At 61.0% G+C, this 461,373-nt stretch carries 355 protein-coding genes, 1 tRNA gene and 3 pseudogenes (1 of these 359 only partly in view); 197 read left to right on the forward strand and 162 right to left on the reverse strand.

Annotated elements, in window-relative coordinates; all coding sequences use genetic code 11:
- On the forward strand, window positions 1-7 hold the final stretch of the coding sequence (locus PLANPX_RS12045) for a hypothetical protein (RefSeq protein WP_152098974.1). Its footprint begins 203 nt before the window's first position; 7 of the gene's 210 nt are visible here — the last part of the coding sequence; the start codon falls outside the window, past its left edge; it ends in the stop codon at window positions 5-7.
- Window positions 8-129: 122 nt separating this feature from the next.
- On the opposite strand, the gene PLANPX_RS12050 is transcribed toward PLANPX_RS12045, so the two are convergent.
- Together PLANPX_RS12050 and PLANPX_RS12055 are read right to left on the reverse strand one after the other, a co-directional pair.
- Window positions 130-1,164 (reverse strand): hypothetical protein, encoded by a 1,035-nt coding sequence (locus PLANPX_RS12050; RefSeq protein ID WP_152098975.1) that lies wholly within the window; start codon window positions 1,162-1,164, stop codon window positions 130-132.
- A 254-nt stretch (window positions 1,165-1,418) separates the two neighbouring features.
- Entirely contained in the window at window positions 1,419-1,835 is a 417-nt protein-coding gene (locus PLANPX_RS12055; RefSeq protein ID WP_152098976.1) for a CbiX/SirB N-terminal domain-containing protein, read from the reverse strand.
- 397 nt (window positions 1,836-2,232) lie between these two features.
- Between PLANPX_RS12055 and PLANPX_RS12060 the strand changes: the two genes are divergently transcribed.
- From PLANPX_RS12060 to PLANPX_RS12075, 4 genes are all read left to right on the forward strand, one after another.
- Complete coding sequence (locus PLANPX_RS12060; protein WP_152098977.1) at window positions 2,233-2,823, forward strand: GNAT family N-acetyltransferase; 591 nt, start codon at window positions 2,233-2,235, stop codon at window positions 2,821-2,823.
- Between the two features lie 127 nt (window positions 2,824-2,950).
- Entirely contained in the window at window positions 2,951-4,207 is a 1,257-nt protein-coding gene (locus PLANPX_RS12065) for a M16 family metallopeptidase (protein ID WP_232536380.1), read from the forward strand.
- Between the two features lie 182 nt (window positions 4,208-4,389).
- Entirely contained in the window at window positions 4,390-5,628 is a 1,239-nt protein-coding gene (locus PLANPX_RS12070; RefSeq protein WP_152098978.1) for a M16 family metallopeptidase, read from the forward strand.
- Between the two features lie 499 nt (window positions 5,629-6,127).
- On the forward strand, window positions 6,128-7,345 hold the full coding sequence (locus PLANPX_RS12075) for an HDOD domain-containing protein (protein WP_172992012.1): 1,218 nt from the start codon (window positions 6,128-6,130) through the stop codon (window positions 7,343-7,345).
- Window positions 7,346-7,472: 127 nt separating this feature from the next.
- On the opposite strand, the gene PLANPX_RS12080 is transcribed toward PLANPX_RS12075, so the two are convergent.
- Window positions 7,473-7,886 (reverse strand): gamma-glutamylcyclotransferase family protein, encoded by a 414-nt coding sequence (locus tag PLANPX_RS12080; protein WP_152098980.1) that lies wholly within the window; start codon window positions 7,884-7,886, stop codon window positions 7,473-7,475.
- A 255-nt stretch (window positions 7,887-8,141) separates the two neighbouring features.
- Window positions 8,142-8,864 carry a hypothetical protein gene (locus PLANPX_RS12085; RefSeq protein WP_152098981.1) on the reverse strand — a complete coding sequence of 241 codons (723 nt, stop codon included), beginning with the start codon at window positions 8,862-8,864 and terminating at the stop codon, window positions 8,142-8,144.
- A gap of 575 nt (window positions 8,865-9,439) precedes the next feature.
- On the opposite strand from PLANPX_RS12085, the gene PLANPX_RS12090 reads away from it, so the two are divergent.
- A complete protein-coding gene (locus tag PLANPX_RS12090) occupies window positions 9,440-12,397 on the forward strand; it encodes a redoxin domain-containing protein (RefSeq protein ID WP_152098982.1) in 2,958 nt (985 codons plus the stop codon).
- Window positions 12,398-12,432: 35 nt separating this feature from the next.
- Window positions 12,433-16,242 carry a HEAT repeat domain-containing protein gene (locus PLANPX_RS12095; protein ID WP_152098983.1) on the forward strand — a complete coding sequence of 1,270 codons (3,810 nt, stop codon included), beginning with the start codon at window positions 12,433-12,435 and terminating at the stop codon, window positions 16,240-16,242.
- Between the two features lie 93 nt (window positions 16,243-16,335).
- Here the strand turns inward: PLANPX_RS12095 and PLANPX_RS12100 are convergent, their stop codons facing one another.
- Entirely contained in the window at window positions 16,336-19,848 is a 3,513-nt protein-coding gene (locus PLANPX_RS12100; RefSeq protein ID WP_152098984.1) for a beta strand repeat-containing protein, read from the reverse strand.
- A gap of 260 nt (window positions 19,849-20,108) precedes the next feature.
- Between PLANPX_RS12100 and PLANPX_RS12105 the strand changes: the two genes are divergently transcribed.
- Window positions 20,109-20,903, forward strand: coding sequence for a helix-turn-helix transcriptional regulator (locus PLANPX_RS12105; RefSeq protein ID WP_152098985.1), 795 nt, complete (start codon window positions 20,109-20,111; stop codon window positions 20,901-20,903).
- A gap of 224 nt (window positions 20,904-21,127) precedes the next feature.
- Here PLANPX_RS12105 and PLANPX_RS12110 read toward each other — a convergent pair whose 3' ends face one another.
- Both PLANPX_RS12110 and PLANPX_RS12115 read right to left on the reverse strand, forming a co-directional pair.
- Window positions 21,128-24,052 (reverse strand): carboxypeptidase regulatory-like domain-containing protein, encoded by a 2,925-nt coding sequence (locus PLANPX_RS12110; protein ID WP_152098986.1) that lies wholly within the window; start codon window positions 24,050-24,052, stop codon window positions 21,128-21,130.
- A 15-nt stretch (window positions 24,053-24,067) separates the two neighbouring features.
- The gene (locus PLANPX_RS12115; protein ID WP_152098987.1) at window positions 24,068-24,436 is read right to left on the reverse strand and encodes a BlaI/MecI/CopY family transcriptional regulator; all 369 of its coding nucleotides are present in this window, start codon (window positions 24,434-24,436) and stop codon (window positions 24,068-24,070) included.
- A 361-nt stretch (window positions 24,437-24,797) separates the two neighbouring features.
- Between PLANPX_RS12115 and PLANPX_RS12120 the strand changes: the two genes are divergently transcribed.
- The 5 genes from PLANPX_RS12120 to PLANPX_RS12140 all read left to right on the forward strand — a co-directional run bounded on the left by PLANPX_RS12120 (window position 24,798) and on the right by PLANPX_RS12140 (window position 28,977).
- Window positions 24,798-25,829, forward strand: a complete 1,032-nt coding sequence (locus PLANPX_RS12120) for a DUF1559 domain-containing protein (protein ID WP_152101860.1) — start codon at window positions 24,798-24,800, stop codon at window positions 25,827-25,829.
- A gap of 241 nt (window positions 25,830-26,070) precedes the next feature.
- A complete protein-coding gene (locus tag PLANPX_RS12125) occupies window positions 26,071-26,526 on the forward strand; it encodes a hypothetical protein (protein ID WP_152098988.1) in 456 nt (151 codons plus the stop codon).
- A gap of 320 nt (window positions 26,527-26,846) precedes the next feature.
- Complete coding sequence (locus tag PLANPX_RS12130; protein WP_152098989.1) at window positions 26,847-27,902, forward strand: NAD(P)-dependent alcohol dehydrogenase; 1,056 nt, start codon at window positions 26,847-26,849, stop codon at window positions 27,900-27,902.
- A 64-nt stretch (window positions 27,903-27,966) separates the two neighbouring features.
- Window positions 27,967-28,257, forward strand: coding sequence for a putative quinol monooxygenase (locus PLANPX_RS12135; protein WP_152098990.1), 291 nt, complete (start codon window positions 27,967-27,969; stop codon window positions 28,255-28,257).
- A 48-nt stretch (window positions 28,258-28,305) separates the two neighbouring features.
- Window positions 28,306-28,977, forward strand: coding sequence for a type 1 glutamine amidotransferase domain-containing protein (locus PLANPX_RS12140; RefSeq protein WP_152098991.1), 672 nt, complete (start codon window positions 28,306-28,308; stop codon window positions 28,975-28,977).
- A gap of 52 nt (window positions 28,978-29,029) precedes the next feature.
- Here the strand turns inward: PLANPX_RS12140 and PLANPX_RS12145 are convergent, their stop codons facing one another.
- The 5 genes from PLANPX_RS12145 to PLANPX_RS12165 all read right to left on the reverse strand — a co-directional run bounded on the left by PLANPX_RS12145 (window position 29,030) and on the right by PLANPX_RS12165 (window position 32,957).
- On the reverse strand, window positions 29,030-29,515 hold the full coding sequence (locus tag PLANPX_RS12145) for a VOC family protein (protein WP_152098992.1): 486 nt from the start codon (window positions 29,513-29,515) through the stop codon (window positions 29,030-29,032).
- 3 nt (window positions 29,516-29,518) lie between these two features.
- Window positions 29,519-30,514, reverse strand: coding sequence for a glycoside hydrolase family 43 protein (locus tag PLANPX_RS12150; protein ID WP_152098993.1), 996 nt, complete (start codon window positions 30,512-30,514; stop codon window positions 29,519-29,521).
- A gap of 282 nt (window positions 30,515-30,796) precedes the next feature.
- On the reverse strand, window positions 30,797-31,144 hold the full coding sequence (locus tag PLANPX_RS12155; protein ID WP_152098994.1) for a hypothetical protein: 348 nt from the start codon (window positions 31,142-31,144) through the stop codon (window positions 30,797-30,799).
- A 46-nt stretch (window positions 31,145-31,190) separates the two neighbouring features.
- Window positions 31,191-31,442, reverse strand: coding sequence for a hypothetical protein (locus tag PLANPX_RS12160; RefSeq protein ID WP_152098995.1), 252 nt, complete (start codon window positions 31,440-31,442; stop codon window positions 31,191-31,193).
- Between the two features lie 606 nt (window positions 31,443-32,048).
- The gene (locus PLANPX_RS12165; protein ID WP_152098996.1) at window positions 32,049-32,957 is read right to left on the reverse strand and encodes a hypothetical protein; all 909 of its coding nucleotides are present in this window, start codon (window positions 32,955-32,957) and stop codon (window positions 32,049-32,051) included.
- A 115-nt stretch (window positions 32,958-33,072) separates the two neighbouring features.
- On the opposite strand from PLANPX_RS12165, the gene PLANPX_RS12170 reads away from it, so the two are divergent.
- Window positions 33,073-34,293, forward strand: a complete 1,221-nt coding sequence (locus PLANPX_RS12170; RefSeq protein ID WP_152098997.1) for an aspartyl protease family protein — start codon at window positions 33,073-33,075, stop codon at window positions 34,291-34,293.
- An 83-nt stretch (window positions 34,294-34,376) separates the two neighbouring features.
- Here the strand turns inward: PLANPX_RS12170 and sthA are convergent, their stop codons facing one another.
- Window positions 34,377-35,792 carry a Si-specific NAD(P)(+) transhydrogenase gene (gene sthA, locus PLANPX_RS12175; RefSeq protein WP_152098998.1) on the reverse strand — a complete coding sequence of 472 codons (1,416 nt, stop codon included), beginning with the start codon at window positions 35,790-35,792 and terminating at the stop codon, window positions 34,377-34,379.
- A gap of 455 nt (window positions 35,793-36,247) precedes the next feature.
- Between sthA and PLANPX_RS12180 the strand changes: the two genes are divergently transcribed.
- The 3 genes from PLANPX_RS12180 to PLANPX_RS27680 all read left to right on the forward strand — a co-directional run bounded on the left by PLANPX_RS12180 (window position 36,248) and on the right by PLANPX_RS27680 (window position 41,102).
- Window positions 36,248-37,567 (forward strand): replication-associated recombination protein A, encoded by a 1,320-nt coding sequence (locus tag PLANPX_RS12180; protein ID WP_152098999.1) that lies wholly within the window; start codon window positions 36,248-36,250, stop codon window positions 37,565-37,567.
- A 368-nt stretch (window positions 37,568-37,935) separates the two neighbouring features.
- On the forward strand, window positions 37,936-39,015 hold the full coding sequence (locus PLANPX_RS12185) for a YybH family protein (RefSeq protein WP_152099000.1): 1,080 nt from the start codon (window positions 37,936-37,938) through the stop codon (window positions 39,013-39,015).
- A complete protein-coding gene (locus PLANPX_RS27680; RefSeq protein WP_194175124.1) occupies window positions 39,012-41,102 on the forward strand; it encodes a mu-protocadherin- cell-suface protein in 2,091 nt (696 codons plus the stop codon). Before PLANPX_RS12185 ends, PLANPX_RS27680 begins: the two co-directional genes overlap by 4 nt.
- Before the next feature lie 286 nt (window positions 41,103-41,388).
- On the opposite strand, the gene mntR is transcribed toward PLANPX_RS27680, so the two are convergent.
- On the reverse strand, window positions 41,389-41,811 hold the full coding sequence (gene mntR / locus PLANPX_RS12200) for a manganese-binding transcriptional regulator MntR (protein ID WP_152099002.1): 423 nt from the start codon (window positions 41,809-41,811) through the stop codon (window positions 41,389-41,391).
- Between the two features lie 220 nt (window positions 41,812-42,031).
- Here mntR and PLANPX_RS12205 point away from each other — a divergent pair, with 220 nt between their 5' ends.
- The 7 genes from PLANPX_RS12205 (at window position 42,032) to PLANPX_RS12235 (ending at window position 49,498) form a co-directional block, all read left to right on the forward strand.
- Window positions 42,032-42,946 (forward strand): transporter, encoded by a 915-nt coding sequence (locus PLANPX_RS12205; protein ID WP_152099003.1) that lies wholly within the window; start codon window positions 42,032-42,034, stop codon window positions 42,944-42,946.
- 339 nt (window positions 42,947-43,285) lie between these two features.
- The gene (locus PLANPX_RS12210) at window positions 43,286-44,296 is read left to right on the forward strand and encodes a DUF1559 domain-containing protein (protein ID WP_152099004.1); all 1,011 of its coding nucleotides are present in this window, start codon (window positions 43,286-43,288) and stop codon (window positions 44,294-44,296) included.
- The gene (locus tag PLANPX_RS12215; protein ID WP_152099005.1) at window positions 44,283-44,591 is read left to right on the forward strand and encodes a hypothetical protein; all 309 of its coding nucleotides are present in this window, start codon (window positions 44,283-44,285) and stop codon (window positions 44,589-44,591) included. The genes PLANPX_RS12210 and PLANPX_RS12215 overlap by 14 nt, the downstream gene beginning before the upstream one ends.
- Window positions 44,592-44,727: 136 nt before the next feature.
- Window positions 44,728-45,729, forward strand: coding sequence for a metal ABC transporter solute-binding protein, Zn/Mn family (locus PLANPX_RS12220; protein ID WP_152099006.1), 1,002 nt, complete (start codon window positions 44,728-44,730; stop codon window positions 45,727-45,729).
- Between the two features lie 132 nt (window positions 45,730-45,861).
- Window positions 45,862-46,629, forward strand: a complete 768-nt coding sequence (locus PLANPX_RS12225) for a metal ABC transporter ATP-binding protein (protein ID WP_152099007.1) — start codon at window positions 45,862-45,864, stop codon at window positions 46,627-46,629.
- Entirely contained in the window at window positions 46,626-47,921 is a 1,296-nt protein-coding gene (locus PLANPX_RS12230) for an iron chelate uptake ABC transporter family permease subunit (protein WP_152099008.1), read from the forward strand. The genes PLANPX_RS12225 and PLANPX_RS12230 overlap by 4 nt, the downstream gene beginning before the upstream one ends.
- 263 nt (window positions 47,922-48,184) lie before the next feature.
- Window positions 48,185-49,498 carry a metal ABC transporter permease gene (locus tag PLANPX_RS12235; RefSeq protein WP_172992013.1) on the forward strand — a complete coding sequence of 438 codons (1,314 nt, stop codon included), beginning with the start codon at window positions 48,185-48,187 and terminating at the stop codon, window positions 49,496-49,498.
- A 156-nt stretch (window positions 49,499-49,654) separates the two neighbouring features.
- Here PLANPX_RS12235 and PLANPX_RS12240 read toward each other — a convergent pair whose 3' ends face one another.
- Entirely contained in the window at window positions 49,655-50,512 is an 858-nt protein-coding gene (locus PLANPX_RS12240; RefSeq protein ID WP_261344421.1) for a deoxyribonuclease IV, read from the reverse strand.
- Window positions 50,513-50,559: 47 nt separating this feature from the next.
- On the opposite strand from PLANPX_RS12240, the gene PLANPX_RS12245 reads away from it, so the two are divergent.
- Complete coding sequence (locus PLANPX_RS12245; RefSeq protein WP_152099010.1) at window positions 50,560-50,931, forward strand: hypothetical protein; 372 nt, start codon at window positions 50,560-50,562, stop codon at window positions 50,929-50,931.
- On the opposite strand, the gene PLANPX_RS12250 is transcribed toward PLANPX_RS12245, so the two are convergent.
- On the reverse strand, window positions 50,906-51,307 hold the full coding sequence (locus PLANPX_RS12250) for a PEP-CTERM sorting domain-containing protein (RefSeq protein ID WP_172992014.1): 402 nt from the start codon (window positions 51,305-51,307) through the stop codon (window positions 50,906-50,908). The two genes, PLANPX_RS12245 and PLANPX_RS12250, sit on opposite strands and share 26 nt — an antisense overlap.
- Before the next feature lie 582 nt (window positions 51,308-51,889).
- On the opposite strand from PLANPX_RS12250, the gene PLANPX_RS12255 reads away from it, so the two are divergent.
- On the forward strand, window positions 51,890-52,372 hold the full coding sequence (locus PLANPX_RS12255) for a hypothetical protein (protein ID WP_152099012.1): 483 nt from the start codon (window positions 51,890-51,892) through the stop codon (window positions 52,370-52,372).
- Between the two features lie 221 nt (window positions 52,373-52,593).
- Here PLANPX_RS12255 and mauJ read toward each other — a convergent pair whose 3' ends face one another.
- The 4 genes from mauJ to PLANPX_RS12275 form a co-directional block, all read right to left on the reverse strand.
- The gene (mauJ, locus tag PLANPX_RS12260; protein WP_152099013.1) at window positions 52,594-53,316 is read right to left on the reverse strand and encodes a methylamine utilization protein MauJ; all 723 of its coding nucleotides are present in this window, start codon (window positions 53,314-53,316) and stop codon (window positions 52,594-52,596) included.
- On the reverse strand, window positions 53,313-54,680 hold the full coding sequence (locus tag PLANPX_RS12265; protein ID WP_152099014.1) for a HEPN domain-containing protein: 1,368 nt from the start codon (window positions 54,678-54,680) through the stop codon (window positions 53,313-53,315). The genes mauJ and PLANPX_RS12265 overlap by 4 nt, the downstream gene beginning before the upstream one ends.
- Window positions 54,681-56,101: 1,421 nt before the next feature.
- A complete protein-coding gene (locus PLANPX_RS12270; RefSeq protein WP_152099015.1) occupies window positions 56,102-56,503 on the reverse strand; it encodes a hypothetical protein in 402 nt (133 codons plus the stop codon).
- 288 nt (window positions 56,504-56,791) lie between these two features.
- The gene (locus tag PLANPX_RS12275) at window positions 56,792-58,828 is read right to left on the reverse strand and encodes an N-6 DNA methylase (protein WP_152099016.1); all 2,037 of its coding nucleotides are present in this window, start codon (window positions 58,826-58,828) and stop codon (window positions 56,792-56,794) included.
- Between the two features lie 726 nt (window positions 58,829-59,554).
- Here PLANPX_RS12275 and PLANPX_RS12280 point away from each other — a divergent pair.
- The 3 genes from PLANPX_RS12280 (at window position 59,555) to PLANPX_RS12290 (ending at window position 61,105) form a co-directional block, all read left to right on the forward strand.
- Entirely contained in the window at window positions 59,555-59,968 is a 414-nt protein-coding gene (locus PLANPX_RS12280) for a DUF6157 family protein (protein WP_152099017.1), read from the forward strand.
- A gap of 97 nt (window positions 59,969-60,065) precedes the next feature.
- The gene (locus PLANPX_RS12285) at window positions 60,066-60,479 is read left to right on the forward strand and encodes a hypothetical protein (RefSeq protein WP_152099018.1); all 414 of its coding nucleotides are present in this window, start codon (window positions 60,066-60,068) and stop codon (window positions 60,477-60,479) included.
- A gap of 23 nt (window positions 60,480-60,502) precedes the next feature.
- Window positions 60,503-61,105: a DUF1643 domain-containing protein gene (locus PLANPX_RS12290; RefSeq protein ID WP_152099019.1), complete on the forward strand. Its 603-nt coding sequence runs from the start codon at window positions 60,503-60,505 to the stop codon at window positions 61,103-61,105.
- 158 nt (window positions 61,106-61,263) lie between these two features.
- Here PLANPX_RS12290 and PLANPX_RS27685 read toward each other — a convergent pair whose 3' ends face one another.
- Window positions 61,264-62,076 carry a hypothetical protein gene (locus PLANPX_RS27685; RefSeq protein WP_152099020.1) on the reverse strand — a complete coding sequence of 271 codons (813 nt, stop codon included), beginning with the start codon at window positions 62,074-62,076 and terminating at the stop codon, window positions 61,264-61,266.
- A 1-nt stretch (window position 62,077) separates the two neighbouring features.
- On the reverse strand, window positions 62,078-63,970 hold the full coding sequence (locus PLANPX_RS12300) for a hypothetical protein (RefSeq protein WP_152099021.1): 1,893 nt from the start codon (window positions 63,968-63,970) through the stop codon (window positions 62,078-62,080).
- Window positions 63,971-64,652: 682 nt separating this feature from the next.
- On the opposite strand from PLANPX_RS12300, the gene PLANPX_RS12305 reads away from it, so the two are divergent.
- Window positions 64,653-65,609 carry a hypothetical protein gene (locus PLANPX_RS12305; protein ID WP_152099022.1) on the forward strand — a complete coding sequence of 319 codons (957 nt, stop codon included), beginning with the start codon at window positions 64,653-64,655 and terminating at the stop codon, window positions 65,607-65,609.
- A gap of 35 nt (window positions 65,610-65,644) precedes the next feature.
- Here PLANPX_RS12305 and PLANPX_RS12310 read toward each other — a convergent pair whose 3' ends face one another.
- Complete coding sequence (locus PLANPX_RS12310; RefSeq protein WP_172992015.1) at window positions 65,645-66,247, reverse strand: PEP-CTERM sorting domain-containing protein; 603 nt, start codon at window positions 66,245-66,247, stop codon at window positions 65,645-65,647.
- A gap of 238 nt (window positions 66,248-66,485) precedes the next feature.
- Between PLANPX_RS12310 and PLANPX_RS12315 the strand changes: the two genes are divergently transcribed.
- Together PLANPX_RS12315 and ndk are read left to right on the forward strand one after the other, a co-directional pair.
- Window positions 66,486-66,878 carry a hypothetical protein gene (locus PLANPX_RS12315; RefSeq protein WP_152099024.1) on the forward strand — a complete coding sequence of 131 codons (393 nt, stop codon included), beginning with the start codon at window positions 66,486-66,488 and terminating at the stop codon, window positions 66,876-66,878.
- Window positions 66,879-67,017: 139 nt separating this feature from the next.
- Window positions 67,018-67,476, forward strand: a complete 459-nt coding sequence (ndk, locus tag PLANPX_RS12320; RefSeq protein WP_152099025.1) for a nucleoside-diphosphate kinase — start codon at window positions 67,018-67,020, stop codon at window positions 67,474-67,476.
- Window positions 67,477-67,621: 145 nt separating this feature from the next.
- Here the strand turns inward: ndk and PLANPX_RS12325 are convergent, their stop codons facing one another.
- Window positions 67,622-68,431, reverse strand: coding sequence for a ThuA domain-containing protein (locus tag PLANPX_RS12325; protein ID WP_172992016.1), 810 nt, complete (start codon window positions 68,429-68,431; stop codon window positions 67,622-67,624).
- A 148-nt stretch (window positions 68,432-68,579) separates the two neighbouring features.
- A complete protein-coding gene (locus tag PLANPX_RS12330) occupies window positions 68,580-70,619 on the reverse strand; it encodes a sigma 54-interacting transcriptional regulator (RefSeq protein WP_152099027.1) in 2,040 nt (679 codons plus the stop codon).
- 406 nt (window positions 70,620-71,025) lie between these two features.
- On the opposite strand from PLANPX_RS12330, the gene PLANPX_RS12335 reads away from it, so the two are divergent.
- Window positions 71,026-72,372, forward strand: coding sequence for a DUF1598 domain-containing protein (locus PLANPX_RS12335; RefSeq protein WP_152099028.1), 1,347 nt, complete (start codon window positions 71,026-71,028; stop codon window positions 72,370-72,372).
- 158 nt (window positions 72,373-72,530) lie between these two features.
- On the opposite strand, the gene PLANPX_RS12340 is transcribed toward PLANPX_RS12335, so the two are convergent.
- From PLANPX_RS12340 to PLANPX_RS12400, 13 genes are all read right to left on the reverse strand, one after another.
- Window positions 72,531-73,259 (reverse strand): hypothetical protein, encoded by a 729-nt coding sequence (locus PLANPX_RS12340; RefSeq protein WP_152099029.1) that lies wholly within the window; start codon window positions 73,257-73,259, stop codon window positions 72,531-72,533.
- A gap of 482 nt (window positions 73,260-73,741) precedes the next feature.
- Window positions 73,742-74,749 carry an acyl-CoA desaturase gene (locus PLANPX_RS12345; RefSeq protein WP_152099030.1) on the reverse strand — a complete coding sequence of 336 codons (1,008 nt, stop codon included), beginning with the start codon at window positions 74,747-74,749 and terminating at the stop codon, window positions 73,742-73,744.
- Between the two features lie 241 nt (window positions 74,750-74,990).
- Window positions 74,991-75,614, reverse strand: coding sequence for a protein kinase (locus PLANPX_RS12350; RefSeq protein WP_152099031.1), 624 nt, complete (start codon window positions 75,612-75,614; stop codon window positions 74,991-74,993).
- Window positions 75,611-76,636, reverse strand: coding sequence for a hydantoinase/oxoprolinase family protein (locus PLANPX_RS12355; protein WP_152099032.1), 1,026 nt, complete (start codon window positions 76,634-76,636; stop codon window positions 75,611-75,613). Before PLANPX_RS12355 ends, PLANPX_RS12350 begins: the two co-directional genes overlap by 4 nt.
- 23 nt (window positions 76,637-76,659) lie before the next feature.
- Entirely contained in the window at window positions 76,660-77,682 is a 1,023-nt protein-coding gene (locus tag PLANPX_RS12360) for an ATP-grasp domain-containing protein (RefSeq protein ID WP_172992017.1), read from the reverse strand.
- A 114-nt stretch (window positions 77,683-77,796) separates the two neighbouring features.
- Entirely contained in the window at window positions 77,797-78,114 is a 318-nt protein-coding gene (locus PLANPX_RS12365) for a metal-sulfur cluster assembly factor (protein ID WP_152099034.1), read from the reverse strand.
- Between the two features lie 14 nt (window positions 78,115-78,128).
- Complete coding sequence (locus tag PLANPX_RS12370; protein WP_232536381.1) at window positions 78,129-78,464, reverse strand: Rieske (2Fe-2S) protein; 336 nt, start codon at window positions 78,462-78,464, stop codon at window positions 78,129-78,131.
- Between the two features lie 133 nt (window positions 78,465-78,597).
- Window positions 78,598-79,920, reverse strand: coding sequence for a Fe-S cluster assembly protein SufD (sufD, locus tag PLANPX_RS12375; protein WP_152099035.1), 1,323 nt, complete (start codon window positions 79,918-79,920; stop codon window positions 78,598-78,600).
- Window positions 79,921-79,948: 28 nt separating this feature from the next.
- Complete coding sequence (locus PLANPX_RS12380; protein WP_152099036.1) at window positions 79,949-80,503, reverse strand: Uma2 family endonuclease; 555 nt, start codon at window positions 80,501-80,503, stop codon at window positions 79,949-79,951.
- Between the two features lie 27 nt (window positions 80,504-80,530).
- Entirely contained in the window at window positions 80,531-81,937 is a 1,407-nt protein-coding gene (sufB, locus tag PLANPX_RS12385) for a Fe-S cluster assembly protein SufB (RefSeq protein WP_152099037.1), read from the reverse strand.
- Window positions 81,938-82,073: 136 nt separating this feature from the next.
- On the reverse strand, window positions 82,074-82,892 hold the full coding sequence (gene sufC, locus PLANPX_RS12390; protein ID WP_152099038.1) for a Fe-S cluster assembly ATPase SufC: 819 nt from the start codon (window positions 82,890-82,892) through the stop codon (window positions 82,074-82,076).
- Window positions 82,893-82,985: 93 nt separating this feature from the next.
- A complete protein-coding gene (locus tag PLANPX_RS12395) occupies window positions 82,986-83,594 on the reverse strand; it encodes an NADH-quinone oxidoreductase subunit B (RefSeq protein ID WP_152099039.1) in 609 nt (202 codons plus the stop codon).
- Window positions 83,595-83,742: 148 nt separating this feature from the next.
- Entirely contained in the window at window positions 83,743-84,372 is a 630-nt protein-coding gene (locus tag PLANPX_RS12400; protein ID WP_152099040.1) for a helix-turn-helix transcriptional regulator, read from the reverse strand.
- Window positions 84,373-84,580: 208 nt separating this feature from the next.
- On the opposite strand from PLANPX_RS12400, the gene PLANPX_RS12405 reads away from it, so the two are divergent.
- The 3 genes from PLANPX_RS12405 to PLANPX_RS12410 are packed head-to-tail and all read left to right on the forward strand — an operon-like array spanning window position 84,581 to window position 86,912.
- Window positions 84,581-86,269, forward strand: a complete 1,689-nt coding sequence (locus PLANPX_RS12405) for a sodium-dependent transporter (RefSeq protein ID WP_152099041.1) — start codon at window positions 84,581-84,583, stop codon at window positions 86,267-86,269.
- Complete coding sequence (locus tag PLANPX_RS27290; RefSeq protein ID WP_172992018.1) at window positions 86,266-86,430, forward strand: hypothetical protein; 165 nt, start codon at window positions 86,266-86,268, stop codon at window positions 86,428-86,430. The genes PLANPX_RS12405 and PLANPX_RS27290 overlap by 4 nt, the downstream gene beginning before the upstream one ends.
- A gap of 47 nt (window positions 86,431-86,477) precedes the next feature.
- Entirely contained in the window at window positions 86,478-86,912 is a 435-nt protein-coding gene (locus tag PLANPX_RS12410) for a DUF2721 domain-containing protein (protein ID WP_172992019.1), read from the forward strand.
- Window positions 86,913-87,020: 108 nt separating this feature from the next.
- Here the strand turns inward: PLANPX_RS12410 and dusB are convergent, their stop codons facing one another.
- Entirely contained in the window at window positions 87,021-88,073 is a 1,053-nt protein-coding gene (gene dusB, locus PLANPX_RS12415) for a tRNA dihydrouridine synthase DusB (RefSeq protein WP_152099043.1), read from the reverse strand.
- A 76-nt stretch (window positions 88,074-88,149) separates the two neighbouring features.
- Entirely contained in the window at window positions 88,150-89,505 is a 1,356-nt protein-coding gene (locus PLANPX_RS12420) for a hypothetical protein (protein ID WP_152099044.1), read from the reverse strand.
- Window positions 89,506-90,196: 691 nt separating this feature from the next.
- Between PLANPX_RS12420 and PLANPX_RS12425 the strand changes: the two genes are divergently transcribed.
- From PLANPX_RS12425 to PLANPX_RS12435, 3 genes are all read left to right on the forward strand, one after another.
- Window positions 90,197-90,454: a hypothetical protein gene (locus PLANPX_RS12425; protein WP_198421882.1), complete on the forward strand. Its 258-nt coding sequence runs from the start codon at window positions 90,197-90,199 to the stop codon at window positions 90,452-90,454.
- A gap of 319 nt (window positions 90,455-90,773) precedes the next feature.
- Window positions 90,774-91,946: an FG-GAP repeat protein gene (locus tag PLANPX_RS12430; protein WP_172992020.1), complete on the forward strand. Its 1,173-nt coding sequence runs from the start codon at window positions 90,774-90,776 to the stop codon at window positions 91,944-91,946.
- 281 nt (window positions 91,947-92,227) lie between these two features.
- Window positions 92,228-93,601: an SBBP repeat-containing protein gene (locus PLANPX_RS12435; RefSeq protein ID WP_152099046.1), complete on the forward strand. Its 1,374-nt coding sequence runs from the start codon at window positions 92,228-92,230 to the stop codon at window positions 93,599-93,601.
- Between the two features lie 308 nt (window positions 93,602-93,909).
- Here PLANPX_RS12435 and PLANPX_RS12440 read toward each other — a convergent pair whose 3' ends face one another.
- Complete coding sequence (locus PLANPX_RS12440) at window positions 93,910-94,791, reverse strand: PEP-CTERM sorting domain-containing protein (RefSeq protein ID WP_152099047.1); 882 nt, start codon at window positions 94,789-94,791, stop codon at window positions 93,910-93,912.
- Window positions 94,792-95,452: 661 nt separating this feature from the next.
- Between PLANPX_RS12440 and PLANPX_RS12445 the strand changes: the two genes are divergently transcribed.
- Together PLANPX_RS12445 and PLANPX_RS12450 are read left to right on the forward strand one after the other, a co-directional pair.
- Window positions 95,453-97,675 carry a carboxypeptidase-like regulatory domain-containing protein gene (locus PLANPX_RS12445; RefSeq protein ID WP_152099048.1) on the forward strand — a complete coding sequence of 741 codons (2,223 nt, stop codon included), beginning with the start codon at window positions 95,453-95,455 and terminating at the stop codon, window positions 97,673-97,675.
- A 107-nt stretch (window positions 97,676-97,782) separates the two neighbouring features.
- Window positions 97,783-98,868 (forward strand): alkene reductase, encoded by a 1,086-nt coding sequence (locus PLANPX_RS12450; protein WP_152099049.1) that lies wholly within the window; start codon window positions 97,783-97,785, stop codon window positions 98,866-98,868.
- A gap of 60 nt (window positions 98,869-98,928) precedes the next feature.
- Here the strand turns inward: PLANPX_RS12450 and PLANPX_RS27295 are convergent, their stop codons facing one another.
- Both PLANPX_RS27295 and PLANPX_RS27300 read right to left on the reverse strand, forming a co-directional pair.
- On the reverse strand, window positions 98,929-99,093 hold the full coding sequence (locus PLANPX_RS27295; RefSeq protein ID WP_172992021.1) for a hypothetical protein: 165 nt from the start codon (window positions 99,091-99,093) through the stop codon (window positions 98,929-98,931).
- A 51-nt stretch (window positions 99,094-99,144) separates the two neighbouring features.
- On the reverse strand, window positions 99,145-99,303 hold the full coding sequence (locus PLANPX_RS27300; protein WP_172992022.1) for a hypothetical protein: 159 nt from the start codon (window positions 99,301-99,303) through the stop codon (window positions 99,145-99,147).
- Between the two features lie 117 nt (window positions 99,304-99,420).
- On the opposite strand from PLANPX_RS27300, the gene PLANPX_RS12455 reads away from it, so the two are divergent.
- Entirely contained in the window at window positions 99,421-99,693 is a 273-nt protein-coding gene (locus PLANPX_RS12455; protein WP_152099050.1) for a hypothetical protein, read from the forward strand.
- A 129-nt stretch (window positions 99,694-99,822) separates the two neighbouring features.
- On the opposite strand, the gene PLANPX_RS27305 is transcribed toward PLANPX_RS12455, so the two are convergent.
- Window positions 99,823-99,984 (reverse strand): hypothetical protein, encoded by a 162-nt coding sequence (locus PLANPX_RS27305; protein ID WP_172992023.1) that lies wholly within the window; start codon window positions 99,982-99,984, stop codon window positions 99,823-99,825.
- 425 nt (window positions 99,985-100,409) lie between these two features.
- Here PLANPX_RS27305 and PLANPX_RS12460 point away from each other — a divergent pair, with 425 nt between their 5' ends.
- The 4 genes from PLANPX_RS12460 to PLANPX_RS12475 all read left to right on the forward strand — a co-directional run bounded on the left by PLANPX_RS12460 (window position 100,410) and on the right by PLANPX_RS12475 (window position 106,072).
- The gene (locus tag PLANPX_RS12460; RefSeq protein WP_152099051.1) at window positions 100,410-103,232 is read left to right on the forward strand and encodes a hypothetical protein; all 2,823 of its coding nucleotides are present in this window, start codon (window positions 100,410-100,412) and stop codon (window positions 103,230-103,232) included.
- A gap of 1,583 nt (window positions 103,233-104,815) precedes the next feature.
- Window positions 104,816-105,265, forward strand: coding sequence for a hypothetical protein (locus PLANPX_RS12465; protein ID WP_152099052.1), 450 nt, complete (start codon window positions 104,816-104,818; stop codon window positions 105,263-105,265).
- A gap of 18 nt (window positions 105,266-105,283) precedes the next feature.
- On the forward strand, window positions 105,284-105,538 hold the full coding sequence (locus PLANPX_RS12470) for a hypothetical protein (RefSeq protein WP_152099053.1): 255 nt from the start codon (window positions 105,284-105,286) through the stop codon (window positions 105,536-105,538).
- A gap of 51 nt (window positions 105,539-105,589) precedes the next feature.
- Window positions 105,590-106,072, forward strand: a complete 483-nt coding sequence (locus PLANPX_RS12475; RefSeq protein WP_152099054.1) for a hypothetical protein — start codon at window positions 105,590-105,592, stop codon at window positions 106,070-106,072.
- On the opposite strand, the gene PLANPX_RS12480 is transcribed toward PLANPX_RS12475, so the two are convergent.
- Together PLANPX_RS12480 and PLANPX_RS12485 are read right to left on the reverse strand one after the other, a co-directional pair.
- On the reverse strand, window positions 106,069-106,713 hold the full coding sequence (locus PLANPX_RS12480; protein WP_152099055.1) for a PEP-CTERM sorting domain-containing protein: 645 nt from the start codon (window positions 106,711-106,713) through the stop codon (window positions 106,069-106,071). The genes PLANPX_RS12475 and PLANPX_RS12480 overlap by 4 nt on opposite strands.
- 942 nt (window positions 106,714-107,655) lie before the next feature.
- Window positions 107,656-108,747, reverse strand: a complete 1,092-nt coding sequence (locus PLANPX_RS12485; RefSeq protein WP_152099056.1) for a BRCT domain-containing protein — start codon at window positions 108,745-108,747, stop codon at window positions 107,656-107,658.
- Window positions 108,748-108,870: 123 nt separating this feature from the next.
- On the opposite strand from PLANPX_RS12485, the gene PLANPX_RS12490 reads away from it, so the two are divergent.
- Window positions 108,871-109,056 (forward strand): hypothetical protein, encoded by a 186-nt coding sequence (locus PLANPX_RS12490; RefSeq protein WP_152099057.1) that lies wholly within the window; start codon window positions 108,871-108,873, stop codon window positions 109,054-109,056.
- 262 nt (window positions 109,057-109,318) lie between these two features.
- Here the strand turns inward: PLANPX_RS12490 and PLANPX_RS12495 are convergent, their stop codons facing one another.
- From PLANPX_RS12495 to PLANPX_RS12505, 3 genes are all read right to left on the reverse strand, one after another.
- Window positions 109,319-110,047: a PEP-CTERM sorting domain-containing protein gene (locus PLANPX_RS12495; RefSeq protein ID WP_152099058.1), complete on the reverse strand. Its 729-nt coding sequence runs from the start codon at window positions 110,045-110,047 to the stop codon at window positions 109,319-109,321.
- A gap of 893 nt (window positions 110,048-110,940) precedes the next feature.
- Window positions 110,941-111,321, reverse strand: coding sequence for a hypothetical protein (locus tag PLANPX_RS12500; protein WP_152099059.1), 381 nt, complete (start codon window positions 111,319-111,321; stop codon window positions 110,941-110,943).
- A 121-nt stretch (window positions 111,322-111,442) separates the two neighbouring features.
- A complete protein-coding gene (locus tag PLANPX_RS12505) occupies window positions 111,443-112,369 on the reverse strand; it encodes a hypothetical protein (protein WP_152099060.1) in 927 nt (308 codons plus the stop codon).
- A 276-nt stretch (window positions 112,370-112,645) separates the two neighbouring features.
- Here PLANPX_RS12505 and PLANPX_RS12510 point away from each other — a divergent pair, with 276 nt between their 5' ends.
- Window positions 112,646-112,831, forward strand: coding sequence for a hypothetical protein (locus tag PLANPX_RS12510; RefSeq protein ID WP_152099061.1), 186 nt, complete (start codon window positions 112,646-112,648; stop codon window positions 112,829-112,831).
- A 54-nt stretch (window positions 112,832-112,885) separates the two neighbouring features.
- Here the strand turns inward: PLANPX_RS12510 and PLANPX_RS12515 are convergent, their stop codons facing one another.
- On the reverse strand, window positions 112,886-113,629 hold the full coding sequence (locus PLANPX_RS12515) for a hypothetical protein (protein WP_152099062.1): 744 nt from the start codon (window positions 113,627-113,629) through the stop codon (window positions 112,886-112,888).
- Window positions 113,630-113,983: 354 nt separating this feature from the next.
- Here PLANPX_RS12515 and PLANPX_RS12520 point away from each other — a divergent pair, with 354 nt between their 5' ends.
- Entirely contained in the window at window positions 113,984-114,310 is a 327-nt protein-coding gene (locus tag PLANPX_RS12520) for a hypothetical protein (protein WP_152099063.1), read from the forward strand.
- A 311-nt stretch (window positions 114,311-114,621) separates the two neighbouring features.
- The gene (locus PLANPX_RS27310) at window positions 114,622-114,795 is read left to right on the forward strand and encodes a hypothetical protein (protein WP_172992024.1); all 174 of its coding nucleotides are present in this window, start codon (window positions 114,622-114,624) and stop codon (window positions 114,793-114,795) included.
- A 12-nt stretch (window positions 114,796-114,807) separates the two neighbouring features.
- Here the strand turns inward: PLANPX_RS27310 and PLANPX_RS12525 are convergent, their stop codons facing one another.
- Window positions 114,808-115,296, reverse strand: a complete 489-nt coding sequence (locus PLANPX_RS12525; RefSeq protein ID WP_152099064.1) for a PEP-CTERM sorting domain-containing protein — start codon at window positions 115,294-115,296, stop codon at window positions 114,808-114,810.
- A gap of 124 nt (window positions 115,297-115,420) precedes the next feature.
- On the reverse strand, window positions 115,421-116,209 hold the full coding sequence (locus PLANPX_RS12530) for a DUF1559 domain-containing protein (protein ID WP_152099065.1): 789 nt from the start codon (window positions 116,207-116,209) through the stop codon (window positions 115,421-115,423).
- Window positions 116,210-116,431: 222 nt separating this feature from the next.
- Between PLANPX_RS12530 and PLANPX_RS27315 the strand changes: the two genes are divergently transcribed.
- Both PLANPX_RS27315 and PLANPX_RS12540 read left to right on the forward strand, forming a co-directional pair.
- Entirely contained in the window at window positions 116,432-116,965 is a 534-nt protein-coding gene (locus PLANPX_RS27315) for a hypothetical protein (protein WP_172992025.1), read from the forward strand.
- Between the two features lie 196 nt (window positions 116,966-117,161).
- A complete protein-coding gene (locus PLANPX_RS12540) occupies window positions 117,162-117,935 on the forward strand; it encodes a DUF3050 domain-containing protein (RefSeq protein ID WP_152099067.1) in 774 nt (257 codons plus the stop codon).
- 120 nt (window positions 117,936-118,055) lie between these two features.
- Here PLANPX_RS12540 and PLANPX_RS27980 read toward each other — a convergent pair whose 3' ends face one another.
- On the reverse strand, window positions 118,056-118,463 hold the full coding sequence (locus PLANPX_RS27980; protein WP_232536382.1) for a winged helix-turn-helix domain-containing protein: 408 nt from the start codon (window positions 118,461-118,463) through the stop codon (window positions 118,056-118,058).
- Window positions 118,464-118,695: 232 nt separating this feature from the next.
- Here PLANPX_RS27980 and PLANPX_RS12555 point away from each other — a divergent pair, with 232 nt between their 5' ends.
- Entirely contained in the window at window positions 118,696-119,229 is a 534-nt protein-coding gene (locus PLANPX_RS12555) for an MgtC/SapB family protein (RefSeq protein WP_152099068.1), read from the forward strand.
- Between the two features lie 162 nt (window positions 119,230-119,391).
- On the opposite strand, the gene PLANPX_RS12560 is transcribed toward PLANPX_RS12555, so the two are convergent.
- Window positions 119,392-119,718: an HU family DNA-binding protein gene (locus PLANPX_RS12560; protein WP_152099069.1), complete on the reverse strand. Its 327-nt coding sequence runs from the start codon at window positions 119,716-119,718 to the stop codon at window positions 119,392-119,394.
- A 621-nt stretch (window positions 119,719-120,339) separates the two neighbouring features.
- On the opposite strand from PLANPX_RS12560, the gene PLANPX_RS12565 reads away from it, so the two are divergent.
- The 13 genes from PLANPX_RS12565 (at window position 120,340) to PLANPX_RS12625 (ending at window position 144,699) form a co-directional block, all read left to right on the forward strand.
- Complete coding sequence (locus PLANPX_RS12565; RefSeq protein WP_152099070.1) at window positions 120,340-124,818, forward strand: PQQ-binding-like beta-propeller repeat protein; 4,479 nt, start codon at window positions 120,340-120,342, stop codon at window positions 124,816-124,818.
- Window positions 124,819-124,851: 33 nt separating this feature from the next.
- On the forward strand, window positions 124,852-125,892 hold the full coding sequence (locus PLANPX_RS12570) for a prenyltransferase/squalene oxidase repeat-containing protein (RefSeq protein ID WP_152099071.1): 1,041 nt from the start codon (window positions 124,852-124,854) through the stop codon (window positions 125,890-125,892).
- A 130-nt stretch (window positions 125,893-126,022) separates the two neighbouring features.
- Window positions 126,023-127,078 (forward strand): AAA family ATPase, encoded by a 1,056-nt coding sequence (locus PLANPX_RS12575; RefSeq protein WP_152099072.1) that lies wholly within the window; start codon window positions 126,023-126,025, stop codon window positions 127,076-127,078.
- Window positions 127,044-127,943: a DUF58 domain-containing protein gene (locus PLANPX_RS12580; protein WP_152099073.1), complete on the forward strand. Its 900-nt coding sequence runs from the start codon at window positions 127,044-127,046 to the stop codon at window positions 127,941-127,943. Before PLANPX_RS12575 ends, PLANPX_RS12580 begins: the two co-directional genes overlap by 35 nt.
- Window positions 127,944-128,073: 130 nt before the next feature.
- A complete protein-coding gene (locus tag PLANPX_RS12585) occupies window positions 128,074-130,299 on the forward strand; it encodes a BatA domain-containing protein (protein ID WP_152099074.1) in 2,226 nt (741 codons plus the stop codon).
- Window positions 130,296-132,863 (forward strand): hypothetical protein, encoded by a 2,568-nt coding sequence (locus tag PLANPX_RS12590; RefSeq protein ID WP_152099075.1) that lies wholly within the window; start codon window positions 130,296-130,298, stop codon window positions 132,861-132,863. Before PLANPX_RS12585 ends, PLANPX_RS12590 begins: the two co-directional genes overlap by 4 nt.
- Before the next feature lie 31 nt (window positions 132,864-132,894).
- The gene (locus PLANPX_RS12595) at window positions 132,895-135,258 is read left to right on the forward strand and encodes a hypothetical protein (protein WP_152099076.1); all 2,364 of its coding nucleotides are present in this window, start codon (window positions 132,895-132,897) and stop codon (window positions 135,256-135,258) included.
- A 3-nt stretch (window positions 135,259-135,261) separates the two neighbouring features.
- Window positions 135,262-137,181 (forward strand): hypothetical protein, encoded by a 1,920-nt coding sequence (locus tag PLANPX_RS12600; protein ID WP_152099077.1) that lies wholly within the window; start codon window positions 135,262-135,264, stop codon window positions 137,179-137,181.
- A complete protein-coding gene (locus PLANPX_RS12605) occupies window positions 137,181-138,254 on the forward strand; it encodes a hypothetical protein (RefSeq protein ID WP_152099078.1) in 1,074 nt (357 codons plus the stop codon). Before PLANPX_RS12600 ends, PLANPX_RS12605 begins: the two co-directional genes overlap by 1 nt.
- A 48-nt stretch (window positions 138,255-138,302) precedes the next feature.
- Window positions 138,303-139,529 carry an NPCBM/NEW2 domain-containing protein gene (locus tag PLANPX_RS12610; RefSeq protein ID WP_152099079.1) on the forward strand — a complete coding sequence of 409 codons (1,227 nt, stop codon included), beginning with the start codon at window positions 138,303-138,305 and terminating at the stop codon, window positions 139,527-139,529.
- A complete protein-coding gene (locus PLANPX_RS12615) occupies window positions 139,526-141,304 on the forward strand; it encodes a S1C family serine protease (protein WP_152099080.1) in 1,779 nt (592 codons plus the stop codon). The genes PLANPX_RS12610 and PLANPX_RS12615 overlap by 4 nt, the downstream gene beginning before the upstream one ends.
- 1 nt (window position 141,305) lies before the next feature.
- Entirely contained in the window at window positions 141,306-142,610 is a 1,305-nt protein-coding gene (locus PLANPX_RS12620; protein ID WP_232536384.1) for a S1C family serine protease, read from the forward strand.
- Entirely contained in the window at window positions 142,516-144,699 is a 2,184-nt protein-coding gene (locus tag PLANPX_RS12625) for a PDZ domain-containing protein (RefSeq protein WP_172992026.1), read from the forward strand. Before PLANPX_RS12620 ends, PLANPX_RS12625 begins: the two co-directional genes overlap by 95 nt.
- Window positions 144,700-144,709: 10 nt before the next feature.
- On the opposite strand, the gene PLANPX_RS12630 is transcribed toward PLANPX_RS12625, so the two are convergent.
- From PLANPX_RS12630 to PLANPX_RS12645, 4 genes are all read right to left on the reverse strand, one after another.
- Complete coding sequence (locus PLANPX_RS12630) at window positions 144,710-145,819, reverse strand: hypothetical protein (protein ID WP_152099083.1); 1,110 nt, start codon at window positions 145,817-145,819, stop codon at window positions 144,710-144,712.
- A 53-nt stretch (window positions 145,820-145,872) separates the two neighbouring features.
- A complete protein-coding gene (locus tag PLANPX_RS12635; protein ID WP_152099084.1) occupies window positions 145,873-146,952 on the reverse strand; it encodes a hypothetical protein in 1,080 nt (359 codons plus the stop codon).
- 93 nt (window positions 146,953-147,045) lie between these two features.
- Entirely contained in the window at window positions 147,046-148,863 is a 1,818-nt protein-coding gene (locus PLANPX_RS12640) for a Gfo/Idh/MocA family protein (protein ID WP_152099085.1), read from the reverse strand.
- Between the two features lie 2 nt (window positions 148,864-148,865).
- The gene (locus PLANPX_RS12645; protein WP_152099086.1) at window positions 148,866-149,999 is read right to left on the reverse strand and encodes a DoxX family protein; all 1,134 of its coding nucleotides are present in this window, start codon (window positions 149,997-149,999) and stop codon (window positions 148,866-148,868) included.
- Between the two features lie 286 nt (window positions 150,000-150,285).
- On the opposite strand from PLANPX_RS12645, the gene PLANPX_RS12650 reads away from it, so the two are divergent.
- Window positions 150,286-151,263 carry a D-2-hydroxyacid dehydrogenase gene (locus PLANPX_RS12650; protein ID WP_152099087.1) on the forward strand — a complete coding sequence of 326 codons (978 nt, stop codon included), beginning with the start codon at window positions 150,286-150,288 and terminating at the stop codon, window positions 151,261-151,263.
- Between the two features lie 368 nt (window positions 151,264-151,631).
- Complete coding sequence (locus tag PLANPX_RS12655; protein WP_152099088.1) at window positions 151,632-152,738, forward strand: serine/threonine-protein kinase; 1,107 nt, start codon at window positions 151,632-151,634, stop codon at window positions 152,736-152,738.
- A gap of 117 nt (window positions 152,739-152,855) precedes the next feature.
- Here the strand turns inward: PLANPX_RS12655 and PLANPX_RS12660 are convergent, their stop codons facing one another.
- Window positions 152,856-153,353 carry a transposase gene (locus PLANPX_RS12660; RefSeq protein WP_152099089.1) on the reverse strand — a complete coding sequence of 166 codons (498 nt, stop codon included), beginning with the start codon at window positions 153,351-153,353 and terminating at the stop codon, window positions 152,856-152,858.
- A 223-nt stretch (window positions 153,354-153,576) separates the two neighbouring features.
- Here PLANPX_RS12660 and PLANPX_RS12665 point away from each other — a divergent pair, with 223 nt between their 5' ends.
- Together PLANPX_RS12665 and PLANPX_RS12670 are read left to right on the forward strand one after the other, a co-directional pair.
- Window positions 153,577-154,767 (forward strand): FAD-dependent oxidoreductase, encoded by a 1,191-nt coding sequence (locus PLANPX_RS12665; protein WP_172992027.1) that lies wholly within the window; start codon window positions 153,577-153,579, stop codon window positions 154,765-154,767.
- Window positions 154,768-154,815: 48 nt separating this feature from the next.
- Entirely contained in the window at window positions 154,816-155,229 is a 414-nt protein-coding gene (locus PLANPX_RS12670; RefSeq protein WP_152099091.1) for a GNAT family N-acetyltransferase, read from the forward strand.
- A gap of 18 nt (window positions 155,230-155,247) precedes the next feature.
- Here PLANPX_RS12670 and PLANPX_RS12675 read toward each other — a convergent pair whose 3' ends face one another.
- A complete protein-coding gene (locus PLANPX_RS12675; protein ID WP_152099092.1) occupies window positions 155,248-155,751 on the reverse strand; it encodes a class I SAM-dependent methyltransferase in 504 nt (167 codons plus the stop codon).
- Between the two features lie 438 nt (window positions 155,752-156,189).
- Here PLANPX_RS12675 and PLANPX_RS12680 point away from each other — a divergent pair, with 438 nt between their 5' ends.
- The 7 genes from PLANPX_RS12680 to PLANPX_RS12710 all read left to right on the forward strand — a co-directional run bounded on the left by PLANPX_RS12680 (window position 156,190) and on the right by PLANPX_RS12710 (window position 164,144).
- Entirely contained in the window at window positions 156,190-157,176 is a 987-nt protein-coding gene (locus tag PLANPX_RS12680; RefSeq protein ID WP_152099093.1) for a glycosyltransferase family 2 protein, read from the forward strand.
- Window positions 157,176-158,255: a lysylphosphatidylglycerol synthase transmembrane domain-containing protein gene (locus tag PLANPX_RS12685; protein WP_152099094.1), complete on the forward strand. Its 1,080-nt coding sequence runs from the start codon at window positions 157,176-157,178 to the stop codon at window positions 158,253-158,255. The genes PLANPX_RS12680 and PLANPX_RS12685 overlap by 1 nt, the downstream gene beginning before the upstream one ends.
- Window positions 158,248-159,588 carry an NAD(P)/FAD-dependent oxidoreductase gene (locus tag PLANPX_RS12690; RefSeq protein ID WP_152099095.1) on the forward strand — a complete coding sequence of 447 codons (1,341 nt, stop codon included), beginning with the start codon at window positions 158,248-158,250 and terminating at the stop codon, window positions 159,586-159,588. Before PLANPX_RS12685 ends, PLANPX_RS12690 begins: the two co-directional genes overlap by 8 nt.
- Before the next feature lie 48 nt (window positions 159,589-159,636).
- A complete protein-coding gene (locus PLANPX_RS12695; RefSeq protein WP_152099096.1) occupies window positions 159,637-161,517 on the forward strand; it encodes a hypothetical protein in 1,881 nt (626 codons plus the stop codon).
- Between the two features lie 61 nt (window positions 161,518-161,578).
- Complete coding sequence (locus PLANPX_RS12700; RefSeq protein ID WP_152099097.1) at window positions 161,579-161,917, forward strand: transporter; 339 nt, start codon at window positions 161,579-161,581, stop codon at window positions 161,915-161,917.
- 84 nt (window positions 161,918-162,001) lie between these two features.
- Window positions 162,002-162,328 (forward strand): YbjQ family protein, encoded by a 327-nt coding sequence (locus PLANPX_RS12705; RefSeq protein WP_232536385.1) that lies wholly within the window; start codon window positions 162,002-162,004, stop codon window positions 162,326-162,328.
- Window positions 162,329-162,590: 262 nt separating this feature from the next.
- The gene (locus PLANPX_RS12710; RefSeq protein WP_152099098.1) at window positions 162,591-164,144 is read left to right on the forward strand and encodes a serine hydrolase; all 1,554 of its coding nucleotides are present in this window, start codon (window positions 162,591-162,593) and stop codon (window positions 164,142-164,144) included.
- Between the two features lie 123 nt (window positions 164,145-164,267).
- Here the strand turns inward: PLANPX_RS12710 and PLANPX_RS12715 are convergent, their stop codons facing one another.
- The 3 genes from PLANPX_RS12715 to PLANPX_RS12725 all read right to left on the reverse strand — a co-directional run bounded on the left by PLANPX_RS12715 (window position 164,268) and on the right by PLANPX_RS12725 (window position 167,000).
- Window positions 164,268-164,639, reverse strand: coding sequence for a hypothetical protein (locus PLANPX_RS12715; RefSeq protein ID WP_152099099.1), 372 nt, complete (start codon window positions 164,637-164,639; stop codon window positions 164,268-164,270).
- Window positions 164,640-164,712: 73 nt separating this feature from the next.
- Window positions 164,713-165,195 (reverse strand): DinB family protein, encoded by a 483-nt coding sequence (locus PLANPX_RS12720; protein ID WP_152099100.1) that lies wholly within the window; start codon window positions 165,193-165,195, stop codon window positions 164,713-164,715.
- 230 nt (window positions 165,196-165,425) lie between these two features.
- Window positions 165,426-167,000: a sulfatase gene (locus PLANPX_RS12725; RefSeq protein ID WP_232536386.1), complete on the reverse strand. Its 1,575-nt coding sequence runs from the start codon at window positions 166,998-167,000 to the stop codon at window positions 165,426-165,428.
- A 140-nt stretch (window positions 167,001-167,140) separates the two neighbouring features.
- Here PLANPX_RS12725 and PLANPX_RS12730 point away from each other — a divergent pair, with 140 nt between their 5' ends.
- Entirely contained in the window at window positions 167,141-168,496 is a 1,356-nt protein-coding gene (locus tag PLANPX_RS12730) for a sulfatase-like hydrolase/transferase (RefSeq protein ID WP_152099101.1), read from the forward strand.
- Window positions 168,497-168,680: 184 nt separating this feature from the next.
- Here PLANPX_RS12730 and PLANPX_RS12735 read toward each other — a convergent pair whose 3' ends face one another.
- A complete protein-coding gene (locus PLANPX_RS12735; protein WP_152099102.1) occupies window positions 168,681-169,109 on the reverse strand; it encodes an OsmC family protein in 429 nt (142 codons plus the stop codon).
- A gap of 402 nt (window positions 169,110-169,511) precedes the next feature.
- On the opposite strand from PLANPX_RS12735, the gene PLANPX_RS12740 reads away from it, so the two are divergent.
- Together PLANPX_RS12740 and PLANPX_RS12745 are read left to right on the forward strand one after the other, a co-directional pair.
- Window positions 169,512-169,715, forward strand: a complete 204-nt coding sequence (locus PLANPX_RS12740) for a hypothetical protein (protein WP_152099103.1) — start codon at window positions 169,512-169,514, stop codon at window positions 169,713-169,715.
- 81 nt (window positions 169,716-169,796) lie between these two features.
- Window positions 169,797-170,189 (forward strand): HPF/RaiA family ribosome-associated protein, encoded by a 393-nt coding sequence (locus PLANPX_RS12745; RefSeq protein ID WP_152099104.1) that lies wholly within the window; start codon window positions 169,797-169,799, stop codon window positions 170,187-170,189.
- Window positions 170,190-170,346: 157 nt separating this feature from the next.
- Here PLANPX_RS12745 and PLANPX_RS12750 read toward each other — a convergent pair whose 3' ends face one another.
- Both PLANPX_RS12750 and PLANPX_RS12755 read right to left on the reverse strand, forming a co-directional pair.
- A complete protein-coding gene (locus PLANPX_RS12750; protein WP_152099105.1) occupies window positions 170,347-171,414 on the reverse strand; it encodes a cobalamin-independent methionine synthase II family protein in 1,068 nt (355 codons plus the stop codon).
- A gap of 17 nt (window positions 171,415-171,431) precedes the next feature.
- Window positions 171,432-172,193 (reverse strand): NTP transferase domain-containing protein, encoded by a 762-nt coding sequence (locus PLANPX_RS12755; protein ID WP_172992029.1) that lies wholly within the window; start codon window positions 172,191-172,193, stop codon window positions 171,432-171,434.
- Between the two features lie 530 nt (window positions 172,194-172,723).
- Here PLANPX_RS12755 and PLANPX_RS12760 point away from each other — a divergent pair.
- Entirely contained in the window at window positions 172,724-175,471 is a 2,748-nt protein-coding gene (locus PLANPX_RS12760) for a hypothetical protein (RefSeq protein ID WP_152099107.1), read from the forward strand.
- 105 nt (window positions 175,472-175,576) lie between these two features.
- Here PLANPX_RS12760 and PLANPX_RS12765 read toward each other — a convergent pair whose 3' ends face one another.
- A complete protein-coding gene (locus tag PLANPX_RS12765) occupies window positions 175,577-176,197 on the reverse strand; it encodes a TetR/AcrR family transcriptional regulator (protein WP_152099108.1) in 621 nt (206 codons plus the stop codon).
- 416 nt (window positions 176,198-176,613) lie between these two features.
- On the opposite strand from PLANPX_RS12765, the gene PLANPX_RS12770 reads away from it, so the two are divergent.
- The 3 genes from PLANPX_RS12770 to PLANPX_RS12780 all read left to right on the forward strand — a co-directional run bounded on the left by PLANPX_RS12770 (window position 176,614) and on the right by PLANPX_RS12780 (window position 182,702).
- Window positions 176,614-177,846, forward strand: a complete 1,233-nt coding sequence (locus PLANPX_RS12770; RefSeq protein WP_172992030.1) for an efflux RND transporter periplasmic adaptor subunit — start codon at window positions 176,614-176,616, stop codon at window positions 177,844-177,846.
- 6 nt (window positions 177,847-177,852) lie between these two features.
- Window positions 177,853-181,077, forward strand: coding sequence for an efflux RND transporter permease subunit (locus PLANPX_RS12775; protein WP_152099110.1), 3,225 nt, complete (start codon window positions 177,853-177,855; stop codon window positions 181,075-181,077).
- A 260-nt stretch (window positions 181,078-181,337) separates the two neighbouring features.
- Window positions 181,338-182,702 carry a Gfo/Idh/MocA family protein gene (locus PLANPX_RS12780; protein ID WP_152099111.1) on the forward strand — a complete coding sequence of 455 codons (1,365 nt, stop codon included), beginning with the start codon at window positions 181,338-181,340 and terminating at the stop codon, window positions 182,700-182,702.
- Between the two features lie 78 nt (window positions 182,703-182,780).
- On the opposite strand, the gene PLANPX_RS12785 is transcribed toward PLANPX_RS12780, so the two are convergent.
- The 17 genes from PLANPX_RS12785 to PLANPX_RS12860 form a co-directional block, all read right to left on the reverse strand.
- Complete coding sequence (locus PLANPX_RS12785) at window positions 182,781-184,193, reverse strand: aspartate aminotransferase family protein (protein WP_198421883.1); 1,413 nt, start codon at window positions 184,191-184,193, stop codon at window positions 182,781-182,783.
- Between the two features lie 45 nt (window positions 184,194-184,238).
- Window positions 184,239-185,528, reverse strand: coding sequence for a Gfo/Idh/MocA family protein (locus PLANPX_RS12790; RefSeq protein WP_198421884.1), 1,290 nt, complete (start codon window positions 185,526-185,528; stop codon window positions 184,239-184,241).
- Window positions 185,529-185,608: 80 nt separating this feature from the next.
- Window positions 185,609-186,298, reverse strand: a complete 690-nt coding sequence (locus PLANPX_RS12795) for a GntR family transcriptional regulator (protein WP_172992031.1) — start codon at window positions 186,296-186,298, stop codon at window positions 185,609-185,611.
- A gap of 170 nt (window positions 186,299-186,468) precedes the next feature.
- The gene (locus PLANPX_RS12800; protein ID WP_152099113.1) at window positions 186,469-187,734 is read right to left on the reverse strand and encodes a Gfo/Idh/MocA family protein; all 1,266 of its coding nucleotides are present in this window, start codon (window positions 187,732-187,734) and stop codon (window positions 186,469-186,471) included.
- 61 nt (window positions 187,735-187,795) lie between these two features.
- Window positions 187,796-188,794, reverse strand: a complete 999-nt coding sequence (locus PLANPX_RS12805) for a gfo/Idh/MocA family oxidoreductase (RefSeq protein ID WP_194175125.1) — start codon at window positions 188,792-188,794, stop codon at window positions 187,796-187,798.
- Between the two features lie 149 nt (window positions 188,795-188,943).
- Window positions 188,944-189,195, reverse strand: coding sequence for a DUF5985 family protein (locus PLANPX_RS12810; protein ID WP_152099114.1), 252 nt, complete (start codon window positions 189,193-189,195; stop codon window positions 188,944-188,946).
- Window positions 189,196-189,201: 6 nt separating this feature from the next.
- Window positions 189,202-189,462, reverse strand: coding sequence for a DUF5985 family protein (locus tag PLANPX_RS27985; RefSeq protein ID WP_338034245.1), 261 nt, complete (start codon window positions 189,460-189,462; stop codon window positions 189,202-189,204).
- Window positions 189,459-189,848, reverse strand: coding sequence for a hypothetical protein (locus tag PLANPX_RS12815; protein WP_152099115.1), 390 nt, complete (start codon window positions 189,846-189,848; stop codon window positions 189,459-189,461). Before PLANPX_RS12815 ends, PLANPX_RS27985 begins: the two co-directional genes overlap by 4 nt.
- A 90-nt stretch (window positions 189,849-189,938) precedes the next feature.
- Window positions 189,939-191,591, reverse strand: coding sequence for a hybrid sensor histidine kinase/response regulator (locus PLANPX_RS12820; RefSeq protein WP_152099116.1), 1,653 nt, complete (start codon window positions 191,589-191,591; stop codon window positions 189,939-189,941).
- On the reverse strand, window positions 191,588-197,881 hold the full coding sequence (locus tag PLANPX_RS12825; protein ID WP_152099117.1) for a HAMP domain-containing protein: 6,294 nt from the start codon (window positions 197,879-197,881) through the stop codon (window positions 191,588-191,590). Before PLANPX_RS12825 ends, PLANPX_RS12820 begins: the two co-directional genes overlap by 4 nt.
- A 314-nt stretch (window positions 197,882-198,195) precedes the next feature.
- Window positions 198,196-199,524: a PQQ-binding-like beta-propeller repeat protein gene (locus tag PLANPX_RS12830; RefSeq protein WP_152099118.1), complete on the reverse strand. Its 1,329-nt coding sequence runs from the start codon at window positions 199,522-199,524 to the stop codon at window positions 198,196-198,198.
- A gap of 62 nt (window positions 199,525-199,586) precedes the next feature.
- Window positions 199,587-203,120, reverse strand: coding sequence for a DUF7133 domain-containing protein (locus tag PLANPX_RS12835; RefSeq protein WP_152099119.1), 3,534 nt, complete (start codon window positions 203,118-203,120; stop codon window positions 199,587-199,589).
- A 66-nt stretch (window positions 203,121-203,186) separates the two neighbouring features.
- On the reverse strand, window positions 203,187-205,007 hold the full coding sequence (locus tag PLANPX_RS12840; protein ID WP_152099120.1) for a hypothetical protein: 1,821 nt from the start codon (window positions 205,005-205,007) through the stop codon (window positions 203,187-203,189).
- Between the two features lie 111 nt (window positions 205,008-205,118).
- The gene (gene rbsK / locus PLANPX_RS12845; RefSeq protein ID WP_198421885.1) at window positions 205,119-206,126 is read right to left on the reverse strand and encodes a ribokinase; all 1,008 of its coding nucleotides are present in this window, start codon (window positions 206,124-206,126) and stop codon (window positions 205,119-205,121) included.
- A 78-nt stretch (window positions 206,127-206,204) separates the two neighbouring features.
- A complete protein-coding gene (locus PLANPX_RS12850; protein WP_152099121.1) occupies window positions 206,205-207,218 on the reverse strand; it encodes a GRP family sugar transporter in 1,014 nt (337 codons plus the stop codon).
- Window positions 207,219-207,257: 39 nt separating this feature from the next.
- Window positions 207,258-208,829 carry an ADP-ribosylglycohydrolase family protein gene (locus PLANPX_RS12855; RefSeq protein ID WP_152099122.1) on the reverse strand — a complete coding sequence of 524 codons (1,572 nt, stop codon included), beginning with the start codon at window positions 208,827-208,829 and terminating at the stop codon, window positions 207,258-207,260.
- 125 nt (window positions 208,830-208,954) lie between these two features.
- Window positions 208,955-209,986: a LacI family DNA-binding transcriptional regulator gene (locus PLANPX_RS12860; protein WP_152099123.1), complete on the reverse strand. Its 1,032-nt coding sequence runs from the start codon at window positions 209,984-209,986 to the stop codon at window positions 208,955-208,957.
- 411 nt (window positions 209,987-210,397) lie between these two features.
- Here PLANPX_RS12860 and PLANPX_RS12865 point away from each other — a divergent pair, with 411 nt between their 5' ends.
- The 6 genes from PLANPX_RS12865 (at window position 210,398) to PLANPX_RS12890 (ending at window position 221,032) form a co-directional block, all read left to right on the forward strand.
- The gene (locus PLANPX_RS12865; RefSeq protein ID WP_172992032.1) at window positions 210,398-212,242 is read left to right on the forward strand and encodes an autotransporter-associated beta strand repeat-containing protein; all 1,845 of its coding nucleotides are present in this window, start codon (window positions 210,398-210,400) and stop codon (window positions 212,240-212,242) included.
- 202 nt (window positions 212,243-212,444) lie between these two features.
- Window positions 212,445-213,461, forward strand: a complete 1,017-nt coding sequence (locus PLANPX_RS12870) for a DUF1559 domain-containing protein (RefSeq protein ID WP_420844081.1) — start codon at window positions 212,445-212,447, stop codon at window positions 213,459-213,461.
- A 44-nt stretch (window positions 213,462-213,505) separates the two neighbouring features.
- Entirely contained in the window at window positions 213,506-214,978 is a 1,473-nt protein-coding gene (locus PLANPX_RS12875) for an arylsulfatase (protein WP_152099126.1), read from the forward strand.
- Window positions 214,979-214,988: 10 nt separating this feature from the next.
- The gene (locus tag PLANPX_RS12880; protein ID WP_152099127.1) at window positions 214,989-216,440 is read left to right on the forward strand and encodes a sulfatase; all 1,452 of its coding nucleotides are present in this window, start codon (window positions 214,989-214,991) and stop codon (window positions 216,438-216,440) included.
- 118 nt (window positions 216,441-216,558) lie between these two features.
- Entirely contained in the window at window positions 216,559-217,410 is an 852-nt protein-coding gene (locus PLANPX_RS12885) for a hypothetical protein (protein WP_152099128.1), read from the forward strand.
- Window positions 217,411-217,423: 13 nt separating this feature from the next.
- Window positions 217,424-221,032, forward strand: coding sequence for a sulfatase-like hydrolase/transferase (locus PLANPX_RS12890; RefSeq protein ID WP_152099129.1), 3,609 nt, complete (start codon window positions 217,424-217,426; stop codon window positions 221,030-221,032).
- Window positions 221,033-221,067: 35 nt separating this feature from the next.
- Here the strand turns inward: PLANPX_RS12890 and PLANPX_RS12895 are convergent, their stop codons facing one another.
- Genes PLANPX_RS12895 through PLANPX_RS12900 form a run of 3 tightly spaced genes read right to left on the reverse strand, consistent with a single transcriptional unit; the run spans window position 221,068 to window position 225,861 of the window.
- On the reverse strand, window positions 221,068-222,462 hold the full coding sequence (locus PLANPX_RS12895) for a sugar porter family MFS transporter (RefSeq protein ID WP_152099130.1): 1,395 nt from the start codon (window positions 222,460-222,462) through the stop codon (window positions 221,068-221,070).
- Between the two features lie 55 nt (window positions 222,463-222,517).
- Window positions 222,518-223,378, reverse strand: coding sequence for a hypothetical protein (locus PLANPX_RS27990; protein WP_232536388.1), 861 nt, complete (start codon window positions 223,376-223,378; stop codon window positions 222,518-222,520).
- A complete protein-coding gene (locus PLANPX_RS12900; protein ID WP_232536389.1) occupies window positions 223,375-225,861 on the reverse strand; it encodes a DUF5107 domain-containing protein in 2,487 nt (828 codons plus the stop codon). The genes PLANPX_RS27990 and PLANPX_RS12900 overlap by 4 nt, the downstream gene beginning before the upstream one ends.
- Window positions 225,862-226,210: 349 nt before the next feature.
- On the opposite strand from PLANPX_RS12900, the gene PLANPX_RS12905 reads away from it, so the two are divergent.
- The 7 genes from PLANPX_RS12905 to PLANPX_RS12935 all read left to right on the forward strand — a co-directional run bounded on the left by PLANPX_RS12905 (window position 226,211) and on the right by PLANPX_RS12935 (window position 234,039).
- Window positions 226,211-227,392 carry a DNA-binding transcriptional regulator gene (locus PLANPX_RS12905; protein ID WP_152099131.1) on the forward strand — a complete coding sequence of 394 codons (1,182 nt, stop codon included), beginning with the start codon at window positions 226,211-226,213 and terminating at the stop codon, window positions 227,390-227,392.
- A 389-nt stretch (window positions 227,393-227,781) separates the two neighbouring features.
- Window positions 227,782-229,080, forward strand: a complete 1,299-nt coding sequence (locus PLANPX_RS12910; protein WP_152099132.1) for a discoidin domain-containing protein — start codon at window positions 227,782-227,784, stop codon at window positions 229,078-229,080.
- Window positions 229,081-229,139: 59 nt separating this feature from the next.
- Entirely contained in the window at window positions 229,140-230,210 is a 1,071-nt protein-coding gene (locus PLANPX_RS12915; protein ID WP_152099133.1) for a DUF1559 domain-containing protein, read from the forward strand.
- A 47-nt stretch (window positions 230,211-230,257) separates the two neighbouring features.
- Complete coding sequence (locus tag PLANPX_RS12920; protein WP_152099134.1) at window positions 230,258-230,656, forward strand: hypothetical protein; 399 nt, start codon at window positions 230,258-230,260, stop codon at window positions 230,654-230,656.
- A 145-nt stretch (window positions 230,657-230,801) separates the two neighbouring features.
- A complete protein-coding gene (locus PLANPX_RS27325) occupies window positions 230,802-231,644 on the forward strand; it encodes a discoidin domain-containing protein (RefSeq protein WP_172992034.1) in 843 nt (280 codons plus the stop codon).
- Window positions 231,562-231,864, forward strand: coding sequence for a PEP-CTERM sorting domain-containing protein (locus PLANPX_RS28425; RefSeq protein ID WP_420844082.1), 303 nt, complete (start codon window positions 231,562-231,564; stop codon window positions 231,862-231,864). The genes PLANPX_RS27325 and PLANPX_RS28425 overlap by 83 nt, the downstream gene beginning before the upstream one ends.
- A gap of 207 nt (window positions 231,865-232,071) precedes the next feature.
- Entirely contained in the window at window positions 232,072-234,039 is a 1,968-nt protein-coding gene (locus PLANPX_RS12935; protein ID WP_172992036.1) for a glycoside hydrolase family 97 protein, read from the forward strand.
- A 117-nt stretch (window positions 234,040-234,156) separates the two neighbouring features.
- Here PLANPX_RS12935 and PLANPX_RS12940 read toward each other — a convergent pair whose 3' ends face one another.
- From PLANPX_RS12940 to PLANPX_RS12975, 8 genes are all read right to left on the reverse strand, one after another.
- Window positions 234,157-234,609, reverse strand: coding sequence for a carboxypeptidase-like regulatory domain-containing protein (locus PLANPX_RS12940; protein WP_152099138.1), 453 nt, complete (start codon window positions 234,607-234,609; stop codon window positions 234,157-234,159).
- Between the two features lie 81 nt (window positions 234,610-234,690).
- The gene (locus PLANPX_RS12945) at window positions 234,691-235,704 is read right to left on the reverse strand and encodes a DUF1559 domain-containing protein (RefSeq protein ID WP_172992037.1); all 1,014 of its coding nucleotides are present in this window, start codon (window positions 235,702-235,704) and stop codon (window positions 234,691-234,693) included.
- Window positions 235,705-235,814: 110 nt separating this feature from the next.
- Window positions 235,815-236,765 (reverse strand): PEP-CTERM sorting domain-containing protein, encoded by a 951-nt coding sequence (locus PLANPX_RS12950; protein ID WP_152099140.1) that lies wholly within the window; start codon window positions 236,763-236,765, stop codon window positions 235,815-235,817.
- A gap of 27 nt (window positions 236,766-236,792) precedes the next feature.
- On the reverse strand, window positions 236,793-238,250 hold the full coding sequence (locus PLANPX_RS12955) for a GDSL-type esterase/lipase family protein (protein WP_172992038.1): 1,458 nt from the start codon (window positions 238,248-238,250) through the stop codon (window positions 236,793-236,795).
- 310 nt (window positions 238,251-238,560) lie between these two features.
- Window positions 238,561-239,367 carry a PEP-CTERM sorting domain-containing protein gene (locus PLANPX_RS12960; protein WP_152099142.1) on the reverse strand — a complete coding sequence of 269 codons (807 nt, stop codon included), beginning with the start codon at window positions 239,365-239,367 and terminating at the stop codon, window positions 238,561-238,563.
- Between the two features lie 273 nt (window positions 239,368-239,640).
- Complete coding sequence (locus PLANPX_RS12965) at window positions 239,641-240,756, reverse strand: substrate-binding domain-containing protein (RefSeq protein WP_172992039.1); 1,116 nt, start codon at window positions 240,754-240,756, stop codon at window positions 239,641-239,643.
- A gap of 202 nt (window positions 240,757-240,958) precedes the next feature.
- A complete protein-coding gene (locus PLANPX_RS12970; protein WP_152099144.1) occupies window positions 240,959-242,770 on the reverse strand; it encodes an alpha-L-fucosidase in 1,812 nt (603 codons plus the stop codon).
- Entirely contained in the window at window positions 242,767-243,612 is an 846-nt protein-coding gene (locus PLANPX_RS12975) for a FadR/GntR family transcriptional regulator (RefSeq protein ID WP_152099145.1), read from the reverse strand. The genes PLANPX_RS12970 and PLANPX_RS12975 overlap by 4 nt, the downstream gene beginning before the upstream one ends.
- A 156-nt stretch (window positions 243,613-243,768) precedes the next feature.
- Here PLANPX_RS12975 and PLANPX_RS12980 point away from each other — a divergent pair, with 156 nt between their 5' ends.
- The 8 genes from PLANPX_RS12980 (at window position 243,769) to PLANPX_RS28430 (ending at window position 251,013) form a co-directional block, all read left to right on the forward strand.
- On the forward strand, window positions 243,769-244,530 hold the full coding sequence (locus tag PLANPX_RS12980; RefSeq protein ID WP_152099146.1) for an SDR family NAD(P)-dependent oxidoreductase: 762 nt from the start codon (window positions 243,769-243,771) through the stop codon (window positions 244,528-244,530).
- Entirely contained in the window at window positions 244,527-245,756 is a 1,230-nt protein-coding gene (locus PLANPX_RS12985; protein WP_172991744.1) for an enolase C-terminal domain-like protein, read from the forward strand. Before PLANPX_RS12980 ends, PLANPX_RS12985 begins: the two co-directional genes overlap by 4 nt.
- Before the next feature lie 9 nt (window positions 245,757-245,765).
- Window positions 245,766-247,391 carry a sodium:solute symporter family transporter gene (locus PLANPX_RS12990; protein ID WP_152099148.1) on the forward strand — a complete coding sequence of 542 codons (1,626 nt, stop codon included), beginning with the start codon at window positions 245,766-245,768 and terminating at the stop codon, window positions 247,389-247,391.
- A gap of 25 nt (window positions 247,392-247,416) precedes the next feature.
- Window positions 247,417-248,382 (forward strand): substrate-binding domain-containing protein, encoded by a 966-nt coding sequence (locus PLANPX_RS12995; RefSeq protein ID WP_172992040.1) that lies wholly within the window; start codon window positions 247,417-247,419, stop codon window positions 248,380-248,382.
- A 1-nt stretch (window position 248,383) separates the two neighbouring features.
- Window positions 248,384-249,133 carry an SDR family NAD(P)-dependent oxidoreductase gene (locus PLANPX_RS13000; protein ID WP_152099150.1) on the forward strand — a complete coding sequence of 250 codons (750 nt, stop codon included), beginning with the start codon at window positions 248,384-248,386 and terminating at the stop codon, window positions 249,131-249,133.
- Between the two features lie 89 nt (window positions 249,134-249,222).
- Window positions 249,223-250,056: an amidohydrolase family protein gene (locus PLANPX_RS13005; RefSeq protein ID WP_152099151.1), complete on the forward strand. Its 834-nt coding sequence runs from the start codon at window positions 249,223-249,225 to the stop codon at window positions 250,054-250,056.
- Between the two features lie 204 nt (window positions 250,057-250,260).
- Window positions 250,261-250,476 carry a hypothetical protein gene (locus tag PLANPX_RS13010; RefSeq protein ID WP_152099152.1) on the forward strand — a complete coding sequence of 72 codons (216 nt, stop codon included), beginning with the start codon at window positions 250,261-250,263 and terminating at the stop codon, window positions 250,474-250,476.
- A 330-nt stretch (window positions 250,477-250,806) separates the two neighbouring features.
- Window positions 250,807-251,013 carry a DUF6368 family protein gene (locus PLANPX_RS28430; protein ID WP_420844076.1) on the forward strand — a complete coding sequence of 69 codons (207 nt, stop codon included), beginning with the start codon at window positions 250,807-250,809 and terminating at the stop codon, window positions 251,011-251,013.
- A gap of 50 nt (window positions 251,014-251,063) precedes the next feature.
- Here PLANPX_RS28430 and PLANPX_RS27335 read toward each other — a convergent pair whose 3' ends face one another.
- Entirely contained in the window at window positions 251,064-251,237 is a 174-nt protein-coding gene (locus tag PLANPX_RS27335; protein WP_172992041.1) for a hypothetical protein, read from the reverse strand.
- Window positions 251,238-252,509: 1,272 nt separating this feature from the next.
- Here PLANPX_RS27335 and PLANPX_RS13015 point away from each other — a divergent pair.
- From PLANPX_RS13015 to PLANPX_RS13080, 13 genes are all read left to right on the forward strand, one after another.
- On the forward strand, window positions 252,510-253,547 hold the full coding sequence (locus PLANPX_RS13015; protein ID WP_152099153.1) for a hypothetical protein: 1,038 nt from the start codon (window positions 252,510-252,512) through the stop codon (window positions 253,545-253,547).
- Window positions 253,548-253,645: 98 nt separating this feature from the next.
- A complete protein-coding gene (locus tag PLANPX_RS13020) occupies window positions 253,646-254,299 on the forward strand; it encodes a response regulator transcription factor (RefSeq protein WP_152099154.1) in 654 nt (217 codons plus the stop codon).
- Window positions 254,300-254,408: 109 nt separating this feature from the next.
- Window positions 254,409-255,719, forward strand: a complete 1,311-nt coding sequence (locus PLANPX_RS13025) for a sensor histidine kinase (RefSeq protein ID WP_232536390.1) — start codon at window positions 254,409-254,411, stop codon at window positions 255,717-255,719.
- Window positions 255,720-255,771: 52 nt separating this feature from the next.
- Window positions 255,772-256,113 (forward strand): DMT family protein, encoded by a 342-nt coding sequence (locus PLANPX_RS13030; RefSeq protein ID WP_152099156.1) that lies wholly within the window; start codon window positions 255,772-255,774, stop codon window positions 256,111-256,113.
- 15 nt (window positions 256,114-256,128) lie between these two features.
- Window positions 256,129-257,415 (forward strand): MFS transporter, encoded by a 1,287-nt coding sequence (locus tag PLANPX_RS13035; protein ID WP_152099157.1) that lies wholly within the window; start codon window positions 256,129-256,131, stop codon window positions 257,413-257,415.
- Between the two features lie 209 nt (window positions 257,416-257,624).
- Window positions 257,625-258,275 carry a cysteine hydrolase gene (locus tag PLANPX_RS13045; RefSeq protein ID WP_152099158.1) on the forward strand — a complete coding sequence of 217 codons (651 nt, stop codon included), beginning with the start codon at window positions 257,625-257,627 and terminating at the stop codon, window positions 258,273-258,275.
- Window positions 258,276-258,605: 330 nt separating this feature from the next.
- On the forward strand, window positions 258,606-259,493 hold the full coding sequence (locus tag PLANPX_RS13050) for a sensor histidine kinase (RefSeq protein ID WP_152099159.1): 888 nt from the start codon (window positions 258,606-258,608) through the stop codon (window positions 259,491-259,493).
- Window positions 259,494-260,313: 820 nt separating this feature from the next.
- The gene (locus PLANPX_RS13055; RefSeq protein ID WP_152099160.1) at window positions 260,314-260,508 is read left to right on the forward strand and encodes a cold-shock protein; all 195 of its coding nucleotides are present in this window, start codon (window positions 260,314-260,316) and stop codon (window positions 260,506-260,508) included.
- Between the two features lie 564 nt (window positions 260,509-261,072).
- Window positions 261,073-261,282 (forward strand): hypothetical protein, encoded by a 210-nt coding sequence (locus tag PLANPX_RS13060; protein WP_152099161.1) that lies wholly within the window; start codon window positions 261,073-261,075, stop codon window positions 261,280-261,282.
- A gap of 194 nt (window positions 261,283-261,476) precedes the next feature.
- On the forward strand, window positions 261,477-262,370 hold the full coding sequence (locus PLANPX_RS13065) for a heme-binding protein (protein ID WP_152099162.1): 894 nt from the start codon (window positions 261,477-261,479) through the stop codon (window positions 262,368-262,370).
- A 678-nt stretch (window positions 262,371-263,048) separates the two neighbouring features.
- Complete coding sequence (locus PLANPX_RS27340; protein WP_172992043.1) at window positions 263,049-263,468, forward strand: Hsp20/alpha crystallin family protein; 420 nt, start codon at window positions 263,049-263,051, stop codon at window positions 263,466-263,468.
- A 112-nt stretch (window positions 263,469-263,580) separates the two neighbouring features.
- Window positions 263,581-263,994 carry a hypothetical protein gene (locus tag PLANPX_RS13075; RefSeq protein WP_152099164.1) on the forward strand — a complete coding sequence of 138 codons (414 nt, stop codon included), beginning with the start codon at window positions 263,581-263,583 and terminating at the stop codon, window positions 263,992-263,994.
- Window positions 263,995-264,046: 52 nt separating this feature from the next.
- Window positions 264,047-264,436: a hypothetical protein gene (locus PLANPX_RS13080; RefSeq protein WP_152099165.1), complete on the forward strand. Its 390-nt coding sequence runs from the start codon at window positions 264,047-264,049 to the stop codon at window positions 264,434-264,436.
- Between the two features lie 1,276 nt (window positions 264,437-265,712).
- On the opposite strand, the gene PLANPX_RS13085 is transcribed toward PLANPX_RS13080, so the two are convergent.
- Window positions 265,713-266,024 carry a hypothetical protein gene (locus PLANPX_RS13085; protein ID WP_152099166.1) on the reverse strand — a complete coding sequence of 104 codons (312 nt, stop codon included), beginning with the start codon at window positions 266,022-266,024 and terminating at the stop codon, window positions 265,713-265,715.
- A 506-nt stretch (window positions 266,025-266,530) separates the two neighbouring features.
- Between PLANPX_RS13085 and PLANPX_RS13090 the strand changes: the two genes are divergently transcribed.
- From PLANPX_RS13090 to PLANPX_RS13100, 3 genes are all read left to right on the forward strand, one after another.
- Window positions 266,531-266,725 carry a cold-shock protein gene (locus tag PLANPX_RS13090; protein WP_152099167.1) on the forward strand — a complete coding sequence of 65 codons (195 nt, stop codon included), beginning with the start codon at window positions 266,531-266,533 and terminating at the stop codon, window positions 266,723-266,725.
- A 622-nt stretch (window positions 266,726-267,347) separates the two neighbouring features.
- Window positions 267,348-268,163, forward strand: a complete 816-nt coding sequence (gene lpxA, locus PLANPX_RS13095) for an acyl-ACP--UDP-N-acetylglucosamine O-acyltransferase (protein WP_152099168.1) — start codon at window positions 267,348-267,350, stop codon at window positions 268,161-268,163.
- A gap of 133 nt (window positions 268,164-268,296) precedes the next feature.
- Entirely contained in the window at window positions 268,297-268,569 is a 273-nt protein-coding gene (locus PLANPX_RS13100) for a hypothetical protein (RefSeq protein ID WP_152099169.1), read from the forward strand.
- A gap of 902 nt (window positions 268,570-269,471) precedes the next feature.
- Here PLANPX_RS13100 and PLANPX_RS13105 read toward each other — a convergent pair.
- The gene (locus tag PLANPX_RS13105) at window positions 269,472-269,750 is read right to left on the reverse strand and encodes a hypothetical protein (protein ID WP_152099170.1); all 279 of its coding nucleotides are present in this window, start codon (window positions 269,748-269,750) and stop codon (window positions 269,472-269,474) included.
- A gap of 52 nt (window positions 269,751-269,802) precedes the next feature.
- Window positions 269,803-269,964: a hypothetical protein gene (locus tag PLANPX_RS27345; RefSeq protein WP_172992044.1), complete on the reverse strand. Its 162-nt coding sequence runs from the start codon at window positions 269,962-269,964 to the stop codon at window positions 269,803-269,805.
- A 244-nt stretch (window positions 269,965-270,208) separates the two neighbouring features.
- Between PLANPX_RS27345 and PLANPX_RS13110 the strand changes: the two genes are divergently transcribed.
- A complete protein-coding gene (locus tag PLANPX_RS13110) occupies window positions 270,209-270,475 on the forward strand; it encodes a hypothetical protein (protein WP_232536392.1) in 267 nt (88 codons plus the stop codon).
- Window positions 270,476-270,787: 312 nt separating this feature from the next.
- Here the strand turns inward: PLANPX_RS13110 and PLANPX_RS13115 are convergent, their stop codons facing one another.
- Window positions 270,788-272,299, reverse strand: coding sequence for an ATP-binding protein (locus PLANPX_RS13115; RefSeq protein WP_152099172.1), 1,512 nt, complete (start codon window positions 272,297-272,299; stop codon window positions 270,788-270,790).
- 368 nt (window positions 272,300-272,667) lie between these two features.
- Here PLANPX_RS13115 and PLANPX_RS13120 point away from each other — a divergent pair, with 368 nt between their 5' ends.
- Window positions 272,668-273,852: a sensor histidine kinase gene (locus PLANPX_RS13120; RefSeq protein WP_152099173.1), complete on the forward strand. Its 1,185-nt coding sequence runs from the start codon at window positions 272,668-272,670 to the stop codon at window positions 273,850-273,852.
- 630 nt (window positions 273,853-274,482) lie between these two features.
- Window positions 274,483-277,128, forward strand: a complete 2,646-nt coding sequence (locus PLANPX_RS13125) for a PAS domain S-box protein (protein ID WP_152099174.1) — start codon at window positions 274,483-274,485, stop codon at window positions 277,126-277,128.
- Window positions 277,129-277,158: 30 nt separating this feature from the next.
- Here PLANPX_RS13125 and PLANPX_RS13130 read toward each other — a convergent pair whose 3' ends face one another.
- From PLANPX_RS13130 to PLANPX_RS13145, 4 genes are all read right to left on the reverse strand, one after another.
- Entirely contained in the window at window positions 277,159-277,686 is a 528-nt protein-coding gene (locus PLANPX_RS13130) for a BLUF domain-containing protein (RefSeq protein WP_152099175.1), read from the reverse strand.
- A 211-nt stretch (window positions 277,687-277,897) separates the two neighbouring features.
- A complete protein-coding gene (locus tag PLANPX_RS13135; RefSeq protein ID WP_172992045.1) occupies window positions 277,898-278,521 on the reverse strand; it encodes a response regulator in 624 nt (207 codons plus the stop codon).
- A gap of 333 nt (window positions 278,522-278,854) precedes the next feature.
- The gene (locus PLANPX_RS13140) at window positions 278,855-280,240 is read right to left on the reverse strand and encodes a sigma-54-dependent transcriptional regulator (RefSeq protein WP_172992046.1); all 1,386 of its coding nucleotides are present in this window, start codon (window positions 280,238-280,240) and stop codon (window positions 278,855-278,857) included.
- Window positions 280,241-280,569: 329 nt separating this feature from the next.
- Window positions 280,570-280,869 (reverse strand): hypothetical protein, encoded by a 300-nt coding sequence (locus PLANPX_RS13145; RefSeq protein ID WP_152099178.1) that lies wholly within the window; start codon window positions 280,867-280,869, stop codon window positions 280,570-280,572.
- A 389-nt stretch (window positions 280,870-281,258) separates the two neighbouring features.
- Between PLANPX_RS13145 and PLANPX_RS13150 the strand changes: the two genes are divergently transcribed.
- The 6 genes from PLANPX_RS13150 to PLANPX_RS13175 all read left to right on the forward strand — a co-directional run bounded on the left by PLANPX_RS13150 (window position 281,259) and on the right by PLANPX_RS13175 (window position 287,261).
- Entirely contained in the window at window positions 281,259-282,359 is a 1,101-nt protein-coding gene (locus PLANPX_RS13150) for an HD domain-containing phosphohydrolase (protein WP_152099179.1), read from the forward strand.
- 936 nt (window positions 282,360-283,295) lie between these two features.
- Window positions 283,296-283,826: a fasciclin domain-containing protein gene (locus PLANPX_RS13155; RefSeq protein ID WP_420844083.1), complete on the forward strand. Its 531-nt coding sequence runs from the start codon at window positions 283,296-283,298 to the stop codon at window positions 283,824-283,826.
- A 79-nt stretch (window positions 283,827-283,905) separates the two neighbouring features.
- Complete coding sequence (locus tag PLANPX_RS13160; protein WP_198421886.1) at window positions 283,906-284,481, forward strand: RNA polymerase sigma factor; 576 nt, start codon at window positions 283,906-283,908, stop codon at window positions 284,479-284,481.
- Window positions 284,478-285,311, forward strand: coding sequence for an anti-sigma factor (locus tag PLANPX_RS13165; RefSeq protein ID WP_152099181.1), 834 nt, complete (start codon window positions 284,478-284,480; stop codon window positions 285,309-285,311). Before PLANPX_RS13160 ends, PLANPX_RS13165 begins: the two co-directional genes overlap by 4 nt.
- Before the next feature lie 905 nt (window positions 285,312-286,216).
- Window positions 286,217-286,912 (forward strand): VIT1/CCC1 transporter family protein, encoded by a 696-nt coding sequence (locus PLANPX_RS13170; protein WP_152099182.1) that lies wholly within the window; start codon window positions 286,217-286,219, stop codon window positions 286,910-286,912.
- Between the two features lie 124 nt (window positions 286,913-287,036).
- The gene (locus PLANPX_RS13175; protein ID WP_152099183.1) at window positions 287,037-287,261 is read left to right on the forward strand and encodes a hypothetical protein; all 225 of its coding nucleotides are present in this window, start codon (window positions 287,037-287,039) and stop codon (window positions 287,259-287,261) included.
- A gap of 713 nt (window positions 287,262-287,974) precedes the next feature.
- Here the strand turns inward: PLANPX_RS13175 and PLANPX_RS28435 are convergent.
- From PLANPX_RS28435 to PLANPX_RS13205, 5 genes and pseudogenes are all read right to left on the reverse strand, one after another.
- Window positions 287,975-289,391: pseudogene (locus tag PLANPX_RS28435) on the reverse strand (integrase core domain-containing protein).
- Window positions 289,392-289,545: 154 nt separating this feature from the next.
- Window positions 289,546-290,220: a hypothetical protein gene (locus tag PLANPX_RS13190; protein ID WP_152099184.1), complete on the reverse strand. Its 675-nt coding sequence runs from the start codon at window positions 290,218-290,220 to the stop codon at window positions 289,546-289,548.
- A 474-nt stretch (window positions 290,221-290,694) separates the two neighbouring features.
- A pseudogene (locus PLANPX_RS13195) lies at window positions 290,695-291,508 on the reverse strand (IS3 family transposase); the annotation flags it as partial.
- A gap of 1,103 nt (window positions 291,509-292,611) precedes the next feature.
- On the reverse strand, window positions 292,612-292,992 hold the full coding sequence (locus PLANPX_RS13200; RefSeq protein ID WP_172992048.1) for a hypothetical protein: 381 nt from the start codon (window positions 292,990-292,992) through the stop codon (window positions 292,612-292,614).
- A 22-nt stretch (window positions 292,993-293,014) separates the two neighbouring features.
- Window positions 293,015-293,689: a ParA family protein gene (locus PLANPX_RS13205; protein ID WP_152099186.1), complete on the reverse strand. Its 675-nt coding sequence runs from the start codon at window positions 293,687-293,689 to the stop codon at window positions 293,015-293,017.
- A 367-nt stretch (window positions 293,690-294,056) separates the two neighbouring features.
- Between PLANPX_RS13205 and PLANPX_RS13210 the strand changes: the two genes are divergently transcribed.
- The 5 genes from PLANPX_RS13210 to PLANPX_RS13230 all read left to right on the forward strand — a co-directional run bounded on the left by PLANPX_RS13210 (window position 294,057) and on the right by PLANPX_RS13230 (window position 301,489).
- Window positions 294,057-294,488 carry a hypothetical protein gene (locus tag PLANPX_RS13210; protein WP_152099187.1) on the forward strand — a complete coding sequence of 144 codons (432 nt, stop codon included), beginning with the start codon at window positions 294,057-294,059 and terminating at the stop codon, window positions 294,486-294,488.
- 560 nt (window positions 294,489-295,048) lie between these two features.
- Window positions 295,049-297,844 (forward strand): cation-translocating P-type ATPase, encoded by a 2,796-nt coding sequence (locus tag PLANPX_RS13215; RefSeq protein WP_152099188.1) that lies wholly within the window; start codon window positions 295,049-295,051, stop codon window positions 297,842-297,844.
- The gene (locus PLANPX_RS13220; protein ID WP_152099189.1) at window positions 297,837-298,127 is read left to right on the forward strand and encodes a hypothetical protein; all 291 of its coding nucleotides are present in this window, start codon (window positions 297,837-297,839) and stop codon (window positions 298,125-298,127) included. The genes PLANPX_RS13215 and PLANPX_RS13220 overlap by 8 nt, the downstream gene beginning before the upstream one ends.
- A 12-nt stretch (window positions 298,128-298,139) precedes the next feature.
- On the forward strand, window positions 298,140-300,056 hold the full coding sequence (locus PLANPX_RS13225) for a heavy metal translocating P-type ATPase (protein WP_152099190.1): 1,917 nt from the start codon (window positions 298,140-298,142) through the stop codon (window positions 300,054-300,056).
- Between the two features lie 467 nt (window positions 300,057-300,523).
- On the forward strand, window positions 300,524-301,489 hold the full coding sequence (locus tag PLANPX_RS13230) for a PEP-CTERM sorting domain-containing protein (RefSeq protein ID WP_152099191.1): 966 nt from the start codon (window positions 300,524-300,526) through the stop codon (window positions 301,487-301,489).
- Between the two features lie 390 nt (window positions 301,490-301,879).
- Here the strand turns inward: PLANPX_RS13230 and PLANPX_RS13240 are convergent, their stop codons facing one another.
- Entirely contained in the window at window positions 301,880-302,995 is a 1,116-nt protein-coding gene (locus PLANPX_RS13240; protein ID WP_152099192.1) for a glycosidase, read from the reverse strand.
- 337 nt (window positions 302,996-303,332) lie between these two features.
- Window positions 303,333-303,602: an IS200/IS605 family transposase gene (tnpA, locus tag PLANPX_RS13245; protein ID WP_232536417.1), complete on the reverse strand. Its 270-nt coding sequence runs from the start codon at window positions 303,600-303,602 to the stop codon at window positions 303,333-303,335.
- A 1,088-nt stretch (window positions 303,603-304,690) separates the two neighbouring features.
- Between tnpA and PLANPX_RS13250 the strand changes: the two genes are divergently transcribed.
- From PLANPX_RS13250 to PLANPX_RS13260, 3 genes are all read left to right on the forward strand, one after another.
- Window positions 304,691-306,148: an efflux RND transporter periplasmic adaptor subunit gene (locus PLANPX_RS13250; RefSeq protein ID WP_152099193.1), complete on the forward strand. Its 1,458-nt coding sequence runs from the start codon at window positions 304,691-304,693 to the stop codon at window positions 306,146-306,148.
- 48 nt (window positions 306,149-306,196) lie between these two features.
- Window positions 306,197-309,295 carry an efflux RND transporter permease subunit gene (locus tag PLANPX_RS13255; protein WP_152099194.1) on the forward strand — a complete coding sequence of 1,033 codons (3,099 nt, stop codon included), beginning with the start codon at window positions 306,197-306,199 and terminating at the stop codon, window positions 309,293-309,295.
- Window positions 309,296-309,432: 137 nt separating this feature from the next.
- Complete coding sequence (locus tag PLANPX_RS13260; RefSeq protein WP_152099195.1) at window positions 309,433-310,128, forward strand: VIT1/CCC1 transporter family protein; 696 nt, start codon at window positions 309,433-309,435, stop codon at window positions 310,126-310,128.
- 194 nt (window positions 310,129-310,322) lie between these two features.
- Here PLANPX_RS13260 and PLANPX_RS13265 read toward each other — a convergent pair whose 3' ends face one another.
- Together PLANPX_RS13265 and PLANPX_RS13270 are read right to left on the reverse strand one after the other, a co-directional pair.
- Window positions 310,323-311,114 carry a methyltransferase family protein gene (locus PLANPX_RS13265; protein ID WP_172992049.1) on the reverse strand — a complete coding sequence of 264 codons (792 nt, stop codon included), beginning with the start codon at window positions 311,112-311,114 and terminating at the stop codon, window positions 310,323-310,325.
- 79 nt (window positions 311,115-311,193) lie between these two features.
- Window positions 311,194-311,829: a YceI family protein gene (locus tag PLANPX_RS13270; RefSeq protein WP_172992050.1), complete on the reverse strand. Its 636-nt coding sequence runs from the start codon at window positions 311,827-311,829 to the stop codon at window positions 311,194-311,196.
- Between the two features lie 354 nt (window positions 311,830-312,183).
- Here PLANPX_RS13270 and PLANPX_RS13275 point away from each other — a divergent pair, with 354 nt between their 5' ends.
- Genes PLANPX_RS13275 through PLANPX_RS13285 form a run of 3 tightly spaced genes read left to right on the forward strand, consistent with a single transcriptional unit; the run spans window position 312,184 to window position 315,319 of the window.
- Complete coding sequence (locus tag PLANPX_RS13275; protein ID WP_152099198.1) at window positions 312,184-312,951, forward strand: methyltransferase domain-containing protein; 768 nt, start codon at window positions 312,184-312,186, stop codon at window positions 312,949-312,951.
- Window positions 312,948-314,123: an NAD(P)/FAD-dependent oxidoreductase gene (locus PLANPX_RS13280; RefSeq protein ID WP_152099199.1), complete on the forward strand. Its 1,176-nt coding sequence runs from the start codon at window positions 312,948-312,950 to the stop codon at window positions 314,121-314,123. The genes PLANPX_RS13275 and PLANPX_RS13280 overlap by 4 nt, the downstream gene beginning before the upstream one ends.
- Window positions 314,124-314,152: 29 nt before the next feature.
- A complete protein-coding gene (locus tag PLANPX_RS13285; RefSeq protein ID WP_152099200.1) occupies window positions 314,153-315,319 on the forward strand; it encodes a type III polyketide synthase in 1,167 nt (388 codons plus the stop codon).
- 131 nt (window positions 315,320-315,450) lie between these two features.
- Here the strand turns inward: PLANPX_RS13285 and PLANPX_RS13290 are convergent, their stop codons facing one another.
- On the reverse strand, window positions 315,451-317,157 hold the full coding sequence (locus PLANPX_RS13290) for an FAD-dependent oxidoreductase (protein ID WP_152099201.1): 1,707 nt from the start codon (window positions 317,155-317,157) through the stop codon (window positions 315,451-315,453).
- A gap of 442 nt (window positions 317,158-317,599) precedes the next feature.
- Between PLANPX_RS13290 and PLANPX_RS13295 the strand changes: the two are divergent.
- Both PLANPX_RS13295 and PLANPX_RS13300 read left to right on the forward strand, forming a co-directional pair.
- Window positions 317,600-317,912: pseudogene (locus tag PLANPX_RS13295) on the forward strand (DUF2294 domain-containing protein).
- A 284-nt stretch (window positions 317,913-318,196) separates the two neighbouring features.
- Window positions 318,197-318,835 carry a DUF4142 domain-containing protein gene (locus PLANPX_RS13300; protein ID WP_152099202.1) on the forward strand — a complete coding sequence of 213 codons (639 nt, stop codon included), beginning with the start codon at window positions 318,197-318,199 and terminating at the stop codon, window positions 318,833-318,835.
- 63 nt (window positions 318,836-318,898) lie between these two features.
- Here the strand turns inward: PLANPX_RS13300 and PLANPX_RS13305 are convergent, their stop codons facing one another.
- On the reverse strand, window positions 318,899-319,603 hold the full coding sequence (locus tag PLANPX_RS13305; protein WP_152099203.1) for a DUF1003 domain-containing protein: 705 nt from the start codon (window positions 319,601-319,603) through the stop codon (window positions 318,899-318,901).
- Window positions 319,604-320,595: 992 nt separating this feature from the next.
- On the opposite strand from PLANPX_RS13305, the gene PLANPX_RS13310 reads away from it, so the two are divergent.
- The 3 genes from PLANPX_RS13310 (at window position 320,596) to PLANPX_RS13320 (ending at window position 325,969) form a co-directional block, all read left to right on the forward strand.
- A complete protein-coding gene (locus PLANPX_RS13310; protein WP_152099204.1) occupies window positions 320,596-322,962 on the forward strand; it encodes a phosphoketolase in 2,367 nt (788 codons plus the stop codon).
- 34 nt (window positions 322,963-322,996) lie between these two features.
- Window positions 322,997-324,205 (forward strand): acetate/propionate family kinase, encoded by a 1,209-nt coding sequence (locus PLANPX_RS13315; RefSeq protein WP_232536394.1) that lies wholly within the window; start codon window positions 322,997-322,999, stop codon window positions 324,203-324,205.
- An 885-nt stretch (window positions 324,206-325,090) separates the two neighbouring features.
- Entirely contained in the window at window positions 325,091-325,969 is an 879-nt protein-coding gene (locus tag PLANPX_RS13320) for a sensor histidine kinase (protein WP_172992051.1), read from the forward strand.
- Between the two features lie 627 nt (window positions 325,970-326,596).
- Here PLANPX_RS13320 and PLANPX_RS13325 read toward each other — a convergent pair.
- The 6 genes from PLANPX_RS13325 to PLANPX_RS13350 all read right to left on the reverse strand — a co-directional run bounded on the left by PLANPX_RS13325 (window position 326,597) and on the right by PLANPX_RS13350 (window position 333,823).
- Window positions 326,597-328,759, reverse strand: a complete 2,163-nt coding sequence (locus PLANPX_RS13325) for a CotH kinase family protein (RefSeq protein ID WP_232536395.1) — start codon at window positions 328,757-328,759, stop codon at window positions 326,597-326,599.
- Between the two features lie 29 nt (window positions 328,760-328,788).
- Window positions 328,789-329,463, reverse strand: a complete 675-nt coding sequence (locus PLANPX_RS13330; protein ID WP_232536419.1) for a DUF4956 domain-containing protein — start codon at window positions 329,461-329,463, stop codon at window positions 328,789-328,791.
- A complete protein-coding gene (locus tag PLANPX_RS13335; RefSeq protein ID WP_152099207.1) occupies window positions 329,456-330,292 on the reverse strand; it encodes a polyphosphate polymerase domain-containing protein in 837 nt (278 codons plus the stop codon). Before PLANPX_RS13335 ends, PLANPX_RS13330 begins: the two co-directional genes overlap by 8 nt.
- Window positions 330,293-330,328: 36 nt before the next feature.
- Window positions 330,329-332,608: a serine/threonine protein kinase gene (locus tag PLANPX_RS13340; protein ID WP_152099208.1), complete on the reverse strand. Its 2,280-nt coding sequence runs from the start codon at window positions 332,606-332,608 to the stop codon at window positions 330,329-330,331.
- On the reverse strand, window positions 332,605-333,219 hold the full coding sequence (locus PLANPX_RS13345) for a sigma-70 family RNA polymerase sigma factor (protein ID WP_198421887.1): 615 nt from the start codon (window positions 333,217-333,219) through the stop codon (window positions 332,605-332,607). The genes PLANPX_RS13340 and PLANPX_RS13345 overlap by 4 nt, the downstream gene beginning before the upstream one ends.
- An 88-nt stretch (window positions 333,220-333,307) precedes the next feature.
- Window positions 333,308-333,823, reverse strand: coding sequence for a hypothetical protein (locus PLANPX_RS13350; protein ID WP_152099209.1), 516 nt, complete (start codon window positions 333,821-333,823; stop codon window positions 333,308-333,310).
- Between the two features lie 416 nt (window positions 333,824-334,239).
- Here PLANPX_RS13350 and PLANPX_RS13355 point away from each other — a divergent pair, with 416 nt between their 5' ends.
- From PLANPX_RS13355 to PLANPX_RS13370, 4 genes are all read left to right on the forward strand, one after another.
- On the forward strand, window positions 334,240-334,464 hold the full coding sequence (locus PLANPX_RS13355; RefSeq protein WP_152099210.1) for a hypothetical protein: 225 nt from the start codon (window positions 334,240-334,242) through the stop codon (window positions 334,462-334,464).
- A gap of 36 nt (window positions 334,465-334,500) precedes the next feature.
- Window positions 334,501-334,770 carry a hypothetical protein gene (locus PLANPX_RS13360; protein WP_152099211.1) on the forward strand — a complete coding sequence of 90 codons (270 nt, stop codon included), beginning with the start codon at window positions 334,501-334,503 and terminating at the stop codon, window positions 334,768-334,770.
- Window positions 334,771-335,614: 844 nt separating this feature from the next.
- Window positions 335,615-336,148 (forward strand): hypothetical protein, encoded by a 534-nt coding sequence (locus tag PLANPX_RS13365; RefSeq protein WP_152099212.1) that lies wholly within the window; start codon window positions 335,615-335,617, stop codon window positions 336,146-336,148.
- A gap of 373 nt (window positions 336,149-336,521) precedes the next feature.
- Entirely contained in the window at window positions 336,522-336,779 is a 258-nt protein-coding gene (locus tag PLANPX_RS13370; RefSeq protein ID WP_152099213.1) for a hypothetical protein, read from the forward strand.
- A gap of 49 nt (window positions 336,780-336,828) precedes the next feature.
- On the opposite strand, the gene PLANPX_RS13375 is transcribed toward PLANPX_RS13370, so the two are convergent.
- Window positions 336,829-337,137: a hypothetical protein gene (locus tag PLANPX_RS13375; RefSeq protein WP_152099214.1), complete on the reverse strand. Its 309-nt coding sequence runs from the start codon at window positions 337,135-337,137 to the stop codon at window positions 336,829-336,831.
- A gap of 90 nt (window positions 337,138-337,227) precedes the next feature.
- Window positions 337,228-338,304 (reverse strand): DUF5685 family protein, encoded by a 1,077-nt coding sequence (locus PLANPX_RS28440; RefSeq protein ID WP_420844077.1) that lies wholly within the window; start codon window positions 338,302-338,304, stop codon window positions 337,228-337,230.
- Window positions 338,305-338,317: 13 nt separating this feature from the next.
- Between PLANPX_RS28440 and PLANPX_RS13380 the strand changes: the two genes are divergently transcribed.
- The 3 genes from PLANPX_RS13380 (at window position 338,318) to PLANPX_RS13390 (ending at window position 342,056) form a co-directional block, all read left to right on the forward strand.
- A complete protein-coding gene (locus tag PLANPX_RS13380) occupies window positions 338,318-338,566 on the forward strand; it encodes a helix-turn-helix domain-containing protein (RefSeq protein ID WP_152099215.1) in 249 nt (82 codons plus the stop codon).
- 507 nt (window positions 338,567-339,073) lie between these two features.
- Window positions 339,074-340,423 (forward strand): hypothetical protein, encoded by a 1,350-nt coding sequence (locus PLANPX_RS13385; protein ID WP_152099216.1) that lies wholly within the window; start codon window positions 339,074-339,076, stop codon window positions 340,421-340,423.
- A gap of 451 nt (window positions 340,424-340,874) precedes the next feature.
- Window positions 340,875-342,056: a tyrosine-type recombinase/integrase gene (locus tag PLANPX_RS13390; protein ID WP_152099217.1), complete on the forward strand. Its 1,182-nt coding sequence runs from the start codon at window positions 340,875-340,877 to the stop codon at window positions 342,054-342,056.
- Between the two features lie 27 nt (window positions 342,057-342,083).
- Here the strand turns inward: PLANPX_RS13390 and PLANPX_RS13395 are convergent.
- A tRNA-Phe gene (locus PLANPX_RS13395) sits at window positions 342,084-342,156 on the reverse strand.
- Window positions 342,157-342,630: 474 nt separating this feature from the next.
- Between PLANPX_RS13395 and PLANPX_RS13400 the strand changes: the two genes are divergently transcribed.
- The 8 genes from PLANPX_RS13400 to PLANPX_RS13435 all read left to right on the forward strand — a co-directional run bounded on the left by PLANPX_RS13400 (window position 342,631) and on the right by PLANPX_RS13435 (window position 354,674).
- The gene (locus tag PLANPX_RS13400) at window positions 342,631-344,217 is read left to right on the forward strand and encodes a hypothetical protein (RefSeq protein WP_172992052.1); all 1,587 of its coding nucleotides are present in this window, start codon (window positions 342,631-342,633) and stop codon (window positions 344,215-344,217) included.
- A 95-nt stretch (window positions 344,218-344,312) separates the two neighbouring features.
- The gene (locus PLANPX_RS13405; RefSeq protein ID WP_152099219.1) at window positions 344,313-344,945 is read left to right on the forward strand and encodes a MotA/TolQ/ExbB proton channel family protein; all 633 of its coding nucleotides are present in this window, start codon (window positions 344,313-344,315) and stop codon (window positions 344,943-344,945) included.
- Between the two features lie 15 nt (window positions 344,946-344,960).
- On the forward strand, window positions 344,961-345,452 hold the full coding sequence (locus PLANPX_RS13410; RefSeq protein WP_152099220.1) for an ExbD/TolR family protein: 492 nt from the start codon (window positions 344,961-344,963) through the stop codon (window positions 345,450-345,452).
- Window positions 345,449-346,063, forward strand: a complete 615-nt coding sequence (locus PLANPX_RS13415) for an ExbD/TolR family protein (RefSeq protein ID WP_152099221.1) — start codon at window positions 345,449-345,451, stop codon at window positions 346,061-346,063. Before PLANPX_RS13410 ends, PLANPX_RS13415 begins: the two co-directional genes overlap by 4 nt.
- A 100-nt stretch (window positions 346,064-346,163) precedes the next feature.
- Window positions 346,164-347,099, forward strand: a complete 936-nt coding sequence (locus tag PLANPX_RS13420) for a hypothetical protein (RefSeq protein ID WP_152099222.1) — start codon at window positions 346,164-346,166, stop codon at window positions 347,097-347,099.
- A gap of 50 nt (window positions 347,100-347,149) precedes the next feature.
- A complete protein-coding gene (locus PLANPX_RS13425) occupies window positions 347,150-350,623 on the forward strand; it encodes a PQQ-binding-like beta-propeller repeat protein (protein WP_152099223.1) in 3,474 nt (1,157 codons plus the stop codon).
- 41 nt (window positions 350,624-350,664) lie between these two features.
- On the forward strand, window positions 350,665-353,169 hold the full coding sequence (locus PLANPX_RS13430; protein WP_152099224.1) for an ABC transporter substrate-binding protein: 2,505 nt from the start codon (window positions 350,665-350,667) through the stop codon (window positions 353,167-353,169).
- Window positions 353,170-353,177: 8 nt separating this feature from the next.
- Window positions 353,178-354,674 (forward strand): hypothetical protein, encoded by a 1,497-nt coding sequence (locus PLANPX_RS13435; RefSeq protein ID WP_152099225.1) that lies wholly within the window; start codon window positions 353,178-353,180, stop codon window positions 354,672-354,674.
- 292 nt (window positions 354,675-354,966) lie between these two features.
- Here PLANPX_RS13435 and PLANPX_RS13440 read toward each other — a convergent pair whose 3' ends face one another.
- Window positions 354,967-356,337 carry a serine/threonine-protein kinase gene (locus PLANPX_RS13440; protein ID WP_152099226.1) on the reverse strand — a complete coding sequence of 457 codons (1,371 nt, stop codon included), beginning with the start codon at window positions 356,335-356,337 and terminating at the stop codon, window positions 354,967-354,969.
- Between the two features lie 141 nt (window positions 356,338-356,478).
- Window positions 356,479-357,522 carry a substrate-binding domain-containing protein gene (locus PLANPX_RS13445; RefSeq protein WP_152099227.1) on the reverse strand — a complete coding sequence of 348 codons (1,044 nt, stop codon included), beginning with the start codon at window positions 357,520-357,522 and terminating at the stop codon, window positions 356,479-356,481.
- Between the two features lie 100 nt (window positions 357,523-357,622).
- Between PLANPX_RS13445 and PLANPX_RS13450 the strand changes: the two genes are divergently transcribed.
- The 4 genes from PLANPX_RS13450 to PLANPX_RS13465 are packed head-to-tail and all read left to right on the forward strand — an operon-like array spanning window position 357,623 to window position 360,834.
- A complete protein-coding gene (locus PLANPX_RS13450) occupies window positions 357,623-358,456 on the forward strand; it encodes a PEP-CTERM sorting domain-containing protein (RefSeq protein ID WP_152099228.1) in 834 nt (277 codons plus the stop codon).
- Window positions 358,456-359,484: a DUF1559 domain-containing protein gene (locus tag PLANPX_RS13455; protein ID WP_152099229.1), complete on the forward strand. Its 1,029-nt coding sequence runs from the start codon at window positions 358,456-358,458 to the stop codon at window positions 359,482-359,484. The genes PLANPX_RS13450 and PLANPX_RS13455 overlap by 1 nt, the downstream gene beginning before the upstream one ends.
- Window positions 359,485-359,515: 31 nt before the next feature.
- A complete protein-coding gene (locus PLANPX_RS13460; protein ID WP_152099230.1) occupies window positions 359,516-360,130 on the forward strand; it encodes a hypothetical protein in 615 nt (204 codons plus the stop codon).
- Window positions 360,127-360,834, forward strand: a complete 708-nt coding sequence (locus PLANPX_RS13465) for a hypothetical protein (protein ID WP_152099231.1) — start codon at window positions 360,127-360,129, stop codon at window positions 360,832-360,834. Before PLANPX_RS13460 ends, PLANPX_RS13465 begins: the two co-directional genes overlap by 4 nt.
- A 258-nt stretch (window positions 360,835-361,092) precedes the next feature.
- Here the strand turns inward: PLANPX_RS13465 and PLANPX_RS13470 are convergent, their stop codons facing one another.
- Window positions 361,093-361,797 carry an RluA family pseudouridine synthase gene (locus PLANPX_RS13470; protein ID WP_152099232.1) on the reverse strand — a complete coding sequence of 235 codons (705 nt, stop codon included), beginning with the start codon at window positions 361,795-361,797 and terminating at the stop codon, window positions 361,093-361,095.
- 240 nt (window positions 361,798-362,037) lie between these two features.
- Here PLANPX_RS13470 and PLANPX_RS13475 point away from each other — a divergent pair, with 240 nt between their 5' ends.
- The 5 genes from PLANPX_RS13475 (at window position 362,038) to PLANPX_RS13495 (ending at window position 369,540) form a co-directional block, all read left to right on the forward strand.
- A complete protein-coding gene (locus PLANPX_RS13475) occupies window positions 362,038-362,649 on the forward strand; it encodes a Maf family protein (protein ID WP_152099233.1) in 612 nt (203 codons plus the stop codon).
- A gap of 313 nt (window positions 362,650-362,962) precedes the next feature.
- Entirely contained in the window at window positions 362,963-363,952 is a 990-nt protein-coding gene (locus PLANPX_RS13480; protein WP_152099234.1) for a Gfo/Idh/MocA family protein, read from the forward strand.
- Window positions 363,953-364,792: 840 nt separating this feature from the next.
- On the forward strand, window positions 364,793-366,853 hold the full coding sequence (gene tkt, locus PLANPX_RS13485) for a transketolase (RefSeq protein WP_152099235.1): 2,061 nt from the start codon (window positions 364,793-364,795) through the stop codon (window positions 366,851-366,853).
- Between the two features lie 77 nt (window positions 366,854-366,930).
- Window positions 366,931-367,614, forward strand: a complete 684-nt coding sequence (gene trhA, locus PLANPX_RS13490; RefSeq protein ID WP_152099236.1) for a PAQR family membrane homeostasis protein TrhA — start codon at window positions 366,931-366,933, stop codon at window positions 367,612-367,614.
- 159 nt (window positions 367,615-367,773) lie between these two features.
- A complete protein-coding gene (locus PLANPX_RS13495; protein ID WP_152099237.1) occupies window positions 367,774-369,540 on the forward strand; it encodes a hypothetical protein in 1,767 nt (588 codons plus the stop codon).
- 92 nt (window positions 369,541-369,632) lie between these two features.
- Here the strand turns inward: PLANPX_RS13495 and PLANPX_RS13500 are convergent, their stop codons facing one another.
- From PLANPX_RS13500 to PLANPX_RS13545, 10 genes are all read right to left on the reverse strand, one after another.
- On the reverse strand, window positions 369,633-370,811 hold the full coding sequence (locus PLANPX_RS13500; protein WP_152099238.1) for an amidohydrolase family protein: 1,179 nt from the start codon (window positions 370,809-370,811) through the stop codon (window positions 369,633-369,635).
- A gap of 60 nt (window positions 370,812-370,871) precedes the next feature.
- A complete protein-coding gene (locus PLANPX_RS13505) occupies window positions 370,872-373,205 on the reverse strand; it encodes an ABC transporter permease subunit/CPBP intramembrane protease (protein WP_152099239.1) in 2,334 nt (777 codons plus the stop codon).
- A 15-nt stretch (window positions 373,206-373,220) separates the two neighbouring features.
- Window positions 373,221-373,988, reverse strand: a complete 768-nt coding sequence (locus PLANPX_RS13510) for an ABC transporter ATP-binding protein (protein ID WP_152099240.1) — start codon at window positions 373,986-373,988, stop codon at window positions 373,221-373,223.
- 173 nt (window positions 373,989-374,161) lie between these two features.
- Window positions 374,162-375,307, reverse strand: coding sequence for a cyclic dehypoxanthinyl futalosine synthase (gene mqnC, locus PLANPX_RS13515; protein ID WP_152099241.1), 1,146 nt, complete (start codon window positions 375,305-375,307; stop codon window positions 374,162-374,164).
- Window positions 375,285-376,118, reverse strand: a complete 834-nt coding sequence (locus PLANPX_RS13520; RefSeq protein ID WP_152099242.1) for a menaquinone biosynthetic enzyme MqnA/MqnD family protein — start codon at window positions 376,116-376,118, stop codon at window positions 375,285-375,287. Before PLANPX_RS13520 ends, mqnC begins: the two co-directional genes overlap by 23 nt.
- A gap of 254 nt (window positions 376,119-376,372) precedes the next feature.
- Entirely contained in the window at window positions 376,373-378,187 is a 1,815-nt protein-coding gene (locus tag PLANPX_RS13525; protein ID WP_152099243.1) for a putative ABC transporter permease subunit, read from the reverse strand.
- A gap of 18 nt (window positions 378,188-378,205) precedes the next feature.
- On the reverse strand, window positions 378,206-378,928 hold the full coding sequence (locus PLANPX_RS13530; protein ID WP_152099244.1) for an ABC transporter ATP-binding protein: 723 nt from the start codon (window positions 378,926-378,928) through the stop codon (window positions 378,206-378,208).
- A gap of 92 nt (window positions 378,929-379,020) precedes the next feature.
- On the reverse strand, window positions 379,021-380,043 hold the full coding sequence (locus tag PLANPX_RS13535) for a hypothetical protein (protein WP_232536396.1): 1,023 nt from the start codon (window positions 380,041-380,043) through the stop codon (window positions 379,021-379,023).
- A 1,090-nt stretch (window positions 380,044-381,133) separates the two neighbouring features.
- A complete protein-coding gene (gene aroA, locus PLANPX_RS13540) occupies window positions 381,134-382,429 on the reverse strand; it encodes a 3-phosphoshikimate 1-carboxyvinyltransferase (RefSeq protein ID WP_152099246.1) in 1,296 nt (431 codons plus the stop codon).
- The gene (locus tag PLANPX_RS13545; RefSeq protein WP_152099247.1) at window positions 382,426-383,742 is read right to left on the reverse strand and encodes a PQQ-binding-like beta-propeller repeat protein; all 1,317 of its coding nucleotides are present in this window, start codon (window positions 383,740-383,742) and stop codon (window positions 382,426-382,428) included. Before PLANPX_RS13545 ends, aroA begins: the two co-directional genes overlap by 4 nt.
- A gap of 204 nt (window positions 383,743-383,946) precedes the next feature.
- On the opposite strand from PLANPX_RS13545, the gene PLANPX_RS13550 reads away from it, so the two are divergent.
- Entirely contained in the window at window positions 383,947-386,238 is a 2,292-nt protein-coding gene (locus tag PLANPX_RS13550; RefSeq protein WP_152101874.1) for a molybdopterin-dependent oxidoreductase, read from the forward strand.
- A gap of 103 nt (window positions 386,239-386,341) precedes the next feature.
- Here PLANPX_RS13550 and PLANPX_RS13555 read toward each other — a convergent pair whose 3' ends face one another.
- The gene (locus PLANPX_RS13555) at window positions 386,342-387,223 is read right to left on the reverse strand and encodes a hypothetical protein (protein ID WP_152099248.1); all 882 of its coding nucleotides are present in this window, start codon (window positions 387,221-387,223) and stop codon (window positions 386,342-386,344) included.
- Window positions 387,224-387,623: 400 nt separating this feature from the next.
- Here PLANPX_RS13555 and PLANPX_RS13560 point away from each other — a divergent pair, with 400 nt between their 5' ends.
- A complete protein-coding gene (locus PLANPX_RS13560; protein WP_152099249.1) occupies window positions 387,624-388,748 on the forward strand; it encodes an Lpg1974 family pore-forming outer membrane protein in 1,125 nt (374 codons plus the stop codon).
- Between the two features lie 141 nt (window positions 388,749-388,889).
- On the opposite strand, the gene PLANPX_RS13565 is transcribed toward PLANPX_RS13560, so the two are convergent.
- The 4 genes from PLANPX_RS13565 to PLANPX_RS13580 all read right to left on the reverse strand — a co-directional run bounded on the left by PLANPX_RS13565 (window position 388,890) and on the right by PLANPX_RS13580 (window position 395,109).
- Entirely contained in the window at window positions 388,890-390,854 is a 1,965-nt protein-coding gene (locus tag PLANPX_RS13565; RefSeq protein WP_152099250.1) for a preprotein translocase subunit SecA, read from the reverse strand.
- Window positions 390,855-391,137: 283 nt separating this feature from the next.
- The gene (locus tag PLANPX_RS13570) at window positions 391,138-392,247 is read right to left on the reverse strand and encodes a hypothetical protein (RefSeq protein WP_152099251.1); all 1,110 of its coding nucleotides are present in this window, start codon (window positions 392,245-392,247) and stop codon (window positions 391,138-391,140) included.
- 469 nt (window positions 392,248-392,716) lie between these two features.
- On the reverse strand, window positions 392,717-393,205 hold the full coding sequence (locus PLANPX_RS13575; RefSeq protein ID WP_152099252.1) for a hypothetical protein: 489 nt from the start codon (window positions 393,203-393,205) through the stop codon (window positions 392,717-392,719).
- Between the two features lie 404 nt (window positions 393,206-393,609).
- Window positions 393,610-395,109 carry an FAD-binding oxidoreductase gene (locus PLANPX_RS13580; RefSeq protein WP_172992053.1) on the reverse strand — a complete coding sequence of 500 codons (1,500 nt, stop codon included), beginning with the start codon at window positions 395,107-395,109 and terminating at the stop codon, window positions 393,610-393,612.
- Window positions 395,110-395,333: 224 nt separating this feature from the next.
- On the opposite strand from PLANPX_RS13580, the gene queG reads away from it, so the two are divergent.
- The 3 genes from queG to PLANPX_RS13595 all read left to right on the forward strand — a co-directional run bounded on the left by queG (window position 395,334) and on the right by PLANPX_RS13595 (window position 399,747).
- Entirely contained in the window at window positions 395,334-396,464 is a 1,131-nt protein-coding gene (gene queG / locus PLANPX_RS13585; RefSeq protein ID WP_152099254.1) for a tRNA epoxyqueuosine(34) reductase QueG, read from the forward strand.
- Window positions 396,465-396,896: 432 nt separating this feature from the next.
- On the forward strand, window positions 396,897-397,973 hold the full coding sequence (locus PLANPX_RS13590; RefSeq protein ID WP_152099255.1) for a tRNA dihydrouridine synthase: 1,077 nt from the start codon (window positions 396,897-396,899) through the stop codon (window positions 397,971-397,973).
- Between the two features lie 295 nt (window positions 397,974-398,268).
- Entirely contained in the window at window positions 398,269-399,747 is a 1,479-nt protein-coding gene (locus PLANPX_RS13595; protein ID WP_152099256.1) for an MATE family efflux transporter, read from the forward strand.
- Window positions 399,748-399,903: 156 nt separating this feature from the next.
- Here PLANPX_RS13595 and PLANPX_RS13600 read toward each other — a convergent pair whose 3' ends face one another.
- The 5 genes from PLANPX_RS13600 to PLANPX_RS13620 all read right to left on the reverse strand — a co-directional run bounded on the left by PLANPX_RS13600 (window position 399,904) and on the right by PLANPX_RS13620 (window position 409,416).
- Window positions 399,904-403,800, reverse strand: a complete 3,897-nt coding sequence (locus tag PLANPX_RS13600) for a hypothetical protein (protein WP_152099257.1) — start codon at window positions 403,798-403,800, stop codon at window positions 399,904-399,906.
- A 199-nt stretch (window positions 403,801-403,999) separates the two neighbouring features.
- Window positions 404,000-405,217, reverse strand: coding sequence for a sulfatase-like hydrolase/transferase (locus tag PLANPX_RS13605; RefSeq protein ID WP_152099258.1), 1,218 nt, complete (start codon window positions 405,215-405,217; stop codon window positions 404,000-404,002).
- A gap of 24 nt (window positions 405,218-405,241) precedes the next feature.
- Entirely contained in the window at window positions 405,242-406,036 is a 795-nt protein-coding gene (locus PLANPX_RS13610; protein WP_152099259.1) for a WecB/TagA/CpsF family glycosyltransferase, read from the reverse strand.
- 32 nt (window positions 406,037-406,068) lie between these two features.
- Window positions 406,069-407,466: an O-antigen ligase family protein gene (locus PLANPX_RS13615; RefSeq protein WP_152099260.1), complete on the reverse strand. Its 1,398-nt coding sequence runs from the start codon at window positions 407,464-407,466 to the stop codon at window positions 406,069-406,071.
- A 150-nt stretch (window positions 407,467-407,616) separates the two neighbouring features.
- Entirely contained in the window at window positions 407,617-409,416 is a 1,800-nt protein-coding gene (locus tag PLANPX_RS13620) for a GumC family protein (protein ID WP_172992054.1), read from the reverse strand.
- Between the two features lie 444 nt (window positions 409,417-409,860).
- Here PLANPX_RS13620 and PLANPX_RS13625 point away from each other — a divergent pair, with 444 nt between their 5' ends.
- The 6 genes from PLANPX_RS13625 to PLANPX_RS13650 all read left to right on the forward strand — a co-directional run bounded on the left by PLANPX_RS13625 (window position 409,861) and on the right by PLANPX_RS13650 (window position 416,603).
- Window positions 409,861-410,976: a GNAT family N-acetyltransferase gene (locus PLANPX_RS13625; protein WP_172992055.1), complete on the forward strand. Its 1,116-nt coding sequence runs from the start codon at window positions 409,861-409,863 to the stop codon at window positions 410,974-410,976.
- 52 nt (window positions 410,977-411,028) lie between these two features.
- Complete coding sequence (locus PLANPX_RS13630; protein WP_172992056.1) at window positions 411,029-411,916, forward strand: polysaccharide deacetylase family protein; 888 nt, start codon at window positions 411,029-411,031, stop codon at window positions 411,914-411,916.
- A gap of 62 nt (window positions 411,917-411,978) precedes the next feature.
- Window positions 411,979-413,538 (forward strand): lipopolysaccharide biosynthesis protein, encoded by a 1,560-nt coding sequence (locus PLANPX_RS13635; RefSeq protein ID WP_152099264.1) that lies wholly within the window; start codon window positions 411,979-411,981, stop codon window positions 413,536-413,538.
- A 24-nt stretch (window positions 413,539-413,562) separates the two neighbouring features.
- Window positions 413,563-414,795, forward strand: a complete 1,233-nt coding sequence (locus tag PLANPX_RS13640; protein ID WP_152099265.1) for a glycosyltransferase — start codon at window positions 413,563-413,565, stop codon at window positions 414,793-414,795.
- Between the two features lie 258 nt (window positions 414,796-415,053).
- On the forward strand, window positions 415,054-415,656 hold the full coding sequence (locus PLANPX_RS13645) for a lysophospholipid acyltransferase family protein (RefSeq protein WP_152099266.1): 603 nt from the start codon (window positions 415,054-415,056) through the stop codon (window positions 415,654-415,656).
- A 2-nt stretch (window positions 415,657-415,658) separates the two neighbouring features.
- Window positions 415,659-416,603 (forward strand): phosphatidate cytidylyltransferase, encoded by a 945-nt coding sequence (locus tag PLANPX_RS13650; protein WP_152099267.1) that lies wholly within the window; start codon window positions 415,659-415,661, stop codon window positions 416,601-416,603.
- Window positions 416,604-416,743: 140 nt separating this feature from the next.
- Here PLANPX_RS13650 and PLANPX_RS13655 read toward each other — a convergent pair whose 3' ends face one another.
- Window positions 416,744-417,739 carry a hypothetical protein gene (locus PLANPX_RS13655; protein WP_152099268.1) on the reverse strand — a complete coding sequence of 332 codons (996 nt, stop codon included), beginning with the start codon at window positions 417,737-417,739 and terminating at the stop codon, window positions 416,744-416,746.
- Window positions 417,740-418,217: 478 nt separating this feature from the next.
- Entirely contained in the window at window positions 418,218-419,048 is an 831-nt protein-coding gene (locus tag PLANPX_RS13660) for an enoyl-ACP reductase FabI (protein WP_152099269.1), read from the reverse strand.
- Window positions 419,049-419,349: 301 nt separating this feature from the next.
- On the opposite strand from PLANPX_RS13660, the gene PLANPX_RS13665 reads away from it, so the two are divergent.
- On the forward strand, window positions 419,350-421,245 hold the full coding sequence (locus PLANPX_RS13665) for a sigma-54-dependent Fis family transcriptional regulator (protein WP_152099270.1): 1,896 nt from the start codon (window positions 419,350-419,352) through the stop codon (window positions 421,243-421,245).
- A gap of 68 nt (window positions 421,246-421,313) precedes the next feature.
- On the opposite strand, the gene dnaA is transcribed toward PLANPX_RS13665, so the two are convergent.
- From dnaA to PLANPX_RS27360, 3 genes are all read right to left on the reverse strand, one after another.
- On the reverse strand, window positions 421,314-422,780 hold the full coding sequence (gene dnaA / locus PLANPX_RS13670) for a chromosomal replication initiator protein DnaA (RefSeq protein WP_152099271.1): 1,467 nt from the start codon (window positions 422,778-422,780) through the stop codon (window positions 421,314-421,316).
- A 573-nt stretch (window positions 422,781-423,353) separates the two neighbouring features.
- Complete coding sequence (locus PLANPX_RS13675) at window positions 423,354-424,322, reverse strand: GNAT family N-acetyltransferase (protein ID WP_152099272.1); 969 nt, start codon at window positions 424,320-424,322, stop codon at window positions 423,354-423,356.
- Window positions 424,323-424,399: 77 nt separating this feature from the next.
- A complete protein-coding gene (locus PLANPX_RS27360; RefSeq protein ID WP_338034230.1) occupies window positions 424,400-425,359 on the reverse strand; it encodes a DUF6690 family protein in 960 nt (319 codons plus the stop codon).
- 340 nt (window positions 425,360-425,699) lie between these two features.
- Here PLANPX_RS27360 and PLANPX_RS13685 point away from each other — a divergent pair, with 340 nt between their 5' ends.
- The 5 genes from PLANPX_RS13685 (at window position 425,700) to PLANPX_RS13705 (ending at window position 431,300) form a co-directional block, all read left to right on the forward strand.
- Entirely contained in the window at window positions 425,700-426,911 is a 1,212-nt protein-coding gene (locus tag PLANPX_RS13685) for a THUMP-like domain-containing protein (protein ID WP_152099273.1), read from the forward strand.
- A 220-nt stretch (window positions 426,912-427,131) separates the two neighbouring features.
- Window positions 427,132-428,001, forward strand: a complete 870-nt coding sequence (locus PLANPX_RS13690) for a sugar phosphate isomerase/epimerase family protein (protein WP_152099274.1) — start codon at window positions 427,132-427,134, stop codon at window positions 427,999-428,001.
- A complete protein-coding gene (locus tag PLANPX_RS13695) occupies window positions 427,998-428,750 on the forward strand; it encodes a UbiA family prenyltransferase (RefSeq protein WP_152099275.1) in 753 nt (250 codons plus the stop codon). Before PLANPX_RS13690 ends, PLANPX_RS13695 begins: the two co-directional genes overlap by 4 nt.
- A 252-nt stretch (window positions 428,751-429,002) precedes the next feature.
- Window positions 429,003-429,833, forward strand: a complete 831-nt coding sequence (locus PLANPX_RS13700) for a sugar phosphate isomerase/epimerase family protein (RefSeq protein ID WP_152099276.1) — start codon at window positions 429,003-429,005, stop codon at window positions 429,831-429,833.
- A 141-nt stretch (window positions 429,834-429,974) separates the two neighbouring features.
- Window positions 429,975-431,300, forward strand: a complete 1,326-nt coding sequence (locus tag PLANPX_RS13705) for an alkaline phosphatase family protein (RefSeq protein ID WP_152099277.1) — start codon at window positions 429,975-429,977, stop codon at window positions 431,298-431,300.
- A gap of 187 nt (window positions 431,301-431,487) precedes the next feature.
- On the opposite strand, the gene PLANPX_RS13710 is transcribed toward PLANPX_RS13705, so the two are convergent.
- Together PLANPX_RS13710 and PLANPX_RS13715 are read right to left on the reverse strand one after the other, a co-directional pair.
- Window positions 431,488-432,306, reverse strand: a complete 819-nt coding sequence (locus PLANPX_RS13710) for a TatD family hydrolase (RefSeq protein WP_152099278.1) — start codon at window positions 432,304-432,306, stop codon at window positions 431,488-431,490.
- 113 nt (window positions 432,307-432,419) lie between these two features.
- Window positions 432,420-432,674 carry a hypothetical protein gene (locus tag PLANPX_RS13715; RefSeq protein WP_172992057.1) on the reverse strand — a complete coding sequence of 85 codons (255 nt, stop codon included), beginning with the start codon at window positions 432,672-432,674 and terminating at the stop codon, window positions 432,420-432,422.
- A gap of 369 nt (window positions 432,675-433,043) precedes the next feature.
- Between PLANPX_RS13715 and PLANPX_RS13720 the strand changes: the two genes are divergently transcribed.
- Window positions 433,044-434,657, forward strand: coding sequence for a HEAT repeat domain-containing protein (locus PLANPX_RS13720; RefSeq protein ID WP_152099280.1), 1,614 nt, complete (start codon window positions 433,044-433,046; stop codon window positions 434,655-434,657).
- The gene (locus tag PLANPX_RS13725) at window positions 434,654-435,064 is read left to right on the forward strand and encodes a hypothetical protein (protein ID WP_152099281.1); all 411 of its coding nucleotides are present in this window, start codon (window positions 434,654-434,656) and stop codon (window positions 435,062-435,064) included. The genes PLANPX_RS13720 and PLANPX_RS13725 overlap by 4 nt, the downstream gene beginning before the upstream one ends.
- Window positions 435,065-435,259: 195 nt before the next feature.
- On the opposite strand, the gene ccsA is transcribed toward PLANPX_RS13725, so the two are convergent.
- The 4 genes from ccsA to PLANPX_RS13745 form a co-directional block, all read right to left on the reverse strand.
- Window positions 435,260-438,994 (reverse strand): cytochrome c biogenesis protein, encoded by a 3,735-nt coding sequence (gene ccsA / locus PLANPX_RS28005; RefSeq protein WP_232536113.1) that lies wholly within the window; start codon window positions 438,992-438,994, stop codon window positions 435,260-435,262.
- A gap of 15 nt (window positions 438,995-439,009) precedes the next feature.
- A complete protein-coding gene (locus PLANPX_RS13735; protein ID WP_152099282.1) occupies window positions 439,010-440,269 on the reverse strand; it encodes a hypothetical protein in 1,260 nt (419 codons plus the stop codon).
- A 240-nt stretch (window positions 440,270-440,509) separates the two neighbouring features.
- Window positions 440,510-442,060: a helix-turn-helix domain-containing protein gene (locus PLANPX_RS13740; RefSeq protein WP_152099283.1), complete on the reverse strand. Its 1,551-nt coding sequence runs from the start codon at window positions 442,058-442,060 to the stop codon at window positions 440,510-440,512.
- A 117-nt stretch (window positions 442,061-442,177) separates the two neighbouring features.
- Window positions 442,178-442,516, reverse strand: a complete 339-nt coding sequence (locus tag PLANPX_RS13745) for a hypothetical protein (protein ID WP_152099284.1) — start codon at window positions 442,514-442,516, stop codon at window positions 442,178-442,180.
- 519 nt (window positions 442,517-443,035) lie between these two features.
- Here PLANPX_RS13745 and hisN point away from each other — a divergent pair.
- The 6 genes from hisN to PLANPX_RS13775 all read left to right on the forward strand — a co-directional run bounded on the left by hisN (window position 443,036) and on the right by PLANPX_RS13775 (window position 451,663).
- Window positions 443,036-443,854, forward strand: coding sequence for a histidinol-phosphatase (gene hisN / locus PLANPX_RS13750; protein ID WP_152099285.1), 819 nt, complete (start codon window positions 443,036-443,038; stop codon window positions 443,852-443,854).
- Between the two features lie 53 nt (window positions 443,855-443,907).
- Complete coding sequence (locus PLANPX_RS13755; protein ID WP_172992058.1) at window positions 443,908-445,095, forward strand: SGNH/GDSL hydrolase family protein; 1,188 nt, start codon at window positions 443,908-443,910, stop codon at window positions 445,093-445,095.
- Between the two features lie 84 nt (window positions 445,096-445,179).
- A complete protein-coding gene (locus tag PLANPX_RS13760) occupies window positions 445,180-448,242 on the forward strand; it encodes a hypothetical protein (protein ID WP_152099287.1) in 3,063 nt (1,020 codons plus the stop codon).
- Window positions 448,243-448,296: 54 nt separating this feature from the next.
- Complete coding sequence (locus PLANPX_RS13765) at window positions 448,297-448,848, forward strand: DUF1697 domain-containing protein (RefSeq protein ID WP_152099288.1); 552 nt, start codon at window positions 448,297-448,299, stop codon at window positions 448,846-448,848.
- A gap of 187 nt (window positions 448,849-449,035) precedes the next feature.
- A complete protein-coding gene (locus PLANPX_RS13770; RefSeq protein WP_152099289.1) occupies window positions 449,036-450,442 on the forward strand; it encodes a dockerin type I domain-containing protein in 1,407 nt (468 codons plus the stop codon).
- A gap of 123 nt (window positions 450,443-450,565) precedes the next feature.
- Window positions 450,566-451,663, forward strand: a complete 1,098-nt coding sequence (locus tag PLANPX_RS13775) for an NADH:flavin oxidoreductase/NADH oxidase (protein WP_152099290.1) — start codon at window positions 450,566-450,568, stop codon at window positions 451,661-451,663.
- Between the two features lie 81 nt (window positions 451,664-451,744).
- Here PLANPX_RS13775 and PLANPX_RS13780 read toward each other — a convergent pair whose 3' ends face one another.
- From PLANPX_RS13780 to PLANPX_RS13790, 3 genes are all read right to left on the reverse strand, one after another.
- A complete protein-coding gene (locus tag PLANPX_RS13780) occupies window positions 451,745-453,082 on the reverse strand; it encodes a DUF1254 domain-containing protein (RefSeq protein ID WP_198421729.1) in 1,338 nt (445 codons plus the stop codon).
- Window positions 453,083-453,310: 228 nt separating this feature from the next.
- Window positions 453,311-455,674: an arylsulfatase gene (locus PLANPX_RS13785; protein ID WP_152099292.1), complete on the reverse strand. Its 2,364-nt coding sequence runs from the start codon at window positions 455,672-455,674 to the stop codon at window positions 453,311-453,313.
- A gap of 389 nt (window positions 455,675-456,063) precedes the next feature.
- Window positions 456,064-457,734, reverse strand: coding sequence for an arylsulfatase (locus PLANPX_RS13790; RefSeq protein WP_152099293.1), 1,671 nt, complete (start codon window positions 457,732-457,734; stop codon window positions 456,064-456,066).
- A 286-nt stretch (window positions 457,735-458,020) separates the two neighbouring features.
- Here PLANPX_RS13790 and PLANPX_RS13795 point away from each other — a divergent pair, with 286 nt between their 5' ends.
- Together PLANPX_RS13795 and PLANPX_RS13800 are read left to right on the forward strand one after the other, a co-directional pair.
- Window positions 458,021-459,106, forward strand: coding sequence for a linear amide C-N hydrolase (locus PLANPX_RS13795; RefSeq protein ID WP_152099294.1), 1,086 nt, complete (start codon window positions 458,021-458,023; stop codon window positions 459,104-459,106).
- 153 nt (window positions 459,107-459,259) lie between these two features.
- On the forward strand, window positions 459,260-459,976 hold the full coding sequence (locus PLANPX_RS13800) for a YMGG-like glycine zipper-containing protein (RefSeq protein ID WP_152099295.1): 717 nt from the start codon (window positions 459,260-459,262) through the stop codon (window positions 459,974-459,976).
- A 25-nt stretch (window positions 459,977-460,001) separates the two neighbouring features.
- On the opposite strand, the gene PLANPX_RS13805 is transcribed toward PLANPX_RS13800, so the two are convergent.
- Window positions 460,002-460,790 carry a hypothetical protein gene (locus tag PLANPX_RS13805; protein WP_152099296.1) on the reverse strand — a complete coding sequence of 263 codons (789 nt, stop codon included), beginning with the start codon at window positions 460,788-460,790 and terminating at the stop codon, window positions 460,002-460,004.
- Window positions 460,791-461,373: the final 583 nt, after the last annotated feature.

Raw genomic sequence — 461,373 nt, forward strand, 5'->3', positions numbered from 1 at the left:
CGAGTAGCGGATTTGTGGGAGGGGTCTCCGACCCCGATGCCGCGCAGGCTGCCGCTTCAAATTGTGGTGGTAAGCGAAATCGGCGTCGGAGACGCCTCCCACATGTTAATTTCCTCAGTCGCTCGCGGCTTAGCGGAACATCTCGTTGAATTTTCCAAACGCCGTGCGCGATTGGCTGTTCCGGTTCCGTCCGGCAACGCCCTCGTTGCCACGGCGGGTAAGATTCTGAATCGTCTGCCCGCGCGGCGGAATGACGTACAGCTCGGGATCGTCGACCACCCACGGCGTCGACCACGTCTTCCCGTCGTCCATGTTGGCGACGTTGAAGAAGAAGTTGTTGAACTCCAGGCATTTGTTGCCGTACGGGAAGCTCGAGTAGAGGTGATCTTCTTCGGTGAGGTTGCCCACGCCCGGCCGCGCGTACTGGTGAACTTGCCCGTCGGGCGTAAACGCGAGGCCGAAGGTCCACCAGCCTGGTTCGTCGATCACGGGACCAGGAACATCCTGCCCGTTGGGACGAGCGCGAACGGTCAGCTGAGCGAAGTCCCGCTCATACTTCGCCGTCGTTTCGCTGCGGAACATGATGAACATGCCTGGCCAGTAGGGTTCGGTCTTGCCGTCAGGCGTTCTACCGCTGACGTCGGCGCGAACGCCAAACGACGCCCCGCTGCGATTCTCCCAACGCTTGAAGTCGGGCAAGTAAACGCGGACGACGCAACTCGGACTCCAACTCACCGGAATCGGCCGGCCGAGCCGCGACTCGACGCTCATCAGCAGGTCGTCCTGCATCTGCTCGCCGCTATAGCTGCGCGGGACGCCGGAGTTCTTCGTCGCCAGGAACAGCGAGCCTTTGCTGCCGGGCAGCCCGCCTGGCGGCGTTGCGATGCGGCGGATCACGTCTGGCTGTCCACGCTTGGCGCCCTCGTACCAGCGGCCATTCACCGAGCGGCCGCCCGGCGGCCGTTGCTCGCCATCTTGCTCGTGGCTCGCCTTGGCGCCATTCATGACGTACCGCCAATCGGACGCTTCGAAGTTGTCGCCGCACTGGACGACCTTCACGCCCGTGCCAGGAACAAACGGCTGATCCGCAGCTCGTAAGGAACTGCCAGCCAGCAGCGAGAGCGTCAGGGCGAACGTCGTGAAACAGAGCGGAGCAATGCGCATAGGACATCCTTGTCGCGTCAGCACGAGGCGCGAGTCTGACGGCGCAGCGGTGCGCCATCCCTTCCGTTATCGGCAGATCTTCCGCGAGAGTTAAAACCTACCCAGCCGGAAGAGTCGCCAGCAGCGGTGCTAGCTGCGTGTCGGTGGGTTTTCTGTGGGAGGCGTCTCCGACGCCGAGACAGCGCCCCACGCCAAGCTGCCTCGGCCCACAATCCGGCTTCGGGATCAGAGATCCCTCCCACATCCCGAGGTCGTCACCGGTCGCCGGCGCCCAATCCCTCGCGAATCCGATCATCAATCACCCGCAGCATCAGCGGATGGAGCCCCAGCGGCGGCGTCACCACATGCGTCACGCCTGCGCCGACAAACGGCTCAGCCGCCTCGGCCGCCAACTGCGGAATGTCCTGATGCCAGTGGCGGCCCGGCGCCAGAAAGTAGGGAAAGATGACGACATGCTTGGCCCCTTGCTCAACGCACCGGGCAAACGCCATGGCAATCGACGGCTCCGCCAACTCCATGTGAGCCGGCTCAACAATCGCCCACCCTGAGTGCTGCCGGTAAGCCTCTGCCACTTCCAGCAGCAACTCATTGCTCTCCGCACGCCGCGACCCGTGATCGACAATGATCAACCCAGTCGCCGCAGGGCAGGGGAGTGGATGCGACTCAGGCATGGGGCGATATTTTCCCTCTCCCTTGGAGGGAGAGGTTAGGTGAGGGATTCAAAAGTGTTGCTTAACAAACAGACGAGCCCAATTCTAACCGCCAAGGACGCCCAGAGCGCCCAGGGGAACCAAGAGCCAATACCGAAACCGCCGATGAACGCCAGTAGGCACCATCGGCGGTTCCAAAATTCCTTCCCCGCATTTCCTTGGCGCACTTGGCGCACTTGGCGTCCTTGGGGGTTAAGTCTTAAAAACTCCCCAGTTTCCCGCCCAGACTGCAAAAAGCTGGCCCGCGCCAAAGCCTGTGGTATCCTTGGGGAACCGGGAGGGCTGTTCTATCCAAGCACCCGCCCGATATCGGCCCCACCAGATTCCTGGCGCCACCCGCACAGCCCGCTGGCCAGGTATGCGACTGCTAACCACCCGCTACCACAAACGCTTCCAGATGGAAGTCGATCTGCGCCGCTCCCGGCGCACGCCGGTCGCGGTCTACCCCGACTATCGGATGGTTTCGTGGTCGCCGGCGTTGCTGCACGATCACGCGGAAGTGAAGTATCTCAGCTTCCGCGATGAACTCGACGCCACCGTGTTTCCCTGCCTGGGCGAATTGCAAAGCTGCGTCCGTCTCATGGAGGAAATCTCCGACCGCGACGGGTTCGTCCCCGAAGCGACCTGGCTAGCCCAGTACATCGGCGCCGGGGACCACCGCATGGAATGCTGCGGTACGATCCAAGCCATCCGCACGACGCGGCAGCGGGCAAACATCCAGAACATCGGCGTCACGCCCCATCACCGCGGCCGCGGTGTCGGCGCCGCCCTCATCATTGCCGCGCTCGAAGGCCTCCAGCAGGTGGGAGTCTCGCGCGTCGGCCTGGAAGTCACCGCCGAGAACGACGCCGCGGTGCGACTCTACCAACGCCTTGGCTTCCGCTCGGTGAAAACCGTCTACAAAGCGATCGAAGAGCTCCCGCCAGCCTTCCGAGCTGCGGTCCGGTAGGGTATTTCTGCCTGCATTAGCAGTTGCCGCGTGCCGGGGACCCCGGTAGGCTTCCTGCGAGGCCGATAGGCGGCCCGATCCTCGGAACACCATCGTCCCCGCCCGCTCTAGGGCCGGGAAAGCCTGCATGACCTCATCGAGCCAAGTCCAGCGACGCACGGTCGAGACCCATCAACTGGCCAACGGCCTCATGCTGCTGGCCGAGCCGGTGGCGACCGCCGAGTCGGCGGCCTTCACGCTCATGGTCCCCAGCGGTTGCAGCACCGATCCCGCCGATCGCCTCGGACTGTCCAGCTTGCTCTGCGACATGGTGATCCGCGGCGCCGGCGAACGCGATAGCCGCGCTCTGATCAACGACCTCGAAATCCTCGGCGTCGAGCGCGGCGAATCGGTCGGCATCTCGCAAACTAGTTTTAGCGGCGCCACGCTCGCCGATAACTTGCTCGACGCCCTGGCGATTTACGGCGACATCGTCCAGCGTCCGCAATTACCGGAAGATCAACTCGATGCCGCGCGAATGGTTTGCTATCAAGAAATTCGCGGCGTCGAGGATGAGCCATCGCAGAAGCTGATGGACGACCTCCGCCGCCGCACCTACCCCGATCCGTGGGGCCGCGCAAGCCATGGCACGGAAGCGGGCGTCGAAGCCTCCACCGCTGCCGAAGTGAAACGCCACTGGCAAACGAACTACCGCCCGAACGGCGCCATCCTTGGCGTCGCCGGGAAGATCGATTGGGACCAACTCGTCGAGTTGGTCGAATCGCAGTTCGGCGCCTGGAAACGCGTCGAACCGGTCGCGCCGAAAGAAACGCCGCCGGCCGAATCGTCGCCGCATATCGACTTCGACGGCAACCAATGCCACATCGGCATCGCGTTCCCGAGCGTGCCCTACAGCGATCCCCTCTACCTGCAGGCCTGGGCCGCCGTCGGCGTGCTGTCGGGCGGCATGAGCTCGCGGCTCTTCACCGAAGTTCGCGAAAAGCGCGGCCTCTGCTACAGCGTCAGTGCCTCGCTCCAAACGCAACTCACGCGCGCCCGCGTGATGTGCTACGCCGGCACCACGTCGGAGCGGGCTCAAGAAACGCTCGACGTCACCTACGCCGAGCTGATCCGACTCCGCGAGGGCGTGTTGCAATCGGAACTGCAGCGGCTCAAGGCCCGCATTAAGAGTGGCCTCATCATGCAGCAAGAGTCGACCTCCGCCCGCAGCGGCTCGATCGCCCGCGATTGGTACCACCTCAACCGCGTCCGCTCGCTCGAAGAACTCGGCGCCCAGGTCGACGCCCTCTCGGCCCACAGCATCAACGAATATCTCGACGAACACCCGCCGAGCGATTTTACGTTCGCCACGCTCGGCCCGCAGCCTTTGAAGATTCCGGTTTAATGAATTGAACGCACGGAATTGAACCACGACGGCACAACGAACACGACGTAAATACAAAGTCGTAAATGCGTGCTCAAGTGATTAGGAATTCAGCAAAATCCAGACTCTTCTTCGTCGTGTCCGTTGTGCCGTCGTGGTTAGTCCTTAAGTCGCTCAGTAAGTCGTAAAGATTGGAACCCGCCGTGAAGTTTCGCAGTGCCACGCTCGACAACGGACTGGAGATTGTCGCCGAGTGCAACGACCTTGCCCATTCGCTGGGCGTCGGTTTTTTCGTGCGCACCGGGGCCCGCGACGAAACCGATGAAGTCGCCGGCGTGAGCCACTTCCTTGAGCACATGATCTTCAAGGGGACGCCCCGCCGCACGGCCGAAGACGTCAACCGCGACTTCGACGAAATCGGCGCCCACTACAACGCCTTCACCAGCGAAGAGAACACGGTTTACTACGCCTCGGTGCTGCCCGAGTACCAGGCCGCGAGCATCGACCTCCTTGCCGACATCATGCGCCCCAGCCTCCGCGGCGATGACTTCGACATGGAGAAGAAGGTCATCCTCGAAGAGATCCAGATGTACGCCGACCAGCCGCCCTTCGGCATGGACGACCACATCAAGGTCCTTCACTTCGGCGGTCATCCGATGGCCCGCAGCGTGCTCGGCACGTGCGATACCGTCGGCGCCCTCTCGGCCGACCAAATGCGGGCCTACTTCGAAGCCCGCTACTGCCCTAGCAACATCTTCGTTGCCGCCGCGGGGAAGGTTGATTTCGACCAACTCGTGAAGCAAGTTGAAGCCGGTTGCGGCAAGTGGGAACCACGCACTGCAAACCGCGATCTCCCCAAGCCAGCGTCGAAGCCACGCACCGAATGCGTTACCCGCGAATCGTCGACGCAGCAGTATATCCTGCAACTTGCCGACGGCCCCGCGAGCGAAGACGCTGATCGCTACGCCGCGAAATTGCTGGCAACGATCCTCGGCGACGACTCCGGCAGCCGCCTTTACTGGGAACTCGTCGATCCCGGCATCGCTGAGACCGCCAGCCTCGGCCACTACGAGTACCAGGGCCTCGGCATGCTCTACACGTGGCTGAGCTGCGCCCCCGAAGACGCCGCGGAGAACTTCGCCAAACTCCGCGAGGTCTATGCGACTGCTGAGAAGCAGGGCATCACCGAAGAAGAACTCCGCCAAGCCCGCAGTAAGGTGAAGGCTCGCGTCGTCCTCGGCAGCGAACGCCCCCGCAGCCGTCTGTTCAACGTCGGCGGCAACTGGATGCAACGCCGCGAGTATCGTTCCGTGACGAACGATCTCGTGACGCTCGACGACGTGACGCTCGACGACATCCACGCCGAACTCGCGAAATACCCGCTCACACGCGCGTCGACCGTGAGCATCGGTCCGCTCAAAGAACTCGCCGGCCTGGGTTAGTCCGGTCGCGATGGTGGTGCGGCACGTTTGGTTTTTAGTTGTGTGGCTCCCTCCCCCTGGAGGGGAGGGCTGGGGAGGGGGGAAGAACCCTGGTACCCGCATCAGTCACCCCTCCCTAACCCTCCCCTTCAAGGGGAGGGGACCAGAGGGTTTAATAGGGTACGTGTTCTCGTTGCGGGGTAGCTCTAAAAACACCCTCTCGCTCCCATTCATAAACTCCATCGCGTTTGCCTCTACCCGCGACCCGCCGCCGCTCGCCCGCCCGATTTACCCGCACAGCCCCTACCAACCGCTCGATTTCGGGCCCCGCCGCAAGGAAATGCGTCGTTTCGTGCGCCGCGCCGTCACAATCGCTCCCCCGCGTTCGGGCGGCGCCATCGACGCGCCGCTTCAGGAGCTATGCTTCCAGTGAACATTCGCCGCCGGCGGAATTTCCGCCCATGCCGCGCGTGTTCGCCAGTCATGGTTCCCCATCGAATGCAAGCTTGAGATGACGACGATGCTGCGGGTTCTCATCGTAGACGACGACGCAGAGGCGCTGTATCGCACCCAGCGGCTGCTGCGCGGATACCGTAGCGACTGGCAGATGAAGTTCTGCTTCGGCCCCGAACCGGCGCTCGATGCGCTCGCCATGGAGCCGTACGACGTCGTCGTCGCCGATCTGAAAATGCCAGGCGCCGACGGCGGCGAATTGCTCGCCTGCGTTCGCGACCTCTATCCCGATGCGATCCGTCTGCTCGTTTGCAACCAAGCCGAACACAACGAGCTCCTTCGCTCGATGGGCCCGGCTCACCAATATTTAGCGAAGCCGGTTGACCCGGTCCTGTTCCGCGATTCGATCGCCCGCGCCGGCATCATCGGCAAGCGGCTCTCGAAGCCCGGCCTCAAGGCGCTGGTCTCGCAGATCAGCACGCTGCCGTCGCTGCCGTCGGTCTTCATGGAACTGATGCGCGAGCTCCGCGATCCGAACGCCTCGGTCGTTCGCGTCGCTCAGCTTATCGGGTCCGACGTCGCGATGACCGCCAAAGTGCTGCAGCTGGTCAACAGCTCATTCTTCGGCCTCACCGTCCACGTGAAAGACGTCCACCACGCCGCCGCGCTGCTCGGGCTCAACGCCCTGAAGCCGCTGGTGCTGTCGGCCGGCGTCTTCCGCCAACTCGAAGAGTCGCGCGTTCCTGCCGCGCTTGCCGAGCAAGTCCTCGAACACAGTCTCGCCGTCGGTTGCTTGGCGAAACGCCTGGCCGAAGCCGAAGGCCTCGACCGCGATCAAGCCGACAACGCGATGCTGGCCGGCATCTTGCACGACATCGGCAAGCTGGTGCTCGCCGATTACTTCGGCCTTGAGTATGCCCAGGTCTGTCTCGCCGCCGAAAGCGCCGACCTGCCGCTGCTAAATGCCGAGCTCGACCAATTCTCCGCGTCGCATGCCGACATCGGCGGCTACTTGCTCGGCCTGTGGGGCCTGCCGCAAGAGTTGATCGAAGCGGTGGCGCTTCATCACGACCCAAGCGCCCACGAAGGTACGGCCTTCTCGCCGCTCACCGCGGTCCACGTCGCCAACGCGCTGGTGCACGCGACGCTGGAAGGGGACGCCGATCCTGAATCGCTGCGGATGTCGGCCAAGTACGATCGCCGCTACCTGTCGCGCCTCCGCTGCGAGCGCCGCCTCTCGGATTGGGAAGAAATCGCCACGTCGATGGCAGCGTGCTCGCCGTAGATTCTGCCGCGACTTCGTCTTCCCTAGCCCCGGGCTCCGCCCGGGGATCGGCCGCGATTTCGTTTTGCGTCGCGTTATGTAACGCCACGCGACCCCCGGGCGGAGCCTGGGACTAGGATCGCATTGCTCAGCGCTCCCACCCCAGATAGCGAAAGTAGTCGCCCATCGAGTCGCGCTGAAACGCTTCGGCATCCCACGCTTCAGCGCTCGCCAATTGCCGATGGTTCTGCGGTAACAGATAAGTCTGAGCACCCACCGCACCGCTGCCGTCATCAAGGATCGCGGCCACTTCCACGCGGTCGTAAAACGACGCCTCGTACCGATCGAGCGCCGCGAGCGCTTCGGCCGAGAGATTGTAAATAACGATCCCCCGCGCCACGTCCTTCGCCGCGCCGGCCATCATCACGGGATACAGCTTTCCTGCCGCTCGAACGACTTGCATGCCGCGCACTGTTGCCGGCGCTTGCCGATACCGCCCGTCGACCACGCGCTCCCACACCTCGGGAAACATCAGCGTGCCGTAAGCGAACAAGTTCGTCATGCAAATTCAGGCTCAGTGACGCTCGCAACTCGATTGCAAGCCACTGATGCGGGGGGGGCAGGGGAGCGAGACAGAATGCTCACCATCCTAATCCGCCTCGACAGCTAGCGGCAGATTCCGCTTCACGTTTCAGCCGGGCAAGACCACGTTCGCCGCAAACGCCCGCGGCCTGTCCATCAGTTTTGATGAACAGGCCGCAGGCCGAACGTTCAATATCCAAACGGTGACGACGCACCATCCACGATCTAGCGCCGCTTAGCGGCCGCGTCGACGAGCCACAGCAAACGTCGCCGCCGCGCCACAAATCGCCAGCGCCATGCAACCCGGTTCCGGCACCGCCAGCGGGGCCCCCAGTATGAACGCGGTCGTCGTCGCCGAACGCATCACTTCCAGCCCGGTGATCGCCACGTTGTTCTTCAAGAAGACGCTAATCGCCGGGTTGCCGGGCACCGCGCTGCCGTCGAACCGGTAAACGCCAGCGATGAATGTGTAGCTCGGCATGTCCGCAGCAACCGCCGTCGCCGTCGACGCGAACGGCACGTCGAGCCACGGCGTCGTCACCAAGCTCGTCCCGCTAAACGCCCGCAACTGAAAGTTTTCCGGCGATGCCGAGCCATTGTCGAGATCGCCAAACTGAAAGTAAGTTCCCACCGGCAGCGCCCCAGGGGCGTAGCCGCCGCCGATCGAGAAGTCGTACATAGCCGTTCCGGTGACGGGCGGCCCGGACGGCGGCGTGTGCGGCATCTGCCCCGTCGCCGGAAACGTTCCGATCCACGCCGGATTCGCCGGAACGCTCCACGTTCCTGTGAACGGTCCCCCCGCCAACCCAGCCGCGACGTAGTTCTGCCGCGCCGGGTCGCCTGTGGCGCCAGGGAAGGGCAGGACGCCGCTGCCAGTAAGCGGTACGGCAACCGCAGGAACGATCGAAACGAGAGCGAAGAACGAAACCAGCGCAACGCTGAAGAGAGAGCGGCTCATGAGCTGAAACCTTTGCAGTGTGAGATAGAAACGATGAGCAATTGCCAAAGGCGGCATTCGCTAGGGAAAAATTCCGACCGTTTCTATTTCATTCGCTGCAACTCGCTCAGAACCAAGTTCGAGAGGGGGCCCATTCACTGAAGGAACGCGACCAACTTCACGCAGCCTAACGTCTCGTACGAAGAATGAAAGCCTTTTTTCAAAAATCTTTCGCACATTTCAGCCATGCATGCGTCAAACCCACGATAGCGCGAGCGGATAGCCCGGGTCTACCCGGGCGACGCAGCCGCACGAGGCAGAACCTCGTGCGGCCGATATCGAGCGAGCTATCACTCGACGCGACCCCTCGTCCCTAGGGTGGCCGAAACTGCCAGCTACGAATCAGCCGAGCACTTCACTACGGTAGAGCCTCTGCCTGCTAACTGCGCCAACGGAACCTGCGTAAGCCAAAAAACGATTTGCTGAGCAAATTTTTGATAGACATTGGGTTTTTGCGTTGAGGCTGTATTGTTAGGTCAGTAGCCTCGCAGCAGAGGCGTCCGATTTCGCCGCCAGTCTAAATCCGGAACGAAGTGATGGCCGCGCGATACTCGCTCAAATGGTTCTGCTGGACGTTCGCATTGAGCGTCGCCTGCATGCTGGCGTCTCGCAGTACCGTTGGCGCAGCCGAGGCGTCGACGGACCCGCACACGATTCGCCTCAAAGTCGTCGACGCCGCCGGCAAGCCGATCGAGGGCGCCGCCGTCTCCTGCGGCATCTTGACGGAGCAAAAGGGTTTCAACCCCAACCAAGACTACGTGACTTCGGCCGACGGCATCGCCGATTTAGCCGTGCCGCAAACGATGCGCTACGTCCGGCTCACGATTCATAGGGATGGTTACGCTGGACTGCTTGGGGAGTGGTGGGCGCCCGCCACGGAGCACATCCCCCAAGAGCTCCGCGTCAACATGACGTCGGGAACGACCGTCAGCGGCGCCATCGTCGGGCCGGACGGCGAACCGATCGCCGGCGCGAGCATCGACGCCAGCTTGGATGGGGGAATCCAGCAGCTTAATCCCGAGACTCCATTCCGGTACCTCGACAAGTTAGGCCAGTATGCCAAGGCCGTCCGTTCCGATAAGGAGGGAAAGTGGACCCTCGCGAACGTGCCGCCGGGCGACGATTTCAACTTGCTCGTCCGCATGAGTCACCCCGACTACATCGGGGATGAGCACGACGGCCAACTAGCCGCCGCCAGCGGCGTGACGCTGCAGCAACTTCGCGACGGGACGGCCCGCATTGTGATGCCGCGCGGGGAGATTGTGCGCGGGCAAATCGAAGACTCGCACGGCGCCCCAATTCGCGAGGCCCGGGTCGCATGGTCGAGAACCATGAGGTCAATGGATGGCAACTTCGTCACCGCCGATGAGCAAGGCGAGTTCCAACTGCCGCCGATGAAAGCCGGCAAGCTGTTCCTGGCCGTTGCCGCCCAGGGGAAGCAACCTCAGTTCAAGGAAGTCGCCGTGGTTGAGGGCATGTCGCCTGTGCAAATCATCCTCGACTCGGGGCGGGAGTTACTCCTGAAAATCGTCGACGCCCGAGGGCAACCTGTCCCAGACGTCAACGTGCGCGTCGAGGCGTGGGGCAAGCTCCGCTCTGGCGTAATTGGCAGAGAGTTGCACTTGCTGAAGGGCCTCTATCCGCAGCAAGCAAACGCGCAAGGGAGCTATGCGTGGCCAGCCGCGCCGCAGGAACCGCTCAAGCTCCGGATCGGCAAGGCGGGCTGGAATGACTACGCAGGCGAAGTCGCGGCCGACGACGCCCTCCACGAGATCGTGCTTCACGATTCGGTCGTTATCTCTGGCGAGATTCTCGACGCCAAAACCGGCGCCCCGATCAAGTCAGCCCGCATCACCGAGGTCGCTCATTACCCGGTTAGCCCCGCCAATCCGATCGTGCAGGCGTCGCAGTTCCGTGTGGTTGACGAGGGGCGCTTCTCGTATGCCGCTAGTCAATGGCGAGCTAGCGAGGAACTCGTGCTGCAGATCGAAGCCGCCGGCTATCGGCCCAAGTGGATCGGACCTTTCGATGAGACCGCCGGCGAGGTGGAGGCCGACGTCCGGCTCGAGTGCGCCGCTCCGCTCCGCGGGCGCGTGCTCGGCACTGACGGTCAGCCGTTAGCAGGCGCCGTGGTCTCATTCACGACGAAAGACACGGATCTGCTCGCTCGCGATGCAACGTACGACACCCCTGGCCTCAGTACGCGGACCAACGACGCGGGCCAATTTGAATTCAACGCGACGATGACGCGCCCGATCATCGTCGCAGCTCACGATTCAGGCTACGCCGAAGTCGATCTTGAGCTCGACCAACAGCCAGGCGACCTGCAGCTCCGCCCTTGGGCCCGCGTCGAAGGCCGCGTCACGCAAGCCGGCAAACCGGTCGTCGACCAAGTGATTTACTTCAACCCGATTCGCCTCCTCGGCGGCGAGAATCCCCATCTGCAAGACGACTTCAGCGCGACGACCGACGGCGAAGGCCGGTTCGTGTTTGAAAAGGTTCCGCCGGTCCCTTCGCATGTCTACCCGGACGTGTCAGTGTGGGACCAAACGAAGCTGATGTCGGGCGAGAGCATCCCCGTCGATTTGCAACCAGGGGAAACGCGCGTGGTCGCCATCGGCGAACAAGGGGCGACGGTGCGCGGACGACTTCGCCCCAACGGCGAGATCGCCCCCAAGCTCGATATGAACTACTGCATGAACTACCTGCTCCAGCGCGGGCCAGGCATCACGCCGCCGCCCCCAGTCCAGCGCGCCGGCTTCGACTGGCGAACCGGCTGGTCGTTCGATTGGAAAGATTCCGAGGAGGGCCGCGGCTTCTTGAACACGCTGCCGCACCACTTCGTGAAGTTTCAACCGGACGGATCGTTCGTCGTTCATGGCGTGCCGGCCGGCGAATACCAGCTTGCCACCTCTGTGTATGAACCGCCGGAAGGTTGTCTCGTCGATCCCGTCGGACGTCGCGTGATTGACTTCTCCGTGGCGGACGCCGACGTCCAGCGCGGAGAGCTTGATCTCGGCGTCATCGACGTCGACGTGAAGCTTGGCCCGCAAGTCGGCGATCCCTTCCCGGCGTTCGGCTACGAAGGGCTCGCCGAAGACGAAATGGGTTCCATTGCCGATTGGCAGGGACGCTACGTCCTGGTCGCCTTCTGGGCAACTTGGTGCGGCCCCTGCATCTCCCATTTGCCCGAGTTGCAGGCAATTGCCAAGGAACTCGACCCCGAGCGAGCGACGCTGCTCAGCATTTCGCTCGACGAAGATCCGGCGAAGGCGCGGGCCTTCATCGCCGCGCGTCAGATGGATTGGCCGCAAGGGTTGCTAGGGCAACGCGACAACCCGCTCGTGCGGCAGCAACTCGGCGTGAGCTCCGTGCCTGCGTACTTTGTATTGGATCCCTCAGGAAAATTGGTCAACCGCTCTTCCCAACTGCACGAGGCAGTGTCGGCGCTCGAGCAGGCGCTTGCCGAAAGTGGTGAAAAGGTATCGCAGTAGCTGGATGAGCTGGATTGTCACGGGAGGTCGGTGCGATGTCTCGCCTGTTGGTCCGCATATTGCTGCTCACGTCCCTCGGCACCGTCTTCTCGATGGCGCAGCGCTCGCACGCCGAAGCTAACGAGTCGACGCCCTCGCTCGACGCCGACGCGCTGGTCTCCCAAGTGATCGCGCGCTGCCGCCCCTGGCTCCGCCAGCCAGGTCCGGAACTCAAGTCGCTCAAATACACATACCACTTGAACGGCGACAAACGCGTCGTCGAAATCGCCGCGGCCGCCGACCCGGTCCGCCGCGCTTTTTGGCAAGGCGCCACCCTCTCGCTCGGCCTTCACGCGCTCGCCAAATCGCCGGAGAAGTTCACGGCGGCGGCCGAACGCATCGCCGGCGACGCAGATGATCCGCAGCCCTTCATCCGCCTCACGCTCCGGCCGAAGGCGCAGGCAGACCCGTTCCGCATCGAAGTCGGCAACGGCATCGAGGGCTCTTGGTACGGCTACTACATCCACGCATTCGACGAGTTCCAGATCGATCTCGATCCCGAAACGCTTCTCCCGCGGCGAGAGACACACGCCTTCTCGCACTACGCATTCAGCGATTGGCAAGAAGTGCAGCCCGGCGCCTGGATTCCTCAGAAGGTGGTCGCCAGTCGCAACGGTTACGAGTATCGCATGAACTTCGCGTGGCAAGGCGACGCCGCCTGGTTGCTCACTCACGCCGAGACCCTGCACGACGGTCGCCTCCGCCCTGTGGCGCGCGTCAGCGACGTTCAGGTCAACGACTCAGCCGTCACCGTTGCCCTGAGCGCCGAACAGCAGCGGCTCGACGCCGCCCGCCGCGTCGTTCGCGATATGCTCGACCGTAACGCGGCGTGGCTCGCGCCGAAACCTGCGTTCGATTCGCTGCAGTACTCCTTTCACATCGAGCCGCAAGAGGTGACGGAGACGTGCGTCGTCCGCCGCGACGGTTTTACGTTGGTCGAAGTCACTGGCGACGGACAAGGAAAGATGGAAGGGCAACTCGGCGATCGCAAGATCGTCACCGCGGCCGACGAATTTGCCAATGCCCGCCGCGACGACCTCCGCGCCAATGTTCGTGATCGGTCGCCCGACGCGCCGGAGCCGAACGACGCCCTGCAGTTGCGTCGCTATGCCCTCATCGGCTGCCAATTTGATTTGCCGCTCTTCGAACTTGGCCGCACGCTCGACAATGCGATGGTCGAGGTCAAGGAAGGTGAATGGCAAGGCGTTCCCTGCTTTGTCGCGACGATCACCCCGCCCGGTCGCAGCCACCCCCTCGGTTGCGGCGTCATGCTCGGCTTCACCTCATGGTCCTACATCCACCACCTCTACGCCGAGTCCGAGACGATCTTCATCGATAAGGAGCGGCTCGTCCCGCTGCACGAAACGTTCATCGAGAGCCGCGACGGACGGCGATTCGAGATCGATTTCAAAAACTATCAACCGTTGGCGGAGGAGGGCGATCGGCTCGCACCGCTGCAGATCGACATTTCATCCAAAGACTACTTCACCTGCCAGTACGAGTTCCAACTCATCGGGGGCAAGCAGTGGCTAATCCGCTCCGCCGAGTCGTGGTTCAAGGCAGATGAAAAGAGCCGCGGCGTCGTGAGCGACGTGCGCATCGACGAGCCTTCGCCGGCAGCCGACGCGGCCCTACGCCAAGTGGCGGCCTTTCAGGAAGTCTTTGCTGTCGATTCCGCGGCTTCCGCTGCGGAACCGCACGCAACGCAGACTGTCGACACGCTCCCCTTTAAGCTCGGCCAACCGCGAACGATCGGCGCGGCCGAGGTTCTCTTCACCCTCAATGGCAAACAGCAGCTGGTGCTCCGCGCGACGAGGCGCGCCGACGCCGAGTCGCCTGGGGATCGCGTCACCGTGCTGCTGCTCGACAAGCAAGATCGATTGCTGCAAGCCGGTTCCGTAGAGTTCACCGGCACGGAAGCAGAGCAAACGGCGGAAATCAGTTTTGGCGGTTCCTACGCGCTGCGAAATGTGGCGCGCTACGCGATCGCCGGCCTCGGCAACGTCGCCACGCTGCCCGACGCAGAGCCTCGCTCGCTTCACACGTTCGCCCTCGTCGCAGACAAGCCGACGCCGATCCGCGGCGTCGCCGACCCTTCAGGCAAGACGCGAGTCGTCGACGCCATGCTGCAGCGGGACGCCGATGGCGACCTCGTCGCGACGCTCGGCGTCGTCTCACGCGATGGCATGCAGCAGTTTGAAGTCGACGCCTCGCTGGCGATGTTCGATCAAGCAGGCAAGCTGCTCGCCGCCGCATCGAAGTCTGATTCAATCACCGTGAAGAGCGATCTCTACGCAGGCGAGTGGACGCTGGCTTTTCCCGCGTCGGTCAACCGCGCCGACGTCGCCGCCATGGCCGTCGGCGTCTCACGCGGGCAGACCACCAGCATGCCGATGGGCTCCATGTGGGCCGCGCTGATGGACTTCGATGGCCCCTTCGGCGTTGACGAGTTACTGGGCGCTGCGGACGAGGGCTGCTGGCCGGCGGGCCTCGAAGCGCTTCAGCGAGAACTGAGTGAAAGCCTTTCGCACGGCCTCTTTGGCCGGGACCACGACTGGCGCGAGAAAGACTCTCGCCATGAGCCCCCTGTGAAGCTGCTCGCCCCGCACGTCGCCAATCTGCTGCGAATTGTCGCCGCCTCTCGCGAACCGAAAACGCTTGCCGCGGCGATTCGTTTTCTTGGCTATGCGGACGATCCCCGCGCGGTCGAGGCGATCCGGCCTCTTCGGCAGCATGACAATGAAGCCGTGCGGGACGCGGCCGCCGTCGCACTGCTCATGTTGCGAGACGACGCGCAGCTGCCAGCCGTCGAAGCGATTCTCTCGCGCGAGCCGGCGAAAGATCCCGATGAATCGTACCGTGCGAATTACGAGCTGCGCCGCGACGCGCTGCTCGCCCTCGCCTCCTGCCGCAGTGCGCAGTCGATCCCGCTCGCGGGTAAACGATTGCTCGCACTCGTGGACGGCAGCGAAAAGATCCGTAACGAAGGAGGCGGCAGTCATCTCAATCGCGCGGGCTACGAAGCGGAACAGCTTGCCCAGCTGCTCGGCAGAGTGCAAGACGAACGGTATCTGCCGATTCTCGAGGCCGCCTTGCAACGGGCCGAACAACACGATGGCGACAATCCGCCGGCCGAAGCGGAGTTACTCACGGCGATCTTGAACTACGGCCCTGCCGCGCGACACTGTCTCGAATCGCTCGTGCGTGCAGGAAATTCCTCGGCCGTGAATGCCGTGGCCGACTCGAAGGACGATTTTTACGTCGCCGCCGTCGGCAGCTTGCTGCAGACGAGCGACGATCTCAACGCGTGGGATCCGGCGATCGGGTACCTGTGGAATCAGCAGTCGCCCGCATCGCTCGCCGCACTGCAGCAGGCATTCGACCGCGGCGTCCCGGCCGGCGAGCGGCAAGCAAGCATCCAATTGGAACTGGCAACCGCCCTCGCGGCGCTAGGCGACGCCCGCGGCCTGCCGCTCGCGTTCGACCTGCTAGTTAAGTTGGCTGAGCCGGGCGTCGCTCCCGACGATGCGAAGGCCAAACGCCAGTGGGAGAAGTCACGCGACGATCGACGACGTGACGTGCTTCGCGTGTTCAGCCGGGCAGCCACCGACGACGTCGCGGCGCTGCTCGCCGAGCGGGCGTCAAACGCCGACGCGCCCGCGCGGCTCGCGATCATGCAATTGCTCGGACAGTCGCACTCAATACCCGCCGCGCTGCGCCCCGCTCTCGAGGAATGGGCGGCGGACAAAATCTCAACGGAAGTTTCACAGCAAGCGGAACGACTTCTACTGAGGTTGAGAGAATAATTTGAAACGGGTAGCCCAGGTTGGCGTACTCGCCTACCTGGGCGGCGCAGCCGCAAGAGGCTTCCCTCAAGATTCACCACCCCGCACGAACTATCACCACGCGCCAACCATCGCCCCAGCGAACTCATCGACCGTTGCACCCGCCGCTTCCTCTTCGTCGAGCGCCGCGAAGCAACTCTCCAATTCGGCGGGCGAGTCGCTCGCGCCCCGTTCTTCGTAACGCAGCCGCCGATTCACAAAGCCGGCGCTTGCCTCAATCGCATCGGCCTGCTTCGTGAGCGCGGCAAAAGCCGCATCGCGTCTAGTCACGCCGCTGCTTGTCGCCAACCCAGCGAGCGGCGCGAACACGGCCGCTGCTGGCTGCTCCTCAGCGAGGCCGTCCTCGAACTGGTCACGCTCGTCGCCGCTGATCGCGGCTGGCGCAGGCGCAGCAACGGTCACTTGCATCACGCTGGCCGGCGTCGCAGCAACAACCGCGCTCCCGCCGCTCGGCTGTCCAAACTGCCCGCGCCACACATTCAAATCAGCGCCATCAACGCTCCCGCTCCCATTCCCGTCGGCTCCGCTGCCGCTCGGCGCCGCGGCGGAACCGAACTGCCGCTGCCAAGCGAGGAAGTCGGCCCCATCGACGCGACCGTCGTAATTAAAATCGCCCGACGCGACTTCGACGGCGCCCAGATCAATGCGGCTCCCCAGCAGTCGTGCGTAGCCCGCCCCGCGTTGATCCACCAGCGGCAAGCCAGCAGCGCCAGGAATGCTCGCTGGATTTCCCCCGTTGATGGCCGCGCTGCCGGCGAGCGGCGCTCTTGTCCGCGTGAGGCCGCCGTTGTTTTTCAGCGGGCCGAGCAGCGCATCGCCCGTGATCGTGTTCGCCAATCCGCCGGCGCCATCGCTGATGAGGTTGTAACTGCCGGCGAAGGCGCCGATAAAATCGGCGCCTATCGCGACATCGGCGCCAGCGGCGCTGTCGATGATGCTGTTATTGAGGGTGACCGTGCCCCGGCCGTTGGTTCCACCAGTGTTGAACGGGGTGCCGTTGTCGATGCCGCCGGCGCCGGCGTCGGCCGAGTTTCCGAACAGGGTGCTGCTGGTAATGGTCAGGTCGCCCGCATTGTAGATCGCGCCGCCTCGCACCGCCGCCAGGTTTCCGTCGACCGTGCTGTTAACGACCGTCGCCGTGCTGTACACGCCCCAGCCTGCCTGGAATTCGCTGGCTAGCGCGCCGCCGTAGCTCGCTGAGTTTCCTGACAACGTGCTGTTAATAATCAACGCCACTCCCCACCCGGGTTTGTTCTCAAGGCCGTATTTGTAGTTGTAAATCGCTCCGCCGCCGAAGGCTGAATTGCCTGTGAAGCTGCTGTCCGTGATGGTTGCAGTCCCTAGACTGCGGATGGCTCCCCCGTAGGCGCCCGTCGTGTTCCCGGAGAAGGTGCTATGGGTGACGTTCAACACGCCGCCATACTCGATGGCGCCGCCCCCCTCGACATAGCTGGTACCGGTACGCGTCGAATTGCCCAGGAATAGGCAATCGACCAACGTCATGATTCCGATCCCCCCGACAATGGCGCCACCCCGATACCCGGCGCTGTTGCCGACGAAGTTACAACTGGTGAGCGTGAGCTTGCGGCTCCCGGCTATCGCGCCGCCACTTTCGGCAGCGAAGCCGTTGCGGAAAGTCAGGCCGGAAATAGCAACGCCGCTGTAATCGCCGTCGGCCATCTCCGAATAGATCGAAACGATGCCGCCGTAGCCGTTCGGCGTCGGCCCCACGTTGTGCCCGTCGATTGCTAGTGCGTTGGCCCCTGGGCCAACGATGATGAGGTTGCCCGTGATATCAGGCAGTTGCTTAACGCCAAGTTCGATGGCGCCGACCACGTTGGCCGCGAAGGTGATCGTCGCGCCGTCGATGGGCAGGTAACCGCTCGCGTAGCCGATGGCTTCGCGCAGCGACGTCCCCGTGCCTTGCGCGGCACTGATCGTGCCGTTATCCTCATCGATGACAGTCGTGACTTCAATTGTCTCTGCTCCGACCTCGACGGCGCCGATATCCACCGTGCCGTTCTTAATTCGCTTCGCCCCGCGCTGATCGGTCGTGACGCCGCCGGGAACCAGGCTATTGTTGCCGACGTTGAGCAACGGGCTGCCAACGAGCGGCCGCATCGTGGCCGTCGCCCCGCCGTTGGCGATCGTCAACGGTCCCAACATCGCATCCCCGGTGAGCGTGCCCGTGAGGCCCGCGCCGCTGCCGTCGCTGACAAAGTTGTTGCTGCCGCTGAGCCCGCCGCCGCCGACAATGTTGCCCGAACTGTTGCTAGCCAGTACAGAATTGTTTAGTGCTAGCGTTCCGCCGTTGTTGATGCCGATGCCGTTGCCGGCAATGGTGCTGCTTGTGATCGTGGCCGTGCCGCCGTTGGAAATGGCTTGGCCGCTGTTCGCAGAGAACGTGCTGTTGACGACCGACAGCACGTTGTAGTTCACAATGCTGTCAGGCGTGCTGCCAGTCACCGTGCAGTCGATCAGCGTGAGACTGCCCGCGTTCGTGACGCCGCCGCCGACGCCAGGCGGCAGGCTGCTGTTGTTCTTGATGCTGCAGCCGATCATCGTGAGCGTGCCGGTGTTGTAGGCGCCGGCGCCCTCCATGGCGTTGTTGTAGGCTAGCACGTCGAACGCGAACTTCTGAGGAAAGTTGTAACCAGGCGCCACCGGCAGTTCTGTGGGGCCGACGATGCCGTTCACCGTCATCACGCCTTCATTGAAGATGCCGCCGCCGTTGGCTGAGGCCGAGTTGAACAACATCGACACGTCAGTGAAGGTGGCGTTGCCGCTGCCGGCGTTAAAAATCGCGCCGCCGTAGCCTTCACTGACATTCGCGATGAAGCCGTTGGCAGTCGGTCCCGTTGAGTAGAGGAACGTCGGATCGTAGCCGCGATGGCTGCTGCTGACATTGAGCGTGCCGGCGTTGAAGATGCCGGCGCCAAACATGCCGGCGAAATTGTCTTGAGCCGTCAGGAAGGTCGCGGTGAGCGTGGCGCCGGCGGCGTTATAAATCGCGCCTCCCGAGTCGCCCGCATTGTTCGCCCGGAACGTGCAACTCGTGAGCGTCAGATTGCCGGCGTTGTAGACGCCGCCGCCGTTGACGTTCGCGTAGCAGCTTCGCATCGTGAAGCCGGTGATGCTCACATTGGCGCCGGCATCGATTGCCAGGCCTCGGGTAAACAGGTTGCCTTCGAGGGTGATCGGCCCCTGCAGCGCGAGGTTGCCGGTAAGCGTGGGCAACCCGCCGGCGATGCTGATCGTGGTGCCAGCAACGCCGGGGGCGAAACTAATCGAGTTGGCGCCCGAGGTGGCGTTCGCGGCGAGGATCGCCTCATGCAGCGAAATGCCGTCCGCGCCGGGGCTGGCGATCAGCGCGGCAATCGACGAAGTATCGCCGTTGACGACGTTGTTCCCCACGCCGACGACGACCGCCGCCAGCACTCGCCGGTCTTCGAGCGTTTCCATTCGCAACGGCCGCGTCTCCGGCCGCACCGTGCGATTCCGCTTTGTGTTGCCTTGCCCCAGAAAAGAAACCGCCGAAAACCACTGGCCGCGGGAGCGACGACTCATTGATGCATTCCTTTGGGCTATTTCTCGATGGCCGATTGAGGCGAGAACAACTCGGCGGCCGCGATGAGCGGAGCACGGAACCTTGGATGGTAGTTCGAGGCTTCCGCAGACGGTATCGCCTGTTTAGGGTAGGATTCAGCGACCGCAAACAACTGATAGCGAAGGGTTTGCGGAAATAATCGTTTGTACGATGAAGCATCCGTGCAAGGCGTTTTTGCAGCAGACGTTGCTTCCAACTAGCTCCGCCGAGATTGAACGCCTTGCCGCAGCACGAACTCACCGCCGCCGACCACGACCGCGTCTACAAACTCTGGGATGAACTCGCTGCGTTTCCTTCCGCGGAGATCGATCGCGCTTGGCGTCACCTCGCCGAAACGATCGCCGGCTGGATCGGCGCCAACACCGGCTTCTGGGTCGGCACGGTCCGCTTGCTCGACGGCGCCGCTGCCGAGGAGGACCTACTCCACGGCTGGCGTGTGAAAGTCGTCACGTTCCTCCACCCGCCCAGCGAGGAAGAAGTGCAGGCCGCCCAGCGGGCCGTCGCCACGCGGCCGCCTGATCTAGGCATGGCCACCGTCGCCGCCGTCCGCGGCAGCGGCCGCTTTCGCGTCCACCGCTTGCACGACGGCTTCGTCGATTTAGAGGCGTTCCGCGAGACCGACTACTTCAAGTCCCACTTCGTGGCCTTTGGCGTCGACGACCAACTGTGGGTCGCCGCGCCAATCAGTCCGCAGACTGAAGCCTACTTCGTCTTCAATCGCTCCGGCCCGAGTCGCTTCACGGAAGCCGATGCAGCACTAGCCGGCTTTGCACTCCGCGGCCTCAACTGGTTTCAGCGTCAACTCTTCTACAGCCACGGCCTGCTCGTCGCGCAAGATCCGCTCACCCCGACGCAGCGCGACGTGCTGCAACTGCTCCTCTCCGACAAAACGGAAAAAGAAATCGCCGCGGAAATGGGCCAGAGCTTCCACACGACGCACACCCACGTGAAAGACATCTTCCGCAAGTACAACGTGAAGAGCCGCGCCGGCCTGATGGCCGTGTGGTTGACGTAGCGTTGTCGCATTGGGCGCCATGCCGTCGCGCAGCATCGGCATGCTTACAGGTGGTGCACAAGAGGGTAGCCCCGGTAGCCGCTGAGGACGCTAACCCGGGCGACCCGATCAGCGCTCTAGTCCCGGGCTTCGCCCGGGGGCCGGCGACCATTCCAGTAGGCGCCCCGTATGATCCTACCTCCGGCTAGAGTCCGGGCGAATAAATCGCGATGGAGCTTCCACGGCTACGGCTTGGGAAAGTTCACGTGCTGCCCTGGCGACGGCCGCCGGATGATTTGCAACTGTTCGTTGTCGGCCGTCCACGGCTCCAATCGCAACTCGGTCGACTCGGCGAACTCCTTTTCCGTCACCATCGCAATGCCGTCTGGGTGGATCGCCACCAAGCAGAACGGCTCGACTTCTGGAGGTAGTGAAAATCGTCCTGATGTATCTGTTTTCGTGACGCGATTCCCTTCGTGATACACCGCCTTACGGCCGTCAAGGTTCGTTCTTGTCGTGGAAAGATAGACGTCTGCCGCCGCGAGCGGCTCGCCCTTCAAGCCGAGCACCGTGCCGGAAAACGGTTCAGCTTTGTGAAGTTCAACGCCCCAAGCGATTTCGCCCTGATCGGGTTTGTACGGCCGGAAAGCTCGCGATTCCGCTGGCATGTATCCCTCGGCTTCGACGCGCAGCTGCCACGAGAATTCCTCTTGGTCGATGCTGGTTTCGAACCGCCCGCCCGCCATTTGCGTCGTCATGAAATTCGGCCACTCAGGCGCTCTGCCGTCGCCGTAGTCGATCCCTTTGAGCAATGTGAATTGACCGATCGGCTCTCTCGTCTCCGCATCGATCACGGCGCCCTTGATCTTCAGCGGCGCTTTGAGCGTGACGATGGTCTCTTCGCTACCTGGTTTGAGAGCGAGGTTTTCGACGCTCATGTACCCTTCTTTGGAAAAGTCGTATTGAATATCGTCAGCTGGCGCATCTGTGATCTCGAAACGGCCGTCAGCATTCGACTTCATGCCCAACCCGAGTCGGTTTCGCTGCCCGCGCCACTGCCGCTCGATGACGCCCACCCCTTCCACCGGCTGACCCTGCGTGTCGACAATACGTCCGCGCAGCGTCTGCCCGCGCCGCAACGTAACGGGAGGAATGACGCCCCCTTTGTCGACGCCGATTAACTCGGGGGCGTACCCCGCGGCTTGCACGGCGACGTAAAGCGGGCTTTGGCCATGCAGCGCCAGTCGTTCGTTCGGCTTGAACTCAATTCCGACGATGCGGAACTCGCCGTTCTCGTCGGTGGTCGCACGCGGCGGCTCGTCGCTCCACCAGTAGTAACGCTCATCCACGTTAATGGACGCCCCGGCGATTGGCTTTCCAGTCTCATCAACCACTTGACCGCGTACGTCGTCCCCTCGCCGCATGGCGGTGACGGCCTTCTGGTCGAACAGCTTTTGAAACGAAGACGACGGATAGAGCGGGGTCGGAATGTAGCCGCGCCTCACATGGTCGCTCACGTAGTCGGGGTGGGTGAACCAGATTCGAACTTCATCCTGTTCGACCTCCGCCGGCATCTTGTCGATCTGCCAGCGTCCCTGCTCGTCGGTCGTCGTCTTCGCGTTGATGTTCGCGCGGATATGCGGCGCCTTGCCCTCGCCAGTCGCCCAGTAGTGAATTTCGACTGCCACGCCCGAGATCGGTTCGCCCGCTTCATTCTTCACAACTCCGCCGATGGGCGTGGCGCGCGTCAGCGGAACCGTGATCGCGGCGGGCAGCTTCGCCCAGGGCGCACCTTCCCAATAAACTCGCAGCGGGACGTAACTCTCCTTCGTCGGATAAACGCGAACTGCTGTGGGCGGTAGATCGCTCAACTGCAGAACGGCTCTCCCGTTGGCGTCTGTCGCAAACTCCCTCACGTCTTGGAAGTCGATCCCTTCTCCCTGATTCTGCAATTCAAGGGTCACTCCCGGCAGCGGCTGCTGCGTTTCGGCGTCGACGATCCGCACTTCTAGCTCTTGCCCTTTCTTCCAGCTGCCCTCGCCGGCTGCGACTGCCGCGGTCGCATCTGCCGCTGCTTCCGTCGGGCTTTCGGCGCGACTTGTGACCACGAGCGCCGTCGGCAAGACAACGCACGCCGCCGCCAGCACTGCCCAGCGCGCCGCCCAGGACGCGCGGCGAGCGAAGCGCCGGTGCGGAGTCATCATCGCCGCGATCCGCTCCTCCACGGCCTCGACCTCTCCTGCCACGGCAAGCGCCGGCGCAGCCTGCCGGCCGTGCACCGCGTGGGCCATCATTTCGACGATCGCCTCGCAGTATTGCCGCGGACTGGCCAGCGAACTGCTCAGCACGATTTCGTCGCAGCACTTTTCGCGCTCCTTGCGGATCTCGCGATTCGCCCGCCACACGAGCGGATGAAAAAAGAAGATCGCCTGCACGAACAGTTGAGCGTGATTCATCGCCGCATCCCAACGGGCGACATGCGCCAACTCATGCATCAGCACCGTCCGGCGTTGCGGCGCATCGCCCAACTGCTGGAAGTCCGTCGGCAAGTAGATGCTGCCAGTCAGCCAACCCCACACAAATGGCTGCCCTGCGGCGGCGGACGTGAAGACTTCCGGCGGTGTTCGCATGCCGAGTGTTCGCGAGAGCTCCGCTACCAACTCCAGAGTCGCACCATCCGCCGCCGAGCGCGAGCATTTAAGTTCCTGGTGCGTCCGCCAGATGCGAGCGGCGACCAGCATGCCGAACGCTGCGCATCCCAGTAACCACGCTGCTGCCAGCACAGCGCGAATTGGCAGGCCTCGCGTTGCATCGTGAGCCGGCCGCGCCTTGATTGCCACGCGCGTCATCGCATCGTCTTGAATTTCCGTCGCCGCAGCCGCCGACTCGTCGGCTACACCTTGGGCTTGAGAGACGACCGTCGGCTCGATAGGAACATCAGCGAGCGGCGCCTCAGTGAGCGGCGTGCTCGGCAACAAAACGGGTAGCGACAAATTCACCATCGGCGGCGTGAGGCATTTCGCAAGCACCAGCAACCACAACAAATACCGCCAATGAGCGCTGGCGGAGCGGAGTATCCAGCTTGTGCCGGCCGCTAGCAGAAAAACGACGCACACCAGCAGGCTTTGCTGCACAATTGCATCAGCAAGCCGATTGAGAATGGCTACCATCGCGTCTCCGTGCCGCTATTCGGCTTTGTCTTGAATGGATTTCTTTAGTCGTTTGACGTCTTCCGGATTTAGGTCGCTACTGTCGGCCAAGTGCAGCAACAACGGAACAGGGTCGCCGCCGAACAATCGCTCGACGAACTCAAGCACCGTCTGCTTAATCACCTTTTCGCGCTTCACCGCCGCGGTGAACACGTGCGCCTTCCCGCTCGCTTTGTGGCGCACATATCCCTTTCTCTCCAGCCGCCGCAGCAGCGTTTGCACGGTGGCGTAGGCGATGTCGCGGTCCTTTGGCAGCGCGTCGCAAATCTCTTGAACCGTCGCCGATTCAAGCTGCCAGACAAGTCGGACGATTTCCGTTTCCGCTGGACTGAGAGCCGGTAGCATAAGAGTCGCCTCGCAAGATGTTGTACAAACGTAAAAGAAGAATATCGTACAAGTGTACGAGGTGTCAACCTGAAGTTGGGAAATCCGGCCTGTTGCGGCCACTGCCGCGCCGATCGCGAACGTCAGGCGGCCGGCTCGCGAAGGCCTGCGCCTTGCCTGCACACCCTCGCATGTGAAAAATGCAGATGTGACCAACGCAATAACACATTCCTCGATTTGTCACAGTCATCTACGATAAAGCTTGGGATTACGACTTTTCTTCTTCTCTAGCGACATCGCTCCACGCCGCGTTTCATTCTTGTTCGGTTCGATTCGCTCACACGAAACGGCGTGGTCTGCTAGCTAAGGGCGTGAGGTTGATATGTCATTGCGACAGCCGTTTCGCCGTACTCACGGCGGATTTACGTTGGTCGAATTGCTGGTAGTGATCGCCATCATCGGCGTCCTGGTGGCGCTATTGCTCCCGGCGGTGCAGGCCGCTCGGGAAGCGGCGCGTCGCAGTCAGTGCGCGAACAACCTGCGGCAGTTTTCGCTGGGATGCCTCACGCACGAAGGCGCCATGAAGCGGCTGCCGGCCGGGTTCACGACGACGCCTAACGCCGATGTGCACCACACCTGGGCCGCCTATGTTTTGCCTTACCTTGAACAAGGGGCGCTGTTCAGCAACATCGATTTCAAAATCGCGTCGTGGGAGGCTTGGGCGAAGGTCGGCTACGGAGACACCCAATCGCCCGCCGTTCCCTGGCTGTGGACTCAACTCGATCTGCACCTCTGCCCGTCGGATCAGCAACGAAACATCCACACTGGCACTCCGCGGGCCTTCGCTCACGGCAGCTATTTGGCCAATGTCGGTTGGGGCTCGCCTTGGAAGCAGGTCGATACGCAAGCGGAGTACGAGAAACGCCAAGCGCAGCTCGTCATCGACAACGCCGCCGACGCAGCCCAGAGCGGCGATCTCCGCGGACCCTTCGAGAAAGTTTTCACGACCGAGAACAAAGGCTTGCCGTTGAAGGCGATCACCGACGGCACGAGCAACACCGTGATGCTTGGCGAGGTTCGGCAGTACCCCGGCAACGACGGCCGCGGACTCATGTACCTCGGCAGCGGCCTCTACGATCATCGCTACCCGCCTAACACGGCGTCGCAAGATGAGATGGAATTCTGCAGCGAAAACGACAAGGCCGGAGCCGTCAATCCAAGCGCTCCCTGCAACAACGAGCGGGGAATTGTCTTTCCGCGTTACACGTCTCAAACCTCGCGCAGCCAGCACGCTGGCGGCGTGAATGTTTCGTTCTGCGACGGCCGCACGGTCTTCGTCAGCGACGCCGTCGATCTCGCCGTCTGGAAGCGCATCTCGACTCGCGCCGGCGGCGAAGTCGCGAGCGAACTCTAACCCCAGTTCACGCATCGCACGCCGCTCCTAGTCCCGGGCGAAGTAGATGAAACCATGAGGTCCCCTCCCCTTGAGGGGGAGGGTTAGGGAGGGGTGAAAGCATCGTGTACCAGCGGTCCACCCCCTCCCCAGCCCTCCCCTCAAGGGGGAGGGGGCCAGAGCTTTCAGATCGGCCAAGTCTGCAATTGAACAAGCTGCACAGCACTGGCTGAAAACGCGAAAACCACTAGGCATCATTCGCATGATTCGCAACGCGCACAATCTCGCTCTTAACCTGTGCCTTGCGTCGACGCTCTGCACGCTACTCGCGCTGGCGGCAAGCACCGGCTGCAACTCCGCCAACTCCGGCCGCGCGTCGATTTCCGGCAAGGTCACCTTCGACGGCCAACCGCTCAAATCGGGCGAAATTGTCTTCGAACCGCAGGGAACCGGCCGCCTCGGCATCGCCCAAATCGTCGACGGGGCCTACCAAATGCCCGCCCAGCAAGGCCCCACGCCCGGCAAGTACCTCGTCCGCATCACCGCGAATCGCCCAACTGGCAAGGCGGTGCAACCCGCGGCCGACACCTCCGGCCGCTCCTCGGGCGTCTCGTACGAGCAATTCATCCCGGCGAAGTACAACGAGAAATCGACGACGACCATCGAGATCGGCGTCGAGCCCGCTGCCGTTCACGACTTTGCCCTCACCGCCAGTTAGCGCGGAACTCGCTCAAGCTCAACGCGCGTCGAGCGACGTCGCTTCAAGCACTCCCTGGCGGCCGCTGCGCCAAATCATTTATTTGCTTTTCGAGTGCGACTCGGTTCTAATCCGCAACGAGTTCTGAGTCGGCCGCTTCGGGCGCGACTCAGTTGCGTTCGCTGTTTCTTGCACGTGACGCAACGCCCGCGCTAACCCTGCCGACTCTCCCGCCTTACGCAAGTAGGTCGCCTGTTTGCTGCGGCCTGCGCAACACGCCGCCCCGCAGAACGTGCTGACGAACGCCACTTCCTGCTGTCGAGTCATCGAAGGAGATAACGATGAAAGCGGCGCGAATCCTCGAATACAGCAAACCTCTCGTCTTGGACGACGTTCCCGTTCCTGAAGTCCAGCCCGACGAGGTGATGGTTCAAGTCCGGGCCTGCGGTATGTGCCGCTCCGACGTGCAACTCGTCGACGGGTACTTCCGAAGTTACGGCGATATTCCGATGCCGATTACTCCAGGCCACGAGATCACCGGCGTCGTGCGCCAACTCGGCGAGCTCGTTTCTAAGTCGTCGACGATTCAGGAGGGCGATCACGTCGTCGTGGCGCCGGGCTGGGGCGACGGCACCTGTCGCCATTGCCTGGTCGGGAACACGCACATTTGTCCGAACGTCCGCTGGCCGGGGTTTGGCTTGTATGGCGGTTTCGCCGAATTCATTCCCGTTCCCGCTCGTTACGTCATCAAAGTCGATCAGCGGCTGAAGTTCGAAGAGCTCGCTCCGCTCACCGACGCCGGCGTCACTCCCTATCGCGGGCTGAAGAAGCTCCGCGACGCCGGCGCTCTCGCTGCGGACCGCGTCCTCGGAATCTTCGGCATCGGCGGACTCGGCGGATATGCCGTGCAGTATGCAAAACTTCTTGGCGGAGGCGCCACCGTCGTCGCCTTCGCGCGCAATGCCGAGAAGCTAGCCGTCGCGACCGAATATGGCGCGGACCACGTCATCAACGTCATGGACAAGTCGCAGGCCGATGTGGTGCGCGAGCTCAAGCAGGCGACAGGGCAGGGTGAGCTCGACGCAATCATCGACTGCGCCGGCGCGCCGCAAATGATGCAGCTGGCGTTCAGCCTCCTATCAATTAGCGGCCACTACGTCGACGTTGGCCTCGTCGGCGACCGCATCGACATTCCGCTGTTTCCGCGCGTCTCGCGCGAGCAAACGTTCCACGGCTCGTTCTGGGGCAACAACCTCGATCTCAGCGAGATCATGGCGTTGGCCGCGCAAGGCAAGATCCGCCACACGATCCAGACGATCGAGTTCGATCAAATCAACGAGCACATCGACCGGCTGCGACAGGGCGAGATCGTCGGGCGCGCTGTGATCAAGTTCTGAGCACCCTCGGGACCAGCACGATAGGAGGCGGAGCGAAACTACTCTCACCGGCGTCGGTTGGGCTATGGAAAAGATCGTCATCGTAAAGTGGAGAATCAAGCAGTCAGAGGCCCCGCGCCTCTTGAAGCTGCTGCCCGAGCTGGCGGAGCGAACCAGAGCCGAGGCAGGCAACGTTTCTTACGCTGTCTACCAATCAGAGCAAGACCCTTGCGAACTCCTGCTGCATGAGCACTACGTCGACGCCGCTGCCGCCGAAGCGCACAAGCAATCAGAGCATTACCAGAGAATCGTCGTTAATGAAATCATCCCCCATCTCGAGCTTCGCGAGGTCGCCTTAGTGACGCGATTCGCGTAGTCTGATGGGACAACAAACCCGCCAACGCATCCTGCCAGAAGTCATTCGATGTCCAAGAAAATCCTCATCATCGCGTCGAACACCTCTTCGATCGGGCCGCACAAACGCCGCACCGGAATTTTCCTGCCGGAAGTCGCCCACCCGTACGCCGAGTTCGACCGCGCGAAATACCATGTCGACTTCGTCAGCCTCACGGGCGAGCCGCCTTTTCTCGACGCGCTGAACCTGGCCGCCGATCCCGACAACCTCGCTTTTTTAGTCGGCAAAGGCTGGAGCGACATGCTCAAAGCGAAGAAACTGGCCGACGTGGACGTACGTGCCTACGACGCCATCTTCGTGCCGGGCGGTTTGGCGCCGATGGCCGACATGTCGGAGCACCCGCTCCTAAAGCAGGTTATTCAAGAAACGTACGAGCGCGGCGCCGTCGTCGGGGCCGTCTGCCACGGGCCCGTTTCGCTGCTCAACGTGAAGCTCAGCAACGGCGAATACCTAATCGCCGGCAAGAACATCACGTCCTTCACCAACGACGAAGAAGAAAACTACGCGAAGGCCGACGTTCCCTTCGAGCTGGAAACAGCCCTCGTGAACCAAGGAGCGATTTTCCACAAGGTCGACCCGTGGCAGCCGAACAGCCTCGCCGACGGCAAGCTCGTCACCGGGCAGAATCCCGCCTCCGCGAAAGGCGTTGCCGAGAAAATGATCGCGCTCTTGAGCGCTTAGGAAGCGGCGTCGCAATGACTCCAACCGCGTTCATGCTGGCGCTTTAAAGACTTCAACCTCGATACGCCTTCTCAATCGCTGTGACGTCGATTTTCGTCATCTGCATCATCGCCTCAAACGCCCGCTTCGCGGCGGCTTGGTCGGGATCGGTGATCGCTTGCGAGAGGATGGTCGGCGTGATCTGCCACGAGACGCCCCACTTGTCCCGGCACCAACCGCAAGCATTCGCCGCGCCGCCGTTGCCGATGATCGCATCCCAGTAGCGATCAGTTTCCGCCTGATCGACGGTCGCGACCTGGAATGAAAACGCGTGCCCATGCTCGCAACCAGGACCGCCATTGAGGCCGAGGCAGGGGATCCCCATCACCGTGAACTCGACGGTTAGCACGTCGCCTGCTTTCCCCGCCGGATAGTCGCCGGGGACGCGGTGAATCGCGTCGACCGACGAATCGGGAAAAGTCGCCGCGTAGAACCGCGCCGCCTCTTCGGCTCCGCCGTCGTACCAGAGGCAGATCGTGTTCTTGGCCGGCGGTTGCAGCTCCTACTCAGCAGTCAGCGGCTGCGCAGCCACCCCTTCATTCGTGATCCGAATCGGTTTAATAAAACCCTTCTCATCGAACTTCATCCGATCGATGCAAGTCGCCCGCGCATTGCCGTCGGTTTGGTCCAGCGGCCGGCGATGGTACACGGCGTAGTAGTCGTCCGTCCCCGGCGGCTGGATCACCGAATGGTGCCCGGCCCCCGTGGCAATCTTCGGATCCTGCTTTAGCACCGTATCAATCCGCTTGAACGGCCCGAACGGCGAGTCGCCGATCGCGTACGCGACGCAGTAGTCGGGCCCGGTCCAGCCCCCCTCCGACCACATGAAGTAGTACTTGCCGTCGCGAATGAACATGAACGGCCCCTCGACGTACCCCTCCGGCGTAATCTCCTTAAACGTGGTACCGTCCTCGAAGGGAACGAATCCTGTGAAGTCATCGTTCAGCCGCGCGATATTGCAGTGCCGCCAACCGCCGTAGATGAGGTAGTAGGTTCCGTCGGCGTCCTTGAACACAAACTGATCGATCGGCTGAGCGCCGTTGTGAAACTGATCAACGAGCGGTTTTCCTAAGTGATCCTTAAACGGCCCTGCCGGCCCGTCGGCCACCGCGACGCCGATGCCGCCGTGAGCGTCGTTGTTCTGAATGTCGTTGGCGCCGAAAAAGAAATAGTACTTCCCATCCTTCTCAATCACCGCCGGCGCCCACATCGCCCGCTTGGCCCACTTGATGGCGTCGTTGTCGAGAACCCGCGGATGTTTTTCCCAGTTCACGAGGTCCTTCGACGAAAAAGCATCAAAGAACACCTGCTCGTCGTAAGGCGCCGAGTACGTCGGATAGATCCAGTACGTGTCGCCGAAGATGATCGCCTCGGGATCGGCGTACCAGCCGTCGAAGAGCGGGTTGCCCGACATTTTTACTTCTAGTTCCTCGGCCGCGAGCGGCGACGCGACAAGGAGTAGCGCCACGGCAATCATCAAACAAATGCTTCGGTTCATCGCGAGGCCTTGAGCTGAATGCTTAAGAAAAGGGGCGCCAACCGCTGCGGCCAGCAACGGCGGATTGTAGCACACGTAGGTCAGGCTTTCAGCCTGACGGCAGTACGTCACGGTCCCCAATCCCAAGCGGCATACGTGTCAGACTGAAAGCCTGATCTAAGTGGGGTGCCACTGGCGTGTCGCCAGTGCAGAAGCACCACAACGGCGCGCCGCACGCCCGACTCGTAAGCAGCCTGAAGCACAAGGCCTCCGCTTCCCACATGGTTAAGAGGAACTCCATCTCTACTCAGCGTCAGAATTCACCCATCGTCGTCGGGTGAAGACGTAGCAGATGGGACCCAGCACGGCCCCGAAGAGAGCGCCCCATCCGCATACGAGTGCGTACATAAATAGAATCCCGCCGATGAGTTCCCACGGTACGCCATTCTCTCCCAGCCGTGATAACGAACCCCGGTAGGCGGTCATCGCGAGGCAGAACGCTAGGACGCCGCTCGGAATCACGCCGCAGGCGAGCACGCCAATCAAGTGCGCCCATTGCAATCCGATCCACGCTCCACGCTTCACAGACTCCAACGTCGTTGCGACGCCGTCAAAATTGGAGATCTGAATGAGGCGGCGAATGGTCTTCATGCGAAACGGCGGACCATGGGGAGAGTGAAGCGGCAGGCCTGCGGCGTTAAGCCTCGACCGCCCGAAGCGACTTCTCGTAAGCCGCGTGGAGCTCGCTAGCGTTGTCGACGTACAACTCCGCATAACCGCAGTCGCCGCAGATTTTCGCCTTCAAGTAGCCGCTCTTCGTCTCTTTGAAGATCATCGCGCTAGGGTTCGCACTGACGCAGGCGACGAGTGCTCCGCCGCCAGCAGTTTCATAGGTGTGTGCATCTGGAATGATCTTGGTCGAACCGCACTTACTACATGAAGTTGCCATTTTCCGGTCTCTCTGGTTGAGATCAGGATACTGTCTCTAGGATCGCGATTGTATGCGAAGGAGACTTCCGGCTCAAAATCCTTCGCGCAGATTGAGCCATGGTGCGTCTGCGACGGTTGGCGAAGCGGATCAGGCCTGTGGGCGGCGGAGCGCGCAAAATGCCGAATACAACGCCGACGCTCTAGCGGCTAAAGAAACCAAAAGCGGCAGCCGATCCAGCGAGTAAGCCCCATCATGGCAGCGGGCGGCAACCTGTGAGCGGAGAAACCACATGCGTGGTCACATCATCATCGCGCTGCTTATCTGGAGCGTCTTCGAGTTCGCGTACTACCGCTACCTCGATCGCCACGCATGATGACGCTTGCGTGCGCCCTCAGTTAGTCTTCACGTATCCGGTAGCACTGGGCGCCGGGTAGCACTGGATCTCGATCCAGTGTCGCGCAACTGCTAGCCCAGGTTGGCGTACTCGCCTACCTGGGCGGCGTAGCCGCAAGAGGCAGGCGTCAGGCGCCATGCTTTCGCCCCTCAGGCGTGAGCATGCTCAACTCTCAATCGACTTCACGACATGTCGACGCCACTGCGACGCCATGCCACTCGCCGCATCTTCTAACGGGCGTTGGCCGTTTCATACATGCATTTCGGCGCACCTTCTTCGAATGCATGAAACTCACGCATCGATTCGATCGCCGTAGATGCAACGTCGGCTAACTGCTTTTTCTGCTCCGCGTTAAGGAGAGAAATAATCTCAAGGTCGAGCGACGCCGACATACGGCGAAGATTTGCAGTGATCGCCGGCAGGCTTTGCATTTCATCGTTCCGCAGCGCGAAGACGGCGGCATGAAGTTGATGCGACCCGGCATGCCCGTCGTTCGCATTGTGCGTCAGAATGTACTTGTCTTGAGCTAAAGAAACGATTCGTTGCTGCAACTCTCGCGGAACGTATCCTGCCTCGGCAAACCATCGCCGGCGCAGTGCAAGTAGCCCTTCCAGGTTCAGATACACGCTTGCCAGTCGTTCGTGCTGTTGCTTCGTGAGATAACGTTGCAAAACAATTCGCGTAGCTAGCCGTTCCTTAGAGTCGAATTGTTCGCAGCACTCGCCCAATTCATCGCGAGCGACGGCCGGCTCGCGCTCGGGGGCGGCGTCGTGAGAGGCCTGGGCGGAAACTTTGCTCTGGAGCGCAGCGAGCAACTCATCGCCGATTCCCAGCTCTTCGCGAAACTTTGGCGAAGTGAGGATGCGATTCAACACATATTGGTCGGCGGTCGGAGCGAAGTATGTGACGGCCACGCCTCGGTCCATGAGCAACGCTGAGGTTGCGAAGTAAGTTAAGCAGTTGTCGGGGTTCGAAAACTTGTAACGCTCCTCCGCCGTTGCGACTGCGCCGTACGATGCTAGTGCCACGGCCGACAAGCTCAGAAGCACGCGAGCCGTCCGCATAAGATTATTCGCGAGCCGCTTGTTCGAACGGATTTCGTAGCTCGCAAGTGGTTCTTGCCAACGTGCAGGCTTCATGGCGGCAAAGCTTTCTCGACCAACAGGTTTCTTGTTGTGTTAGAGATGTCCCGAAAGGGCAAAGGGGGTAAACTCCAGCGACGATAACAAAGCATCAACCAAAAAAGATCGCCAAATGGCCTCGCAGTTCATGCTGAATCGACGCGTATGCTACGCCCTGCTGGCAATCACGGTGTTTCCTCTACTGGACTCGGATCCCGCTTCGTCAGCGTGCGCGGCAGACGACGCAGCGGTGTTCCCCATCTCCTCCTTCGAAGGAGATCCGCTGATATTGCCGGTAACCATCGCCGAAACCGAACATCTTTTCGTCGTCGACTCAGGAGCAACCTGCCACCTCTTCGACGCTGCACTCAAATCGTCGCTTGGCCCTTCCAGGGACTTTCAACTGGCGTCTCAGGCGGACGGAAGCGAGGTGCGCGTGGAGATATTCGATGCGCCCGATGCCAAAATTGGCCGTCTTTCGTTGGGCGTTGAGGCGCCCGTCGCCTGCGCCGACTTGTCCGCCATGAGAGAACGCTTCGGCCGCAACGTCCAAGGCATCTTAGGGCTGCCGTTCTTCGCGGCTTACGTTATCCAGCTCGATTTCGAAAAACGCGAGATGCGAATCCTGCCGGGCGATGCCGAGCCACAAGAAGAGTGGGGGCAACTGATCATGGTAGCCAAAGAAAAACACTCGAACCTCGTCGGCATCCGGGCAAAGGTGGCCGGCTTGGATTTTGACGAGGTGGTGGTGCTTGATAGCGGCTTCAACGGCGAACTCAGTTTGCGCTCCGACGTATACGGCTATCTCGCGCAGGAGGGGCAGATTAGTTCGGGCTGGATGACGGAGATTACTCTCGTGAACAAGGCGGTCCCAGGACGGCAGGGGCGTCTTGAGTGCCTAGGCGTAGGCGGATTCACGCACAACCAAATCGTGGTCTCGGAAGGCGACAAGAAGGGTTGCATCGGGCTGCTCTACCTGCAGAGATATCGCGTTACCCTCGACTTGGGACGCGGCAGGATTTTCCTGGAACCGAATTCCAGGTTTCACGAGCCAAGTGCAGAGCCGAGCCTCTCAGGTCTCACCGGAGTGGTGATGCTGCGGAAGGCCGGCAAGACGATCATTACCAACGTCTTTGCAGGAAAGCCGGCAGCGGAGGCAGGGGTGCAGGTCGAGGATGAGTTGCTTTCCGTCGGCAGCGTCCCCATAACGACGCAACCGGTTGCGGAGATTGCATCATTAGTTCGCACGGAGGTGGACGACAGCGGCAACTTAGCGCTACTCGTCGATCGCGAGGGCAAGACTAAGTCATTCGTGCTTAAGAGCGTCAGACCGCGGACGCCTGCCGGCAAGTAGGCCAGGCTTTCAGCCTAACAGCAGCACGCAACGGTCCCCATCATCGCCCGGCACGTCCGTGAGGCTAGAAAGCCTAACCTAAGCTACCGCACGTGATTCAACTTATTCAGCCCGTTATACGCCGCCACCTTGTAGCACTCGGCCAGCGTGGGGAAGTTGAACACATTGTTAATAAAGAACTCGGCGTCGCCGTTGAGGGCCATCACCGCCTGGCCGATGTGAATCAGCTCGGTGGCGCCGGTGCCGATTGCGTGGACGCCCAAAATCTTGTGCGTCTCTTGGTGAATGAGCAGCTTGAGCATGCCCGAGTCGTCGCCCAGCAGCTTGCCGCGGGCGATTTCGCGGTAGTGAGCGACGCCTGATTCGTATGGAATTCCCTCGGCCGTGAGCTGCTCTTCAGTCTTGCCGACCATCGAGATCTCCGGCACGGCGTAAATGCCGTACGGGAACAACTGCGTGTTGTAGTTGCCGACGTCGCACACGCCGAACGCATGGCAAACCGCGCGGCGGCCTTGCTCCATCGCGGTCGACGCCAGCGACGGGAAGCCGATAACGTCGCCCGCCGCGTAGATGTAGTCGACGTTGGTTTGATACTGCTCGTTGACCATCAACCGTTCGCGGTCGTCGAACTCGATGCCGACCTTGTCGAGGCCGAGTGCCTTGCACACGCCCTGACGGCCGACGGCGTATAGCAGCGTCTCGGCGCGCAGCGTCTTGCCCGATTCGAGCTGCGCCTGGACGAGGTGATGGAACTTGCCGTTCTGGATTTCGATTTCTTCGATCTTGCTGACCTTCTCGCCCAGCCGCAGCGTGATGCCTTTCTGCCGCATGTGGTACTGGAAGGCGTCGCTGATTTCGCGATCGAGGAACCCGAGCAGCCGGTTGCTTCCTTCAACGAGCGTCACGCGCACGCCGAGCGTCGCCATGATGCAGGCATATTCGACGCCGATGACGCCGCCGCCGACGACGATCATCGTTTTCGGCAGGCGGTCGAGGCAAATGATTTCGTCGCTGGTGAAAATCGTCTGTTCGTTGAACGGCACCGAGCTCGGCCGGGCCGGCTTCGTGCCGACGGTGATCAGAAACTTGTCGGCTTCGAGGACTTCCGTCGAGTCGGCGTTTTGGACCCGCAGCAGATGCGGACCTTCAAATTCCGCGCGGCCCCACAGGAGCTCGACGCCGTTCCGCTCGAACTGCCGGCGAATGACTTCCCACTCGTGGCGGATGACCTGTTGCGAAATCGCCGTCAGGTCGGCGATCGTAATGTGCTTCTTCACCTGCTGCGTGGCGCCGAACAGCCCGCGCTGGTTGGCCCCCGTGAGGTAGAGCGCCGCTTCGCGCAGCGCCTTCGACGGGATCGTCCCGGTGTTGATCTGGGCGCCGCCGAGGACCGGGTTCTTCTCGATAATGGCGACGCGCTTGCCGAGCTTGGCCGCCTGGATGGCGCCCTTTTGGCCTGCGGGACCGGTGCCAATGATGATGCAATCGTAGTGCTTCATAAAACGCGCAATCGTCCCCCTCCCTTGAGGGGAGGGGCTAGGGGAGGGATTCGCATCCTTGAGCAGAGCCTTCTCAGCCCAAGACTGCAATTTACGCCGACGAAGCAAGCCTTCGTCGCCGCATCGAAAGAATCGGTCCTTCCTTTAACCAAGTTCAATCAGGAAAACTTTGCCGTTACTACCGGAAGCGTAAGGGGCGGGAGGGGCGCCGGCGGTAACGGTTATGCGGAGTCTGCCGCAAGGAGGGAATCAAAGTATACAATGGTTTACCTGTCTCGAACATCGCGCGCATGAAAGCCACCGGCTCCGCCGGTGGACGAGCAACCGCAAAACTCCGCCACTAGCACTAGCGCCCACCACCACTTCGTCCATCGGCAGAGCCGGCGGCTAAGAACGACAGTCGTCGCTCGCCCAAGAATTCCTGAACCCCGAACCCTGAACCCTAACTCCCCCTCATGTCCCTCTTCGAAGCCGCCGAAGCCGAAAACCGCCGTTCCGCCCAACCGCTCGCCGCGCGGATGCGTCCCCGCACGCTCACCGAGTTTGCTGGACAGCAACACTTTCTCGGCGAGGGAAAGTTGCTCCGCCGGCTGATCAAGGCCGATCGCCTCACCGCGCTCCTCTTCTACGGCCCGCCCGGCACCGGCAAGACGACGCTCGCTCATTTGCTGGCCCGCGAGACACGCGCGCGGTTCCGCCAACTAAACGCCGTCACCAGCGGCGTGAAGGAACTTCGCGCGATCCTCGACGAAGCCCGAGACGCCCTCTCCGCCGAGGCGACTCGCACGCTGCTGTTCATCGACGAGATCCACCGCTTCAACAAAGCACAGCAAGACGCGCTCCTGCCCGACGTCGAAGAGGGGGGCGTCATCCTCGTCGGCGCGACGACTTCAAACCCCTTCTTCGCGGTGAACGACGCGCTCGTAAGCCGTTCGCGAGTCTTCGAGTTCCAGCCGCTGAGCGAAGACGACGTCAAGCAAGTTCTCCGCCGCGCGATTGCCGACAAGGACCGCGGCCTTGGCCGGTTGCCGATCGAAGCCGACGAAGAAGCCCTCGATTTCTTGGCGAAAGTGAGCGACGGCGATGCCCGGCAGGCCCTTTCCGCCCTGGAAATCGGCGTCCTATCATCCGACGAACGGCCGATCCGCATCACCCGCGAGCTCGCCGCCGAAAGCGTCCAGCGGAAAGCGATCCAGTACGACGCCGACGGCGACTCGCACTACGACTCGATCAGCGCGCTCATCAAATCGATCCGCGGCAGCGACCCCGACGCCGGCATCTATTGGCTGGCGCGAATGCTCGAAGGCGGCGAGGATGTGCGGTTCCTCTGCCGCCGACTGGTGATCCTCGCCAGCGAAGACGTCGGCAACGCCGATCCGCAGGCGCTGCCGATGGCGGTGGCAACGATGCAAGCGTGCGAGTTCGTCGGCCTGCCCGAGTGCCAGCTCGCTCTGTCACAATGCGTGGCGTACCTCGCCTGCGCGCCGAAGTCGAACGCCGCCACCGTTGCGATCGGCGAAGCCCGCGGCGACGTCCGCGAAGGCCGACTCGTGCCGGTGCCGACGCATCTCAAGGATGGCCACTACGCCGGCGCCAAACGCCTCGGCCACGGCGAAGGCTATGAGTACGCCCACGATGCCGAGGGAGGCGTCGCCGCGCAAGACTACCTCGGCATCGAGCGAGAATACTACCGCCCCGTCGACCGCGGCTTTGAAGCGGAACTCGGAAAGCGACTGGAAGCGATCCGCATGAAGCTTCGGCAAGCCCGCGAGTAAACCGGCGCTTCAGAAGACTAACCGCCAAGGACGCCAAGAGCGCCAAGGAACAGCGGTTACAAATTCGTACTCTCTTACGTCGTGTTCGTTGTGCCGCCGTGGTTCAACGCCTCTGTATTTTCTTGGCGCACCTTGGCGTCCTTGGCGGTTAAATCCCCGGCAGTGCCAAACGGCGCTGGTAGTCCGGCAAGCCCGCGCAACCCGCCGGACTCAAATGTTAAAATCCGCAGATTGCATCACTTTTCCTTGACCAACCCCGCCATTGGGTGGCAAGCTTACTTGGGTCCGCGGCGGCCCCATTCCCCAGGCAACTTCTCCAGTTTTCCAAGTTCACACGCGCTCGGCCCTTAGCCGACGGGAGCTTTCCAATGTTACGATTCGCGGTCGCAGTTCTATGCGCAGCGTTTGTCGCCGAAGTGGCGCAGGCTCAACAACCGGCGACTCCTCCGCCAGTCACCCCGACAGCGACGCCGCCGACCGCTGCCGGCACGCCTCCCGCTGCAGCGCCCGCGGTCGCCGACGACACGACCGCCGTCCAGCAAGCAATGGCCGCCTACATCGAGGCCTTCAACCGCCACGACGCCGAGGCGCTTCTCGACCTTTGGACGCCCAACGGCACGTATGTGAATAAGGAAACCGGCGAACGCTCGAGCGGCCGCGAGGCCCTCGCAACAGATTTCGCCAAGGTCTTCGACGCCACGCCCGAGATCTTCCTCTCCGGCGGCGCCGACGAGATTCGCGTCATCGGCGGCGACACCGCGATCGTCGACGGCGTCACCAACGTCGTCACCCCCGGCGCCGAACCTTCGCTCTCCGCTTACACCGCCATCCTGGTCAAGCAAGATGGCAAGTGGCTCGTCGACACCGTTCACGAATCCGATCTGCCAGTGCCGGAATCGCCCCGCCAAGCGCTAAAGCCGCTCGAATGGATGGTCGGCGCCTGGCAAGACGAATCTGACTCGGCCACGGTGTCGTCGATCATGCGCTGGTCGCCGAGCGAGGCGTTCCTCATTCGTTCGTACGATGTCGTCCGCGAAGGCGAAGAGCCGTTCCAAGGAACTCAAATTATCGGTTGGGATCCGATTGCGAAGCAAATCCGCTCGTGGACGTTCAACTCCGACGGTTCGTTCGGCGAAGGGAGCTGGTCGCAAAACGGCGCCGAGTGGATCGTTCGCAAAACCGAAACGCAAGCCGACGGCCGCTTGGCCTCTGGCACGCAAGTGATCACGCAGATCGACCCCGTGACCGTCACCGTGCAAACGATCGCCAAAGAGATTGATGGCGCTCCAGAGCCGGCGAGCGAACCGGTCACGATGAAACGTATCGGCGACGTCCCCGCTGCGGCCGCGCTGCCGACGACTCCTCCCAAGCCGGAAGTGGTTCCGGCGACTCCCCCGGCAGTTCCCGGTGCTGCCCCGCGCGCCCCAGGCGCAGGAGCGACGCGATGAGGAAACACCTACACAAAACATCCGCCGTCGCCTGCGTCATCGCGATGCTGCTGGCGTCGGCAGTTGAAGCGCGCCCCGGCGGCGGATTTGGCGGCGGTGGCGGCCATGGCGGCGGCGGGGGAGCGATGCGCGCCGGTGGCGGCGGAGGAGGCTTCCACGGCGGCATGTCGGGCGGCATGGGCGGCGGTGCGCGCCCGACCAGCGTTCCGCACATGTCGAGCTCGCGCCCATCCGTGAATCGACCGATGCCGAGCCGGCCTTCAATGGGCGGCGGCTCTGGCGGAATGAATAGTCGGCCCTCGATGCCGACGCGCCCCACGATGCCGAACATGGATCGTCCCAGCGGCGGCATGCGACCGAGCATGCCCGGCTACGGCGGCGGTGGCAGCGGCAGTCGACCAGGTTTCAACCCTGGCGGCAGCGGGCAGCGCCCCGGCGGCGGTTCCGCCTCGCGCCCCGGCAACAGCTTGCCGAGTTTCGGCGGCGGCCAGTCCGGCGGGCGTCCCGGCGGCAGCGGTCGACCCAATTTTGAATTCCCCACCACGCGCCCTGGCGGCGGTGGAAGCGGTGGTAATCGTCCTGAATTCGGTACGCGACCCGGCGGCGGTGAACGCCCCGGCGCCGGTACGCGCCCCAACCCTGGCGGTGGCGGCGCGACGCGTCCGAACCCCGGCACACGTCCTGAATTCCCCGGCACCGGTGGCAGCAATCGACCCGGCACGGGTAACCGCCCCGAGTTCGGCGGAAGACCCGGCGGCGGCACATTCCCCGGCACGGGCGGTCGTCCCGGTGGCGGCGGCGCAGGCACGCGTCCCGGCGGCCCATCCGCTGGCGATCTCGGCGACTTCCTCGGCATCGGCCGGCCCGTTCGTCCCGATCCTGGCTTCAATCGCCCAGGCAGCGGCGGTACGCGCCCCGGTGAAGGCGGCGCGGGAACTCGTCCCGGCGGCGGCAATCGGCCTGGCGATGGTAACTTCCCCGGACGCCCCGGCGACGGAAATCGCCCCGGTGACGGCGATCGTCCTGGCGCCGGCGGTGGCGGACGTCCCGGCGACGGGAACCGGCCCGGCCGCCCTGGCGATGACAATCGTCCCGGCCGACCCGGCGACCGTCCCGGCAACGGCACGCGTCCCGGCAGCGATTGGTGGTCGCAAAACCACAACCGTCCCGGTTGGAATCACACGATCAACCATCGGCCCGGTTGGTCCAACAACATCAACAACGGCACGATCAACAACATCAACAACAATTGGAATACGATCATCAATCGCCCCGGCAGCGATTGGCGCCCGCGGCCCGATTGGATCAACGATCGCAACAACTGGGGCAACAGCGTTCGCAACAATTGGAACCACCAACACTGGCACAACAACTGGTTCCACGACGATTGGTGGAACGGCCGTTGGAACAACTGGAACTGTTGGCACTACGGCTACGGCGGCTGGGGCAGCCGCGGTTGGCAGTACTGGTGGACCATCCCCACCTGGGGAGCGCTCAACAATTGGTTCGTCTGGGGCACGCCCGGCACGTCCTACTGGCAGCAACCGGTCTACTACGACTACGGTCCTGGCGGCAATGTGACGTTCCAGGACAACTCGGTCTACATTGGCGGCCAGCAAGTCGCTTCCACCGATGAGTTTGCCCAAAGCGCCGCCGTCCTCGCGACGGTCGCGCCGCCGGCAACCGAAGCCGACGCCGAAGCGGCCGAGTGGATGCCCCTCGGCACGTTCGCCGTCTCAACGAACGAAAAGGAAACCGACCCGACCCGTATCATGCAACTGGCGGTCGACCGGCAGGGGGTCGTGAGCGGCACCTATCACAACACGGTGACCGATCAAACCCAAGCGGTGCAGGGCCAAGTCGACAAGCAAACGCAACGCGTCGCATTCCGCATCGGCGATAACGAAAACGTCGTCGCCGAAACGGGGCTCTACAACCTCACGCAACCCGAGGCGCAACTGCTCGTCCACTACGGAACCGAACGAACCGAAACGTTCCTGCTCGTGCGTCTCGACGCCCCGAAGGACGACGGCTCCGGCAGCTCCGGCAACTCCGGCAGTACACAACCAGCGGCAACGTTTCCGTAACCAGAACGCCGCAAATTTAAACCTCAAGCAGCGATCGGCCACGCGGTCCGGCTATTGGCTTGCGCCCATTGCTACGCTGATAGCGAGGTGTTTCTCGCAAAGCCGCGAAGGCGCAAAGGAAACGCAAAGAAGAAACTCACTCAGCCACGAAACATATGACGGGAACGAGTGACGAATTCACGAGAGTCGGCAGTCGAGCGACTCCCCGTATTCCTTTGCGACGCCTTTGCGTCTTAGCGCCTTTGCGTGAGACATAAACCGCACCGCAAGAACGGAGCAAGTAGCGCTACTTCCCCTGCAACTGCTCCGTCAGCCGCTTGAAGCAATCGAGCGTCTGCTTGCTCACGTGGTGCTCGATCCCTTCGGTGTCGATCGCCGCGACCTTCTCGCTCACGCCGATTGCTAGCAGAAACTGATAAACCACTTCATGCTGGCGCCGCGACTTGGCTGCTAGCTGCCGCCCCGCCTCAGTCAGTTCCAGCGGCCCGTACGGCTCGCTCGTCACGAGCCCCTCGCGCTTCAGGCGGGCGACTACCTTCGTCACCGTCACGTGGCTAACGTCGAATTGCCGGGCTAAATCAACCACGCGGCACTTGCCAGACGCCCCGTTCACCTCGTCGATCGCTTCAACGTAATCCTCTGCAGTCTCCTGCGCATGGTCGTTGCGCGTCCGGCGGTGGCGATCGGAAATAGCGGGCGGCTTGCTCATTGATAGCAGCGATGCGTCGTCGTCAGGGAGCTGGGTGTAGCCTTTGCTACAAATTTGCCAAGGTCGAGTGACGGCGCCCCCGGTCGGACGCCGATAATTACCATGCTAGCCGCTACGCGTTCGTCGCGGCCTGCCGTTCCAGCGTAACACAAACGCCTGAAACGTTGCAGTTGCTGCGGACGCCAACTCGAAGAAAAACCCCTTCCGTCGCGAAGCTCCTATGAAATCGTGTCGCCGGCAATGTGGGCAGTGTGCCGTCCGACGATTCGGCCAAAGCCTGGCCGTCGTCGCCGCGCTCAGCGGCCTTGATCTCGCCTGCCCCAACGCGGCGTTCGGCCAAGCGAACACAGTCTTCCGCTGGAGCAGGGGCGACGGCGGCGAAACGAAGAACGCCGCGGAAAAACTCGCCGAGCCGCTCGTCACCGACCGCCCCGACTTTACCGAAGCCTCGTCGACGGTCGGCCTCGGCGTCTTCCAAATCGAAGGAGGTTATACCTATTCGTACGACGCCAACGCGACGTCGAGCACGACGGGCCATTCGTATCCGGAGACGCTGTTCCGTTACGGCGTCTTCGCCGAGTGGCTCGAAGCCCGCGTCGCATGGAACTACGCCTCCGTCGGCGAAACTGAGTTCGGCGGCAATCGCACGTCGGATGCCGGCGCCGAGCCGCTCTACCTCGGCCTCAAAATCGCGCTCACAGGACAAGAAGGTTTTCTTCCTGAGATGGCGCTCATGCCGCAGATGACCGTCCCCACCGGTCCGAAGCAATTCGGCGGCGACGAAACGCTCCCCGGCCTCGGCTGGCTCTATGGTTGGGACCTCAACGATTGGCTATCGTTCGGCGGCGAGACCCAAGCGAACCGCGCTCTCGATGAAACGACCGCGAACCCTTATCTCGAATTCGCCCAATCGCTGACTGTCGGCTACCAGCTTCACGATCGCATCGGCGCCTACACCGAGTGGTTCGTCATCGCCCCCGACGGCGCTGACGTCGATCACACGCAAAACTACTTCAACACTGGCCTCACATTCCTATTGAACGACAACCTGCAGTTCGATATTCGCTACGGCGTCGGCCTGAACGAAGCCGCCGACGACTACTTCACCGGCAGCGGTTTGGCCTGGCGACTCTAGCCCCGGGCGCAGAGCCTCATTCAATTGCCGACTCCGTCTCTATGAATGCTCTGGCTCCCTCCCCCTTGAGGGGAGGGCTGGGGAGGGGGTGGAACGCTGGTACACGCTTCAAGCACCCCTCCCTAACCCTCCCCCTCAAGGGGAGGGGACCTCACGGTTTCATCTCCTCCGCGCTTCCGGCGGCGACCTGTTGAATAAGCTCGAGAGCCCGGGGCTAGAACTTCGCTCCTTCAATCGACCTGCTTGACGCCAAATGTAGCCCAGGCTAAACTTCCTGCACGAGTGTAGCCAGGGCTACAAAATCAAGCGGGCGGCCAGTCGAGCCAAGGAGCGAATTGCATGGCGTTCAAACGAAAACGGGCCTTCACGCTGGTCGAACTATTGGTCGTTATCGCCATCATCGGCGTGCTGATCGCGTTGCTGCTGCCGGCGGTGCAAGCCGCCCGCGAGGCCGCCCGCCGCACCGAATGCGTCAATCACCTCAAGCAACTCGGCCTCTCGCTCCTCAACTTTGAAGCCGCCCAGCAAACGTTCCCCGCCGGCTACCTCTCCGATCGCGCCGCCGATCCGAACCCCGATCCCTCGACCTGGGACGCCGCCCCCGGTTGGGGTTGGGGCGCGTTGTTGCTCCCGTACCTAGAACAAGCCTCGTTGCGCTCGCAGGCCCCGCTCGATCAGCCGCTCTGGCGACCCGAGTACCGCGACCTCGTCACGACAAAACTCCCCGGGTTCCTCTGTCCTTCGGCCACCGGCGGCAGCGATGCGTTCGTCGTCGTCGACGAATCGGGCAGCCCGCTCGTCAAGGATGGCCGCGAACTCGAACTCGCCCGCTCGCACTACGTCGCCAGCCACGGCCAAGAATCGTGTTGGGGCGGCATGTCGGGCCCCAGCGGCGGCTTCGACGGTGACACGTCGCGCATCGCCGACGGTCCCTTCTATCGTAACTCGAAGGTGCGGATCAAAGACGTCAGCGACGGGCTCACGAACACCGTCTTCCTCGGCGAGCATACGTCGCTGCTCAGCGATAAGACCTGGGTCGGCGCCGTGCCCGGGGCGTTCGTTCATCCAAAGCTCGACTCGCCCGACAACGCCCCCGAATCGGCCGCGACGCTCGTCTTCGCCCACAGCGGCCCCGCCGCCGGCGAACGCGACGCCCTCGGCAACCCGATTATCCACCCGCCGAATTTTCCCACGCTCCATGTCTGCCAAATGCAGTCGGAACACCCCGGCGGCGCCAACCTGATGATGGGCGACGCCTCAGTGCAGTTCATCGCCGACGGCGTCCACCTGGAAACCTACGCCGCGATGACCAGCATCGCCGAAGAGGAGGTCGTCGATGCACCGTTCTAGAATATGTCGTCTGTTCGTGCTTGGGTTGGCACTGCTTGCCGCCGGCTGCGGCAGCCACCCGCCGCTCGAACGTCCGAGCTATGATTTGGCGAAGGCGCTTTACGCTGTTTGCAATCGCCAATCGACCGATGGCCTACAGAAGTTCGAAACCGTCCTCACCGAATCAATCGCCGCCGGCAACGTCGGCCCCCACGAAGAATCAGCCCTCCGCGAAATCGCCGAAGTCGCCGCTGCCGGCGACTGGCAAGCCGCCCAAGAACAGGCCCGCGAGTTGATCGCCAGCCAAAACCCGTAAAAATCAACCAAACCAATTCCCCGCATTCTTCCTTTGCGCCTTCGCGCCTTTGCGTGAGATCTCTCTTCAGCAAGAAATTGTCTCACGCAAAGGCGCGAAGGCGCAAAGGAGAGAGAAGAGATCGCGACGGTATCGCATGACAATTAACTGTAGATGGTTCACTTGGTGCGCGCTCATTCTGGTCAGCGCGACTGGCTGTAGCGAGTCGTCCTCAACCCACGAGGGCGACGCGCATGACGCGCCTGCCGCCAAGGCTCACAAGTTTTCCGGCGAGCACCCGCTAAAAATTGTCGCCACCACCGGCCCCGTCACCGAAATGGTCCGCCGCGTCGGCGGCGATCACGTCACGGTCGAAGGCCTCATGGGCCCCGGCGTCGATCCTCATCTCTACAGCCCCGTCGCCGCCGACGTGCGCAAGCTCTCCGACGCCGACGCGATCGTCTACAACGGCCTCCATCTCGAAGGCCGCATGGCCGACCTGTTCCAGAAGATGTCGCGCAACAAGGCGACCTTCGCGGTGACCGCCGGCCTCGAAGCTCGCCACGACACTCGCCTGCGCGCGACCCCCGCGTTCGACGGCCTCTACGATCCCCATATCTGGCACGACCCCACGATCTGGGCCGACTGCGCCGCAGACGTCGCCCACGAACTCGGCGAGTTCGACCCCGCCCACGCCGCCGACTATCAAAAGAACGCCGCCGCCTACGCTGAAGAACTCAAAGCGGTTGACCAATTCTGCCGCGAGCAGATCGCCCGCATCCCCGCCGACCGCCGCGTGCTCGTCACCGCACACGACGCCTTTAGCTACTTCGGCAAGCGCTACGGCGTCGAAGTCTTCGGCCTCAAAGGGATCAGCACCGAAGAAGAGAAGGACCTCAAGCACCAGGAAGAGGTCCAGCGGATGCTCCTCGAGCGAAAGATCCCCGCGGTCTTCGTCGAGTCGGCCGTCGCTCCGCGGATGGTCGCCTCGCTCGTTGAACCATGCCGCGCCCAGGGCCTCGACCTACAAATCGGCGGCGAACTCTACGCCGACGCCCTCGGCGCCCCCGATAGCGACGCCGCCGACTATGGTGGTATGATTCGGCATAACGCCAAAACGATTGCCGACGCCCTCAGTCGCGAGAAGGCAGGTGAGTAGGTGGTTGGGTATTCAGGTGAGTAGGTGTTTAAGTGAGTAGGTGGAGAATGGATGCCAGACTTTGCCTACACACTTAAACACTCACTCATCCGCTCACTTACTCACCTAAACACCTACTCACTCCCCCCCGCCATGCCGCAAGTCGCCCTCGAAATTCACGACATGACCGTCGCCTACCACCGTCGACCGGTGCTGTGGGACGTCGACCTTCAAGTCCCCGAGGGCAAACTGGTCGGCGTCATCGGCCCCAACGGCGCCGGCAAGACGACGCTCATCAAAGCGGTGCTCGGCCTCGTCCCCCTCGCCAGCGGCAAGGTCGAAATCTACGGCCAGCCCTACGAAGACCAACGCAAGCTCGTCGGCTACGTGCCGCAGCGCGAATCGGTCGATTGGGATTTCCCCGTCACCGTCCGCGACGTCGTGCTGATGGGCACCTACGGCCGGCTTGGTTGGTTCCGTCGCCCGCGTCGCCCGGAACGCGAACTCGCGGAGCATTGCCTCGAACAAGTCGGCATGGCCTCGTTCGCCCGCCGGCAGATTCGCCAACTCTCCGGCGGGCAACAGCAGCGGGTCTTCCTCGCCCGCGCGCTTGCCGAGCAAGCCCAAGTCTATTTCCTCGACGAACCCTTCGCCGGCGTCGACGCCGCCACCGAGTCGGCGATCGTCGACTTGCTGCAGTCGATGCGCTCCGCCGGCAAAACGGTCTTCGTCGTCCATCACGATTTGCAAACCGTCCGCGAATACTTCGATTGGGTGATCTTGCTCAACATGCGGCTCGTCGCGTGCGGCGCCGTGAGCGACACGTTCACCCCCGAGAACATGCAAAAGACCTACGGCGGCCGACTGACGATCCTCGAGGAGGCGGCCGAAGCGATGCGCAACCGCGAGCCCGTGCGATGACCGGCCTATCGCTCAGCGACAAAGTGACGATCGGCTCCGCACTGCTCGGCGGCGCCGCGGGCGTGGCGGGCAGCTTTGCCGTCCTCCGCCGCCGCTCGCTCGTCGGCGACATGCTTGCTCACGCCTCGCTTCCCGGCGTTTGCATCGCCTACGCGATCACAGGCTCGCGCGAACTACTCGGCCTCTCGATCGGGGCGCTCGTCAGCGGCCTCATCGCGATCGGCCTGATGACGCTCGTCGTCCGGTGGACTCGCACGAAGGAAGACGCCGCCATCGGCATCATGCTCAGTGGCTTCTTCGGCCTCGGCATCGTGCTACTGTCGGTGATCACTCGCTCCGCTGCCGCCGGCGGTAGCGCGGGGCTCAGCTCCTACATCTTCGGCGAGCCGGGCAACATGCTCGACAGCGATCTGCTCACCCTCGCCGCGGTCGGCGCCGGCGTGCTGTTGCTGGTCGTCTGCTTCTACAAAGAATTCAAGCTCGTCTCGTTCGACCACGAGTTCGCCAAATCGCAAGGCTGGCCCACGCTCTGGCTCGATCTCGGCATGATGGCCGCCGTCGCGCTGGTGACGATCATCGGGCTGCCGATCGTCGGCGTCATTCTCATGGCGGCGATGATCATCCTCCCAGGCGCCACGGCCCGCATGTGGACCAACCGCTTCAACGTCCTGCTGATCCTCGCCGGCATCATCGGCGCCACGACCGGCGCCGTCGGCGTGCGACTCAGCTCGAGCCTTCCCACCGGCCCGACGGTCGTCCTCACCGGCGCCACGATTTTCGTCGCCTCCATCCTGTTCGCACCCGAACGTGGCGTCATCGCCCGCGTTTGGAGCGAAACCCGCCTCCGCATTCGCGTCGCCCGCGAGCACTTGCTCCGCTCGTTGTACGAACTCAACGAACCGACGCTCCCGCGACTAACGCCGACTTCGTTCCAAACGCTGCTCTCGCACCGCTACGCCACGCCCTGGATGCTCCGCTGGCTCGTCGACCGCAGCGAACACCGCGGCTTGGTCACCCTACGCGGCGATCAAATCACCCTCACGCCGCTCGGCTTCCGTCGCGCCGCCGAGGCGACCCGCACCCACCGCATGTGGGAAATTTACATGATGGAGTTCGCCGGCTCGGCCCCCGACCACGTCGACCGCTCCGCCGACGCCGTCGAGCATTTACTGCCTGAGTCGCTGCTCGTAGAACTCGAAGACCGCCTCGCCCGCGAAGGCCGCCTCCCGGCGATCGCCACCGAAGTCCCAGCGTCGCCGCACGAAGTCAACACGGAAGGGAACACTTCGTAATGCTTGAAGAATTGAACCACAACGACACGACGAGCACGACGGAAAGAGAGAATAAACAAAGCTGGGAACCGCCGGTGGACGCAGATGAACGCAGATAATTCTTCATTGGCGTTCATCTGCGTTTATCAGCGGTTCCACATTCTTCCTTTCCCGATATTTCGTCGTGTCCGTTGTGCCGTCGTGGTTAAATTCCCTCGTATTCCCTTGGCGCTCTTGGCGTCCTTGGCGGTTAATCTTCGAAACTAAGCAAGCGTTTCAACGCCATGGCCCACGCACTCATCATCGCGAGCACGTTCAGCGACCTCTGGAACCCCAACGGGCTCTGGATCGTCGCCACCGCCGCCGCCACCAACTGCGCCTGCGCGCTCGTCGGCTGCTACCTAGTCCTCCGCCGCATGAGCCTGATGGGCGACGCCCTCTCGCACGCCGTCCTCCCCGGCCTCGCGGTCGCCTTCATCCTCTCCGGCGCCTACGACATCGGCCCGCTGATGATCGGCGCCGTCGCCGCCGGCCTCCTCTCAACGTTCCTGATCCAAACGCTCCACCAGTACGCCCGCGTCCCCAGCGACGCGAGCATGGGCGTCGTCTTCACCGGCCTCTTCGCCCTCGGCGTCGTCCTCATCAAAAAGGGGATCCCGCCCGGCGTCCATTTTGACATCGCCTGCGTGTACCAAGGGACGCTCGAACTCACCCCCTTCGACACGGTGAGTCTCCTCGGCCACGAAGTACCGCGGGCCTTCGCCGTCACCGCCGGCGTCTTCCTGCTCAACGCCGCAATCATTGGCGCGCTCTGGAAAGAATTTAAATTGAGCGCGTTCGACCCCGCTCTTGCCACGACGATGGGCTTCTCGGCGTCGCTACTTCACTACCTGCTGATGGCGCTCGTCGCGATCACCGCCGTCGCGTCGTTCGAAGCGGTCGGCTCGATCCTCGTCGTTGCGATGCTCATCATCCCGCCGGCGACCGCCCACCTCCTCAGCGATCGCCTGGCGCCGATGGTGCTCATCTCGCTCCTTGTCGCGATCGCTGCCGCGATCCTGGGCTACATCCTCGGCACGCTCCTCAACACGAACCTCGCCGGCATGATCACCGTCGCCGCCGCCGGCCTGTTCGGCCTCGCCGTCCTCTTCGCACCGCAGCACGGCGTCGTCAGCGCGCTCGCCCGCAACCTCAGCGTGTCGCTCCGCGTGGTCCGCGAAGACTTGCTCGCGATGCTTTACCGCATCGAAGAACTCGGCAGCCCCCGCCGCCTCGCCGCCGCTGAAGCAAGCGCTGCCGTCGGCGGCGGTTGGCTCGCCCGCCTCGGCCTCGGCGGACTCGTTCGCGAAGGCAGCGTCACCCGCACCGGCAACCGCCTCGACCTCACCCCTGCCGGCAGAGAAGCCGCCCGCCAACTCGTCCGCTCCCACCGCCTGTGGGAAACCTACCTAGTGAAGCATTTGGGCCTACCGCTCGACCACGTCCACGAACCCGCCCACCGCGTCGAACACTTCATCGGCGACCAAATGCGCGAGCAACTCCAACAAGAACTCGACGCCGCCAACAAAGACCCCCACGGCCGCGAAATCCCCGAATGATCTCAATGTATTTTCTTTGCGCCTTCGCGCCTTTGCGTGAGACAATTTCTTATCGAAGAAGGAGCTCACGCAAAGGCGCGAAGGCGCAAAGAAATTGCTGGTATCAGTGAACTTTTCGCGTTTCTTGCGCCTCTTCGCGGCCAAAAAACCCCCGCACTACTCAACCAGCCCTCTAAGCGTCGCCAGATTAATTTCATCCAAATCCCGCCCCTTCTCCTCCCCCTTCGGCGTCTCAAGATACATCGGCATCTTCTTAAACCGCCGGTCGTTCATCAGATGCCGGAACGGCGCCAGCCCCATCTCGCCGCGGCCGATCGCCGCATGCCGATCGACGCCCGACCCAAACTTCGCCTTGCTGTCGTTCACATGAAACGCCCGCACCAGTTTGAGCCCCACCGTCTTGTCGAGGGAGCGCATCGTCGCCTTCCACTCGGCCTCCGTCTCCATCGCGTACCCGGCCGAGAAGATGTGGCACGTATCGACGCACACTCCCAGTCGATCAGGATCGGCAACGCCGTCGAGAATCGCGGAGAGATGCTCGAACTTGCACCCCAAGCACGACCCTTGCCCCGAAGTCGTCTCGAGCAGAATTTGCGCACTCGCCCCCGCCGTCTGCCCATGCACCTCGTCGAGCCCTGCCGCAATCCGCACGAGCCCCAATTCCTCGCTGCTCGTCGTATAAGCCCCCGGATGGGCGACGATGTAAGGAATGCCAAGCAGCTCGGCCCGCTCCACCTCGACGACCATCGCATCAATCGACTTCTTCCAGAGCGCGTCGTCGGGACTTGCGAGATTGATCAAATAAGAATTATGAGCAATCGGCGCCCCAATCCCCAAATTCGCGAGCGCCTCTCGAAACCGCCGCACATCGTCCGCAGTAATCGGCTTCCCCGCCCACTGGTTGTTGTTCTTGGTGAAGACCTGAACGCAGTCGCAACCGACTTCTTTTGCTCGCTCGATCGCCTTATAGGCGCCGCCCGCGGCAGACATGTGAGCACCGAGAATCGCCATCATTAACCCATGAGGTTTGGAAGTTATTTTGCAGCAAGAATCCAAAGGTGGTGGGAGCCACTCCGGCCGATTGGGTGCCGGCTAACGAAGAGGCGGCGGAACTAAACGCCACCGTGACGGCCGCGCAGGGCGGCGACGTCGGGCCCGCGACGTTAAGTGCGCCCAAACCCCAAAGGGTAAACGCCAGGGCGACGACGCGTGCCCTGGCGGCCGGACACACATTGGGACGACATGGCCATGCCGCAGGCGTTACCGACGCAATGATTGCCGAGGTAGACGCGGAGTTTGGGAAGGCTAACCCGGTGGAATCAGAGATTCATTTGCGCAACGCCTATCACGTGATCCGCGGCTACTTCGAGGCCCTCGGCATGCCTATCCCGGCTGCATCGGCGAATGTTAACGCCAGCGACGCCGCGAGCTAGCCAAGTAGGCAAGTGCGACGCCAGTGAGCACGATTGCGGATGGCTCCGGAACAGTGGCGCTGGCGGGCACCACGGGTTTGCTCGCATTCCTTTGCCAAATTAGGAAATCAGCTCCATCCACCACCAAATCATTGTTGGCGTCACCGTTGGTGCCCCACGAGCGACTGAACCCCTCTTTGCCAAAGTTCGTCTTCCAGGTTGATAGGTCGGTTCCGTCCGTTGACAGGCTGACATCAAAATCGCCCATCGAGAAACTGCTGTACGGAATAGGCTCGTAGTAGGGAGGAAGGTTGATCGTAATGGTGACGCTGGCCGCACCTACGCTGCAGAACGTCGTCATCGCCGCTACAGCTAGTAGTGAAGCCAGAAGTCGCATTTCAATCTCTCCAGTGACAGGCATCTAAAACAAGCAGGATCAGTGTATCTAATGCCCGCTCTGAACACAAGAAAACGCAGTTCCGAGCTAGCGCATGCAGCGAATTGACGTAGTACTTGCTCTCGTACCCCAACTCACGTCCGCCGACCGAGCCAAGGTCGCCGCCCTACTCGGCGTTTCCACCACTCCCGCCGCCCCGCAATCCTACTGCCAGCGGAACGGGCATCGTTACAAGCCAATGGGTAGAACCCGAGGGAACTGGTTCAAGCCTTCCGCGCTAATCCTAATCTGTGAGCGCTGCGGTCGTGAGAGGAACATAACCTAGACAACATCACACCATGATGCTCGTGAAGGATGTCACGAAGAGGATCTTTTGGTTGTTTGTGGGTTTTCTTGCGATCATCTCGTGAATCGGCGTCGGGCGGTTACTGGATTCGCATTGTCATCACGACTGAGGGCCTGTGCATCGCAAAAACTTGATACCTTCCCTTTCTAGCCAAGCGAAACCGAGAGGGGGCGAAGGCCATGTCATCCTTGGAGTACAACGCGTCCCTCACGCCGTTGGAGCGTGTTAGCCTCCAAATGCAGTATCGCCCGGTATCGGAGGGGGCCCCAACTGGTAGCGCGCTACCACTTCGGGACGAGGTCATCGAAGGGATTCAGCAGAAGAAGCGGTTCACCGGCCAAGCCCGCGAGTACCGCCTCGCAGTTCTTGCCTCTCTTGTAAACGACCATCACAATCTGGCCCACGAAGCACTGCAGAATTATCTGGACAACGTGTACTTCGCGGGTGAGGCGCTGGAGGAAGCGAAGCGGTTGCTTAGTGGCCGGAGAAAATGGGGTCGGTGGTTAGAGGCGAATTTTCCCAAGAGTGGGGAAACCTCGCGGGTCTACCGGCGCGTGTACCGCGAGTGGAACGATCCGCGGTTCGTCGAAGCGCGTGCGTCGGATGCTCCGCCGCGAACCCTGAACGCGGTGTTGCGGGTCCTTCGAGGCCAGCCTATTGAACGTCACTTTGAGCAAGACGAACTGGATGCGGATCAGATAAACCGGAAGCAGGTGTGACGGTGGTTTGCAGATTTCGTCGATGGGTTGAACAAGGAAGAAGCAGAGACCCTGTTCTCACGGTTCTGCGGGAAGCTTCTGCCACGGTGGTACGAAGAATTTCGCCACTAAATGTGTGTAGTAACGGAGAGCGACTACTACGACGACCAAGGGGATATTAAGAGCGAAGCGCGGGCCCGTGTAACGGTCGTGTTGAACCCAGTTTCCTAGCGGGGAAGCGATTATTTGGATCGTTCGTGCTTAATACCGAGTTCTTGCTCGATTGTGTATTCAGCTAGTGCTTGAACCACCGGCAAGTCCAATTGCAACCGTATCAGGTCACCGCAGCGGTCGGGATTGGCTATTGGTGATTTGTTCGCATGAGCAACCGCACATCGGCCCGAGCCATAGAGATAAACTCCGATATCCGGTTCGGTCGCGAGCAAATCAGCAATTCGGGGAAGTGCTTTACGGCAAGTAAGCTTTGGGACCGTCGCCGTTATCCAGGTTTTCTGCTGTTGATCCGTGTTATTGATATTGAGGATTTTGAAGTAGCCGAGGAACTCGTACGGCAGTGAGTTGACGCTCCGTGCTTCACGGTACAGCGCTAATGCGAGGCAAGTTTTTTCGTCAGATATCGTCGTGGTTAGGGAGTCAACTTGGTGCCGTCGATCGCTCAAGCTGAAATGCCCGCCGTCACCGAGCCTCGTCGGAGCACTGCAAAACATATGGATGCTCGATTGCGCCGGGCAGCGATACCACCATGACCATCTGCTTAGGAAACGTTGAATGCGTTCAAGTGCATTTAGGCGGTCGCCGGGATGTTCGTACTGTATGCGCACATCCGGGAGCGCAGTTTTGGTCGGCGGGCGGAGGTGTAGGATTTCTCCTTCGAACTCCTGTGTAGCATCGACATCGGGCCAAAGTTCTACCCGTGTAACGCCGACGATGCACCACATCTTCATTTTGCGGCCTCCGTCGATTGAAGTTGGCTCTTCGGCCAGAGCATCAACTCCCAACCGTCTTTCAAGCGGTATGGCCTCTGTTTTTCGTCCATGGCAGCTAGATGGTAGAAGATCTTTGCAAGCCACTCCTCAATGATTTTGCACGCGGTGTTCAGTAGAACTAAACCGTTCGACGGGTCGTCAATAGCGCCCCCTAGTGACTTGATGAACTCCCTCGCTACTTTCAACACCGCGCCGCTGTTGCCGTGCACAACCTTGGACCTCAACGAGTAGAGATGGTTTAGTGCGTGAAAAACTGTTAGACGATCGATTTCTGTCGCGGCGTGTAACAGCGACGCACCGTTGACGCGAAACCGGTAGGTCGATTCCTGCATGACCGAACTCTCGTTGGCGGTGAGGAACAGGCTCTCCATCGCGATGACGTAATCAACAACCTTATCCCAGTGCGGTGAGTTCATTCGGTTGGGATGATGCTCCCACGTCTTCCTTCCAATGAAGTACCTGTCAACTGCGGCTTGCAATATTGTGTCGCTCTCCGCATCGCCGAGGAACTCATACGCCCTCACCACCAACGCCAAAGATTCAGGGGTGATATGTTCCGGCTGTTGGGCCGTAAGCCCCATTCCTTGCCAATAGCTACTGCGATCCAACTCACTATTCCAACGGACGTGCGTTACTAGGGGAGCATTTTTCACGACGCCACTTAGCATGAATGCGTGCTTGATCTTGTTGATCAATGCCTCGGTCTCATCGACGCCCTTCAGCTTACCAGTGGCTGAATATGAGCCGACCTTCTGGATAACCACCTCAACGCGGTGAAGGGAGGCCGTTTGCGGCGTAGGTGGCACGGGGAACTGCGGCAGCACGTACCCGGGACCACCAGAATAGCGGAGGTGTGCTTCCCGTTCAGTGATCCGCCGCAACTTGACGCCATCGGCTAGTTCATAGTCATTGTCGATGTCTATCCCCGAAAGTCGCAGGATGATCTCCATGTTCACGGTTTTGGAAGCAACGCAATCCGCGAAAGCCTTCAGGTATTCGAGGCATGTCTTCACATCGAGCGTGAAGGATTGACCAGCCTGAGTACAGGCGCACGGGATGGTATTTACCAAAACCATGATGGTTCGAAGTTCAGCCGGTGGACCGGCCGGTGACTCTTTTCCATAGAATTCGTCGACATTCTTTTCACCTAATACCTTCCGTGGCTCGGTGTTTAGATCAGTCAGCGGCAATGCTTGGCATATCACGTGAGTTGGGTCCGTGAACGTGGCATCGCCGTACTTCCAATCCTTTGGCCCAATCTTCGCGACCATTGCCGCGATGCGACCAACGTAGGCTTCAAGTTGCGATGCAACATCTTCCATGCCACCGACTCCAGCGAAACAAAACAGGCGAAAAATCCACACCAACAGCACAGCTACCCCATTGGACGCTAGGGCCATGCGTATGGTTCACACGGTTGGATGAGCGGCTATGCGGGGCAAGGGTGTGCAGGGGCTACCCTAGCGGGTGACAGGGGGACGGCAGGGTGGCGAGAAAAGCTATCCCACGCACGCACCCGCTCAAGCCCTCTACTTATCGAAGTTTTGCAACGTCACCACCGAACTTCCCCGACCACCGCATAACCGCATCAATAGTGTAGCAATCTGCCACTCCTCCGCGTAGCGCCCGCCCGGTGGGTATGTGGAGTGTGCAGTTTGAACCTCCAAAAATACGCCCATGTCCGCGTAGTGTTTCCTGCAGCAGTTCCGCACCCTCTACCCCCACCGTGTGTGTAGGGCATGGCCAATAATTGATCTCTTGCCAAGCTCCCGGAGCAGCGGCTAGCCCTAAAGAAGTTACACGGATCACCTTTAAGCCGGCAGCCAGGAGCAGCAATGGCACGCAAGAGCTCCTTTGGCAGTCGACCCGGCAGCCAGCCCGCAGCAATCGACCTAGCGCTTAGTGACCAACCTCAGGCAGTGAAGCAGATTGCCCCCCTGGCGGGAGCGGCCTCCCGCAGGGTTAGCAATCGCCTGCCAGGGCTGCTCTAAAAAGAGGCTGATCGAGGCTGTAGACGGCAAGCACCGGACAAAAGAATCATCTGCCGCCCAAGGCCCCAGGCGCCCTCGAAGCGTCCTCAGCCCAATCCCGCCCCAGCGGCCACGAACGGGCCCAAAACAGGGGCAACGGCTGCAAGTGGCCGGCAACCGGCCAAACCAGCCGCCTCTCATGCCATATCAAACCGAGTGCCGCCCTGCCGAATCTAGTACGACGGCCGCTTCGGATTCAGGAAGAGCAAGCACTTCGCCAGTGCAGTCGAGGCGAGGTGGTTTTATGGGGTGAAGCTCCTTGCTGGTAAAAACCCCTCGGTGAAGAAAGCCGGCGTAACACTCAGGGCCAATACCAACGCCCTCGCATGATGGCGCACGCAAGGGCAACGAAGACGAAGCCCAAGAAAAACGCCAAGAGCGCCCCTCTCTTACTCGCAGCGATTGCAGCCACTGCCACGAATGGCATCACCGCGAACAGCACGACGCGCAAGTTGAATCGCATGGCACTCGACAACTAGGGCAGTGACCGCTCGTTGTTGCTTTCATCCCTTTCCGCGTCGCTTTGGGTTGATAGCGAAAGCAGGCGGCAAACTCCCCACCATACGACGCAGCACGCAAGGACAGGTAAGACCAAGCGGACGCTGACTGCCAATGCTATCTCGTCTCTGCCGAGCCACGACGCCAGTAACGCCACAACTGGCATGACCACGAACAGCACGAGCTTCAAGTTGAATCGCATAGCACCCGCTGCGTCAGATCCGCAATGCCAGGAAGAGACCGCCAACCAACGCACCCCCGCCGAGCGCAAGGAAGAGGATTTCCAAGCTATCGCTCGTTTCCAAACCAAGATCTGCACTGCTTAGCAACCAAGTGACGAGTGCGATTAGCGGCACGGCAATCAGCATCAAATTCCGCAAGCTAAATCGCAGAGCCGCTGGCGGAGCCAACGTCCGCACGACATCGATCGCGAGCAGTACGAAAAACCAGACGATCGTAGCAATCAAGCAACTAAATGCTCGGTCAACTAGCGTCGCCGACTGAGGGGGCGGCCCGTGGTTGGAAGCGGCCGCCCAGTGCCACGCCAACGCCATCGAAATGACGTACGGCGTCAGCAGCAGAAGCACGAATCGCAGGCTAAACCGAGGTGGTTTCATCACACCAACATATCAGGAATCGTTGCATGCCCAAGCACCTCGCGATCTACTGTCGAGCTTCTTCAAAGGCGCAAAAGCTCGACAGCCAACTTCCAGACCTCAAGAGCAGCGGATCGAAGTTAAAAAGCAGGGATGCAATTTCTGCAACTCGGCCGGTTCATCCGACGCGCTTTTTCAGTGCTAGGCAGAGTGCGCACTCGAGCAATATGCGCAGAGCCAGTCCGGAAAATCCGGTGGCTTGAATAAGCGCGAACCAACGCGCCGCCCGTCAAGCTGCGGCTTTCGCAACTACCACGCCTCAGCTGCCAATGGCAGCTCGTTGAGTTCCACCCGCGCCTCCCGCCAAGTCGCGAAGTGCTCGTCCAGGATGGCGGCAAAACGCTCGCTGTGCGTTGGCTCCAGCAGATGGGCCAACTCATGCACGATGACGTACTCAAGAAGATCTTTGGGCTTTTTTACCAGCTCAGTGTTCAGGCGAATATTACCCGCAATGTGATTACAGCTCCCCCACTTCGTCTTCATGCGCTGCAAGAAATAACCGGTAGGATTGACGTTCAGCCGATGCTGCCACTTCTGCATCAACGGAGGTACAGCTTCATGCAAAAGCTTCTTGTGCCATTCGTGCACGATTCGTTTGCGCTTATCCTCGTCGCTGCCAGGACGCACGGTCAGAGTAATTCGCTTGTGATCGATCGAGACGCCAGGTTTAACCTCCTTCTCTACGATGGTCATCAGGTACCGTCGTCCCCAGAGGTAGTGGCTCTCTCGTTCGATAAAATTGCGAGGCGACTCCCTGGCTTGCCTTTCTAACTTCCGTTGCTGCTCACGAATCCAGCCGAGCTTCGAAATCGCATAGGCTCTGGCAACCTCCAGGCGAGTTGCTTTCGGCGCCGTCAAGGTGACGCGGCCATCCGGTGGATAGACCGACAGATGGACGTTTTTGATTTTCTTCCGCGTGACTTCGATATCCTCGGCCTCCGCGCCGTCGACGTAGCGCGGCAAGTTGAGATTGAACTCGTGCCGCTTGATTTCATCGAGATCGACGAGGCGGGAGTAGCCACGGATCTCGATCTGGTTGTGGAACGCGTCGACAATCTTGTGGATATCCTGCTCACGGAGGCGATTCTTGTTGCCGTCCTTGATGAACCCCTTCGAGGCGTCGATCAGGAACACGCCCTTGCGGGCGGCGGCGTTTTCCTTGTCGATCACCAAAATGCACGCCGGAATGCCGGTGCCGTAGAAGAGATTCGCGGGCAGGCCGATGATTCCCTTGAGGTAGCCGGAGCGGACGAGCTGCTCGCGAATGACCGCCTCGGCGTTGCCGCGGAACAACACGCCGTGCGGAAGAATGCAGGCGCCTTTGCCCTTGGCCTTCAGCGAGCGAACGATGTGCAGCAGGTAGGCGTAATCGCCTTGCTTGGCGGGCGGGACGCCCCAACCGAAGCGGCTGTACTTGTCACTGGCCCCGTTCTCACCGAGGACGAGGCCGGTGGACCACGTTTTGTCCGAGAACGGCGGATTGGCGACGACGTAGTCGTAGGTGCGAAGTTGCTCGCCCTCTTTAAACTTCGGTTCGACCAGCGTGTTGCCGGAGATGATGTTCGCACCGGGGAAGTCATGCAGGATCATATTCATGCGGGCGAGACCGGCGGTGGTCACGTCCCGTTCCTGCCCTTCGAGCGTGATCTGCTTGCCCGACTGGGCCGCGACCTTCAGCAGCAGCGAACCCGACCCGCACGTCGGATCGTAGGCGGTGGTAGCGGCCTTCGTGTTCTGCGGCGTGATGCCGATCACCTGGGCAATGACGCGGCTGACCTCGGATGGGGTGTAGAACTGTCCCTTGCTCTTGCCGCTCTCCGTGGCGAAGTGCCGCATGAGATATTCGTAGGCGTCGCCGAGGATGTCGTCGTGCTCGGCGCGATTGCGCGAGAAGTCGAGCGCGGGGTTCTGGAAGATGCCGATGAGGTTGTCGAGGCGCTTGACCATCGCGTCTCCCTCGCCGAGCTTGTTCGGGTCGTTGAAGTCGGGGAAGTCGCTGCGGGCAAGACGTGCATTCGCGGCGACCAGCGGGGCGATCACACGCTTGTTGATGCGATCGCCAATGTCGCTCTTGCCCTTGAGAGCGACCATGTCCTTGAAGCTTGCGCCCTTGGGGATGTTGACCGACGGGGCGAAATCATCCGACTCGGCGTACTTGTCGGACACGTACTTGATGAACAGCATGAACAGGACGTAGTCCTTGTACTGGCTAGCGTCCATGCCGCCGCGCAATTCATCGCAAGAGGCCCATAGAGAGGAGTACAGGTCTGACTTCTTTATCGCCATGCGCGCAACATCCTTTGCGTTCTAACACGTTCGTCCGCTGGCCGTCCTAGCCGCAATCTGCTCGGCGATCTGCACGGTTCACTAGACTGGGAGGCACGCTGCCATTACCACGCATTGGTAAGCGGACAAGCGCCAGCACAGCTTCGCCCGCACATGTGCGAAGAAAGTGTGCTTGTTCGTCGAACGAGTGTAACAAACCGCTTGGCGTTCTGTCAGCAGAAGGAAACCTCTCCGTTGGGCCGCCAAGTGCCCAGCGGAAGGGGCCAGATCGGGGGTGATATGGCCAGTGGGGGATGCGACTACACCGCCTGCAAGGAAGCGTCGAAACGACTAAGCGGTGAGTTGCGCAACAGCTCCGGCTCGGAGCGAGCAGCCTTCCTTGGCGATGAGACGCACCCGCAGCCTCCCGGTAGCTCTTTAGCGACAAGAAGGAAATAGACGTCGACTTCAAACCAAGAGTGAGCGGTACGGCTCTCCAATTGGCCAGTAACCAATCGGCCAACCTTGGCGCAGCGCTTATCGAAGTGAAAGAAAAGGCAATCGACCTCATGCTCGAAGGCGTTGAGGCATTCGTGGGGTATTTGGGCGACAACGGAGTGAGTAAGTCGAAGATCGATCGCCTAAAGAAAATGGCGAGGGCGTTCTACAGCGAAGCGGCTATGATGACGAATATCACTAAGCCGCGCGACTCCTGTAAGAAACTCGCTCCTCGCCTTCGCAACTCTCGTGAACTACTACAACGCGTTCATCCGACTAGCATCCGACAGCGCCGCGACGCACAGCGCCGTTCCGCCGGCTCGCGGCGAGAAGCGGACGATCCCCGTGATCGAATACGAATTGCTGGCTGCGAAGCCCTACTTCTACACGCAAGAGGAACTCCAGTTTGCCGTCCATGTCGAGCGCGAGGGGATCGCGCCGGCACAACTCAAAGCGAAACGCCGGGAGCTCTGGGCGGAGTTTTTCAACAAGCCCCGCGCCTGCCTGCGCTGCTCGTCGCTCCCGAAGAAATATGGCTGGGGCCTGCACTTCGACGAGCAGGGCCGCATCGGGCTCGTCCCCGTGGAAAGCGCAGCCTACAAGAAGTTCAGCGGTTCAAAAACGCTCAAGGTCGTGCCGGCGATGAGCAGCAAGCGCGCTTGATTCAACCGAGCGGGAATCGCAGCCGCTTCGTCCCGGAGTCAATCCATAAGATATGCTGCAACGCTCAGTTGTCTTCGCGCTATTAGCCAAGAACAAGATGTCTGCATTTTCTTTTTTCCGACCTCGCTTCTCCATCCGAGCCCTGCTCGCGCTGATGACGCTACTCGCACTGTTCCTCGCCTATCACCTCAACTGGATCCGTCAGCGACGTGCGGCGATCGATTCCGGCGTCGTGACCGTCCGTGCCCACGTCGCTCAGCCTTGGATGCAACTTCCTCGCGCTCCGCGGCCCTCGCGCATACTCCGCCTGTTCGGCGAAGAAACCTACGCCGCGCTCTGGGTGAACGAGAAAGCAGGCGACGACCTTGCCGCGATGGCTGCGCTGTTTCCAGAAGCCAATCTTCGCAAGCGGTATCGTCGAAACTCGCCTTCGCTCAGCTACCGCAGGCCTGAAATTAAAGCGGTAAAAATGGCGAATCCTCAGCGATCGCCATCAAGGTACGGCAACTAACGTCAGGCTCGCCTGAGCCACCCATGACGCCAAAGCCTTGCGTCGGTAAAATGTCGGCGTCGATCACTCCCGAGCGCGCCAATCGCATGAAACCAGCCCCTCCCGCCCACGATCCCGGCGGCAAAGTCCGCCCCGCCTGGCCGGCGGATTCCACCGTCACCGCCCGCTTCTCCGATTGCCAGCGCTATCGCTACCAACTCCGCGAAATTTGGAACCCCGCGCAACCGCTCGTCCTTTGGCTGCTGATGAACCCGAGCGTCGCCTGCATCGACTACGCCGACCCCACGCTCCGCAAGACAGGCAAGTTCGCCCGCGCCTGGGGCTTCGGCGGCCAACTCGTCGGCAACGTCCACGCCTACCGCGCGACCGACAAGAACCGCTTGCTCGAAGTCGACGACCCCGTCGGACCCGACAACGACCGCCTCATCCTTGCGATGGCCGCTGAGGCGAAAACCGTCGTCCTCGCCTACGGCCAACCGCCCAAAGCCCTCCGCCAGCGCGGGCAAGACTTGGCGGCGTTGCTGCGGCATCATCCCGGACTGAGCTACCTGCGGCTCGCGAAAGACGGCACGCCGGTCCACCCGCTGTATTTGCCTGAGACTCTCGTGCCGACTTCGGCTCATTGAGCCAGAGCAACCCGCGCGCATGCTGCAGCGTGAGCCGATCGCCGAGCGAGCGGCAGCCGTGCGCCGCGTGAAGCTTGCATCTAGCTCGACGCGTCGCCGCAGACGGCAAAGCCTTGATCCAGGCTGAGCGGCGCGGTTGGGTTGAAGCGCTGCCAATGCTAAGCAGCTGGATCTGCAACTGGCGCTGGTGGAATCGGGACGAACGCTGCCGGCGCCTCCGGCGCCGCGGGAGCGGCAGGCGCCGCTTCAGGCGCTGTCTCCTCAGGCGCTGTCTCCTCAGGCGGTGCTTCAGGCGCTCGAAAAGGCTCCGGTAGAGGCGCTTTAGGGTAAAGATTCGATCGGGCCGACTTTCCCAGCGAAGTATGTTGCAGGATCAAACGATGGGCCTGCGTCACTTCTCGACCATCCGCAACTGCGAGGAAGGCCTCATAAATGTAATCTGGCAACTCAACTTCAGGGATAATCTCCAGCGTCTCTCCATACTCGCCCTCAACGATGCGGCTGCGCCGATCATGGGCGAGCGCTCGATAGATCTTCAGCCGGTCCTCGTCGGTAACTTTGTATTTTGGATCAAGAACTACTTTCGCCAACGTGGCGTTGGGCGATTCGACGCAAACGTCGACGAGCGATCGCTCAAGCTTTCGATTCCGCCCGCGCGACGCTGCATTCAGCCAATCGTTCAGTTCAGTCGCCGGCTCGTCATGCAGGACGCCAGACTCAATCGCTTCGTCGAGCAGTCGTGCAATCTGCTCTGGAATGTAGGGCCGACCGTCGCCTTCGCGAATAATCCTCAAGACATGGTCGGCCGATACGGCGAACGCCGCGACGCTGACCGCCAGGCCGATGCCAAGCCATGCCGCTCGCCGCTCAGTAGGATCATGCGGCGCGCCGATGCTCCTCAGTCGCCGCCATACCCATGCCGCGGCCGCAGCGCTCAGCAGAACGGCAAGGGCCCAGATGCAGAGTGCCATGCTATTCTTTCCAGTTCTCTTGGAGTCGATTGACCTGATCTAGATCGTTCTCGTGGAAGGTCAGTTCTTCGGGAGCCAACGTGTCCACGTAGTACCGGTCTTCCAGCTGGCCGTTGACGAGAACCTTCACCTCGTACCTGCCCGTCCCGGGGCGGAGCACGTCCGCGTCGACCAGGAGCCGGCCGCGCGGCTTGAGAAACATGCCGACGTCGGCGACGGAACGGAGCCGTTCGACCTTCGCCAGACGCAGGCTATCGAAGGCGAACTCTAGCCGGATGACGTTTTCGCCGACAGGTTCGACGTGCGGCGGCTTGATGACTAGCGTTTCAGGGACACCAGCTTCCTCCTGGTACTGCATTGGCATCTGCGGCGGCCCGACGCGCGGGTCATACCAAAGCAACGCCGGCGAAGGACGGTAGTAAGCCAGCGAAGCGGGGAGATCGAAGAAAATCTTCGTACTGCGAAGTTGGCCTGCAAGGCTCTTGTACTCAATCAAAAACAAAGCCCCTTCGTTCCAGGCAGTCGGCGTCAGCTCCTTGAGTCGGTTGAGCGTCCGGACGATCTCGTACTGCACGCCGTTGTGCTCAAAGATATCCGCGCTCGGCTCGACCTTGACGCCCTCGCGCCGGTAGAAAATCGGTTGCAGCAGTTGGGCGGAACCGTCGATGATCGAAGGTCGAAAATGCTCCGAGGGGTCCGACCTCTTGGCAACCTTGCCCGGTTCATCGACTTCGTCGTAGATCGGCGTAAAGGTTTGCTTTTCCAACGCGAGTCTCACGGTGGCGACTTCGTGCGATCCGCCGATGTAGCAACCAGCGAAGTCAACGTCGCGTTGCACTTCGTGAATCACCTGGGCTTCCCGCGTTAGTAGCCACATGCCCCCTTCGGTCGATAGCGTGCATTGGACGTCGACCGCCGGGCCCAGCCCATGGTTCTCTAGCTTGAGAACTTGCTGCTCGTCGTACTCAGGCAGCTTGCCGTCCGCGATGACTTGCGCCCATTCCGGGATGCTGGCCTCAACATATTCAAGCGAATGGACGAGGCGCGGCCGCACTCGGAGTTCATTCCAAGGAAACTCGCCTGGTTCGGCCTTACGAACTTCCACCGCAACTTCAGACAGAAAAAACGAGTTTAGGTAAGAGCAGTTGAGTAACTCGCCGCGCCAGCGTTGGACGCACTCCTCGCTGCTCACGCCTCTTCCCGCCCGCTTGGTCTTCTCCGTGATGACTCGCGGAGGCGCGAATTCTGCAGCGGTTTCCCAGTAGCGGAAATAGTCTTTGCGAAAGCTAGGATCTCGTCGGAAGAAATGCTCCGAGAACGACTTCAGGTAGTTTTCCCGCTCTCGCGGAATGGCGGAGACAACGCCAGGTTCCGTGGCTTCCTCGAACGGCCCGAGGGGGAACATCACGCTGCGATTGGAGGTCGTCAGCCCGCTCTGCCAATAGAGGATGGTAAGGACGATTGCAGCAATGCCGCCGACTACCCACTTCAACGTTTTCAGCGATTTTCCCCAGTGCGTCGCTGAATAATGACGCGCGTTGCGAACCCACGATGCGGCCGCCGGAGTGAAACCGTCGACGGCTTCTGTCAGTTCGGAGGCGCCGGCTTGCCCTGCTCGCACGAATTGGACCGTGGTGCGGACATTCCTTAAACGCTCAACGACGCGTTGACGCTCCTCGTTGAGCGTGCTCGAAAATATGCCAAGGCTCGGAAAAGCTCCATAGCCCGTGAGGGCGTCTTCGAGCGTCAGCGCATCGGTCTCAATGGAGTCTAGGCAAGTTCCACTGCCGGCGGCTTGATACAGCGCAGAGGACTTTCGAATTGACAGCGCGAGGTCCGCGATTTTGTCGAGCGAATGCGGTGCGGGAGAGGGGCTTTCTCGGCTATCGCTCATATCATCGTCCGCTCAACTCGGTTCCATCGCGGTTCGCCCATCCATTCAATGACGGGCCGGTGAGTGCGGCAATGTGCGTAAGCTACCAGCAAATTATCCAATTGCAATACTTTTTGTAGTTCTTGCGCGCGATTGGCGCTATTCGGATAGTTTCGATTGCTGCGGACGATTAGCGACTAGAAGAATTAGAACACGACGAAAATGGCTAGTTGGAGAAACACCTGCCAGCCGAGCGCGAACTGAATGCCCGTCGCGAGCAGTGCGCCGGCGAGAGGTCCATTCAGCGGGCGACTGAAATCCATACGCGAGCGCGGCCGAAACGGCCGCACCGCCTAAAAAAGTGCGCAAAAAATCAAAAATAAATTCCACCAATTTTATAGTCGAAACTAGGCCACGAGTTTTGCTAACGTGAACGCCGGTTCACATCGCAACATGCAGCGCCGCGCACACTCCAAGCGAGCCCCCTGGTTTATCCAGGGGGTCGTCCGCAGTGCCCTCCGCATTGCCAATCGCAACGTAGCGCACGCCGAATTCCCCCCCGGACAAGCCGGGGGGCTCGCCATCACTCGATCACGCCGCGCCAAGCGCGCTTCTTCACTTACTCACCTAAACACCTACTCACCAACCAAACCAAACGATTCAACAACTTCAGTCACACGTTCACACAGAGGAGAACCTTCCCATGCAACGTCAATACATCCGCCAACGCGAGCGGGTCTTCACCGAAGAAATGAAGGTAAAATTCTGCCGACTGGTGCGAGAGAGCTACTCGCTCGCCGAGGCCGCTCAAGGAGTCGGCGTGACGCTCCGCACGGTGCAGCGCTACCGCCGTGAGGAAGAAGATTTTGACCAAGAAGTTCGCATGGCCAAGCTCGCCAAGCCCGACCCATTAAAACTGATGGAATCAGCCGCGAGAACGCACTGGCGCGCCGCGGCGTGGCTGCTCGAGCGGACCAAACCCGAAACCTACGCCCGCAAGCGCGGCGACCTCGCCTCGGGCCTCAAAGTCACAAAGGCCTTACGGCTGATGATGGAAACCGCGCTCGCGAACACGCCGGAGGAAGCGCGTAGCGAGCTCTTCAAGCATCTCGACAAAACCTACGAACACGCGCTCGACTGCTGCTTCCCCAGCCTCGGCCCCTGGAACCGCCCGCGCGAGCCAAAGATGGCCGACACGCCGCTAGTCTTCCGCGAGCGCGCCAAGTCCGCGCCCGTGATCCACAACTACGGCATCGGCACCCCCGACGAATGGTCCTTCGCCGCGAAGCCTGAGCCCCCTCGTTCCCACGCTCCGCGTCAAGCACCCAACGCCGAGGTCACCCCGCCCCCGGAGCCAACCTTAGCCCCCGGTTCTTCAAACCGGGGGCACAACGCGCCGCCCGCGCTCACCGAAGCAGAGCGCGCCCAACGCCACCAAGACCTCCTCGACTGGGGCCGGTTCTTCAAACCGGCGGCTCGATCGACATGGCCCGAGCGCACCGCTGGGCGCTACGCTCTCGCCCCTCAAGGCGTGAGCATGCCGAACCTGCGCAGAGGCTCCAGCGTGCTTCAGCATGTCGACGCTCCGCGACGACATGCCGTCCGACGCTGGAGCGGCGAAGAAGGTACGTCCCACGCAGAGCGTGGAAAGAGACCGTGAGGGCGAACGTGGCGGGAAAGCGCAGCCGTTCGCGCTCACGCGCGCCGGCGCCGCGCAGAAGCCACGGCAACGCCAACCGCCGCGCCAACCATCAGCAGGCTCGATGGTTCAGGCACGGGCAAGACGTTCAGCGAGATCTGATTGCCGAACTTGAACCCAAACACGAACTCCAACGCATCCGCGCCGTTGAGCGATACGGTGCTCGGCGACGTGAGCCACGTCGAATGGCTCGCCAGGGCGAAGTTCCCCGCCGCGTCAGCGTTGACGTTGTCGAACGCAAAGATCCATAACTTCGTACCGGCGCTTAGCGCCGTCACTCCCGAACCCGAGAACGAGCCGTCAGCAGCAACGTTGGCTCCACTTCCAATCGGAATAAAGTTGCCGTCCGCAATCGCCTGGGTCAGGCGGGGAGAGTCCATGTTGCCAGCACTGTCGATGCCGTAGACGTATTTGTAGCTGTAAGGATTGAACGTCGGCTTGAACGTGCCGGCAATCACGTAACCCGTAGTCACCGGCGCGCCGTAATTCGTCAGCTGGCCCTGATAGTTGACAGTGGCAGCGTTGGCCAGTTGAGTTGCGCCCCATAACAGCGGAGCCGTGAAAGCGAGCGAGCGAAAAGTCAATGCGAGGCGGTTCATGAGCATTCCTACTAGCAGCGTCGAAGAAGGGATAACGTCCGATGGATAAGCTGTCGCTCAGCATATCGTTTCGCGGATCCGATGTCCAATTATCTTAAAAAACCTAGATCGCAACGGCCAGAAACGCTCGGAGGCCAGCCGGACGTGCTCAGCAGGCCCCCGGTCGTCCCAGATTCGTCTTCCCATCCATGTCGGCCAAGATTTAAGATGCTCTTGCCGCCGTCCCTGGCGAGTTCATATGCCGCTCTCCTTCATCCGCCGGCCCCGCTTCACGCTGCGAGCGCTTCTCGTCGCGATGGCGGCGCTGTGCGTGGCAATGTGGCTTCATCTCGATTGGATCGCCCGCCGCCGCGCGGCGCTCCACGACGAACGAGTGACGGCGACGCCGATCCTCGACGCCTCTGGCATCGAACCGCGGCCTCCTTGGCTGCTGGGGTGGTTCGGCGAAACGGGCCAATCGCTGCTGATCGTTCACGGTTACGACGCCGACGCCGACTGGCTGCGCGAGCAATCGCGGCTGGCCCGCTTGTTTCCCGAAGCAGAGATCCGTCGCGCCGTCGCCGAATCAATTTTCAACGATCCGCAGAGTCACGACGCGGAGCCCCTCCGGAATGTAACGCCGCACCGGTAGGCCCGCGGGCAAGGGGCGCGCCAGCGGTTGAGCGACGCCCGCTATTCCCCTACAATCCGGGGTTTCCCGGCGGCCGCGGGCCAGGTTCTGGTTCACTGCCTTTCCCCGATCACCAGTCACCGATACCCGATCACGAAACATGGAACGCACTTTCATTCTGCTCAAGCCCGATTGTGTCCAGCGCCGCCTCATGGGCCGCATCATTACGCGGTTCGAAGAGAAGGGGCTCAACGTGATCGCCGCGAAGATGCTCGTGATCACTCCCGAACTCTCGAAGCAGCACTACGCCGAACACGTCGCCAAGGGTTGGTACCCGACGCTCGAGGCGTTCATCACCGGTGGTCCGGTGCTCGCCGCGGTCCTTGAAGGACTCGAAGCCGTGAAGGTCGTCCGCGACATGCTCGGCGCCACCAACGGCCTGAACGCCGCCCCCGGCACGATCCGCGGCGACTTCAGCTCGAGCCGCCAGATGAACCTCGTCCACGGCTCCGACGGCGCCGAAGCGGCCGCCCGCGAGATCGCGCTCTACTTTAAGAAGGAAGAGCTCTGTGCGTACGAGCCGACGATCACCAAGTGGATGCGCGCCGGCGACGAGTAAGAGTTTTCAACCTTCTGGTTCCCTCCCCTTGAGGGGGAGGGTTAGGGAGGGGTGATAGAAGCGTGTACCCGCGTCGTCCCCCCGCCCCAGCCCTCCCCTCCAGGGGGAGGGAGCAGGAGGAGAGTTATTGGTGGCGTTCGAGTTTCTAGTGCGGATCGGGCGGCACATACTCGCCCACGATCTCCACGTTCGCCCCCTCCGCGGGAATCGAAGCCTCTCGCCCGAGGCCCCACAGAATCGCATTCACCAGCAGCCGCCGCGGACCTTCCTTCAGAAAGTCCCGCGGATGGCCCAAGCTCGTGTAAAAGACCCGCTGCACGCCGCCATCTTTGAGCGGCAGCTCGCGCGTCCAAGCCATCGGCTCGCGGTTCCCGAACTTTTCCCCGCCCGGCTCCGTCCCCTTGGTAGCATCGCCGACCATCAAGACCGTGCAGTCTTCCGGTAGCTTCACGTCCCCGTCGTTCACCACGTAGAGCCACGAGTTCAACCACTCGGGCGACGAGACGCCTCGAAGGATGGGATTGTCCGCTTTTGCCTCGCTGTCAACGACGTGCGCTTCGGTCGAGTTGCCGTGGCCGTAGTGCGAGATCCACTTGTGGCCAAAGTAAGTTAGCGGAAACTCGGCGTTCCACCGGTCGCGAGGCGCCTCTGCGTAGTTGAAGGCATGGCTGCTCGTGCGAAGGCCGATCAGCGGCTTGCCGGATTCGGCAAACTTCACGATCTCGTCGAGCTGCTCTTGCGGCAGCTGGCGAAACCGCATGTAGAACACGGCGAGGTCGGCGTCGCGGAGCGCTTCGAGCCCCGGAATGCTGTTGCCATGGCGATCGCGTTCGCCTTTGTCGTTCACCGCATAGAGGACGGTCGTCCGGATCCCATAGTGCTTCTCGAGGATCTCGGCGATCATCGGCATCGAGAGCTCGGACGAATACTCGTCATCGCCCGTGACGAATACCACATGCGGCGAGGCGTCTGCGGCTTCAGCAGCGCCCCCAGCATGCGCAAAAACGGTCCCAACAACAACCGTAGCAATAACAAGAAACCAACGGCGCAAAAGCATGAGTAAACCCGCCGGGATGAACAGGACCGTCAGTCGACGCCGCCCATCATACGCCGCGGCGGTCCGCTTCCAAACCATACCGGCGAATTTTTCGGTCGAGCGTCGAACGCTCGATCCCCAGAATCGTGGCCGTCTTGCTCTTGTTCCACGCCGTCGCAGCGAGCGTTCGCAAGATGTGAGCCCGTTCGACGTCGGCCAGCGAAACGGGCTGGTAGCTCGCCTGCGGTTCGCTCCGCTCCATCCCCATCTCGGTATCGCCGGCGGTGTTCAGCCGCGAGAGGACCAGATCGTCATGGTCGATGAAGTCGGCCCGTGCGAGCACGACCGCCCGCTCGATGACGTTCTTCATCTCGCGGACGTTGCCCGGCCAGCGGTAACGCAGCAGCTCTTCCATCGCTCGCGGCGTGTAGCCGCGCAGCTTGCGGCCCGTCTCTTCGTTGAACTTGCGAAGGAAGTGGGCCGCCAGCTCCGGAATATCCTCCGGCCGTTTCCGCAGTCCGGGAACGATGATCTCAAGCACATGCAGCCGGAAGTACAGGTCGCGACGGAACTTCCCCTCGGCGACGTCCTTTTCCAGGTCGCGATTGGTGGCCGCGATCGAACGGACGTCGACCTTGATCGCCTCCGTGCCGCCGACCCGCTCGAACGGATGGCCTTCGAGCACGCGGAGGAACTTCGCTTGAATCGACGGGCTCATCTCGCCGATTTCGTCGAGCATGAGCGTCCCTTTGTGGGCCTGCTCGAACTTGCCGATCTTCCGCTCGGTGGCGCCGGTGAACGCGCCCTTCTCGTGGCCGAACAGTTCGCTTTCGAGCAGCGTCTCGGAGAGGGCTGCGGCGTTCAAGCAAACAAACGGCCCCTTCTTGCGCGGGCTGGAGAAATGGACGGCGCGGGCGACCAGTTCCTTGCCGACGCCGCTCTCACCGCGAATGAGAACCGTCGCACGGCTTGGCGCCGCGCGGGCGATCTGCTGCGTGACCCGCATCATCACTTCGCTCGAGCCGACGATCTCGCTTTGCACGCCCAGCTGCTCGCGCAGTTGAACGCACTCGGTTTGCATCTGGTTGAGATCTTCCGCCAATTCTTGCCGGCGGTTGAGGTTCTCGAGCGCGACGCCGAGCGTATCCGCCACCGCGAGGGTGAACTCCAGGTCTTCTGGATCGGTCGATTTATCGGGATCGGTCGAGTAGAGGTGCACCAGGCCGAGCAACTCGCCGCCCAGGCGGACTGGGGCGCAAATGACGCTGGTCGCCAAAATCTCGCCGCGGCTATCGCGGTTGCCGAGCTGGCTGTCATCCATCACGTTGCGCGCCATTACCGCCTGGCCATCCCGCATCACAGTCGCGGCCAGGAACGACGAAACGCGGTGGTAGGCGTGCACTCCGTCGCTACGAGAGGCGACGATCTCAAGTTCTTCGCTGTTGCGGACGCCCCGTTCGTCGCGGCTGCGGAGCAGAATGGCGCCGGCGTCGACCTGCGTCCCTTCGAACAGCCCGGCCAGGGCGTCGTTAGCCAGCGAGAAGACGTCAGTGCTTTTGGCCAGTTCGAACGCCAGCCGGCAGAGCTGCGCAGTGGCGCGGTTAACCTTCGGGCTCGATGCGCTTGGATCTTCACCGCCGCTCCCTTCGAGGAAGCGGCTTTGGCCTTTGCGATGAGTGATCATCGTCGGCTCGAACGCGTCGAAGACGCTTTCGTCGTCGCCGTTCACCGCGACGCCGATGCCCGTTTCCCCCTCGACTGCCTTCGAGGTCTTCAGCAGCGTGCTGGTATCGGGAAACGCCTGGGCCAGATCGTGCACAAACGCCAAATGCGAGTTACCAATCTGAATAATATCGCCCGGCTGCAGTTCGTAGTCGCCGCTGATTCGCTGGCCCGAAACGACCGTGCCGTTGCGGCTATCGAGGTCACGGAGCTTCCACGCCCCGCTGGCTTGGAAGACCTCGGCGTGGTTTCGGCTGCAGCGTTCGTCCTTCACGACGACCGCGTTCGTAGGGCCGCGGCCAATAGTGACCGACTCGCCCGGCACGAGCCGGAAGACATCGGCCCATTTGGACCCTTCACGAATGATGAGGTAAGCGTTGGACATGTAGCGTTTTAATACAACGGCCTCGTCGCCTGCCGGTCCCTGACGGCGGGCGCGGAGCGCGTTTCCTACCTTACACCTTATTCGCAACGGCCCCCCCGTTTCAAGCTGATCGGGAAACCGAAAGCTCCGGCAGGGCAGGGGGTTAGGACGATTGAACCGCCTGAGGACCGTTCGGCGGGTGCTCGGCCGTGCAGCCGAATTCCGGTCGATTCCCGCTCCCTGGCCGCCCAGACGAAAACTGTTGAACTACAACACCTTAGCAACTACGCTAAAGACTTGCGGAGGCCTCGGGGGCGGCGTTTCGGGCCGGCCAGCGGCTTCGCACACTTCTAGAGCACATTCCGCGCTTCGGGCCTGCGTTCTGCTTGCCGAAGGGGCGGTCGTTACGGATCAGGAGAAGCTTTCGATGACGCGGTCGACATTCGGCTTGTTAATTCTTGCATGCGGGCTCGTCGCGGCGAGTCTGCGCGACTGTCCGGTCGGCGTAGCGGGCGGTTTTTTTAACAATCGCTCCGTCGGCGGCGTCGCCGTCGATGCCAACGGCGTCCTCGAAGCGCCGACTGTCCAGGACGATCAGGAACTCGCTCAGCTCCGTGAGCAGACCAAGCTGCAAGTTCCAGCCGGACTGCAAGAGTACACCGACCTGCGGGCCGTCTCGCTGAAGCAGCTTGAGGCGACCCTCAAGCAGTGCCACGATGAAATGAAGCCGATCCCGGACGAGGTGAAGTACCTCGCCGGCCTGCAACGCGTGCAATACGTCTTCGTCTACCCCGATCGCAACGATATCGTCATCGCCGGCCCGGCCGAGGGATGGCAGTTCGACGCCCTCGGCAACGTCGTCGGCGCCACGACCAATCGCCCGGTGATCCTGCTGGACGACCTGATGGTCGCCCTCCGCAGCGGGTCGACCTCGCGTACCGAACCGATCACTTGCTCGATCGATCCGACGGAAGAAGGGCTTGCCCGCTTGCAAGCCGCGGTAAGTCGGATGCGGACGATTGGCGACTCGGAGCAGACGCTCAACCGCATCGAAGAGGCCCTCGGCCCGCAAACGATTTCGGTCACGGGCGTCGCCGACACGAGCCACTTCGCTCGCACGATGGTGGCGGCCGACTTCAGGATGAAGCGGATTGCGATGGACTTCGAACCGGCCCCGGTGAAGGGACTGGAGAGCTTCCTGTCGATGGTCGGCACCGGCGGCAAAGGCATGAACAACATGCTCCCGCGCTGGTGGCTCGCCCCGAACTACGAACCGCTGGCCCGCACCTCCGACGGCCTCGGCTGGGAACTCCGCGGCCAAGGCGTGAAGTGCATGAGCAACGAAGATTACGTCGATTCGACCGGCGAGCGGACCGTTGGCGTCTCGAAAAACCCCGTCGCTGAGAAGTGGGCCAACACGATGACCCAGAAGTACTCGGAACTAGCCGGGAAGGATTCGTCCTTCGGTGAACTGCGGAACATCATGGATCTTGCCGTGATCGGCGCCCTGATCGAGAAGGAGCAACTGCTCAACACCGCCAGCCTCAAGCTGCCGCGGCTGATGGGCGAGCAATCGCTCGAGCGTTACCCGGCTCCGAAGCATACCGCCAGCAAGGCGAGTGCGATCAAGAAGCGCGGCCAGTGGGTGATCAGCGCCTCGGGCGGCGTCGAAATGCTGCCGTGGCACATCGCCAACGAGACCGAGACCGTCGAAAGCGTCGGCGACGTGCGGAACGACCTCTCGGCCGACGTGAAGGAGTTCTGGTGGGAGTAACTCGCCGCGGCGAGTTGGCTGCTTGCTGGGGCTAATCAAACGATTAACGATAAGAGGCCTGGAACCTGACGTGGGTTCCAGGCCTCTTTTTTTGTTGGTTCTATTTCCAGTGGCAGCGGGGAGCGGGAGCGGCACGGATTGGTGATCGCAAGCCGCCGCTACAGCGCGGTGGTGGTTGCGCTGGGCGGTTCTTCGCTCGCGTCGTCAGCGACGGATTTCTCCGTGCTCGCTGGCTCATGCGTAGCGGCCGCCTCGACCTCTGGCTCCTTCGTCGATTTGCCTTCCCGATACCGGACGGCGGAGACGATGCCTTGTTCGAATTCCACCGTCAGCCATTTCAGCCGGTACTTACTGCCGAGGCTAAATTCGTCGACATAGTGGACGTAGAGGTATTCCAGGCCGGTGGGGGCGTAGACAACGTCTTTTGGGCAATGCCGCGTGCCGTTGGGCGGACCGAGAATGCTTAGCGCCTCGTCGCGGGTGGTCTTTCCGACCACGAGTTTTTCGCGTTTGTCGGCGTCGAAGTCGGTATGGTTCGACTCGTACGACGAGTAACGCGCCTGAGCGATTACCAGCTTGTCCTTGATGACGAACAGCTGATTCTCCAACGGCATATCGTCGCCGTCGCGGCAGCCTTTGACCTGCGGATCGTACTTCAGACTGTAGAGAGCGTATTGAGTTTCGGGATCGTCGTTGTTGAACACCGCGCTCGGCAGCGGATCGCCAAACTGTCTCTCGAGTTCCGCCAACGTGGTTTTGCCCAGCCTGACGGAGGTCGTCGCCGTGCGTTCCAGCGGCCAGGAAATGATCGCCGTCGGGTAACGAAGGAGTTTGTTTTGCTTCGTGGGCCGGCTCAAGCCTATGCCCATCGCGCAGCCAGAAGTCATCGTCAGCAGGAGTAGGAGCGCAACAACGCTTGCCTGTCGAGGGAGAGAAATGTCCCCGCGAGCGTCCTGCTCAATCGTTGATCTTGGAGTTACCATTCCCTGGTAAGCGACGCCTTCGCTAGCGACGGAGTAGCAGATAGCACGCGGACTGTAGTGCTTCTGCCTGCCGGCGGCAACACCGACATTCCGGCGGTTGAGCGAGAGGAATGGCGGATCTGGCTCGCCAGTGCGCGGTGCTAGCCCACGTCTGGGTTCGTGGGTGGCCCCGACACTCGGCCGAGGTAGCTGATCAATTTTTTAGCGACCGACCGGCCGCGTGTCGGGGGTCGCGCAGCGACAAGAGGTAAGCGACGTCGCGGGTAGGCGCACCGCCTCTGGTTGCCGTTGGCAACAACGAACCCCCGGCGTCTCAGCGGAGTGGAACGGCGGATCAATCTCGCCGGGGTGTCGGTGCCACCCGATCCCTGCGGCGAACGCTTGGGTCAGCCGGCTTGCTGCTTCGTCCACACCCGCGGCAGGACGACGTTTTTCACCAGGCCCACCTTTTGCAGCGCGCGAATCGTGATCCAAGTCACGTCGAATTCCCACCACTTGTGGCCATGGGCAGCGGCCCGTTGGTCGGCGTGGTGGTTGTTGTGCCAGCCTTCGCCGTTGCTCCACAGGCCGACGAGCAGGTTGTTGCGGCTGTTGTCGTTCGTGTCGTAGTTGCGGTAGCCCCAGACGTGGGTCACCGAGTTGATCGACCAGGTGATGTGCCACGTGAGCACCGTACGGACGAAGACGCCCCACACGACAAGACTCAGGCCGAACTGCACGCCGGCGTCGAGCGAGCCGGTCATCGGCCAACCGACGGCCAAGCCCCCCAGAAAGAAGACGGCCATGCTGCCGAGGTAGATGTAGAGCCAGTTCTGGCCGCGCTCGAGCTTCATGTAGAAGGGATCGCGAAGCAGGTCGCGCGTGAACCGTTGGTAGTAGTTCACGTTGAGGAAGTCGCGGTTCTTGAAGATCAACCAACCGCAGTGGCCCCAGAAGAAGGTCACCAGCGGGCTGTGGGGATCGGGCTGCTCGTCGGAGTGCTTATGGTGAATGCGGTGCATCGCCACCCAGCAGGCGGGGGTGTCTTGCAGCGTGCAGACGCCGAGGACGGCGAGGCTGTGCTCAAGCCACTTCGGCGCGACGAACCCTTGGTGGGTCAGCAGCCGGTGGTAGCAGAGGTTGATCCCCAGCGTGCCGAAGACGTAGAGCCCCAGGATCGCAAAGACGACGCCAGTCCAGCTGAAGAAGTAGGGGACGAACGCGAGGCACGCCAGCACGTGGACCATCGGGATACCGATCGCATACCGCCAACGGACTTGGCTCGGCTTCACCGTCGTTTCGGGGCGCGGCAAGACGCGACCCGCAGCAGAGCACTCGCCCGATTGATCGGAGAGGGGCGCGACGGCCTCAAGATCGGCGTCGACTGCACTTTCGGGCAGGAGGTCGGTGGACATGAAAACTCGCGAGGGGAGGGCGTCAGGTTCTGCAGGCTCTGACTGGAGTTTGACGATCGCAACGATCGGGCAAGAGGCCCATTATACAGGCGACTGCCAGCGGGCCAATCTGAATGCGCTCGGCTTTCGCCGCGGCCCCGCTGCGCTCAGCGAGTTATCGGCGGCCTGCAATCGGTTCCCCCAGCAACGCCCAGGCAATCGGCAAACTCGCCGCCATCGAACGGGCCGCTGATAGCTGTTTTCAGCCCGGCCCCTCGCCGGGGCGGGGGACTCTCGCCTCAATGGGAGGCTCGGCTCGCAGATTGACCAGCCGCGTAGGGGGAAGCTCCGGCGCCATCAGGGCCAGGATCGAGTCGATGTACCCGACCGCGGCCAAGGCGCTGAGCTCGCGGCTCGTTTTGCGGCGGGGCAATGCCGACTTCAGGAGGACGAACTCGTCCGCCAGCAGGGCGGCGGCGAGGCGGCCGGCGATCGAGTCGCTCGTCGTGTCCCAATTGCTGGGAAGCCAAGTGCCCGGCAGGCCTGGTTCCGACCGGCGCATCCAGGGGGCAGGACCGAAGATCGTCGCCCCTTCCTCGCCGACTCGCTGGCAGAGCAGTCGGTCGTCCTCGACCAGCGGCACTTCCGGCAGCCAGGAGTGGAGCAGGTGGGCCGTGACGGTGAGCAGGTCGACGCACATCCAATGGGCGGCGGCCTCTTCGATCGGCTCGGCTTTGTCCCACGCGCGGATTTGCTCGACGAGCGGCCCGCCGCCGGCGATGAGCACGTTGTGCGCGGGCGGCTGTTGCGCAAGCCAGCCCCGCAACCTTTCGGGCAGGTCGGGGAGATCGAACAGGCTTCCGCCAACTTTTACGACGCGAATCATCTGCAGGTGGGGTGAGTCTCTAACTCTCGCGCCAGCACGGCCAGCGCGTGGGCTGGGGCACAGCGGCTGACCGCGGGCCCCAACTCTTCGGTCAAGGATAACACGTCGCAGCGCCAGTGGAGGCGATCCAGCAAATGTCGCAGCAGAAACTCGCCGTGCCCGCTGAGGATCACCCGCTGCGCAGGCCCGCCGAGGCGGGCGGCCACCTTTTCGACAGCGTGCTGCAACTGGTTGAGCTGGGCCTCGCGGACGGTCGCCGCCGCTAGGCGGGCGTCTTCCGCGGTGAATGAATCGGCGTCGGCGCACACCATGCGGGCGAGCCGGCTGAGCGCGTGAGGCCACGTGAGCGGGCGGCCATCGGCGGTCGAGAGCTCGTGGGGATCTTCGGCGAGTTCGCCCAACATCAGGTAGGCGTCGGCGGTGGTGGCGAATACCTCCGCGGCGACGGGGCAGTCGTGCCCCTGCCAGGGGAGCTCGCGGACGAGTGCACAGAGCGGCGTTCGCTCGACGCCAGTGTAGATCAACTCGCCGGCGAGGAGCCGTTCGCCGTCAGACATGCCGAGGGCGCGAGGGCCGTTCGGCGTGAGCGGAATGACGTCGGCGGTCGTTGAGCCGAGGTCGAGGAGTAGCGCGGGCTCGGCGTCGATGTAGCGGCAGGCGAAGGCGGCGAGGGCGTGCCAGTTGCTCGCCGCAGCGAGGGCAGGCATTCGCTGCACCGCATCGATTGGCAGCAGTCGACCGTCGACTTGATAGACGAAGGCGGGAAGGTCGCCCGCGGTGGCTTGCACGGCCGCGAGGATTTGCCGCACGCCTTCCGATTTGGTTTCGAAGCAGTCGGCAAGCTCGGCCGTCATTGTGATCGCGAGCGCGTCGGCAGCAGGGGCTGCGGCGAGGAGTTCCCGCAACTCCAGGGCGAGGCGTTCAGGCTGACGCCAGATGGCGAATGGTCGCGAGTCGGCGTAGCCGCGACCGTCCGCCGCTTTCAGATTGGCGCCGCCGATGTCGATTGCCAGCCAGCTCATGGGGACATTCTTTCGGCGATTTGCTAACTGCGGGTGAGCCAAACGTTGCCGTCGGCTGCGAATTCGATTGCGCGGCTGCGAACACTGAGCTCGACCGGCTTGCCCTCGATCGAGTCGAGCAGCGCGCCGGCGAGGTTCTGGTGGATCGCCTGCCGCAAGCCGACATAGGAGGTGGTCGCTCGCGGGTTCACCTCGATGACGGCGTCCTCGTCGCCGAAGACGTTCGGGCCGAGGATGAGGTCGATGCCGACGAAGCCGCGGGCAGCGGGGAGGGCGGCGAGCGTGCGTTGGGCGAGTTCGACGGCGCGATCTGCCAATCCAGCTTCGCCGATGAGCCCGCCGCCGAGGTAGGTCATGCGGCCGTCGTCGCTGAGGCGTTGCCACGTCGGCGGCAGGAATGTCGCGCCGGCTGGGCCGCAAATGGCGGTGACGCTCGCCGGGCGGCCCGCGTGGAACTGCTCGAGCCGCCGCGTCCACGCGTAGGCCGGCGGTTCGTCGTGGTGGCTCGTCACGAGGTAAGTATCTTGCGAGCCGGCGCCGTCGACTGGCTTGAGGACGGCGGGATAGCGGAAGTCGGCAGGCAGTTTGGGTTCGCCTTCGTCGAACAACCGGCCGGCTGGCGCAGGGACGCCGGCCTGACGGAGCGCCTCGGCGGTGCGATGCTTGTCGGCGGTGAGTGCGATGAACTCTGCGGAAGCGTTGAGCGTGCGGCCGCCGCCGTCGGCCACGCGATCGGTCAGCTTGGCGAGGATGTGATCGAATTCCGGCGCGACGACGAGCGTGCGATCCGCCGCGGCGGCGAGGCGGGCGAACTCTTCCCGCCACTCAGCGCCGGATTGAATGTCGAGCACCTCGCAGCCGGGAAACTGCAGCGACTCGAGTCGCATGTCGCGCAGCAGCGTGACGCGGCAATCAGGCAGCTTCGCGAAGTCGGCAGCGAGTGCCGCCGCCATGGCCGAGCCTTCGCGGAGCAGCGTCGGCGGCAGCGAGCCCGACTCTCTGATCAAACCACCGCCGGTGATCCACTCGTACAGAAAAACGTGCATGGGGCGGGGAACTCGGGCTGGCGCCGCAAGCGTCATTCTGAGCGGAGTGAAGAATCTAGACGTTCGCTGGAGGCGAGATCCTTCGCTTTGCTCAGGATGACAGGTTCTGGGCCTTTAGAAGATGCCCAACTGATCGCGGGCGTCTTCGGTCATGCGGTCGGGCGTCCACGGCGGGTCGAGCACCATGCGAACGTCGACGGCGGCGACCCCTTCGATGTTGCCGACGGCCGCCTTCGATTGGCCGAGCAGTTGCGGGCCAGCGGGACACGCGGGGCTCGTCATCGTCATTTCGACGTCGACGTTGCACTTTCCCTCTTCAGCGTCGGTGATCTTCACCTCGTAGATCAAGCCGAGGTCGACGATGTTGACGAACAACTCGGGGTCGATCACGGTCTTGAGCGCTTCGCGCACGGTATCTTCGGCGATGGCCATGGGATGTTCCTCGTTTAAGCGTGGTCGTGGAGTCGCACGAGCACTTGATCGCCTTCGATCTTCACTTCGTGGGCGACGGTCGGCTTCGTGGCGGGCATTGTCACCGCGGCGCCGGTCGCGAGGTCGAACTTCGCCCCATGCCGCGGGCAAGCAATCGTCTTGTCGGCGGAGTCGACGGGCCCGTCGCTCAGCGGGCCGCCATCGTGCGTGCAAACGTCGTCGAGCGCGTACCAATGACCGGCGGCGTGGATCAATACGATCAGGCGATCATCGACTTCGACCAGCATCGAACCTGGATCAACAACTTCGCGAATTCCTGCTACGGGGATAAACGCTTTCTGCTTGCTCACTGTTGCTCTTTTCGAAATAGTCGCTGACTGAAGATTGATATCAAAGCGCCGGCGATTGCAAACAAGAACGCGTACCCAGGCACTATCATCGCGCCGATGATGAAGCAGATGGCAGATGCAACCAATAGCTCGCTCATGCTTCGGAGCCGATATCGCGAACCCGCTGCCCAATCGCTTCGCCGAGGGCTTCGCTGACGCTCTCGATCGGGATGCGGTCGAAGACTTGCTGGAAGAAGCCTTCCACAATCATGCGGACCGCTTCTTGGCGGGTGTAGCCGCGGGTCATCGCGTAGAAGACTTGCTGCTCGTCGACGCGGCCGCTGGTGCTGCCATGCGTGCAGCGGACGTCGTCGGCTTCGATCTCCAGCCCAGGAATCGAATCGGCGCGGGCCGTGCGCGACAGCATGAGATTGTCGTTGCGCTGATAGGCGTCGGTTCGCTGGGCCGGCTTGTCGACCTTGATCATGCCGCGCCACACGGTGCGCGAATCGTCCTGCAGCGCCGCCTTGTAGAGCAGGTCGCTGCGGCAGTGGGCCGCCATGTGGTGCTGGTGCGTGTTGTACGAAAGGTGCTGCCGACCTTGCGTGAACATGACGCCGTTCACTTGGGCCTCGGCGTCTTCGCCGGTGAGGGCGACGTGCTGGTTCACCTTCGCCAGGCGGCTGCCGAGGGCGCCGATCGTCCACTGCAGGCGGGCGCGGGACGCGATGTGGGCCTTTTGGTGGGCGAAGTGCCAGACCTGGTTACCCCAGTTCTGCAGGTTAACGTAGCGAAGCTTCGCGCTCGGTTCGACGATCAGCTCGATCGAACCGCAGTGGAAGCCACTGCCGTTCTCGGAGATGCTGGCCGTTTCCGACAGCAGGGTCGCCTCAGCGCCTTCTTCGAGGATGACGAGCGTTTTGTTCAGGTCCACGCCGCCGTCGGAGAGCGCCGACAGGGCGTGGAGCGGTTCGTCGATCGTCACGCGACGCGGCACATAAAGCAGCGCCCCGCCAGCCCAAGCGGCGGCGTTGAGCGCCGAGAACTTGTCGTGATTTGGATTGACTACGTTACGTTCGAAGAACGGACGCAGCACGTCGCCATGCTCTGCGACCAGCGTGGCAATATCGCCGAACAGCACGCCCTTGGCGGCCCACTTCTCGGCGAGTTGGGAGCCGACGACGTGGCTGTCGCTCGTGACGGCGCTGCCGCCGAGTTCGACGCCTTCAGCGAGCAATGCCCGCGGCATGTCGCTGCCAATCGGCGGGACGGCAGGGAAGCCGAAGCGATCGAGCTTGAACAGCCGAATGTCGGTGCGGACCCACTCTTCGTCGTTGCGAGCGGGCATGCCGAGCTCGCAGAAGCGAGCCCAGGCGGCGCGACGCAGATCGAGGAGCCAACCAGGCTCGTTGCGCGACGCGAGGAACGAATCAAATGCCTCCTGAGCGAACCCAGCGGCCAGTAACGTGTTTGACATCAATCTCTACTTGTTCAACGACTTTGTCTTACTCAAATAATTCGTCGACCGGCATCTGCCAGCCAGGGACGGCGGGCTCGGCTTCGGCCAACTCGCCGCGGCGGTAGGCGGTCGGAACTTCCGGCGCCGCTGCGCGGTAAACCTTTACCACTTCTTCGCTGTCTAAATCGACGTCCCAGACGACTTTCGTGCCAGCTGCGAAATAATCGGCTCGCTTCTTGGCCATCGCTCGCTCGGCGCCGGGACCGTAGTCGCCTTCGCTGCGGACTTCGACGGCCAAGTCGGGCGGTATCGGGAGGAACTTCATCCCTGCCCGTGGCCCCGTGTAGTACGCGGCGTCAGGGCAGAACGATTTGCGACTGGGCAGGTCGGCGAGAAACGCGGCGTTGTCGCTGTAGGCTTTACCGCCGTGCCGTTTCGCATAAGCGTGCAGGCTAATGAAAATTTCGCCAGCTGCTACGTTTGGCCGATCACCAGTCGGGCTCATGAGTACAATCCTCCCGTCGACGATCTCCGCCTTGCCTTCCGTTCGGTACAAGTCAGCGATCAGTTTTTCCGTCAACGGATCGGAAATGGTGCTCATTTTCGAGTCCTCCCGAGTCTTGCGCGCCTAGCCCACGCTCCCTTCCATCTGCAGTTCAATCAACCGGTTCATCTCGACGGCGTACTCCATCGGCAGCTCCTTGATCAGCGGTTCGATGAACCCGCTCACGATCATCGAGCTCGACTCGGCTTCGCTCAGGCCGCGGCTCATCAGGTAGAAGAGCTGTTCCTCGCCGATGCGCGAGACGCTCGCCTCGTGCTCGATCTGGACGTCCGACTCTTCCACTTCGATGTAGGGGTACGTATCGCTGCGGCTCTGCGGGTCGAGAATCAGCGCGTCGCACACGACGTTGCTCTTACAGCCGGTGGCGCCGTCTTCGACCTTGCACAGGCCGCGGTAGCTGGCGCGACCGCCGTTCTTGCTGATGCTCTTCGAGATGATGCGGCTCTTGGTGTTCGGAGCACAATGCACCACCTTGGCGCCGGCGTCTTGATGCTGGCCCTTCGACGCGAACGCGATCGAGAGAATCTCGCCGCGAGCGCCTGGTTCCATCATGTAGACGGCTGGGTACTTCATCGTGAGGCGGCTACCGAGGTTGCCGTCGATCCATTCCATGAGGGCGCCTTCGTAGGCCATCGCCCGCTTGGTCACGAGGTTGTAAATGTTGTTCGCCCAGTTTTGGATCGTCGTGTAACGGCAACGGCCATGCTTCTTGACGACGATTTCCACGACCGCCGAGTGCAGGCTCTCCGACGAGTACATCGGCGCCGTGCAACCTTCGACGTAGTGCACCTCGGCGCCTTCGTCGACGATAATCAGCGTCCGCTCGAACTGACCCATCCGCTCAGCATTGATGCGGAAGTAAGCCTGCAGCGGGAACTCGATCTTCACCCCCTTGGGGACGTAGATGAACGAACCGCCCGACCAGACGGCCGAGTTGAGCGCGGCGAACTTGTTGTCTTCCGGCGGGATGATCTTGCCGAAGTATTCCCGCAGCAGATCGGGATGTTCGCGAATCGCGGTGTCGGTGTCGGTGAAGATGACCCCCTTCTTGCCGAGGTCTTCCTGCAGAGAACCGTAGACGACTTCGCTCTCGAACTGGGCCTTCACGCCGGCGAGGAACTTCTTCTCCGCTTCGGGAATGCCGAGCTTATCGAAGGTTTCCTTAATCTCCTGCGGCACGTCGTCCCAGGTCTTGCCCTGTTCGTTCGTCGGCTTCAGGTAGTAGTAGATGTCCTGGAAGTCGATGCCGATATTGCCGCCCCAATTGGGCATCGGCTTCGATTCGAAGATCTTCAGCGAGCGGAGGCGGAAGTCGCGCATCCACGCCGGCTCTTTCTTCATCTCGGAGATTTGCTCGACGATCGTGCGGTTCAGCCCCTTCGCGGCGCGGAACACGTCGTGCGACGGCGTGATGAAGTCGTACTTGTTGATATCGCCTAAGGCGTCTTGTTCGAGCACGTCGGAGGACATGGCTATGCCTGTTGCTTACCTGACCGGACCAGAGGAATCGAGAGTCGACGGAGTTGAGAAGCCACTGCTTCAATCATCCTGTCGATACGCGAAATCCTGCGATCCTGTCAAAAAATGATTCTCTTCTGTTTCCAAATTAAACGGCGGCAGCGGTCGATTGCTGCATCTCGGCGTCGACCGCCGCGGCTTCCGGATACGCGGCGCGGATGCGGTCGTAGCCTTCGGTGTACAGTTCACGGGCGAGTTCAACGCCGCCCGTTTCGACAATGCGGCCGCCGAGCATGACGTGCGTGTAGTCAGGCGTGTTGTAGTCGAGCAGCTTGTCGTGGTGGGTGATGATCAGGATGCCCATTTCCGAGCCGCCGATCTCCGCGATGCTTTGGCTGGCGAGCTTGACCGCGTCGACGTCGAGACCGCTGTCGGTTTCGTCGAGGATCGCGAACTTTGGCCGCAGCATGGCGAGCTGCAGAATCTCGGCCCGCTTCATCTCGCCGCCGGAGAAGCCGTCGTTGACGTACCGGCGAGCGAACTCGACGTCCATCTTCAACTGATCCATCTTCTCGGTCAGTTCCTTGCGGAACTGCCGCATCGGGATCAGCTCCTCGCCTTCCTTGCGGCGCGGGTTGCGAACGTTGGTGGTCGCGTGGCGGAGGAAGTCGGCCATCTTGACGCCGGGGACCGACATCGGCCGCTGGAACGCCATGAAGATGCCGGCGCGAGCCCGCTCCGACGCGTCCATCGCCAGGACGTCTTCGCCGTTGAGTTCGATCGAGCCTTCGGTCACCTCGTAGTTCGGGTGCCCCATGATCGCGTTGCCGAGCGTGCTCTTGCCTGAGCCGTTCGGTCCCATCAGGGCGTGGATTTCGCCACGATTGATGGTGAGGTTCACGCCCCGGAGGATTGGCTTGCCTTCGACGGAGACATGGAGGTTCGTAATCTTCAGCGTTTCAGCCATCGCAACAATAATTTCACTTTCGAGACTGGTTGTGAACTAAGCAGCGAGCCGGGGCGTCTCGCCCCCGGCGCACTCAAGCTTTAGCGTTGCCAATTACCCAGTAATCTTTTGGTGATCAAACACCGGCGTCACGTCGATTTGCGGCGCGACGTAACCGCTGTGATGCGGCACCGGCAGTTCATCTTCGACCTTTTTGCCGATCGCCTGGCCGGCGACGCGAGCAATGCGGTGTCCTTTGATCTTGTCTTGAATTCTCATCAACCCTTCGAGCAGCGCCTCGGGCCGCGGCGGGCAACCGGGAACGTACACGTCCACCGGCACCACCAAGTCGACCCCCTTCACCACGTGGTAGCCATACTTGAAGTACGGTCCGCCGCCGACGGTGCAGGCGCCCATCGCGATCACGAATTTCGGATCGGGCATCATGTTGTAAAGTCGCCGCACGCGGCTGGCCATTTTGTAAGTGACCGTGCCCGCGACGATCATCAAATCGGCCTGACGCGGCGTGGCGCGAAACGCCCCGGCGCCAAACCGATCCATGTCGTACCGACTCGCTCCCGCCGCCATCATCTCGATCGCACAGCAAGCCAACCCGAACGTCAGCGGCCAAATGCTCGCCTGCCGCGCCCAGTTGATCGCCTGCTCGACGGTCGTCGTGATGACGTTCTCCTCAAATCTTCCTTCAATCCAAGGTTGCGACATGGCGGTTCAATCGTCCTGTGAGTTGTTACCACGAGTTCGACAGCCACTAGCCAGGCTTCCGCTGCGACTCCGCGCCAGCGGCTAAGCCCTTACGGCGAAAGGCTTAGCGTATCACGCTAGCTTTCGGCCGCCTAGGAGCCGAACCACGCTACCCGGCCGCTCCGCTCGCCTCGAAGGTGCAACAGTTTGCACCATCGAGACGGCACGAACTCAGCCGCACCGACTCTCCCAACACGCTCGACAGCAACATCTTCTCCATCGCACAAATCCCCCGATCTTGTTCCGCGAGATCGGGGTAGGGGCAGGCCAGCGCGGTGAGCACCGGCAACTGCTCCGACTCTTGTAGTTCAAACGGCATGTCTTGGCTCGCCATCAGGCGGGCCAAGTCGGCCATGCGTTCTTGCAATGTTTCGCCATGCACCTCGTTGCGGTAGTGGTCTGCGAGACGCTCCGAGATCCGCTTCAACAGCCCACGACGCACCTCGATGTCGCGGATCTCGCGGATTTCGTTCCACAAGACCTGCACGAGCTGGTCGTAGTTGTTGGCGCCCGAGCGTACGCCGGCGGGCGTCAGCGAATACCGATGCGTCGGCCGACCACGGCCGACGACTTCCGATTCACGGGCGAGCAGGCCTTGCTCCATCAGCCGAACGAGCCGCTGACGAACAGCGGTGGCCGTCACTCCAGTGAACTCGACCATATCGCCCACCGTCGCCGCCGGGTGGCGGCGGAGGTAGTCGACAATCGTGCGGTCGGAGAGGTCGGTGATCGCGCTCATGATCCATCGCAGGTTAGGCGTCCCACCAACGGCAGGCCGTCCGGTGGATACTCAATCCTACAGGTGATCTGATTTATGACAACCGGCTGTTTGAAAAATGCCTGGTTGCGTCAAACCGAATGGGCGTAAGTGATTGACCTGCCGAGGCTTATCGTATAAAAGCGGGCCTACCAGCTGCCTATTTTAAAGCCCTCGACGAGCGACGCCCATGTCTGAGAAGCCAGGCGGTGAACAGTGGACCTCCCGGATGGGGGTGATCATGGCCGTGGCAGGGTCGGCCGTCGGAATCGGCAACTACCTGCGATTCCCGGGACTGGCGGTGGAGCATGGGGGCGGGGCGTTTATGCTCCCCTATTTCGTCGCCTTGCTCGTGCTTGGCATCCCCCTCTCCTGGGCGGAGTGGACAATGGGCCGCTACGGCGGCATCCGCGGGTTCAACTCGGCGCCGGGCATCTACAGCGTCATTTGGCGGCACCCAGCGGCCAAGTACTTTGGCGCCCTGGCGTTGATGATCCCGCTGATCGTCTACATGTATTACGTCCTCATCGAGGCGTGGTGCCTCAGTTATGCGATCGACTATCTCACCGGCGACCTGATGACCGGACACGGCGGGCGGATTGATCAAGTCATCGCCGGGATGGACGTCGCGGACGACGGGGCTGAGCTGAGTTCCGCCACGAAGGTCGCCGCGTTCAGCAAGTACTTCGACGAGTTTATTGGTGCCGGCCAGGATGGTTCGGCCATCTTCGGCGGGCGGGGCGTGTGGCTCGTCATTCTCACGTCGGTCTTTCTGCTGAACTTCGCCTGCATTTACCGCGGGCTGAGCCATGGGATCGAGAAGCTCTGCAACATCGCCATTCCGGTGCTGTTTGTCCTCTCGTTCGCGGTGCTGTTCCGCGTGCTGACGCTCGGCACGCCCGACCCCTCGAAGCCCGATCAGAACTTGATGGCCGGCCTGGCGTTCATGTGGGAGCCAAACGAAGAGGCAATTGCGGAACTCAAGAATCCAAAAACCTGGCTTGACGCGGCCGGGCAGATCTTTTTCACGCTGGGCGTCGGGTTCGGGATCATCATCAACTACTCGAGCTACCTCCGCCGGAAGGATGACATCGCGCTGAGCAGCCTCACCGCGACCTCGATCAACGAATTCTCCGAGGTCTGCCACGGCGGCCTCATTACCATCCCGGCCGCATTCGTGTTCCTCGGCATCGGCGGTTTGGCGGCGACGAATCTTGATTCGACGTTTGCGGTGGGCTTCGTCGCCCTGCCGAACGTCTTCGACGCGATGTGGGGTGGGCGGCTCTTCGGCTTCATGTGGTACTTCATGCTCTTCACGGCGGCGATTGCGGCGTCGGTGTCGATGCTGCAGCCGTGCATCGCGTTTCTAGAAGAAGGTTTTGGGTTGAAACGCCGCGCATCGGCCGCGATCCTTGGCGGCGTCTCGGCGTTTGGCTGCGTGTTCGTCCTTTATTTTTCGAAGGGAAGCGTGGCGCTCGATACGTTTGACTTCTGGGTCGGCACCTTCCTCATGTTCATGCTCGCCTTGGTGCAAACCATCCTTTACGGTTGGGTGCTCGGCATCGAACGCGGGCACCAAGAACTCCATCAGGGCGCCAACTTGAATGTCCCCTACTTCGTCCAGTACGTGCTGAAGTACGTGACGCCGACGTATCTGATCACTGTCTTGATCGCCTTCATTTGGCTGAAGCTAGGATCGCAGCTGGAGACGGTCGGCAAGAGCGTCGTCGCACAGTTGTCGCTGGCGATCATCGCGATCTTGCTCGGCGGCCTGATGGTGATGACGTGGAGCGCTGGGCGGCGGTGGAGCCGCGAAGGGCGATTCAAAGGGCTCGATGCGATCGGCGAGCAAAGACTCGAACCGGGAGAGACGCGATGAATCTGGCTGGCTGGGCGATCATGATCGTGTCGATTGGTTCGGTGTGCGCGCTCTCGGCGTTCTGCTTTTACCGGCTGTTGATGCTGCCGCCGCGGGAACTGCTAGAGCATGAAAAGGCGCCGCTCGACATTGATACGCGCGATACGGATGAATCGCGGTAGTTGCCGCTCATGCGTGCGATCGACCCCTGCATGGATGTAACACGACTGTGCCGCTCAACGAACTGATTCCTGTTCTGCAGACCGCCATCGGCCCGGTGATTCTTATCTCCGGCATTGGGGCGCTGCTGCTCTCAATGAACCATCGGCTGGGGCGGATCATCGATCGGTCGCGGAATCTCGTCGACCTGCGGCGGACGGCGAGCGAGAAGCGGCTGCTGCGGATTGAGCTGCAGCTCGGCATCTTGTGGCGGCGAGCGCGGATCTTGCAGAAGGCGATAACCTTGGCGGTGACGACGGCGCTGCTGGCCGTGACAATCGTGATCGTGCTGTTTATCGGCACGCTATTGGTGCTGCCGATTTCGGTGGTGATTGTGATCTTGTTTAGCGCGTGTCTGGCGTGTTTGGCGGCTTCGCTGGGGTTCTACCTGAAAGATATCAACCTCTCGCTGCGAGCGCTGGCGCACGAGCTTGATCAGGAGTAGGCGACGCCTGATGCTCGTTCTAGCCCCGGGCTCCGCCCAGGGGTGGGCATCTATTTCGATTGGCATCGTCGCGCGTGGCGTTACGACACCCCCGGGCGGAGCCCGGGGCTAGAGGGGGAAGTAGCGTTCGACGACGTCGAAGAATTCCTGCGGCGTCGAGATCGTCGCGACATACTTGCGGAACTCGCGGGCGCCGGGGCGGCCTTGGGCGTAGCAGCAGGCGTACTTCCGCATCAGCACGCTCGCCTTCTCCTCGCCGAAGCGCTCGCAGACGAGCTGATAATGATGGAGCATCAGCTCCTTTTGTTCGGGGAGCGTCGGATCTGGCGGGATCGGCTCGCCGCGCACCGCGGCGGCGGCTTGGGCGTAGAGCCAGGGTTTGTTGAGCGCCGCGCGGGCGATCATCACGCCGTCGACGTCATAGCGCTTGAACGCATTAACGACCTTTTCGGCCGAATCGAGGTCGCCGTTGCCGATGAGCGGGATCCGCTTGAGATGCGGCTTGATCGAGCTGATGCGATCCCAATCGGCTTCGCCGGTGAACATGTCGGCGGCTGTGCGGCCATGCACGGTGAGCGCCGAGGCGCCGGCGCCTTCGACAACCTGCGCGACGTCGATCGCATTGATCTGATCGCGCGTGCAGCCGAGGCGGATCTTCGCGGTGACTGGCGTCGGCGCGCAGGCGGCGACGACGCGCTCGATGATTTGTCCCATCAGCTCGGGGAACCGCAGCAGGTAGGAACCGCTGTGGGCCCGCTGCGTTACCTGCCGCACGGGGCAGCCGAAATTGATGTCGACGACGCTCACCTGGTATTCGGTGGCGAGGCGGTGGCCGACCTTGGCGAGCGTTTCGGGCTCGTTGTCCCAAATTTGCACGGCGAGCGGACGGGCCTCGGCGGCGACGCCCCACAGGCGGTCGGGGTGTTCGGCCTCGTGCTCGTCCATCCAGACGAAGCCGCGGGCGTTCACCATCTCGGTGGCGAGGAGTCCGGCGCCGCCGAACTCGCGGACGATCTGGCGGAAGGCGTAGTTGGTGAACCCCGCCATTGGGGCCTGCAGGATCGGCGGGTCGACCAGCTGCGTGCCGATGTAGAACGGCTTCGCCAGCGGACGCGGGAGGTCGGCGAAGTCGATCGAAGTTTCGGTCGTGGCGGCTGGCATGATGTGCGAAGAGCCCCCGGGATGAACCCGGGGGCTCGCTAGTTGCTGTGTAAAGGTTGCTAATTCACTCGAACGCTTAGTCGCGGTCGAGGACTTCGCGGAGGCGGCGGACGACGATCGAGCGCTCGCGTTCGCGGCCGAGGAGCCGTTGCAGCGGGCGGCGGACTTCCTGGTGACGTTCGGCGAACGTCGACGGGGTTTCGTCGTTCTTCTTTGTCGCTTCAGCGCCTTCGGTCGGCGTCACCGGTTCGGTCGCGGCGACCGGTTCGATGCCGCCTTGGCCAAAGTTCAATTGATCGGTCGTCGTTGAGACGCGGATCATCATCGCGACCAAGCGATCGGCCGGCACTTCCGCCGGGGCGGCGAGTTCCGTGTAGGCAGCGATCTCTTGGTTGTACTCGCGAGCGCGAGCGACGAACGCGCGACGTTGCAGCGAGAGCAACTGTTGCGCGGCGAGCAGGTCGCTGCCGTCGCCTGACGGGTTGCGGTTGGCGCTGACCAACGCGCGGAAGGCTTCGGCGTCCTCAATCGCTTGGGTCATGTCGCGCAGCTCGGCGTGACGGAGCGAGAGGACTTCAGCGAGTTTCTTCGCCGTGAGGTCTTGGCGTTGGGCGAAGATCTCTTCGTACTCAGCGTTGTAGCGACCGCAGTGGGGAACGTCGGCCGGGAGGGGGAGCGAGCTTGCCCCGCCGCCGAGGAGAGTGTGGAGTTGCAACTGAGCGGATTGAGCGGCCTTCTTCGCCAGTTCCACGCGGTTGGCCAGTTCCGTGCCGCGGGCGTCCCACTGTTGGCCCGGAATGCTGACGCCGGCGCGCAACGTGGCGAGTTCTTGCGTTTCGAGCAGGGCCAGATAGTAGTCAGCCGTGGCGGCGGCGAGGTCCCAATAGGCTTTGGCCCGTTGGGTCTGGTCTTGGCGGGTGCGGGAATCGCGGACTGCTTCGCCGAGCGTGACCGGCGTGCCGGTGAGCGTCGCGGCGGCAGGAGCCTTCATCAGGTCCTGCATCATCTTCGAGGGTTTGGGACCCTTGGTGAGAAGCGACCGTTGATCGGTGGCGGCAGGTTCCAGGGCTGCGGCAGCAGCTGGGGGCGTGTGAGCTGCGGCACTGGCGGCGGGACCGGCAGCAGGGCCGAGCTCAGCGGCTGCGGAGGCGGCGGGAGCGGGCGCCCCAAATGGGTTGCCGGCAGGCGTCGGCTCCGAGGCGCCGGCGGGCGGGGCCGCCATCGTCGGGGCGGGCGACCCATCGAACATGTTCTTCAGATCGGCGTGCGCGTCGGCGGCTTCGGCGGGAGCAGCGGCGGGTTGGCCTGCCTCGGCCACGGGGGCCGATTCGGGGGCTGCGGCCGCGGCGTCGGACTCGGAGTAGCGGCCAGTTTGAGCGTGGGCGACATGCCCGAGACAAGCCAGGGTCATCCCGGCGAGAAGCAGCCTCATCGTGTAAATCCTCCGTCGGTGGTCGGCGCCGGCGTGGCGGGCGAGGTTCGTAGGCAGGCGGGCGAAGTAGGCGGGCGGGCGAAGTAGGCGGGGGGTGTCCGAATCCCCGGAAAGCAGAAGGTATTAGGGTCGCACGGGGTGGGCCGGGAGTCAATCGTTTGGCGGGCTTCCGCGGGGAGAGATTGGGGCTGCGGTAGGCGTTTTGTCGGACTCTGGGTGGGGTAGGTGGTTCGGGCTAAGTTCTGGCGCTGGCTTGACCGGCGGAGATGTCGTGTCGCGTGGCTCGAATCGGTGAATGCGATTTTAGGCGACACTAAGAAATCGTTGTTAAGTTGTTTCTTTGCATGAGGTTGCGATGCTCTGTGTCGCCTTTGATGTCGCATTCGAGGCGACATCAGGGACGACGCGACAGGTCGACGGCTGCGGCATTGGTGAACCCGTTTCAGGGAGCTTCCCATCGGTGCGGTAGTGTGTACGGGTGTTCATTTTCTGAAGTGGCGCGGCCAAATGCAAGTCGCAAAATGCTATATTTGCTCGGCCCAGGCCTCCTCCCGGAGAGGAGCGCGTTTTCGGAACGCGGATACAATGTCTGCCGCGGTGGGGGCGGAACCCGGCGACTGCAAACGAAACCTGTGACGCGAAGCCGATGAAGAGCAATCCTCCACCCGCCGCCACTCCAGAGGAGCCCGCCGTGCTGGCGGCCTCAGGGTCCAAGTCGTGCGTGCAGAAGCATGGGGCCGTGGCCGTGGGGGCGCAGGCCTCGGGGGCGATGGCGATTGCCGCGTTCACCGTCGGCGCGCTGGCCGTGGGGGCGGTGGCGATCGGGGCGCTCGCGATTGGCCGCTTGGCGGTGAAGCGGCTGACGGTGCGGCAAGCTCGGTTCAATCGGTTGGAGATTGACGAGTTGTCGGTGGGGAAACTGCGGGTGCGCGAGATCATTACCGACTGATGGTAGTTGATAACGCTGCTTCGCTAGCGCCGTTAGGCTGACGCCTCTTGCGGCTGCGCCGCCCCGGTAGGCGGGTACGCCAAGCGGGGCTACCCGCTACGCGACGACCTGCCACCCACCCGCCAGTATCTTAAGTAGACAAGTTGGGCGAATAGACTGGAAACTCTCCAGTAAATCATCTCAATCAGCGTCGCTTGTTTCGCATCTCCTCGCAATGCGCCTCGGCAGCGTTTCCGAGAAAAAGTTGCATACGATAAGGTCCATCGGTAGACTGGCCGCATCGTGTGCCCGGAACACCCACGAGAAGAGGATTCTGCTAATGCGCTCAAGTTATCTTTCTTATGCCGTATTCTCGGCATTCATTAGTTTTTCTTTCGCAGTTGGGGCGTTCGCAGCGCCCCCCAGTCCGACGCCCCTGGCCACGTTTCACGTGCCGGGACTGGCGACGAACGATTATCTGGGGTGGAGTCTTGCCACCGACGGGCAGCGGGTGTTGGTTGGGACTGGCTTAGGGTCTGCCTACTTATACGATCCATTCACCCAGCAGCAGTTGGCGAAAGTGACGCTCCCGAGTGCAGATGTCGGCACTTCCGTGGCATTGCAGGGGGATAGCGCCGTTATTGCCGGGACTTTCGATACGTATGTCTACAACTTCGCAGATCTCACAAATATTTCGAAAATCAAGCTCACCCCGAGCGACTATCCCGGGACGCGAGTTGGGTTTTCCGTCGACATGAGCGGCGACGTCGTGATCGCAGCTGCTGCCAAAGACCCGAACAATGCGGCGATCGGCGGTGCAGCGTATTTGTTCGACCGCGTTACGGGCAATCAAATTGCGAGATTGGTCGCGAACGATGGCCAGGAGAACGACGGCTTCGGCGTTGCCGTCGCGATCGACGAAGGTCGCGCTGCGGTGGCTGCTCTGCAACCCTTATCTTCCAGCGGGGGCGCAGTCTACCTGTTCGATGCGGAACCAAGCACTGTCGGTAATCGACAGCTCGCGAAGTACGCTCCTGCTCCCGGCCTGCAAAGCCCTGGCCAGTTCGGATACAACGTGGACCTGAACGATGAGACGCTCGTCGCCACGCAGCCGTTCGGGCAATCATTCATTTGGCCGACTGCCGGAACGCCGGCGCCGTTGGCGTCCTCCTCTGGGAATATTCGTGCGGCTGCCGATGGAGTGAGCGTAAGTAGCGACTACGTCGCTCTGGGCATCGAGATCCAAGGATTGGTTCGGATCTACGACAAGACTGGAAAAACCGTAGGCATTCTCGCTCCGCCTCCAGGCAGTCCGATTGGTTTCGGATTGGCGGTTGCCATCGAAGGCGACTTGCTGGCTGTTAGCGCTGGTGGAGGCTCTCCCGCGGCGAGCACCGTGTACGTCTATCGCGTGCAGGACGTCCTTGTGGTGCCCGAACCTAGTAGCGTGGCGATGACGTTGCTGGGCGTTTGCGGGGTCGCCGCTTCAAGCCGACGCCGCCCCAGACGGTAGTTGGTAACGCTGCTTCGCTGGCGCCGTTGGGGGGATGCTTCTTGCGGCTGCGCAGCCCCGGCAGGCGAGCACGCCAACTCCTGCTCTAGCATGTCGACACTTCGCGGCGGCACGCCATCCAGCTCCGCTAAAATCGTTCGCATATTGCGGTCACAGGCATTAGATTACCGCTCCACCGCATGTTTCTATATCAGGCTCAAAATATGACAGTCGCGCCCACGGGCCGGCCGTCAGCACGGCGGCGGGATTTGAGTTGCGCAGGCTAACTAGGGAAATTGCTAATGTCTAACTTCTGGCGCAAAGCAGCGATTGTAGCAGTACTAATCCGTTTTCTTGCCGCAACGCCCGTCTCCGCATCGCCCGTGCTGGAGTGGTCTCGACAATTCGGCACTGCCGGTGAAGACCGTGCTTATGCCATCGCCACTGACCTGCTGGGAAATGCGTACATAACCGGGGACACGCGAGGATCGCTCGCCGCGCCCCTCTCCGGCATTAGCGACGCCTTTTTGAGTAAGTTCGATGCGAGCGGCAACCGAGTTTGGACGGCGCAACTCGGCTCCACAGGCGGCGAGCGAAGTTACGGCGTCGCGACTGACGGCGTCGGAAGCGTATACATCTCAGGCGCGACCGGCGGGTCGCTTAATGGTCCCCAGGCTGGTTTCGGCGACGCCATTCTCAGTCGATACACGACGGACGGAGTGCTGCTGTGGTCCAGGCAGCTTGGCACAGCCTCTGCCGACGTTAGCAACGCCGTGGCTGTCGACGGCATTGGCAACGTTTTCATTTCAGGATACACGGAGGATACATTCAACGGTCCTCACGTCGGGCTCCAGGACGCATTTCTCGCCAAGTACGACGTTGCCGGCAACAGAATTTGGACCAGGCAGCTCGGTACGAAGCAGCTCGATTCCAGTCTTGGCCTCGCCGTGGACGGCCTTGGAAACGTCTATACCACCGGCTTCACGGGAGGCGATTTAGTCAACGGCACGAATCACGTCGAACTCGATGCGTTCCTTGCCAAGTACGACGCTGACGGCAATCGACTTTGGATCAAACAGCTTGGGCAGCTTGTAGATACGACTACTGCCATTCGTAGCAATGGAGTGACGTATGACAATTTAGGAAACGTTTATCTGACAGGCTTCGTCGGAGGCGAGTTCGCCGGACCAAGCGCTGGAGTCGACAGCGCCTTTCTTTGTAAGTTCGACGCTAACGGCAATCTCCTTTGGAAGGCTCAACTCGCCGCCGGCGAGGGCGCTCAAGGCCAGGGCGTCGCCACGGACGGCCAAGGGAATGTGTACATCTCCGGGGCAGCTTCGGGCGACCTACAGGGACCTAGCGCCGGCTTGAGCGATATGTTTCTCAGCAAGTTCGACCAAGCTGGAAATCGCCTCTGGACGATGCAACTTGGCTCCGCGGAGACTGATTTTGCCAGCGGCGTGTCAGCTGATTTTCAAGGTAACGTTTACATCACCGGCTTCACGAGCGGAAGCCTCGGCGGCGCCAACGCGGGCGACGACGACATCGTCATCGCCAAGATTCGCGACACCGTCCCTGAGCCCAGCGCCTGTTCCCTGAGCGTTGCCGCGATCGTCGCTTTGATCAGTCGGAGTCGGCGAAGTTCCGTTAGAAAACGCGACGATGTTTTGCGTTAACGCAACCGGATCGTGCTGCGGAACATGTGGTTGCAGTCAATGCGGGAACATGATTGGCATATCGCTCGACAGCGCGATTGGCGAGCAATGACGAATCGGGCGAGTCGCGGACCGTGCTGATCTGGCAGGCGAGTTTGATGCCTCTCGCGGCTGTGCCGCCCCGGTAGGCGGGTACGCCAACCGGGGCTATCCACTCCCCCAATCATGTTGGCGATTGGCGGCGACGTGGGGCCACCGCGACCGACGGTCGCGGCTTTTTGCGGAGGCTGGGGGGGCGCTTGACGGTTCGCTCGTCGGCTAGTGCCGATTCAATTCGTACGGCGTCGCGACTGGAGGACGATGCTCAGTAGCGCCAGTCCCACCATACCGACGCTCGTTGGTTCTGGTACGAGCGACCAGCGAATCGCGAAGCTATATCCATCTGTGGTGAATCCCCAGCCAGCGATGTTGCCCAACTCATCGACGTCTGTCGCCAGCGAAAACAAGAAGTTCGGTCGCGTCTGTTGCTCGAGGATACTATGCAAGTCAACGACGCTGTCCGCGCTTCCTCTCCAAGCTAGAGCTCGCGCGTGGAGGCCATTGCCGACCCCCCCGCTACCAACCTGCCACTCTCCTGCAGTCGCTTCAGCCTGCGTGTAGGCAAATCCAGGCGGATGAAGGTTGACAACGCTGTTCGCACTGCCATGCCATAGCAGCGCGTTGCTTTGGGGCGGATCGCTCGATGTAGATCCGTACCCAACCTGAGACGTCGCTCCGCCTCCGTTGGCCCTTGTGCGCGCGAAACCATCGGGATGGAGATCGACGACGCTATCGGCAGTTCCCTTCCACAGCAATGCGTGCTCCACGAACTGCGACTCGCTTGGTCGGACGATGCCCCAACCTGTCTGGCCGCCGCCTTCGCCATCGCAGGCGTATGTCTCCGAATAAACCGGTACGTGCAAGTCAACGACGCTCTCCGCAGTTCCTCGCCATAGTAAGGCGTGATACGGTGCGCTCCCGTCAGTCGGCACGCCTGCTCCTACTTGAGAGGATTCGTCGACGCCGTTGGCGTCCGAGTAGCTATAACCGAGGGGGTGGAGGTCAACGGCGCTTTGAGCCGTCCCATGCCACAGGAAAGCATGGCGTTCCCCCCCAGCGAGTTGCCCGTAGCCAACTTGCGAATTGCCGTGAATGTCGCTTGCAAACGACAAAGCAAACCCGGCTGGATGGAGGCTTATCGGGGACGCCGCCGGGCTGGGCCAGATTGTGGCCTCATTGTACGAGCTGTAGAGGGAGCCAATCGTCGCATTGCCATACACTCCCCAGCCAGCTCCGAGTTGCGAAGTTTGGTTTAAGAGATGCACTCGGTAGGTCGCTGCGCTTAGCTGGCTACACAATGCCGCTGCGAGCAGGAGGGGCACTCCCGCGAACGTGTATTTCATTAGTCTGCATCACTTCTGTTCAGTCGATTGCCTGGCGGTTTTGAATGTAATAGACGTGGATGTCCTCGTGAAGTGTTCTGCGCCGAGCAGACGACTGCCGACTCGCTTCATTGCTCTCGTGATTCCGTGACGTCTTGGCGGCGATCCGCTGTTCGCCGAGCATGGGGTGGTTGGGGCGGGGATTATGGGGTGAACGACGCGGTTCCGCCACCCCGGTAGGCGAGTGCGCTAACCGGGGCTACCTGGTTTTCGATGTCGGGTGGATCGACGCCGATTTTTGACGTCGCTTGGTGGGGCTTGGCGGCTACGTGGCGGCCACTGCGACCGGCGGTCGCGGCTTTTTGCGGGGAATGGGGTGAACGGTTGACGGTTTGCGCGGTTGTCGGCGAGATTGAGGAGTGGCTTGTCTTTCCTGGCGAGGAGTTTCGCGATGCTTGCTCGGTGGTTGTGCGGCGCTGGCGTGCTGGTGATGCTTTTGTGCGGCGTTGCCATCAGCGCTGAGTCGCCATCGAAGGCGGGCGGCGCGACTGTCGACGAACGCGATCCGGACGATCCTCGCTTTGCCGGGAATTTTCGCGGGGTCGTCAACGGGCCGGATGGCCAGCCGTTTGCCGGGGCGCGAGTGTATCTCATGCCGTATGACGAGGCGTTGGCGCCGTACGACCAGACGCTGAAGCCGGAGGTGGCAGGGCTCGGGCCGGTGCGGGCGGTGACGGACGAGGCGGGCCGATTTGAGTTCGAGGCGCCCGACGCGACGTTCGTCGATCTTGACTCACTGCCGTCGCGGCGGAATGGCCTCCTCATCGTGACGGCCGATGGCTACGGGGCTGACTTTCGCAACTATCGCGGGCGGATCGACTCGGCCCTGCCGACGGCTGCGGAACGGATCGAGCGGAACTATTTTGCCTTTCAGTTGGCGGCGGACGACGTGCCGATTCGCGGGCGACTATTGGGAACCCATGGACAGCCGCTCGTTGGAGCGCGCGTCCGGTTGGGGAGCGTCACGATTCCGCCGGAGCGCGACCTCGACGCCAAAATCGCTCAGATGAGGAAAGCGAGCGTATTTCATTCGCCGCCGTTTCCGGGACAGGTCATGTACCGTCCCGACTTGCTGCCGGGCGTGACTGCGGAGGCGCGCACGGATAACGACGGCGAGTTTGAACTCAGCGGGATTGGCGCCGACCGTCTGGTGCGACTGGAAATCACAGGGGCTGGCGTCGTCACCACGCAGATGGCCGTGATGACCCGTGAAGGCGACGACGTAGGAACGATGCTCGATCCGGATAGCAGGCCGACGCAACTTGTCTCTGCCGCCCGCTTCACACGGATTTGTGAGCCGGGACGAACGATTACGGGACGAGTGATCGACCGCGAAACGAGGCAGCCGATCGCGGGAATGCGGGTGGGGAAGTCGCTCGGGAGGCCTCGTGACGGCGTTGGCTACGGCGTCGTCCTTACCGACGCAGATGGCAAGTTTCAGTTGGCTGGATTGACGCCTTCGAGCGACGAGGTGTGTATCACTGCTGCGTCGTCGCCGGGGATGGCGTACGAATCGGGCGAGGCGACTGCGAAAGATGACGGGCCAGTGGAGATTGAGTGCCGGCGCGGGATTCCGTTTCGATTGAAGCTTGTGGATGAACTGGGAAAGCCGGTCGAGGCGCGAGTCACGTACGCCGACGTCGGCCGCAATCCTCTGGCGCAGAGCCCCTCATGCAATCCCTGCCGGCAGCCCTATAGCGTCGCGATCCGCGACGCGACGGGAAGCTATCGCGGCTTCGTTGAGGCGGGCCCTGGCGCCATTTTGGTGGAGGCGACGGATGGCGTCGCGTACCATGCGACGGACGTGAAGCCCAGCGAGTTCTTTGCGGCGGAACTCGCGAAGCTCTCGCCGAAGTGGCAAATCGAGGCTTTCGGGACGAGCCGAGTTCTCTACAGTTCCATTGGCGGATTGGATCTCGATTCCTATCCGGCGATGGTGCTCGTGAATCCTGAAGTGGATTCGCCGCCGTTAGAACTAACGGCGACGGTTGTGTGCGACGTTCCGCAGCGGGTTGAGCTGGTCGATGGCGACGGGCGGCTTGTCGAGGGCTGCAGGACGCAAGGGATGACGCAGCACTTGTACGATGCGGAGACGCGACCGCGGGGCGGAGCCTTCGGCATTCGCGGCTTGCATGCGGAGCGCGCGAGGCGGATTACGTTCTTTCACGAAGATCGCAAGTTGATCGGGTTCGTGCTCGCCCGCGCCGGCGTCAAGGAGGTGATTCGCCTACGGATGGAGCCGTGGGGGACGATCACTGGACGCCTGCTGGACGAAGCGGGCAAGCCGCTAGCTCGGCAAGGCATTCTGGCGGGCAGTGCGCTCGGCGAGTTGAATCTGGATCCCAAGATCGGCGAGCGCGGGTACGTGCACACCGATGACGCGGGGCGATTTCAGATCGACGAACTCGTACCGGGGCAACGCTACGACGGCCGCTTCTATCGCGAGCCAGGGAAGCCTGAGCAGACGGTGTTCGAGGGGGTGACGCTCAAGCCGGGCGAGACGATTGACTTGGGCGACGTGCAACTGAGACCGATCGGTGTGGCGCGGGTGCGCACGCATGGTGCTCAAGCTCCCGCGGTGCTGTTGGCCGCGCGAGCGCATCGCAGTGAGTGACGTGCGCGTCGCGGTGCATGCGAGCATCTCGCCCTACTAGGTTCAGCTTCAATTCACTAAACTAGGAGAAAGGCAGGCGGCGGCACCTTCGAGAACGAGCATTTACGATGAGCGATAACGACGCGTTGTTTCAGCCGCTGCAGGTCGGGGCGATCGAGTTTCCGCATCGGATTGTGATGGCGCCGTTGACGCGGGCGCGGTCGACCGACCGCGTGCCGAACGAGATGATGGCCGAGTACTACCGGCAGCGGGCCGGGGCGGCGCTCATCGTGACCGAGGCGACCGCGATCAGCGCCGAGGGGTATGGCTGGCACGGGGCGCCGGCAATGTACACCGACGAGCAGGCGGCCGGCTGGGCGCGCGTCGTCGCCGGCGTGCACGAGGCGGGCGGCCGGATTGTGCTGCAGTTGTGGCACATGGGGCGGGTGTCGCATCCCGACTACCAGGCGGGCGGGGCGGCGGCGGTGGGGCCGAGCGCGATCGCGGCCACGGGCGAAGCGCACACGCCGACGGGAAAGAAGCCGTACGTCGTGCCGCGGCAGTTGACGATCGGCGACGTCAAGCGAATCGTCGGCGACTATGCAACGGCGACGCGGCGGGCTCGCGAGGCGGGGTTCGACGGCGTCGAGATTCACGGCGCCAATGGTTACCTTATCGACCAATTCTTGCGCGACGGTTCGAACCAGCGCCGCGACGAGTATGGCGGTTCGGTTGAGAATCGGAGTCGGTTTCTACGCGAGGTAATCGAAGCGGTGACGGCGGCGTGGTCGGCCGATCGAACTGGCTTGCGGGTAAGCCCGACGATGAACGGGCAGGGGATGTCGGACAGCGATCCGATCGGACTCTATTCGTACGTCGGCGAGATGCTGAATCAGTACGGGCTCGCTTACTTGCACGTGGCGGAGTCGATTCGGCCGGGGCGGTTGTTCAACGCGGACGCGCCGCGGGTGACGCCGTCGATTCGCGCGGCGTATCGCGGCGTGCTGATTGCCAACGGCGGCTACGACAAGCAAACCGCGGCCGCGGCGATTCGCGACGGCGCGGCCGATGCGATTGCATTCGGGCAGCCATTTATCGCGAACCCCGATTTGCCGACGCGGCTGCGAAGCGATGCGCCGCTGAATGAGCCGAACGTGGCGACGTACTACTCAGAGGGTGCGGCGGGGTACACGGACTATCCTCTAATGCCCTAGTCAATATGCGACACCGTTAGACAATTAGCGTCAACGCGGCGTTTTCTGAGTTACCGCACTTTAAGTTGACGCACGCTGGCAAGCCGTGGCGGCCACTGTCTGCAATGGATTATGCAATGGGTCGGTCGCCGCTTCAAAGTGCACGTCGAGAGTACGATTGTAGTGCTTATCGCCGATCGTTGGCGAGTTGCCCATCCACGCCGCGGTGACGTGCGATGGGAACACTTCGTTCCAATCCGTCTGCCGGCTCGCGCGCAGCGTGTGCAGCACTCTCGGCTATTGGTCGAGACCGAGTTTTTTGACGACTCGCTTCAGTCGCTTGCCGTAAACGCCGTCGCCTTCGCCCAACATGCCCGGCAGGACCAATTCTTCGCCTTCAGCGGCTCGGTCAAACTGCTGCTCGAGCAACGGTATCACCTCCGGGGCGATCGGCACGACGCGCAGATCGATCGTCCTGAAAATTCTTGCCGAGTACGAAGCACGCCTCGACGCCGAAGAGGCTGAGCGTGCAGGCCGTCGCTCCATCTCCAGCTGCAACCGTCGGAGGGGAGCATGAGCATCGTCAGCGAAGTCATCGAGCGACAACAGCACAACTGCAACGTCGCACGTGCCAAACGATCGGTCTGGCGTCAGCTGGAGTGGGACAATTTGTCGCATCTGTACGTTGAACCGCCGCGGCGAACAGCACGCCCGCGAGATCGCCCGAAAGGAAAACGCCCAATGACCGACTCCCTCCCCGACCCGATTCGCCGACGGCTCCGCGGCGACGAAATCGATCCTCAAGAGTTCGTCAACATCGCCCAGCAGTCTGGCAAAGGCGTCTAGTGGCTGCAGGATTTCGCCGAGACGGTCGCGAAGGGTAAGCAGCTGTTCGACTAGCGCCACAGCCGCGACTAGGACGGCGAGATTCAGAAGTCGATCGATGACTACCGCGAAGCCGTCAAAGTCGTCGACTTAGCCGCTGCCGCTATCCGCTTTGGCGTAGATCTTCTTGAGAAGTTCCTGCGACTCCTGCTGCATCGCCACCAGCTTGAGCACTTCGAGCTCGTAGGCCTCTTTGGCGCTGGGGCCACAACCCGCAAGCAACAACAAGCAGGCAGCTAAGGCAGGACGCATCGTCACCCTCTCACAACCCGCGGCCAGCGGTCCCGGCCTGACGCTCTCAATTTAGTCGCCGCTGTCGGAAAATCGAGCCAAGACGCTAGATACCGGGTTGAGTTGGAAAACGAAAACGCCCGCATTCCCGGCCGGTGGCTGAGAACGCGGGCGGAATTGGTGAGAGGGCTAACTGGTGACCTTGGCCGGAGGGTGGCAGGTAATCAATCACCGGGCTGCGTTGCATTCATCGCTGCGATTGCAACTGCTCGCGTTCATATTCTGATATTTCCGTTGAATCTCCTGATGTGTTATACCCACAAATTCGTATGTCGTTATCAAACTTTAGCTAGCTTTTGACGGAGATTGTAATGGTTGCATCGGCACGGAGGACGGTTGTTTGTGCAGCGATATTCTCAGTTTCAGCTGTCTTGATGAGTTCCGTAATGGCCGTTGAGTTCGTTGAGAAGGCGCACTACTGGGACCCAGTTGCGATGCAGTATAACCCACTTTACATCCCGCCGACGCTGCCTCGCCCATCTGACAGCATCATGGCAAAAGTGCAAAGCTCGTCTGGGGTAGTGATTGCACCCAATTGGATTCTAACGGCCTGGCATATCACTAATGGTGAGTCATTTAAGCCGGTGGGTATATCGGTTAACGGCGTGCCGTACTCGGTGGTGGACGAAATACTAGACGCTCCTGGTGATATGGCACTCCTGCGGATTGGCCTGCCTGACGGCGACGATGACCCTTGGAACAATTCGCCCACGCATAATTTACCTGCGAACTTCACAGATTATGCAGGCATTGACCCCGATCTCGAAGTGCCGGCTGGCTCAACGATTACACAGGGTGGATTTGGCGACGCATTCCTCAGAGATCCAGGCACAGGCTTTGTAATTAGCGGGCAAGGCCCCCAAGGCCATTTGCGTTGGGGTAAGAACGTTGTCACCAACGCCTTCGGTGGACCATCTATCAATTACAATTTCTCGTCTGTTGAGGAGATTGAGTTCGAAGGCCACGGATTGGGTAATGATTCTGGGGGCGGCTATTTCGTTAAGGATGGGTGGGATTGGAGGTTAGCGGGTATCACTCGCGACGTTGATTTTGCAGCGTCCGCAATGTACGCACCAAACTACAGTTGGATCGCCACTGCGCTTGGCGGAGACCTACCGTCGCTCACCTACGCATCCAAGCCGTCCAGCAACGTTGCGTGGATCGGGGCGGCGAATGGTGCGTGGATCACGCTGGCGAACTGGGAAGACTTAGACACGCCAGGCTCGAACAACAAGCTACCGACTGCGACGGATGTCGTTGAAATAACGACGATTTCCGGCCCTCAGATCGGTTCAGGCGTTAATGCTGTAGCGCGAAGCCTGCTTGTCGGCCGATCCACAGTGAATCCAGCCGATGCTGCTAAGATGACAATCGCCACGGGCGGGCAAATCAAGGCCGACCAAATTTTTGTGGGCGAGGGTGCCAGTGATATAGGCAAGGTCGATATCACGGGCGGGGCAGTGGCCGTCGACACAGAGTATGTAGGTTTCCGCGGTCAGGGCAGCGTCGCCCACACGGGCGGAACAAATACGGCGGCCAAAATCATTATCGGCAAAGACAATAACGGCCTCGGAGGCACTTACACACTGACTGGGGCCGCATCGGCAGGAAGCACGCCAGTTGTCAACGTCGGCGCCATTGAAATTGGCGATGAAGACTCAAGCTCGGGCGAATTCATTATCTCCGGAGGAAGCTTCGCAACGGTCAATTCCGAAACCGTCATCGCGGGAAAGAACGGCGAGGGCGTGTTTACTCAGCAGAAAGGCCAGCACTCCGTCTCAGGGTCTCTGGTTATCGGAAAAAACAGCGGTAGCGACGGACTATACGAACTGTCTTCACCAGGGATTCTTACATCGAAGCGCACTGTGGTCAGCGAGAATGGGATAGGAGCTTTCTTCCACTCAGGCGGGAAACTTACAACTGAGGAACTGAAGATTGGCGCTAACGGTCACTATCTGAAGACGCTAGGCACAACTCAAGCTGAAATTGTGGAGGTCACGGGCGAGTTCGCCCACATGGGCGGAACACTTGAGACGCGAAAAATTGTCGGCGAGATCGACTTCGTCAATGGCAGCAGCTTAGTCAAAGCGAACGGCCTCGCGGACTATTCTGCAGCCAACTTCACCAACGCCCTTAACACTGAGCTTCTGATTGGGGAGGAATCTCTTGTCCTCTTAGGTAGCGCAGGACAGTTCGGCGCCGTTACACCACTCGGCGATTTGGCGCCGCACATTGTTGGGAGCACGCTTGAAGTCAGTGACGGCGGATTTCGTGGCATCGGAGCAATATCGGACCCGGTCGAGTTTTACGACGGGGCCTACGCGATCGCTTCTGACAGCGGCGAGAAATTCTTGAGTTTTGAAGGCGGCTTCACGGCTGTCTCTGGCAGCAGCACGTTGGACACGGACGGCTCAGATGGATTTCTATTCGGAAACAGCGGCCTACAAATCGACTCTGGCGCGGTCCTCGCACTGGGTGGAGGTGCGACACTAGAGTCAAGCGCGGCGTCAATCTCCGTAGAAGGCGCTCTAGCGTTACCCCCTAGATCGGCGACTAGCCAAGGATTGCTATCCATCGACAGCAACTCTACTTCACCGCACGTAGCGATTGAATTCGATTCCGGCGCTCAGCTGCAGATTGTGGCCAAAGGCGCTGCCTCAAGCTCTCAGTATGACAGGATACTAATTGAGAGCAGTAACGCCATCGAACTTACGGCTAGTCTAGATGGTGAGTTGTCCCTGGAACTTGCCAGCTACTCGCCAAGTCCGCGCGATGTAATGAAAATCATAAGCGTCTCGGATGCGTGCACGATTAGTGGAAACTTTGCGACAGTGAGTGTAGACGGTGGCGACGTGATTATAGACAGTTTGGATATCGCCATGGCGGTTTTGTACGACTGGCCCGGGGTGTTTGGAGGAGGAGTTGCTGTGCGCGCTACGCTCCCTGGCGATTTTAATCTCGATGACGAAGTGGACTCCGAAGATGTTGGGGTCTGGTTAGACAATTTTGGTCTGACCGGCGCGACATGGAAGGATGGCGACATCAACGGCGATGGCGCAGTCGACGGCTATGATTGGATTCCATTGCAATCGCACATTGGAGATTCTTGGCCGTCACTAGTCTCAGTTCCGGAACCGGCTTCAGCGGCGATGCTGCTAATGTGCGGCGTAGCGCTCGGGGCACGCCGGATCGCTCGCAAGCGTACCTGAATCGCGCTGATTGCCGCCAACTCTGGAAAAGGCCCCTCGCATCGTGAAAGCGGGGGGCCTTTTCGTGCGCGCATCACTTGCGCACGACTCAAACCTGTAAATACTGCCTTGGCCGAGGAGCAGATGAGAGCGATTACGGGGCTGTGGCCTGCGAACCCGCTGCGATTCTCGGCGCTGGCTAACTTGCGCCCTCAGCCTGGTTGAGGCTCGTGCCGCACGCGACCTGACTTGGGGACGTCCGTGCTATGGGTGGCGCTCGAAGTTGAACTCGACGAGTAGCCGAGTTGTTCCTCAACAATTCACTCGCCCCGCGAACCTAGCGAATCTGGCGGGGCGCTCTTTTTGCTCAAGGAGTACGTATCCACTCGCTCGGCGTTGCGTTAGTGCATAAGCGATTAACAAGCCGAGCGTGGCTATTACGAAGCTGGTGGGTTCCGGCACGAGCGACCAACGAATCGCGAAGCGGCCTTGCCCTCTAACTTCTCCTATACCGACAACGTTCCCACACTCATCGACATCAGTCGATACAGACGAATAGAACGTTAGCCCCGTTTGCTGCTCGAGGATGCTGTGTAAGTCAATGACGCTGTCTGCACTCCCTTTCCAGGCGAGAGCCCGTGTGACGTTGCTGTTAGCGAGTGCGCCGTTGCCAACTTGCCACTCGCCAGCTGCGGCCTGGGCACTTGTGTAAGTGAATCCAGGCGGGTGGAGGTTTACAACGCTGCTCGCGCTACCATGCCACAGCAGTGCGTGGGCCTGAACCGGTTCGCTTTTGGTCATTCCGTAGCCGACCTGTGACGTCCCTCCGCCTCCGTACGCAGTCGTCAGTCGATAACTATCTGGATGCAAGTCGACGACGCTTTCGGCAGTCCCATGCCACACTAACGCATGGTAGGTCGAGGGCGAACCGACTAATCCCCAACCTGTTTGGCCAGTTTCGTCAGCGGCCCATGCATACGTTTGGGAGTAAGACGGGGCATGTAAGTCGACAACACTCGCCGAAGTCCCACTCCACAGCAGGGCGTGATACGCACTGCCACCTGTCGCGATACCCGCACCGACTTGAGTAGATTCGCTCACGTCGGTGGCAGTAGATTGCCTATAACCTTCAGGATGAAGGTCAATGACGCTCTCAGGCGTGCTATGCCAAAGTAGAGCGTGGGTCTCTCCTCCGGCGATCGTTCCCTGGCCAACTTGTGAATTGCCGTGAATTTTGCTAGCTGACGACGCAGCAAACCCAGCTGGATGGAGGCTTACAGGCGGTGAGGACGGGGTTGGCCACAATGCAGCTGCATTGCCTGGATTGCCGAGCCCTCCGACAGTTGCATCGCCATACAATCCACCGGCTGCCGCTTGTTGGGGAGATTGGTTTAGGAGCGATACTTGATACGTTGCCGCATTGAGTCGGCCGCATGCTGAAATTAGCAATACGAGTAGTGCTTCCACTAGAGTGGATTTCATCAGTGTGTCTCTGCTCTTCCCCTGACTGGCCGCTTGCAACTGTAATTGATGTGGACAGGGTTGGCAATTATTCTGCGTTAGTTAAGCGGCCCGAAGAATATCAGTCCGCTATACTGCCCCGAATGCTCACCTACTTCCGCTACGCCCTGGCGACGATTTGCTTCATGCTGAGCATGGCGTGCTTGGGGCTGTGGGGAGCAAGCTACGCGACGAAACCAGCGTTGGATGTAGTGATGCCATCGTGGGATCGCTCTCTAAGTCTCACTGCGATCAAGGGCATGTGCTACCTAGAGAGAGTCCGAATCGGGGGTAAGAGCGCTATAGCAGCCGATCTCAACTTGAGCATCTCAAGAGAGCGTCTTGGGTTTGTTGACGCCTTCGTTCGAAATGGAGATCTGAGCAGCATCGGAGGCGACGTCGACCAAATCCGTTTCCCGACCTGGTATCCCGCCCTCGTCTTCGCCCTAGCCGGCGTCGGCGCCCTCCGCCTCGGCCGCCGCTTCACGCTTCGCTCGGCGATCATCGCCACGACGGTTGTGGCGGGGCTGTTGGGGATGGTGGTGGCCCTTTAATCGCTCGTCGAGATGTATATGCCTCGATTCAATCTTCGCAATCTAATGATCGCCATGACGCTGGCCGCGATCTGGGGAGCGACGCTCGTTAACTATCGTCGTTTGATCGATCATCCGAGCGGATGGGCTTTAGCGATTTGCCTGCCGCTGTGGGTGTATTTGGTTGCCGGACCGTTCGTTGTCGCCGGGGCTGCTTTTGGGAACGTCGTGACCGGGATAAAGTTCGGCTTGACGTGTGCGGTGCTTCTGTTTGCGTTCATCTTAATGCTTTGACGAGAGGCCCTTCCTCTCCCACCCGCTTCGGCGGCGGTTAGAATGGGCGGCATGACGCTCGATGAGGCTAAACACGCTGCAAAGATCATGGCTGGCGAGAAAGGCGTTGTCTTGGGCGAGTTGCTCTGGAGTCAGGCCGCGATTGAAGAAGGCGCATGGGCTTTAGGATACGCGGTGACAGACGAGCCGCTGTGTTTTTCCTGGAACTTTCTGCTCCGCCCGTCACGCCAGAATGAAATTATGGTCTGCGCTCCGAACGTCCCGAAAAACTGGCGTCCCGACACGGGTGGAATGCTAAGCATGAAATGGAAGAACGTTTTAGGTGCTCTACTTGTGCTCTTCGCCGCCCTGGCGTTTCTGTACGCCACGGGACTTGCCATCGTGCTGATTCAGGCGTCCAAGTTTAAGGATGCTTCGATCGTCTGGACTCTTGGAGGATTTATCGCGATAGTCCTGCTCATCGCGAGCGGAATGGCGTGGGCTGGTGTCCGCCTTCTCCGTTCGCCTAACCCCGCCCCGGAAGCCGGCGGCTAGGTCTGCTTTCGCTGGGAAGTGGCGGGGGGCTGCGGTCTTCTTCGCCGAATCAACGCCACGGCACTCAAAGCTAGCAGGTGGGGCGTTGACGGCTCGGGAATATAAACTGCTCGAAAGCGCGCTGTCACGTCACTTTGGCCGACGAACTTCAAGTCACCGCCCGTAGTCGTCACTGGTTGATCTTCGGGGTAGTTGTACAAAACACCAATCCCGACTGTTTCCTCAAGCTCGGACCCTATTCTCCAGCCACTAAAAACAGGATCGTGTGGGCCATTGAATATGTCAGCAAGAGAGGCTGAACGACTCCATCCAATCACGCTAAGTTCGTTATTACAGAAGGTCCGAGTTCCTGACGTTATTCGAAATTGTCCCACGTCCTGAATATCTATAGTAGTAACTAAGTGATTGAGGGAGAAAAGTCCTATCCCAGGAGGTTGCGCAGGGTCGGACATTCCGGTGAATGTGACGTTCTGTGTGTCGGCAATCCCTGTGACCTTGAACGCCTTGTTGTTGAAGATCGTGTCTCCGATCTGTCCAGAACCCTCCCCGAAATGTTCAAGGCGAATCGGGTAAGCTGAAGCTACGGTTGAGGCAATGGCGAGACTTATCAAACTGAGAAAAATGCATATGCGGGCGTTCATTTGCGACTCCTAAGAAACGGCGTGTTGGGAAAAAGCATATGCGGAGAGATTAGCTTACCGCAACATCACACCGCCTTATCCGCCCGCAAAGATGAGGGATGAAGTAAGTCGCTATGCTCGCACTTCCTGCCACAGTTTGATTATCTCTCGCATCCTTGCTTTCTCCGTCGGGGCCTCAATCCCTCGTTGGTCGAGGCGATCGTTCACGACTGACAGGAATGTGGCTTCACCGAATCCCTTAGTCTCCCAGGCTCTATTGAAGCCGTGCAAACTGTTAGTGGCGCTATTGGCTTGGCAAAAACGTAGCACCGTGTCCATTCCCATAAGTAACCCAACGAGCCCCTCCGCTGTCCCTGAGAATAGGTGCGGCGCACTCTCAGCTAGTTCAAGAATTTCTTCAATGAACTTGGCGACATCAGCGGCACTTCTTTCCATAACTATCGCCGTGAGCTATTCGGAGGGTGAAGCTGGGGCGGGGCATTGGGGGCGTATTACGACTTACCTCGTATGACGCGGTTTCCTCCGTAGATCAATGCTCCCGCGAGAGAAAGGATTGCTAGTCGTCCATACCAACTGAAGGTGATTGGCATGTCTTTTGGATGAGCGAACCAGTCGAGCAGCATTGCCGCGAGAAGAATGGCGGCAATTGTGTAAGCCACTAGCCCCTCCCACCGCGGCGGCGGAACGCTGTACAGCCGCAAGCACTCCAGGCACTGACGGCGGGGTGACACGACGATTTCATTCTCTTGCCCAGTCGCGATTCTGAATCGCAGCGACCCACAATCTGGGCAGCCCTGACCTGGAGCTGCTCGACGCTCGCACCGTTCCCTGTAACGGAACCAGGCGAACGAGATCAGTGCGAGCAGGCTGACCGCTGCGACCGCTGCGAGACCAAGGAGGTTGTTATCCATCGGCGACACTGCTGCATGATGGTGGCGTCGGTCACATTGCCGACGACGCCAATCTCTCTCCGCAACGTTTGTTTTGCAAGCGTTGGCGGAAATCGGTCGCACAGATTGAGCGGTGGTGCGTCTGCGGCGGTCCGCCCGACCATCGAGCCGCGCAACGCGGGAGCGTAAGAGGCGGGCTGCTAGCGGCTGTGGCCCAATTCACAGATTCCAGCGTATCGCCACCGTGGTCGGCAACTGCATCCCAGAAATCGAGCTCGTGAACGATCAGCACCCGCTGTCCATTCCGCCTACGATGAACCGCATCCTCGACTTTGCGCCCGTAGCATGAGTACGCCCAGCAAGGGTTGCCGTTAGCGCCGACGATCAGGAAATGCGTATCGTTGCGAAGGCTTTTATGAAATTCGCCGCCGAGTTTCTGGATCACTTCGACCAGTCCCGACCGTGTAGATCGCTTTGACGCGCCGGTAAAGCAAAAGAATCGATTCTCGAAAGCGATTTCTGGCGCAAACGCGCAAACTCCACTCACGGTAGAGGACCGATCAAGGGCTCCGACTGCCTTCCTTCCGGGCGTAATGGTGAACTCGCCGAAGAACTGCAGAAGCGCTTCGTGCTCCTGGTCGTCGATCTTCCCGTCTTTCAGTACATGCGCAATCACGGTCTCAAGCTCATCGTATGGCCAGCAAGCTCGCAGATGCGCGTGGTCGTCCACCCAAGCGGAAAGCTCGTCTAGTTCCTGCTTGTTGATTCGACCGTCGGCGACGATGCCTCCGAGGAACCCGTGGAGCTGTTGTATGTCGGCAGTCACGTCATCGTAATAGTTACCGGCGCCGCTGAATCGCTCGCAGAGCCAGAGTAAGTCGGATCGCTCTTCCTCATCGATGACGCCATCGGCGACGACGGCGTGAATGTGAGGAATGAGCTCGTTGAACGGATGCCGGTCTAGGAACTCATGATAGTTGCCTAACCATTTTGTCAGCGCAGCAAGCTCTGTGGTGTTGACGCGGCGGTCAGCAACTAAACCTCCAATGATTCCGTAGAGGCTATTGGTCGCGGTCTCAAGCCGCTGCTTGCCGGTGTATTGCATGTACCCCTGGTGGTCGACGTGACGGTCGTCTTCGTACATAGAGCACCTGTGGAGAAGAGAAATCGCACCGACTCATATGCTAATACGCGGCATGGATGATAGCAAAGCTTCTGGTTGACTTTTGCGGCGGACTTCCCGCAATAGGCCCCATCGTGACGCACTTTGCGGAGCGAAGTCGGTCGCAAGACTGAACCGCCGTCGACGTGGACGGTTGAGGAATCGTTCGGCGATCGCACCGCACGCAACCGCCCGACCAACTGGGGCTTTAAGTTGGCCAACCAGCTGATGCAAGAGATCGAAGAGGGCGAGCCGATCGACCTCGACGACTGTTGCCCGGCGGCGGTGTAGCGTGTGGCTGCCGATGCTCGCCGCGTTCGCGTGAAGCGATTCCATTCCGGTCGAAGCGACGCTAGCTGGCTTGCGAAGTGACGCCGTACCGAGGGGCAGGTCGGTACGGTCGTCAGCTTCACAACGTCCATTCGCCGCGGGAGCGTGATACGCGGCGACAGCGACATTTATACCGCCAATCGGACGACAAATGCATCTGATAAATAGTAGTTTTGAGATTCCCTCGCGGGAATGCGAGATTGTTGTCGGGCAGGCGGCGGGGTTATTTGCGACGACGGAGGGCGGCGAGGGCGATTGCACCAACTCCGGCGAGTGCGATGGCTGAAGGCTCAGGAATCACATCTCCATAGATGGTCATCGCAAGCCCCGCTTGATTCCTTCCGTATGCGAACCAAGTTCCGTAAAGATTCGTTTTCGCAGCAAGTCGCCTCCACGGTTCCGTCAGCGCGCTGTAATTCCACGAGAATCCGTAATCAGTTTCCGGGTCATTCTCGACAACCGAAATAACGTGGACTGCGGTAGGGTCATAACGGATTAGAAGAGGCGTTTTAAAAATGGATTCAAAGCGATAGCTGGTCAAACTGTATTCGGGCAGCAATTCGTAAGTGGCTTCGACGTTCAAGAGGTCCAGCGGGGTTTGCTCGATTGGAATCCGTGGATCGGTCGTGTGGTGCCGAATGCTAATTTCGAAATCAATTGTACCCCCGTTATTCGGCGCGGCTTTGTCGATCGGCTGCCAATCCGGCCCGCGATTGTCTAGGTAATGGCCGATCCAGGTGATGCGCGTCACCCGAACGTCGCGGGTTCCGAAATTGATAATTTGGCCGCTTTCTCGTCGATCCGGCCAATCCGGAGTTCCGCGATTAGAACGTTCGCCTAGCGTTAACGCCGCCGGCTCATTCTGAAGAAGGATCGCGGCCAATGTGTAGTTCGGCCGCAATGTGCAGCACAGGCAGAGAGCAACTGCTGCAAAGGCTTTCGATAAGTGCATCGACTGATGTCCGTGTTTGCCCCACGGCTCGCGGGAGCGAGTTTATGACGGCCGAGTCTGTTTGTCAATTTTGTTTCCCCCTAACCCTTTGGAGACCCGCCAATGGCAAGTTTAAGTACCGGAGCCGATGGGCTCAGCAAAATCTATTTCAAGGGCGCCGGCGGCAAACGCCAGTGCCTCTACCTATAGGCCGCACGACGAAGAAGAAGGCGGAGGCGATCGAGCGCGCCGTTTCCGATCTGGAACGTTGCCGCGTTGATGCGAACGTTCCCCACGCCTCGACGACGATGTGGCTGGCTGACGTCTCGGGCGAGCTCCACGTCAGCGAATCGCGAATTACCCAGTGCATATTCCAGCGCACAAGCCCCTCTGGAACCACTCCAAGGCGGGAGTGCGTAGACGAGGCCCGCGGGGCTCGTCCGAATGACCTTTGCAACGAGCGGCGCCGAGGCAAACTCGGTTTCGTTCGCATCGGCTCGCGAATTCTCTCTGAGCCGTCAGAGTTGCGGCGGTGGATTACCGTCAACCGCGTTCCAGTTTCGAAGTCGGGGGCGAGCATGAAAGCGATAGCCAATGGAATTCGACTCACCCCCAGCCTACCGGCCGAGGTCAGCAGCCGAATCGCCAAGCAAAAACGAAGAGTGCTGCCAGCGCAGCCAAGACGAGAATCGCGGTTGCAGGAGCCTGCCCCGCCGCCGCGAGACATGCCCCGATCGCCGCAGCTAAGACGGCGGCTCCGCAAATCGCTTGGAACGTCCTCTTCAGAAAAGGGTCAAAGTCTGGCATGCCCCGCATTCTAACCGCCGGCGGATGCGGATAGCTAACCTGCCGCCGGCTGCCGGTCCTACAACCACTTTGCTCGCGCCGCGTCTCGGCATTGGCGTCGGTGAGAGCTATGGTCGCTGAGGTTCGTCGCGGGCTTCCATGAAGCCTTCCGTTACAGCCTTCGCCATCGCCTTCATGCCGCGTTGGGTATTTTCACCTATGTAGTTCACCACGTCCTTTGCCACCGGCGCCGTTTCGCCAGCCAAATAGCGCTGGACGACGCCAACGTACCCAAGCATGGACATGACGCCTCCGACGAACATCATTGGCATTCCCAGAAAGGCACACCAAAATAATCGGGGTGCGCCGCCTCCGCTCATTGCAAAAAAGAAGATCCCGATCGCGATGCCCGTAAAAAGAAGTCCGGAAGCCAGCAGCACCGGCCCGTCTACCTGCATTGCAAGTCGAAAACTGGAATGGCTGGGAGGCCGCAATCGACTCTCATGCATGCCGAAAACTCCGAAGGGCGAATTAGGTCGGGAGTCAAATTCAGTTTGATTGGTTTTCGCCGCTAGTCGACAGATCTTGGCGTCGCTTTCGGGTTTTCAAGCGAATTCGAGCCGCCTTCGCCTACTTCCGCTGTTCCCGACCAGCAGGCTTCGGCGGTTCGCTGTTCAGAAACTTGAAGATAGCAACACTGCCAAGGATGAATATAAGCGTTCCAAATATTGCCTTCCAAAAATCTTGAACGTGAGCCAGCAACTGATAGAACACCACAACGAAGATGATCAACCAGCAGAATGCGATCGGGGCAGCTAGAAGTTTTGTACTAAGTACAGAGAAGATGCGAGTCTGAAATCTTCCATTAATAGGCGGCTCGTCGTTAATTGAAGGCTCACGCCTGAATCGCGTGGCTGGATCGTCTGCGTCATTCTCTGAGTGGTGGTCATCCCACCAATCTTCGAGGACCTTTATCTGGCGATGTGCTGCGTTCACTGAGACGCTAATGAATATGCACATCGCAAGCCCCACAATAGATATCCCAGCCAAAATACACTTAACTTTAAAGCTGTGCCTTCTGAGTCTTTTGAGCTTGCGCTGCTCGACTTCGGCCTCAACTCTCGCCTTTGCCTCGGCCTCAGCAGTGGCTTTGGTCTTCGCAATCACGATATCGTCGGCTTCAGCCTGCACCGATTCAGATGTAGTCGTAGTGCGGCGGCATGGCGGTTTGCTACCCATCGAGGGAGCAGCGACAAGAATGTCTTGCTCAGGCGAAGGCGCGTCGCCATCGAGAAAGTCATTGACGACTGCCGCTTGAAAAATCAATGCGAATGCGGCGAACAGAAAAGCTTGGGAGGCAATCAGCCAAGTTATTCGGTGATTTACGAGTAAGTTTTCATGTTCGATAGACGTCCGAATTCTCTTCCAGTTGACAATCGCAATGTCATGGAACTCATCCCAGCCTGCCTCTCCTCGCTGGGGCAGTGAACCGCTTGACTGGGTGGAAACAGCTGCTGGAGGGGGATCTAGCTGAGGCGACGGATCACTCGACGACATTAGTTTACCCCGGCACACGATGAGGAGATTAGCGACTCAAGTCGACGCGGCTACCAGAGCACATAATCTGCCGTCTCGACATGGATTTTGCAATAGATGTGGAAAAATCGATGGTCTTATCGATTCTTTTCTCGCTTTTTATTGCTTCGCCCAGCTGCCGCGGCGCTAGAGCGTGATTAGCTGGCCGGCCGTGCGCCTGCAATGGCAGGCGCACGCTGAGGTTTTCGTCAACCAGCCGGCAAATCTCATGGTCGGACATTGGTAGAAGGAGGCAGCATGAGCATTTCGCTACCCCTCGACGTTCGCAGTCGCAGTTTGGAACTGCATTGGATGAGCCCGGCGCAAATCAGCGAGGCCGTTGGCGTCGCGCTGGAGCAAGTCGAAGCGGTTGTCTCGGAGCCCATCGCTGAGAGTCGCCGAGGTTGCGGGCGGCACGAGCGGACCGTCCGAGATTCACGTTAGCGACGAGGCCGCTTAGTTGCCGATCGACCCGTCGCTGACAGGCGGCGGGGTTACTCAGCCGCTTGTTCGTGAGGAACTGTGCCCCCCCGCCTCCGGCTGCGGGGCGGGCGCACATTGAGTATTCGCGGCCTCAGCTTTCGGTTTGGCATGGCGTAGACGACTTAGCAGAGCGGCGACGGCGTTCTCTTCCGCCGCCTGCAGAATGTGTGGAAGGAAAGCGCGAGTAGTCACATATCCGATTAGAAAACCGCCTGCGCTAAAAAGAACGATAACTGCTGTCGCGACGCTTAGCGATGCGGGCGCATCGCCAAAACCAATAGACATCAGAGCCGCAAGTCGATTGACCAAAGTCGGGATCTCGTTCAGTTCAATCAATCCGACGCCAACAATGATCTTAGTTAGCCAGTCGGACACTTGCTCTAAATTGGTATTCGCTGCGAGTCGATGTCTTTTCACTTCATCAATTAACGTCAGCTCAAGCGGCGAGTTAACCTCGGGCTGCGTCGTCCGCGCCGGCGGTGGAATTGAATCTGACACGACGCGCGGAATCGCAAAAAGAAAACCGATGATAGCGCCGACCGCGCAAATACCGAACGACCAAATGAGCATCGTCGCCGACTGTGGCCAATCGGATGAATAGAGTACGCAAAGCGCGAACAGAGCAACCGCTAGGAAACCCGACATCCACAGCAGGAGAATTCGCAGTCCAAAAAAATTAGGACCATGAGATGACGGTTTAGCGTCGCCGTTTTGGGGGTGAGGGTCTTGGCCAAGACAAATCTGGAAGGTTTTAAACACTTCTTTTCTCCTGGATCTTATATGCGGCGACATGAATCTATGCAGTCACTATCAAACATGCAATCGCTGGCAATTTTGTCTTCGCAGAAAAGAACCCGACAACGCTGAACACAGTTTCCAAACACCGGGGACGCGGTCGCAAATATCGACAGCACGTCTTCGCTGCGAACCCTTTCGAAGGGGTGAAGCGAGGCTCCTACGTCTCGCCCCGCGAGGCTTACGCGACGCCGCGAAGAGGCGTGAATTTCTGAACCTGAAGCGGATCTTATCTTCACCTCACCGGGGTCTCAGCCGGCTGGGCGATGATTCATGCAGAGTTGATTGGCAACTCTCTGTGAGTCTAAGGAGCCAGCCATGCGTCACACGTCGCCCCAGCAAATTTCGTCGCCCGTCCAACAATCGCCCGAACGTAGCCTCGCCATCGCGACGGCGATCGCCTGCCTGATCGCGGTAGTATGCCGGCTGCTTGCCCGGCTGATTTCCGACCACCACGCGGAGCTCGACGGATTTATTTTCTTGGCCGCGATCTTTTGGGGGTATTCGGCGGTTGGGTACTTTGCCGCAGTTGCGAAGCAGCGGCGTCAGCGGACGGCGAACCGTCGTTGGGGATTGGCGCCGATTCGCTCCGCGATCATTGCGACGCTGGGAGCGGGACTGCTGGGAGCGGTAGTGGCGCTGTAGGGAGATTTACGGCGGCGCTCCTAGCCCCGGGCTTCGCCCGGGGGTTGCGCTATGTGGGGCGATGCGTCACGGAATGGTTAGCGACCCCCGGGCGGAGCCCGGGGCTAGGTTGTTTGCTTCGAGCCCTTGCTGATGCGCGTTTAGAGCATCGCTTTCGCAATGCTGAGAACGAGCAGCACACCGGCGGAGATGAGTAACGCGGCGCCAGTGCGACCGAACAATGCGCCTAAAGCGAGAATGGGCCAGCAGGTAACGGAAAGCACCTGGAGGCAGTGCAATAAAAGGACTCCGTCGAACAAATTCGGAGCCCAATGGGAGTCTCGAACATCTCCCACGACGAACTGAGCGAGGCCTGCGGCGACCCAGAACATGGCGAAGAGTGCGTTTCGCAGTTTGAATCGAAAGCGACTGCTCAACTGCGAGACGATGCTAACGCCCATCCGAACCTCGAGGTTCCATTCCGCGCTCCGCTATTGCCGGAGTGAGTATCGTGCGTCTTAGGCAACTTGTCGAGGGCGATGCCGGAGCGAAGCGAGCGCGGTCAACCCGCAGAGCAAGAGACCAAGCGTCGCGGGTTCGGGGACTTGAATGATCGTCCCCTTGCGCAATGCCGCCGCGTTGTACGGATCGTAGTAGCTCAACTCTTCGATCGGCGTTCCTGGAGGAACGAGTTTGCGAAGCAACACCGAGTCCAAGTTTAACTCTCGCGGCCAGAGAACGAAGGTTTCGCGGGGGGACATGCGGAGGTACTGTGGAATCAGCGGCTGCGATGGGAATAAGTCGATCGAAGCAATTGAGTAGTTGACGTCAAAGAGGCTAGAAGCTGAGAAGATGTGGAAACTAGTCAGGCGAGGTTCGCTCATTCCTTTGACGCGCAGATCGCCCGTCGCGGGATTATATTCTGCGTAGGCGGGCGCCTGCGCTGACGCCGTCGGCAGGTAGAGGAGCGCGAAGAGAATGAAGAGAACGAGAGAAGAGGGCCGCATCGCTTGGACTCCGGCTTGGATCGGCTGCTGCGAATCGGAATTATAATACAATTTATTTGCGGAGATGCAACGAGTATTAGCGCGTGCGGCCAGCCGGCTCGTCGCAATGCCGTTCCGCAGGTGATCAGCGCTCGGGAATCGCGCCGTCGTCTTCGGCGGAAATGGTAGTCATGGCCCGGAGCGAATTCGGATCGGTCTGCTTTGAGAGCAGTTGGGTATGACCATCAGCGAATAGGGCGAGAAAAGAATCGATCGGGTGCTGTGATTTAGGCTCATCACCCGCGAACATTCCAAACAACGCTGTTTCGTCGACGTCTTCCGGCGACATCCAATGGACCGCATTTTCTTTGGGGGCGTCGATGACGAGTAGGGCGTTGGCGGCGACCTTTTCGAGCTCATCGGGCGTCCGGGAATTGGCGGCGCGGATCGCGCTCTCCGGCGTGACGACGGCGAGGTAGGTTGTCAGCGGCGACTTGGGGTCGTCGAACGCAACGGACGGGCATTGGTAGCATTCCATGACGGCATTCGCAGCTTTCGCGTTTGCAGGATCGTTCCAAGGTTTCGTGAAATCAATCGATCGGTAGCCTTCCCAGTCTTCCATGTACGGCACAATAAGCGTCCGCCAACTGTGGAGACGATTGCCTTCGGCGTCGGTTGTGTAAGCGGGCGGGTAGTGGCCGTGGACGTTGGCGTACATCTGAAGACCAAGACCGATTTGCTTGAGGTTGTTGCGGCAACTATTGCGACGGGCGGCTTCGCGGGCGTCTCCCATCGAAAGCAGCAACATCGCGATGACGAGGCCGACGATGGCGAACAGAGCAAGGAACTTAAGCACCGGCGTCAACCAATTGCGGGTAGGCTGCAACTCGCCGCGGAGGATTCGTAGTTGACTGACTGGCTGGTCGGCGTTCATGAGTATGATGAGATCGAGAAGCAGGCCGGAGCCGCGTGCGTTGCGGCGAGCGCACCTTGCCGCTCGGCTCCATCATATCGCTGCCTGCGTGAAAATCGATCGGTTCGTCGTGGTTCGCCGAAAACCGACGGCGGAGTATAGTTCCTCAGGGTGGCGAGCGTCGGCACTGGGGGCTGAAGCGCTCGTGTGTTTGGGTGTGATTTTCTAACCAAGGGTTCAGTCATGCGAAGAATTTTGATTGCGGCGGGCGTCATGGCGATTGGTTTCCTGGCGGGCGGAATGCTTGGAGTTGCCGAAGAGAGCAAGCCGGTTGATTTAACGAGTGCGCCAGCGGGGGATGGGACAAGCTTGATGGGGATGCTCAGCCCGTGGGCCTATCCCGACGCGACGTGGATCGAGGGAGCCTCGATGTCGGACGGAGGCAATCCGAAACTGCCGTCGGTGAACTGCAAGACCGTGCTCGTGACGCCTGACTCGTTCGAGGACGTCACGAAGTACTACGGCGAGAAGCTGAACATTGATGAGAAGGGGAACGACGCCGTGAAGAAGCCTCAGTTGGGTGGCGATGGCGGCCGGTCGGTGACGGTCGTTAACGACAGCGTTTTTGATGAGGGTGATGAGCGGCCGGTGAAGTTGCAGGTTATCACGGTGAACAAGCCTGAGTCGTCGACGACGCTGGTGATCAGTCGGGCGGCCGAGGAGCGGGAGACGCATATTGCGTGGTCGCACTTTCAGCGGGCGCCGGGCGAGAAGTGAATTGGGGGACGAGTCCGGGGGGAGCGGGCGTTTGGGCGAGGAGCGCGGTTAGTGGCTGAGCGGGTTGCCCCCGGTTTGAAGAACCGGGGGCTAAACAGCGTGGGGTGGCGTGGTATCTTTAGCGGTTCGGTGCGGCGGCTTGGCCGCGCACTGGGCCGTTTTCCGTTTGTACATCCGCTGAACCCTTGGCCGTTCCATGCCTGCCGTTGATTCGCTGCAAGAACTTCAGTTGCGGCTGCTGCCGCTGCGCACCACGCTGCTCGAACATCCCCTCTACCGCCGGATCAACGGCGCCGCGGCGCTGCGGACGTTTATGGAGCACCATGTGTACGCGGTGTGGGATTTCATGTCGCTGCTCAAGGCGCTGCAGCGGCAACTCACTTGCGTCGAGATTCCGTGGCGGCCGACGGCCGATCCGGCGGCGGCGCGATTGGTGAACGAGATCGTGCTCGGCGAAGAGACCGACGCGGATGGCGAAGGGGGCTATGCCAGCCACTTCGAACTGTACTTGCGGGCAATGCGCGATGCAGGAGCGAACACTGCGTCGATCGAGAAGTTTGTGAAGCACATCGACGAGGGGGCGGGGCTGGAGACGGCTCTGCAAGTCGCGAAGGTTCCGGCGGCGGCCGCGGAGTTCGTCGAGGCGACGTTCCACACGATCGAGCAGGGGAGCTTAAGCGGACTGGCGGCGGCGTTCACGTTCGGGCGCGAGGATTTATTGCCAAGCGTGTTTCAGAAGATCGTGGCGGAAGCCAATTCGACGGCGGGCGGATTTGGGCGGTTCGAGTTTTACCTCAAGCGCCACATCGAACTCGACGGCGACGAGCATGGACCGATGGCGGCGCGGTTGGTGCGATCGCTGTGCGGAAGCGACGCGGAGCATTGGCGGCAGGCGGAGGCGGGGGCGCTGGCCGCGCTGCGAGCACGGGTGAAGTTGTGGGACGGCGTGTTGCAGGCCGTAGGACCATAAAGCCGCGGCCGTTGGCCGCGGGTCTTTTGCAGCGCGATGATGGCGCGGATCACACGCGGCGGGAAGTAGCGCGGGGCGACGGTTGTTTTTGAGTCGCTCCGGCGGGTCGTTAACCCGCGGCTACTTGAGGGTGACCGTGGGGGTCTTCTTGCTCGCGTCGAGTTCGACTTTGTCCTCGCGGGCGAGCCAGCCGAGGGCGAGCAGCACATGATCGGCGGGAGCAGCGACCGCCTTTTTGAGGGCGGCGAGGGTGACGCCGCCGTTTTCGTTCGCCGAGAGGGCGCCCCAGACTTCGCCGGCGACGTGGCCAATCTCTTCAACGGTCAACGGGCGGGCCGACGCGGCTGGCGCCGCGGAAGTAGGGGCCTTCTTCTTCGGAGCAGCAGGCTTGGCGGCTTTGGCGGGCTTCGCTTCGGCCGGTTCGTTGAACAATGTCTTCGGAGCGGCAGCCGGCTTGGCAGCGCTCTTCGCGGGCTTCGCGGCGGCGGGCTTTTCTTTCTTCTCGTTCGATGCTTGTTTCTTGGCCACGGCAGTTTCTCCCCTCAATGCGCCGGCAAACCCACCCCAAGCTGCCTGGCATGGCTAAATGTCTCACTCCAACAGATCAGGAGTATACGGGGGACGGCTGGTTCGGCTCAAGCATGTTCATCGGCGAGATCTCCCGGCACGCGATTCGCTTTTCCCGTAAGCTGAACGCGGATACGACAGGTGTTTAATTGCGGCGGGGCATTCGCCGGCGCTTAAGGAGATTAACGGGCTGATGGTGCAAGAAATCATCGATGCAATTGCGGGGGAGTTCGACGACCTAGCCGATGCCGGGCAGGCGGCGGTGGTGGTCTTTCGGCTGTTTCTCGCCGCCATGCTGGGCGGGGCGCTCGGCTACGAGCGCGAGAGCGCCGGGAAAGCGGCGGGCGTGAGGACGCACATGTTGGTCGCAATCGGTGCGGCGATGTTTCTGATGGCGAACACGCTTGCCGGCGGGGGCGGGCCGGAGAACTCGCGGATTATCCAAGGGCTCGTCGCCGGCATCGGATTTCTGGGCGCCGGGGCGATCGTCAAAGGCAAGACGAACGAAGAAATTCACGGCCTGACGACGGCCGCGAGCATCTGGACGACGGCTGCGATCGGCATGACGGCCGGGTTGGGACACGCCTCAACGGCGATTCTGAGCACATTCTTCGCGCTGGTGATTCTGGCGGTCATGCAGCGGTGGTGCGGCGGGTTGCATCCGAACGGGCAGGGGCATCGCCATGGCGGGGCGCGGCATGAAGCGGACGCGCGGGAGAGAGAGTAGGGGAGCGGTTGGGGCGACGTTGTTTTTGGGTCGCTCCGGCGGGTCGTTGACCCGCGGCTACTTTGGAGTGTGATATACGCGCATAAAAAAACCGCCGAGCGGGCCTGGGGCGCGCTCGGCGGTTAATTTTTGCTCAGGCCTGGGCCAGCATCGCGGGTGCGATTAGGCCATGTCCTTCAGCTTCTTCAAGGCGCGAACCTTGACGATGTTCTTGGCGGGCTTGGCAGCCACGTCCATCATCTCGCCTGGCTTGAAGGGGTTCGGGACGTTCTTCTTGGCCGGTTGGGCCGGCTTGTGCTGGACCACGATCTTGCACAGACCGGGGATCGTGAAGGCTTGCGCGCCCTTCTTGCTGAGGGCCTTCGCGATTTCGTCCGACAGGGTGTCGAACACAGCCGAGACGTCCTTCTTGGCCACGCCGGTGGCTTCCGAGATGCTCGCGAAGATTTCAGTCTTGGTGGGCGGCTTCTTGGCAGGGGCTTTCGCCATGATCGGAACCTTCCTTAGTCAGTTTGAAAATTGGGTGGGGATGACACTTGTTTCGGGTGTGGCCCGGGGCCCCGGGCCTCGACGTACTAGCAATCTAGCACGCAACGTGCTGATTTAAGGGCGATAGCGGCTAAATTACAAGCCGAAAGTCGGCAAAAACCCTAGAAAAGCCGTGGTTTCCCCAACTTTCCTCCCAAAAGGCCCTAGAAAACTGGGGCTAAAGTTATGGGTGCCCCCGTTTTGGGCCGGAAAATAGGGGATTTGGCGGTGCGGACAGGCGCGGGCCCCCCAGGGCGGGGCTAACGGGCCGGCGGCGGTACGGATCGCTCAATTGCCATAATCGTTACCCGGTGTAAACTTAGATTGGGCAAGACGTTACGGGTGACGCCGGCGCCACGCGGCGAGGAATGCCGCCCGGCTGAGGTCACTCGGCCCAGAGGGCTCGCCCGAGCCTGCCACTGAGGGAATAGGGAGAAGGCGATGTCGAGCTGGAGGATCGGACGGACCGCTGGACGCATTCTAGCGGCGGGATGCACTCTCCAGCTGGCATGCGGGCTATTCAGTGGATTTGGCGACTCGGCCTTCGCTCAAGCGCCCGTCCCGCGAGTTCGCCGGACCGCCGTGATTCAACGGCCGTCTGAGGAGCCGATGGCGGGCGTGCAGCCGCCGACCGATCGGACGCTCAGCCGTGGCATGCAGCGCGCCGAGGAAAGCATTGCCGGCGGCGAATACTCGCAAGCGATTCGCTTTCTCGACGAGATTTTGGGACGCGACGAAGACTTTTTCGTCGAAACAGGCGACGCTGGCGAATATTCCGGAATGAAGCAGGCCGCACGGCGGCTCTTGCGAGATCTCCCGCCCGAAGGGCGGCAATCGTACGAGGAGTCGTACGGAGCGGAGGCGCAGCGGCAGCTCGAGGGGGCCATCGCGAGCGGCGATGCGACGGCGCTCGCCAAAGTTTCGCAGCGGTACCTGTTCACGCCCGCCGGCTACGAGGCCGCGCTGCTGCTGGCGATGGACGAGGCCGACGCTGGCCGGCATTTCTCGGCGGCTCTCGCCTATGAGCAACTGCTCGATGCGCCGGAAGCGGCGCGTCGCTTCGAGCCATCGCTCTCGATTCGCGCCGCTTCCAGTTGGTTGGCGGCGGGGGAAGAAGAAAAGGCGCGGGAGATTCTCGATCAGCTGATCGCCCGCGGCGAGCAGTCGATTGAGATTGCCGGGCGGACGCGGAAGCTCGATTCTCAGGCGGCCGCGATCGAGTGGTTGCGGAGCGTCGTGGGCGAGCCGACCGGAGCGATCGCGCAGCAAGAACGCCAATGGCTCACGTACCGCGGCAACGCGGCTCGCAATGGCTCAGTAAACGGCGGGCTTCCTCATTTGCGCGTGCGGTGGGAAGTGCGGCTGCTGGGGCCGCCGCGGTTGGAGACGATCTTCGAGAACCTCGTCGCTGAATTCATCCGCTCAGAGCAGCCTGCGCCCGTCGCGAGCAACGTCGTCGCCGCGGGCGACTACATCGTCACCCGCACGCCGCAGGGGGTGCTGGCGGTTGATTTCCGGACGGGAAAGCTCGTCTGGCGCAGCCAGCCACAGCGCGAGCAGACGCTCGACAACCTGATGCAATCGTCGCTGAGCGGCGACGAGCAAGCGGGCAATCCGGAACCATTACGCGCGTTCGCGCGTCGCGTTTGGGAAGACTACCTGTACGGCGTTGTGAGCAGCGATGGCGAGCGCATCTACGTCGTCAACAACCTCAACATGCCGGCGAATCAGCAATATGAGGTTTCGCCGATGTTGGGAGGCGATGCGTCGGCCGATCGCACGGCGACGAACCGCCTCACAGCGTACGATCTTGCGACGCAGGGCAAATTGTTGTGGGAGATCGACGGGCAGCGCACGGACGGGGAACTGCCAGGGACGTTCTTCCTGGGGGCGCCGTTGGCGGTTGGGCAATCGCTGTACGTGCTGGGAGAAGCGAGGAGCGCGGTGTATCTGATCGCGCTCGATCGCGAAACGGGCGTTGTCGAATGGCAGCAGCAGTTGGCAAGCCTGGAAGCGAGCGTCCAACTCGATCTACGGCGGCGGCTGCAATCGCTGTCACCCTCGTATGAGGGCGGGATTCTCGTTTGTCCGACGGGCGCCGGCGTGGTGATGGGCGTCGATCTGGCGAAACGCTCGTTTGCTTGGGCGTACCGCTTCGATTCGCAGTCGTCACTACCGAACTTTTATCCCGGTCGCGACGCCGGGAATCCCTTCAACCCCGCGAACAACTGGACCGACAATGCCGTGGCGATCGCTGACGGCAAAGTGTTGCTGACGCCGCCTGAATCGACGTCGCTCCACTGCCTGGAACTGGACAGCGGCAAGCTCCTGTGGAAGACCAAGCGGGACGAGATGAAGCGGCTTGCCTGCGTCGAAGGGGGCCGCGTATTGCTCGTCGGCAATCGAAAGGCCAAGGCGCTGCTGCTCGAGAACGGCAAGCCGGCTTGGAAGAAGGAGACGCTCGGGTTCGCCAACGGGGCGTTTCCGGCGGGCACCGGCTTCGTGAGCAACGGCAAGTATTTCCTGCCGCTGACTTCGGCCGAGGTGATCGCGATTGATCTGGCCGATGGTCGCGTGGCGGCGCGAACGGCGCCTGCGGACGGGGCTCCGCTGGGGAATCTCATTTGCCACCGCGGTTCGGTGATCTCGCAAAATGGCGAGTACCTCGACTGCTACGACCAGATCGACGTACTGCGCAAACGCTCGGAGCGAACGCTCAAGGAGAATCCCGACGACGTCGCCGCGCTGCGGACGTTGGGCGAGGTCGCGTTCAACGAAGGACGGCTCAGCGATGCGATCACGCTGCTTGAGCACGCTTATCGTGCAGCGCCGGATGAGTTGGAAACACGCGAGGTGTTGGCGGAGAGTTTGTCGGAAGCGCTCGACGTCGACTTCGCCGGCAATCGCGACAGGCTAACGCTCCTGCAGGAATTGACCGACGGCGGCGTCGCTCGGCGGGTGGCGACGTTGCGCATCGAAGCGAAAGGCCTGTTCGAGGTTGGCGAGTTGCTCGCCTCGGCGGACGCCTGCTTGAAGCTATACAAACTGCCGGAACCGGCGGACGAGTTGATGCCCATCAGCCGCGGCCACCAGACGACGGCCGCACGTTGGGTGCAGGCGCAATTGGCCGCGATTTGGGAGGCGGCGAACGACGAGCAGCGGGGCGAACTTAAAAGTCGCATCGATAACGAACTCGCTGGGCTCGGCGCCGAGCCGCGCGGCGAGGCCTTGGACCGATCGCTGGCGTTCTTCGGCAACCTGCCGATGACGGAATCGCTACGGCTGCTGAAAGCACGCGAGCTGGCGCTGGCGGGCCAATCGCTCAGCGCTCAGCAGATTTTTCTCGATCTCGCCGATTCTGCCGAGCCGCGCGTCCATCGCGAAGCGGTAGGCAGAATCGCCTGGCAACTGCATGAAGCAGGGCTGCACACGCTGGCGACGGCGTACGACGCGGAGTTGGCGGGACCGCTTGCCGACGAGGTGTGCTTCGATGAGTTTACCGGCCGGGCGCTCGTCGCGCGGTGGAAAGAAGCAACGCCGACCGATCCGAACGACTGGCCGCAGGGTCGCGTGATCGTGGCGGAGGCGCAAACCGCGCCGTCGATGGGCGCGCGGATGCGCTCGCCGACGTTTGGGATTCGGATGGAGCGGACGGATTCAATCCTCGGCTATTCGTCGCCGCAGTTCGCGCAACGCGGCAGCGAAGTGCTGGTGACCGACAACTACGGCCAGGAGTTCTTTCGCAGCAATCTCGAAGGCGAGAACCAAAGCATCTACCGGAGTTTCCCCGGCAACTTCTACAGCGTCTCGCGCGGCAATTTGTTGGTCGTCTCGCTGGGGACGCAATTGGCGGCGTTCAACACGCTGTCGGCGACGGATGCGTTGGCGCCGAGTTTGATGTGGCGCGCGAACATCGTGACGAACCTGAACTACGACCAGCCGATCGCGCAGGGCAACGCCGGCGGCAATGCGGCGCGGCCGGGTTCGTATCGAGCCGCGCGTGCGGCGGATGCGGAAGGCAAGCCAGTGGGCGTGATCGGCCCTGTCACCAGCCGCGGGGTGATTTTTCAAGACCAGCGACGGCTCGTCTGCTTGGACCCGACCACCGGCGAAGTTCGTTGGTCGCGAACCGACGTGCCGCGCGGCTGCGAACTGTTCGGCGACGACGACTATCTATTCGCCATTCCGCCCGACAAGATCGAAGCGCGCGTCTACAGTACGGTCGACGGCCGCTTCCTTGGCAAGCGCGTGACGAAGCCGTTCCGGGAGCAAGTTGTCTCGATCGGCCGGAATCTGCTTTGTTGGAAGACCTCAGGCAGTAAGGCGACGCTTACCTCGCTCGACATTTGGACGGGCGAGGTCGAGTGGTCGCAGGAATTTGCTTCCGGCGCGGCGATCGACGTCGACATGGGACGCTACGTCGCCGTCGCCGACGGCAAGGGACGCGTGGTGATCGTCGATGGAACCAACGGCGAAACGCTCGTCGACTATCAGGCGCCGGAGTCGCTGCGGGCGGATGAGCTCCACCTGCGCGTGGGGCAAGACGATTTTCTGCTGCTGGTGCGGGGGCCTTCCTCCATGAATCGCGGGCCCGAGATGCAAGGGTTCACGATGATGGAATCCCCGGTGATCAACGGCAACGCGCTGTTGTTTGACCGCCGCAGCGGCGAGATGCGGTGGAATCGGCCTGCGGAGATCGAGCAACAGGCTTACCCGCTGAATCAGCCGGTCGACTTGCCGTTCATCCTGTTCGCCGGCCACCTGCAGCGTGAAGGGAACGCCGGGCCGCGCACGGCGCTCTTGGCGCTCGATAAGGCGACGGGGCGGGCGATCATGCGGCGCGACGATTTGCCGATGAACAACGGCGGCACGATTGTCGCGCGGATTTCTGATGCGGCGCAACATCAGGCCGTCGTCGAAACAGCGGGGCGGACGTTTTTGTTGCAGTACACCGATCAGCACCGACCGCCGGAACCTCCCTCGCTTGCCGAGGTTGAATCTGAGCGAAAGGCGAGCGGCGGCGGCTTGATGGGCATCTTGTTCAAATTTGGTCGCGAGTAAACGGCCGTCGCAATTTCGGAAATTGACGCTCTGATGTTGAAACGGACCTTCACATGCTTGGCGGCGATGGCGTTGCTCGCGGGGATGCTCCGCGCGGCCGCGGCGCGCGTTCCCGACCCCGACGTGCAGGTCCACGTCGACGGCGGGTTGGCGTGGCTTGCCTCGCAACAGCGCCAACCCGGCCATTGGACCGCCCAGGAACGGTATCCGACCGCGATGACGGCTCTCGCCGGCATGGCGATGTTGTGCGAAGGGTCGACGACGACGCAGGGCAAGTACGCAGAGAATATTCGCCGGGCCGTCGGCTACCTCACCAATCGCAGCCGTCCGAACGGGTTGATTGGCGACGCTGACGACGATCACTACACCTATGGCCATGGCTTTGCCATGCTCTTCCTGTCGGAAGTGCTGGGCGAAGAAGAGGATGTGGAGCGGCGCGAGGAACTGATCCACGTGCTCACGAAGGCGGTGGAATTCACTGGCTACGCCCAGACGCCGGCCGGCGGTTGGGGGTACGTGAGCGCGAAGGACGGCGGAGGTTTCGACGAAGGCTCGACGACGATCACGCAAGTGCAGGGCCTCCGCGGCGCCCGCAACGCGGGGATTCCCGTGCCGAACGAGGTGATCGAAAAAGCCGTCAAGTACATCCATAATTGCACGTTGCCGGATGGGGCCGTGCAATACAGCTCGAAGGGCGGGGGAGGGCGGCCGGCGATTACGGCCGCGGCCGTCGCCTGCCTGTACAACGCCGGAGAATATGACGATGATTACGTGCCGCGAATGATGGAGTACTGCCGGAAGCACCTCGATCCCGCGGCGCAGGATAGTTTCGGTCATTGGCACTACGCTCACTTCTACTACTCGCAGGTGCAGTACCGCGAAGGAGGCGAAGCGTGGAATGACTATCGTGCGGCGGTGGAGAAGCGGATTCTCGCCGAGGCGACCGCCGTAAAGATTGGCGACGGCACGGCGTACACTTGGAACCAAGGGTACGTCGGGCCCGTCTATACGACGGCGCTGAACTTGATCATTTTGCAGTTGGACAACGCGTACTTACCGATTTACCAAAGGTGAGGGTTCAGGTGTCGGGGTTCAGGGTTCAGGAAATGCGGGAGCGAATTTCGCACTGAACCCTGAACCCTAACAACTGAACCCTTCCCGAACCCTGAATCCCGACACCTGAACCCTCCTAGAGATTTCCTGCATGAACGATTCCGCGGATGCCGTCGCCGACGGTCAGGTGATTGAAAAGCTCGGTTCGGCGGTCGAACGGATTCGGGGCCAGTTGGCTCAGGTGATCGTTGGGCAGAACGACGTCGTCGATCAACTCCTGATCAGCCTGTTCAGTCGCGGGCACTGTTTGCTCGAAGGCGTACCGGGGTTGGCGAAGACGTTGCTCATCAGCACGCTCGCGCGGACGATGAATCTGTCGTTCAGCCGCATTCAGTTCACTCCCGACCTGATGCCCGCCGATATCACCGGCACCGACATCATCGAGGAGAACCGCTCGACCGGTCAGCGCGAGATGCGGTTTCTTGAGGGTCCGCTGTTTTCGAACGTCATTCTGGCGGACGAAATCAACCGGACGCCGCCGAAGACGCAGGCCGCGCTGCTCGAAGCGATGCAAGAGCGGCAAGTGACGGTCGGCCGCGTGCGGCACCAGTTGAGCGATCCGTTCTTCGTGCTGGCGACGCAAAACCCGATCGAGCAGGAAGGAACCTATCCGCTGCCGGAAGCGCAGCAAGATCGTTTCATGTTCAAAGTGCTGGTGACGTACCCCAGCTTTGCGGAAGAATTTGAAGTCGCCCGGCGGACAACGTCAGCGATCACCGATACCGTCTCGTCGGTGATCTCGCCGGAAGAGATTCTCACGCTGCAGCGATTGGTGCGCGAAGTGCCGGTGAGCGATCACGTGATTCGCTACTCGTTGTCGCTGGTGCGGCAGACACGGGTCGGGGAGTCAGGGATTCCCGACTTTGTCGCCGATCAACTGGCATGGGGCGCCGGTCCGCGGGCCGTGCAGTTCCTCATCATCGGCGCCAAGGCCCGCGCGCTAATGGAGCGGCGGACGCACGTGACCGTCGACGACATTCAGGCGCTCGCCAAGCCGGTGCTGCGGCACCGCATCGTCGTCAACTTCGCCGCCGAGAGTGACGGCGTTACGTCAGACGACGTGATCGATCGGCTCATTCAGTCCACCCCAGCCCGCGAGGATGAATTGGCCAATGACGCCCGATTCAAAGCGATTTTTGCATCCTGAGGCGATTCGGCGGATCGGGCGCCTGGAGATTCGTGCACGGCACGTCGTCGAAGGGTTCATGAGCGGGATGCATCGCAGCCCGTACTTCGGCCGATCAATCGAATTCCTGCAGCACCGGCAATACGCCCCGGGGGACGATCTGCGCCACGTCGACTGGAAAGTCTGGGCGAAGGCCGATCGTCTGTATGTGAAGCAATTCGAAGAAGACGCCAGCATGCGCTGCACGCTGCTCGTCGACGTCTCGAAAAGCATGGAGTATGGCAGCGGGCCGCTGAACAAGTACGAGTACGCGGCGACGGCGGCGGTGAGCATCGCCTACCTGCTGCTGCGGCAGCACGACGCGGTGGCGTGCTTGGCGTTCGATGAGAAGATTCGCGCTCGCACGCCGATGCGGAGCACGCAGGTGCACTTGGCGTCGATCGTCCAGGCGCTCGATGCGAATCGGCCGCAGGCGAAGACCGATCCGGGCAACGTACTTCGGTTGATTGCGGAGGAGAACTATCGCCGCGGGCTGATCGTCGTCGTGTCGGACTTGCTCGGCGATCCGGCATCGACGCTGCGGGGGCTGCGGCTGCTGCGGCAGCGCGGGCACGACGTGCTCGTGTTGCATGTGATGGATGACGACGAGCTTGATTTTCCGTTTGATGGGCCAACGCGGTTCGAAGGTTTGGAGTTGCCGGCGCATCTCAACTGCAACCCGCGAGCGCTGCGTGAGGGGTACCTCGAAGCGGTGGAGAAGTTTGTCTCGACGTTACGGCATGGATGTGCTCGCGACGCGGTTGATTACGAGTTGATTCGAACGAGCCAACCGATGGACGCGGCGCTGGCGGCGTTTTTTAGCCGGCGGTTGGCGGCGCGGAAGTAATAAGGAGGTGATCGGTTACTGGTGATCAGTGATCGGTTAATCTCGGCAAGCATGGATCTCAGTAAATCGAAGGCCCTCGGGCACTATCAATTCCCGATCACCAATCAGCAGTAACTGATCACCCCACGACGTGTCGTTCCTACTCCCCACATTGCTGGCGTTCGGATTGCCGCTCATCGCGGCGCCGCTGGTGATCCATTTGATCAACCTGCGGCGGCATCGGCGGATCGAGTGGGCGGCGATGGACTTTCTGCTGGAGAGCCAGAAGCGGAACAAGAAGTGGATCGTCCTCAAGCAACTACTGCTGCTATTGCTGCGAACGGCGGCGATCGCAGCGGTGGTGTTCATGCTGGCTGGCCCAGTAATTAAATCGACCTGGGCCGGGCTCTTCGGCCGCGGGGTGACGCACCATTTGCTGTTGATCGACGACAGCTATTCGATGACCGATCATTGGGACGAGACCTCGGCGTTTGAGCAGGCGAAGCGCGTCGTCGCCGCCGTGTTGGAGCAAGCTCAGGGGCGGTCGGAGAATCAACTCGTCACACTGCTGCGGTTTTCGGAAGCACGTCGGCTCGCGGCCGGGGCTGGACCAGAGATTGATCGCCGTCCGCTCGACGCCGCGCTGCTCGCGGAACTGGAACGGACGCTGGGCGAGATGAAGGCGTCAGAAACGAACGCCGGGCCGATCGACGGGCTGCAAGCGGCGACGCGGTTGCCCGAGGCGGTCGAAGGCGAGACGCGGATCGCGTACCTCGTCACCGACTTCCGCCGGCCGCAGTGGGAAGAGCAAGCGCAGCTGCAGCAACTGATGACGGAGCTGCGCGAACGTGTCGGCGACTTACAACTCGTGCAGACCGTGTACGACGAGCGGCCGAACCTGGCGATCACGCGACTTGAGCCGGAGTCGGGCATTCGCGCGGCGGGCGTCGAGACGTGGATGGAACTGACCGTAGCGAATTACGGCAAGACGCCGGTCGCCGCCGTGACCGTAGCAGTCGAACAAGATGGCAATCGCTTGCCGGCGGTGGAGTTCGACGAGATTCCCGCGGGCGAGAAGGCGACGCGGCGGTTCCGCGTGACCTTCCCGACCGCCGGCCCGCACGAACTGACGGCGGGGCTCGAAAGCGATGCGGTGCTCACCGACAACAAGCGTTACTTCGCCGCCGAGATTCCGCCGGTGTTTCCGGTGCTGGTGATCGACGGTTCGGCGAACGGCGACGACGGCTACTACCTGCGGACAGCGCTCAGCCCTGGCGGAAAGAACGTCGGCGGCTGGAATCCGCAGGTCGAGCCGCCGAGCTATCTGCGGAACCACGAAGCGCTCGCCAACTACGCGGTGATCGTGCTGCTCGATGTGCCGCGGCTCGACGACGCCGAAGTCGAAGTGCTGGAGTCGTACGTGCGCAGCGGCGGCGGACTGGCAATTTTTGTTGGGCCGCAATCGCAACAGCCGTTTTATAACGATCAACTCTTCGCCGATGGCGCGGGACTGCTGCCGGCGCCGCTGAATGTTCCATCGCAGCTGTTACGCGATCCATCGGAAGCGGGCGCCGACGTTCGCGTTGCCGAGCATCCGATCTTCCGCGTCTTCGCCGGGCAGCGCAACAGTTTTCTGTCGGTGGCGAACGTTGATTTCTATTACGCACTCGATCCGAACTGGAAGATTCCGGAGTCGGGTGACGTGAGCGCAATCGCAACGCTGCGCAATGGCGCTCCGCTAGCCCTGGAGAAGAAGTTCGGCGAAGGACGCGTGCTGCTTCACTTAGCGAAGCTGGCCCCGACGCCGACCGATCAAGGGATTTGGACGAACTGGAGTCTTAATCCCGTGTTCCCGATCTACGCAAACGAACTCGTCGGTTACCTGTCGGCGACGCGGCGGCGATTCGATGTGCGGGGCGTCGACGAACCGATCAAACTAGCGTTGCCTGAGGCGGCGTATTTGCCTGAAGTAAAAGTTCGCGCGCCGGGCGTTGGCGAAAGCAACGCAACGCCGATCGTGGCTGCGGCGAAGGAAGGTGTTTACGAGATCACGGCGCCGGGGCAACCGCGGAGCGGCGTGTGGCGGTTTGAGCTGACGACGCGCGAAGGAAAGCCGCAGGTCCGTTACGTCGCGGTGAACGTGCCGACCGGCGAAGGGGAACTCGCGATTTTGCCGCAGAGCGAACTGGCCGAGCGGCTGCCGGGCGTGGAGTATCGCTACGCTCTCGCGTCGGAGTTCACGAAGGCTGACGACGAGTTGGAAGGGTACCAGCTGGGCGATGCGTTTCTTTACGCATTGGCGGCGATTCTCATCTTCGAGCAGTTGCTGGCTGTCTCAGCGAGTTACCATCCGGCCGCGGCCAGGAGCGCCGCATGATCGCCTGGAACCGCTTGTTGCTGCTCGCGCTGGAGACCGCGAAGTCGCCTGGAGCGGCCACCGATCCGCCAATGCCGACGCCGACGGCTGCACCCACGACTGGCGAGGGGCTGACGAGCTACCGGTTCGGCCGGCTGGAGCAGTTCGACGATCCGCGGTGGCTATGGCTCGGTGTCGCGGTGGCGGCCGTGCTGCTTGTGTTGTTCGTCGTATGGCAGTATCGCCGCGAGCGTTCGGCGCTGCCGACTTGGGCGACGTTCGCGCTGGGGGCGTTGCGATTGGCGGCATTCGCGGGGGCGATCTTGTTTTTTCTCGATCCGCTCAAGCGGACCGATCAGGAGATTGTCACCGAATCGCGCGTGACGGTGCTCGTCGACGCCAGCCAGAGTATGGCGGTGGAAGATGAGAAGAGCGGCGATGACGGCGTGAGCCGCAGCGGGGCGGTGCTGCAGGTGCTGGCCGACTCGCCGTTAATCAAAGAATTGCGCAGCCAGCACGACGTGACGGTAAAGGTATTCGACGCCGAAGTCCGCCGCATCCAACAATGGAAGCGCGACAAAGCCGCGACCGGCGGTCGCGGGCATTCGCCGGACGGGGCCGCCACTGAATCGAGTGATGACGGCGACGGCGCGCGTGATGCCGGCCGTGATGAAGACCGCGACCAACGGTCGCGGCTTTTTGAAGCAGGGAAACCCATTGGCGCCGAAACGCGGCTCGGCGATGCGTTGGCGGCGACGCTCGCAGAACCGGCGGCGGGGAAGCTTGCGGGAGTGTTTACGTTCTCCGATGGCGGGCAAAACCTCGGCGTCGATCCGCTCGCCGTTGCCGATGCCGCGGCTGTTGCCAAAACGCCAATCATCACGGTTGGCGTCGGTTCAACGGCGCCGCGGCGCAACTTGCGGCTGCAAGAATTGATCGCGCCGTCGCGGGCTTACCCTGAAGACAAGGTAGCCGTGCGAGCGCTCGTCCAAGGCGAAGGGTACGCGGGGCGTTCGTTCGACGTGGAACTCTACGCCCGCGAGGGCGAAGGGAGTGCCGAGGTTCGCATCGGCCAGGAGTCGGTAACGCTCAACGCCGACGGCGAGACCGTGCCGGTGGAGTTCGACATCGAACCGTCGGCAATCGGGCGTTTGGAATTGGAGGCCCGCCTCGTTGCGCCGCCTGACGACCAGTACAGCGACGACAATCGCCGTACGGCGGAAATCGACGTCGTCGAGACGAGCACGAAGGTGCTGCTCATCGCGAGCGGAGCGACCCGCGACTATCGCTTCCTGCGGAACCAACTGAAGCGCGACCGGCATGCCAACGTCGACGTCTGGCTGCAGATGTCGCCCCCCGGGATCTCGCAAGACGCCGATAAGGTGCTGCAAGAGTTCCCGAAGACGAAGGACGAACTGTTCGACTACGACGTCATCGTCGCGTTCGACCCCGACTGGACGCAACTCGACGCACAGCAGGTCGATTTGCTCGAGCAGTGGGTCGCCGAGGAAGCGGGCGGCATGATCGTCGTCGCGGGGCCGGTCCACACGGCGACATGGGCTCAGAGCCCCGAGCATGGCAAGATTCGCGCGCTCTACCCCGTCGAGTTCCAACGACGGATGGGGTTGCTCGACGACGGACTATACGGCTCGCCGACGCCTTGGCAGATTGATTTCACGCGCGAAGGGATGGAGGCCGACTTCCTGTGGCTCGGCGATACGCCGGAAGAGAATCGCGCGCGGTGGGGACGCTTCCCGGGCGTCTTCGGTTGCTATGCGGTGAAGGGGCCGAAGCCTGGCGCGCAGGTCTACGGGCGGTACAGCGACCCCGAAGCGGGGATCTCGACCGAACGGCCGGTTTACTTTGCGGATCAGTTCTATGGCGCCGGCCGCGTCTTCTACATGGGGAGCGGCGAGCTGTGGCGGTTGCGGACGCTCGATCCTGGCTACTACGAACGACTCTACACGCAACTCGTGCGGCACGTGAGCCAAGGGCGATTGCTGCGCGGCTCGTCGACCGGCCGGTTACTGGTCGAGCGCGATCGGTACTTCGTCGGCGATACGGTGGTGGTGCGGGCGCAGCTGAGCACGCCCGATCGCGAACCGTTGGTGGCGCCGCGCGTTTCGGCGAGAGTCACGGGGCCGAACAACGCCGGGCTGAACGTCGAACTGATTGCCGACGAAAGCCGGCCGGGGAACTTCGTGGGGCAGTTCACCGTCTCAAACGAAGGTTCGTATCGTATTGAACTGTCACCGCCCGGCGATCCGGGCGAGTCGCTGGTGAAGCGGATTACCGCGGCGGTGCCGGACTTGGAGTTTGCCGAGACGCGGCGGAATGAAGCACTGCTCACGGCGATCGCGGCCCGGTCGGGTGGCAAGTATTACGCGAGCCCCACGCTCGCGGCGACTGGCGACAGTGGTCTGCCGGCGGCGGGAACGCTCATTGAAAGTCAGGCGAAGACCGAGATTGTGCGCGGCCAACCAGATAAGGCGTTTGCGGAGTCGCTCCATCGCTGGTTGCTGGCGGGCATTTGCGGGGCACTCTGCTTGGAATGGTTGCTCAGACGGTTATTGAAATTGGCGTAAGCGTTTAACGTGAGAGAGATTGACTGACGAAATGGCTACGGCGTCGTTACCCTTCGAAATTCCGCGTCCGGTCGCGCAGAAAGTGTCGCGACTGCGGATGCTGGTGCGGCTGTACAGCCTCGCCGAAGGGTTCGCAGCGGTGGCAATTGTCGCGGCGCTGGCGTTCTGGCTGGGGCTGGCGATCGATTGGATGTTCGAGCCGTCGGCCGGCATGCGGATTCTCATGTGGCTGGCGGCAATCTTCTCGGTGCTGGTGACCGGCTGGCGGTACATCGGGCGGCGGCTGTTCGCGCCGCTGCCGGATGATAGCCTTGCGCTGCTGGTTGAACGGCAGTACCCGCAGTTGCGCGAGGGAATGATCACCACCGTTCAAGCGGCGGGCGTTCGCGCGGGGATCGCGCGGGATGCGGAAGCGGTTGATGCGACCGACCTCGAGCATTCGCATGGCCATGGCGAGCAGTCGGCCCTGGCCGGCGCCAATCGCGAGTTGATCGACGCCGCGGGGCGCAATGCTGCGGCGGCGATGCAACAAGTTTCGCTGCGGCGGGTGTTCGACATGCGGCCGCTCGCACGCAAAGGTGCGACTGCCATCGGTTTGTGCGCGGCGATGGCGATCTTCGCGCTGACGCAGCGCGGGGCGTTTGATTTCTATCTCGATCGGCTCGCCCTCAGCAAGCAGCTCTGGCCGCGCCGCGTGCAGCTTACCGTCGTTGGGTTCGAAGATCGCGAGAATGCCGACGTGGTGAACGTCGCCCGCGATGATGATTTTGAGTTGACGGTGCTGGCGTCGATCGTCGGCAAGCATACAGCGCCAGACGAAGTCGAGATCCGCTGGCGGCGTCCGAGCGACGGCGGCCGCGGCAACGGCCCGATGCTGAAGATCGGCCAGGCCGAGCCGGGCCGCGACGAAGCGCAGGAATACAACTACACCTTCAAGGTGAGCAGCGATATCGAGTTCGACGTCATCGGCGGCGACGATCGGATTCGCAACCTACGGCTGCGGGCGGTCGAGCGGCCGGCGATCACGCGGGTTTGGCTCGAGGTAGATTACCCGAAGTATATGGAGCGCGAGCCGCGGTCGGTACCGGTGAGCGGCAGGGCCGAGTTGCCGGAGGGCGCCAAGGCGGTCTGCCGGATTCAGGCAAACAAACCGCTCGTCGCGGCGACGGTGCGCGACTCGACGGCGCAAACGAATTTGGCGACGACGATCGACGACAAGAACGCCAAAGAGTTCAGCTTCGAGATTCCCGCTGCGTCGAGCGATCAGGTCTTTAGCATTTCGCTACGCGACGCCGATGGCGTCGAGAATCGCGATCCGTTCCGGTTGCCGGTCTTGGTGCTGCCCGACCAATTGCCCGAAGCGTCGGTGGCGTTGCGCGGGATTGGTTCGGCGATCACTCCGCAGGCGCGGATCATGCTAGCGGGGAACGTGTCGGACGACTACGGCCTCGAAGAGGCGTGGTTCGAATATATGGTGAACGAAGGCGCCGCGAGTCGCCGACCGTTGCGGACGCAACCGGATGGCCTCACCAACCTCGCGCTGACGGAATCATTCGACTTAGCCGATGCCGATCCGCAGACGAAGCAGCCGCTCGTGGCGGTGGCGCCGGGGCAAAAACTGTCGCTCGCGGTGAAGGTTCGCGACGCTTACGACTTGGGGGCGGAACCCCATATCGGGGGGAGCCAGCGGTTTGTGCTCGACGTCGTCACGCCGTCGGAATTGCGGGCGATTTTGGAACGCCGCGAGCTCGGGCTGCGGCAGCGGTTCGAAGCGATCCACGAGAAAATGGTGGCCGTCCGCGAGCTGCTCGACCGCATTGATCTTGCCGCGGCGACGCCACAGGCGGACGATACTGCGAACGCTGCGGGCGAGACCGATGCCGCCCCGGCGAACGATGAGAGCAACGCCTCGGCAACAGAACACGAACGAATCCGACAGCGCGACTTGTCGCGCATCGGCGGCGCGCGGCAGAGCTCGACGCAGATAGCGTTCGAAACAGGCGGCGTGGCGACCGGGTTCGACGACATCGTCGCCGAGTTGATCAACAACCGCGTCGATACGGAGGAGTTGAAGGAACGGCTCGAAGGGGGCATTTCCGAACCGCTGAAGGAGATCAGCGGCGAGTTGTTGCCGGCGTTTGAAAAGGAGCTCGAAACACTGGAAACGGCCTACGAAGCGGGGCCAGCCGAGGCGGCGGAGCCGCTGGCGGCGGCGAAAGCGGCGGCTCAAACGGCCGAAGAAGCAATGAAAGCCGTGTTAGATCGTATGCTGGAGCTGGAAGACTACAATGAATTGGTCGAGTTGCTGCGGGGCATCGTGAAGGATCAAGAGCAGCTCAAAGAGCGGACGCAGCAAGAGCAACGCGACAAACTAAAGGGCCTGCTGGAAGATTAGGCGATGAGGACGACGCTCCAATCCTGGCGCTGGTGGACGATGGCAATGTTGTTTGCCATCTGCGGCGCCGGTGTTGGCGGAGTTCGCTTCGCGGCGGCCCAAGAGGCGCCGCCGGCCGTCGATGGCGCGCCCGCGACTGATCCTGCTGCGGCGACCGGCAGCGACGAAAGCCTCGCGCAGATTGAGGCCCGGTTGGCCGAGCGCTTCGCCCGTTTGGAAACGCTCGTCGAACGGCAGGCCGAACTTTCGCGCGGCACGCAGCCGCGGCGGGCGACCCTGTTGCGGCAGCTGATCACGCAGAGCCGCTCGCGAGACGTCAACGGGCAATTCAACAAGGTAATCGCGGCGCTCGAGCAAGAGAGCTTCTCGTCGGCGATCGACGGGCAGGCCTCGCTCGAGACCGAACTGAACAAGTTGCTCGAACTGCTCCTGCAAGAAGATCGCGACCGGCAGATCGACTCCGAACGGAAGCGGGTGAGCCGTTACCTGCAAGACGTCAACCGCCTCATCCGGCTGCAGCGCGGCGTGAAGGCTCGCACCGATGGCGGCGACGACGACGAGGAACTCTCGAAGGATCAGCAAGCGGTCGGCGACAAGACCGACAAGCTGGGCGACGAAATTGAAGACTCGGAGAAGACGGCTGCTCAAAAGGCGGCCGAGTCGCGAGAGTCGGGTGAGAAGGACAGCGAGTCGCCGCCGAGCGAATCTGGCGAATCGGAATCGCAAGCTGAGTCTGAGTCGAAGGGCGAAGAGGGCAAGCAGAGCAAATCGAGCGAGGGGAAGGAATCGTCCAAGTCGGACGAAGCGGAGAAGTCTGAGGAGTCGAGCGAAGAAGAATCGAACGAAGGCAAGCCGTCCGACGACGATTCGAAGGAAGAGAGCAAGCCGAGCGATTCTAAGCAGAGCGAAAGCAAGCCAAGCGACGGGGAATCGAAGCCGAGCGAGTCGGGTGAATCGGAATCGAGCGAGAGCCAACCGAGCGAAAGTCAGCCCAGCGAGGGACAGCCGAGTCAAAGCAAGCCGAGCCAAGGTTCGCCGTCGGAACAACAGCCGGGGCAGTCGGGAGAGCAATCGCCTCAGAATGGCGAGCAGCCGCCGGACAACCCGATGCAGCGGGCCGCGCAAAAGCTCCGGCATGCGCAGCAGCGGATGGCTGAGGCCCAGAAAAAGCTCGAAGAATCGCAGCGTGACGGCGCCGTCGAAGAGCAATCGAAGGCGGTCGAGGAACTCGAACAAGCGAAGGCCGAGCTCGAGCGGATTCTGCGGCAGCTGCGCGAGGAAGAGCTTGAGCGGATGCTTGTGCTGCTCGAAGCCCGGTTCCGCAAAATGCTCGACGAGCAGATCGAGGTTTACGACGAGACGAAGAAGCTCGACGCCGCGTCGCAAAAGGCGCCCTCGCACGAGCTGGAAATCGCCAGCGGCCGGCTCGCGCGTAAGGAGACCTTGATCGTCCGCGAGGCTGATCGGGCGCTCGTGCTGCTGCGCGAAGATGGGACTTCAACGGCGTTCCCCGAAGCGATCGAGCAGGCTCGTGACGATATGGAGTCGATTGCCGAGCGATTGCGCGAGACGCGCGTCGACCTCATTACGCAAGGTCTGGAAGAGGACGTCATTGCGGCGCTCGAGGAAACGCTCGCCGCGTTGCAGCAGGCCCTCAAAGATTTGCGCGAGCAGAAGCAGCAGGGCCAACCGCAGCAAGGCGGGGGCGAGCCGGGCGAGAAGCCGCTGGTCGACCAGTTGGCGGAACTGCGGATGATTCGCTCGCTGCAGGTGCGCGTCAACAAGCGGACCCAGCAGTATGGCGCGATGATCGAAGGGGAGCAGGCCGAGGATACGGACCTGATCGAGGCGATTGAAGGCTTGGCGGTGCGGCAGCAGAAAATCTTCCAAGCCACGCGCGAACTGAACACAAAGGAAGACTGATGGACGCGCTGCGCGACATTCGCCGGTTCGTACTGGCCGCCTGCTGCGGGATCGCCGCGCTGGCGCCGACGATGGCGTTTGCGCAAGTCGATTTTGAAGCGAGCTGGGACGCCCCCACTTATCCGGTGGTGCGCGAGGAGGTGCTTGCGTGGCTTGAGCAGAGCGATCTGAACCGCGTTGAGGCGGCGAGCGTTCGCAAACTGTGGCCCGCGAAGCCGCCCGAAGAGCTTGACTCCAGCCAGATGCTCGATTTGGCGGCGGCTTCGTTCGCGGCTTCGTCCGAAGATGCGGCGAAGCTCGTCGCGACGTGCAACGCGGCCTATAAGGGGCCGGCGGTTGCCGAACCGGAGTGGCTGGCCGACGCCGAGGTGCCGCTGCTCGTGCGTCACAACTTGCGGCTTTATTACGCGCGGTGGCTCGCGCAGTACGGGCTTTACGACGAGGTGCTCCACCAGATCGGCGATTTGCGGCCCGACGAAGTGATCGACCCCGCGTCGCTCTTGTTCTATCAAATGGTCGCGTACCACCAGTTGGTGCAGCCCGACGAAGCGCGGTCGGCGATGGTGCAGTTGATGGAGCACGACGATTCGCTGCCGCGGCGATTCTTGCAAGTGGCGCAATTGGTGGAACGCGATTTGGCGGGGCTCGAGGACGAATCGCTCGACCACATCGCGCGTCGGATGCACGACATTCGCCGCCGACTGGCCTACGGCCGGGCGGGCGATCAGGTGCAGAAGATCGAGCAGGGCGTGCTCGATTCGCTCGACAAGATGATCAAGGATCTCGAAGACCAACAACAGCAGCAACAGCAATCGTCTTCGTCGTCGAGCGGCGGCCAACCGCAACAGGGCTCCCAGCCGATGCAAGACAGCGGCCTCGCCGAGGCGAAGCCGGGGATGCAAGCGGAACGCCGCGACATCGGCGACAAGTCGGGCTGGGGCGATCTGCCGCCGAAAGAGCGCGAGCAGGCGCTGCAGCAAATTGGCCGCGAGTTTCCGGCCCACTACCGCGAGTTGGTTGAGCAATATTTCCGTGAGCTCGCCAACGAGCAGGCCATGCCCGCCGACAAATAATCGAAGACTCGCGTTTTCCGTTCCGACACTCCGACGAACAACTACCGCATGACGCCTTGGTTCGCATTACTCGCCGCACTGCTCGCCGTCTCGGGGGATGAGGCGTCGTTGACGACGCTCGATGGGCAGACGATCAGCGGCGTCGTTTCGGCGTGGGATGGGACGGAGCTGACGATCGACGCTGCTGACGGCGACCAAAAATTAGCGACCGATGCGATCATGGACGTCGCGTGGAAGCGGGAACCGAGCGCTGGCCCAACGCTGCGCGTGGCGGAACTCGTCGATGGCTCGCGGCTGGCGTTCGAAGAGTTCACGATTGCCAAACGGACAGCGACGTTCCAGTTGCCGGGACAGCAAGCGAAGGTGGAAGTCCCCACGGCGCGGATCAAACGCATTGAGCTCGTCGCGGCGAGCGAACCGCTCGCGAAGATGCTCGCGGAGATCGAACAGAAGCAACCTGCCGGCGACTCGCTGGTGATCGTCAAAGGCGAGGCGATGGACTACCTGTCGGGCGTCGTTGAAGACGTCACCGCGCAGCAGGCTGACTTTCGCTGGGATGGCGAGAAGGTGCCGGTGAAGCTGTCGAAGATCGCCGCCATCGTCTTTTATCATGCGAAGGAAGCGGCGCTGCCCGAGGCGCTCTGTCGAGTGTCATTCACCAATGGCAGCGTTGTCGTTGCGCGGCAAGCGCAACTCGAAAAGCAGCAGCTGCAACTGAAGTCACTCGGCGGCGTCGATGTTGAATTCCCGTTCGACCAAGTGGCCCGCATCGATTTCTCATCCGGGAAGATCGCCTACCTCAGCGACCTTAAGCCGGCGACGAGCCGTTGGACTCCGCGGGTGGCGCTGCCGGCAGACGCGAAGCTGATCGCCAGTTTTGGTGCGCCGCGGCAGAACGTGGCGTTCGACGGTTCGCAGCTGTCGCTGTTGTGGGACGACGACCCCGTGCCGGCTCGCCGCGACGTGCGGACCTACTCGCGCGGGCTGGCAGTGCGGAGCCGGACGGAACAGACGTATCTCGTTCCCGAGGGGATGACGCGGTTTGCCGTGACGGCGGGGATCGACCCGGCCACGGCGGGGCAGGGGAACGTCGCCCTTGAGATCCGCGGGGATGACCGGATTCTATGGGAAGGGACGATTGACGGGGGGGGACCTCCGGTCGAGATCGACGTAGAATTGCAGGCGGCGCGCCGGTTGCAGTTGGTCGTCGACTATGGCGATAACCTCGATTACGGCGATCGCCTTCACCTGATCGAGGCTCGCTTCATCAAATGAATTGCTATCACCCGATCTTGATCGCCGCCTCGCTGTTGTGCAGCGCTGCCGCGGTGCGCGGCGCCGTGACGCCCGATCCGGCCGTCCTTAAGGCGGAGGATGAGCGGGCGGAGGCGATCGCCAAGGCCTCGGCCGCGACGGTGGCGGTGTTCGACGGTTCGGGCGGCGGGGGCGGTTCGGGGGTGTTGATTTCCCCTGACGGCTTCGCGGTGACGAACTTCCACGTGACCGCTCCCTGCGGCGCCGCGATGAAGTGCGGGCTCAACGACGGTAAGCTCTACGACGCCGTTATCGTCGGCATCGATCCGGTGGGCGACGTGGCCCTCATTCAGCTCTTAGGCCGCGATGACTTCCCGGTCGCCGAGATCGGCGACAGCGATCAGGTGCGTGTCGGCGACTGGTGCTTTGCTGCCGGCAATCCGTTTTTGCTGGCGGACGATTTTACGCCCTCGATTAGCTACGGGCTGGTGTCGGGAACGCACCGTTACCAGTACCCGGCCGGCACGCTGCTCGAGTACACCGACTGTATTCAAACCGACGCGGCGATCAATCCGGGAAATTCGGGCGGGCCGCTGTTTGACGCCAAGGGACGGCTCATCGGCATCAACGGTCGCGGCTCGTTCGAGAAGCGCGGCCGCGTGAACGTCGGCGTCGGTTACGCGATCTCAGTCAATCAGGTGATGCGGTTCGTGCCGATGCTGAAGAGCGGCCGGATCGTCGACCATGCGACGCTCGGCGCGACAGTGTCGACTGACAAGGGATCGGTCGTCGTCGACGACATTCTGGAAACGAGCGACGCCTTCCGCCGCGGCTTGCAATATGGCGACAGCATCGTTCGCTTCGCCGATCGCGAGATCTCGACGGCGAACGCACTTAAAAATGTGCTCGGCGTCTACCCCAGCGGGTGGCGGGCGCCGCTGACGTATCGCCGCAACGGTCAAGCGTTCAGCACTCAGGTGCGGCTGATGGGCGTGCACGACGAAGCGGAGCTGATCGAGCTCGTGCAGAGCGAGGAAGAGCAACCGAGCGGCCATCCGGGCGATCCGCAGGAGAAGCCGAAGGATGAAGGCCCCAAGCTGCCAATTCCGCAGCTGGAAGGGTTGCTCAAGAAGAAAAAGATGCCGCCAGCGGTGGTGCAGCGCTACGAAGCTCGCCGCGGGTACGCGAATTATTGGTACAACGAGCAGGCGCAAGAGCGGCTCTGGACGAATTACGTCGATCGGAGCGCCATTGCCGATCTTGGCTACGACTGGCGCGTTGGCGGCAAGGTTGAAACTGGCGGCGTGTTCCAATTGGTCACCTCGGCGAACCGTTCGGAATTAACGCTGCCGTCAGGCCACTCGGGCGCGATCTTCAACGGCGACGTTGCGGCGCAACTTAGCCCGCCGCGATCAGGCGGCTTGCTGCTAGCGATCAACGCCTGGCAGCGGTTCATTGACAAAGGCCTGCACCGCTTCGGCGAGATCTACTACCTCGGCAAACTGCCGCACGGGCCCGACGGGACGCCGGAAGACTGTCTCGTCGGTTACTTCGAAGGAATGGAGACGCGGTTCTTCTTCGCAGAAGATTCGGGCGATCTAACTGGCATCGAGCTCTTCTCGGCGGACGACGCCGATCCGTGCGAATTGAGCTTTAGCGATTTCAAGGATATCCAAGGACGGCGATTGCCGACGCGTTGGCTCGTGCAGCACGGCGACGGCGTCTTTGCCGAATTGGCGATTGAGCAGTGGGACGTCGGCCAGGCCCCGAGCGGTCCGCAGGATGGAGCCAACTAGCGTGACGGAAGTTCGCCATCAATTCTCGCGGCTGCTGTTGGCTGCGCTCGTCGCGACGAGCGCGCCGCTGGCGACGTTGGTTACTCATGCGAACGCCCACGCCGCTTCGTTTCAAGAAACGATCCGCGATGTGCAGCGGAAGGTCGTAAAGATCTACGGCGCCGGCGGGATGAAGGAGTTGGAGGCTTATCAAACGGGCATCCTCATCTCCGGCGATGGGCATGTCCTCACGGTGCAGAGCTACGTGCTCGACACCGACGACCTGGCGGTGGTGCTCGACGACGGCCGGAAGTTCAAGGCCGAGGTTTTGGGCGTCGACCCGGTCCGCGAACTGGCCGTGCTGAAGCTGCCGATCGAGGCCGATGCGCTGCCGCATTTTGATTTGAACGCGGCGCCGCTCGCGAAGGTAGGCGAGCGGGTGCTGGCGGCGAGCAATTTGTTCAATATCGCCGGCGGCGACGAGCCGGTGAGCGTGCTGCAAGGCGTCGTGAGCGGCATCGCGCCGCTCGACGCCCGTCGCGGCGCGCATCAGGCGAGTTTCCACGGCAACGTTTACATCGTCGATGCGGCCGCAAATAACCCCGGCGCGGCCGGCGGCGCCCTGGTGAATTGGCGGGGGCAACTTGTCGGGCTGCTCGGTAAAGAGCTGCGGAGTCGTTCGACTGGCGCGTGGCTGCACTATGCGATCCCGGTCGATCAGTTCGTCGCTTCCGTGGAAACAATGGAAGCGGGGCGGACGATCGACGCCGACGATGAAGCGGCGCCGAAGGCGAGCGATCCGCTGACGCTAGCGGCGGTGGGGATCGTGCTGGTTCCCGATATTTTGCCGCGGACGCCGCCGTATATTGATTCGGTCGTCGCTGGTTCGGCGGCGGAGCGGGCCGGCTTGCGGCCTGACGATTTGCTGGTGTTCGTCGAAGGCGAGCCGACTTCTTCGTGCTCGGTGGTTGCCGAGCAGTTTGGCCGTCGTGAGAGTTTTGACGATGTTCGGATTTCCGTGCTGCGCGACGGCAAGCTCGTCGAAGCGACGCTAAACGCTGAGGAAGCTGTAGAAGAGCCTGCGGACGAGGCATCGCTCGATGATTCCGACGAGGCGATGGCGGAAGAGGAGCCAACGGCCTCCGATGACGCCGACGCTGGCTCGCCTGACGAGAGTGATGGTGAGACCGACGCTGAAGCGACTGTCGACGGTGAAAAGCCTGCCGCGGACGATGATGATACGTCGCCAAGCGAAGATGCAAGCGAAAGCGGCGCCAGCGACGCTGAGGATGCCGACTCTGACCAACTTGATGTTCCTACTGAGTGAGCCACGGCAGGTGACGCGATTCTTCTTGCGATTGGCGATTTGCTTCGCGCTTGGTTTGGCGGCAACTCTGCCCGTGCGCGGGTTCGCTGCGGACGATCTTGATCAACTTGAACAGCAAGCAATCTCCGCCGCGGTGAAGGCGGCCGAGAAGTCGGTCGTCCAGATTCGCACGATCGGCGGCGTCGATCAGATTGACGGAAAAACGCTCGCCCAAGGGCCGACGACCGGGGTGATCATCAGCGATGACGGGCTGATCGTGTCGAGCGCGTTTAATTTTGCTCAACAGCCAACGTCGATTCTCGTCCGGCTCCCCAGCGGAGAACAAAAGGCTGCGCGGATTATCGGCCGCGATGAGAATCGCATGCTCGTGCTACTCAGGGTCGCTACAGACGAACCGCTCACGGCGGCCGAACCGGCGCTGCTCGGCGAGGTGCGACCTGGCGATTCTGCGATCGCGTTGGGGCGGCCGTTCAATCCTGAGGATGTGAGCGTTTCGGTCGGCGTGGTGAGCGCGCTCAATCGGATGTTTGGTCGGGCGATTCAAACCGATGCGAACGTTTCGGCTGCGAACTATGGTGGGCCGCTGATTGATCTCGAAGGCCGCGTGCTCGGCATCTTGGCGCCGATGGCGCCGCCGTCGCCTGGAGCGAGCGAGGCCGACGTCACCGCCGGGGCAGAGTTTTACGATTCGGGGATCGGGTTTGCCGTACCGCTCGTCGACGTGCTGGCGATCGTCGACCGCTGGATCGAGGAAAAAGATTTGCATCGCGGACTGCTGGGGATTGGGCTCAAGGCGGGCAATCCGCACTCGACGGCGCCGATCGTCACCAACGTCTGGCCCCGTTCGCCGACGGCGATTGCCGGTTGGAAGGCGGACGATCGCATCGTTTCGGTCGACGGCGTGAAGGTCGACACGCAGACGGCGCTCCGCTTCCAGACGATGCCGCGTTATGCGGGCGACACGTTGGCGGTGACGTTGCGCCGCGGTTCGGGCGACAAGGCGAAGGAAATTGAAACCAAGGTTCGGCTTGCTGCGAAGCTGCCGCCGTATGCGCATCCGTTTCTGGGCGTGCTGCCCGAGCGATCGACCGCTACGGGCGATGATGAAGCGAAGGCTGAAGAGGAAGCCGACGAAAAGAAGCCGGCCGACGCAAAACCCAAGAAGGAGGACGCGGCGGGTTTCGTGATTCGCAACGTCTGGCCTGATAGCCCTGCCGACGACTCGGGGCTGCGTGCGGGCGATCGCATCGTGAAGGTTGGGGAGAAAAAGGTCGCCAGCGCCGCCGAAGCTCGCGCTGAGCTGAACGCAAAGAGTCTCGGCGACGCCGTCGAACTCCTTGCGAAACGCGGCGACGAGGAACTTGAGTTCGAAGTGGAACTGGGCGAACTACCGACCGGCGTGCTGGAAGCTTCAGACCTGCGGGCGACTGGCGCGGCGTCTGAGGAGTCGAGCAGCCTCGGCGATCCGAAGCTGCAGACGCTCAAGCTCCCCGAGATGTCGCAAACGGCCCGTTACTTCCAACCGCCGAGCGGCGGCGCGACTCCTGGGCTGTTGATTTGGCTCGGCGACGGCAAACGCGAGACCGCCGAAGCGATGGCCGCCGACTGGCAGCGCACCTGCGTCCGCGACCGACTCACGCTGCTGATGCCCGAACCGGCCGACGCCGGCGGTTGGACGAACGACGATCTGGAATACCTGGCCCGGCTGCTGCAAACGGCGGGCAGCCGCTGGCGGATCGACCCAAGTCGCGTCGTGATCGCCGGCGAAGGGAAGGGGGGCCAGCTGGCCTACGCCCTTGGCCTGCGGGGCCGCAAGATGATCCGCGGGGTGGCGGTCGTCGATAGCCCGTTGCCGCGAACGCTCGAAGTTCCTGAGAACAATCCGAACGAACGGCTGGCGATTCTTTCCGTCGAAACGCAAAACACGCCGCTGTCGCTGCTCATTCGGCAGGATCTCAAGAAGCTCGAAGACGTCGGCTATCCGGTGACGCAACTTGTGCGTCGCGGCGAAGAGAGCCGCTCGACGACGCTCGACGCGGCGACGCGGGCTAAGATTGGGCGTTGGATCGACGGGCTCGATAGGTTGTAAGACAGCGCGCTTACGGCGTTTCGGCCGGCGCCGCTTGGGCAGCGCCTGTTGCGGGCTGAGCGGCTCTCGCCTTCCTGCGTTCGGCTTGGCGCGCCTTATCCTTTCGTCGATGTTCGCGCAGGCCGCGGTAAGCTTCCGCGGCCATTACGTCTTTAACCGGAAACTCGCCGAGGTCGCCGACAGGCACTCGCCGTTCGGGCGTGAGCAACAGCATCTGCCAAGCGCGCGTCTGATCGACATGCCCCTTTGCATCGCGTAGTTCCTTAAGACTGCTGAGTTGAGTGATCTCTTCCCAAGATTGGCCTGAACTCTCTAAGAATTCAGTGAGGGACAGCAGACGAGCAGGTGGGTCGATGTTGCCATTGCTCCAAGAACCATGGACCGGGACCGTGATTTCCGTCTCGCGCGGTCGAACCACGGCGCCGCCGAAGCCCATCAAGTTGTCATAGCAAAAGACGCCGATGTACAGCTCGCGATCGTTTGGTAGACCGACGAAGGTCGACCGCGGCTGGGAGTAGTGAGTCGCCGCAATGATATGGCGATTGAATTCATCGCCCCAGCCGTAGTAGCCAAGGACCGGATCGAGCCGCATCGGCGCCGTGCTCACGAAGATGAACATTGGTTCGTCGTTGGGATCGAGACTCACGGTGAGTTGCCGCGTGCCCAGCTCTTTGATGAGGGCATCGGTCGTTTCTCCGGGACGCACGACAACGTTTTCCGCCGTCCCGTGAGCCAGGGTCACGGCGCTGGGGAACTTGGCGCACTGCTTCATGCTCTGCATGCCGTTCACGCCCGCCCATGACTGCACAAGCAGTCGATACTCGCCGGCCGGCATGTCAGGGATCTCGAAAGTGGAGCCCTCGCTCGTGACGCAGTGCCAGAGGCTTTCAGGGCCTTGGAAGTCGCCGGCACGCAGAGGTTGACGAGTCTCAGCCGCCAACGGCAGCCCCGACTTCGGATCGCAAACAATCACGACTGCGGATCCAACCTGCCGCTGCTGGTGGTCCGCGGTGAGCAGCATTCCGCGAATCGCGCCGGGCTTGGCCTCTTCCGCTGAGGCGTTTGCGGCGATTACGAGGAACGATGCCGAGATAAACAAAACGCCGAATTGATTCCGCATCGCTAACTCCCGCACGATGTACAGACTCAATGAATTCCGGCGGGCGGCGCCGCTTACTTGTCAGTCTCAGCCGCTCGCTCTGCCTCCAGCTTTTTCTTTTGCTCCGCCCATCGCTTCTCCATCTCCGCGAATTCCTCGGCGGTGGTGAACTTCAGCGTCAGTCGCGTGAAGTCGTCGACGGGGCGGAAGTTGATCTCGAGCATTTCGCCCGCTTTGTTGCGGTAGATAACGAACGACTCGAAGTCTTGCTCCGTGGGGTGGTCGAGCGTCGGCTCCCAGCCGAGTTTGCCGAGGCTTTCGCGGTACCACTTGTCGGCCGCGGCGAGGTCGCCGGGGTATTCGACGTACAACTGCACCGGCGGCTCGGAGTATTGCACGGCCTTCGCATCGGCGGGAGCGGGGAGTTCGGCGGAGAGAAGCTCCGTGAAGTAGGTGACGACCGTCTTCCCCTCTTGTGCAGGCGCCGTGGCGGTGGTGGCGAGCAGGCGGACGGCGTTCTTGCGGTAGAACCGCGTGTCGCCGGCCGTGCCGTACGTTTCCCAGCCGGCGGCTTGCAGGTCTTTGTCGATCGCCATCGAGACCGCTGCGACGCCGTCGGGCGTGACGTACGCGAGGCTCGCCGGCATGTCGTAGAGAACCTCCGCATTCGGGGGCTTCGGCAGCGTGCTGAGCGTGAGGTTGCCGAGGTTCGACGCGAAGACCATCGTCGCGGGCTTGTCGCCGCCGGCAACTTGCGACGCCTGCAGCGTGACGGTAAAGCCGTCGCGCGTGAACGAGCCGCTGCCCGATTCTTCGGTGATCGACTCGTGAGGCGAGATCTCCCAACCGGCGTCGACGAGTTGCTTCTGGTGGAACTCGTAAGCCGCCTTCGGTGAACAAGGCGCTTGGTAGGCGAGTCGCGCGACCGAGCGGCCGCCCGGATTCTCGCTGCCGGCGACAAGCGGCAACGTCCGCAGGTCGATCACCTTCACGGCTTCGGCGACGGTGGGCGGCGTAGCGTTCGGCGTGCTCGCCGAGGCCGTTTGGGAAGCCTGTGCGTCGCCGTTTGGAGCAGCCCGACCGCAGCCAGCGCATTCCAGTAACAGCGCAAGGCCCAGACCAGACGCGACGAGTCCGAATCGTTCGGAGAACATGATTCCAACGAGGCGTTTCGGCCCCGATCCTTGGTGCTTACGCCTCAATCCGTCTAACTGCCTAATCGCCGCGAGCCGACTCGCAACATGCGGCTACACTAACGTCTCAGTCTTTCGCGGGTCAGCCGCGCCGTCGACGCCGAGATCGACTTCCGGCGACGCATCGTTGTGGATGTCGAACCATTCCTTCTTGAACTCGATCCGCTTCCCTTGCTTCATCGCGATGTTCGACGTGAGGGCGATGATCGCGTCGGCCATGGCGACCTTGGCGCCGCACTTTGGTTGGTTCTGCGGCGAAGGATTGCGGATGCACCAGGCCCAGTGCTCCATTTCTTCCTTGTAACCGCGGCTGACGTTCTTCGTCGCCGCTGCAGCCGCCGCGACCGGCGGACCGCCGCCGGTTTCGTAGGTGCTCATGGCCGCTTTCTTGCCGCCTTCATTCACCTGGATCTTGGTGTTCGCGTCGCCGCTCTTGTAGAGCATTACTTCGGATTCGCGATCGAGGACCAGCGTGCCGCCGGTGCCGAGGACGACTTCGCCGTAGCCGCCGAAACCGTTGCCGTTGATCGACGAGTAAGTGACGACGATCTTACTGTTCGGATCCTTGACGTCTTTCTGCTTTTGAATGTCCTCGTAGTAGTTCTTACCGGGGAATTCGAAGTTGCAGTGGACGTGATCGTCGACGTCGCGGTCAGCGGGGAACAACGAACGGAAGCCGATGCCTTGGACGGCGATCGGGTAGACCTTCACGCCGTCATTCGCCTGCGAGCTGACGAAGATGCTTGAGGCGTCGAGTTGGTGGCTGCCGAGCTCAGCCATTAGGCCGGCGCCGGTGCGGTCCCACAACCGCCAACGAATCAGCTCTTCGAGGGCCGAGCGCTTGTTGCCGTTGGCGAGCGTTTTCGACTCGTAGCCGTAGGTTTTGCCGGCGTCGAGCTCGATCGAAATGTCGGCGAGTTGCTTCTCGATTTGCGCGAGCTTCGCCTTCTGCAGGTCGATGTCGCTGCCCTTGGCGTTTTTCAGGGCGCCCTTGGCGGCGCGGAGCTTCGTGTAAAGCGGGTGAGCCGCGACGAGGGCCGCCTTCGCCTTATTGTCGCCTGCTCTCTCTGCATCGACGATCGCAGCGTCGAAGACGTCGTATTTGTAGTCGGCCGCTTCGGGAAGTGGCGGGCACCAGCTATCGTTGCCGGGCAAGTTGCCTCGGTGCCACTGGGCGCGAATGTGGTGGAGCTCGCCGAGCAGGCCGCGGCGGATTTGATCGACCGCGTTCGCATAGAGGACGCTGTAGTGGCGTTGATGACCGACAGCGAAGACGATCGGGTCGCCGTTCGCGGCCTTCGACTGTTCGGCGAGGCGGCCCATCTCCTTACATCGGGAGACGGTTTGCCCCATCAGCTTTTCGGTGAGGACGTGCTTGCCGGCCCGCATCGCCTTAAACGCGGCGACGTCGTGAAGCCACAAGGGGAGAGCGATGATCACTGCTTCGACGTTTGGATCGTCGATCAGCTCTTGGTAGTCGCCCGCGTAGACCGTAATGTGCTTCTTCGCATCAGCTTCGTCGGCGTAGCCGTATTGCTTGATGAGGCCTGGCCGAGCGCCGATGTTGTCCTGGTCGCCATGGAAGGCGCGATGTTGGTTGTAGGGACGAATGTCGGCGATGGCGACGACGTCGAGGTACTCAGGATTGAGCGCGCCGATCAGGACGCTGCCCTCGTCGCCGGTGCCGATGATGCCGATGCGGAGCGGCTCTTCGACCTTGGCGCCGTAGCCGAAGTACATGGCGCCGAGGCTGCCTGCGGCAATCGTGCCGGCGGCGAGGCCCATCATCATCTCGCGACGATTGAGGTCGGAGCCGACGGCCTCGTTGAAGTTCTGCTTGCCGATGTCGCGTTGTTCAGGCGTAAGATTCATGACTAAACAGACTCCTTGCGGCTGCAGCACTTACCGGTGATGCGGCTGATGAAATAATCGAGACCCGCGTAGCGTCCTGCCGAGGAGGCGAAGATGACGGCGAACGCGGCGATCTCGACGAGCTGGAAATAAAACACGGGGTTGTTACTTCCGGCGACCCACGGCGGTTGCGTGGCGATAACCGAAAGCAAGAAGGCGATGCCCGCCACCGCTGCGACTCGCGTGAAGAGTCCCAGAAGGAGGCAGACGCCCGTGCCGATGATCAGTGCGGTGACCGCGACATTGAGCTGGTGAAGTTTACGCGCGTCCTCGTCGACGAGGGCTTCGTCGACAAGTTTCGAAGTGGCGGGATCTTCCGCTTGTTCGACGGTGATGATTTGGCGAAGGTCGCCCTTGTAGCCGTCTTCGATCGAACGAACCTCGGCAATCCAAGCGCCGCTGGCGGCTTTCGTCTCGGCCGATTTCTCGCTGATGCGAGTTCCCAGGAACGGCAGGCTCACCGAGCCGGCTTCGTTTTTCATTTGCTCGAGCCGGTAGAGCTCGTGCTCCCACTCCGCGATCGCGTCGGTTTGCGATTCAAGGTAATCAGCCAACTGCTGATGACGGTAGTCGAGGGCAGCGGCCGCGGCGGCCCGCTGATCGTCTGAGAGGCCGGGGATGATTACGAACTGGTCGTGCGCGCTGCGCCAACCATCCTCAATCCGATCGGCCCAGTCATAGTAGGGCGAGTGGGGGGGAAACTCGATCGGCGCCGGTTGCTTCTTGGCGAGGGCGGCTTTGCGGCGAGAGGCATAGTCAGCCTCCCATTTCGCGCGGGCGGTCAGTTCGTCCTCGGTCGAGGGACGGGCCTGCCGCGGAACAGCGAGGTGCTTTTCCCAGTCGTAGACGTTGGGGAGCGTTTCCTTGATCATCTTCGCCGCGGGGCCGACGGCCATCCGCAACATTGGCTCGGATGAGAAGACGAGCGTCGTCTGCCCGGTTTCCGGGTTGTAGGCGAGTTTCTTCGTCCCTTCGCGGTAGAAGTGCCAGCCGGTGGCCAAGCGAAGGACGATCAGGGCGATGACGAGGCCGGTTGGCAAGTACACCGCGGGGCGTACTGGGGCCGGCTTCGGTTCATCATGATGGGGATGGGCCATGGCGCTTGTGGGTTGAGCGGAGCCGCGTCTGGATTAGGCGACGAACGTCGCAGTCGGTTGTCGCACAGACGCGAGGGAGATGCAGTAAAAGGGCACGTTGGCTGGACGCTTAGCCCTGCAGGGGAAGTCGCCTTCACCCACCTGCCCACGCCGCCCCGGTAACGATATTCTACGAAACAGGTTGCCTACGCTCTAGGGTATGGCGCCCCGCCAGCCCGATCCAGCAAAATCAGTCACTCACGAACCTATAGCGGTCGTTTCTCCGAACGCCGTGAAAGTGTTTCTCATGCGAATTGTTCTCTGCTACCCGGTTGAATCGCAACACATCGCCCGCATCCAGAGCGTTTGGCCGGAGGCCGAACTGGTCGACGCCGGGCAGGAGCGGATCGCCGCACAACTGCCGACCGCCGACATCTACTGTGGGCACGCGAAGGTGCCGGTGCCATGGGACGAGGTGGTGGCCGGCGGCCGATTGCAGTGGATCCAATCGTCGGCCGCGGGCCTCGACCACTGCCTCGTACCGAGCGTGGTCGATAGCACCATTACGGTCACAAGTGCCTCGGGGGTTCTGGCGAAACAGGTCGCGGACCAAACTTTTGCGTTGTTGCTCGGGGTTTTGCGGAATTTGCCGACGTATTTCCGGGCCAAAGAGGCGCGGGAGTTCATCCGCCGCCCGACCCGCGACTTGTACGGGGCCCGCGTCGGCATCGTCGGCTTGGGGGGGAACGGCCGGCTGTTGGCGAGATTGCTCAAGGCGTTCGATTGCTCAGTGATCGCCACCGATTGGTTTCCGGAGCAAAAGTCGCCGTTCGTTGACGAGATTTTGCCGGCCGACCGCGTGGACGATTTGTTGCCACGCGTTGATGTGTTGATCCTGGCGGCGCCGCTGACCGACCACACCCGCGGGCTGATCGACGCCCGTCGGTTGCGGATGTTGCCGGCCGGGGCCGTAGTGATCAACGTCGCCCGCGGGCCGATCATCGTCGAAAGCGATTTGGTGGAGGTATTGAACTCGGGCCACCTGTGGGGCGCGGGCGTCGACGTTACCCAGGTGGAGCCGTTGCCGAACGACAGTCAGTTGTGGGCGGTTCCAAATGTGATCATCACGCCTCACGTCGGCGGGCAGCGAGCGAGCCGCATCGACGACATGACGGATCTGTTCTGCGAAAACCTGCGGCGCTACCGCGCCGGCAAACCCTTGGCGAACCTCGTCGACAAGCGGTTGGGATTCCCCGAGCCGAGCCAAATCTACGGCGCGGTGTGAGTGCCCCCACAAAGCCGCGACCGGTGGTCGCGGTCCGGTAACTTCACCATTACCATCCCACATCCGTGGCAGCGCGCATCGCCCCCCGCGTCGAAGCCTCTCAGCGCCACGAAGTCAATTGCGAATTCCCGCACCAAGATTGCGTGTTTTGTTGCGAAAGTGTCTACAGAATAGGCAGTTTGCGTAGACTTCCGATCTGGACCGCGGCATCACCCGCTGCGTAATATAGAGGTGTTAGCAGGCGGCCCGCGCAGTCGGATCGCCAAGCGCCGCGTGATGAGCCGCACCAAATTCGACCAGGAGGGATTCTGGCGCCAAGGTGCGAACCTCGAGCTCGTCCGCCGCGACTTATCTTTCGAAGGACAACTATGAACCCCTCGACGACCATTCTTCAAGGCACTCGGACGATTACGTTCGATGGGCAGGAGGCCAACCGCTGCCCGACCGATCTTTACGATCGGTACGAGCAACTGCTGGAAGGTCAACATCTTGGTTGGACCGAACACCTCCGCTTCCGTCGCCTGTTGGGGACGGGCGGGCAGGGGGTCGTCTACCTCAGCGACCGTCGCGGCTGCGACGGCTTCACGCTGCCGGTCGCCGTAAAGGTTTTCTCGCCAGAGCGGTTTTCCAGCCAACAAAGCTACGACATGGCGATGGCCCGCATCGCCCAAGTGTCTTGCAGCGTCGCGAAGATTCAGCACGACTCGCTGCTCGACGTGCAGAACTTCATCGAGCGCAATCGCATCCGCATCATGGAGATGGAGTGGGTCGACGGCTATGACCTCGATCGGCTTCTGACTCCCGCGATGCTCGCCCGCGTTCAACAACGCGTGAGCCATCGCCGTTGGGAATACATCAACAACGTCATCGTCACCGCGGGCCCCGTGCGGCCGCGGCTCAAGCCGGGCATTGCTGCGTCGATCATTCGGCAATGTTTGTCGGCCTTGGCGGCGCTCCACCGCGAAGACATCGTTCACGGCGACCTCAAGCCGGCGAACATCATGGTGAAGCGGACCGGTAACGCTAAGATCGTCGACATCGGTTCGGCGCTCCACCTGAACAACATGCCCGACCAGCGGACTTGCACGCCGCAGTACGCCGCGCCGGAGATGTTGGAGCGGAACGAGTTCACGCCGCGGAGCGACTTGGCAAGCCTCGGTTACGTGCTGATCGAAATTCTCGCCGGGCGACCGCTGTTCGCTGGGCTGAACAGCTTGGGCGAATTGCTCGAAGCGAAGTGGACGCTGCCGCAGCGGCTGGAGCGAATCCTGCCGGACGAAGTCGCCGACAGCGAACTGCTGATGTCGGTTTGCCGCCGGTTGACCGCCCCCGATCCGCTGCTGCGATTCGCTTCGGCGGAGGATGCGAACACCGGCCCCGACGGATTGGCCGAGTTCCAACGGACCCTGGTCATCGGCGACCTGGCGAGCGAATATGACAACGAACTGCGGGTCTGGCTCGAAGAACTCGACTGATCCGTTCAACAAATCGCTCGATAAAAAGCCGCGACCGGCGGTCGTGGGCATTTCGCATTTCTTGCATTTCGCGGTTGTCGTCATGCCGCAATGGGACCGCGACCACCGGTCGCGGCTTTATGCTATCCGGCGTTCGTTGTGGCGGTCGATGTACCGTTTGGTGTTCCACCAAATGTGCTCGTCGAAAATGAACGAGCGCCAGCGGCCCTTGCACCAGACTGGGCGTTCGTGTGACGTGTGGCGATGAATCGCCTTCGTGGTTTGATCCTTCAGCCACTTTACGACGTTATCGATGTCGCGATTCGTGCGCGTCATCAGCAGATGGGCGTGCGTTACCTCGATCGTAATCGCAGCGAACGACCAGTCTGACTCGCCCTCGCAACGCTCCAGCGTTGCGGCGATCACAGCTTGCATGGGTGGTGTGAACTTCGTCGGCGGATGCTTTTGTCGCTCCTGGGCCATTCTTCGTCGCACGGCATCGCCGGCGTTTAGCTTATGCGGCTCGACGAACCCAAGCTCCACATCCCACGCCTCCGACCAGTGGCCGCGCTCATCGCCAGGGAGCCACAGGCCGTAACCCGAGATCACGATGTGGTAGCCGATGGTTTGTGCCATGCCGGCGATGGTATTTTCGGCGTACAGTAAATGCCACTTAATTTATTGCCGTTTTATGCAAAAAGCCGCGACCGGTGGTCGCGGTCCCCGCATTTCCCCGCATTCCATCGAATGGCGACGCACAAAACCCCGCGGAAAATGCCCGCGACCGCCGGTCGCGGCTTTTTGGCCTACAATTGTCGTCGCTGGATTTCCATCCGCTGGGTCGTTGGGATTGTTTGCCATGTCGTCCGCCGAACGTCCGCTAATTGTTGGAGCTGGTCCCGTCGGGCTTGCCGCCGCGTTGTTTTTGCAGCGCGAAGGATTTAAGCCGCGCATCGTCGAGACGAAAACAGAAGCGGCGTCGCAGTCGAAGGCGCTCGCCGTCAATCCGCGGACGCTCGACTTGCTCGAATCCACCGGCGTCACGGCGCGGATGCTGGAACTCGGCAGCCCCGTGCGGGGGATGCAGTTCCACCGCAACGGCAAGGTTGTTATTGGGCTGAAGCTCGACGGCATCCATCCGAAGTATCCGTTCATGCTCGGCTTGTCTCAAGCGACGACTGAGCGGCTCCTCGCCCAAGCGTTCCTCGCGGCGGGCGGCGAGATCGAACGCGGCATCGAGATGACCTCGTGCAGCAACGTCGACGGCGGCGCGAACGTCGAACTGCGCCACATTGCCGACAATGCGGCCGAAACCGTCGCCACGCCGCAGTTGCTTGCCGCCGACGGCGCTCGCAGCTTGGCGCGTCACCAATTAAACGTCGACTTCGTCGGCTCGACATTTCCCGGCGAGTGGTACCTCGCCGACGTCACGCTCAAGACGTCGCTCGCACCGGAGTTCGCTCACATTATCTACTGCCGCAACGGCGGGTTTTTATTCGTCATGCCGGTTTACGGCGACGAGCAAGCCCACACGAACGGCCAACTGCTGTGGCGGGTGCTCGGCAATCGTCCGAACCCGCTTGCGATGCTCGAAGAGGCCGAGCCAACCGCGGCGCCGGTGTGGGAGTCGAGCTTCCGTGTTTCGCATCGCGTCAACGCGAAGCTGTCGGTCGGCAACGTCTACTTCGCCGGCGACGCCGCTCACATTCACTCGCCGATGGGCGCCCGCGGAATGAATCTGGGCGTCGAAGACGCGTGGGTTTTCGCGAACTTGCTCCGCATCGGCCAACTGGGCCGTTACCATGACCTGCGCCACCCGGTCGACGTGAAGGTGGTGAAGGAAGTCGAGTTCTTCTCGAAGCTGGTCGCTTCGGACGCATTGCCGTTCCGCTTTGCCCGCCGCTATGTGATGCCGATCGTCGCGCGGACGCCGTTACAATCGCGGATTAAGCAGACTGTGACGGGGCTCGACCACTCGCTACCGGCCGACTTGGACCCGCCGGAACACGAGCCGTCGCGCGAACCTGGCGTAAAGCAGCTGGCTCTCTGAGCTAGCTCGGAATCACCGCCGCTACCCTCCCGCGAGAGACGCATCGCCATGGACGAAATCGCGTACCAACTCGAGCCGCAACTCGCCGCTGAGGAGTTCGTTGATGTGCTGCGGCGTTCGACGCTAGCCGAGCGTCGGCCTGTGGAGCATCCCGAACTGATCGCGCGGATGCTAGAGCATGCCGACTTAATCGTCACGGCGCGCAATGCTGCCGGCAAATTGGTGGGCGTGTCTCGCGCGCTGACCGACTACAGCTACGCGACTTACCTCTCCGATCTCGCCGTCGACGAAGCCTACCAGCGGCAAGGAATCGGCCGCGAACTCATCCGTCGCACTCACGAGGCGGCCGGGCTCGAAACGGCGCTCATCCTGCTCGCCGCGCCCAAGGCCCGCGACTACTACCCTCACATCGGAATGGATCGCCACGATTCGTGTTGGATCGTTCCGCGGCGGTCGCCCTAAACCGCCGGCGGTAGATTACTACTTCGCGACTTTCGTGAATTTCCCCCACTGCCCAATCAACTTCACGACGCGCGTGTCGACTGGCGTGAACAGCGGGATGTCCTTGAAGTAAATAAGGTGGCTGTGCGGACTGGTCCGCTTCTGGTTAAGGCCGATGCGCTCCAGCGTCTTGCAGGCCCAGTCCATGTGCGGAACTGGCGTCGTCACGAGCAGGCGGCCGCCCGGCTTTAGCAAGTCAAACATCTCTTGATAGAGGTCGACGTGTTCGATCACCTCGAACGCGATGATCACGTCGAACGAACTTTCCTTAAGTCCCAGATTGCGCCAATCGCGCAGGTCGCCCACGATGTCGGCCGGCGGGACGATGTCGACGCTGACGTAGTTCGTCCAACCTTGCTCTTTGAGGTAACGGCCAACCCAACCGTCGCCGGCGCCGACTTCGAGAATCGAAGCGTCCTTAGGAATGTCGCCGAAGAAATACTCGATCTTCTTGCGGCGGGCGTAATCGGAAAGCATCGGCATGTTCGGGCTTCCAGCGGCGGTGAGTTGCTAAGAGGCGATGAAGAAACTGCGGAGGCGGCTTGCAAGCAGCGTCAAATTGACCAATTCCAAGCTTCCAATATAATCCCTCGCCCGACTGGCGGAGATAGTGGCGATCGCACGGGAGGCCGATTATCGCCCATTTTGGGCGTTCGTTGCGGCTGATGCGGTTACGACCGTCGCATTCGGAACATTCACCATTCTCGTCGTGGATCTTGGTAAAACGGCTGGTTCCGCCCGGCCCGGCGCCGTGACATAAACTTTAGCCGAGCTTACCATACTGGCATATTGTGACGTTGCGCAAACCGCGCGACGGACTGTCCGTTTCGCCCCCGCGGCGCCCCGTGTTCGCCTGGTTCAGTAGGTTTCCGCTCGCCCTTTTCTCGCTCCAGCAACTTACGAGTTCTCGTCGCCATTGCTATGCAAGACTCCTTCGATCAAGCTCCCACGCGAAATCTGCTTTCGGTCATCGTGCCGTGTTACAACGAGCAGGAAGTTATTGAGACGACGCACGCGCGGTTGATGGAACTGTTCGCGACGCTCGATCTCGATTGCGAGGTTATTTACATCAACGACGGCAGTCGCGACCGCACGTTGGAGATTCTGAAGCGCCTCCAGCAGTCGGATGATCGCGTGCGGGTGCTGTCGTTCTCGCGGAACTTCGGCCACCAGCTTGCCGTGAGCGCCGGCATCGACGCCGCGGCCGGCGACGCGGTGGTGTTGATCGACTCCGACCTGCAAGATCCGCCAGAGCTGATTCCCGAGATGGTCGCCAAGTGGCGCGAAGGCTACCACGTCGTGTACGGCGTACGAGCGCAACGCGCGGGCGAGTCGGCCTTCAAACTGCTGACCGCCAAAGCCTTCTACCGGATGATCAACGTCATCTCCGACGTGGCGATTCCGCTCGATACGGGGGACTTCCGGCTGATGGACCGCCGCGTGGTCGCTGTGTTGCAGAACATGCCGGAGCGTGATCGCTTTGTGCGCGGGATGGTGAGCTGGGTCGGCTTCAAGCAATTCGCATTGCCGTACGCTCGCGCGGAGCGCGCCGCCGGCGAGAGCAAGTACCCGTTGCGGAAGATGCTGTTGTTCGCGCTCGACGGCGTCATTTCGTTTTCGCTCGTGCCGCTGCGGATCGCGACGGCATGCGGTTTCCTCGCAGCGGCGATGGCGGTACTCGGCATTCTCTACGCATTGTTCTTGCGGTTGTTTACCGGCAACTGGGCGCCTGGCTTCACGCTGCTGTTTATCAGCATCTTCTTCCTTGGCGCCGCCACGCTGATGAGCTTGGGGATCGTCGGGGAGTACGTCGGTCGCATTTACCGAGAATTGAAACGTCGCCCGCTCTACATCATCGACGAGCGGCTGGGATTTCGGAACCGCACCCTGGCGACGCAGGTTGATTGATGAAGCATTGGACGCCGGCCCGGGCGCTGCAGCTGACGATCGCGATTGGCATCACGATAGCTTTCCTCTATCTGGCCTTCCGCCGCGTCGATCCACGTGAATTCTGGAGCGCTGTGCTGCAGGCGAGCCCCGTGCTAGTCGCCGCGGCATGTGCGTCGTGCGGCGCTGGCTTGGTCGTTCGCGTCACCCGTTGGTGGTGGATGTTGCGGCAAACGCAACCTGCCGTTGCTTGGCGAAATTGCTTCACGCCGTTCATGGGCTGCTTGGCGCTGAACAACTTGCTGCCATTTCGCGCTGGCGACGTGGTGCGAGTGGTGGCGTTTCGCGAACGGTTGGGAGTCACCTCGAGCACGCTGCTGGCGACGTTGGCCGTGGAGCGCGTGCTCGATGCGTTCTGCCTGCTGGCGTTATTCGCCTCGTTCTTGCCGTACCTCAGCCGGAGCATTTTGCCGCCGGCCGGCCAAACGGCTTTGGTCGTGTTGGCAGCGGCGACGATCACATGCGGCTTGCTAGCGCTTTTCGCGCTTCGCCCGTTGCGGAAACTGTTGGGCTGGATTGCCACGCTCGGCATCGTGGAGCGGCGGCCATTCGCTGGGAAGACGCTCCATTACATCGACGGCGTCTTCGCCTCGATGCAAGACGTCGTCGGCCCGCGATCGCTGGTGGCGCTCTTATTCCTCTCCGCTGCCGTCTGGCTGTTCGAAGGGGGGATCTTTTTCTTCGTGGCTTGGTCGCTCGGCATCACGGCGCCGCCTGTCGCGGCTTGGATTGCGATGACGCTCGCGTCGTTGTCGACGCTGATTCCGAGCAGCCCCGGCTACGTGGGGCCCTACCACTACTTTGCGATTCTCGGCATCTCGACGTTCGGCGTGGCCGACCATCACGCGGCCGCGTTCGCGGTCGTGTCGCACGCGATTTTGTATTTGATGATCACCCTGTGGGGGGGCGGACTGCTCATCGCCGCGGGCGGGTCGTCACGGCTTCGCAAAGCGAGCGAACTTTCCGCTGGCGGCGATTCGCCGGCGGACGAACCTATAGGCGATACCACCACTCAACGTTCGATCACGGTTAATGGATAAGACTTGCATCATCATTGGCGGCGGGTACACCGGCCTCTCGGCGGCGTTTGAGCTCGTTCGCGCCGGCATCAAGCCGATTGTCTTTGAGGCAGACTCGCAGCTCGGCGGCCTCGCCGGTAGCTTCGACGTTGGGGGCGTGGAACTCGAGAAGTTCTACCACCACTGGTTCACCAGCGACACGCACATCAGCGACCTGGTGGCCGACCTCGGCGAGACCGATCGCATCGTCTACCGGCCGACCAACACGGGAATGTATTTCGCGAACCGCGTGTTCCGCTTGAGCACGCCGCTCGATTTGCTGAAGTTCTCGCCGCTGAGTTTCTTCGATCGCATTCGCATGGGCAAAGTAGCGCTCGTCGCGCGGCGGATCAAAGACTGGAAGCCGCTGGAAGACATCACCGCGGAGGCGTGGCTACGCAAGGTTTGCGGCAATCGCGTCTACGACGCAGTGTGGGGCCCGATGCTGGCCGGCAAGTTTGGCCCGTTCGCCGACAAGATCTCCGCCGTGTGGATGTGGAACAAGTTCAAGCTGCGCGGCGGCAGCCGTGGCAAGGGGGGAGCCGAGAACCTGGCCTACTACCGCGGCGGTTTTGCGGCGCTCTCGCAAAAATTGGCAGAGCGCGTGGTGGAACTTGGCGGCGAAGTTCACACCTCGACGCCGGTCCAGGAAATCGTCGTGCGCGACAAGCGCGTCGTCGGCGTTCGTACCGCCGATGGCGTAGTGGAGGCCGACGCCGTCATCGCAACGCCGGCGCTGCCGCTGATCGATCGGTTGGTTGGCTCCGAGCTGACGGAGGCCGAACAGAAGAAGATTCGCTCGATCGAGTATCTGGCGAACGTCTGCTTAGTGCTGCGGTTGAACCGCAGCCTCTCCGGCACCTATTGGCTGAACGTCGCCGATCCCGAGTTTCCCTACGTCGGCGTCATCGAGCACACTAACTTTGAACCAGTCGAAGCTTACAACGGCCAGCACATCGTTTATTTGTCGAAGTATCTGCCGGAGTCGTCGGAACTGTTCCGGATGACCGACGACGAGGCGCTCGACTTTAGCATTCCGCACTTGCAGCGGATGTTCCCGGAGTTCTCGCGCGACTGGATTGTGGCGCACAACGTTTGGAAAGCCCGTTACTCGCAGCCGATCGTGACGCTCCGATATTCCGAAGCGATTCCGGCGAGCGAGACGTCGGTGGACGGTCTCTACATCGAGACGATGGCCCAGGTTTACCCGGAAGATCGCGGTACGAACTATGCCGTTCGCAACGGTCGCCGCATCGGCCGGGAAGTCGCCGCGAAGCTGAAGCAGGGCAGCGGCGTCGCCGCATCGCGCGCGTAGCGGCGGCCGTCGGTCACGTTCGCTAATCCGATTTACGCAGGGAATACGATGAGCAAAAGCGTCGTTGCGTCGGACTCGTCTCCTCAGGCCGGAGCGCTGGCTAGCGAGCAATCGCTCGACTGGCGCTGGTTGGCAGTGAGCGGCATCGCGCTGCTCGCATTGCTGAGCTTGGCGGCCAACCCCTCAATGCCTTGGGAGTCGGATCACGCGACGAAGGCCGCGCAGATCATGGAAATCGCCAATCGGCGTGATTTCCTCCTGAGCGACGACCTACCCGACTACTACCGGCTGCGGCTCTTCCCGCTCTACTACTCCGTCTCCGGGCTGATGGAATACGCCACGGGGGCGGAGATCTTCAGCCTAATGAACTACACGAGCGCCGTGTGGGGAGCGATCGCCGGCGTCGCCCTGGCTGCGGCGCTCCGCCGCACGTTCGGCGTTCATCCGCTGTGGACGACGTTCGTGCTGCTGGCGATGCCGCTGTTCGTCATTACGTTTTCGTACGGTAACGAAATCTCTTGGGCGCTGGGATTGTTCTGCTGCTCACTGGCGCTGGCGGCGCGTCCTGGCGTGGCGTCTCAAACGGCGGCTGGCGCGGCGGTGGCGGCGGCGGTGATGTGCCGGCTCGACGTGGTGTTGCTAGCGCCATTCTGGCTCGGGTGGACGCTGCTATTCGGGCAGGGCGAAACGCCGCAGGCGTGGTGGCGGCGGTTGATTGCTCCCACGATTGGCTTTCTGGTGGTGTTTGCTGTCGTGTGGATGCTGCTGGTGCGGCGCCCGCCGGTTGACGACGCTTCGGCGACCTTCGGCTTCAATTTCAATCCGCTGTTGGCGGTTGCGTACTTCACCTATCCATTCAACCCGTCGATTGTTCTCGTCGGCGGCATCGGTTGGCTATTCCTCTGGAAGCTCCGCCGGCCCTACGCACTCGTTCACTTGTTGCTGCTCATTCCCGCCGCATACTACTTCCGTCACTTGTCGACGCCGAAGTACATCATTTGGATGTTAATCTTCTACGGCCTGCCGACGGCTGTGCTGTTGCAACATGTGCGGCGGTCGTTCCAGGCGGCCATCGTGGCCTTCATCGCGATTTGGGCTGTGTTCGGAATTTCAAACTACGGCGTTTTCGGACCGGCGCAAGCAAGCCTGTGGTATGTGCCGACTGCCGATGGACCTTGCCCAATCGGCGGCTACGTCGACTTCTACCGTCGCGAACACCGCGGCGACTACCAGAGCAAGCAGCAAGCATATCTCGACCAGATGCGCGAGCTGGTCAAGCGCGGCCATCAACCCGATGACAAGTTCCGCGTCGTGGGGCATTGGTCGCACGTGGCGCTGCCGTTCTTGGGGGCGAGCGGCGAACTTGGCGATGACGAGAAACGCCGGCAATGGGAAGAGTTTGCCGCAAGCTCGCTGAAACTCGGTGGCGACCTGAACGACAACGGCCAACGGTTGCTCATGTCGCAAACCGGCTACTCCGATCTTTCGCACACTACCGAAGAGTTCGCGACGCAAATCCGCGATTGGTTGGGCAAAGGCCAAGTGCGGGCGCATCTGCTGCGCGAGGGCGAACTCATTCCGCTTTGGATCGAGATCGGGACGAGTGTGCCGGAGAACGAGAATCCGGACCTGGGCAAGCGGCTGCTCCGCTTCCTGGAACTCTACCAAAACCAGATGGTCTTCCCACAGCAGCAGTTCGTCGGGGCGTACAAATCGAGCGCCTGGGTTCCTGCGAGTCGCGTGAGCGAACTGCAGGCCACTGGCGAACCCCTGTACCAAGACGCCGAGGCGGCCGCGTTCGACCGGGCCGTCGAGGGCGCCGAGTTGTACGGTTTCCCCTGGCCGGAGCGGTATTACCGAATGAAGTCGCCGAAAGTTCAGCACAACCTGAAGAAGTCGGGCGACGCGGCCAATCCGCAAGCCAAGTAACCGCCTGGCAGGCCATCGCCTGGCGTTGGCGAGAGCGATCTATGAGCTACCTTTGCCAGCCATGGACAAGCAAACTCTTGCCATTCTCGTGACGATCGGCTTCAGCCTCGTCGGCGTGATCGGCGACTACTTTCTGAAGCGGGCTAGCCTCGCGGAGCATTCGCTTCGTTCGGGGTGGTTCTACGTCGGCTTTATCGTCTACGCCTCGACGGCGTTCGGCTGGGTCTTCGTGATGAAGCACCTCAAGCTGGCGACGGTTGGCGTTGTGTATTCGGTGTCGATGATCCTGCTCCTCTCCGCCGTTGGAGCTATCGTTTATCGGGAAACGCTCAACGCGACCGAACTCGTAGGAATCGGCCTCGCCATCGGGTCGCTCGTGCTACTGATGCGTTTTGCCTGACGCCGAACTTTGCCGATGGCGAATCGTGCCGTCGATCGAACTAATAACCGATTCCAAGCGAATCAACTTTCTAGGAACCAAGAGATGATGATCGTCACCACCGGCAACCAAATCAGCGGCTACGAAATCACCGATTACCTCGGCGTCATCCGCGGGGTCGTCGTTCGCTCGCCGAGCATCACGCAGGGGATCATGGGCGGCTTGAAGCAGATCGTCGGCGGCAACATCGAGTCGTATGCGCAGATCTGCGAGGCGGGCCGTGAGGAAGCCTATGTGCGGATGGAACAGCACGCAGCCAGCGTTGGCGCCGACGGCGTCATCGGCATGCGGTACGACGCCTCCGGCTTCGCGGAAGGCGTGACGGAAGTTCTCGCCTACGGCACGGCGGTGAAGTTGCAGAAGGTGCAGTAAGCGGTTTGCTGTCGCGTCGAACAACCGCGCCTGCGAACGGCGCCGCTGCCGACAGTTAGATGTTCACGACGGTCTGTTCGAGAGAATCCTCGAGCAGGCCGTTTTTTCTTGCGCCGGATGCGCTGCTCGTCGCTCGGCTTGCTTGCATCGTCGAGAAGTTGAGCCTTGCCGCTAACCGCAGCCGTGCAAAGTCGGCCACGTTGCCGTAGGATATCCGCAGTCTGTGGTCGGATTCCAACAACTCTCTCAGCAGAGGGCGACGATGCCGCGATTTGCTTGCTTCACATGGACGATGGCGTTGGTTCTCGGGTGGTGCACGCAGAATGCTGCTGCGGCCGACGGCGCGGGCGACAGAGTTTCGCGAGAACGCGTGCAAGCAGCGATCGCGAAAATCGAAAAGCTCGCTGAGCAAACGATCAAGTCGAACGGCGCGCCCGGCATCGCGATTACGGTCGTCCACCAGGATGAAGTGATCTACTCGAAAGGTTTCGGCGTCCGTGAAGCGGGCAAGCCGGAACTGGTCGACGCCGATACCGTCTTTCAGATTGCCTCGATGTCCAAGCCGCTCACCTCGACGGTGCTGGCCCGAATGGTCGGCGACGGCGAAGTCGGCTGGGACGATCGCATCGCCGATCATGACCCCGGCTTCGTCATGTACGAGCCGTACGTTACGCACGAAGTGCGGCTTCGCGATATGCTCTGCCATCGCAGCGGGTTGCCAGATCACGCGGGCGATCTGCTCGAAGATATGGGCTACACGAAGGATGAGATTCTCCATCGGTTGCGTTATCAGCCGCCGAGCAGCAGCTTCCGCGCGGGGTATGCTTACACGAATTTTGGCTTCAGCGAGGCTGGCTACGCCGCCGCGAAAGCGGTCGACGCGGATTGGAACGCCGTCGCGGCCGATCGCTTGTTCAAGCCGCTTGGCATGAACTCGACCAGTTACCAGTTCGCCGACTACGATAAGGCGAAGAACCGCGCGAAGATCCATGTGCTCGTCGACGGCAAGTGGACGCCCAAATACACGCGGCAGCCCGACGCCCAGGCGCCCGCGGGCGGTGCGAGCTCGACCATCAAGGATCTCGCCCAGTGGATGCGACTGCACCTCGCTGAGGGGAAGTTCAACGGCAAGGAAGTGATCAAGGCCGACGCCCTCGCCGAAACGCACACCCCGCAGTTCGTCACCGGTTTTACGCCGGCGGAAGGGCGGATTGGCGGCTACGGCCTCGGTTGGAACGTCAACGACGAACGGGACGGGCGAATCACGCTGAACCACTCCGGCGAGTTCTCGCTGGGCGTTCGCTCGCAGGTGGCGCTGATCCCGATCGAAGAGTTGGGGATTACCGTGCTATCGAACGGCGCCCCGACTGGCGTGCCGGAGGGGATCTCGCAGAGCTTCTTCGACTATGTGCTCGACGGCGAGTTGCAGCGCGATTGGATGACGCTGGCCAATCAGAAGTTCGAGCAAATGACGCAGGATGATCAGGATCAGCTGGCTGATTACAGCCATCCTCCCTCCGACCGCGCGGCGCCCCTCAATCTGAAATCCTACGCGGGGAACTATCAGAACGACCTATACGGCGTTATCGAGATTGCCGAGAAGCAGGGAGGCCTCGTGTTGCGATCAGGCCCACAGCTGAATGAATTCAAGCTGCGGCACTGGGATCGCGACCTCTTTACCTATGAGCCAACCGGCGAGTCGGCTGCAGGGACGGCGGGCGTGATGTTCACGATTGGTCCGGAAGGAACGGCGGAGCGCGTGTCGGTGGAGAATCTCAATCTCAACGGCCAGGGCGTCTTTGAAAAAGCCGACTGATTGCCGCGTCCCCTAGCCTCGGACTCTTCCCAGGGGTCGGTATGCAGTTCGTGAGGCATCGCCGTACGTGACGCGACCCCCTGGCGGAGCCAGGGGCTAGAAATACGGACAACGGCTGCGGGGCTACAGCACGATCATCACTAAAAACCCGCAAGCAATCGCGGTGAGGACCAGCCCGAGGCAGAACAACACGTCGACGAGCAGCGTCATGCCAATCGCCCGCCTCCGTAGCGGCGTCCGTAGGGCGATAAATGAGATGATCGCGGAGCCAAGGTAGACGAACGACGTGACGGCGAGAACCTCGTCGCACAGCGTTTCGATCTCCGCCGTCGCTTTGATGACGCCGATCAGCCCGATGGCCGTGAGGCAAACGCCCAGCATGCCCGCCGAGACCGAGATGATGTTGAGTAAGTGATCATGCAGCTTGTCGTCGCTGTTGTGATCTTGCATCGGGATGTGCGTTGGCTCGTGGTGGTCGTGTGGCTCGTGAAGCATGGGGCTCGTTCAGTGAGTGAAAGCGGATGCCAATCCTGTGTGCAAACTCCGACCTTAGGCTCTCGTCTTGCCGCTAGAACAATGGCGGCCGACCGAGTTGACGCCGCACAATCACCCACTGCCCCGAGTGCATCAGCCAGTGGCTACCGGCCATCGAAAAGAGAGCCGCGACGGTCGGCGCCCAAAATATGCCTGTCTCGCGGCCCAAATCGGCGTCGCTTTGCTGGTAGAGGGCTTCGATCGTGGCCTGTTGCTGCACTTCGCGGGCGGCGAGTAGCTCAGCCTTCGTGAGCAGCTTCGCGGGATCGTCGACGCTCGCCGTCTCGGCGTTGTAGATCGACGTGAACCCCTCGGGCAGCGGCTTGAGGAATTTCGGCGCGCCCATCTCCAGATGATGATGGTCGGACCAGATGAGATGCCCGACTTGCCAGTTGATATGATTGGCGCCCGGGGCAGGGCGGTGGAGCATCTCAGCGTCGGTAAGATCTTCGAGGTAGGAGAGGGCGACCAGGGCGCCGCAATCGATCGAGATCTTGATGGCGTCGCGAGCGTTCATGGGGAGCGGCTCCGGGATCAGAAGACAAAGCGAAATCGAGGCGGCGCTGTCGAGCAGCGCCGCCCCGATAAGCTAGTTTGATCTGACGCGGAGGCCAAGAGGGGAATGGGGATTCGAATGCTGGAGTCGCAGGTTGCGTTGCGGTCAGGCAACACCATTGCACGACAGAAACATTCCGCGGAATCCCTCCCCTGGCCCCACCCTTCTAGGGAGGGGAGATCACGCGCTCGTCATTGAGCGGCGGCGGGGCGATTGTTCTTCTTCTTGCCTTTCCCCTTCGCCTGCCCTTTGCCTTGGCCCTTCTTTGCAACGACTTGCGGCTTCGCTTCGGGTTGCTTCGCTAAAATCTCGCGAAGCTGGGCGACGACTTCCGGCTGCTCAGCCGCGAGGTTTTTCGATTCCTCCGGATCGGCTTGGAAGTCGTATAGCTCGAGGATCGCCTCTTCGGCCGGCGCGCCCGGTGTCTTCCACTCGACGAGCCGATAGCGATCGGTCCGCACGGCGCGGCCGAGTAGTTTACCGCGCGGGAAGACGTGGAACGCAACGCCATCGGTGTGAGCTGATGCGTCGTTGAGGACTGGCGCTAGGCTGGCGCCGTCGAGTTCGTAGGGCAAGTCAATGCCGGCCAACTCGCAGAGCGTTGGGTAAATGTCGACCGTCTCGACGAGTTCCTTCGAAACTTCGCCCGCTCGAACGCCGCTCGGCAGATCGATGATGTACGGAATGCGGGCCGCTTGCTGGTAGTTGGTGTGCTTGCACCACATGCCGTGGTCGCCCAAGTGCCAGCCGTGGTCGCCCCACAGGACGATGATCGTATTCTTGTCGAGGCCGTTGGCTTTGAGCGCGTCGAGCACCTTGCCGATCTGGGCGTCGGTGAAGCTTGTGGCAGCGTAGTAACCGTGGATGAGTTTGCGTTGCAATTCGTCATCGACGGGGCCGCTCTCGGGAGCGTACTTGTACTGGCGGAGCTCTTGCCAATTCGTTGGCGCAAATTCAGGCGCGCCTTCCGGCGGCTTCCGCAGTTTCGCGAGTTCGAACTTCGCCGGATCGTATAGGTCCCAATACTTCGTCGGCGCACAGAAGGGAAGGTGCGGCTTCACGAAGCCGACCGCGAGGAAGAACGGCTCGTCCGGCTTTTCGGCGGCTGCAGCGAGGCGCTTCACTGCCTCCGCAGCGACCTGACCGTCGGCGTAGACTTCATCTTCAACGTCGGCCGATTCGTAAGCGGCGCCGCGCGGCAGACGTCCCGCTTTCTGCTCGGGCACGTTGGTGAAGCGAGCCTCTTCGCGCGTCCCCTCAGGAATCCGATTCTCTTCGAGCGCGTAGTCGCCTTGCCCGCGGAAGTGAGGAACGCTCCACGACGCTTTGTCGTCGAAGTTGCCGTGGCCGACGTGAAAAATCTTGCCGAGGTTTTCGGTGCGGTAACCGGCGTTTTTAAAGGCCTGCGGCAACGTTACTGCGTCGGGCTTTCCTTGGCGGAAGTTTGTCTGGAGATCGTAGATGCCAAGCGTCTGTGGGCAGAGGCCGGTGAGCAGCGAATTGCGCGACGGGGCGCAGACCGCCTGATTGCAGTACGCCGCGTCGAAACGGATTCCTTGTGCGGCGAGCCGATCCATATTCGGCGTTACGGCATGCGGATCGCCGTAGCAGCCGAGGTATGGTTTCAGATCGTCGATGCAAATTAGCAGCACATTGGGGCGATTGGCGTCGGCGGCCTGCAAATCTGCGGAGTTGCAAGCATATGTCATTGCCAGCGCGGCGATGATGACGGCCAAGCGGCGAGAAGTCGCGACGAGTTGTTTCATGGCAATTTCGAATCAGCCGCGACTGGCGGCGATGACTCCCAATCAAGACTGGTTGTGAGTAGGATCAAGTCGCTGGAGCAGCGCGAAATGACGGCAACGCTCCGTTCACTTTAACAGATTTGAGCGAGGCAAGTTTCGCGATGCATCGATATTCCGCATTTGTCACGGCGTTGGCCTTGCTGCTCGTGCTCCCATCGGTGGTGCAAAGCGCGGACCGCCCGCCGAATATTATTCTCATCATGGCCGACGATCTGGGCTACGAGACGATCGCGGCCAACGGCGGCGATTCTTACAAGACCCCGAATATCGATCGACTCGCTGCGGAAGGGGTGAGGTTCGACGATTGTTACGTCCAGCCCGTTTGCACGCCGACGCGCGTCGAGCTGATGACGGGGCTCTCGAATGTTCGCAACTACATCGAATTCGGCGTGCTCGATCCTGAAGCGAAGACGTTTTCGCAGTTGTTTAAACAAGCGGGCTACGCCACCGCGATCGCCGGCAAGTGGCAGCTGGGGCGGAAGCCTGGTTTGCCGCAACATTTTGGCTTTGACGAATCGTGCCTCTGGCAGCAAACGCGCCGGCCGCTGCGGTACGCGAATCCTGGGCTTGAGTACAACAACGAGGAACGCGATTTCACCAACGGCGAGTACGGACCTGATCTCATTAACGAGTTCGCGCGCGACTTCATCACGCAGCATAAGGACCAGCCGTTTCTACTCTATTACCCGATGTTGCTGACGCACGACCCGTACGTGCCGACGCCCGATAGCCCCGACTACAACCCGCACGCCAAGGCCGAACGCGAAGATCAAGCTCCGCGGCATTTCGCCGAGATGGTGGCGTACATGGACAAGGAAGTCGGCAAGATCGTCGCCCACGTCGACGAACTCGGCATTCGCGACGAGACGATCATCATCTTCCTCGGCGACAACGGTACCGGCCCGTGGATGACTTCGCAGTTCAAAGGGAAGCCGTACAAGGGCGGAAAAGGAACCAGCACCGCGCGCGGCATGCATGTGCCGCTCATCGTGAACTGGCCAGGCCACGTGCCGGCGGACAAGGTAAACGACGACATGATTTCAGCGGTCGACTTCTTTCCGACGCTGTGCGCGGCCGCGGGAATTTCCATTCCTGCATCACTGAAACTCGACGGCCAAAGCTTCTGGTCGCAGGCATTGGGCGAAGCGGGGACGCCGCGCGAGTGGCGGTACTCGTGGTTCTCCTCCGACGGCGGCGAGAACAACAAGCGGGAGTTTGCGATGACGAAAGAGTACAAGCTTTACCGCGACGGGCGTCTGTTCGATCTGGGGGCCGATCCCTACGAGGAGAATAAGCCGCTCAAGCAGTCGGCGCTGAACGACCAGCAGCAGGGAGTCGTCAAGCAGCTGCAAGACGTGCTGGCGTCGTACAAGGACGCACGCCCCGCGAAGTTATTGAAGCCGGGGCAGCCGCTGAAGAAGCGCAATGCGCCTCAGAATCCTAAAGCGAGCGAGTAACGTAGCACAGCTAATCCTAGCCCCGGGCTCCGCCCGGGGGTTGCGTCACGCACGACAACGCCTGCTCGAATGGCGGCCGACCCCCGGGCGGAGCCCGGGGCTATAAATGCATTAGCTGAAAAAGGAGAGGGCGAAGCTATCCGCTCCGCCCTCGCGCTCATCGATCTCTTTCAACCGCTGACGGCTAGTTCACCAACTTCGCGTCGAGCGTAATCTCCGCCGCAGCGAGCACCTTCGAAACGGGGCAGTTTTCCTTCGCTGCCTTGGCGATCGCCTGGAACTGTGCCTCATCAAGCCCCGCCACCTTCACGGCGGTCTTAAGCTTGATGCTCGGAATCTTGAACCCTTCGCCATCCTTCACGAGGACGACGTCGGCGGACGTTTCGATCTTCTCCGGCGGGTGGCCTGCCTTCGTGAGGGCCCCGCTAAGGGCCATCGAAAAGCAGCCGGCGTGAGCGGCGGCGATCAACTCTTCGGGATTCGTGCCCTTTCCATCCTCAAAGCGAGACTTGAACGAGTAGGGGCCTTCCCAGGCCCCGGTCCCGAGCTTCATGGTCCCATTGCCGGACATAATATCGCCGTTCCAAACGGCGGTGGCGGAGCGTGCGGGCATGGTATTTGTCCTTTTCCTGTTGAGGAGTGGGTTTGATTAATCGTGCGGGAGGCAAGTTCGTTTTGGCTCGCGCCGCGCGACTGCGATTTTAGCTGAAGGAAGCGACCGTGGCAGCCGGCCGCACGCTCGCAACGTCTGACTCGGCCATCGCGCCAGCTGTCCACAATGCTCCGCTGCCCATTGTGGCGCCTCTTGCCGAAATATTTGCAGCGGCCGCCATGGGTCCAGAAGAGGCCAAATCTTGGTCAGTGGTTGCCCAGAGACCAAGCCCGCGGGCGGAGCAAGGTCGCCTGGCCTGGTTCCTCGATTCTCTATCTAGAACCGCCCCCCGCCGGCCTTTCTGCGGCGTTCCACGTCGCCGGCCGGGAGTCCAGGGTTTTCCCGGCCGGCACGCCCACAACTTTGTGGAAAAGCGAAACCGCCCAGGCATGGGATTTGCTCGCCGATGAGCCGCTTGTCGCCGGTGCGTACGGCCCGGGCGGCGTCTGTTTCTCGCTACGGCCGGAAAAGTCGTCGCCCTTTGACGGCGAGGAGATCGACTGGCGTTTGGAACAACTGTTTCAAACGGAACGACTCGTCGGGACCGATAGCCGCGACGAGCTATAATTACTTGGTGAGTTCTCGGCCGCCTTGTCAGGCTTTTCCGACGGCCGAGCTCCCGGTGGTCCTGGTAGAGGAGAACGCAACGTGCAAGTTCAAGTTCACACCGACAACCACGTCAATGGCAGCGCTGGATTGACCAGCCATGTAGAGGACGTCGTGTCGGCTGCGTTGAGTCGATTTGGGAACCGCGTCACTCGCGTCGAAGTGCACATTGGCGACGAGAATGGTCACAAGGGAGGCAATCACGACAAGCGTTGTGCGATGGAAGCTCGTCTCTCTCATTTGCAGCCAATCGCCGTGACAGCCACGGCGCCGAGCGTCGACGCCGCAATTCACGCGGCCGCTGAAAAGCTACTGCGGACGCTTAGCAAATCGCTAAATAAGAAGTACGACGCGAAGGGCCGTACATCGACGGCCGAGTTTGCCGCCGTGCAGCAGGTTGAAGAAGATGTTGAGGAGTTTGCCCTCGAAGATTAAATGTGGGCTCGTTCGTTGCGAGTCTTCACTTAACCAAGTTCAAGACCAGGCCGCGGGAGGCAACTTCCGCGGCCTGTTTTTTTGTGAGCGGGTTGTGCGTGCTATCCGCGGGCGCCGCCCGCGGCTTTATGGCGAGGGGCACGCTTTGTACAGCGCTCTACGCGTATTTCTCGCGGAGCCGCCGGGCGGCGGCGACTTGGTTCTTCAGCTTCGTATAAACCTCGTCGATGCTGACCACCGCCGCCGAACCCGGCGCAAAGCCGCAGTCGGGATTGAGCGTGATCCGCTCGGGCGCCAAATGCTTGAGCGCCAACTCGACGCGATCAAAAATCGCATCGGCCGAGTCGATGCAACCTGGTTGGCAACTCACGCATCCCAGGCCGATCTCGAAATCTTCTCGCAGTTTCCCAAACACGGCCATGTCTCCTGCGCCGGGAGCGGTAAACTCCATCGTGAGATGTTGCACTTGCAGCCGATTGAGCTGCGGGATGATCGCATCGTAACCGCCGCTGTGCTGCAACTCGCCGCGACCGCGAGCACCCGCGCGGCGGCATAGGTGCACCGCGAGATGAACGTCTTTTACGCCTGAAACCACCTGGTTTGTCATCTCGACGGCGAAGTCGGCCGCGCGGTCTGGATTCTCGTACTGCCGCCGTACCTCGGGATCGACGAACAGACACAAATGGGGATCGTCGATTTGCACTACCGACGCCCCTTGCTTCTGCAATAGTTCGAGCTCGCGCTGCAAGATCGGTACGCACGCTTCGACGAACGACTCGCGCGTCGGGTACGCCTTTGCGGAGAGCTTGGCGTCCCACATCCGTTCGCCGAGCAGGGCGGGCGCGGGAAGCGTCGCCTTAATTTGTCGTTTGGTGATCGAACTGAGGAACTCCGCTTCGCGGGCGATGAAGCCTGGATTCTTCGGCGACAGTTTGTCGACCACGATCGTCCATGGCCGGCCGTCGGCCGGATTGCGGCTCAGCTCGAAGCCGTGGGCCAGTTCCGCAATGACGCCGATGTAAGACTTCCGCCACCATTCGCCGTCAGTCACCACGTCGAGGCCCGCGCACTCTTGCAGCGCGACGACCGATCGCACGGCCCCTTCCATCCAACGGTGGTAGTCGCCCGGCGAGCCGGTGAAACCGTCCGAGATGAGATCCTTCACGTATTCGGGCCGCGGCATCGAACCGACGACCGACGTGGGGAACAATACTGACCCGCCCATGGCTCGCTCCAAAAATGCTAGACCCCGCCGCTAGCCCAGTTGCGGCGGGCGAAATCAAAGTCTTGTTGCGTGTCGATCTCGATATATCCGCCGGGCGTATCGGTGTGGCCAAACTGCTCGCCCGCTTCGATCATCGACTGGAACAGCTGAATGAGGTACGCCTTCTCGAATGTGCGGCCGTCGCGGAATTCGCCCACGGCGAATTGTTCGCGCGCTGCGTGGTAATGCTGCTTCAATCGCTGAGCGCCTGCAGCAGTGAACTTCGCCACGCCGGTGAACTCGCCGTAGGCTTCGCCTTCGGGGATCTTGCGATCAACTCGCGTGACCAACCCGCCGGCGACCGTTGCCTTTTCGGCATCGTCCGACGGGTGCTCGGTCCGTTCGCCGTAGCGGTTCAGCCACTTAGTATCGATCGACAGCGTCATGTCATCGCGACTAGCGAGCAGGCCCTCGATCACCGAGGGGCGATACAAAATATCGGAGTAGCTGCAGATGAACGGCTCGTCCATGAGGTCTTCGGCGAAGAAGAGCGAGGCGAGAATGTTGTTCTGCTCCCAGGCGTGGTTGTGACGAAAGTCGAACTCGGGATACGCGGCGCGGAGTTTCTCGATTTGGTAGCCGCCAATGTACGCGACGTCGGTGACGCCGTTCTGTCGAAAAGCTTCGACTGCCCAGTCGATAATGCGCATGCCGCCGACTTCGGCAAAGCACTTGGGAGCGTCGGCAGTGGTCGGCATCAACCGGCTGCCCCGGCCGGCGCCGATGATAATGGCACGCATGGCGATCAAGTTCCGAACGAAAGGTGATGAGAAGCGGCCGGTATCGTAACGGAGTCGCGGGCGAGTCGCAAACCGCTTGGGGTTGTGCTCACGCGAGTTGTGCAATTCAAAAAGATTAACCGCCAAGGACGCCAAGAGCGCCAAGGGAATACAGAAGAATCTAGGAACCGCAGATGGACGCAGATCAACGCACGTATGTTTAACTGCGTCCATTGGCGGGTTCAACCTCCCCGCATTCCTTGGCGGTTCAAAAATTTGCAGTACTTCCAAGGCATCGGCAATAAACCGGCGGCTACAGCGAATCGCCTACAACCACCCCACACTTTGGTCGCCGCATCCCAGCCACTCCACACCGGCCGATACGGCGAAAAACCGTCCCAATCGGCGTCTCCACAACGCCCAGCACCCCGAGAAAACCTTTAACTGATATCCCCCACGTCCCATCTCTAAAGTAGACTTTCGCACACGCGCATTTAGAGCAACCTGCGCCGTCGGTCTGTTGAACAATCCGTCTCGCTGGAGCTCTCGAAATGTCGATTCCGATTCGCTGCGTTTGCGGCCGTCATCTTCTTGCGCGCGACGACTTCGCCGGCGCGCGGGCTGAATGCCCCACCTGCGGGCGTACCCTGCAGATCCCTGCCGACCCGAGTGCGCGACGCCCGACCGCCGCTCCGGCCACGCCGCCGCCAGCAGCGCCTCCCGCGGCCGCCAGCGCGGCCCCCGATATCGAAGCGCTCGAGATCACCGAATTCCTCGACCCGCCTAACGAACCGAGCGGAGCCGCCGCGGCTGCCGGCGGGGCAGGGGCGCCTCCCAAGTCGACCAAGTCGGCCGCCGCGCGGATGTTCGAGGCGCTGCTCGATCCGCGCAGCATCCAATGGATGCTGATGATCGGCGGCGGGCTTTGCGTCCTCGGGTTCATCGTTTGGCTCGTCAGCCTCGGCGTCTTCAAAGATCCTCACGTTCTGGCCGTCGTGCTCGGCGTCGGCACGCTCGCGATTCTTGGCGCCGGTTGGTTCGTCGCTCTCCGCACGCGGTTCAAGGTCGCAGGGCAGGCGCTCACCTTCCTCGGCTGCGTCGTCGCTCCGCTCAACTTGTGGTTCTATCACGCACAAGGGTTGCTAACCGTCGACGGCCATCTCTGGGTCGGCGGCGTTGTTTGCTGTTTGCTCTACGCGGCGACGGTCTATGTGCTGCGCGACCCCCTCTTCATGTATGCGGTGGAAGTCGGCGTGACGCTGACAACGCTGCTTCTGCTGGCCGACATGGGCAAGATTACTGATGCTCCCATGCTGGCGATGTTCCTGATGGCCCTCGGCCTCATCTCGATTCACAGCGAGCGGGCTTTCTCGCCTGCCGGCGACGCTCAGTTCCTGCGTCGTCGCTTCGGGCTGCCGCTGTTCTGGTCGGGGCATGTGCAGATTGGCACGTCGCTGCTGATTTTGCTCGCCTCGCAGCTTCTCAGTTGGCTCCTGACGCCGGCGAAAGATCTGTTCGACATCGAATGGACCGGCAACTTGCTGACGACGAACCATTTGCTCGCCGGTGGGCTGTGGCTCGCGGCCGTCTACGCTTACCTTTACTCCGATTTGATCGTTCGCAAGATCGGCCTCTACCTCTGGCTGGCCGGTTTTTCGTTGGTGATGGCCGAGTTGACGCTGCTCGTCGGCTTCAATGTCCCCATGGAGTGGATCCTAGCCGTCATGTCGGCGACGGCGCTTGCGGTGAACTTTGGTTGGAGCCGATTCGCTACCGACGATCTCAAACTGGCCCGCATCGTTCCGCCGGTGGGGATGGCCCTCAGTTTGCTGCCGGTGGCGGCGGGGCTGATCTTGCACATCCGCGCCACAAGCGGCGCCTTCAACGCGATGGACTGGGGTTACAACACTGGCTTCGCGTTCGTTGTGGCGATGCTCATCGCCGCGGTTTGCAATCGAATCTCGGCGGCACTTTACCGCCGTAGCGACGCCCGTACCTCGCAGCTCTACTTCTTCCTGAGCGCGGCATGCGTGCTGGTGGCGGCAGCGGGGCAACTGCGTGATCGTGGGCTCACTGATTGGAGCGATCAGGCCCCGTGGCTGATGCTGATTCCGCTCGCCTACCTGCTGGGGGCCCGACTCTGGCGCGGCCACAGCGCCGAACGGCCGCTGTACTATGTCGCTCAAGCGGCTACCGGCATCATTCTGGCCGCCGGATTCATCGCGACGATCAAGGATCCGACCGCGTTTCGGCCGCTACTGGGTGAGCGCACCAGCTTGCTTTACGGCTTGGTCTTCACCGAAGCGGCGATCTTTTACTTGCTCGCTGGGTTCTTCAAACGCCGGAGCTGGAACACCTATCTCGCCGCGGCCGCGGCGTGCGGCGCCATTTGGCAGTTCATGGGCTACTACGGCATCGACGCCAGCTACTACACGATGCTTTATGCAGGTCTCGGTCTGGCTTGCCTCGTCGGCGCACGCTCGTTGGGACTGCAGCCGGTGACCGTCTACCGCGAGCGCTACCGTTCGGCGACAGTGCTGCGTGGTCGTGGTCTCGCATTGCTACAGTGCGGCCATGGCATCCTCACCGTCGCGGCGCTCGCGGCGTTGATGCAGGGCCTCGCCGGGCTTGCCGCTCGCGACGCGCAGGTGATCGACATTGTCTCGATCTTCGTGACCGCACTCGCAGCTGGGGCGGCCAGCTTTGTGGCGCCGCCAAGTCCCTGGAGGCGTTTGTACGCCACCGCGGCGGTCGCCCTAGCGGCAGTGGGGTTCCTGCGACTCAATATCCTCATCAATCTAAACGGCTGGCAGAAGTTCGAAATCTTCGCCGTCGTCGCCGGAGCGATCATGCTCGCCGCGAGCCATTGGGCTCTCTTCCGCGACACCGACACGCAGCATGACGACTCGGTGAGCATCGGCCTCACGCTCGGCAGCTTACTGGTTGCGGGCACGCTGCTAGTCGCCGTCCTCTACAACCGCTGGGCGGGCGACGGACCGTCGCTGTACGACGAACTCGCGCTGCTGACGTTCACCATTATCATGGCAGTGACCGGCGTCAGTTGGCAGATTCGCGCGACGACGCTCTTCGGCGGCGGCGCGCTCGCCATCTACCTCGTGGTGCTCGTAACGACGCTCGCTTACCGGCCGCAAGTTGCCGTGGGCGTCTACCTTGCGGTTGGCGGCGGCTTGGTCTTCGCCACCGGCATCGCGCTGAGCGTCTACCGCGAGAAGTTGTTGCGGCTGCCGGAGCGCATCTCTAACCGCGAGGGAATCTTTAAGATCCTCAACTGGCGGTAAGGTATCGCTTCAAGGTAAGAAAAAAGCCGCTGGAGCCACGTCGGGCTCCAGCGGCCTATTTTTTATGCCAACGGCGTACGTTCTGATCCAATGGTGCCGACAGGCTTACTTCTGCACCGCCAAGCCATTGAACAGAATATCAATCATCGCCGCCGACCGCTCCGACAGCGGGCCCTTGCTTTGGCCTTCGAAGTAGTTGAAGAACATCGCTCCGAAGACGAACCGCGACAGCGTGTCTTGAATCTCCGCGACTGGGATCGGCCGGATCTCGCCCGCGTCGATCAGCTCCTGCAGCCGCACCGCCCATTCAGCCTTTCGCTTTTCGTCATGCTCAAAGAAGAGCGACGGCCGGCGATTGCGGAACAGCGACCGCTCTTCGATGATCAATTCCACGACTTCAGGCCGCGAGTCGAAGAATCGCAAAATGTCGTTGATGCACGCCCGCATTTCTTGCAGCGGCGGCAGGCCTGACTTCTTCGACGCATCGACGGCCACGATCATCTGATCGCGGGCATGCGCCACAGCGGCGAGGAACAACGCCTCCTTATTACCGAAGTGACGGTAGACCGTTCCCTTGCCGATGCCGACGCGATCGGCGATCTCCTGCACGTCGGTCGAGTTGTAACCGTTGGCGGCAAACGTCACGATCGCCGCGTCGAGAATCTCGAGCGAGCGTTCAGCGTGCGGCGTTTCGCGGCGTTCAGGGGCGAGGGACTCTGTATCCATCGTGTCTCGAAGTGGTGAAGTGACCTGTGGCGATCTCTTCTATATGGTTCCGCGGGGAATGTGACAATCTATTTGCAAATCGGCCAGCTTGAGCGAGTTGAGTTCTACCTGCTCGCTGCACGTTGGTTTCGACCCGTCAGCAGCTAACTAATCGACGCCAAATGCCGCGGTTTGCCGCAGTTTCTGGCACCCTGCTTAAAATCGGCCGTGAACCTCGGTTGGCTGGCGGCCGTCTTTCAATATTAGCGTGGACGGGCGCGTCCGTCCACGCTATACTTGACCATCGGTCCGATCCTTGCCGCGAGTCTTCAGGGCAATTGGGGACCGAAAGCCCGCCTCCCAGACCCTTCCTACCTGAATCCAACCTGCCTGCGAAGCGGACAGTTCTGCGAATCACCCCCCGGTTTCAATCTCATATGTGTTCTCGTTCCTTGTGGATCGGCTCAGCCCTCGCCGCCCTGGCGCTGGCGGGCTGTAACAACGTCGCCAATCAAATGGTGAAGATGCCCCCGCCGGCCGTCACGGTTGCCAAGCCAGTGCAGCGGGAAGTCGTCCACCAGCTCGAGTTCACTGGCAACACTCGCGCCACCGAGGCCGTCGATGTCCGTGCTCGGGTCAACGGCTACCTGCAGAAGATCGGTTTCGAGGATGGCGCCGAAGTGCAGGAAGGCGACCTCCTATTCGTCATCGAGCCAGCGCCTTTCGAGGCCGCTCTCGACGCGGCGAAAGCCGCGTTGCAAAAGGCCGACGCGACGCTCGCGCTCGCCAATGCCGACCTCGCTCGTACCGAGCCGCTCGTCCAACGCGGCGCTTCCACGGCGCAGGAACTCGATATCAAGAAGGCCGACGTCGCCACCGCCAAGGCCGACGTCGCTTCGGCGAAGGCGGCGCTCACTCAGGCCGAACTCAATCTTTCTTACACGCAAGTAAAATCGCCGATCACCGGTCGCGTCTCGCGGCACATGGTGGACATCGGCAATCTCGTGCAAGCTGAAACGACGATCCTCACCCGCGTCGAAGCGTTCGCTCCCATCCACGCCTACTTCGCAATCAGCGAAGCCGACGTCGTGGAGCTGATGCAGAACACGACGGGTTCGAGTGCAAAAGACCTCGAAGCCAGTCCGCTCAAGCTCTACTTGGGGCTCACCGGCGAAAAGGGCTTTCCCCATGAGGGCAAGCTCGACTTCGCGGAAGTCGGCATCGACCCGCAATCGGGCACGCAAATGCGGCGCGGCATTTTCCTCAACGAAGACCGCAAGCTGGTCCCCGGCATGTTCGTGCGTTTCCGTCTGCCAGTCGGCAATCCTGCGCCGGGCTTGTTGGTTCCCGATCGCGCGATCGCGACCGATCAACGCGGCGAGTACGTGCTGGTCGTCGACGATAAAGACACCGTGCAGTACCGGCCGGTGAAGCTCGGCATGCGCGTCGCCGACATGCGAGTCGTCAAGGAAGGCGTTGGCGCCGACGATTGGATCGTCGTCAACGGCCTGCAACGGGCCCGTCCAGGCGCCACAGTGAAGCCGGAACGCGAAGGCGAACTCCCGGAAGCGAAGCAACTCGATGCGGCGAACGATCCGGCCGTCCCGGCTGCTGAAGCGCAGCTCACCACCACTGCCCGACCGAAGGCGTCGGCCACGGGGGGGAATTAAGCTCACGTGTTAAGCCGATTCTTCATTGATCGACCGATCTTCGCCAACGTCATCGCGATCGTCACGATGATCATGGGCGGCATCGCTGTGTTCGGATTGCCGATTGAGCAATACCCGGACGTCACGCCGCCGACCGTCATGGTGAACGCCGTCTACCCGGGCGCCAACGCTCAGGTCGTTTCCGACACCGTCGCCTCGCCGATCGAACAGTCGGTCAATGGCGTCGAAAACATGCTCTACATGTCGTCGGTCTGTTCCAGCGACGGCACTTACGCGCTCACGGTAACGTTCGAGATCGGCACCGATCTCGATCAGGCGCAGGTTCTTGTGCAGAACTTGGTCGCCGTCGCTCAGCCGCTGACGCCTGAAGAAGTCCGCCGGCAAGGCATCGTCACGAAGAAGCAGTCGACCGCGATCGTCATCGTGGTGAGCCTCACGTCAGAGAACGACCGCTACTCGTCGTTGTTCCTGTCGAACTACGCAAACTTGCGGATGAAGGACGAGCTCAGCCGCGTCTCCGGCGTGGGCGGCGTGACGATTTTCGGCGGCAATAATTACTCGATGCGCGTCTGGCTCGATCCCGAGAAGCTCAAGGCTCGCAACCTGACGACGCAAGACGTCTACGCATCGATCCAGGAGCAAAACGTTCAAGTGGCGGCGGGGCAAGTGGGGCAGCCCCCGTCGCCCAATGAACTCGACTTCCAGTACATCGTCTCGGCGCTCGGCCGTCTCAGCACGCCGGAGCAGTTTGAAGACATCGTCATCAAGGTGAGCCAGGATGGCCGGGTCACCTATTTGAAGGACGTGGCACGCGTCGAATTGGGCGCGCAAAGCTACGATCAATACTCGGAAAAGGGCGGCGTCCCCTCGGCGAGTATGGGCATCTATCAGCTGCCGGGCGCCAACGCGCTGTCGGTCGCTGAAGGCGTTCGCGAGTCGGTCGCGAAGATGAAGGAATCGTTCCCCGAGGGAATGAAGGTCGACTTCCCGCTTGATACCACCGCATTCGTCGAAGCGTCGATCGAATCGGTCTATCACACGATCATCGAAGCCGGCGTGCTCGTGCTGGTCGTGATTTTGGTCTTCCTCCAAGACTGGCGGGCCGTGCTCGTACCGGCCACTACAGTGCCGGTCACCATCATCGGCGCCTTCGCCGCTATGTACGTGATGGGCTTCTCGGTGAACATGCTTACGCTGTTCGGCTTGGTGCTGGCGATCGGCATCGTGGTCGACGACGCCATCGTCATCGTCGAGGCCGCCGCGCACCATATCGAGAATGGCCTGCCGCCCCGCGAGGCGACGATTCGCGCCATGGAGCAAGTGCTGGGGCCGATCATCGGCATCACGCTCGTGCTGATGGCGGTGTTTCTCCCGACTGCGTTCCTTGGCGGCATCACCGGCCAGCTCTACCGGCAGTTCGCACTCACCATCGCCGCTACCGCCCTGATCAGCGCCATCAACGCGGTGACGCTCAAGCCGGCCCAGTGCGCCACGTACCTCCGCAAACCGGCGGAGAAGAAAAACTGGTTCTACCGCGGCTTTAACTACATCTACGATAAGTTCGAGCGCGTTTACGTCGCCATCGTTCGTATTCTGCTGCGTTTCCGTTGGGTGACGATGCTCGCGTTCATCGGCTTAGTCGCGGGCACGGCGTATTGGTATCAGCAAGTGCCGACCGGCTTCTTGCCGATCGAGGATCAAGGCTACATCATCGCCAGTATTCAGCTTCCCGATGCCTCGTCGCAAGCGCGGACCAAGGAAGTGACTGACAAAGTCAACGAGATTCTTGCCAAAGAGCCGGGCATCATGACCTGGTTCAACATCGGCGGTATGTCGCTCATGGACGGGAGCGCCGCCTCGAATGCTGCCACCGTCTTCATGCGTTTCGAAGATTGGGACAAACGGCAAGACCCCAAGCTCAGTTTGGGCGGTATTCTAACGAGCCTGACTGGCATTCCTGCGAAGGGGATTCCAGGAAAGTTCACACACATTCGCGAAGCCCAAATCTTCGCCTTCCCGCCGCCGGCCATTCGCGGTCTCGGTTTCCGCAGCGGTTTCCAGATGCAAGTCGAAGATCGCACAGGCGTCGGCCTGGGCGAACTCGGCGCCGCGACGGCCCGCATCGTCGAAGCCGCCAACGGCCAGTCGAAGCTTGCCGGCGTCAACAGCTCCTTCCGCCCGGGCGTGCCGCAGCTTTACGTCGACATCGACCGCGTGAAGGTGAAGACGCTCGATCTGCCGCTGTCGTCGGTGTTCGGCGCCTTGCAGACCTACCTCGGTTCAGCCTATGTGAACGACTTCAACAAGTTCGGTCGTACCTTCCAGGTCCGCGTCCAAGCCGAAGAAAACTTCCGCCTCGACCCGCGCGACATCGAACGCCTTGAAGTCCGCAACATGCGCGGCCAGATGATCCCGCTCGGTTCAGTGGTGAAGGTGACCCGTTCGTACGGCCCGCAGATCATTCAGCGGTATAACCTCTATCCGACGGCAGCCGTTCGCGGCGAGCCGGCGCCGGGCGTCAGCTCGGGCGAGGCGTTGTCGCTGATGGAGCAAATCGCCAAGGCTGAACTGCCCGACTCGATGGGCTACGACTGGACCGGCGAATCGTTCCAAGAGAAGCGGATCAGCGGCCAAGCCGTCTGGGTTTTCGCCTTCGCCGTGCTGCTGGTGTACCTCGTCCTTGCCGCTCAGTACGAAAGCTGGATCTTGCCGGCGGCGGTCATTCTGGTGGTGCCGCTCGGTTTGCTCGGCTCGGTCGCGGCCGTCTCGTTCCGCGGCATGGATAACAACATTTACACGCAGATCGGCATCGTGCTCATCATCGCACTGGCGAGCAAGAACGCGATTCTGATCGTCGAGTTCGCCCGCGACCTTCGTAAGGAGGGCCGGTCGATTTACGACGCTGCGGTCGAAGCGGCCCGGTTGCGGTTCCGTCCGATTCTGATGACCTCGTTCGCGTTCATCCTCGGCGTGGCCCCGCTCGTGTGGGCCACCGGGGCGGGCGCCGCGGGCCAGCAGGCGCTCGGCACGGCGGTGTTCGGCGGCATGATCACGTCGACGGTCCTCGCGGTCTTCTTCACTCCGGTCTTCTTCCTGATGTTGCAGGGAGTGTCGGAATGGTGGAAGCCGATGGTCGCCGCGGAACCGGCGATCCACAAGTTCGCCGGCGACGACGATGACGATCACCATCACCCCCGCCGCAAACCGCTGCAAACCGCCGGCACGCACTAGCGCGTCACCGGCGCCTAGCGAGCCCCTCCCTTGATGGGAGGGGTAGTATCGAAATCAAGAGGCCCCTCAAGGAGCGACGCGAGAGTCCGCCCCCCGACTCGCGTCGCTCCGAACGGGGCCTTTTCTCATTCTCGCTCCATCTGTTGCGAGATTTCGCGAACTGAACTCCCTGGCGCCGCTGAACGGGCGCACTTCGTATACTGGAGCGGTCGGCTCGCACGCCGCGTTGCATTCCCAGCACCAGTTGAAGAGGTAGGTTCATGTCGGCCGATCGCTCCCCCGCTCGTGAAGGCAAGTCTGCCGTTCGATTCACCCGCCGCGACGCCTTGCGAATTGGCGCCGCTGCGATGGTCGCCGGACCTTTCCTACGCACAGGCCGATCGTTCGCTGCCGGGCCGGAGCAAAAGGCTCGCATCGCGTCGATCGGCGTCGGCAACAAGGGGTGGACTGATCTGCTGGCGGTCGCGTCGGCCCCGGGCGCCGAAATCGTCGCCATCTGCGACATCGACTCCAACTTCCTCGGCGTCGCCCAAGAGAAGTTCCCGCCAGCTCAGGCCTTCCGCGACTACCGCGTGCTGCTCGACAAAATGGGCAACGGCATCGACGGCGTCTTGATCTCCACTCCCGATCACATGCACGGCGCCATCGCCCTGGCGGCGATGACGCTCGGCAAGCATGTCTACGTGCAGAAGCCGCTCGCCCACAACCTGGCTGAACTCCGCGCCATGTGCAACGCCGCGGCAGAACAGGGTGTGATCACCCAGATGGGAACGCAAATTCACGGCGACGAGTCGTATCGCACCGCGGCGAAGATGCTGCGCGACGGCGCCATCGGCAAGGTAAGCGAGGTCCATTGCTGGATAGGTCGCGGCTTGCCGTTGCCGGCGAAAGAGCGTCCCGCCAATCGGGTCGACAAGGTCCCCGCGACGGTCGATTGGGATCTCTGGCAAGGCGTCGCGCCTGAAGAGCCGTACGTCGAGGGATTCTACCATCCGTTCAACTGGCGGATGTGGCGCGACTACGGCGGCGGCGTTCTAGGAGACATGGCCAGCCATATCTTCGACCCGATCTTCACGGGGATTGATTTGAAGGCGCCACTCACGCTCCGTTCCGGCGGTCCAGCCCATCTGCGCGATACTTACGCCACAGACACCGAGGTTCTTTACACCTTCGCTGGCACGCCGTTAACCACTGGAGAGGTCAAATTCCGTTGGACGAACGGCACGTTCAAGCCCGACGCCGAGAAGGCGCAGCTTCCCGACGGCGTGAACCTGTCGGCCTCGGGGTCGTTCACCGTCGGCGAAAAGGGCGTGATGGTCCTGCCGCACTGGGGCATGCCGACCTTTTATTCCAACGGCAAGCCAATGGACTTGGAGATCAAGTCCGAGGGCAACGTCGACCACTACCATGAGTGGGTGGAGGCGATTCGCGGCGAAGGCCAGACGAGCACTCCCTTCACGTTTAGCGGCCCGCTGACCGAAGCGGTGATCGCGGGAACCGTCGCCGGCGCGTTCCCCGAAGAGACGTTGAAGTGGGACTCGGCGGCGCTAAAATTCGATCACGACGGCGCGAATGCCCTGGTCCACCGCAAGTACCGCGACGACTGGCGCCCGCTCGGCGTGTAGCCGAATCCGCGCAGCAGTCGGTATCGTCATAGTGAACCACGGGCATCTCGCCCGTGGTCTTCCCGTCGCCGGCAAACTTCATCCCAAACGCTCAACAATCGCAAACATCGCGTCGAGGTACTGTTGCGCCTCGTCAAGCTCCATCGTAAGCGGCGGAGCGACGCGAATGACGTCGCCGTTGAGCGGCCCGAGCAAGTGGATGGCCAGGCCAGCGTCGTCGCCGTCGTAGCACGCACGGACGACTTGGCTGGCGACTTCGTTCGACGTGCGGCCGGGCAGGGCGCCGCATTGGATGCCCCACACGTTTCCCTCGCCCCGGATGGCTGTGATGGCGGCCGTTTCCACGAGACGCTGGAGCCCGGCCTCGAACACCTTCGACAGCTCGCGACCATGGGCGAGTACGCTGTGCTGTTCGAACTCATCGAGCGTCGCCAGAACTGCGGCACAGCCTAGCGGGTGGCCGCTCCAAGTGTCCGACGCTTCGCCGTAGTTCAGCTTCTCAAAGAGTTCGCGTCGACCGACGACCGCATCGACCGGGATGCCATTGCCCATGCCTTTGCCGAGGATGACCATGTCGGGTTCGACGCCGTAGTCGGCGTAAGCGAACAGCGAGCCGGTCCGCCCGAAGTTCGATTGCACCTCGTCCAGGATGAACAAGATGCCGCGGTCGCGGCAGAAGGTTTGCAGCAGTTGCAAATACTCTTTCTGCGGGTGGTACGAGCCGCCGCCGCCGAGGTATGGCTCGGTGATGAGGCAACAAATTTGGTCGCCGAGTTCGTCGGCCAACTGCTCCAACTCTTTGATGTAAGGCAGCAGGTTGAGCGGTTCCAATCGCTTCTCCAGCGAGTAACATTCCTCGCGTGGGAAGCTGATAAAGCGAACGCGGGGATCGCGCTCTGCATCTCGTTCGCTGCCGGTAACGGCGCCCGCGAGGCCTTTTTTGCCGTGGAAGCCGTGCCGCGTCGCAAGGATCATTTGCTTCGCCGGATCTTGCGCGAGCGCCGTTCGCAACGCTTTGATGACCCCTTCGCTGCCGCTCGCCGACCAAACGACTTGTTCGAAGCGATTGCCGCCCGGCAGCACCCGCATCGCTGCGAGCAGCCTGCGGCAAGCCTCGGCTTCGAGCGGCGTGATCGCGTTGTACGCGGTCAACGGAACGGCGGAGAAGTAGTCGCCTTCCGTATCGGTTCCGGTCGCAGCGTTCGGAGTATTTAGCAAATCCGGCGTGTGACCAAGATACTCGTAGACCCGCTGCCACCAGCGGCGGGGATTGTGGCCGAGATTCGCGACCAACACGCCCGACGTAAAATCCGCGAGTTTGGCGCCGTCGGTCGTGTAGTGGTAAGACCCGGCGCTCCGCTCGATCACGGCCAGCGTCGGCGTGAAGGTGCGCAGCGCTCGTGGCTCTGCTTGCCCAATCGAGCGTCGCGTTGCCTCGCTGAGCGGTTCGTGGCGCTTCACGACTGGCTGAATTGGCTCGACGGAACTCATAGCGAACTTTGTTGATAGGGGGTAGACGTGTGCAGGAAGCGCCGTTTAGACGGCCGGCGCGTAGAGGACTTCGTCGCGGGATTCGCCTGGAACTTTCAAGACAAGCCCGCCCGCAGGAGCATTCACTTCGACGACGCACTCGGGGATGCCCGCGGCATGGCGGGCCAAAATGATTTCCATCGCTTCGACGGCGGCGACGACTTGCCGATCCGCGGCGAGATCGTTGTAAGCCAGTTCTCGCGCCGCGGCCAAGCGAATGGAGCGTTCTTCGAGCGGACCGCCAAACTCAACGGCGGCAGCTTCGCGCATGAATCGCTCGATCACTTCAATGCCGTAGCCTCGCTGCGAGCGTTCGCCCCACGGCTCTAGCACCGACGCGTTGTAGTGGTTGTTGATCGTATTCTTAATTTTGTAGGGCGTCGCGCCTTCGATCGTGCACTCAACGCCGCGCTTGCGGCTGTGGCCATTCCAAACGCCGTTGTCGAACCTAAACTGCACCTCTTGCTCAACGTACCCCGGGAAGTTGTCGGGCGTTACCCAGCTCGTGTGGATGTCGAACGCCGCTTCGCGCCCGTCGTTGTGAGCATAAATCAGCCGTAATTGCGTCGAGTCCCACGTCGGGCCGTCGGCGGGCCCGACAATGCCGCGCTGCCCTGTGCAGGTCACTCGCTTCAGTTTCAGGCCGAACGTAAAGTCGATCAGCTTGATGTAATGGACGGCTACATAGGTTCCCGGGTTGCGGCCGACGATCCATTCAGCGAACTGCGAGCCAGCGATTGATTTCGGCTCCAACAGCGAGCAGTAGCCGTTGTTCACGTGCTGCAAGACGCCGTCGGCGACGAACGTGCGAAGCTTCTTGTGATCGGGATCGAGCAGCTTGTGGTAGACAACCTTGGCGAGAACGCCGTGCTCCTGGGCCATTGCATCGAGCTCGTCGAGCTCTCGCAGCCGTAACACCGATGGTTTCTCGATGAGAACGTGCTTGCCTGCGTTGATCGCGAGTTTCGCCGCAGCGAAGTGACGATCGTCTGGCGTCGCGATGCATACGACGTCGACCGGCGAGTCGATTAGCTGCTCAACGGCATCAACGCCGAAGAAGTTTTGGAACCCCTGGAGGTCCTTGGGGGCTTTGGCGCGGTAGGCGGCGGCCCGCTGGCCCGTTCGCGTGGCGACGGCGTTCAGCGGCGCCGAGCAGACTCCGAACTCCGGCCCGTACAGCGGTTGGGTGGCGACGCGTTCAAAAAACGGCCGGTACGTTTCGTCAAAGATCATCCCCATGCCGACCATGCCGACGCGCAGTTCACGAGAGACGGCGATGGCAAGTGATTTGGCCACGTGACGATGAAAGTAAATTGTTGAGGGAGAAAGTGTGCGGGCGATCCGAGATTTGGATGTTCAGAGCGTCTCGACAGGCGTCAGACGACTCGCCCTGCCGGTCGGTAGGAGGACGCCAAGCGAAGGTGGAGTTCCATCGCCGCAGAGGCCGTCGCCGAGTCACGCGCCGCAAGCGCCCCAAGGATCGTGCGATGCTCGCGCAAGCCGCGGAGGACGGCATCGGTCCGTTCGGGCCCTAGTGTGTAAGACAGCCGTTTGTACTCCCAGCACTTATTGATGGCGCCACGCAGAGGTTGATTGGCGGCGTGCTCGGAAATCGCCAAGTGCAACGCGAAATCGAAGTCTCTCGCGCGCCGGACCCAATCATCGTCATTCTGCGGATCAACGGCATCTGACTGACGCTGCAGCCGCTGAATGGCGTCGATTGGCATATGCTGCGCAGCTCGTGCGGCGGCCGGCGGCTCCAGCAGTAGGCGGAGTTCGTGAATTTCTACGAGCCAATTCTCCGCGCCGGGACGAACCATGGCTCGCATGTTCATCTTCTGCGTCACAATTCCGTCGGCAATCAGACGCGAAAGCGCCTGGACGACCGGAGTGCGGCTGACACCCAACGCTTGTGCCAGCTGCGTCGATTTCAACTCGCTGCCGCCGGGCAACTCGCCGCGAACAATGCGCGCCAGGATGCCGTGGTAGACGTCGTCGACGCGCGACTGCTGCGCATCGTCGACAGTGCTAGCTTCTGGGAGTTCGATGGTCGTGGCTTTCAGCATGACGCTACGCCGAGGAGGATAAATGCATTCACTTCGGTCAGTCTCGTCGACTTTCATGCTCCCGTCAAGCGATGCTGCCGTAAAACAGGGGGATTTGCCCGGCTCCGTGGAGCAGAACACTTCCGGGTACGCGGTGGGGCGTTTCTGGCTCCGCTGGCAGAGGCGAGGAGTTAAACGGCGGGCGCCCAGCCTTCGCGGTACTCGCAAGACCATAGGTCTTGGCCCATGGATTTGTTGAGAAGGCGTCCTGTTGTCGCATCGACGTCGACCGACTGCCCTGTTCGGTAGGCGATGTTGCCGAGATGGCAAAAGAGGGCGCTCTTGTGCCCCTCTTCGATGCTCGCTGCCGTGCGATGGCCGTCGCGAACGGCGTCGAGAAAATCTCGCAGATGTTCCGCGTCGCCTCGGCTCCCTTCAAAATCCTCGACGACGTTTCGATCCAGGTCGTAAATCACCGCCCCCTCGTCGTTCAGGCACAGCGCGCCTTCCGTCCCGCGGATCTCGATGCCGAAGATGCTCGAGCTTTCGATCGGTCGCATCCAGCAGATCTGTTCCCATGTGATCAGTTTGTCGCCGCACTCGAAAATGGCTGTCGACGTATCGGGAGTTTCCTGGTCGTCGTCGTATCGAAGTCGCCCGCCAGCGCACGTGACGCGCGTTGGGTAGTCGACGCCGAGCGCTAATCGGCAAATGTCAATTGAATGGACGCCGTTGTTGCCAATTTCGCCATTCCCCCACTGCCAGAAGAAGTGCCAGTTGTAGGGAATCGCGTTGCTCTGGAACGGGCGTTCCGGCGAAGGCCCTTGCCAAAGCGCGTAGTCAAGCGAGGCGGGAGGAGTCGTTTTCTGTCCGCGGCCGATCGAGGGACGAGGGGTGTGGTACCATGACTTGGCGTGAAGCGGCGCACCGATGGCGCCGTCGCGGATCTTGCTGATTACATCGCGATAGAGCGAGCCGCTACGGCGCTGCATGCCGACTTGGACGACGCGGCCCGACTTGTTCGCCGCGGCAATCATCATCTCGCCCTCGGCCGCCGTGTGGCTGCAGGGCTTCTCCACGTAGACGTGCTTCCCAGCTTTGCAGGCGAGGATTGTGGCTGGGGCATGCCAGTGGTTTGGCGCCGCGCAGATGAGTGCGTCAACCGTCGGGTCGTCGAGTGCGTGGCGAAAATCGCGAATTCCTTGCGGTTTTGCCGCTCCGCGCGACGTCGCTGCCGTGATGCCCTTGGCAATCGCCTGCTCGTCCGGATCGCATATATAGGCGATCCGACAACCAGCTTGCTCGGCGAATTGCTCGGCAAGTTGTGAGCCGCGGTTATTCGCCCCCATGATCGCCAGCACCACTTCGCTGTTCGCCTCCGCGGCGTGAACGCGGCTGGCGGCGATGGCCGCCAGCCCGGCGGAAGCGGCAAGAAAGTCTCGGCGCGTCGAAGCCATGGTCAGTCCTCGCCTGTCGGATTGAGCGAATTGGTTGCAAAACTGGCGCTAGCGAAACTGATTAATCGGCAGCTTTGAATGCAAGCGATTTCTCCGCGCGCTGAATCATCTCCGCCGTGCTGACCATCGCTCCGTCGCGGCGAATGCTTTCGTCAGCGGCTTCCATCAATGCGAACATTTCGATTGTTTCAGTCGCTGGCACTGGCGGCTTCCTGGTCACGAAAAACGTGCAGATCTCGTTCACTAGCGGTTCGTAGCCCGAGAAGCCGCGATCGAACGCGACTCCTTTCGATCCAAACGCCGTGAAGGCATAGTCATGTCCGCCTTTGAGGCCGCGCCACACGGCAAGCCGACCATCCGTCCATCTACCTGTGACGATCGTCGAAGCGGAGCCGTCGACTCGGCTCACGGCTTCGCATCCTGGCTTCATGATCGCATAGATCGCCTCAATTCCGTGAACGCCGTACCAAGCGAGATCAATGTGGCGGGGTTCAATCTCAAACGGACTGGCAACGCTACACCCCGTGGCGTCTCCGAGGGCGGGATCATCGGCGAATTTGGTCACTGCCGTGCAGTAGCGGAGAGCAGATGACGAGAAGCAAGGAGTTTTGGTTTGCTCTGCGATGCGGAAGATGGCGATGACGTCGGCGAGATTGGCCGCCGCCGGCTTGTCGATGAACACTGGCTTGCCGACGGCGAGCTGTTCGAACTGTTTCAAATGGGGGCGTCCATCGACGCTCTCCAGGAGGATGACGTCGCACTTCTCGACCAGTGCGGGGATGGAGTCGACGATTTCAACGCCCATCTCGCGCAACTGCTTTACGTACCCCTCAACGCGATCGGCGCTGCTGGGGAGATCGGGGCTCCCGCCAGGAAACGCGGTGACAACTTCGACCTCCGCGCGTGGGCCGGTCGCTTGTGGATCATTAATCAGTTTTGTGAATTCAATTGCGTGCGAGGTGTCGCACCCGACGATCCCCGCCCGCAGGGGTTCGACTGCGTAGCCGGTAACGGCCCAGATCACGAGTGGAAACACTAGGTAAAAGCTGGTCCAAGGCACGCTGAGTTTCCTTGTGGTGGCGAGAAGTGCATTCAGTAGGCTCCGTTACGGTACCTTGGCTCCGCGGGTGCTGTCAATTCGCTTGCCGCCCTCCCCCCGACTGCATCCACGCACGGAATCGACGCCCCGCCATTTCGGGTCGGTAGAAACTAACGTCGATTTTTATCTGCGATCGCCACGAGAATGATGACGAACGCCGCAAAGCGAACCCAATACCAAGAGGTGTCGGCCTCGGAGGCGTCCCCGGACATCGCCAGTCCGAGCCGCGTGAGAGCCAGCAGGGCGAAGGCAATCGCAAACAGCATGAATAGCCGATCGCGCGTGTCACGCCAAAACCGCAAGAAGAATGCAGCGACGACGATCGACGCCATCGCAATGGCTCCCATGATGAAGTGTTCCATGGCGCGTCACTCCGACTCCCAGATGAGGCCGAACAACAGCGCGACGGTCGCAAGCAGGCCAGGCAGCTTCCGCCAAATCACCATACTGACTTCTGGAAAGAGATGCAGATCGGCGTAGAGCATGCAGTTGTCAATCATGAGTCCAAGAAAGCATATCGAACTCCAAAAAAGCAGCGGCACGCGTCTCTGGCGGTAGCCGCGAAACAGAAGAATCGAACAGAGCAGACAGGTCGCTGCGCATAACACGAAGACGCTGCCAGGCATCATAGCTTGTCATCCTTCCGCAGACGGAATGCGTCGGCAAATGTCTGGACTTTCGAAATAGGCGTAGAGTGAATTTCGCTGATTACCGCCACTCGACGGTCGCGGTAAAGTTCCGTAAGCACGGCGACCGTCGCATCTGCCTCGAAGTTAAGGCACTCGTAACGAACAGATTTCTTGAGCGGATCTCGGACGATGAACTTGCGTCGCTCCAAGTCCTCTAGCATCGAGCGACACATTTTTTCAGAGATATAGAGCCGGCTAGCTAGCTCTTGAGCATTCCACGATTGCTGTGGATCTGTTCTTAGGAGGAGCAGCGTTTCCAGCTGCGCCACAGATTCAATCTGATCAGCAATAAATCGGCGAACGTTTGCGGGCAACGGATCGTTCACAGCATTTTCAGTAGACGTCGCGTTGGCTTCAGAGTCGACGCTCCAACTCGAAGACCTGGGATTCGTCGCCAGCCTCGCTTTGAATAAGACCTAGGAAATCGGCTTGCGCGGCGAACACTCCCACGCCTCGCTGACCGTCGCTTCGACGGTAAATATCAACTCGCGCAGATCAATCGGCTTCGACAGGTAATTCTGCATTCCAGCCGCCAGGCAACGCTCGCGATCGCCCATCATCGTGTGGGCCGTGAGTGCAATAATCGGCGGCTGATCGCCTGGCAACGCGCGAATGGCGGCGGTGGCTTCAAACCCGTCCATGTCGGGCATTTGCAAATCCATGAGAATCAAGTCGTATGTTCCCCGCCGCGCCAGGTCGACGGCCGTTCGTCCGTCTCCGGCGACGACGACTTGGTGTCCTCTCTTGCCTAGGGCGTGTCTTACCAGCAATTGATTCGTCGGCGTATCCTCGGCAAGGAGAATTTTGATCGAAGGCCTGGCTCCACTCGGGGCGAGCGCCTCCGTTCCGAGCAGTTCCAGCGAGGGGGCCGATGCAGGGATCTCGTCAAGCTTATTGCGTTCGATCAACAGGGGAACGACGAAGCTGAACTTGCTTCCTTTGCCGAGCTCGCTCCGCACCGAGCGACGCCCGCCCATCGCCCGGATGAGATCGGCGGAAATTGCCAGTCCCAGCCCGGCGCCATCGCGGCGCCGTTTCGTCGACGCGTCTACTTGAGTAAATGGCGAGAAAATCCGCTCCTGATCTGCCTGAGAAATGCCAATTCCCGTATCAGAAACGGCGAATCTAATCCAGGCTTCGCGGTCGCAGGACGATTCGACGCGAACGTCGAGCGTGACTCGTCCGTGATCGGTGAACTTGATTGCATTCGTCAGCAGATTGAAGATCACTTGCCGCAGGCGAAGCGAGTCGCCGATTAAGTGATTCGGAACCGCCGGGTCGGCGATGACCTGTAGCTCCAAGCCTTTCTGATCCGCGCGATGTCCGAAGGTTTGCTTCAACTCGCTTAGAATGCGCCTGAGCTGCAGCGGAGCCGACTCTAGCGTTAACGTGCCGGATTCCAGCTTCGATAGGTCCAGGATTTCATTGAGAAGCTCGAGCAGCAAGTGCGCATTGGTGCGAACGGCTCCGAGATACTCGCGGACGTTTGCAGCGAGCGGTTCCATCAAGGATAGATCCGTCATCCCAATAATCGCCGTCATCGGCGTGCGCAATTCGTGACTGATGTTCGTCAAGAACTGGCTCTTAGCGATGCTCGCACGCTCGGCCTCCACGCGCGCTGCCTGCTCTTGCGCGAGCAGAACGCGCTCGTCGGCTTGCAGCTTTACCTGCTCGCGTTTGTGGAATAGGTCCACAAATACGCCGACTTTGGCTCTTAGCATCTCCGGGGTCGCCGGCATCAGCAGATAGTCGACCGCGCCGAGTGCGTAGCCGCGATGCTCGAACGCATCGTCTGCGTACGCTGTGAGGAAAATAATCGGCGTGTGCTCCGATTGGCGGCGTTGTCTGATGTACTCCGCCGTTTCGAACCCGTCGACGCCAGGCATGTTCACGTCGAGCAGGATGACCGCGAAATCCTCCTTCAGCAGCCGACGCAGCGCTTCCTCGCCCGACGTCGCCGAGACAATCGTTTGATCTAAGCTGTGCAGCACCGCTTCGATCGCCATGACCTTGCTCGGGTCATCGTCGACAACGAGAATCTTGGCTTTTGGCAGGCTGCCGTCAATCATGTCGAGAGCCAGGCGCGGAGCGCGGTTAGCATTTGTTCGGCGTCAACAGGTTTTGACAGGTAGTCCCAGGCGCCTGCCTCGATGCACTTCTCGCGGTCGCCCTTCATCGCCTTCGCAGTGACTGCCACGATCGGCAAATCTTTGAAGCGAGAAATCTGGCGAATGGCTCGCATCGTGTCGATACCGTCCATTTCCGGCATCATGATGTCCATGAGAACGACGTCGACGTCGGAAGATTCCTCCAGCAAGCTGATCGCCGAACGGCCTGTTTCGGCGGAAACCGTTTCCATGTCGTGCCGTTCGAGGACGCTGGTCAGCGCGAAAATATTGCGAATGTCGTCATCGACAATTAGTGCTTTCTTTCCCGACAAGATGGGCGAGCGATTGATGACGTCAATGATGCGGCGTTGCTGCTGTTCCGGCATCTCGTTGATGGGCTGGCACAAAGCGAGCGTCGTCCGGTGGAGCAGTTCTTGCGGGTCTTCGACGTACTCCAGATCAAACTCTCTGGCCATGTGCATCAAGCGGTGCCTGCTCTCGGCGCTCTGCTCCCCTTCTGCGTAGAGAAACACGGGGATTCCCTCCGGTTCGCAGTGAGATAAGGCGATTTCGGCTAGCGCCGGCAAGCTCATGTCGACCGGATCGGAGGTAATGATGACGCAGTCAGCACGTTGCTGCTCCATCTTCGCCACCGCCTCGAGCCCCGAGCCAAACTCCACGATTTCGACTTGCGCACTTGAGAGCATGTCGTAAACCCGGTGACGACGGTCGGCGTCAGCATCAACGACAAGCACGCTGCGTTCGCGACGGTCGACGAATCGCCGCACCCCCTCGAGAAAACGTTTCAGCTGCTCAGCCGTGTGAATGGGCTTCTGTAGAACGCCCTTCGCTCCAAGATGTAGTCCGTGCTCAAGATTGTCTGAGCTCGACACAAGATAAATCGGAATGTGTCGCACGTGAGGGTCGTTCTTGAGCCGGCGCAGTACCCGCCACCCGTCGATGTCGGGTAGCGAAATGTCGAGCAGGATTGCGCTCGGTTGATAGTCTCGCGCTAGCGTCAGCGTCATCGCGCCCGACGAGGTGACGAGCGTTTTGAATCCTGTCGTCCGCGCGGCGTCGCGGGCGAAATCTGCGAAACCCCGGTCGTTGTCGACGATTAAAATCGTCCGGTCGCCGGCGTTGATCGAATCGCGATCGTCTGCCGCTTGCGAAAGCTGCGCACCGTTGACGGCAGCGACTGCTTCGTTGGAGCGGTTGAGTTCGACGCTCTCGCGTAACGGCTTGTCGCTTGGCGATGGATTGGGAGGAGCTGCAAGACGTCTGACCGTCTTCTGAGGAACGAAGACTTGCGGCAAATACAAGGTGAACTCGCTGCCCACGTCGGGCGTGCTCGCGAGCCGAATTTCGCCGCCCAGCAAGCGAGCTGTTTCGCGGCTGATCGCCAACCCCAGGCCGGTTCCTCCATACTTCCGGCTCGTGCTGCCGTCCGCCTGCTGAAACGCCTCGAAGATAATCTGCTGCTTGTCGATCGGGATCCCGATGCCCGTGTCGCGCACGGTAATGGAGATCACTGAATCGCTGGAAGCCAGGGCGGCGTTGTCCGCGTGCCAACCGTCGTAAGCGATGCCAACTCGCAACGACACTTGCCCGTGATGCGTGAACTTGAACGCATTAGAGAGCAGATTTTTAATAATTTGCTGCAGTCGCTTGCTGTCCGTCGTCAGCGATCTGGGTAGATAAGGATCGAGTTCAACCACGAACTCCACGCCGCGATTTTCGGCGACGTGGCGGAACGTCCGTTCGACGTAGTTGTGAAGGTCGCTGAACCGTAGCTCGCCGACGTCCAGCACGACCGTCCCCGATTCGATCTTCGATAGGTCGAGGATATCGTTGATGAGAATCAGGAGATCGTGGCCGGACGAATGAATCGTCTTCGCGTAGTCTGTCTGTTTCGTCGTCAGGTTTCCATCGGGATTCTGCGAAAGCTGGTCTGAAAGTATCAACAGGCTATTGAGCGGCGTTCGCAGCTCATGCGACATGTTCGCCAGGAACTCGCTCTTGTATTTAGAAGTCAGCGCGAGCTGCTCTGCTTTCTCTTCGAGCGCTTGCCTCGCTTGCTCGACTTCGGTGTTCTTCTGCTCTACCTCGACGTTCTGGTGGGCCAGCAATCGCGCCTTCTCTTGCAGCTCTTGATTGGTTTGCTGCAGTTCGTCCTGCCGGCTGCCCAACTCTTCCGCGAGCGATTGGGACTGCTTCAGCAAGTCCTCCGTCCGCATGTTGGCTTCGATCGTATTGAGCACGATGCCGATGCTCTCAGTCAGCTGGTCAAGGAACGCTTGGTGCGTCGGATTGAATCTTTCGAAGGAGGCAAGTTCGAGGACCGCTTTGACCTGGCCTTCAAACACGACAGGTAGGACGATGAGATTGACCGGCGGAGCGCTGCCGAGTCCGGACGAGATGCGGACATACTCCGGCGGCACGTTGGCGAGCACGATCTTTTGCTTTTCAAGAGCGCATTGCCCTACCAATCCTTGTCCTAGCTCTAGTTGCTTGCCAACTTCGCTCGGTCGTTCGTGAGCGTAGCTTGCCAGCAGCGTCAGTGAGGGTTGCTCCCGCATCGCGTCGTAGGTGTAAAACACGGCGTGCTGGGCAGAGACGACGGGCGCAAGTTCCGAAAGGATCAGGCGGCCAACGGTCAGGAGATCTTTCTGTCCCTGCAGCATGCGGCTGAACTTGGCGAGATTCGTCTTCAACCAGTCCTGCTCGGCATTTTTAAGAGTCGTGTCCTTCAGGTTCACGATCATCTCGTTGATATTGTCTTTGAGTAGCGCGACCTCGCCCTGGGCTTCCACTTTAATGGATCGCGTCAAATCGCCTTTCGTCACGGCGGTCGCGACTTCGGCGATCGCGCGGACTTGCGTCGTGAGGTTGGCCGCGAGTTCGTTCACGTTGTCCGTTAGGTCTTTCCATGTGCCTGCCGCGCCAGGGACGCTGGCTTGTCCGCCGAGCTTCCCTTCGACGCCGACTTCGCGGGCGACGGTCGTCACCTGATCGGCGAACGTCGCAAGCGTGTCGATCATGCCGTTGATCGTGTCGGCCAATGCAGCGATTTCGCCTTTCGCCTCGACGGTCAGCTTCTGCTTTAGGTCGCCGTTGGCAACGGCGGTGACGACGCGCGCGATGCCGCGGACTTGGCTGGTGAGGTTGCCAGCCATGAAGTTCACGTTGTCGGTGAGGCCTTTCCAGGTGCCTGAAGCGCCTTTGACTTGGGCTTGGCCGCCGAGCTTGCCTTCCGTACCGACTTCGCGAGCGACGCGCGTCACTTCGGCCGCGAACGAGCTCAATTGATCGACCATCGTGTTGATGGTCACTTTCAGATCGAGGATTTCTCCCTTCACGTCGACGGTGATTTTCTTCGAGAGGTCGCCGCTGGCGACCGCCTTCGTCACTTCGGCAATGTTGCGGACTTGGCCGGTGAGATTGCCGGCCATCGAGTTGACGCTGTCGGTGAGGTCTTTCCACGTGCCGGCGACATCGCGGACTTCGGCCTGCCCGCCAAGCCTTCCTTCGGTACCCACCTCGCGAGCGACGCGCGTTACTTCAGAGGCGAAGGAGCGCAGCTGGTCGACCATTGTGTTGATGGTGTCTTTCAACTCAAGGATTTCGCCGCGGACGTCGACGGTGATTTTTTTTGACAAGTCGCCGCTAGCGACGGCTTTCGTTACCGCCGCGATGTTGCGCACTTGGGCCGTCAGGTTTCCCGCCATGAAATTGACGCTCTCGGTGAGATCCTTCCAGGTGCCGGCGACGCCTTTCACGTCGGCTTGTCCGCCGAGCTTGCCTTCCGTGCCGACTTCGCGCGCAACACGCGTCACTTCAGAGGCGAACGATCGGAGTTGATCGACCATCGTATTGATGGTGTTCTTCAGTTCGAGGATCTCGCCTTTCACGTCGACCGTGATCTTTTTCGACAAGTCGCCCGTCGCGACGGCCGTCGTGACGTCGGCGATGTTGCGGACCTGGCCGGTAAGATTGCCGGCCATGGAGTTCACGCTATCCGTGAGGGCCCGCCAAGTTCCTTCGACGCCGCGGACGTCGGCTTGTCCGCCAAGCTTGCCTTCGGTGCCAACTTCGCGCGCCACGCGCGTCACTTCGTCTGCGAAAGAGCGAAGTTGATCGACCATCGTATTGATGGTGTTCTTCAACTCCAGGATCTCGCCCTTCACGTCGACCGTAATCTTTTTCGAAAGGTCTCCGCGCGCGACGGCCGTCGTTACCTCCGCGATGTTGCGGACTTGGCCAGTAAGATTGGTGGCCATCATGTTGACGCCGACGGTGAGATCCTTCCATGTTCCCGCAACGCCGGTCACCTCGGCTTGGCCGCCGAGTTTGCCTTCCGTACCGACTTCCCTCGCGACGCGCGTCACTTCAGAAGCGAACGAGCTGAGCTGATCGACCATTGTGTTAATGGTGTTCTTCAGCTCAAGGATCTCGCCCTTCACGTCAACGGTAATCTTCTTCGAGAGGTCGCCGCGGGCCACCGCGGTGGTCACTTCAGCGATGTTGCGAACCTGGCCGGTGAGGTTGCCAGCCATGAAGTTCACGCTATCGGTAAGATCTTTCCAGGTGCCTGCGACGTCCCGAACCTCGGCTTGGCCGCCGAGTTTGCCTTCCGTGCCGACTTCTCTCGCGACGCGCGTCACTTCAGAGGCAAACGCGCGGAGCTGATCGACCATCGTGTTGATGGTGTTCTTGAGTTCGGATATCTCCCCGCGTACGTCGACGTCGATTTTTTTCGACAGGTCGCCATTGGCGACGGCCGTCGTCACCTCCGCAATATTGCGAACTTGCGTCGTCAGGTTGCCGGCCATGAAGTTCACGTTGTCGGTGAGGTTTTTCCAGGTCCCCGCGACGCCTTTTACTTCGGCTTGACCGCCGAGTTTTCCCTCGGTGCCGACTTCGCGAGCCACGCGGGTCACTTCATCAGCGAAAGAACTGAGCTGGTCCACCATCGTGTTGATGGTGTTCTTCAGCTCCAAAATTTCCCCCTTCACGTCGACGGTGATCTTCTTCGAGAGATCCCCATTTGCCACCGCCGTCGTCACCTCGGCGATGTTGCGAACCTGGCCAGTGAGATTGCCGGCCATCGAGTTCACGCTCTCCGTCAGATCTTTCCAAGTGCCGGAGATTCCTTTCACCTGAGCCTGGCCGCCGAGTTTGCCCTCGGTGCCGACTTCCCGCGCGACGCGCGTCACTTCGTCGGCGAAGGAACTGAGCTGATCGACCATTGTGTTGATCGTGTTCTTCAGTTCGAGGATTTCGCCTTTGACGTCGACCGTGATTTTCTTCGTGAGGTCGCCGGTCGCGACGGCGGTTGTCACGGCGGCGATGTTGCGGACCTGAGAGGTAAGATTCGACGCCATGAAGTTGACGCTGTCGGTCAAATCCTTCCAGGTTCCGGAGACGCCTTCCACGCGGGCCTGCCCGCCCAGCCGGCCTTCGGTGCCGACTTCTCTCGCCACGCGGGTCACTTCCGAGGCGAACGATCGCAGCTGGTCGACCATCGTGTTGATGGTGTTCTTGAGTTCCAAAAACTCGCCGCGGACGTCGACGGTGATCTTCTTCGATAGATTGCCGTTTGCCACGGCGGTGGTCACTTCGGCGATGTTGCGGACTTGGCCCGTGAGATTGCCGGCCATCGAATTGACGCTGTCGGTCAGGTCCTTCCAGGTGCCGGCGACTCCCTTCACGGCAGCTTGGCCGCCGAGCTTGCCGTCCGTGCCGACTTCCTGCGCGACGCGGGTTACTTCCGACGCGAATGACCCAAGCTGATCGACCATTCGATTGACGGTCTTCGCGGTGCGGAGAAACTCGCCTTCGAGCGGGCGGCCATCAAGATCGAGCGACATTGACTTGGAGAGGTCACCCTTCGCGACCGCTCCGATGACCCGCGCCATTTCGCTTGTCGGATGGACAAGATCGCTGATTAGGGCGTTGACCGATTCGATGTTTCCCGCCCAAGATCCACTCAGGCCGCCAAGCGACGCTCTCTTCTTAATCTTCCCTTCCTTCCCAACTACCCGACTGGTCCGCGCGATCTCGTCAGTCATCCCTTCCAGCTGATCCATCACTGCGTTGAACGTATCGCCGACTTTACCGGCAATTCCGACCCAAGTGGCCGGCAACCTCGCGCTGAAATCGCCATGTCGCAGGGCGGTGAGCGCCTCAAGTAACGCTGAGATGTCGACCGAATCAACTTCCGCTTGGCTTGGCTCGACGACAGTCGCCATAGGGGACGCTCCCTTCCCGTTTCGAAGTTGCAGTTAGCAAGTCGCGTCTATGCGACGACAAGGCGCAGCGCAAGTGGTCTGAAAGCAGCCAGGCTGCTTCCTAAGCGACCAAGCGCTTGCGTGCTCCCGGCGTTAATCAACACTGTGGTTGCACCAGTACAGTAAAAGCACGCGGTGTGCCAAGGGGAGAGATGAGGGGAGCACTTGTGCGAGTTATGCGGTTTGTTGCGACGCGCGCACTACCCGCATGAACGCAAGGCGTCGACCGTGATGACGACGCTGTGGCCGCATGAACCTGAGCTCAGTGACGAGCTTCAGCGGCCTGTGACTCGATACAGTGAAGTATCTGTTCGCAGCAACAAGTCGCCATCGATGGCCGCGGGAGAGGCCATGAGCATCCCGTCGACGTCATTTTGCGAGAGCAACTCGAATTTGTTCGAATCTGCCACGACGTTTGTACGCCCCTCGTGACTCCAAAAGTAGACGCGGCCGCCGCCCGTCAATGGCGACGCTGAGTACTTGCCCGGCATTCGCTCTCGCCACAGCGTCTTCCCGGTTTCGCTATCCAAGCAGCTTGCCACGCCTCCGTCGGACACCATGTAGAGTCGCCCATTGCTTAGTGCTGGTGAAGACATCGCGGGAACCTGCCGCGTTTCACGCCATGCGACATGCGTCTCGGTCACATCGCCGGCGCCGTCCGGCAGCACCGCCCACAGTTGAGCCTTCCCGAGACCGGTATTGAGGAAGAGCAATTGTCCGTCGAATACGGGCCGCGCTATATTCGAGAAGCCTGAGCCGTGATCAATACGCCACAGTTCGTCGCCGCTGAGCGGATCGTAAGCCACGAACCACTGGGCGCCTGGAATCACCGCCTGCGGCCGACCATCAACCTCGATGACGAGCGGCGTGGCGAACGCCTTGTGATGGTCGGTATTGTTCTCGCGAATCGGCGGCCGGCTTTGTTCCCAAACCGTCTTACCGGTCGCGACATCGAGGGCTGCGATGTACTGGCGATCGATCCCGTCGTTGGGAATGATCAGCAAGTTTTTGTACAGCGCAGGCGAACTTCCTGGTCCGACCACGTGGTCCAGTTCGAGTTGCCGCTTCCAGACGATTTCGCCTGTGTGCGTGTCGATGCAACAGGTCCCAAACGTTCCGAAGTGGCAGAACAACCGACCGGTTTCAGTATCCAACACAGGCGTCGGCGACGCGTAAGTGTTTAGCCCGTGGATAGGCGGGGGCGACTCCCGCTCAAACAGGTTGATCTCGCGCAGGATCTTGCCGGACTCGAAGTCGACTTCGATCACCCTGAGCGAGATCGAGTCGAATCGCAGAAACTGTTCGTTGACGGGAAGTTTTTCGTAAGACTTCAGCAACTCCGCTCGCTTGGCTTCGTCCTGAGCCTGTTCCACGGCGGTAGTCAGCCAAATCCTTCCATTGGCGACGACCGGGGACGACCAGCCTCGTCCAGGGAGCGGCGCCTTCCATTTAATTCCCTCCGATTCACTCCACTCCAGCGGTAGCCGCTCTTCTTGCGCTTCTCCCTGTCCCGTCGGCCCGCGAAACTGAGGCCACGCTTCGGCGCCTCGCGCAGACGCGCCGACCGCCATGAGCAGAATCGCCAGCAGAACTTCGCTACGCATGTACGATCCAACCAGACGCCGCTTTGCGCGACGTCATTTGCTTCGTGGCGATCCCATTCGTGCTATTGCTGTTTCAGGCTGAGTAGATACGCCAATAACGCATAGTAATCGTCGGGCGGAATCTGATCGGCCACGTTGTTCGGCATCGGCGAAAGCGAGGTCGTCATGCGTTCGATCACTTGGTCGATTGGCACGCGGTGCTCTTTGCCTTCTGCATCGTTGAAGACTAACTGCTGCTCCTCTTCGCGAACTCCAAAGCCGCCGAAGACTTGGCCCGCATCCGTTAGAATGGTCACGGTACGGAAGGCGGGATCGACGTTGCGATTCGGATCCAGGGTGTCTTCCAGCAACCGATCGAGCCCGCGGTTCCCGATGCCGTCGAGCGCGGGACCGACGTTGCTGCCAACGTCGCCGATGCGATGGCAACTCGCGCAGATGCTCTTGGCGAATACGACGCGTCCCTGTTCAGGGTCAAACTTACCCGTCGAGTAGGCCGCTCGCCGCTCTGCGATGAGGTTGGCTTTCTGTTCGTCGGCAGGTTCGAGGTCTGCGGTCAGCCGCGCGATGCGCTCATCCGCACCCTGCAACTTTCGCGATCGCAATCGCTCGACCACTAGCGGCTCGAGCAGGAGCGACGCTGAAGCTTTTCCGCCTTCGATCATCTGAAGAATCACTTCGGCCGATTCAGCGCGAGCGGCGATGCTCGCGGCTATCGCCGTTGCAAGTGACTGGGGGGCGGAGGGGAGCGCAGCCAGTAGCTGACGTCGTGCCTCGTTCGAGTCGATCTGTCCTAGTTGCTCGGCGGCCGCGACTCGCGCGGCCATGGGCAGATTTGAATTAGCCAGCAGCGTACAGAGCGGTGCAACCGCCGACTCCACATCGAGTGCAGCCAACGCTTTCGTCGCTGCAAGTCGCGCGGGCGCGCTCTCCGCCGCGGAAGTGGCCAAGGCCAGAACGACTTCGTTGAGTGGATCCAATTTTAGCTGGCCGACCAATTCGATGAGTCGCAGACTAGCGTTCTCGCGGCTTTCGACTGCTCCACGAGGGAGCGCGGCCGCGGCCGGTTCGAAATTCGAGACGGCGAGCCAAGCAAAGCCGTCGCGATCCGTCATGCCGTCGACGACCTCGATTCGCCCCCAGTTGCCTTCGTGCGATTGCACATCCCACTCGTAGCTCTGCGCGAGATCGTTGCGGGGGGGATAGCTGCGAGCGACCTCCGTTCCATCCGCCAAGACGAGTCTTGCGTAGTTCAAATGGCGGTCGGGCTCGTTTGGCAATCCGTCATGTCCGCACATCCAAAAGTGGATGCGAGCCGGAAGCTGAAACTCTGGGCTGCGGAGCACGCCGCCGCCGCGCTCTCCCTGTCCAGACAAGGAGCTGATCATGTCGAGGAGCCCCCCTTGATTTGAAGGACGCTGCTGGCGCTCCCAAGGGCTGGGCGCGGTCGCATGACCTTCGAGAGGGGCATTATGCCACTCAAGAGTAGCGTTGCCAGATAGCACGGGCTTGATGAGCGCCGCCATTGCTTCACGCACCGACGCGTTCAACGGAACGCCGCGACGCACCGACGCTTTGGCGAGGGCTTCCAGAGCCATCAGCCGACTGGCTGGCTTTGACGCGAATCGCTGCTCGACGTGGTCCAGCATGGCGGCGATTCGATCCGTGTCGACGTACTCGGCGGCTGTGGGGAGGGCGTTGAGCAATGCGTCGTCATCGATGCGACCGTCGAGGGCCTCGTCGAAAATCAAAATTGCCGCAGGGCCCTTGGGAGCGGTCACGGCGAACGCCACCAACTGTTCGCGTTCGGCCGCGGAGAGTTGAAGATTCAGTAAGTCGCTCGCGATCGCCGGGCTGGCGATCTGATTGCGTATGGCGATGCGCGTCTGGTGATACAGTTGCGCGTCCTGAGAATCCGTCGCGTTTAGCAAGGTGAGAAGTGGAGCCAAATTTTCGGCGTTAGGATGCTTCGAAAGTGCGTCGGCTCCGGCGCGACGGACAAAGGCGTCGGCATTTTCCAGGGTACTGCGGACTGCTTGGAAATGCCAAGGCTGCCAATCGGACGTTTCTCCGAGCGCCTTGGCTAGATGGACTTGGACTTCTCGCGGGACGCCTGAACGCAAAAGCCCCAGCGTCGTTCCCTTGGGAATCCCGCCAGTGCGTTGCAGAATCCAAACGGCATGGCTCGCCTGATGCGCGGCGCGATCGAGCGACTCGTTGTCGTCTTGCGCGGCAGCCTCAACCAGCTCCGCCAGCAATTTGCTTGCCATCGCGCCCGCCTGCTCGGGGAATTCATCCACGATGCGGTTCGTAGCGAGGACCCTGGTCGTCAAGTTCGCATGACCGAGGAAAGCAAAGAGCTCTTCCGCGTTGAAGGTTTGTAAATCAGGGGCCGTTTGGGCTGTACGCGACGAAGTCGTGGTCTTATCGCCGGTGTAAACGATGCGCCAGATCCGACCGCGTTCGCGGTCGCGTTTCGGGTGCTGCAACGGCACTTCGTAGTGCCCGATGATGCAGTTGTAGAAATCAGCGACGTACAGAGCCCCGTCCGGCCCGGCCTGAACGTCTACCGGACGGAACCACGGGTCGTCGCAGGTGAGAAAGTCCTCGACTTTGTCAACGACCGGCGTCGATCCGCTCCACTTCAGTCGATCGCAATGGACGCGGTTGGTGATCACGTTGCCGACGAACAGTACGTCGCGATACTTGGCCGGAAAGTCTGGCAGCGTGCTGTAAACCACGCCGGCGATGCCAGTGCCACCATGATCGAGGTTGGTCATCACGGGAGCATACCCGAGCCCGTCATGGGGCTTGCCAAAGCTCTGGTAGTAGCCGCCGCGGAGCAACATCGACACGGCCGACGAGTGGCAATCAGCGGAGTAGAGGTTCCCTAACGGGTCGAAGCTGAGCCCGAAGGGGTTCACCTGGCCCCATGAATACTGCTCAATCGCCGAGCCGTCGGCGCGAAAGCGGTAGGTGTTGCCCGATTGCAGTCGGAGCACTTCTTCGCCCTTGCCGCCGATCTTCACGCTGCTGTCGTTGTTAAAGCCGTGATTGGCGTAAACCCATCCGTCGATCCAGCGCGTGAACGCATTCTGATTTCCGTGCGTGTCGGTGATCCCAAACGGACCGAAGGCGATGGACCGTTCATCAGCTACCCCGTCGCCGTTGGAGTCGATGAACCGGTAGATGTTCGGAATCGACCAAGCGAGCGCCTCGCTTTCGCCGAGCGGGAGCAGGCCGATGGGAATATTCAGGTGGTCGGCGAACTGCTTAACCGTTTGCGCGGTCCCGGCGGCGGAAAATGAACTGAGGATGCTGATCGCATCCCTAGCGGCTTCGTCGCTTGCCGCTGGAAACGGATACTCGAGGCTGTGCGAGACCCACAAGCGACCGCGAGCGTCGAACTTCATGTTCATCGGCTTGTGGATCTCCGGCTCCTGGGCGACGAGTTGAATCTCAAACCCCGCCGGAAGATGAAACTTCTTCAGCTGCTCCTGCGCCGTGAGCGGCGGCGTTTCGGCGACCAGCGATTGCGAGAAGCCGCTGGTTGCACAGGTGATGCAGTAAAGGAAACTCAGGAGTGCCGCGTATCGCATGGAGTAATGTCCAAACTGGTTTTCTGGTGAATGCGATCGGATCGCTGAAGCGACGACGAAGCACGCCTAACGCGCTGCCGCGCTGGAATCATGATTGGTAACGACGCGTGCAGCGGCAACGGCTCGGCCAATTTCGTTCAAGTCGAGTTCTGCCCTGATATTCTTAGCATCGTTGATCTTGAGAACGGACTCAATCTTTCGACCAGGTTCGATAGTGATCTCAGGAGATGAGCAAGTACATCCTTGAAACTTCAACACGCCCTTTGCCGTTGCGTCGCCGAAATTGTATGCAGTTAGGCGTAGCTCTCGCTGCGCATCGAGCTGGAACGCCGACTGCTTGACGTCGCCGGCGCCCGAAATCTGCAGCACGACAGGGCAGGGACTACCCTTGCGCCACGCGGGCTTCGAGGGCGGGGGCACGACCGTGACGCCTGGAAACCCTTGAGCAGAAGTCACTAGGAACAGCGGTGACCGCGTGAGCTGCAGCTTGGCGATCTCGGCGACTTCGCGTCCCAGGTAATCGTACGCTTTGTCGATTGAACCGAGCTTGAGCGCCGCAGGCTTCGTCTCGCTCCAAGCGACGAGCGTGCAGCGTTCCTCGCCATCAACGACGGTGCGGAAGAGATAGGCTTTCAGCAAATCATCGCCCAAATCGATTCGCCCTAGCGGCTTCGCGCCGTTTAGCAATCGGCCTACCGCGGCAAATGCAACGTACGCGGGCCGAGGCGTGAGGTCGTGGTGGACGAGCCCGTACTGGAGATTGCGCTCCACGTAGTCGCCGAGAATAAAGTAAAAGGCCTTTTCGCTTCCCTCGTAAAGCGCCTGCGTGAAGACCTTCGCCACGCGGAAGCCTTGCACTCGCAGTTCTTCTGGCGAGGGTTCTTTCGTGGCTTCGTTCGCCCAGTTCACCGGAAGATTAAACTCGGTAGTCCACAACGGCCTACCGCCGCTGCCGTCGCGATGTCGTCCGTACGCGCGGGAGTATTGCGGCAGTGCGATGTAATGATGCAAGTCGTAGCGATCGAAGTATGGAAAGACTTCGTTGGCGCCGAATTCTTCGAGGGTTTCCGCACGGTCGATCGCGAAGACCGTTCCGCAAACCGGTTGCTGCGGATTGCCCGCTTTCAGTCCCAAGTAGGCGGCCTTCTGAAATGCGGCGATCTCGCAGCCTGTGTGGCCGCCGAACAGTTCGATGTCTGGTTCATTCCAAGGCTCGATGGCGTCGGCCAGTCCTTTCCACCGCGCGGCCAGGCCTCGATAGAATTCGTAGACAAGTTGCAAGTCCTCGGGGAAACGCGACTGAGCGTCCGTCGCCCAAGCAGGCGAGGCGTGATTGACCTGCAACACTTTCAGCCCCGCTTCGTGCTCGATCCGCATGGCGCGTTCGTAGCGTCCCTCGTCCGTCCACGCGCCTCGCGCGGGTTGCAGCTCAGGCCAGCTCAAGCGGTCGCGAACCCATTCGACGCCAGCGAGACGGCAGAGGGTGCACGCCTCGCGAATCTGCTGTGGCTCTGCGTAAAACCAAGCGATCGCAGTGTCGAGCGCGATCGGCGTGTCGGCGACCGGCGTCACGGGGGCCACCACCGCTGCGGTGACGATTCCAGGCCCTGATGATTCCAAGACTTCGAAGTAGCCAACGGGAAGCTTCCCGAGGTCGACCGACTCCTCCGACGTGCTTCCGTGGCCGACTTCCTTGCCGTCGACGTCGATGGCGCGCCAACCGGCCCAGGTCGCTGGAATGGGGACGCGCACCGTCTCGCCTGCAACATGCACATTCCCGGGATGGCTCGCGACAGCGGTGGAATGCTCTTCGGATTGCGCTCGGCGGAGCGACGTCAGCCAAGCTGCGGATAAGCAGAAGCAAAGCAGAGCTGTCGAAATTCTCATGGAAGATTCTCTCTGTGTTCCGTAGTGGCACAGCGCAGCCGCTTAGCATAGCGCGCAGTATCCTCCCCCACGCGCGGAAAACGTGTTCCGGCTATCGACCCTTAGCGGGCGCTAGGGAGAGGCGACCGCGCGACGGCGCGAGCCTCCATTGGCGAGCGATCCGTTTTTGGAGTGTTTCGCAGGGGCGTCAGTTCGCGAGAGCTTGCCTTTGACAAGCTTCTCGATTTCGCGACGGGTGGGAGCAGACGGCTGAGCGCCGACGCGAGTCACGGAAATCGCGCCGGCCGCATTGGCGAACCGAACAGCTTCGAGAATCGAAACCCGTTCCGCCAAAGCGACGGCGAGGGCGCCATTGAAGGTGTCGCCGGCGGCGGTCGTGTCGACGGGCTTTGCGGAGTAGCCGGGGACGCGTTCGCTTAGCGTAGGAGAGGCGACAAAGGCGCCTTGCGAGCCGAGCGTGATGATCACTGTTTCAACTCCGCGAGCGCGGAGGATGTCGGCGGCGCGAACGCACGAAGCATCGTCGCTGATTCGTACGCCCGTCAACAGTTCCGTTTCTGACTCGTTGGGAGTCAGGATGGTAATGTGTTTCAGCAGCTTGTCCGACAAAGGCTGAGCGGGAGCGGGATTAAGGATCACCGTGGCGCCGCCCGCAGCCGCGAGCCTGGCCGCCGTTTCGACGGTCTCTAAGGGAGATTCCAACTGCATCACGACGACGTCGGCGTCGGCAATGGCTGCTTTCGCCTTACGAACGTCGGCCGGCGACAGTTTCGCATTCGCGCCGCTGCCGACGGCGATGCTGTTCTCGCCGTCTTCGCCGACGAATATCAACGCCACGCCGGACGGGGCCTTATCGAACTGCACGAACTGCACGTCGACGCCGTTCTCAACGAGTCCAGCGACGGCTTGTTCGCCGAACATGTCCTGCCCAACTCGCGCGACGAAGGCCACGGAACCGCCGGCCCGCGCCGCGGCGACGGCTTGATTAGCGCCTTTGCCGCCGGCGGCAGTCAAGAACTCGCCGCCCAGCCGCGTCTCGCCCGGCTTCGGGATGCGATCGAGTTTGATGATCATGTCGGTATTGGAACTGCCGACCACGACAATATTGGCTTTCATCATTGAATCACCAGTAGGTGGACTAAATGTTCATATGTTGAAGCGATCCGTATGCTTCAGGCAGGCGCCTCACTCGTGACGTTATTTGATGTTCGCGTAGATGATGAACGCCAGTCCGATGACGAATAGCAAAAACATCAGCGCGAGCAGGCGGTCGGCGCGAGGTTGCGCGTCCTTGAATTCCTTCCAGATGAAGACGCCCCAGAATGCGGCGACCATCGTTGCCCCTTGCCCCAATCCATACGATATGGCGTACCCAGCTGCGTCGCCAGCAAGAATCGCAAACGACATGCCGACGCACCAAATCATGCCTCCGAGCACGCCGACGAGATGGAGTCGCAGATTCCCTTTCCGGAAGTAATCTCCGAAGGGAACGGGTTCGCCGACGAATGGTTTCATCATGACCGCCGTGTTGATGATGAAGCTCGACAGAAACAGGCCCAAGGCGAAGAAGAAGAGCGCCGTGTAAGGCGTGAGTTTCCCGGCGTTCTCCGGATCACTGATGTGGTCGAGAGGAGGCATCGCGGCCGCGACGAACTGGAAGAATTGACCCATCAAAATGCCGCACAGCACGGAGAGCACGATTCCTTTCACGGTCGTCTTTTGCCCGCTTGATGGGATACGCCGGTACGCCAAGGCATCAACGATGATAGCGACTGCGACGCAGGCGACGCCGGTAAACAGCAGGAATGGATCACCCGAAGGATCGACGCGGTAGGTGGTGATGACGCCGATCACCAGGGCAAGCCCAATGCCGACCGGGAAGGCGACAGCCATGCCAGCGATGTCGATCGCGGCTACCAGCAAGATGTTCGCCACGTTGAAAATCACGCCGCCGATCAAGGCGTAACCAATGTACTTGCCTTGGGCTTGGCGCAAGTCGTCGAGAAAGCCTCGACCATCGTCGCCCATACTGCCGAGCGTGAAGGCGAAGATCAACGTCAGCAGCAACGCTCCGAGACAGTAGTCCCAGTAGAACAGCTGGAATCGCCATTCTTTCGTCGCTAGCTTTTGCGTGTTCGCCCATGATCCCCAACAGATCATGGTGACGATGCACATCAGCACGGCGACTGGATAGGATTCAACGATAACCATGGATTGGATCCGCCTGAAAAAGCGATGGAAGAGACGCGACTATTTCGCGGAAGCTTCGTCCGCGTGAGTTGTTTGATAAGCAATCGCCGAAAGCAGCAGCATTCGCCGCCCTTTGCTGTTGGGATCGGCGTCCGATCGCACCACGAGCCGCACCGTGTGTTCGCCGGGCGCGAGCCCGTAGACTCGCCACAAGTCGTCGTCGATCGTGTTCGGCACAATGTAATTATCTGCGACCAGATCGCTCTTTACCCCGTCAATGTAGACGTCTGCACGGCCGCCCGCTTCGGAAAGATTTCCCATTAGCGCCAAGCCGGTTCCGTTGAATTTCAACGTCGCCTCGCTGCCGGGAACGTTCGTCACCTTGGCGGGAACATTCTGCCGATCTCTCACGTCGCGCCATTTGCCGGTCCAGTGCCAGGCGGGATCGTTTGCTTTCCAGACCTTCGTGGGGATACCGAAGTTCCAAAGTTCAAGCTCCGGCGGCTGCGGCGCCTGCGGCGGGATCGTCACTTCAGCGTCGGTGACCATGCCGCCGGCGTCGCGAATGACTTCCAAGGCGCGCGTCTCAGTCGACTTCACGATGTCGTTGAACGAGTAGTCGGTGTGGCTAAACTTCGTGTCCGCCAGCTTGGCGATTTCTTCCTTGTCGCTACTGGGCAGCTTGTCGAACCCAAGCATCGCCCCCAGAACGCCGAGCGCGCTTGCTGGATTACAGTCTGAATCTTGTCCGCAGCGGGTCGAAACCTCCATCGTTTGCTGCCAATCGCCGCGGCCGTAGAGCAGCCCCATCGCGACGTACGCTCCGTTAAGCTTGGCGTCGATGTTAAACGGCCGGTGAACCCCGTTAGGGCAAACGTCATGCTTGTCCCACTTGTCTTCGAGTTTCTGCCAAACCTTCCGCCAATCGTCAGGTTCCTCGGCCGACCACGCGAGCGTGTCAGCGATAATCTGCCCGTAGGGGCTGTCAGCGGGGATGCAAGCGAGGCCGGCCTCGACGACTTTACGCGGGTCGGTTTCGAAATAAGCGGCTGAGTACATCCCAGCGATAAACATCCCGCCGTAGAGGCCGTCGCCGTAGTTCATCACGCGCCCCACGCGGTCGCAGAAGGCGTTGGAGGCCTGAGGCAGACCGGGGCACATAATGCCGATGAAGTCTGCTTCGATTTGAAAATCGATGTCGTCGGCATGCAGGTTGTAAGTCGGGTGCCCCGACATCGGCGCCGCGATGCCCCGATTGAGATTGCGTCGCGCCGCGGCGTTGGCGTGCCACAGTTTGTACTTGGTGCTTTTGAACGCATCGCCGTAGTCGGCAGTGGTCGCGTCGAGCCCTTTGGAGTCCATCACCCGGGCGAACGTCATCTCGACGTACAAATCGTCTTGGTCGATGGCGTTCGAAAGTGGATCGCCTTTGATCTCACCCTCGATCGTCTTACCGACGGTTTTGAATTCCGTCGGCGCGCCGTACGACACGCCGATCATCTGGGCAGCCCAGGCGCCGCGGATCTTGTCGCGTAAGACGCTGCGCGAAAGCTGCCGGGCAGGTTCAGCGTGGGCTTGAGCTGCGGCCGTCAGCACGGCCAGAAACAGCGTAAAGAAGCGTAGGGTAGGCATGGCATGAGTACGATTCGCCTGCCGGTTTGGGCAGGCGAGTGTCGCTTGGGTTGATAAGTAAGGAGAAGTGAATAGCGAATGCAAACGAGTCGCTTGATCTGCGAATTACTGCAGAATCAAGCTCATCAAACGTATTTAGGTGCAGCCACGGAACTCCGCGACACGAACTCCACCGGCAGGCGGTGCAGCAAGTCTCGCGGTTTTTTCCCCGTGCGAATTTGGTCAATCAACAGTTCCGCCGCTCGGTGTCCGATCGCGTCGACGTCTTGTCGAACGACGCTCAGCGGGGAGGCGAGGAACTCAGCGAACGGCGCATCGTCGAACATTACCAGCGAAACGTCGCCGGGGATGCTCAGTTTCCGTTCGGCGAAAGCCCGCAGCGCTCCCAAAGCATTTTGGTTGCTGAACGCAAACATCGCTGACAGGTTAGGATGAGCGTCGAGCAGTTCGCAAGCCGAACGGTAGCCGGACTCTTCGCTGAAATCATCGCCGCGAACGAGCGTCGGATCGACTTCAATGTTGTTAGCTTGGAGCGAATTCTTGAACCCCAAGAGGCGTTCGTCATTGGATGACGTTCCCGGTCGGCCTTGTAGACAGCCAATGCGACGATGTCCTTTATCGATCATCGCGCTCGTTGCCATAAAGGCGCCGCGCTCGTTGTCCGAGGTGACCGTCGGGAGGTGGACCTCGGAAAACCAACGGTCGACGACTACGACGTTGGTCCCGGCTTGTTTTAACGACTGCAAATGCGAGCTTGAGCCGCCAATCGCACAAATGATGAGGCCTTCGACCTGTCGAGATTGGAGGTGAGTCAGAAGTTCTTTTTCATGGTCGATCGAGTCGTGGCTGTCTGCCAGCAACGTCGACAACCCGTGCTGCTCCGCGAACACCGTGGCCTTTCGCGCGATCGCCGCGAAGAACGGGTTGGAGGCGTCGGGCACTAACAAACCGATCAGGCCCGAGCGGCGATTGCGGAGCGATCGCGCGACGTGGCTAGGCTGAAATCCTAACCCTTTAGCCGCCAAGAGGATCGCTTCTTCCGTCTTTGCGCTGATGCGGCACTCGCGTGCCTTACCGGCCAATGCTCGAGAGGCCGTCGACGTCGAGACGCCCGCCGCGGCGGCGACGTGCTCCAGCGTTACGGGTTCTTGGGTCATTTCGCCTCCGGCGATCCGGTCGTGAAATAAATTTCAAAAAAACCTTGCACAATCGTTTGTGCAAGGTCATATTGCACACAGAGAAAGAAAAAGTCAATCGGTTTTGGCAAGTGGTACGCCAAACGGTTGACGCGAAACTCATCTGCTCCTGACCAATCCATCGGCGTCGTTCGCGCCAAACAATCAGTCGGCGACGGTTGCGTCGGATTAGCCGTTCGATTGGAAACTTTTCACTTTTGGAGACTGATCAACGTCGCTGGAAACGGCGCTCTGCATGCGCAAGCGTGAAGCAAGATCGGTAGGCGTCTCGCCGCCTCCGCGACGCGTTGATTGTTGCAACAGGCGGATTCAACCAAGAGGGCTCTAGGCATGGCTCGAAGAAACTGGCCGTCCATCCACATCGGGAGCGGTATGCTCGCTTTGATTTCAATCCCGTTTGCCGGCCTCGTCGCTTTCGGCCAGACGAGCACCTACGTAACCGATACCGACGCCTCGGGATCTTGGCATGCGGCCGGGAACTGGGACAACGGGATCCCTAACGCAACCGATGCTGTCGCAATTCTGAATCAGCCGATTTCCACCGGCGTTTCCGCCGGCTCGACGTACACCCTCTCGCTCGGCGGCAACGACACGGTCGTCGGCACGCTCACCTCCAATAATCATCCGACCGATCCGACGAAATACTTCCGCACTCAGATCACGCAAGGAACGCTTGTCTTCAGGACGAGTTCCGGCGCCGCGACGTTGAACGAGAATCTCGGCGCGGCCGATCAGCTGGAAAGCCGTTTGCGGATCAACGTCCCCGTCCGCGTCGAGTCCGATCTAGTCGTCAATGCGAACAACTCGCTCAGCAGGAACACGAATACTGAGTTTGCGCAGCGCATCGACGGCGCCGCCGCCCGCACGATCACGAAAGAGGGCCAGGGAAATTTGCAGTTGGGATTCGCCGGAACGCTGGGGGCGACGGAAGGCTTTCTGGGGAATTTGGTCATCAATGCCGGCGGCGTGCGGTTGATTATCCCCAACGGTTCTGCTGCAGGGATGCTGAATCCGACGCTCAGCAAGGCGGCGGGCGTCACTGTGAACAGCGGCGGCCAATTGCAAATCGGCAACGCCCTGTCGAGCGTCACGCTCGGACCAGGCGCCGAGTTGAAACTGAACGGTCCTGGCAAGCCGGCGTTTCCAGGATTGGTCACCCAGAACGGCGCCTTGCGGTTCGATGGCGCCGGTGAAGTTGTCGCTAGCTTCAACAGCCCCGTCAACTTGCAATCGGCGTCGCAAATCAACGTGGCGGCCGCCGATTCTACGGGCGTCCTGTCGGCTGAGGTGAGAGGCGTAGGCCTTCTCCAAAAGTCGGGTAACGGTTTGTTGAAACTCGCGGCGGCCAACGTCTACTCAGGCGGCACGACCATTTCCAACGGCGCCCTGGCGGTCAGCAACGCCTCCGGTTCGGGCGTGGGCACGGGCGACGTCGCCGTCAACGCCGCGATCCTTGGCGGCACGGGCACGTTGGGCTCGGTGGGCGATGCGTCGAACGTCACGCTTGTCGGCGGCACGCTCGCGCCCGGCGATCTTGCATCAACCCTCGGAGCCAATTTGCCGACTCCGCAACTGCCCAATCTCTACACGTCGGCCGGCAGGCTTACCATCTTGGGCGATCTTGCTTTCGATGCAGCCTCGACGATGCAAGTCGATTTGACTGGCGCCGTCGCGGCGACCGGTTACGACCAAGTCGTCTCCAGCGGCGCCATCTCGTTGAGCGGCGCCACGCTCAATCTGTCGCTCGGCGCCTACGTGCCCGCGGGCACCGAGACGTTCACGCTCATCAACAACACGGGGAACGGTGCGATTAGCGGCGCGTTTGGCAATTACGCACAAGGCGCCGCGGTCGATCTGGCCGGGAAGACTTTCTACATCAACTATATGGGCGGCACGGGCAACGACGTGGTGCTCAGCGCCACCCAGCCTGGCACGGAAGACGCCGATTTTGACAACGACGGCGACGTCGATGGCGCCGACTTCCTCACTTGGCAGCGCAACTTTGGTACGGCCGGCGACAACGCGCACGGCAACGCGAACGGCGACGGTACGGTCGATGGTTTGGACCTAGCCGTTTGGCGCAATCAATTCGGCGCCGGCAGCCCCGCCAACGTGGCCGCGTCCGCGATTCCTGAACCCGCATCGGCGGCGCTGTTGCTGCTCGCCGCGGGCGCGTTGGCCGGAGCCCGTCGATCAGCGACCGCATGCCGGAAGTAGGTAGGAAGGTCGGAAGCAGGAAAGTTTGTGGACCGCGGGGTGTTTCGGAGGAGAGGCCGAGCCCGGTTGGTTCATCTGGTTCGATGCCCCTAGTGAAGTGGTGTCCGCAATGAATGCTCATCGTTCGATAGAGTCCCGCAACTACTGCTTCTTGGCGTGCCTTCGCACGTCGCGTGTGAAGCGTCGCTCGGGGTTCACGCTCGTGGAATTGCTTGTGGTCATTGCGATCATCGGCGTGTTAGTCGCGCTCTTGCTGCCGGCCGTTCAGGCGGCTCGCGAAGCGGCTCGCCGGTCGCAATGCACGAACAACCTAAGGCAGTGCGCCTTGGCCGCGCTCAACTATGAGGGCGCGAAGAAGGAGTTTCCGATTGGACGGCGGAGCGGACAGAATGCAGATGCGTCTACGATCACTCAATGGGGGCATTTAGCGCATATCCTGCCTTACGTCGAAGCGAATACGACGCATCAAATGATTGATTTAACTGCGTCGCCGAAAGATAGCCCGATCAAATTTGTTTCGTTTCCGTTCCTGCTTTGTCCGTCGGACCCGGACGACCGCGTCAATAATGATACCTGTACCGCCGGCACCGATTGGCTCAATGTGGGACGAACCGGCATCCGCGGCAACGGCGGCAACGACACCGGGGTGACTCCAATCCCTGGAACGACGCCCGGACCGGGTCGCCCTCCCTTGGAACGTAACAACGGCATCTTCGTAACGAACGCGGCTATCCGGATTAAGGAGATAACGGACGGCACCTCGCATACCGCGATTTACAGCGAACGCGTACGAGGCGACGGTGATACTTCAGTCGTTGAGGAATCGAGCGACTGGTTAAGAATGGGCGGCGCCGCCGAAGATACGGCTGACCAGTCGTACACGTCATGCACGTCGATCGCCAATCCGGGCGTACTGACCGGTACGAGTCAGTTTTGCTGCGGCGGACGCAACTGGTTGCATGGCGACTATTCGACTTCCCGCTACAACCATTTGATGCCGCCCAACTCCCGCAGTTGCACGCACGGTAGCGGCGGCTTGACTGCCGTTCCGGTCAATGAGCAAGGCACGGCGACGACAGCCTCAAGTAATCACAAGGGGGGCGTGAACTTGGCAATGGCTGATGGCAGCACGCGCTTTGTCGCTGACGGCGTGGATCCCATCGTTTGGCGAGCAGCGGGCTCACGGGACGGCGAAGAGGCGGTAGGCGACTCCCTATGATGCTTTCCCACTTTCGATCGATCGTTCGCCAGCGATGCCTGGGTATGCCTGCGGCATGCCGTTTGGCGTTGCTGCTAACGTCGTGGTCGGCGGTTGTCGCGAGTTTTCCTGGGGCAGCACTCGCGGCAGCGCCGGCCAGCGGCGCGAAACCGAACATCGTCCTGATTTTGGTCGACGATCTCGGTTACGGCGCGTTGGGATGCTACGGCCAAAAGCTGGTCGCTACGCCGAATATCGATCGCATGGCGGCGGAAGGGCTACGGTTCACCGATGCCTATTCTGGCGGTCCTGTCTGCGCATCGTCGCGTTGCGTGCTGATGACCGGGGTGCACGGCGGCCACGCCCGCGTGCGCGGCAACGGCGATGCGTCAATGCCAGGGCTCTCATTGTTGGCGAGCGACGTGAGCCTGCCGCGCGTCATGAAGGATGCAGGGTACGCCACGGGCCTGATTGGCAAATGGGGATTAGGCGACGTCGGCAAAGCACAGGCCGGACTGCCGACTCGACAGGGGTTCGACTACTTTTTCGGCTATCTTCGCCACGGCCACGCGCACAACTACTATCCGGCGTTTTTATGGCGAAATGAGTCGAAGGTGAAGCTCCGCAACGGTCCGACAAAAGGATTGGCCGCTGATCGCGGAACGTCGGCAAAGAAGGTGGAGTACAGCCATGATCTGTTTGCGGAAGAGGCGCTCAAGTTCGTGCGCGAACATGCTGACGAACCATTTTTCTTGACGGTGGCATTCACGATTCCGCACTGCAATAACGAAGCAGGCGCGAACGGCATGGAGACGCCGAGCTACGGCAAGTACGCCGACCGCGATTGGCCCGAACCGCTAAAAGGTTACGCGGCGATGATGGAGCGCATGGACGGCGACGTCGGGCGACTGCTCGCGCTTATTAAGGAGTTGGGCATTGACGATAAAACCTTGGTGATCTTCGCTTCGGACAATGGGGCGCCCAGGGACGAAGGCGGGTTCGACGCCGAGTTCTTCGACGCCAACGGGCCTTTCCGCGGCTTCAAGGGCCATGTGACGGAAGCGGGCATCCGCATTCCGCTCATCGCTTGCTGGCCGGGGCATGTGCCCGCAGGCGAGACCACCGCAACGCCCGTGTACTTCGCCGACGTGATGCCGACCTTCGCGGCGCTAGCCGGCGGCGCCGCTCCGCAGCAGACCGACGGCAAGGACTTCTCGCCGTCGCTCGCCGGGAAAGATCAGCCGGAGTTGGCGGATCGATTCTTCTACTGGGAATTCGATAAGCTCGATCTCCAGCAGCAAGGATCGCGTTGGAACAATTGGAAGGCGATTCGCGATCCGAAGTCAGGCGCGATCGAACTCTATGATCTTGCTACCGACGTCGGCGAAACAACAAATCTCGCGGCGGAGCATCCAGATATCGTCGCTCGATTCGCTGAATTTTTCCGCACCGCTCGGACCGATTCGCCCTACTGGCCGGTGACGGCCGAGAGCAAAGCGCCGGTGAAACGGGAAAAGTCTGCAAGTCCCGCAAGCTAAGGCGCCGCGAATGCAAATGCTCGTTCACCTAGTCTGTTTGATGCTCCTCGCGCTGGGCGGGACTGCGTTTGCAAACGCCGACGATGCTACATCGTCGAAGCCCAACGTCATTTTAATCGTCTCGGACGATCTCGGCTGGACTGATCTCGGCTGTTACGGCAGCGATCTCTACCCGTCGCCTCGCATCGACGGTTTGGCACGCGACGGCATGCGATTCACGGCAAACTATTCGGCCTGCACTGTCTGCTCGCCGACGCGGGCCGCGATGCTCACCGGCAAATACCCGGCACGGCTGCATGTGACGGACTGGATTCCCGGCTTGCCGCCGGCGAACCCCAAACTCATCGTGCCCGATTTCGTCAAGCATTTGCCGCTCGAAGAAGAGACGATCGCCGAACGACTCCACGCAGCCGGTTACGCGACGGCTTCGATTGGAAAATGGCACCTCGGCGGACCGGAGTACTATCCGGAGAAGCACGGGTTCGACGTAAACATCGCCGGCAACGATCAGCCGCAACCGCGGCCTGGCTACTTCGCGCCGTACGCAATCGACACGATGAAGCAGGGACCGAAGGGCGAATACATCACGGATCGCATCGGCAAGGAAGCGGTTAGCTTCATTCGCGAGAACGCGAAGCGACCGTTCTTCCTTTACATGCCGCAGTTCGCGGTGCATACGCCGATTCAGGCGAAAAAAAAGCTGATCGCCCGTAACCAAGAGAGAGTGAAAGATGGGATGCGGCACACCAACGCTGCCTATGCGGCGATGGTCGAGAGCATGGACCACACGGTTGGCAGCATCCGCGCGACGCTAAAAGAACTCGGTATCGCTGACCACACGATCATCATCTTCACCTCCGACAACGGCGGTCGCATTCCGACGACTTCAAATGCACCGCTCCGCGCGGGGAAGGGCTCTTGCTACGAAGGGGGCGTCCGCGTGCCGCTCATCGTTTACTGGCCGGGCGTGACGCCGGCCGGCAGCGTTTGCGATGCACCGGTCATCACGATGGATCTTTACCCGACCATCTTGGCAATGACGGGCGTCGCCGATGCGTCGCCCAGCGACGGCGTCAGCTTGGTTCCGCTGCTGCATAAAACGGGCGGTCTCGCCGATCGCTCGCTGTATTGGCACTACCCCCACTACCAGCATTACCAACAAGAAGGCACGACCCCCTATGCCGCCGTTCGTCGCGGCGACTGGCGGCTAGTCGAGTTTTACGACGATCACCGCGTCGAGCTTTACAACTTGAAGGATGATCCCAGCGAGCGAACAAACGTCGCGGCCTCATCGCCGGAACTCGTGAAATCGCTGCAGGACGAACTGCACGCCTGGCTTGGAGCGGTGAACGCTCAAATGCCGACGCCAAACCCGAACTACGACCCAACTAAGCCCGAGCACACGCCGCCAGTTACCAAGAAGCAAGCGAGGCTTGCGAACGGGCAGAGCGGGGATGCCTAAGCGCCGCGTTGCGCGACGGCAGTCTACGATTAATTCGAACCGATGATTCGCCAGATTGATACGCACCTTGTCTAACCCCTTTTGTCGCGAGCCCGGCGGGCTCACTGGAGGTTGTCTCATGAAGATTCGCAACTTGGTTTTACCTACAGTAGCGGCGCTCCTTGCCGCGACGGCTCCGCTGGCTCAAAGCGCCACGATTAGCGGCTGGGCCATTCACAATGGAACGTCGACGGTTGGCGGTACGCCAAGCGCCCCGACCTTCACCGCCGCCGACAACATCGCGGCGATGGCCCCGTTCGATCAGCCCGTTTTGCTTGATAGCAACGGCGACTTCGTCGAAGTCTCGACGACCGTGACGATCACCGGCCGCACGGGCGGCGTTGGCGTCAACACGCTCAACACGCAGTTGCGAATCGGCTTGTTCAACGGCCCGGCGGGCGCCGTCGCGGCCAGCGATATCCCGAACCAGGGATTCATCATCGAATACAGCAACCTGGCGGCCGGCGGACTCATCCGCGAGCAACCAAGCGCCTCGCAAACCAACCCGTTCAACAGCCCGACGAACCTCGGCAACGGGACGCCCGACGCCGGCGGCGATTCCATCCAAGGCGCCAACCCCGGGCCAGTGACGCTGACGCTCAAGCTGACCCGCAACGCGGGGATGCTCGATCTTTTCGGAACCATCACCGGTACGGACAGCGTGAGCGGCAATCCCTACTTGTCGAACTTCACGCTCAATGGCATCAACACGGCGAATTTTCCCGCGAACGGCACGTTCAATTTCAATCGCATCGGTCTGTTTCTCGGCGATGGCGTGAACGGCGCGAGCGCGGCGCTCTCTAATTCCACTATTCAGACAAACGTCCCTGAACCTGCCGCCGGCCTACTCGCCGTAGCGGCAGCCGTGGGCGGAATCGCTACTGCCCGCGGTCGCCGGCAAGCGCCGCAGTTTCACTGCGTGCAGCGGTAAGCGGGGAGTGCCCATGAAACCCCGCTACTGGTTGATTGGCCTGACAGCGCCGGCCTGCACGGCGCTGTCAGGTCAGGCCGTGCGCGCCGACGCCCCGCGCCCCAACATCATCCACATTCTCGCGGATGATCTCGGTTGGGGAAGCGTTGGTTTCAACGGCCAAACGCAAATCGCTACGCCGAACATCGACCAACTCGCCGCCCAGGGGATGCGGTTTGAGAATTCCTACTCGGCGCCCGTTTGCGCGCCGAGCCGGGCGATGCTCTACACCGGCTTCCACCAAGGCCATGGCAGCCTGGACGGCAATGACGAGATCACTGCGGGGTTTCGCGCTGAAGACGTGATGACGCCCCAGGTGATCGCCGCTGCAGGATACAACTCCGCAATCTTCGGCAAATGGGGCTTCGGCGCGACCCAGGGTAGCGCGAGCGTGGCGCCGGTCGTCAACTCCACGGCAAGTTTGCCGAACAATCACGGCTTCACCGACTTCTACGGCTACCTCAACCACGGGGCGGCTCACGACTACTTCAACAAGTGGATGTGGCAGACCAGCGGCGCCCCGCAAGGCGTGTCGACGACGATCAACAGCGGCGGGCCTGGCGGCACGGCTCAGTACACGCACGATCTGATCGCCGCCAAGAGCGAGCAATACGTCGCTGCGCACGCTGCGGACGAGGCGCCGTTCTACATGGAGGTCGCCTACACGATCCCGCATTTCGATCTCGACGCGATCAGCAGCGCTCCGGGCGGATACGGCGTCTACGCGTCGCAATCGACTTGGACGCCGCAGCAAAAGGCTTACGCCGCGATGATCACGCGGATGGACGCCAGCATCGGCTCGTTGATGTCCCGACTCGACGATCCCAACAACGACGGCGACGACTCCGACAGCATTCGCGAGAATACGCTCGTGATCTTCACTTCCGACAATGGCGGAAGTCCCACCGAAGACAATGCTCCGATCGATTTCTTCAACGCCAACGGCGACTTCCGCGGCGGGAAATTCGAACTTTACGAAGGCGGCATCCATTCGCCGACGGTCGCTTACTGGCCCGGCACGATCGCCGCAGGTTCCGTCAGCGACTACCGAACGGATTTAGCCGACTTCATGGCGACTGCTACAGATCTCGCTGGCGCCGAAGCCCCGGTTGGCATCGATGGAACGTCGATCGCTCCCACGCTCACTGGCGTCGGCCATCAGCGCGAGCGCGACTATCTTGTCTTCGAGCATCAAGGCTCGCGCGGCGGCGATCCGGATCCGCGCATTGGGCGCTGGGCAGTCGTCCGTCAGGACGGCATGAAGCTGATCCAGTACTACGACGAGACCCAGGCTGTTTTCAATCTCAACGCCGATCCCAGCGAATCGAGTCCGCTGAGCCTCGGCAATCCGGCCAACGCTCAAATCGCCGCTGAATTGCAGGCAGCGGCGGTCGCCGAAGGCGCTCTGCGCGGCGTCGTTGAATACCGCACCTACACGGGCAGTAACGGCAGCAACGTCCAAGACGACTCTAGTTGGGACGGCGCAGGGCGTCCCAACGGCTATTGGTCGGCGACCATTGCGAACAACGGCGCCACGCCGCGGATCGCGCACGTGAGCGACGACGTGACGACGCTGGGCGTCGAAATTCGCGGCCAATCTGCCGAACAAGTGGTCGACGTTCATGCGGGGCAAACGCTTACCGGCCGAAACGAAGTTCGCATCGGCGCGCACGGCCGCGTTGATCTAAGCGGCGGCACGCTCGCCTCCAATCGCTGGACAAACATCCGCGTTGGCGGCGAACTTCGCGGCCAGGGGCACGTCGTCGGCGACGTTTACAATGAAGGCGAACTTTCTCCCGGCCGCGCCGACGCAACCGCCTGGCCTGTCGTCGCTCCGCCTGCGCTGCCGCCAAGCTCGCTCAACACGGGCGTCGTCAGCGGCGCCAACTTTAACTTTAGCGGCGTGCAAGACGACGTCCCGCTGCAAGCCACGAGTACCCTCAGCCCCTACGCGGAGGTTTCGCATGGCCTCGACTTCGGCCCCGGCGTCTCGCCCAAGCTGGGGAACGGCGGCACCGACGCGGGCAACGAGTTCAATATTATCGGCCAGACGGGCTCAACGCTCGCCGCGGCGATCAACAACGGCGACTACATCTCTTTCACCGTCGATCCTGTCGCTGGAGCCGGCGCCATCCCCTCGAGCGTGAGTTTTCGCGTGTGGCGAAACGGAGGCGCCGCCGCGAAGAACTTTGCGATTCTTTCCAGCATCGATGGCTTCGCGGCAACCACCGCCCTCGCGCAAGCGACTTACACCGATAGTGGCAGTGGCAATCAGCACACGCTCACGGCGACGCTTCCGGAAATCACCGCGACTAGCGATCCAATCGAGTACCGTCTGTACGGCTGGGGCGCCACCGACGGCGGCGGCAATACGCACATCAATCTCGCATCGTTGAACGCGAGATTCGTCGGGATACCGACGCTCGAATTCAACCTCGCACAGCCGAACAATGGCGCGCCGCTGACTGCTCTAAAACGCAGCGATTCGCACCTGGAACTGGCAGCGGGGCTCGCCCGCGGCCCGGGGCTTTCGACGCCCAATGGCGGCAATGCCCCGAATGAACTCGGCGTCACGGGATTCTCAAGCGGCGCATCGCTACAGTCGGCCATCGATGGAGGCGACTACTTGTCGTTCGCTGTGCGGCCGATTGAGGGGATGGCGATGTTCCCCGACAGCGTCACCTTCTCACTGTGGCGGGACAGCGCCGATTCCGCCGCGACCTACGCCGTACTTTCGAGCGCCGCCGGTTTCATTCCAGGTCAACAGCTTGCCGAGGTTAATAACTTCACCTCGGGTTCTGCCAATCGTTTCGAAATCACCGGATCATTCACCGGCGCCCAGGCGACGACCGAATCGGTGGAATTCCGCCTGTATGGATGGAACGCGACGGCGTCCCTCGCGAGTACGCACCTCGTTGGCGCCTCGCTGCGAGCCAGATTCGCGTCGATCGTCGGCGGCGAGGTCGATCCGTCCGGTCAATTGTCGGTTGACGGGGACTACTACCATCTTGCCGGAAGCATGCTGGCAATCGACCTTGGCGGCCGCTCAGCGGGCGTCGACTTCGACGTCGTCAACGTCAGCGGCGCCGTCGATCTTGAGGGAAGCCTGGAGGTCTCTCTCGTGGACGCGGGCGGATCGTTATTCTCGCCGACGCTCGGCGATACGTTCGAAATCCTCACCGCCGCTCAAGGTTTGTCTGGCAGTTTTAGCGACGTCTCGCTCCCGGCGCTCGCCGCAGGTCTCGATTGGTTTGTCGATTATTCGCCGAACGGCGTTTCGCTCGATGTGGTGGCGTCTGCTGATTTCAACAGCGACGGCAGCGTTGGCGCCGACGACCTGCTCGTCTGGAAAAGCAACTTCGGAAACGAGCACGCCGACCGAACGGACGGCGATGCCGACCACGACGGTGTCGTCGATGGACGCGACTTCCTTTACTGGCAGCGTTGGGTTGGCGTGACCGGCAGCGCCACGAACGAATCGCATATGCCGATCCCAGAGCCGGCAGCCGCATTGTTGGCTTGCGCTGGCGTAACAGGATTCGTCTGTCTGCGGCGGATAGCCGGATCTGCGCTGGGCAGTTGACGCATATCTTTCGGCATAGAACTTGAGGGAACGCGTTACACATCGATCGCTTCGAGCGGTATACCTTTGGTTTCTACTAGCCAGTTCCAAATCGCTGCGAATCCGATCGCACACATGGCGCCATAAAGCCAGAAGACGCCGTGCGCTCCGAGACTGCGATTGAGGAAAGGGAAAGTAAATGTGAGCGCGCCGCACGCGGCCCACAGGCAGAATACGGTGAGCGACATGGCGACGCCGCGGATGCGCGTGGGGTAGAGTTCGGCGATGACGACCCACGTCACCGAGGCGAGCGTCATCGCATAGATTGCGATGGCGGCGATCACTAAGCCAACCATGACCATGCCGGCCTGATCGGTGTAGTAGGCGGTTCCCAACGCGACGTTGATCAACGCTAACCCTGCGGCCCCGACGAGCATCAGCGTTCGTCGGCCGATGGCATCGACCGTGGCGAGCGCGACGAGCGTGAACGCTAAGTTGACGGATCCGGTAATCACGATCGACCGCATCACGCCGCTCACGTCGTACCCAGCGGCGCGGAAGATCTCCTCCGCATAGTTAAAAATGACGTTGATGCCGCACCATTGCTGAAGGATCACTAACCCGATCCCGAGCATGAGCGCCCGCGATGCTTTCCGTTCAAGTAAGTGGCGCCAATCAAAATGCTCAAGCTCGCCTTGATTCAGCGAGTGGCGGATGGCTGCCATTTCTGTTCGCGCCTCAATTGCTCCGCTAATCGTCGCGAGAACCACTTCGGCTTCGGAATTTCGCCCCGCTCTAGCAAGCCAACGCGGACTCTCCGGCAGGATGAAGGCGAGCCCGAGGAAGGCCATTGCCGGAACGGCCCCGGCCCCGAACATCCACCGCCAACCCGCTTGGCCATACCAGGATTGTAGTAAGGCGTCCGCGGAGATTTCTGCCGGGACGTCGCGCGCAATCGCCCAATTCACGATCTGCGCGGCGAGAATGCCGATGACCACAGTCATCTGGTTGATCGAAACCAGGCGACCGCGCGAGCGAGCCGGGCTGATCTCCGAGATGTACATGGGCGAGACCGTCGACGCCAGCCCGATGCCGATACCACCAGCAATGCGCGCCAGGTTAAAAGACAGAAGGGTCGTGGCAAGGCCGGTCCACACGGCGCTGGCGGTGAACAGAAATGCCGACAGCATTAGCAGCGGCCTGCGACCGAACCGGTCGGTGAGGGCGCCGCACGCGACCGCTCCAGCCAAACATCCCACGAGGGCGGAGCTCATCGCCAACCCTTGCTGGAACGGGTTATCGGCGATGCCGAAGTAAAGCTCGTAGAATGGCTTCGCGCCGCCGATCACGACCCAGTCGTAGCCAAAGAGCAGCCCGCCCATCGCGGCGATTAGGCAAATCCGCCACAGCACATCGTGGCGGATGGAGGGCTCAACGTTCAACGATGGCATGTGCGTGGATCCTGAGCGAGCAGTTGATGCACATCATCTTACGACCGCCTAGCCGCTAACGCGATGTCCGCGTCACCGCCTGGTGTAGGTATCGATGCACTAGGGCTCCAGTGTGGTTGACGTTAAGAGCAAGGACGCGAGCAAATTGCCTTTCTGCCATCTCGTCGTCCCGGCGTCCCAAGTAGCCGAGAGCGAGCATGTACCGGCAATGGATCTGGTTAGTGAACGATAAATCATCGTCGAACATCAGCGATTCGGGCAGCGATACGGCAAAGAAATCGATTTCCGGAGCATCGTCGAGGTGATCTCGTCCGTAGTCGATCAGCTGGTTAAACCGCTGCAACGCCTCGTACTCTCGCCCCAGGGCGCGATGAGCCAACCCTTGGTAAAAGATCATCTCGGGAGGCTGATCGTTGTAGTAAATTGCCGCTGAGGGTTCATCGAGTCCAACGCTCGCGCGTTCGAAACAGGGCTGAGCCGCCGTCTCGCGGCCGACGGCTCGATGGGCGCAGCCGAGCAAGTAGTGAATATCATTCTCCTGGATGCCTGCGAGCTTTCCCTCCCCGAGCGAATCAGGCCAAACCTTAGTGCGGTTGAGCAGTTCGATGGCGTACTCAAATTGCTCGTCGGCAAGAGCGCGACGCGCCAGTTGGGTGAGACTCAAGCGATACTGCGCTGAAACCTTTCCCTCTCCTCCCTCCCACGGATGAAACTCCCGTTCCAGCAGATGACCAAGTGCTTCCTCATGCTGGCCGAGTTGATTGAGCAGCGTGACGCGCTCGAGCTCAAGATCGTCACGTCGCGCGACGACCTCCGCGTAACGCTGCAAGCGGTCGAGCCGTTGCTGCGGATCATGGTTGAGCCGCTTGGCAAGCTGATCGTACTCGAACAGAACACGCGCGTCTGTTGGATTCAATTGGAATGCTTCGGTGAGCGATGCCGACGCAGCGAAATGATCGCGTCGCTTGTTGAAATAGGCGAGCGCCAGATTGCGGCGCGGCGCCGCGAAATTCGACGCAAGTTCTGCTGATCGCTCCCAACAGCTGATCGCTCCCAACAGCTGATCGCTTCCTCGTAGCGTCGTTTGCTGTAAAGAAGGTTGCCTAGGTCGCACCAGGCGCGGAAATCGCTGTCGCGTTCCGTGACGACCCATTCGAGGGCGGCAAGATCTTCCAGCGTGTGAGGGAAGAATCCGCTGCGCGGAACATCACTTGCACGCTTTCGCAAGGCGTCCGCCGGCGCAGTATTTGAAGCGAACTGGGAGTAGCGGGCGGCATGGTACAGCGTCATGGCCGAATGGAATCGATCGTGGGTGCTTTCCAAATACTTGGTCAAAACGCCCGCGGCATCGACGTAGAGCCCCGCATGTGCGTAGTCATGCGCGAGCTCTACGAGACCATGTTCGGATTGGCAGGCATATTGGTAGTCTCCGCATAATTCCGGCAGCGCGTTCTCCATCTCGTAACGGACGCCAACATTGAATGGCTCGCGGCCTAGTCCCTCAGCCGCGAGTTCCGCCGCCGCGGCGCTTTCACCAAGATGTCGTAACGCAACCACGAGCAAATGGATTGCCTGGTGATGTCGCTGATTGTTGGCAAGACATTCCTGCAGTAGTTCACGCGCTTCAAGCCACTGGCGGCGTCGCATAGCGAGTCGCGCCAACTGAAAGTAGGCTGGCGCCTTCTGCTCGGCGTTCCAAGTCGCTTTGTAAAAAGCGCTCTCGGCCAACTGGTGTTCGCCCTGCGCGACGAGCGTCAGACCCAGCAGATAGAACGCTTCTCCGTCAGCTGGATTCGGATTGTGATGCGTCGCCTGCCGAATAGCGGCTCGGAAAACGTTCGTGGCATCGCTGTACAGCCCTCGCCGTAACAGCAACTTCCCGAGCCCGATGTTGCAGCGGATATCAGTGGGCTCGCGCCGCAATCCTTCTCGATAGTAGCCTTCCGGATCGCGCGTCGGGTGGCGATACTGCTCGAGATGCACTCCAGCCAGGTAGAGGGCTTCAACCGAATCAAGTGCTCGCGGCGATTCGATGGCTATGGCCGACGCTGGAACGCTCGCATCGATCGGTTGCGGCGAGTAACAAACCAATTTCCTCCCCGCCTGATCGTAGACCGCCGCGTTCAGCGGCGCTGTTGCGTCTGCCGAGGTTACGGCGCTGAATTCGCGATAAGCCCACGGGCTGAGATCGACGCGCTCGTCAATCAGGGTTGTAGAGCCTCGGTGCAAAACGAGCCGTGCCTGAAGAAATATTGCCGTTGCGTACACGCGCACCGTCGCAATATCGCCCGCTCGTTCTAATCCGACCGCAGCGTCGACCGTTGCGTTCTTAACCAGTCCGACGCCTTTGTACGGCATGAAGTACTGTGAGAACGATTTTTCTTCGCCTGGAGCGAGCCAACTGAAGTCGGGTTGATTGTCGGTGAACGCGCCGCACATCAGTTCGACGTAGGGTCCGTCCTCGTCGGTGAGCTGACGATCCCAGGCTCGGCCAAATTCCCCGCAGCCCCACGTCCATTGCTTTTTGCCAGGCGCGATGTGGTGGCTAGCCACGTGCAACAAACCTGCTTGCCGTCCGTGGTCGTATGAGCCGACGAAATCGTAGTCGGAACGATACGCCATAAACGACGTCGGCACGGGGATGTTGCGGTAACGGCTGATGTCCGTCCCCGGCGAGTAGTCAACCTTGTAGTAGGTGCCCGTTGCGATCGGAAATTTGCTGACGTCTCGCTTGCCGTGATCCATCACCGCCGTCACGTCAGGCGGAAACACGGACTGATGATCGTCGTTCGCCTGCACGGCAGGATTCGCCCACCACAGAAACGTCTGCGGCAACGAGGTTCGATTGAACAGGCGAACGCGCACTTCCAAGTAGGCCTTATCAGGATGCAAGGTGAGCCCGTGCATTCCCTTCGTGCCGGCCATGCGGTCAATTTCGCTGCACCAAACGGTCGACGACCCGTCATCATTCTGCACGATCTGAGCATCGACCGGATGGAAGGTGCTCGGACGATGGTGCTGCGGCCAATTGAATTCGATGCCGCCGCTGATCCATGGACCCGCCAATCCGACCAGCGCCGGCTTGATCACGCGGTTGTAGTAGACGAAGTGGTAGTCGTTCGTCTTGTCGAGCGCCATCTGCACGCGGCCCCCGAGTTCCGGCAAAATCATGATCTTCAGGTACTGGTTTTCCAGGAAGATCGCGTCGTATGTGCGAAGGCGCTTTTCATTCGAAACGGATTCGATCACCGGGTAGGGGTAGACCGCCCCGCTGCTGCCCTGGTAGACACGTTTCTCCAGAAAGCAGGGGTTCAACTCCGGCTCGCCAACGGCATAGGTCGGGATCGCCACCTGCTCGCGCCAGGCTCGGACATCGCAGGAGTTAAAGTTCTCAGGCATTGAATTGCCGCGGAAGCGGATGGAAACGCGGAGAAGAGCTATCAAGGTCTCGAGAAAGGTCGCGAACTCTTCCCCAGCAATCCATCAGACGCCGCGACTCGGAACGAGTCATTCAGCAGAAACGTCAATCGATTTTCACATTTCGTCAGGAGCGTGGGGGGCTAGGTGCGGCCAGAAGTGACTCGCCCTGCGAATTCGGCGGCAGCGTCCACCGGGGTGGCGCCGCGGATGAGTGAACGCGGCTTGACTTCCCCTCGCTTTGTTTCACGATGGAAGGGTGCTGATCCGAGCGCCGGTGGCGCCTGTTTTTCGGCCGTTTTCTTCTCCGCCGCTCTCGGACTGTCGCGACGTGCCTGAACTCAAACGTGTGATGCTGCTCATCGAGAGCTCGCGGGCATATGGCCGCGGCTGTTTGCTGGGGGCAGCAGCGTACATTCGATCGCACGGCCGCTGGAGCGTGGTGCACGTTGAACGCGGTTTGGCCGACGAAGTTCCCCGCTTTCTGCGGAATTGGAAAGGAGACGGGATTCTCGCACGCATCGAGAACCGCCGTATCGCCGACGAAATTGCCGAGATTGGCGTCCCGGTCGTCGACCTCCGCGGCTCCCATCGGCCGCTTCACGGCGCCATGCTCGACACCGACCCGCGCCTGACGTCAACGCTCGCAGCCGAAAGCTTTCTCGATACCGGCTTCCGCAACTTCGCCTATATCGGTTATCCCGGCGTCGATTTTTCCGACTACCGCTGCGACGCTTATTGCGAGTACCTCAACAGTCGCGGCATGGATGTGAGCGTCTACGCGCCGCCGCAATCGCGGCAGCAGAAGTCCGACGTGCTCGCTTGGGAAAGCCGCGGCGAATTGGAAGGCGACGCGATCGCCGAGTGGTTGCAATCGCTGCCTCGTCCGGCCGCGGTATTTGCCTGCAACGACGTCCGCGGCCGGCAAGTCATCGACGCTTGCAGCCGTTCGGATCTCTCCGTGCCGGAAGAAATTGCCGTTATCGGCGTCGACGACGACGAAGTGATTTGCGAACTCTCCAATCCGCCCTTGAGCAGCGTTCAGCCCGACACGCTGCGGTTAGGCTACGAAGGAGCGGCGTTGCTCGACGCCATGATGGACGGTCACCTGGCCCCGTCGGAGACCGTCTACATCCCGCCGAAAGGGGTTTCGCGGCGCCTCTCTTCCGAGGCGACGGCGGTCAACGATCGGGAAGTGGCGGCGGCGATGCGGCTTATCCGCGACCACGCTTGCGAGGGCGTCACCGTACAAGATTTGGTGCAGCGGTTGAACGTCAGCCGCTCGACGTTGGAGCGTCGATTTCACGCCGTCTTCGGTCGCTCGCCCGCGATGGAAATTGAGCGCGTGCGAATGTCGCGGGCGAAGATGCTGTTGATCGGCACGCGATATAAGCTTTCGAAAATTGCTGCCACGACGGGGTACGGAACTGCCTCGCAATTCGCTACGGCGTTCAAGCGACACACCGGCTTTACGCCCGGTAAATTCCGCAGTCAAACGCAGATTTCTCCCTAGTTAGGACCCACTTCGCTACGGATTGGCGAACTATCTTTTCACGCTTTTCAGCGACCCGCTTTTGATTTTTCGTCACGACAATTCTGCGTATTTGTCATTCCGCAGCGAAGTCCCCGATTTTCCAGTATTTCGTTGTTGCCAGGCGTTGTGAGCGACGTACGCCGAACGCGCGGCGAGAGCACGATTTGGGCTGGAGAACAGCCGATTCAAGCTAAAATAAGGCCTGACTTCGCGGCGGCATCAGCGACTCTTTTCACCAGACTTATCCCTACGACTCGCGCGGCGGCGGCAGCCGATGCACTTCCCAAGAGAGCATCGACCTTGCGAGTGCGACTCAGGCGTTCATTCATCGATCAGATCCATCTAGAGTAACCGAGGAGACGCGCGGCATGATCTCTCGTCCATTCGCCATTGGAAATCTGCTCGCCATCGGGGCGGCGCTGACCGCTGCTCAGCCGGCCTGGGCGCTCCCGGGAACCGTTAACCTCGCGCCGTTCGGCACCGCGACGGCAACCGGCGCCGACTTCGGCGCCTCGATCGAAGACGGCATCGACGGTAATCGCAACGGAGACTTCAACGCTGGTTCGGTCTACTACGGCAACGCCAACCCCGAAAACCCTCCGCTGTTTTACGAAGTCGATCTTGGCGTCAACGCCTACATCGACCGCGTCCAGATTTTGCGGCGCACTGACGCCGACCAAGGAGTGTTCGGCAACATGCGGCTGACCATCTACCAAGACGACGGGAACGGCAATCCGGGCGCGGTCGCGTTCACCAAAGACTACCTCACCGGCGGCTTTGGCGAGGGCGGGTTCGAGCAAGGGAGCTGGGGGACGACCGACCCCAGTTTGAATTCACCGCAAGGAACTTTGGGGCGGCACGTCCGGCTGGAGCGGATTGACAACAACTACTGGCTCACGTTCGCAGAGTTCGAAGTTATCGGCCGCACGACTCCGCTGGCGTTCAGCGAAGCGAACAACATCGCTCGCGGCAAACCGGTCACTACCTCCTCGGCGCCCGGATACTTCTCGAAGCTGGAATCCGCCAACGACGGGAACATCGACGGCAACTTCGGCGGCAGCGGGTATCAGCCCGTTTATCATTCTTCGAATTTGGGGATCGGCGAGTACTGGCAAGTCGACCTTGGATCTGAGAAGCAACTTGATTATCTGGAACTGTTCGCTCGCAGCGATTACTACTCGACTTCAGAGTTCAAAGTGTCGGTGCTCAACCAGAGTCTCGTTGAAGTTGGTTCATTCATCGTCGTGAACAACCCGCTGACTAACCCGAATCCCGGCTACGACCACTTGGTAAACACTGCCGGCATGACCGGCCAGTACATTCGCGTTTCGACAACCAAGGAAGAGCACCTAGTTTTTTCGGAGTTGCGTGCCTTCGAAGGACCGGGAAGCATTCCGCTGGAGGCTGACTTCAACGGAGACGGTGCGGTCAACGGCCTCGACCTCGCGAAGTGGAAGCAAAGCTTCGGCGGGGCGGGTGCCGACGCTAACCACGATGGCGTTTCCGACGGAGCCGATTATCTCGTCTGGCAGCGTCAATTTGGGTCCGGGGGATCGGCCCAAGTTGCCGCCGCCAGCGTGCCCGAACCCTCCGCGACGCTGATTGCCGGCGGGGCCGCATTGGGATTGATCGGCGCCGCCAAGCGGCGTCGCAGCGCATGCTTGTAGCCAGTCACCGGGCTGATCGTTAATGTCTTGCTAGTTGGTTCGCACTTGGCACAACGGACTTGAAGGACGATTCCATGCAGCGGCAGGAACTTCGATCGCAGTCAGGATTCACCCTCGTCGAACTGCTGGTTGTCATCGCCATTATCGGCGTGTTGGTCGCGTTGTTGCTGCCGGCCGTGCAAGCAGCCCGTGAAGCAGCGCGGCGTTCGCAGTGCACGAACAATATGAAGCAGGCCGCCCTCCGCATGTTGAACTACGAGTCGCAAAAAGGGCAACTGCCGCGCGGGACGTACAATTACATCGATAGCACCGGTGGCGGCACTGCGCCTCCCTACGGAAAATTCGATGGCGTCACTTCTACGGGAACCGGCGACGACAAGGGAGATCGCCGCTGCTGGTTCCAGGATCTGCTGCCGTTTATCGAGCAGCAGCAGTTGTCCGCCGGATTCGAGAGCTTCGCCAATACAAAGCAACCTTGGGGCGGCTACCCAACAGCCTACGACTTCAAGGCCTGCGCGACGATCGTCAGTTCGCTCGTCTGTCCCTCTGACCCAATCTCACCCAAGATCAAAACGGCGCACCCCAGCAACGTAGCGGCGACGCAAGGCTTTTCAGGAAACTTTGTCGCGTGCGCAGGCAGCTACTACGAAAACCAACTGCGACCCGATCTCGGCGACGCAGCGACTGTGAACAGCAATTCCAAGCTTGCCAGCTCGAAAGTTGACGGCATGCTCGTCGGCGGGGCGAACATCAAATTGAAGCAGTGCCTCGACGGCACTTCAAACACCGCGCTACTCTCAGAAATCCGCTTAGTCGAAGATGCGAACGGCAACGACGCCCGCGGCCGGTACTACAATCCGGCCCACGGCGGCGTGTTATTTACGACGCTTGAACCGCCGAACTCCGCACGCGGCGACGAGGTTTCTTGGGCCACGTCTGCCAATGACGTCTCGCAGGCGCCGCTGAACGAGCAGGGCGCCGGCAGCCCCTATTTCATGACGGCTCGCAGCTACCACGCTGGAATCGTCAACCTCGCGAAAGCCGATGGATCGATCACGACTGTGTCGGAGAACGTCGACCAACAGCTCTATCAAGCCCTCGGCAGTCGTGATCGCGGCGATATCAACTAGCGGCGGGTTCGAGCTTGTTGGAAGCACTAGCGGCAGCGGACGGAATAATGCAGCAAGTTTCGCAACGCCTCAGATTGGCTCACCTACTGATCCTCAGCAGCGCACTCGCTGGCTGCGGTCCTGCGGGCCCGACGAAGTACCCTGTCCAGGGACAAGTCACGTTCAAGGGCGAACCGATCGTCAAAGGGACGATGACGTTGATCCCTGATTCGCCGGCGGGCCGGACGGCGACGGCGCCGATCGCCGATGGCAAGTACTCCGCCGAGCTGACCGAAGGGAGTTGGACGGTCAATGTCCAAGCAGTCCGAGAAACAGGCCCGGTCATTCCCGCGCTCGGCGAAGCGCCGCGCGAGCAATTCATCCCGGCCAAATATAACCGCGAATCGACGCTGAAGATCTCTGTGCCTTCGGACGAGCCTGAACACAATTTTGCGCTCGAACCGTAACGGCGCGCATTGTTGTAATCAGCGATCCACGTTCTTTTCTCGCATCGCCATGTTACTGCGAGTGCGCACTTTGCTTGCTGCTCTCTCGGCAGTGAGCGGGCCTCTTCCACGGCTCTATTTCGCAACTCTGAGGGAGTACTGTCTCATGAAATGTAAGTTCGTTGCCGCCGCATTGTTAGCGGCGTTCACCGCAGTCGATCTCGCGGTCGCCGGGCCGACCACGACGAATCTTTCAATCGGCGCGACCGCGATGGCGACCCCGGCGGATTACGGCGGCATTGCCAATCGCGCGATCGACGGCAATCGCGACGGAGCCTTCTGGAACGGCTCCGTCTACTACTCGCAGAGCGGCACGAGCCCGCTGTTCTACGAAGTCGATCTCGGCACGGCGAATTACATTGAGCGCGTTCAACTGCTGCGCCGCACCGACGAAGACCACAATACGATCGGCGACATTCGCCTCACCATTTTTGAGGACGACGGAGCTGGCGGACATGGCGCCGTGAGTTTCCAGCAAGACTATCTCGCGTCCTATCTGCAGGTCGGCACTTGGGGAACGACCGATCCCGGCATCGCCGTTCCGGGCGGCGCACACGCGCGGCATGTTCGCCTCGAGCGCATCGACCCCGCCTACGGCAATCGTTGGTTGGCGATTACCGAATTCGAAATCATTGGCTCGCCCAACCCGCTCGTACACACCGCCGCAAACAACATCGCTGCCGGCAAGCCAGTCACTGTCACCTCGTCTGCTGGCTACGGCTCGGTTCCCGGCAGCGGCAACGACGGTAACATCGACGCCACCTTCGGCGTGCCTGGGAATCCGGTCTACCATTCCGCGGAGTGGGGCGTCGGCGTTTTTTTGGCAGGTCGACCTGCAAGCAGAATACGCGCTCGACTACCTGGAACTGTTCACTCGCAGCGACAACTACACCACGAAGGAGTTTCGCATCGCCGTCCTCGACGAGAACCTAGTCGAAGTCGGATCTAGAACAGTCGCGGTCGCCGATCCTAAGAGTTCCACGTCCGACTACGATCATCTGATCGACGTCAGCGGCCTCACCGGACGCTATTTGCGATTGGAAACGACTCAAAACGACTTTCTGGCCTTCGCGGAATTCAGGGCGTTTGCCGCAGTCCCTGAACCCGCAACCGGCGTCTTAGCGTTGGCAGGTGTCGCGGCAATGGCATGTCGTCGGCGGGCGCGTTAGTCTGGAAGCATTGGCCCAGCCAGCCAGACTACATTTTCTCAGCAAGCGACGAGGCCGATCGTGATGGTCGGCCTCGTCGCACTGTTCTCCCGCGGCGGCTCCGCGTGCTCGCATCAGCGTGGAGTCGGGGCAATGAGTTCGCGGAGCGTTGCGGTACAAAAACTGAAGTCTGACGTGGCTTGCCTCAGACTGCCACTCGTTTTAGCAGTGGTCGCGTTGCTCATCGCGACGCCGTTGGCAGGCGCCGCGGAGTGGGAACTGACGTCGCCCGCCGGTAGCCTTCAAGTTCGCGTCACGCAGAGCGACAATCTCCAGTACGCAGTTTCTCTGCGGGGGCAAGAGATTATTGCTCCTTCGACCATCAACCTGAAAGTCGAAGGAACCGGTCCCATCAGCGCCGGCCAGCCTCAGGTCGACAGACGCAGCGTGAAGGAGACGATCGAATTCGTCGTCGCGCGCAAGTACCGCGAGCGCGACGTCGCGTACGAAGAACTGAAACTCACTTTCGCCCACGGCGCGGTCGTGTTTCGAGCCTACGACGAAGCCATCGCATACCGCTGGGAAACATCGCTTCCCGGCGAGATTGTCGTTACTAACGAGCAGGCGGAATTCGTATTCCCTGGCGATCCCGAGGCTTGGTTCCCCGAAGAAGAGTCGGTCAACAGCCATCAAGAACGCGTTTACAAGCATCTGAAGCTTGGCGAAATTAGCTCCGACCGCTTCTGTTCGACGGGCGTGCTTATCGGGCTGGGCGAGAATCGCAAGGTCTATATCTCTGAGTCCGACTTACGTTCCTACCCTGGGATGTTCCTCCACGGCCTGGGAAACGGCAAGATCGGACTCGCCGGCAAGTTTGCCGGTTATGCTCTCGAATCGAATGCGCTGAATGACCGCGATGTTCCGGTCACCAAGGCGGCTGAATATCTCGCGAAGACCGAGGGCACGCGCACCTTTCCCTGGCGCGTGATGCTGGTTACGGAGAAAGATTCGGAACTGCTCGAGTCCGAGATCATCTTCCAACTAGCTCCGCCGCTAGCAATCGAAGATCCTTCGTGGATCGTTCCGGGGAAGGCGGCCTGGGAGTGGTGGAACTCTATCAATATCACCGGCGTCGATTTCCGTGCCGGCGTTAACACCGAAAGTTACAAATACTACATCGACTTCGCCGCCGAGCATGGCCTGAAGTACATCGTACTCGACGAGGGGTGGAGTCAAGCGACCAATGATTTGCTGACGCCTCACGCCGACGTCAATCTTCCGGAACTCGTCGAGTATGGGAAGCAGAAGGGAGTCGGCGTCGTCTTATGGGTAGTTTGGAAGACGCTCGACGAGCAGTTGGAGCCAGCGCTCGACTACTTCCAAAAGCTCGGCGTAGCCGGAATCAAAGTCGACTTCATGCAGCGCGACGACCAGCAAATGGTCGAGTTCTACCATCGCGTCGCCGCAGCCGCCGCCAAGCGTCGCTTGCTCGTCGATTTCCATGGAGCGTTCAAGCCCACGGGACTCCACCGTGCGTACCCCAATGTGATGTCGTACGAAGGAGTCACCGGCCTGGAACAATATAAGTGGGGCAACGAAATCACCAATCCCGAGCAGGAGTTGACGTTGCCGTTCATCCGCATGGTGGCGGGCCCCATGGACTACACGCCAGGCGCGCTCAGCAACGCAAACCAGGAAAGTTGGCGCTGGAACGTCGGCCACCCGATGAGCCTCGGAACCCGTTGCCATCAGCTGGCCATGTTCGTGGTTTATGAGAGCCCGTTGCAAATGCTCGCCGATAGCCCCAGCCGCTATCGGCAAGAGGCCGACGCGATGCGATTTCTCTCCGTCGTGCCGACGGTATGGGACGACACGCGCGTCCTCGACGCTAAAGTCTCTGATTACGTCGTCGTCGCGCGACGCTCGGGCGATGCGTGGTTTCTGGGCGCGATGACCGATTGGAGCCCGCGAGAATTGGAAGTGGGGCTCGACTTCCTGCCCGCAGGAAAGTTCCGTCTGGAATCCTGGGCCGACGGCGCGAACGCCGATCGCAGCGGCGAAGACGTTCGCTGCGATTCGCGAGATGTTGACTCCCAATCAACTCTCAAGCTACGTCTAGCGCCCGCCGGCGGGTGGATCGGAATCATTCGACCACTAGATGGATCGCATGCTCCTGAGGCAGACGTCGCCAAGTAACAGGCTCTTCTGCTCCGCGGTGCGCAGAAGTTCGATTGCCAAGACGACGCCCGGTACTGCCCGATGAGAAGAATTCCCCTGAAGCCTTTAGTTCGGGGCGTTCGCGGCAGTCGGATGTCAGGATTTCGATACTAGTTCCAGATCAATCTGATTGTCACCAGCCTTCACTTCCTTCTTCAGGTCCGACGTTTCCGGCGTCGTGTAGCTGATAGGCACTTTCTCCAACGCCTGAATCTGTGCGAGGGTCATTCCAGGCGATGGTCGGCCGCTGCGGTACGAAACGGTCGCGGTATAGTTGCCAGGGCGCAGACCTTCGACGCCGCCGGAAGATTGCAGCGAGTAGGTGCCGTCTGGCGCCACATTCCCGTAGGCAAGAGGTCCAGCCGCTTCGGGAATGAAAGTGATAGCTCCGCCGTCAAGCGAGGCGCCATTCAGCGACACGCGTCCGCTGACTGTAGAAAAGTTGGCGTCGCTGCACCCAGCGATCCCGATGACAATGATTGCCAGCGCGCAACGAGCTACGGATCGAAGCCGGAGCACGCCTTCCGCAGGCTGAGAATTCACAAACATTGGTAACATCCTTCTAGCGGCGTCGCGACCGCGACGCATTCGACTGCACACTCGATTTAACTTTGTTCGTATGCAAACACGTCAATTGGCCGCTTCATCGCCCGCTTTCGTCGAGAGCGCCTGGTACAGCTTGTAGTCGATGCTCCCTTCGTAGAATCGCACGCTGCCGTCGGCCATGGCGAACTGAGCGCCCCCGGCATGGCGACTGCGAAAACCGTACACGTCTTCGTACTTGCGCGGGATTGGCGGCTCGGGGAGGTAATTGATTTCCGCGTCCGTCGCCATCCACGACCCGTTGGAGTAGTAGGCGACCGAGTGAGCGTTTTGTTCCGGCAAGTCCTCGCCGATGAGAAACGTGTTGGAGGTTCCGTCCGTAATTTGCTTCACCGACACGGGCGTAACGTAGTTGGCGCGAAATAGGATGCCGCTAATGGGGGCCGTCGAAGGATTCTCATCGCGGTTCCCAAACCAGCGACCGTAGCACCACGCATTGCCGGCGTTGCCCTTGTAGTTGGTCGTCGTTACAGGGACGCCAGACGTGCCTTCGTTGTTGCTCCACTGGTACTGCGTCTCGCTGGGGGCGAGCGACGAGTCGTCGGATGGGCAGCGGATGATGTCGAGCGGAGTTCGCATCAACTCCCGCATGGCAGGAGTATTGCGGCCAATACCGCCTTGACTGCCGGACATCGCTCCATTGTTGGCGTCAAATCGCCCCTCAAACGCTTGCGCACTCTTGAATTGGTCGTACAGCGCCTGCTGTTCCATGTAAGGGAACGTCGACACGATCCAACTCGAACCATTTTCCTTCGCCGGCGTCGCCTTCGGCGAAGAGCCGCCAAAACCGTCGTAGCTCCGCGGAAAGATCTTCATCGCACTTTCGTGATTCAGATTTCCGAGAGCTAAGTTTTTCAAGTTGTTCACGCACTGCGCACGTCGCGCAGCTTCGCGAGCTGCTTGGACGGCTGGCAGCAGCAACGCCACGAGGACGCCGATAATCGCGATCACGACAAGCAATTCGACAAGCGTGAACCCAGGCGCCGGAACGACTGGGTGGAATTTGGCTGAAGGTCGATTGCCTTGCTCTACTCCCAACATACCCCGACTCCTCGGACGGCTTGCCATCCAAATTTACTCAGTAGCGATGAAGAACTTTTGCGATCGGCCCGTAACTGTCATTTCGGAACGAAGGCGGAGCCTGTTTGATCTCAGGAGCGCCGACGGCGTGCCGCCCAGCCCGCAATTCCCGCACTCGCAACCAGCACAGCTGCCGCCGGCTCGGGAACGCTCGCCACGGCAATCGCCCCCTGCGGCGTGCCAAAGTTCGCTTTGATGTCATTGAGATCGGCTTGCGTGTACTGCGTGCCGTAGCCGCGCTGCCAAACCAGAAAGTCGGCGCCGTCGACGGCGCCGCTGTGATCGAGGTCGCCTGGAAGTGCGTCGACCGTCCGCAACTGCATCCCGTTGAAAGCGCCTGAGCTCCAAGTATTCACCAGCAAGCCGTTGTAGCCGGGATCGATTGAGAACGTGATCGTGGCGATCTCGCCGTTGGCTTGAGTGACGCCGTTGCCGCCGATCGTGATCCCTTCCATATAGCCAATTTCGACCGCCGGCATGTTCTGATCGAGCTCATCGAAGACGCCGGTGAACGCCGCTTGCTGAAACTGCAGCGGGAACGTTTTGCTCACGCCCGACCGGTCGTCGAGCATGAAGACTTGCAGTTCGTACAACTGGCCGGGAACGAGATTGATGACGCCGTAACCGTCGCCGAAGTTCACGGTGCCGTTGTCGACGTTGTAGACCTGCGAGTCGGCGAGCGTGTCGTAGGCTCCGCCGGAGCTCCACAGATTCGAGTCCGCGTAGGCGTCGCCGCCGTGGTAGACGAATGACGCTTCGCCGAACGACTCCGCTCCTTCGTGGTAGGCGCCAGGCTGCGTTCCCTTGAACAGCACGCCATGGACCGTAGTGCTGACGCCGACGCCGTCGACGTTAGCATTGAGCAGATTGACCGCGTCAACGAGCGTGCCCCGGGTCGAGACTTCCGACCCATTCGCAAAGTCGGTGATATCGTGCGAGACGCCGTTGAACGTCGCTGCTCCGGCCGAAGATGCAAAGAGCGCGACGCTGCATGCCAGACTGGCGATGGGGAGCCGTTTCATGCTGAGACTCTCTTTCTATGGAGTGATTCAGTGTGAGAGAAGTGATTTGGTTTCCGTGCGAACGAAGAAGCCGAGCCCGACGATCGCCGCGCCCAGCGAGATTGCCGATGCGGGTTCCGGAACTGCCGCGACGTTGGCCCGCAGCTCCCGGATATGGAGGAAGTTATTCGCCGTGAGGCGGATAAATTTCGCTCCGGCGAATCCCGCTCCGCCGTTGTTGAAGGCGAGCGTTTCGCCCAACTGCGTCGAGTCGTCGGCGAGCGTCGTCGTGAACAAGACATCCGTTCCGTTGGCGCCGATTACTTCCAGAACGGTTCCCGAGAGTCGCGCGTCGGAGACCGCCGAGCCGCCGTCGAGCACACCGCGGTTGACGATCTCGACGTTGGCGAGGTTGTATGTCTTGTCGAGTTCCAACGTAAATACGTCAGGCGCCGCCGCGTTGCCGCCTGAGCTGCCGTTGAAGTCGCCGTGATTCATCGTCGTTAGATCGCCGTCGATCGCGCCGAAGGCGTAGTGACCGAAGGAACCGTCGACTGAGTTCGTCCAAGAGGCGACGCCGCGCGGGGCGACGTTCGGGAAGAAGGCGTCGGCCACAGGCGTGGCGTATTGGTTGACGAACGGCTGAATCGCGTCGTCCCAGGTTTCGTATCCCGCGGCGGTGAAGTGGACGCCGTCGCTGTTCATGTTCGCGTTGATCGTGCCGTTCGCGTTGCGGAACAGGCCGGCGTAATCGAGGTAGTGGAGCTGCGGATTCGTATCGAGATCGAACGCCTGCTTCACCAGTGCGTTCGCCGCGTTGGCCGCAACGCGATCGGGATCGGCGTTGTTCAATCCGCGAAGCGTGCTGAGCGCGAGGATGTTCGCATTCGGAGCGTGTTGGCGGATCGCCTGCACCGTGGCGAGCACGCCGTCGGCGACTTCTTCCGCCGTGTGTGCCGGCCCGACGTAGTCGGCGGCGGGAAAGCCAGGATTCCCCGTCGGCGCGAAGAGATTGTTCGTGCCGATCATGAGCACGATGAGCCCAGGATCGAGACCGTCGAGGGTGCCGTTCTCGATGCGGTAAATGAGGTTCTGCGTCTGATCGCCGGCGATACCGAAGTTTAGCGCGCCGTACTTGCCAAAGTTGTGTTCCGACGACTTCCACGAGTTGGCGCCGATACTGTTCACCTGGCGGCCGCCGACGGCGCCCCAACCTTGGGTGACCGAATCACCGAGAAACACCAGCCCCGCGTAGGAGCGTTCGGCGCCGAGCGTCTTCGTGTGATCGAATTGCTTTTGCCAGGTATTGAAACCGCCGCCCCAACCGGCGGCGCCGGCGAACGAAGCGTCGTTGGCGTCGAGCCGCAGCGTCGCTTCGAACGAATTCGCCCGCGGACTGCCAGGGCTACGGTCGGTGAAGACGAGATTGTCGATGTAGCTTGGGTCTGCGCTCGCGGACGGTGCAAGACAACTGCAAGTTGTCAGCGCCAGCAGCAGGGCGCGCATTATTGTCACGCCGCTCCGTGAAGGAGCGCGATTTGTTGAAACGCTGAGTGGCAATTGGCCGTGTTGCATTCAGTGAAGACTCGATGAAGAGCCGGAATTGACGGAGCGCCGCCCTGTCGAATCTGCTCTGGTGAAAAGAGCCGCCAAGCTCTCGCCGCCGCGGTAAGCGGCGACTTTGCCTACAAGTTCCGTAAAAAGTTTCTGCCAAACTGGACGCCAGCGACGACCGCACACATGGTGCGATCGTCGCTAGACGCCGCTGCCCCCGTGCCTCTCGGTAGGCCAGCACCAACCAAGAGGCGTGGTTGCTTTATGCTTTCTTCGTCTGCCGCTTCCGCACCAACACTCCGAGCCCCGCGAGTCCGCCCAAGGCGAGCGTTGAGGGTTCGGGAATCGCACGCAACTGCATACCGTTGATGGCGCCGTTGTCCCAAGTGTTCACCAGCAAGCCGTTGTAGCCGGCGTCGATGGTGAAGTTGACCGTTGCGATCTCGCCGTTCGCTTGATGAACGCCGTTGCCGCCGATCGTGATGCCGCCGATGTAGCCAATCTCCACGGCGGGCGTGTTCGAGTTGAGTTCGTCGAAGTTGCCCGTAAACGCCGCCTGCTGAAATTGCAGCGGGAACGTTTTGCTGACGCCCGACCGGTCGTCGAGCATGAACACCTGCAACTGGTACTGCTGGCCTGGGACGAGATTGATTACCCCGTAGCCGTCGCCGACGTTCACATTGCCGTTATCGATGCCGTAGAGTTGCGAATCGGCGAGCGTGTCATAGGCTCCGCCCGAGGTCCACAAGTTCGAGTCGGCGTAGCCGTCGCCCCCGTGGTAGACGAACGAAGCGTTTGCGAACGGCTGAGCGCCTTCGTGGTAGGCGCCGGGCTGCGTTCCCTTGAATAGCACGCCGTTGATCGTCGTGCTGACGCCGACGCCGCCGACGTTGGCGTTCAACAAGTTGACTGCACCGACGAGCGTGCCGGCCGTCGAGACTTCGCTGCCGTTGGCGAAGTCAGTGATGTCGCTCGAACTACCGCTAAACGTCGCTCCGCGCACCGCGGGAGCTGCGATCGCTAAGAGGCCGCATAACGTTGCGACGGAACCCAAAAGCTGCTTGTTCACGAGTCACCCCCAACAGAAGAAAACCTTGATGAAAAGAAACCGCCATCGTGGAACCAAGTTCGCCTGCCTGTGAGCGAGGCTCCGAGAAAAGTCGCTGCCTCTGACCGCCGAAGCTGCCAAAGGCTCTACAAATTCATTGCAATTCTCCGCTCGAAAACCGTCCATTGCAGTGAAGGCGAGCGAGATTGCACTTTCGGACAATCGCTCAAATTTCGCTGCTGTTTACCGCGATCAAGTAGTTGCCAACCTCACGAAGCCTGTTGTGCACCGTTCTCAGCGAAATGCCGATGGGGCGATCCCGACATGACTCTTAAACGCTCGATAAAAAGTTGAGTAATCCGCGAAGCCGCATTGGAATGAAATCTCGTCCGCAGTGAGTTGCGTCTCTTCGAGCAAACGTTTGGCGGCGCCGATGCGGATGTTCAATAACACCTGGTAGGGCGAAGCCATCCCTTGCTGGCGAAACAGCCGGCCGATCGTCCGCGACGAGACGCCGCACGCCGACGCCAGTCGCTCGACCGTAAACTCGCGAATCTGGAAGTGCTGCTCCATGGCCGCCAGCGCCCTCGCGACGACAGGGTGCGACGCCGCTGCAGCAGTCTCAGTGCTCGCGCGGGTGACGACCTCTCCGGGCGCGACGAGCACCGCCTCGGCCGGCGCTGGCGCGCCGTGCAAAATGCGATCCAAGAGCTGCGCAGCCTGCATACCGATGCGGCGATGGTTGACTTCGATGCTAGAGAGGAGCGTTCGTCCCCCCTCGCAATGGAATGGGTCGTTGTCCGTCCCTAGCACCGCGAGATGTTGCGGAACTTCAATTCCTTGGTCTTCGCAGTAGTTCAGTACTCGCCGCGCGCAAGCATCGGTCACGCAGTAGACCGCAGTTTTCGTTGGTAACGATTTGAGTTGCGCAAGCTCGCCGCCAGTCGAATCATTCCCTGCGGAGTTGATGATCAATTCCTGCGGCGCGAATCCCGCCTCTTGCAGCGCATCGCGATAACCGGCAAATCGCTGCTGGGAGTAGTAATGCGTCGGCACGTCGGTGCAGAACACGAATGAGCGATAGCCGCGTTCCAGAAAGTATCGGGCTGCCAGCGCTCCAACGGCTCGCGCATCCGAACGCACGCGCAGTGTACTCGGGCAATCGTGAATGCTGTTGACGCAAACAATCGGCGTCCCCGCGGGCGCGGCAGCTGGCAAACCTTCCGCCCCGATAAACCCGATGATGCCGTCGGGACGCGATGCATATGCTTCCTCCCAAGAAAGCACCGGCGCCTCCGCTGAGCGGAGCAATTTCCAATCGGCGGCCGTCCGCGCGTAGTCTTGCACTCCCTGCAGGATCGAGAACCGTAACACCACCGACTCCTGGAGCGCCAAGGCGATCTGTTTCATTGGCTTCTCCGCTGCCGATTCTGGGAATCCTTCAACCGCACCAGCCTCGGCGGCCGTCGAGGCGCTCGCCCGTAGCGGCACGCATGGTGGATGCGCCGCTGGCGAGAGAGCGAAGTTGGCTGCCAAGTCGGTCATTAAGCACTAACTGATTCGTCGGGCTGCGTGTTGCTGCTAGCGGTGCACGGCTGCTCGCTGCGGGCGTTCATGATTGCGGAGCGGTTGCCGCGCCCGGGCCAAAGAGGCGAAACTCGTTGATCGTCGGACCATCCTTCGCGTCGAGCACTTGGAGCCGCACGCGACGTGCCGTGACAGGCGCGAATTCAATCACTCGCTGCGGCCCGACCTCGGCGCCGCGGTGAAGCGTTTTCCAACCAGCGCCGTCGTCGTATTGCAGTTCAAATCGCTGGATCCGCTGGTACTCGGTCGGCTCGTCAATTTTCGCGAGATTGATCGTCGTGGGCTGTTCGAAGTCGACCTGCAGCCAAGCGTCGCGCACGCCGCCGTCCGTCGCCCACCGTGTCTTCGAGTCGTCGTCAAACGCGCGGCTGGCGTCGTAGCCGCCATCGTTTTGAAACACATTGGAAGCCGAAGCCTTCTGATTCACGGCCAGCGAGCCGCTCAGCAGCTTCACCGGCAGCGGCGTGATCGACAGGGCAGGGCCATCGAGCGTCAGTTCAATGACCGTTGCAATTTCCTGCCGATCGGCAGGAGGCACATCGATTTCAATCCCATCGCTCGTTTGTTTCACTGAGAGCTGGCCGCCGCTGCGAATCTTGAATGCGGTGATGTTCCAATCAATCGCCGGCAACCGCAGCGGACCAACGTCAGGCCAATTCATCACGAACAGGAAGACACTGTTATCCTTGCAAGTCGCTGCGCCCCAATCGCCCGGCATGAACGGCCCGCCGCGCGTGTCGTAAATGCCGTCGCCGTACTTTTCCAGCCAGGCGCCCATTTCGCGGAGTCGTTCGACTTGCCGCGGTTCGATCTGGCCGCTGGGCATTGGCCCGACGTTGAACAGAAAGTTGCCGTCGCCGCCGGCCGTTTGAATCAACGACTGCAAGCATTGCTTGAGCGGCTTGAGGTGATCGCTGGGCTTCCACGCCCATTGCTCGCAAATCGTCATACACGTTTCCCACGGTATGTCGCGATCGAAGCCGCCAATGCGCTGCTCTGGAGTGTCGTAATCGCCCGCGATATGCAGCCCTCGTGCTGCCTTCTCCTCCGGCGAGATGCGCGTCTTGCTGACGCGGTTGTTGATCACCAAGTCAGGCTGAATCGCTTTCAAGTAATCGTAAAGTCCATTGCCGTACTCAAGCGTCCACGGGTCTTCCCAATCGCCGTCAAACCACATCAACCCTAGCGGACCGTAGTTGTCGAGCAACTCTTTCGTTTGGTCTTTGATCAGCTGGTAATGCCGCGGCATGTTCGGATTCGTGCTCTTCACCGAACCGCCGGGCGAGGCGAGCGGATAGTCGATGCCGCGCCAATCCGGAAGCGAGTAGTAGGCGCAAAACTGAATTCCCTCCGCCCGACATGCTTCCGCCAGTTCGCCGACGACGTCCCGCTTGAAGGGGGTCGCGCTGATGTTGTACTCGTCGTACTTCGATGGCCAGAGGCAGAAGCCGTCGTGGTGCTTCGTCGTGAGCACGAGGTACTTCATCCCGGCCGTTTTGGCGATTTTGGCCCACGATTTCGCATCGAACTCAGTCGGATTAAACTGCTTATAAAGCTCGTCGTACTCTTCCGCGGAGACTTCTTTGCCGCGCGACCAGCCGATTTCGGTTCCCTTCAGCGCGACCGGTCCCCAGTGGATGAACATGCCGAACCGCTTCGCTTGCCATGCTTTGATGGCGTCGGAAGTGGTTTGGTCCACGGTTCTAACCGACCCGTTGGCAGTCGGATTCGCTTCCGCAGCGGCCACCAATTGCTGAGAGCCGATCATTCCAGCGCAAACGAGCAACGCGACGGCGCCGCTCATGAGCCAGCCGAGGAAAGTGCGTCGAAGGTTCATGACGCCCCCTTTCGCTGGTTCGACCGTAGCGCACGGCGTCCATGCGGCTCGTGCGTCCGCCGATCGTTGGCATCGTTCTTTCCGGTAACGCTCGCGTCCGCTCGAGTGGTTGCTTGCTCTACCGGCGTCGCGATCACATGGTGCAGTTCCTCCCACCGCCCGCGCGAGCGAGAAACATGGCTCCTTGCCGCATCGCGGGCGACTTCGGAGCGGCCCGATTTGATCGCGTCGACGATCACGCGATGTTCGGTCATTGTTTCCGTACGTAGATGCTCGCTGGAACGATACGAGTCGATGGCGAATCGGACGTAACGATCTCGTAAGGCAGCGCCCAGCGAAGCGAACAGTTCGTTTCCCGACGTCCGCAATAGTTCCATATGGAAGTCGATGTCGAGAATCGCGAATTCTTCGATGATCCGCGCGGCGCTCATCGATTGCAGCTTCGCTTCGAGCTGCCGCCAAGCTTTCCCTTCTCGATCCTCGGCGCCCTTCGCTGCGGCGTCGCCTTCGATTGCCATACGAAGCTCAAGCAAATCGGTGAACGTATGGTGGTCGACGGCCAGCACCGAGTAGGCATTCAGCGCATTCGACACATGCTGCAACTCGCCGCCCGCGACAAAGCTGCCGCTGCCGTTGACCGTCTTGACTAGTCCGCGTCCCTGCAGCCGGCGGATCGCTTCGCGCACCACCGTGCGGCTCGCGCCGAATTGCTTACGGAGGCTTTCCTCCGAGGGGAGTTTGAATCCAGTCGACCACTCGCCCGTGAGGATTCTCTCGTTAAGGAACGCCTCAATCGGTTGACTAGCACTCGGGGCAAGCGTGCTGGGGCTGTCCTGTCGCATAGGTGCATGCTCCTCGCCGTGGCGATGGGAGTCTGGTAGTCGTTGCGAAAAGATGATGAGGAGCTGTTTTGTTGACAAGTCAGTCGGGCAGTGCCTATTCTGACGGCTGCTCGACTTCTCCGCTCATCCTAAACCTGTCGTACAGGTTTTGCAACCATGTTGCTAACAAATCGTGTCATCCTGTTGACTGGCGGCGCCGACGGCATTGGCCGAAAGTGCGCCGAAGCCTACGCGGCTGCCGGCGCCAAGGTCGCGATCGCCGACCTGTCGGACACGCGCGGCAAGGAACTCGCTGGCACTCTCGGCGACGGGCATTTGTGCCTGAAATGCGACGTTTCTCACGACGATCAGGTAGCTGAAGCCGTCCAGCAAGTGCTGGAGACCTACGGCCGGCTCGACGCCATTCATAACAACGCGGGCATTGCGGGGCCTTCCACGGCCCTGCACGAAACTACCGATGGCGAATGGGACGACCTGCTTGCGGTGAATCTGAAGAGCATCTATTTCACGACGAAGTACGGCATCGAAGCGCTCGCCAAGTCGCGCGGCGTCATTCTCAATACCTCGAGCATGGCGGGCGTGATCGGTCAGGCTGCTCACGCCGCGTACGCCGCGACGAAAGGGGCGATCAACGCGCTCACCAAGTCGATGGCGCTCGATTACGCGCCGCTGGGAGTTCGCGTCAACGCGATCTGTCCCGCCGCAGTTTGGACGCCGATGCTGCGGCAGTGGGCGGCCGACCAGCCTGACCCCGCCTCGATGTCGGCCTACCTTGATGCGATTCATCCGCTTGGGCCATGCCCCGAAGGGGACGTCGTCGCCGACGCGGCCGTTTTCCTGCTTTCCGACCAGGCCCGCTTCATCACCGGGCATCTCCTGCACCTCTCCGGCGGCGCCGAGTTGGGATATCGACGGTGACCATCCAGCGCATCCAGGTGACAGACGCTCGCTTTCCGTTCGGCGAGGGGATGGGTTCCGACGCGATTCATCGCACGCCGGTCTACTCGTACGCCGTCACGACGCTAGCGAACGGCGACGCCGCCGGCACCGGCTTGGCATTTACCTTGGGTGACGGTAACGACCTCGTTTGCCGCGCCGTCGAGCATCTGTCGCGTCAGCTTGTCGGTCGCGACATCGAAGAGATCATGCACGACTTCGGCGCGCTACAGCGCTCGCTAGCCAACGATGAAAAATACCGCTGGCTCGGTCCGCACAAGGGCGTCGTCCATCTGGCGCTCGCTTCGATCACCAATGCGTGCTGGGATCTGTGGGCGAAGCGACGCGGCGTACCTCTGTGGCGACTATTGCTCGATCTTTCGCCAGAAGAACTGGTCGCCACGCTCGATCTTTCGTACCTCGACGACGCGCTCACACGCGACGAAGCGATCGAGATAGTCCGCTCGCAACAGCACTCGCGAACTGAACGCGAAAGCGTGCTTGATCGAGGTTATCCAGGGTACGACACCTCGGTCGGCTGGTTCGGCTACGACGACGAAAAACTCCGCGACAATTGCCGGCGATCGCTCGACTGCGGCTTCCGCGCCCTTAAATTGAAAGTTGGCTCCGCGGAGATGGATCGCGATCTACGCCGCGTCGAAATCGTGCGCGAAGCGGCTGGCTGGGATGTTCGCTTCATGGTCGACGCCAACCAGCAATGGTCGCTGCCGCGAGCGCTGGAGTTTGGTCGTCGCACGGGGGATTACAATCTCTACTGGATCGAGGAGCCGACGCATCCCGACGACGTTTTCGCCCACCAAACGCTCGCTCGCGAGTTGGGCGCCCACAAGATCGCCGCGGGCGAGCACGTCCCCAATCGCGTTGTATTCAAGAACTACCTGCAGGCGGGAAGTCTGGGCTTCTGCCAAGTCGACGCGCTGCGCGTCGCCGGCGTCAGCGAGTTCATCGTCGTCAGCATGCTGGCGAAGAAATACGGCGTCCCGGTGGCGCCGCATGTGGGCGACATGGGCCAGTTACACCAGCATCTTGTGCTGTTCAACCACATCGCCCTCGGCCACGACGCCTTATTTCTCGAATACATCCCGCATCTGCAGCAACACTTCCGCCATCCCTGCCGCGTCGAGCAGGGCGTCTACCGCACGCCGCAAGAGAGCGGCGCGAGTTGCGATCTCATCTCGCTGAGCTAACGGCCGTTCATGGGCTCGATCGATCTCATCATCGTCGTTGTCTACTTGCTCGCCGTCGTCGCGGTCGGGTGTTGGTCGAGTCTGCGCAAATCCCGGGCCGAGGGCGGAGGAGCGGCGAGCGAGTACTTTCTCGCCGGCGGAACGTTGCGCTGGCCGATGATCGGCATGGCGCTGTTTGCCACGAACATCTCGACCGTCCACGTAGTCGGCCTTGCGGAGGCGGGCTTCAAGTCAGGCCTGTTGATGGGCAATTTCGAGCTGCTAGCGGGCTTTACGCTGATTCTGCTCGCCAACTTTTTTGCACCGCTCTACATTCGTTCGCGCGTCGTGACGCTCCCTGATTTTCTGGAGAAGCGGTATTCGCGCCCGTCGCGCGACGTGCTGGCGATCGTTTCGGTCGTCTCTGCCGTGTTCGTCCATATCGGCTTCTCGCTCTACACGGGCGCCGTCGTCATGAACGGCATTGTCGGCGTTGATATACCGCTCTTGTGGAGCGTCGTCGCGATCGCGGCGCTCACTGGGCTCTACACGATCCTCGGCGGGTTGACAGCGGTGGTCGTCACCGAGTCGCTGCAAACGATCGTCCTACTTGCCGGCGCCATTGTCATCAGCGCAGTCGCGTGGGTGAGGGCAGGGGGCTGGGAAGGCATCGTCGCCCATGCGCCTGAGACGCATCTGTCGCTCATTCGCACCGCCGACGATCCGGCCGGCTTGCCCTGGTACTCGCTCGCCCTTGGCTACCCGGTGATCGGCATCTGGTACTGGTGCACCGATCAAACGATCGTGCAGCGCGTTCTCGGCGCCCAAGACGAAAATCATGCGCGCATCGGCGCGCTGTTCGCCGGCTTCATCAAGATCCTGCCGCTCTTTATTTTTGTCTTGCCGGGGATCGCCTGTTACTCTTTGGTGCAGCAGGGAGCGATCGCGGCCAACAAACTCGCTCACACCGAACAGACCTACGCGGTGCTCGTGCAAGAATTGCTGCCGATCGGCGTGAAAGGCTTGATGGGCGCCGCCTTGCTCGCCGCGGTGATGTCAACCGTGTCGGGCGCTCTCAACTCGATCGGGACGCTCGTCAGCTACGATATCTTGCAACGTTGGCGGCCAGAGACCAGCGACCGCACGTTAGTCTCCGTCGGCCGGTGGTCGTCGTTCATCGCTCTGCTACTCGCGATCGGCTGGTCGTTGACGCTCAATCCGGCCGGCATCTTTCAGTCGATCAACGCGATGATCACTTACGTCGCCCCGCCGATTACTTGCGTCTTTCTCTGCGGCGTCTTCTGGAGGCGCGCCTCATCGGTAGCCGCGTTCGCCACGCTGACGCTCGGCTCGCTAATCGGCGTGACGCTGTTTCTGCTGGAGAAATTCAAAGTCGCGTGGTGGACCGAATTCCTCGCCGCGCAGCAGATCGACTTTCTTCTCGTTGGCGTCTTGCTGTTTGTGTTCTGCATGGGGATCATGCTCGCAGTTTCCTGGGCAAAACCGCATGTCCACACGGCCGAGAGCGAACGGCTCGTCTGGCGCACGCCATGGGAACCGCTGCAATTCCAGGGTTGGCCGGGCATCATGAACTACAAGTGGCTCACGGCGTTGCTCGTCGCTTCGCTGGCGGTCGTTTACACTCTTCTCGCGTAGTTGAGGCGGTCACCATATGCGTCTATTGAGCATCCCACTAATCGCTCTAACACTCAGCGCTATTTTGCAAGCGTCGGCGATTGCAACCCCGCCTGCGGCTCCAACTGACAAGACGGCGGCCAAACCGCTGCGACTGGCATTTATCACCTGCGCCGTCGACCAAAAATTCTTCGACCCTGTGAAACGCGGCATGAATGACGCCGCCACTGCACTGAACGTCGAGTGCGACTTCCTCGGCACGCCCGGCGTCGACGTTCCCGCTCAGATCGAACTCGTGAAAAAGGCGGTCGCCGATGGCTACGAAGGCATCGCCATAAACATTATCGATGCGAAGGCGTTCGACGACGTGATCGCAGACACGATTGCAAAGGGAGTTCCGGTCGTCGGCTTCAACGTCGACGACTCCGCGAGTCCCAACGCGCGACTCGCTGCGGTGAGCCAACAGTTCGAAGCGGCCGGGCGAAAGCTGGCGACGCTGGCCTTGCCAGACGTCCCGCAGGGAGCGCACGTCCTGCTCACCAAACACGACGAAGGCGTTTCCGCCCTCGTCGAACGGAGCCGCGGCATCCAAGAAGTGCTGAAGTCGAAGGGAATCACCTGGACCGCCGTCGTCACCGGCAACGACGCCGTCGCGGGCGCCCGAGTCGTCGCCAAAGCGCTGCGCAAGCATCCTGAAATTCGCATCATCCTCGGCTCCGGCCAATCTGACACCGAAGCGGCCGGTCGTGCGATCGAGGCCAGCTTTCCGCAACAAGGCTACTGGGCCGCGGGATTCGACATGTCGCCGAAGACGCTGCAATTGATCGAAGCCGGCGCAATTCGCTTTACGCTCGATCAACAGCCTTACGCGCAAGGTTTCTATCCGGTCGTCCAACTGACGCTGAACCTACGGTACGGCCTCGCGCCCGCGAGTCTCGACGCCGGCGCCGGCGTGATCGACAAGAAGAACGTTGCTCGGGTGAAGCAACTGTGCGAAGAGGGATTCCGATAGCATGCGAACGGCAGTCATCACTGGCGGCGGATCGGGCATCGGGCGCGCCATCGCGTTGCGGCAGGCGGAAGCAGGCGATCACGTCGTCGTGCTTGAGCGTGAACTCGCCGCCGGCGCAGAAACGGTCGCACTGATCGCGGCCGCTGGCGGTTCTGCCGAAGCGATCAGCTGCGACGTCAGCGACCTCGACGCCGTCTCCGCAGCATTCAATCAACTCCAGCGAGTCGACGTGCTGGTGAACAACGCCGGCGTCGCCCACGTGGGCAACGTGGAGAAGACCTCGCCGCAAGACTTTGAGCGCCTCTTCAGCGTCAATGTCCGCGGCGTCTACCACTGTCTGCACGTCGCGATCCCGCGAATGCGCTCGCAAGGAGGCGGCGTCATCTTAAATATGGCGTCCATCGCCTCAAAAGTCGGCATCCGCGATCGTTTCGCCTACTCGATGACCAAGGGCGCTGTACTGTCGATGACCCTCTCGGTGGCCCGCGATTACGTAGCCGAGAACATTCGCTGCAACTGCCTTTGCCCTGCCCGCGTCCACACGCCGTTCGTCGACGGCTTCATCGAGAAGAACTATCCCGTTGAAGAACGGCAGCAAGTGTTCGAATCGCTCTCGACGTATCAACCGATTGGTAGAATGGGGCGCCCCGAGGAGATCGCCGCGCTGGCGCGGTTTCTCCTCTCCGATGAGGCCGCTTTCATTACCGGCGCTGCGTACGACATCGACGGAGGAGTTACGCAACTCCGTTAAGCGTTCGCCGCAATGTCAGTCGCCCGGCGACGTCGTCGACCTCGGCATCCAGAGTCTCGGTCCACAACGCCTAGTCATGATCCCGTACGATGATTGACGCCCATCACCACTTCTGGAAATTTGAAGAAGCGGAATTCTCGTGGATCACGCCTGAGATGGCGTCGCTCCGTCGAGATTTCGGTCCAACAGATCTTCAGCGTGAACTCGTGGCCGCCGGCGTCACCGGCGCCGTCAGCGTGCAATCGCGGACCTCGCTGCAAGAAACGGAGTTCCTGCTGAAAGCAGCCGGAGCAAACGACTTCATCGTCGGCGTCGTCGGCTGGGTCGACTTGAAATCGCCAGATGCCGAGGACGCGCTCGATCGTTTCAAGCAGGACGCCAGATTCAAAGGCGTGCGAGAAATCTGCCAGGGGGCGCCCGACGAGCAATTTTTCACCAGCAACATCTTTAACGAGGGCGTTCGCCAACTGACGAGCCGGCGGCTCGCCTACGATTTGCTGATTTACGCACACCAACTCCCCGCGGCGACGGCGTTCGTCGATCGGCACCCGAACCAGCAGTTTATTCTCGACCACTGCGCGAAGCCCGAAATTAGCGGGCCGCAACCCGCAGCTGAGTGGCGCCGAGAACTAACCGAACTCGCCCGCCGCCCACATGTCGCCTGCAAGCTTTCAGGACTGGCCACAGAAGTGCGCGATCCGGCAGGGAACCTGGATCTTGCGTTGCTACGTCAATATTTTGAGGCGGCGCTCGACGCTTTCGGCCCCGACCGCCTGATGCTCGGATCTGACTGGCCTGTTTTGAACTGCCGGACCTCCTACGGAGCCTGGTTTGATTTGCTTCGCGAATGGCTGGCGAACTATTCGGACGAAGTTCGGGATGCAGTGGGCGCCGGGACGGCAACGAGGCTTTATTCTTTGTGAAGAGCGCAGTCAGGCAGAATGAGCGTGAGTCGGCGTTGGCGCCGAGGCCTGCCTTTCGCTGGAGAATGGCGGGAGTAGAATGCGGGGATGGTGACTCGCCGCCGCATCCGAGACTCTATGCAGCCCTCAATGCTACTCGCTAGCACCAGTCTCGCCGACTCTGTCCGGCGAGGCGCTCGGTATGGGGTGGCATTCGGAAGCATCTTGGCGCTCGTGTCCTCCGGCTTTCTTCTACCCCTGGTGATGGCCGGTGCTGCTATTGATCTATATAAAGGGGACGCGTTTGGCGAGGTGGTAAAAACTGTGGGCACGGTGGTAGCCGGGCTCGCGTTGATTTTCAGCTTCGCGTGCGCGGCGTTCGTGGTGTTTGGTATCGCGGCCGCCGAATATGCGCGCCGGTTCGTGCGAGGCCGCCCCTGATCACCGCCAAGGGGCAGTGGCGCTTAGCTTTCGCTCCGCCCGTCGGCAGCGTTTATAGTGGAGGCATGATTAAAGCTCTCGCTATTCTATTCTTTCTCTAACACTTGCGAAATTGCCTTCAGCTTCTGTGCGTTCTCGTGGGCAATGCTGATTCGCATAGCCGGACTTACCGAGGCCGTGCGGCGCACGATCTACCTATGGCCGGGCAATCTGATTCACGCAATCGTTGTTGTGGTTGGGATAGTTTTCTTGCTCGGGGGGGTGAACCTTCTGAGCCATACAGGCGACAACCGCGATCGTTGATCGCAGCGATATCCAAGAGAGTTACTGATGGGACCAGCTTGCGAAATACTACTGCCGTCCGCGCTGACAAATGCGTCGCTCGCATTGATTGACGAATATTTGCAAGCCGTCGCGGAAGAAATCGCCACGACTCGCAAGGGGCGCAACTGGGATGTTCTGATTGACGGCCGCGCCGTCGTAATCACCGCAAGCTCGGCAAGACTTAGCCGACAAGCTCGGTGGAGTTCGGTCTGAACCGACCAAGTGACGATTACTCGCAGGGTGAAGTCCGTGCGAGGCGTAGGTTACTCGATGAGCCCAGTTGCCTGCGCGATGTATGCGGCTACGAAGCAGCTGCCAATCAAGGTTGCCGCCTTCAGCCATTTGCCTCTGGCAAGCGCAACAACGCCCGCCATAAACCACGCACCAATGATCAGTCCGCCGAAGAGGATCGTTCGTAAACCTTGGTAGCCGCTCATCGTTGTAACATCATGTCGCATCATCACTTGCATCGGGCTGGCTTCGCGCTACCCCCCCAAAAAAACCGCGATTGGAGCGAGAAGTCAGGCTGTGGGCGCAAGTCGACGGAGAGCAATCCGATGCCGCAAGGAACGAAGTTCAAGCCGGAAGAGCTCATTTCGAAGCTACCTGAGGGCGAGGTGGAAATGGCGCTAGGGAAGTAGGTTATTGAAGTTTGCAAGCAGATCGGGGGGAGGAACAGAAGTACTATCGCTGGAAGAGAGTACGGCGGCTTCCGGAGGGACTAGGCCAAGCGTCTCAAAGAGCTGGAGGAGGATGACCGCCTGAAGCATCTGCTGGCCGACGGCTTGATAAGGTGATCTTAAAGAAAGCCGGGTCGAAAAACTCCTGAGCCCGACGAAACGGTGTGGGGCAGCCGAGCACGTTGGAGATGCGCTCGGACGCGCCCGAGTGTCGGAGCGTCGGGCCTGCCAAGTGCTGTGCCAGCGCCGCAGTAGGCAGCGGCAGAAGCGGCATGTCCCCAGCGACGAACAGCGTACGCTAGAGTGGATCTAAAGGCTAGCGACCGACTATGGTCGCTACGGCTACCTGGGCGACTGAGATCGGGGGCGCGGCTCATGGGCGCGGTCGTCGGCAGGGGCCGCGGATTCTGATTCTGCGGGCCGAGTTGCTTAATGTATTGCCGAGCGGCAACTTACAGCAATTAGGGAAGGGCAGTTGCACCTATTGTTGCACCTCGGTCGAGGTGAGCGTTCAGCTCGCACGTTTGATAGCTGCATGGCCTTCGCTCAATGACGAGCACCGGCGCGGGCTCGGATTATTGCTTACTGCCGCTGCCAGATGCGATCTGGACACTGACCAGGATTCGACTGGAAATTGACCTGGGCAGCAGGAGCCTTTACCCCCAAGCGAAAACGAGTACGTGCCCGTAGGTCGCTTTCACCTGCGCACATTGGCAGGACGTCACCGAGCTAAGGCGAGTGCCCGATTTAGCAGGCTGCATGGACTTTTGGCCAATCACTTCGGATCGTAGACGATAAGTTGAATTCCCCAGCAGCCCTTTGCACAACTAACTGCCACTACGGAGTTTACTGGCCGCTGCAAAGGAATATGCCAACGAACTTATGCGAAGGCATCATGTCCCAGCCAGACGGCCGAATTCGCACTTTCAACAATTGGACTGTTCCAGTTAGGGCCACCCACGTCCGTCCGAACCCCCTGGACACATCGAGTTGACGACGTTTCCATCGGCGCGAAGGGAAGCGGCGAGCATGATGGTTCCGCCAATCAAGGAACACCGGTCGGCTAGCTCCCTCCGGATTTACGAATTGCGGCTCAATTCCGCATCTGCCGAGTGCATTGCGAGCATGCACTACCCATCGCTTCATCTTCTCTTAAGGTTCTCTTCCCGATACTGCTCAGGTCAGATGCCCAGGCAAGTTCGTTCCATCAAGACGGAACTGGTCATCTTCGAAGTGGAGAACAATGCGATGACGCGAAGTAACTGGATGCGAAGTATTGGGATTGGCGCGGTGGGCTTGGGAATTGCGTGCGCGGCACAAGTTTGGCGGGCATCGGCTGAGCCCGCGAGGGATTCCAGCTCTGAGGGTCGCGAGGCCAGCACAATCTCCGGAGTCATTGCCGAGTTCATCGAAAATGATCATGGGGACGTCGATGGTGTACGACTGGAGAACGGCAAGCAAGTTCACTTTCCGCCGCACATCGGTGGTGAGGTAACCGAAGTCATGAAGGTGGGAAACGAGATAGCCGTCCGCGGCCATGAAGAAACACTCCCGCGGGGTGAACGGGTCTTCGCTGCAGAAAACATCGCAGGGGGAGGCGTTTCGATTGATGTGGTTCCTCCGCGAGGGCCAGCGCCTCACGCTCGTCGGAACGAACCTCCGATGAGCGCCACGGGAATCGTGAGCGAAATTTCAGTCAACCCGCACGACGACGTCGACGGCTTCACCCTTGAAGACGGAACCATCGTCAAGTTTCCGCCCCGTCAGGGCTCTGCCCTCGCAGATCTAATTGAGATGGGATCCAAAGTGGAAGTGGCGGGCCGCCGCCACGAAACGCCGGATGGAGCCATCCACTTGCGCGCTGATCGAATCACCGCAACCGATTCAGGAAAGTCGGTACAACGGAGCGAACCTCGCGACCGGCCGCTCCCGCCGCCGCATCATGCGAAACCGCCTCACGCCGGTCCGAACGGCCATGAAGGCCCCAACGCCGGCCGTTTGCAGGAAGAAATTCTTCATGAGCTGCGCGAGATACGCCGGTTGCTCGAAGAGAAGTCGGCTCGCTAACGATGCGAGTACAATGAGCAAGCGAAGTGTCCTCTAAAGCGAAGCTCGTCGCCTTCCGCCGCACCAGCGGCGGCAGGCGTTAATATCTGAGGGTGTGAATGCGTCTGCTTGTAGTTGAAGACGATCCAGACTTGCGACGCCTCGTCGCCGAAGTCCTCCTCGAAGCCGAATATGCGGTGGACATCGCCGCCGATGGCGACGAAGGACTTCTCAAGGCCCAAGCTTGGGAATACGACGCCATAGTGCTGGATCTGATGCTCCCGAAGCGAGACGGCTGGAGCTTCATTGACGTGCTTCGACGCACGAAAGCGACGCCGGTCTTGATTCTGTCGGCTCGTGACGGATTATCTGATCGCGTCCAAGGCCTCGACCTTGGCGCTGACGATTACTTGACAAAACCTTTCGAACGGCTCGAACTGATTGCCCGCGTGCGGGCGTTGATTCGCCGTGCGGCTGGCCAGGCATCAGCGGTACAGAGCATCGGCGACATCACCCTCAACCTTCGCAGCCGGCTAGCGTCGCGTGGCGAGGAAATGCTTGATCTGACCGCCCGCGAATTCGCGTTACTGGAATATCTGGCAACGCACCGAGGCCGCGTCGTCAGTCGCACGGAACTCTACGATCATTTGTTCGACGAAACTGATGACAGCCTCTCGAACCTGCTCGACGTTCACGTTTCAAATTTGCGCAAGAAGTTAGGCCGGGACGTCATTCAAACTAGGCGGGGGCAGGGCTATGTCATCCCCGAATGAGTCACAAGCGACATGGGCGCGTCGCTCCCTGCGAACACAGTTGCTCATAGGCCAGCTGTCTTTACTCCTGCTGACGATACTCGGCTTCGGCGTCACCACGTATGCATTAATGCGCAGGGCCATCTACAACGAAGCCGAGTCTGATCTGTTGGGAGCCGCCCAGCTGATTGCTAAAGATAGCAGCGAAGCGAACCCAGGAACGGTGACTATCGACCGCGCGTATCGACACCGGTTCGGTCCCGCTCCGCGAGATCACGCCTACTTCGCCATTTGGAGTGCTCAAGGTGCGATCGTGGGCGCCAGCGATCCGCTTCCGCCGCACATCTCACGGCCAATTGATCTGCCGCCGGTCGATGGCCCGCGCCCCTTCTCGACCCGCGAGCACAAGGATGAGCTGGAAGTGATTATCCGCGGTCCAAATGCAACGCAGATTCTGGTCGGCCGACCGCTGGCGAAGGAGGGAGATCGGCTGCGAGCACTACTTCGCAATCTCTTAGCTGCTGGCGGCGTCGTCCTCGCGATCGGGGCCTTCGCAGCTTGGAGGCTCGCCAACCGTATCGTGCGGCCTATCGAGCAATTGACCGTGGCCGCGGAACAGATTTCGGCCACTCGGCTCGACCAGCGGCTCGAACTTCCGTTGGCTTCCTCAGAAATCCAACGCCTCGTCGAGGTGTTCAATCGTATGCTAAGCCACTTGCAGTCGTCATTCGAGCAGCAGGTACGCTTTACGGCGGACGCTTCTCACGAACTCCGGACCCCGGTCACGGTCATCCTGACGCAAGCGGACCACACACTGTCGCGACCTCGATCTAACGGCGAGTACGCGGAGGCTTTAGAAGCATGCCTTCGAGCCGCGCGGCGGATGAAACGATTGGTTGACGATCTGCTCCTGCTTGCTCGTGCGGACGCCGGACGCCTAGATGCTCCGCATGAATCGTGCGATCTTGCAGAAGTCGCACGCTCGACGCTGGAAATGCTGGAACCGCTCGCCCGTGAACGCGATGTGCGGATCGAATCGCAGTTGCAGCCCACGTTCATCGAGGGCGACGCTGCGCAGCTATCGCAGGTCGTCGCCAATCTCGTCACCAATGCGATCGATCATAGTGCTGCTGCTTCACAGGTGTTCGTTTCCGTCTACTCGCGTCGGCAACGCGCCTACCTTGTCGTCGCTGACGCTGGAGAGGGCGTTCCGGTTGAGTATCAGCCTCGGCTCTTCGAACGATTCTACCAGGGCGACAAATCACGCTCGCGTCAACTAGGACAGGGTGCTGGTCTGGGTTTAAGCATTGTCGCTGAGATTGTTTCCCTGCATCACGGCACAGTGGATTTGTCGTCCACTCCCGCGCGAGGAACGACGTTGACGGTAGAGCTGCCGCTCCGAGCAGTTGAGACCCCAGTTCCTACACCCAAGGCTGATTAACCAAGCACGCCACCGTAACAATACCGTTAAAACGTACAACGAGCCCACAGATATGCCGGTCGCACTTCAGACAATTGCTCTACTCATCATCTCGAACGTCTTCATGACATTCGCTTGGTATGGGCATCTCAAGTCGATGAATAATAAGGCATGGTACGTCGCCGCCATCGTCAGCTGGGGAGGGGCGCTTTTCGAGTATCTATTCCAAGTGCCGGCCAACCGCATTGGTCACACGACGATGAGCGTCGGGCAGTTAAAGATCGTGCAGGAAGTCATCACGCTATCCGTGTTCGTTCCGTTTGCCATGCTCTACATGAAGGAGCCTATCAAACTTGACTACGCATGGGCCGGGTTGTGCTTGTGCGGAGCCGTCTATTTCGTCTTCCGAAGCTAAGCGGGTTTACGACCGATGACGATTTCACCCGCCCAATCCAACGATCAGTTGGACGAGAACTCTGTCCCCGTGAGTCGGCAGAGCCGCTTCGCACTTGATGCGCTAACGTTCTTCCTCGCCGACGTGCAGGACGGCCTGGGACCGTACCTGGCGATCTATCTCACAAGCGTACGGCGATGGACTCCCTCGGACGTGGGAATCGCCATGGCTTCGGTGGTGATCGGTACGCTGCTTGCGCAATTACCCGCTGGAGCGTTCATTGACGTTACCCGTCGCAAACGCTTCGCAGTCTCGGTGGCTGCGGGCGTCGTCGCGACATGTTGCATCGTCATGATTAGCTGCCCTCAGTTGCCCGTGATCGTCATCGCTCAGACGCTCATCGGCGCAGCGGCGGCGATCCTTCCGCCAGCTGTCGCTGGCATCAGCCTTGGACTTGTGGGGCGACGGCGCTTCGCACGTCGAACCGGCCGGAACGAGGCGTTCAATCACGCGGGCAACGTTGCCGCTGCCATTCTCGCAGGTGCACTGGGAACTTACCTCGGGTATGCAACAATCTTTTATCTCGTCGCTGGAATGGCCGTGGCGAGCGGGATCTCCGCCATGTTGATTCGCGAAAGTGAAATTGATCACGAGCGGGCGCGCGAATCGGTGAGCCTACCGTCAGCTACGAGGGAATCGTTGATCTGGAATGGTCGTTTGCTTCGCTTTCTGGTGGCGATATTTCTGTTTCACTTCGCTAATGCGGCCATGCTTCCCCTTGTGGGACAGAAGGTATCCATCGGTCGAGACGATTCGGCCGCGGCGCTCATGTCCGCGTGCATTATCGCGGCCCAGATCGTCATGGTCCCCGTGGCCCTAGCCGCCGCATGGGGGGCAAATCGGTGGAGTCCGAAAGCAGTATTCGTCATTGCCTTTGCCGTCCTCCCGATTCGAGGGCTGCTCTACACCTACTCTGCGAATTCAACATTCTTGGTGACAGTGCAACTGCTGGATGGAATCGGCGCAGGCATTTACGGGGTCGTTGGAGTGCTAATGGTGGCAGATTTGGCGAAGGGGACGGGGCGGTTTAACACGGCACTAGCGGCAATGGCGCTTGTGGCTGGTCTTGGCTCGGCGTCTAGCAACGTCACCGCTGGCCTTATTGCCGATTCGCTCGGATACAACGCTGCCTTTATCTCGCTATCAATCGTTGCAGGATTAGGGCTCGTATGGTTCTACTTCGCAGTTCGGAATCCGTCTGATTTACTGGGTGGTAGCCACCTTGCATCGCAGTGCAGGGACCGTACTCAATCACTCGTATAGCTTGGAAAGATGCGTCGGTGTTCACGACCGAAGGTCGTAACTATGCACGCCGAGGTCATTTCACCGACGCCCTTCAGCAATTCACAGCCTAGTACGGTGAAATAAAGTGTGGCAGCACATGTAGAACTTTGCTCACATATGCAATTGGAGATAGGATGCGTATTGACCATCTGTAGAAATCAAGACGGTGCGCGGAGGTTTATCGTAATATGAATTGCAACCGGAATGACACTGCGCTCGTTGTAATCGATCCGCAAAACGACGTACTTAGCGAGAAGGGCATTTCATGGTCACTAGTCGGCGAGAGCGTCAAAGAAAATAACACGGTCGAGAATCTTGACCGACTCTTCATTACTGCCAAAGAACATAAATTCCCGGTCTTCATTTCGCCTCATTACCTGTTCCCATTCGACCAAGCCTGGCAGTTCGGCGGTCTAGTGGAACACTCAATGCTCGACGATCGGGAATTTTTTCGTCCGAGCGCCTTGACTGTCGAAGGCTTCGTCAACTCGGGGGCAGATTGGCTCGAGCGGTACAAGCCGTACATCGAGGACGGCGAAACGATTGTCGTTAGTCCGCATAAAGTCTGGGGTCCCCAAACCAACGACCTCGTCCTTCAACTTCGCAAACGGCGTATCAACAAGGTCATCCTCGCTGGTATGCTCGCGAATCTTTGCGTCGAAAGTCACCTTCGCGAGCTTCTAGAGCAGGGCTTCGAAGTCGCCGTGGTGAAAGACGCCACGGCAGCACCGCGTCATCCCACGATCGGCGATGGGTATCAGGCGGCAGTGATAAATTACGGATTCTTAGCAAACGCAGTGCTGACCACCGACGAAGCCGTTGAAATGATGGGAAGTTAACTTCAAGATCACTCGGCAACGCCGCACGCCGGGCCCATTCGCGTCTGTTGGGGAATGAGATAACGGCGCAAGTCTTGCTTAGTGATTCGGCCCGTGCGCGGGGCTAACTTATTCACATCTGATCGATCGACTCGGCAGGATGCTCCAAACACCCGACTTGCGTTTTTCTTCGCTAAATTCACTCCCAAGAATGCGTCTTCCTGATTTTATCCAGAGCAATATTGAACCCATCCTGACCGAGTGGGAAAACTTTGCGCGGTCGCTCGCACCCGGAGCGAAAATGGATGAACTTGCCCTTCGCGCCTGGGCGACGCGTCGTCTATTCACGGAGTGGGTCGAGTCGGCTCCGGTTTCGATCTCGATGAAGTCGTTTCAGAGTATAGGGCGCTTCGCGCCAGCGTGCTGCGACTCTGGCGTGATAGTGTCCCTGCGTCAGACCTGAACGACATAGACGACATCACTCGATTTGGTGAGTCGATCGATCAGTCGCTCGCCAAGGCCGTGTCGAGTTACGCTCACCGCGTTGATCAGTCTCGGCACATGTTCTTAGCTATTCTAGGCCACGATCTCCGCAATCCGCTGAACAGCATTAGCCTCTCAGCACAGGTTGCGTCAGCCCAGACTGGCGGCGATACCTATGCCACTCAAGCATTCAACCAGATCGAACGCAGCGTTGAGGCGATCGTACGGCTCGTCCGCGATCTGTTGGACTTCGCTGGAACGGGCCTTGGCGGACGAATGCCGCTAGTCATGGGGCCGGTGAACCTAGAGGCGCTGGCGCGGGAGGTTGTTGCCGAATTGCAGGCAGCTAATCCCAACCGAAGATCACACATTGATGCCCGCGGCGATGCGTCTTGTGCGTGTGACGGCGCCCGCATGCGCCAGGTTCTATCCAATCTTGTCGGTAATTCCCTTCAACATGGGGCCGAGGACACGCCCGTGGAACTTCGGCTACTCCCAGGGGAGTCGGATATCATATTGGCCGTGAGTAACCAAGGAAATCCCATTCCACCGGATATCCTGCCAACTATCTTTGATCCGCTGGTGCGTGACATTTCCATGGATGCGACGCGAGGACGCCGCGAAGGCAGCATCGGGCTCGGTCTCTTCATCGTTCACGAAATTATTACCTCGCACGGAGGCTCCGTCGACGTGTCATCCGACAAGTCCCGCACTGTCTTCACGATCCGCATGCCGCGCCAACTGCCCGAGCAGTAAAACCGATTGGCGAAGCTGTCGAGTGCGTAATTCGCTTAAGGTGCTCGCGGGCCCTTTACCTCGGCGAACTGTTGTCAAGAACGCTGCCTTGCCCCACCATTGATCGGTTTTGGTTTGGATAAAGCGAGAATCGAATTCCACGAGCCCGCGATTTCGGCGAGCGACGATCTAAGCGGTTAAGTTCCGACAGCCCTTGCAATAACGCCAAGTGAAGTTTCAACCCTTCGTCTAGCGTCAGATCGATCTCGATTGGCTTCGAACTCTCAACAGGGATCGAGGGCTTGATTTGATGTAAAAAAAAATGACACCGTAGCTCTGCAGCTTTTTCTCACGCAGTTTCGCCGATTTTACTTTCTTCTTTTTGGCCATGTGAAGCTCCGAATAAATGTAGGACGTGGTAAGGAACGGGCGGTTCAGCCCGCTCCAACCGAAATTTTACCGACTTTGAGTTCCGTCTGAGTTACTTCCCGTATAGCGATTTCATTTTTCTGACGCTGACGACGCCCCTGCACCGATAGAACCCTCGTGCTACAATAGGAGCACTAAGACAGCGAAGGCGTATGCGAGATGCTTTGCCGATGGCAGACGTTGAACAGTTCCTGAAGCTGCGAAACGTTTAAGTTGGCCCTTCTTCTTGTTGAACTCTGCCCTTCATCCTGACCGGCCTTATGCCAGTCTTCGGCGATGTTGACCCACCGTGTGGGTCAGATTGCTTTCTTACGCTGAGCGCCTGGCAACAGGCCTCTGGAGCCCACCCGATTGTAGTTGCACGGTGCGCGGGTGGTGCCGTCTGAGAGAACTGCGTGCAGGAGAATTTGACGTGTCGCAAGATACTATTAAGAAATTGACTGACAAAGGCTTTGGCTTCATTCAAGGCGACCGTGGAGATATATTCTTCCACTCGTCCTCGGTTGAAGGGGCTGGTTTCGACAGCCTCTATGAAGGCCAAGCCGTGCAATACAACGAAGGCATGGAGCCCAAGGGGAAGCGGGCTGAGAATGTCCGCGTGAGCTAATCACTCGACGCGCATTAACTAACGTGGTGTATTGAAACGCCGGAAAGCAGGGCCTGCTCTCCGGCGTTTGCCATTTCAGGACTTCAGGTGATGCGATCGCTTGTCACGCGAGCTGAGTCACAATCACCTCGTAGATCTCTTCTCGTCTACTTCGGCGCTGCGTAACGTCATACCTGTCCAAGGGATTGCGTCGCGAACGAACATTCCCTGCGTTCCGTGAGAGATGGCGAGAAACGTCCCGTGCCCGTCGTCGTAATGACGGGCCTCGACGGCATGGCCTGGCGCTGTGCGTCCGTCAGCGGCGAAGTACCACTGACCATCAATTTGCCAAGCGTAGACATCCGGCAGCCGATTAGATGAGGTCATGATTTTTTCACCCGCGACGAGTTGAAAAGACGCCTCGAATTCTCGGTGAATTTTTTTACCATTTCGGACTGCCGATTCAATCAGCGCCGGTGGAAATGAGCCTGACTTTTCGTTAATCTAGCGTCCCCATTTTCCTTCGAAATTGTTAGTTCCATCCGTAATTATCCCCAATGTTGTGGAGGCAATGGGAAGTTCACCATGACCGATCGTAATTCCGGCTCCAGCGCTGACGAAGTCTCGGTGCTGATCGCCATCGAAGCAAGAATTGACACAGCGATGGCCCACCTCATTCGCAAAAAGCAAACCGTCGCCGATGGGGACAGTGCTCAAGCTGCAGTCCTCGCTGAATTACGTGAGGTAAGGGCAGCGATCCGAATTTTGCGAGACCGACAACGTCGGTCTCGATAGTCCAGTTATCGACAATTCTAGAGATCTGGGATGCGCCCTACGGCGCACAGGTCGGCCAGCGCAGTAAGCTATGGTGCGGATGCCTCTCACTCAGGTGAATGCACGAACAACCACTAGCTGCAAAAATTCGCTCAGGGCGATAGCACAGCGCACGCAAGTTCTTTCACAGCGCCGAGTCCATCAACTCCGCTTACTTGCATCCGGTCAGAAACTTCATTCGAATACTCAGGACCCGCTCCGCGCCGCCTTTGGTAGAATTGAAAGGAAGTGCCATGCGCTACCTCCTCCTGATCGCTCTCCTCGCTGCAGGAAAAGCCGCCGCTGCCGACCCGGCATTCGAACGCCCCGCAGGGCCGGCCATGGAAGTTCTCGCCCTGCTGCAAAAGGTCACGCCAACCTCCTCCCGTGATGAGCTTCAGCAGACAGCCGCGAAGGGAGCGGCCATACTGACTCCGCAAAGCCCGGCCGCCGTCACTCTTACGGAAGTCGCGACCAGCGACCAGTCAGTCGATGAACTGCAGGCGAAGCTGGGGCAAGTGCGTGACGATCTTGCCTTCGAGCCGCTTCGCGAGGCCGAGCTTCCGGCCAATTTCCCCACTTACACGCCGCCCGGCGTTATCGAACTGAAAATCTATCCGAAGAACCGGCGCGCCGTCGCCAAAGAGTTCTTTCCTCTATTCGCCCATATCACCCGCAATAAAATTGCCATGACGGCCCCGGTGCGAATGGAATTCGACCGCAACGACGCTGGCGAGCTTCAGCAAGAGTCGATGGCTTTTTACTACGGCGATGCCGACAGCGGCGAGTTGGGTCCAGACGATAACGACAGCGACGTCAATACAATCGCCGACGACGGGCAATCAGTCGTCGCGCTCGGCCAGCGGGGACGATGGAATCGCAAGAAGGTCGCCCACGGCGAGCAGCTCCTACGCCAATGGCTTAAGGCAAATCCCAAATACGAAGCCGTCGAAGGAGTTGTCCTCATGGGCTACAACAGCCCGATGACTCCCACCGCCCGGCAATTCTTCGAAATCCAGCTTCCCGTCATTGAAGCCAGCGCCGAGAAAAGGCAACCGGGCGGGAACTAGTCGACCAGAAGCGTTACATCGTCATTCCGAATGCTGCAAAGAACATGTAAGCGTACTTAACTCGGCCAAGCCAAAACGCCTCTCTCTACCTCGCCGCGACTACGCTCAGCCTCAGCTTGCAAGCTTTGTCGCTGTAAATTAAATGCGGCACCGCGAAAACTCTGTCCGCGGATCTACTCACGCTAGCCGCAGCCGCTCAGGAAGTTCCCAACCGCACCTAACTAGTCGCTACGGAGCTTCGGGATCGTCTGGGACAACGTCGCGCGGGGGCATTGCCGTAACGTGCACCGCCGCCGCCATAATCACCGCACCATCGTTGCTCCGTAACGAAGCCCGTGCGTGTTTGATTCCGCATGTTGGACTGCAATGCGGCGAGACACTCCATCTGAAGATCGCTTCAAAGCTTTATAAGCAGGCTTCTCAGATGCAGTCAAAATGGCAGGACGCGAAGGGTGGAAGAAACAAAATTGCCATTTTGGCAACCCCTCCGTACCGGCTTCTGATACGACACTAGTCGCAACTATTTGGAGAATTACCACTTACGACACATCGTGGCGCAAAGGTCTCCTTCGGCATGCTCCTTGCCATCGCGTGCTTCTGACGGCTCGAAGCCAGTCAGAGATAGGGCAAGCCGTCAGTCGTACAAGCATCTCTAGATTTTCGACGGGAGGAATCGCCATGAATAGCGCTTTGGTCCGCAATCGTCTGCCCAACCATGTAGGTGAGTTTGGTTCGATGATGGAGCAGTTCCTGAGTGCTCACGCCGGATCAGGCATTCAGGCCTACTATGTCCCAGCGAGCATCTCTGAGGATTCTAATGCCTACCAGATTGAGCTCGATGTGCCGGGCGTAATGCGTGACGACGTCGAGTTAACGTTTGAGAAAGGGATGCTCCGCATCACCACAGAGCGCCGAGCACCGGATGAGAGCCGAAAAGGCTTGGTCGACGAACGTCGTTACGGACGGGTGACTCGTACCGTGACGCTGCCCGAAACGATTGATCCGGATTCGATCACAGCGGAGCTCAATAACGGGGTGCTACACGTTTCGGTTTCAAAGAAGCCTGAAGCGCAGCCTAAGCGGATTGAAGTTCGTTGATGCGACGCTGGCGCTGATCGCCGACATCGCGCATGGCTCGTTGAGTGAGGTTGCGCCATCGCAACCTCGCTCAACGGATCTGCAGTTTCTCAGTCTTGTGGAGTAAATCGCCATGAGTGCTGCGACTCTGAATCAATCGTCGCGCAAGTCCGATCTGTTGCGCCGGAGTTCAAATACCGAACGACTTCCGGCAAGTGGTACTGGCGAGCGTGGTAACGGCCCGCGCCAATCGAACGCTGCGGATAGCCCGCATACAAATCGTCGTGTATCTGCTCGTCCCAGGCCAATCGAATCTGCTAGCCGCAGCGACCAACTTAATCGGGAAGCGGTCCGATTCTCGTTGCCGCTGGTATTTTTGATCATTGGCTACGCAGTCGGATTCTTCCTGGCCTTAATCTCGCTGCTGGACCTCGCCCTCGGCATGCCTTTCTACAGAGCTAGTGCGCTGTATGACGCCGGCCTGTTTGTTGCCAGCGTCATCCTTCTCTACCTCAGTCACGATGCTAGGGACGGGGTGAGGGGATGAGGTCTATCTGACGAGGTGACGAGGTATTGACATTCTAACGCATAGCAAGCAAATGAGTGACGTAGCTCTATCCGACCCACTCGGCCTCGAACTCTTCTTGCAGCGGCCCGGGACTGACGACGCGAATCGTATTCCGACGACGCGAGGCGACGAGGGAGAACAGCTGTACCCGGAGCTCGATGCCGACGGAGATCATGTTCACTTTGAGATGGTGCCGATGGGCGGCGACTCGATGCTCTGGCTGACTATTCGGCGCGGCACTTCTCCCAAACAAGCAGTTAGCGCACTGCGTAAGATTGCCGATCTGATCGAGCGTCACGGCGACCGCATATTGAGGCTACTTCAGGGCGGGCAGGGTTCGTTTAGCGCGAGTGGCGAAGTGATCTCGGGGGCGTTGCGGCTGGAATATGATACCAACGGAGATCTAATCATCCCTGAGTAGCTTTGTGACGTGAGAGGAATAGGCAACAGCGATTGCATGTGCAGTGCGTCATCACGCGTTGACTCATTGCAACCACGCAGGAGCCTGCCATGGGAGTATCTTGTCGTATGCGTGCGCTATTCGTCGGGCAGGTCGGCCGGTTCTCAGCTTGACCTATGGTAATTACCTTACACTCAACCGACGCCACCTACTCGCCGAGGCAGACGCCAAGCAGGTTCGCACTCGCCGCAGCCACGGGACGCCGTTAATGGATTTGCATTTCTGAAACGGAGCAGCTCGTAAGTCACGTCACTTGGAAGGCGATGCGGATCTGTTTGGAGTGGCATTACCTAAGCCTCGCAATGGAGTATGCAATTGCGTTTGGGCGCTTACTCGCACGCGATTGCGCCTCGGCGATTTGGAATCAAAGAAGAGTCTATCGCGGCAAGTGCACTCAACGAGCTTACCCACTTACTCTGGTCCCCAGTGGTCTGCTTGGGATCCCCGTCTCAGTCGCTTGGAGCGCAAGGCGCAGGTGAGATAAGCGCTGACTGCGAATCCGCCGACAGTGGTTTTGCTGCTGCTTCTCACGTTCGCGTTCGCTTTACAAAATCGTAGCGATGGCCACGCCAACCGGGCAAGAGGACGAATATCCCGCGCGCGTCGGTGTTCACGACCTGCGCGGGTTATGACTGCTATGTTGAGCGGCGGATTCTGATTCTGCGGTCCGAAATGTGTTGTCGAGCGAAGACTTAGGCCAGACAGGGCAGGGCTGTTGCACCTATTTTTGCACCCTGGTCGAGGTGAGCGTCCAGCTCGCACGTCTGATAACGGCGTGGCCTGCACTTACCCCCAGGCAGCGACGTTGGCTCGAATTATTGCTTCCAGCCGGCGCACAAGACGATCGCAAAGTAAACCAACGTCCCACTGCTAATTAGCTGCGGTCAGGACAACCTCTGTGCGACGCGTCCATTAATGATTTGGCCGCAGATTGACCTAGTCGCACACGGCGAAATGGAACCAGAGGAGCCGGCGACGTTGCTGACAGCCGCACCAAGTCCGGCGACGAGCGCCATTGCCGGCCACTGCCGCTAAGCCCGAGAAGGCAGCGTTGTAGCCGAGTGACTCAGCGACTAGGCCACCGCCCAATTGAAGCTATGTCGCTCATCGGTTCGCGGCCCCGCAAGCCAATTCGGGTAATGGGGTGCTTCGACTCTGCTGGCGTCTACACCAAAATGAGCCGCGTCACGGGCGGCCCCGGTGGCTTATCGCGCGGCCGCACAAGCAAGTTGGCGCGTTACCGAGGTGCACTGTTGTCTTTGACGCTGCCCTGTTCCACCATTAGACGATTCTGATCTGGGTAGAGCGAGAAGCGAATTCCGCGAGCCCGCGAGCGCGGCGAACGTCGATCGAGCCGGTTAAGCTCCGACAGCGCCTGCAGTAGCGCCAAGTGAAGCTTCAGCCCCTCGTCGAGAGTCAGATCAATTTCGATCGGTTTAGGACCGTTGACCGGAATCGGCGGCGCGATTTGATCCAAGAAAATGACGCCGTAGCTTTGCGGGTTCTTCTCACGCAGTTTGGCTGACTTAGCTTTCTTCTTCTTTGCCATGGAAATCTCCGAATACGCTGTTTGAGCGGGGTATGAATTTCGCGGTTTGCATATTAAACGGCCGCGATAGTACTCGTCTGAATCTTTAATTTCAATCGGCGTGACTCAATTTCGTAGCCTTGATAACGCCGCTGCACGCGCCTGCGGGATTAATTTCTCAGTTGTCGCAATACACTCACGCCATGAAACTGATTGCTCCGATAGAGTTATTGTGCTATAGTTGAAGCACTAAGACAGCGAAGGCATATGCGAGACGCTTCGCCGAATGTGACCGTTACGTCGTCCTTAGGACCTCGCAATGGCTGCTTCGGCCCTTCTTCTTGTTGACTTTTGCCCTTCATCTTTACCAGATCAAGCTGGTTCTTGGCGATGTTGATCCACGGTGTGGGTCAAATTGCTCTCTTACGTTGAGTGCCCGGCAGCGGGCCTCGAAAGCGTCGCCCGATCGTAGTTGCACGGTGCGCGGGTGCGCCATTCACGAGAACTGCGTGCAGGAGTAATGTTAAGTGTCGCAAGGTACTATCAAGAAGTTGACTGACAAGGGTTTTGGCTTTATTCAAGGCGACAGTGGAGATATTTTCTTCCACTCGTCTTCGGTAGAAGGCGCTGGTTTTGACAGCCTCTACGAAGGCCAAGCCGTGCAATACAACGAAGGCATGGGCCCCAAGGGCAAGCGTGCCGAGAATGTCCGGATTGGTTAATCGCCAACCGAGCATTCACTGACGTGATGCACCAGACGCCGGAAAGCGCCAGTCGCTTTCCGGCGTTTCTTATTGTGCAACTAGAAGACCCATCGTCGGCCCCACCGCCGGACTAGGGGCAAAATCAAACGTCGAAAGCGCTGATTCCAATCGTCGTCGGCCAGCCCGAACGGCCAGCGCGCCGCCTGGCTGATGGGGCGCGGCCACTACGATCGATATGACGACCGTCAAGGCACCAACTTCTTATAGTTAGCGGGGCTACGATGAAATCTCTTCTCCTTCTGCTCCTGCTCATCACTGTCGCTTCCGGCTGCTCATTTGGTCGGGAGAAAGTCGCAGCCCCGGAAGAGGAGAGTACTGCGCACGACTCGGCCTATGAAACAGGTTCGCCAGTCCAACACAAATGATGCCACCGGCTTGCTCTGCTCCAGAGCTGGTGATGCCGCCGGCGAGGCGATTCTTCTGCCATTGATTTTCGTCCGAGGTTCGGCAACTATCTAGCCGACGTTTCGCTGACGTCCTTCAAAAGTACTGGCGGTAATACCGCGAAGTGTCACTCGCTGCCCCCAATTGCAGCATTCATCCACCTTCCGACAGAGTTTTGTCAGGAGCTCGCGGCGCCATGCCGATCCATCCTACCGCCGTCGTCGACATTGCTGCGGAGATTGACGGCAGCGCATCAATCGGGCCCCACGCAGTCGTGAGCGGACCGGTGACGATCGGCCCTGATTGCGTGCTATCACCCGCGGCGATCGTAATGGGGCACACTACGCTGGAGGCAGGCTGCCACCTCCATTCCCGAGCCGTCGTCGGCGACGCGCCGCAGGATCTGAAGTATCACGGCGAAGCTTCCTACTGCCGCATTGGCGAAGGAAGCGTCATTCGCGAAGGCGCGACCGTTCACCACGGGACAGCGGCGGGGACGGCAACTATTGTCGGCAAACGTTGCCTGCTGATGACGAACTCGCACGTCGGTCATAACAGCGAACTGAGCGACGACGTCATTTTGGTGAGCGGCGCCCTGCTTGGAGGACACGTGCACGTCGGTCCGCGAGCGATCGTCTCCGGCAACGCGGCGGTCCATCAGCATGTGCGGATCGGCGAGCTGTCGCTAGTCGGGATGCTGGCCCGGATCACTCAGGACGTGCCGCCATTCTGCATCACCGATCAAGGAGGGAACGTCATTGCCGAGAATCGCGTCGGCATGAAGCGGGCCGGTTTGACTCTCGGCGAACGCGCCGAGTTACGGGCGGCGTTTGGGGCGATCTACCGCGAAGGCATCGGACGCAATGCCGCCGTGCAGTACCTCCAAGACACAATGAAGACCGAGGCCGGGCAACGGCTCTTGGCGTTCTATGCGCGCGGGTCGGGGATGCGGCTGTATGACCCTGGGTCCGCCGCGTACTTGCGGCTGAGCAGCGCTAGTAAGCGACTGTAAGCTATGTTCCGACGTGACCTCGGCCCCATGAGTTCACACGGCAGTTATGCAGACGTGGCAGTCTTCGCCAGTCGAATTGGTGCGAGTCGCCCCGACACCGCAATCGCAGACTTATTCACCTTGAGGCGTCAACATGGAAGAACCCATAATCACTGTCCGCCACGTCGCGACCGTTGGGTGGCAGGTCTTGCTAGACGGTGACGAGTGGCACACCTGCCGAAAAGAGCAAGATGCCCGCTACATTGCTCACCACGTTCTGATTGCGCGGGCCGTCTTGAGTGGTGTACGTATGGGGACGGAGGTGGCTAGGGAGTTGGATGAAGCCGTCGTCATGGTCGGGCATCAGATTGGCGATTGTGCCGCGCTGCGTCTGATGAACGAGGCGGCGGTGAAAGCTCGCGAGTAAGCAGTAAAACGTCGAGATGTTCTGGCGATCCTTCCTTGCTTGCGAATTGACGCTCCTGGACGGGGCGGCAAAGCGTCAAGCAATCGTCTCGGTGGAGACTTGGCTGCTGCACTGGGGGCAATCGATCCATCGCCGCTCGCCAGCGTACTCTCCATCCCCGTTATACTGAGGCTCGCTCTGCACGTCAGCGCCGCTGAATTCCAGGACTGATCCACAGCGGTCGCAAGTCACGCGACGAACTTCCCGTTCACCGCGGCCGATGATCTTCACCGTCATCCGAAGGTCTCTGGGCCGATGATTACCGAAAGGCGAACGAAGCCGGGCCCCTTCGCAGCTGGCAATGCGAAATAGGTTTCAAGGGGCTCGGTGGTGTTACGGCCTGCCACTTGCATGACAACGGCGGTGCTTGGCCCTCGTGAATTTAGCGAGCTCAGCAGCGGCAGGATTCTTTCATGAAGTGCGTGACTCGTCGAGGTTGCTAGCCCGCAGCTTGTAGATCTTCGTTGAGGCGGGTGAGACTCCCCTACAACGACGGGGAGGTTGGAAACTACTTAGGCGCGCCAATTGCTATGACATCGCGTCGATGGGGTGCAACTATGAGTTCGGGCATTTGTGAACGAGGCGGCATTGCGTACGTCCTCACAACCATCGATCGCAATGGCCAAGCATGTCAAACTGGATTCTCGGCGGCGTTTAAGGAACGGGAGGCGACCAACACGCCTTCGACGACGTCAAAACAGCTATCAGTTCGCTTCTCGAGGGACGACTTCGAAGGCTAACGTCTGCAGATATTTCGCCGAACTACCCTGAATTCCCATTGGAATCTGGCCCCGTCACGAAGCGGTATTTCGCGTCGTATTTACACGGGCGTACCAAAGATAGGTATATGGCTAGCCTGCCCGTCAGGGGCGAGCCGCCGCAATCTCCACCTCGTCCTGCACCGCTTGGGATCGCTTCATGGCCCGCCCCAACTTCCAGAGCATCGCGGCGACGACAAGGCCGTATGCCAGTACTGGAAATAGTAGCAATCGGACCGAGGACATGCCGGCAGGCAGATAGCCCCCGAGTTTCGCGGGCACGACGATGGCGATGACGACGATCGCGGCAACGCAGCCGCCGATGTGCGCCGCTTTACATGCTTCGCCGCGCGCCTCGCGGCAAGAGCCGATAGCTGTACTCATAATGATTCCTCTTCTGATGAACTGTAGTAAGCCGGCAAGCAGCCGCGAGCAGCTAACGCTGCATGATTAGCATCACGCCGGCAACAATGGCAAGCACGCCTAGAACATCGCCGCTATGAGAGAAGCTGATACCGAGCAGCGGCGTCGTCAGCAAGCCGAAAAGGAAAAGCCAAGCGGCGAGGAGTAGCATGCCAAGGTTTTTGCTAAGTTTCATGGATGAGCTCACGGGTAGGGCGTTGGCGGGAGGCGCTGTAGTGACCTTCGACGCTAGCGTCGCATTGAATTGAGTTGTTAATTCTCAGCGCGGACTGTTGCGCTAGGGTTGACGTTAGCGGACGACGCGATTGGGCTGCGACAGCGAAAGCCCACGATCTGCGAGTTTGTCGTACCGAAACACAGGTGGCCTGGAGTACGATGGAAACAGAGCTCCTGCCGAGCTGATGACGCGGCTGCGTCACATGCCGGAAGGCTCCACAACGCATGACGAGAAAACGATGACGACCAACGCGACTTTTCCGATTGAACTCGATTCTCGGGTCATCGAATGCCTTACCGAGCCCGAGCGCACAATGTTGCAGGAAGCTCACGGGATTTGCTGCGACTTGCGCACCAGTGATCGGCATTCGGCGGACCGACTGCGCGAAATCAGCGCCGCCTGTCACCAATACGGGCTCACAAAAATGGGCGCCGTGATCGCTACGCTAGCCGAGCATACGAATCGTTAGTCACCGATAGGCGACCGACAATCAGTACGATCGATTGGCGCTTCGGCTTGAGAGCTAGCCGAATAGTTCCTCAAGCGTCGCTCCCTTTTATTCGCGCGACGGCATCGTGTAGCGATAAATGTACTTCTCCGACACATGTCCTGCGTATTCGGGGTGGCAAACGCCAGCCCCCCCTTCTCTCAGGCATCCGTCGCAACATAGTGTGGAGAAGGTGGGGATGAAGGCGGAGCTGCTCTGTTTCGGACAGCGTGGCGTTTGCTTGGCTAGCAATTTTTGTTAAGGCCTTAGCGTTAGCTTCGTTACCCTAGGCCATTAGCCCGGCACGAGAGAAAGAAGCTCAAACAACCGCTTCAGCTCGACAGGCTTAACTAAGTGATGGTTGAAACCTGCCTGCTTCGATCGTTCGAAATCCTCCGCACGACCATACCCAGTCATTGCAATTAGATAAGTGTCTTTCAGCTCATCATGAGCTCGAATCCGCTCAGCGAGCATAAAGCCGTCCATCACTGGAAGCCCAATGTCTGCGAGGATCACAGTCGGCCGCATGCGCGCAGCACGCTCGAGTGCTTCTCGTCCGTTGCTGGCTGTTTCAACCTGATGCCCAGACTTTTGGAGGAGCAATTGCAAACTCTTTGACGTATCAACATTGTCCTCGGCAATCAGGATTCGCAGTGATGGCGTAGCTAGTCCCTGCGGCGCTGAGACGGGACGCGTCTCCTCGAGTTCGGGCACGACGGGTAACTTTACAACGAACTCACTGCCATTTCCGACGCCTGAACTATGCGCCTCGACGATTCCACCGTGCATTTCAACGATGCGTTTGACCAAAGCTAATCCGACACCGAGGCCGCCCATTGTCCTGTCAAGCGAATTATCGGATTGGACAAAAGGTTCGAATATCTGCGGCAGAAGATCCGACCGAATTCCAGCCCCGTTGTCTTTGACTTTGACGTGCACCTCGTTCCCAAGCCGCTTCGCCGAAAGAATGATCTCCCCCTGATTGTCACTGAACTTAGCTGCATTTTGAAGCAGACTGCCAATCGCTTGGGCCAATCGCGCAGGATCGGCGCGAAGCCAGACGAATTCTTGAGGGACGTCGATAGAAAGCTGTTGAGAGCGGTTCGCGATGAGTGGGCGGTTTGTCTCGATGGACTGTTCAAGAACTTGCTGAAGCGTGCCCTGTTGCAGTCGCAATTGGAATTTTCCAGTCGTGACGCGAGAAACATCTAGCAGGTCATCGACCATGCGAATCAAAAGGTCCGTTTGACGCTGGATTATTCCCGCGGCTTCTTGCGTTACTGATTCGTCGCCTGAATTCAGGAGCTGAGAAGCATTCTTAACTGCTGCAAGCGGATTGCGCAACTCATGAGAAAGCATCGCCAAAAATTCGTCCTTGCGACGATTCTCCTCCTGGAGTTTGTCCTCAGCGTTCTTTCGATCCGTGATATCACGAAGGACCTTCGCAAAACCCTTCAATGCTCCGTTCTTGTCCCACAGGGGAGTGACTATGCCGCTCGCCCAGAAGGCGGAGCCATCTTTCCGCACATGCCATCGTTCGTCTTCTGCGCGCCCACGCTCCTGGGCAATTCGCAATTCGTTCCTCGGCTGCTGCTGGCTCTTGTCGGCGGGCGTGAAAATCTCAGAAAAACTATGGCCGATTATTTCTTCCTCGGCATAACCGAGGATTCTTTGAGCGCCCGCGTTCCAAGTAGCTATTTTGCCGTCCGCTGAGAGCATGAAAATTGCGTAATCAGTAACGTTAGCTGAGATTGTCTGCCAGAGTTCCTCCTCTGACCACTCCGCTGGATCCGCCTTTGCCGACATCTTCACATCACTCCTAAAACGCAAGACTTGGCGGACATCTACTCAGACTGGTGCAATGCCAACCAGGAACGTCTGACCTCCAGTAAGGTCGCACCGAGGGATTTCCCCCCTCAGACGGGGCGCTAAGCGGTATGGTGGAGCGGACGAAGAAAATAGAAACGCTATCCTGGCCAGACGCTAGGGGCTCCAACTGCCACTGACTTGCGAACCTTATGCCGCCGCACTCAAACTGAACAAATACGCAGTACTATCGGCTAGAATTGCCTGCTGATCCCGTGCAATGCTGTTGGCGTTCCAAGCACGAGCATTTTGAGGCTGTACGGGGTAGCGATTCCACCGTGCGTGGGTAAGTCTACTAGGAGGCGTTGATGCGTCTTGCCGATTTCATTCTGTCGAGCGTCGAGCCAATCCAAGCCGAGTGGGAAATCTTCGCCCGGAGTATTGGCGCCGGCGAAAATCTTGATGAACTCGCGCTACGCGATCACGCCGGTCAAATCTTACTAGCCACCGCACGCAATATGAAGGCGCCTCAGACTGCGGCTGAGCGCGCGAAGAAGTCCAAGGGCTTAAAGCCATCTCAGGAGGATGATACTCTCGATGGGGCGTCCGAATCGCACGCAGTAGACCGCCTTGGCCTTGGCTTTGACTTACTGGAAGTAATGAGCGAATATCGAGCGTTGCGCGCGAGCATACTTCGACTTTGGGACGAGAGCTCGCCCGATGAAAGCGATCGCGACGTCGATGACATCACCCGTTTCAACGAATCAATTGATCAGTCTATTACCAAAGCTGTTGCGAGTTACACAAGTCGCGTTGATCAGGCCCGAGATATGTTCCTCGCGATTCTCGGCCACGACCTGCGCAATCCGCTCAATTCCATTAGTATCAACGCGCAATTGGTGCCGCTTGTTTCTGCAGACCCCGCCGAGGCCATCGCGTGCGGCCGGCAGATCAGCCGCAACGTGTCGGTCATGGAACGCATGATTGCCGACCTACTCGACTACACCCGCACTCGACTCGGCGCGGGCATGCCAGTTACGCCCGCGCCATTGGACCTTGGGGACCTCGCTGTCGACCTGTTCGAAGAATTTCGTACGGCTCACCCTGCTCGGAACATTCAACTCCGAACTGAAGGCGACCTGAACGGTCAGTGGGATTCCGACCGCGTCCGTCAGGCCATTTCGAACCTGCTGGGAAACGCAATACAGCATGGCTCGGCTGACTACCCAGTCACGGTTTCACTCCGCGGCGAAGCGTCGAATGTATTCATTGAAGTGCATAACGGCGGCGATCCCATCCCCCCCGGAGAGTTGCAGAAAATCTTTGACCCACTCATTCGCGGCTCCGGCGCCGAGCACCCCAAAAAAAATCGCCCTGGCAGCATTGGCATGGGATTGTACATCGCCCGCGAAGTTGCCAAGTCGCATAGCGGTCGAATTGATGTGACTTCTACCGCAGAGGACGGCACCGCGTTCACGATTCGTCTGCCACGCGACAGCGCGCCGCGCCACGGGCAGCCGATACTTGACGCGGAGCACATCGACAGAATGTGAGGCACAGCATTCCGCTTGCTATCAGGCTCACCGCTACTTTCTGGTATTGCGGGCAGTAGGTATTTGGGCAATTCGCCGGCGGCCATTTTAATTCGGAACGCGTCCCGTCACACGACTCTCATTGCGAGTTACGTTCACTTCTCCCCGGCGTCGTTTTTCAACGCCAATTTCCCCACCAGGAAAAACGGACTACGATAGCTGGACTACATCGAATAATGAAGCGATTGCGACGTCGAGCGGCGGATGTTCTGAGGCCACTGTTATCGGCGTTACAACGCATAATAACGATCGCCTTGTAATCGTTGACATTCCGCCGCTTCTCGCTCCATACGTGAGCTCTCATAGAGGAGCCAATTCACCGGTAACAAATTCTTAATACGCTCCCAAGCAGACTGCGAAATCTTGTTGATGCATGTCGGTCCTCGTTAACACAATGGAAACTCTTGCCTCCCTTCACTTGATTACCTAGGATCTATCAGCACGACCGACGCTTTCTATCGCTTCTCCATTTCAGCCGCGGTAGAATGCTCGCATGCAAGTTGGCTGGATGCCATCCTCACTTGTCTGACCGCCAGCCCATGGAGGGGACGGCCGCCTAATCACTCTGCCCATCCGTGACCGGGAGTCGGGATGAAAAACGCAGGAAGGTCGGCTACCACAGGTGCGTTCCAAATCGCCTTGGAATGTATCCCATCGCCTGTTCTCGTCTGCGATCATCGCACTCTTCAGATCCTGGCGTTCAATCAATGCGCGATTGAGAGATATGGCTTCACCCAGGAAGAATTTAGCCACATGACGATGAAGGCAATTCTTTGTCATGGAGACGTTGAGGCTTTTACAAATGCGATCAAAAGAATTGGGGAGACAGGCGTCGAACTGGGAGAGTGGCAGCTAACCACCAAGGCGAATGCAGCTATTCAGGTGCGGTTCGAAATTCGCTCCATCGACTGGGGCGGAGTCGATGCGCTCCTGATTAAGACCATTGAGAGTGAGGATCCGCTCCCGTCCGGATCAGATGTCACGCGAGCGAGCGACCTTTTACTCGCGGTGATCGAGACCAGTTTTGACGCACTTTACGTGAAAGACCTGGAAGGAAAGTATCTGCTTTTCAATCGTGCGGCCGCGCTGTTTGTCGGGCAAGAAGCGGAGTACGTGATCGGTAAGGACGACACCGCGTTGTTCGAACCCGTTGGGGCCGGACGGCTCATGGCGCGCGACCGTGAGGTCATGCAAACGGGCCAAGTTCGCATTGAGGAAGAAGTGCTAACGGCGGCTGGCGCGACCAGGACCTATATCACCACCAAAACGCCCTATCGCGATCGCTTGAGTAATATCACCGGGTTGATCGGCACTGCGCGAGACATTACCCAGCAGAAAACTGCCGAGCAATCGTTACGACAGAGTGAAGCGCGCTATCGCACGCTCGTCGAAGCCACCACCGCAATTGTCTGGAACACGCCGGAGTCAGGCGAGTTCGAAACTGAGCAGCCGGCGTGGACGAGATTTACCGGGCAGACGTTCGCCGAGTTACAAGGCTGGGGATGGCTCGATGCGGTCCACCCAGACGATCGTCGCCACACTGAACAGGTTTGGTCGAACGCAATTCACGATCGCACAATCTACATCGTCGAACACCGGCTGCGTCGCGCTGACGGCGAATATCGCCTCATGGCCGTACGGGCAGTTCCCATCCTCAACCCGAATGGCAGCATTCGCGAATGGGTGGGACTTCATTTCGACATTACCGAGCAGAGGGAGGACGAGCAAGCGCTCCTGTTGCGTGACTTCGCTGTACGCTCGATTAGCCAAGGCATTGTCATCACTGATCCACGTTCACACGACAATCCCATTATCTACGCGAATCCAGGCTTCGAAGCGATTACCGGGTATCAGTCGACGGAAGTGCTCGGGCGCAATTGCCGATTTCTGCAAGGCCCCGATACAGACCCATCCGCCACGGAGGAGTTGCGCCACGCCGTGGCAGCAGGAATCCCTTGCACCGTCGAGCTGCTAAATTACCGCAAAGACGGCGCTATGTTTTGGAATGCCGTCACGCTGTCGCCTGTATTCGATGACAAAGAGCAGCTAACGCACATTGTAGGCGTGCAAATAGACGTCACGGAACGAAGGCGATTGGAAGAGCGATTGCGGCAGTCAGAGAAAATGGAAGCCATCGGTCAACTGGCAGGGGGCGTGGCTCATGACTTCAATAACATGCTGGCGGTGATCAACGGTTATAGCGCTTCGTTGTCTCAATCTGAGCGCCTCGACGAATCAGAGTTAGAGGCCGTTGCAGAGCTTCGGGCTGCCGGCGAGCGCGCGGCACGTCTCACCCGGCAACTGTTGGCATTTAGCCGGCAGCAGGTGTTGAAGCCGACGATCGTCAATCTAAATGAAGTGGTGGTCGAAACGGAGAAAATGCTCAGTCGCGTCATCGGGGAGGACATTCGAATTCTCTCGGCGCTCGAACCAACGCTTTGGCCCATTCGCATCGATCCCGGTCAGTTCGAGCAGATTCTTTTGAATTTGTCGATCAACGCTCGCGACGCCATGCCGCAGGGGGGCGTGTTGACGATCGCGACTAGCAACCTCGACCGTCAGGACAGCTCACTCGACGCGGTTCAGCACTTCGTCAAAGTCACCGTGGCTGACACCGGTTGCGGTATGGATAAAGCGGTGCGCGAACGGGCGTTTGAACCCTTTTTTACGACCAAGGAGCAGGGGAAGGGGACGGGATTGGGACTAGCGTCTGTTTATGGCATTATCCAACAAAGCGGTGGTCAAATCTTGCTCGACAGCGAACCGGGAAGCGGGGCGTGCTTTACCATCCTCTTCCCAGCGCTTCCGGGGGAGAGCTGGAAGTCCGAGGGCGAGACTGCTGAACAGAGTGATGTCGAGCGAGGCAGCGAAACGCTCTTGGTCGTGGAGGACGAGGAGATGGTGCGCCGTCTACTTTGCAAAGTTCTTGCCGCGCAGGGCTACACGGTGCTGGGGGCGAGCGGCGGAAGAGAAGCGATTGAACACTGGAAGGCGCGTCAACGCGATATCGCCTTGGTAATTACGGATGTCATCATGCCGGAGATGAGCGGTCGCGAGTTGATCGATCAGCTGCGGCGGGAACGATCAAATTTAAAGGTTCTTTTCATGTCGGGCTACACGGACGACGCCGTCATGCGGCACGACATTGAAGAACACTCCGTACACTTCATGCAGAAGCCGTTCTCGCCAGCAGCGCTCGCGGCGAAGGTCCGCGACGTGCTGGCGTCTGAGAGCTAGGCCCCGTCGCCGCAGTGCAGTCGTTGTTAATCACGCTGATGCGAGGCAGTGCACGGCGAGTAGCCGCGAAAGACGGATCACCGCGATTGGCGTCGTTGCTCGTTCCACGGATTGTTGTCGCAACGCGACCATCGCTTCCACTAATTCGCCTTCTAGGTTGAATCGTTGAAAGTCGTCCTTGCTCAACAATTTCATCGTCCAGTCGGGGAACAGCCTCCGCGCCCCCGGCCACGGCGCCGCTGTCATGTTAGCCTTCAGGCCTGGACGAGCGGCGCCTGCTGAGGTTCGGCGAATCGCCACCTGTCGCTCTTCGTCAAGTATCGGCACCACGTTCAGAATTCGGTGCCGGGAATCCGCCTCAATCGTTGCCATCAATTGCTCGACGACTTCCTTCTCGCCTTCCAGGAATTGCAAGAACGTCGCTGACTCGAACTCGTAGGTGAGATATCCGGTAATCTCCAGTCGTTGATTCTTAGCGGAGGCCAGCCGCGTGAGTTGCACCATTGCCGATTCGTCGAAGGGCGCCGTCGCTACGCTGGTATAGACCAATGCAAACATCACTGACCTTATTCTAACGAAAGTGATTCAAGGCGCGACGCTGCGTCTCAGTATCTCCGAGAAGTAGATTCCTAGTCGCTTATCTTCCGAAGACTATCTTGGCCGATCACCCACGGCCTCGTGCGGGCCTCTATCGGTGGAGCTACGCCGATAGAGGCCATTTTCATTGAAACCACGTCGCGGCGACAGTTTCCACTCACACTCGCGCGAGCTACGCCCGGCGAAGTTGAAGAAGTTGTCCTGTTAGCAACGTGGCGCGTTCAGCGGCAATCAGCACCTCGCTCAGATCTTCTCGCACAGACGAACCCTCCGGAAGCCTATTGAATGCGATTTCCGTTTGGCCAATCATCACGGTGAGCAGATTATTCAAGGTGTGAGCGATCTCGCCCACTTTCTTGGCCCAATTGACGACGTTCGAATCGGATTCGAGACGCTCCTCCGTCGAATTCGCTCCTTCGCGCTCGACGGCAAAGCGAACGGCGCGACGCAGCTGCCCTTCTACCGTATGCCCCTTCACCAAATAGCCGTCAGCGCCTTCCCGCGCGGTGTGCAATTCGCATAGCTCGCCGGGCGTTGAAGTCAGCACAATCACCGGAACGTGAGGCGCATCATGCCTCAGCTTGGTGAGCGTTTCGACTCCATCGGAATCGGGCAGACCGAGATCCAGAACGACGGCGTCGGTGTGGACGTTCTTCAACTCGCTAATGGCTTCTTCAAGCCGTTCAACGTGAGCGACGACGAACTGCGGTTCGCGCGACAGTTCGACTTGAGCCAGCGCCGCGTCGACTTCGCTATCCTCTACAAGCAACACCCGAAACATTTGCGGAACATTCATACGACATGAAGCCATGCAACCATTGTGGGACCGTTGGATGCCGGAAGACAGGATGACGAAGGTCGCATCCTATTGAGCAGCCAATCGCAACACTCAATTCCAGGGAGGCGAATCCCAGGACCTGAGCTTCTCCGCGAGTCGTTGCACGGCTCGAAGTGGATTGCACGGCGTTCATCGTAGACCATTTCCTCCAAATAATTGCATGACTACATGCCTAAGTTCGGACAAAACGGCAAACCGCGAATGGGTCTAGAACCTGCCTGAAGCTGCCTAGACTGCCATCGCGGCAATAAGCCACGCAATAACGGCAGTTGTGAGTGAATTCCAATCATTTTACTTCTCAGCGTTCTCGTCGTCCTGCTCCATAATTCGATAAAGCGACTTACGGTGTAGACCCAGCGTCCGCGCCGCCGCCGACTTATTGCCGTGTGAGCGATTAATCACTTCCGAAACCAAGGCCCGCTCCATGATCTTGAGGTCGCCTATATAGGGGACCGAGATCATCTCCGTATTCGCGGGCGGACGCGTTGGCGGCAACAGTTCCGCCACTCGCGCGGCCGACAGTTGCGATTCCGACGTAAAGACGATGGCCCGACGTACGAAGTTTTCGAGTTCGTAAACGTTGCCAGGCCATTCGTAGCGTTCCAGCTTGGCCATCGCCTCTTCGGTAAACTCGATTTTTCGGCGGCGGTCGTACGACTGCGAAGTGCGGTTGGCTTCTTTCATCAGGCTCGCCAGCAGCGGTCGAATATCTTCGCGGCGCCGGCGCAGCGGAGGCACCTCCAGGGGAGCTTGACTCAGGAAGTTATGAAGATCATCGACGAAGCCTCCGGCCCTTACGAGAGGCTCAATATTTTCTGACGTCGAGGCGACGATCCGGGCTTCCAGAGCGACTGGCGCGACGCCTCCGACGCGCAAGAATCGCTGTTCCAGAAACGCCGTCGCCAGTTCAGCCTGCATCCATTTAGGAATATTGGCGACCCGGTGCAGAAACAGCATGCCGCCGGCCGCCCGTTCCATCGCCCCGCGTTGAATCTCGCCTGTCGCCGATTCTTTGCCAAAGAGCACCTCCGCGAGTTGGCCTTCGCTGACCGCTTCGCAATTGACTTTCACCAAGGGTCCGGTCGAGTTGGAACTGATCGAATGGATGTAGCGAATAACTGTCTCTTTGCCCGCTCCCGTTTCGCCGGTGACTAACATCGGACTGAACGACGCGGCACTCCGCTTCGCGAACTCAAGCACGCGTTGCATCGCGGGACTGCAAGCGACGACCGACGCCTCAGTCGCCGGCGCGGCGGCAATTGCTGCCTTTGTTTCCATCGCGCGATTGCGCGACTTCACATTATTGGTCGCAGCTCGGCCGAGCGCTCCGGCGACCTGATCGGCTCGAAACGGCTTGGTAATGTAGTCGACGGCTCCCAGGTGGAATGCATTCACCGTGGAATCGACAGTTCCATAGGCCGTGACGATCACCGTCGAGATTCCGGGCTGGATCCGCCGCGCTTCGCGAATGACTTCCAGCCCGCTGCACCCGCTCATTTGCAAATCGGTGAATAAGGCGTCGAACGGCCTCCCCCGCAGGTGCTCAAGAGCCAATCTCGGATCCGTCTCGAGCTCTACGTTGGCGCCCTCGTTCTCGATAATGGCGCCAAGAAGCCGGAGCACTTGCGGATCATCGTCGATGACCATCACCCGATTGCCGGTACTGCAAAGAGACATGGAGCAATGCTGCATTGTTCTACCTCAGAGCGGTAATGGAACGCGCGACTGCCGTTGCCTTCAACGTGATGCTGCGGGTAGGGGGTATCCTGGCCAACTGGCCGCATGACGCTTGAGAAGAGCAGGCCCACGAACTATCGCGTGGGCGAGCAACTTTTGCAGGTCGCCGCGCTGTTCGCAAGATGTGTCACCATGTCGCGCCGAACGACTGCAACATAACTCTTTGGGTCGGCGTCGTGCAACAAAAAACTACAAGGGGGCGCGCGGGTCAGGCGAGCTAGCGTCGTTGCACTCACTGTCGGCCTCCGCCGGTGAGCGACTCGCAATTGCTAACGAGGGTCGCCGCTTCGCCGGTTGTATTTGACGCCCTGTTCCGCGCCCCCGAGCTCCCTCTCAAACCGGTCCTGCACCGCCTGAGCGATTTCTTCGTGCCGCTTATGCGCTCTCATACGCGCCGCGACGTCCAGCCCCAGCGCCGCGGTCAATCCAAAGCATCCCCACCAAGTCCAGACCCACCGCGTGTGATCGCTGAACAGCATGCTCAGCCCCGCGGCCAGCAAGCAGGTGCTAATCCATGCGATGAGCGTGGCAAAGCTATCGTAGGTGAGTAACGGAGACCGGATGGACATATATTCCTCTTCAGATCAGCTCTATTTAAGGAAACGCGACGCAAACAGATGCCGGCTTCCCCTTCCGTGATGAGAATAGCTTGCCTCGCATAGGGATTCCCCAGACGAGCAATGTGTAACCGGGCGTCGCGCTAATGGGGCTTTTTCCCCGGGGCGTTGCAGGCTCGACGCGTCGACGCAAACTGGCGGTGAACCGCAATTCACCCAGCGGCGACGTGAACGTTCAGAAGGGACGCTCTCAGTGGCATAGAGTTGATTAGCGACCAAATGCCGCCCCATTTAGAACGTAACGGCTAGACGACGGGCGGCCTGATCGTGAAGACCGAGTCGATCGGGCCTCCTTACGATTCTTTCGCTGGGTCGCTCGCGTCCAACGCCGATGGTACCGCATGTCACGCCAAAAAGTTCTGATCATCGATGATGAACCCTCCCTTTGCCGGTGCCTCAAGCAGTGGTTAGAAGAGAGAGGCTTCGAGTGCGCCTCGGCGCCAGACGCCGAGCGCGGCTTCGCTTATTTGCAGTCGCACACAGTCGACATCGTGACGCTAGACAATAAACTTCCGGGAATCTCGGGAGTTGAAATGCTAGCAAGACTGGCGATCGAAGCGCCAGACGCGGCCGTCCTCATGGTGACGGCGGAAGTCGACACCCGTAAAGCCATCCACGCGATGACCCTCGGGGCGCTCGGCTACGTTATCAAACCGGTCCGCAGAGAAGACCTGTTCGCTCAGATTGACAACGCCCTGGAGCGCCGCAGGCTGAGCATCGAGAATCGTGAGCTGACCTTACGACTTCAGGAGAAGGTCCGCCTGCAAACAGCCGAGATCCGTGCAGCGCACGAAGAGACGATCTATCGACTAGTGAAAGCCGTCGGTTATCGCGACGAAGAGACGGGAGATCATGTTCGACGCACGGGCCAGTACAGCGAGCTCCTCGCGGCCACGATTGGTTGGCCGGCGGAGCAAGTGGAAATGATTCGCCTCGCCGCGCCGATGCACGACATCGGCAAGATTGGCATTCCCGACGCCATTCTGTGCAAACGCGGCAATCTCACGGCGGAGGAAATGTCGATCATGCAACATCACACGCTGATTGGCGGACAAATGCTCGAGGGATCGTATTCGCCCGTTCTGCAGATGGCTCGTGACATTGCTCTCACTCACCACGAGCAATGGGATGGCTCAGGCTATCCGCGCGGCCTCGCCGGAAATGCCATCCCCGAAGCTGGAAGAATCGTCTCGATCGTCGACGTTTTCGACGCGTTATCCCACGCGCGCGTCTACCGTCCGGCGTTCAAAGACGCCGACGTTGAGCAAATGATGTGGGCGGGTCGCGGCACGAAGTTCGACCCGCAATTTCTGGACGACTTCATGTCGCTACGGCCCGAGATGTGGGCGATTGCCAGCCTAACCGTGCATGGACGAACAGACGTTGCTGATCGTCGCTTCGACGATTTGCTTCCGGCGACGCGGAGTTTGCAGCCGAATTGACGCAAACCGCATGCGCCCTGCAATGCGTCGCGTTCCTGAAGGGCATTGCTTCTCGGATTTTGTAGAGTTAGGCAGCGGGTTCGATTCTCGGCGGGCAACTTTGCGCGATAGTCGAGCATCTTGTGCGCGGAGTTCGACTTCGCCTCCGCGCGCACGTGCATGGTGCCAGGCGTCGCCGTTGAGCCTTTTTTTGAGAGTGCACGCTATCAGCGATCAGAAGCGCTTCATCAGTTGAAGACTTACAAGGTTTTGGTAACCCAACATTGTAGCTGCTTTGACGTCATCGAAGTCGAGTTGGGCCGCCATCTGCTCTTTGGAGACTACGGAGGATCTAGTCTGAGTCCTCGGTGCCCGTGCGGCAGTGTATTTGACTGGCCAAACGCTTATCGAAGTCGGGCCATTGCTGCTTGTGCATGCTGTCAATATTGAGCTAGCTCTAGATCAATGTGGCCGTCGTCGCTATTAATCATGCCATTGCTTTCCTGGTGGTGACGACGTAGGCAAAGCCGCCTCGTTCATGAGTTCGCGAACTTACAGTTGCGCCCCATTAATTAAACGTCGCAACGGATAGTGTGCCGAAGCTGCACCTGGCCGCGATCCGAATTTTCTTCGACTGGCTCGTTAAACTGAGGTTTACGGTGTCGGGACGAATGTGCAACTCAGTGCGTTGCTGCCCGATTTTTTGCAACTTCATGTAGCCCGCGCCGCGCGATTTGGGTCCCGGCGGGGCGATTAGACCGAGAGAAACGTGCGGAATTAATCTCTAGCCTTTTCGCGAGAATTGCTTCGAAGAAAATCATCTCCCATCGAATCCACCGCCGTGGCGACACCGAATACTTTCGCACAGGGCCCTGTTCACTGCTACGAGTCGCCCCCCGTGGGCGGATCAAACTGATTGCTATCACCGTAAATGGAATCTCCACCATGAAACTTGCCATGTACACTCTGGCGCTCACAGCGCTGGCCGCACTTACGCAACCGGCTCGCGCTGGCGAATGCGCGAAGAGCCGAGTCGCTCAGGCGCAGCGCCATTACGTTGCCGCCGAGGCTGAAAAACCTAAGACGATCGTCGAAACGGCCGCGGGAATCGAAGACTTCAGCACCCTGGTCGCCGCCGTGAAGGCAGGAGACCTTGTCAAAACTCTCTCGGGCAAGGGACCGTTCACGGTCTTCGCCCCGACGAACGAAGCCTTCGCGAAGCTTCCCAAAGGCACAGTTGAGGATCTACTGAAGCCTGAAAACAAGGAAAAGTTGGTCGCAATACTTACCTACCACGTCGTCCCCGGCAAAGTCATGGCCGCGGACGTCGTAAAGGTGAAAGAAGCGAAGACGGTTCAGGGCGACAAGGTGCAGGTCACCGTGAAGGACGACGAGGTGATGATCGATAAGGCCAAGGTCGTGAAGGCCGACGTCGAGTGTTCTAATGGCGTGATCCATGTCATTGACTCCGTCCTCCTGCCGAAATAGATTGCGACTCGGCCGGCGCGGGGCGAAGCTTTGCCATTCGCCCCGCCGCCGGGCCGCTTTTCAATCGAAGAGACTGCCGTTGTCCGCATCCGCTACTAGCGTGATGGCCCGCGTCGCCAAAGGCGGCCCAGCCGCGATGGAAGACTGCCTGGCTCGATACGGTGGGCTGGTCTGGTCGCTAGCGCGCCGCTTCTCTCCGACCAACGCCGACGCTGAAGACGCCGTTCAGGAAGTGTTCATCGAAGTCTGGCGGAATGCTGATCGCTACGACGAGGCCATTGCCTCGGAAGCGACATTCATCGCAATGATCGCACGCCGGCGGTTAATCGACCGCCAGCGCCGTTCCGAACGCCAACCTCAGACGACGTCTTGGGACGAAACGACGCTCCCGCAATCGGCGCGCGATCCGGCCGAATGGTTGCAGGTATGCGATGACGCCAAGCGGGCCCGCGCCAAAATGCAGGAACTATCCGACGAGCAGCAGCGCGTTCTGCTGCTCGCCCTTGAGGGAGGCTGCTCGCAATCTGAAATCGCTGAACGGCTCCGGCTGCCGCTAGGCACGGTCAAAACACACGCCCGCCGCGGGCTTATTCGGCTCCGCGAGCTGCTGGCCGCCGGTACCGACAAGCTAACGGGCAAAGGAGGCGCCGCATGAGCACCGGACCTTCTTCCCACGATCGCCGCCTCGAACTTCTTGCCGAGCGAGCCCTCTTCGGACTTTCGCCGGAAGATCAGCGAGAGTTGGAACGCTTGGGCGTCGACGATTCGCCTGTCGACGACCTGGCGCTCGCAGCCGCGGCGCTCGACCTCTGCCTACATGGACAGGCAATGGCGCACGAAACACTGCCAGCCCCCCTGCAGCAGCGAACACTCGATGCCGTCCGAAAGACCGCCGTCGAAGATCGGAAGGCGATGCCTTCGGTCGTGCCGATCCCGGTTGGACGCCGTGTTGTGAATAATGCCCCGCGTCGCGATTGGCTAGGCTGGGCCGTAGCGGCCGCGGCGATTGCCGTGGCGGCATTCTCGTTCACGCGCCAACCGGATCTCAGGGAAGAGTCGCCGATGGAACTACGCTCAAAACTGATCGCCGCCTCGAAGCACGATCCCGGCAGCGTCTTCCAATCTGACTGGACCGTGACGGAAGACCCAGCCGCTAAGGGAGCCAGCGGTAAATTGATTTGGTCCAACAAACTGCAGCGCGGCGTGATGGAGTTCAGCGGCGTCGAAGTTAACGATCCGACGAAGGAGCAGTATCAGCTTTGGATCTTCGACGCCGATCGCCCCGAAGCGACGCCGGTCGACGGCGGGGTATTCAACATCCCCTCCGATACGGAGATAGTTTTGATACCGATTGACGCCCGCCTACCGATCGCTAAGCCGACCCTCTTTGCGATCACAGTCGAAAAGCCGGGAGGCGTTGTGGTTTCTGACCGAGAACGCCTGCCGCTAATCGCCCCCGTTCCCAACGAAGACAGCACGCAGTAATACATGCCTCAGTTGCAAATAGGGCAGGTTGAGCACGGCACTTACTTCCAGGCCCCCCCCCGAGGTCGTCAGCTTGTGAAGTGGTCACATGCCGACAAGCGAGGAAAAATTAGTAGCGGTTTGGCGACTGCTAAACTGCGGACGAAGTTTGCCACCTGTGGTGTGATTGGCGTAGCGCCGTCCATGATCTCTTGGTGGACGGTGGAAGGTACGTTAGGCTATCGCGGGTTAGTTGCATTCGCGGCGGCTGGTGCGGGAGCACGCGGCTACTGTATCGAAATCGCTTCTGTAACTCGCGAATGCAAGCTGCTGTGCCAGCGCCACATCTGCTCCGGCTGAGTGGCCGTCTATCTCTGACAATCGCAAAGACATTGATAGAGACGATCGCGTGTCGAGTGCGCAGACTTAAGATCCACTGGCTGAATACGCTTGGCAACTAGTCTTTCACTTGCTATACCGGCCGATTGAATTCTCACTGCCCGCCGAACTCAGCTTTTGACTTAACCACGTCCTTCAAATGTATTCGCTCACTCTCGCATCCTACTTCCACGCGAGACTTTGCGCCGTCTCGTTCGACGTCACCGGCAAAGGGGAGGCGTAGCTTGGCTAATCCATCACCTTCAGGCGTTGCAAGCGGGCGACATATTCCTGGGAGCGGACATCACGCCAACACGGACGAATTGTCGTTGCTCATGGCCGCGGAAGCACGAATTGATACCGCTATGGCTCAGCTCGTGCTTACGACGCAAGGCGTGACCGACGCTACAAGCGCACAAGCGATTGCCGTAGCTGAACTGCGTGAGGCGAGGAACGCCATTAGGTTGCTGCGCGACAGACTCGGTCCGGCCCACCAATGACCAAGTAGTCCTTCGTCTCATTTGTCGCTAGCAGGTATATTGAGCGGCATGAATTCTCGTCATACAGAACGACACCGAATTGCGCGAATCGGTTGGCTCCGCGCTGCCGTTCTCGGTGCGAACGACGGGATTGTTTCTACGGCGAGCCTGATCACTGGAGTCGCCGCAGCGGACTCATCGCGCGGTGCGATTGTGGTAGCCGGTGTGGCCGGTCTTGTCGCGGGTGCAGCTTCAATGGCTGCGGGCGAATACGTCTCTGTCAGTTCTCAAGCAGACACGGAATGTTCAGATCTTGCTCGTGAACGAGCAGAGCTCGCGGCGGATCCCGCTGGAGAGCTAGAAGAACTGACCAATATCTATATCGAACAAGGATTAGATCGTGAGCTTGCTGCTCGCGTTGCCGAGCAGTTGACAGCCCATGACGCATTAGCGGCGCATGCTCGAAGCGAACTGGGTATCGCTCAAGGGATGGAGGCTCGGCCGATCCAAGCGGCGTTTGCCTCAGCTGCCGCATTCGGCTGCGGTGCGATTCTTCCACTCGCTGCTGCAATCGTCTCTCCCGCTTCATCGCTTCTAGCGTCGGTAGTGGTTTCCTCGTTAGTCTTCCTCGGTTTGCTTGGTGGCGTGGCTTCGAAGGTCGGCGGCTCAAGAATTAGCAGTGGCGTCGCGCGAGTTCTGTTCTGGGGAGCACTCGCAATGGCACTCACAGCGGTCGTCGGTCGTGCATTCGGCGTCAATGCGTAGTATCCCGCCGCTTCAGTGCGATGACCGGCCAATTATGCAACGATCCGACGAATCTAAATCACGACTTCAAGCGAACCATGTTCAGTGAGACGGAGTTATTGAAACTTACCCCACAAGTGACGTCATGCCCTCGCCGTTCGTAAAGCTGACTTCAGCAGCGAAGATCGAATTCTGCGAATCTGAAGTCGCAATTACGGTGATTGCGGGAGGGACCGATGATCAGGAGCTTGAAAGAATCTACGCCCAATTTCGCAATTTGCGGTTGTTCCGGGGCGACTACCTAACGCTAATAAGGTTGATTGAATTCAAGGCGAGAGGCGACGATGTGGTTTGGCTCGGCGTCGTGTGACCAGCAGTGACCACGCTCGAAATCTCGGTTGCGGATGGGAAGAGCTCCGAGCCCCTTCAACGATACGGCCTGTGTTCCTGCGCCGCGGTGAGTGCTTTACGCGCCTCTGCATCTTGAAATGATCAGTGAGGAGCCGGTCGTACTTCAATTCGACGAGGCAGCCCCCACTCTTTCTTGCTGCGTAGTAAGCCAAGCCTTGTCTGTCAGGTGCGTGCATAGCTCACATTTGAGCAGAGAACGAATTCTGCCGTGCAAATTACGGCGTTGCGCATTGCAGATTTCGCGTCGGCGAGTCGAAGCGAGCCACTGGGGTGAATCCTTATCGGTATTGGCGGACTTCCGCAATTCCGCGCTACTGCGAATTGGGTTGCAGTGCAGTACTGTTCATTAGCGTGGGGCTAGGTTTAGCGCGAGGTGTCACGGCCATGGGATACACCATTTTCTCAGTAGGCGATGTGGTTCGCATTCGCTCGGGCATCTTCGCCGGCGCGTCGGGCATAGTTGCCTCGCCGACAGTACCCGCTGACTTGTATGCGAGCAGCGAATGCAGTCGCGCCATGCTGCTTCCGGTCACCGTCGAAGCCGTTGTCGACGGCGAGCCTCTCACCTTACGTATCCAACCGGAATCGCTGCTCAAGTCTCTCCCTTCGGCGCCGGGTCTAGGAGCTATTCGGCTCGACGTAGTGACCTGCCCCCGGTTAGTGAACCAATCGTTAAGTTAGAGTTGGCGTTGCCCCAACGCCAGCCTGCTTCGCTTGCTGAGGCGTAGCCGAAGCGAGCGAAGCTGGCTGAATTGCCTCCGGCGCCGGAGCCCGGTAGCCCAAGGAGCTGTGCGGTCGGACTTCGTTGAAGTGTCGCCGCCAGCGCTCAATCAGGACCTTGGCTTCCAGCAGCGTGTCGAACTGCTCACGCGCCAACAGCTCGTCGCGCAGCTTGCCATTAAAGCTTTCAACGTAGCCGTTCTCCCAAGGACTTCCCGGCTCGATGAACAGCGTCTTCACGCCGACTCGAGCCAACCAATCTCGGACCTTCGTCGCCGTGAACTCCGCTCCGTTGTCGCTGCGGATGTAGGTCGGCACGCCACGACGGACGAACAGATCGCTGAGGCGCTCCAGCACGTCTTCGCGCTTGAGGCTTCTCGCCACGTCGATCGCCAGGCACTCGCGCGTATACTCGTCGATCAGGGTGAGCATGCGAATCGCCCGACCGTCGCTGGTCCGATCGGCGACGAAGTCGTAGCTCCAGACGTGATCCGTGTAAGCTGGGCGCAGACGCACGCGATCCGTCGGCGAGCCACATTCGCTTTCGTTTCGGTTCCTCAATCTTGTCGGCGGAGTTCATAATCACCGCCTTCATCACTTGGTGCTGCCGGGAATTTGAACCCCAGCCGTTGGCGTACGAGCGTTCGTGCAATAGAGCGGCAGTGCCCGCGACATGCGGGGCCGCGAAGCTAGTGCCGTTCCCAGCAGGGTCCGGAAGCGTTGGGATAACATTATTGCGGGTAGTCGTCTCGACGTCTCTTCCCGGAGCGAGAATATCTATGAACGTCCGATTGGATCCCGGAACGGTCGTGTAAACATTCTGTGAGTCGGATTGGCGATACTTAGTCCCGTTCTTCTTTGAAAATCCAACCGTGATGCCATTGAAATTGTCTGCTGGGAGGGCTCCCGTGGCTCCATCCTCCTCACCGGCGACGACGTATAGCACATCGTGTTCACGAGCCGACCAGTCAATGTAAGAAGTGAGTGTTGAGCTTCCGTCAGGGTCCAAGCCTGCTGATGTCACGGCGAAGCTCATGTTAATTACGCCGATGTCTCTGCTGTTTGGCAATGACATAGTCGCGAGCAAATTAGCTGATTCAGCGAATTGCTCGTAGGCGTTTTCGGGAGTCGGGCCAACAAGATTCGCTCCGACTGAGTAGAGGTTTGCCTCCGGGACAACGCCCGTCGCCGTCGCGTGGTCCGAGATTAAGAGTCCCGCAACCTTGACGACGTGGTCGCTCGTTTCGGCAAGCTTGTTCTGGACGGCCGCGAACGTCGGAGGGTTGCGGAAAAAGACCTGCGTGGGGTCTACGGAACTGTGAAAGAGAACAGCGTTGGTGTCGAAACTTGGGTCGCCCGGACGGAACAACTCAACCTGACCAATATTGATGCCGCTTCCTTACAAACCCGTCACCAAAGAATTGATGCCGTTGGGGCCCAGCGAATCTTGGCTCGCTTCAAGCGTCTTAAGTGGCAGGACAATCCCAAATGCAACAGCAAGACTCAGTAACAAAGGTCTCATTTTAATGCTCCTTCGTAGCGTCATTCACCGTGAACCGGAATGGTTTGCATACAACCCGCGACGCTTCCTTCTTCGACGGGTTCTTCACTTTTAGGGTTTGATATTTCCTCTCCAGTGGTTGTCGAGCGAGTTTGACCGAATAGTTTCCCTGGGGCATTTTTCCGAGAGGAATTACGGCGAGATTGCTACTGACATTCGCTTCAAAGTGAGGAGCGAAGCGGTACGAGAGAGTGATTTCAGACTTATCTCGCGTGATGTTCGTGAGGTGAACATCCGAGCCATACTCAAGTGCGTAAAAGACTATGTTTAGCTCCTCCTCTGTAGTGAACGCATCGCGCTTGCCAGTGGAGTTCTGGAGGGCTTGAGTTAACGCCTTAAGCGAGTCAATCCCTGTACCGGCTACGACAAATCCTTCAGTAGATTCCTTCGAGCGTGCTACAGAAGCAAAGGCCTCGTTGAGCTGCTGAGACACTTGGCCGTCACTTGAGACGTAGTTGCCCGCATCGTCTTTGTGCGTTGATGGAAATGCTTTGGTGCCAGGCATCGCGAGTGCCCAGACCTCCTTCAGCGGTAGGACGACCGGGGACTTGGGGTCGTTAGGTTCCACAGCAACCGATACGCTCGCAACGATGGCGATCGATAGCAAGGCACTGAGTAATGCATGAGCGTGAAGCATTTGACACTCGATGTTCTGGAGGGATTGACATCCTATCAGAGAATGGGTGAAGAAGATTAGATTCTGCAAATAAGGCGAATGCTTTCAAAAGCGATAGCATTGTGCGATGGCAATGCCAGCATTTCAGCGGAGTGCGAAAATGAGGCCGGTGGCATGCGTACTAACGACCTCAAACAAGAACCTTAGAACGATCAGTGACGAAGAAACTGTGGTCATTAACGGCCTCTTGCCCTGATTCTAAAGCAGTGATGATTTGCGTTGCGGTTCGCTGAATATAGTCCAGCGATTGCAGCAGCATTTCCTTGTCACTAGAGTAGAGCTGAATGTAGTTGGCTGAACGGGTGACTGCATCTAGTCCGATCGCTCTGCTAACCACGAAGGCGACTGCTTCGGCTTCGAATTCGCGTACCTTTCGTGTCGTCTCCTTGCGTCGCTCCGAGTGATGTGACCTGCCCCCGGTTAGTGAACCAATCGTTAAGTTAGAGTTGGCGTTGCCCCAACGCCAGCCTGCTTCGCTTGCTGAGGCGTAGCCGAAGCAAGCGAAGCAGGCTGAATCGCTTCCGGCGCCGGAGCCCGGTAGCCCAACGAACTGTGCGGTCGGACGGCGTTGAAGTGCCGGCGCCAGCGCTCGATGAGAACCTTGGCCTCCAGCAGCGTATCGAACTGCTCTCGCGCGAGCAGCTCGTCGCGCAGCTTGCCGTTGAAGCTTTCAACGTAGCCGTTCTCCCAAGGGCTGCCCGGCTCGATGAACAGCGTCTTAACGCCGACCCGAGCCAGCCACTCGCACCTTCGTCGCCGTGAACTCGGCGCCGTTGTCGCTGCGGATGTAGGTCGGCACGCCGCGACGGACGAACAGGTCGCTCAAGCTCCAGCACGTCCTCGCTCTTGAGGCTTCGGGCCACGTCGATCGCCAAGCACTCGCGGGTATGCTCGTCGATTAGGGTGAGCATCCGAATCGCCCGGCCGTCGCTCGTGCGATCGGCGACGAAGTCGTAGCTCCAGACGTGATCTTTGTAGGATGGGCGCAGCCGCACGCACGAGCCGTCGGCGAGCCACAGTCGCCTCCGTTTTGGTTTTGCTTCTGCGGCACTTTCAGGCCCTCCTGACGCCAAAGACGCTCGACGCGTTTGTGATTGACCGTCCAGTTTCCCGACGCGGCTTCCTTCAAGATCGCCTTATCAAGCTCCGCGTCGGCGAGCAATCGCTTCAGTCGAGCGTTCTCTTTCTCAAGCTCTTTGAGACGCTTCGCTTGGTCCATCCGCAAGCCGCCGTACTCCTTCTTCCATTGGATGGTGGCGGTCAAATGCGATGGAGTGTCGGTGCAAACAAGTGACGACAAATCCATTCGGCTTAACTTCACTAACTGTACGATAGAAATGCCAGACGGAGTCGGTGGTGGAGCTAACACGGTCGAGTATGACAGTGCGGGTAAGGTACTAACACTTAGCGGCCTTGACGACGAAGTGGCATATCTTGCGTTCAAAGGAACGGATTTCTCAAAGGCTGCTCGGTCTCCAAAGTTAGTGCTTGATATAGTGTCGAATCGCGATGCTCAGACTGTACCGCGACGGCCTGCGAACTAGACGAGAATGTCGCGTGAAGAAACTCGGTCCCATTGAGTGGGTCTGGGGCGTTTCTTGAAACTCGTTGAAGCACCAGTGAATCGTTCTGGAGCTGTAACTGTTGAGAATTCACAAAAGATTCGCCGTATCGACTCTGTTTCTGCTGATGCCCGTTGCGGCTTCAGTTTTTGGGTACGCACAATGGAGGAAGCAGAACCTATTCGAGGAAATCAAGAGCATCCAAGCATTGTACGAAATCCCAATTCCAGTCACTGATGATTGGTTGTGGCCGTCTCCACCGAAGAAGGTAATTATTAGAGCAGGCAGGTATAGCAGTAGTCCGAACGTCATCGAAGCTCGAGCACGACTTCGACGCCTTGGGGTTGAAGTTGAAAATGACTTCTCTTACCAAACGTCTGAAATTAGAACGCCGACGAAATCGTTTCCTCAGAATATGCTTGAACCTTTCAATTAGCTCGCCGGTCTTGGCGCATTTGGTTCAATCCGGCAGGGGTTAAATTTGTCGGCACATTGCATACATCTGACATTTCTTCTAATGACGGTTCGCGGCGAAGTTTGCGCGTTGATCCTGAAATTGCTGCCTTCAATTCCTTGTCGGCCAATGTGCTGTGGCTAGTCATGGCGTTTGGCCTCATCTGGGAATCGACCAACGAATTATTAACAGTTGGGTCAGCCATCAGACGGAAGAAATGGTGCTGCGTTACCGACGTATGTTGCCCAATCAAGAACAATCCGCGATCACCCACGTGCTCGCAGCTTAGGCATTGTGCTGATGCAAGCTCTTTCGGCATAACGCCCGGCGGCTTGGCTACTCTAGAAATCCTTGCTTGGTTAACCAGCCGAAGATAGCTTCTTCGACGATCTCCTGCTGAGTATCTGGCTTGGCGTGATTGAGACGCTGTTCCAAGTGTGCTCGACGAAGTGCATTGGCAACTCGATGGGAAAGTCGAATCGTCACGGGCACTAGCATTTGATCGAGAACTTCACTGGAACTGGGAACGCCGTGGGGCGGCCGACCTGTTGCCCGCTGTTGCCGCGACGGCGCATCTTTTTCCGTTCGTGATTTGGTTCTCGACTCAGCAATGTCGATCGTCCGCTTTTTCTCTTTCGGCGGACTCGTAGGAGTTTGAACTACTGTCGATTTTGACTGCCCATTGATAAACGCCAGCTTCTCGGGCGTCATTTCCATTGCCGTGCCTAGTGATCTTCTTTCAGCCATTCTCTACGTTCTGCCTCCTTACATTTTGTTTATTTGTCACCGCATCGCCCACGAGCTCGCGAAAGAGCCCGTCGAGATCCGCTGCTGCGTGCGAACCTTTACGCCCGAATCGACCGACAACCGTCCCCTGTTGCGCTGCGTCGCGGTACGCTTGCAAATCGCGAACGACGTGCTGAGCGACCTGAAGACCTAGCTGTGGAGCGCCCACTTTCAGTTCTTGACTGATAGTGTCGCGGGTCTTCATCTTGTTCAGCACAAGCCGTCCGTCGGGTCTGCCGCCGTTGATTCCCTGAGCGTATCTGAGGACCGTCGTCGCCCCGGCGACCGACCTCACATCGAGAATCGAAGGCGAAATCGGGAAAATGGCCAAATCCGCGAGGATGAACAAGGTGCGACTCAAATCTTCCAGCCCGCCTGGAGCGTCCCCTATCACGAAATCGTGGCTAGAAACTAATCCTTGGACGCTTTTAAGGCATTCCTCGGGAGTGTCAGCGACGCGAATGGTGATTTTGGGTTCCGCTTCGACGATCCATTGCGAACTCGAACGCTGTTTGTCCGTGTCGAGTAACGCCGTTTGAAAGCCTTGGTCGAAGAGCCACACGGCAAGGTGCGTCGCGAGGGTGCTTTTGCCCACGCCGCCTTTGGAATTTGCGCAAACGATCATCATGTTTTGACCCTAGCGCGAAAGCATCCTGACTGACAAGCATGTTTTTTTGCTGCGATACTTTGTTGCTTTCAGGCAACCAGAGTGACCGTGCAGCAAACTTCATTGCTGCCCTGCAACGATGCAATAGTCCTGGCGTTCATCACAGCAAGCCGGACTCCGAGCCGCCGCTTTCATCGTTCGTTTGGAACGAAGTCGTCTTCCGCAGTTTTAAGTCTGGGTACTTGAAGGCGGTTGACCTCGTGCTCTTCCGACAACTCCATCGCGCCGCGGCCAAGCGTATGTACCGCTTTCTCGACAAGCGGTTCTATCACAAGTCGCGATCCGGACGCTGGATCAACTACTTATCGCCTACTTTAAGGCGATTCCGGTGGGTTCAGTCGAGCCGCTGACGATCAGCGGCATGGAAATCTATGCCGCACACTTGCGCCGGCTGCTGGGCGTCAAGTTTCAGATTCAGTCGCTTGAGCTCGTCGATCTGCAGAGCTACGTCTCGGCACGAGCCAAGGACCCCGGCATTCGCGGCCGCCGGGTCAGCCCCGCGACCATTAAGAAAGACATAGTCACGCTTCGCACTGTTTGGAACTGGGCGGTGCAAAGCGCCCTACTCTGCAAACCGTTCCCGGGACGCGGCCTGAGATTTCCTAAGCTCGAAGAGAAAGCTCCATTCCAAACGATCGCGGAGATTGAACGTCGCGTTCAGCGCGGGGGTCTCACCAAGGCGCAGAATGCTGATTTGTGCCTCGTGGCTTCAAGTTTCCAGGGCTCGAACCAAAACCATCACCGAACGCCATTCCACTAAAACCGGACAGTATAATCCCGGTCGCTCACCGCCTCATGGCGGAAGGCGAGCAGTTCCTGACATCACTGCGGGCGTTCTGCGATGCAATAGAACAACCTCGCTAAGTTCTAGGCGTTGACGGCAATCGGCCAAATAGCGATAGCAATAGGAGCATTCGTTGCTCCCCCTGACTTACTTATTGCATCTTCTCGGCTATTATAAACAACGGCCTGAGAAGCGCCGTAGTTGACCGCTCAATGCCTTCCATACGGCGATGAGCTACTCTCTGTCTTACGGTTAATCTCACCATCAACCTCTTGGGCGAGTCGCTCCGTCAACGGGCCTTGGAATGCGGCACCGACTTCGCCGTTGTGCAACCGAACTCGCGACGCAAGCGACTTCGCCGTATCCGCGGCAGCCAAGCTCATGCTTTCGTGTCAACGGCGGCCCGAGCCAGTAGGCGGGTTGATCGGCCCTGGGCTGGTTTCTGCCCAAGGACAATCAATCGTTAGGCACGCGGTCGCGGATTCGTGTACAGTCTGTACTGCTGTTCATAATGAACTGGCAAGCAAGGAGTTTATTTGGAGAGCGAAGCGAAAATACGTTCGGCAAACTCGCGATCCCATAACGAATCTCGTTCGAAGCCCGAAATAGAGTCGTGGCACACCCTTCCACTGGCAGAAGTTTTCAAGCGGCTCGACGCGAATGAAACTCAGGGATTAGCTCAGGCCGACGCGTTTCGAAGGCTCGCTCAGCAGGGCCCCAATACCTTAGCACGGGCACAGCAGCGTACGACCCTGTCAATCTTGCTGGCCCAGTTTCACAGCCTCATCGTGGTCTTGTTGCTCGCGGCGACGGCGATTGCGTTCGCGATGGGCGAGAACATTGAGGCGGTTGCCATCCTCGTCGTCATCGTCATCAATGCCGGCATCGGCTTCGCCACTGAATGGAAGGCTGAGGAGGCACTGTCCGCTCTGCAAAAACAGACGGTGCGAGTCGCCCATGTGATCCGAGACGGCGCAGAAAGGCAGATTCCCGCCGCGGAACTGGTGCCTGGCGATCTGGTCGTCCTCGCAGCGGGCGCGCGGGTACCCGCCGACGGCCGGATCGTCGAGAGCGTTCGTCTGCAGATCGAGGAGGCCGCGCTAACAGGTGAATCTCATGCAGTGACCAAGTCGACTGCACTGCTGACCGATAAAGACTCAGCACTCGGTGATCGCTTCAATATGGCCTTCCTAGGGACGGCCATCACGGACGGACGCGGCCGATTGGTGGTGACGGCTACCGGCTCGCAAACGGAGGTGGGCAAGATCGGAGTCCTGATCGATGCGGCGATCACCCGCGACACGCCGCTGGAGCAAAAACTTTCCCGTCTTGGTCAACTGCTCATCGTGGTCGTGTTAGCGCTGTGCGCTGTAGTCGTCCTCGCTGGTTGGCTGCGTGGCGTCACTGACTTTTGGCACATGCTGGAGATCGGTCTCTCACTGGCCATTGCCGCCGTGCCTGAAGGGTTGCCTGCCGTGACCACCATGACGCTTGCACTAGGAATGCAACGCATGGCCCGCATGCGCGCGATTGTGCGCCGACTCCCTGCTGTCGAAACTCTGGGTTCCGTTACTGTAATCTGCACGGATAAGACCGGAACGCTCACCAAAAACGAGATGACTGTATGCGTCTACGCATTGGATCAACGTCGCGTCGACGTGACCGGGGCGGGATATCAGCCGATCGGCGATTTTCGAGTTGCGGATAAACCGGTCGACCAGCGATCCGACGAACACCTCGCACTTGCTCTACGGATCGGTATGTTGTGCAACGATGCGAAAGTGGAACGGACTGACGGCCGTGTCACCGTGCTGGGCGATCCAACCGAGGCGGCCCTAGTCGTCGTTGGCGAGAAGGCCGGGATGAACCAAGTCGACTTAGCCGCCGAGTTTCCCCGCAGCAGTGAATTGCCGTTCGACAGCACCAGCAAACACATGGTCACGGTGCACCGAGCGCCGCAAGGTCGGATATTCGCGTTTGTCAAAGGCGCACCTGCGACTCTACTTGCCGCGAGCAGCACGCAATTCGGAGCGACCGGAGTAACGTCCCTCACACCTGACGATAGCCGGCGCTGGCACGAAACCAACCAGGAATTGGCCAGTGCTGCGCTGCGCGTTCTGGGCCTGGCATATCGCGAACTGCCCGAGGGCTACGACGAGGGCGACCTCGGCCGGGATTTGATATTCGTCGGCCTCGTCGGCATGAGCGATCCGCTCCGTGACGAAGCGAAGGCCGCCATCGCCACGTGTCGCACGGCAGGTATTCGTACCGTGATGATCACCGGTGACCAGCAGCCGACGGCGGCCGAGATCGCACGGCAACTGGGCATCGACTGTGATCTCGATGGGCGTCCGCTGGGCGCCGTCCATGGTCGCGAGTTAACTGGCCTGGACCTCGCGGGTTGGCAACGGGTGGTAGCCGACGCTGCCGTGTTCGCCCGCGTCTCGCCCGAACACAAGCTGCAGATCGTCGAAGCGCTGCAAGAGCAGGGACATGTCGTCGCCATGACAGGCGACGGCGTAAACGACGCTCCAGCCTTGAAGAAGGCAGACATCGGTATCGCCATGGGCATCAAGGGGACTGAGGTCGCCAAAGAAAACGCCGATATGGTGATCACCGACGATAATTTCGCCAGCATCGTTGGGGCTGTTGAACAGGGGCGGATTATCTACGGAAACATTCTGCGGTTCCTCCATTATTTGCTGTCATGCAACTTCTCGGAAATCCTTACGGTATTTCTCGCGCTCATGATCGGGTGGCCCCTGCCGCTAGTCGCTCTCCAAATCTTGTGGCTCAATTTGATAACCGACATCTTCCCGGCATTTGCGTTGGCTCTGGAGCCATCGGCTCCGGACGTGATGAAACGCCCGCCGCGCGATCAGAAGGAGTCGTTACTAACGCCTCGATTCGTCGGCCTCATTGTTTGGCAAGGGTTGCTACTTGCCGGAGTGACGCTCCTCGCTTTTAGAGTTGGCATGCACTGGTACGGGACTGATGGGGGCGGTCTGCGTCAGGCGACGACGATGGCCTTCATGACGCTGGCCCTCGCACAGGTCGTCCACGCCCTCAACGCGCGATCCCAAAGGCGGTCCGCGTTCACCAGTCGGCTGTTTACTAATGGTTGGCTGTGGGCTGCTGTGGGGATTTGTCTGGTGCTGCAGGCAGCGGCGGTCTACCTGCCGCTCCTGCGAAGGGTCCTCCATACCTCCGTACCTAGCGCGTCGGACTGGTGGGTGATCGCCGCCTGCTCGCTACTGCCTGTGGCCGTGATCGAATTAGTCAAGTTGGTCCAGCGAATCGCCGTTCGAAATCTAGGAATCTCCCATGTTTAAGATGATGACGCGTTTCGTGCTGAACGGCATCGGCAACGTCGGTGTGAGGGAGAAGCCGATCCCGCTCCTTGAATCGCACGACGCCATCACCCGTACGACGGCTGCACTAATCTGCATGTCTGACATCCGCACTGTGGTTGGCGACATCGGCAACCGCCAAGGCCTGACGCTCGGCAAATGCGTCGCAGTTAACGCGATCCCACCTACGTGTGCGGCAATTGGCAATGCGGCTACCGCCAAGCGTTGTAGGAGTGCTGACAAGTGTTTGGCAGTGAGTTTCTGATCTCGTAACTCCATGGAATTTCTGATGGAAACGCCCACGCCTGAAGGCCGGCTTTCAAAGCTGAGGGAGTTCTGGACCAACCGGCAGATGGTGATCATCGCCTGCGTCGCACTTGCGGGCATCGCGGTACATCTGATTCTCTGCTACGTGATACACAGCGGCAGCCCGTCGTATCAAATTCCCTTGTGGGTTGTGTTGGTATTCGGGGGAATTCCGCTTGTCTACGAGTTGCTAAAAAAACTGGCGAAACGCGAATTCGGTTCCGACCTTCTGGCAGGCATCTCGATCGTGACCGCCGCTGTACTCGGCGAGTATCTGGCGGGGGCACTCGTAGTCCTCATGCTTTCAGGCGGTGAAGCCCTGGAAAGCTACGCCGTCCGCAGCGCGTCATCGGTCCTGCGCGCGCTCGCCCAACGAATTCCATCGATCGGCCATCGGAGTCAAGGCGGACAAGTGGTCGACGTTTCACTTAGCGAGGTGGCTGTCGGCGACACGCTCGTAATCTTTCCTCACGACATTTGCCCGGTGGACGGAGTTGTCACCGAGGGCCGCGGCGTCATGGATGAGTCGTTCCTGACAGGCGAGCCGTTTCAGATGTCCAAGACGCCAGGCTCGGAAGTGATCTCCGGAGCGATCAACGGTGAGTTTGCACTGACGATCCGAGCGACCCGTCCGGCGGCCGACTCGCGATATGCAAAGATTATGCAGGTCATGCGATCCGCAGAGCAGAATCGCCCGCGGATGCGTCGACTTGGCGATTCGCTAGGCGCATTCTACACGCCACTGGCAGTGCTGATCGCGCTGGGCGCCTGGGGCGTGAGCGGCCAATCAAGCCGCTTTTTGGCAGTGCTCGTGGTCGCGACGCCTTGCCCTCTCCTCATTGCCATCCCGGTCGCCATCATCGGCGCGATATCACTGTGTGCACGGCGTGGAATCATTATTAAGAACCCAGTGGTCTTGGAAACGATCGCCACTTGTCGCACGGCCATTTTTGACAAAACGGGCACGCTGACTTACGGCCGTCCTCGCCTCACTGATCAGATCGTGGTTTCTGGCGCTGACGCGGTACATATCCTGGGACTGGTCGCCAGCCTGGAGCGCTACTCCAAGCATCCCCTAGCGAGCGCTATCTTGAAATCAGCGACGGAAGCCGGCGTGACGCTTCAGGAGGTGGCCGAGATCAGCGAACCGCCCGGTCAAGGCATCCTCGGCACTGTCGCAGGCCACACGGTGCGGATTGCTAGCCGCGGCGCGCTGGCCAAATTCCCAGTCGCAGGATCCGATCAAATTCCGTCCCATGCCGGCGGGCTGGAATGCTTTGTCGTCATTGATGACCGCTATGCGGCAGCATATCGGTTCCGTGACGAACCTCGGACGGAGGGCGTTTCGTTTATCAAACACCTCAACTCCAGGCACGGCTTCAAGCGTCTGCTAATTGTTTCGGGAGATCGCGAGTCCGAGGTTCGCTACCTCGCAGAGCAAATCGGAATCTCGGAAATTTACGCCCAAAAAACGCCCGAAGAAAAAGTGACCATCGTCCGCGCCGAGACGGCAAAGGCGCGGACGTTGTACGTAGGGGACGGTATTAATGACGCTCCAGCGCTGATGTCTTCGACGGTCGGCGTAGCGATCGGACAGAACAGCGATATCACTACCGAGTCAGCGGGCGTCGTGATCATGGACAGCTCACTGGAAAAGGTCGACGAGTTCATGCACATCAGCCGTCGGATGCGGCGCATTGTTCTGCAGAGTGCGATCGGCGGTATGGTCCTGAGCGTGGTCGGAATGGCCCTGGCCAGCGGCGGTCTGTTGTCTCCCGTAGCCGGCGCAGTCTGCCAGGAAGTCATCGACGTGTTTGCCGTTTTTAACGCATTGCGTGCGGCCATTCGTCCGAAGGAACTCTCCGACTTCGGCGACGCAACGACTTAGGCGCCCGGAAATCCACCTTCGCACACTTAGCCGTTCAAGCTTTCCACTCCTCATTGTTGCAACCTTGCAACGCTCCGTCTCGATTTTAGCTGCTTCAGAATGGTCGAGAGTCGTCTCGCAAGTTCAGAAGTCTGACCTCGATCCGTACGTCAAGTTTTCCAGCAGCCGACGACGCAACGGCCCTGGAAGTTGTAACGAGACAACAAAAAATATTACGTCTAACTTGTGCGAGTAGAATTTGAAAGCGAGTGTAAGCGTCGCGAGCGACTTCTCGTGACGTGTGGCAACTCGGCGAATACCAGCAAGGTAGAGTCACGCAAGCAATTTGCACTCACCGAGGCGCCGATCGCCTTGAGACGCAATCTCATTAAGTGGCGTCGACGGCACCTTTTCACTAGCGAGAAGACGTAAAATCGCGGAGGCGTGGATTAGCGGGCGTAATAACCACGCCGGCCCTGGCCCAGACGATGTTTGGCAGTCTGAGCAACTTTGATGTGATTAATGACACGGGCCAGACTACGCGTGGCTTTGAAATCGAACTTGAAGGGATCAGCCCTTCAGATATCGCCTTCACATTCGGCAACCCTTACATTCGCTATGGCGATCCGGTGAAAGTTGCCACCGGGACAGGAACGATCGTGCGGTATGCCAGTGCGTTTGATGGAAGCAGCTGGGCGGTTGGCACCCCCGTACCTGCGGGCCCTTTTCCGACGGGCGGACACGCATGTTTCTTTCCGGCGTTTGGCGGTGACCCGAACTACGAAACGCTGGGAGGCGAGCATTTCGGCGTCGCTTTGAATGGGAATCCGACGAATACGACTTATCGTTGGCTCCTCGGCGATGCCGCAGGAAATCTCAGTGCGGCAGGGTCGAACGTGAAGATTCCAGCGCCGGTGTGGAACGTCCAGCCGCCAGCTAATCCCGCTGCGCCGGCGGCCGTCCAGGCGGTGATTCCGGCGCTCCCGAAAGAACACCCCGAAGATCTCTTCGGCGAAGCGTTGTGGGTGAAGGTGTTCGTCATTGAGGCCGCCGAGCCCGTCGAATTGGAACATCTCGTCCCAGGAGACCCAGGGGTTCCAGACGGCTCCGAGCCGACTGAAGTCGAAATCGAATGGCAACTCCTGCAGGATGGCAAGGATGGCGTGGGCGAAGTGGATAGTGGTTTCGATGACTTGGCAGCTGACTCGGAATCGGTAACCCGTCGTTACGAGTTCTACAGCTACATCGGCCCGTACGACGCCGAGGGAGAAGCTACGGAAGAGAATCCGGGACTCAATCTGGAGTTTGTGGGCGACTTCATGGGCTCCCAGAACGCCGCGCTCAATCTCGCTCCGTTCGCGATTCCCGAACCCGGCTCTCTCGTCCTGCTCGGCATCAGCCTTGCCGGTCTAGCAGGGGCTCGCCGACTACGGAGGAAATTCGCCACTGCGTAGCAGGACGTCGAGTAAACTGTTTCAATGACGAAAGGCCCGTCAACCCTTCGCGGATGACGGGCCTTTTATAGCTTTAGTTGGATCAGGCGGGCTGGGGAAGTTATCGCTGAGCATCACGCTCGGCCCAGGTGTGAGGTGATCAACAACATGTTCGTCCGGCATCAAGAGCGGCATCGCACTGATCGCATTATTTGGTTGTGTGCGGCGGTATGTGGCGCTAACTACGGGATTGTGTCCACATCGAGTCTGGTAGTTGGCGTCGCCGCGGCAAACCGACTGATCGGGTCCGTCACGCGCGGCTTGTTCGCTAAAATAATGGCCGAAGTTTGTCTCATGAATCTTTGCGTTTGCATGGTTTTTATCGTTCAACCTCCTTGTTCTGCGCAATAGTCACGCTTTCACCACTGCACCGGGCGAATCGGCGGGCGCACCTAGAGGCAAGTGATCGGGCAGATCGAGACGGGCCACGCCAATCCGGCTGTCCGCCATCCCGTAATATACGTCGATGCGGTCCGGCAGCCCTAGGTCGTCGCGACGGTCGATGCCGGTAGGGAACACGACGTTTGGGACGGTTCCGCTCCGTTCGTGCGGCAGCAGCGGCGTTAACACAGGCTCTTCCGATCTGTGAAGAATTTCCCACGGATGCTCTTTCGAGAGCACCATTACTCCGGCCGAGTAGCACAGATGATGCGTTATGCTACCTAGCTCCTCGACTTCGCTCACGCCGTGGTAAATGATCAGCCAGCCATGTCGGGTAAGGATTGGTGGAGTGCCGCCACCAATCTTGAGCGACTCCCATGACGACACCGGAGTCGCGAGGCGGTGATGCGAATTGAACAGGGCGGGATGATGCGATTCGGCATCCCCCGAGGGCATTGGGCAGTAGGATATCCAGATGCTTTCATGATCGAGATCCACCAATCGGCACGCGCCTTGGCAAGCTGTATCCTCAGGATAAGTGCCGCGAAAAAGCGGTCGATGGAGGATGGCCATCTGCATTTTTCCAGCGTGATTGGGAATGGCGACGGGGAAAACGCTGGCGTCTTTGTTGTCCACATGGGCGAAGTCGATGCCGCGATAGGCTTCAAAGGTCGCCAATCCGAGCCGCTTCCAGTGGAACAAATCCTCCGATACCGCTAGGGCGATCCTTGGACCGATCGGAGAATGCGCCGTGTAGGTCATCACAAAGCGATGCATCGGTTCGACAAACGTGATCCGGGGATCCTCACAGCCACCGCTGCCATCAGGCCGCAGTTCGTAGTCAGTCTCAGGCTCAAGTGCGATGCCGAGCCGCTGCACGCCGGTTGGGTCGCCAATTTCGTTAAATATGACTCGGGCAATGCCGATGCGCGACTTATTGCCCCGCGCGACGAGCCGTGGAAACAGGTAGAGCTGACCATCAAGGCCACGAACGGCCGCCGGATTCAGGACGCCTTCGGCCTCCTGCGCATTCCCCGCCTCCGGCTCCATGATCTGCCCGAGCCGCTGTAATTGAAAGCCGCTCATCGACACTCCTCCTGGCAATGTGTCGTACGTCGAACGGCGTCTAAGCTTTCTGAAGCTCGCTCTTTCGCGCTTGGCGATTTGTTCGACCTTACCTCTTCGTAAGTGCCGTAAGGAAGCAGAATGACTGTGGTCAACCGGCAATAGTCACTGGTCAGCAATTTATTGTCGCCCGCCCTTCCTCAAGAGCTTCTTGTTCCGTTTCACTTCGGCCTCTAAATCGCGCCGAAGCGATTCGCAGACGAGTTCGCAGATTTTTTCCAGCACGGGATCCTGAAGGCGGTAGAGAGCGAAGGATCCCTGCTTTCTGCGGGTAACGAGTCCAGTGCTCGCCATTTGCTTAAGGTGCTTGGAGACATTCGCGAGCTCCCGTGCCAACAGGGTTACGAGCTGACTGCGTCGGCGGGCATGACAGCAACACGTCCACATGATCCGCGGAGACCGCCCCCTGCAAAATCTCAATCTGGTTCGCCCGACAAACGTCCCGAACGAGTTCGCGAACTCGCTCACCCACCGCGCCCGTCAGCACCTTCTTACTGTACTTCGTCAACCAAACGAAATCGTACTTAATGTCAAAGCGGCTATGCGCTCCGGTCCGATAATTCTCCATCACACCAATATACTAACCTAAAGGTTTCGCCTAAAGGCGAGGGTTTCACACCCATCGTCGTGACAATACATGGTCAATTAGTTCGGGCGGCCAAATTCACGTTGCCCCAGAAACTCACTACTGGCTGGCAGGTTTATTCGGCTCTCGCCGACCGTCGCCTCCGACCACAGTTCCCTCATTGTTAGAAGGACTCTCTCTTGCTGCTATGGCCTCAGTCGACGCTCCCATTGAGATGCAATCTCATCAGGCTTTGCCTGCTAGGGAGAAGACTAAGAAGTGCCGACATGGCAGACTTGCTGCTACGGCAATTTGGCGGAGTGCACCGGACCGCGACCTCCCCACGCATCTTGACCTGAGTTGACGGCATGGCAACACTCAATTGCAAGGAATCGCAGGTCGGTACCCGCGTCCTCCACCACGTTATTTTCTAATTGATCCGGGCGATGCTCACTTGCGCTCGAAACTTGTTGCTTCGGCGAGCAGTGCGAGCGGCGGTCTATTGGGTGATATCGCTCCAGTTTCCAATTCCGCTGTTGCATTGCCACGGTCAGGAATTGTCGTTTGACGGCTCGCCCACGGCTCACGTCCAGCGACACCATGGCGAGGGCGACGCTGACCTAGGACACTGGCATTGGCACTGTGTCCTCCCGTGGGAGCTAGGACAGGAAGAGAAAGACCCTGAAGATCGCCATCCTTTTCCGATCCTCTGCGCAGGCTCGACTGAATCGGTCGCAGTACTCGATGTGCAGTCGGAAAAGGTCGACATCGCTGTTTTGCCGCAGCTTGTTTTACCGTTTGCGGTGCACTCCGGCTCTCCCTTAAGCCTTCTCGCGCCAGCGAGTCGCAATATTGGATTCATGCATTCATTTATGAATGTGCCGCTCTGCGCGCTGATTGGCGTGTCATTACGTTGATTAGTGAAGCGGTCGCTGCGCTTTAGATGGATCCTGTGTAGTAAGGCCTCCTGCTAAAGCCATTCTTGCCGCCGCGATTCTTGGCGTCGTTCGGCGATCCGCGCCGCTGCATTAGCTTAGCCCCGCAAGACGCGATCCGTTCATTTGGCTCTCTAAAGCTGAGGGGACTTCTGTATGAGAAGAATATTCGTGTACCCGTTCATCGGCGTCGTGGTTATCAGCGTCGTTGCGACATTGAGTCTTTGGAGGACTTCTCAGCAACCGACCGATCCGCCGACGGTTTCAGAACCATCCGAACGGGGGTTGCGCGATCTCGTGGCGCTATCCACGGAGCAGTTGCGCCAGGCCAACATTAAGATAAGCGTGGCGAGCGAAACAGCCTTTCAGCCGACGAGAACAGTACCTGGGCGTCTGACCTATGATCAAGACCGCTACGTCGCCGTGAAAGCGGCGTTCAATGGCGTTGTGACGGAGTTTAGGGTGCGTCCGGGCGATACCGTCGCAGCGGGCCAGACCTTGGCGGTGCTAAGCAGTCCCGAAGTCGGCGTGGCCCGGGCTAAGGTAAAGAGTCGCCAAGCAGACTTGCAGTTGGCGCAACGACAAGCCGAATGGCAAGCGAACATCAGGGACGGCGTCACGTCGCTCGTACAACTGATTCGCGAGGAAAAGGCCCCCCAGGAGATTGATTCAGCTCTCCAGTATCAAACAGTGGGGGAGTATCGAGAGCGACTCGTTTCGGCCTACACTCGCGTCAGATTGGCGAATGTCATGGCCGACAACATTCGCGAGGTAGCCAGCTCAGGAGCCATTTCAGGAAAGGTGCGGAAGGAGCGTGAGAGCGAACGGCAAATCGCTCAAGCCGCGCTCCAGTCGGCGATCGAGCAGTCGATTTTCGATGTTGAACAGCTGAGCAAAGGGGCGACGGCAAAATCTGATGACGCTACACGCCAGTTGGAAGTAAGCCAGCAGGATCTGAAGCTACTGCTTGGGCCGTCATCGCGGACAATCGACGGAGAGACCTCCGAAGCATCGCCCGAGGACTCACTTTCCCAGGTCGAGGTTGTTGCACCGATCGACGGAGCCATGGAGGAGCGAAGCCTCGCGGTGACTGAGCGAGTTTCAGTAGGGGATCCGATTGCCGTGATCGCCGGCACGCGTCATCTCTGGGCGGTGGCTGATATTCGAGAACAAGACTGGGCGACGATCGATGTCGACGTTGGCGCCGAAGTCGTGGTCACAACTCCTGCGTTGCCTGATGAGCGCTACGCGGCTGAGGTCTTGGTCGTCGGTCGGAGCGTCGATGCCACGACGGGCGCCGCCTCGCTCGTCGCGCAGCTTGAGTCGGAAGACCGCCGACTACGCCCAGGGCTGTTTGTACGCGTAAAGATCCCGGCGGGACCATCGAGAGCCGCAGTAACCGTGCCGGAGTCGGCAGTCGTGGTGCATGACGGTCAGTCGTTTGTTTTCGTACCTGAAGGGCCGACTCGGTTTCGGCGCGTCGACGTAAAACCGGGCGAGCAGGAGCGAGGGCAAATTGAAATTCTGGCGGGCTTGGCTAAGGAAACGCCGATCGTCAGCGAAGGAGCTTTCTTCCTGAAGAGCGTATTGCTGATGGTCGGCCAAGACGAATGATCTGTGACGCTGCTCCCTTGGCTCGCCAATATAATTTTCGAGTCGACAATGCTCCAAAAACTGATCGAGTTCTCGCTCGCCAACCGCTTCCTGGTCTTCGCCGCGACGACGATCATGGCGATTGCCGGCGCTCGTTGCGCGGTTCTGCTTCCAATCGACGCCGTTCCGGACATGACTAATGTGCAGGTAGCCGTCATTACCGACGCGGGCTCGCTGTCGCCAGTCGAAGTGGAACGCTACGTTACCTACCCGGTCGAATCGAAGATGAGTGGGCTTCCCGACGTAGAAGAACTCCGCAGCGTTTCCAAGTTCGGCATCTCCGTGGTGACGATTGTCTTCGAGGAAGGAGCCGACCTCTACCGAGCGCGTCAGTTAGTTTCAGAGCGATTGCCTGTGGCGGCTGCCGCGATTCCAGCCGGATACGGGACGCCGGAGATGGGTCCGCTCACGACAGCTCTAGGAGAGATTCTGCAGTTTGAAGTGCGGGGCGAGAACTACACGTCGATGCAGTTACGGACGATCTTGGAGTGGGACATTGCCCCAAAGCTGCGCGAAGTCGCCGGCGTGACGGAGATCAATTCACATGGCGGTTCTTACAAGACCTTTGAAGTTCGACCAGACCCTGATCGTTTGGCGAGCAACAACGTCACGCTAGACGAGATCTTTCGTCGCTTGGAGGAGAACAACGGCTCGATTGGCGGCGGTTACGTTGTTCACCACGGCGAGCAGCGGTTCATCCGCGGAGAGGCTCTGTTAAAGAGTAGAGAGGAAATTCTCAACGTCGTCGTTAGAAGTACCGATCAGGGAACGTCTATCTTGCTCCGCGACCTCGCGGACGTTGAGGTCGCACCGATGACGCGGCAGGGAGCAGTCACGCGCGATGGTCGCGGCGAAGCGGTGACGGGAATGGTAATGATGCTGATCGGCGAGAATTCTCGCGAAGTCGTCGCACGCGTGAAGGAACGCCTAGCCGCGATCGAGTCGACCCTCCCCTCAGGAGTCTCGCTGGAGGTCATATACGATCGGTCCGCGTTAATTGGCAGAACGCTTCACACGGTTCTCCGTAATCTGCTGGAAGGAGGGGCCCTGGTCATCCTGGTACTCTTGCTCATGCTGGGAAGCATTCGAGCCGGCCTGATTGTGGCGCTCGCGATTCCGTTGTCGATGCTCTTCGCCGCCAATCTTATGTACGCGACGGCCATCTCAGCGAGTCTGATGAGTTTGGGGGCCATCGACTTCGGGTTGATCGTCGACTCCTCGGTCATCATGGTTGAGAATTGCATCCATCGGCTAGCGGAAAACCGAGGCACGCGATCACGTCTAGAGGTCATTCGCGATGCTTCGATTGAAGTTCGCAAACCAACAATGTTCGGTGAATTGATCATTGCCGTGGTCTATCTGCCGGTGTTGATGCTGCAGGGCACTGAAGGAAAGCTTTTCCGGCCAATGGCCCTGACGGTTCTGTTTGCTCTGCTGGGTTCCTTCATCCTTTCCATGACCTTGATGCCGGCGCTGGCGTCGATCGCCCTGCCTCGTTCGATGAAGGATCAAGACGTGTGGCTCGTGCGAATCATCAAAATCGCCTATCGGCCAATGGTGAGAGCAGCGATTTCGCGTCCGGCCACGACAACGACGATCGCATTGCTTGTCTTGCTGCTAAGTATTCCGGTCGCCCTGAACTTGGGAGCCGAATTCATGCCGCGGCTGGAGGAAGGAGATCTCCTAATCGAAGCGGTTCGTCTCCCCAGCGCGACGATCGAGGGCGCCACGGAAATGGGAACTCAAATTGAACGATTGCTTCTCAAGTTTCCTGAAGTGGACACGGTGTTCTGCAAAACGGGACGCCCGGAAATAGCCAATGACGTCATGGGGGTCCATCAAACCGACGTATGGGTAATTCTTAACGCGCACGAAAAGTGGCGCTCGGGCGTGACTCGAAACGATTTGATCGCGGAGATGGAAGCGGTACTTGAAGAGAATGTCGTTGGCGTTGCATTTGGATTCACGCAGCCCATTGAAATGCGCGTCGACGAACTTGTGGCTGGAGTGAAGTCAGACGTCGCAGTGCTCCTCTACGGAGATGACCTTGAAGTGCTGGCGAAGAAATCAAAAGAGATCGAACGAGTTTTGCAGGGTGTCTCAGGGGCGGCTGATGTGAAAGCGGACTTTCAGGCAAATCTTCAAACGTTGACGATTCACCCTCGCCGGGACGCTCTGGCGCGGTATGGAATCGACGCCTCTAAGGTGTTCGATGTCATCGAATCATTGGGGGGACGGAAGGTCGGCTTGGTGATGGAGGGTCGCGCTCGCATTCCGATCGTAGTTCGCGTGCCGGAAGCCTGGCGCGAGGACACTCAATTGCTTGAGCAATTGCCTGTCGGCCAGTCTGGAGGGAGAACCGTACCACTGGGGGAACTTGCCGAAATCCTACTCGCCGAGACACCCGCTAGCGTCGAGCATGACGCGATCCGCCGGCGCACCTTCATCGCCGCCAACGTACGTGGCCGGGATGTGGCAAGTTTCGTCTCCGACGCCCAGGCCGCTGTGGCAAGTAAGGTTGACCTTCCGCCCGGCTACGAGATCCGGTGGGGAGGTGACTTTGAGAATCTTCAGACAGCGAGCCGACGCTTGGCGCTGATTACGCCAGTGGTACTCCTCCTGATCTTCCTTCTGCTACATACCAGCTTTAGGTCGGTCTCGCTGGCGCTGCTCATTTTTATGGCTGTTCCGATGGCTGCCAGTGGAGGCATCTTTGCGTTGTTCCTGCGCGGCATGCCATTTAGTATCTCCGCAGGCGTCGGATTCATCGCCCTGTTCGGCGTGGCCGTCCTCAATGGGTTAGTATGGGTGAGCGCTGCCGAAAATGCGCGACGCAGCGGGCTGCCCTTGCGCGAAGTGACCCAACAAACGGCCCTTTCGCGACTTCGTCCTGTCTTGATGACGGCGATGGTCGCGAGTTTCGGGTTTATTCCAATGGCGATGTCGAACGGCGATGGCGCCGAAATGCAGCGCCCACTTGCCACCGTCGTAATCGGAGGATTGATCACGAGTACGCTGCTAACAAGTCTCGTCGTGCCGGCGATTTATCCCTGGTTCGCCCCGAATTTATCGAGCGACAACTTTACAGATAGTGTACCGTTGGTCTAAAGGGCTCTAGAACTAGGAGTGGAGAGTCAACTTAATTTCTGCTGAAGGCGACTTCTTCGACAGTCTGCCTGGCATTCCGGTTTAATGATTTGGATACGGCAGTCGTCGCTCCAATACCATCAAGTAACGAGGTCGTTATGGCGCGCCATCGTCCGGAACAACACCGTACCGATCGCATCGGCTGGCTTCGCGCTGCGGTGCTGGGCGCCAACGACGGCATCGTTTCCACGGCGAGTCTCCTGGTCGGCGTTGCGGCGGCGAATGCCGCCCGTACCGACATTCTGGTTGCTGGCGTCGCGGGACTGGTCGCCGGAGCCATGTCGATGGCGGCGGGCGAATACGTTTCGGTCAGTTCACAGGCAGACACGGAGCAGGCGGACCTCAACCGAGAGCGGACTGAGCTCGCCACAGACGGCGATTTTGAGCAGAACGAACTCGCCGAAGTTTACATTAATCGCGGGCTACAGCCCGGGTTGGCGAGGCAAGTTGCCGAGCAGCTGATGAAGCACGATGCTCTCACCGCTCACGCTCGGGATGAACTCGGCATTTCAGAAATCACTACCGCACGCCCAATCCAAGCCGCCGTGGCATCGGCCACCACATTCGCCATTGGCGCTGCAATCCCGCTACTTACAGTCTTGATTGCTCCAACCGCAGCGATCATCGCGGCGGTGATTGGAGTTTCTATTATCCTCCTTACTGTACTAGGAGGATTTGGAGCCTATGCAGGCGGAGCGCCCGTCTTAAAAGCGGCTTTGCGAGTCACGTTTTGGGGCGTTCTCGCCATGGCGCTCACGGCTAGCGTAGGAGCACTATTTGGCGCTGCTGTGTGAAAGGGCCGGATTTGATCGGTGAGGAGGACGGGCCGCGTTTACTGCTCTGCCGCGGCCCATCTTTCGCCAGTCACTCCAGCGTCAAATGGGGCGTGCTATGATCCGTGACGCATGCTCCGCAAAAAAAGGCTTCGACTAGAGTCAGCTTGTCGGATGGGGTGGACCAGCGGTACTAATCTCTCAACGGTGACGCTCTAACCGCCCGTCGAGATGCTTCGCTCGCCGCGCCGCTTTGACAGCGGGCCAAACGGCACCAACGGATAGCCTGGCACTTTTTGCTGATATTGTCGATACTCCTCCCCCATGTAGTGGGCGAGCCGTTCATCTTTCAAATAGCTACCGATGGCCAGGTAAACCGTCCACACCGCTGTCAGGAGAGCATGGTCGAGCGTCATTTGCGGCGTGAACCAGATCAATCCGGCGAAGCTGAGATATACGGGATGCCGGAGCCGGCGGTAGGCGCCCGCGGGTTCGAAGCGGCGGCGCGGCAGCGGGAGTCGACGAGCCCAGTGGCTCCATTCAGTAAAACCGGTTTGATAGCCCAGACCGGTCAGGAGCAGACTGTAGCCGAGGGCTAGCCACGAGAGATTGAACGCGACGACAACCACCGATCGCGGCCAGCCGTGCAGCTCCCACACGACGCGCTCACTCCCTTGCCAGCCATAGAATACGATCCACAACGAGACGCACGTGACGATGCAGTAGAAGACACCGAAGAACTCGCGGCCGATTGTACGGCAGATCATTGACTGCACCTTGGGGAAGCGCAGCAGGCTGTGCGGCGCCGCGAAGAGGAGCGCCAGGCCGACGTCACCCAACAGCATCGTCGGGAAAGCCGACTGCGTCACGGGGGCACCGGCCGTGTCGGAAAGAAACTGATAAAGCCAAACGACCGTCACGGCAAACATCGCTTGCGCCGTCACGCCGACGATGAGGCCCGCGGCGCGACGCCAGACCGCGACGGCGTCAGAGCATGTTCCATCCATGCTGGAGTTCCGTGGGAGAAGTAGTCGCATCGTTGAGTGACGCTCTGATTGAGTGGGATGGATGTGGGGCACGTGAACGCTATTTCACCGCGCTGACGACAATGATGTCGCCGTGGACCGTCAAGTCGTCGGCCACGCCGATGGCGCCGAGCGCTTTTCGAAGCGGCTTGATGCCATATTCCGATTGCCGCAGCGAGAACTGTCCCCGGATCCGGAGGAACTCGCCGCGGTTCTCGACTTCGGCTAGAAATTGCAGTGGCCTCTTGACGCCATGTAGGGTGAACTCGCCGACGAACTCGTAGACCGGCAATCCTTGGCGACCTGCTTGTGTGGCTTTACGCGTCGAGACGATGTCGAACGTGGCGGTGGGAAACTTCTTCACGTCGAGGACCTCGGCGCCAAGCATGTTGGCGGTCACTTCGCGCTGCGTATCGACGTCAGTCTCTCCCGCGACGCCGAGGTACTTACGCGCGTACGCCACGTCCGCGAGAAAGCTGGTCGCGTCGAACACTAGTTGGCCCGCGTCTTGATCAGCCTCCAGCGTGACGTGCCCCGAACTGAGCATGCCGACGACGCCGTGGACATGTCCTAGGCCTGTCTTCTCGACGCGGATGTAGACGCGAGAGTTTGCGACATGAACATCACCTGGGGCCAGCGTTTTGGTCGGCGCGTCGGCGGCGCCAGCGGGTGCTGCTGCGATGACACTGAGACACATTATCATCACGCCAAAAACTGGTTGAATGTGCATCGAATCTGCACACTTCTTCGCAGATCTGTTCATAGTCGACCTCGTTTCCTTTCGGTGTCGTAATTGTTCGCGCCAACGTGGTTGATGCGATTGACGCGCAGGCCTCACTCGTCGCACCATAAGCTTCACGCTCGACGACGACATGGTATAGATCGTTGCGTCGCCGAACGTCGAGATCAACTTGCGAACTTCAACCAAGCTCGCCTCCCTACTTACGGATAACCACGTCATCAATCACGGACGACGTCGCATCACGAAGAGGCGACTCGCGCCGCGCGGTCAGCTGCCGCGACGCGAAGCTGAAAGGATTCGGCTATCGAAATGTTGTGCACCGCGACGGCCGCAACGCGCGGCCCTGTCATCGGCATTCGCCAACGCGTGCCGGAACTGATGGACGAACCGGGGATCGACCCCGAGGCTCTCGACCATGCGCTCCGCGGCATCGCGAGGATTAATGCGTTCAGCCTCACCGCGGGACACCTCTGGCGACGGCTGCACCGGATCGCTCTCGAGCGCCGGCTCACTCGACTCCGCATCCTCGACGTCGGCTGCGGCAACGCCGACGTCACCCTCGGCATCGCGCGACGCGCACGCTGCTCTGGTATGAACGTCGAACTCTTCGGCTGCGATCAAACCGAGGTCGCCGTCGACGCCGCACGCGAACTCGCTCGTCGCGCGGGGCTACAGCAAGTCCGGTTCTTCCAAGCCAACGTCCTCGCGGACGACCTGCAAGGCACGTACGACGCCGTCATTAGCTCGCTATTCCTGCATCATCTCGACGAGTCGGATTCGATTGCCTTGCTGCACCGCCTCCGCGGCGTCGCTCGGCATGCGATCGTGATGGACGACCTTTGCCGTTCGGCGCTGGGCTACTGGCTCGCGCGGTGGGGTTGCCAAGTACTGACCCGCTCGCCCGTGGTCCACTTCGATGGCCCCGCATCGGTGCGGAGCGCTCTAACAGCAGCCGAAGCGTTGGCACTGGCGCACGCCGCGGGACTCGAGGGAGCCATCGTCAAACGGCGTTGGCCTGAACGATTCACGCTGATCTGGAAAAACAACGTCGTTTCCGTCCCGGAGTTCGTGCAATGAACGCCCGCGCGCATTGGAATGTCGTCGTCATTGGCGCCGGGCCGGCTGGCTCGGTCGCGGCCTATCAGTTGGCTCGCGCGGGGCTGCAGGTCGCGCTCATTGAGCGCAGCGACGGACCTCGGTACAAAGTCTGCGGCGGCTGCCTAAACCAGCGAGGCCTCTCGGTCCTTGAGCAGTGCGGACTCGGCGACGTTGTGCGGGACCAGTTCACGGCGCCACTGCGGCAGATCGTGTTCCATCGCGACGCCCGGCAAATCGCCATCAATGGGCAAGTCGGCGCTATCGTCAATCGCGCAACTTTCGACGCTGCGCTCGCTGCTGCTGCGGTGCAGGCGGGTGCCCAATTATTCGGCGGCGTCAAAGCGATCGTCGAGCCGCTCGACGCTTCGACCGCTACACATGAGTCGGCGACGCGGGCAATATCTCTCCAACGCATCGATGGAAGTCACTACCGTATCCTCACGGATTTCGTCGTCGTCGCCGATGGACTCGGCCGTCCTTCGCTGCAACGACTCGCGGAGTTCGACGCGGTCACCGCTCGCAACTCACGACTCGGCATCGGCGTCACTCCGAGTGCTGCGTTGGCGAGTGCGGGTTACGAACCGGCAACGCTCAGCATGGCGCTTGCCGATGACGGCTATCTCGGGGTCGCCCGACTCGCCGACGGTCGGCTGTGCATCGGCGCCGCCATTGACGCGGCCGTCGCCCGTCGCGGCGCCCTCGACCGTTGGATCAGCGGTACGATCGCGCGCTGCGAACTGCCCGCGATCAATGGACTCACAAGTGCATCGATCCGCGGCACGCGTCCTCTCACGCAACGCCCCGCCCGCACCGCTAGCCATCGCATCGTCCTGATCGGCGACGCCGCCGGCTACACCGAACCAATCACCGGCGAAGGCATGGCGTGGGGGCTCGCTGCAGCCGTTGCCGTGACGCCCTTCGCGCTGAAGGCCTGCCGCGAATGGCGTTCCGAATTGGCCGCCGCCTGGGGACGTACGCTCCGCCGCGACGTTTACGGCGGCCAGTATGTCAACCGCCTCTTGGCCGCCACCCTCCGCCGACCGCACTACGCGCGCCGCGTCTTCGCCGCCGCGGCGGCCCTGCCGAGTTTAACCGCCCCGATTGTTCGCCACCTGAATCGACCACAAGCCGTTGCAAGGATCGAAGCATGACTCCCCTCACGAGAACCTCCTCACGCATCATGCCCGTTCGCACCAACCTCTTGCGCAATGCGGCGCGTCGCGCCAAACGGACGCCTGCAAACCCCGTCATCCGCGGCATCGGCGTCGCCGTGCCGGAGAACTCCATCCTGCAACACGAAGCCGCCGACGTCGCCGCAGACCTCATCGCCTCCGAAGAGCGTAGCAAGCGGGCCATCGCTACGCTGTATCGACGCTCGGGCGTCGCGTCGCGGCATTGCGTCATCATCGAGCCCGCTATCGAGGGCCAACCGATGACGCAAAACTTTTTCGAGCGCCGCACCTCCCCCACCGATGGCGGACCTTCCACCGGCCAGCGTATGGCGCTCTACGAGCAATCGGCGACAAGGCTCGCCGTCGCCGCGTCGCGCGACGCAATCGCCGAGTCCGGCCTTGCCGCCGAACAGATCACGCATATTGTGTCGGCCACCTGCACCGGCTTCTCGGCGCCCGGGTTCGACCTGGGCCTGATTGACCAACTCTCCCTCTCGCGCGGGGTGCAGCGGACGCAAGTCGGCTTCATGGGCTGTCACGCCGGGCTCAACGCCTTGCGCGTCGGTCAGGCCTACTGTAAGGCCGATCTCCAGGCCAATGTCCTCGTCTGCGCGACGGAGATCTGCAGCCTTCACTTTCAGTACAGCGAGCAACCACAGACGATCGTTTCTAACGCGCTCTTCGCCGATGGCGCCGCAGCCGTGGTGTTGTCGCCCGGCTGCGCCGAGCGCTTGGCCTGCGGCGATGGCGACGCTTGGCGACTTGCAGATCATGCTTCTTTCGTCGTGCCGAACTCCGCCGACCTGATGAGCTGGCGCATCGGCGATCATGGCTTCGAGATGACGCTTTCGCCGCGCTTGCCCGACCTAATCGCCGAATCCTTGGCCCCGTGGGTTGACGGGTGGCTCGCCAAGCATCGTCTCGCCCGCACTGATATCGGCTCATGGGCCATCCACCCCGGCGGCCGCCGCATCCTCGCGGCCGCCGCCGAGTCGCTGGAATTGACGCCCGAACAGATAGCGCCGTCCGAGCAAATCTTGCGAGACTTTGGCAACATGTCATCCCCGACTGTGCTGTTCATTCTGCGCGAACTGCAACGCCGCCAAGCCAAACTGCCGGCCGTAATGCTGGCGTTTGGGCCCGGCATCACGATCGAAGCGGCGCTCGTTCAGTAACATCGGAACGCGATCTCGAACACACCTGCCGTATCGAGCGGCATTGCTCCGAGAGCTCGAACAAGCCGCAGTAGATTTATCCCTATATCCGCCTTGGAACTCGGGAACCTGAAGTTCCGTAATCGCGGCCGTTAAGACAGCCATACATATAAAATGGCGATAGGCGCAAATGCGATTACGCCAAGAAGCCCAACCGCAAATAGATCCAGGACATGAGCTGCGCCAACAGAGTAACATATGTCATCTAGAGCGCTGATTGTCCGTAGCCATGCCGGCTTGTACTGGGGTATTACCTTAACGCTAGGCTCGACTACTTGTGCTGCGCGTCGACCACTTTCCACGGCGCCTTCTATGCTCCACACATCGGCTTCCGTTTTGGTGTGGGCTCCGGCGAGGATAAGATTGGCGACCGGCGTCGCTTGAGTCGGTTGATACGGCTGCGTGTTTGTCGTGGTGACCCATTTCGGCTGCTCAGCTTGGAGTCCTTTTGAGGTGAAGAGCCATTCATGCCAAACTTCGACGCGCATGATCTGGAATGAGCTAAAGCCACGGCCCTGATTCGCCTCCGTGATCAACTTATCCAGGCCGTTGCAACTAGACAACTGAGCGAGCACCTCAGCTATGAACTGCTCTCGTGAGCATTCATCAACTGTGATCCCGTAGAGGCGGCCCGCAACTTTGCTGACGCACGCCGTACCAGTCCATAGGGACTCAACTCCCTCGCCAAGCGTCACGTCGGGAGACCACACTTGCTCGTCGGCACACAATGTCAAATTGAATTCGGAATCTGCGATGATGATCGCGGCGCGCTTGCGGAGCCAATTGACTCGTTCAGAGAACGCAATTCTGAAGGAAACTTGCGTGTGCGGACCGTCCTGCGTCAACGGCCGGAAGAGGCGTAATTGATCTAAGTCAGCTAGATGCGGTGTTCGGTCCAGGATGTCCGTTGCAGCGAATGGGTTCGTTGCCAGAACATAGTAATCCGCCTGTACCGAATCCCCAGATTTCAGATGAGCAGCGGTAACGTCTCGTCCATCGAACTCAAACTTCAATAACGGCGCTTGCCAATGGAAAGCGACGCCACATTCCTGGAGATGCTTCACCCACCGATTGATCCACACCTCGCTGCTCGGACCGCGGAGCAACAGCCAGCCGCTGCCGGCGCTATGCTGCCAAGCCGGCCCCTCCTCGTCGGCGCCATGCTGATGTGAGGGCTTGGAGATTAGTTGTTTGCGGAAAAACTGCCCCACGTGGTGTAGTGAAACATTCGTCCAATCAGACCCGACCCAGGGTCCAAAACAAGCCCTCCAATTCTTCCATCCCAAATCACTAAGGAGCGGCTTCCGTTGTTCCGCAGCATTCAACCGCGAGTAACCCTGACAGGTGCGATGATTCGCAGCCCATGTCTTAAGCAGCAACCAACTCCATCTCAAGCTATCCAATCCTGACATTCGGAACATTTTCGAGACCGGTATTATTGCCCAGCCATCGTTAAACTGTGCTTGTCCCTCGTCGGGGGCTAAGCCAAAGTCGATCGGCCGAGTCAAGCCCTTATCGTAAACGCTGCCCGACTCGTCAAACGGTATCTGCGACATGACGTCAAAGGTGTTGTGATACCAAGGCCCAAAGCCGTGCCAAGAGTATTCCGATGGCATCCCGTTATCGAGTGGCATTCGGGCGCTTCGAAAGAACCCTCCGGCGTCGCAGTTCGATTCATAAATTGACACTGCATATCCACGCTGCGCAAACTCATGCGCCGCGCTGAGTCTACGCTGCTGCTGCAGAGTCTTAGCCACTTGAGCAATTTGCTCAACGGCCGACTGCGCGGAAGATGGCACGGTGGGTGATCCTTTGTCGTTGGTCGCATTACTGCGGACAACAACGAAAAAAGCCGACGTGCCAAAACGCCTTAATGGCGTTCGAACACGTCGGCTTACTTACTAACGAGCCATCCAGCGCTGGCCGGACTGCTCCTTATTATGTCTTCCGAATGCTTAAGTCATTCAGCTTGCAGATTACTCGCTTTAAGCGATTTCGCTGCACTTGTGACTGACTCAGCAGATGAACTGTAGGCTAGCCCCCTGATAATAGATACTCCCTATTTGTTTTACTTCTTCGTAATTTGGCGTTTCGGTTAGGGCGCCCAGGGATGTACCTTCAGTAAGGAGATCGTGCTCAAATACGCTCAAGTGGCGGTCAGATAGGGTTTGAACCATGAAGTCGATCGGCGAGATCGAAGCAGGAATCTGTGAAGGAGTTTCTCGATTCGAGTTGGAGTACATGGGCCGCGGTCCGAAGGACATTCGCGCTCATCTGCTGGGATATGGTTGTTGTTAGACTCCAAGGAGTGCTCACGGGCGCGGAACAGCATTTAGTTGCGTCCCTTCCGGCCGACAAAGGGCGCGATCTTCTCAAGCAAGTTCGCACCCATTTGATCGAGACGGCGCGGCCGCTAATGGAGGCGATGATTGAAACGGTCACCGAAGTTAAGGTGGTATCTCTACATCACGATATCAGCACAAAAACGGCTGAAGAGATCCTTGTTTTCACCTTGGCGGCCATTCCCCTGTGTCGTGAGCCGAAAAAGCGATAGCTGAACTCACAGGTGTGTCAACGCGCAATCGCGTCGGTCTCGCCGTTCGCATCGGGAAATCGGTTGTCGGCCGAATCTACGTCGAGAAGCAGAGTAGGTACGTGCATTGCACTCCTCTATGCATCGCGATTGTTCGTCTCGCATCGCAACCGTCTTGGTAAGGGGGCAGCTTCTTATGCCCCCTCCCTTCGAAAGAACGCGGTGCAACTGGGAAGGAGTGACTGCAAGGCGTAGATCGCAGATTGCTACGAAACAACCTATTAAGAAAACAAAGAGTCATCGAAATGAAAGTCACCATTATCACAGTGTTAGGATGCTTGCTGTGCCTTGCCGGCGCATTCAGGGTAGCGGGAGCTGCCGAAGAGGCAGGCCACGAAGGACTGACTCACGAGATTGCCGCTTGCATGCTGCTCAGCTATCAGGAAGAGATTGCCCTCGCACAGTTTGCGGAACAGCATGCGGAGCACGCTGATGTGAAGGAGTTCGCCAAGGCATTGGTCGCTGCCCACACGAATGCCGTCGCAAGCATTAAGAAGGCAGCCCCAGAAGTCGCCGATCTTCAGCTGACGTCCGGTAAAGGCATCACTTCGGATTCAAAATCGCAACACCATCAGGCGCTCGCGATGTTGCAGCAGGTCAAGAGCGAATGTCTGGCGCTCACCGAGAAGGAACTCGGCGAGTACAAGGGGAATGAATTCGACCAGGCCTTTATCGGCCAACAGGTCGGCGCTCATATTGGAATGCTCGCTCAGCTGCGGGGGAGCAAGGATTTCGCCTCTCCGGAACTCCAAAAGGTGATTTCCGAAGGCGAGAAGACAACGGAGGCCCACATGGCCGCAGCAAAGAAGATTATGAGTCAGCTCAAGACGAACGCATCAACCACGGCTCGCGTGGGACAGCGTCCGGCCGCAGGGACTCGCTAGACTTAAGTGACGGAATTCAGTCCCGACGTGGCGGTTCATCGCCACGTCGGGATTTCCTTCACATTATCGATTCTTTCCTCTGCAGAGTTCCGTCATTAATTCGACCTCCATCTGCTGAATCTCCATCATACGCTCCCATTGATGAGACATTAGTTCATCAAGCTTCACGTGAAGGTGTCGAATTTCCAGCTCTGCTTTGAGATTGATGCGGTAGTCGTGTTCAGCACGCATCCGATCTCTCGCCTCCAATCGGTTCTGGCTCATCATGATCACTGGTGCTTGGATAGCGGCGATGAAGGACAAAACAAGGTTAAGCAAGATGAATGGGTAAGCGTCGAATGCTGCCGTGCGAAGCAGAATTGCATTGACGCCAATCCACGCAGCCATGCCTCCTGCGAACAGAATCAGAAATGACCAACTACCTCCGAAGGCAGCGAGCCGATCCGCAAGCCTCTCACCAAGGGTTCTCTGTCCGATAAATTCGTCATCTACATTCTCCGATAGCAACTCATGTTCGCGCAGGCTGTCGACCACCTCCCGTTCCAACGATGACAACTCGCCCCGTTCCGCGATCAGCGTTTTTTCAATATGCAGCGCTCGGTAAGTATTCAAATCTTCCAGGCAGATGAACTGATCGGCACTCCATTGCGGATGGTCGACCTCAATGAGCAACGCAATGGGCGATCTCACGAGGTCTCCAGGCATCATCTGGGAAGACGGTTTCATCAGGCCGCACACGGCGCATTTCTTAAGCGAAGAGTGAGTCATAGCTGAGGCTTTCGGTTCGAGAAAGGAAGCGTGCGGCAGCAACGCAGGAGACTGATATGGTTAGATGGCCAAGTAGGATGACGGACCTTCGCACTTTGACGTGATGATGCCTATGAATCACAAATGCGATCAAGCGGGGCCACTTTCAAAGCGTAAGCTTGCAATCATTCTGACGAAAGGCGCAGTAGCGATCATCGCAGTAATACTCGGTGAGCGCTTTGCATCCGCCGGCGATTCACGCGATCAATTATGTCATTCCTCGGAGGCGTCCTGGGTTCTTGTAACACCGGCGGGACGCTCGCTCACGGCCGCGCTCGATCAACTTGATGTCCAACATCGGTGGTTACGAAGCGACTTGCGAATCTCTTGGCGCTCGGGCGAGCCAATAGCTGGCCCTCTAAAGAATCGCCAGGCGCCGCTTACGGCAGCTGAAACCCATTGCAGCGCGTTCGCCGCGGCGGTCGCCAGCCACCTTGGAGTTTATCTCCTTCGCCCGCCTGAGCACTCGCACGTCCTTTTGGCCGATGCTCAATTTGATTGGCTGTCGAGCCTCAGCGGTCGACAAGCAGGCTGGAAGTCAGTGAAGGGGCCGCTTGATGCACAGGAACGAGCGAATTCTGGTATGCTCGTCGTCGCCGTAGTCAAGAACTCAGACGCCGGACTCCCCGGGCACATTGCTGTGGTAAGACCAAACGATAAGCGTGTCATATGCATCACGCGTTGCGGACCGCAGATCCTTCAGGCGGGTTTCACCAACTACCGCTCCGCCCACCTAATCCTGGGCTTCGAACGTCACTCCGGCGCCTGGCTGCCTGCGGGAAAGGGTTAGGTTCGATTCTTCTCGCACACGGTCGATTTGTGTCTGGAGCGCTGTTCGGCTTCGGAGTGCAGCCGATCCAGAAACTTTCACTGCGAGCGGCCAGATTGAATTGATGGTCGTTGCCTGAGCGTCAACGAATGTGCCCCGACTCGACGGCGAAAGGAAACCGGCCATGACATGCGACGGTCTTACCAACGAGCTACTGCTCAAGTTGGACGCCTACTGGCGTGCCGCAAATTACCTTTCGGTGGGCCAAATCTATCTGCGCAGTAACCCGCTATTGCGTGAGCCGCTGGCGCTTGAGCATATCAAAGCGCGACTGCTTGGCCATTGGGGAACAACGCCAGGGCAGAACTTTATCTACGTTCATCTCAACCGGGTGATCAAGCAGTACGATCTGAACATGATCTACATCTCGGGGCCGGGACATGGCGGACCGGCGTTGGTGGCCAACACCTATCTGGAAGGATCGTACACCGAGTTTTATCCTGACGTGACCCAGGATGAGGCCGGCATGGCCAAGCTGTTCAAGCAGTTTTCATTTCCGGGCGGCATTCCAAGTCACGTGGCGCCCGAAACGCCCGGATCGATCCACGAAGGTGGCGAGTTGGGCTACTCGCTGAGCCATGCGTTTGGAGCCGTCTTCGACAACCCAGAGCTGATCGTGGCCTGCGTCATTGGCGATGGCGAGGCAGAGACCGGACCGCTGGCCACGGCCTGGCACTCCAACAAGTTCCTCAATCCCGCATCGGACGGGGCCGTCTTGCCGATCCTGCACCTCAACGGTTTCAAGATCGCGAATCCCACCATCTTGGCTCGAATGGGGCATGATCAGTTAGCAGCGTTAATGAGGGGATATGGCTACGAGCCATTTTTTGTCGAGGGAGATGATCCGGCGACAATGCATCTCCTCATGGCGTCGACTCTAGATACCGTAGTGGGCAGAATCAAAGAGATTCAGCGCGCCGCGCGAACTGACGGCTGCTCAGGCGTGCCGGCGTGGCCGATGATTGTGTTGCGCTCTCCCAAGGGTTGGACGGGCCCCAAGGTAGTCGACGGCCTCCAAATTGAAGGGACGTGTCGATCCCATCAAATCCCCCTCACCGAAGGTCCCGAGGCGCCCAGTCACGTTGCGCTCCTAGAAGCATGGATGAGGAGTTATCGCCCAGAAGAGTTGTTCGACGAGTCGGGGCGTCTCCTCGCCGAATTGGCCGAGTTGGCGCCTCGCGGTGAGCGGAGAATGGGAGCCAATCCTCATGCCAACGGCGGCATTCTCTTGAAGGCGCTGCGGATGCCAGACTTCCGAGAGTATGCCGTCAGCTTTGCTTCGCCCGGCTCCGTCGATCGGTCAGATACGCAGGTGCTTGGGCAGTTTCTACGGGATGTGATCAAGCTAAATGAGGCGCAACGCAATTTTCGCATCTTCTCCCCCGACGAAACCGCGTCGAACCGGCTTTCCGCCGTCTTCGAGGCCACATCAAAGCAGTGGCTTGCCCCCATCGAAGCGAATGACGAGCATCTGGCCGCCGAAGGTCGAGTGATCGAGATGCTCAGCGAGCATCAATGCGAGGGATGGCTAGAGGGTTATTTGTTGACTGGTCGGCACGGACTACTTAACTCATACGAGGCCTTCATTCACATCGTCGACTCGATGTTCAACCAGCATGCCAAATGGTTGAAGGAAACGCGCGATATTCCCTGGCGCCGACCAATCGCCTCCCTCAACTACCTACTGGCGTCGCATGTCTGGCGTCAGGATCACAATGGGTTTACGCATCAAGATCCTGGGTTCATCGATCACGTCGTCAACAAGAAGGCCGAGATAGTTCGCGTCTATTTGCCGCCGGATGCAAACTGCCTTCTCTCGGTGATGGACCATTGCTTGCGTAGCACGCACTACGTGAACGTCGTCGTCGCCGGCAAGCATCCGGCTCCGCAATGGCTTGGCATCGACGCCGCTGTCGCACATTGTTCCGCAGGAATCGGGATGTGGGAGTGGGCCAGCAACGACCAGGATGGTGAGCCTGACGTAGTGATGGCCTGCGCCGGGGACGTGCCGACGCTCGAAACGCTCGCGGCTGTCCAGTATCTACGACAATCATTGCCCGAACTCAAGATTCGCGTCGTCAATGTCGTCGACCTCATGAAGCTCCAACCTTCGAGCGAACATCCGCATGGTTTGAGCGATTATGACTTTGATACGCTCTTCACGAAAAACAAGCATGTGATCTTCGCATTCCACGGTTATCCGTGGCTGATCCACCGACTCACGTACCGTCGTACGAATCACGCTAATCTGCATGTTCGCGGCTATAAAGAAGAAGGGACGATCACGACTCCATTTGATATGGCAGTGCTGAACGATCTTGATCGCTTTCACTTAGCTACTGATGTCATCGATCGCCTGCCGCAACTTGGCTCGCGAGCAGCACACCTTGAGCAGGCTCTCCGAGATAAGTTGTTCGAACATCGGCAGTACATCAACGAATACGGCGAGGACATGCCGGAGATTCAGAACTGGAAGTGGGAGCTGAGTTGAAAGTTATGCCCAGAGCAAATCGAAGGACTTGAACTTGTCCGAACTATTCAGCCCACCCCCGGTGCAGCGTCTGATCCTTGCCGTCAACGCTGGCTCGTCGAGTCTCAAGATCGCCGTCTTCGAAGCAAATTCGCCTCCAGTTCGCCTTGCCTCGGCCAAGATCGAGCGCATCGGCGCGTCCGACGCCAAGATTACCCTTGCGATCGGCGGCGAGGCGTCACGCTCCGAAGCAGTGGTCGCAAGCTCTCACGACGACGCACTTGCTGCGATCATGTCTAGCCTACGGGGCAAGATTAACGATACCTCGATCGCAGGCGTTGGTCACCGTCTCGTTCATGGCGGGCCTAACCATTCGGCTTCGGAGGTGATAACGCCGAAATTGCTGGACGATATCCGCCAGCTTGAACTCTACGACCCAGAGCATTTGCCATCCGAGTTGCAGGTGATCGAATCGCTGAAACGACGGCTGTCAAATATCCCTCATGTCGCTTGTTTCGACACGGCCTTCCATCACGATCTTCCGGCGGTTGCGCGGCGACTGCCGCTACCGCGACGATTTGACGCATTCGGCGTGCGTCGCTACGGATTTCATGGGCTTTCCTACGCCTACCTGATGGACCATCTAGCCCGATTGGATTACGAGGAATCACGGGGGCGAATCGTCCTTGCGCATTTGGGCAACGGCGCAAGCTTGGCGGCGGTGCGAGACGGCAAACCCATTGACACCAGCATGGCATTCACGCCTGCCGCCGGCATTCCCATGAGCACTCGATCGGGTGACATTGATCCTGGGTTGATTGAATATCTCTTGCGGTCCGCGAGCATCACGGTTCAAGAGTTTAATCGTATTATCCACTTAGAGTCAGGACTTCTCGGCGTCTCCGAGACCTCTGGCGACATGGAGCTGCTTCTGGAACACGAATCTGAGGATGCGAGGGCAGGGGAGGCAGTGGCAATATTTTGCTATCATGTCCGCAAGTATATTGGCGCTTATGCAGCCGCCATGGGAGGACTTGACACGCTCGTCTTCACAGGCGGAATCGGCGAGCGTGCGGCGAAAGTTCGATTGCAAATTTGCGCGGAACTTCGGTTCTTAGGAATTGAATTGGATCCGATGGCAAATAGCGACAATAGCAAATTGATATCGAATGGCGCGTTTCCCGTGAAGGTGCGAGTCATTACAACAGACGAGGAGCAGATGATTGCAAAGGATGTTATCAACATGATTGGTGAACGACATTGAGGCGAACCGCTGGTGCAACTAGTGTTGCAGGCGCTGAGTGCACAACCATAGAAGTCCAGCGAGACTTTGTTACAGATACGCGCTTCACCGTTTGGGGGGATGCATGCCTTATCTCGCCCCCCTTTAGACGTTGCGTCGGTCTGCGTATGCCCGTGTTCAGCATCAATAAGTCTAGCGGGCCGTCTGCCAGACTGAACCGACTATCCCTCGAGCACCAATCACGTGTTGCGGGCGATCCTCGCGCAAATCAAGTCTCGGCGACCACGTCGACGCCTCGCCCGCGTTGCACGGCTTGGCGCCCGCGTTTGTCGGCAAACCTCCTCACGCTCGTCGCGTTGCTACAATGGCCGCACTTGGAGTCATTCCCCCGTAGCAATAGGGCCATGCGATGGACACTATCCCGCCGAAGGAAAATCAGTTGAGCGCGCTCGCGCAGCACCTGTTCGTTCGGCGCGAGTCAATTCTTAGCGCTTGGCGAAATCAGATCGCTCAAGACAGAAGACTCACGACCGCTTCCACGTTGCCGCGTACGCAACTTAATGATCATATCCCGCAATGACTGGCCGACTACGAATGCAAACTGCGTGGAACCCAACCAAACTTGGACGAGCAACAAACTTCGGAGAATGCGGTCCAACATGGATTGCATCGTTGGCAGCAGGGCTATGACCTGCGCGAAGTCATGCGTGAATGGGGCCATCTTCAAACGTGCGTCCTGAATGAACTGGGAAACTACAGCGGCCCATCCAGTTCTGCCGGCCGAAGATCTCACAGCCGCGTGGCGAGTCTTGTCACAACTGTTTAACGAGGGAGTCAGCGAGAGCGCCGCCAAATATTATCAGATGCAGGAAACCGAGGCCGTCGGCCATGTGCGGGATCTGGAGAATGCAGCAAAAATCGCTTCAAGAACTCGAACGCCGACGAGGGGAACTCTGGCGACAGGCAGCCCATGATCTTCGCGGCAATGTGGGGGCGGTCGTCAACGTCACGGAAGGTCTCACCATGGGGGGGCTTCCGGAATTAATGCGAGATGAGTTCGTCACTTTGCTGCAGAAGAGCGTTTCGTCGCTGCACGCGATGCTGGACGAGGTCATCGAGATCGGACGACTTCAAGCGGGGCAAGAACAGCGACAGGTCGCTCGCTTTGACGTCGCGACGCTCATGCAAAACTTAGTCGAAAGCATGCAACCGATTTCGCATGAGCGCGGGCTTACCCTCTCAGCCAGCGGACCAGCTCCCATGGAGGTCCAATGTGACGCTGGGAAGATATGTCGTATTGCTCAAAACTTCGTCATCAATGCGTTGAAGTATACGGAACGTGGGAGCGTCACCCTCAGTTGGGGGAACAGTCGCGCCAACGACGCCAATCGATGGATGCTGTGCGTGGAAGACACAGGCCCCGGATTCCACGCTGGACCTGGAGCGCCGCTGGCCGAGGCGCTCGTCGACGCGACAACTGAAGCGATGAAATTAGACGCTCGATCGGGCGATCGGGGAATTCCGTCTGATGCTGAGAATGCTCAGTTAAGGCCAGCCCACGCCACGGACAATCGCCCTGTTCATCAAGAGCAGGGGGAAGGCATCGGCCTGTCGATTGTTAAGCGCTTATGCGACTTGCTGGACGCTAGCGTGGAGTTGGATCGGGCCCTGAGCAGGGGACGGTGTTTCGCGTCATTCTTCCGCGCGAGTATCAGCAATAATACCTGCATGACGTCACGTTCCCTCTCCACGATACGAAAACCGATCGCTTTCTCAAACAGCTAGCGATGGCCAACTGGAAATTGGCCTGCCAACAGAAAGGAAAGCGGCGGCGGCACTTCATCAGCCTGGCCGACGTGGAAGCTCCGACGCAATGGGCGAGCCGTCATCGACCGCCCTCGATCGCTTGATCGACCGGCCTAAGTTCCAAAGCATCGCGCCTAAGATAAGGCCGCAGGCCAGCACCGGAAACAGCACCAATCGCAAACGCTTGCTCGCTCGTCGAATTGCACCAAGGCTTTATTTCTGTAACGAGCGATGGCCCAGGGCTCTGGAGCGAGTTCGCGATTAGTCTGCCCTTGGACCGGCACCTAATCAAACCAGTTGACTTCGCCGCGCTGATCAACCTAACTTTCCGATCACCTCTCCAACGTCGCAGAGGACTGAAGGCACTCGTCGACCTTGCGGCTAGGTACGGACAGAACCCCCAAATCGCATTCGTGCGGTTTTACAGACAGTAAGACAAGCCTGACGATAGTCCTCTTAAGAACGGCGAGGCCTTGAGAGCTAGTCGTGTCCGTGACGCCTTGAGTGGTCAGAATCTTGTAATAATTTCGAAACCATGACAACGTGTACATCTGGACCGATAGAGGGTTACTTTCACCTGCGACTGCTAGCGATAGCAGAAGGAACCTATTGTGCGTCCTCCTCTTTAGCGTCTTGAATCCTATTAATATCGGGGTAATCAAGGAGGTAGCGTCTCCGCTCAGTCGCAAACTCTCGAAGGCTTTGCTTGTTTGGTTCCTCATTCGAATTATCGGCCGACGGCAAGCCAACGGCGGATTCGAATTCAGCCCACGAGCTGAGCTTTCGAGTATCAGCTTTGACATCCTCGGCTATCCGCGACGATAATATGGCAATGTAAGGTCCCAATTCAGCCCAATCGAGCGAATCTTCAGCTATCGCTCGAACGTTACTTAGATATCGTTCGCGTAGCCGAGGTACGGCCAACAGTTTACTTCGCAAAGGTTTAGTGACATCGTCCAAACCAATCAGCGGGTCGAGCTCGTAACCGTTGCTCTGATTCGCGCCGCGAGCCTCATCGCTGGTACGCCGTCGTCCGGGGCCGCCGAATCCAGGTCCCATGGGACGCTGGAACGCTTCGTTCATGTCGTGAGGGATGAGGTGGAATTTGCCGCGTGCATCTCGGAAAATACTGTAGTCGCTGGCTCGAATCCAGTAACCGTCTGAATTGATCAGAGCGTTGTCGAGCGCGAGGAACCAGAGGGCGCCGTCGACGTCGAGGATCGGCTCCAAGGCTGCTTCCAATTGGCCAGGCGGCGTTTGGTCGAGCGTTCGGCAGAGGTTGATGAGCGCGTGCCAGTCTTCGTCTTTGTCACCCGACTTGATCTGGTAGGTCCGTTTGTAGTCTTCCACCTTGTCGCCGACGTACTCCAGGCCGGCTCGGGCGCCGGGATTGCCTCGGACCTTCCACCGCGCGCCGTCTTGGCCGAAGTTTTCTTTCACGAAGAGTTTGTCGAACTGCTGGGCGTTGACGTACACGCCCCAGCTCTCGCCGTTGATCACCACCTTCACGAAATTCGCCTTCGGCGTTGGGATATGTTCGCGAGCGATTTTCGAGTAGAGGGCCGTGTGGAAAAACGTCGGATCTTCGTGCGAGTTCAACAGATTGAGCGTCTTTGAGCCCAGTAAACGTTGCTCCGGGGCGGCCAGATCGACAGAGACGTTCAAGGACCGCTTCGATCCTTTCGGGATCATCATGAACGACGACATCCCCCGAAAGCTGACGCCGACGTTGGGGTACTCGACGCCATCGACGGTAAGCATGGCCGGCACCTCGACGTCGGTGCCGTGGAAGGCCTCAAGCTCATCCTCCCAGTCATCGTTTTCGAAATCGAGAAAGAGCGTGCGCACGACGGCGAGATCGTACAGCGACGCGTTTGAGATTGGCGCGACGTCTTCTTTCGCCACGCGTGGGCCAGCAGTTCCGGGTTCCTGAGCGCGGCCAAAGCCGAATCCGCGCGGCGGTCCGCCGCGACCTCCTCGTGGACCCTGACGGTTCGACTGATGTGAGTCGCGCGCCTCTTCCCGCTCTGTTTGATTGAGCCAGCCGTCCTTGTTGGCGTCGAACTTGTCGACGAGTTTAACTTCTTCCGCTCCGGGGCCGCCAGGCCCGAAGCCGGGAGGGCCGCCGAACCCCATCGAACGAGGAAACTCGAACGGCTTGCCGACGAGCGTCGCCCACTGCAACTTCTGATCGTCGTTGAGGGCGGCGGTCACTTTAGGCGAGAAGGGCTCGACGGGAGCTGGCCCGAAGGTTCCTCCCAGGACGCCGCGCAACTTGCCAAGTTGCTCCTCGGTGAGTTCCAGCGATTTGGCGATCTCGCGCCATTGGGGTGATCGCATTCCTTCGCGCTGCAGCTGCAGTTGTTCAAGTCGTTCCCACTGAGGCTTTTCCAACAACTCCTGAACTTGCTCGTTGGTTTTAGCAGCGAGTGCGTCCATCTTCTGGCGCATTGCGGCGAATCTGGCCTCCGGCGGCGATGGTTCTTCCTGATCGTCGTCCGCGAATGCACGCTGGAAGTTCTCGGCCATTTCGCGGCGCGTTTCTTCCGTGAGCTCGTGGACTTTCGCTTGCTGCTCTTGCGTCAGAGAAAGCTCCGTCTGGACCTCACTCATGCCGAGGAGGTCGATCAGCCCTCCTCCCATGCCGGGGGGCGGGCCAAAGCCGCCGAACGGAGGTCCGCCCGGTCCGCCGAACGGAAGTTGCGGCGGCTGGGCGATCGACGTTGCTACGATCAGCGCAAAGAGCAGTGTCAGGGTGATTCGTGTCACGTGGGCGGCTCTCATCTTTTTTCCATGCATTAGGTTTGAATCTCTACGCCTTGAACCCCTTGGACTTGATTCAGTTCTGCCACGAACGCCACCAAATCAGCTCCTGGTCTGGCCTCTGCTCGATATGTCACTGTGATAGACGCACCTTGCTTGCCGGTTTCGACAGCAGTGATGCGGCGACGAGCTAGGTACCGTTCGAACGGAGTGGAACAGATCTCACTGGGATCGCGTCCCAGTCCCAATCGAAGTACTAACGTGTAGGGCTGCGACTGCACCGCGAGACCGCTTGACGGAAAGCGACTCAGACCGATGGCAACGAGAGCGACGAGCGGAATCCCGACTAACGGCGTCCATATCAGCCCGGCTCCTGCGGCCATTCCGACGACTACCGAGAAGATCACAAACGCCGTGTCCCGCGTGTCTTCAACGACAGTGCGAAATCGCACGATTGACAACGCGCCTACTAAGCTGAACGCCCTCGCCACGCTGTCGCCAATCACCATCGACACCATGGCGATGAGCACCGACAGCAGCACTAGCGTGGACGCCAGAACGCGTACGTCAGCTTTATCGCGACCATGAGAGAAGCGAAACACGGCCGCGACGCAGACGCCATAGAGGGCGGCAACGACAAGTCGCGCTGCCACCTGCTCAATGGCGAGAGCAGACTGTGGCATGCTAGAGTTGGCGGGCCATTCACTCATCACGACCGCACCCTTCGAGAAGAGTTGGAAACTCTTCCAGACACCGGCGATATTTCGAGACGCCAGTTGGAAGCAGCTGCATTTCAGCAATGACGGTTTTGAGCAAGGACGGCAACGATCCCACAAACTTGAATTCGCAGACGATCTTCTCAGGCAAGAGCTCGCGCATGTCCGGCAACGGCTCGAACCGCCACGCGTTCATGACGCCGCCTTGCACGCGGTGATCAAAAGTCACGCGCACTCGCCCGCCGTCGGCCTCTCCATTGAACGCTACGCGGTCGTAGCAAAGCAAACAACAAGGCCGCAAATTTTGCCGTAGCAGCTGACGGCGAAACGCATTCGCGGGAGCCAGCCCCAAGCCGCCGCGCGATGCCTCCAGTTGAGTGAGATCGATCGTTGTGCGGCGTTTTCTAACTTCGGTTCCTCGTTTGAGTTTATGTTCGAGAAAGACTTGTGACCCTACGCCATAGCGTCGAATCCGCAGCTTGACGAGGCGGTGTCGCCCGCGTCTGTGGTAAACGTCCCGTTGCGGCGTATCGGTGTAGAGCGTCGTCAACGAATAGCTTCGATCTCGGTTCGCGTCCGCGTGAGCGTCGGGCGTTAGCACATCACTCAGCCGCTGCTGAATCTCCATTGCCTGCGAAGCAGTGATAATGAACTTCAGTTCACGCGAGGGAAGATCGCCAATGCATCGTTGCTGAAGCGACGGCGATTCATGTACGTGAACCTTCGTGGCATGTGGTGCGTCGAAGCGCAGTATTGTGGGAGCGATTTCAGCAATGACGTCGCTCGGCAAATTGCTCAGGTGCAGGGCGACATTTTCGCGCATCGTGACTCCGTAACTGAGTAAGATTGTTGGGACTACCTAGAACCGCGGCGGGTGCGGGGGTAGCGGCAAGCCTAGCTTTTCGACGCCCGGAACTTCAGGACCCGTGAGATCGTTCCAGATACGACGTTGATCTGCGGAGAGCAGCGCTAGAGCCTTCTGCATCCCCTCACTAAGTGCTGCACTGAGGGCAACTTCGGTAGGCTTTGACGACGGAGCGCCGCTGCGCCGCTCATGAATACCGTCAAACCCGGGGGAAGGGGCCGCTGCCAGAAACTCAGCGAACATACTACGTTCGATCTGGCGAATTGCGGAACGTTGATCGTCAGTCAATTCAAGCGTTGTTGCTAGTTCTGAATCCTGAAAAGCGAAGACGCCGCGTGACTGGATCACAAGCTGACGAAATCGCCGCATCTGCGCGGGTGTGAGAAGCTTTTGAAGATCATTCGATTGCTGAGACGCCACTTTCGCCAGGTCGCTACGCCGCTGCTCTCCGTCCGCCGTTCTCATGGCTTCCCGCAATGCGACGCCTTGACTCTCCCATCGTTCGAAGAGACTTGCGGCGTCTTGAGTCTGGCGTGGGGTGAAAGCAAGTTCGTTTTGAATCGCATCGATCGCAATCAGTCGATTATCAAAAGATTGCTGGATGACGTTGAGATCATCGAGAATTGCCCGAACTTTGTTTTGAACTTTGGAGAGTTCCGTTTGGGACCTCTCGTCGCCGCGGCGTTGAGCGATGAAATCTTCGTAATGGCTCAGTACAATTTGAAGAATCCGCCTACGCGAGTTATCCAGTGGCATACTGGGAAGTTCTTGCTCGCTAACTTCGAATAGAGCGTCGACCGCGTGTCGTGCCTGCTGAAAACCTCGCTCCGCTTCCTCGGCGCGTGCCTGCTCTCTGGCTAGCGCCGCTTTCGTCTTCTGTTGCTCCATCGCCACAAGTGACGCCGTCGTTATCGCGCCTGCAGCGATCACGAATAACAGGAGCGTTCCCGCAGCAATCGCTCCGGGATGGCGCCGCGACCATTTGCGAATATGGTCGATGGCCGAAGGGCGACGCGCTCGGATCGGCTGATCGCTCAGAAACCGCTGGAGGTCGTCTGCCATCTCCTGGGCGGACGCGTAGCGGTCCTCAGCCGTTACATTAACAGCCTTCAAGACAATCGTTTCGAGCTCTTCCGGAATCTGCGGATTGATTTTACGCGGATGTTGAAACTCTCCTTCCGAAACGCACTGAAGCAGTGCCCCACGATTCTTGCCTGTATGCATTGGCTGCAACGTGATGAGCTCATACAGCGTGGCTCCGAGCGAATAGACATCTGTCCGAAGATCGAGAAGATTGCGGTCGCCCATCGCTTGTTCGGGGCTCATGTAGCGCAACGTGCCGACGAGATCTCCCGTTTGGGTTAAATTCCCAGTCGCCTGGACTTGTGCCAACCCGAAATCAGTAACCCACAGGTTATTTCGCTCATCAAGGAGCAGATTTGCGGGTTTCACGTCGCGGTGGATAACGCCCAAGTCGTGCGCGTATGCTAACGCCGCTGCAGCTTGGCGAACCCAGGCGGCGGCCGTGCGAAAGAAGTCGGTTGGCCGTTGCGTCCGCAATGTTGAGATATGCGCCGAACACTGATTCACTGTGGGCGCCGCTTCACACTGCGAAGTAGCGACTACCTGCGCGTAAAGAGGCGTCGTGCCGCCAGAAGACGGATCGTCACTGTCAGACAGGCCCTTCTCGCGGCGAAACTGCGCGATTACCTGCGCCAGGGAAAGACCGTCAATCAGCTGCATAGCGTAGAAATTCGTACCCCGATCTCTCCCCACCGCGAACACCGGCACAATATTGGGGTGATGCAAGTGAGCGGCCGCCTGAGCTTCGTTCAGGAATCGCTGCAATTGCTTCGCATTTAAGGTCGCGGTAAATGGCAATACCTTCAGAGCAACGCGCCTGCCGAGTGAGAGTTGAACAGCTTCGTAGACGACGGCCATTCCGCCGCGTCCCACCTCGCGCACAATCTTAAAATCCCCGAGCGGAAGGGTGACTATTTCAGAGGCATCGACGCTTGGCTCATGAGAACTACTCAGCTCAGCTGTTCCAGCAAATGCGCGGTGCATAAAGTCAACGCTGTCCAAGCATTCGTTGAGAACTTCAGCTAGTTCCGGGACTTGCGAAATGTACTGAGACCTTAGCGGAGTCTGCCCGAGCTCCAGCCTGCGGCGATAATCCTCAACGAGAGATATCAATCTAGGATCATCTGCTTCGTTAAGTCGCTCTTCGTCGTGCGTCGTGTCTCTTTCGGTATCGTCGGTGGGCATAGTCATGGCGCACTCTTCATCTGCTGGCGAAGTTTGACGAGCGCTCTCATCCAAAGCTTTTCCACGCTGTCCGTGGTTTTGGAGAGTCGTATCGCCACGTCAGGAAACGAAAGCCCCTCCCAATGCCGCAGAATCAAGACGTCCCTGTAATCATCCGGCAAGGACTGAATGGCATCCGCAACGACTACAGCTTGCTCGCGACGCATGGCATCCTGGCTCGGCGTCTCGCCGGACACCGCAGCCAGTTCGTGCAGTTGCTTCGCTGTTTTTCCAAACGATCCGGAGATATCCTGTTCAAGCTCTCGACGAGCGTCGCGGCCTTGGACGCCGAGATAATGCCGCATGGCGTTTGCGGTTATTCCGGCGAGGATTTGCCGCAGCCACTCAAGTAATTCAGACTCGGTCGTTCCTCGAAAATTCGGAAACTGGCGATGAGCGTCCAGGAAGACTTCCTGCACCAAGTCCGATGGGTCAAGCTTGCGTTGCAATCGACGCCCGACCTCCACGCGTGCGAGTAGCAACAAATACTCTTCGTATTGCTGCAGTAATGGTCCCAGCCCCATGCTTCCAACAAGCTCTATTATCGTTCGAGATGATGTGCGCGTGTGGATTCCCATGGTCAGATTCTAGCCAGCACCGCCCACGGAGTAATTGTCGGCTCCCGTCCGTGATCTCTCAGAATTAGGCTCGCTGCAGCACAAGCTGTTAGGCTTGTTTGTCCAATCCGGTCAATGCATCCAAATAGATCTGCGCCAAATCCTCAGAGCTGGCACCACTGGAAGCCTGCTTGCCCAGAAGGTCCAAAAGCGTCTCCTGGACATCGGGCGCGGCTTGAGCAGATTGACCTTTTCCCGAGAGCCCAGCCCCACTTCCTGGCTTCGCGCCAGTTCGCCCAAGAAACTCACCTGCTTCCAAACCATACTTTTCAAAAAGTGCGTCAACCGTCTGTTTCATCTTCCCGGGATCGGGCGGAAAGTTGCCCGCGGCCCGTTCTTCATCAATTGCTGTACGCAGTGCTAACTTGAGCGATTCGATGGTTTCGTCGGAAACGCCAGCCTCGGTCAACGATTCGACGAGCTGTGTTTCGACGCGTTGCTGACGTTCCGTCGTCGCCGCAGCTAGCTCGTCGATCGACGTCTCATATTTCGACGTTTCGTCGCCTTTCGCAGTTAAGTAGGAAAACAAGTTGGAATTTGCACCGACGCTTCCAATGCCTGACATAACCTGCGTTCTTAGCCGTTATCAAAGGAGTGGCGTCCGAAAGCGACGCCCATAAGTACTATGGTCACGAATGCTCCCCGACTACCGCCGCAGAATATTGAAATATTTGTAGGAAATTCCTGGAAGCTTGTTCTGTTGTTTTAAGAGCCTGTTACCGGAGGCGAAGCCGCTAGTTGCCGCGGCTTTTTTAATGCGATTGCGGGTAGTCAGGTCGATCCGAAGTTAGCTTCGCCAGCGCTGACCAAACGCGATCCGAATTCCTGCAACCTGCGTGCTCCGCCGGTGCTCTACACCACTAGGGCCTAACCTGCCGAGGTTTGCTGCAATCACGCGAAGAGAGAATCGCGCCGACTTGAGATGCTTGCAGGGATTTCACACTGGTTGACTGACGCTAGTCAAAGCAAAGAGCACCTCCGATGCCGCCCCACGAGGCGTTGCCGCTGATCGCAACGCCAACAGCCACAGCCCTGAAACAACCGGCCGAGCTTGTGCCCTCGGTCGATAGCGGCGATCCAGTGGAAAACGCCGTCGAAGTCGACGAATCAGAACGCTCCTCAGCAGCTGAGATGCCGATCGATCTGCCGACCGCGCTTGCGATTACGACGGGGCAAAATCCTCGGGTCGCGTTCGCTCAGCGGTGAATTCAGGAGTCATTCGCCAAGCTTGAGGCCGCCAACGTGCCGTGGATCCCGACACAGCGGGCCGGCATGAACTACAACAAGTACAAAGGCGCCCTGCAAGACGTTGCCGGCAACGTGATCGAGACGAGTCGCGGCTCGGTTTACAACGGCCTCGGCGCCCAAGCCGTCGGCGCCACCTCGCCTGCGGTACCGGGCTTGTCGATGAACTTCCAACTCCGCGACGCCATTTACCAGCCGCGAATCAGCGAACGGCTCCTCGCCGGCGGCCCTGGGGACGCCTCAAGCTCCCGCCATCGGCGTTTCTGAACATTTTAGTTTAGCGTTACCACTTGCACGCTTAGGTCGCCCCGACGTACGCAGCAGTTCTCGCCCAGTGGGTCGGTACACCGTTCGGGTAGTTTGACTTAACTACAATGGAAGGAACGTCTCCCTTCGCGGCTAGGGCAGCAGAGGCTGCTCTGGTTCGCAGCTGGTTGTGCGGACGCCACGACGCCCCATTCCCGCTCCAAGGAATAAGTTCGGTTGTCTAGCTGGCGGATTGTCACGCTGGCAGGAAAAGCAAGGAGAGCAAGCGAAGGGCGAGCCGTGGAAGAAAATTTCCTCGTAGGGGACGTTCCCGCGACGGAAGTCACCGCTTCTTAACCAGTAGGTTCATGGTTCCAGTGCATGGATTGACTGACCGAAGAACGCAAACTGATTCGCGATTCCCTACAGTGCAATACACCGGCAGTCCGCGGCACGCTGAGGGGCCACGCCTCGGTCTCTGGTTCAGTGGCGAAATTTAGCCGGAGGCCAAACGCAAAGTGCAAATCCGCCAGTTAAACTTGGTTGCCAAACGGGGAGAAACTGGGGATTATGTTGGCAGTGCTAACGCAATGTTGGTGAACGCCAACTGCGATGTTAGTTTGACCAATCCCCTTTTTCTGTAAGGCTTTGCAACACATTCGCACTGCGATCACGATATAGATGACGTCGCGCTGTATCCGACTCAAAATCCAGTGCCCGCAAGGGCGTGTCGGTTCAAGTCCGACCTCCGGTACTTCCCGTCTTTTCTAGGGTTTTTCGAGCTTACTTTGGACCGTGGCCGCTGACTTTGGGGTCAGCAATCTACGCCCGGTTCTACGCCTCACAGCGTGAAGTAGGCTTGAGCATGGCTGGAAAACCCTCAAAACCGTATGCGTCCTACCCCCTCTACGCGCACGCCGGCGGCGTGTGGGCGAAGAAGATTCTGGGTAAGGTCCACTACTTTGGACCGTGGAGCGATCCTCAAGGCGCACTCGAATCGTACCTGGAGAAACGCGACTATCTCCACGGCGGCCTGGAGCCACCAACGATCGCCGAGTCCGTGGGCGAGTTGATCGAGTCGTTCCTGGATCACAAGCGAGCCCACTTAGCGACGGGTGACATCACCCGGGTCACGTTTCGCGAGTACGAGACGACGTGCGACGTGATTCGCGCTCACTTTGGGAAGTTCGCCGCGCTCTGCGACACCTGCGAGGTGACGAAACACGGGTTCTACTCACTCCGGCGAACCTTCGAGACCATCGCGACGACTGCGAGCGTGTCGCAGGCAGCAATCGACCATATCATGGGCCACGCCCGCAACGATATGGCCAGCGTCTACCGTCAGCAGATATTCGACCAGCAGCTGAAGGAGTGCGCGGACCACGTTCGCGCATGGTAAGTGAACGCGACCTGTCACTCCAGAAGGATGAGTCAGTGGCGGTATATAGTAATCTGTAAATAGATAAATCGTCGTGGCATGAATACTTGCGGAACGGTCCTCGCTACAAGTTCGAATTACCATCCGGCGCGAAAGGAGCGTTTTCGCGGTATGAAGTCGTTTTTGAGTTGGCGAGCGACGCAGACTCGGCCGAACTTCAACGCGCCCGCCAATTTCTGCAAGCCCTTCAACCAAGGCAGGTGACAATTGAGGATGACAAATAGCTAAATTGGGATGGCGATAAGTTTGCGGCCGGGAAGCGGGACGGTAGAGTGGCGGGGGTGATTCAGTCGCTAGTTGTCTTTGCTACACCGGTCTACGAAGAGAGTGCAACATGCGATTTGACGAAGCAGCGGCCAGATTGGAGATCGAACTGGTTAGGCCGGATGCGTTTAAGGCTGCGCTCGCGTTTGCTTGCGACCTTGAAGATGCCGGAATGTCGCAGGACGATTTATTTCGGGCGTGCGACGAGTCGAGAGAGCAGCATCATTCGGATGCTGATGAGCGAAAGTACGACGCCATCCTTGACGTGATGGACAGGATTACGGGCTGGTGTCATCCGCGCCTCAAGTTATTCCCGGATGAAGGGTAATCTCGTTTTCCCGCCGCCTTCGGCGCCCGCAGGGATGAGCGGGCGAAGATCACCACCTGTGGGGCTCTTGCTCGACAAGTGCCTCTGGAAATAACGCCTGTCCTTTCGCCACAAGTCCGTCAGAGCAATTTCGCTGCAGGAGTACGACTCCGTAGCTGTCGTCGCCGAGCAACAACCGAAAGTAGCCAGGCGCGAATTGAGGCTTGTGATGGCCGTCAGCCCAATTCGAATTCATCCAATAGATTTCCGAGAGCGTGAGGCCGCGGGCGTCGCTAAGGAACGCTCTGCGTTGGTACACGATGCTCCATTGCCACGCGATCACCGCCACGATTGCCGTGGCGGCCAGTGCAACTCGCATTGTGAAGCGAGGGCGGGGCATTATGTTCGCCTTTAAAGTTCAAGACGATCCATCGCCATTATAACCAGTCGCTGGTACTTCAATCAGAGGTTAAGTGCAACAGTAGTTTAAGCCCAAGCAACAGCAGCACAGGCAGCCGTAAACCGCCGGAGTGCACTCCTTGTCGTCGAACGCAACCACGCCATGCTCACACGGAACGTAACACCTTGTACTGAGCGTTATGAATTCTGGAAGTGGCCGTAAGTAGCCCAATAGATGAGCTGCAATGGCATTCCAGCGCAGGTGTGTAGCGTTATCAAGCGTTCGGATGACGCCACTGGCGGAAGCAAGGCAGTTCTCGATGAACCTCAATGCATCTCCTCGAACAGTCTGCGGCATTGAGGCAGCCTTGGCAGCTTGTACACACAGTGGGTTGTAGCTGCCTTCCAGATCTTTCTCATAGTCTCTGAAAGCATCGATCGCGTATATCGTAGCTCCGAGCGCGGCCCCCAATGCTTCTCGCTGCTCGAATGAGAAATCCGCACGTGGCGCACCGAGCCTATGAATTTCATGCACAACGGCAGCATAAGCCTGAGCAGTCGGCGCTGCTGCGCATTCGAGCTCTGATTCGGAGCGTGCTTCTAAAACGCATTGCTCTTCCAAAGCCGATCGCAGCCGATTGGTGTCTGCACCGACTTGCTGAAGTTTCTGAGACGATCGATTGAAAGTTCTCTGATACGTAGCGTTAACGATTGCATTGCGCCAGTTGCGTTGGTCTCGCTCATCGTCCTGCAATTTCACTCCAAGTGTAAAGGCTGAAATTGCTGCGAGGTACTTAAGGAGAGGGGGGAGACCACCCTGTCTAACGCGCCCCGCTCCGCCTCGCAGGCAATTGCCTCGATTGAACGGCATCTCTCTGGTTTCTCCCGTTGTGAGAAGCCAAGCCAACGTAGCGATGTCATGGACCACCAGTAGGCGCGAAGGGAGTCCGTATTCGGCCGCTAGCGCTCCGCAAAGGTTGCAGTAAATGGACGAATATGCAACACGGTCGCGACCATGAAGCTCGCGATAGGCGGGTTTCAGAATTCCAAACATCGTAGAGTCCCCGACGAGATGAAAAGCCTCAGCCAGCTCCACGATATCCATATTTGGGATATTCTCAAGCGGGATATATCGTCGCGGCCACATTCAGGCCCGCGACATGGAAAAGCAGATTCACAGCCGAGAGCACAAAATTCTCGTTTCTCTGCTGCGCGAACTCCGAAGTAAGGCGGGATTACGCCAAATTGACATGGCAAAAAAGCTGAAACGCCACCAGTCGTTCGTCAGTAAACTCGAACTCGGAGAACGGCGAATCGACGTTTTGGAGCTCCGAGAGATCTGTAAGGCGATTGGGACGCCGTTTCTCGATGCAGTGGCGGAACTGGACCGACGATTGCGACGTGCGTAACTTTTTGACCTGTCGCGCCGAAAGTACGGAATTTCCGCTGCGGTCGGGCTCGGCAAAACCCCGCTTGGTTGACCACTACATTGCGGCCCTCGCAGTTCCGTGTAGTCCGCCCCATCTGCGGAAGTTTGCCAGCTAAATCCGCCTCATAAACGTGTCACAAACATATGCGGGGAATTTAGTGGTCGGCCATCAGCGTGACCGCACCCACAATTGCTAGCTGAAAGAGTCGCACCTACACTTCTCGACTCTACGCGTTCGCTAGTATTTCCCCAGCAACGCAGTCGGATTAGATCTATTCGGAGTCCAATTCGCGTAGGTTGGTATGCAGGGGGCGTCCACGCTTGTTAATGGGATTCTCCGTCACCGATGAGGTGTGGATCGCATCGCGATAATACCAGCGCATGATGTTTAAAAAATTAAACGCATCAGCCAATGAGTGAGGCAATTGTGACAGACTCCACGACACCACGTTGGGGGACGATACATTTCCCAAGTGACGATGGTGAGTTGCCAGCAATCAAGTTCGTCCCGAATACCCGCAGTGTAAAGAAGTTCCGTTGGTATCCGGAGGACGAGTTGCGATGTGGTTTTCCGGAACATGTCGAGCCGAAGTTTTTGTTGATCGAGAGGGAGGGCGCCTTAGCAGCGATAGTGCCGCTCGACGACGCGGCGGCGAAACGCGAGCCGCTCCATCTTTTCTTCCACATGGTCTGGCATTACGGGCGGGAAATATTCGCTCGAGAGAACCCAGAGGCCTGGAGCGACTATGCGAACGATTCGTATTCAATTATGTGGTTTCTTTTTCGTCGGTTTCATCGGACCAAGTCCTACTCTTCGCGGCGATTCAACACGCGAAAAGACTATCTAAACGGGCGAGGCGAAGTGATTCTTCCCTGGAATGAGGGAGACTCAGCCTCATCGCGGCACGACTCAAAGCTTAACAGGGAGCTCTTGGGGCCGGGAGCTGCGCGTGCGATGCAACTCGGTGTGTCTAGCAAAAAGTACGCACAGAAGCTGCACTACGGAATGTCTGCGGCAGCGAGGAGACACCCATGGGTGGCTAGTGATACGAGCGCGGGGGCGGAGCTAGTTCGTGACGCATTGTTAGCTCGGCAAAACAGCCCTGATCTGGACGATGTGTCCCGATCACTCATTGAAGAGAGGCTTATTAAGGCACTTGTCATTGCGGCTAAATCAAAGCGAGATATCGCAACGTTCGATAAATGGCTCTTGGGTAGTGGCAACACGTTAGCCAAGCAGCTATCAAGGCCATTGAAGGCTAGTGAAGGTGATGCGATTGCGCTGGTGCACCGCTACCTCGACGAGCAGGGCATCTGCGCCATGAAGTACCTATCGCCATTGGTACAAGCCTTAATGACTGATGTCGAACGCGGCCTCGATGAGGCAGGAGTACCTTTCGATCGCGTCCTGTTCCGTACGCTCTACTACCCAATGGCTTACTTTGACAATTTGCCACTGATTTTTTTGCGTGAGAAGCTGGAATTCTTCGAGGGCACCATCGAGTCGCTTCGAGTTCGCGATGAGAGCGCCGTTACTGAATTCCATACGATGCTCTGGTTCTACTCTCGCATGGTGGAAGAGAGACGTCGGGTCGACCGAGAGCGAAGTCCTTCGAGAGCACTTCGACGAGGCGGAGCGGAATCAGCAGCTTCGACTGGAACATCGCCCCGCAGCGACATTGATGTTGAGCGTCTGATCGAGATGCTGGTCGCTGATGGAACGTTGGATTGCGAATGCGATTCGTCAGAATGGCTCTGCCTTTCCTGTCAGGCGCAGTCGATGTCTTTCCGCTGTAAAAACTGCCATTTGACCTGCAAGTTCGGTGAGTCTCGGTAAAGCTAGCACGACCTGCAGTGGCATCGTTCATTGCCAATCCTACGAGAACTCAAGGTAATTCCGCTTGAAACGGCGGAGTTAAAGCTTCGTCCGGTATTCCCCTCTTAGTTGGCACACATGCTGACTCAGGAGGCCTCAATGCCAGCAAAATCAAGTTCTCAGGGCGACGGAACACGCCCGACCTTTTTCGTAGGCGGAGTCATTTCGATTCACGAACTCTACAGCGTCGATGAGGCGAAGCGCCGTCTCGGGTGGACGGATTCCGCCTACCGCGCGGCGACTAGGCGCGGACTAAACGTCATGGAGAGCGGCAAGCGCCGTTACATCTCCGGGCAAGAGATTATCCGGTTCCTCTCTTCGGAATCGAGCAAGTCAAGCCAGTAGTCAGCTTGGCTCCATCTTTCACAAGCGTCGCCCGTCTGGGGGGAACGCTGCTTTCCTGTAGGCAACCATGAACCTAAATCCGATCGTGCGCGCTGTGAAATACAGCGACCGCAAAAACTATCTTCTGGTGTATATCGACCCCCGCAGTGGGAAGAGAGTCTCGCGTTCAGCAAAAACGGCGAATCGTCGTGAAGCCGAACGTGAAGCAGCCCGATGGGAGGCCGAACTTCAAGAAGGCATTCATGCTACTTCTAACAACATGTCATGGGAGGCATTCCGCGAGCGATACGAGCGACAGGTCTCGCAAGAGCAGGCTCCGAAGACGCTTCAAAAGGTCATTAGTGTGTTCAATTCAATCGAAGCGATCTGCCGTCCGCGTCAACTCGGCGATCTCTCAGATCTTCGATTGGCCTATTACAAAGACGAGCTGCTCCGAACGAGTAGCGTCAATACGGCTGTCAGTTATCTGGCTCACATGCGAGCTGCGTTGAACGCAGCCGTGGAGTGGGGAGTGATCAGCCACGCGCCAAAGCTACCCCGCATCAAGCGAGGCAAGGGATTTAAGCTGATGCGGGGCAGGGCGGTGACTGACGCCGAGTTCCAGAAGATGCTCGCCGCCACACCTTCAGTGGTCGGTGACGCTGCTGCGGAATCGTGGCAGTTTCTACTGAAAGGACTGTGGTGGTCTGGATTGAGATTGCAGGAAGCGTGCGAGCTTTTCTGGGCGGGTTACCGTGGGCATGTCATCGATATGGATGGCAAATGGCCCATGTTTATGATTCGCGGCGAACTTGAGAAGGGACGTCGCGATCGACGTCTGCCGATGGCTCCTGAGTTCGCGGAACTGCTGAAGAGCGTGCCCTCCGAGCTTCAGAAGGCACGTGTGTTCGAGCCGCAAGCCCGCCGCGAGGATGCACCAACGCCGCAGCCCCATCGCGTTGGCGAGATTATTGCCAAAATCGGGCAAGCGGCGGAGATCGTGGTCGATGCCGATGCACGCACCGGCAACCCCACGAAGTTCGCCTCGGCCCACGATCTACGCCGAGCGTTTGGTTACCGGTGGGCGCGCCGTGTCATGCCAGCGATTCTGCAGAAGCTAATGAGGCACGCTTCTGTCCAGACGACGATGCAGTACTACGTCAACTTAGAGGCAGACGACGTTGCTGATACCGTGTGGGCGACGATCAGCAACACTTCTAGCAACAGTGGCCAGTCTGAGAACTTAGCAGGCCAGGATTGCTGGCCGTAAGTCGAGCTAAGTAGAGAAGTTAGAAAGTGGACAGAGCCGGGATCGAACCGGCGACACATGGATTTTCAGTCCATTGCTCTACCAACTGAGCTACCTGTCCCCGTGGCGCAAGCACCAGCGAAACGGCGCATCCTAAAGAGCGAAACGCACGCTGTCAATGAGGCGAGACGCGATCGTAGAGAAGACTTTTCGGCTATTAAGCGGCCGCTGGCCAATGAGTCTCCAACGCATGGCATAACCCGTGCGAACGGTCCACTTGGGCGGCCCAGCTGCTTGACATCACGCGAAAATGGCAGCTACGATAAATAGCTTGCGAGACATGCTTCCGGGCATGGATGCAGGCATCGTCGCCAGCCGTTGAGGCATGGCGGGCGACGACTTGAGGACGACTCACTCTGAGGAGCGGCAACGGGTTAGCACCGAGTCGCCAGCGTCCCGAGTAACGGAACACAGAAGCTAGTTTGAGGCACGCCACGCGATGATGGCCGCTGTTGCTATCGATGCGCGCCGCTGCGGCAGGTCCGCGGTCAGGGAGCGCGTGCGCATTTTTCCGGTTGCGGTCGCGCCTCCCGCCATGATGGCGGTTTTGTATGCGGCACTATTCAGCTTCGCTTTAGCCGTACCGCGCGGCGCTCACGCCTACACGCCGGAAAGCCCGGAAGTTGTCGCGTTGATCGACAAAGGGCTGAAGTACCTCGAGGCGAATTCGCATCCCGAAGTTGGCGGACAATGCCTGATTGCCCTGGCATTTCTCAAACGCGGCATGCCCGCGGATCATCCGAAAATTGAGGAAGCCGTCGAGTGGTGCCGGCGCTCAGTCACCGAAGAGCAGCAACGTAACTACATCTACGGCAAGTGCATCGCCATCATCTTCTTGACGGAACTCGATGCGGTTAAACATCGCGACTTAATCAACGAATACCTTAAGCAGCTTAAAGATCACCAGAAGGAACACGGCGGTTTCAGCTACAAGGGCGTGCCGACCGGCGATACGTCGCAAACCCAATACGCCGCATTGGCTTACTGGGAACTCTTGAATCACGGCATCAGTCCTGATGCAGATTCCGTGCAACGCTGCTTGAACTGGATTATGCGGACGCGCGATCCGTCCGGCGTGTGGGGGTATCAGGGGATCGATCCCGGCAACTTCACGCTGGTTGAGCAACCCGACAAGCCGGGCGTTTCGATGGCGGCAGCCGGGATGAGCGGTACGCTCATCCTGGGAAACCTCGTCGGCATTCTCAAGCCTCCTCAGGAAGCGAATCTGACCGCCGCCGGCGATGAGTTGCCGGATGCTCTGAAACGCGTTGAGACGTCGAAGACCGCCCGCGCACCGACGCTCCCGCGCGGAAGCATTGAGCCGCAGCGCGTCACCGAGTGCGTCGCGGCCGGCTCGGCATGGTTTGACAAGAACTTCACGTTCGAAGTCCACGAATACAAAAGCTACTACTTATACTCGATCGAGCGTTTCCGCAGTTTCCAAGAGTACCTTGACGGCACGGCTACCGAAGAACCTGAGTGGTACAACCAAGGCGTTGAAATTCTCAAGAAGTCGCAACAGCCAGAAGGCTGCTGGAGCGACGAATCCGGCAATGCCTGTGCGACCGCATTCTCCGTCCTTTTTCTGCTGCGCTCGACCCAGAAAAGCATCGAGGCCAGCCTCGGCGAAGGCACGCTCGTCGGCGGACGCGGCCTGCCGCGCGATCTATCAAAGATGAAACTGCGCGGCGGCAAGCTGATCGTCGAGCACAAGACGACCGAAGCCGATCAGCTGATGGGGATGTTAGAGGATTCAAATTCCGCCGCCCTCGACGAGTTGCTCGACAGCCCCGCAGCGCTTAGCGTCGACAACGTCACCGCCGCCGATGCCCGGCGTCTGCAGCAAGTCGTGAAAAGCGGCCCGGCGGGAGCTCGCATCATGGCGGTTCGCGCGCTGTCGCAACTTCGCGACGTGGAATACGCCCCGACGCTCATTTTCGCGCTCACCGATCCCGACAGGCGGGTCGTTCGCGAGGCTCGCGACGGGCTCAAATCGGTCAGCCGGCGGTTCGAAGGTTACGGCCCGTCCGACAATTTTGAAGACCCCGAGCGGCGTGCCGCCATCGAACGCTGGAAAGAATGGTATCGGACCGTTCGGCCCGACGCCCCGCCGCTTCCCTAGTCGTTCGGCGGCGCGAGTTGCCGGCGGATGCGAGACACGACGCTCGCGTTCCTTGAGATTTTAAACTTACTAAGATACGTAGAAGGCAGTCGAGAATGAACGTCGCCAATAGTTTTGCTTCCGTACTTGAAGATTGGTGTTACGGGTTCCTCGCGCTGAACTTCTTCTGGGGGCTTTACCACCTCGTTCTCGGCTTTCGACGCATCAAGCAACTCAGCTTCAAAACGCACGACGATCAAGCGGAGCTGATGGACGAGTTGCTGCCGCTGATTGAGGCGAGACAATACGACGCCGTTGAGGAAATGTGCGCCGAAGACTCCCGAGCGCTACCGCAGTTAGCCTATATGGCGGTGGCCAATCGCGATTTAAACGAAACACAGCTCCGGCAACTCGTTGCGGAAGTCGTCCAACGCGACATCGTCGGCGACCTGGAGTATCGCTCCCGCTGGATCGCGACGGTGATCAAAAGCGGTCCGCTGCTAGGGTTGTTCGGAACGGTGCTCGGCATGATGGCGGCGTTCGGGCGCATCGGCACCGGCGCCAAAATCCAGCCGTCGGAAATCGCCGGAGAGATCAGCATCGCGCTCATCTGCACCGCGATGGGACTGCTCACGGCCATTCCGTTCAACTTCCTGATGGCGAGTCTTAACAACCGCATTCGGAAGTTCCAAGATGCGCTCGGCGCCGGCTTGGTTCGTATTCTTGACGCCCTGAAGCACCGGTCGTAGGCGTAGGGAGCGAGTATGCATTCCGGAGGAATGAACTTGGGAGGCGATCACGCCGGCGGCGATACGCTGCTCGCGCGCCGTTCGCTCGAAGACGACGCCGAGTTCGACATCACGGCCATGATCGACTTGGTGTTCATGATGAACATCTACTTCCTTGTTTCGTTTCTCACCGCCTCGATGGGCGACATCGCGCAACCGACCGCCCGGCACGTCTCCGCCCTCGACGGCGATACGGCCGTGCGCATCACCGTCCTCGGCAGCCTCGACGGCGAGTCGGTGAGCGTCTACCTCGGCAACGGCAAGGAAGGCGAAGAAATCACGGATCCGGAACAGCAAGAGCTGCGGGTGCGCGAGTACGTCGAAAAAGCGCTGGAAGAGGGCAAGTCGAACGTCCTGATCAAGGCGGAAGCGAAGGTTCAGGAAGGACAGGTCAACCGTATCTCGCTGGCGGCGGCTATCGAAGGCATGAAGCTCCACGCGGGCGTCACGGAGATCGACGAGCCATGACGATTTCCTTCGCCTGCCCTATCTGCGGAAAAAAGCTCTCGGCGCCGGAGTCGCTGGTTGGCAGCGAACGGACCTGCCCGAAGTGCCGCGCGAAAATCAAAGTTCCCACCGCTGAGCAAGCCGCACGCCGCAAACCGGCCAGCGATTCGCACGCCAGTTCGCCTCACGGCCTGCTCAATTCGTCGGGCGGTGAGCACGAAGAAGATTTGATCGACATGACGGCGATGGTCGACATTGTCTTCTTCCTGTTGATCTTCTTCATGGTCACCTCGCTCAGTGCCGTCGAGTCGGTCATCGGGCTCCCGCAGCCTCAGAAGAAGACCTCGGCGCCGGTGTCTCAGGCGGCGCCCGACATGGCGAACGACCCAAGCTTCGTCGCCGTCACGATCGAGGCCGACGACACCGTTTGGGTCGAAGATGAGCAAGTTTTCGGCTCGCAGAGCCTCCGCGTCAAATTGCGCGACCTCCGCAACCGCGATTTCCAGCCGACGGGGATGATGATTACCTGCAATCCGAAGGCCAGCCACGGCACGGCGGTGATGGTACTCGATTCGGGCGCCGACGTCGGGATGGAAGATATGCGGCTGGCGGTCACCGATGCCGTAGAATAGAGACGCCGCCCCCGTCGCTGTCCGTTATGAACGCAACAATTCACTTCGCAGGCCCTCCAGCCTCTCGCAACGCCTAGTTCACCAGCTTCCCGCAACACTTATGGCTATCGCCCCGCCACCCGCTCCTGAACAGCCGGCCAAAGCCAGCGAAAAAGCCGAAAAGGCTGCGCTGAAGGTCAGCTCGTACGAGCAGGCGGCGACGCTGGTGATCACGCTCCTGGTAATCTTCGGCACGAGTTTCGGCGGCTTGGCGATGATTTTCTTCGCTGACAAGTTCAACCGCGAAGAAGTGGTCGAAATCGCGTTCGTCCCCATGGAAGCGACTAGCCCCACCGCCAACGGCGGCTTCGGCACCGACCCCGACCCGCCAGGCGTAGAGGACGGCTCGGAACTAGTGGAGCCAAACCTGGAGGATACGTTAGCGGCCGTTGAAATGACGACCGACCTGCTGAGCGACTCGATCATCAGCGACGCCTCCGTGACCGATCAGTCGCTCCAAGGCACAGCCGACCAGGCCAGCAAAGGAAGCGGCGTCGGCGACGGCCGGCAGCCAGGCCCCGGCGGCGACGGCGTCATCGAACGCGTGCCGCGCTGGCAGCGTTGGAAGATTCGCTTCGAGCCGAAATCGCCCGCCGACTTCGCCAAATGGCTCGATCAATACAAAATTCGTATCGGCGTGTTAGGGCGCGACAACAAAGTGCACGTCGCGTACGGCTTCACGAACGGGACGCCGCAAGTCGAAACGGCTGAGCCTGCGGTATACAACAGCTGGGGGCAAACGCTTCCCGCCGACGGCCCGATGCCGGCGCTGACGAAAGATCTGGCTCGCAAGGCCGGCACGCTGCAGCGCGGCCCCATTGCCCTGTTGTTCTACCCCAATGAAATCGACCAACTCCTCTACACGCTTGAGAAAGCGCACATGGAGAAGTCGAACCATAAGTCGCATGATGCCAACAAGATTCGCGAAACGGTGTTCACTGTCGTGCAAGACAGCAGTGGTTATCGCTTCGTCGTCGTCGACCAGAAGTACTTTTAATTCTCCTGAGTCGCCGTTTTACCGCATAACGTCAGGTCCGGATTGCCGCCGTGATTTCCACTGAAGACTTCATCACGTTGCTCGAACAGCGGGCGCTAGTCGCCGCGAGCGTCACTCGGCAACTGCGCGCCAAATCAGAGCAGGGCGACTCGCGCATTACGCCGAAGTCGATTCTCAAATACCTGGTGAAGAAGGAGTTGGTGACGCGCGATCAGGCGAAGGAACTGCTCGAAACCACGCTCACGGTCAGCGACAAGGCGGAATCGAGCATTCTGGGGCTCTCGCCGCTGCCAGACGAGATCATCGCCAAATCCGCCGAGCGGCTAACGCCGCAGTCCGAGCGACCGACGCCTGAGGCCGAGCCGGAACCGCTCGTTCCGCCGGCGGCGTTTTCAGGAGATCTGTTCGACGCCGACGAACCCGTGCCGTTAATGCCGGCGCTGGATGACGACGGCGACCAATTGACCGCGGACGAAACGGACGGCGAATCCGAAGCCAAACCGTCGCGTCGCGCCGCCGGCAGCATGCTCCGCAGCGGGTCGGGCCGGAAGCCGAAGGCCAAGAAGTCGACTCCGAAGAAAACGAAAACCAAAGCCAAGGACGGTTCCGCCAGCCAATGGGATTCGCCGCTGCTGCTCATCGGCGGCGGGGCGCTCGCCGTCATGGCGGTCGGCAGCATCGTGCTGTGGTGGTTGCTCTTCCGCGAAACCGCCGACAAGGCGCTCGTCGAGGCGGAAGACGCCTTCAAGCAAGGCAACTATGCGGCAGCGACCGTCCTCTACCAAGATTTCGTCACCAAGTACGCCCATCACAAAGACGTCAGCGAGGCCAAAGTTCGCGTCAACCTGTCGCAACTCTGGCAGAAGGCGGAAGCGGGAGACTTTTCCGGCGCCGCCGAAGCCGCTCCCGGGTTGATTACCGCGATCGAGAACGAGCCGGCGTTCATCTCAAACGAGGAGCAGACGAACAGCGTGACGCAAGCGAAGCAAGATTTGTCTTCGCTGCTCCCCCGCATCGCGCAGGGGCTCGCTGGCCAAGCAGATCGCGGGGGCGACGATGCGATGGTCGCCGAGCGCTTAAAGCAAGCCGAAAACGTCTTGGCGATGGCTTCCAACACGAAGTACATCCCCGAGGAGTTGCGAAAGCTGAGCGAAATCGCGGCGATTCAAGAGACGCTCGCGCTCGCGAAATCCCGCCTGCAGCGCAAAGTCGATCTCGCCGAAGCGCTCAAGCAGATGGAAGCCGTGACCGCGGAAGGCAAACCTGCCGAGGCCCTCAAGATTCGCGATACGCTGCTACTGACGCACGCATCGCTCGACGGCGACCCGGCCCTCGTCGAAATGGTCGCCAAAGTGGGCGTCGCCGAGCAGGCCGCCATTAAGTTCGTCGAACAGCGCCAAGCAGCCATCGTCACGCCCGCGAAGAGCGACGTCATCGCGGAGGTCGCGTTGGCGGATCGCCGCGGCCCTGCCGCCGAAGGCGCCGCGACGCCATTCGTCGTCCGCATCGACGGGGGCCTGTACGGGATGAGCTCGCGCGACGGCTCGCTGCTGTGGCGGCGGTTTGTCGGATTCGGTAGCACGTCGCAACCGGTCGTGCTTCCCTCCGGTCTCGTCGCCGCCGCCGATGCGCAACGAAATGAACTCGTGGCCGTCCAGGCGACGACGGGCAAACTCGCTTGGCGCTTGCCCCTTGAAGGAAAGTTGGCCACGCCGGTGACGTTAGGAGAGCGTCTGCTTGTCTCCAGCGAAGCTGGCCGCGTTTATGTGATCGACCAAGCTAGTGGCGAGATGCTCGGCTTCGTTCAGTTCCCCCAGCCGATTCGCCAGCCTCCCGCCGTCAACGAACGTGGCGATCGCATCTATGTGCTCGGCGAACACTCCAATCTCTACACGCTGTCCGCCGACAAGTTTGCGTGCGTCGGCGTCTATTATCTGGGGCACGCCGCCGGTGGAGCAGCGACGCCGCCCATCGCCATTCTCAACAAAGTCGTCGTCGCCGACAATTCAGGCGCCGAAACCTGCCAGGTGCGGGTCATCGCGCTCAACGATCAGGGAGCGGCGAACGCCGACGCCGCCAAGTATCGCCTATCGGGTTTGGTGACGACGCCGCTGCAATCGGCCGGCCGCCGTTTTGCCACGGTCACCACGCAAGGGCAAGCGGTCGTGTTCGAGGTCTCCGCTGCGAACGACAAATCGTCGCTTACCGCACTCGCCTCCCGCGAAGCTCAGGACCGCGAGCAGTTAGCGCGATTCAGCGTGCTGCATGACGGGCACCTCTGGCTGGCCGCACGCGAGCTGACAAAACTCGCCATCCTTCCGACGGGAAATCAGCTACCGGTTCGCAGCATCGCGCGCGACTACCGCGGCGACGTCTTCGACTACCCGCTGCAAACGCTTGGCAATCTCATCGTTCACGTCCGCCGCCCCTCGCGGCAAGCGGGGGCGATCGTGGCGGCGATGGACGTCGCCGCCAACAAAACCCTGTGGGAAACAGCCATCGCCGTTCCCGCCGCGGGCGCCCCCGTGATCGATGCGAGCACGCAGCAGGTCGTGGCAGGATCGTCCTCCGGCGCCGTGTACGTTCTCGATCAAGAAGCACTCGTTAGTCGCGTGCAGAACGAGGCGCTCCATCTCGAAACGACGACGCTGCGTCCGCCTGTGTTCAACGACGCGCTCGATTTGGGAAGCGGAAGACTCGCGCTCGCCGGCGACGGAGCCGACCAAATTATCCATTTCAAGCTGCAGGATCCCCGCCAGCAACTCCGTTCGGCAACGCTGCCCGGACCGCTGAGCGGCAAACTCGCTGCTTGGGGCGACAGCTTCGCCGCACCCAGCGAAGTTGGGCAGATCTGTCTTTACAACGCCGACGACTCCGCGCCGTTGGGGGCGCCGTTTCAAGCCGAGTTGACGCCTGGGCAAAAATTCCGCTGGCTTGCCCCGGCCGCTATCGGCGATTCGTCTTCAAGTGAATTGATCGTCAGCGACGGCGTTTCGAAAGTTTACTTGCTGCGGCGCGTCGCCGAACCGGAGAACCACCTGGAAGCGGCCGCCAGCGTCGACGTCGGCCCGTCGCCGTTGAACTCCCCGTTCGCCGCCGTCGGCTCGACCGCCTTCGTTGGTAACGAAGCCGGGCGACTCGCGCGCTTCACCGTTCCAGATCTCGCGCCTGGCGAGGCAACCGACCTCGGGGGCCGGGTGACTTGGGGGCCGTTCGCCGTCGCCAAGGGCGTCGTGGTCGCGACGGACGCGAACGAGTTGTTGCTCGTGAGCGTCGACGGCGCCGTCGTTTGGCGCCAGAAGCTCGCGCACGGCGCGCTGACCGGAAAGCCGCTGATCGATAACGGCCAAGCCTATCTGCTGTATGGCGGAGGCGGCGTCTCGAAAATTTCACTCGCCGACGGCGCGGAAGCCAGCTACGTCGACGTTGGCCAAACGCTCACCGCCGGCCCCGTGCCGTACGGAAAGCGCTTGCTCGTCACCGCTGCGGACGGCACGCTGCTGGTCGTCGAAATACAGCCGTAACTTTCACCCCGTAGAATTCGCTTTTGTCTCCGACAGCCGCTATGCCACGCCTGCTCGCTCGCATTGATTCCGTTGCTCGCGTTCTCGCAACGCGATTGACGCTCGCATGCGCGCTGCTGGTCGCCGGCCGCATCGGTTACGGCCAGGAAGCGGCCGGCGAGACGCCTGCGGCTGCGGAAAAGCCGGCGCCCGCAATAGCCGCTGCCGAAGAGTCGGTCGAAATCCCCGTGCCGCTCATCGAGCGACCGCCGTTCGACAAGATCACGCTCGACGCCGCGAATCAGGGTCTCGAGATCGAAACGGTCCTGCTCGAACTCCCCGATCGAAAAGTCCCGTCGCCGTTCCCGACGAGCGGTTCGCTCGAGCTCCGCCGCCTCAGCCACCCGTCGATTCCCTACACGGTGCAGTGGTCCTCCATTGCCAAGGTCGAACTCTTCGAAGAGATGCTGTTGGCTGAGGCCGACCGCCTCACCGCCGCGGGCAAGTTCGGCGAAGCGTTCAACTACCTAGCGTTCTTAGCGGCAAACTACCCGCAACTGCCTGGGCTCGAGCAGGCCCTCCAGGCGCACCTGTGGCGGGAAGCGTCGACGGCCTACGCCGAGAAACGGTACGAAGACGCCTGGCCTGCGCTCGTGGCGCTCTACGAGCGGAATGCGGAGTATCCGCGCTTGGTCAACGCCGTCCAAGCCGTGAGCGACGACCTCGTCAATCAGAAACTGCAAAATCACAACTACGCCGCTGCACGACTGCTGGTCGATGCGCTCGGCGCCAGCTTCCCGCAGCTGCAATTGGCGAACATCGCCCGTTGGCAAGCAAAGTTTGTCAGCGACGCGAACGCCCAGTTGACGCGGGCTCGTAGCGCGTTCGATCGGAAAGACTACTCGGAAGCGCGAGACGCCGTTAACTTCGCGCGGTCGATCATGCCCGAGATCCCCGGCGGCGCCGAATTGTGGAAGCAAATCCAAGAAACGGCCCCCGAAATTCGCGTCGGCGTGACGCAAGCGGCGACGGGCGGCGTGATGTCGCAAACCCCCGCCTGGGCTGTCGCGAGAGTCAGCGGCATGGTCAATCCGCGGCTCGTCGAGATGGTTGACTTCGGAGCCGAAGGCGGCGTGTACGCATCGCCTTGGGCAGAAGTGAAAGCAAGCGACGACGGTCTGCGCACCGCGATCACGCTCACTCCGGCAGCCCTCGATCACGGCCTTACCCCAGGCCAACTCGCCCTCCGCATGGCCGAAATGGCCGAAGCGGGCAACTCGCGCCAGCAATCAGATTTTGCCGCGCTAGTCGATCGCATAAATCTCGTGAACGGACGGGACGTGGAATTGGCGTGGCGCCGCCCGCATGTCCGGCCAGAGTCGTTCTTGCAACTCCCGTTGCGCTGGCTGGGCTCCGCCGCCGAGACGCCCGGACTCTGGTTCGAGCCGCTGCCGGCGAAGCGCAATGGAATCGAGTGGCCCTATCAGCGAACCGGCACGCCTGCCAACGCTGCTGGTCAGCCGCGGCTGGTGGTGGAAACCGTGTTTGAAGACGACCAGGCCGCGCTCGACGCCCTGTTCCGCGGCGACGTCGACGCGATCGATCGGGTACCGCCGTGGCAGCTGAATCAGGTGCGGAACTCGCGAGACGTTGTCGTCGTCCCCTACCGCTTGCCGACGGTGCATGTCCTGATTCCGAATCCGGCCAATCCTCTGCTGGAACTGCGCGAGTTCCGCCGGGCGTTGAACTACGGTATCGATGCGAACGGCATTGTTCGCGACATCATCCTTGGCGGCGAACAGCAGCCCGGTTTCCGCACCTTGAGCGGACCATTCCCAGCCGGCGTCGCGCTGAACGATCCGGGAGGGTACGCCTACAACCAAGAGCTGCTACCGCGACCGTACGAGCCGCGGCTCGCTGCTCTGCTGGCAGCCGTGGCCCGGACGACGCTCACCAAACGTGCTGCCGACAAAAAGAAGGCCGAAGAGGCGGCGAAGGCCAAGGTCGCGGCGGCTGAAGGAAAGAAGCCCGACGCCGCGAAAGAACCCTCGCCCCCTGCAACGTCGCCCGAAGCCGCCGCAGCGCCCGCTGAGGAAAAGCCAGCGCCGCCGACGCCGCTCGTGCTTGCTCACGGAACCGATCCCGTCGCCAAACTGGCGTGCCAATCGATCAAGATGCAACTCGACTTGATCGGGATCCCCGTCACGCTGAAAACCTTTGCCGGCGCCGCGCCGCCGCAAGATCTACAGTACGATCTGCTTTACGTCGAGCTGGCCGTATGGGAACCGGTGTACGACGCGCGTCGCTTGCTGAGCTCCAACGGCGTTGCCGGTCGCGCCACCGCCATGATGTCGGCCGCGCTCGATCAACTCGACCACGCCGAAAACTGGAGCCAGGCCCGCGACCAGCTGCGCGAGATTCATCGCATCTCGCACTACGACTTGCCGCTGATCCCGTTGTGGCAGACGGTCAATTTCTTCGCCCATCGCAAAGCGCTCACGCAGGTCGGCGACGCGCCGGTCACGCTTTATCAAAACCTTCCGCAGTGGCGGAAGGCGTTCGAGTAGGATCCGCCGTGCAGTTGCAAGCAAGACAGACGCGAACTCGCTCCACGCCGCTGGCCAAGCCGGTGCGGGGACTACTGTGCGCGATCTTGGCGACGCTCGGCAGCATGGCGGGCTCCGCAAATGCTGCGGACCAACAGCCGTGGGAGTACACCCCCTACGCCGTGACCGCCGTGATTGCTTGCGACGATGCCGCGCGTCCGCAGCCCGGTCTCGAAGCGCAACTCGTTCAAGCCGTTCGCGATCGCGTCGAAGCCACCCTCCGCCCTCTCTGGAAGTTTACGGCGAACTCCGCCGCGACGCCGGCGGAGCGGCGGCAATGCTTCGCGCTCAACGAAGTCCCCTGGGCGGAACTAACGCCCGAGCAACTGGCAGTCGACAAACTCTTATGGCTTGGCGTTAAGACGACGCCCGCGGGGTACGAACTCTCCTGCCGGGAATTCGATCTTTTCTTGCGCCGCTGGAGTTCCGTGCGGACGCGCTTCATCCAACAGCAATCGTTCCTCGACGAAGCTTGCTTCGCGCTGCTGCGCGAAACGTTCTCGCCCCTCGCCATGATCGAGCCGATCGAGGGCAACCAGGAGCAAGTGCAACTACGCTTCAAAGGCAGCAAGTTGCCGCGCCCTTCCGGCGAAGAGGCGTTCGTCGCGCACGGCGATGCGTATTTGCCGCTGCTCCGGCGGACCGACCGCGCCGGGAAGCTGATGGAAAACGGCATCGCACCAGTCGCGTGGACTTATCTCGCCATCGACGATCTTGCCGCCCCCACCGCAAAAATCTTTAGCGGCTCGCGCCTCCCGTTCGGCAGCGCCAAGCGCGGCATGGTGCAGCAGGTCGCCATCGGCGTGCGAAACACGCCCGGACCGACTCCGGTTCGGTTCCATTCGCGTACGGACAAAACGCAAGGCCTCGCCGGTTATGAAGTGTTCCTGGCCGGCCCGAACGACGAAAACACGCCAATCGGCGTCACCGATCGCGACGGCGTCGCCGTCGTCCCGCCCGGCGCGGAAAACATTTCGATGGTGCTGCTGCGCAGCGACGGCCAGGTGCTTGCGAAAGTGCCGGTCGTCAGCGGCGGCGCTAAGCAAGAAACGCCGATTGCCGACAACGTCGCGCGGCTGCAGGCTCAAGCTGAATCGCAAGTAGTGCGTGAGGAATTGATCGACCTCGTCGCGCGGCGCGCCATCATGATGGGCCGAGTCAAATCGCTGCTCAAGAATGGCCGCGTCGACGACGCGAAGGAATTGATGTCGCAGCTCGACGCGCTGCCGTCGCCCTCGGTCTTTAGTCGCACGATCGACAACGCCTCGCGTCGCATTCCAAAATCGACCGACCCTTCGGTGCAGCGACGCATCGACTCGATGTTCAGCGCGACGCGCGACATGCTGTCGAAGTTCCTCAGTACGCGCGCCATCACCGACTTGCAAAACGAAGTGAATGCGGCCGCCACGGCTCCCGCTGCGGAAGAGCCGTCCGACGCGCCAGCCGCCGAACCGCCGACGAGCTAACGGAGAACTCCTCTTACATCCGTGTAGCTCCGGGCTTTGGAGCTCATTCAAGTGCAGGCTGGGGCCATTTTTTGAAAGTTCTGGCTCCCTCCCCCTTGAGGGGAGGGCTGGGGAGGGGGTGGAACCCTGGTACCCGCTGCCGTCACCCCTCCCTAACCCTCCCCCTCAAGGGGAGGGGACCTCAGGGGTTGATTTGCTCCGCGCTTCCGGCGACTTGCTGTTGAATAAGCTTCTCCGCTCCGCGCGACAATGCCTACCGGTATGGAGCCCCACCCCCGGGCAGAGCCCGGGGCTAAGTGAAGATCGTCAGCCCCGCCGCGACGATCGCCACCAAAATCGCCGTCCCGAGCAGCATAAACAAGCCGAAGCTTATCCCGGCTTGCTCCCACAGTTTCGCGGCAGCCGCTTCGTTGGCCTTCGGCCTGATGAAGTAGCTCATCGAATCGCTCATCGACACCGGCAATCCTGCCAGCGGCATCGCTGGCGCCGAACGGCTCGGCGTCTGCTCGCCGGTATCGATTTCTCCCGCCTCCACGGCGACGGTATCCGCCAGGTTGCCGGCGATGAACGACTTCTCGCCAGGGTCGGCCGCGTACTGGCCGATCTGCCGCCAACTATTCTCATCGGCGGTCGAAGTCCAGCGCCGCAACCGGTCGACCACTTCGGCAACCGAGCCGATCCGCTCCTCAGGCCGCTTGTGCATCATCTGCGCGATGAGGTCGGCGAGTTGCGGATCGAGGTTCGGCGTGAATCGCAGCGGCGTGATCGGCGCTTCGTCGAGATGCCGCCGCAGCTTGTCGCGCGTCGCGCCGCCAGGGTAGGGGACCTTGCCGGTCACTGCGTAGTAAAGCGTGCAACCCAGCGAGTAGATGTCGCACGACCGCCGCACGTCGCCTGGATTGGTGATCGCTTCCGGAGCGATAAAGTCGGGCGTCCCCACGATATGCCGCGGACCGCCGTCGGCCGCCGGCGCCGCGTCGGACGAGAACGACGCCAGTCCCAGGTCGGTCAGCTTCGTCAGGCCCTCCGGCGTCACCAGCAGATTGCCTGGCTTCACGTCGCGGTGGACCAGCCCCTGTTCGTGAGCATGGGCAAGCGCTTCGGCCGCTTGCGAAATCGCCAGCGTTGCCTGCTTCTCGGAGAGCGCTCCATGCCGCCGCACGAGCCGCCGCAGATCGCTCCCCGGAATAAACTCAGAAACGAGGAAGTACGTTTCGCCTTCTTTATCCGCGTAAGAAAGTCGCACCAAGTTCGGATGGTCGAGCTGAGCCTGCGCACGAATCTCGCGGCAAAAGGCGTCGATCGACCGCGGATCCATCTGGCTCTTCGGCAGCACCTTGATCGCTTCGATCCGGCCCAGCAGAAAATGCTCGCCCTTGAAGACGTATCCCATGCCGCCGTGGCCGATCGCGTCGAGAATCCGGTATGGCCCGAGCGTGAACTTCGTTCGCCCGTGTCGCAGCTGCTCCGCCTGCCACGGGTTGAGATAGCCGAGTTTGATCAACTGCTCGCTGAGGACGTCGTCAGACAGGTTCTTGAGCGACTGAATCCCCGATCGCAGCGGATCGACCATCTCGTGCCAGGCGCGGTCGATCTGCTCCTGCGTCAGCAATCCGCTGGCAAGGCCGGCCTGCTCGAGAATGGAATGATGCGAATGGGGCAAAACAGGTCCGGGCCGGGGAAGGCGGGCATACGCGACGCCCGCTTTTGCGCACAACTAGACGCCGCCATAGTATAGCCTCTGCAAATACGCGGCCAGACAGGCCTGAAAATGGGGCGTTAGCAAGCGTTCTGCGAGGCGTGCTTAACGCAATTCGCCCGCCGCAGTGGCCTGATGGCCCGGTACGTCGCCCATCAGCCGGCGGTAGCGCGACGATTGCAGCACCGACAGCAACGCCCGAAAGCGGCGATCTTCCAGCAACTCCTCGGCGACGCACAAGTCGTATGCCTCGGTTCGCACCGGCAGGAACTCAAGCCGCGATTCGCACGCGACGACGCGCGGCGTCACGCCCGCATCGGCCCACCCCGACCGCACCGCTTCAGCGACGCCGCGATGATCGCTGGCGATGCGACGAATCGATTGCTTTCCTTCGAGTAAATCGTCGAGACACTGCCGGGCGCCCGAACCGACTTCGCGGCCAACCCAACGGACCTTCGAGTTGACGAGCGCCGCCACATTCGGCCGCCGCCGTTCCGCGGTCGTCACGAGCCCCGCTTCCCACGTCGCCAAATGCACGAGCCGGTAGCCCGCACCGAGAACCGTCTCGACCGCCTGCTGATTGCCGCCGCTTGCATCGCTTCCCAGATGGACGCCGGCCAAATGAACCCGCCCCGCCTTGAGCAGTTCGAGGGCGTGCCGGCTGCTGCGAAAGTAACTCAGCAACCGCACGCCCGTCCGCAGGGCGAGTTCGTGGGCAAGGATCGAAACGGTCGGATCGCAGCAAGCGATGACAAGCGTCGGCGGCGCGGCCCGCAGTTCGTCGAGTTCCTCGGCTCCCTCGACGCCATCGTGCGGGAATGCAAACGGGATCGCCGCCTCGCTCGGGTAGCGAAACGTGCGGCCGCCAACCGCCGCCAGCCAATATCGCCCCGCCGGTTCGCCCCCATGCCACGCCCACTCGAGTGCGGCAGGCGCCGCGTCTTCGAGCTGAAACAGGTCCTCAACACGACAATTCAGCGCCGCCGCCAACCGCAATGCGGCGACCGTGGAGGGTACCAGCCGGCCCGCCTCGATGGCGCTAATGTTCGTCCGTGGCAGCCCAGCGGCGTCGGCCAATTGCTGCTGCGACCACCCGCGGGCGGCCCGGAACTGCTGCAATCGGCGGATGAGCGACGGGCTGTTTGACATGATTCTGTCCCCATGATAGACACTATCCTGCCAATTCCAATCGGGAACCCCGCGGCAACGTGTTGCGTGCTGCCGCTCCCCATTCTGAGATATTACTTCCATGAAAAGCTTTCGCCTGTCATTTCGGCTCCTCCCAGCGGTTTTTGCTCTCCTCGGAGCAACTGCCCAACTCGGCGCCGCCGCCCAGGTGACGCTCGCACCGAGCAAGGACAACTCCCTCATTCAGGTCACTTCCGCCAGCGCGGCCCAACTCAGCAACGGTCTCGGCGATATTTTCGTCGGCCGCACCAACCAAGACGGCCAAGGCCCCGCCACGATCAGCATGCGCCGCGGGCTGATGGCGTTCGACATCGCGGGCTCAGGCATTCCCGCCGGGGCGACGATCACTTCCGTCACGCTCACGATGCGCGACGTGATGGGCCTCAACGGCGACCGCAACGTCACGCTCCATCGCACCTCGGCCGATTGGGGCGAAGGAACCTCGTTCTTCAGCGGCGGCCAGGGTGGCCCCGCGACCACCGGCGACTCCACCTGGTTCTACCGCTTTTACGACGCAACGACGCCCGCGGCGAGCACCCCCTGGGCCACCCCCGGCGGCGACTACGCACCGACCGCCAGCGGCGGATCGATCGTTTCTGACGATCTTGGCGCTGGCCAGGTTTTCACCTGGTCGAGCGCGGCGAATCCGGCAATGATCGCCGATATTCAGTTCTGGCTCGCGAACCCCGCCTCGAACTTCGGTTGGACCATCATCGGCGATGAATCGGCCGGCCAAACAGCGAAGCGGCTCAACAGCAGCGAATCAACGACCGCGCCGAACATGCCGCCTTCCTTGGTAATCGAATACACCGCCGTGCCGGAACCCTCGACGCTCGTGCTGCTCGCCTTCGCGTCGCTCGGAATCTGCGGGCGTCGCTTCCGCATCTCCGCGTAATGCCAACCCGACCACTCGCAGCCTCCACGCGCCGCCGTCGATCGGGCCTTTTCGGTCCGCACGCCGACGCCGCGTTCACGCTCGTCGAGTTGCTCGTCGTCATCGCCATCATCGGCGTGCTGGTTTCGCTCCTCCTCCCCGCCGTGCAGGCGGCCCGCGAAGCCGCTCGCCGCTCGCAGTGCGCCAGCCAACAGCGGCAACTCGGCCTCGCGTCGCTCAACTACGTGAGCGCCAAGAGCGAGCTGCCTCCCGGTATCAACCAGTGGTACTTCAACACCGCCGTCTCGCACCGCGGCGTCCCGCTGTTCGCGTACCTGCTCCCCTACTTTGAACAGGGGACGATGCTCGCCGATTGGGACTACGTCGACCCGATTCACAATTCCGACCAGGGCGCCGACTCGAACACTGCCGCGGTCATTCCGCTGCTGATCTGCCCCTCCGACGAGATTCCGCAGAACCCGATCATCATGCCGGCGCGTGATTGGTACTACGCCCTTACCAGCTACGGCGGCAACGGCGGCACGCGCAGCTATTTCCCGCAGCAATCAACCGCCGACGGCCTGTTCCACACCACCGGCGAAGCGTCGGAGCCCGCCAACAACCAAGTCGCCGTCGAACCTCGCGCCATCACCGACGGCCTCAGCAACACGATCGCCTTCGGCGAGCGGACCCATCTCGACCCCAACTACCAAACCTTCAACGACGCCGGCTGGGGCGAACCGCTGCTCGAATGGGGCTGGTGGGGGGCCTCGACGAGCCGCAAAATGATCGGCCACGTGTCGATGAGCGCTCACGCCCCGTTCAATTACCAGCTGCCGTTCGACTACGCCGGTCGCAGCGGCCAATCTCCCTCCGCTGCCGCGTTCGCCGATTTCCAGTATTATGTCGACCTGCGGATCTCGGCGTTCGGCAGCAACCACCCGGGCGGCGCCAACTTCTGCTTCGCCGACGGCAGCTTGCGATTCCTCACCACGGAAACCGACCGCTCGCTTCAACTCGCGATCTGCACTCGCGCGGCGGATGACTGAAATAAGATTGAGCTACTCGGAGAACCGCAGCGTGCTTGCTTCCTGGACTGAAAACCGCAACCTCGCCGATCGCTCGCGCCTTGGCGGCTGGCAGCGTACGCTCGACGGCTACGCGGTGCGCGAAGTGGCGATCTTGCTCGTCCTTGGCCTGCTCGCCGCTGGGCTGACGGCGATCACGGCCAGCCCGATTCGCCTTCCCGGCCACGCGATTCTCCGCGGCACGCTGCCGATGATTCTGGGCCTCAGCCTCGTCCCCCGTCGCGGCGCCGGCACGGTCATGAGCGTCGGCGCCCTCCTCGGTTTCGCCCTCTCGCTACCGCTCGGCGGGGCACGACTACCGGTCGCGGCTGCGTGCGGGCTCGCGTTTCTCGGCCCCGCGCTCGACGTCGTCACCGCAAACGTCCGCGCGACTGGTTGGCAACTTTACCTGCGCTTCGCGGCGGCGGGCCTCGTGGCCAACCTCGCCTCGTTCGCCGTTCGCATGGCCGCGGGCGGCAGCGGCTCGGGCCGCGGTCCCGGCTCCGGCACCGGGATGGGCTGGCCCGTCGCTCTCGTCAGCTTCGCACTCTTCGGCATCGCCGCCGGCATCGTCTGCGGAGCGATCTGGTTTCGCACTAAACCTCGCACTGCCACGGACTCGCCATGATCTACGTCGGCATCGACGACACCGACACCCGCGAGACGCCCGGCACGAACAAGCTCGCGATGTACCTGTCGGAGCTGCTGCGCGATCGTTTCGAAACGCGCTGGATCGTCCGCCATCAGCTCCTCGAAGATCCACGCGTCCCGTGTACCAACCGCAACGGCTGCGTATCGCTGTTGTTCGAACCGCTCGGCAGCGACGGCGTTGCGGAGCTGACGAACATCTTGCGCGATGAAATCGTCCGCTGGATTCCCGAGGGGAGCGATCCGGGCCTCTGCATCGTCACCGATGCACCTGAACGCCTCTCGGCCTGGGGACGCACGGCGCAGCAAGAACTTGTCACGCAAGCCGCCGCTTGGGAACTCGCCCGCACGATTGGCGTCCACCTCGAAGCCCTCGGCGGCACCGGCGACGGCGTCATCGGCGCCCTCGCCGCCGTCGGACTGCTCGCCACCTGGAACAGCGGCCGCGTCATCCGCTGCTACCGCGTCCCGGCCGACGCATTTGATCTCACCGGCGAGTTCACCGTCGAGCAGCTGTACCAAATCGGCGTCGACGACATCTTCGCAGTCGAAGACGGCCGCCGCCTCGCCGCCGGAACCGTGAACCTCGGCAAGCGGCTCCGCCCCAACCTGCGTGACGGACGCATGGTCCTCTACGTCGCGGGCGAAGGCGACAATTACGAAGCCCAACGCGTCGTCGCGTAGCCCCGGGCTCCGCCCGGGGGTCGGCCACCATCCCGACGGGCGTCACCACGCGTGAAAAGCTCTGGCCCCCTCCCCCTGGAGGGGAGGGCTGGGGAGGGGGGATGAACGCTGGTACCCGCTCCTTTCACCCCTCCCTAACCCTCCCCCTCAAGGGGAGGGGACCTCAGGGTTTTGTTTTCTCCAAGGCTTCCGCAGCTCGCAGATGAACGGACGTTGGAGCAGGGGACCAAAACGCATCAACTGACCGCAAGCGTTTAGTTAGCTCGGCAGCGGCAACCGACTCACCCCGCCATGCCGCGACCACGACTTCGGCAACCGCGCCTTCAACTCCATCGGCTCGCGCCTTACCGGATGCTCAAACTCCGCACGATAGGAATGGAGTGCAATCCCCGGCGAAAAATCTTCGCTCCCGCCGTACTTACGATCGCCGACAATCGGGCAGCCAATCTTCGCGAGCTGCACGCGAATCTGATGCTTCCGTCCCGTGTCGAGCTCGATCTCCAGCAGCGACAACCCGCCTGCGGAGCCGAGCAACCGGTAGCTCAGCCGCGCCTGCTGCGCCCCCTCAGCCCCCGCGTGCGTCACATGCACCTTTCGATGCCGTTCGTCCTTCCGCAGATAGTGCTCAAGCACGCCGGCGTCTTCCGGCGGCCGGCCCGCGACGACGGCCAGGTAAATCTTGCGCACCTGCCGCGTACGAAACGCCTCGCTCAACCGCGCCGCCGCCTTCGAGGTCCGCGCGAGCAGCACGAGCCCCGTCACCGGCGCATCGAGCCGGCTGACGATGCCCAGATAAACATTCCCCGGCTTGTCGTACTTCTCGGCTATGTACTCCTTCGCCACCGTGAGCAAACTCTCACGATCCTCAGCCACCCCCATCGTCGGCAACTCAGCCGCCTTGTTCACCGCCAGGAGGTGATTGTCCTCGTAGAGCACATCCAATCTATCGAAACGAGCGGGCATGAATGGTCAGCGGAGTCAGCGGCAAATCGGGGGCGAATCGCTCCACGATACCACGAAACCCAAGTCGACCCCATCGGCGGCAGATCGCTCCGGCTGCAGATTCACCCACCTTTTCCATTTCTTCTTTGCGCCTTCGCGTCTTTGCGTGAGACCTGTCTTCGAACGATCTCACACAAAGGCGCAAAGGGACGAGCAAGTTATCCTAGATTCCGCCCCAAAATCCCCAGACGATCGCCGCCCATGCCCACCCGCCGCCTCATCCTCGCCAGCAGCTCCCCCCGCCGTCGCCAGTTGATGGCCGACGCCGGCTACCAGTTCGAAATCTTCCCTCCGCACGAATCGGTCGAGTGCGGCATCTGCTCGACCGGCGGCCCCGCGTCGCTCGTCGTCGAACTCGCCCTCAGCAAGGCGATCAACGTCGTCGCCCAGCTGAAGGAACTCGGCCAACTCGACGACCAGTGCGTTATCGTCGCCTGTGACACGGTGGCCGAGTGCGGCGGCATGGTCCTCGGCAAACCGGCCGACGAAGCCCACGCCCGCGACATGCTCGAGCGGCTCCGCGGCACGCTCCACCGCGTCTACAGCGGCATTTCCGTCTGGCGGCCCGGGGCGACCGGCGACGCCGGCCAACCCGACGTCCAACTGGCGACTTCGGAGCTCCGCATGGATCAGATCAGCGACGAGCAACTCGACGAATACCTCGCCAGCGGCCTGTGGGAGGGAAAAGCAGGTGCGTTCGGCTATCAGGATCGGGCCGGTTGGCTCCACCTAATGAGTGGGACTGAATCCAACGTCGTAGGCCTGCCGATGGACTTGCTGGCCAACATGCTCGCCCGCATCGACGCTGATTGATCCCGCCGCATGTTCCAAATACTTCTGGCTCCCTCCCCCTTGAGGGGAGGGCTGGGGAGGGGGTGGAACGCTGGTACACGGCTTCAATCACCCCTCCCTAACCCTCCCCATCAAGGGGAGGGGACCTCAAAGTTCGATATGCTTCGTCCAACCCGCCGATTGTTCCGATTAAACCGCTACGGAATCCCGCCCTCCGCCTCAGATCGCCCACCCAGCCGCGGCAGACTGGGACGACTGCCAACCGGCCGGTATACTTCAGTGGCTTTCCATTCCGTAGTTCCGCGGTAGCCTTCACGCACAGCGCGCCAAGATTATGAGAATCAGGGTCGGCGTCGTCGGCATTGGGCCGCTGTGGGAAACTCGACACCTCCCCGCATTGCGGGCGCTCTCCGATCGCTTCGAGATCACCGCCGTCTGCGATCCGGTGCAGCATCGGGCCGCCTTGGCCGCTCGCCAGCTGAACGCCGCCGTCCACGACGGCTACCGGGCTCTCACGGCCCGCAGCGACGTCGACGCTGTCCTGCTCCTTTCGCCCCAGTGGTTCGGCCCGCTGCCGATCTACGCCGCCTGCGAAGAGGGCAAAGCGATCTACTGCGCCGCCGCCCTGGAGCTCAAGGACGACGAGGCGATGGTCCTGCGGGACCGCGTTCGCGAGTCGGGCATTGCCTTCATGGCCGAGTTCCCCTGCCGGCTGTCGCCCGCGACGCTGCGGCTCAAGGAGCTGATCGCCACCCGGCTCGGCACGCCGCGGATCTTGTTCTGCAACCGCCGCCGCACGATGGAAGCCGCCGGAGAACATGGCACACGCTGCGAGCTCGACCTCGTCGAGCTAATCGATTGGTGCCGCTACGTCGTCGACGCCGAGCCGAGCTCGCTCGTGGCGATCTCGCACAACCCGCGCGGCGAGGGCTTCGCCGACTACTTCTCGCTGAGCCTCGACTTCGCCGACCCGACCGCCGAAGGGAAGGGCGCCATGGCGATGATCGCCTGCGGCCAGTACGTGCCGAAATCGTGCGAAGAATCGCTCGCCTACCGCCGCCCGGCCGATCTGAAGGTCGTCTGCGACAACGGCCTCGCCTTCGTCGACCTGCCAAACACGGTCGCCTGGTTCGACAGCGCCGGCCAGCACCTCGAAACGCTCGACCACGAACGCCCCGTCGGCGAGCAACTCCTCATGCACTTCCACCGGGCCGTCGAAAGCCTGGTCCTCAAGACGGCGAGTCTCGAAGACGCCCACCGCGCCCTCGCGATCGCGGCGCTCGCTCGCCAAAGCTGCGCGACGGGCCAGCGGGTTTACTGCTAGAGCGATCTTCAGGTAAACGAAGCGCCTGTCGAAGCGTCGCGTCTGTCATCCCGAGCGGAGCGAGGGATCTAGTAGCTCAAACGAGCTTCCAGATTTTTCGCTTCGCTCAGAATGACGCTACTGTCAACTAAAAAGCCTCTCTAGAGCGTCGCTGGTCGGCATCGCTCCTCAGCGATTTCATCTTGAAATCGGCCACCCAATTTGATAGTGTACAGATGGATATTCCGTCCATCACTTTGTGATCGATCGCGCGCACTAAAAAGGCGTCATTGGCAATCCGCGCGCTCATCACGGCGCGAGCTCCACAGCACTACGCTTCCATTCTGTCACCGACCAATCACCCGCCACGACGCAGCAACTTCAACACAGCAAACAACTTAGAATTCTGTCGCCAAAAACGCATTTCGCGACAAAATGCCGCGACAGAAATCGGCAGGTAGCCTGTTCGCCGAGTCGAGCGCACAGCGCAACCGCTTGGAGCGCGCAGAAGAAAAGACGTTTAACCACGAAACACACGAAATCAACGAAAGTGGAAGGAGCAGCTCTGCCAAATTCAGCCATTATCTCCACCCGATTCGCACTTGCATTTCTTTCGTGTCATTTCATCTGTTTCGTGGTTAAGAAATTCCCCGCATTCCTTCGTGTTCGTCGTGCCGTCGTGGTGAAATCCCTCAGCAAGTGAAACCAGCACCGTAACTTGAGAAATTGCGTAACCCCCCAGTCCATTTGCACTTAACGTCCACGACGGTTTGACACCTCGCAAATGCGTTCCCTATATTTGCGGTTTGCGCAAATCATGGCGATCTCGCCAACGACTACTTTCTCTGCGGAAAATTCTGCATGGCCACGACTTCGAGCAACGTTACCGAACTGACGATCAACACGATCCGCACGCTGGCGATGGACGGCGTCGAGAAGGCCAACTCCGGCCATCCCGGCACGCCAATGGCCCTGGCGCCGGTCGCCTACGAGCTGTGGACCAACACCCTCAACTACGATCCCAGCTCGCCGCTCTGGCCGAACCGCGACCGCTACATCCTGTCGTGCGGTCACGCCTCGATGCTGATCTACTCGCTGCTCCACCTCGCGGGCGTGAAGAAGGTCGACGCCAACGGCAAGGTCGAGTCGGGCCTCTCGGTCACGCTCGACGATCTCAAGAATTTTCGCCAATGGCACAGCGCAACCCCCGGCCATCCGGAATACGGCCACACCACTGGCGTTGAAACCACCACCGGCCCGCTCGGCCAGGGCGTTGCCAATAGCGTCGGCTTCGCGATCGCCGAGCGCTGGCTCGCCGCCCGCTACAACCGCCCTGGCTTTAAGCTGTTCGACTACAACGTCTACGCCCAGTGCAGCGACGGCGACCTCATGGAAGGGATCTCGCAAGAGGCCGCGTCGATCGCCGGTCACTTGAAGCTCTCGAACCTCTGCTGGATCTACGACGACAACAACATCACGATCGAAGGCCGCACGAATCTTGCCTTCAGCGAGCACGTCCCCGAGCGGTTCCGCGCTCTCGGCTGGCATGTGGTGGAAATCGAAGACGCCAACGACCTCAACGCCCTGGCCGACGCCTATCAGTCGTTCCTCGACAACGTCGAGAGTCCGACGCTAATTGTCGTCCACAGCATCATCGGTTACGGCGCGCCGAAGAAGGCGAACACTTCCGCTGCCCACGGCGAACCGCTCGGCGCCGACGAAATTCGCGCCACGAAGGCCGTATACGGCTGGCCCGAAGATCAATCGTTCTTCGTTCCGCCGGAAGCGCCGAAATATTTTGCGTCGACCTTAGGAGCCCGCGGCAAGAAGGCCCGCGAAGCGTGGGAGACGCTGTTCGCGAAGTACAAGCAAGCATTCGCCAAAGAGGCGACCGAGATCGAACAGATGCAGCGTCATGAGCTGCCCGCTGGTTGGGACGCCCCCGTGCCGGAGTTTCCGGCGGATCCCAAGGGCGTGGCTACCCGCGTATCAGGCGGCAAAGCCCTTAACATGTACGCCGAGCGGATTCCGTGGCTGATCGGCGGTTCGGCCGACTTGGCGCCGTCGACGAAGACGCTGTTGACGTTCAAAGAAACCGGTGCGTTTTCCGCCGACGACTACAGCGGCCGCAACTTCCACTTCGGCATTCGTGAGCACGGCATGGCCGCCGCGGTGAACGGCATGACGATCAGCGGCCTGCGAGCCTACGGCGCTACGTTCTTCGTCTTCAGCGATTATCTGCGCCCGTCGATGCGGTTGGCCGCGCTCATGGCCATCCCGTCGCTCTTCGTCTTCACGCACGATTCGATCGGCGTCGGCGAAGACGGCCCGACCCACCAGCCGGTCGAGCACCTGGCCGCCGCCCGCGCGATCCCGGGGTTGATCGTCCTTCGCCCCGGCGATGCCAACGAAGCGATCTACGCCTACCGCGCCGCGTTGAAGGAAACGAAGCACCCGGTGGCAATGGTTCTCACTCGGCAGAACCTGCCCACCCTCGACCGCACCAAGTACGCTCCCGCCAACGGGGTCGAACGTGGCGGCTACACGTTAATCGACGCGCCCGGCGGCAAGCCGCAGGTGATTCTCCTGGCGACCGGCAGCGAACTGTCGCTCGCCTGCGAGGCGTTTGACCAGCTCGCCAAAGAAGGGATCGCGGCCCGCGTGGTGAGCATGCCGTCGTTTGAGCTGTTCGAGCGGCAAGACGCCGCGTACCGCGAGCAAGTCTTGCCCGCCGCCGTGACTGCACGAGTGGCCGTAGAAGCCGGCATCCGCCAGCCGTGGGACCGTTACCTTGGTTTAGGCGGCGGATTCGTCGGCATGCATGGGTTCGGCGCGTCGGCTCCGGCTCAAACACTGTACGAGAAGTTTGGCATCACGACCGCCGGCGTCGTCGCCGAAGCGAAGCGCGTCCTCGGCAAATAACCGATCGGCGTGTCGTTTTAGAACGCAATCCTTTAGCCCCCGGTTCTTCAAACCGGGGGCTATTTCGTGAAGCCAGCATGCCGCTCACCCCCATCCCAGGATTCGCCGACCCCGTCTCCAGCCTCAGCCATCTGCTCGGCGCCGTCATCTTCCTGGCTTTGGGGTTCTTCCTCATCCGCCGCGGCGCCGGCAGCGTGCCGCGGATGATTAGCCTCGGCGTCTTCGTCTTCGGCGCCGTGCTGTTGCTCTCCGTCAGCGGCACGTATCACCTGCTCGATCCCAAGGGAAAACCGCGCGAAGTGATGCGGGTCCTTGACCACGCCGCCATCTTCACGCTGATCGCTTGCACCTTCACCCCGGTTCACGTCATCCTCTTCCGCGGCATCGGCCGCTGGGGATCGTTGCTTGCGATCTGGGGCTTCGCGGTCGTCGCGATCACCTGCAAATCGATCTACTTTTACACGATGCCCGAGTGGCTCGGCCTGTCGCTTTACCTCGGCATGGGCTGGATTGGGCTCGCGTCGGGCGGAGCCCTCTACCGCCGCTTCGGCTTCGCGTTCGTGGCGCCGATTCTGTGGGGCGGCATCGCCTATTCGATCGGGGCGCTCCTCGATCACATGAAGTGGCCCGAAATCTGGCCCGGCGCCATCCGTTCGCACGAAGTCTTCCACATCGCGGTCCTCATCGGCCTCGCATGTCATTGGTCGTTCATCTACAGCATCGCCGACGGCCGCCTGCCGCCGATTGCCGACGAAGCGTAAGTTTCGCGGCAGTCGCCTCGGCTTGCTACCCGCCGACAGGCCGTCGATAATGCCAGCCGGCCGCTGGCCAGATCAGTTCGGCAAGAAGCAACTCGCCGCAGCGAACTTCACTCACCAACGAGCTTGCCAGCGCTCACATAATCCAAACGGAACAACCGTATGCAACTCGCCTCTCTTCGTACCGTTGCCCTCTTGTCCGCGTGCGTGCTCGCGAGCCAAACGGCGAGCGCCGCCGGCATCCTCGACCAACTTCCAGCCGATGCGACCGGATTCGTGGCGATTCACGACCTGGCAGCGACGAGCGCCAAGATCGAACGCGTCACCGCGATCTTCAAGGAACTCACCCCCGGCCCGATCCCGCCGCCGCTGGCGATCGCGCAGGGAGTCACCGGCATCGGCCCCGGCCTCGACGAGTCGGGCGACGCGATCCTCGCCCTGATGCCGGGTGACGACGCCCCGCTGCCGCCGCGGCCGCTGTTGCTTCTGCCCGTGAGCGACTACGCCGCCTTCGCTGAATCGATCGGCGGCGACGCCACCGGCGAAGTCTGCCGCGTCACGCTCGCCGGCGAAGAGGTGCTGCTGGCCAAACGCGGCGATTTCGCGGCGATCATGAACGTCGAACACCGCGACGATCTTGAGAAGATCCTCGCTGCCAGCCCGACGCCGATTGCCGAGTTGGCGCCCCTCGAAGCGTGGCTCGCGACGACCGACGTCTCGGCAGGCCTCACGCGCTCGGGCGTCGAGCGTCTGATCGCACTCAGCCGCCGCAGTACTTCCGATTTCCGCCAACAGATGGAAGCCAACTTCGCCGATCCCGCGCTCAGCGAGATGATGAACGATATGCGGCGTAACATTGAACTCGCCGACAAAGCGCTGGAGTTCCTCGGCGCCGAAGTGAAAGCCGGCGCTGTGGGGCTGACCATCGACGAGGCGACCAACGTCCGTCTGGCCAAGCGAGTCATCTTTGCGGCGAAGGATGGCGAATCGAAAATCCCCACGGCCGAGCCGCTCAACAAGTCGCCGCTTAGCGGCTTAGCAACGGCGCCTTACGTGATCGGCGGCAGCGGCCCGATACCCACGGGTTACGGCGACCGCCTGGCCGCGCTCTCGCGACAGCTCCTCCAGAACCTCCCGCAAGGCCGCGGTTACACCGGCTTCGAAGAGGAGGATTGGCAGCAGCTCGAAAAGTCATACCGTCAAATGATGAAGGGGCTGAAGTCGATCGGGTTTGTCTTGTACGAAGGCCAGAAAACTGACGGCGTCTTCAGCAACTACTACTTCACGTATGAAGTGGAAGACTCGCAGGCCTACTTGAAGCAGTTTCGCGAATCGATGGAAATCAACAACGAGTTGATGGCTAAGGCCGCCAACGACTTGCTCCTCGAATACGAGCTAAAGGACATCACGATCGCCGACAAGCCAGCGCTTGAGGCGGTGGCCGACGTCGTCGCGGCCGGCGCCGATCCGAACGTCGCCATGGTCGAACCGATGTTGAAGGCGATGTTCGGCGCCGACGGAAAGGTTCGCATGTACGCCGTGGCCGTCGACGCCGACACGGTGCTCATGGCGGTCGCCCCGGAAGCCGCCGTCGCCAAAGCGGTGGAGGCTGCAGCCAGCGGCGCCAAGGGGCTCGCCGAGGATGCCTCGATTGGCGTCACGGCAAAGCTACTCGATCCGCAGGCGCCTTGGACGGCATTCGTGAATCCCGCCGGCGCCATCTCGTGGGGAAAGCGGTTCATCGCGGCCACCACGATGGCCTTCGGGGTCGGAGATGCGGAGCCCAAAACGCCCGCTTTCCCCGCCACCCCGCCGCTCGGGTTCTCCGTGAATTTCACCGAGAACCAACTGCAAAGCGAAGTGGTCGCGCCCGTCGGGTTCCTCGAAGCCGTGGCTACCTACGCGAAGACGCTCACGAAGGGCGAGTAACATGCTCTCTAGCCCCGGGCTCTGCCCGGGGGTCTCTCTCTATTCCGCGATGCGTGGCGGACCGCAAAGCTACCCCCGGGCGGAGCCCGGGGCTAAAAAACGATTGGCTGCTCGCTGCCGCCTAACAGCGGTGCGTAGGGATCGTGTTTCTCCGCACCGCAAGGCATAGCGATCAATCGTGCCGCCTTGCCGATCGCAATACTACCGAGCGAGCCCGCAAGCCCCAGCGCCGCGGCGCCGTCGAGCGTCGCCATCCGTAGCAGCGTCGCCGGCGCAACGCCCGGATGATGCGCAGCTGCGAAGCGAACTTCACTGAGCAGATTCAAATCGGGATTCGACGCCCGGCTATCGGTACCAAACGCGACGCGAACTCCCGCGTCGAGCATTGCCACCAGCGGATAGGATTCATGCCCAAAGTAGGCGTGCGTCCGCGGGCAGTAGACGACGCTCATCCGCTCGCGTTGGTTTGCGGCGAACGCGATCTCCTCAGCGTCGAGGTAGTTGCCGTGGATCACGAGCGAACGTTCGGCGCGGCTTAGCTGCCGCATGTAATCGAGCACCCGCGAGTCGCGCGGAATGGCCGACGCATCCCACATGCTGCGGTCAGCCAGCAACTCCTGAAACGGGCCGGTTCCGTCGCGCAGCAGTTCCAGCTCTTCGCGCGATTCCGCTAAGTGCATCGCCATCGGCAGGCAGCGTTCCACGGCGAGGTCGACGAGCCGTTCGAGCAGCCGCGGGTGAACGGTGTAAGGGGCGTGCGGGCTGATCCCTGCCGCGGCGCCCGCAAGCTCGACGCGGCGCTCCATCTCGGCGAAGACCGAATCGACTCGCCCCGCTGAAAATCCGATCGCTTCTTGAAAGAGCAGGAGCGAGCCGTCGTTGTTCGCCTCGTACAACGCTGCTAGCGACGTGGCGATCTCGCCGATGGCGCCGACGCCCGCGTTGCGAGATTCCTGAAGCCCAGCCGCAATCGCGGCCGCCGGATCGCGATCGCCGCGGCCGCGATCTGCGATCACCGAGCGAATCCAGGCCGGCAAACTCATCCCCGTCAAGCCGAGCGGCTTCGTCAGCCCGCTAAATTCCAGATGGGTGTGAGCGTTCACCAGCGCCGGCAACAGCACAACGTCGCCGAGGTCGGTTACGGCGTCCGCTTCAGTCGCCCGCTGGCCAACTGCGGCAATGACGCCGTCACGCAGCGTAACGCAGCCTCCTTCGATTGGCGGCCCGTCGATCGGCAGCACCCAGCGAGCTCGTAGCGTCTGTTGCGTCATCGTAGGTTGGGCGTTCAGCCCGACAGCCTTTCGCTACGGCCACATTCCATCAGACCGTTGTCAGGCGGGGACGCCCGAGCGCCGCCCTTGCTGCTGCCGAGCTTCTTCCAATTGCTCTTCGGCCGTTCGCGAGTGCCGCACGCCGTGCAGATTCCACAAAATGCTGGCCGCAATTGCCGCACACAAAGCGACAGTCGGCCAGCGATAGATTAGCGGGTCCTCGCCGCTCAGCAAAAACGCGAGTGGCGATTCGGGATTGGCCGTGGCGATCTGTGCCGCCTTATGCACCGACAGCTGCAACGAATTGTGCACCGTGTGGAGCAAGATACAGGGCCAGATGCTTTCTGTCTGCACGGCGACGTAGCCGATGATCACGCCCATCATCGTCGCGGAAATCTTCTGGTGGAGGAACGTGTGGACAAAGCCAAACGCCACGGCCGACAGCACGATCGCCCACCACTTGTGACCGACGTGCCGAAAGCCCGAGAGGACGAACCCGCGGAACGCGAGTTCTTCGCACACCGCTGGCAGGAGGGCCATCAGTGCGAGCGCAATCAACCAGCCGGGAACGATCCACATGTCGGGCACGCTGTTGAGCGCACCCTCAATCTGCTGTGCAGCGTGAACGGTCGCCTCCGGAATCGGGTAAAGACTGCCGATGTACTCCGCCGCCCGCACGACGACGGGATGGAGCGCGAGCGCCAACGCGACCACGCCGAACAAATGCCCCCACCGCGGCGTGCGCTGGAGCAGTAGCGTTCGCGCCGGTTCGCGCGTCAGCATGATCGTCATCAGAATCGCCGGGGCGAAGACGCATGCGAGCTGGCTAACAATCAGCATCTTTGCCAGGAAAGCAAAGGTGAACTCATCCGGCGCCGCGGCCGACAGGCTCACGAAAAACTGCACGATCAGGATTAGCGCCACGCACAGCGATGCTTGGGCGAAGCTCGGCGTCGCCTGCCTATCTCGCACCAAATGGACCAGCCAGCGGCCGAGTTCTAAACGCTCGCTCTCGCGGAATAGCACTGATTCACGGTTGAACTGCTCCTCAGCCCACCGAATCGCGAGCATGCAGCAGATGAACGTCACCGCGAGCACCGGGACGACGAATCGCAGCGCTTCGGCATACTGCCCTTCGATCACCGAACGCAGTAGCAGCACCATCCCTGTCACGGGGACAAAGCTGTTGCCGAGGTTCAGTTCAACGCCCGGCGACATTGGCAGCATCATTAGCGGCATCGTCACCAGCATGATCGGCATCAAGTAGTATTGGCCCTCTTTCGTGCTACGCGCGAACGCAGCACAAGCCAAGCAAAGCGCGCTGAACAATGCCGAAATCGGGATGAGCGCCACCGCCAGCCAGAGGAGCGACGGCAACGGCGGCAGCGAAAGCGCGTCAATGGCATTGAACGCGCCTGTCTTGCTGAGGTTGTCGATGACGAATTTGCCAGTCAGCCCGAGACTGCCGAGGTTGAGAATCGCCGTGACGACGCTAAAGGTCATCACGGTGAGCAGCTTGCCCCAGACGATCTCGCGTCGCAAGGCGGGGCTGGTCAGCAGCGTCTCGAGCGTCCCGCGTTCTTTTTCGCCCGCGCACAAGTCAACGGCGGGGTAGAAGGCGCCGGTGAGGGCCCAAATGAACACAAAAAATGGCAGCACCTTCGACCAAACGGCCGCTTGCCGCTGCTGGGCCTGGGCGACGTCGCGCGGGAAGAGTTCGAACGGCGTCGTCGCCTCGACCGGCACGTTGCTGGCGTTGAGATTTTGCTCAGTCACCTCGCCGCGCCAACGCTGCAGCACCTGCAACACGCGGAGTTGCGTCACTTGCGACTTATCGTCGGGCGAATTGTAGAGGATGATCGGCGACGGGAACGACGTCCCCGCCGCGGCGGTGCGTTCGACCAGCGCACGGCGAACCTCTACGAGCCGCTCTTCAAATCCGTTGGGGAAAACGAGAATCGCCTCGACCCGGCCCGAATCGAGCAGCTCCTTCGCCGCGGCGTCGAACGCGGCCTCGTCGGCTGATATTGGCTCCTGTTTCCCGTCGGTCGGCAGGTCTTTCCCCTTGCGAAGGTCGTCGGCCAAGTCAGGGAAGTCGCGCGGCGTGAGCACCTCAATCTTTTCATGCCATTCCGCCTGATCGAACAGTGGTTGCGCGAAGCGGTCGTCCTCGATCAGCGGCGGCAGCCATTCGGCGCTTCGCAGTTGCCGGGAACCGACCACCAGTACGCGAGCTTCTACCTTCTGCAGGAACTGCGTCAGCTGAAAAAAGCTGGTCCCTAGCAGCGGGTAGAGCAATAGCGGCAGCACGGCGATCAAGAACAAGGTCCGCCGATCGCGCAGTTGGTCGCGCATCTCGCGGAGGTAGATCAGTTTGACGTTCTTGAACTGCATGCTTCGTGCGGTGCGTTAGCCGACGGACGATCCCGCCGCGAGGCGACGTTCGTTCGCACGGATCAAGTCAAAGAAAATATCCTCGAGGTCGGGCTGCGAATGTTGTTCCCGCAGCTCATCGATGCGACCCTCGGCTAGTAGTCGCCCATGGTGGACGATCGCCACGCGGTCGCACAGTCGCTCGACCTCGCGCATGATGTGCGTCGAGAAGACGATGCACTTACCTTGGTCGCGCAGCTCAGCCACTGCTTCGAGCAGCGAGCGGGCCACGAGGACGTCGAGGCCGTTGGTTGCTTCGTCAAAAATTAGCACCGGCGGATCGTGGACAATCGCGCGGGCGATCGACACTTTTTGCTTCATGCCGGTCGACATCTTGGCGCCGAGCAGGTCGCGAATCTCCTGCATCTGCAGCCGCTCGAACAGCAGCTCCATCCGTTCGCGGAGACGTTCGTCTTCAAGCCCGTAGAGCTTGCCGAAATATTCGACCATCTCCCACGCGGTCATCCGATCGTAGACCGCCGTGTTGGCCGACATGAAGCCGATGTGAGCTCGCACGAGCGCCGGCTGCGTGACGACGTCGTAACCGTTGATGATCGCGGTGCCGCCGGTCGGTTGCAGCACGGTACTCAGGATCCGCAGGGCGGTCGTCTTGCCGGCGCCGTTGGGCCCGAGCAGGCCGTAGACCTCGCCCGGTTTGGCCGTGAACGACAGGCTATCGAGCGCAACGAACTCCCCGCGATGCAGGTCGGCGTACACCTTGCTGAGGTTGCGGGCTTCGATCATGAGTAGGTCAGACTGCGAGTCTGACGAGCTGCGGGCGCCGGCGCGAAGCCAACAAAATCAGCGTGTGCGCTGGTGCGGCAGCCCCAACGCCTCGCCGTCAGGCAGGAACGCCTGATCTACGTTGAAGCTTATCAGCCCACCCCGAAAAAGTCGACGCAAGTGACCGCAGCGATTCAGTTTACGATCGGCAAGGGGTACAGATTGGAGGGGCTGTGCGGGTGAAGCGACTCGACCTCCGATTCCTGGTCGATGAGCTGGTAATGGACATTCCGCTGCCGGGGGATATATCCCAGCTCGGAAATGGAATCTCGAATCTGCTGCAGTGTGAGATGGTGGACCGTCCCCGCTTCGGCGACGACGTTCTCCTCGATCATGAGCGAGCCCATGTCGTTGGCGCCGTAGAGGAGCGCGAGTTGCCCCATCTTCTGCCCCTGGGTGACCCAGCTCGACTGAATGTTTGGAATGTTGTCGAGATAGAGCCGCGCCACGGCGTTCGTCTTGAGATACTCAAACGAACCAGCCGGAGGCGTGTCGGCCATATCGGTGTGATCTGGCTGGAAAGTCCAGCAGATGAACGCCGTGAAGCCGCCCGTTTCGTCCTGCACTTGGCGCAGGCGTTCGAGATGCTCGATACGTTCAGCCAGCGTTTCGACATGGCCGAACATCATCGTCGCTGAACTACGGCCGCCAAGTTGATGCCACACACGGCTAACGTTGAGCCAGTCGTCAGTCATGACTTTGCCGCGCGTGATCGCCGAGCGGACGCGGTCGACCAGGATTTCGGCCCCGCCGCCGGGCAAGCTTCCGAGGCCGGCTGCCTTCAAGCGTTCCAAAATTTCCTTGAGCGGTAGCTTCGAGACCTTCGTGAAGTGGTAAATCTCCGGCGGGCTGAAACCGTGGATATTCACCTGCGGGAAGCGACCTTTGATCGCCCGCAGCATCTCTTCGTACCACTCGATCTTGTACTCAGGGTGCAGGCCACCTTGCAGCAAGATCTGATCGCCGCCGAGCGCGACGGTCTCTTCGATCTTCTGGAAGATTTCTTCGTGGCTGAGGACGTACCCCTCGGGCGATTTTGGCTTGCGGTAGAACGCGCAGAAGTCGCAGACCGCCGTGCAGACGTTCGTGTAGTTGATGTTCCGATCGATGTTGTATGTGCGATAATTCTCCGGATGCAGGCGGAGCGTCACCTCGTTCGCTGCGCGGCCGAGCGCAGCGAGATCGTGAGACTCGAGCAGGCGCAGCCCTTCCTCGGGAGTCAGCCGTTCGCCGGCGACCGCTTTTTCGAGCAAGCCGTTAACGCTCAACATGGCAATCATGGAATCGCAAATTGAAGTGGTCGGAAATGAGTCCCAATTCGCCGGCCCGCCGGAAGTAGAGGTCGAGGCCGCGGCGAGCGGAGTCGTCGAGATAGAAATTCAGGTTATCGCGCAGGTATTGGAGCACGAGCGGCCGCGGCAAGTCCATCGCCGCAGCTTGCTCGGTGGCGATCGTTTCGAGTTCCCGCAGGCCCAGGTCGCGAGCCGCGTCGAAGGCCGGCTCCAACTCTGAGGCGTCGATGCCTGGCCGGGCGGCCCACACGGCGAAGACGAACGGCAGGCCCGTCTCGCGGACCCACTCTTCGCCAAGATCCCACGCTTCGCGAAAATCGCCCTGCACGGGGCGGATCGCCCGATCGCCGATTACTAGCACCGCATCTGCCGTGGAATCGAGCGGCGACGACGCGAGCGGCAGCGGTTGCAAGCGGGGACGCGTGCCAAATCGATCGGCAAGCAGGATCTGAGCGAGCACCGCGCTCGTCCGCGAACCCTCGTCGAGGGCCAGCGTCCGCACCTCGGCCGGCGGGCGGCGGAACAGCACTTTCACACTGAGGACTGGTCCACGGCAACCGATGCAGGCAGTGGAGACGATCGACCACTCGGGATGGCGAGCGACTTCGATGCAAGGCGCCAGCGCGACGTCGAGCCGGCCTTCGGCCAGTTCATCTGCCAGCCGGCTCGGATAGTTGAAGGAAAGCTCCGCCATCGGCAACTGAGCTTGCAGCCCGCGCACAAGCGGGACCGTGTTGAGGTACGTAACGGCGCCAATACGGGTGGCGGGAGCGGTGGGATCCGGCGCGGCGGAAGACATGGCTGGCAGCGGTTGTCGGCGGGCTAACTTGTTTCGTGGTCGAATTATAGGGCGATCGGCGCGGCTCGCCTAGTTTGATGCGGCCGTTCGCACTCCTCAAGCATTCAACCGCGAGCAATTGCGTGAGTTAACCAGTGTGTTCCCCTAGCCCCGGGCTCCGCCCGAGGGTCGCGTAGCGTGACGGGAGGTACCGTTTACCGGAATGGATGCCGACCCCCGGGCGGAGCCCGGGGCTAGAAATGCCCAGCCAAGCGTTAAACTTCCAGCCGCCGGAAGGCCTTCAGCCCGCCCCGGAGCGGCAAGATCGTGACGATCGCCGCCAAAATCATCGAGGCCAGAATTCCCAGCATTAGCCAGAACCGCAAGTACTGCGGCTGGAGCAGCTTGGGCGGCATCTCGGCCTTTCCGGCCAGCAAGTAGAAATGGCAGGGGAGGGCGGTCATCAGCACCACCGCCATGATGTAGAGGGCGCTCAGCACGAGGTTCAGCGTCCCCCCGAACCCGGCGGCGATTTTCGACGGCGACTGCTCGCGGAAGTTCGGCATCATCGCCCCGAAGCCGACCGCCATGCCGGCCAGCCCCAGGCACAGCAGCAGGCAAATCAACTGGTGCACCGCCACCACCATGAACGAGACGTCGAGCATCACGTCGCTGATGCCGACGAGCGCCGCACAAGGCAGCCAAGATCCGCAGGCGGCGAACAGGAACTTGCCCCACAAAATCGTATCGCGCTCGACCGGCAGCCGGCTGAGGATCCAAAACCGGCGGCCTTCGAGGCTAATGAGCGGGTAGATGAACCGCGTCGTGAACGTGGAGAGAATCAGCCCCACGACGGCGAGGTTCAGGAAGCTCACGATGTTCACCCACGTCAGCACGTTGATATCCGACTTGTGCTGCCGAAAGCGGTCGACGTTCGCGAAGTACAGCAGTAGTAGCCCAAAGAAGATGAGGAACTGCGACCATTGCACCGGATCGCGGCGGAAGAGCCGCAGGTCTTTCATAATCAGCAGCTTCGTCTGCACGGGAAACGGCCGCAGCAAAAACGCCGCGGCGCGATCGACCCACGCGAGGGTCAGTTTCGGCTTTTTCGCTCGGCGCGAGTGGAGTTCCCAGTAGCTCGTCCGGAAGCAACGCTTCCCCAGCCACATGAACGCCAAGTGGAGCACCAACGCATTCGAGACGAGCACGACGAGGTACTTGCCCGCTTCGAGCCAGGGTAGATCACGCGGATTATTGGGCGACTGGCGGACCGCACAGATCAGGGCGTTGCTGAGCCAAGTGCTGGGCAACCACTCGCCACGCGCGAAACGGAACCGCTTGAGGGTGTCTTTAAACCATGAATTGCCAAGGAACTCGGTCTCGGAAAACTCCAACGTGTTCCAGATCGACTGGTACGCCACGACGATGATCCCGAGCGCCGCCACGCCGACGGCAATACGCCTGAGATTCGGCAGCCTGTAGATCAGCAGCAAACAGCAGATCGCGCCAATCGTGCAAGGAATGTAAGCGAACGACGCCATCAACGGCAGCATGTAGGCGTAGTAATACCACGGCGCTTTCGCCACTAACCCGTAGGCGAGCAACATCGGGCTCGCCAGCAGAAAGAACCCCCAACTGCTAAATACCAGCGATTCTTGGAAGCGATAGAAGACCAACCGCTCGTCGCGCACCGGCAATGTCATCAGGAACGCCGTCTCGCGCGACGGGTACAGCCCGCCGTACAGAATGATGCCCGACGAAAAAATCAGCATCACCTGCAGCGATAAAAAGAACAGTGGAAAAACGAAGAGCATCGTCTCCGAGTGGTAGCGCGAGCCGGGCGATTCGACGTACTTGATGACGAAATCAAAGCCCTTGTAGAAGAGCGCAAACAAACCGAACCAGAAGAAAAGGCTCAGCCCGACGACCAGCGCGGTTCGCAACCGGGCGTTCGTCAACAGGTATCGCAGATGGGATTGCCCCATTTGCAGGCGCAACCGCCAGAAAATCTGCCCCTCGCGATCATGCGACGGCAGCTTGCTGCACAGTTCGATCAACTGCGCGTCGGTGGGAGGCGTCCGGTCGGTCATCTGCGTGCGCTGAACCTGCTAGTTGTCCATCATGGCGAGATAGAGCGATTCGAGCGATTGCCCCGCCGTCGGGTTCAGTTGCCGCATTTGTTCGACATTTCCTTCGAACACAATTTTGCCGCTCTTCATCACGCCGACGCGGTCGCAGATCGCTTCCGCCACTTCGAGCGTATGAGTCGACATGAGCACCGCTTTCCCCGATTCGGCATAGCTCTTCAGCAAGTCCTTCACGAGTCGGATGCTGTGGGGATCGAGGCCGACCATCGGCTCGTCGACCACGAGCAGTTCCGGCTGATGGAGCAGCGCAGCCGCGAAAACGGTCCGCTGCCGCATGCCGTGCGAGTAGCTTTCGGTGAGTTGGTCGAGGAAGTCGTTCAGCTGAAAACGATCGGCCTCGCGCGTGACCGCTTCATTGGCGGCGGATTCCGACATGCCGTACATATCGGCGACGAATCGCAGGAACTCGCGGCCTGAGAGTTTGTCGTACAGGAACGGCAGATCGGGGACGTAGCCGATTAGCCGGCTCACCTCGCGGGGGTTCTCGACGACATTGTACGGCCCTACGCGAATTTCGCCGCTGGTGGGCCGTAGCAAGCCGACGAGCATCTTGATCGTCGTCGTCTTCCCGGCGCCGTTGTGCCCGAGCAACGCGAACAACTCGCCATGGTCGATGTGCAGATTCAAGCAATCCACCGCGACGCGTGCGCCGTAGGTGCGCGTCACGTTGTCGAAGCGGAGCATGAGCCGATGATCCGTCAGCCTCTCCGGCGACGGCCTGTCAGGAATTGGGACGGCGGCCGCGAACGCTGTTTCGGCCAGAAGCTGACTCAAGCTTACAGTTGAGCATCAGCTTGCGCGGGAGGCAACTCCGGCGGATGCCCCCAACCGCGCCCTGGCCCTCGGCTCGGACCGTAGCGGTGCTCGCCCCCCCTCGTGCCTGGGCCGTAGGAACCGCGGCCGTGACGCCGACGTCGCTCATAACTTGACGTCGAAAGCAACTCGTTGCCCCGTTTCAGCGCCTCTTCGTCCGAGAGGCGATCAAACCGCAGCTTCGAGTTGGAAATGATGACGTCCTGACGCAGTACGACGCCGTCCGTTTGCCGCACCCAAGCAATCGCTTGCAGGCGGGCGTCCTCAGGAACGCCGGGCGCGGGCGGGCCGTGGAACTCGACGCGCATCACACGGTGGTTGACGCCGTCTTGAGTCAACGTCTCGATGCCGGTCACCTCGACGTCGACTGTCTCCACCGGCGCGCTCGGTGCGTGGAACGGATTGTAGACTTCCTCCGTCCAGGCGCGGCCGACGTACAAGTATGGGAGCTTTGCATCTGGGAATAACGCCTCGTTGAGCGCCGAGTGATCCCCAATCGGCACCTTCGGTTCGTACTTCACCTCGCCGAACTCGACGTTCAGATCAAGGAATGCTCCATTGACCTTTCCGTCGAGCCGCAGCACGCTGTTTACCTCGTTGATGGAAACGCGGCTATCGAACTGCGAGAAATTATCGAGCGAATCGAACTCCAAGCGAGTGTGGGCGTCGAACTTCATGCTGCCGATATCGCCGACGACTTGCCGCATGAGAGCCGGCACCAAGTCGAGGAGGGGCACGTCATTGAGAATGACGCGGTTTTCGAGATTGGTCGTCCCGAGCACGCCTGGCTTGCGAACGCTGGCCGCGTAGCCCACCTCTCGATCGCCCCAGGAGACGCGCCACGCCACCGGGACGTTCGGCTCGAAGCCGGCGCCAGCTGGCGGCTCGCCCCCATGGAACGAAGGCAACACCTTGTCCATCATGAGCCAGGACATGCTGCCCAGCCAAATGACGATTACTGCGCACACGAACACTCGGTTGGCCATGAGAGGCTACTCCCCAACCGTGATGAAACCAGAACTTCCTGGCGACGGCAGCCTAAAACCGACAGCCGCCTCCGAGCGACCGTTCCAGCGGCGCTCCCCCCGGAACGCTCTCACTCATCATAACGCCCTTCGCCGCAAACGGCGAAGAAATTCTCCAACTCGCGCGGAACCGCTGTCAGCCGCGGGCCTCAGCGAATATCAAACGAACTCGCCGAAGGTCGCCAGATATCTAACACCACTCACTACAGTTTAGTTCGCGCTGGCCGCAAACCCGACATCGTTTGGTCAAAAGCTGCTCGGTTAGCCCGAACCTCGCAGCCGGTGAAGTTCTCCTCCTGACGAGGCGTGACCGCAGCGGCGAAGAACTTTAGTCTCAATTTCCGCAAGACTTAGGGTTCGCTATTGGGGTTAAACGATCAGTGAGAGTCGGGAAAATCGCAAGGCGTCGATTTATTGGCATGACGCTTGCACTTGTCCTGCCTCGAAGGACGGCGCCCCGCTACCGTGGGGGAAGTGAGGCGCTTCGCTGCCGATCAGGTTGAGTTTCCGGCCAATCGGCTTCCCACCGCGTTGTAAGTTCCGGTAGTGTTTGAAGTTACGGACTTCCACAAAGCCGTCTCTTCACCGAGTTATTGCGAGTAATTAACCGGAAATTGCATTGAATTGCCGCCTTAGCGGCGATAACCTGAATATCGCCGCGGTGGAAGTGGATGCTTCCCCGACCCTAGCAGGAGATAGGTGCCCATGGCTGCCACATACTACGTCCAGGAATGCCCAACGTGCGGACGCAATTTGCAAGTCCGCGTGGAGTATTTGGGGAAGCGCGTAGTTTGTCAGCACTGCAAGGCTAAATTCGAAGCCTGTGATCCGAGTTCGGCGGCTTATCCCCCGTCTGAATCGAGCCTCTCGCTACTGGCTCGGGCCGATCAACTGATCGAAAGCGCGACCCGCAGCAGCCTGAGCACGATCACTCGCAGCGCTATCTAACTCGCGCTTCCGCGAGAATCCGATGCGCTTCTGGAATGGTTTGCGAAACTGTTCCTGCACCTACGCGCGTTACGGCTGACCGCAGTGATCGCTGGTCTGCGTCCTATGCGCCGCGGATCAGACGAGCTAAGTCCTCGAAGAACTCGGGATAAGTTTTCGACGTGCAGCCGGGATTGCGGATTACCACCCCTGGGGTCCGCAATCCCGCCAGCGCGAAGCTCATCGCCATGCGGTGATCGTTGTAGGTGTCGATCGCCGCGCCCCGCAGCGTGCCGGGGTGAACCGTAAGCCCGTCCTCGGTCTCGTCGACCGTCGCGCCTAGCTTCCGCAGTTCGCACGCCGTCGCGCCAATGCGGTCGGTTTCCTTATGGCGAATGTGGGCCACGTTACGCATCCGGGTCGGGCCGTCGGCAAACAGGGCGACCACCGACAGCGTCTGCACGGTGTCGCTGATGCCGTTCATATCGACGTCGATCCCGTGAAGTTTGCCGCCTTGGACCGTGATCGAGTCTGGCCCGTATTCGACGCTGGCCCCCATCTGAGCGAGGCAATCGCAGAACTCGACGTCTCCTTGCAAACTCGCGCGGCTCAGATTCTCGACCGTGATCCGTCCGCCGGTAATCGCTGCTAAGGCGAAGTAGTAGCTCGCGGCCGAGGCGTCGGGCTCGATCGCATACTCAATCCCGCGATATTGCTGCCCGTTTGAGACCGAGATCTTGGCGTAGTCGCTCGTTGCAGTGGCCGCGGCGCCGAACGACTCCATCACCTTGATCGTCATGTCGACGTACGGGATCGAAACGAGCGTCCCCGAAACCTTCAGCGTGATCGGCTGCTGGGCGTAGGGGGCTGCCATCAGCAGGCCGCTGAGAAACTGGCTCGATACGTCGCCGCGAATCGAGGCTTCGCCGCCCGGCAGGCCGCTTGCCGTCACCGCGACCGGCGGGCATTCGTTGGCGCCGAGCGCCTCGATCTGCACGCCGAGCTGCCGCAGCGACGAGACGAGATCGCCGATCGGCCGCTCGCGCATCCGAGCAATGCCGTCGAGCTTGTAGGCGCCATGGCCGATGGTTGCCATCGCCGTGAGGAACCGCATCGAGGTGCCGCTGTTGGCGATAAACAGCTCCGCCGACTTGGCTGGAATCTTCCCGCCGCAACCGGCTACTCGCAGCGTGCGGCCATGATCGCTCACCTCGACCGCGATGCCGAGCTGCTGCAGCGCCGCGATCATCACGTGCGTATCTTCGCTCTCGAGCGCCCCGGTGAGCGTCGACGCCCCATCAGCCAACGCCGCGCAAATGAGCGCACGGTTGGTAATGCTCTTCGACCCCGGCGGCCGAATCGATCCGTTCACGGGACCGGCGACAGGCGTCATTTCGATCGAATCGGGAGCGGCGCTCATTCAGCAATTTTCCAAAGATGGCTATGGCTGCGGACGAACATCGAGTTGCCCGAGACCGCGGGCGACGCGAGGATCTCTTCAACCATATTAATTTCGGCGAGGATCTCGCCCTTCAAATTTAGCACGAACGCATCGCCCTTGGCATTGAAGCAGTAGAGATGCTCGGGCCCCAGCAGCGGCGTGGCCCAGACGGAGCCTTTGAGCCGCGTCGTCCAGTCGATTTCCTCGGTCTTGAGGTCGAAGCAATTGAGCACGCCGCCGCGGTTGATCGCGTAGATCTTGCCGTCGCGAATGACGGGGCTCGCCGAGGTCGGTTTTAGTCGCTTCGCTTCCCAAACTGGTTCGGCGGGATCTTCCGTCGGGACGAGTTCCACTGCCGAAAGCCACTTGGCCGGCACATAGACGCGACCTTCGTACGGCGTCGAAGAGGCGATCGTGTCGCACTCCATTTCAACGTTCCACACCGGTCGGCCGTCGGCCGGCTTAAGCAGCTGCACCCCCTTGGGCGTTTGGATGATTACGCCGCGGGCGTCGGGTTCGTCGACAAAGTAGGGCGATGTCCAGCTCGATTGGTTCGGCCGATCCTCTTGCCAGCGGAGCTCGCCGGTGGCCGCGTCGTACGCCGCGACGAAGCCGGCCGTCTCGCCGTTGCACTGGAGGATCACCACGCCGTCGACGACGACGGGCGAGCTCGCCATGCCAAAGTCGTTGCCGAGTCCCTCGTGCGCGGCGGTGAGGTCCTTCTGCCACACATCTTTGCCGTCGAGATCGAGGACGAACATGTCGTTCGACGAGAAGAGCGTGTAGATCCGCTCGCCGTCGGTGGCCGGGGTATTCGCGGCAACGGCGGTCAGCTCGTTGATGACGACGTTTCCCTGAGCGGCGAACTCGCGGCGCCACAGCTCCTTACCCGTCCCGGCGTCGAATGCCAGCACGAAGAGCTCGCGTTCCTTCTCGCCAGCGGAGCAGGTGACAATGACGCGCCCCGCGACGACGATCGGGCTCGAGACGCCGCGCCCCGGCAGGTCGGCGGTCCACGCGATGTTTTTCGGCGGCCGGATCGACCAGTCGAGCGGCAACTTGGCGGCGGTTTGGTTCAACCCGCCGCCGCGGAACGAGGGCCAGTCGTCGGCTGTGAGTTCCGCAGTCGCGGGACGCACGGCGAGCAGCGCAAGCGTGAGCGTCAATCCGCCCAGGCGGAGCCGCTTCCCCAAATTCTCACGCGCCGACATGTCCAAAAACAACGCCCCTCGGATGCTGCCCCAGCCTGTCGCAGCGATCGCGGTCAGCGTATGCTGAAGGCAGAGACTCACGGCTGAAATCTCGCTGGTTGCCCAACGACCGCCCCCGTGAGCATGGCAAACGGTATAGCCTATCTGCTCGACGAAGCCCGGACCAGCGGGCCCGAGCGGCGGCTTGCCGACGCTTATCTGTTGGCGATGAACGAGGGTCTGCGAATCAGCGGGAATCGCGCGATTCGCACGGCAATCCAACGAGTAGCACTCGGAAGCGGCGAGATGAGAAAAGTCAAAACCGGCGGCGGTTGGCCAGCGCTTCTCTATACCTTCCGGAAGGGTCGCGAAGCGGGCGGCATCTGGCAGCTCTGGAAGGCGATGCGCACCAAGAACGCCTGTAAGACCTGTGCACTCGGCATGGGTGGGCAGCGCGGCGGCATGGTCAACGAGGCGGGCCACTTCCCGGAGGTCTGCAAAAAATCGCTCCAGGCGATGGTCGCCGACATGCAGGGGGCGATCACGCCCGACTTCTGGGCCAAGTACGGCCCCGACGAACTTCGCGGCCTTTCGCCGCGCGAACTGGAGAACTGCGGCCGGCTCACCCAGCCGGTGCTTTACACGCCCGCACTGAAACGCTTCCAGCCGATCTCCTGGGAAGATGCGTTCCACCGGATCGTCGGCAAGCTCCGCGAGTTGACGCCCGATGAAACCTTTTGGTACTTCAGCGGCCGCAGCAGCAACGAGGCGGGCTTCCTGCTGCAGATGTTCGCGCGGCTGTATGGGACGAACAACGTCAACAACTGCAGCTTCTATTGCCACCAGGCGAGCGGCGTCGGCCTCACCAGCGTCACCGGCAGCGGCACGGCGACCGTCACGCTCGACGACGTTGAGAAGTCGGACATGGTGTTCGTCATCGGCGGCAACCCGGCGAGCAACCATCCGCGGATCATGCGTTCGCTGATGACCTTGCGACGGCGCGGCGGCGAGGTCATCGTCATCAACCCGATCGTCGAGACGGGCCTCGTCAACTTCAGCGTGCCAAGCGACGTGCGGAGCATGCTGTTCGGCACGAAGATCGCCAGCCTCTACGTGCAGCCCCACATCGGCGGCGATCTCGCGCTGCTCACCGGCATCTCGAAGCAGATCGTCGAGATGGGAGCGCATGACCTGCCGTTCCTCGAGAGCTCCTGCAACAACTGGGACGAACTGCGCGACTGGCTGGCGAGCGTCACCTGGGAAGAGATCATCGCCAAGAGCGGCGTGCCGCGCGAGGAGATCAACGAGATCGCCGAGCGGTATGCGAAGTCTAAAAACGCCGTCTTCAGCTGGACGATGGGAATCACGCATCATGTTCATGGCGTCGAGAACGTCCAAGCGATCGGCAACCTCGCGCTGCTGAGGGGGATGGTCGGCAAGCCAAACGCGGGGTTGATGCCGATCCGCGGGCATTCGAACGTGCAGGGCATCGGTTCGGTCGGCGTCACGCCGAAGCTGAAGGATGTGCTGTTCGATCGGCTGCAGTCGCACTTCGGCGTCAAGTTGCCGACGACCGAGGGGCGCGACACGATGGCCTGCATGAACGGCGCCGACAACGGCGAGCTGAAGTTCGGCCTCTGCCTAGGCGGCAATCTGTACGGCTCGAATCCCGACTCGACCTACGCTCAGCAGGCGATTGAGAAGCTCGACATGCTCGTCTACATGAGCACGACGTTGAACACGGGACATGCGTTTGGCCTCGCGAAAGAGACGCTCATCTTGCCGGTGCTCGCGCGCGACGAAGAGCCGCAGGCGACGACGCAGGAGTCGATGTTTAATTTTGTGCGGTTGAGCGATGGCGGGCCCGCGCGGCATGCGGGGCCGAAGAGCGAAGTCGAAGTGATCGCGTCGATTGCTAGCGGCGTTGCGGATGGGCGGCGCGCGGCGGGGGCGAACGGCAGCAACGGCGCTCACTCCAATGGCGACGCGCCCCCCGGGCAGAGCCCGGGGCTAGGGGATCCGACAGGGCTGACGGCGGTGAACTGGCAGTCGATGCAGGATACTGGGCGGATTCGCGATGCGATTGCGGCGATCGTGCCGGGCTTTGAGCAGATTGCGGAGATCGATAAGAACAAACAAGAGTTCCAGGTCGGCGGGCGGACCTTTCATCAGGCGAGCTTCCCGACGTACAACGGCCGCGCGAACCTCCACACGCATCGTTTGCCGGAGATTCAAGGGCAGGGCGAGCGCGAACTGCGGCTGATGACCATCCGCAGCGAAGGCCAGTTCAACACGGTCGTTTACGAAGACTATGACCTGTACCGCGGCGTTGAACGTCGCGACGTGATTCTCATCCACCCCGACGATATCCGTCGGCTCGGCGTTCATCAGGGGATGACCGTCGCGGTGCATGGCCCTGCCGGCACGCTGCGCAACGTGCGGTTGCATCCGTTCGAAGAAATTCGACCGGGCAACGCGGCGATGTACTATCCCGAGGCGAACGTGCTGGTGAGCCGGCACCTCGATCCGTCGAGCAAGACGCCGGCGTTTAAGTGCGTGATTGTGCGGCTGGAAGTTGAAGGGTTGGCGCTGGCTTAGGTTGGGCATTCCCGACCGACAGCGGTGCGCTCGGGCCATGTCGATCGAGCCGCCGGTTTGAAGAACCGGGCACTTGCTACCCCCCGGTTTGAAGAACCGGGGGCTAAGCGGCGCGGCGGCGGTTTTGTTGTCGCTTTTGTTGTCGCGTCGCTTGTGTCGCTTTCTTCGTTTTACGCGACATTAAGTGGTCGTACTTGTCGCGGTCTTTTTGGCGCTGTTCGTTTTGCATCAGACGGACGCCCCAGTCGAGGAGGTCTTGGTGGCGTTGGGCGCGCTCTGCTTCGGTGAGCGCGGGCGGCGCGTTGTGCCCCCGGTTTGAAGAACCGGGGGCTAAGGTTGGCTCCGGGGGCGGGGTGACCTCGGCGTTGGGTGCTTGACGCGGAGCGTGGGAACGAGGGGGCTCAGGCTTCGCGGCGAAGGACCATTCGTCGGGGGTGCCGATGCCGTAGTTGTGGATCACGGGCGCGGACTTGGCGCGCTCGCGGAAGACTAGCGGCGTGTCGGCCATCTTTGGCTCGCGCGGGCGGTTCAGGGGCCGAGGCTGGGGAAGCAGCAGTCGAGGCGTGTTCGTAGGTTTTGTCGAGATGCTTGAAGAGCTCGCTACGCGCTCCTCCGGCGTGTTGCGAGCGCGGTTTCCATCATCAGCCGTAAGGCCTTTGTGACTTTGAGGCCCGAGGCGAGGTCGCCGCGCTTGCGGGCGTAGGTTTCGGGTTTGGTCCGCTCGAGCAGCCACGCCGCGGCGCCAGTGCGTTCTCGCGGCTGATTCCATCAGTTTTAATGGGTCGGGCTTGGCGAGCTTGGCCATGCGAACTTCTTGGTCAAAATCTTCTTCCTCACGGCGGTAGCGCTGCACCGTGCGGAGCGTCACGCCGACTCCTTGAGCGGCCTCGGCGAGCGAGTAGCTCTCTCGCACCAGTCGGCAGAATTTTACCTTCATTTCTTCGGTGAAGACCCGCTCGCGTTGGCGGATGTATTGACGTTGCATGGGAAGGTTCTCCTCTGTGTGAACGTGTGACTGAAGTTGTTGAATCGTTTGGTTTGGTTGGTGAGTAGGTGTTTAGGTGAGTAAGTGAAGAAGCGCGCTTGGCGCGGCGTGATCGAGTGATGGCGAGCCCCCCGGCTTGTCCGGGGAATTCAGGGGTGGCGCGAATTGGGGGTCGCTCCGGCGGGGGCGTTGCCCCGCGGCTACCGCGTTGGGGCGAGTTTGTTGGTGGGGCGGAGTTGGGGAGAGCGGCAAACCCTACGGGTTATGTCGAAGATAGCGGCCGATTTTGCCGATAGTCTTCGGCAACGCGAGCTTGGCTCGCATGGCTGACGGCGCTTGCTAGCGACTGCTCGGCCTTCCGGAGGTGGTTTTGGGGCGGACTTTTCTCCAGGAACTTATCATGGCCAGGTTTTCGCGGTGGTCGTTGGGCTTGTTGCTAGCGTCGGCGGCGGGGAGTGCGGCGGCCGCTGCGGACGCGCCGGCAACTGTCGAGCAGGGGTTCGTCGACCCAGCTTCGTATGGCGCCACTTACCAGGCGACGGCGCTCGCGGGCCAACTGCAGAAACCGGCGGCCGAGTGCTACAACCGGCTCGAATTCAGTGCGGCGCTCCTGTACCTGCAGCCGATCGCCGACAACTTGGAGTACGGCACGCAGGTGACGCCGTTGCCGGCGCCTTCGCCGCACTGGGTGAATCAAGGGGTCGATCCTGGCCTCAGCCCGGCGTTCAACGTGGGTTTGCGATACATCGTGCCGGAGAACGGCAACGACGTGCGGCTCTCGTGGACGCACCTAAACGCTGACGGGAATGATTCGTTCACCGCCGACGCCCAGCAGTTCGCCGGCCCGCCCTACGAGATTGGCCCCGACTCCAATCTGTACAACGTTGCTCAAGGGAATGTTGAGTTCGAATACGATTCGGTCAACCTCGAAGTGGGGCACTTGCTGACGGACAACAGCCCCGCCCAAGTCCGCGTCTTCGGCGGGTTGCAGTACGCGCGGATCAGCGAAGAACTGACCGGCAGTTTCGCCAGCTTCGACGGGAGTTACTTATCCACCAACACGAACTCGTCGCTATTTAACGGCGTCGGTCCGCGACTCGGCATGGAGGCGGGCGTCGTGAAGGGGCGGTTTGATCTCTTGGGACAGATCGCCGGCTCGGCGCTCGTTGGTCGGCAAGAGAACCAGCTCGACTTCGCCGCGATCTCGCCCGACCTGCCGGGCTTGGGGATCACGCCGCCGAATCGCCAATCGATCTCGTCGCCCGATGCGACGCGGGTGGTGCCGGCGATCGATTCGAAGCTGGGCGCGGGGCTGACGATTCCGATGCAAGGCGGCAGCATTCTGCGAATCGAGGCAGGATACCAGGCCGCGGTCTACATCAACGCGATCAGCCAGTACGCGATCAGCGACGTCGTCGTGCCGCCGAACGTGCAAGGGATCGGCGTCTTCTTGGAATCGGCTTATCACCTGCATAATAACTTTGCGGTGCATGGGCCGTATGCTTCGGCGAGTTGGGCTTATTAGGCCCGGTTGGGGCGAAACGCGTTTACGCGGGGCTGGACTGGTCGCTTAAGCGACCAGTCCGAGGTGGGGAGGATAATGGCAAACGCTCGCGAATGATCGCGAGCGTTTTTTGTTGCGCTCCGGCGGGTCGTTGACCCGCGGCTAGCCGGGCGTATCCAGATATGGGTCTTGGCCCATTTGGCGTTGGACTTTTTGCCGCTCCTTTTCGTGGTAGAGCATCACCTTGCGGTCGCGGAAGTGGCGGCGTTCGACGCGTTGTTGCGCTTTGCGGAAGACTGACTCGAGCCCTTTGATGGGGCCGGTCGCTTCGGCGCCGCGACGCTTCAACCGTTCGGACTTCTTCGGGCCGTAGCCGCCTAATAGGATTTCGTCGTCCAGTGCGAGGAACTGGCGGTAGGTGCCGGGGTCGCCTTGCCGGCCGCAGCGGCCGATGAGCTGGCGGTCGATGCGTTGGGCTTCGTGAAGTTCGGTGCAGATGACGTGCAGGCCGCCGACTTCGAGGACGCCGGGGCCGAGACGGATGTCAGTGCCGCGGCCGGCCATGTTGGTGGCGACGGTGATTTTGCCCATCTCGCCGGCAGCGGCGACGATTTCGGCTTCGCGTTCGACGTGCTTCGCGTTGAGGATCGTCACGGCGCCGCCCCGTTCGGCGAGCATGCCGGCGAGCTTTTCGCTCTTGTCGATCGAGCGGGTGCCGATGAGAACTGGTCGACCGATGGCGTGTTGCGCGAGGGCGTCTTCGACGACGCCTTGCCACTTCTGTTCGGCGTCGCCGAAGACGAGCGTCGGCAGTTGCTGGCGAACTGGGGGGCGGTTCGTCGGCACGGGCTCGACATGGACGGTGTAGATTTTGCGGAGCTCGCGGCTGCTGGTCGACGCGGTGCCGGTCATGCCGCCGAGGCGTTCGTAGCGGAGGAACAGGTCCTGAACTGTGATGCGGGCGGCCTGGTTCGTGGCGAAGGTGATTTCGACCCCTTCCTGAGCCTCGACCGCCTGGTGGATGCCGGCCCGCCACTTGCGGCCTTCGGCGAGACGACCGGTGAATTCGTCGACGATGACGATTTCGCCGTCGCGGACGACGTACTGGCGATTGAGGAACATCTCGCGCGAGACTTTGATCGAACGGGTGACGTACTCGTAGATCACCGACAGCGGCAGGCGATCCATCGCGGCGGGTTTCGGGAGGCCGCGGACAAGTTGTCGGCCGGCGAGCGAGAGTTCGATCGAGCGTTCGTCGTGTTCGTATTCGAAGTGCTCGTCTTCGACGAACTTTGTTTTTACCTCGGCGGCCCAGCGGTATGCTTCGGCGGCGATTTGTTCGTCTTCGCCCGGGAGGGCGCTGATGATGAGCGGCGTGCGGGCTTCGTCGATGAGGATGCTGTCGGCCTCGTCGACGAGCATGAAATGGAGACCGCGCTGCACGGGTTCGTCGCTTTTGCCGGCAGCGCCCCCCATCATTTGGCCGAACAAGTCTTGCTGGCCGCCGCTGAGGGTGCGGAGCAAGAGGCGATCGCGGAGGAAGTCGAAGCCCATTTCGTTGGCCGTGCCGTAGGTGACGTCGCAGGCGTAGGCTTTGCGGCGGTCGTCTTGCGGTTGTTGGCCTTGGATGATGCCGACGGTCATGCCGAGGGCTTCGTACAGCGGCTTCATCCACTCGGCGTCGCGGCGGGCGAGGTAGTCGTTGACCGTGGCGAGGTGGGCGCCCTTGCCCTCGATGGCGGCGAGGTACATCGGCAGCGTGGCGGTGAGCGTTTTGCCTTCGCCCGTTTGCATCTCGACGATCGAACGGTGGTGAACCGCGGCCCCGCCAAGGAGTTGGACGTCGAAGTGTCGCATGCCGAGTTTGCGGCGGCCCGCCTCGCGGCAAAGGGCGAAGGCTTCAACGAGGAGGCGATCGAGCGGCTCGCCGCTGCGTGCGCGATAACGGAGGCCGAGGCTTTCTTTGCGAAGCTGGTGGTCGGCGAGCTTTTGGAGGGCGGGTTCGAGCTCGGCGATTTTGGGCAGGCAGGCGGCCCATTTGGCGAGGCGATCGCCGGCGACGGCGCGGACCGAGCGGGTCCAGCCGCGCGGGACTCGAGAGACGTCCATCCCGCGCTTGGTGTCCATGGCTTTGATTGACGCCGTCGAAGAGTCTTGTGGGCTTGGTTGATTTGGGGAATGGACAGGATAACAGGATTTTTTGGATTTACTGGATGAAAGATGAGGAGTTGGGTGAGTGAGGGCTCAGTTTCGATCACTCTCCCCACAATCCTGTTGATCTACGACATCCTGTGATCCTGTCCAGTCTTTTGGAGGGCGTCGCGTTGATTGTGGATGGGCGCCCTCATTGAAGAATAGGTCGCGCGGTGGGGGAACGTCAAATGACGCGGCGGCGCGGAAGGGGTCGCGACTATTGCCGTTGGCGCTGGACGGAGCTGACGCGGTAGGCCGGCATGTACGAGCTTTCGTCGATTTGGCGCCCGAAGAGTTGGCCTTCGACGGCGACGAACTCGCCTGGCGAGAGGTTGGCGAGGACTTGCGGGTTGTCGATCAGCACGCGGCCGCCGATTTGGTCCTTCGCTCCCTCGTCCATATAGTTGATGCTCCACTCGCCCCGTTCGGGCCAGTACTCGAGTTGGCCGCGAAGCCATTCTTGTTTGGCGCCGACGCCATAGCGGCCGTTCGGGTTGTCGCCGGCGGCGGTTTGCTTGCCGATGGAGGGGGGGCGGAAGCCGGTGGCGCCGGAGGATTGGACGGCGGTTTCGGTGCGAGGTTGGCTCCCCTGGGGGCGAAAGCCGTCGGCAGCGGCGCCGCTTGTTGCGGCGAACGTCGCAGCTCCCGCAGCGGCGGGGGCATCGAAACTGGCTTGCGTGACGCCGCTCGTGGCCTGCGAAGCGGCATTCGGAGCCGGAGTGCCCGCGTTCGGGGTGAACGCGCGCTGGGCGCCTTCGTCCATCGAACCGGAGACGGGGAGCATCGATTGGATTGGCGTCCGGAATTGGGAGGCGGTCGGCGTGGTGGCCGAGGCGGCGACGGCTGCGGGGGAGGGCGTCGACGTGGGCGTCAGGCTGGCGGCGGCAAAGCGGAGCGATTGCTCGTCGTTCGGGACGCCGATCGATTCGCCTGGCGCTGCCGGGGCGGCGGAGGCGCCGTAGTTGAGCGGAGCGGTGGGGGTGATGGGGTTCGCCGCGGGGTACGTCGAACCGGCTGGATACGCCGAACCTGCAGGAGCGGCGGGGTAGGCCGAGGCGGGCGGAGCGCCGGTGGGGGGCAGATACGCGCCGGCTGGAGCTCCTGCGGTCGGAATCGGCGGCATCCCGGCAGCGGGGACGGCGAGCGGCGCGGCGCTCGGCATTGCATCGCCCTGGTAATAGGGAGCCGCCATGCCGGGCGCGAGCTGCGTCGTTGGCGGCGGTACGCGATCGGGCGTGAGGAACGGATTCGCCATCGGCGTCGAATTGCTACGACATCCGGCGAAAACCGCGACGGCAAGTATGGTAAGTGAGGCGGCGGACCGCATCGGCAGCATCCTTTCTGCCCAAGTGGCGACCGAGACGCAGCGCTAGCGTACGCGGCCGAAGATGGCGGGAATGATAGCGAACTGCCGGGAGGCGTCTAGAGCAGTGCTGGCCGTTGAAAATAGTAAGGTCCGGCGGGGTGCCACTGGCATCCTGCCAGTGCAGATGTGGAAACCCGTTCGGCAATTCTCATTGGTAAGATGCCAGTGGCACCCCACGGAGCGGGGCTAGCAAGAGAGAGCCCCAACGGGGCGAGAGTTTATAGCCAGGGGCGTGAGCCCCTGGAACTTGGGTTGATGAAAGACCGCAGCCCCGGAGGGGCGACAGTGCCGTGGCCTGCTGTCGCCCCTCCGGGGCTGCGGTTATTGCTATCAATGCAAACCGGGGGCTTGCGCCCCCCGGCTATTTACTTTCGCTCCTTTGGAGCTCGTTTGAATGTGGCTCCGGCGGGGCTGGTTCAATTCGAACGAGCTAGAACGCTTGGCTTGTGCCTGCTCCGGCGGGTCGTTGACCCGCGGCTACCGCGTTCTCGGTCTTCGAGAAGTAGGGGTTGAGGATCACTTGCGGGCCGCGGACGGGGGCGACGCTGGTGGTTTGGTCGACCGTGTTTGGGGCGACCATCGCGGGGCCTTCGACGGCGGTTGGTTCCGGCGTGACGTACGGGTTGTTAATCACGGCCGGTTGGACTTCTTCGATGACCTCGGGAGTCATCACGCCCGGCGGGTAGGCGAAGGGGCTGTAACCGTAGGTGCGCGGCACCGGTTGGCTGTAGTAGACCGGCGGGAAGGCGGCGAAGTAGGGGACGTTGTCGGCCATGACGCCGTAGAGGCGGCCCATGTCCCAGGCTCCAAAGCCACCGCCGTAGCCGCCGCCGTAGGGGCCGCATTGGGCGTGGGCCTGGCTGCCGGCGGATGCGGCGGCGAGGAGGAAGGCAGACAACAAGATTCGTCGGAAGTTCATCGTGGGGACGCCTCGGGGGTGAGTCTCGCGGTAGGTGCAACGACTCGACTTGGTCGCTCTCCTATCCAGCCTAATCAGCCGAGTTTTCGCCGCAACGGTGGGGTGGGAGGGGGCGTGCGGGTTGTGAGGGCGTTTTTGGGGGAACGGCGGGCAATTTTGGGGTTCAAACGCGGGGCGTGGGCGATTTATTTGAAGCGGATTTGTTTGCGGTAGGAATTCATCCCAATAGAGTCCGAAATTCAGCCCCAACGGGGCGAAAGAATGTAGCCGGGGGCGTGAGCCCCCGGCTACACCATGCCGCTCCTTCGGAGCTTAATGCACAGCATCGATTCCGACCGCAAGTCTCTTGGCAGTTCTGCACTGGCAAGATGCCAGTGGCACCCGGAAGCAATGCATGGCGTCGCTCACTCGTCGCGGCCGTACTTTAGATAGAACTTATTTTGAAAGACCCCGTCGGGATCGTATTTCCGCTTCTGGGCGAAAAACTCCGCCCCTTGCGGATACGCGCGGGCGAACTCCGCCGGCGTGGCATGCAGGCGATACGGCAAATAGTACCGCCCGCCGGCGGCGAGGGAGGCTTCGATCAGCGCTTGCGACACCGTTTCCATTTCAGCTTCAGCGGCGGCGGTCGTGGGCTGATTGAAGAGCATCACGAACGCGAACATCTCTTCGGTCGCGTAGCGGAGGAACGTGTCGCGGTCCTCCTCGACGAAGCGGACCGTTACGTTGAGCAGGTCGACGTCGTGCTTGGGGATCGTCTCGCGAAGCGCGGCGATGAAGCTGGCGACGCCGCTGCGGGGGACGAAGTACTCGTGCAAGATGTCGGTCGACGCGGCGGAACGATTTTGGAAGACTTCGACTCCTTCGTTAAGGAGCTGGTTCCGTGAAAAGTATTCCTTGTTGAGATGGGGCTGCAGCTTCGCCTCGGCGGACCAGCGGAGCTCTTTGCCGTAGTCGCTGCCGACGGAGCCGCGGAACAAGTTACGGCGGAGTTTGATCGAATTGGCCGAGGCCAGCGGCGGAATCGAGCCGTCGGGGGCTTCGTGGAAGACGTTGATGATCACGTCTTCGAGAAAATGCGACGGTGCGATGCCGAGCCGGCCGTAGGCCATCGCCACGTCGTCGCGGCCGGCAATCTCGGCGTCGTAGGTGGCGAGCGCCTGGTTGAGCGGGACGACAAATTGTTCGAGGCGGTAGCGGGCGTTCGGAATCACGCGCAAGTCGGCGTCGAGGATCACGCCGAACAGGCCGTAGCCGCCGAGGGCGAGGGCGAAGAGTTCGGCGTTCTCGGTGCGACTGCACGTTTTGATCGTGCCGTCGGCAAGCAGCAGCCGAAAACTTTCGACCGTCGAGGCGATCGGCGGGCGGCCATACTGCCAGCCGTGGCAGTTGACGCTGAGCGAACCGCCGACCGTGAAACTGTTGTTCGACTGCATCACTGCGACCGAGCGGCCGACCGGATCGAGGTAGGGGATAATCTCCGACCAGCGGGCGCCGGCCTGGACGCGGAGGAGGTTCGTGGCGGGATCGAACGACATCGCGTGGAACGGCGTCATGTCGATAACGATGCCGTCGGGCGAGATCGTGTGGCCTCCCATCGAATGGCGGGCGCCGGCGATCGAAACACTGAGCTTGTCGCGGCGGGCGCGGACGAGGAGGTCGCGAAGCTGCGATTCGGCTGCGGCGGGATCGGCGGGGATCGGCCAAACTTCGGCGACGTGCGCGGCGTTTAGCCGGCTGGCGTCGTCGATGTAGCCGGCCGCCAGTGGCTGCAGCTGGTCGGCGTCCTGCCAGGCGACGGTGGCGAGGTGCCCTGCCGGCCGCGAGACGGAAACGACGATGACGATGGCTACGATGAGGAGGGCGAGGAGAATTTTTCGCCGGCGCGTGAGGGGCCTTCGCATTGGCGGTTGGGAGTTAGAATGGTGGGTTTGAGAATCACGAACTTGTGGTCCCCTCCCCCTTGAGGGGAGGGTTAGGGAGGGGGGAGTGGTGCGTGTACCAGCGTTCCACCCCCTCCCCATCCCTCCCCTCAAGGGGGAGGGAGCCAGACGTTTTGTTTTTGAGTTGTAACGACTTTTGCATCGTTTTTACCAGTTCACGTTATTTGAAACCTTGCGTTCGCTTGATGTCGCCAGTCGAACTCACCGCTGCTTTGAAGTTGCGAGCCCGTGAATTGGGTTTTGCGCTGGCGGGCGTGTGCGAGGCGGCGGCGCCGAACGGCGTCGCGCGGCTCGGCGAGTGGCTTGATCGCGGTTATGCGGGGCAGATGAAGTATCTGCATGACCGGCGCGAGGCATATGCTCATCCGCGGTATGTCCTTGAGGGGGTGCGGAGCTTGCTGCTGCTGGGGTTGCCGTACCGCACGGTCGAGGCGGCGCCGGCGGAGGCTGGCGAGGGACGGGTCGCGCGATATGCGTGGGGCGAAGCGGACTACCACGACGTGATTCGCGACAAGCTGCACGATCTTGCCGATTACTTGCGCGAGCTGGCCCCCACAGCGACGACGCGGGGCGTGGTCGATACGGCGCCGCTGCTGGAGCGGGAGTTCGCGCAGCGGGCGGGCTTGGGATGGGTCGGCAAGAATACCCTGCTGCTTAGCCGCGACGCGGGGAGCTATTTCTTTCTTGCCGCGCTGCTGACCGATGTGGAGCTGGCCGCGGACGAAGCGTTTGAGGCCGATCACTGCGGCACGTGCACGGCGTGCCTCGATGCGTGCCCAACGCAGGCGTTTCCGCAGGCGGGGGTGCTCGATGCGTCGCGATGCATTAGTTATCTCACGATCGAATTGCGGGATCACATTCCGGCCGAACTGCGGCCCGGCATGCGCGACTGGGTCTTCGGCTGCGACGTCTGCCAAGAAGTTTGCCCGTGGAATCGGTTCGCGCCGGTGAGCGAGATCGAGCGGTTGCAGCCGGTGGAGGCGATGAACCCACTGGAGCTGACGTCGCTCTTTGCGATGGATGACGACGCGTTCCGGCGACGGTTTCGCAAGACGCCGCTGTGGCGGCCGCATCGGGATGGATTACTACGCAACGCGGCAATTGTGTTGGGGAATCAGGGACGGGCGTCGGCGCTGCCGGCGCTTGCGCGGGGGTTGAATGATGTAGCGCCCCTCGTGCGGGCGGCGACCGCGTGGGCGCTGGGCCGGATCGCGGCGGCGGAGCCCGAAGCGGGGGCGGCGGCGTTGTTGCGGGCGCGATTGGGGATCGAAGAGGACGCGACGGTTCGTGCAGAAATATTGGGAGCGATGCCTTGAGTAACACACCAATGCACGAGCCGTGTGAAGAATAGCCCAGAAAGGGGCGACATGATGTAGCACACTAAACGTCAAAGTGATCTTGGAGTACCTGAATCTAATCATGCACCACGGAAGCACTATTTAAGTGCGTGCTGATCCACTCTGAATGTTGTGGCTCCCTCCCCCTTGAGGGGAGGGCTGGGGAGGGGGTGGAACCCTGGTACCCGCTGCCGACCCCCTCCCTAACCCTCCCCTCAAGGGGGAGGGGACCTCATGGTTTCGTTATATGGAAGACTGGGGCTTGCAGTTGGATGAGCTTTTTTTGCCAGAGATTAGAGAATGCAGGGGATGCTTGAGTCGCTCGGCAACCATGATTGATCATTCAATCACACGCCGTCGCGCTTGACGGCGACGCTCGTTGTCGAAAAATGGGGCTTCCTACCTAAACCAATGACCACTGCCACGACTCACTCGCTGAAGCCCCTCCGCATCGGGAATATCGAACTCGATTTCCCCGTGGTGCAGGCTGCGCTGAGCGGGTACAGCGACACCGCGATGCGGGTGATCGCCCGCCGCCTCGGGGCGAGCTACACGCTGTGCGAGGTGATGCTCGATTACTTCATCATGCAGGTGAAGGATCGGCCGCGGAACAGTCACCTGATGCACGTGGCCGACGAGGAGCATCCGGTCGCGGGGCAGTTGATGGGCGCCGAACCGGAGCAGTTTGGGCCGGCGGCGGTGAAGCTGGTCGAAAAGGGCTTCGACGTCATCGACATCAACTTCGGCTGCCCGGTGAAGAAGGTGCTGGGGCGGTGCCGCGGCGGGTTTCATTTGAGTCAGCCGGAAGTGGCGCTCGAGATTGTGAGCCGCGTCCGCGACGCGGTGTCGGCGCATGTTCCGGTGACGCTCAAAATGCGGCGCGGGATTGATGATTCGGCCGAGAGCCGCGAGAAGTTCTTTGAGATCTTCGACGGCGCCTACGCGCGGGGCGTCGTGGCAGTGACCGTGCATGGCCGGACGGTGCTGCAGCGATACGACGGGCCGTCGCGATGGGAATTTTTGCGGGAGCTAAAGGCGTACGCCGGCGACCGCGTGATTCTCGGCAGCGGCGATTTGTTCAACGCCCAGGCATGCCTCGACATGATGGAGTACACCGGCGTCGATGGCGTGACGGTCGCCCGCGGGTGCATCGGCAATCCGTGGGTGTTTCAGCAGTGTCGAGCACTCGCAGCGGGGCAACCGCTACCCGCGCCGCCGACGCTGCACGAACAGCGCGAGGTGATCGCCGAGCATTACCGCCTTGCCGAAGAACTGTATGGCGCCGAGCGGTGCATCCCGACGATGCGGAAGTTTGGCATCAAGTACTCGCAGCTCCATCCGCAACACAACGAGGTGCGGGCGGCCTTCGGCACGGTGAAGATCGTCGGCGGCTGGCGGGATGTGCTCGCAAAGTGGTACAGCATCGACGGGCCGGGCGTTCATCCGGCAATTGAGGAGCCGAACCCGTTAGCGTCGCCGGCGGAGTGAACCTGCGCGGGGCGGGGGCTGTCTTGTTCGGCACGCAAACTCGCATTTGAGGCTCCCTCCCCCTGGAGGGAGCAACGAGCACGGTCGCCAGTGGCGATCGTGCGTAGGCGGTAGCCCGTGCGTAGCACCGGGCTGGGGAGGGGGGAGAAGCTGGTACCCGCCGCGCTCACCCCTCCCTAACCCTCCCCATCAAGGGGAGGGGACCAGAACATTCTTGTGTTGAGCGTGGCTCAGCGAAGCGCCCCCGGGCGGAGCCCGGGGCTAGGGGTACGAGCAACAGCGATAGGCGGAATTCATGTCGAACGGAAGCGAAGCGAGCGAAACAACGTCTTGGTGGTCGCGACCCGCTGGGGGCCGGGAGGTGCTGCAGATTGCGGTGCCGATGGTCGTGACGACGCTCTCGTGGACGTTGATGAACTTCATCGACTCCGCGATTCTGATGCAGGTTTCCGGCACGGCGATGGCCGCGGCCTATCAGGCGGGCATCATTTGGTTCGCGGCGCTCAGCCTGTTCTGGGGCATCTGTTCGTATAGCAGCACGTTCGTTGCGCAATATTTCGGCGACGAGCAGCCGAACAAAATCGGCCCTGCGGTGTGGCAAGGGGTGTGGCTCGCGCTGTCGTTCTCGCTGCTTGTGCCGGTGGCGCAATGGTTCGCGCCGCGGCTGTTCGATCTGTTCGGCCACGAGGAAGAACTGGCGCGGATGGAGGCGCTGTTCTTTCAGATTCTTTGTTACGGCGCCCCCGGAATGCTCATGGCGCAGTCGCTCGAATGTTTTTACAGCGGCCGCGGCAAGACGTGGGTGGTGATGCTAGTCGACGCCGGCGCCGTGATGGTGAATCTCATCCTGGCGGTGGTGCTGGTGCAGGGGTGGTTCGGCATCGAGTCGTGGGGGATTGCCGGCGCCGCGTGGGCGACCGTCCTGGCCCAGTGGTGTCGCGCTGTTTCGTTTGCCGCGCTCGTGCTCATGCCGGCAAACCGCGCGGCGTTCAACACGGCCGACATGAAGCCGGACGGCCAACTGCTGCGGCGGATGATTCGTTTTGGCGGGCCGAGCGGCGCGCAGATGATGCTCGACGTGACCGGTTTCGCGCTGTTCATGATGTTCGTCGCAACGATCGGCGTCGCCGAAGCAGAAGCGACGAGCTTGGCGTTTCGCGTGAGCCAGGTGGCGTTCATGCCGGTGTGGGGCCTGGGAATGGCAACAGCGGTGCTTGTGGGGCAGAAGCTTGGCGAAGATCGGCCAGAGCTGGCTCAGCGGGCCGCGCGGACGACGCTGTCGATGAGCCTCGTCTATATGGGGGCGATTTCGCTGGTGTTCGTGTTCGCGCCGCGGGTGTTTCTGCAGACGTTCTTCACGCATGGCGAGGTTCCCGCGGCGTCGGTTGCGGAGGAGGTTTCGCCGGGGGACGCGAAGCCGCAAGCGGCTGGTTTGGAGGAGGAGCCGGCGAAGGCGGAAGTCGAGGCGATGACGAGCTACCTGATGCGGTTCGTGGCGGCGTACAACATGTTCGACGCGGCGGTCATCATCTTAGTGAGCGTGCTGCGCGGCGCCGGCGATACGCGGTTCGTGATGATCGTCAGTTGCTTTATGTCGACGCTGATGTGGCTCGGCAGCCTCGTTGGCGTCTATGTACTGAAGTTTGACGTCTACGCGGCGTGGTGGTTTATTGCGATTTGGGTGTCGACGCTGGCCGTGGTTTACGTGCTGCGGTATCGCACCGGCAAGTGGCAGGCGATGCGGGTGATTGATCAGGTGCATCACGCGCATTAGTGCCCCCCGCGCACCCTCTGGCTCCCTCCCCCTGGAGGGGAGGGTTGGGGAGGGGGGATCGCGCCTGGTACCAGCTGCCGCCACCCCTCCCTAGCCCTCCCCATCAAGGGGAGGGGACCTCAACATTGATTGTATGTTAGGGCCGGCGCCACAACGTTAGCGCAGAATGCGCGGCACCATGCCGCGGAGGCGGTCGCTGATGCCGCGTTGTTCTTCGGCTGAGGAGCCAGCAGTCGGCGTTGGCAGCACATCGCTCGGCTTCGCGGCGATGCTCGCGATCGGCGCTTGTTCCACGAACAACCGCGGCCAGTAGCCGTCGATGAGGCGCTGGCAGTCCATTAGTTGGCCGTCGTCGAGGGCCGACTTCGCGGCGTAGAGCCGCTTGGAGATTTGGTAACGCTGCTCTTTCGAGAAGCGAAGGTCGTACAGCCGCACGTCGTCGATCCAGGCTTCGCCGTGGCCGACGAGGTGGAACTGTAGCCGCATTTGGCCGGTGCTGGCGAGCGGCAAGTCGTCGACGGCGAACTCGTACTCGGTCCACTCGGAATTGAGCTGCTGCTCGCCGCCGATGGCGACGTAGCGTTGCCGCGTGACGCCGGCCGATTCGTACTCAAACCAGGCGTAAAGCTGCGATTTCGCGGCTCCCGCGGCGCCGTGAATTCTGGCGCGGACGGTGAGCTGGCCGGTCGGCGGAATCGGGAAGAGGTGGCTTTGCACGGCAACGCCAAGGGCGTCTTCGCTGTGAAGGTGGAGCGAGTGGCCGGTGACTGGTTCAGTTTCGGGAGCAAGGTCGACGACGCCAGCGGCGCCGATCCGCGGCTGCCAGCCGAGCATTTGGCCCGCTTCGCCGGTCAGTTCGAAGTCGGGGTTTTGGAGTTCGCTGTAGATGCGTTCGAAATCGAGCGCCGCCATCCGCTGTTCGAATTCGGCGAGTCGGCGGGCAAGTTCGGCCTTCGCGGCGGGGCTCATCTTCACTGTCCACGCGCCGACTTTCACTGCGGGCGACGAGAAGCGGCGGGCTTGCACGCCGTGCGGCGGCAGGATCGTTGTCCAGTTCTTGGGGCCGCCCGGAAGCGTGCCGCTGATGGTCGGATCGCTCGCGGCTTGCGCCGCTTCGAGCGCGGGATCGACGCCGAGGCGACGCCACACCATCGTGCCGCTGGCTTCGAGCGGGATGGTGAGTTCGAGCGGCCAGGCCGATTCATTGACGACGCAGACGGTGGTCGACTCGGCTTCACGGTAGATGCGAAGCGTGACAGGTTGCTTGCGTTCGGTGCGAGTGTCGCCGCCGGCGGCGGGGAGCTCTTGGAAGAGCCGCATCGCGTCGCGGTGCATGTCGCAGTCGGCCAGCGGGAACTGAGTGCCGCCGCTGATAGCCAGATTGAAATCACGCGCCGTGAGAGCGGCGGCGATGCCGCGGGTAGCCTGCTCGTGCGCCGCGGTCGACGCGGCGGCGAGCGTGAGGTTCGTGTGGTTGGCGCCGAAGGGGCTTTGAGCGTCGAACGTCGCCAAGCGCAGCTCGCTCGGCACATGGTAGAGTTCCTCGCCGCAGTTGACGCGGCTGACGAACAGTTGCTCCAACTCGGGGGCATGATTCACGCGGAGATCGGCGGCCGAGGCGTCGACGGAATCTTCGGCGCCGAGACGTCGAGGACGGAGAAGCGACACGCCCGGCGTCTTCGCGAGCCGAGCGAGATCGAGGCCCGTTTCGGCGAGGGCGTCGTCGAGCGTCGCACGGCCGGAAACGGCTTGGCGAAGGCGTTCCGACGCGTTGGCGCCGGCGAGGAGGTCTTCAGTGCAAAGGATGAGCCTAGCGTCAGGCCGGCGGTTGATGATCCGCGTCGCGACGACACTGTAGAAATTGGTCGTTTGCTGGTAGCGCCACGCATTCCATGCCGGGAGGAGCGGCCCACTGACTTGTTCGCTGCGACGGGCGAAGCGTTCGTGCCCGTCGATGAGCAGCGTGGTTTCCATGGCGAGGGCGAAGCTGGTTGCCGTTTCGTCGTCGAGGGCCCAGCCGATGCCGGGCGTGACGCCATAGCCTCCGCCGTGCAGTTGCAGCGCGACGCCGCCCCAAGCCGGGTGCTGGTCGTAACGCTGCGCGAGACGACTGACAACGGCGGTGAGTTCGGCCTGCACGTCGGGATGGAGCAAGTTGTAATGAGGCGCCGTCGCGGTGGTCTGGTGATTCGTCACGCGCCATGGCTGGCCGTCGCCGCCGATACATTCGATGCCGGCGACGCCGGCGCTCGCGGTGCGGCGGATGGCTTCAATCGCCGGCAGCGGCGAGGCAAGTTCCACGGCAGGAACGAGCGTGAGCCCTTCGCGATCAAAAATGCGGAGCAGCACTTCGAGCACGTCTTTGCGGATCGGATCTTCGCCGGTCGCGGCGAGCAGACCGGAGTCGAATCGCGGCGACACGCCGAGCCCGGCGACGGGGGCGAGCGAGGCGCCTTCGCTGGCGATCGAGACGACGGCGCCGTTGTAGCCGGCGGCATGCAGTTGCTGGGCGAGGCGATTGGCGGCGGTGAGGAACGTGTGCCACGTTTCGATGCTGCGACCGCTCTCGGCGTCGAACTCGCCGGCGGCGCCGAAAGAATCGGCGAACGTCGGCGCCGCGATGTACGCGGCGGCCAGACGCTGTTTCGCTGCGGGGCTGGCGGGATCGTTCGGCGCGGCCTTCGTCGTGCGGTGTTGGAGGCGAATTTTGCCGTAGAGGGCGCCCTGATCGTGCGAGCGGTTGGCAATCAGCACGGCGGGCGATTTGGTGCGAGGCCAGAAGACGATGCGATGGGTGACGACGCCGGTTTTCGCGTCGACGGTTTGCGTCGTTTGATCGGCGGTGAAGACGCCCCAATCGCGGCCGAAGGTGCGAACCTCGCCGGCGGCGTCGGGTTCGATGATGCTGACGGTAAGATGTTGCTCTTGGTCGCGCGGAACCTCAAGCTCGATGGCGTGCGGCTCGCCGACGCTTTTCACCGGAAGCAGGTAGGCCTGCCAGGCGAGATCGTCGGACGGCGACGTGGGCGGCAGTTCAACGAGGCTTTGCCCCAGCGGCGAGAGAAGCGGCTTAACGTTGCCGAGCGGCCGCGGGGTCGAGAAGCCGGGGAGCTTTTCGACCTGCGTCCAGTGCGGAAGCCGTTGCCACCATGACGAGCTCGTGGCGTCGATCATCGCCACCGTTTCCCATTCGTCGGTGAGCCGCGGCAGCTTGGCGGCGGGATCGACGACGACGAAGCCGACGTTGCGGGCGGCGAGTTCCGAACCCTTGTCCCATGGCGCCAGGCGACTAGCGAAGCCGGCGGGGCGTTCAACGAGCGTGATCCGCAGGCGGTAGGCGCCTTCGGCTTTCGGGACGGCGAGTTCGACGGGGATTTCGCTCAGGTTTTGCGGATCGCAGGCGAAGGTCGCTTGCCAGAGAGCGGCGGGCGAACCTTGGCGGTAGAGCTTCGCTTCGAGCGTCGCGGGCGCCGTGAGCAGAGACGCAACTTGCGGCCGCAGCGTCAGCCGCAGCGACTCTTCGGGATTGAATACCAAGTGATCGCGATTGAGCTGGACGCAAAGCAAATCGCCCGGGGCGCGTTCAACGCGAACGTAGCTGCCGAGATCGTCGAGCGGCGTCTGCTGCTTGGTTCCGGCGAGATCGCTGAGTTTGAACTCGACCGGTTTGGCTGGTTCGTCGGGTGATTTGCGGAGGTCGACGACGACGCTCGCCGTCTCGTCCGCGCGGATGGTGACGTCGCAACCATCAGCTTGGCGGCGGAGCAGGGGGGCGATGACGATGCGATTTTCGACGAGACGAACGGCGGCCGCTTCGTCGGCTTCAACGCCGAGGGGTTGCAGATCGCTCAGTTCGCCGCCGGCAACCGCGATGGCGCCGATCCATTTCTGCTGCGACTGAGCGTTGGCGCCCCAACCAAAGCGGAGGCGGACTTCGATCGTTTCAGCGAGTGCGCACTCGGAGCCCAACGCCAGCGCCGCGATGGCCGCCACGAGGGCGACGAATCGCGTCGGCGCATGAGGCCGGCAGATCGGACTTCCTTGTCCGAGCATCGCGTAACGATCCTAGAGTGCGAGCAGTGAATGCTGAGAGCGACGGAGGAGCCCGACGAGCGGCCAAATCCGTGGCAGCGCGGCAGGATTGTAGGAGGCGGAAGGTTGCCTCACTAGGTCATTTATCGGGTGCAAGTGGAGGGGAACTCGCGACTTGCGCCGATTTTTGCGGCAGCCCCATGTTGCAGATTGAGAATTGCTAGCGGCTTGGAGAGCCGAACTCTGCTAGCAACTCCGCAACGTCGTCGGGGCAGCGGTCGGCGATTTCGTTGGCTTCCCAGCGGTCGTCAGGCTTGGCGAAGAGTTCGATGGTTGGCTCAGCTTCGCTAAGCTCGCTGGATTTCGCTGCTTGCCGCAGCAGCCAGCTTTGCGTGCGCATTGCCATTTCGCCATGCTTGCCGATGGCGACCACGCGATCGCGGGCGGGTATCGGCTGCGACGCATCGCTTGGCGACGGCGGGAGGGAGCAGCCGAGCCATTCGAGTAGGTAGGGGGCGAGGTCGGCGGGCTGCACAAGTTCGCTCGCACGCGGCGGAGCGACCGGTGCACCGTCGGGGCGGCGGAGTATGCAGGGGATGTGCGTCACTTCGCCGTAGAGGTCGTGGACCTCGCTCCCCGCGGCGCCATGTTCGCCAAGCGCGAAGCCGCGGCAGCCGACCACTAGCACAGCGGTCGATTCGGCGAGACCCGTGGCCGTCAGCATCTCCAGCAGCATGCCGATGCACTCGTCGAGGATCGTCGTTTGCGCAGCGTAGGAGGCGCGCTGGAGCAGCAGTTCGTCGGAGTTCGTGGTTTCCAAACGGAGCGGCGGCGTGACGAACGTCGGCGCCTCGGGGTCGTCCTCGTCGAGCAGCGATTGCCGAAGTTCGATCGGGGCGTCCCAGGCGCCGTGATAGCCGCGGGCATGGAGCCAGAGTAGGCGGGGAGGCTCGGCGCCAGCTGTCGCTGAATCTTCCGCGACGCTCCACTGTTCGAGTTGGTCGGCGGCGATCGCAAAGAGCTGCGCGAGTTCCGTGTCGGCCATGCTCTCGGCCGTCGCGGGCTGGGGAAATTCGAGCGCGCGGACGTCGCGGAAGCCGAGTTGGTCGCCTTGCTCGGCGAGCCAGACGTCGTCGGTGGTGAGCGACGCGGCGATGCCGGCGGCGAGAAGTTGCGGCAGCAGGCCGGCGGAATGCGCGGCGGCGAGGGGCTTGAGGTTCGTCGGTTCGACGCCGTCGTATGGCGCGGGCACGCCGAGCCAAGCAGCGCGGTAAAACCCGGCAAGCGCCGGCGAATCGACCATCATCCAATCGAACAGCAACGACTCGCTCGCGAGCCGATCGAGCGCGGGAGTCGGGTGCCAGGCGTTTCCGTAGGCGCCGAGGGCGGACGCGCGAAGACCGTCGACGGCAATGACAATGGCGTGGCGTGGTGGCATGGCGCCACTATATCAAAATCGCACTCACTGCGGGGCGGGCGCCCGGCGACGCCAGTCTTGCCAGATCAACTGCGGAAAGACCCAGGCGTCGCGGGCGTAGCGTTTCGCAAGGCGGCCTGGTTCGCTCGAGAGGCGGTGAAGCCATTCGAGACCGACGCGGCGCATCCAGCGCGGGGCGCGGCTTTTTTCGCCGGCGAGGAAGTCGATCGTGGCGCCGACGCAGAGGGCGACCTTTGCTTGCAACTCGGCGGCGTGGGCGTGGATCCAAAGTTCTTGCTTCGGGGCGCCGAGGCCGAGGATCAATAAATCGGGCTGAGCGGCGGCGACGGTGGCGAAGATTTTGTCGTTCTCGGCAGGATCCTTCTCGAAGCCGAGCGGCGGCGAGAGCGTGCCGACGATTTCAACATGGGGCCAGCGAGCAATGACATTCTCGGCGGCCCGTTCGGCGACGCCTGGCGCGGCGCCGAGCAGGTACACACGCAGCGGCGGCTGGTTTTGTTCCGCATCGGCGTTCGCCCGTTTGAAGAGGGCAGGGGCGAGATCGCTGCCGGCAACCCGCTCGGGAAGCGCGCGGCCGAGCAATCGCGACGCCCAAATCACCGGCGCCCCGTCGGCGAGAATCAGAGATGCATCGGCGTACGACGCGCGGAGCGCGGCGTTCGTCTGATACATCACCGTGTGATCGACGTTCGGCGTCACGACGTACTGGCAGCGACGCTCGCGGGGCGTGCGACACCAATCGAGAATCGTGCTGATGCTCTCAGGCATGTCGAGCGCGTGGATCGTCATGCCGAACAGGTTGATTTGAGGGATGGGCATCGGGGTAGTGCGTAGGGTTCAGGATTCGGGGTTCAGGATGAGGCGGGGAGAGCGTGCCACGGCGCGGTGGGGACTGGTTGGGTGACGGTTAGCGTTTCTGCGCGGCGTGCTAGGAGTGCAGACGAGACGCCGGCGCAGAGGAATAGGGGCCAGTGTTCCGTGGGGAGCAGCGTCAGGTCGTGGAACAACGCCGACGAAACGTAGTTGAGGACGACGGCGAGTTGGAACAGGCCTTGGGAGCGTTCCCACATTGGTAGGTCTTCGGCGCGGTAGAGCTGCCACGCCATCCGCGTCCAGGCGACGAGCAGCGCAAGGAACAGCGTCACGCCGACGATGCCGGTCTCGACCAAGATGCTGAGGACCGTGTTGTGATGGTCGAGGTTGCGGAGCGATTCGAGTTCAAGCTGCTGGCTGCGGTCGGAGAGGTACGGCATCTTCAGGTCGTAGTAGCGACCGAACCCGCAGCCGAGGAGCGGCGCGTCGCGCCACATCCGCATCGAAACGTAGACGAACGACGCCCGTTGGTAGACCGAGTGCTCGGCCGAGGCGTCGGAGTCTTTGCGGCTGAGGTTCGTCACCTTGTCGCCGAGCGCGACGACGCCGATGGCGCCGCCGAGGATCACGCCAATCGCCAGGGCAGTGCGCCACTTGGGGAGTTGAAGTGCAGGAACAACGGCGAGGCCCGCGGCGAGGCCGATCCAGGTGGAGCGAGTGAACGTGAGAAAGATGCCGCCGGCGATGGCGAGCAGCAATCCGGCGACGGCGCCTTGCGCGAGTCGCGAGAGTTTGGGCCACAACATCCACGCCGCCCAGAAGCAGACGGTGAGCATAATGCCCAAGCTCGCCGAGTTGAGCGACGGTCCGCGGGCGCGGCCGAAATGGGTGCCGAGTAGCGGGTCGGAAATGTAGCGGGGGAACACGGCCCACCACTGCTTGGTGATTTCAGCGAACGCGGTGAACGCGAGGAACCCGCCGAGGCCGGCGAGAATCCACAGCATGCCGCGCCAGCGGCGTTCGCCGTCGTTCGACGTGCGGGCGGCAAGGTAGAGGGCGGCGGGAATCCAGAACGCGGCAATGAGACGCCACCACGGTTTCACGGTGGAACCATCGGGCGGCGGCGTGGGGGTCATGGCGCAACGAACGGTGAAGTAACCGATCGCGGCGAGCAACAGCCAATCGGCCGGCGAGATGTGTCGCAGCGCGAGTTCGCCTTGGCGCCATTTCCAAATGTAGGCGGCGCCGAAGCCGATCAGCAGGATGCGGTCGACGGTGAGCGGTATCGGGCCGATGTGGGCGGTCCACAACGGCGGCGCGAGGACGTAGCCCAGGGCGATGAAGGCGCCGCAGCCCATCCAAAGCGAACCCCACCGCGCATACGCCGCCCACCAGAGCAGTCCGCCGAGGGCAGCGATGGCGATGGCGACTTCCATAGCGGAATGGTGACAGTGGGTCTTCGTCTTTGGGTGGCACTGGCATTCTGCCAGTGTGAAGTGGGTACTCGCTCGGCAGTTCTGCACTGGCAGGATGCCAGTGGCACCCACGGGGAGCCCAGTTTCAGGCGGGCATTAGTTGGGCGGCAGTTAATTGGCGGATTGCTTGGCGACTTGGATCGCTTCTTGCAACGACATGGCCGGGGCAACGCCGACGCCGACGGGCGGCAGGCTGCCGAGCGCACTTGGGAGCGCACCGGGCGGAAGCGGCAGCGAGGGTTTGCGTTCAGGCATCGTCGCGACCGGCGCCGCGGCCGGGCGGCCAGTGCCAAGCAAGTGTTTCGAGGCGGCGGCGAGGTCGGCGCTCGTGCCGAGGCCGCTCCAATGCTCAGCCGGCGGGCGAGTTTCGACGTCCCACGGCTGCGCACTGCGCGGCATTGCGGGCGGCTCGGCCTGCGCTGCAGGCGCGAAGTGTTCCACTGGCTGCAGTGGCGCGCGTGCGGGAACGGGTTCGAATGTTTCAGCACGACGTTGCGTTGGCGCCGGTGCATACGGAACCGTTTGCGATGGAGCGGGACGAACTCCCACGACCGACTGCGTCGTTTCTTGCGGCGCCCCGACGGCCGTGAAGAAAATGAGCGCGACGCCGAGCATGCCGCCGCCGACGGCGCCGGCGAGCGCGATGATCGTGCGGCCCGGCCCAACCGGGCGGGGGCCTGTTTCGGGCGTGCCGATGCGAGTCACGAGGCTGGCGCCCTGGGCGGCGGCTTCGGCAGCCTTCGCGGTGCTCAAGTTATGACGGGCCTGGTTGAGCGTCGCGCGGCTGTTGTCGACTGCGGCGATGCGGTTGGCATACTCGGCCCGTTGCTCGGCGAGTTTGACGAGCCGCGCTTGCAGGGCGTGCAGCCGCGTTTCGGTAGCGGTGACGCGCTGTTCGGCGAGGTTCTTTTCCACTTCGGCGCCGTTGACGGCGGCATCAAGTTCGCGGTGGAGGTCGTTGCGGATCTGCGCTTCGCTTTCAATGGCTGCCTTTACTTGCGGATGCTCGTCCGAACGGGTGCCAGAGAGTTGAGCGGTGGTGATTTGGGCCTTGATGAGGCCATCCTTCAGTTGCCGCAACGCAGGTTGCGTCGTCAGCAAGCTATTCGGGGTCGCGATCAGCTGTTGGGCGTCTTGCTGCGCCGCTTCGAGCAGCGAGATCAGCTCGCCCGCTTCGCGGACCTGCGTTTGGAACTTCCGCAGATCAGATTCAAGCTGCACGAGCTCCGTGCGGAGGTCGCTTTGGCCGCTCGAACCGGAATGCAGCATGCGGAGCTCGCCGAGGTCGGCGCCGACTTCGGTTTCGAGCGACGCCAGCTTCGCCGTTTGATCGTTGTTCATCGTCGTGGCGAGATCGACCTGCTCTTGCAGTTCGGCGACGAGGCTTTGGGCCCGTTCGGTGCGGAGTTGCTTCAGGGCGAGGTCGAGCTGGCGGCAAAGTTCGCCGACGAGAGCAATCGCACGCTTGCGATCGGGGTCTTTCACATAGAAGTAGAAGACCTCGGTCTTGCCGAACTCGCCGCCGTGGGGCGGGAGCATCTTGAGGTGCTCGCGGAACTTGTCGATTTCCTCGGCGTCGGGTTCGCCGGCGGCGCCGTTGAGTTCTTGGTTGACCGCCTTGAGGGTGCCGACGACGACCTGCTGACTCTTGGCGACTTCGAGAATCGTTTCCTGCAACGTGCGCATCTCGTAGAGATCGGCGAACTTGCCGGGCGTGGGGCCGCGGGCGCCAGCGGTTTCCTGCCGCACGACGAGCCCTTGCGACGCTTCCCAGTAGCGCGGCATCACCAGTGAATAGGCGGCCGCGAGCACGCCGCCGACGATGGCGGGCGCAAGGATTAGCGCCTTCTTCCGCCACAGCAGGCGGGCGAGTTCGTGCGGCGTGAGCGAGGGAAAGGGAGCGGCATTCATCGCGTGTGTCTCGATCGATGAGGGCGGAGAGCGCGCGGCGATCCGCTCGCGCAGGGCTCCCCTCCCGATACACGAACGTAGCTCATGGAGGATCGCTGCCGGCGGAATCGGCGGCCGCCGGGGATGTGGCGCGGCTGGCCTGACCGGCCGAGCCGCTACAGCCGCTACTTCGGGATTCCGTTGTCGGCGTTTCACGAATCCCGACCTATGTTTTCGCTGACTTTCGGACGACGGACGGGCCGCCCGTGCGCGAGCGTTGCGCGCGGGTGCGGCTCTCTGCATTGCCGGAGGGGTGTGGGAGGGGTCTCCGACCCCGAAGCGGCGCTGCTCTCCAATCTTGGTTTGGAGTGGTGCGCGGAATCGGCGTCGGAGACGCCTCCCACAAAGAGAACCGCACTTCCACAAAATAACTCAACTCCACAGTTCAACGCTGAGATTGCCACGGTGCGACTCCAACGCTTCGACAATCTGAACGACCTGCTGCCCTACCGCGATGCCTGGGATCGGCTCGCCGGTGGGCTGGCGTTTCGCCGTTGGACGTGGCTCGCGGCGTGGTGGCGGCATTACGGCGAAGAGCAGGGCGAGCGCGAGCTCAGCGTCTGGTTAGCATTCAGCGATGCGTCCGATTCGCCGGAGAGCGTTCGCGCCATCTTGCCCGCGTATTGCGAAACGACCTGGACGCAAGGCTGCGTGTTGCGGCTGCTGGGCGATGGGGAAGTTTGCAGCGATCACCTGGGGCTGCTGGTTGATCCTTCGTTTGAGACCGATGCGGTGGACGGCATCGCTGAAGCGATCGCCGCCATTGGCGAGATTGATCTCGTTGGTTTCACGGCGGTTGATGATGCTGATCGGGCGACGACGAACTTGCTCGGGAGCCTGGCGCGGCGCGACTTTACGACGCGGCGGATGCCGACTGATCGCTGTTGGGCGATTGATCTGCCGGCGAGCTGGGACGAGTTTCTCGCCCTGCAATCGAAGTCCCACCGCAAACAGATCCGCCAGATGGAACGCCGCGTGCTCGACTCGCCGCGGGCGGTTTGGCGGATGATCGAGTCGCCTGGCGACTTCGGCGACGCTTGGCAAACGCTGGTCGACTTGCATCAGCGGCGGCGGCAATCGCTCGGCGAGCCGGGCTGCTTTGCCTCGCCGACCTGGGCCGCGTTCCATTGGGACGTCGCTCAGCAATTGCTCGCGGAAGGCCGGTTGCGGCTTTCGACGCTTGCACTAGACGGCCAGCCGATCGCCGCGGAGTACCACGTCGGCAACGCCGAAGCGACTTGGGCCTACCAAGGGGGCGTCGATCCGACGCGGCTCGCCGACGAGCCGGGCCAACTGTCGACCATTTGCTCGATCCGCCACGCAATCGCCGCCGGGCAGTCGCAATTCGACTTCCTTCGCGGCGACGAACCCTACAAAGCTCACTGGCGCGCAACGCCGCGCCAAGCCTACCGATTGACTGCAGTTCCGCATCGACTCTGGCCGCGGTTGCGCGACCGGGTGCGCGGGAGCGCGACCAACTTACGAACGACCGCCAAGCAACTCACTTCGCTCTTTAGCTAACGAGTCGATGCCGCAGACCTCCGCGTTTTTTCGCCCCCCTGAGGTGTTTCACATGCTAGCCGAAGCTTGCAAAGAACCACTGCTGGGCATGTACTACCTCGCAACGTTGCCGTTGCGTCGGCGGCGGGCTGCGCAGTTGGTCGCCGCGGGGCAGGCGCCGATCATGTCGCTCTTCTACCATCGAGTCGCCGACGAGAATCCAAACGACTGGACGATCTCGAACCAGCGATTCAAAGAAGAGATGATCTGGCTGCGGGAACGGTTCGAAATCATTTCGTTGACCGAAGCGCAGCAGCGGATGGGCTCAGAGGCGAACCGCACCGCGGCGGTGAGCATCACGTTCGACGACGGCTATGCCGATAATTGTCGCGAAGCGCTGCCGTGGCTGATCGAGCAAGAGATTCCGTTCACGTACTTCGTCGCGTCGGGGAACGTCCTGGAAGGTCGGCCGTTCGTCCACGACGTGCGGCAAGGCAAACCGCTCGAGCCAAATACGCCGGAGCAGATTCGCGTGTTGGCCGAAGCGGGCGTCGAGATCGGCGCCCATACTCGCAATCACATCAACCTCGGCCCGATCACCTCGCAGCAGATTCTCGACAGCGAGATTATCGGTTCCAAGACGGATTTGGAAAAAATCGTCGGCCGATCGGTGCGCTACTTTGCGTTTCCGTTCGGACTGCATGCGAATCTGTCGCAGCAAGCGTTCGCGACGGCGTTTCGCGCCGGATACTGGGGCGTCTGCTCGGCGTACGGCGGCTACAACATGCCGGGCGACGATCCGTTCCACATCCAGCGCATCCACGGCGACCCGAGTTGGGCGCGGTTCTGCAACTGGATGACCGCTGATCCGCGGAAGTTCCGGCGGATTCCGCGGTTTGATGCGGGGGACTTCCGCGGGGATGCGAGGTCGGAATTGAAGGGTGCTGAGGGTTCGTTGTGACTCGCGTTTGGTTGGTGGTTGAGAATTTTATGTGATGTCCCGCCGACGACGTCGGCGGCTTTATGAGAGTCGGATCTATCGCTACTGAAGCTGACAACTCGAAGACGCTGGACAAGCGCCGGAACCTGGAGGCTGATACGCTCGCTGCGAGCGTGATCATCCTGCTCGTGGTGACGGTCGTCCAGCGAACCGTTGGCTTCGGCCGCGGGATCTTATTCTGCCGCTGGCTGAGCCCCGAGTCGCTCGGCGAGTGGGAGATGGTGTACAGTTTTTTGATGCTGGCGGCGCCGCTCGCGGTACTTGGCGTGCCGGGGTCGTTTGGCCGTTACGCCGAACATTACCGGCAACGCGGGCATTTGCGAACGTTCCTCAACCGGGCGACGCTGTGGACGACGGCGTGCGGCCTGGTTTCGGTGGCGATCATCGAACTGATGGCGCCGCAGCTCTCGCAAATGATGTTCGGCGACGCGAAGTACGCCGACGTCATGCGGAACATCGGCTTCTGCCTGCTGACGATCATCTTGCAGCACACGCTGACCGCGTTGCTGACGGCGTTGCGACTCGTGCGGATCGTCTCGGCGATGCAGTTCGCCCAGAGCATCCTATTCGCGGTGATTTCGCTCGCGCTGATGTGGAAGTATCCGACGATGAACAGCATTCTGTTCGGGTACTCGATCGCTTGCTTGATTTCGTCGGTCGGCGCCATCATTTGGGCGTGGCCGGCGTTCACCCACCTCGATCGGCCCGAAGACGATTTGGTTCACCGCGAGTTCTGGACGAAATTGCTGCGATTCGCATTTTTCGTGTGGGTAACGAACCTTTTGACGCACCTGTTTGCGATCGTCGATCGCTACATGATCGTCCACTGTGCGGGGCTGACGCCGAGCCAAGCACTCGAACAAGTCGGCCACTACCACAGCAGCCGGATTATTCCGCTGCTGATGGTGTCGGTTGCCGATCTGCTTAGCGGGCTGGTGATGCCGCATCTTAGCCACGACTGGGAAGCGGGCCGCCGCGAGAACGTATCGAAGCGGCTCAACCTTACGATCAAGTTGACGTCAATTTGCATGATCGTCTTCGGCGTGGCGGTGCTGATCATCGCGCCGCCGCTGTTCCACATCGTGCTGCAGAGCAAGTACGACGACGGCTTGCACGTGCTGCCGTGGACGCTGGCCGGCTGCATTTGGTACGGCGTCTACATCGTCGCCCAGAACTATCTGTGGTGTGCCGAGAAGGCGCGCCTCTCGACCTTGCCGCTGTTTATCGGCCTGGTGCTGAACATCATTTTGAACTTCATGTTGCTCCCGTACTACGGCTTGCACGGAGCGGTATTCGCCACGGCGATTTCGACCTGCGTCTGCCTGCTGGTGGTGTTAGGGCTGAATCGTCGGCATGGAATGCACGTCGACGGCGGTACGTGGTTGCTGTCGATCGCGCCCATGGCGCTCGGCTTTGGGCTGTGGCCCTCGGTGGTCGTCGGCGGGGCCGTCGTGGCGACGAGCTTGCTGACGCCGTGGGTGCTCACGCCGCTGGAACAATACGAACTCAAACACTTCGCCTTCGAATCGCTCGCCAAGGTGCTACCTGTGCTGCGGCGCCCGCGCGTTCGGGCGGCGAACTGATCCCGCTAAGTTGCGAGGCTTGCGATGGAAACTGTCGAACGTTCGAAACCACTGCGCGTCTTGTTCTTGCTGACGAGCATGCCGGTCGGCGGCGCCGAGACGCTGCTGGTGAACCTCGTGCGGCGGCTCGACCGCAAGCGGTTCGCGCCGGAAATCGTCTGCCTCAAAGAGCCTGGTCCGCTCGGCGAGATGCTGGCGGCCGAGATGCCAGTGCATCACGATTTGCTCGCCTGCAAATACGACGTGCGGATTCTGCCGCGGTTGTGGTCGCTGATGCGGCGGCCGCAGGCCGATGCGGTGGTGACCGTCGGCGCCGGCGACAAGATGTTTTGGGGACGGCTGGCCGCGTATCTCGCAGGCGTCCCGGTGGTGGCGTCGGCGCTCCACAGCACCGGCTGGCCTGATGGCGTCGGCCGGCTCAATCGCATGCTAACGCGGATCACCGACGCCTTCATCGGCGTCGCCGACGCGCATGCGGTTCACCTCGTGCAGAACGAACGGTTCCCCACCGCGAAGGTGAACACGATTTACAACGGCGTCGATTGCGAGCGATTCTCGCCGCAAGATGCGACGCCGATTCGCAATGAACTCGGCATCGCCGCCGATGCGCCGGTGGTCGGCATTCTCGCCGCGCTCCGCCCCGAGAAAAATCACGAGCTGTTCCTGCATGGCGCCGCGGCGATTCGCCAAACGCTGCAGGCGGCGCAGTTCATCGTCGTCGGCGACGGACCGAAGCGGAATGAATTACAAATGCTGGCGAAGAAGCTGGGGCTTGCTGAAGCGGTGCACTTCGTCGGTTCGCGGAGCGACGTCCCCGCGCTGCTCGCGGCGTGCAGCGTCGTGGCGCTCACTTCGCACAACGAGGCGTCGCCGGTGTCGATTCTCGAAGCCCTCGCCTGCGGGGTGCCGGTGGTGGCGTCGAACGTCGGCTCGGTACGCGAGACGGTCGTCGACGGCGTCACGGGGCGGCTGTTCGCGCCGGGCGACGAGGGAGCGTTCGTCGGGGCGACCGTCGAACTACTGCAGAATCAGGAAGAGGCCCGCCGGCTGGGCGAAGAAGGGCGACGGAGGGTCGAGGCCCGCTGGTCGCTGGAAGCGATGGTTCGCGGCTACGAAGAGCTGATCGAGCGGATTTTCGTCTCGAAGCAGGTGGCGAAATTGGCTCCCGCCCTGGCGACGGACGACGACGAGGGGCCGAGCACGCTGCCGTTTTTGACGGGCGTTTTGCCGCGGCGGAATGCCAAGGGGACGATGTAAAAGATTTTTTCTTGTGGCTCCCTCCCCCTTGCGGGGAGGGCGGGGGGAGGGGGTTAAAGCGGGTACCAGCTACGCCCCCCTCCCTAACCCTCCCCTCAAGGGGGAGGGGACCAGAACAATCAATTTTTGGCGCGGTTGTGTGCGGGCGGAATCGCGAGCGTTCGGCGAGTTGAGAATGCCCAAATCGCGTGCATTCCGCTCGACTCGCCCCGCTATTACCATACAGCTTCGCCATTTTCCGAAACCCCGCCGTCTGACATGGTCACCGAAACCCTGCTCACCTGGATTGCCCGCGCGATTAGCGGGGCGAGCGTGCGCTGGGTCGAATCGCAACCCGACACCTGCCAGCGGGTGTACTTCGCCAATCACACGAGCCACCTCGACGTGATCCTGGTCTGGTCGGCTCTGCCGACGCCGGTTCGCCGGCTCACTCGGCCGGTCGCCGCCAAGGATTACTGGTCAAAGGGCTGGCTTAAGCCGCGGCTCGCGAAAAGTTTCAACGCGATGCTGATCGACCGGACCGAGATCAAGGTCCACCAAAGCCCCGTCGACCTGATGGTTCGCGAGATCGGCCGCACGCAGTCGATCATCATGTTCCCGGAGGGGGGGCGTTCGAGCGGCGAATCGGTCGGCGAATTCAAGAGCGGGCTCTACTACCTCGCCAAGAAGCGGCCCGACCTCGAGTTAGTGCCGGTCTACATCAACAACATGAATCGCATTTTGCCGCGCGGCGAGTTTCTGCCCGTGCCGCTGTTGTCGTCGGTGACGTTCGGCCCGCCGTTGTGGCTTGAGGCCAGCGAACCGAAGCCCGATTTTCTCGCCCGTGCCCGCGACGCGATCCTCCGCTTGAAGGAGGTCTGACGATGAATCCGAACCTGTTAATCTTCGTCGGAACCGTGCTGCTGCTCTTGGGAGTGGCGACGTTCGTCGGTCAGTGGCTGCGGAAACGCGAGTCGCCGGCGCTCGATCGCCGAGCGATCGAATCGTTCAACTCGCGCATCCAGGCGTGGTGGTTTTTTACCGCCGTGATCGTCATCGCGTTCCTGTTGCCATGGCTCACCGTGGTGCTGTTCGCGTTTATTGCGTTCTGGGCGCTGCGGGAGTTCGTCACGCTGACGCCGACGCGCATCGGCGACCACCGGGCGCTGTTTTGGGTCTTTTTCTTCTTCACGCCGATGCAGTTTTTGCTTGTCTACCTCGACAAGTATGGGCTCTACAGCGTGTTGATCCCAGTATTCGCGTTTCTGTTCATCGCGGCGCGGGCGGCGGTATACGGCGACTACGACCGCTTCTTGGAGCGAATCGCCAAGGTGCAGTGCGCGCTCATGATTTGCGTCTATTGCTTAAGCTTTGCACCGGCCCTGCTGTACCTGAAGCTCGACACGCCGGAACGGTACTATCCGGCCGGGATGCTGTTCTTCTTCATCACGATCGTGCTCGCCTCGGACCTGCTCGAGTGGTTTTGGAGCCGGATTTACGCGCGGCACCTCATCGCTCAGAAGGTCGACCCCGTGATGTCGTGGGAAGGGGTGCTGGCCGGGGCGGCGTCGACGGCGCTCCTGGGCGTGCTGCTGCAGTGGGCGTCGCCGTTCCAGTACTGGTGGCAAACCTCGGCGATGGCGCTACTGATCGCGCTGAGCGGGGCGGCTGGCTCGCTGACGATGTCGGCGATCAAGAAAGACCGCGGCGAAGTTTCAAGCGGGAACTTCGTCGAAGGGCACGGCGGCGTGCTGAGCCGGATCGATTCGATCTGCTTCGCGGCGCCGGTGTTTTATCACGTGACGCGGTACTTTTTCGGGGCGGTTTGAGCGCGTTAGCCCCCGGTTCTTCAAACCGGGGGGTGATTGTGGGAGGGGTCTCCGACCCCGATGCAGCATTGCGGGTCGATAACGGTTTGGAATGGTAACCGAAATCGGCGTCGGAGACGCCTCCCACAGAACAGACGCGATTACCGCATCACATTCTCACGCCCGCCGCTCATCATGATCGGGCGGCCCGATTCGTAGCCGGCGGTCGACGTGACGGGTTGCGAGTTGCGGGCCGGCACCCAGTTGGTGCTCTCGCCGTAGACGCTCTGCGGGCGGGCGGCGACGTTGCCGACCGGATTGGGCGTGGGGGTGATCGTTGCCGAGGCGCCGTTCGACACCGATTGCTGAGCCGGAGCTGGCACCTGAGCCGAGGCGAGCATCGTGCCGCCACCGCCGACAAGCTGCAGCGGCGGACGACCCGCGCGAACCCAGTCCATCCACGAGTTTTGCAGCGAGAGCAGGTGCTCGTACTCATAGTGGCTTTGGATGGCGGCCCGCCAATCGTTCGTCCGCATGCCGTCGGCAAGGAAGTTCAGAAAAACCTGCTTGCCGCGCTGTGAGATGAGGAACTGCGAGAGCGAATGCCCTTGGGCGTAGAGGGGCAGCACGTCGGCGGGGTACTCGGTCATCGCAAACATCTCGTCGAAACGAATGCCGCGCTTCGTCTTCAGGAAGTCGATCAGCATCCGCTCTTGTTTCTGGATTTCGCTGTGGTGCTCGACCGTGGTGCAGGCGCCTTCGTCGGCCCAGCGCGGCAGCGGCTGGCGGAAGTGGGTGGCGAAGATCGTGTGGGTGATTTCGTGCGGCAGGACCGAGTCGAGCACTCGCTCGCGCGAACCTTGGATGTTCATCCGCCAGTCATAGACCTGGCCCTGATTGAAAACGAAGCTCGTGGCCCCGCCGGCGCCGAGATGGGGAGCAACGGTCGCCTTGATCGGGCAAGGTTGGCTCCAACGCGGCAACTCTTTGCCGAGCCATTCCTTCGCCAGGTCGCGGCGCCAGACTTCGGCCGAGTCGCCGATTTCCTTGGCGAGTTGCGGCGTCGGGGCGTCGACGGTGAAGTTCACTGTGCGGTAACCGGCGGCGTGTGCGAGATTCGCGCCGAGGGTCGGCAGGCACGCAGCAACCGCTGCCAACAACGACAGCGCAATAAGCCTACGAGGGCTCCGGGAGACCTGAGCGTCCATGCTCTTCCTTTGCGATTAAAGGACCATCCTTGTCCTGGGATCGCGACGATCGCTGCGGGGCTAGCGTCGCGACGTTTCGCATGCGGCCTGCGTGTAGAGCAACTGTGGGGCCGAATCCATCCGGCCGTTAACTCAGAGCTTGCCGATTCGAGGGTCAAGGCGGGGATTAACGGGACGAAATCGTAGACTTACGGGTCACGATAGCGGGGGTTCCGTTCCGTCAAGGTTTGCAGAATTTACCGCGCTCGCCGTAAATTGGCAAAGAGCGATTGATTGAGAAAAGCGGAGAAGCAGTGCTAGCACGGCAAGGCGTACTTGCGATTCATGAAGGAACGTGCAGCGAGCCGGGCCGTCTCGGCCCCGGCGCGTTCTCAGAGATTTAAACCCAAGGGCCGGAGGGATAAACCCTCCGGCTCGCAGTTGCACTTTACTTCGCTTGCGCGGCTTTGATTTGGTCGACCATCCGCCCCGGCGAGCCCATCGCGTTGTACCCGCCGTCGAGGTGCAGGATCTCGGCGGTGACGCCGGCGGACATATCCGACAGCAGGAACGCGCCGCACTTGCCCGCTTCTTCGTGGGTGATGTTGCGGCCAAGGGGCGCCATCGCTTCGTAAAGCGACAGCATCTGATCGACGCCGGCGCCGCGACCCGAGATCGTTTGCAGCGGACCGGCGCTGAGGGCGTTGACGCGGATGCCGCGCGGGCCGAGGTCGAACGCCAGGTACTTCACGATCGAATCAAGGGCCGCCTTGCAGACGCCCATGATGTTGTAGCCAGGGACGCACTTCTCGCCGCCGTAATAGGTGAGCGTGAGGACGCTGGCGCCATCTTTCAGCACGCCCTTCGCTCCCTTGGTGAGCGCGATCAGGCTGTAGGCGCTAATTTCCATCGCGATCTTGAAGCCTTCGCGGCTCGTGTCGAGCGTATCGCCCTTGAGATCTTCCGGCGGGGCGAAGGCGATCGAGTGGAGCAGGAAGTCGATCTTGCCAATCTCCGCCTCGCAACGGGTCATCGCGTCGGCGATGTGCTCGTCGTTGGTGGCGTCCATCGGGGTGAAGAACTTGGCGTTCTCCTGGCCTTCGACCAGCTTCGTGATGCGGCCGAGGTTCTTCTGGCGGGCGTCGTCGGCCTTATCGGGCATGTAGGTGAAGCCGCAGACGCCCCCCTCACGCATGATCAGCTCGGCGATGGCCCAGGCGATCGACTTCTCGTTGAAGACGCCGGTGATGAGACCCTTTTTGCCGCTGAACATGCCCATAACCCGCTCCTAAATCGCCGCGAATGCCCTGAAGTGCCGGGGTCGGACGACCCGCGGCAGTCGCCGATCCTCCGAGCGGATCAGCGAGCGTCGCAGGATACACCGCTATCGTCGGCAACGGTAGGGGGGCGTTTTACCCCTGCATTTCCGCGGAATTTCGCCTGAAACAATCAATCAGACAACACTGCCGCTTGACTGAACGTCCACAAAAAGATACAGTTGCAATAAGTCAAAAAGATGTCATGTGCCGTCGCACCTGCGTCAATCGACCTCCTCCCTGGCATAAACTGAGAACAGTCCCGTGGCTCAAAGCGCCGATCAGATTCCGCTGCTCCGCCTGCTGCTAGCTAGCTCGGGGCGGCACGACACCCTCAAGGGCCTGCTCGACGAGGTGCTGCCCGAAGCGCGGGAACTGCTGCCGGCCGCTTCGCTGGTGGTGGTTCACTCGAACCCGCCCAAGTGGGAAGTGCAATCCGCCAGCGGTATGGGCGAGCGGCAGGTTCCGGCGGAGCTCGTCGCCGATGCGATCGACCGCGACGGCGTCGCTGCCAGCGCTGATTGGCTGGCTGCTCCGCTCGGCGAAGGGTACGCCATTGCCGCGCGCGGGCTGAGCGATCAAGCGGCGTTCCGGCAGTTTGCCGAAGGGCTCGCCGCAGCCGATCGTTCGGTGCTCGGCCGGCAGCGGCGTGAGCATCGCATTCGCCGGCTGGAGACGATTCTCGAAATCACCCACGCCTGGCGGCAGACGAACTCAATGGAGGCGCTGCTCAAGGCGATGGCCGAAGCCGCGACCGAACTGCTGCAAGGCGACCGCGCGAGCATCTTTCTGTGGGATCGGCCGAAGCATGAGCTCGTGGGTCGGCCCGCGCTCGGCGTCAAAGGAAACGAGCTGCGCATCCCGGACGACTCGGGCATCGTCGGCCAGGTGATCCACAGCGGCGAGCCGCGTCGCGTCGGCGGCGGGCTCGGCGACGAGCAGATCGATCGCGACGTCGACCGCTCGACCGGCTACACGACGCACTCGATTCTCTGCGTGCCGCTCCTCGCGCCGAATGGCCGCTGCCTGGGCGCGTTCGAGGTCCTCAACAAGCGGCAAGGGCATTTCACCGACGACGACGAGCGCGGTCTGATCGAGCTGGCTGCGCACGCCGCGGTGGCGCTGCAGAACACGCAAGAATTTGAAGAACTGCTGACGAAGCATCAGCAACTCGTCGCGGAAGCGGCGCAGGGACTTCAGCTGATTGGCGAGAGCCCGGCAGTCGAGGCGGTTCGTTCAACGATCCGCCGCATTGCCGACACCGATCTCGCGATTCTCATTCTCGGCGACAACGGTACTGGCAAAGAAGTCGTTGCCCGCTCGATTCACTACCTCAGCCGCCGGCGCGAACAACCGTTCATCGCGGTGAATTGCGCGGCGATTGCCGAGACGCTGCTGGAAAGCGAACTGTTCGGCCACGAAAAGGGGGCGTTCACCGACGCCCGCGAATCGCGGCCGGGCAAGTTCGAGCTCGCCTCGGGCGGCACGCTGTTTCTCGACGAGATCGGCGACATGAGCCTTGGCGGGCAGGCGAAGCTGCTACGCGTGCTCGAAGACAAAACGGTGGTCCGCGTCGGCGGGTCGACGCCGATTCATACCGAGGTTCGCATCCTCGCAGCGACGAACCAAGACCTCAGCGCGATGGTCCGTGCCAAACGGTTCCGCGAGGATTTGTTCTTCCGGCTGAATGTGGTGAGCCTCGAACTGCCGCCGCTCCGCGAACGCGGCGAAGATGTGCTGCGGCTGGCCGATCACTTCCTGCAGACATTTTGCCGGTCGATGGGGCGCAAGACGCCGAAGTTCTCGGCCGCCGCGCGGAAGCGATTACTCGCGCACAACTGGCCCGGCAACGTCCGCGAGCTACGTAACCTGGCCGAGCGGCTCGCCTACCTTACCACTGGCGACGTCGTCGAGGTCGATGACTTGGTGCTCATCGAATCTAGCGGCAGCGACGCCGATCGGCTCGCCGAGTTTGAGGGTTCGCTCGCCGACGCGACGCGCGACTTCCAGCAGCACTACATTCGCAAGACGATCGACGGCTCGCGCGGCAACATGAGCAGCGCGGCGAAGCGGTTGGGGCTCCACCGGTCCAATCTCTACCGCAAGATGCGGCAGTTGGGGATGGCGACCGATGGGGCGGAGGATGAGGGGGACGAGTAGTTGCGTTGTGCGCAGCGGAAATTGGCGGTGCGCAAGCCCCCCGGTTTGAAGAACCGGGGGCTAATTCATCATGCGGTGCGGAGCTTGGCTTCGATGCGGCGGACCGCTTCTTCCACTTGGCAGAGTTGATCGCCGACGACGATCTCGCCCCGTTCGGCGATGAGACCGTCGAACTTCCGCTGGGCGGAAACGACCGTGCTATGGCTGCGGCGGCCGAAAAAGTCGCCGATTTCGCTCAGAGCGGCCCGGGTGAACTTGCGGGCGAGCCACATCGCGAGCATCCGCGGTTCGGCGACCGAACGCGATTTGCGTTGCGACTTGAGGCTCGTCGATTCGACGCCGAAGACTTCGCAGACCGCCTTTTGGATGTCGATGAGTCGCACTTGCGGCGAATGTTGGCGGCAGAAGTCGGCGATCGCGCCGCCGGCAATTTCGAACGTGATCGGCTTGCGGGCCGCCATGCTCGCGGCGACGAGGCGGTTGATGGCGCCGCTTAAGAGCCGGCCGCTGCCGACGACTTGCTGTGCGACGAGTTGCATCACGTCTTCGCCCATCGCGATGTCCATGCGGCTGCTCATTGCCCGCACGATGCCGAGCCGCGTGGCGTAGTCGGGCGGATCGATCGCGACGGCGAGGCCGGCCGAGATCCGCGACGCGAGTTCAACGCTGATTGCTTGAAGTTCCGACGCCGGCCGATCGCTCGACAGCACGACTTGCCCGCCGCGGCTTTGCACGGCGTCGATCGTGTATAGCAGTTCTTCGAGCGTCGCCCGCTTGTTGTTGAGGAAGTGGACGTCGTCGATGGCGAGCAGGTCGAGGCTGCGGGTTTTCTGCCGCAGGCCAGGGAGGGCCCGCTTGTCGAGGGCTTCGAGGAACTGGGCGGTGAACTGCTCGGCAGTGAGTTGCATCACCCGCGGGCGTTGCCGCGAGGCGCGACCCATCGCGGCGACGGCGCTCAGTAAGTGCGACTTGCCGGTGCCCGACGGGCCGTAGATTAACAGCGGGCTAAACCGCCCCAGTTGTTGCGTGGCGGTGCGGGCCGCTTCGGCCGCCATGCGATTCGAATCGCCGACGACAAAATCTTCAAAGGTCCAACGCGGGCGTTTGCGTTCGGCTGCTTGTTCAGGCAAAGCGGCGAGCAGCGCGGCCGCCGGTTGCGGGATGGCCGGCGTTTCGACGATGCCGTCGAGCGAGAGTTGCGACGGGCAGTATTGTTTGCGGCGCGTGTGACGCGGGGCGCGTTTGAGCGTCGCCGCTTCGCTGCCGGCGGCCGGCGACGATTGAGCAGGTTGCGCGGTTGCGGCAAATTCCACGGCTGGCGACGAACCAAAGATGGTCGCACTGCACGAAGCGAGCGCTTCGTGCAGATTGCGACGGAGCCATTGCACTTCGAGTTGCGAAGCGCAGCCCACCTGCAGCACGCCGTCGGCGAGCGTCAGCGTTGTTTGCGGCCCGAGCCACAACTCATAGCGCTCGTTCCCGAGGCTACGGCGTAACTCTTGGCGCAATGCGGACAGCCTGTCCGAATCGTCCATGACCACTTCCTGTGAGCTTTCAAAAATGCGCAACACGACCGCGACGGAAACGACCCGGGAAATTCATTTACCCGGTCGCCCCCGCTGATTACTCGTGCGTGCGCCCACCCGTTGGAGAAGCGATCGGTCGCGTCAACGGCCGATCGACGTTGTTCGTTGTCACCTGCGAGAGGCGATTCTAGGGACGCTAGCACTCCTGTCAAAGCCCTTGACTTCATTCGGCGGCGCGTCCTTTTCGCCGCTCGCGAAAAGGGTCGAGAAACGGGCCCTCCCGATCGTGCGCTCGCGGAGAAAAAAATTAAACTCTGAAGAAGGGCGTGGGTGGATAACGTGTTGGGGTTCGAATTCGTGTTGGCGAATCGCTCGCGATTGCGAATCAGACGTTAAATGTCGGATGATTCGACACTACGAGTCGAGCTAGTTCTGTGGGAGGGGTCTCCGACCCCGAAGCCGGTATCATTGCCGTGAAATGTTCGGAGTGGAGAACGACCTCGGCGTCGGAGACGCCTCCCACAATGAATCACAATGAATGCTGCGCTGCACTCGCAACAGAAGTCTTGATCGCAGCGCTTGTTACGCTCGCGCGCGTAAACGGGCGTACACGACGCGCTCGCCCCACGTGATGAAACCGAGCGCGCGATACATCTGCAGCGCCGGTTCGTTCGCGGCGTCGACGGCGAGGACTAACCGCTCGGCATGGCGGCTGGCCGCGACCGACATTGCGAACTCAACAATCGCGGAGCCGTAGCCTCGACCGCGCGCCGCGGCGGCGACGCCCATGTAGACGACTTCCCAATTCCCCAACCCAGGGTGTTCAGCGAGGATCAGCACCCCCACATCTAGGCCCTCGGCCTGAGCGAGGTACCAGTGCTCGGGGCGATGCGTGCCTTGCGAGCGGTAACCTTCAAGAACTTCGGCGAGGGGGCGAACGCCGTCGAGTTGCGGACAATCGAGCGTGCCGACGTAGGTTTGCTCAATCAGTTGTTGCAAGCGGACGGCCTCGCGCTCGGCGTCGCCTGCAAAGTGGAGCCCATTCGGCGCCGACGGTTGCCGATGGGCGCCGACCGGCAGAGCGTCGCCGGTGAGGTCGACATATAAGTAACGCAGCGTCGTGAAACGCGGAAAGCCGGCGAGTTCACAATCGGCGTCGGCGTAACCATCGTCGGGGCTGGCGACGAGTTGCGTGAGCGGGATGTGCCGCTCGTCGACGAACGCGGCGGCGGCCCGCATCACGGCGAGGCCGGCGGCATCGTTCACGGGCGGAATCCACAGGCAGGCGGTATCGCCCGGCAAGCGTTGCACCCAAGCGACGGCGGCGATCGCCGCGGGGTCGGCTTCGTGGACCGAGGCGGCAAGTGCGGCGCTGCTCGTGGGAGCGATCAGCAGCCCGTCCCAAGCGGCCGCATCAGCAACGCCAGTGGCATGAAGCGCCTGGGCCAATCCTGCCTGCAAGTCGCCCGGCAGCGCGTCGTGCAGCTTCCGCAGCGCCGCGGGGCGCCAAGCGGGAGGGGAGGGGACGACGGTGCACGGCTTTTCGGGCATCGCGACAGCATAGCCGATGGCGGGGCAGGCCGCTCGGAGGCGTTTTGTCGCTCGAGCCTCGCCCGACCGGCGGCCTGCTAATAAATCCCGTTGCGGTTGAGCTGGTTGAGCTGCCCCTCGGTCGCGCGGCTGCGGGGGCGGAATGATTCCCACATCGACTTTTTCTCCGCAGCCGGTTCTTCCTTCTTTTCGGCGCTCGCCGTTTCGGTTGGCTTGGCCTCCTCGGCGGCGGGATTGGCGGCTGTTGCCGCCTTAGGATCGGCGGGAACCGTCGACGTGCCAGGCGCCGCCGGCGGGGGCGTCGAGACCGACGCGACTTGCGGCTTCAGCGGTTTGGCCGTCGCGGGATCTTGGAGTTCGAACTCCACCGTAAAACTGTCGTGTAGGTTGCTGGTGTTCAGGACTGGCGCCACCTGCGTGCGGAGTTCGCTGATGACGTCGTCTCCCTGGCGGACTTGCAGGAGCTGTTGCCCTGCAATCACCGTCGGCACCGCCTGCAAGCCGAACCGTTGGTGAAGCAGCATCGCCAGTTGCGTTGTGTCGCCGGTCCAACCGCGGAACGAAATCCGCTTCACGCGTCCGTCGGCCCCGAAGAAGTAGGTGAGCGAGCCGGCGATGTCGTACACCTGCGTGCCGCTGACCAGCGGGACACGGACGCCGAACAGATCGAGATCGGCGAGCGCCGTCGATTTGCGATCCCAGCGTTGGTAGACCCACTCCTTCGTGACGTCGAACCGCAAGATTTCGGGGAGCGCGTAGGTCATCGCCGAGGTCCGCGGCGTCGACGCGGGGAGCAGCGGCGTGGTGGCGTGGGCGAAGGGGGAAGCCGGCGCGGCAGTCGCGGCCGGAGTGGCGCCGCCTGCGGGGGCTGCAGCGGCCGCCGCGTTGTGCGCGGGAGCGGCCGGAGCCGGCGTCGCGGGGGCCGCTGCGGCGGGTTGGCGAATTTGCTCGGCCCATTCGGGGGCATTCGTCGCGATGTAAGGAACCGCTACCGACGCGGCCAGGAGCGCGGGCATTGCTAAAGTTCGTGAGATCATCTTCCCCGTCGCTCCCCGGCTCGCAGGGTGGTGAGTACGATAGACCCTCCCCCTAAATCGAGCCTGGCTCCAAAAATCATCTGTGGGAGGCGTCTCCGACGCCGATGACGGTTACCACTGCCAACGATTGCGGCAGCGCGACGTCGCTTCGGGATCAGAGATCCCTCCCACAGACTTTTTTGGGCAAGGCTCTAACTTCCTGTTCGACCAGCGAGCGGCGTCAACTTGCCTCGTCGGCCGCGCGCCGCCGCACCTTACTCCACGCCTAAACGCGCCACATCCCCGACGCGCGTAGCAGGCGTCGCGACCCGACTCCCATCGACCGTCATCCACTCACGCCATGGCAAACCTTGACGACTATGCCTGGCTGACTGGCGACGCCGCGGCCGCTGCGGCGCTCGCGGCGTACGCCGACGACCCGCGGCCGGAGTTGCAGCAGCAAAACGAACTGCGGAAGCAGTTCACGCCGGAGCGGGCGCGGCTGGTGCTCGAGCAGATTGGGCTGCGGCGCCGCGGGGTGCAAAAGTTCGGTCCGCTCGCGATGCAGATGTTCTTCGCGCCGGTGGCGCTCGAGCAAGCGACCGACGGCGAGATTGCGGCGTACAAGGCGGCGCGGTTTCGAGCGATTGGGGCAGGGCGGTTAGTGCACGATTACTGCTGCGGCATCGGCGGCGATTTGATGGCGCTGGCCGCGGCGGGGCCGGCGATTGGTTGGGATTCGTCGCTGGCTGTGAGGTTGCTCGCGGAGCGGAACTTGGCCGCGGCGGCGATGGCGGCAGGTTCAAACGTCAGTCAGGGCGAAGTTCGCGATGGGGACGTAGCGGCACTGACGCCCGATGCCGGCGATGCGTGGCATGTCGATCCCGATCGTCGCGCGGATGGGCGGCGGTCGACGACGCTTGAACATCACTCGCCCGGCCCCGAAGTGATCGACCGCTGGCGAGCCGCAGCGCCCGACGGCGCCGTCAAACTTTCGCCAGCCAGCACGCCTCCCGAGGATTGGGAGCGCGAGGGGGAACTCGAGTGGATCACCTCGCAGCGCGAGTGCCGGCAGCTGGTGGCTTGGTTCGGGCAACTCGCTCTCTCGCCGGGAGAGCGGCGGGCGACGATTGTGCTTGGCAATTCGCAAAGCGCGAGCTTCGTGGGCGAGGGAGAGATTGATTGCGTCGCCGCGAACGAACCGCTGCGCTATTTATATGATCCCGATCCGTCGCTGGTCGCCGCGCATTTGTTGGGGGCGATCGCTGAGCACCACTCGTTGGAGTCGCTGGGCGCGGGGGGCGTTTATCTCACCGGCGACGAACCGATTGCTGATCCGCTGCTTGCGGGGTTCGCCGTCGAAGAAGTCTTCCCACTGCGCGTTTCCGCAGTGGCGAGTTGGCTATCCGCACGCGGCGTCGGCCGGCTGGAGGTGAAGAAGCGTGGCGTGACGGTCGACCCCGAAAAATTTCGCCGCGACTTAAAACTCCGCGGCGACGACGCAGCGACGCTGATTCTTACGCGCATCGGCAAACGGCAAGTGGCGATCGTAGCCCGCAGATTGGCGACGTGATGGCAGAACAGCTCTTTTAAATACTTTTAACACAGAGGACACAGAGAGCACGGAGAAATGCAAGACGACACAATTCATTGGCCTCTCTGTGGCCTCTGTGCTCTCTGTGTTAAATGCGCTTTCCTGAATTCCGACGGCTGCCTGGAGGGGTAACTTCCGCCCCCTTCGCAGGCTAAAATGGGGGCTTACCAATCCTCAGCCCAGTCGCGGTTGCCGCCGTATGAAACTTGCCTTCAGTTCCAACGCTTATCTTCGCTACACGCTGAAGGAGACGGTGCGGCGGATTGCCGAGATTGGTTACGAAGGGATCGAGCTCCTCGCCGACGTGCCGCATGCGTGGCCCGCGGGGATGTTGCCGGAGCAGCTTGAAGAGATTCGCCAGACGATCGCCGACTCGGGGCTGACGATTTCGAACATCAACGCGTTCATGATGAACGCCGTCGCCGATCCGCGGCAGCCGTATTGGCATCCGGGGTGGACCGATCCCGATCCGCACTACCGCGCGATCCGCCGCGAACACACGAAGCGGGCGCTCAAGCTGGCGGCCCAACTCGGCGCGCCGCACATCACCACCGAACCGGGCGGCCAACTGGCGCCGGGACAGTCGCGGGCCGATGCGAGCCAGATCTTTTACGACGAGCTGATGCCCTGCCTCGAGGTGGCCGAGCAACTCGGCGTGGGGCTGCTCATCGAGCCGGAGCCCGATCTGCTGATTGAGCGGTTCGACGAATACCTGGAATTCGTCGAGCGGATTGATTCGCCGCAGCTGGGGCTGAATTTTGACGTCGGCCATGCCTACTGCGTCGGCGAGGATCCGCAAGATTGGGTTGCCAAAATGGCGGATCACACGGTCCACTATCACCTGGAAGACATCGCCGACACGCGAATTCATCAGCACATGGTGCCAGGGCAGGGGGCGATCGATTTCCCGGCGACGCTGCGGGAGATCCAAAAGACCGGCTACGACGGTTGGCTGACGGTGGAATTGTATCCGTACGGCGTGAGCCCTGACCCCGCGGCGCGGGAAGCTCGGGAGTTTTTGACGCGCGCCCTCCGCGACCTCGGCGTGCCGGAGACTTCCGCGTCATGAGCAGCGTCGCGCAGCCTGGTTGGATGCTCGCCTGGTGGCAACTGCTGCGTGCGGCCAACGTTTTTACCGCGGCCTCGAACGTGCTGGCCGGCTTTTTAATTGTGCAGCGCAGCTTCGAGCCAGCGGGGGCGCTTGCCGCGCTCGTGGCAAGTTCGGCCTGCCTGTATCTCGCGGGGATGGTGCTGAACGACTTTTTTGACGCCGAGATCGACGCGGCTGAACGGCCGGAGCGGCCGATTCCTTCGGGGCGGATTCCGCGCGGCGTCGCGGGGCTGGTCGGTTGGTCGCTGCTGGCGATCGGCGTCTTGCTCGCGCTCGCGATTAGCTACCAACAGGCGAACATCGCGCCAGGGCTGATCGGCGTGCTGCTGGCGATCGCGGTGGTGCAGTACGACGGCGGGCTGAAGAAGACGCGCTTCGGGCCATACGCGATGGGCTGGTGCCGAGTGCTCAACGTGCTGTTGGGGGCGAGCGTGGCGATTGATCTGTCGCACCGCGTCGTGCCGTTCGCGTATGCCGTGGCGATCGGAGCCTACACGGTCGGGCTTACCTACGTTGCGCGTAGCGAAATGGTGGGCAACTTCGCGCGGAGTTTGCACATTCGCAACGTCGTGACGCGGCTGTTGCAGGGGTTCATCGTGATCGACGCGATTGCCGCGACGCTTGCTGCCGGTTGGATCGCGGGATTGGCGGTGCTTTGCTTGTTGATTCCGACGCTGATCATCGCGCGCTGGGCGGCGATGACGTGAGCGAGTTGCGAGTTGCGAGTTGCGAGTTGCGAGTTGCGAGTTGCGAGTTGCGAGTTGCGAGTTGCGAGTTGCGAGTTGCGAGTTGCGAGTTGCGAGTTGCGAGTTGCGAGTAAGAATTGTGGAGGCGAGGCGCATGCGTCAATGTCATTTTGTTGCTTAACACACGAATCCCTCCCCTAGCCCCTCCCTTCGAGGGAGGGGGATACTTACTCTCCAAACTCGCAACTCGAAACCCGCGACTCGCCACTTCCCATGCAGCTCGGCTACGTCACCAATGGCTTCGCCCACCACAGCCTACCGGCGGCGCTGGAGGTGTTGGCTAGCATCGGGTACCGCAGCGTCGCGATCACGCTCGACCATGGTTCGCTCAATCCGTTTGCCGCGGATTTTGAGAAAGAATTGCACGCGACGGCAGAGTTGCTCGCGAAGTATCAGCTGCGCAGCGTGATCGAAACCGGCGCGCGGTTTCTGCTCGATCCAAAAGTAAAACATGAACCGACGCTCTTGTCGCAGCGGGAAGAAGATCGACTGCGGCGGATCGATTTTCTGCAGCAAGCGATCGATGCGGCGCAGTTCCTCGGCAGCGATTGCGTCTCGCTCTGGGCGGGCGTCGTTCATCACGCGGCAGGTCGCAAGGCGGCGCTGGCCGACCTCACGGCGGGCCTGCAGCGGGTCGTTGAGTATGCCGAACGCCAGAGCGTGACGATTGGCTTCGAACCCGAGCCGGGGATGCTGATCGACACGATGGATTCGTTCGCAGAACTGCTCGACCGCCTCGATTCGCCGCGACTGCAGCTGACGCTCGACGTCGGCCACCTCCACTGCCTCGGCGAAACGCCGATCGCGGACGTGATTCGTCGTTGGAGCGCACGGCTCGTCAACGTTCACATCGAAGATATGCGGGCCGGGGTGCACGATCACCTGAGGTTCGGTGAGGGGGAGATGGACTTTCCACCGATCATCGCGGCGCTCCGCGAGGTCGACTATGATGGCGGCGTTCACGTGGAACTAAGCCGCCATAGCCACGACGCACCGCGCGTGGCGAAACTGGCGTTTGAATTTTTGTCACCAATGCTGCGATAAACTGCATAAGAACAAATTCTTCAACGCAGAGGGCACTGAGATCGCAGAGGAAAGGCAGGGGACGGATTTTAGCTGCCTAGTATTTCTCTGTGTCCTCTGTGCTCTCTGTGTTGAAAAGTATTTTTGAAACTACAAACAACCATGCCCGAATACGTCATCTTGCTCACCGTCCCCGGCCTGCGTCGTCAGGATCTCGCCCACATGCCGCGATTGGCGGCGCTCACTACGGGCGGCGATCAGGCGGAATTGGCGCCGACGTTTCCCGCCGTCACCTGCACGGTGCAGTCGAGCATCACCACCGGCACGCCGCCGAGCGAGCATGGCGTCATCGCGAACGGTTTTTATTGGCGCGATCGGCAGGCGGTCGAGATGTGGACGACGCCGAACGAGTGCGTCGACCGGCCGCAGATTTGGGATACCCTGCACGAGCAGGCGCCCGGCGTGACGTCGGCCGTTTGGTTCCCGCTGCATACGAAGCATTGCGGGGCCGACTACGTTTGCTTGCCGGCGCCGGTGCACAATCCCGACGGCAGCGAGTCGCTGTGGTGCTACACGAAGCCCGAGATGCTGTACGGCGACTTCCTCGCGAAGCTCGGCCACTTCCCGCTGATGAACTACTGGGGGCCGATGTCGAACATCAAGTCGACGGAGTGGATCGTCTCGTCGGCGATTCAGGCGGCCGAGCAGTTCAAGCCGAACTTTTTTTACTTGTACATGCAGCATCTCGACTACGCGCCGCAGAAGTTTGGGCCTGATAGTCCCGAGGCACGGCAGGCGCTGGTCGACCTCGATAGGGAAACCGGCCGGCTGGTCGATGGGTTTGCCGCGGCCTATGGCGATGCGAAACCGTTGTGGCTCGTCGCGAGCGAGTACGTCATCACGGCGGTCGATCATGTCGTCTATCCGAACCGGTTACTCCGCGACGCGGGGCTGCTGACGGTGAAGGAAGTCGACGGCGGCGAGTTGATCGACTTCGCGGCGAGCCGCGCGTGGGCGCTGGCCGATCATCAGTTCTCGCATATCTTCGTCCGCGATCAGGATGCGGCGACGATCAAGGAAGTGCGAGCGCTATTTGAAGGGTTGGAGGGCGTCGCGGAAGTCTTTGAACCTAAGAATGCCCCGCAGTACGATCTCAACCACGAGCGGAGCGGCGAACTCGTCGTCGTCAGCGAGTCGAATAGCTGGCAAGCGTATTACTGGTGGAACGACGATGCGCGGGCGCCAAAGTTCGCTCGCAGCGTCGACATTCACCGCAAGCCGGGGTACGACCCGGTGGAGATGTTCTTCGACCCGGCGACGCGCGGCATTCCGCTCGATGCGACGCTAGTCAAAGGCTCGCACGGTGCGCCGGCGAACGACGCCGCCCAACGGGGCGTGTTGCTCAGCTCGCAGAAGGGTGTCTTCGTCGAAGGCCCGACAGCCGACACCGACGTGGCAGAAATCGTGCTGCGGCAGTTTGGGCTCTAGCGATGGGTTGAATACGGGGATTTTTAACCACGAAACACACGAAAAAGACGAAAGGAAATGCGAGGAGACAGGAACTGGTTCCTCATTTCCGCCACGACGAGATAGCTAACTACCGTTCGCTAGCCATTGAGTATTTTCTTTTTCGTTCTTTTCGTGTGTTTCGTGGTAAAAATCCCCGCATTTAAACCTAAGCATCCAGCGGGGAATTGAATCGAAAGCCGCGGCTTTGGCCGAAGAACTTCAACGGGTTCTCGTAAACGACGCGACGGATCAGCGATTCGGCGTGGCCGCGCTTGCGCATCTCCATGATGAAGTCGGGGACCGCGGTCGGCTTCGACGGGCCCCAGTCGCCGGCGGAGTTTACTAGTAGCCGCTCGGGGCCGTAGATTTCGACCATGTCGCACGCCCGTTGCGGCGTACATTTGCTCACGGGGTAGAGCGTCATCCCCGCCCAGAAGCCTTGGTCGAGCACCAGCCCCACGGTGTGCTCTTCGACGTGATCGACTAGCACGCGGTCGCGTTGCAGGCGGCCGTCGCCGGTGAGCATGTCGAGAATCATCCTCGTCCCCTGGTATTTGTCTTCCAGGTGGGGCGTGTGGATGAGAATCTGCTCGTTCGTCTTCACCGCGAGGTCGATGTGCTCGAGGAAGACGGTCGCTTCGTTGCGGGTGTTCTTGTTGAGGCCGATCTCGCCGATGCCGAGGACGCCGGGGCGGTCGAGGAACTCGGGGATCATCGCGATCACTTCGCGCGAGAGGGCGACGTTCTCCGCTTCCTTCGCGTTGATGCATAGCCAAGTGAAGTGTTGGATGCCGTACCAACCCGCGCGCTTTGGTTCGAACGCCGTGAGCTGTTCGAAATAGTCGCGAAAGCCGTCGACGCTGCCGCGATCGTAGCCGGCCCAGAACGCCGGCTCGCTGACGGCGACGCAGCCCATTTTGGCAAGCGTTTCGTAATCGTCCGTGGTCCGCGAGACCATGTGGATGTGGGGGTCGATGTAATACACCGCGCTGTTCGCCGCCGTTTCAAGCCACCGGTTTTGCGGTGGGCGTTGGTGGGTCTGGGATCGAAAACGGTTCGTCCACCGGCGTAACCGGCAGCTTCTATTGCTCGCGTTGGTTACACCTCGAGGCGCGATCGCCACTGCTCGTCGTAATCGCGGCTGAAGAGAAGCTGCACGCGGGCGGCGCGGCTCGGGTCTTCGGCCAGCAGCAGTTGGATCGCCTTTTCGAGCCGTTCGCGGCGACCGCCGTCGTCGCCGGCCGGCACGGCCCGGTCGAGCCGATCAAGGCCTGCCGCGATTTCCAGAATCTTAGCCCGCAGCGGCAGGAACTCTTGCTCCAGCACGGCGTCGCGCGTTCGTTCGCCAGTCATTGTCGATCTCTCCTTCATGGCACGCGTTTCCTGCCGCGGTGGCGTCGTAACGATCGTCCGACGCCTGCTCCTTCAGCTCAGCCTTCCAGTTTCGCCGACCGCCGAGCGGGTTGCAATGACCGGCACGGCGGGCCGCAGTCTGGCTGTAGCGATCGCACGGGTTACGCCGCGTTTGGAACCGTCTGCACCTTTCCACAGCGGCGGCGTGCGCGAAACCGCCAATTCGGTCGTAACTTCGTGTCGATTTCTGCGGCACGGTCGCTCACACGGCGTAGATTTCAGCGTCAACCCACGGTGCGCGGCGACGCTGCGCATTTGTGAACCTTGCATTTCCCGTTCGTCGCTCTCGCCCCCCGCGAGCCAGCACCGGTGCATCCACTCCAGCGAACTATCGACGCCCTGGCGAAGAGTCACAACGAGGCGGCCACGCCGACGCTGATTGCTGCGCTCGGAACGCAGTCGATCGAAGTCTTCGACGGCGTCGTGCGGGCCTTGTGTGCGCGCCGCAGCAAGGCCGGCCATCTCGCCGTGCTGCGGTACTGGGACGTGCTGACGCCGTCGCAAAAGTTGATCGTCGAGAAGGGACGCTGCCGTATGGGCGTCGCGCTTCGCGAAGCGCTGCTCGACGGCGACGACAAGCTGTTCAGCGCCGCGTACGAATTCGTCGAAGCGTCCGGCGATTATGACTTGGTCCCCACGCTCGTGATGGTCGCCGAGCAGACGTGCGGCGAGCGCGCCGACGCCGCGGTGTCGCTAACGCTCAACCTCGTCGACCAGCTCTGCCGTTGGCTGGCCGCGGAGCGCGAGCCGGTGCTCGGCCGCGATCCCGACACGATTCGCTACTGCGTGCTCGAAAGCCTCGAGCGCTCGGTAGAGCGATACCGGCAGCACCACCGGGCCGAGCTGCTCGAAGCGTTCGTCGTGCTCGCCGGCCCAGACAGTAAGCTGCTGCGCAACATTCTGGAAACGCCGTACCATCCGTGTCACCAGAGCATCGTCAAATCGATCACGGCGAGCATCAGCCCCAGCATGCTGCGGCTGCTGACGACGATGTACGCCTACCGCGACGCCCCGCCGGCGCTGCGGAACGTGATCGCGAAGCGAACCGACCAGCCGTTTATCGACGCCTTCCTGGCGATTCCGCTCGATTCGAAGAACACGCTACTGCACCGTAACCTGGTTCGCACGAAGGGCATTGCCTGCTGCGAAGCGAATCCGGCGATCCTGGCCCAACTTTCCGACGAACAACAAGCCGCCGCGATGCGGATGCTGGCCGCGTCTGGCGCCAGCGACGATCACAAGCTGAGCCTTGCCGAGATCCTGATGAAGCATGGGCCCGTCGAGGGTCGAGTCGCCGCGTGCGAGGCGCTTCGCATAATCTCCGGTCAACGGGCCAACCAGATCGCGCTGCAGGCGTTGCAGGACGAAGCGGGCGAGGTCCAGGCGGCCGCGGTGCGGCAATTGCGCGAACGGCGGATTCCGGGAGCGATGAATAAGCTGCTCGAGTTGGTGCAAAGCCCGATCGAAGCGGTCAGTTCCGCGGCGCGCGACGCGCTGTGGGAATTCATGTTCGACAACTTCAACGCTCGGTTCGATCTGCTCGACGAATCGGCGCGGCGCGACATGGGCGTACGCGTCGCCTTGGTCGATCGGACGAGCGTCGCACGACTCACTACAGAACTTGCGAATCCGTCACGGCGTCATCGGCTGCGAGCCATCGAAATGGCGACGTCGATGGGCTTGTTGCCGAAGATTTCCGACGCGCTGATCGAACGCTTGCAAGACGAAGATCATATGGTGCGCGTCGCGGCCGCCGATGCGCTGCAATTCTGCACGGCCGACGACGTGCGGAACGCGCTGCTCGCCGCGATTGGCGACAGCAGTCCCGCGGTGCAGGTCGCGGTGCGAAACAGTTTGCGAACCCTCGGCGCCGAAATCCCCGGCGGCGACCAGCCGACGGTGATCGGGAGGGTGGCGCCATGAGCGGCAACCTAGCGCTCGCCGCCGCCTTGCTGGGCGAAATCGGCGACAACTTCCCGCAGTCGGGGCGACGCCTCAACTGGTCCGACTTGTGGGCCTACGGCATCGCCGTGGTCCTCGGCGCCATCGTGACGGCAGTGATGCTGTACTTGCGGCGTCGCAACGACATGACGATTCACTGCAACAATTCGTGGAAGCTGTTCCGCGAGTTGTGCCAAATCCATGGGCTCGATCTGCCGAGCCAACGGCTGCTCGCCGCTCTGGCGACCGCCCGCGGGTACGAACAGCCGACGCAGGTCTTTTTGGCGCCGGAGGCGTTCGATGTTAGCGATCTGCCGCCGTCTTGGCAGCTGAGCGCTGGGCATCTGCATCGTTTGAAGCAGGTGCTGTTTGATCTGCAGCGCGGTTGATTGCGGCGTCACGCCATCTTCTACGACGGTCGCGTGCGATTCATAGCGAGTGGACGTCCCACTCATCGATTATCTGGCTCCCTCCCCCTGGAGGGGAGGGCTGGGGAGGGGGGATGAACCCTGGTACCCGCTGCAGTCACCCCTCCCTAACCCTCCCCCTCAAGGGGAGGGGACCACAGAATCCTGCGTTTAACATTACGCGCCTTGGGGCGTGGCATTGTCTCGCGACCCGCCGCTCGGCGCGGCGGTAATCAGCGGCCAAGCGTAAGCGATCACGACAATCGCCAATTGGCTCAACATGACAAGCGCCAACTTCGAGGCGCGGCCTTCGGTGAAACCGTAGGAGTGGAGCCCCTCGCCCATTTCGTTGACGCCGAACCACGACCAAAGCGTTACGATGTTGCCGCAAACGGCCAGAGCGGCCAGACCGCGCTCGCCAGCCATCTTGCCCCAACGGGCATGCAGCACGATGGCGTTCCAGATGACGATCATCAGGGCGCCGTTTTCCTTCGGATCCCAACCCCAGAAACGTCCCCACGAATCGTCGGCCCACAGACCGCCGAGAATCGTGCCGATGAAGCTGAAGAACATCGCGAAGCAGATCGTGCCGTAGGTCATGCGGGTGAGTTGACGGCGTTGATTGTCGTCGAGTCGACCGCTGAGCAAGCCGAGGACGATCGTGATAATCCCGAGGGCGCCCGCGAGGAGCGTCGTCGCGTAGCCGAGGGTAATGCAGACGACGTGTGTCGCGAGCCAGAAGTTGGTATCGAGCACCGCCTGCATGACGCCGATCGTGTCGCCGTCGTTGTCGAGCGTCAGATAGTACGCCACAATCATCGTCGGGAAGCCGAGCGACGCTGCCAGCAGATTGCCGATGCCCAGCTTGTAGATCACTTCGAAAAGCAAGGCGAAGAAGACCGCCGCCCACCCAATGAACACCGCCGACGAGTAAAGGTTCGTGATCGGCGGGCGTCCCGAAATGTAGATCCGGCAGATCAGCCCGAACGTGTGCAGCGCGAACGTGAACCACAGCAGCCAGTTCGCCGAACGATTGAATCCTTCCGGCCAACCGAGCCAGGCAAGCACCGCCAGCACGAACGCCGCGATGTACAGGACAATGCACAGGACGAACGGGCTGAAGTTGTTGAAATAGGCTTCGAACTCGATGCGGTCGAGCTTCAAGCGTTCCGCCGGTTTGCGCGGAATGGCTCCCGCCTGCACGGCCACCGAATCTTCGTGCTTTTTCTCCGCCGCGGCCCGCTCTCCGACCACTTCACGATAGTCGGCAATCGCGGTGTTGAAGTCTTGCGACTTGTTACCCGCGTAGGCGACGAGAATTTTGCGCATCAGCTCCGGGGCGGGGTCGACTTCGACTTTCGTCTCCGGCGCCTGCTCTCCAGCCATCTTGCGCGCTTGAGCCTGCGCCTGGATCAGCAACGCGTTCATCTCGCCTTCGAGCGACGTGCTCCAGGTTGCTGCAGGAGTGGTCGGCGGAATCGGACGAGGCGCCCCGCCCGCGTTCAGCTGATTGATGTCGGCGCGCGTCTGCTGAATGCTGTTGATCACTTCTTGTTGCGTCACCTCGCCGCCGCTCATCCCCGCCAACTCGGGAGGGCTGAAGGCGGCGATCAGCATGCGGATCGTGTTGAGTTTGTTGCCCAACTCGACGAACTTCTTCTGGGTGAGCGTGCGATTGTCCGCGGGAACGTCGGCGGCCATTTTGATTTGACGATCCATCTCGTCGCCGCTGCTCGTGAGTTCCTCGATGCTGTAGCGGAAGCCGTGGCGCGGCTTCAGCTTCAGCGCCTGAAGAACGTCGAGATTCTCGACTTTGATCACCTGGTGTTCGCGGAACGCCGGCGAGCGAGTCACGACGTCGAGCAACCAGCGGATGGCCGGTTGGCTCTTACCGGTGCCGGAGTCGGTGAAGGTCTCATGGCCCGATAGCGTGCGCAAGGCGTTGCTGGCGAGCGAGTCCATCGGCTGGGTGCGGCCGCCGTAGGCGACCGGCAGTTTGGCGAATTCGTAAATCTGCATTTCGCCCGCCGGAGCTTTGGCAGGGCGAGAACGGCCGACGACGAACCCCGCAAAGAACAACACAACCAGGGCGGGAATCCAGACTTCCTTTCGGCGCCATTCCGCGAGCGCGAGCTTTCGCCGCGTGACGGTCTCCGCGCTGGCAAGCTTGCGGGCTTCGTCCTCGCGGCGAGAAACGAAGCGAAAAATCCCTTGGCCGAAGTGAACCAACATCCCTGCCGCGACGATCATGCAGGCGACGTACGGAATCATCCAACCGGCGTTGCTAACGACCTGCAGCGTCGTGCTGCGCAAGTTGTCGGGATCGTAGCTCGCCTGATAAATCGTTTCGCCGGCGTAGCGGATCGGGTTATTCATCGACGTCGACAGCGGCACATCGACGTTCTGCTCCGGATCTCGCAGCTGGACGATCGATTCAAAGTTCTTCGGGGTCGGCGTGCCTTCGTACTTTTCGAACTTGAACTCTTTCAACGTGATTGAATAGTCCTTCGGAACTCGCTTGTAGCGGAGCGCGATTTGATACGTCTTGCCGTCGGCCTCGAACACGTCGCCGCCGTACAGCGTCCATAGCAGCCAGCGTCCGAGCGAGCCATCCGCTGCGTCAGCGCTTCCTGACTTTGCATTGCGGTTGATCAGCTCGACGACCGCGGCCGGGGCGTCGTTGGATTGCTTGACGGCAATGCCGTTGTTGGTCGCCACCGGCTGCACGACGCGGAGTTGTCCGAAGCCTTGCGTCGCCGGGCTCTCCTCGCCCGGATAGGCGCGCCGCACATTGGCGTTCGGGAGCAGGTCGACGATTCGCACATCGAAGGGAAGCGAATCGGCGTGAATCAACTCGCCTTCGGCCACTATCTCTTCCTTGCCGTCGACGGTTTGCTTCTGCGGCGCCGATTTGTCGAGAAGCGCTCCCGGAATGATGGTGACGACGTCTTTCGACGGGTCGCTAACGTCGGTGATCGCCAGTTCCCAGGAGCGAATGTCGTCGGCGTAGGACTTCGTTTCGCCTTCCAACAGATGCATCTGCGCTTCGACGACGTACTGCGAAGTGAAGAGTTCGCCGAACATCAGCAGCGCGATGCCGCCGTGCAGCAAGACAACGCCGCCCCGTTTGCCGAAGAGCACCCAGCAAGCGAGCGCGAGCACGATGCTCGCCGAGGTGCCTTTCGCGAGTTGCCACAAGATCCGCAGGCCCGCGGCGTCGAGGCGAACGTCGGGATTGGCGAACAACCAAATCGAGAGGCCAATCAACAGCACCGCTGCGGCCGCGCCGAACCACCAGAGCCAAACGCCGGCCGACTCCCATGCCTTGCGGCGGGTGAGCGCGAGGACGTAGGCGAGCGTCAGCGACACGGCGCCCAGCCCGGCCCGCATCGCGTGCCAAAGGTTGTTGAGAAACGCCTCGGGAAGCTCGCTTTCGATCGCCGTGTTGGCTCCGCTCGCAATGACGCCGTAGGTGATCGCCGCTCCCGCCGCCAGCAACGCGACGCCGCCCCACAACCGCCCGCCGCGGGCGGTGACTTTAAACCGCAGCCCATGCGCTGCGAGCAGGTTGATCGCGAGGCAAACCCCCAACGTCTCGCCGCCCGGAAACGGAAAGCTGACGTTCGGCACGTTCCACGTGCGGGAGAAGAAAATCTTCAGCTCGATCCACGCGATCGGCGTGCGGAAATAGTCGTGAACGACGCGCCAGACGTCGTAGTCGATCTGCGCGAGCGTGCCCGCCAGCACCAGAAATAGCGACAGCGACAGCAGCGTGACCGTGAGGCGCAACGACGCCAAGGGGGCCAACAGTTGCACCAGGAACGGCTTCGGCTGCGCCGCTCCGCGGGTCCGCCCTGCGCCGTCGCCGGGGAGATCGATCGCATCATGCCGTGGAAGATCGACAGTGGCCATACTTCGCCGCCTTGGTTACTTGCCGTCGCCGGCAAATTTGATCGACTCGATGAACTTGTTGAACGGTTCTTGCTGCGCTTCGACGAGCTTGCGGTCGCCCTTCATTTTGAAGAACCAGATTTGCTCGCCCCGTTTCGCCATCGCGGCGATCGTGCCGAGCGCGCCTTCACCCTCGGGGCCGAGCAACACGAACGAATGGCCCTCGATGCCGTCGATCATCGTCGGCTTCGCCGCCTGTTCCAGTTCTTGCTCGGATAACTGCAGGCCGACTTCGCCTGACCACCGCTGCGCTTGGGCTTTGGGATCGGCCATCATTTGCACGTTGGGGAACGGCATCACGGTGATTTCGGCTTGCCGATCGCCGTCGGCGACGAGGAACGCCGCCTTCCGCATGCTGCTCATGACGCCCGGCTTCCAACCTTCCGGAGCCGCGTAGGTGAACTCCGTCGGCCGCGGCATTTCGGTCGCGGGCGTACCGCCGCTGCCCATCGGCGGCATGGGGCGTTGCATCGGCGGCTGCGTTGCGACTGGCGGAGTGCTCGGCGCCGCAGCGGTTCCGGCCGGCGCTTCTGCGTCTGCAGTTTCAGTCGCCGCAGCATCGGCGCCGGCGACAGGCGGATGCCCCGCCGGCATCCCCGTGGCGCCCGGCATCGCACCGCTCATCGGCTGCATGACGCCAATCAATTCGATGAAGGTCGCCTTGACCGCATCGTCGGCCGTTGGCTTCTCTTTGACCAGCTTCGCAATCTCATCGGCCGAGAGCCTCGATTGCTGCAGTTGGCCGACCCAGCGATCGATGTTGATTTTGCGGAACTCTTCCCAGTCGGCCGTCAGCGGCAGCGACGAGACGGCGAGTTCCAGCGTCTTCCCTTCAAAGGGGATCTCAATCGTCGCGGCCCGCATCGCGCTGGCAGGTTTTTCGGTCCAACCTTCCGGGAGCGCCCAGGTGGGCGGTTTCCCGTCGCCGCTGAGCTTCACCGTCGCCAGGAACTCGTCGAACGACTTCCGCAGCGGATCGAGCCCTTCGCCGCGGGCGACCAGCTTGAAGAACCAGGCTTGGCTCTTCTGCGGATCCGTCGCTTTCTCGGCGATAATCGCCGCCAGCATATGGTCGGTGCTGGCGCGGACCTCCTCGACGTCGAACACGGTGCGAAACTTTTCGGTCGCCGGCGTTTCGTAGGTGGCGACCTTCGGCTCTTCGCCGCAACCGGCGAGAGCCGGGACAATTGCCGCGAGGAGGGGAAGAGCGAGCCAGCCGGAACAAGCGTGACGCACAGCGCGTCCGGAGCGGCGATTGGTAGGCATCAGTATCGGCGGGAATGAGGTGGAAGGCCTGCCCGGCGCTCCACAGGCGCCGCGCAGCAAATCAGCCACCCATTATAGGGCGGTCCCCCTCCCCAGGGATACCGCTATCGGACGCCGGTAGCCGCGGGGCAACGCCCCCGACGGAGCGAAATGCGCCGACCGCGACCACCGGTCGCGGCTTTGTTGCCCAGGACGCAAAGTTTGCCTGGGCTACCGCATCCCGAACATGCCGCCGATCGACTCGAGCAGCGAATCGTTGAGCGTCAGGTTGTCTTCCCAACTCCAGATGTTGCGGACCATGTCGAGCGACAGGACGCCGGCGAACATCAGCAGGAAGAAGCACGAGGCGAGGCCGAGGATGTTCATCAACGAATATTCGCCTTGGTTGCGAGCTGCCGCCGCCGGAGCGCCGGAGAACGCCGCCATCTCGAATTCGCCGGGGGCGCCGTCGCCGTAATCGTCGCTGAGAACGACGCCGTCGTCCCCTTCGATTTCAGCGAAGGCGTCGTCGCCGAGCAGGCCGGCCTCTTCCGTACCGCCCAAATCGCCAAGGTCGGCGTCGAGGGCGATCACCTGCGAACTGCTGTCGCCGTCGTCGTCGCTTTCGTTGAGCGGGGTGAGCCGGAACGAATCGTCGGTTTGCAGCTTCGGCGCTGCGGCTGGCTTAATGTTGCTGCCAACGAGCGAGAGATCGGATTCGCCGTTGCCGCCGCCGAGGGTCAGCGAGTCGAGAATGGCCGAGCCGCCGATTTCGAGCGGGATGTCGTCAAGCGCCAAACCGCTGTCCGACGGCGAGAGGTTGATGCCGCTGTCGCCGCTGTCGAGCGTGATATCGCTGCCGCCGTCGGAGGCCAGCACGAAGTCGTCTTCGTCGGTCGCCAGTTCCAGGTCGGACGTCGGGCCAGCGTTCGCCTTTGCCTTGCCGGCGTCGAGGTCGACTTCCGGCACCGGATCGGTGCCGTCGTCGAGTTCCAAGTCGTCTTCGATCTTTAGATCGCTATCGGGCGGGGCGAGTTGCTGAGCGAAGTTCGATTTCTCTTCCGCAGCGACCGGCTGGGCTGCACCGAGGCCCAAGCTCGACTCAGCCGCGAGATCGAGTTCCAGTTCTTCGAGGTCCTCGAATGCGCTCGTAGCGCCCGATTCCTTCTCTAGTTCGTCGAGAACGCCGGAGCCGGCGACGCCAGCCGAGAGGACGTTCGAGGCGCCCCCAGCGAGGGCGACGTCGCTGCCGTCGAGCGACAGGTCGTCTTCGGTGACCAACTCCAGGTCGGCGTCGGGCGAATTCCGCTTGCTGCGGCCGATGATCGTGCTGGCTGCCGGGAGCGATTCGCCGAGTTCTTCTTCGCTCAACAGGATGGAATCGGAGGGGTCGTTCGCTGCGACCGGTTCGTCGTGAATGCTGAGCTGCGGATCGCTGCCGCCGGCCGTGACGGTGTCATCCTGGTCTTCCGCGAGTTCAAGCTCGCTCCCTAGGGAGAAGTCGTCGTCTTCGGCGAGTTGTAAATCGTCGAGGTCGTCGAGTCCGACCAGCGGCGAGGAATCGACCAGATCGTCGGATCCAATGAGGCTGATGTCGCTTGGCGGAGGGGAATCGGGAATCCCCTCGGTCGCCATCCGTTCGATTTCGTCGCTGCGGAACTTCCAGCTGGATCCGTCGCGGTAGGCCCGCAACTCTCCATCTTCACGGAGCTGGTTGAGACGCTCCGAGGTGATGCCGAGCTTTTCGACGGCCTCTTCGAATTTGACGAACTTCTGCTCCATCGCAACCTCGCGTTAGCTCGGCCCCCCAGAGGGGGTTCGAGGGTTCTCGCGCGGCGCGACTCCATTACTGCAGTCCGCGTGAAAAGTGACCAGTGAGTTTTCTGTTCCCAGCGGCAACTACTGCTGCAGCTGTTTGCCTCTCATAATTTCCTGCGGCGAAATGCCTGGGCTGTTCCAATAGTCCAGCATCAAATCACCGGTAAAGTCGCGTGCACTCTTGAGCGTGATTTCGCCCGACGTTTTGTCGATGTGGTAGACGACAATCCGCTTCGTCGCCGGTTCCACAATCGTCAATGCCGTCGGTTTGGCGTCGGTCGAGGGAAGCAGATACGTGATCAGTTGCCCGGCGCCGCCGAAGTTGGGCATCGACGCCGGCTGTTGAGCCTCCGCCGACCATACCAACCCCGCCGCCGCAATCACAACTGCCAGTCCGACCCCTCGATACGACTTGCCCACGGTTCCATCCTCCAGCGCTGGCGACCTGGCGGCCGCGCTTCTGGAAGAGGCGAATGAACTCCTGTTCATTCTAAATGGGCCGCTCCCAGGTTCAAGAAAAAATCAACCGATCCTGTTGCCCTGCCTTAAGTTACTCCACGGCCGGCATAACCGCTACAATCGCCGCCGTGGCCGCACAGTCTACCCCGGCTCGCTAGTCTCCCACAACGCCACTCGGTGTTGAGCGCGCAGCCCCGACTTCCGAAGTTTATTCAACTACCAGCTGTAGACGCCCCACAGAAACCGAAACAGTGAGGTCCCCTCCCCCTTGAGGGGAGGGTTAGGGAGGGGGCCGGCAGCGTGTACCGGCGTTCCACCCCCTCCCCAGCCCTCCCCTCAAGGGGGAGAGAGCCAGAATATTTTGCTTGAGGGGCTTGCAGTTAAATAAGCTTCTTAGCCCGGGCCAAAAACCTCACCGACGGGCCGAACCCTGCTACATTGGCTAGCTACTTCCCCGACTTCTTTGGTAGTTTGCTCAGCATGAGCTCCACTCCTCCCGCCGATCCCGCCACCCAATCCCGCCTTGATTTGGCTGTTTCCGTCGCCCGAGCCGCCGGGACCGCCACGCTGCAATGGTTCCGTCAGTCGGCCCTGGCCGTCGAGCGGAAGGGGGACGGCTCGCCGGTGACCGCCGCCGACCGGGCCGCCGAATCGCTCCTCCGCGAGCAGATTTCGGCCCAATTCCCCGACGACGCGATCCTGGGCGAAGAATTTGGCGAGAAGCCGGGAACCTCCTCTTACCAGTGGGTGCTCGACCCGATCGACGGGACGAAGAGCTTTATCAGCGGGGTGCCGCTCTACACGACCCTCGTGGCCGTGTTGAAGGATAACCAACCGCTGGTGGGCGTCATTTATTCCCCGGCGACAAAGGAAATTGTCTACGCCGCCGCGGGTGGACAGACCATGTACGAGAACGGCGACAACCGCGCCGTCGAGGCCCGCGTCTCCGGCACCGAGCGACTCGCCGAAGCAACCTTCTTAACCACGGAACTGAAGACATTCGACGAGGTGGGCGAAAAAGGTTCCCGCGGCGTCTACAACCAGCTCGAAAAGGCGTGCCGACTCACCCGCACCTGGGGCGACGCCTACGGCTATATGCTCATCGCCACCGGCCGAGCCGACGTGATGATCGACCCGATCATGAACCTGTGGGACGCCGCGGCGTTGCAGCCGATTATCGAAGGGGCAGGGGGCTACTATTCCGACTGGCAAGGTCGGCCCTCGGTCCACACGGGCAACTCGCTGGCGACCAACCCGCAACTAGCGGGGTTGGTGCTGAGCATCACCCGCGAAGGCTAAGCAGTTCTTCGTCCGCTCCCTATGGCCGGAAGCATGAGCGCCCGGAGCAGCCTGTGACTAGCTTTCCGCAACGCTCGCTCGCCCTCATCGCGTTTGCCGCAGCGTTACTCATCGCCGACGCGAGCGCCGACGACGCCCCCTACAGCAAGCTCGTCATCTTCGGCGACAGCCTCTCCGACGTCGGCAACGTCGCGAGTTCCTCCTTCGGCATTTATCCGGGAAAATACTACACGAACAACCGCTTTTCGAACGGCCCGGTCTGGGTCGAGACGCTCGCTGCCGGCCTTGGTCTCCCTGCCGTCACGCGCAGCACCGCCGGCGGCGACAACTTCGCTTACGGGGGCGCCCAGACGACCGGCACCGGCGGCATCGAAGGCGCCTTCATCCGCGACATCGACGAGCAGGTGACGCAGTACCTCAACCAGCGCACCGTCGATCCGGCGGCGCTTTACGTCGTCTTCGCCGGCGCCAACGATTTCATCGGCGGTAAAACGAACGTGGCGCCGCCCGCCGCGAAACTGACCGCCGACATGTCGCGGCTCATCGCCGCCGGCGCCCGCAACTTTCTGGTGCCGAACCTACCCCTCCTGGGCGGCACGCCCCGCTTCAACGGCAACGCCACGACGGCGGCAACGTACAACGCCCGCACGGCGCAGTTCAACGCCACGATGGATGCATCGCTAGTCGACCTGAGCGACGACGCCACGGGACTGACGTTCTTCCGCCTCGACGTCGCCGGCCTCTTCGCTGAAGCGATTGTGACGCCGGCGAAGTTCGGGCTCGTCAACGTCACGAATGCCGCGGCGCCAGGCCTCTCGCCGGGCGACAGTAGCTACAACACGGCGCTCATCGCTGCGAACGCAAGCCAATATCTCTTTTGGGACGACCTTCATCCCACGACCGCCGTCCACTCCATTCTCGCTACGCGTGCTCGTGCGCTCGTCGACGGCACGCCCGGCGACTTCGATGCCGATGGCTACGTCGACGCCGACGATTTGATGCATTGGCGCGAGAACTTCGGCGTCTCCGCCGCAGCGACGCGGGCCATGGGCGACGCCAACGGCGACGGCGTGGTCGACGGCGCCGATTTCTTGGAATGGCAACGGCACGCCGTTCCGTCGGCGCAGGTTCACGCTGTTCCCGAAGCCTCAAGTTGGCTGCTGGCGATGGGCTTGCCCCTTCTCATCCAGTTTGCACGGGTCCAGCCGACGCGGGCCTCTTCGCGATTCGCGCAGCGCTGAGAGTGAAGCCACAATCCCGAGGCGGCGGCAATTTCGGAATTACGGCGTTTCTGATATAGTATCTGGCTCCCAGGAGCCAGCTTGATGCCGCGAGTTTGGTCGAATCTTCTGCGCTACACGCTTTCCGCAGTAATCATCGCGTCCGCGGCGGCTGGCGCCCACGCACAATTGACGGCCCAGTGGTCGGCGCCAGTCAGCGGCCAATGGACGCAAGCGAGCCGCTGGTCAACCGCACCGCTTGCTCCGACGTCGCTCGGCGATCGCGCGACGCTCGGCGTCCAGGGAGCCCCCTACGTCGTCACGGCCCAGACGGTGGCCATCGATCGCATCTCCGTCGCGTCTCCCGACGCCACGCTGCGCGTCGAGGGGGGCGTCGTCTCGGCTGCCAATGGCATCGACGTCTCCGCCGGCAAGTTGGAGTTGATCAGCGGCGCCATCGAGAACACCCGCATCTCCGGCGACGGCGCGGTCGTTGTGTCAGGAAACACAACATCGTCCGCCATCCTCAAGAACGTGACGCTGGCCGCCGATGCGAACGTCGCGTTTCCCGCAGCCAGCCTTCAACGGTTTCGAATCGATAGTTCGCTAGAGTTGGAAAACGCCACGCTGACTGTCACCGACACCTACACGGAATTCCAAGGGCCGGGCCAACTTGGCGGGCAAGGAACAATTCGCTTCGAGTCAAGCGGCGACCCGTTGTTCGCCAAGAACAACTACGCGGTCGGAAGTTGGGTGCTCGAACCGGGCGTTGATATGGTGTTCGCCGGAGGCACGCATCGCTGGCAACCGCTCGGACAGACGACCGGCCGCCTGATCAATCGCAGCAACATCGCGGTCGAGCCAGGCGCCACCTTGCAACTCTTCTCTTCGACCTCTTCCACCTACGGCTCCTTCCGCAACGAAGGAACGATCACCGTCGGCGAAGGCGCCTCGCTGGGGATGCGCGTCCACACGCTCGTTGGCGAGACGGGAGGCGTCGGCAACGTACTGCTGGCCCCTAACAGCACCTTTTGGCTCGGCGCCAGCTACATCTTCTACATCGACAAACCGATCAACGTGCCGGCTACGGCCCGGCTGGAACTTGCCGGCGGTTGGGTCAATCAGTCGCAGATTAATCTCGCGCCGGGGGCGACCCTTCGCCTGCACGATACCTCGGGCAGCACCAACTGGGGCGCTATCGAGGCTTCCGGCGCCACCGTCGAGCTCGGGTACGCGGTTCCCTTCTCGCGGCTCGCGCAGCTCAAGACCTCCAGCGCCACCAAGTTCGTCGGCTACAACGGCGGCGGCGCCGTCGCGCTCGAAGGGAAAACAGTCAATCTCGCGACGCGTGCCGGAATCTGGAGCCTCGAAAAGCTGACCATCAGCGGAGGCACGCTTACCGGGCTGGCCAACGGCGGCACGATCAATCTGGCGAGCACCTTGTACCTAACGGACGTTCGCCTGGCCGCCGCGAACAACATCGCCGCGGGCCGGACAGTTGTTTCGGGCGCTTCGACGATCGCCGCTCCGCTTTCGCTGAGCGGCGGGACGCTGTCGCTAGGCGGCACGTGGAAGAACGAAAGCGTCGTGTCGGGCGCCGCAGGTCGGCTGAAGCTCGCGACCTGGTCGACGAGTCCCGGCACAATCGCGATGACCGGCGGCAGCGTCCAAATCGGGTTCAATCAAAACTTCTCGCAGTTGCTGACGCTGCCGGTTGGCTCGCCGGACGAGTTTGAAATTGGTAGCACCGTCAATTTGCAAAACGCGACGATCAACCTCGCCACGCTTCCTTGGGACCTGCAAGTCGGCGTCGCCGACGATGCGTCCGGGATGTTGCAAAATGGCGTCATCTCCGCCACGAACGGCCGAGCGCTGCGCGTCGAGGAGGGAACGCTCAGCAATATCGAACTCCTCGCCGACCTCGATTCGGCCGGATCGACGACGTTTGCAGGCGCGTCGGCGACCGTGCGCAATGCGTCGCTGTCGGGTACGGGCATTTCCATTTCTTCGACGGCGGCGCTGTTGGACCGCGTCACCATCGACGGCGACGTGACGCTGAGCACCGCTGGCGCCCAGGTCATCAACGGCCTCACCGTCGACGGCGACCTCCACTTGGAAACCAATCGCGTCCAAATGACCGGCAACCAAACGATCGGCGGCGCCGGGAAAATCACGACTGCAGGCTTTCGATCGACGCCAGGCGGCGGATTCATTGTTCAGAACGGAACGCTGACGCTCGCCAAAGACTTAACATTTCTCGGCCAGCGACGCGGGAGCCGCCTCGAGACGACCGGCGGCGGAGTCGTCAATCGCGGAAAGATTACCGTCGCTCGCGACGACTACGCAGCCACTTACAACGACCTGACAGGTCCAGGGCTCACGATCAAAGCCAGCAGCTTCACCCAAACGGGAGAGCTTTCGGTCGTGACTGGCGAGGAGTTGCGCGTCGAAGTCAACGATTGGGCCAACGACGGCGTCGTCCGCCTCGCCGGAGGCAAACTGACGGCGGCGGGTACGGCGTTCCGCAACGGGCCGAACGGCGAAATCACCGGCCCCGGCGTGATCGACCTCGCCGCAACAACATTCATGAATCTCGGCCGCGTCGCTCCCGGCGCTGCGGTCGGTGCGCTGACCTTCAGCGGCAACTACGCCCAGAACGCCTTGGGGCAGCTCGCGATCGAACTGGGCGGCACGACGCCCGGCGTCTCGCACGATCTGCTCGCCGTCACCGGTGCGGCGACGCTCGGCGGCTCGCTGAAAGTTTCATTCGTCGCAGGCTTCACGCCGACGGCCGGCAGTCTGTTTACATTCCTCACCGCTCAAAACATCACCGGCACGTTCAGCACAACGACTCTTCCCACGCTGCCGGCCCGCCTGATTTGGGAAACGGCGTACGGCGCGAATAGCGTCGCCTTGCGCGTCGTGCTACCAGGCGATTTCACCGGCGACGGCCGCGTCGATGGCGCCGACTTTCTGACGTGGCAGCGCGGCGGTTCGCCCCGTCCTTTCGCCGCCGCCGACCTCACCCTTTGGCGCCAAAATTTCGGGGTCGCCTTTCCCGCAGCGTCGACGGCTGCCGCTACCAGCGTGCCGGAACCGGCGAGCGTTCTGTGCGCCGCCCTCGGGGGCGTTGCTTTGCTCGCGCAACGACGACCGCGCAAGTCTTAAGCCCGCTGCCGCAGCGCGTTGAAATTTGCCGCCCGCTTGGCGAAACTCTGGTGTATGTCTACCTACATCGGTTTCCTGCGGGCCGTGAACGTCGGCGGCAACTCCAAGATTGCCATGGCCGACTTGAAGGCGCTACTCGTCGACCTCGGGTTCGACGATCCCCGCACGCTGCTCCAGACCGGCAACCTCGTTTTCGGCGCCGCGAAGACCAGCGCCGCGAAACTGGAAACGCGGCTTGAGCAAGCACTGACGGACGAATTCGGCCTCGCCACCGACGTCTTCGTCCGCACCGCTAGCGAGTGGAGCGCAGCGATCGCGGCCAACCCGTTTCCAAAAGCGGCGGCGGACGATCCGAGCCATTTAGTGGTCATGCCGCTGAAAAAGGCGCCGACGAAACAGGCCGTCGGCGCCCTGCAAGCGGCGATCGCGGGTCGCGAAACGGTCGCCGCCGTCGGCCGGGAACTCTTCCTTGTCTACCCCGACGGCATCGGCCGGTCGAAGCTGACGATCAAGATGATCGAGTCGAAGCTCGACACGCGCGGCACCGGCCGCAATTGGAATACAGCCCTCAAGCTGGTACAGCTGGCCGCTGCCGTCGGCGGCTGAGCAGGCGCCGGCGGCTCGCCGCGTCCGCAGGGTAGGGGGTTGCCTCCGCTAAAGCCGAGGCGACAATTTTCCCACTTTCCGCCCCACGCCGCGAAGCGGCTCCGTGAGTCGCGGGTTACACTGTCATCGGCTGCTCGCCTCTGGGGCAGCCACATCGCGTCAGGCGGCGCCCCTCGAAGAAGCCATCATGCTGTCACGCCGACTACGCGCTCTCGCCGTCTCCCTCGCAGCGATCTGTTCGCCAGCGATCGCCGCCGAAAATCCGAACGGCATCTACATCCTCAGCACGGCGGTCAACAACCCCAACACGCCGCAAGACGATCGCCTCGCGAACATCCGCAACTACGATTTCGTCTCGGGCTACACGCTGCGGCTGTTTTGGAACGACCTGGAAACGTCTCCGGGCGTTTACAACTTCAACGTCATCAACGAGGCGATCAACCTGCTGGCGCCCCTTAATCAAGGATTGAGCCTTGAGATCTTCACCGGCGAAGAGCCGCAGTATGTACTCGACGGCGCGGCGGCCAAATACACCGATCATCGCGGCGGAGTGAACCCCGTGCCATGGGACGCCTTCGCTCAGTCGCGGCATGCGGCGCTCTACGCAGCGCTAGGCGATTACGCCGTCACTGCCGACGGTTCCACGCACGCGCTGCGTGACGATCCGACGCTCCGCTCGATCGACGCGGCCCCGGTCGGGCTGAACTTTGGCGTCCGCGATCTCAACGGCGCCATTCGCGCGCATCCCGACTACACCCAGCAGCGGTACGTCGATAGCGTTGCAGCCGGCGTCGCCACGGCGGCCGCCGCCTTTCCGCGCGATCAAAACTTTCTCGCCTTCTTCGCGTTCAACGACAGCCAGCCCGGCGTACCGGTCGACGAACAGCTGATCGCGCGACTCGCCCCCCTCTACAACGGCCCGGGCCAACCAGAGCTCGCGTTCTTCATCGAGAACCTTTCCGACGACGGCCCGCTGCCGCAACCGAACGGAATGGGCGCCGGCAACAATCTGCTCGATTGGTCGAACCTTGGCGGGCCGTCGATGATCCAAGCCCTCGACTCGTGGCTCGTCCACCGCCCGGAGCGTGACGCGCAACTCGATAGCCGCAACCCCGCCACTGGCATCGAACTCGCCTACAACGCCTACGGCACGCGTTTTTTCGAGATCTACGTCGCCGACGTCGACGGCGCGATGAACGGAGCCCTCGACGCCGCAGGTCAACCGATCGTCGACGACCTGCGGGCGTGGCACGACATCCTCACGCAGCCAACAGCCAGCGCCGACTTCAACGGCAACGGCGTCGTCGACGCGGCCGACCTCGCCATCTGGAAACAAGGCTTCGGCAATCCCGGCAGCACGCTCCCCGCAGATGGCGACGCCAACGGCGACGGCATCGTCGACGGCGCCGACTTTTTAGATTGGCAGCGGCAGGCGGGTGGCGGCAATGCCGCGCTCGCAAGAGTTGCAGTTCCCGAGCCCGCAGCGATAGCGTTGGCGCTACTCGCCGCCGGCTGCACGCTGCTTCGGGTGGCATGTCGTCGCGAAGCGTCGACATGTTGGCATCCACTCAGGGTTTGCATGCTCATGCCTTAGAGGGCAAGAGGATGCCACTCAACACAGCGGCTAGCCTCAGAAGCCGCTACATCCTACGATCATCCCTTACGCGAGATGTTATTGCTGGGGTGAGAAATTTCGAACTCGTATGAAGAGGCGTCGATGGCCGGCATTTTTGAAACGTTTCAACTGAAGGGCGTCACGCTCCGCAACCGCACGGTCGTGTCGCCGATGTGCCAGTACATGGCCCACGACGGCGAAATGAACGATTGGCACCGCGTCCATTACCCGTCGTTCGCTCGCGGCGGCGCGGGGTTGGTAATCGTCGAAGCGACGGCCGTCTCACCGGAAGGCCGCATCACTTGGGCCGATTCTGGATTGTGGAACGACCGGCAGGCCGAACTGTTCGCGCCGATCGTCAGCAGCGTGAAGCAGTGGGGAGCGGCGGCGGGCATTCAGATCGCCCACGCCGGTCGCAAAGCGGCGACGAATCGCCCGTGGGAAGGGGACGATCAGATCCCGCTCGGCGAGCCGAACTCGTGGGAAGCGATCGCTCCGTCGGCGCTCGCCTTCGGCGGCCCCGGCATGATGCGGGCGCCGCGCGAGATGACGCTCGAGGACATTGCTCGCGTGCAGGCCGACACCGTCGCCACCGCCGTGCGGGCCCGCGACGTCGGCTTCGACTGGCTGCAACTCCACATGGCTCACGGTTACCTCGCGCAGAATTTCTTCTCGCCGATCTCCAACCACCGCACCGATCGCTACGGCGGGAGCGCCGAGAACCGAGCACGTTACTTGCTGGAGACGTTCACCGCCGTGCGCAAGGTCTGGCCAGAGGACCGGCCGCTGCAGGTACGACTGGGCGTCGTCGAATTCCACGGCGACGACGAAGCGATGCTCGGCGAAAGCATCGCGCTGTTGCAGCAAATGAAGCGAGAAGGGCTGGATTCGGTCGACGTCTCGATCGGTTTCAATACGCCCGAAGCAAAGATCCCCTGGGGAGCCAACTTTATGGGCGACGTCGCCGCACGCGTGCGCCGCGCGACGGGCCTGCCGACGACGACGAGTTGGTACGTGTCGGATCCCAAAGAGGCCGACGCTCTTGTCCGCGAGGAGAAAATTGATCTCGTGACGCTTGGTCGCCCCTTCTTGGCCAACCCCCACTGGCCGTACCGCGCCGCGAAGGAGCTCGGCGTGGAAAACGCCGCGTGGAGCACGCTGCCGGCGGCTTACGCCCATTGGCTGGCGCGGTATCGCTAACGGCATTTACGCATCGGATGCCTCCGCTGTGCGCCCGATTTGCCGCGCGACGTGTAACGCTAGATTAGTGGGCGATAGCTCTCACTTCTGCAGTTCGATCTTCGGCGGCGTCCACGAACCGTCGAGCACCGCCTGCTTCGGCCAGTAGGCCCGAATGAACAACGAAAAGTCGGCCTCTTTCGGCGTCGGCAGCCAGTTCGCTTCGTGCTCAGCGCCCGGCGACTCGCTCTGCACATAGAGCGTTAGCGATCCATCGGCATTTTCTTTCAGCGTCTTCGCGTTCTTGGTTCCCAGCGAATAGCGATTGAGCGCGTTGGGCGAGAAGAGGTGCTTGTCGTTGTACAGCGTCAGCGACCAGAAGCCTTCAACGGGCGGCGTTTGTCCCTTCGGGAACGTCACCGTGTACTTATTCGCGCTATTCAGCCGCGCTCCGGTCGAATCGTAGTCGGCGTAAATATACCGCGTGGTGCTCGGCGCGTTGTCGTACATGTTCGACCGCGCCGTGGCCGCACGCGAGAGGTAGTCGACGCCCCACGCCGCGCCGTTGGAAGGAGAATTCCAACCATTCCCCACCGGTCGGCCATTGTTGTGAAATTCAAACAGCGGTTTGATGAGCGACTCTTCCGCGTCGATCGCCGTTTGCGTGAGGATCGCTTTGATCTTCGGATCCTTCGCCGCCGCATCGAGCACCCCTTGGAATTGGGCGTAGAGCGATTCCTCGCCCGGCAGCGGCGGGATCTCCTTCATGACTTGCGGAAGTTCATCGAAGAACTTCTCTGGCACGACCCACTTCGCTTCGCCGGAACCCGCTCCGGCGGGCGATGGGAATGCCGGCGTCTTGTGCCAATCCTTCGTCTTCATCGTCCCGTCGAACTCGCTGAGCGGGTAAACGGCAATCTGGCTGAGCAGTGGCTGGATCGCCGCCTTATCGGCGGGATCGTCGCTCTGGAAGACGCGAGGAAAAATCACGGCTAAGTCTGTCGACGAACGATAGACCTCCGTCACGCCGTCTGGTTTCTTGCCCTGCCATTCGGGGCCGACGATCAAATAGAACCCCGGCTTCGTACCATTCTGCTGGCCCATGTTGCAGAAGGCGTCGGTACGGGCGTCGCACAGTTGGTACGTCCAGAATCGATCGCCGAAATCAGGCACCTGCACGATGACGGGCTTGGAGTTCAAACGCTGGTAGCCCGCGCCGTAGACAGTGTCCTGGTTGGGGCAGGTGACGAACCGCTCTTCGGCGTCGATGTAATCGGTCAGCATCGAAATCTGCCCCGGCGGCGCGACCGGCACGATGCCCCCCATTCGCCCCGGCTCGGGAAGATTTTTGATCGCCTCCGAGCGGTTGTAGTTGTTCACCAACGGCCAGCCCCAGAGATAGGCCATCCGGCCGACCGTTTCGACGTATTCTTTCGTCATCACGGTGCCAGCGGGAGTGCCGGGAACTTCGGTGGCAGACTTGGGCGGGGGCACTTGGTCTGCGTGAACCTGAGCGGCAGACACAACCACAACAGCAAAACAGAATTGGCGCCAAAGCGAGCGGCCAACTTGCAAGTTCGAACTCGCAACGATCGCACTGTTTAAAATCGTTGGCATCGGAAACGTGCCCCTATTTCGTTTTCGGAATCAGCTCAGCGTCGCGATGGGCTACTCAAGATCGACCGTCACGCTTTCAATCTCCCCGTTGAACGCAAACGGCGGCTTGTAGTCGAAGGAAACCGCCGAGCCGACGTCCATGCCGACGTCGAGCCCTTCGCTGATTGACATCTGAATCGGAATCGTCCGCTCCAAGCGACCTTCGGCGATCCGCTTCCCGTTCACCGACAGCGTCACCGTGCCTCCCTGGCCCATGTCGGCGTAGTTCTGCGGGTTCGGTTTGCCGTCATACTTAAACTCAGCGACGAGCGTCGCCTTTCCTTTCGGCAGCGGTTCGTGGGCCGCGAGCGTCGTCCGATCATTGGCGAGGAAGTTGTAGACGAACGTCGGTTTTCCTTCCTTCAGATATAGGCCGTAGCCTCCTTCGAGTCCGCCTTGCGTGACGATCATTCCCTCGGCCTTTTCAGGGACGTCTATCTGGGCCGTCACCTTCCACGACTTGTTGAGCATCGGCGGCGAGGCAGCGTCGGGCAGGCCGACGGTTCCCGGGTAGTAAGTGATGTGGTTGCGTCCCCGCACGAGGCTGGGGCGGCCCATCGCTTCCGCGTTCATCCGAATCGTGCCGCGCCAGTCGAGCGGCAACACATTGTGCTCGGCCGCCTCGACCCACCACAGGTCTTGCAACTCGCGGAGCTTCGCCGGCTCCTTCGCGGCGAGATCCTCGGCCTGCGAGAAATCTTCGTCAACGTGATACAACTCCCATCGCTGCTTGTCTGGATCGAACCCTTCGCGGGTCGCTTGCCACGGCGGAAACGAAACCGCCGACGCCATCCATCCTTCGTGGTAGATGCCACGATTGAGCGCCATCTCAAAGTACTGCGTCGTGCGTTGCTCTTTCGCCTTTGCATCGTCGAATGCCGCGGCGAAGCTCGCTCCCTCGATTGGCTTCTGCTCGATGCCATTCAGTTCCGTCGGCGCCGTGATGCCGCAGACTTCGTAGATGGTCGGCACGACGTCGATCGTGTGCGTGAACTGCGATCGCATCCCTCCCTGATCTTTAATCTTCGCCGGCCACGAAATGATCATTGGATTGCGAGTGCCGCCAAAGTGGGACGCCACCTGCTTCGTCCACTGGAACGGCGTGTTCATCGCATGCGCCCAGGCGCTCGGGAAGTGATTAAAATGCTTCGGCCCGCCGAGCTCGTCGATCGCCTTGATGTTGTCTTGCCACTTTTCGGCAAAACCGTTGAAGAACATGTTTTCGCTCAGCGAACCCTCGATGCCGCCTTCAGCGCTCGAACCGTTGTCGCCCGCGATGTAGATGATGACCGTGTTGTCGGCGTCGGGCAGGGCCTTCACCGCCTCGACGATGCGGCCCATCTCATGATCGCAGTGGGCGCCGTACGCACAGAAGACTTCCATCATCCGCGCGTAGAGCCGTTTTTGATCGGCGTTGAGCGACTCCCACGCCGGCAGGCCGTCGGGGCGCGCCGTCAGTTTCGCATTCGCCGGGATGACGCCCAGCTTCTTCTGCCGCGCGAACGTTTCCTTGCGGTACTCATCCCAGCCGTTATCGAACTTCCCCTTAAACTTCGCGATCCAATCTTTGGGGGCTTGATGGGGAGCATGCGTCGCCCCTGGCGCCACGTACAAGAAAAACGGCTTGTCGGGCGAGATGCTTTTCGCTTTGCGCAGCCACGCGATCGAGTGGTCGGCGAGATCCTCGGTGAGATGGTAATTGGGATCGTCCGACGCCGGCACGAGGTTGCGATTTTCATACAGCACCGGGTTCCAATGGTTCATGTCGCCGGCGTTGAACCCGTAGAAGTAGTCGAACCCCAGCCCGTTCGCCCAACGATCGAACGGCCCCGCGTCACTTAGTTCCCACGTCGGCGTGTTGTGATTCTTGCCGATCCAGGCGGTGTTGTAGCCATTCTGCCGCAGCACCTCGCCGACCGTGCCGCAGCTGCGCGGCAAGATGCACGTGTAACCGTCGTACCCGGTAGCGAGCTCGGTGATCCCCGCGAACGCTGCGGAGTGATGGTTGCGGCCGGTGATGAGCGCCGCTCGCGTCGGACTGCAGAGCGCGGTTGTGTGGAAGCGGTTGAACCGCAAGCCTTCCTTCGCAAGCCGATCCATCGTCGGCGAGGGGACACCGCCGCCGAACGTGTTGAACTGCCCAAAGCCGGCGTCGTCGAGCAAGATGAGCACGACGTTCGGCGCCCCCTTTGGCGCTTTTACGGGCTGCGGGAATTGGGCGGGATCGGAATCAAGGTAAGTGCGACCGACGTTGCCGGAAAAATGGAAGTCGGGCCGCGGTAGCACCGCGGGCGTTGGTTCGGCAGCTAGGGCGATTGTTGCAAGGCTCACAGTTGCAGCAGCGAGCGCGAGCGCATAACGATGTTGCAGGAACATCTTACTCTCCGACGAGAATGAAAAGGCAATTGACGACTCGTTGTCATGCCGGAGCCCCCGAAGGGGGCGGCATGATGTAGCCAGGGGCGCCAGCCCCTGGCTTGAAGCAGCGTGATGCCCAGAGCCCCGTGAGGGGCGACACATTTCTAGAACGTGATGACAACAGTGCCGCCCCTCACGGGGCTAACCAAACTATTCGGCCCAGAGACCAGGGGCTCGCGCCCCTGGCTACATCACTCGGCCCCTCCGGGGCCAACAATGCAGTTAGCAATTGATATCGTTAGCCGATGCGCATTCCTGACACGGGCAGAACGAGCCGAAACATTCACGATATCCAGGCTCACACTCACAGATAGTCCGGTGCGAGGTATGCAAAAACCCTCACCCGCTCACTTCGCCGGCGTTTCCCCTTCTTTCAGCATCGGGAACGCCGCTTCAATCTTCTTCTTCGCTTTGATCTCGCGCAGCGTCTCATCCAGAATCGTCGCCGGATTGAAGCTGGGCGGCGTCGACCGCGGCGGGAATTCTTCGAACGTCTCCGCAAACACGAAGACGTCGTTCATCACGCCATACATCATCTGAACGTGATTCATCTGCCAATCCCAGAACGTGTTCGACGTGATGTCAGCCCGCTCGTAGGGATCTTGGAACAAATTGAAGATCTTCTGCAGCCGCAGCTTAGTGAACGGCTCGGCCCAGACTTGCATCGTGCCGGGCGAGCGTTGTTCTTCGAAAACGTACTTGTAGTCGCCCTGTCGATAGCCGACGAGTTCGCCGTCGTCGTCGCTGTAGAAGAAATCGTTGCGAGCGCTCTTGGCGCCGTTGTTCTTGCCGGCAGTCCCTTCGACCGACGTGAGGAACTTCGACTGATCGTGCCCGTCGAGGTGAACCTTATAATCCTTGCCGTTGGCCTTGTAGCCTTGCTTCAGCTTGTCGACGATCGCCGGCTCGCCCGCGACCGCGCACAGCGTCGGAACCCAATCATTGTGGCTCATCAGCTCGTTGGTGATGGTTCCCGGCTTGATCTTCCCCGGCCAGCGCACGAGGCACGGCACGCGGAACGCCCCCTCCCAGTTCGTGTTCTTTTCCGAACGGAACGGCGTCATTGCCCCGTCAGGCCAGGTGTTCATGTGGGGGCCGTTGTCGCTTGAGTAAACGACGATCGTATTGTCGGCGATTCCCATGTCGTCGAGCGCCTTGAGGATCGAGCCGATCGTCTCGTCATGCTCGATCATGCCGTCGACGTATTCGCTGTCGCCGTGCGTATAGCGGCCGCGGTGTTCGGGCCGCACGTGGGTTCGCAAGTGCATCCGCGTCGAGTTGAACCAGCAGAAGAACGGCTTCCCCGCGTCGTGCTGCCGCTTCATGTAGTCGATCGCCGCCGCCGAAGTTTCGTCGTCGATCGTCTCCATCCGCTTCTTCGTGAGGGCGCCGGTATCTTCGATCTTCTGCTTGCCGATCTTGCCGAACCGCGGGTCGACGGTCGGGTCGTCGACGTCGGTCGCCGTGCACTTCAGCACGCCACGCGGGCCGTATTTCTTGAGGTACGCCGGATCTTTCGGGTAATCGGGCAGCTCCGGCTCTTCTTCAGCGTTGAGGTGGTAGAGGTTGCCAAAGAACTCGTCAAAGCCGTTCACCGTCGGCAGCGATTCGTTGCGATCGCCCACATGGTTCTTGCCGAACTGCCCAGTCGCGTAACCGAGATTCTTCAGCAACCCGCCAATGCTGGGGTCGAGTTGATTCATGCCCATCGGCGCGCCGGGGAAACCAACCTTCGTCAGCCCGGAACGCAACCCATGCTGCCCGGTGAGGAATGCCGCGCGGCCGGCGGTGCACGATTGCTCGCCGTAGTAGTGGAGGAACCGCAGCCCCTCGTTCGCCAGGCGATCGATGTTCGGCGTTTCGTAGCCCATGACGCCGTCGCTGTAGGCGCTGACATTGGCGATGCCGATATCATCGCCGAAGATGACCAGGATATTCGGCTTCTCATCGGCCGCTTGAACCTGGGCGACGCTTGCCGCCGCCAACAACAGACACGCACGCCATGCGAGAGCGTTCATCGCAGCCTCCGAAGATGTTCGTTGTGCAGAAAAGCGATTCGCGCGAGCGTTCGCTCGGCGAACTCGACCATCGGCGTCCCGCGGCAAGTATAGCTTGCTACGATCGGCAAAGTCCACAATTCCCGCATGATCGACCGCAATTGCGGCGAACGGTACGGCGCGAACTCCCCGTCCTGCACGCAGCGCCGATCGCAGCGGCAAACCGCCTGCGCATCGAAACCTATAGTACTGACGAACGTCGACGCTTCCATGACTCGGCGACTTCCGTTTGCACTGCGAGGTGACGATGCGCTCACGACTCTCCGCCTGCCTGCTGGCGACCTTTCTCATCGCTGGCGGATTCCTGGCGGTGACGCGGCTCGACGCCTGTTCGCGCGCCGTCTACCTCGGCCCCAACAGCACGATCATCACCGTTCGCAGCATGGACTGGGTGAGCAACATCGGCACGAACCTGTGGGTGATGCCGCGCGGCATCGCTCGCGACGGCGCCGCCGGGCCCAAGTCGATGGAGTGGACCTCGAAGTACGGCAGCGTGATTGGCTCTGCGTTCGACGCCGCCACCTGCGACGGCATGAACGAGCAAGGCCTCGTCACGAATCTGCTCTACCTGGCCGAATCGCAATACCCCACGCCCAAGCCGAACGACCCCCGCCGCACGATGTCGATTTCCGCGTGGGCTCAGTACGTGCTCGACAATTACTCGACCGTCGCCGAAGCGGTCGACGCCCTCAGCAAGGAAGAGTTTTACGTCGTCCCGGTTGAAACGCCCGATGGTCACGCCGGCACGGTGCACCTCGCCATTTCCGACCCGACCGGCGACTCGGCGATCTTCGAATACGTCGACGGCCAACTCGTGATCCACCACGGCCGCGAGTACCAGGTGATGACCAACTCGCCGATCTACTCGCAGCAACTCGCGCTCGACGCCTACTGGCAGCAAATCGGCGGCACGACGATGCTGCCCGGCACGAACCGCGCCTCCGATCGCTTCGTCCGGGCGTCGTTCTACATCAACGCCGTCCCGCAGACGGACAAGATTGAAGAAGCGATCGCCAGCGCGTTCAGCGTCATTCGCAACGTCTCGGTGCCGCTCGGCATCTCGACGCCAGGGCAGCCGAACATTTCGTCGACGCTGTGGCGCACCCTCTCCGACCACAAGAACCGCCGCTACTACTTCGAATCGACGAGCAGCCCGAGCATTTTTTGGATCGACTTGGCCGACCTTGACCTCAAGGAAGGGGCGCCGGTGAAGAAGCTGACCGTCAACGACGGCTCGATTTACGCGGGCGACGCGGCGGACATGTTCAAGCCGACGCCAGCGTTCAAGTTCCTGCCGGCCGTGCCGCCGGCTACGAGCGAAGCGAAGAAATAGCCTCCTTCGCGTCGCCCAAGCGACAGCAGCTAGCACCGACGGCGCCGCCACACCCCCACTTGATGTTGTGGTCCCGGCCGTTGGTCGATACATCACTCTAGCGGCGTTCCACTCGCACGGAATCGCCGCCCACCCCGTGATGGCTCGACCGCAATGACTTTCGCACCACTCGCCCGCTTGGCGTCGCATCGTCGCGCTGCGCGCACGCTGCTCGGCCTGCTTCACCTCAGCGGTGGGCTCGCCGCAATCGCCGCCGCCACGCCGGCCGTCGCGCAGCAGTACTACTACCAACCGGCGCCTAGCTACTACCGCAACGACACCGTCGGCGGCGCTGTGGTGGGCGGCGGACTCGGCGCCGTTACCGGCGCGCTCATCGGCGGCCGCGATCAACGCGGCGAAGGCGCCCTCATCGGCGCCGGCGTCGGAGCCCTTGCCGGCGGACTCGTCGGCAACTCGGTCGACCAGGCCGACCGCCGCGCGACGGCCACCGGCGTCGCGGTCGCCAATCAAGCCAACGCCCAAGTCGCCGCCCAAGCGGTGACCAATTTTGACCTCGTCGAAATGACCCGCGCCGGCGTCAGCGAAGACCTCATCATCAGCACCATTCGCAGCCGCGGCAGCCGCCTCGACCTCAGCCCCAACGGCCTCATCGCGCTCAAGCAAAGCGGCGTGAGCGACCGCGTCGTCATGGCGGCTCAATCGTCGGCCCCCAATGGCTACGCCCCCGCCTACGTCGCTACGGCGCCCGCGGCGGTGATTGCCCCGCGCCCGGTCGTGTACGTCGAGCCGGCGCCAGTGATTCACTATTACTCGGGCCCGCGGTGGGGATATCACTACCATTACCACCACGGCCATCACGGCCATTGGTAAGGTGCGTCGCGAGCAGTCGCCGCGATCACTCGTCGGCCGGACCGCTGCACAACAATCTGCAGTACCAGACTCCAACGGCAACGACGGTCAACAGAAAGCCAACTGCCACGAGCTTCACCGCTCCCGCGGAGTTGACGCCGCATCGCGCCACCGCTCGGCGTCCCTCCAACTCCGTCAGAAAGAATTCTGCCGGCATCGCCAGGATCGCAATGGCGAAGGCGATTGCGTAGACCAGCCCGCCGACGACGACGCCGGCAAACGTCGCCAGCGCGAGGATACTTGCCCACGACACATCCTCCTTACCCGCGATGAGCCAATTAAAGAAGCCGTAGACGGAGAGCACGCTGACTACCGCCAGGGTTTGACGGACCAAGCGAAATCGCCGCCAGCGAGTTTCCAGCGGGGTAAACGGCACCTCCAAGCAGCGGTCGACGTGAAGCAGCAACTGCGACGTCACCTCCGCCACGCACTGCGTGAGTCGACTCTCATCGGAGAACGAATCGAACGCCAAGCTAGCGACCGACTTCACGGCGACCGAAACGACTCTCGCCACTGCTCCTGCCGCACTGCCGCTGCCTGCCTGAACTTCGGACCTCGTCGCTTTCGCCTTGTGTTCGACAGTCCTCTCGTTGAGGCGACCGCAGATTCGAGCTGACACTCTCGTCACTCCGCCCGCGGCGACCAGCTCCACAATCTCAATCTGCAAGTCGTGCGATCGGACGAACTCGCGACGCAGTTCCAAGTGCTCCTGCAGCTGTTGCTGCAAGTAGTCGTCAAACGCGCCGCGCTCCCCGCTCTCGTTGTTCTCGTTCATCGACCGCTGCTTAACTCCAAAGGCGATTACTTGCCCCGCGATTCTCTGTTCGCCTCACACGCTGCCGACGATTCTGCATTGACGTCGCGGCGATGGGCGCCATGCTCTTGCCCCTCAAGGGGCTTTGCCCAAAAATCATTTGTGGGAGGCGTCTCCGACGCCGATTTCGTCCACCACCACAAGCCGTGGTGGTTTCACCACGCCGCTTCGGGGTCGGAGACCCCGCCCATAGATTTTTTGGGCAAAGCCCCCTCAAGGCATGAGCATGCGAACTCTGCATGGCCTCTAACGAGCGCTTCCACATGTCGACGCTTCGCGACGACATGCCGCCCGCCGCTAGCTTAAGGGCGCCACGCGTATCCGCAAGCGGGACACCGCGGCGGCTTACGGTCGGCCAGAAGGGCAAGCAACCCGATGGGGAAACCGACGATCGCGACCACAACTTGCCAAGTATGAAATTCGCGCGACGCGCTGCCCTCCTGGCACTTTGGACAGACGAATTTCGCCATAGCAGTATTGATGTGGTCAGTTGTGCGAGCGGGAAATTGAATAGCGAGAGTGTAACCGATCTAGATTTCAGGTG

Source organism: Lacipirellula parvula (genome assembly GCF_009177095.1).
Classification (GTDB): domain Bacteria; phylum Planctomycetota; class Planctomycetia; order Pirellulales; family Lacipirellulaceae; genus Lacipirellula; species Lacipirellula parvula.

What these genes read in the sequence shown, in the direction of transcription:
- PLANPX_RS12350 (WP_152099031.1), bottom strand. Translation starts at nt 75,614, where the DNA reads ATGATTCGCGTCGTAAAAGTTGGCGGAAGCCTGTTCGATCTCCCCGAC.
- PLANPX_RS13085 (WP_152099166.1), bottom strand. Translation starts at nt 266,024, where the DNA reads ATGGCAAAGAAGAAGAAAGCTAAGTCAGCCAAACTGCGTGAGAAGAAC.
- PLANPX_RS27310 (WP_172992024.1), top strand. Translation starts at nt 114,622, where the DNA reads ATGGGAGTCTCGAACATCTCCCACGACGAACTGAGCGAGGCCTGCGGC.
- rbsK (WP_198421885.1), bottom strand. Translation starts at nt 206,126, where the DNA reads ATGATGAAAGCCAATATTGTCGTGGTCGGCAGTTCCAATACCGACATG.
- PLANPX_RS13370 (WP_152099213.1), top strand. Translation starts at nt 336,522, where the DNA reads ATGCGATTTGACGAAGCAGCGGCCAGATTGGAGATCGAACTGGTTAGG.
- PLANPX_RS12160 (WP_152098995.1), bottom strand. Translation starts at nt 31,442, where the DNA reads ATGGCAACTTCATGTAGTAAGTGCGGTTCGACCAAGATCATTCCAGAT.
- PLANPX_RS13345 (WP_198421887.1), bottom strand. Translation starts at nt 333,219, where the DNA reads ATGGGAATCCACACGCGCACATCATCTCGAACGATAATAGAGCTTGTT.
- PLANPX_RS13465 (WP_152099231.1), top strand. Translation starts at nt 360,127, where the DNA reads ATGATCTACGTCGGCATCGACGACACCGACACCCGCGAGACGCCCGGC.
- PLANPX_RS27360 (WP_338034230.1), bottom strand. Translation starts at nt 425,359, where the DNA reads ATGATCTCACGAACTTTAGCAATGCCCGCGCTCCTGGCCGCGTCGGTA.
- PLANPX_RS12050 (WP_152098975.1), bottom strand. Translation starts at nt 1,164, where the DNA reads ATGCGCATTGCTCCGCTCTGTTTCACGACGTTCGCCCTGACGCTCTCG.
- queG (WP_152099254.1), top strand. Translation starts at nt 395,334, where the DNA reads ATGTCGCCAGTCGAACTCACCGCTGCTTTGAAGTTGCGAGCCCGTGAA.
- PLANPX_RS12310 (WP_172992015.1), bottom strand. Translation starts at nt 66,247, where the DNA reads ATGAACCGCCTCGCATTGACTTTTCGCTCGCTCGCTTTCACGGCTCCG.
- PLANPX_RS13335 (WP_152099207.1), bottom strand. Translation starts at nt 330,292, where the DNA reads ATGCGCGAAAATGTCGCCCTGCACCTGAGCAATTTGCCGAGCGACGTC.
- sthA (WP_152098998.1), bottom strand. Translation starts at nt 35,792, where the DNA reads ATGAAGCACTACGATTGCATCATCATTGGCACCGGTCCCGCAGGCCAA.
- PLANPX_RS12400 (WP_152099040.1), bottom strand. Translation starts at nt 84,372, where the DNA reads ATGAGCGCGATCACCGACCTCTCCGACCGCACGATTGTCGACTACCTC.
- PLANPX_RS13470 (WP_152099232.1), bottom strand. Translation starts at nt 361,797, where the DNA reads ATGCCCGCTCGTTTCGATAGATTGGATGTGCTCTACGAGGACAATCAC.
- PLANPX_RS13785 (WP_152099292.1), bottom strand. Translation starts at nt 455,674, where the DNA reads ATGTTCCTGCAACATCGTTATGCGCTCGCGCTCGCTGCTGCAACTGTG.
- PLANPX_RS12435 (WP_152099046.1), top strand. Translation starts at nt 92,228, where the DNA reads ATGTCTAACTTCTGGCGCAAAGCAGCGATTGTAGCAGTACTAATCCGT.
- PLANPX_RS12210 (WP_152099004.1), top strand. Translation starts at nt 43,286, where the DNA reads ATGGCGTTCAAACGAAAACGGGCCTTCACGCTGGTCGAACTATTGGTC.
- tnpA (WP_232536417.1), bottom strand. Translation starts at nt 303,602, where the DNA reads ATGGAGAATTATCGGACCGGAGCGCATAGCCGCTTTGACATTAAGTAC.
- PLANPX_RS13225 (WP_152099190.1), top strand. Translation starts at nt 298,140, where the DNA reads ATGGAATTTCTGATGGAAACGCCCACGCCTGAAGGCCGGCTTTCAAAG.
- PLANPX_RS12655 (WP_152099088.1), top strand. Translation starts at nt 151,632, where the DNA reads ATGAACCCCTCGACGACCATTCTTCAAGGCACTCGGACGATTACGTTC.
- PLANPX_RS12715 (WP_152099099.1), bottom strand. Translation starts at nt 164,639, where the DNA reads ATGCTTCACGAGCCACACGACCACCACGAGCCAACGCACATCCCGATG.
- PLANPX_RS12130 (WP_152098989.1), top strand. Translation starts at nt 26,847, where the DNA reads ATGAAAGCGGCGCGAATCCTCGAATACAGCAAACCTCTCGTCTTGGAC.
- PLANPX_RS27985 (WP_338034245.1), bottom strand. Translation starts at nt 189,462, where the DNA reads ATGATGCCTGGCAGCGTCTTCGTGTTATGCGCAGCGACCTGTCTGCTC.
- PLANPX_RS13420 (WP_152099222.1), top strand. Translation starts at nt 346,164, where the DNA reads ATGGCTATCGCCCCGCCACCCGCTCCTGAACAGCCGGCCAAAGCCAGC.
- PLANPX_RS13060 (WP_152099161.1), top strand. Translation starts at nt 261,073, where the DNA reads ATGACCGATCGTAATTCCGGCTCCAGCGCTGACGAAGTCTCGGTGCTG.
- PLANPX_RS13220 (WP_152099189.1), top strand. Translation starts at nt 297,837, where the DNA reads ATGTTTAAGATGATGACGCGTTTCGTGCTGAACGGCATCGGCAACGTC.
- PLANPX_RS12125 (WP_152098988.1), top strand. Translation starts at nt 26,071, where the DNA reads ATGATTCGCAACGCGCACAATCTCGCTCTTAACCTGTGCCTTGCGTCG.
- PLANPX_RS12880 (WP_152099127.1), top strand. Translation starts at nt 214,989, where the DNA reads ATGCAAATGCTCGTTCACCTAGTCTGTTTGATGCTCCTCGCGCTGGGC.
- PLANPX_RS12945 (WP_172992037.1), bottom strand. Translation starts at nt 235,704, where the DNA reads ATGTTGGGAGTAGAGCAAGGCAATCGACCTTCAGCCAAATTCCACCCA.
- PLANPX_RS13080 (WP_152099165.1), top strand. Translation starts at nt 264,047, where the DNA reads ATGAGTGACGTAGCTCTATCCGACCCACTCGGCCTCGAACTCTTCTTG.
- PLANPX_RS13045 (WP_152099158.1), top strand. Translation starts at nt 257,625, where the DNA reads ATGAATTGCAACCGGAATGACACTGCGCTCGTTGTAATCGATCCGCAA.
- PLANPX_RS28430 (WP_420844076.1), top strand. Translation starts at nt 250,807, where the DNA reads ATGGGACCAGCTTGCGAAATACTACTGCCGTCCGCGCTGACAAATGCG.
- PLANPX_RS12785 (WP_198421883.1), bottom strand. Translation starts at nt 184,193, where the DNA reads ATGAGTTCCGTCGAGCCAATTCAGCCAGTCGTGAAGCGCCACGAACCG.
- PLANPX_RS12600 (WP_152099077.1), top strand. Translation starts at nt 135,262, where the DNA reads ATGAGGACGACGCTCCAATCCTGGCGCTGGTGGACGATGGCAATGTTG.
- PLANPX_RS13205 (WP_152099186.1), bottom strand. Translation starts at nt 293,689, where the DNA reads ATGATGATCGTTTGCGCAAATTCCAAAGGCGGCGTGGGCAAAAGCACC.
- PLANPX_RS12825 (WP_152099117.1), bottom strand. Translation starts at nt 197,881, where the DNA reads ATGGCGACTGTCGTCGAGCCAAGCCAAGCGGAAGTTGATTCGGTCGAC.
- PLANPX_RS12665 (WP_172992027.1), top strand. Translation starts at nt 153,577, where the DNA reads ATGTCGTCCGCCGAACGTCCGCTAATTGTTGGAGCTGGTCCCGTCGGG.
- PLANPX_RS12180 (WP_152098999.1), top strand. Translation starts at nt 36,248, where the DNA reads ATGTCCCTCTTCGAAGCCGCCGAAGCCGAAAACCGCCGTTCCGCCCAA.
- PLANPX_RS12335 (WP_152099028.1), top strand. Translation starts at nt 71,026, where the DNA reads ATGACGCGGTCGACATTCGGCTTGTTAATTCTTGCATGCGGGCTCGTC.
- PLANPX_RS13025 (WP_232536390.1), top strand. Translation starts at nt 254,409, where the DNA reads ATGCGCAGGGCCATCTACAACGAAGCCGAGTCTGATCTGTTGGGAGCC.
- PLANPX_RS13780 (WP_198421729.1), bottom strand. Translation starts at nt 453,082, where the DNA reads ATGACGAAAGAATACGTCGAAACGGTCGGCCGGATGGCCTATCTCTGG.
- PLANPX_RS12770 (WP_172992030.1), top strand. Translation starts at nt 176,614, where the DNA reads ATGTGTTCTCGTTCCTTGTGGATCGGCTCAGCCCTCGCCGCCCTGGCG.
- PLANPX_RS12290 (WP_152099019.1), top strand. Translation starts at nt 60,503, where the DNA reads ATGACGCCAAAGCCTTGCGTCGGTAAAATGTCGGCGTCGATCACTCCC.
- PLANPX_RS13740 (WP_152099283.1), bottom strand. Translation starts at nt 442,060, where the DNA reads ATGGAGCAGAAGTTCGTCAAATTCGAAGAGGCCGTCGAAAAGCTCGGC.
- PLANPX_RS12725 (WP_232536386.1), bottom strand. Translation starts at nt 167,000, where the DNA reads ATGAAACAACTCGTCGCGACTTCTCGCCGCTTGGCCGTCATCATCGCC.
- PLANPX_RS13565 (WP_152099250.1), bottom strand. Translation starts at nt 390,854, where the DNA reads ATGGACACCAAGCGCGGGATGGACGTCTCTCGAGTCCCGCGCGGCTGG.
- PLANPX_RS13035 (WP_152099157.1), top strand. Translation starts at nt 256,129, where the DNA reads ATGACGATTTCACCCGCCCAATCCAACGATCAGTTGGACGAGAACTCT.
- PLANPX_RS13495 (WP_152099237.1), top strand. Translation starts at nt 367,774, where the DNA reads ATGCAACTCGCCTCTCTTCGTACCGTTGCCCTCTTGTCCGCGTGCGTG.
- PLANPX_RS12455 (WP_152099050.1), top strand. Translation starts at nt 99,421, where the DNA reads ATGAGCATCGTCAGCGAAGTCATCGAGCGACAACAGCACAACTGCAAC.
- PLANPX_RS12605 (WP_152099078.1), top strand. Translation starts at nt 137,181, where the DNA reads ATGGACGCGCTGCGCGACATTCGCCGGTTCGTACTGGCCGCCTGCTGC.
- trhA (WP_152099236.1), top strand. Translation starts at nt 366,931, where the DNA reads ATGCCGCTCACCCCCATCCCAGGATTCGCCGACCCCGTCTCCAGCCTC.
- PLANPX_RS13455 (WP_152099229.1), top strand. Translation starts at nt 358,456, where the DNA reads ATGCCAACCCGACCACTCGCAGCCTCCACGCGCCGCCGTCGATCGGGC.
- PLANPX_RS13700 (WP_152099276.1), top strand. Translation starts at nt 429,003, where the DNA reads ATGCAGCTCGGCTACGTCACCAATGGCTTCGCCCACCACAGCCTACCG.
- PLANPX_RS12625 (WP_172992026.1), top strand. Translation starts at nt 142,516, where the DNA reads ATGATGATACGTCGCCAAGCGAAGATGCAAGCGAAAGCGGCGCCAGCG.
- PLANPX_RS13620 (WP_172992054.1), bottom strand. Translation starts at nt 409,416, where the DNA reads ATGAATGCCGCTCCCTTTCCCTCGCTCACGCCGCACGAACTCGCCCGC.
- PLANPX_RS12340 (WP_152099029.1), bottom strand. Translation starts at nt 73,259, where the DNA reads ATGACTTCTGGCTGCGCGATGGGCATAGGCTTGAGCCGGCCCACGAAG.
- PLANPX_RS12330 (WP_152099027.1), bottom strand. Translation starts at nt 70,619, where the DNA reads ATGTCCAACGCTTACCTCATCATTCGTGAAGGGTCCAAATGGGCCGAT.
- PLANPX_RS12530 (WP_152099065.1), bottom strand. Translation starts at nt 116,209, where the DNA reads ATGAACGCCGACCAGCCAGTCAGTCAACTACGAATCCTCCGCGGCGAG.
- PLANPX_RS12170 (WP_152098997.1), top strand. Translation starts at nt 33,073, where the DNA reads ATGGCCTCGCAGTTCATGCTGAATCGACGCGTATGCTACGCCCTGCTG.
- PLANPX_RS13605 (WP_152099258.1), bottom strand. Translation starts at nt 405,217, where the DNA reads ATGCCACCACGCCACGCCATTGTCATTGCCGTCGACGGTCTTCGCGCG.
- PLANPX_RS12405 (WP_152099041.1), top strand. Translation starts at nt 84,581, where the DNA reads ATGTCTGAGAAGCCAGGCGGTGAACAGTGGACCTCCCGGATGGGGGTG.
- PLANPX_RS13555 (WP_152099248.1), bottom strand. Translation starts at nt 387,223, where the DNA reads ATGCAACGTCAATACATCCGCCAACGCGAGCGGGTCTTCACCGAAGAA.
- sufC (WP_152099038.1), bottom strand. Translation starts at nt 82,892, where the DNA reads ATGGCTGAAACGCTGAAGATTACGAACCTCCATGTCTCCGTCGAAGGC.
- PLANPX_RS12420 (WP_152099044.1), bottom strand. Translation starts at nt 89,505, where the DNA reads ATGAGGCTGCTTCTCGCCGGGATGACCCTGGCTTGTCTCGGGCATGTC.
- PLANPX_RS13590 (WP_152099255.1), top strand. Translation starts at nt 396,897, where the DNA reads ATGACCACTGCCACGACTCACTCGCTGAAGCCCCTCCGCATCGGGAAT.
- PLANPX_RS12950 (WP_152099140.1), bottom strand. Translation starts at nt 236,765, where the DNA reads ATGAAACGGCTCCCCATCGCCAGTCTGGCATGCAGCGTCGCGCTCTTT.
- PLANPX_RS12445 (WP_152099048.1), top strand. Translation starts at nt 95,453, where the DNA reads ATGCTTGCTCGGTGGTTGTGCGGCGCTGGCGTGCTGGTGATGCTTTTG.
- sufB (WP_152099037.1), bottom strand. Translation starts at nt 81,937, where the DNA reads ATGTCCTCCGACGTGCTCGAACAAGACGCCTTAGGCGATATCAACAAG.
- PLANPX_RS13115 (WP_152099172.1), bottom strand. Translation starts at nt 272,299, where the DNA reads ATGTCGGCAAAGGCGGATCCAGCGGAGTGGTCAGAGGAGGAACTCTGG.
- PLANPX_RS13415 (WP_152099221.1), top strand. Translation starts at nt 345,449, where the DNA reads ATGACGATTTCCTTCGCCTGCCCTATCTGCGGAAAAAAGCTCTCGGCG.
- PLANPX_RS12560 (WP_152099069.1), bottom strand. Translation starts at nt 119,718, where the DNA reads ATGGCGAAAGCCCCTGCCAAGAAGCCGCCCACCAAGACTGAAATCTTC.
- PLANPX_RS12095 (WP_152098983.1), top strand. Translation starts at nt 12,433, where the DNA reads ATGTCTCGCCTGTTGGTCCGCATATTGCTGCTCACGTCCCTCGGCACC.
- lpxA (WP_152099168.1), top strand. Translation starts at nt 267,348, where the DNA reads ATGCCGATCCATCCTACCGCCGTCGTCGACATTGCTGCGGAGATTGAC.
- PLANPX_RS12240 (WP_261344421.1), bottom strand. Translation starts at nt 50,512, where the DNA reads ATGATGGCGATTCTCGGTGCTCACATGTCTGCCGCGGGCGGCGCCTAT.
- PLANPX_RS13550 (WP_152101874.1), top strand. Translation starts at nt 383,947, where the DNA reads ATGAGAAAAGTCAAAACCGGCGGCGGTTGGCCAGCGCTTCTCTATACC.
- PLANPX_RS12615 (WP_152099080.1), top strand. Translation starts at nt 139,526, where the DNA reads ATGAATTGCTATCACCCGATCTTGATCGCCGCCTCGCTGTTGTGCAGC.
- PLANPX_RS12765 (WP_152099108.1), bottom strand. Translation starts at nt 176,197, where the DNA reads ATGGATACAGAGTCCCTCGCCCCTGAACGCCGCGAAACGCCGCACGCT.
- PLANPX_RS12470 (WP_152099053.1), top strand. Translation starts at nt 105,284, where the DNA reads ATGCCTCGATTCAATCTTCGCAATCTAATGATCGCCATGACGCTGGCC.
- PLANPX_RS13240 (WP_152099192.1), bottom strand. Translation starts at nt 302,995, where the DNA reads ATGAGCGGCTTTCAATTACAGCGGCTCGGGCAGATCATGGAGCCGGAG.
- PLANPX_RS12365 (WP_152099034.1), bottom strand. Translation starts at nt 78,114, where the DNA reads ATGGCCATCGCCGAAGATACCGTGCGCGAAGCGCTCAAGACCGTGATC.
- PLANPX_RS13135 (WP_172992045.1), bottom strand. Translation starts at nt 278,521, where the DNA reads ATGAATGTTCCGCAAATGTTTCGGGTGTTGCTTGTAGAGGATAGCGAA.
- PLANPX_RS12735 (WP_152099102.1), bottom strand. Translation starts at nt 169,109, where the DNA reads ATGCCCGCACGCTCCGCCACCGCCGTTTGGAACGGCGATATTATGTCC.
- PLANPX_RS13635 (WP_152099264.1), top strand. Translation starts at nt 411,979, where the DNA reads ATGAGAGTCGGATCTATCGCTACTGAAGCTGACAACTCGAAGACGCTG.
- PLANPX_RS12640 (WP_152099085.1), bottom strand. Translation starts at nt 148,863, where the DNA reads ATGAATCTTACGCCTGAACAACGCGACATCGGCAAGCAGAACTTCAAC.
- PLANPX_RS13475 (WP_152099233.1), top strand. Translation starts at nt 362,038, where the DNA reads ATGCCCACCCGCCGCCTCATCCTCGCCAGCAGCTCCCCCCGCCGTCGC.
- PLANPX_RS12275 (WP_152099016.1), bottom strand. Translation starts at nt 58,828, where the DNA reads ATGGCGATAAAGAAGTCAGACCTGTACTCCTCTCTATGGGCCTCTTGC.
- PLANPX_RS12835 (WP_152099119.1), bottom strand. Translation starts at nt 203,120, where the DNA reads ATGCGATACGCGGCACTCCTGAGTTTCCTTTACTGCATCACCTGTGCA.
- PLANPX_RS27345 (WP_172992044.1), bottom strand. Translation starts at nt 269,964, where the DNA reads ATGAAACTTAGCAAAAACCTTGGCATGCTACTCCTCGCCGCTTGGCTT.
- PLANPX_RS12800 (WP_152099113.1), bottom strand. Translation starts at nt 187,734, where the DNA reads ATGGCTTCGACGCGCCGAGACTTTCTTGCCGCTTCCGCCGGGCTGGCG.
- PLANPX_RS13365 (WP_152099212.1), top strand. Translation starts at nt 335,615, where the DNA reads ATGGCTGGAAAACCCTCAAAACCGTATGCGTCCTACCCCCTCTACGCG.
- PLANPX_RS12780 (WP_152099111.1), top strand. Translation starts at nt 181,338, where the DNA reads ATGTCGGCCGATCGCTCCCCCGCTCGTGAAGGCAAGTCTGCCGTTCGA.
- dusB (WP_152099043.1), bottom strand. Translation starts at nt 88,073, where the DNA reads ATGCCAGCCGCCACGACCGAAACTTCGATCGACTTCGCCGACCTCCCG.
- PLANPX_RS12155 (WP_152098994.1), bottom strand. Translation starts at nt 31,144, where the DNA reads ATGAAGACCATTCGCCGCCTCATTCAGATCTCCAATTTTGACGGCGTC.
- PLANPX_RS12810 (WP_152099114.1), bottom strand. Translation starts at nt 189,195, where the DNA reads ATGGAACACTTCATCATGGGAGCCATTGCGATGGCGTCGATCGTCGTC.
- PLANPX_RS13765 (WP_152099288.1), top strand. Translation starts at nt 448,297, where the DNA reads ATGTCTACCTACATCGGTTTCCTGCGGGCCGTGAACGTCGGCGGCAAC.
- PLANPX_RS12890 (WP_152099129.1), top strand. Translation starts at nt 217,424, where the DNA reads ATGAAACCCCGCTACTGGTTGATTGGCCTGACAGCGCCGGCCTGCACG.
- PLANPX_RS13170 (WP_152099182.1), top strand. Translation starts at nt 286,217, where the DNA reads ATGAATTCTCGTCATACAGAACGACACCGAATTGCGCGAATCGGTTGG.
- PLANPX_RS12220 (WP_152099006.1), top strand. Translation starts at nt 44,728, where the DNA reads ATGACAATTAACTGTAGATGGTTCACTTGGTGCGCGCTCATTCTGGTC.
- PLANPX_RS13300 (WP_152099202.1), top strand. Translation starts at nt 318,197, where the DNA reads ATGAAAGTCACCATTATCACAGTGTTAGGATGCTTGCTGTGCCTTGCC.
- PLANPX_RS12920 (WP_152099134.1), top strand. Translation starts at nt 230,258, where the DNA reads ATGCAGCAAGTTTCGCAACGCCTCAGATTGGCTCACCTACTGATCCTC.
- PLANPX_RS27325 (WP_172992034.1), top strand. Translation starts at nt 230,802, where the DNA reads ATGAAATGTAAGTTCGTTGCCGCCGCATTGTTAGCGGCGTTCACCGCA.
- PLANPX_RS12305 (WP_152099022.1), top strand. Translation starts at nt 64,653, where the DNA reads ATGCAACGTCAATACATCCGCCAACGCGAGCGGGTCTTCACCGAAGAA.
- PLANPX_RS12710 (WP_152099098.1), top strand. Translation starts at nt 162,591, where the DNA reads ATGCCGCGATTTGCTTGCTTCACATGGACGATGGCGTTGGTTCTCGGG.
- PLANPX_RS12540 (WP_152099067.1), top strand. Translation starts at nt 117,162, where the DNA reads ATGCCTGCCGTTGATTCGCTGCAAGAACTTCAGTTGCGGCTGCTGCCG.
- PLANPX_RS13525 (WP_152099243.1), bottom strand. Translation starts at nt 378,187, where the DNA reads ATGACCGACCGGACGCCTCCCACCGACGCGCAGTTGATCGAACTGTGC.
- PLANPX_RS13000 (WP_152099150.1), top strand. Translation starts at nt 248,384, where the DNA reads ATGCGAACGGCAGTCATCACTGGCGGCGGATCGGGCATCGGGCGCGCC.
- PLANPX_RS12970 (WP_152099144.1), bottom strand. Translation starts at nt 242,770, where the DNA reads ATGAACCTTCGACGCACTTTCCTCGGCTGGCTCATGAGCGGCGCCGTC.
- PLANPX_RS12380 (WP_152099036.1), bottom strand. Translation starts at nt 80,503, where the DNA reads ATGAGCACCATTTCCGATCCGTTGACGGAAAAACTGATCGCTGACTTG.
- PLANPX_RS12855 (WP_152099122.1), bottom strand. Translation starts at nt 208,829, where the DNA reads ATGCCTACCCTACGCTTCTTTACGCTGTTTCTGGCCGTGCTGACGGCC.
- PLANPX_RS13725 (WP_152099281.1), top strand. Translation starts at nt 434,654, where the DNA reads ATGAGCGGCAACCTAGCGCTCGCCGCCGCCTTGCTGGGCGAAATCGGC.
- PLANPX_RS27685 (WP_152099020.1), bottom strand. Translation starts at nt 62,076, where the DNA reads ATGGCACTCTGCATCTGGGCCCTTGCCGTTCTGCTGAGCGCTGCGGCC.
- PLANPX_RS13645 (WP_152099266.1), top strand. Translation starts at nt 415,054, where the DNA reads ATGGTCACCGAAACCCTGCTCACCTGGATTGCCCGCGCGATTAGCGGG.
- PLANPX_RS13695 (WP_152099275.1), top strand. Translation starts at nt 427,998, where the DNA reads ATGAGCAGCGTCGCGCAGCCTGGTTGGATGCTCGCCTGGTGGCAACTG.
- PLANPX_RS12575 (WP_152099072.1), top strand. Translation starts at nt 126,023, where the DNA reads ATGAACGATTCCGCGGATGCCGTCGCCGACGGTCAGGTGATTGAAAAG.
- PLANPX_RS13125 (WP_152099174.1), top strand. Translation starts at nt 274,483, where the DNA reads ATGAAAAACGCAGGAAGGTCGGCTACCACAGGTGCGTTCCAAATCGCC.
- PLANPX_RS12975 (WP_152099145.1), bottom strand. Translation starts at nt 243,612, where the DNA reads ATGCGACAGGACAGCCCCAGCACGCTTGCCCCGAGTGCTAGTCAACCG.
- PLANPX_RS13200 (WP_172992048.1), bottom strand. Translation starts at nt 292,992, where the DNA reads ATGGAAATGACGCCCGAGAAGCTGGCGTTTATCAATGGGCAGTCAAAA.
- PLANPX_RS12465 (WP_152099052.1), top strand. Translation starts at nt 104,816, where the DNA reads ATGCTCACCTACTTCCGCTACGCCCTGGCGACGATTTGCTTCATGCTG.
- PLANPX_RS12830 (WP_152099118.1), bottom strand. Translation starts at nt 199,524, where the DNA reads ATGCGTAGCGAAGTTCTGCTGGCGATTCTGCTCATGGCGGTCGGCGCG.
- PLANPX_RS13375 (WP_152099214.1), bottom strand. Translation starts at nt 337,137, where the DNA reads ATGCGAGTTGCACTGGCCGCCACGGCAATCGTGGCGGTGATCGCGTGG.
- PLANPX_RS12755 (WP_172992029.1), bottom strand. Translation starts at nt 172,193, where the DNA reads ATGCGTGCCATTATCATCGGCGCCGGCCGGGGCAGCCGGTTGATGCCG.
- hisN (WP_152099285.1), top strand. Translation starts at nt 443,036, where the DNA reads ATGAGCTCCACTCCTCCCGCCGATCCCGCCACCCAATCCCGCCTTGAT.
- PLANPX_RS12865 (WP_172992032.1), top strand. Translation starts at nt 210,398, where the DNA reads ATGCTCGCTTTGATTTCAATCCCGTTTGCCGGCCTCGTCGCTTTCGGC.
- PLANPX_RS12965 (WP_172992039.1), bottom strand. Translation starts at nt 240,756, where the DNA reads ATGAAACAGATCGCCTTGGCGCTCCAGGAGTCGGTGGTGTTACGGTTC.
- mntR (WP_152099002.1), bottom strand. Translation starts at nt 41,811, where the DNA reads ATGAGCAAGCCGCCCGCTATTTCCGATCGCCACCGCCGGACGCGCAAC.
- PLANPX_RS12165 (WP_152098996.1), bottom strand. Translation starts at nt 32,957, where the DNA reads ATGAAGCCTGCACGTTGGCAAGAACCACTTGCGAGCTACGAAATCCGT.
- PLANPX_RS12690 (WP_152099095.1), top strand. Translation starts at nt 158,248, where the DNA reads ATGGATAAGACTTGCATCATCATTGGCGGCGGGTACACCGGCCTCTCG.
- PLANPX_RS13805 (WP_152099296.1), bottom strand. Translation starts at nt 460,790, where the DNA reads ATGAACGAGAACAACGAGAGCGGGGAGCGCGGCGCGTTTGACGACTAC.
- PLANPX_RS12150 (WP_152098993.1), bottom strand. Translation starts at nt 30,514, where the DNA reads ATGAACCGAAGCATTTGTTTGATGATTGCCGTGGCGCTACTCCTTGTC.
- PLANPX_RS12680 (WP_152099093.1), top strand. Translation starts at nt 156,190, where the DNA reads ATGCAAGACTCCTTCGATCAAGCTCCCACGCGAAATCTGCTTTCGGTC.
- PLANPX_RS12115 (WP_152098987.1), bottom strand. Translation starts at nt 24,436, where the DNA reads ATGCTACCGGCTCTCAGTCCAGCGGAAACGGAAATCGTCCGACTTGTC.
- PLANPX_RS13355 (WP_152099210.1), top strand. Translation starts at nt 334,240, where the DNA reads ATGCCGCCCCACGAGGCGTTGCCGCTGATCGCAACGCCAACAGCCACA.
- PLANPX_RS12255 (WP_152099012.1), top strand. Translation starts at nt 51,890, where the DNA reads ATGCAGTATCGCCCGGTATCGGAGGGGGCCCCAACTGGTAGCGCGCTA.
- PLANPX_RS12450 (WP_152099049.1), top strand. Translation starts at nt 97,783, where the DNA reads ATGAGCGATAACGACGCGTTGTTTCAGCCGCTGCAGGTCGGGGCGATC.
- PLANPX_RS12080 (WP_152098980.1), bottom strand. Translation starts at nt 7,886, where the DNA reads ATGACGAACTTGTTCGCTTACGGCACGCTGATGTTTCCCGAGGTGTGG.
- PLANPX_RS13405 (WP_152099219.1), top strand. Translation starts at nt 344,313, where the DNA reads ATGAACGTCGCCAATAGTTTTGCTTCCGTACTTGAAGATTGGTGTTAC.
- PLANPX_RS12500 (WP_152099059.1), bottom strand. Translation starts at nt 111,321, where the DNA reads ATGCATGAGAGTCGATTGCGGCCTCCCAGCCATTCCAGTTTTCGACTT.
- PLANPX_RS13255 (WP_152099194.1), top strand. Translation starts at nt 306,197, where the DNA reads ATGCTCCAAAAACTGATCGAGTTCTCGCTCGCCAACCGCTTCCTGGTC.
- PLANPX_RS13285 (WP_152099200.1), top strand. Translation starts at nt 314,153, where the DNA reads ATGCCCGTTCGCACCAACCTCTTGCGCAATGCGGCGCGTCGCGCCAAA.
- PLANPX_RS12430 (WP_172992020.1), top strand. Translation starts at nt 90,774, where the DNA reads ATGCGCTCAAGTTATCTTTCTTATGCCGTATTCTCGGCATTCATTAGT.
- PLANPX_RS13770 (WP_152099289.1), top strand. Translation starts at nt 449,036, where the DNA reads ATGCTGTCACGCCGACTACGCGCTCTCGCCGTCTCCCTCGCAGCGATC.
- PLANPX_RS12675 (WP_152099092.1), bottom strand. Translation starts at nt 155,751, where the DNA reads ATGCCGATGCTTTCCGATTACGCCCGCCGCAAGAAGATCGAGTATTTC.
- PLANPX_RS12910 (WP_152099132.1), top strand. Translation starts at nt 227,782, where the DNA reads ATGATCTCTCGTCCATTCGCCATTGGAAATCTGCTCGCCATCGGGGCG.
- PLANPX_RS12860 (WP_152099123.1), bottom strand. Translation starts at nt 209,986, where the DNA reads ATGACCCAAGAACCCGTAACGCTGGAGCACGTCGCCGCCGCGGCGGGC.
- PLANPX_RS13640 (WP_152099265.1), top strand. Translation starts at nt 413,563, where the DNA reads ATGGAAACTGTCGAACGTTCGAAACCACTGCGCGTCTTGTTCTTGCTG.
- PLANPX_RS12570 (WP_152099071.1), top strand. Translation starts at nt 124,852, where the DNA reads ATGTTGAAACGGACCTTCACATGCTTGGCGGCGATGGCGTTGCTCGCG.
- PLANPX_RS12135 (WP_152098990.1), top strand. Translation starts at nt 27,967, where the DNA reads ATGGAAAAGATCGTCATCGTAAAGTGGAGAATCAAGCAGTCAGAGGCC.
- PLANPX_RS12590 (WP_152099075.1), top strand. Translation starts at nt 130,296, where the DNA reads ATGATCGCCTGGAACCGCTTGTTGCTGCTCGCGCTGGAGACCGCGAAG.
- PLANPX_RS13410 (WP_152099220.1), top strand. Translation starts at nt 344,961, where the DNA reads ATGCATTCCGGAGGAATGAACTTGGGAGGCGATCACGCCGGCGGCGAT.
- PLANPX_RS13330 (WP_232536419.1), bottom strand. Translation starts at nt 329,463, where the DNA reads ATGAGTGAATGGCCCGCCAACTCTAGCATGCCACAGTCTGCTCTCGCC.
- PLANPX_RS12610 (WP_152099079.1), top strand. Translation starts at nt 138,303, where the DNA reads ATGACGCCTTGGTTCGCATTACTCGCCGCACTGCTCGCCGTCTCGGGG.
- PLANPX_RS12460 (WP_152099051.1), top strand. Translation starts at nt 100,410, where the DNA reads ATGGCCGTTGAGTTCGTTGAGAAGGCGCACTACTGGGACCCAGTTGCG.
- PLANPX_RS12685 (WP_152099094.1), top strand. Translation starts at nt 157,176, where the DNA reads ATGAAGCATTGGACGCCGGCCCGGGCGCTGCAGCTGACGATCGCGATT.
- PLANPX_RS13535 (WP_232536396.1), bottom strand. Translation starts at nt 380,043, where the DNA reads ATGGCCAACCGAGTGTTCGTGTGCGCAGTAATCGTCATTTGGCTGGGC.
- PLANPX_RS28440 (WP_420844077.1), bottom strand. Translation starts at nt 338,304, where the DNA reads ATGTGGCCGCGACGATATATCCCGCTTGAGAATATCCCAAATATGGAT.
- mqnC (WP_152099241.1), bottom strand. Translation starts at nt 375,307, where the DNA reads ATGATTGCCATGTTGAGCGTTAACGGCTTGCTCGAAAAAGCGGTCGCC.
- PLANPX_RS27335 (WP_172992041.1), bottom strand. Translation starts at nt 251,237, where the DNA reads ATGAGCGGCTACCAAGGTTTACGAACGATCCTCTTCGGCGGACTGATC.
- PLANPX_RS13100 (WP_152099169.1), top strand. Translation starts at nt 268,297, where the DNA reads ATGGAAGAACCCATAATCACTGTCCGCCACGTCGCGACCGTTGGGTGG.
- PLANPX_RS13110 (WP_232536392.1), top strand. Translation starts at nt 270,209, where the DNA reads ATGCCGGAAGGCTCCACAACGCATGACGAGAAAACGATGACGACCAAC.
- PLANPX_RS27340 (WP_172992043.1), top strand. Translation starts at nt 263,049, where the DNA reads ATGAATAGCGCTTTGGTCCGCAATCGTCTGCCCAACCATGTAGGTGAG.
- PLANPX_RS13265 (WP_172992049.1), bottom strand. Translation starts at nt 311,114, where the DNA reads ATGGATGGAACATGCTCTGACGCCGTCGCGGTCTGGCGTCGCGCCGCG.
- PLANPX_RS13130 (WP_152099175.1), bottom strand. Translation starts at nt 277,686, where the DNA reads ATGTTTGCATTGGTCTATACCAGCGTAGCGACGGCGCCCTTCGACGAA.
- PLANPX_RS13675 (WP_152099272.1), bottom strand. Translation starts at nt 424,322, where the DNA reads ATGCCCGAAAAGCCGTGCACCGTCGTCCCCTCCCCTCCCGCTTGGCGC.
- PLANPX_RS12270 (WP_152099015.1), bottom strand. Translation starts at nt 56,503, where the DNA reads ATGAAACCACCTCGGTTTAGCCTGCGATTCGTGCTTCTGCTGCTGACG.
- PLANPX_RS13030 (WP_152099156.1), top strand. Translation starts at nt 255,772, where the DNA reads ATGCCGGTCGCACTTCAGACAATTGCTCTACTCATCATCTCGAACGTC.
- PLANPX_RS12265 (WP_152099014.1), bottom strand. Translation starts at nt 54,680, where the DNA reads ATGGAAGATGTTGCATCGCAACTTGAAGCCTACGTTGGTCGCATCGCG.
- PLANPX_RS13510 (WP_152099240.1), bottom strand. Translation starts at nt 373,988, where the DNA reads ATGATCGAAGCCCGCAACCTCAGCAAGGTGTACGCCGACCTGCATCGC.
- PLANPX_RS12185 (WP_152099000.1), top strand. Translation starts at nt 37,936, where the DNA reads ATGTTACGATTCGCGGTCGCAGTTCTATGCGCAGCGTTTGTCGCCGAA.
- PLANPX_RS13150 (WP_152099179.1), top strand. Translation starts at nt 281,259, where the DNA reads ATGTCACGCCAAAAAGTTCTGATCATCGATGATGAACCCTCCCTTTGC.
- PLANPX_RS13120 (WP_152099173.1), top strand. Translation starts at nt 272,668, where the DNA reads ATGCGTCTTGCCGATTTCATTCTGTCGAGCGTCGAGCCAATCCAAGCC.
- PLANPX_RS13015 (WP_152099153.1), top strand. Translation starts at nt 252,510, where the DNA reads ATGATGGTTCCGCCAATCAAGGAACACCGGTCGGCTAGCTCCCTCCGG.
- PLANPX_RS13570 (WP_152099251.1), bottom strand. Translation starts at nt 392,247, where the DNA reads ATGCGGTCCGCCGCCTCACTTACCATACTTGCCGTCGCGGTTTTCGCC.
- PLANPX_RS12875 (WP_152099126.1), top strand. Translation starts at nt 213,506, where the DNA reads ATGCCTGCGGCATGCCGTTTGGCGTTGCTGCTAACGTCGTGGTCGGCG.
- PLANPX_RS13380 (WP_152099215.1), top strand. Translation starts at nt 338,318, where the DNA reads ATGGAAAAGCAGATTCACAGCCGAGAGCACAAAATTCTCGTTTCTCTG.
- PLANPX_RS12695 (WP_152099096.1), top strand. Translation starts at nt 159,637, where the DNA reads ATGAGCAAAAGCGTCGTTGCGTCGGACTCGTCTCCTCAGGCCGGAGCG.
- PLANPX_RS12495 (WP_152099058.1), bottom strand. Translation starts at nt 110,047, where the DNA reads ATGCACTTATCGAAAGCCTTTGCAGCAGTTGCTCTCTGCCTGTGCTGC.
- PLANPX_RS13190 (WP_152099184.1), bottom strand. Translation starts at nt 290,220, where the DNA reads ATGCTTCACGCTCATGCATTACTCAGTGCCTTGCTATCGATCGCCATC.
- PLANPX_RS13705 (WP_152099277.1), top strand. Translation starts at nt 429,975, where the DNA reads ATGCCCGAATACGTCATCTTGCTCACCGTCCCCGGCCTGCGTCGTCAG.
- PLANPX_RS13685 (WP_152099273.1), top strand. Translation starts at nt 425,700, where the DNA reads ATGGCAAACCTTGACGACTATGCCTGGCTGACTGGCGACGCCGCGGCC.
- PLANPX_RS12205 (WP_152099003.1), top strand. Translation starts at nt 42,032, where the DNA reads ATGAAATCGTGTCGCCGGCAATGTGGGCAGTGTGCCGTCCGACGATTC.
- PLANPX_RS12100 (WP_152098984.1), bottom strand. Translation starts at nt 19,848, where the DNA reads ATGAGTCGTCGCTCCCGCGGCCAGTGGTTTTCGGCGGTTTCTTTTCTG.
- PLANPX_RS12580 (WP_152099073.1), top strand. Translation starts at nt 127,044, where the DNA reads ATGACGCCCGATTCAAAGCGATTTTTGCATCCTGAGGCGATTCGGCGG.
- PLANPX_RS13615 (WP_152099260.1), bottom strand. Translation starts at nt 407,466, where the DNA reads ATGGAAGTCGCCATCGCCATCGCTGCCCTCGGCGGACTGCTCTGGTGG.
- PLANPX_RS12840 (WP_152099120.1), bottom strand. Translation starts at nt 205,007, where the DNA reads ATGAGAATTTCGACAGCTCTGCTTTGCTTCTGCTTATCCGCAGCTTGG.
- PLANPX_RS13505 (WP_152099239.1), bottom strand. Translation starts at nt 373,205, where the DNA reads ATGCAGTTCAAGAACGTCAAACTGATCTACCTCCGCGAGATGCGCGAC.
- PLANPX_RS12250 (WP_172992014.1), bottom strand. Translation starts at nt 51,307, where the DNA reads ATGCGACTTCTGGCTTCACTACTAGCTGTAGCGGCGATGACGACGTTC.
- PLANPX_RS12480 (WP_152099055.1), bottom strand. Translation starts at nt 106,713, where the DNA reads ATGAACGCCCGCATATGCATTTTTCTCAGTTTGATAAGTCTCGCCATT.
- PLANPX_RS27315 (WP_172992025.1), top strand. Translation starts at nt 116,432, where the DNA reads ATGCGAAGAATTTTGATTGCGGCGGGCGTCATGGCGATTGGTTTCCTG.
- PLANPX_RS12990 (WP_152099148.1), top strand. Translation starts at nt 245,766, where the DNA reads ATGGGCTCGATCGATCTCATCATCGTCGTTGTCTACTTGCTCGCCGTC.
- PLANPX_RS13390 (WP_152099217.1), top strand. Translation starts at nt 340,875, where the DNA reads ATGAACCTAAATCCGATCGTGCGCGCTGTGAAATACAGCGACCGCAAA.
- PLANPX_RS13600 (WP_152099257.1), bottom strand. Translation starts at nt 403,800, where the DNA reads ATGCTCGGACAAGGAAGTCCGATCTGCCGGCCTCATGCGCCGACGCGA.
- PLANPX_RS13760 (WP_152099287.1), top strand. Translation starts at nt 445,180, where the DNA reads ATGCCGCGAGTTTGGTCGAATCTTCTGCGCTACACGCTTTCCGCAGTA.
- PLANPX_RS12355 (WP_152099032.1), bottom strand. Translation starts at nt 76,636, where the DNA reads ATGAGCTGGCTGGCAATCGACATCGGCGGCGCCAATCTGAAAGCGGCG.
- PLANPX_RS12090 (WP_152098982.1), top strand. Translation starts at nt 9,440, where the DNA reads ATGGCCGCGCGATACTCGCTCAAATGGTTCTGCTGGACGTTCGCATTG.
- tkt (WP_152099235.1), top strand. Translation starts at nt 364,793, where the DNA reads ATGGCCACGACTTCGAGCAACGTTACCGAACTGACGATCAACACGATC.
- PLANPX_RS13275 (WP_152099198.1), top strand. Translation starts at nt 312,184, where the DNA reads ATGTTGTGCACCGCGACGGCCGCAACGCGCGGCCCTGTCATCGGCATT.
- PLANPX_RS13280 (WP_152099199.1), top strand. Translation starts at nt 312,948, where the DNA reads ATGAACGCCCGCGCGCATTGGAATGTCGTCGTCATTGGCGCCGGGCCG.
- PLANPX_RS12475 (WP_152099054.1), top strand. Translation starts at nt 105,590, where the DNA reads ATGACGCTCGATGAGGCTAAACACGCTGCAAAGATCATGGCTGGCGAG.
- PLANPX_RS13530 (WP_152099244.1), bottom strand. Translation starts at nt 378,928, where the DNA reads ATGCTCCGCTTCGACAACGTGACGCGCACCTACGGCGCACGCGTCGCG.
- PLANPX_RS12820 (WP_152099116.1), bottom strand. Translation starts at nt 191,591, where the DNA reads ATGATTGACGGCAGCCTGCCAAAAGCCAAGATTCTCGTTGTCGACGAT.
- PLANPX_RS12720 (WP_152099100.1), bottom strand. Translation starts at nt 165,195, where the DNA reads ATGAACGCTCGCGACGCCATCAAGATCTCGATCGATTGCGGCGCCCTG.
- PLANPX_RS13800 (WP_152099295.1), top strand. Translation starts at nt 459,260, where the DNA reads ATGACTTTCGCACCACTCGCCCGCTTGGCGTCGCATCGTCGCGCTGCG.
- PLANPX_RS12645 (WP_152099086.1), bottom strand. Translation starts at nt 149,999, where the DNA reads ATGGCCCATCCCCATCATGATGAACCGAAGCCGGCCCCAGTACGCCCC.
- PLANPX_RS12485 (WP_152099056.1), bottom strand. Translation starts at nt 108,747, where the DNA reads ATGTACGAAGACGACCGTCACGTCGACCACCAGGGGTACATGCAATAC.
- PLANPX_RS13005 (WP_152099151.1), top strand. Translation starts at nt 249,223, where the DNA reads ATGATTGACGCCCATCACCACTTCTGGAAATTTGAAGAAGCGGAATTC.
- PLANPX_RS13165 (WP_152099181.1), top strand. Translation starts at nt 284,478, where the DNA reads ATGAGCACCGGACCTTCTTCCCACGATCGCCGCCTCGAACTTCTTGCC.
- PLANPX_RS12795 (WP_172992031.1), bottom strand. Translation starts at nt 186,298, where the DNA reads ATGCTGAAAGCCACGACCATCGAACTCCCAGAAGCTAGCACTGTCGAC.
- PLANPX_RS13320 (WP_172992051.1), top strand. Translation starts at nt 325,091, where the DNA reads ATGCAGCAAAAATCGCTTCAAGAACTCGAACGCCGACGAGGGGAACTC.
- PLANPX_RS12360 (WP_172992017.1), bottom strand. Translation starts at nt 77,682, where the DNA reads ATGCACGTTTTTCTGTACGAGTGGATCACCGGCGGTGGTTTGATCAGA.
- PLANPX_RS27680 (WP_194175124.1), top strand. Translation starts at nt 39,012, where the DNA reads ATGAGGAAACACCTACACAAAACATCCGCCGTCGCCTGCGTCATCGCG.
- PLANPX_RS12895 (WP_152099130.1), bottom strand. Translation starts at nt 222,462, where the DNA reads ATGCCATCGTTGAACGTTGAGCCCTCCATCCGCCACGATGTGCTGTGG.
- PLANPX_RS27290 (WP_172992018.1), top strand. Translation starts at nt 86,266, where the DNA reads ATGAATCTGGCTGGCTGGGCGATCATGATCGTGTCGATTGGTTCGGTG.
- PLANPX_RS13340 (WP_152099208.1), bottom strand. Translation starts at nt 332,608, where the DNA reads ATGACTATGCCCACCGACGATACCGAAAGAGACACGACGCACGACGAA.
- PLANPX_RS12300 (WP_152099021.1), bottom strand. Translation starts at nt 63,970, where the DNA reads ATGAGCGATAGCCGAGAAAGCCCCTCTCCCGCACCGCATTCGCTCGAC.
- PLANPX_RS12700 (WP_152099097.1), top strand. Translation starts at nt 161,579, where the DNA reads ATGGACAAGCAAACTCTTGCCATTCTCGTGACGATCGGCTTCAGCCTC.
- PLANPX_RS13520 (WP_152099242.1), bottom strand. Translation starts at nt 376,118, where the DNA reads ATGTCTTCCGCCGCGCCGGATCCCACCGCTCCCGCCACCCGTATTGGC.
- PLANPX_RS13260 (WP_152099195.1), top strand. Translation starts at nt 309,433, where the DNA reads ATGGCGCGCCATCGTCCGGAACAACACCGTACCGATCGCATCGGCTGG.
- PLANPX_RS13500 (WP_152099238.1), bottom strand. Translation starts at nt 370,811, where the DNA reads ATGACGCAACAGACGCTACGAGCTCGCTGGGTGCTGCCGATCGACGGG.
- PLANPX_RS13775 (WP_152099290.1), top strand. Translation starts at nt 450,566, where the DNA reads ATGGCCGGCATTTTTGAAACGTTTCAACTGAAGGGCGTCACGCTCCGC.
- PLANPX_RS12235 (WP_172992013.1), top strand. Translation starts at nt 48,185, where the DNA reads ATGGCCCACGCACTCATCATCGCGAGCACGTTCAGCGACCTCTGGAAC.
- PLANPX_RS13650 (WP_152099267.1), top strand. Translation starts at nt 415,659, where the DNA reads ATGAATCCGAACCTGTTAATCTTCGTCGGAACCGTGCTGCTGCTCTTG.
- PLANPX_RS13660 (WP_152099269.1), bottom strand. Translation starts at nt 419,048, where the DNA reads ATGGGCATGTTCAGCGGCAAAAAGGGTCTCATCACCGGCGTCTTCAAC.
- PLANPX_RS13715 (WP_172992057.1), bottom strand. Translation starts at nt 432,674, where the DNA reads ATGACTGGCGAACGAACGCGCGACGCCGTGCTGGAGCAAGAGTTCCTG.
- PLANPX_RS12215 (WP_152099005.1), top strand. Translation starts at nt 44,283, where the DNA reads ATGCACCGTTCTAGAATATGTCGTCTGTTCGTGCTTGGGTTGGCACTG.
- PLANPX_RS13480 (WP_152099234.1), top strand. Translation starts at nt 362,963, where the DNA reads ATGAGAATCAGGGTCGGCGTCGTCGGCATTGGGCCGCTGTGGGAAACT.
- PLANPX_RS12955 (WP_172992038.1), bottom strand. Translation starts at nt 238,250, where the DNA reads ATGCGCGCCCTGCTGCTGGCGCTGACAACTTGCAGTTGTCTTGCACCG.
- PLANPX_RS13350 (WP_152099209.1), bottom strand. Translation starts at nt 333,823, where the DNA reads ATGTCAGGCATTGGAAGCGTCGGTGCAAATTCCAACTTGTTTTCCTAC.
- PLANPX_RS12670 (WP_152099091.1), top strand. Translation starts at nt 154,816, where the DNA reads ATGGACGAAATCGCGTACCAACTCGAGCCGCAACTCGCCGCTGAGGAG.
- dnaA (WP_152099271.1), bottom strand. Translation starts at nt 422,780, where the DNA reads ATGGACGATTCGGACAGGCTGTCCGCATTGCGCCAAGAGTTACGCCGT.
- PLANPX_RS12055 (WP_152098976.1), bottom strand. Translation starts at nt 1,835, where the DNA reads ATGCCTGAGTCGCATCCACTCCCCTGCCCTGCGGCGACTGGGTTGATC.
- PLANPX_RS13795 (WP_152099294.1), top strand. Translation starts at nt 458,021, where the DNA reads ATGCGCTCACGACTCTCCGCCTGCCTGCTGGCGACCTTTCTCATCGCT.
- PLANPX_RS12750 (WP_152099105.1), bottom strand. Translation starts at nt 171,414, where the DNA reads ATGGGCGGGTCAGTATTGTTCCCCACGTCGGTCGTCGGTTCGATGCCG.
- PLANPX_RS13020 (WP_152099154.1), top strand. Translation starts at nt 253,646, where the DNA reads ATGCGTCTGCTTGTAGTTGAAGACGATCCAGACTTGCGACGCCTCGTC.
- ccsA (WP_232536113.1), bottom strand. Translation starts at nt 438,994, where the DNA reads ATGGCCACTGTCGATCTTCCACGGCATGATGCGATCGATCTCCCCGGC.
- PLANPX_RS13145 (WP_152099178.1), bottom strand. Translation starts at nt 280,869, where the DNA reads ATGTCCATCCGGTCTCCGTTACTCACCTACGATAGCTTTGCCACGCTC.
- PLANPX_RS13105 (WP_152099170.1), bottom strand. Translation starts at nt 269,750, where the DNA reads ATGAGTACAGCTATCGGCTCTTGCCGCGAGGCGCGCGGCGAAGCATGT.
- PLANPX_RS12650 (WP_152099087.1), top strand. Translation starts at nt 150,286, where the DNA reads ATGCGAATTGTTCTCTGCTACCCGGTTGAATCGCAACACATCGCCCGC.
- PLANPX_RS13310 (WP_152099204.1), top strand. Translation starts at nt 320,596, where the DNA reads ATGACATGCGACGGTCTTACCAACGAGCTACTGCTCAAGTTGGACGCC.
- PLANPX_RS12520 (WP_152099063.1), top strand. Translation starts at nt 113,984, where the DNA reads ATGCGTCACACGTCGCCCCAGCAAATTTCGTCGCCCGTCCAACAATCG.
- PLANPX_RS13630 (WP_172992056.1), top strand. Translation starts at nt 411,029, where the DNA reads ATGCTAGCCGAAGCTTGCAAAGAACCACTGCTGGGCATGTACTACCTC.
- PLANPX_RS12395 (WP_152099039.1), bottom strand. Translation starts at nt 83,594, where the DNA reads ATGTCGCAACCTTGGATTGAAGGAAGATTTGAGGAGAACGTCATCACG.
- PLANPX_RS12980 (WP_152099146.1), top strand. Translation starts at nt 243,769, where the DNA reads ATGTTGCTAACAAATCGTGTCATCCTGTTGACTGGCGGCGCCGACGGC.
- PLANPX_RS13305 (WP_152099203.1), bottom strand. Translation starts at nt 319,603, where the DNA reads ATGACTCACTCTTCGCTTAAGAAATGCGCCGTGTGCGGCCTGATGAAA.
- PLANPX_RS13400 (WP_172992052.1), top strand. Translation starts at nt 342,631, where the DNA reads ATGATGGCGGTTTTGTATGCGGCACTATTCAGCTTCGCTTTAGCCGTA.
- PLANPX_RS12760 (WP_152099107.1), top strand. Translation starts at nt 172,724, where the DNA reads ATGTCGATTCCGATTCGCTGCGTTTGCGGCCGTCATCTTCTTGCGCGC.
- PLANPX_RS13580 (WP_172992053.1), bottom strand. Translation starts at nt 395,109, where the DNA reads ATGCGAAGGCCCCTCACGCGCCGGCGAAAAATTCTCCTCGCCCTCCTC.
- PLANPX_RS13430 (WP_152099224.1), top strand. Translation starts at nt 350,665, where the DNA reads ATGCCACGCCTGCTCGCTCGCATTGATTCCGTTGCTCGCGTTCTCGCA.
- PLANPX_RS12850 (WP_152099121.1), bottom strand. Translation starts at nt 207,218, where the DNA reads ATGGTTATCGTTGAATCCTATCCAGTCGCCGTGCTGATGTGCATCGTC.
- PLANPX_RS12140 (WP_152098991.1), top strand. Translation starts at nt 28,306, where the DNA reads ATGTCCAAGAAAATCCTCATCATCGCGTCGAACACCTCTTCGATCGGG.
- PLANPX_RS13270 (WP_172992050.1), bottom strand. Translation starts at nt 311,829, where the DNA reads ATGTGTCTCAGTGTCATCGCAGCAGCACCCGCTGGCGCCGCCGACGCG.
- PLANPX_RS12595 (WP_152099076.1), top strand. Translation starts at nt 132,895, where the DNA reads ATGGCTACGGCGTCGTTACCCTTCGAAATTCCGCGTCCGGTCGCGCAG.
- aroA (WP_152099246.1), bottom strand. Translation starts at nt 382,429, where the DNA reads ATGAGCGCCGCTCCCGATTCGATCGAAATGACGCCTGTCGCCGGTCCC.
- PLANPX_RS13610 (WP_152099259.1), bottom strand. Translation starts at nt 406,036, where the DNA reads ATGCCCATCCCTCAAATCAACCTGTTCGGCATGACGATCCACGCGCTC.
- PLANPX_RS13140 (WP_172992046.1), bottom strand. Translation starts at nt 280,240, where the DNA reads ATGTCTCTTTGCAGTACCGGCAATCGGGTGATGGTCATCGACGATGAT.
- PLANPX_RS13230 (WP_152099191.1), top strand. Translation starts at nt 300,524, where the DNA reads ATGTTTGGCAGTCTGAGCAACTTTGATGTGATTAATGACACGGGCCAG.
- PLANPX_RS12630 (WP_152099083.1), bottom strand. Translation starts at nt 145,819, where the DNA reads ATGCGGAATCAATTCGGCGTTTTGTTTATCTCGGCATCGTTCCTCGTA.
- sufD (WP_152099035.1), bottom strand. Translation starts at nt 79,920, where the DNA reads ATGTCAAACACGTTACTGGCCGCTGGGTTCGCTCAGGAGGCATTTGAT.
- PLANPX_RS13155 (WP_420844083.1), top strand. Translation starts at nt 283,296, where the DNA reads ATGTACACTCTGGCGCTCACAGCGCTGGCCGCACTTACGCAACCGGCT.
- PLANPX_RS12075 (WP_172992012.1), top strand. Translation starts at nt 6,128, where the DNA reads ATGCTGCGGGTTCTCATCGTAGACGACGACGCAGAGGCGCTGTATCGC.
- PLANPX_RS12510 (WP_152099061.1), top strand. Translation starts at nt 112,646, where the DNA reads ATGAGCATTTCGCTACCCCTCGACGTTCGCAGTCGCAGTTTGGAACTG.
- PLANPX_RS12885 (WP_152099128.1), top strand. Translation starts at nt 216,559, where the DNA reads ATGAAGATTCGCAACTTGGTTTTACCTACAGTAGCGGCGCTCCTTGCC.
- PLANPX_RS12505 (WP_152099060.1), bottom strand. Translation starts at nt 112,369, where the DNA reads ATGTCGTCGAGTGATCCGTCGCCTCAGCTAGATCCCCCTCCAGCAGCT.
- PLANPX_RS12705 (WP_232536385.1), top strand. Translation starts at nt 162,002, where the DNA reads ATGATGATCGTCACCACCGGCAACCAAATCAGCGGCTACGAAATCACC.
- PLANPX_RS13250 (WP_152099193.1), top strand. Translation starts at nt 304,691, where the DNA reads ATGAGAAGAATATTCGTGTACCCGTTCATCGGCGTCGTGGTTATCAGC.
- PLANPX_RS12635 (WP_152099084.1), bottom strand. Translation starts at nt 146,952, where the DNA reads ATGTTCTCCGAACGATTCGGACTCGTCGCGTCTGGTCTGGGCCTTGCG.
- PLANPX_RS13595 (WP_152099256.1), top strand. Translation starts at nt 398,269, where the DNA reads ATGTCGAACGGAAGCGAAGCGAGCGAAACAACGTCTTGGTGGTCGCGA.
- PLANPX_RS13575 (WP_152099252.1), bottom strand. Translation starts at nt 393,205, where the DNA reads ATGAACTTCCGACGAATCTTGTTGTCTGCCTTCCTCCTCGCCGCCGCA.
- PLANPX_RS12730 (WP_152099101.1), top strand. Translation starts at nt 167,141, where the DNA reads ATGCATCGATATTCCGCATTTGTCACGGCGTTGGCCTTGCTGCTCGTG.
- PLANPX_RS12085 (WP_152098981.1), bottom strand. Translation starts at nt 8,864, where the DNA reads ATGAGCCGCTCTCTCTTCAGCGTTGCGCTGGTTTCGTTCTTCGCTCTC.
- PLANPX_RS12225 (WP_152099007.1), top strand. Translation starts at nt 45,862, where the DNA reads ATGCCGCAAGTCGCCCTCGAAATTCACGACATGACCGTCGCCTACCAC.
- PLANPX_RS13445 (WP_152099227.1), bottom strand. Translation starts at nt 357,522, where the DNA reads ATGTCAAACAGCCCGTCGCTCATCCGCCGATTGCAGCAGTTCCGGGCC.
- PLANPX_RS13450 (WP_152099228.1), top strand. Translation starts at nt 357,623, where the DNA reads ATGAAAAGCTTTCGCCTGTCATTTCGGCTCCTCCCAGCGGTTTTTGCT.
- mauJ (WP_152099013.1), bottom strand. Translation starts at nt 53,316, where the DNA reads ATGAAGATGTGGTGCATCGTCGGCGTTACACGGGTAGAACTTTGGCCC.
- PLANPX_RS12345 (WP_152099030.1), bottom strand. Translation starts at nt 74,749, where the DNA reads ATGTCCACCGACCTCCTGCCCGAAAGTGCAGTCGACGCCGATCTTGAG.
- PLANPX_RS13690 (WP_152099274.1), top strand. Translation starts at nt 427,132, where the DNA reads ATGAAACTTGCCTTCAGTTCCAACGCTTATCTTCGCTACACGCTGAAG.
- PLANPX_RS12555 (WP_152099068.1), top strand. Translation starts at nt 118,696, where the DNA reads ATGGTGCAAGAAATCATCGATGCAATTGCGGGGGAGTTCGACGACCTA.
- PLANPX_RS12110 (WP_152098986.1), bottom strand. Translation starts at nt 24,052, where the DNA reads ATGGTAGCCATTCTCAATCGGCTTGCTGATGCAATTGTGCAGCAAAGC.
- PLANPX_RS27305 (WP_172992023.1), bottom strand. Translation starts at nt 99,984, where the DNA reads ATGCGTCCTGCCTTAGCTGCCTGCTTGTTGTTGCTTGCGGGTTGTGGC.
- PLANPX_RS12230 (WP_152099008.1), top strand. Translation starts at nt 46,626, where the DNA reads ATGACCGGCCTATCGCTCAGCGACAAAGTGACGATCGGCTCCGCACTG.
- ndk (WP_152099025.1), top strand. Translation starts at nt 67,018, where the DNA reads ATGGAACGCACTTTCATTCTGCTCAAGCCCGATTGTGTCCAGCGCCGC.
- PLANPX_RS12120 (WP_152101860.1), top strand. Translation starts at nt 24,798, where the DNA reads ATGTCATTGCGACAGCCGTTTCGCCGTACTCACGGCGGATTTACGTTG.
- PLANPX_RS12525 (WP_152099064.1), bottom strand. Translation starts at nt 115,296, where the DNA reads ATGCGGCCCTCTTCTCTCGTTCTCTTCATTCTCTTCGCGCTCCTCTAC.
- PLANPX_RS12315 (WP_152099024.1), top strand. Translation starts at nt 66,486, where the DNA reads ATGCCGCTCTCCTTCATCCGCCGGCCCCGCTTCACGCTGCGAGCGCTT.
- PLANPX_RS12940 (WP_152099138.1), bottom strand. Translation starts at nt 234,609, where the DNA reads ATGTTTGTGAATTCTCAGCCTGCGGAAGGCGTGCTCCGGCTTCGATCC.
- PLANPX_RS13075 (WP_152099164.1), top strand. Translation starts at nt 263,581, where the DNA reads ATGAGTGCTGCGACTCTGAATCAATCGTCGCGCAAGTCCGATCTGTTG.
- PLANPX_RS12285 (WP_152099018.1), top strand. Translation starts at nt 60,066, where the DNA reads ATGTCTGCATTTTCTTTTTTCCGACCTCGCTTCTCCATCCGAGCCCTG.
- PLANPX_RS12900 (WP_232536389.1), bottom strand. Translation starts at nt 225,861, where the DNA reads ATGCCTGAGAACTTTAACTCCTGCGATGTCCGAGCCTGGCGCGAGCAG.
- PLANPX_RS13790 (WP_152099293.1), bottom strand. Translation starts at nt 457,734, where the DNA reads ATGAACGCTCTCGCATGGCGTGCGTGTCTGTTGTTGGCGGCGGCAAGC.
- PLANPX_RS13560 (WP_152099249.1), top strand. Translation starts at nt 387,624, where the DNA reads ATGGCCAGGTTTTCGCGGTGGTCGTTGGGCTTGTTGCTAGCGTCGGCG.
- PLANPX_RS13175 (WP_152099183.1), top strand. Translation starts at nt 287,037, where the DNA reads ATGCCCTCGCCGTTCGTAAAGCTGACTTCAGCAGCGAAGATCGAATTC.
- PLANPX_RS12060 (WP_152098977.1), top strand. Translation starts at nt 2,233, where the DNA reads ATGCGACTGCTAACCACCCGCTACCACAAACGCTTCCAGATGGAAGTC.
- PLANPX_RS12065 (WP_232536380.1), top strand. Translation starts at nt 2,951, where the DNA reads ATGACCTCATCGAGCCAAGTCCAGCGACGCACGGTCGAGACCCATCAA.
- PLANPX_RS12660 (WP_152099089.1), bottom strand. Translation starts at nt 153,353, where the DNA reads ATGGCACAAACCATCGGCTACCACATCGTGATCTCGGGTTACGGCCTG.